The organism is Tenacibaculum profundicola (genome assembly GCF_057220795.1).
This window is the reverse complement of sequence record NZ_CM170137.1, coordinates 2,375,515-2,836,887: the sequence shown is the minus strand read 5'-3', so window position 1 is coordinate 2,836,887 and position 461,373 is coordinate 2,375,515. Positions and strand designations below refer to the sequence as shown.

Annotated in this window: 396 protein-coding genes, 5 tRNA genes and 4 pseudogenes (2 of these 405 cut by a window edge); 226 read left to right on the top strand and 179 right to left on the bottom strand. The window is 33.2% G+C overall.

The window, feature by feature from the left end; genetic code table 11:
- The 3 genes from AC2TDS_RS12205 to AC2TDS_RS12195 all read right to left on the bottom strand — a co-directional run.
- Nucleotides 1-177, bottom strand: the beginning of a protein-coding gene (locus AC2TDS_RS12205; protein ID WP_484735860.1) for a hypothetical protein. Its footprint begins 225 nt before the window's first position; only the first 177 of its 402 coding nucleotides appear in the window; its start codon is at nt 175-177; its stop codon lies beyond the left edge, outside the window.
- A gap of 163 nt (nt 178-340) precedes the next feature.
- Nucleotides 341-748: a hypothetical protein gene (locus AC2TDS_RS12200; protein ID WP_484735859.1), complete on the bottom strand. Its 408-nt coding sequence runs from the start codon at nt 746-748 to the stop codon at nt 341-343.
- On the bottom strand, nt 738-2,123 hold the full coding sequence (locus AC2TDS_RS12195; RefSeq protein WP_484735858.1) for an RHS repeat domain-containing protein: 1,386 nt from the start codon (nt 2,121-2,123) through the stop codon (nt 738-740). The genes AC2TDS_RS12200 and AC2TDS_RS12195 overlap by 11 nt, the downstream gene beginning before the upstream one ends.
- Before the next feature lie 443 nt (nt 2,124-2,566).
- On the opposite strand from AC2TDS_RS12195, the gene AC2TDS_RS12190 reads away from it, so the two are divergent.
- Together AC2TDS_RS12190 and AC2TDS_RS12185 are read left to right on the top strand one after the other, a co-directional pair.
- Nucleotides 2,567-2,866, top strand: a complete 300-nt coding sequence (locus AC2TDS_RS12190; RefSeq protein ID WP_484738945.1) for a helix-turn-helix domain-containing protein — start codon at nt 2,567-2,569, stop codon at nt 2,864-2,866.
- Nucleotides 2,867-3,175: 309 nt separating this feature from the next.
- A pseudogene (locus tag AC2TDS_RS12185) lies at nt 3,176-3,433 on the top strand (helix-turn-helix domain-containing protein); the annotation flags it as partial.
- A 157-nt stretch (nt 3,434-3,590) separates the two neighbouring features.
- Here the strand turns inward: AC2TDS_RS12185 and AC2TDS_RS12180 are convergent.
- The 9 genes from AC2TDS_RS12180 to AC2TDS_RS12140 all read right to left on the bottom strand — a co-directional run bounded on the left by AC2TDS_RS12180 (nt 3,591) and on the right by AC2TDS_RS12140 (nt 13,197).
- The gene (locus AC2TDS_RS12180) at nt 3,591-4,028 is read right to left on the bottom strand and encodes a hypothetical protein (protein ID WP_484735857.1); all 438 of its coding nucleotides are present in this window, start codon (nt 4,026-4,028) and stop codon (nt 3,591-3,593) included.
- 3 nt (nt 4,029-4,031) lie between these two features.
- The gene (locus tag AC2TDS_RS12175) at nt 4,032-5,363 is read right to left on the bottom strand and encodes an RHS repeat domain-containing protein (RefSeq protein WP_484735856.1); all 1,332 of its coding nucleotides are present in this window, start codon (nt 5,361-5,363) and stop codon (nt 4,032-4,034) included.
- 476 nt (nt 5,364-5,839) lie between these two features.
- Nucleotides 5,840-6,700: a hypothetical protein gene (locus AC2TDS_RS12170; RefSeq protein WP_484735855.1), complete on the bottom strand. Its 861-nt coding sequence runs from the start codon at nt 6,698-6,700 to the stop codon at nt 5,840-5,842.
- Between the two features lie 19 nt (nt 6,701-6,719).
- Entirely contained in the window at nt 6,720-7,949 is a 1,230-nt protein-coding gene (locus AC2TDS_RS12165; protein WP_484735854.1) for an RHS repeat domain-containing protein, read from the bottom strand.
- 506 nt (nt 7,950-8,455) lie between these two features.
- Nucleotides 8,456-8,791 carry a hypothetical protein gene (locus AC2TDS_RS12160; protein WP_484735853.1) on the bottom strand — a complete coding sequence of 112 codons (336 nt, stop codon included), beginning with the start codon at nt 8,789-8,791 and terminating at the stop codon, nt 8,456-8,458.
- A 91-nt stretch (nt 8,792-8,882) separates the two neighbouring features.
- On the bottom strand, nt 8,883-9,170 hold the full coding sequence (locus AC2TDS_RS12155) for a hypothetical protein (protein ID WP_484735852.1): 288 nt from the start codon (nt 9,168-9,170) through the stop codon (nt 8,883-8,885).
- 77 nt (nt 9,171-9,247) lie between these two features.
- A complete protein-coding gene (locus AC2TDS_RS12150; protein WP_484735851.1) occupies nt 9,248-10,558 on the bottom strand; it encodes an RHS repeat-associated core domain-containing protein in 1,311 nt (436 codons plus the stop codon).
- 788 nt (nt 10,559-11,346) lie between these two features.
- Nucleotides 11,347-11,826 (bottom strand): hypothetical protein, encoded by a 480-nt coding sequence (locus AC2TDS_RS12145; RefSeq protein ID WP_484735850.1) that lies wholly within the window; start codon nt 11,824-11,826, stop codon nt 11,347-11,349.
- Nucleotides 11,827-11,829: 3 nt separating this feature from the next.
- Nucleotides 11,830-13,197 carry an RHS repeat domain-containing protein gene (locus AC2TDS_RS12140; protein WP_484735849.1) on the bottom strand — a complete coding sequence of 456 codons (1,368 nt, stop codon included), beginning with the start codon at nt 13,195-13,197 and terminating at the stop codon, nt 11,830-11,832.
- 370 nt (nt 13,198-13,567) lie between these two features.
- On the opposite strand from AC2TDS_RS12140, the gene AC2TDS_RS12135 reads away from it, so the two are divergent.
- Nucleotides 13,568-13,933 (top strand): helix-turn-helix domain-containing protein, encoded by a 366-nt coding sequence (locus AC2TDS_RS12135; RefSeq protein ID WP_484738948.1) that lies wholly within the window; start codon nt 13,568-13,570, stop codon nt 13,931-13,933.
- Between the two features lie 174 nt (nt 13,934-14,107).
- Here the strand turns inward: AC2TDS_RS12135 and AC2TDS_RS12130 are convergent, their stop codons facing one another.
- The 8 genes from AC2TDS_RS12130 to AC2TDS_RS12095 all read right to left on the bottom strand — a co-directional run bounded on the left by AC2TDS_RS12130 (nt 14,108) and on the right by AC2TDS_RS12095 (nt 20,884).
- On the bottom strand, nt 14,108-14,617 hold the full coding sequence (locus AC2TDS_RS12130; protein ID WP_484735848.1) for a hypothetical protein: 510 nt from the start codon (nt 14,615-14,617) through the stop codon (nt 14,108-14,110).
- A gap of 2 nt (nt 14,618-14,619) precedes the next feature.
- On the bottom strand, nt 14,620-15,561 hold the full coding sequence (locus AC2TDS_RS12125; protein ID WP_484738947.1) for an RHS repeat-associated core domain-containing protein: 942 nt from the start codon (nt 15,559-15,561) through the stop codon (nt 14,620-14,622).
- Between the two features lie 20 nt (nt 15,562-15,581).
- Nucleotides 15,582-16,220 (bottom strand): hypothetical protein, encoded by a 639-nt coding sequence (locus AC2TDS_RS12120; RefSeq protein WP_484735847.1) that lies wholly within the window; start codon nt 16,218-16,220, stop codon nt 15,582-15,584.
- On the bottom strand, nt 16,205-16,927 hold the full coding sequence (locus AC2TDS_RS12115) for a hypothetical protein (RefSeq protein WP_484735846.1): 723 nt from the start codon (nt 16,925-16,927) through the stop codon (nt 16,205-16,207). Before AC2TDS_RS12115 ends, AC2TDS_RS12120 begins: the two co-directional genes overlap by 16 nt.
- A 3-nt stretch (nt 16,928-16,930) precedes the next feature.
- Nucleotides 16,931-17,269: a hypothetical protein gene (locus AC2TDS_RS12110; RefSeq protein WP_484735845.1), complete on the bottom strand. Its 339-nt coding sequence runs from the start codon at nt 17,267-17,269 to the stop codon at nt 16,931-16,933.
- 89 nt (nt 17,270-17,358) lie between these two features.
- Nucleotides 17,359-18,276: an RHS repeat domain-containing protein gene (locus AC2TDS_RS12105; protein ID WP_484735844.1), complete on the bottom strand. Its 918-nt coding sequence runs from the start codon at nt 18,274-18,276 to the stop codon at nt 17,359-17,361.
- Nucleotides 18,277-19,140: 864 nt separating this feature from the next.
- Entirely contained in the window at nt 19,141-19,593 is a 453-nt protein-coding gene (locus AC2TDS_RS12100; RefSeq protein ID WP_484735843.1) for a hypothetical protein, read from the bottom strand.
- Nucleotides 19,553-20,884 carry an RHS repeat domain-containing protein gene (locus AC2TDS_RS12095; RefSeq protein ID WP_484735842.1) on the bottom strand — a complete coding sequence of 444 codons (1,332 nt, stop codon included), beginning with the start codon at nt 20,882-20,884 and terminating at the stop codon, nt 19,553-19,555. The genes AC2TDS_RS12100 and AC2TDS_RS12095 overlap by 41 nt, the downstream gene beginning before the upstream one ends.
- Before the next feature lie 375 nt (nt 20,885-21,259).
- On the opposite strand from AC2TDS_RS12095, the gene AC2TDS_RS12090 reads away from it, so the two are divergent.
- On the top strand, nt 21,260-21,634 hold the full coding sequence (locus tag AC2TDS_RS12090) for a helix-turn-helix domain-containing protein (protein ID WP_484738946.1): 375 nt from the start codon (nt 21,260-21,262) through the stop codon (nt 21,632-21,634).
- A gap of 138 nt (nt 21,635-21,772) precedes the next feature.
- On the opposite strand, the gene AC2TDS_RS12085 is transcribed toward AC2TDS_RS12090, so the two are convergent.
- Both AC2TDS_RS12085 and AC2TDS_RS12080 read right to left on the bottom strand, forming a co-directional pair.
- Nucleotides 21,773-22,252 (bottom strand): hypothetical protein, encoded by a 480-nt coding sequence (locus tag AC2TDS_RS12085; RefSeq protein ID WP_484735841.1) that lies wholly within the window; start codon nt 22,250-22,252, stop codon nt 21,773-21,775.
- Between the two features lie 4 nt (nt 22,253-22,256).
- On the bottom strand, nt 22,257-23,768 hold the full coding sequence (locus AC2TDS_RS12080; RefSeq protein WP_484735840.1) for an RHS repeat domain-containing protein: 1,512 nt from the start codon (nt 23,766-23,768) through the stop codon (nt 22,257-22,259).
- Nucleotides 23,769-24,123: 355 nt separating this feature from the next.
- Between AC2TDS_RS12080 and AC2TDS_RS12075 the strand changes: the two genes are divergently transcribed.
- The 3 genes from AC2TDS_RS12075 to AC2TDS_RS12065 all read left to right on the top strand — a co-directional run bounded on the left by AC2TDS_RS12075 (nt 24,124) and on the right by AC2TDS_RS12065 (nt 25,793).
- Nucleotides 24,124-24,423 carry a helix-turn-helix domain-containing protein gene (locus tag AC2TDS_RS12075; RefSeq protein WP_484738945.1) on the top strand — a complete coding sequence of 100 codons (300 nt, stop codon included), beginning with the start codon at nt 24,124-24,126 and terminating at the stop codon, nt 24,421-24,423.
- Nucleotides 24,424-25,063: 640 nt separating this feature from the next.
- Nucleotides 25,064-25,411: a helix-turn-helix domain-containing protein gene (locus tag AC2TDS_RS12070; RefSeq protein ID WP_484738944.1), complete on the top strand. Its 348-nt coding sequence runs from the start codon at nt 25,064-25,066 to the stop codon at nt 25,409-25,411.
- A gap of 10 nt (nt 25,412-25,421) precedes the next feature.
- Nucleotides 25,422-25,793 carry a hypothetical protein gene (locus AC2TDS_RS12065; RefSeq protein WP_484735839.1) on the top strand — a complete coding sequence of 124 codons (372 nt, stop codon included), beginning with the start codon at nt 25,422-25,424 and terminating at the stop codon, nt 25,791-25,793.
- A 69-nt stretch (nt 25,794-25,862) separates the two neighbouring features.
- Here the strand turns inward: AC2TDS_RS12065 and AC2TDS_RS12060 are convergent, their stop codons facing one another.
- Nucleotides 25,863-26,042, bottom strand: coding sequence for a hypothetical protein (locus tag AC2TDS_RS12060; protein ID WP_484735838.1), 180 nt, complete (start codon nt 26,040-26,042; stop codon nt 25,863-25,865).
- Nucleotides 26,043-26,054: 12 nt separating this feature from the next.
- The gene (locus AC2TDS_RS12055) at nt 26,055-27,335 is read right to left on the bottom strand and encodes an RHS repeat domain-containing protein (RefSeq protein WP_484735837.1); all 1,281 of its coding nucleotides are present in this window, start codon (nt 27,333-27,335) and stop codon (nt 26,055-26,057) included.
- Between the two features lie 312 nt (nt 27,336-27,647).
- Between AC2TDS_RS12055 and AC2TDS_RS12050 the strand changes: the two genes are divergently transcribed.
- Nucleotides 27,648-28,082: a helix-turn-helix domain-containing protein gene (locus AC2TDS_RS12050; RefSeq protein WP_484738943.1), complete on the top strand. Its 435-nt coding sequence runs from the start codon at nt 27,648-27,650 to the stop codon at nt 28,080-28,082.
- A 119-nt stretch (nt 28,083-28,201) separates the two neighbouring features.
- Nucleotides 28,202-28,477, top strand: coding sequence for a helix-turn-helix domain-containing protein (locus tag AC2TDS_RS12045; protein ID WP_484738942.1), 276 nt, complete (start codon nt 28,202-28,204; stop codon nt 28,475-28,477).
- Between the two features lie 370 nt (nt 28,478-28,847).
- On the opposite strand, the gene AC2TDS_RS12040 is transcribed toward AC2TDS_RS12045, so the two are convergent.
- On the bottom strand, nt 28,848-29,327 hold the full coding sequence (locus AC2TDS_RS12040; protein WP_484735836.1) for a hypothetical protein: 480 nt from the start codon (nt 29,325-29,327) through the stop codon (nt 28,848-28,850).
- A 2-nt stretch (nt 29,328-29,329) separates the two neighbouring features.
- Nucleotides 29,330-30,697, bottom strand: a complete 1,368-nt coding sequence (locus tag AC2TDS_RS12035; protein ID WP_484735835.1) for an RHS repeat-associated core domain-containing protein — start codon at nt 30,695-30,697, stop codon at nt 29,330-29,332.
- A gap of 309 nt (nt 30,698-31,006) precedes the next feature.
- Between AC2TDS_RS12035 and AC2TDS_RS12030 the strand changes: the two genes are divergently transcribed.
- Nucleotides 31,007-31,441, top strand: a complete 435-nt coding sequence (locus AC2TDS_RS12030; RefSeq protein WP_484738941.1) for a helix-turn-helix domain-containing protein — start codon at nt 31,007-31,009, stop codon at nt 31,439-31,441.
- Nucleotides 31,442-31,671: 230 nt separating this feature from the next.
- Here the strand turns inward: AC2TDS_RS12030 and AC2TDS_RS12025 are convergent, their stop codons facing one another.
- The 8 genes from AC2TDS_RS12025 to AC2TDS_RS11990 form a co-directional block, all read right to left on the bottom strand.
- Complete coding sequence (locus AC2TDS_RS12025) at nt 31,672-32,073, bottom strand: hypothetical protein (protein ID WP_484735834.1); 402 nt, start codon at nt 32,071-32,073, stop codon at nt 31,672-31,674.
- Nucleotides 32,063-33,418 carry an RHS repeat domain-containing protein gene (locus tag AC2TDS_RS12020; RefSeq protein ID WP_484735833.1) on the bottom strand — a complete coding sequence of 452 codons (1,356 nt, stop codon included), beginning with the start codon at nt 33,416-33,418 and terminating at the stop codon, nt 32,063-32,065. The genes AC2TDS_RS12025 and AC2TDS_RS12020 overlap by 11 nt, the downstream gene beginning before the upstream one ends.
- 617 nt (nt 33,419-34,035) lie before the next feature.
- Nucleotides 34,036-34,512 carry a hypothetical protein gene (locus tag AC2TDS_RS12015; protein WP_484735832.1) on the bottom strand — a complete coding sequence of 159 codons (477 nt, stop codon included), beginning with the start codon at nt 34,510-34,512 and terminating at the stop codon, nt 34,036-34,038.
- On the bottom strand, nt 34,512-35,894 hold the full coding sequence (locus AC2TDS_RS12010) for an RHS repeat domain-containing protein (RefSeq protein ID WP_484735831.1): 1,383 nt from the start codon (nt 35,892-35,894) through the stop codon (nt 34,512-34,514). Before AC2TDS_RS12010 ends, AC2TDS_RS12015 begins: the two co-directional genes overlap by 1 nt.
- A 318-nt stretch (nt 35,895-36,212) precedes the next feature.
- Complete coding sequence (locus AC2TDS_RS12005) at nt 36,213-36,662, bottom strand: hypothetical protein (protein ID WP_484735830.1); 450 nt, start codon at nt 36,660-36,662, stop codon at nt 36,213-36,215.
- Nucleotides 36,622-37,932 (bottom strand): RHS repeat domain-containing protein, encoded by a 1,311-nt coding sequence (locus AC2TDS_RS12000; RefSeq protein WP_484735829.1) that lies wholly within the window; start codon nt 37,930-37,932, stop codon nt 36,622-36,624. Before AC2TDS_RS12000 ends, AC2TDS_RS12005 begins: the two co-directional genes overlap by 41 nt.
- Before the next feature lie 355 nt (nt 37,933-38,287).
- A complete protein-coding gene (locus AC2TDS_RS11995) occupies nt 38,288-38,713 on the bottom strand; it encodes a hypothetical protein (RefSeq protein ID WP_484735828.1) in 426 nt (141 codons plus the stop codon).
- Nucleotides 38,682-40,475, bottom strand: coding sequence for an RHS repeat domain-containing protein (locus AC2TDS_RS11990; RefSeq protein WP_484735827.1), 1,794 nt, complete (start codon nt 40,473-40,475; stop codon nt 38,682-38,684). The genes AC2TDS_RS11995 and AC2TDS_RS11990 overlap by 32 nt, the downstream gene beginning before the upstream one ends.
- A gap of 742 nt (nt 40,476-41,217) precedes the next feature.
- Here AC2TDS_RS11990 and AC2TDS_RS11985 point away from each other — a divergent pair.
- Nucleotides 41,218-41,439 (top strand): hypothetical protein, encoded by a 222-nt coding sequence (locus tag AC2TDS_RS11985; protein WP_484735826.1) that lies wholly within the window; start codon nt 41,218-41,220, stop codon nt 41,437-41,439.
- 39 nt (nt 41,440-41,478) lie between these two features.
- Here AC2TDS_RS11985 and AC2TDS_RS11980 read toward each other — a convergent pair whose 3' ends face one another.
- Nucleotides 41,479-42,981, bottom strand: coding sequence for an SGNH/GDSL hydrolase family protein (locus AC2TDS_RS11980; protein WP_484735825.1), 1,503 nt, complete (start codon nt 42,979-42,981; stop codon nt 41,479-41,481).
- 11 nt (nt 42,982-42,992) lie between these two features.
- Nucleotides 42,993-45,827: a TonB-dependent receptor gene (locus AC2TDS_RS11975; RefSeq protein WP_484735824.1), complete on the bottom strand. Its 2,835-nt coding sequence runs from the start codon at nt 45,825-45,827 to the stop codon at nt 42,993-42,995.
- 197 nt (nt 45,828-46,024) lie between these two features.
- On the opposite strand from AC2TDS_RS11975, the gene AC2TDS_RS11970 reads away from it, so the two are divergent.
- The 3 genes from AC2TDS_RS11970 to serS all read left to right on the top strand — a co-directional run bounded on the left by AC2TDS_RS11970 (nt 46,025) and on the right by serS (nt 48,687).
- Nucleotides 46,025-46,963, top strand: coding sequence for a bifunctional riboflavin kinase/FAD synthetase (locus AC2TDS_RS11970; protein ID WP_484735823.1), 939 nt, complete (start codon nt 46,025-46,027; stop codon nt 46,961-46,963).
- 155 nt (nt 46,964-47,118) lie between these two features.
- Nucleotides 47,119-47,346 carry a helix-turn-helix domain-containing protein gene (locus tag AC2TDS_RS11965; RefSeq protein ID WP_484735822.1) on the top strand — a complete coding sequence of 76 codons (228 nt, stop codon included), beginning with the start codon at nt 47,119-47,121 and terminating at the stop codon, nt 47,344-47,346.
- 66 nt (nt 47,347-47,412) lie between these two features.
- Nucleotides 47,413-48,687: a serine--tRNA ligase gene (serS, locus tag AC2TDS_RS11960; protein ID WP_484735821.1), complete on the top strand. Its 1,275-nt coding sequence runs from the start codon at nt 47,413-47,415 to the stop codon at nt 48,685-48,687.
- Between the two features lie 56 nt (nt 48,688-48,743).
- Here the strand turns inward: serS and AC2TDS_RS11955 are convergent, their stop codons facing one another.
- Nucleotides 48,744-48,887, bottom strand: coding sequence for a hypothetical protein (locus AC2TDS_RS11955; RefSeq protein WP_484735820.1), 144 nt, complete (start codon nt 48,885-48,887; stop codon nt 48,744-48,746).
- 207 nt (nt 48,888-49,094) lie between these two features.
- On the opposite strand from AC2TDS_RS11955, the gene AC2TDS_RS11950 reads away from it, so the two are divergent.
- From AC2TDS_RS11950 to mgtE, 4 genes are read left to right on the top strand one after another with little or no spacing between them, the layout of a single operon-like run.
- The gene (locus tag AC2TDS_RS11950) at nt 49,095-50,870 is read left to right on the top strand and encodes a tetratricopeptide repeat protein (protein WP_484735819.1); all 1,776 of its coding nucleotides are present in this window, start codon (nt 49,095-49,097) and stop codon (nt 50,868-50,870) included.
- A gap of 30 nt (nt 50,871-50,900) precedes the next feature.
- Nucleotides 50,901-51,230 carry a DUF4286 family protein gene (locus AC2TDS_RS11945; protein ID WP_484735818.1) on the top strand — a complete coding sequence of 110 codons (330 nt, stop codon included), beginning with the start codon at nt 50,901-50,903 and terminating at the stop codon, nt 51,228-51,230.
- A 59-nt stretch (nt 51,231-51,289) separates the two neighbouring features.
- Nucleotides 51,290-52,102: a 16S rRNA (adenine(1518)-N(6)/adenine(1519)-N(6))-dimethyltransferase RsmA gene (gene rsmA, locus AC2TDS_RS11940; protein ID WP_484735817.1), complete on the top strand. Its 813-nt coding sequence runs from the start codon at nt 51,290-51,292 to the stop codon at nt 52,100-52,102.
- On the top strand, nt 52,083-53,432 hold the full coding sequence (gene mgtE / locus AC2TDS_RS11935) for a magnesium transporter (protein ID WP_484735816.1): 1,350 nt from the start codon (nt 52,083-52,085) through the stop codon (nt 53,430-53,432). Before rsmA ends, mgtE begins: the two co-directional genes overlap by 20 nt.
- Before the next feature lie 109 nt (nt 53,433-53,541).
- On the opposite strand, the gene AC2TDS_RS11930 is transcribed toward mgtE, so the two are convergent.
- Entirely contained in the window at nt 53,542-54,228 is a 687-nt protein-coding gene (locus AC2TDS_RS11930) for a LysE family translocator (protein WP_484735815.1), read from the bottom strand.
- A 19-nt stretch (nt 54,229-54,247) separates the two neighbouring features.
- Nucleotides 54,248-55,291, bottom strand: a complete 1,044-nt coding sequence (locus AC2TDS_RS11925; protein WP_484735814.1) for a 2Fe-2S iron-sulfur cluster-binding protein — start codon at nt 55,289-55,291, stop codon at nt 54,248-54,250.
- Between the two features lie 187 nt (nt 55,292-55,478).
- On the opposite strand from AC2TDS_RS11925, the gene AC2TDS_RS11920 reads away from it, so the two are divergent.
- The 3 genes from AC2TDS_RS11920 to AC2TDS_RS11910 all read left to right on the top strand — a co-directional run bounded on the left by AC2TDS_RS11920 (nt 55,479) and on the right by AC2TDS_RS11910 (nt 57,251).
- Complete coding sequence (locus AC2TDS_RS11920) at nt 55,479-55,817, top strand: PadR family transcriptional regulator (RefSeq protein ID WP_484735813.1); 339 nt, start codon at nt 55,479-55,481, stop codon at nt 55,815-55,817.
- A gap of 67 nt (nt 55,818-55,884) precedes the next feature.
- On the top strand, nt 55,885-56,553 hold the full coding sequence (locus AC2TDS_RS11915; RefSeq protein WP_484735812.1) for a hypothetical protein: 669 nt from the start codon (nt 55,885-55,887) through the stop codon (nt 56,551-56,553).
- A 5-nt stretch (nt 56,554-56,558) separates the two neighbouring features.
- On the top strand, nt 56,559-57,251 hold the full coding sequence (locus AC2TDS_RS11910) for a hypothetical protein (protein ID WP_484735811.1): 693 nt from the start codon (nt 56,559-56,561) through the stop codon (nt 57,249-57,251).
- Between the two features lie 55 nt (nt 57,252-57,306).
- On the opposite strand, the gene rsmI is transcribed toward AC2TDS_RS11910, so the two are convergent.
- On the bottom strand, nt 57,307-57,981 hold the full coding sequence (gene rsmI / locus AC2TDS_RS11905; RefSeq protein WP_484735810.1) for a 16S rRNA (cytidine(1402)-2'-O)-methyltransferase: 675 nt from the start codon (nt 57,979-57,981) through the stop codon (nt 57,307-57,309).
- A 66-nt stretch (nt 57,982-58,047) separates the two neighbouring features.
- Here rsmI and AC2TDS_RS11900 point away from each other — a divergent pair, with 66 nt between their 5' ends.
- Nucleotides 58,048-59,817: a 1-deoxy-D-xylulose-5-phosphate synthase gene (locus tag AC2TDS_RS11900; protein WP_484735809.1), complete on the top strand. Its 1,770-nt coding sequence runs from the start codon at nt 58,048-58,050 to the stop codon at nt 59,815-59,817.
- A gap of 237 nt (nt 59,818-60,054) precedes the next feature.
- Here AC2TDS_RS11900 and AC2TDS_RS11895 read toward each other — a convergent pair whose 3' ends face one another.
- Nucleotides 60,055-62,748 (bottom strand): Ig-like domain-containing protein, encoded by a 2,694-nt coding sequence (locus AC2TDS_RS11895; protein WP_484735808.1) that lies wholly within the window; start codon nt 62,746-62,748, stop codon nt 60,055-60,057.
- 185 nt (nt 62,749-62,933) lie between these two features.
- On the opposite strand from AC2TDS_RS11895, the gene AC2TDS_RS11890 reads away from it, so the two are divergent.
- Nucleotides 62,934-63,812: a hypothetical protein gene (locus AC2TDS_RS11890; protein ID WP_484735807.1), complete on the top strand. Its 879-nt coding sequence runs from the start codon at nt 62,934-62,936 to the stop codon at nt 63,810-63,812.
- 230 nt (nt 63,813-64,042) lie between these two features.
- Here the strand turns inward: AC2TDS_RS11890 and atpG are convergent, their stop codons facing one another.
- From atpG to gdhA, 23 genes are all read right to left on the bottom strand, one after another.
- Entirely contained in the window at nt 64,043-64,903 is an 861-nt protein-coding gene (gene atpG / locus AC2TDS_RS11885) for an ATP synthase F1 subunit gamma (RefSeq protein ID WP_484735806.1), read from the bottom strand.
- Nucleotides 64,904-64,976: 73 nt separating this feature from the next.
- Nucleotides 64,977-66,557 carry a F0F1 ATP synthase subunit alpha gene (gene atpA, locus AC2TDS_RS11880; protein WP_484735805.1) on the bottom strand — a complete coding sequence of 527 codons (1,581 nt, stop codon included), beginning with the start codon at nt 66,555-66,557 and terminating at the stop codon, nt 64,977-64,979.
- A 20-nt stretch (nt 66,558-66,577) separates the two neighbouring features.
- A complete protein-coding gene (atpH, locus tag AC2TDS_RS11875; protein ID WP_484735804.1) occupies nt 66,578-67,135 on the bottom strand; it encodes an ATP synthase F1 subunit delta in 558 nt (185 codons plus the stop codon).
- A 14-nt stretch (nt 67,136-67,149) separates the two neighbouring features.
- Nucleotides 67,150-67,647: a F0F1 ATP synthase subunit B gene (locus tag AC2TDS_RS11870; RefSeq protein ID WP_484735803.1), complete on the bottom strand. Its 498-nt coding sequence runs from the start codon at nt 67,645-67,647 to the stop codon at nt 67,150-67,152.
- Between the two features lie 93 nt (nt 67,648-67,740).
- Nucleotides 67,741-67,935 carry an ATP synthase F0 subunit C gene (atpE, locus tag AC2TDS_RS11865; RefSeq protein WP_093670707.1) on the bottom strand — a complete coding sequence of 65 codons (195 nt, stop codon included), beginning with the start codon at nt 67,933-67,935 and terminating at the stop codon, nt 67,741-67,743.
- Between the two features lie 43 nt (nt 67,936-67,978).
- Complete coding sequence (gene atpB, locus AC2TDS_RS11860) at nt 67,979-69,097, bottom strand: F0F1 ATP synthase subunit A (protein WP_484735802.1); 1,119 nt, start codon at nt 69,095-69,097, stop codon at nt 67,979-67,981.
- A gap of 124 nt (nt 69,098-69,221) precedes the next feature.
- On the bottom strand, nt 69,222-69,605 hold the full coding sequence (locus AC2TDS_RS11855) for a DUF6168 family protein (RefSeq protein ID WP_484735801.1): 384 nt from the start codon (nt 69,603-69,605) through the stop codon (nt 69,222-69,224).
- Nucleotides 69,595-69,825 carry an AtpZ/AtpI family protein gene (locus AC2TDS_RS11850; protein WP_484735800.1) on the bottom strand — a complete coding sequence of 77 codons (231 nt, stop codon included), beginning with the start codon at nt 69,823-69,825 and terminating at the stop codon, nt 69,595-69,597. Before AC2TDS_RS11850 ends, AC2TDS_RS11855 begins: the two co-directional genes overlap by 11 nt.
- Entirely contained in the window at nt 69,794-70,201 is a 408-nt protein-coding gene (locus AC2TDS_RS11845; RefSeq protein WP_484735799.1) for a bactofilin family protein, read from the bottom strand. Before AC2TDS_RS11845 ends, AC2TDS_RS11850 begins: the two co-directional genes overlap by 32 nt.
- A 25-nt stretch (nt 70,202-70,226) precedes the next feature.
- Complete coding sequence (gene porW / locus AC2TDS_RS11840) at nt 70,227-72,476, bottom strand: type IX secretion system periplasmic lipoprotein PorW/SprE (protein WP_484735798.1); 2,250 nt, start codon at nt 72,474-72,476, stop codon at nt 70,227-70,229.
- 473 nt (nt 72,477-72,949) lie between these two features.
- The gene (locus AC2TDS_RS11835; RefSeq protein ID WP_484735797.1) at nt 72,950-73,645 is read right to left on the bottom strand and encodes an ABC transporter ATP-binding protein; all 696 of its coding nucleotides are present in this window, start codon (nt 73,643-73,645) and stop codon (nt 72,950-72,952) included.
- A 29-nt stretch (nt 73,646-73,674) separates the two neighbouring features.
- The gene (locus AC2TDS_RS11830) at nt 73,675-75,144 is read right to left on the bottom strand and encodes a DUF5687 family protein (protein WP_484735796.1); all 1,470 of its coding nucleotides are present in this window, start codon (nt 75,142-75,144) and stop codon (nt 73,675-73,677) included.
- Nucleotides 75,145-75,258: 114 nt separating this feature from the next.
- A complete protein-coding gene (locus AC2TDS_RS11825; protein ID WP_484735795.1) occupies nt 75,259-75,759 on the bottom strand; it encodes a DUF1761 domain-containing protein in 501 nt (166 codons plus the stop codon).
- 118 nt (nt 75,760-75,877) lie between these two features.
- Entirely contained in the window at nt 75,878-76,867 is a 990-nt protein-coding gene (locus tag AC2TDS_RS11820; RefSeq protein ID WP_484735794.1) for a DUF4837 family protein, read from the bottom strand.
- Nucleotides 76,868-77,117: 250 nt separating this feature from the next.
- Nucleotides 77,118-78,455: a lytic transglycosylase domain-containing protein gene (locus AC2TDS_RS11815; protein ID WP_484735793.1), complete on the bottom strand. Its 1,338-nt coding sequence runs from the start codon at nt 78,453-78,455 to the stop codon at nt 77,118-77,120.
- Nucleotides 78,456-78,526: 71 nt separating this feature from the next.
- Nucleotides 78,527-79,288 carry an exodeoxyribonuclease III gene (locus tag AC2TDS_RS11810; protein WP_484735792.1) on the bottom strand — a complete coding sequence of 254 codons (762 nt, stop codon included), beginning with the start codon at nt 79,286-79,288 and terminating at the stop codon, nt 78,527-78,529.
- Entirely contained in the window at nt 79,285-79,515 is a 231-nt protein-coding gene (locus AC2TDS_RS11805; RefSeq protein WP_484735791.1) for a hypothetical protein, read from the bottom strand. Before AC2TDS_RS11805 ends, AC2TDS_RS11810 begins: the two co-directional genes overlap by 4 nt.
- A gap of 2 nt (nt 79,516-79,517) precedes the next feature.
- Nucleotides 79,518-80,174: a 3-oxoacid CoA-transferase subunit B gene (locus tag AC2TDS_RS11800; RefSeq protein ID WP_484735790.1), complete on the bottom strand. Its 657-nt coding sequence runs from the start codon at nt 80,172-80,174 to the stop codon at nt 79,518-79,520.
- 2 nt (nt 80,175-80,176) lie between these two features.
- Nucleotides 80,177-80,878 (bottom strand): CoA transferase subunit A, encoded by a 702-nt coding sequence (locus tag AC2TDS_RS11795; protein WP_484735789.1) that lies wholly within the window; start codon nt 80,876-80,878, stop codon nt 80,177-80,179.
- A gap of 18 nt (nt 80,879-80,896) precedes the next feature.
- The gene (locus AC2TDS_RS11790; protein WP_484735788.1) at nt 80,897-83,212 is read right to left on the bottom strand and encodes a penicillin-binding protein 1A; all 2,316 of its coding nucleotides are present in this window, start codon (nt 83,210-83,212) and stop codon (nt 80,897-80,899) included.
- On the bottom strand, nt 83,209-83,715 hold the full coding sequence (gene gldH / locus AC2TDS_RS11785; RefSeq protein ID WP_484735787.1) for a gliding motility lipoprotein GldH: 507 nt from the start codon (nt 83,713-83,715) through the stop codon (nt 83,209-83,211). The genes AC2TDS_RS11790 and gldH overlap by 4 nt, the downstream gene beginning before the upstream one ends.
- Nucleotides 83,690-85,138 carry a PSP1 domain-containing protein gene (locus AC2TDS_RS11780; protein ID WP_484735786.1) on the bottom strand — a complete coding sequence of 483 codons (1,449 nt, stop codon included), beginning with the start codon at nt 85,136-85,138 and terminating at the stop codon, nt 83,690-83,692. The genes gldH and AC2TDS_RS11780 overlap by 26 nt, the downstream gene beginning before the upstream one ends.
- 302 nt (nt 85,139-85,440) lie before the next feature.
- Nucleotides 85,441-86,784 carry an NADP-specific glutamate dehydrogenase gene (gdhA, locus tag AC2TDS_RS11775; protein WP_484735785.1) on the bottom strand — a complete coding sequence of 448 codons (1,344 nt, stop codon included), beginning with the start codon at nt 86,782-86,784 and terminating at the stop codon, nt 85,441-85,443.
- 211 nt (nt 86,785-86,995) lie between these two features.
- Here gdhA and pheS point away from each other — a divergent pair, with 211 nt between their 5' ends.
- The 8 genes from pheS to AC2TDS_RS11735 all read left to right on the top strand — a co-directional run bounded on the left by pheS (nt 86,996) and on the right by AC2TDS_RS11735 (nt 94,369).
- The gene (gene pheS / locus AC2TDS_RS11770; protein ID WP_484735784.1) at nt 86,996-88,015 is read left to right on the top strand and encodes a phenylalanine--tRNA ligase subunit alpha; all 1,020 of its coding nucleotides are present in this window, start codon (nt 86,996-86,998) and stop codon (nt 88,013-88,015) included.
- 73 nt (nt 88,016-88,088) lie between these two features.
- Nucleotides 88,089-88,484 carry a hypothetical protein gene (locus tag AC2TDS_RS11765; protein WP_484735783.1) on the top strand — a complete coding sequence of 132 codons (396 nt, stop codon included), beginning with the start codon at nt 88,089-88,091 and terminating at the stop codon, nt 88,482-88,484.
- Nucleotides 88,485-88,855: 371 nt separating this feature from the next.
- On the top strand, nt 88,856-89,473 hold the full coding sequence (locus AC2TDS_RS11760; RefSeq protein WP_484735782.1) for a DUF6973 domain-containing protein: 618 nt from the start codon (nt 88,856-88,858) through the stop codon (nt 89,471-89,473).
- Entirely contained in the window at nt 89,473-90,159 is a 687-nt protein-coding gene (locus tag AC2TDS_RS11755; RefSeq protein ID WP_484735781.1) for an alpha/beta fold hydrolase, read from the top strand. The genes AC2TDS_RS11760 and AC2TDS_RS11755 overlap by 1 nt, the downstream gene beginning before the upstream one ends.
- Before the next feature lie 79 nt (nt 90,160-90,238).
- Nucleotides 90,239-90,670 carry a doxx family protein gene (locus AC2TDS_RS11750; protein ID WP_484735780.1) on the top strand — a complete coding sequence of 144 codons (432 nt, stop codon included), beginning with the start codon at nt 90,239-90,241 and terminating at the stop codon, nt 90,668-90,670.
- 233 nt (nt 90,671-90,903) lie between these two features.
- The gene (locus tag AC2TDS_RS11745) at nt 90,904-91,581 is read left to right on the top strand and encodes a succinate dehydrogenase cytochrome b subunit (RefSeq protein WP_484735779.1); all 678 of its coding nucleotides are present in this window, start codon (nt 90,904-90,906) and stop codon (nt 91,579-91,581) included.
- A 16-nt stretch (nt 91,582-91,597) separates the two neighbouring features.
- Nucleotides 91,598-93,613: a fumarate reductase/succinate dehydrogenase flavoprotein subunit gene (locus tag AC2TDS_RS11740; RefSeq protein WP_484735778.1), complete on the top strand. Its 2,016-nt coding sequence runs from the start codon at nt 91,598-91,600 to the stop codon at nt 93,611-93,613.
- Nucleotides 93,614-93,622: 9 nt separating this feature from the next.
- The gene (locus AC2TDS_RS11735) at nt 93,623-94,369 is read left to right on the top strand and encodes a succinate dehydrogenase/fumarate reductase iron-sulfur subunit (RefSeq protein ID WP_484735777.1); all 747 of its coding nucleotides are present in this window, start codon (nt 93,623-93,625) and stop codon (nt 94,367-94,369) included.
- A gap of 296 nt (nt 94,370-94,665) precedes the next feature.
- Here the strand turns inward: AC2TDS_RS11735 and AC2TDS_RS11730 are convergent, their stop codons facing one another.
- Nucleotides 94,666-95,052, bottom strand: a complete 387-nt coding sequence (locus tag AC2TDS_RS11730; RefSeq protein ID WP_484735776.1) for a DUF1573 domain-containing protein — start codon at nt 95,050-95,052, stop codon at nt 94,666-94,668.
- A 27-nt stretch (nt 95,053-95,079) separates the two neighbouring features.
- Nucleotides 95,080-95,970 carry a tetratricopeptide repeat protein gene (locus AC2TDS_RS11725; protein WP_484735775.1) on the bottom strand — a complete coding sequence of 297 codons (891 nt, stop codon included), beginning with the start codon at nt 95,968-95,970 and terminating at the stop codon, nt 95,080-95,082.
- A gap of 220 nt (nt 95,971-96,190) precedes the next feature.
- Between AC2TDS_RS11725 and AC2TDS_RS11720 the strand changes: the two genes are divergently transcribed.
- Entirely contained in the window at nt 96,191-97,159 is a 969-nt protein-coding gene (locus AC2TDS_RS11720; RefSeq protein ID WP_484735774.1) for a sensor histidine kinase, read from the top strand.
- Between the two features lie 6 nt (nt 97,160-97,165).
- Nucleotides 97,166-97,873, top strand: coding sequence for a LytR/AlgR family response regulator transcription factor (locus AC2TDS_RS11715; RefSeq protein WP_484735773.1), 708 nt, complete (start codon nt 97,166-97,168; stop codon nt 97,871-97,873).
- 212 nt (nt 97,874-98,085) lie between these two features.
- Here AC2TDS_RS11715 and AC2TDS_RS11710 read toward each other — a convergent pair whose 3' ends face one another.
- The 6 genes from AC2TDS_RS11710 to AC2TDS_RS11685 all read right to left on the bottom strand — a co-directional run bounded on the left by AC2TDS_RS11710 (nt 98,086) and on the right by AC2TDS_RS11685 (nt 103,144).
- A complete protein-coding gene (locus tag AC2TDS_RS11710; RefSeq protein ID WP_484735772.1) occupies nt 98,086-98,946 on the bottom strand; it encodes an alpha/beta hydrolase in 861 nt (286 codons plus the stop codon).
- Between the two features lie 15 nt (nt 98,947-98,961).
- Nucleotides 98,962-99,525 (bottom strand): YIP1 family protein, encoded by a 564-nt coding sequence (locus AC2TDS_RS11705; RefSeq protein ID WP_484735771.1) that lies wholly within the window; start codon nt 99,523-99,525, stop codon nt 98,962-98,964.
- A gap of 85 nt (nt 99,526-99,610) precedes the next feature.
- Nucleotides 99,611-100,900, bottom strand: coding sequence for a metal-dependent hydrolase family protein (locus tag AC2TDS_RS11700; protein WP_484735770.1), 1,290 nt, complete (start codon nt 100,898-100,900; stop codon nt 99,611-99,613).
- Nucleotides 100,901-101,028: 128 nt separating this feature from the next.
- Nucleotides 101,029-101,943: a glutaminase gene (locus tag AC2TDS_RS11695; RefSeq protein ID WP_484735769.1), complete on the bottom strand. Its 915-nt coding sequence runs from the start codon at nt 101,941-101,943 to the stop codon at nt 101,029-101,031.
- Between the two features lie 10 nt (nt 101,944-101,953).
- Nucleotides 101,954-102,562, bottom strand: a complete 609-nt coding sequence (locus AC2TDS_RS11690; protein ID WP_484735768.1) for an FAD-dependent oxidoreductase — start codon at nt 102,560-102,562, stop codon at nt 101,954-101,956.
- The gene (locus AC2TDS_RS11685; RefSeq protein WP_484735767.1) at nt 102,563-103,144 is read right to left on the bottom strand and encodes a MarC family protein; all 582 of its coding nucleotides are present in this window, start codon (nt 103,142-103,144) and stop codon (nt 102,563-102,565) included.
- Nucleotides 103,145-103,316: 172 nt separating this feature from the next.
- Here AC2TDS_RS11685 and AC2TDS_RS11680 point away from each other — a divergent pair, with 172 nt between their 5' ends.
- The gene (locus AC2TDS_RS11680) at nt 103,317-103,883 is read left to right on the top strand and encodes a DUF3109 family protein (RefSeq protein WP_484735766.1); all 567 of its coding nucleotides are present in this window, start codon (nt 103,317-103,319) and stop codon (nt 103,881-103,883) included.
- A gap of 362 nt (nt 103,884-104,245) precedes the next feature.
- On the opposite strand, the gene AC2TDS_RS11675 is transcribed toward AC2TDS_RS11680, so the two are convergent.
- The 5 genes from AC2TDS_RS11675 to trxA form a co-directional block, all read right to left on the bottom strand.
- The gene (locus AC2TDS_RS11675; RefSeq protein WP_484735765.1) at nt 104,246-107,413 is read right to left on the bottom strand and encodes a PA domain-containing protein; all 3,168 of its coding nucleotides are present in this window, start codon (nt 107,411-107,413) and stop codon (nt 104,246-104,248) included.
- An 829-nt stretch (nt 107,414-108,242) separates the two neighbouring features.
- On the bottom strand, nt 108,243-109,592 hold the full coding sequence (locus tag AC2TDS_RS11670; RefSeq protein ID WP_484735764.1) for a deoxyguanosinetriphosphate triphosphohydrolase: 1,350 nt from the start codon (nt 109,590-109,592) through the stop codon (nt 108,243-108,245).
- 402 nt (nt 109,593-109,994) lie between these two features.
- Nucleotides 109,995-112,391: a ribonucleoside-diphosphate reductase subunit alpha gene (locus tag AC2TDS_RS11665; RefSeq protein ID WP_484735763.1), complete on the bottom strand. Its 2,397-nt coding sequence runs from the start codon at nt 112,389-112,391 to the stop codon at nt 109,995-109,997.
- Between the two features lie 173 nt (nt 112,392-112,564).
- Nucleotides 112,565-113,536 (bottom strand): ribonucleotide-diphosphate reductase subunit beta, encoded by a 972-nt coding sequence (locus tag AC2TDS_RS11660; RefSeq protein WP_484735762.1) that lies wholly within the window; start codon nt 113,534-113,536, stop codon nt 112,565-112,567.
- Between the two features lie 280 nt (nt 113,537-113,816).
- On the bottom strand, nt 113,817-114,176 hold the full coding sequence (gene trxA / locus AC2TDS_RS11655) for a thioredoxin (RefSeq protein ID WP_484735761.1): 360 nt from the start codon (nt 114,174-114,176) through the stop codon (nt 113,817-113,819).
- A gap of 151 nt (nt 114,177-114,327) precedes the next feature.
- On the opposite strand from trxA, the gene AC2TDS_RS11650 reads away from it, so the two are divergent.
- The 3 genes from AC2TDS_RS11650 to AC2TDS_RS11640 all read left to right on the top strand — a co-directional run bounded on the left by AC2TDS_RS11650 (nt 114,328) and on the right by AC2TDS_RS11640 (nt 119,632).
- The gene (locus AC2TDS_RS11650; RefSeq protein WP_484735760.1) at nt 114,328-116,484 is read left to right on the top strand and encodes a prolyl oligopeptidase family serine peptidase; all 2,157 of its coding nucleotides are present in this window, start codon (nt 114,328-114,330) and stop codon (nt 116,482-116,484) included.
- An 18-nt stretch (nt 116,485-116,502) separates the two neighbouring features.
- Nucleotides 116,503-118,581, top strand: coding sequence for a M13 family metallopeptidase (locus AC2TDS_RS11645; protein ID WP_484735759.1), 2,079 nt, complete (start codon nt 116,503-116,505; stop codon nt 118,579-118,581).
- A 112-nt stretch (nt 118,582-118,693) separates the two neighbouring features.
- The gene (locus AC2TDS_RS11640) at nt 118,694-119,632 is read left to right on the top strand and encodes an ABC transporter ATP-binding protein (protein ID WP_484735758.1); all 939 of its coding nucleotides are present in this window, start codon (nt 118,694-118,696) and stop codon (nt 119,630-119,632) included.
- A gap of 94 nt (nt 119,633-119,726) precedes the next feature.
- On the opposite strand, the gene AC2TDS_RS11635 is transcribed toward AC2TDS_RS11640, so the two are convergent.
- Together AC2TDS_RS11635 and AC2TDS_RS11630 are read right to left on the bottom strand one after the other, a co-directional pair.
- Nucleotides 119,727-120,140: a 3-oxoacyl-ACP synthase gene (locus AC2TDS_RS11635; RefSeq protein ID WP_484735757.1), complete on the bottom strand. Its 414-nt coding sequence runs from the start codon at nt 120,138-120,140 to the stop codon at nt 119,727-119,729.
- Nucleotides 120,141-120,172: 32 nt separating this feature from the next.
- Nucleotides 120,173-121,279, bottom strand: coding sequence for an NAD(P)/FAD-dependent oxidoreductase (locus AC2TDS_RS11630; RefSeq protein ID WP_484738940.1), 1,107 nt, complete (start codon nt 121,277-121,279; stop codon nt 120,173-120,175).
- Nucleotides 121,280-121,349: 70 nt separating this feature from the next.
- Between AC2TDS_RS11630 and AC2TDS_RS11625 the strand changes: the two genes are divergently transcribed.
- The gene (locus AC2TDS_RS11625) at nt 121,350-121,829 is read left to right on the top strand and encodes a hypothetical protein (RefSeq protein ID WP_484735756.1); all 480 of its coding nucleotides are present in this window, start codon (nt 121,350-121,352) and stop codon (nt 121,827-121,829) included.
- A 69-nt stretch (nt 121,830-121,898) separates the two neighbouring features.
- Here AC2TDS_RS11625 and amaB read toward each other — a convergent pair whose 3' ends face one another.
- The 3 genes from amaB to AC2TDS_RS11610 all read right to left on the bottom strand — a co-directional run bounded on the left by amaB (nt 121,899) and on the right by AC2TDS_RS11610 (nt 127,823).
- Nucleotides 121,899-123,440 carry an L-piperidine-6-carboxylate dehydrogenase gene (gene amaB / locus AC2TDS_RS11620; protein WP_484735755.1) on the bottom strand — a complete coding sequence of 514 codons (1,542 nt, stop codon included), beginning with the start codon at nt 123,438-123,440 and terminating at the stop codon, nt 121,899-121,901.
- Nucleotides 123,441-124,079: 639 nt separating this feature from the next.
- Nucleotides 124,080-127,274 (bottom strand): M4 family metallopeptidase, encoded by a 3,195-nt coding sequence (locus tag AC2TDS_RS11615; RefSeq protein ID WP_484735754.1) that lies wholly within the window; start codon nt 127,272-127,274, stop codon nt 124,080-124,082.
- Between the two features lie 138 nt (nt 127,275-127,412).
- The gene (locus AC2TDS_RS11610) at nt 127,413-127,823 is read right to left on the bottom strand and encodes a helix-turn-helix domain-containing protein (protein ID WP_484735753.1); all 411 of its coding nucleotides are present in this window, start codon (nt 127,821-127,823) and stop codon (nt 127,413-127,415) included.
- Between the two features lie 1,100 nt (nt 127,824-128,923).
- Here AC2TDS_RS11610 and AC2TDS_RS11605 point away from each other — a divergent pair.
- Nucleotides 128,924-129,952 (top strand): isoaspartyl peptidase/L-asparaginase family protein, encoded by a 1,029-nt coding sequence (locus tag AC2TDS_RS11605; protein WP_484735752.1) that lies wholly within the window; start codon nt 128,924-128,926, stop codon nt 129,950-129,952.
- Nucleotides 129,953-129,991: 39 nt separating this feature from the next.
- Here AC2TDS_RS11605 and AC2TDS_RS11600 read toward each other — a convergent pair whose 3' ends face one another.
- From AC2TDS_RS11600 to AC2TDS_RS11580, 5 genes are all read right to left on the bottom strand, one after another.
- Entirely contained in the window at nt 129,992-131,851 is a 1,860-nt protein-coding gene (locus AC2TDS_RS11600) for an ABC-F family ATP-binding cassette domain-containing protein (RefSeq protein WP_484735751.1), read from the bottom strand.
- A 76-nt stretch (nt 131,852-131,927) separates the two neighbouring features.
- On the bottom strand, nt 131,928-136,211 hold the full coding sequence (locus AC2TDS_RS11595) for a GEVED domain-containing protein (RefSeq protein WP_484735750.1): 4,284 nt from the start codon (nt 136,209-136,211) through the stop codon (nt 131,928-131,930).
- A gap of 147 nt (nt 136,212-136,358) precedes the next feature.
- Nucleotides 136,359-136,994: a hypothetical protein gene (locus AC2TDS_RS11590; protein ID WP_484735749.1), complete on the bottom strand. Its 636-nt coding sequence runs from the start codon at nt 136,992-136,994 to the stop codon at nt 136,359-136,361.
- Nucleotides 136,995-137,224: 230 nt separating this feature from the next.
- Complete coding sequence (locus AC2TDS_RS11585; RefSeq protein WP_484735748.1) at nt 137,225-140,701, bottom strand: M4 family metallopeptidase; 3,477 nt, start codon at nt 140,699-140,701, stop codon at nt 137,225-137,227.
- A 350-nt stretch (nt 140,702-141,051) separates the two neighbouring features.
- A complete protein-coding gene (locus AC2TDS_RS11580) occupies nt 141,052-143,640 on the bottom strand; it encodes a GEVED domain-containing protein (protein WP_484735747.1) in 2,589 nt (862 codons plus the stop codon).
- Between the two features lie 799 nt (nt 143,641-144,439).
- Here AC2TDS_RS11580 and AC2TDS_RS11575 point away from each other — a divergent pair.
- From AC2TDS_RS11575 to AC2TDS_RS11550, 6 genes are read left to right on the top strand one after another with little or no spacing between them, the layout of a single operon-like run.
- Complete coding sequence (locus AC2TDS_RS11575) at nt 144,440-146,098, top strand: ABC transporter ATP-binding protein (protein WP_484735746.1); 1,659 nt, start codon at nt 144,440-144,442, stop codon at nt 146,096-146,098.
- Nucleotides 146,099-146,148: 50 nt separating this feature from the next.
- Nucleotides 146,149-147,165 carry a sugar phosphate nucleotidyltransferase gene (locus tag AC2TDS_RS11570; protein WP_484735745.1) on the top strand — a complete coding sequence of 339 codons (1,017 nt, stop codon included), beginning with the start codon at nt 146,149-146,151 and terminating at the stop codon, nt 147,163-147,165.
- Nucleotides 147,166-147,175: 10 nt separating this feature from the next.
- Complete coding sequence (locus AC2TDS_RS11565) at nt 147,176-148,135, top strand: tetratricopeptide repeat protein (protein WP_484735744.1); 960 nt, start codon at nt 147,176-147,178, stop codon at nt 148,133-148,135.
- Nucleotides 148,136-148,146: 11 nt separating this feature from the next.
- Nucleotides 148,147-148,917, top strand: a complete 771-nt coding sequence (gene lolB1 / locus AC2TDS_RS11560; RefSeq protein WP_484735743.1) for a lipoprotein insertase outer membrane protein LolB1 — start codon at nt 148,147-148,149, stop codon at nt 148,915-148,917.
- Nucleotides 148,918-150,120 (top strand): murein hydrolase activator EnvC family protein, encoded by a 1,203-nt coding sequence (locus tag AC2TDS_RS11555; protein ID WP_484735742.1) that lies wholly within the window; start codon nt 148,918-148,920, stop codon nt 150,118-150,120.
- A 29-nt stretch (nt 150,121-150,149) separates the two neighbouring features.
- On the top strand, nt 150,150-151,184 hold the full coding sequence (locus AC2TDS_RS11550) for an AI-2E family transporter (protein WP_484735741.1): 1,035 nt from the start codon (nt 150,150-150,152) through the stop codon (nt 151,182-151,184).
- Between the two features lie 5 nt (nt 151,185-151,189).
- Here the strand turns inward: AC2TDS_RS11550 and AC2TDS_RS11545 are convergent, their stop codons facing one another.
- Nucleotides 151,190-151,702 carry an acyl-CoA thioesterase gene (locus AC2TDS_RS11545; protein WP_484735740.1) on the bottom strand — a complete coding sequence of 171 codons (513 nt, stop codon included), beginning with the start codon at nt 151,700-151,702 and terminating at the stop codon, nt 151,190-151,192.
- Between the two features lie 67 nt (nt 151,703-151,769).
- Nucleotides 151,770-152,675 carry an HU domain-containing protein gene (locus tag AC2TDS_RS11540; RefSeq protein WP_484735739.1) on the bottom strand — a complete coding sequence of 302 codons (906 nt, stop codon included), beginning with the start codon at nt 152,673-152,675 and terminating at the stop codon, nt 151,770-151,772.
- Nucleotides 152,676-152,771: 96 nt separating this feature from the next.
- Here AC2TDS_RS11540 and dprA point away from each other — a divergent pair, with 96 nt between their 5' ends.
- The 3 genes from dprA to AC2TDS_RS11525 all read left to right on the top strand — a co-directional run bounded on the left by dprA (nt 152,772) and on the right by AC2TDS_RS11525 (nt 156,096).
- Entirely contained in the window at nt 152,772-153,869 is a 1,098-nt protein-coding gene (dprA, locus tag AC2TDS_RS11535; protein ID WP_484735738.1) for a DNA-processing protein DprA, read from the top strand.
- A 271-nt stretch (nt 153,870-154,140) separates the two neighbouring features.
- Nucleotides 154,141-155,199 carry a hypothetical protein gene (locus AC2TDS_RS11530; protein WP_484735737.1) on the top strand — a complete coding sequence of 353 codons (1,059 nt, stop codon included), beginning with the start codon at nt 154,141-154,143 and terminating at the stop codon, nt 155,197-155,199.
- 75 nt (nt 155,200-155,274) lie between these two features.
- A complete protein-coding gene (locus AC2TDS_RS11525; protein WP_484735736.1) occupies nt 155,275-156,096 on the top strand; it encodes a zinc-dependent peptidase in 822 nt (273 codons plus the stop codon).
- A 13-nt stretch (nt 156,097-156,109) separates the two neighbouring features.
- Here AC2TDS_RS11525 and AC2TDS_RS11520 read toward each other — a convergent pair whose 3' ends face one another.
- From AC2TDS_RS11520 to mfd, 3 genes are read right to left on the bottom strand one after another with little or no spacing between them, the layout of a single operon-like run.
- Nucleotides 156,110-156,973, bottom strand: a complete 864-nt coding sequence (locus AC2TDS_RS11520) for a DMT family transporter (protein ID WP_484735735.1) — start codon at nt 156,971-156,973, stop codon at nt 156,110-156,112.
- Complete coding sequence (locus AC2TDS_RS11515; RefSeq protein ID WP_484735734.1) at nt 156,963-157,514, bottom strand: metal-dependent hydrolase; 552 nt, start codon at nt 157,512-157,514, stop codon at nt 156,963-156,965. Before AC2TDS_RS11515 ends, AC2TDS_RS11520 begins: the two co-directional genes overlap by 11 nt.
- Before the next feature lie 28 nt (nt 157,515-157,542).
- Entirely contained in the window at nt 157,543-160,887 is a 3,345-nt protein-coding gene (gene mfd / locus AC2TDS_RS11510) for a transcription-repair coupling factor (protein WP_484735733.1), read from the bottom strand.
- A 419-nt stretch (nt 160,888-161,306) separates the two neighbouring features.
- Between mfd and AC2TDS_RS11505 the strand changes: the two genes are divergently transcribed.
- Nucleotides 161,307-161,924 carry a hypothetical protein gene (locus tag AC2TDS_RS11505; protein ID WP_484735732.1) on the top strand — a complete coding sequence of 206 codons (618 nt, stop codon included), beginning with the start codon at nt 161,307-161,309 and terminating at the stop codon, nt 161,922-161,924.
- A gap of 839 nt (nt 161,925-162,763) precedes the next feature.
- Here the strand turns inward: AC2TDS_RS11505 and AC2TDS_RS11500 are convergent.
- On the bottom strand, nt 162,764-163,843 hold the full coding sequence (locus AC2TDS_RS11500) for a glycoside hydrolase family 5 protein (RefSeq protein ID WP_484735731.1): 1,080 nt from the start codon (nt 163,841-163,843) through the stop codon (nt 162,764-162,766).
- 192 nt (nt 163,844-164,035) lie between these two features.
- Nucleotides 164,036-165,745 carry a metal-dependent bile salt hydrolase gene (gene bsh / locus AC2TDS_RS11495; RefSeq protein ID WP_484735730.1) on the bottom strand — a complete coding sequence of 570 codons (1,710 nt, stop codon included), beginning with the start codon at nt 165,743-165,745 and terminating at the stop codon, nt 164,036-164,038.
- Between the two features lie 593 nt (nt 165,746-166,338).
- On the opposite strand from bsh, the gene AC2TDS_RS11490 reads away from it, so the two are divergent.
- Both AC2TDS_RS11490 and AC2TDS_RS11485 read left to right on the top strand, forming a co-directional pair.
- Nucleotides 166,339-166,773, top strand: coding sequence for a tellurite resistance TerB family protein (locus AC2TDS_RS11490; RefSeq protein WP_484735729.1), 435 nt, complete (start codon nt 166,339-166,341; stop codon nt 166,771-166,773).
- A 49-nt stretch (nt 166,774-166,822) separates the two neighbouring features.
- Entirely contained in the window at nt 166,823-167,407 is a 585-nt protein-coding gene (locus AC2TDS_RS11485; RefSeq protein WP_484735728.1) for a hypothetical protein, read from the top strand.
- Nucleotides 167,408-167,458: 51 nt separating this feature from the next.
- Here AC2TDS_RS11485 and gltX read toward each other — a convergent pair whose 3' ends face one another.
- Both gltX and AC2TDS_RS11475 read right to left on the bottom strand, forming a co-directional pair.
- Complete coding sequence (gltX, locus tag AC2TDS_RS11480) at nt 167,459-168,973, bottom strand: glutamate--tRNA ligase (protein WP_484735727.1); 1,515 nt, start codon at nt 168,971-168,973, stop codon at nt 167,459-167,461.
- A gap of 328 nt (nt 168,974-169,301) precedes the next feature.
- Nucleotides 169,302-170,141, bottom strand: coding sequence for a transporter (locus tag AC2TDS_RS11475; protein WP_484735726.1), 840 nt, complete (start codon nt 170,139-170,141; stop codon nt 169,302-169,304).
- 226 nt (nt 170,142-170,367) lie between these two features.
- On the opposite strand from AC2TDS_RS11475, the gene AC2TDS_RS11470 reads away from it, so the two are divergent.
- The 4 genes from AC2TDS_RS11470 (at nt 170,368) to AC2TDS_RS11455 (ending at nt 178,032) form a co-directional block, all read left to right on the top strand.
- Nucleotides 170,368-173,652, top strand: coding sequence for a coiled-coil domain-containing protein (locus AC2TDS_RS11470; protein WP_484735725.1), 3,285 nt, complete (start codon nt 170,368-170,370; stop codon nt 173,650-173,652).
- Nucleotides 173,653-173,718: 66 nt separating this feature from the next.
- Nucleotides 173,719-174,129 (top strand): rRNA maturation RNase YbeY, encoded by a 411-nt coding sequence (ybeY, locus tag AC2TDS_RS11465; RefSeq protein WP_484735724.1) that lies wholly within the window; start codon nt 173,719-173,721, stop codon nt 174,127-174,129.
- Between the two features lie 36 nt (nt 174,130-174,165).
- Nucleotides 174,166-176,043, top strand: a complete 1,878-nt coding sequence (gene mnmG / locus AC2TDS_RS11460) for a tRNA uridine-5-carboxymethylaminomethyl(34) synthesis enzyme MnmG (RefSeq protein WP_484735723.1) — start codon at nt 174,166-174,168, stop codon at nt 176,041-176,043.
- Between the two features lie 1,131 nt (nt 176,044-177,174).
- Nucleotides 177,175-178,032, top strand: a complete 858-nt coding sequence (locus AC2TDS_RS11455; protein WP_484735722.1) for a class I SAM-dependent methyltransferase — start codon at nt 177,175-177,177, stop codon at nt 178,030-178,032.
- Between the two features lie 142 nt (nt 178,033-178,174).
- On the opposite strand, the gene AC2TDS_RS11450 is transcribed toward AC2TDS_RS11455, so the two are convergent.
- Nucleotides 178,175-178,573, bottom strand: a complete 399-nt coding sequence (locus tag AC2TDS_RS11450; RefSeq protein WP_484735721.1) for a DoxX family protein — start codon at nt 178,571-178,573, stop codon at nt 178,175-178,177.
- Between the two features lie 126 nt (nt 178,574-178,699).
- Here AC2TDS_RS11450 and AC2TDS_RS11445 point away from each other — a divergent pair, with 126 nt between their 5' ends.
- Nucleotides 178,700-179,626: an SPFH domain-containing protein gene (locus tag AC2TDS_RS11445; protein WP_484735720.1), complete on the top strand. Its 927-nt coding sequence runs from the start codon at nt 178,700-178,702 to the stop codon at nt 179,624-179,626.
- 79 nt (nt 179,627-179,705) lie between these two features.
- Here the strand turns inward: AC2TDS_RS11445 and AC2TDS_RS11440 are convergent, their stop codons facing one another.
- The 3 genes from AC2TDS_RS11440 to rnr form a co-directional block, all read right to left on the bottom strand.
- A complete protein-coding gene (locus AC2TDS_RS11440; protein WP_484735719.1) occupies nt 179,706-179,906 on the bottom strand; it encodes a twin-arginine translocase TatA/TatE family subunit in 201 nt (66 codons plus the stop codon).
- 33 nt (nt 179,907-179,939) lie between these two features.
- A complete protein-coding gene (locus AC2TDS_RS11435; protein WP_484735718.1) occupies nt 179,940-180,617 on the bottom strand; it encodes a head GIN domain-containing protein in 678 nt (225 codons plus the stop codon).
- Between the two features lie 122 nt (nt 180,618-180,739).
- On the bottom strand, nt 180,740-182,935 hold the full coding sequence (rnr, locus tag AC2TDS_RS11430) for a ribonuclease R (RefSeq protein WP_484735717.1): 2,196 nt from the start codon (nt 182,933-182,935) through the stop codon (nt 180,740-180,742).
- Nucleotides 182,936-183,050: 115 nt separating this feature from the next.
- Between rnr and AC2TDS_RS11425 the strand changes: the two genes are divergently transcribed.
- The 4 genes from AC2TDS_RS11425 to AC2TDS_RS11410 all read left to right on the top strand — a co-directional run bounded on the left by AC2TDS_RS11425 (nt 183,051) and on the right by AC2TDS_RS11410 (nt 185,701).
- Entirely contained in the window at nt 183,051-183,968 is a 918-nt protein-coding gene (locus AC2TDS_RS11425; RefSeq protein ID WP_484735716.1) for a diacylglycerol/lipid kinase family protein, read from the top strand.
- Between the two features lie 77 nt (nt 183,969-184,045).
- Nucleotides 184,046-184,204, top strand: coding sequence for a hypothetical protein (locus tag AC2TDS_RS11420; protein WP_484735715.1), 159 nt, complete (start codon nt 184,046-184,048; stop codon nt 184,202-184,204).
- A gap of 622 nt (nt 184,205-184,826) precedes the next feature.
- Nucleotides 184,827-185,261 (top strand): ribose 5-phosphate isomerase B, encoded by a 435-nt coding sequence (gene rpiB, locus AC2TDS_RS11415; protein WP_484735714.1) that lies wholly within the window; start codon nt 184,827-184,829, stop codon nt 185,259-185,261.
- Nucleotides 185,261-185,701 carry a GNAT family N-acetyltransferase gene (locus AC2TDS_RS11410; protein WP_484735713.1) on the top strand — a complete coding sequence of 147 codons (441 nt, stop codon included), beginning with the start codon at nt 185,261-185,263 and terminating at the stop codon, nt 185,699-185,701. Before rpiB ends, AC2TDS_RS11410 begins: the two co-directional genes overlap by 1 nt.
- 57 nt (nt 185,702-185,758) lie before the next feature.
- Here AC2TDS_RS11410 and AC2TDS_RS11405 read toward each other — a convergent pair whose 3' ends face one another.
- A complete protein-coding gene (locus AC2TDS_RS11405; RefSeq protein WP_484735712.1) occupies nt 185,759-186,613 on the bottom strand; it encodes an N-acetylglucosamine kinase in 855 nt (284 codons plus the stop codon).
- Between the two features lie 496 nt (nt 186,614-187,109).
- Between AC2TDS_RS11405 and recA the strand changes: the two genes are divergently transcribed.
- Both recA and AC2TDS_RS11395 read left to right on the top strand, forming a co-directional pair.
- A complete protein-coding gene (gene recA / locus AC2TDS_RS11400) occupies nt 187,110-188,117 on the top strand; it encodes a recombinase RecA (RefSeq protein ID WP_484735711.1) in 1,008 nt (335 codons plus the stop codon).
- 89 nt (nt 188,118-188,206) lie between these two features.
- Nucleotides 188,207-188,755, top strand: a complete 549-nt coding sequence (locus AC2TDS_RS11395; RefSeq protein WP_484735710.1) for a GNAT family N-acetyltransferase — start codon at nt 188,207-188,209, stop codon at nt 188,753-188,755.
- A gap of 32 nt (nt 188,756-188,787) precedes the next feature.
- Here the strand turns inward: AC2TDS_RS11395 and dut are convergent, their stop codons facing one another.
- Complete coding sequence (gene dut / locus AC2TDS_RS11390) at nt 188,788-189,219, bottom strand: dUTP diphosphatase (protein ID WP_484735709.1); 432 nt, start codon at nt 189,217-189,219, stop codon at nt 188,788-188,790.
- A gap of 95 nt (nt 189,220-189,314) precedes the next feature.
- On the opposite strand from dut, the gene AC2TDS_RS11385 reads away from it, so the two are divergent.
- The 3 genes from AC2TDS_RS11385 (at nt 189,315) to AC2TDS_RS11375 (ending at nt 192,469) form a co-directional block, all read left to right on the top strand.
- Nucleotides 189,315-190,310 (top strand): NAD(P)H-dependent glycerol-3-phosphate dehydrogenase, encoded by a 996-nt coding sequence (locus AC2TDS_RS11385; RefSeq protein WP_484735708.1) that lies wholly within the window; start codon nt 189,315-189,317, stop codon nt 190,308-190,310.
- A gap of 226 nt (nt 190,311-190,536) precedes the next feature.
- Entirely contained in the window at nt 190,537-191,196 is a 660-nt protein-coding gene (locus tag AC2TDS_RS11380; protein WP_484735707.1) for a hypothetical protein, read from the top strand.
- A gap of 10 nt (nt 191,197-191,206) precedes the next feature.
- Entirely contained in the window at nt 191,207-192,469 is a 1,263-nt protein-coding gene (locus AC2TDS_RS11375; protein WP_484735706.1) for an MFS transporter, read from the top strand.
- A gap of 27 nt (nt 192,470-192,496) precedes the next feature.
- Here the strand turns inward: AC2TDS_RS11375 and AC2TDS_RS11370 are convergent, their stop codons facing one another.
- From AC2TDS_RS11370 to AC2TDS_RS11360, 3 genes are all read right to left on the bottom strand, one after another.
- A complete protein-coding gene (locus tag AC2TDS_RS11370) occupies nt 192,497-193,318 on the bottom strand; it encodes a DUF4249 family protein (protein WP_484735705.1) in 822 nt (273 codons plus the stop codon).
- 5 nt (nt 193,319-193,323) lie between these two features.
- Nucleotides 193,324-195,690, bottom strand: coding sequence for a TonB-dependent receptor (locus AC2TDS_RS11365; RefSeq protein ID WP_484735704.1), 2,367 nt, complete (start codon nt 195,688-195,690; stop codon nt 193,324-193,326).
- A 372-nt stretch (nt 195,691-196,062) separates the two neighbouring features.
- A complete protein-coding gene (locus AC2TDS_RS11360; RefSeq protein WP_484735703.1) occupies nt 196,063-196,605 on the bottom strand; it encodes an RNA methyltransferase in 543 nt (180 codons plus the stop codon).
- Nucleotides 196,606-196,840: 235 nt separating this feature from the next.
- On the opposite strand from AC2TDS_RS11360, the gene mutS reads away from it, so the two are divergent.
- The 5 genes from mutS to AC2TDS_RS11335 all read left to right on the top strand — a co-directional run bounded on the left by mutS (nt 196,841) and on the right by AC2TDS_RS11335 (nt 202,811).
- Nucleotides 196,841-199,450: a DNA mismatch repair protein MutS gene (gene mutS, locus AC2TDS_RS11355; RefSeq protein ID WP_484735702.1), complete on the top strand. Its 2,610-nt coding sequence runs from the start codon at nt 196,841-196,843 to the stop codon at nt 199,448-199,450.
- Between the two features lie 5 nt (nt 199,451-199,455).
- Complete coding sequence (locus AC2TDS_RS11350) at nt 199,456-199,959, top strand: GNAT family N-acetyltransferase (protein WP_484735701.1); 504 nt, start codon at nt 199,456-199,458, stop codon at nt 199,957-199,959.
- A 1-nt stretch (nt 199,960) separates the two neighbouring features.
- On the top strand, nt 199,961-201,295 hold the full coding sequence (locus AC2TDS_RS11345; protein ID WP_484735700.1) for an MATE family efflux transporter: 1,335 nt from the start codon (nt 199,961-199,963) through the stop codon (nt 201,293-201,295).
- A 64-nt stretch (nt 201,296-201,359) separates the two neighbouring features.
- Nucleotides 201,360-202,124: an enoyl-CoA hydratase/isomerase family protein gene (locus tag AC2TDS_RS11340; protein WP_484735699.1), complete on the top strand. Its 765-nt coding sequence runs from the start codon at nt 201,360-201,362 to the stop codon at nt 202,122-202,124.
- 237 nt (nt 202,125-202,361) lie between these two features.
- Complete coding sequence (locus AC2TDS_RS11335; protein ID WP_484735698.1) at nt 202,362-202,811, top strand: 6-pyruvoyl trahydropterin synthase family protein; 450 nt, start codon at nt 202,362-202,364, stop codon at nt 202,809-202,811.
- 226 nt (nt 202,812-203,037) lie between these two features.
- On the opposite strand, the gene pth is transcribed toward AC2TDS_RS11335, so the two are convergent.
- The 3 genes from pth to AC2TDS_RS11320 form a co-directional block, all read right to left on the bottom strand.
- Nucleotides 203,038-203,676, bottom strand: coding sequence for an aminoacyl-tRNA hydrolase (pth, locus tag AC2TDS_RS11330; protein ID WP_484735697.1), 639 nt, complete (start codon nt 203,674-203,676; stop codon nt 203,038-203,040).
- Nucleotides 203,677-203,738: 62 nt separating this feature from the next.
- The gene (locus tag AC2TDS_RS11325) at nt 203,739-204,317 is read right to left on the bottom strand and encodes a 50S ribosomal protein L25/general stress protein Ctc (protein WP_484735696.1); all 579 of its coding nucleotides are present in this window, start codon (nt 204,315-204,317) and stop codon (nt 203,739-203,741) included.
- A 20-nt stretch (nt 204,318-204,337) separates the two neighbouring features.
- A complete protein-coding gene (locus AC2TDS_RS11320) occupies nt 204,338-205,279 on the bottom strand; it encodes a ribose-phosphate pyrophosphokinase (RefSeq protein ID WP_484735695.1) in 942 nt (313 codons plus the stop codon).
- 121 nt (nt 205,280-205,400) lie between these two features.
- Here AC2TDS_RS11320 and AC2TDS_RS11315 point away from each other — a divergent pair.
- From AC2TDS_RS11315 to AC2TDS_RS11285, 7 genes are all read left to right on the top strand, one after another.
- Nucleotides 205,401-205,484, top strand: a tRNA-Leu gene (locus AC2TDS_RS11315).
- A 627-nt stretch (nt 205,485-206,111) separates the two neighbouring features.
- Complete coding sequence (locus AC2TDS_RS11310; RefSeq protein ID WP_484735694.1) at nt 206,112-206,276, top strand: hypothetical protein; 165 nt, start codon at nt 206,112-206,114, stop codon at nt 206,274-206,276.
- 257 nt (nt 206,277-206,533) lie between these two features.
- A complete protein-coding gene (locus AC2TDS_RS11305) occupies nt 206,534-206,698 on the top strand; it encodes a hypothetical protein (protein WP_484735693.1) in 165 nt (54 codons plus the stop codon).
- Between the two features lie 68 nt (nt 206,699-206,766).
- Nucleotides 206,767-206,937 carry a hypothetical protein gene (locus tag AC2TDS_RS11300; RefSeq protein ID WP_484735692.1) on the top strand — a complete coding sequence of 57 codons (171 nt, stop codon included), beginning with the start codon at nt 206,767-206,769 and terminating at the stop codon, nt 206,935-206,937.
- Nucleotides 206,927-207,544, top strand: coding sequence for a hypothetical protein (locus tag AC2TDS_RS11295; protein ID WP_484735691.1), 618 nt, complete (start codon nt 206,927-206,929; stop codon nt 207,542-207,544). Before AC2TDS_RS11300 ends, AC2TDS_RS11295 begins: the two co-directional genes overlap by 11 nt.
- 258 nt (nt 207,545-207,802) lie before the next feature.
- Nucleotides 207,803-207,949 carry a hypothetical protein gene (locus AC2TDS_RS11290; RefSeq protein ID WP_484735690.1) on the top strand — a complete coding sequence of 49 codons (147 nt, stop codon included), beginning with the start codon at nt 207,803-207,805 and terminating at the stop codon, nt 207,947-207,949.
- Nucleotides 207,950-208,307: 358 nt separating this feature from the next.
- Nucleotides 208,308-208,381 (top strand) — tRNA-Ala (locus AC2TDS_RS11285).
- 227 nt (nt 208,382-208,608) lie between these two features.
- On the opposite strand, the gene AC2TDS_RS11280 is transcribed toward AC2TDS_RS11285, so the two are convergent.
- The 7 genes from AC2TDS_RS11280 to AC2TDS_RS11250 form a co-directional block, all read right to left on the bottom strand.
- Nucleotides 208,609-208,881, bottom strand: a complete 273-nt coding sequence (locus AC2TDS_RS11280) for a c-type cytochrome (protein ID WP_484738939.1) — start codon at nt 208,879-208,881, stop codon at nt 208,609-208,611.
- 225 nt (nt 208,882-209,106) lie between these two features.
- A complete protein-coding gene (locus AC2TDS_RS11275) occupies nt 209,107-210,222 on the bottom strand; it encodes an NTP transferase domain-containing protein (RefSeq protein WP_484735689.1) in 1,116 nt (371 codons plus the stop codon).
- A complete protein-coding gene (gene moaC / locus AC2TDS_RS11270) occupies nt 210,215-210,691 on the bottom strand; it encodes a cyclic pyranopterin monophosphate synthase MoaC (RefSeq protein WP_484735688.1) in 477 nt (158 codons plus the stop codon). Before moaC ends, AC2TDS_RS11275 begins: the two co-directional genes overlap by 8 nt.
- Complete coding sequence (locus tag AC2TDS_RS11265; protein WP_484735687.1) at nt 210,691-211,140, bottom strand: hypothetical protein; 450 nt, start codon at nt 211,138-211,140, stop codon at nt 210,691-210,693. The genes moaC and AC2TDS_RS11265 overlap by 1 nt, the downstream gene beginning before the upstream one ends.
- 3 nt (nt 211,141-211,143) lie before the next feature.
- Nucleotides 211,144-212,346, bottom strand: a complete 1,203-nt coding sequence (locus AC2TDS_RS11260; RefSeq protein WP_484735686.1) for a molybdopterin molybdotransferase MoeA — start codon at nt 212,344-212,346, stop codon at nt 211,144-211,146.
- Between the two features lie 343 nt (nt 212,347-212,689).
- The gene (gene moaA, locus AC2TDS_RS11255; protein ID WP_484735685.1) at nt 212,690-213,682 is read right to left on the bottom strand and encodes a GTP 3',8-cyclase MoaA; all 993 of its coding nucleotides are present in this window, start codon (nt 213,680-213,682) and stop codon (nt 212,690-212,692) included.
- Between the two features lie 88 nt (nt 213,683-213,770).
- Nucleotides 213,771-215,540 carry a MutS-related protein gene (locus tag AC2TDS_RS11250; protein WP_484735684.1) on the bottom strand — a complete coding sequence of 590 codons (1,770 nt, stop codon included), beginning with the start codon at nt 215,538-215,540 and terminating at the stop codon, nt 213,771-213,773.
- Nucleotides 215,541-215,612: 72 nt separating this feature from the next.
- On the opposite strand from AC2TDS_RS11250, the gene uvrC reads away from it, so the two are divergent.
- Together uvrC and AC2TDS_RS11240 are read left to right on the top strand one after the other, a co-directional pair.
- Nucleotides 215,613-217,400, top strand: a complete 1,788-nt coding sequence (gene uvrC, locus AC2TDS_RS11245) for an excinuclease ABC subunit UvrC (RefSeq protein WP_484735683.1) — start codon at nt 215,613-215,615, stop codon at nt 217,398-217,400.
- A 3-nt stretch (nt 217,401-217,403) separates the two neighbouring features.
- A complete protein-coding gene (locus AC2TDS_RS11240; protein WP_484735682.1) occupies nt 217,404-219,605 on the top strand; it encodes a patatin-like phospholipase family protein in 2,202 nt (733 codons plus the stop codon).
- 74 nt (nt 219,606-219,679) lie between these two features.
- On the opposite strand, the gene AC2TDS_RS11235 is transcribed toward AC2TDS_RS11240, so the two are convergent.
- Together AC2TDS_RS11235 and AC2TDS_RS11230 are read right to left on the bottom strand one after the other, a co-directional pair.
- Complete coding sequence (locus AC2TDS_RS11235; protein WP_484735681.1) at nt 219,680-220,720, bottom strand: sensor histidine kinase; 1,041 nt, start codon at nt 220,718-220,720, stop codon at nt 219,680-219,682.
- 116 nt (nt 220,721-220,836) lie between these two features.
- Nucleotides 220,837-221,535 carry a response regulator transcription factor gene (locus AC2TDS_RS11230; RefSeq protein ID WP_484735680.1) on the bottom strand — a complete coding sequence of 233 codons (699 nt, stop codon included), beginning with the start codon at nt 221,533-221,535 and terminating at the stop codon, nt 220,837-220,839.
- Nucleotides 221,536-221,881: 346 nt separating this feature from the next.
- Between AC2TDS_RS11230 and AC2TDS_RS11225 the strand changes: the two are divergent.
- Both AC2TDS_RS11225 and AC2TDS_RS11220 read left to right on the top strand, forming a co-directional pair.
- Nucleotides 221,882-221,986, top strand: a pseudogene (locus AC2TDS_RS11225) (T9SS type A sorting domain-containing protein); the annotation flags it as partial.
- A gap of 296 nt (nt 221,987-222,282) precedes the next feature.
- Entirely contained in the window at nt 222,283-223,005 is a 723-nt protein-coding gene (locus AC2TDS_RS11220; RefSeq protein ID WP_484735679.1) for a 3'-5' exonuclease, read from the top strand.
- A gap of 67 nt (nt 223,006-223,072) precedes the next feature.
- Here AC2TDS_RS11220 and AC2TDS_RS11215 read toward each other — a convergent pair whose 3' ends face one another.
- The 4 genes from AC2TDS_RS11215 to AC2TDS_RS11200 all read right to left on the bottom strand — a co-directional run bounded on the left by AC2TDS_RS11215 (nt 223,073) and on the right by AC2TDS_RS11200 (nt 225,842).
- Nucleotides 223,073-223,468, bottom strand: a complete 396-nt coding sequence (locus AC2TDS_RS11215) for a hypothetical protein (protein WP_484735678.1) — start codon at nt 223,466-223,468, stop codon at nt 223,073-223,075.
- Between the two features lie 12 nt (nt 223,469-223,480).
- Complete coding sequence (locus AC2TDS_RS11210; RefSeq protein ID WP_484735677.1) at nt 223,481-224,845, bottom strand: hypothetical protein; 1,365 nt, start codon at nt 224,843-224,845, stop codon at nt 223,481-223,483.
- Nucleotides 224,846-225,385 (bottom strand): RNA polymerase sigma factor, encoded by a 540-nt coding sequence (locus AC2TDS_RS11205; RefSeq protein ID WP_484738938.1) that lies wholly within the window; start codon nt 225,383-225,385, stop codon nt 224,846-224,848. It abuts the gene before it with no gap.
- A gap of 172 nt (nt 225,386-225,557) precedes the next feature.
- Nucleotides 225,558-225,842 (bottom strand): DUF4377 domain-containing protein, encoded by a 285-nt coding sequence (locus tag AC2TDS_RS11200; protein WP_484735676.1) that lies wholly within the window; start codon nt 225,840-225,842, stop codon nt 225,558-225,560.
- A 409-nt stretch (nt 225,843-226,251) separates the two neighbouring features.
- On the opposite strand from AC2TDS_RS11200, the gene AC2TDS_RS11195 reads away from it, so the two are divergent.
- From AC2TDS_RS11195 to AC2TDS_RS11155, 9 genes are all read left to right on the top strand, one after another.
- The gene (locus AC2TDS_RS11195) at nt 226,252-227,226 is read left to right on the top strand and encodes a LuxE/PaaK family acyltransferase (protein ID WP_484735675.1); all 975 of its coding nucleotides are present in this window, start codon (nt 226,252-226,254) and stop codon (nt 227,224-227,226) included.
- A gap of 93 nt (nt 227,227-227,319) precedes the next feature.
- A complete protein-coding gene (locus AC2TDS_RS11190) occupies nt 227,320-227,775 on the top strand; it encodes a YHS domain-containing (seleno)protein (protein WP_484735674.1) in 456 nt (151 codons plus the stop codon).
- Between the two features lie 6 nt (nt 227,776-227,781).
- Complete coding sequence (locus tag AC2TDS_RS11185; protein WP_484735673.1) at nt 227,782-228,219, top strand: YHS domain-containing (seleno)protein; 438 nt, start codon at nt 227,782-227,784, stop codon at nt 228,217-228,219.
- Nucleotides 228,220-228,520: 301 nt separating this feature from the next.
- Nucleotides 228,521-230,167 carry a glycerol-3-phosphate dehydrogenase/oxidase gene (locus AC2TDS_RS11180; RefSeq protein WP_484735672.1) on the top strand — a complete coding sequence of 549 codons (1,647 nt, stop codon included), beginning with the start codon at nt 228,521-228,523 and terminating at the stop codon, nt 230,165-230,167.
- Nucleotides 230,168-230,386: 219 nt separating this feature from the next.
- Entirely contained in the window at nt 230,387-230,509 is a 123-nt protein-coding gene (locus tag AC2TDS_RS11175; protein ID WP_484735671.1) for a hypothetical protein, read from the top strand.
- 321 nt (nt 230,510-230,830) lie between these two features.
- Nucleotides 230,831-232,678: an ATP-binding protein gene (locus tag AC2TDS_RS11170; protein WP_484735670.1), complete on the top strand. Its 1,848-nt coding sequence runs from the start codon at nt 230,831-230,833 to the stop codon at nt 232,676-232,678.
- Nucleotides 232,671-233,348, top strand: coding sequence for a response regulator transcription factor (locus AC2TDS_RS11165; RefSeq protein WP_484735669.1), 678 nt, complete (start codon nt 232,671-232,673; stop codon nt 233,346-233,348). The genes AC2TDS_RS11170 and AC2TDS_RS11165 overlap by 8 nt, the downstream gene beginning before the upstream one ends.
- A 1,663-nt stretch (nt 233,349-235,011) precedes the next feature.
- On the top strand, nt 235,012-236,496 hold the full coding sequence (gene glpK / locus AC2TDS_RS11160) for a glycerol kinase GlpK (protein ID WP_484735668.1): 1,485 nt from the start codon (nt 235,012-235,014) through the stop codon (nt 236,494-236,496).
- 21 nt (nt 236,497-236,517) lie between these two features.
- A complete protein-coding gene (locus AC2TDS_RS11155) occupies nt 236,518-237,063 on the top strand; it encodes a pyridoxamine 5'-phosphate oxidase family protein (protein WP_484735667.1) in 546 nt (181 codons plus the stop codon).
- A 125-nt stretch (nt 237,064-237,188) separates the two neighbouring features.
- Here the strand turns inward: AC2TDS_RS11155 and AC2TDS_RS11150 are convergent, their stop codons facing one another.
- Nucleotides 237,189-238,367, bottom strand: coding sequence for an acyl-CoA dehydrogenase family protein (locus AC2TDS_RS11150; protein ID WP_484735666.1), 1,179 nt, complete (start codon nt 238,365-238,367; stop codon nt 237,189-237,191).
- Nucleotides 238,368-238,528: 161 nt separating this feature from the next.
- Here AC2TDS_RS11150 and rnpA point away from each other — a divergent pair, with 161 nt between their 5' ends.
- From rnpA to AC2TDS_RS11080, 14 genes and pseudogenes are all read left to right on the top strand, one after another.
- A complete protein-coding gene (gene rnpA, locus AC2TDS_RS11145; protein ID WP_484735665.1) occupies nt 238,529-238,915 on the top strand; it encodes a ribonuclease P protein component in 387 nt (128 codons plus the stop codon).
- Complete coding sequence (locus AC2TDS_RS11140; protein WP_484735664.1) at nt 238,905-240,530, top strand: S41 family peptidase; 1,626 nt, start codon at nt 238,905-238,907, stop codon at nt 240,528-240,530. Before rnpA ends, AC2TDS_RS11140 begins: the two co-directional genes overlap by 11 nt.
- 37 nt (nt 240,531-240,567) lie before the next feature.
- Nucleotides 240,568-242,250: a DUF6909 family protein gene (locus AC2TDS_RS11135; RefSeq protein WP_484735663.1), complete on the top strand. Its 1,683-nt coding sequence runs from the start codon at nt 240,568-240,570 to the stop codon at nt 242,248-242,250.
- Between the two features lie 3 nt (nt 242,251-242,253).
- Nucleotides 242,254-243,291 carry a hypothetical protein gene (locus tag AC2TDS_RS11130; protein WP_484735662.1) on the top strand — a complete coding sequence of 346 codons (1,038 nt, stop codon included), beginning with the start codon at nt 242,254-242,256 and terminating at the stop codon, nt 243,289-243,291.
- Nucleotides 243,292-243,296: 5 nt separating this feature from the next.
- Nucleotides 243,297-243,830 (top strand): dTDP-4-dehydrorhamnose 3,5-epimerase, encoded by a 534-nt coding sequence (gene rfbC / locus AC2TDS_RS11125; RefSeq protein ID WP_484735661.1) that lies wholly within the window; start codon nt 243,297-243,299, stop codon nt 243,828-243,830.
- A 2-nt stretch (nt 243,831-243,832) separates the two neighbouring features.
- Nucleotides 243,833-244,048, top strand: a pseudogene (locus tag AC2TDS_RS11120) (GDP-mannose 4,6-dehydratase); the annotation flags it as partial.
- A 34-nt stretch (nt 244,049-244,082) separates the two neighbouring features.
- On the top strand, nt 244,083-244,889 hold the full coding sequence (locus AC2TDS_RS11115) for an NAD-dependent epimerase/dehydratase family protein (protein WP_484738937.1): 807 nt from the start codon (nt 244,083-244,085) through the stop codon (nt 244,887-244,889).
- A 4-nt stretch (nt 244,890-244,893) separates the two neighbouring features.
- The gene (locus tag AC2TDS_RS11110) at nt 244,894-246,207 is read left to right on the top strand and encodes an oligosaccharide flippase family protein (protein ID WP_484735660.1); all 1,314 of its coding nucleotides are present in this window, start codon (nt 244,894-244,896) and stop codon (nt 246,205-246,207) included.
- Complete coding sequence (locus AC2TDS_RS11105; protein ID WP_484735659.1) at nt 246,200-247,450, top strand: O-antigen ligase family protein; 1,251 nt, start codon at nt 246,200-246,202, stop codon at nt 247,448-247,450. Before AC2TDS_RS11110 ends, AC2TDS_RS11105 begins: the two co-directional genes overlap by 8 nt.
- Nucleotides 247,425-248,540, top strand: a complete 1,116-nt coding sequence (locus tag AC2TDS_RS11100) for a glycosyltransferase family 4 protein (RefSeq protein ID WP_484735658.1) — start codon at nt 247,425-247,427, stop codon at nt 248,538-248,540. Before AC2TDS_RS11105 ends, AC2TDS_RS11100 begins: the two co-directional genes overlap by 26 nt.
- 73 nt (nt 248,541-248,613) lie before the next feature.
- The gene (locus AC2TDS_RS11095) at nt 248,614-249,756 is read left to right on the top strand and encodes an O-antigen ligase family protein (protein WP_484735657.1); all 1,143 of its coding nucleotides are present in this window, start codon (nt 248,614-248,616) and stop codon (nt 249,754-249,756) included.
- Nucleotides 249,753-250,862: a glycosyltransferase gene (locus tag AC2TDS_RS11090; protein WP_484735656.1), complete on the top strand. Its 1,110-nt coding sequence runs from the start codon at nt 249,753-249,755 to the stop codon at nt 250,860-250,862. Before AC2TDS_RS11095 ends, AC2TDS_RS11090 begins: the two co-directional genes overlap by 4 nt.
- Nucleotides 250,859-252,214: an undecaprenyl-phosphate glucose phosphotransferase gene (locus AC2TDS_RS11085; protein ID WP_484735655.1), complete on the top strand. Its 1,356-nt coding sequence runs from the start codon at nt 250,859-250,861 to the stop codon at nt 252,212-252,214. Before AC2TDS_RS11090 ends, AC2TDS_RS11085 begins: the two co-directional genes overlap by 4 nt.
- A 3-nt stretch (nt 252,215-252,217) precedes the next feature.
- Nucleotides 252,218-252,997, top strand: a complete 780-nt coding sequence (locus AC2TDS_RS11080) for a glycosyltransferase (protein WP_484735654.1) — start codon at nt 252,218-252,220, stop codon at nt 252,995-252,997.
- 33 nt (nt 252,998-253,030) lie between these two features.
- Here the strand turns inward: AC2TDS_RS11080 and AC2TDS_RS11075 are convergent, their stop codons facing one another.
- Genes AC2TDS_RS11075 through AC2TDS_RS11065 form a run of 3 tightly spaced genes read right to left on the bottom strand, consistent with a single transcriptional unit; the run spans nt 253,031 to nt 257,566 of the window.
- The gene (locus tag AC2TDS_RS11075; protein ID WP_484735653.1) at nt 253,031-253,825 is read right to left on the bottom strand and encodes a hypothetical protein; all 795 of its coding nucleotides are present in this window, start codon (nt 253,823-253,825) and stop codon (nt 253,031-253,033) included.
- A gap of 7 nt (nt 253,826-253,832) precedes the next feature.
- Nucleotides 253,833-254,690: a hypothetical protein gene (locus AC2TDS_RS11070; protein ID WP_484735652.1), complete on the bottom strand. Its 858-nt coding sequence runs from the start codon at nt 254,688-254,690 to the stop codon at nt 253,833-253,835.
- Nucleotides 254,691-254,707: 17 nt separating this feature from the next.
- A complete protein-coding gene (locus AC2TDS_RS11065) occupies nt 254,708-257,566 on the bottom strand; it encodes a TonB-dependent receptor (RefSeq protein ID WP_484735651.1) in 2,859 nt (952 codons plus the stop codon).
- Between the two features lie 260 nt (nt 257,567-257,826).
- Here AC2TDS_RS11065 and purD point away from each other — a divergent pair, with 260 nt between their 5' ends.
- Nucleotides 257,827-259,101: a phosphoribosylamine--glycine ligase gene (gene purD, locus AC2TDS_RS11060; RefSeq protein WP_484735650.1), complete on the top strand. Its 1,275-nt coding sequence runs from the start codon at nt 257,827-257,829 to the stop codon at nt 259,099-259,101.
- 75 nt (nt 259,102-259,176) lie between these two features.
- On the opposite strand, the gene AC2TDS_RS11055 is transcribed toward purD, so the two are convergent.
- The gene (locus AC2TDS_RS11055; RefSeq protein ID WP_484735649.1) at nt 259,177-260,721 is read right to left on the bottom strand and encodes an Rne/Rng family ribonuclease; all 1,545 of its coding nucleotides are present in this window, start codon (nt 260,719-260,721) and stop codon (nt 259,177-259,179) included.
- A gap of 300 nt (nt 260,722-261,021) precedes the next feature.
- Entirely contained in the window at nt 261,022-261,312 is a 291-nt protein-coding gene (locus AC2TDS_RS11050; RefSeq protein ID WP_484735648.1) for an HU family DNA-binding protein, read from the bottom strand.
- Nucleotides 261,313-261,898: 586 nt separating this feature from the next.
- On the opposite strand from AC2TDS_RS11050, the gene mutY reads away from it, so the two are divergent.
- Genes mutY through gldD form a run of 4 tightly spaced genes read left to right on the top strand, consistent with a single transcriptional unit; the run spans nt 261,899 to nt 265,293 of the window.
- The gene (gene mutY, locus AC2TDS_RS11045) at nt 261,899-262,945 is read left to right on the top strand and encodes an A/G-specific adenine glycosylase (protein ID WP_484735647.1); all 1,047 of its coding nucleotides are present in this window, start codon (nt 261,899-261,901) and stop codon (nt 262,943-262,945) included.
- Nucleotides 262,946-262,981: 36 nt separating this feature from the next.
- The gene (locus AC2TDS_RS11040; protein WP_484735646.1) at nt 262,982-263,425 is read left to right on the top strand and encodes a single-stranded DNA-binding protein; all 444 of its coding nucleotides are present in this window, start codon (nt 262,982-262,984) and stop codon (nt 263,423-263,425) included.
- 19 nt (nt 263,426-263,444) lie between these two features.
- Nucleotides 263,445-264,746 carry a gliding motility-associated protein GldE gene (gldE, locus tag AC2TDS_RS11035; RefSeq protein WP_484735645.1) on the top strand — a complete coding sequence of 434 codons (1,302 nt, stop codon included), beginning with the start codon at nt 263,445-263,447 and terminating at the stop codon, nt 264,744-264,746.
- Nucleotides 264,739-265,293: a gliding motility lipoprotein GldD gene (gene gldD / locus AC2TDS_RS11030; protein WP_484735644.1), complete on the top strand. Its 555-nt coding sequence runs from the start codon at nt 264,739-264,741 to the stop codon at nt 265,291-265,293. Before gldE ends, gldD begins: the two co-directional genes overlap by 8 nt.
- A gap of 87 nt (nt 265,294-265,380) precedes the next feature.
- On the opposite strand, the gene AC2TDS_RS11025 is transcribed toward gldD, so the two are convergent.
- The gene (locus tag AC2TDS_RS11025; protein WP_484735643.1) at nt 265,381-266,409 is read right to left on the bottom strand and encodes a COX15/CtaA family protein; all 1,029 of its coding nucleotides are present in this window, start codon (nt 266,407-266,409) and stop codon (nt 265,381-265,383) included.
- 235 nt (nt 266,410-266,644) lie between these two features.
- Complete coding sequence (gene trhO / locus AC2TDS_RS11020) at nt 266,645-267,676, bottom strand: oxygen-dependent tRNA uridine(34) hydroxylase TrhO (RefSeq protein WP_484735642.1); 1,032 nt, start codon at nt 267,674-267,676, stop codon at nt 266,645-266,647.
- 225 nt (nt 267,677-267,901) lie between these two features.
- Here trhO and AC2TDS_RS11015 point away from each other — a divergent pair, with 225 nt between their 5' ends.
- Nucleotides 267,902-268,909 (top strand): aspartate-semialdehyde dehydrogenase, encoded by a 1,008-nt coding sequence (locus AC2TDS_RS11015; RefSeq protein WP_484735641.1) that lies wholly within the window; start codon nt 267,902-267,904, stop codon nt 268,907-268,909.
- A gap of 78 nt (nt 268,910-268,987) precedes the next feature.
- Complete coding sequence (locus AC2TDS_RS11010; protein WP_484735640.1) at nt 268,988-269,632, top strand: HD domain-containing protein; 645 nt, start codon at nt 268,988-268,990, stop codon at nt 269,630-269,632.
- Nucleotides 269,633-270,106: 474 nt separating this feature from the next.
- Here AC2TDS_RS11010 and AC2TDS_RS11005 read toward each other — a convergent pair whose 3' ends face one another.
- The 5 genes from AC2TDS_RS11005 to AC2TDS_RS10985 form a co-directional block, all read right to left on the bottom strand.
- Nucleotides 270,107-270,499 (bottom strand): hypothetical protein, encoded by a 393-nt coding sequence (locus AC2TDS_RS11005; protein ID WP_484735639.1) that lies wholly within the window; start codon nt 270,497-270,499, stop codon nt 270,107-270,109.
- A 250-nt stretch (nt 270,500-270,749) separates the two neighbouring features.
- Entirely contained in the window at nt 270,750-272,471 is a 1,722-nt protein-coding gene (locus tag AC2TDS_RS11000; RefSeq protein ID WP_484735638.1) for a helix-turn-helix domain-containing protein, read from the bottom strand.
- A 3-nt stretch (nt 272,472-272,474) separates the two neighbouring features.
- Nucleotides 272,475-273,257: an enoyl-CoA hydratase/isomerase family protein gene (locus tag AC2TDS_RS10995; RefSeq protein WP_484735637.1), complete on the bottom strand. Its 783-nt coding sequence runs from the start codon at nt 273,255-273,257 to the stop codon at nt 272,475-272,477.
- A 64-nt stretch (nt 273,258-273,321) separates the two neighbouring features.
- Nucleotides 273,322-274,731: a sensor histidine kinase gene (locus AC2TDS_RS10990; RefSeq protein WP_484735636.1), complete on the bottom strand. Its 1,410-nt coding sequence runs from the start codon at nt 274,729-274,731 to the stop codon at nt 273,322-273,324.
- A gap of 100 nt (nt 274,732-274,831) precedes the next feature.
- A complete protein-coding gene (locus AC2TDS_RS10985; RefSeq protein WP_484735635.1) occupies nt 274,832-275,983 on the bottom strand; it encodes a DNA polymerase III subunit in 1,152 nt (383 codons plus the stop codon).
- A gap of 127 nt (nt 275,984-276,110) precedes the next feature.
- Between AC2TDS_RS10985 and AC2TDS_RS10980 the strand changes: the two genes are divergently transcribed.
- From AC2TDS_RS10980 to AC2TDS_RS10960, 5 genes are all read left to right on the top strand, one after another.
- Entirely contained in the window at nt 276,111-276,338 is a 228-nt protein-coding gene (locus AC2TDS_RS10980; protein ID WP_484735634.1) for a FeoA family protein, read from the top strand.
- Nucleotides 276,338-278,443, top strand: a complete 2,106-nt coding sequence (feoB, locus tag AC2TDS_RS10975; protein ID WP_484735633.1) for a ferrous iron transport protein B — start codon at nt 276,338-276,340, stop codon at nt 278,441-278,443. The genes AC2TDS_RS10980 and feoB overlap by 1 nt, the downstream gene beginning before the upstream one ends.
- Before the next feature lie 1,260 nt (nt 278,444-279,703).
- On the top strand, nt 279,704-280,204 hold the full coding sequence (locus AC2TDS_RS10970) for a hypothetical protein (protein ID WP_484735632.1): 501 nt from the start codon (nt 279,704-279,706) through the stop codon (nt 280,202-280,204).
- A gap of 454 nt (nt 280,205-280,658) precedes the next feature.
- A complete protein-coding gene (locus tag AC2TDS_RS10965; RefSeq protein ID WP_484735631.1) occupies nt 280,659-284,036 on the top strand; it encodes a DUF8818 domain-containing protein in 3,378 nt (1,125 codons plus the stop codon).
- A 68-nt stretch (nt 284,037-284,104) separates the two neighbouring features.
- The gene (locus AC2TDS_RS10960; protein ID WP_484735630.1) at nt 284,105-284,611 is read left to right on the top strand and encodes a DUF3575 domain-containing protein; all 507 of its coding nucleotides are present in this window, start codon (nt 284,105-284,107) and stop codon (nt 284,609-284,611) included.
- A gap of 23 nt (nt 284,612-284,634) precedes the next feature.
- Here the strand turns inward: AC2TDS_RS10960 and brnQ are convergent, their stop codons facing one another.
- On the bottom strand, nt 284,635-285,900 hold the full coding sequence (gene brnQ, locus AC2TDS_RS10955; RefSeq protein WP_484735629.1) for a branched-chain amino acid transport system II carrier protein: 1,266 nt from the start codon (nt 285,898-285,900) through the stop codon (nt 284,635-284,637).
- A 38-nt stretch (nt 285,901-285,938) separates the two neighbouring features.
- Here brnQ and AC2TDS_RS10950 point away from each other — a divergent pair, with 38 nt between their 5' ends.
- Together AC2TDS_RS10950 and upp are read left to right on the top strand one after the other, a co-directional pair.
- Nucleotides 285,939-286,709: an alpha/beta fold hydrolase gene (locus AC2TDS_RS10950; protein WP_484735628.1), complete on the top strand. Its 771-nt coding sequence runs from the start codon at nt 285,939-285,941 to the stop codon at nt 286,707-286,709.
- Nucleotides 286,710-287,093: 384 nt separating this feature from the next.
- Nucleotides 287,094-287,747 carry a uracil phosphoribosyltransferase gene (gene upp / locus AC2TDS_RS10945; RefSeq protein ID WP_484735627.1) on the top strand — a complete coding sequence of 218 codons (654 nt, stop codon included), beginning with the start codon at nt 287,094-287,096 and terminating at the stop codon, nt 287,745-287,747.
- A 3-nt stretch (nt 287,748-287,750) separates the two neighbouring features.
- Here upp and AC2TDS_RS10940 read toward each other — a convergent pair whose 3' ends face one another.
- A complete protein-coding gene (locus tag AC2TDS_RS10940) occupies nt 287,751-288,656 on the bottom strand; it encodes a DUF6427 family protein (protein WP_484735626.1) in 906 nt (301 codons plus the stop codon).
- 42 nt (nt 288,657-288,698) lie between these two features.
- Here AC2TDS_RS10940 and AC2TDS_RS10935 point away from each other — a divergent pair, with 42 nt between their 5' ends.
- From AC2TDS_RS10935 to AC2TDS_RS10900, 8 genes are all read left to right on the top strand, one after another.
- Nucleotides 288,699-288,917, top strand: a complete 219-nt coding sequence (locus tag AC2TDS_RS10935) for a DUF6341 family protein (RefSeq protein WP_484735625.1) — start codon at nt 288,699-288,701, stop codon at nt 288,915-288,917.
- A gap of 12 nt (nt 288,918-288,929) precedes the next feature.
- Nucleotides 288,930-289,601, top strand: coding sequence for a tRNA (guanosine(46)-N7)-methyltransferase TrmB (gene trmB, locus AC2TDS_RS10930; RefSeq protein ID WP_484735624.1), 672 nt, complete (start codon nt 288,930-288,932; stop codon nt 289,599-289,601).
- Nucleotides 289,602-289,986: 385 nt separating this feature from the next.
- Complete coding sequence (locus AC2TDS_RS10925; RefSeq protein WP_484735623.1) at nt 289,987-290,319, top strand: MGMT family protein; 333 nt, start codon at nt 289,987-289,989, stop codon at nt 290,317-290,319.
- Between the two features lie 365 nt (nt 290,320-290,684).
- Entirely contained in the window at nt 290,685-291,815 is a 1,131-nt protein-coding gene (locus tag AC2TDS_RS10920; protein WP_484735622.1) for an Mrp/NBP35 family ATP-binding protein, read from the top strand.
- A 103-nt stretch (nt 291,816-291,918) separates the two neighbouring features.
- The gene (locus AC2TDS_RS10915; protein WP_484735621.1) at nt 291,919-292,155 is read left to right on the top strand and encodes a NifU family protein; all 237 of its coding nucleotides are present in this window, start codon (nt 291,919-291,921) and stop codon (nt 292,153-292,155) included.
- 224 nt (nt 292,156-292,379) lie between these two features.
- A complete protein-coding gene (locus tag AC2TDS_RS10910; RefSeq protein WP_484735620.1) occupies nt 292,380-293,435 on the top strand; it encodes an NAD(P)/FAD-dependent oxidoreductase in 1,056 nt (351 codons plus the stop codon).
- A gap of 2 nt (nt 293,436-293,437) precedes the next feature.
- A complete protein-coding gene (locus tag AC2TDS_RS10905) occupies nt 293,438-294,349 on the top strand; it encodes a sterol desaturase family protein (protein WP_484735619.1) in 912 nt (303 codons plus the stop codon).
- Between the two features lie 5 nt (nt 294,350-294,354).
- Nucleotides 294,355-294,690 carry a 2Fe-2S iron-sulfur cluster-binding protein gene (locus AC2TDS_RS10900; protein WP_484735618.1) on the top strand — a complete coding sequence of 112 codons (336 nt, stop codon included), beginning with the start codon at nt 294,355-294,357 and terminating at the stop codon, nt 294,688-294,690.
- 262 nt (nt 294,691-294,952) lie between these two features.
- On the opposite strand, the gene AC2TDS_RS10895 is transcribed toward AC2TDS_RS10900, so the two are convergent.
- The 4 genes from AC2TDS_RS10895 to AC2TDS_RS10880 form a co-directional block, all read right to left on the bottom strand.
- Nucleotides 294,953-295,480, bottom strand: a complete 528-nt coding sequence (locus AC2TDS_RS10895) for a flavodoxin (protein WP_484735617.1) — start codon at nt 295,478-295,480, stop codon at nt 294,953-294,955.
- Complete coding sequence (locus AC2TDS_RS10890; protein ID WP_484735616.1) at nt 295,480-296,136, bottom strand: class I SAM-dependent methyltransferase; 657 nt, start codon at nt 296,134-296,136, stop codon at nt 295,480-295,482. Before AC2TDS_RS10890 ends, AC2TDS_RS10895 begins: the two co-directional genes overlap by 1 nt.
- Nucleotides 296,137-296,184: 48 nt before the next feature.
- On the bottom strand, nt 296,185-298,248 hold the full coding sequence (locus AC2TDS_RS10885) for a PepSY-associated TM helix domain-containing protein (protein ID WP_484735615.1): 2,064 nt from the start codon (nt 298,246-298,248) through the stop codon (nt 296,185-296,187).
- A 713-nt stretch (nt 298,249-298,961) separates the two neighbouring features.
- Nucleotides 298,962-301,382: a TonB-dependent siderophore receptor gene (locus AC2TDS_RS10880; protein ID WP_484735614.1), complete on the bottom strand. Its 2,421-nt coding sequence runs from the start codon at nt 301,380-301,382 to the stop codon at nt 298,962-298,964.
- A 294-nt stretch (nt 301,383-301,676) separates the two neighbouring features.
- On the opposite strand from AC2TDS_RS10880, the gene AC2TDS_RS10875 reads away from it, so the two are divergent.
- From AC2TDS_RS10875 to AC2TDS_RS10825, 11 genes are all read left to right on the top strand, one after another.
- Complete coding sequence (locus AC2TDS_RS10875) at nt 301,677-302,834, top strand: homogentisate 1,2-dioxygenase (protein ID WP_484735613.1); 1,158 nt, start codon at nt 301,677-301,679, stop codon at nt 302,832-302,834.
- Nucleotides 302,835-302,862: 28 nt separating this feature from the next.
- Entirely contained in the window at nt 302,863-304,023 is a 1,161-nt protein-coding gene (gene hppD / locus AC2TDS_RS10870; RefSeq protein ID WP_484735612.1) for a 4-hydroxyphenylpyruvate dioxygenase, read from the top strand.
- A 203-nt stretch (nt 304,024-304,226) separates the two neighbouring features.
- Nucleotides 304,227-305,144 carry a tryptophan 2,3-dioxygenase family protein gene (locus AC2TDS_RS10865; RefSeq protein ID WP_484735611.1) on the top strand — a complete coding sequence of 306 codons (918 nt, stop codon included), beginning with the start codon at nt 304,227-304,229 and terminating at the stop codon, nt 305,142-305,144.
- Nucleotides 305,145-305,237: 93 nt separating this feature from the next.
- Complete coding sequence (locus AC2TDS_RS10860) at nt 305,238-306,014, top strand: DUF3108 domain-containing protein (protein WP_484735610.1); 777 nt, start codon at nt 305,238-305,240, stop codon at nt 306,012-306,014.
- A gap of 88 nt (nt 306,015-306,102) precedes the next feature.
- Nucleotides 306,103-307,383, top strand: coding sequence for a M23 family metallopeptidase (locus tag AC2TDS_RS10855; protein ID WP_484735609.1), 1,281 nt, complete (start codon nt 306,103-306,105; stop codon nt 307,381-307,383).
- Nucleotides 307,384-307,385: 2 nt separating this feature from the next.
- Nucleotides 307,386-308,978 (top strand): glucose-6-phosphate isomerase, encoded by a 1,593-nt coding sequence (gene pgi / locus AC2TDS_RS10850; protein ID WP_484735608.1) that lies wholly within the window; start codon nt 307,386-307,388, stop codon nt 308,976-308,978.
- Nucleotides 308,979-309,070: 92 nt separating this feature from the next.
- Entirely contained in the window at nt 309,071-311,761 is a 2,691-nt protein-coding gene (locus AC2TDS_RS10845) for a TonB-dependent receptor (RefSeq protein WP_484735607.1), read from the top strand.
- 99 nt (nt 311,762-311,860) lie between these two features.
- Nucleotides 311,861-312,385, top strand: coding sequence for a hypothetical protein (locus tag AC2TDS_RS10840; RefSeq protein ID WP_484735606.1), 525 nt, complete (start codon nt 311,861-311,863; stop codon nt 312,383-312,385).
- Nucleotides 312,386-312,490: 105 nt separating this feature from the next.
- Nucleotides 312,491-312,913 (top strand): hypothetical protein, encoded by a 423-nt coding sequence (locus AC2TDS_RS10835; protein WP_484735605.1) that lies wholly within the window; start codon nt 312,491-312,493, stop codon nt 312,911-312,913.
- 126 nt (nt 312,914-313,039) lie between these two features.
- Complete coding sequence (locus tag AC2TDS_RS10830; RefSeq protein ID WP_484735604.1) at nt 313,040-313,768, top strand: lysophospholipid acyltransferase family protein; 729 nt, start codon at nt 313,040-313,042, stop codon at nt 313,766-313,768.
- A 46-nt stretch (nt 313,769-313,814) separates the two neighbouring features.
- Nucleotides 313,815-314,795 (top strand): acyl-ACP desaturase, encoded by a 981-nt coding sequence (locus AC2TDS_RS10825; RefSeq protein ID WP_484735603.1) that lies wholly within the window; start codon nt 313,815-313,817, stop codon nt 314,793-314,795.
- A 33-nt stretch (nt 314,796-314,828) separates the two neighbouring features.
- On the opposite strand, the gene AC2TDS_RS10820 is transcribed toward AC2TDS_RS10825, so the two are convergent.
- Together AC2TDS_RS10820 and AC2TDS_RS10815 are read right to left on the bottom strand one after the other, a co-directional pair.
- On the bottom strand, nt 314,829-315,620 hold the full coding sequence (locus AC2TDS_RS10820; protein ID WP_484735602.1) for an amidohydrolase: 792 nt from the start codon (nt 315,618-315,620) through the stop codon (nt 314,829-314,831).
- A 135-nt stretch (nt 315,621-315,755) separates the two neighbouring features.
- The gene (locus AC2TDS_RS10815) at nt 315,756-317,030 is read right to left on the bottom strand and encodes a C1 family peptidase (protein WP_484735601.1); all 1,275 of its coding nucleotides are present in this window, start codon (nt 317,028-317,030) and stop codon (nt 315,756-315,758) included.
- 1,094 nt (nt 317,031-318,124) lie between these two features.
- Here AC2TDS_RS10815 and AC2TDS_RS10810 point away from each other — a divergent pair.
- Nucleotides 318,125-320,878, top strand: a complete 2,754-nt coding sequence (locus AC2TDS_RS10810; protein ID WP_484735600.1) for a PD-(D/E)XK nuclease family protein — start codon at nt 318,125-318,127, stop codon at nt 320,876-320,878.
- A gap of 141 nt (nt 320,879-321,019) precedes the next feature.
- Here AC2TDS_RS10810 and AC2TDS_RS10805 read toward each other — a convergent pair whose 3' ends face one another.
- A complete protein-coding gene (locus tag AC2TDS_RS10805) occupies nt 321,020-321,553 on the bottom strand; it encodes a GNAT family N-acetyltransferase (protein WP_484735599.1) in 534 nt (177 codons plus the stop codon).
- Between the two features lie 11 nt (nt 321,554-321,564).
- Nucleotides 321,565-321,987 (bottom strand): molybdenum cofactor biosynthesis protein MoaE, encoded by a 423-nt coding sequence (locus tag AC2TDS_RS10800; RefSeq protein WP_484735598.1) that lies wholly within the window; start codon nt 321,985-321,987, stop codon nt 321,565-321,567.
- A 118-nt stretch (nt 321,988-322,105) separates the two neighbouring features.
- Here AC2TDS_RS10800 and AC2TDS_RS10795 point away from each other — a divergent pair, with 118 nt between their 5' ends.
- Together AC2TDS_RS10795 and AC2TDS_RS10790 are read left to right on the top strand one after the other, a co-directional pair.
- On the top strand, nt 322,106-323,308 hold the full coding sequence (locus AC2TDS_RS10795; RefSeq protein ID WP_484735597.1) for a phosphoglycerate kinase: 1,203 nt from the start codon (nt 322,106-322,108) through the stop codon (nt 323,306-323,308).
- A 298-nt stretch (nt 323,309-323,606) separates the two neighbouring features.
- On the top strand, nt 323,607-324,647 hold the full coding sequence (locus AC2TDS_RS10790) for an NADP(H)-dependent aldo-keto reductase (RefSeq protein WP_484735596.1): 1,041 nt from the start codon (nt 323,607-323,609) through the stop codon (nt 324,645-324,647).
- A gap of 62 nt (nt 324,648-324,709) precedes the next feature.
- On the opposite strand, the gene AC2TDS_RS10785 is transcribed toward AC2TDS_RS10790, so the two are convergent.
- Nucleotides 324,710-325,963 carry a tRNA modification GTPase gene (locus tag AC2TDS_RS10785; protein ID WP_484735595.1) on the bottom strand — a complete coding sequence of 418 codons (1,254 nt, stop codon included), beginning with the start codon at nt 325,961-325,963 and terminating at the stop codon, nt 324,710-324,712.
- Between the two features lie 101 nt (nt 325,964-326,064).
- The gene (gene trpS / locus AC2TDS_RS10780) at nt 326,065-327,033 is read right to left on the bottom strand and encodes a tryptophan--tRNA ligase (RefSeq protein ID WP_484735594.1); all 969 of its coding nucleotides are present in this window, start codon (nt 327,031-327,033) and stop codon (nt 326,065-326,067) included.
- 253 nt (nt 327,034-327,286) lie between these two features.
- Between trpS and AC2TDS_RS10775 the strand changes: the two genes are divergently transcribed.
- Complete coding sequence (locus AC2TDS_RS10775; RefSeq protein WP_484735593.1) at nt 327,287-327,925, top strand: lysophospholipid acyltransferase family protein; 639 nt, start codon at nt 327,287-327,289, stop codon at nt 327,923-327,925.
- Nucleotides 327,926-328,207: 282 nt separating this feature from the next.
- Nucleotides 328,208-328,921 (top strand): LytR/AlgR family response regulator transcription factor, encoded by a 714-nt coding sequence (locus AC2TDS_RS10770; RefSeq protein WP_484735592.1) that lies wholly within the window; start codon nt 328,208-328,210, stop codon nt 328,919-328,921.
- A 919-nt stretch (nt 328,922-329,840) separates the two neighbouring features.
- Here the strand turns inward: AC2TDS_RS10770 and AC2TDS_RS10765 are convergent.
- Nucleotides 329,841-330,311 (bottom strand): CYTH domain-containing protein, encoded by a 471-nt coding sequence (locus AC2TDS_RS10765; RefSeq protein WP_484735591.1) that lies wholly within the window; start codon nt 330,309-330,311, stop codon nt 329,841-329,843.
- 62 nt (nt 330,312-330,373) lie between these two features.
- Here AC2TDS_RS10765 and porZ point away from each other — a divergent pair, with 62 nt between their 5' ends.
- From porZ to AC2TDS_RS10745, 4 genes are read left to right on the top strand one after another with little or no spacing between them, the layout of a single operon-like run.
- Nucleotides 330,374-332,707, top strand: coding sequence for a type IX secretion system anionic LPS delivery protein PorZ (gene porZ, locus AC2TDS_RS10760; RefSeq protein WP_484735590.1), 2,334 nt, complete (start codon nt 330,374-330,376; stop codon nt 332,705-332,707).
- Nucleotides 332,707-333,435 (top strand): DNA repair protein RecO, encoded by a 729-nt coding sequence (recO, locus tag AC2TDS_RS10755; protein WP_484735589.1) that lies wholly within the window; start codon nt 332,707-332,709, stop codon nt 333,433-333,435. Before porZ ends, recO begins: the two co-directional genes overlap by 1 nt.
- Nucleotides 333,432-335,894 (top strand): TonB-dependent receptor, encoded by a 2,463-nt coding sequence (locus AC2TDS_RS10750; protein ID WP_484735588.1) that lies wholly within the window; start codon nt 333,432-333,434, stop codon nt 335,892-335,894. The genes recO and AC2TDS_RS10750 overlap by 4 nt, the downstream gene beginning before the upstream one ends.
- Nucleotides 335,895-335,904: 10 nt before the next feature.
- On the top strand, nt 335,905-336,177 hold the full coding sequence (locus AC2TDS_RS10745; RefSeq protein WP_484735587.1) for a DUF3817 domain-containing protein: 273 nt from the start codon (nt 335,905-335,907) through the stop codon (nt 336,175-336,177).
- Between the two features lie 94 nt (nt 336,178-336,271).
- On the opposite strand, the gene AC2TDS_RS10740 is transcribed toward AC2TDS_RS10745, so the two are convergent.
- From AC2TDS_RS10740 to AC2TDS_RS10725, 4 genes are all read right to left on the bottom strand, one after another.
- The gene (locus AC2TDS_RS10740) at nt 336,272-336,514 is read right to left on the bottom strand and encodes a MoaD/ThiS family protein (protein WP_484735586.1); all 243 of its coding nucleotides are present in this window, start codon (nt 336,512-336,514) and stop codon (nt 336,272-336,274) included.
- 74 nt (nt 336,515-336,588) lie between these two features.
- Entirely contained in the window at nt 336,589-337,620 is a 1,032-nt protein-coding gene (gene glpQ, locus AC2TDS_RS10735; RefSeq protein ID WP_484735585.1) for a glycerophosphodiester phosphodiesterase, read from the bottom strand.
- Between the two features lie 733 nt (nt 337,621-338,353).
- The gene (locus tag AC2TDS_RS10730; protein ID WP_484735584.1) at nt 338,354-340,252 is read right to left on the bottom strand and encodes an amidophosphoribosyltransferase; all 1,899 of its coding nucleotides are present in this window, start codon (nt 340,250-340,252) and stop codon (nt 338,354-338,356) included.
- Nucleotides 340,253-340,323: 71 nt separating this feature from the next.
- Nucleotides 340,324-341,250, bottom strand: coding sequence for a PfkB family carbohydrate kinase (locus AC2TDS_RS10725; RefSeq protein ID WP_484735583.1), 927 nt, complete (start codon nt 341,248-341,250; stop codon nt 340,324-340,326).
- 193 nt (nt 341,251-341,443) lie between these two features.
- Here AC2TDS_RS10725 and AC2TDS_RS10720 point away from each other — a divergent pair, with 193 nt between their 5' ends.
- The 9 genes from AC2TDS_RS10720 to AC2TDS_RS10680 all read left to right on the top strand — a co-directional run bounded on the left by AC2TDS_RS10720 (nt 341,444) and on the right by AC2TDS_RS10680 (nt 348,577).
- Nucleotides 341,444-341,869, top strand: a complete 426-nt coding sequence (locus AC2TDS_RS10720) for a SufE family protein (protein WP_484735582.1) — start codon at nt 341,444-341,446, stop codon at nt 341,867-341,869.
- A 12-nt stretch (nt 341,870-341,881) separates the two neighbouring features.
- Complete coding sequence (locus AC2TDS_RS10715) at nt 341,882-342,202, top strand: DUF59 domain-containing protein (RefSeq protein WP_484735581.1); 321 nt, start codon at nt 341,882-341,884, stop codon at nt 342,200-342,202.
- 6 nt (nt 342,203-342,208) lie between these two features.
- Complete coding sequence (locus tag AC2TDS_RS10710) at nt 342,209-342,715, top strand: DUF2480 family protein (protein ID WP_484735580.1); 507 nt, start codon at nt 342,209-342,211, stop codon at nt 342,713-342,715.
- Between the two features lie 33 nt (nt 342,716-342,748).
- Entirely contained in the window at nt 342,749-343,597 is an 849-nt protein-coding gene (locus AC2TDS_RS10705) for a DUF3078 domain-containing protein (protein WP_484735579.1), read from the top strand.
- A 78-nt stretch (nt 343,598-343,675) separates the two neighbouring features.
- Complete coding sequence (locus AC2TDS_RS10700) at nt 343,676-344,524, top strand: DUF3078 domain-containing protein (protein ID WP_484735578.1); 849 nt, start codon at nt 343,676-343,678, stop codon at nt 344,522-344,524.
- Between the two features lie 237 nt (nt 344,525-344,761).
- On the top strand, nt 344,762-345,688 hold the full coding sequence (locus AC2TDS_RS10695) for a hypothetical protein (protein ID WP_484735577.1): 927 nt from the start codon (nt 344,762-344,764) through the stop codon (nt 345,686-345,688).
- A 131-nt stretch (nt 345,689-345,819) separates the two neighbouring features.
- Nucleotides 345,820-346,575: an SDR family NAD(P)-dependent oxidoreductase gene (locus AC2TDS_RS10690; protein ID WP_484735576.1), complete on the top strand. Its 756-nt coding sequence runs from the start codon at nt 345,820-345,822 to the stop codon at nt 346,573-346,575.
- Nucleotides 346,568-347,434 carry an aldo/keto reductase gene (locus AC2TDS_RS10685; protein WP_484735575.1) on the top strand — a complete coding sequence of 289 codons (867 nt, stop codon included), beginning with the start codon at nt 346,568-346,570 and terminating at the stop codon, nt 347,432-347,434. The genes AC2TDS_RS10690 and AC2TDS_RS10685 overlap by 8 nt, the downstream gene beginning before the upstream one ends.
- A 3-nt stretch (nt 347,435-347,437) precedes the next feature.
- Complete coding sequence (locus tag AC2TDS_RS10680; RefSeq protein ID WP_484735574.1) at nt 347,438-348,577, top strand: ATP-binding protein; 1,140 nt, start codon at nt 347,438-347,440, stop codon at nt 348,575-348,577.
- A 119-nt stretch (nt 348,578-348,696) separates the two neighbouring features.
- Here the strand turns inward: AC2TDS_RS10680 and AC2TDS_RS10675 are convergent, their stop codons facing one another.
- From AC2TDS_RS10675 to AC2TDS_RS10655, 5 genes are all read right to left on the bottom strand, one after another.
- Nucleotides 348,697-349,890 (bottom strand): DUF1501 domain-containing protein, encoded by a 1,194-nt coding sequence (locus AC2TDS_RS10675; RefSeq protein WP_484735573.1) that lies wholly within the window; start codon nt 349,888-349,890, stop codon nt 348,697-348,699.
- 13 nt (nt 349,891-349,903) lie between these two features.
- Nucleotides 349,904-351,277 (bottom strand): DUF1800 domain-containing protein, encoded by a 1,374-nt coding sequence (locus AC2TDS_RS10670; RefSeq protein ID WP_484735572.1) that lies wholly within the window; start codon nt 351,275-351,277, stop codon nt 349,904-349,906.
- Between the two features lie 30 nt (nt 351,278-351,307).
- Nucleotides 351,308-352,069: a cyclase family protein gene (locus AC2TDS_RS10665; protein WP_484735571.1), complete on the bottom strand. Its 762-nt coding sequence runs from the start codon at nt 352,067-352,069 to the stop codon at nt 351,308-351,310.
- Between the two features lie 195 nt (nt 352,070-352,264).
- Nucleotides 352,265-352,855 (bottom strand): helix-hairpin-helix domain-containing protein, encoded by a 591-nt coding sequence (locus AC2TDS_RS10660; RefSeq protein ID WP_484735570.1) that lies wholly within the window; start codon nt 352,853-352,855, stop codon nt 352,265-352,267.
- Between the two features lie 13 nt (nt 352,856-352,868).
- Nucleotides 352,869-353,831, bottom strand: coding sequence for an OmpA family protein (locus tag AC2TDS_RS10655; RefSeq protein ID WP_484735569.1), 963 nt, complete (start codon nt 353,829-353,831; stop codon nt 352,869-352,871).
- A gap of 181 nt (nt 353,832-354,012) precedes the next feature.
- Here AC2TDS_RS10655 and AC2TDS_RS10650 point away from each other — a divergent pair, with 181 nt between their 5' ends.
- The 6 genes from AC2TDS_RS10650 (at nt 354,013) to AC2TDS_RS10625 (ending at nt 359,991) form a co-directional block, all read left to right on the top strand.
- Complete coding sequence (locus AC2TDS_RS10650) at nt 354,013-354,390, top strand: ankyrin repeat domain-containing protein (RefSeq protein ID WP_484735568.1); 378 nt, start codon at nt 354,013-354,015, stop codon at nt 354,388-354,390.
- An 83-nt stretch (nt 354,391-354,473) separates the two neighbouring features.
- Nucleotides 354,474-355,565 carry a CNNM domain-containing protein gene (locus AC2TDS_RS10645; RefSeq protein ID WP_484735567.1) on the top strand — a complete coding sequence of 364 codons (1,092 nt, stop codon included), beginning with the start codon at nt 354,474-354,476 and terminating at the stop codon, nt 355,563-355,565.
- 529 nt (nt 355,566-356,094) lie between these two features.
- Nucleotides 356,095-356,298 carry a hypothetical protein gene (locus AC2TDS_RS10640; RefSeq protein WP_484735566.1) on the top strand — a complete coding sequence of 68 codons (204 nt, stop codon included), beginning with the start codon at nt 356,095-356,097 and terminating at the stop codon, nt 356,296-356,298.
- A gap of 24 nt (nt 356,299-356,322) precedes the next feature.
- Entirely contained in the window at nt 356,323-356,529 is a 207-nt protein-coding gene (locus tag AC2TDS_RS10635) for a hypothetical protein (RefSeq protein ID WP_484735565.1), read from the top strand.
- A 66-nt stretch (nt 356,530-356,595) separates the two neighbouring features.
- On the top strand, nt 356,596-357,321 hold the full coding sequence (locus tag AC2TDS_RS10630; RefSeq protein WP_484735564.1) for a GLPGLI family protein: 726 nt from the start codon (nt 356,596-356,598) through the stop codon (nt 357,319-357,321).
- A 3-nt stretch (nt 357,322-357,324) separates the two neighbouring features.
- Nucleotides 357,325-359,991, top strand: coding sequence for a carboxypeptidase-like regulatory domain-containing protein (locus AC2TDS_RS10625; RefSeq protein ID WP_484735563.1), 2,667 nt, complete (start codon nt 357,325-357,327; stop codon nt 359,989-359,991).
- 164 nt (nt 359,992-360,155) lie between these two features.
- Here AC2TDS_RS10625 and AC2TDS_RS10620 read toward each other — a convergent pair whose 3' ends face one another.
- Both AC2TDS_RS10620 and AC2TDS_RS10615 read right to left on the bottom strand, forming a co-directional pair.
- Nucleotides 360,156-362,621, bottom strand: coding sequence for a DUF5686 and carboxypeptidase regulatory-like domain-containing protein (locus AC2TDS_RS10620; protein WP_484735562.1), 2,466 nt, complete (start codon nt 362,619-362,621; stop codon nt 360,156-360,158).
- A 131-nt stretch (nt 362,622-362,752) separates the two neighbouring features.
- Nucleotides 362,753-365,380: an AsmA family protein gene (locus AC2TDS_RS10615; protein ID WP_484735561.1), complete on the bottom strand. Its 2,628-nt coding sequence runs from the start codon at nt 365,378-365,380 to the stop codon at nt 362,753-362,755.
- A 124-nt stretch (nt 365,381-365,504) separates the two neighbouring features.
- Between AC2TDS_RS10615 and queG the strand changes: the two genes are divergently transcribed.
- The 9 genes from queG to AC2TDS_RS10570 all read left to right on the top strand — a co-directional run bounded on the left by queG (nt 365,505) and on the right by AC2TDS_RS10570 (nt 379,831).
- A complete protein-coding gene (gene queG / locus AC2TDS_RS10610) occupies nt 365,505-366,434 on the top strand; it encodes a tRNA epoxyqueuosine(34) reductase QueG (RefSeq protein WP_484735560.1) in 930 nt (309 codons plus the stop codon).
- 248 nt (nt 366,435-366,682) lie between these two features.
- Nucleotides 366,683-368,965 (top strand): NADP-dependent malic enzyme, encoded by a 2,283-nt coding sequence (locus AC2TDS_RS10605; RefSeq protein WP_484735559.1) that lies wholly within the window; start codon nt 366,683-366,685, stop codon nt 368,963-368,965.
- Nucleotides 368,966-369,033: 68 nt separating this feature from the next.
- Entirely contained in the window at nt 369,034-369,615 is a 582-nt protein-coding gene (gene ruvA, locus AC2TDS_RS10600) for a Holliday junction branch migration protein RuvA (RefSeq protein WP_484735558.1), read from the top strand.
- A 5-nt stretch (nt 369,616-369,620) separates the two neighbouring features.
- Nucleotides 369,621-376,787: a T9SS outer membrane translocon Sov/SprA gene (gene sov / locus AC2TDS_RS10595; RefSeq protein WP_484735557.1), complete on the top strand. Its 7,167-nt coding sequence runs from the start codon at nt 369,621-369,623 to the stop codon at nt 376,785-376,787.
- Between the two features lie 31 nt (nt 376,788-376,818).
- Nucleotides 376,819-377,199, top strand: a complete 381-nt coding sequence (gene gcvH / locus AC2TDS_RS10590) for a glycine cleavage system protein GcvH (RefSeq protein ID WP_484735556.1) — start codon at nt 376,819-376,821, stop codon at nt 377,197-377,199.
- The gene (locus AC2TDS_RS10585) at nt 377,165-377,548 is read left to right on the top strand and encodes a VanZ family protein (RefSeq protein ID WP_484735555.1); all 384 of its coding nucleotides are present in this window, start codon (nt 377,165-377,167) and stop codon (nt 377,546-377,548) included. The genes gcvH and AC2TDS_RS10585 overlap by 35 nt, the downstream gene beginning before the upstream one ends.
- A gap of 63 nt (nt 377,549-377,611) precedes the next feature.
- Complete coding sequence (locus AC2TDS_RS10580) at nt 377,612-378,334, top strand: energy transducer TonB (protein ID WP_484735554.1); 723 nt, start codon at nt 377,612-377,614, stop codon at nt 378,332-378,334.
- 104 nt (nt 378,335-378,438) lie between these two features.
- Complete coding sequence (locus AC2TDS_RS10575; RefSeq protein WP_484735553.1) at nt 378,439-379,197, top strand: energy transducer TonB; 759 nt, start codon at nt 378,439-378,441, stop codon at nt 379,195-379,197.
- 49 nt (nt 379,198-379,246) lie between these two features.
- A complete protein-coding gene (locus AC2TDS_RS10570; protein ID WP_484735552.1) occupies nt 379,247-379,831 on the top strand; it encodes an acyltransferase in 585 nt (194 codons plus the stop codon).
- A 170-nt stretch (nt 379,832-380,001) separates the two neighbouring features.
- Here AC2TDS_RS10570 and AC2TDS_RS10565 read toward each other — a convergent pair whose 3' ends face one another.
- From AC2TDS_RS10565 to AC2TDS_RS10540, 6 genes are all read right to left on the bottom strand, one after another.
- Nucleotides 380,002-381,036, bottom strand: coding sequence for a LacI family DNA-binding transcriptional regulator (locus tag AC2TDS_RS10565; protein ID WP_484735551.1), 1,035 nt, complete (start codon nt 381,034-381,036; stop codon nt 380,002-380,004).
- A 64-nt stretch (nt 381,037-381,100) separates the two neighbouring features.
- Complete coding sequence (locus tag AC2TDS_RS10560; protein WP_484735550.1) at nt 381,101-382,456, bottom strand: MptA/MptB family glycosyltransferase; 1,356 nt, start codon at nt 382,454-382,456, stop codon at nt 381,101-381,103.
- Complete coding sequence (locus AC2TDS_RS10555) at nt 382,457-383,947, bottom strand: cellulose synthase family protein (RefSeq protein WP_484738936.1); 1,491 nt, start codon at nt 383,945-383,947, stop codon at nt 382,457-382,459.
- The gene (locus AC2TDS_RS10550; RefSeq protein WP_484735549.1) at nt 383,947-384,639 is read right to left on the bottom strand and encodes a glycosyltransferase family 2 protein; all 693 of its coding nucleotides are present in this window, start codon (nt 384,637-384,639) and stop codon (nt 383,947-383,949) included. Before AC2TDS_RS10550 ends, AC2TDS_RS10555 begins: the two co-directional genes overlap by 1 nt.
- A gap of 479 nt (nt 384,640-385,118) precedes the next feature.
- Nucleotides 385,119-386,741 carry a 4Fe-4S binding protein gene (locus AC2TDS_RS10545; RefSeq protein WP_484735548.1) on the bottom strand — a complete coding sequence of 541 codons (1,623 nt, stop codon included), beginning with the start codon at nt 386,739-386,741 and terminating at the stop codon, nt 385,119-385,121.
- 3 nt (nt 386,742-386,744) lie between these two features.
- Nucleotides 386,745-388,088, bottom strand: a complete 1,344-nt coding sequence (locus AC2TDS_RS10540) for an NAD(P)/FAD-dependent oxidoreductase (RefSeq protein ID WP_484735547.1) — start codon at nt 388,086-388,088, stop codon at nt 386,745-386,747.
- Nucleotides 388,089-388,412: 324 nt separating this feature from the next.
- On the opposite strand from AC2TDS_RS10540, the gene AC2TDS_RS10535 reads away from it, so the two are divergent.
- Nucleotides 388,413-388,778, top strand: coding sequence for a hypothetical protein (locus AC2TDS_RS10535; protein ID WP_484735546.1), 366 nt, complete (start codon nt 388,413-388,415; stop codon nt 388,776-388,778).
- Nucleotides 388,779-388,858: 80 nt separating this feature from the next.
- On the top strand, nt 388,859-389,884 hold the full coding sequence (locus AC2TDS_RS10530) for a glycoside hydrolase family 113 (RefSeq protein ID WP_484735545.1): 1,026 nt from the start codon (nt 388,859-388,861) through the stop codon (nt 389,882-389,884).
- Between the two features lie 122 nt (nt 389,885-390,006).
- On the opposite strand, the gene AC2TDS_RS10525 is transcribed toward AC2TDS_RS10530, so the two are convergent.
- The 4 genes from AC2TDS_RS10525 to AC2TDS_RS10510 all read right to left on the bottom strand — a co-directional run bounded on the left by AC2TDS_RS10525 (nt 390,007) and on the right by AC2TDS_RS10510 (nt 392,922).
- On the bottom strand, nt 390,007-390,528 hold the full coding sequence (locus AC2TDS_RS10525) for a rhodanese-like domain-containing protein (RefSeq protein WP_484735544.1): 522 nt from the start codon (nt 390,526-390,528) through the stop codon (nt 390,007-390,009).
- Nucleotides 390,529-390,561: 33 nt separating this feature from the next.
- Nucleotides 390,562-391,611: an arsenosugar biosynthesis radical SAM (seleno)protein ArsS gene (gene arsS, locus AC2TDS_RS10520; RefSeq protein WP_484735543.1), complete on the bottom strand. Its 1,050-nt coding sequence runs from the start codon at nt 391,609-391,611 to the stop codon at nt 390,562-390,564.
- Between the two features lie 235 nt (nt 391,612-391,846).
- Nucleotides 391,847-392,182, bottom strand: a complete 336-nt coding sequence (locus AC2TDS_RS10515) for an arsenosugar biosynthesis-associated peroxidase-like protein (protein ID WP_484735542.1) — start codon at nt 392,180-392,182, stop codon at nt 391,847-391,849.
- A gap of 32 nt (nt 392,183-392,214) precedes the next feature.
- Nucleotides 392,215-392,922 carry a DUF547 domain-containing protein gene (locus AC2TDS_RS10510; protein ID WP_484735541.1) on the bottom strand — a complete coding sequence of 236 codons (708 nt, stop codon included), beginning with the start codon at nt 392,920-392,922 and terminating at the stop codon, nt 392,215-392,217.
- A gap of 564 nt (nt 392,923-393,486) precedes the next feature.
- Between AC2TDS_RS10510 and AC2TDS_RS10505 the strand changes: the two genes are divergently transcribed.
- The 9 genes from AC2TDS_RS10505 to AC2TDS_RS10465 all read left to right on the top strand — a co-directional run bounded on the left by AC2TDS_RS10505 (nt 393,487) and on the right by AC2TDS_RS10465 (nt 398,516).
- Nucleotides 393,487-394,170 (top strand): DUF2589 domain-containing protein, encoded by a 684-nt coding sequence (locus AC2TDS_RS10505; RefSeq protein ID WP_484735540.1) that lies wholly within the window; start codon nt 393,487-393,489, stop codon nt 394,168-394,170.
- A 61-nt stretch (nt 394,171-394,231) separates the two neighbouring features.
- Nucleotides 394,232-394,417, top strand: coding sequence for a hypothetical protein (locus tag AC2TDS_RS10500; protein ID WP_484735539.1), 186 nt, complete (start codon nt 394,232-394,234; stop codon nt 394,415-394,417).
- A 14-nt stretch (nt 394,418-394,431) separates the two neighbouring features.
- Nucleotides 394,432-395,010 (top strand): DUF2589 domain-containing protein, encoded by a 579-nt coding sequence (locus tag AC2TDS_RS10495; RefSeq protein ID WP_484735538.1) that lies wholly within the window; start codon nt 394,432-394,434, stop codon nt 395,008-395,010.
- A 16-nt stretch (nt 395,011-395,026) separates the two neighbouring features.
- Nucleotides 395,027-395,677: a hypothetical protein gene (locus AC2TDS_RS10490; RefSeq protein ID WP_484735537.1), complete on the top strand. Its 651-nt coding sequence runs from the start codon at nt 395,027-395,029 to the stop codon at nt 395,675-395,677.
- A gap of 197 nt (nt 395,678-395,874) precedes the next feature.
- On the top strand, nt 395,875-396,303 hold the full coding sequence (locus tag AC2TDS_RS10485) for a TIGR02594 family protein (RefSeq protein ID WP_484735536.1): 429 nt from the start codon (nt 395,875-395,877) through the stop codon (nt 396,301-396,303).
- Nucleotides 396,296-396,706, top strand: a complete 411-nt coding sequence (locus tag AC2TDS_RS10480) for a phage holin family protein (protein ID WP_484735535.1) — start codon at nt 396,296-396,298, stop codon at nt 396,704-396,706. Before AC2TDS_RS10485 ends, AC2TDS_RS10480 begins: the two co-directional genes overlap by 8 nt.
- 221 nt (nt 396,707-396,927) lie before the next feature.
- Nucleotides 396,928-397,281 (top strand): hypothetical protein, encoded by a 354-nt coding sequence (locus AC2TDS_RS10475; RefSeq protein ID WP_484735534.1) that lies wholly within the window; start codon nt 396,928-396,930, stop codon nt 397,279-397,281.
- Complete coding sequence (locus AC2TDS_RS10470) at nt 397,268-397,612, top strand: hypothetical protein (RefSeq protein ID WP_484735533.1); 345 nt, start codon at nt 397,268-397,270, stop codon at nt 397,610-397,612. Before AC2TDS_RS10475 ends, AC2TDS_RS10470 begins: the two co-directional genes overlap by 14 nt.
- Before the next feature lie 163 nt (nt 397,613-397,775).
- Nucleotides 397,776-398,516 carry a LytR/AlgR family response regulator transcription factor gene (locus AC2TDS_RS10465; RefSeq protein WP_484735532.1) on the top strand — a complete coding sequence of 247 codons (741 nt, stop codon included), beginning with the start codon at nt 397,776-397,778 and terminating at the stop codon, nt 398,514-398,516.
- A 415-nt stretch (nt 398,517-398,931) separates the two neighbouring features.
- On the opposite strand, the gene AC2TDS_RS10460 is transcribed toward AC2TDS_RS10465, so the two are convergent.
- Both AC2TDS_RS10460 and AC2TDS_RS10455 read right to left on the bottom strand, forming a co-directional pair.
- Nucleotides 398,932-399,492: a hypothetical protein gene (locus AC2TDS_RS10460; protein WP_484735531.1), complete on the bottom strand. Its 561-nt coding sequence runs from the start codon at nt 399,490-399,492 to the stop codon at nt 398,932-398,934.
- Nucleotides 399,489-400,061, bottom strand: a complete 573-nt coding sequence (locus AC2TDS_RS10455; protein ID WP_484735530.1) for an RNA polymerase sigma factor — start codon at nt 400,059-400,061, stop codon at nt 399,489-399,491. The genes AC2TDS_RS10460 and AC2TDS_RS10455 overlap by 4 nt, the downstream gene beginning before the upstream one ends.
- A gap of 1,030 nt (nt 400,062-401,091) precedes the next feature.
- On the opposite strand from AC2TDS_RS10455, the gene AC2TDS_RS10450 reads away from it, so the two are divergent.
- The 6 genes and pseudogenes from AC2TDS_RS10450 to AC2TDS_RS10425 all read left to right on the top strand — a co-directional run.
- On the top strand, nt 401,092-401,565 hold the full coding sequence (locus AC2TDS_RS10450) for a T9SS type A sorting domain-containing protein (protein ID WP_484735529.1): 474 nt from the start codon (nt 401,092-401,094) through the stop codon (nt 401,563-401,565).
- A gap of 5 nt (nt 401,566-401,570) precedes the next feature.
- Nucleotides 401,571-404,693: an Lcl domain-containing protein gene (locus AC2TDS_RS10445; protein WP_484735528.1), complete on the top strand. Its 3,123-nt coding sequence runs from the start codon at nt 401,571-401,573 to the stop codon at nt 404,691-404,693.
- 249 nt (nt 404,694-404,942) lie between these two features.
- Nucleotides 404,943-405,305, top strand: coding sequence for an ISAon1 family transposase N-terminal region protein (locus AC2TDS_RS10440; RefSeq protein ID WP_484735527.1), 363 nt, complete (start codon nt 404,943-404,945; stop codon nt 405,303-405,305).
- A 133-nt stretch (nt 405,306-405,438) separates the two neighbouring features.
- Nucleotides 405,439-405,660, top strand: a complete 222-nt coding sequence (locus AC2TDS_RS10435) for a transposase (protein WP_484738935.1) — start codon at nt 405,439-405,441, stop codon at nt 405,658-405,660.
- A 151-nt stretch (nt 405,661-405,811) separates the two neighbouring features.
- Nucleotides 405,812-405,955, top strand: a complete 144-nt coding sequence (locus tag AC2TDS_RS10430) for a transposase (RefSeq protein WP_484735526.1) — start codon at nt 405,812-405,814, stop codon at nt 405,953-405,955.
- A 109-nt stretch (nt 405,956-406,064) separates the two neighbouring features.
- A pseudogene (locus AC2TDS_RS10425) lies at nt 406,065-406,427 on the top strand (ISL3 family transposase); the annotation flags it as partial.
- A gap of 145 nt (nt 406,428-406,572) precedes the next feature.
- Here the strand turns inward: AC2TDS_RS10425 and AC2TDS_RS10420 are convergent.
- The 3 genes from AC2TDS_RS10420 to AC2TDS_RS10410 all read right to left on the bottom strand — a co-directional run bounded on the left by AC2TDS_RS10420 (nt 406,573) and on the right by AC2TDS_RS10410 (nt 406,907).
- Nucleotides 406,573-406,658 (bottom strand) — tRNA-Leu (locus AC2TDS_RS10420).
- 63 nt (nt 406,659-406,721) lie between these two features.
- Nucleotides 406,722-406,810, bottom strand: a tRNA-Leu gene (locus AC2TDS_RS10415).
- A 25-nt stretch (nt 406,811-406,835) separates the two neighbouring features.
- Nucleotides 406,836-406,907: transfer RNA gene (locus AC2TDS_RS10410), tRNA-Gly, on the bottom strand.
- Nucleotides 406,908-407,074: 167 nt separating this feature from the next.
- Between AC2TDS_RS10410 and cyoE the strand changes: the two genes are divergently transcribed.
- From cyoE to tsaB, 10 genes are all read left to right on the top strand, one after another.
- Nucleotides 407,075-407,977: a heme o synthase gene (cyoE, locus tag AC2TDS_RS10405; RefSeq protein WP_484735525.1), complete on the top strand. Its 903-nt coding sequence runs from the start codon at nt 407,075-407,077 to the stop codon at nt 407,975-407,977.
- On the top strand, nt 407,977-408,567 hold the full coding sequence (locus AC2TDS_RS10400; protein WP_484735524.1) for a cytochrome c oxidase subunit 3: 591 nt from the start codon (nt 407,977-407,979) through the stop codon (nt 408,565-408,567). Before cyoE ends, AC2TDS_RS10400 begins: the two co-directional genes overlap by 1 nt.
- 56 nt (nt 408,568-408,623) lie before the next feature.
- The gene (locus tag AC2TDS_RS10395) at nt 408,624-409,619 is read left to right on the top strand and encodes a cytochrome c oxidase subunit 3 (RefSeq protein ID WP_484735523.1); all 996 of its coding nucleotides are present in this window, start codon (nt 408,624-408,626) and stop codon (nt 409,617-409,619) included.
- Between the two features lie 21 nt (nt 409,620-409,640).
- Nucleotides 409,641-409,985 (top strand): cytochrome C oxidase subunit IV family protein, encoded by a 345-nt coding sequence (locus AC2TDS_RS10390; protein ID WP_484735522.1) that lies wholly within the window; start codon nt 409,641-409,643, stop codon nt 409,983-409,985.
- A 59-nt stretch (nt 409,986-410,044) separates the two neighbouring features.
- Nucleotides 410,045-410,722: a hypothetical protein gene (locus AC2TDS_RS10385; protein WP_484735521.1), complete on the top strand. Its 678-nt coding sequence runs from the start codon at nt 410,045-410,047 to the stop codon at nt 410,720-410,722.
- Nucleotides 410,709-411,356, top strand: coding sequence for an SCO family protein (locus AC2TDS_RS10380; protein ID WP_484735520.1), 648 nt, complete (start codon nt 410,709-410,711; stop codon nt 411,354-411,356). The genes AC2TDS_RS10385 and AC2TDS_RS10380 overlap by 14 nt, the downstream gene beginning before the upstream one ends.
- Complete coding sequence (locus AC2TDS_RS10375; protein ID WP_484735519.1) at nt 411,349-411,882, top strand: DUF420 domain-containing protein; 534 nt, start codon at nt 411,349-411,351, stop codon at nt 411,880-411,882. The genes AC2TDS_RS10380 and AC2TDS_RS10375 overlap by 8 nt, the downstream gene beginning before the upstream one ends.
- Entirely contained in the window at nt 411,872-412,093 is a 222-nt protein-coding gene (locus AC2TDS_RS18620; protein ID WP_527252186.1) for a CAMCR motif-containing small membrane protein, read from the top strand. The genes AC2TDS_RS10375 and AC2TDS_RS18620 overlap by 11 nt, the downstream gene beginning before the upstream one ends.
- Before the next feature lie 221 nt (nt 412,094-412,314).
- A complete protein-coding gene (locus AC2TDS_RS10370; RefSeq protein WP_484735518.1) occupies nt 412,315-413,637 on the top strand; it encodes a TolC family protein in 1,323 nt (440 codons plus the stop codon).
- A gap of 86 nt (nt 413,638-413,723) precedes the next feature.
- Nucleotides 413,724-414,398, top strand: coding sequence for a tRNA (adenosine(37)-N6)-threonylcarbamoyltransferase complex dimerization subunit type 1 TsaB (gene tsaB / locus AC2TDS_RS10365; RefSeq protein WP_484735517.1), 675 nt, complete (start codon nt 413,724-413,726; stop codon nt 414,396-414,398).
- Nucleotides 414,399-414,506: 108 nt separating this feature from the next.
- Here the strand turns inward: tsaB and AC2TDS_RS10360 are convergent, their stop codons facing one another.
- Nucleotides 414,507-414,707 (bottom strand): dodecin family protein, encoded by a 201-nt coding sequence (locus AC2TDS_RS10360; RefSeq protein WP_484735516.1) that lies wholly within the window; start codon nt 414,705-414,707, stop codon nt 414,507-414,509.
- A 153-nt stretch (nt 414,708-414,860) separates the two neighbouring features.
- On the opposite strand from AC2TDS_RS10360, the gene AC2TDS_RS10355 reads away from it, so the two are divergent.
- Nucleotides 414,861-415,205 (top strand): toxin-antitoxin system YwqK family antitoxin, encoded by a 345-nt coding sequence (locus tag AC2TDS_RS10355; RefSeq protein WP_484735515.1) that lies wholly within the window; start codon nt 414,861-414,863, stop codon nt 415,203-415,205.
- A 54-nt stretch (nt 415,206-415,259) separates the two neighbouring features.
- On the opposite strand, the gene AC2TDS_RS10350 is transcribed toward AC2TDS_RS10355, so the two are convergent.
- Nucleotides 415,260-415,898 (bottom strand): ribonuclease H1 domain-containing protein, encoded by a 639-nt coding sequence (locus AC2TDS_RS10350; protein ID WP_484735514.1) that lies wholly within the window; start codon nt 415,896-415,898, stop codon nt 415,260-415,262.
- Nucleotides 415,891-416,460 carry a phosphoribosylglycinamide formyltransferase gene (gene purN, locus AC2TDS_RS10345; RefSeq protein ID WP_484735513.1) on the bottom strand — a complete coding sequence of 190 codons (570 nt, stop codon included), beginning with the start codon at nt 416,458-416,460 and terminating at the stop codon, nt 415,891-415,893. The genes AC2TDS_RS10350 and purN overlap by 8 nt, the downstream gene beginning before the upstream one ends.
- A 179-nt stretch (nt 416,461-416,639) precedes the next feature.
- Between purN and AC2TDS_RS10340 the strand changes: the two genes are divergently transcribed.
- The 24 genes from AC2TDS_RS10340 to AC2TDS_RS10225 all read left to right on the top strand — a co-directional run bounded on the left by AC2TDS_RS10340 (nt 416,640) and on the right by AC2TDS_RS10225 (nt 455,325).
- Nucleotides 416,640-416,876, top strand: a complete 237-nt coding sequence (locus tag AC2TDS_RS10340) for an acyl carrier protein (protein ID WP_028891431.1) — start codon at nt 416,640-416,642, stop codon at nt 416,874-416,876.
- A 7-nt stretch (nt 416,877-416,883) separates the two neighbouring features.
- Complete coding sequence (gene fabF, locus AC2TDS_RS10335; protein ID WP_484735512.1) at nt 416,884-418,134, top strand: beta-ketoacyl-ACP synthase II; 1,251 nt, start codon at nt 416,884-416,886, stop codon at nt 418,132-418,134.
- 6 nt (nt 418,135-418,140) lie between these two features.
- Nucleotides 418,141-418,878 (top strand): ribonuclease III, encoded by a 738-nt coding sequence (rnc, locus tag AC2TDS_RS10330; RefSeq protein ID WP_484735511.1) that lies wholly within the window; start codon nt 418,141-418,143, stop codon nt 418,876-418,878.
- An 83-nt stretch (nt 418,879-418,961) separates the two neighbouring features.
- Nucleotides 418,962-419,429: an IPExxxVDY family protein gene (locus tag AC2TDS_RS10325; protein ID WP_484735510.1), complete on the top strand. Its 468-nt coding sequence runs from the start codon at nt 418,962-418,964 to the stop codon at nt 419,427-419,429.
- Between the two features lie 3 nt (nt 419,430-419,432).
- Nucleotides 419,433-420,860 (top strand): pyruvate kinase, encoded by a 1,428-nt coding sequence (gene pyk, locus AC2TDS_RS10320; RefSeq protein WP_484735509.1) that lies wholly within the window; start codon nt 419,433-419,435, stop codon nt 420,858-420,860.
- A 470-nt stretch (nt 420,861-421,330) separates the two neighbouring features.
- On the top strand, nt 421,331-422,014 hold the full coding sequence (locus AC2TDS_RS10315; protein WP_484735508.1) for a toxin-antitoxin system YwqK family antitoxin: 684 nt from the start codon (nt 421,331-421,333) through the stop codon (nt 422,012-422,014).
- The gene (locus AC2TDS_RS10310) at nt 421,965-423,182 is read left to right on the top strand and encodes a hypothetical protein (RefSeq protein WP_484735507.1); all 1,218 of its coding nucleotides are present in this window, start codon (nt 421,965-421,967) and stop codon (nt 423,180-423,182) included. Before AC2TDS_RS10315 ends, AC2TDS_RS10310 begins: the two co-directional genes overlap by 50 nt.
- Nucleotides 423,155-423,517 (top strand): hypothetical protein, encoded by a 363-nt coding sequence (locus tag AC2TDS_RS10305; protein WP_484735506.1) that lies wholly within the window; start codon nt 423,155-423,157, stop codon nt 423,515-423,517. Before AC2TDS_RS10310 ends, AC2TDS_RS10305 begins: the two co-directional genes overlap by 28 nt.
- Before the next feature lie 19 nt (nt 423,518-423,536).
- Entirely contained in the window at nt 423,537-423,992 is a 456-nt protein-coding gene (locus AC2TDS_RS10300; protein ID WP_484735505.1) for a PulJ/GspJ family protein, read from the top strand.
- The gene (locus AC2TDS_RS10295; RefSeq protein ID WP_484735504.1) at nt 423,982-425,109 is read left to right on the top strand and encodes a type II secretion system F family protein; all 1,128 of its coding nucleotides are present in this window, start codon (nt 423,982-423,984) and stop codon (nt 425,107-425,109) included. Before AC2TDS_RS10300 ends, AC2TDS_RS10295 begins: the two co-directional genes overlap by 11 nt.
- A 29-nt stretch (nt 425,110-425,138) precedes the next feature.
- Complete coding sequence (locus AC2TDS_RS10290; RefSeq protein WP_484735503.1) at nt 425,139-425,549, top strand: prepilin-type N-terminal cleavage/methylation domain-containing protein; 411 nt, start codon at nt 425,139-425,141, stop codon at nt 425,547-425,549.
- A gap of 221 nt (nt 425,550-425,770) precedes the next feature.
- Nucleotides 425,771-426,052 (top strand): hypothetical protein, encoded by a 282-nt coding sequence (locus AC2TDS_RS10285; RefSeq protein WP_484735502.1) that lies wholly within the window; start codon nt 425,771-425,773, stop codon nt 426,050-426,052.
- A gap of 1 nt (nt 426,053) precedes the next feature.
- A complete protein-coding gene (locus tag AC2TDS_RS10280; protein ID WP_484735501.1) occupies nt 426,054-427,427 on the top strand; it encodes a GspE/PulE family protein in 1,374 nt (457 codons plus the stop codon).
- A gap of 5 nt (nt 427,428-427,432) precedes the next feature.
- Nucleotides 427,433-429,319 (top strand): secretin GspD/PilQ domain-containing protein, encoded by a 1,887-nt coding sequence (locus AC2TDS_RS10275; protein WP_484735500.1) that lies wholly within the window; start codon nt 427,433-427,435, stop codon nt 429,317-429,319.
- Complete coding sequence (locus AC2TDS_RS10270) at nt 429,319-430,464, top strand: hypothetical protein (protein ID WP_484735499.1); 1,146 nt, start codon at nt 429,319-429,321, stop codon at nt 430,462-430,464. Before AC2TDS_RS10275 ends, AC2TDS_RS10270 begins: the two co-directional genes overlap by 1 nt.
- The gene (locus AC2TDS_RS10265) at nt 430,461-431,009 is read left to right on the top strand and encodes a hypothetical protein (RefSeq protein WP_484735498.1); all 549 of its coding nucleotides are present in this window, start codon (nt 430,461-430,463) and stop codon (nt 431,007-431,009) included. The genes AC2TDS_RS10270 and AC2TDS_RS10265 overlap by 4 nt, the downstream gene beginning before the upstream one ends.
- Nucleotides 430,996-431,478: a hypothetical protein gene (locus AC2TDS_RS10260; RefSeq protein WP_484735497.1), complete on the top strand. Its 483-nt coding sequence runs from the start codon at nt 430,996-430,998 to the stop codon at nt 431,476-431,478. The genes AC2TDS_RS10265 and AC2TDS_RS10260 overlap by 14 nt, the downstream gene beginning before the upstream one ends.
- A gap of 70 nt (nt 431,479-431,548) precedes the next feature.
- The gene (locus tag AC2TDS_RS10255; protein WP_484735496.1) at nt 431,549-432,001 is read left to right on the top strand and encodes an OmpH family outer membrane protein; all 453 of its coding nucleotides are present in this window, start codon (nt 431,549-431,551) and stop codon (nt 431,999-432,001) included.
- A gap of 2 nt (nt 432,002-432,003) precedes the next feature.
- Nucleotides 432,004-432,612: a hypothetical protein gene (locus AC2TDS_RS10250; RefSeq protein WP_484735495.1), complete on the top strand. Its 609-nt coding sequence runs from the start codon at nt 432,004-432,006 to the stop codon at nt 432,610-432,612.
- 1,217 nt (nt 432,613-433,829) lie between these two features.
- The gene (locus AC2TDS_RS10245; protein ID WP_484735494.1) at nt 433,830-439,946 is read left to right on the top strand and encodes a hypothetical protein; all 6,117 of its coding nucleotides are present in this window, start codon (nt 433,830-433,832) and stop codon (nt 439,944-439,946) included.
- An 85-nt stretch (nt 439,947-440,031) separates the two neighbouring features.
- Complete coding sequence (locus tag AC2TDS_RS10240; protein WP_484735493.1) at nt 440,032-443,646, top strand: leucine-rich repeat domain-containing protein; 3,615 nt, start codon at nt 440,032-440,034, stop codon at nt 443,644-443,646.
- A complete protein-coding gene (locus tag AC2TDS_RS10235) occupies nt 443,633-444,373 on the top strand; it encodes a LolA3 family protein (RefSeq protein WP_484735492.1) in 741 nt (246 codons plus the stop codon). The genes AC2TDS_RS10240 and AC2TDS_RS10235 overlap by 14 nt, the downstream gene beginning before the upstream one ends.
- A gap of 10 nt (nt 444,374-444,383) precedes the next feature.
- Nucleotides 444,384-454,826: an RHS repeat-associated core domain-containing protein gene (locus AC2TDS_RS10230; protein ID WP_484735491.1), complete on the top strand. Its 10,443-nt coding sequence runs from the start codon at nt 444,384-444,386 to the stop codon at nt 454,824-454,826.
- Nucleotides 454,827-454,833: 7 nt separating this feature from the next.
- Nucleotides 454,834-455,325, top strand: coding sequence for a hypothetical protein (locus tag AC2TDS_RS10225; protein WP_484735490.1), 492 nt, complete (start codon nt 454,834-454,836; stop codon nt 455,323-455,325).
- A gap of 300 nt (nt 455,326-455,625) precedes the next feature.
- Here the strand turns inward: AC2TDS_RS10225 and AC2TDS_RS10220 are convergent, their stop codons facing one another.
- Nucleotides 455,626-455,820, bottom strand: a complete 195-nt coding sequence (locus tag AC2TDS_RS10220; RefSeq protein ID WP_484735489.1) for a hypothetical protein — start codon at nt 455,818-455,820, stop codon at nt 455,626-455,628.
- A 793-nt stretch (nt 455,821-456,613) separates the two neighbouring features.
- Entirely contained in the window at nt 456,614-456,829 is a 216-nt protein-coding gene (locus tag AC2TDS_RS10215) for a hypothetical protein (protein ID WP_484735488.1), read from the bottom strand.
- A 557-nt stretch (nt 456,830-457,386) separates the two neighbouring features.
- Between AC2TDS_RS10215 and AC2TDS_RS10210 the strand changes: the two genes are divergently transcribed.
- Nucleotides 457,387-457,533: a DNA/RNA non-specific endonuclease gene (locus AC2TDS_RS10210; RefSeq protein ID WP_484738934.1), complete on the top strand. Its 147-nt coding sequence runs from the start codon at nt 457,387-457,389 to the stop codon at nt 457,531-457,533.
- A 1-nt stretch (nt 457,534) separates the two neighbouring features.
- Nucleotides 457,535-458,020, top strand: a complete 486-nt coding sequence (locus tag AC2TDS_RS10205) for a hypothetical protein (RefSeq protein WP_484735487.1) — start codon at nt 457,535-457,537, stop codon at nt 458,018-458,020.
- A 1,285-nt stretch (nt 458,021-459,305) separates the two neighbouring features.
- Here the strand turns inward: AC2TDS_RS10205 and AC2TDS_RS10200 are convergent.
- Complete coding sequence (locus AC2TDS_RS10200) at nt 459,306-459,668, bottom strand: SPOR domain-containing protein (RefSeq protein ID WP_484735486.1); 363 nt, start codon at nt 459,666-459,668, stop codon at nt 459,306-459,308.
- Between the two features lie 214 nt (nt 459,669-459,882).
- On the opposite strand from AC2TDS_RS10200, the gene AC2TDS_RS10195 reads away from it, so the two are divergent.
- Nucleotides 459,883-461,163 (top strand): c-type cytochrome, encoded by a 1,281-nt coding sequence (locus AC2TDS_RS10195; protein ID WP_484735485.1) that lies wholly within the window; start codon nt 459,883-459,885, stop codon nt 461,161-461,163.
- 31 nt (nt 461,164-461,194) lie between these two features.
- Nucleotides 461,195-461,373: the 5' portion of a TAT-variant-translocated molybdopterin oxidoreductase gene (locus AC2TDS_RS10190; protein ID WP_484735484.1), read on the top strand. Its footprint extends 3,037 nt past the window's final position; the window shows 179 of its 3,216 coding nt (coding positions 1-179); the start codon lies at nt 461,195-461,197; its stop codon lies beyond the right edge, outside the window.

The following is a 461,373-nucleotide window of genomic DNA, read 5'->3' as shown; positions in this document are numbered from 1 at the left end:
TATGTTAGACTCACTTAAAACTGGCAATAAATCTGTTCCTAAAATTTCGTTTACTTCTCCAGCCTTGGAATTATAATCCCTAGCCAAGACATAAGTATCTATAACTTTGTCTCCATTTCTCCCGTACTGATTATAGTCATGTTTGACTCCTCCCGGTTTATCTAAATTATTTTTCATAATTCTTGCTTGACTCTTTGGACTTCTTTGACCACTAGTTACTCTAGCGAAATCAGGGGCGGGGGGATCACCGACAACTGACAACTGATCATTGAAAACTGAAAACTGATCATTGTAACCGCTTACTCATACCCGACACTCATGAGGACACGAGCGGTAGCAATTACTTTGTCATTCGCGCGCCAGCAGGGGAAATAAAATCATAAACAACTTTAATATTTAATAACAAAATTAAAAAGGGCACAATTAATAATGGATTAATAACACTATCAACCTCTATAGTTGAAAATTCATATAACATATAAATAAAAGAAAAGATAGTAAAGGTTAATAGAGGAACTAGAACTATTTTTAATCTATTTATATTCTTATTGAAAGAAAAAACTAATAATAAGCCAGAAATAAATTGGATAAATACAATTATAAACATTCCTAATGTTTCTATATTCCTAATATTTAATTCATGACCTACGGAAAAGATAGAAATTAAAGTAATAAATGAAATAAATAATAGTAACATACCTAATATAAATCTACTACTTTTTAATATAGTTCTTTCTTTACTTATCATTTTCTTTTTTTTGTTTTAGATATTTTAGTGCTTGCGATATTATTGTTGAAAACTGCTTCTTAGTCATTCCTTCTGTATTAGTTAATTTAATCCCTGACTTATCTATAGCTCCCCAATTTTCGGTTAATAAATTGTGTACAATAATTGCTGTTTGTGTAATCGCTTTTGCTTCTTTTAACCCTCCGAAAATATCATTAGCAACATGTCTGATGCCAACTGGATCCCCATTACCTCTATGTGCATACGCATCTTGTAACGCATGTAATCCTTGTCCTAAAAGTTTTATACCTTCACTATTCTCTTGTAAATGATTTAATTTTCCAGATTTTGCAGAATTAAATATACTTTTCCATCCGAAATGAAGTCCTCTTTTCATAGCCCCTTCTTCCGAAATCCCGCCTTCTTTACCTGCCAAAAACATTTCTTTTTCCCAACCTGAACGCATTGAATGCCAAATATTATAATTCGGTCCATTTCCATCCCATTTTGTAATTTGAGAGTTTCTTGTATCCTCATAATTAACGTTGGATTTATAATACATAAAATTAGGACCGTCTTTCAAATGAGCATAGTTATTAAGATGAATATGATTTCCTGGGTTATCTGCATAGACTGAAGAATAATGCGCTATCATGTCCGCTTGTTTTTTACCTATACCAGCAGCAGCCACATATTTATAAGTCATATTATAATGACGAGTTACTGTCCATTGTCCATTGTGATCTACATGAACAACTGGATTGTTTAACACATATTGATATGGAGTTACTGGATAATAAGCTTCTGATTTTGTATCTATATTTAACCATCTACCAAGAGTCGCATCATAATTCCTAGCTCCGTAATCGTGCCATTCTAAACCAAGTTCTTCGTTTAGTTCTTTTCCATTGTACCCAAACTTCTGCGCAGTGCTATTTCCAAGGGATGAGACGTTGTTATTGTACCCTTTGTGTTTCAGTCCAAAAGGATAGTAATTCGATTCTTCAACTATTTCATTGGTACTCGGATCGTTGGTAACATCAATATCCCCGTCACCATTGGCATCCGAGTAAGACAGTCTAACGTTTCCTAAATGGTCTTTATACTGATACGTATATTTGAACCTTCCATTATTGTCAGGGCTTACATAACCTTCTGCATGATTAAAAAACTCAAGTTTTTCAATATCTGCAGTCTTCTTATAAATATAATTCCCTGCATAATTCGTTGTGGTATTCTCAACCTCTTTACGAAGTTTTACACCACTTGCATCATAGGTATAATTAATATACTTTCCGTTTATGGTTACTCTCGTTGGTAAGTTTAAGTGATTATATGTAATCTCTGTGATTCCCTTGTTTCTATCAATGGTCATATTTCCGTTATCGTCATACACAAAATCAACTGTATTATCGACATCTTTAAAACCAAAGTTTGTATTTCCAATATCTGCAACTTTTTTTAGTAAGAACGTCCTTTTTCATCAATCTATGTAAATATAAGAAATTAACCACTTCCATATATCCAATGCCTGTTTTTTTGCACGAATAAAAAACCGACTTTTAGACAACAAAACCACAACATCACTGCTGTGGTTTCATCTTTATTATTTTTAAATTATAATTTCTATTTGCTTACTCTTACCTAACGCACACGAAAGGATTCGTGCGGTAGCAGGGGCTAAATTTTATTAACTATTACTTGTTTTTATCATGGAAATCAGGGGCGGGGGGATCACCGACAACTGACAACTGATCATTGAAAACTGAAAACTGATCATTGTAACCGCTTACTCTTACCCGCCACTCGTGAGGACACGAGCGGTAGCCTTACTTTGTCATTCGCGCGCCAGCTGGGGGTGAAGATTTAGCTTCTATGATTGGTACTTCGTCTTCTATTATTGGAAGATACGAACGTAACGAGCGTACACCGTCGATTGACATTGCCAAAAATCTTGCACAAGCTCTTAATGTTTCTCTTGACTTTCTTGCTGGAGATACTTCTGTTTTGGTAAAGGATAAAGAAGTTTTACAGCGTATTGAAGATATTTCTAATTTATCGGAAGAGAAGAAGAAGTATATTTTTGATTTTATTGATATGTGTTTACGTGACTATAAAACTCAACAAGCTTACAAATAAAAAACCACGCTATAATTACTCATAACGTGGCTTCATCTTTATTATTTTTAAAATTTAATTTCTATTTCTTACTCTTACCTAACGCACACGAAAGGATTCGTGCGGTAGCAGGGGCTAAATTTTATTAACTATTACTTGTTTTTATCATGGAAATCAGGGGCGGGGGATCATCGACAACTGACAACTGATCATTGAAAACTGAAAACTGAAAACTGATCATTGTAACCGCTTACTCTTACCCGCCACTCGTGAGGACACGAGCGGTAGCAATTACTTTGTCATTCGCGCACCAGCTGGGGGGTTCATGTTACTAACCTTTCTAAATACGAACGTAACCTTTCTGTTCCATCTTTAGAAGTAGCAAAACGTATGGCGGAAGTATTAGAAATATCTTTAGATAAACTTGTGTATGGTAATAATAAAGCACAAAATACAATTGAAGATATTGAGCTACTAGCTTTATTTAGAAAAATGCAGGAACTATCCACTAAACAAAAAGAAACCGTCAAAGATTTACTTTCTGCTTTTGCTCTTAAAATTGACCTAACTAAAAAGTTAAGCAAATAAAAAACCACAACATCCCTGCTGTGGCTTTATCTTTATTATTTTTAAACTTTACTACTCGCCATTGCAAATGGCTTTCATGGTACCGTTTTTTATTTAAATTGCCTGTAACTAATTGCCATTACGCTAAAGCTAAATGTCAATTTGCGGGGTATATCAATCAGTGGGGGGCTCCACACCATTCAATAATATATTTCTTTTCGTCACAATCATATTTTACGCAATAAACTTCATTGAAATAATCTTGTGTAATAAAATCCACTTTACTTTTCTTTTTCGCTGTTAAAAACTCAAAAGATGTTTTCAATAAACCAGATTCTAAATATAAATCTTTCATACTAACCAAATTAAACTCTCCCATTTGTTCAATTTTAATTTTAACCTCTTTTAAACTTAAATATTTTACCCGTATATTCTTTACAGAAAAATCATAGCCATAACCTAGTATGTACAAATTCTGCTCATTAAATAGAACCTCATTATTTCTATTTTTTTTTACAAATTCCGTTATTATTAATCTTTCCAAAGATTTACTTTCCTGTCCTGTACAAAAATTAATAACAAAAAAAAACAATAATATAAATTTGAATCTTTTCATGGATTACTTCTTTTTAGGTAATTTAACAAAGTTTTTTTGAGGTATAATCGCCTGTATACCAGGGTTTCCATTATAAATATAAACTTTTCCATTTCCTCTTTGGAATACATAATTAGTCATATTTGGTTGATGAGCTCCTATATCACCTCTTCCTTTTCCTAAGACTCTCTCACTTGATGGACCATCCGCTACTCCTACAAATTCCCCCCACTTTCCTGTAGTGGTGCCACTAGGGTGACTATGAAACTTTGCTTTAGTCTCAGCGGTAACAGAAATTTTCACATGTCGATCTCCTGTTTTAGTAGATTCAGACACTGAACCATCTTTATTTATTGTTCCTCCATATTCTCTGGAATTAGATCCATCATTACCACCAGTACCATCGTCCTGATTAACGACATCTACCATTGACTGTCTTGTACTCTCCGCTCCTTCTATTTCAACACTATTATCGTATGCAATACTGTTATTTTTAAATACTTCTGTATTTCCACTATTTTCCTTAATAAAAGAAACTGTCTTATTTTTTTGCTCTGTAGAAATTCCATCCATAGGTGCACCAGATTCAACACTTTTTTGATCTGTTTTTACCACATAAACTTTGTCATCATCAATACCATCATCTCCTATAGTATTACCGTTTTCATCAACAAAAATACCTTGCGGAGCCATCCCATCAGGATCAATAAAATAAATAGGATTATTAAAAGCATAATTATACGGAGAATGCCTACGCATTTTCTCAGCAAGTGGATCTAAGTTCATCCACCTTCCTAAACTAGCATCATAATTTCTAGCACCAAAGTCGTGCCATTCAAGCCCTAATTCTTCATTCAATTCTTTCCCATTATACCCAAACTTCTGCGCAGTAGCATTCCCAAGGGATGAGACGTTGTCATTGTACCCCTTGTGTTTGAGTCCAAAGGGATAGTAATTCGATTCCTCTACAATTTCATTGGTATTCGGATCGTTGGTAACATCAATATCTCCATCACCATTGGCATCAGTATAGGACAGTCTAACGTTCCCTAAGTGGTCTTTGTATTGATATACATATGTAAACTTTCCATTATTGTCAGGACTTACATAACCTTCTGCATGGTTAAAAAACTCAAGTTTTTCAATATCTGCAGTCTTCTTATAAATATAATTCCCTGCATAATTCGTTGTGGTATTCTCAACCTCTTTACGAAGTTTTACACCACTTGCATCATAGGTATAATTAATATACTTACCTCCAATCGTTACTCTAGTCGGTAAGTTTAAGTGATTATATGTAATCTCTGTGATTCCCTTGTTTCTATCAATGGTCATATTTCCGTTATCATCATACACAAAATCAACTGTATTATCGACATCTTTAAATCCAAAACTTGTATTTCCAATATCTGCAACTTTTTTTAGTAAGAACGTCCTTTTTCATCAATCTATGTAAATATAAGAAATTAACCACTTCCATATATCTAATGCCTGTTTTTTTGTACGAATAAAAAACCGACTTTTAGACAACAAAACCACAACATCGCTGCTGTGGCTTCATCTTTATTATTTTTAAATTTTAATTTCTAGTTGCTTACTCTTATTCAACCACACGAAAGGATTCGTGCGGTAGCAGGGGCTAAATTTTATTAACTATTACTTGTTTTTATCATGGAAATCAGGGGCGGGGGGATCATCGACAACTGACAACTGATCATTGAAAACTGAAAACTGATCATTGTAACCGCTTACTCTTACCCGCCACTCGTGAGGACACGAGCGGTAGCAATTACTTTGTCATTCGCGCACCAGCTGGGGGTATATTACCTAGTTTAATCTGTAAAACAATCTTTTACAAAATAGCTATTTATAAAATATTCAAGAAGTTTCGTTGTTTTTTTATAACAATAATTACTATCAATACTAAACTCTATAGCCTCTTCTATTAATTTTAAGAATGATTCATAATCTACTACTCTGTAAATTTTATAATTATTTTCTCTAATAAATATAAAATATTCCTTAAGGTTATCTTGATTAGGGATATAGAATGTTCTAGAATAAACATCAACATTCAATATCTCATTTTTTGTCTCATAATAATCATTACTAATTTTAATTAAAGAGAGATAAGGAGTTTCAAGTGATTCAGCATCTGCAACTAACTCATCTTTTCTGACATATTGTTTTAAGATTAATTCAATTTCTTCTTTTTTAAAACTCGATAGAACTGGGGTTGGTTCAAATTTACAATCTCTATCCAAATCTTTTTTAGGTTGTTTGTTGGTTAAGTAGAAATGATTTATCATTATTGACAAGCATTTGATTATTAACTGCCTGCATATTTTATTTTCTTTAGCAAATACTAAAAAAATACCAATAGATCTTTTGAATTTATATCTATCAGAAATATCTAAAAATGATATTGTATTACTATCGTCATATAAAATATAATGAGTCATTGAATGACTTCCAGTAGAAACACTATAAAGACCTTTTTCAGGAATATCCTTTAGTTTATTCATTAGACCGTATATTGGAATGCTCCCTTTTTCACTCAGATAGTAATCGTATTTTTTCTTCGAAATTTTCTTTTTCTTTAATAAAATACTAGCTACTTTAACTCTAAACTCGTCTGTTACAATATTCTTTTGTGAAATACAAGAAAAGCTAGTTAAAAAAAATATTAACATTAAAGTTATTCTTACCATCTTATTTCTTCTTTTTTGAATTGGCAATATCTTTTAATATATTATAGCCAATCATGTTTGGTTTAGTTTCTGTATTATTCTTTTCATCAACGATATTTGTAGTTTCTTCTTTTTTCTTTAGCTTTTGATTTTCTACAGTATCGTGACCTATTTCATGCCCTAAAACAGAAGCCACTACATCAACAACACCTAAATCATTCTCTTTAACTATCTTAGCTAAAGGTGCATCTAGTGGACTGTCACTAATACTTTGTTTATTATCGACAGCTTCTTTTGCCGATCCAACATATACAGTTATGAGTGAAGTTCCTTCAATTTTAGTCCCATCATCACTAAGAGTACTTACTGTTTCTCCAAAAGAAAGTGCACTGTTATATTCACTAAAAGTTACTTCCACATCATGTTCAGAAGTAACCAATTGATTAAATTGATCTTTACCAGTTTTTCCTGAGTTCCTCAAAGCCTCTCCATATTTTTTATCTTTCGCTGATGCATATTTTGTATATGCTCCTTTTCCCCCATTAGCCTTTGTGTCATAAACTAACTGCCTTTTCCCATTTACTTTTTTTACCCAATCCTCTGGCGCCATCCCATCAGGGTCAATAAAATAAACAGGATTATTAAACGCATAATTATAAGGCGAGTGTCTACGCATTTCTTCTGCAAGAGGGTCAAGGTTCATCCATCTACCTAAAGAAACATCATAATTTCTAGCACCAAAGTCGTGCCATTCAAGCCCTAATTCTTCATTCAATTCTTTCCCATTATACCCAAACTTCTGCGCAGTAGCATTCCCAAGGGATGAGACGTTGTTGTTGTATCCTTTGTGTTTAAGTCCAAAGGGATAGTAATTCGATTCTTCTACTATTTCATTGGTATTCGGATCGTTGGTAACATCAATATCTCCATCACCATTGGCATCAGTATAGGACAGTCGAACGTTTCCTAAATGGTCTTTATACTGATAGGTATATTTGAACCTTCCATTATTGTCAGGGCTTGCATAACCTTCTGCATGATTAAAAAACTCAAGTTTTTCAATACCTGCAGTCTTCTTATAAATATAATTCCCTGCATAATTCGTTGTGGTATTCTCAACCTCTTTACGAAGTTTTACACCACTTGCATCATAGGTATAATTAATATACTTACCTCCAATCGTTACTCTAGTCGGTAAGTTTAAGTGATTATATGTAATCTCTGTGATTCCCTTGTTTCTATCAATGGTCATATTTCCATTCGAATCATAGGTATAATCACTTCCCGAATTTGTACCGTCTTTAAAACCAAAGTTTGTATTTCCAGAATCTGCAACTTTTTTTAGTAAGAACGTCCTTTTTCATCAATCTATGTAAATATAAGAAATTAACCACTTCCATATATCCAATGCCTGTTTTGTTGCACGAATAAAAAACCGACTTTTAGACAACAAAACCACAACATCTCTGCTGTGGTTTCATCTTTATGACTTTTAAAATTTAATTTCTGTATTGCTTACTCATACTCGCCACACGAAAGGATTCGTGCGGGAGCGGGGACTCTTCTAGCGATCAGGTTTTCTATTCAATTTTCTTAGTTATTAAGAAAAAGAACCATAATAATATTCCAAAACCTAGAGATAAAAGTAGGTTTAACTTAATTATTTCTTCATTCTTTAAAACGGAAAAAACAATATTAATACTTATTGTTATAAAACAAAATAACACTAGAAATAATATCCGTTTTATAAATTTATTTTTAATTACCATGTTTTCTTTTTATTTGATCTTTAGCTTTTTTAGCTTTCTTATCATGTTCTTTATTTTCTAAACTTTGTAATATAATTCCCTTGTACATATTATAAATAATAGATAGAGCAACAACACCTGGCGAAGGTAAAGCGACCTTTTTAGTAATAGTACCTTCAATAACTGCTCCTGATACAAAACCTTCAATATCCGCCGCTTCTATTGCTACTATTTTTTGAGCTTGTGTAACCAAAGCTTGATCAACCATAACTTCTCCACCTATAACAGGTACATATCCTGTTGACCCTGCTCTAAGTCCTGCTAAATTTATCTTTGCACCACTCAACTTAACCCATTCATTGTTAGAAAACTGATAAGTATTCCCATCAACAGAAGAGAACTTATCTCCATTTTCTGTTATATTCTCAGCAGGTTTATCAGGCTATAGAATTTGCTATTTCTTCAAAAGAAACGATTAATTCTAAAAATTCTAATTCATCTAGTTCCATTTGAGCCCATTTTAGAAATAAAACAAATTCTTTCGGGGCATATTTAGGTATAACTTGAAGTGTTTTACCCTTTTCAAAATAAAACCAAATACACTCAATTTTACAATTAGGGCAAATACTACTATGATGGTCTAATACCCCTAAATCTTTAAAATCCTGCACACAATTAGCACATATACTTCTGTTATCACTACCTACTTTATACCAATTTTTCATTATTTTAAATAATTTGCCCAAGCCTTACCATTTGGCCCGCTTAATAATCTTTGTTGAACACCTTTGGATAGACTACTTCAATTTTTCATTACCGAAGGTATTGTTTTTCCTCCAAGTTGTTTCATTGCTACAACTCTATGATGACCTCCAGATATAACAAGTCTACCATTTGGCATCTTAACAACAGGAATAGCTCGTTTTATATCGTACCCTTTTTTTGAAATTAGCTTGGCTAAATCATCTATATAATTAATTCCTTTACCTGCTCTAGGAACTGCGTGTAAAGGATTTAGTTTTCCGATACTCATTTCTATCACTTTTTTTGAAGTCTTTCCAACTCTTGCTACATTAGCCGCTCTACCAAACCAAGCATAGATACCTGCTCTTGCTAAAACAAACTCAGAAGCTATCGCAGCAAGTACAGTGTCTGTTAAACCCATTCCAACAGAATTTGGACCTTGTCTTACTTTAAATGATAGTCCAGAATCGATAAGCTCTTGTTCTATCGCTCCGCTTTCCGTAGTTCTTGTTAATTTTCCATCTACATATTCAGCATCATAATCAGCATTTGTTTTATAAACAGTAGTCTCTCCTGTTTTCGAATTTTTACGAATAATATCAGATGGTCCTTCTCCAAAATGTGATTGTGTTTCAGAAATAGCTCTCATTTCATTTCCACATTCCCCATTTTCACAATCAACATTCCATGCATTGCCATCAAAATCATAAATAGTTTGACTATCAGCTCCACTAGGGTCAGCCCAATAAACTGGATTATTATCAAAAGCAGTATAGGTACTCATCGAGTGATGCGTAACAGGATCAATAGAAGTCCAACGGGCTATAGCAGGGTCATAACTCCTAACATCCATTTCGTATAAATTCAACTCTAGAGATTCTTCAAGCTCCACACCATTGTATTTAAACTTCTGCGCCGTACTATTTCCGAGGGAAGAGACGTTTTCATTGTACCCCTTGTGTTTCAGACCAAAAGGATAGTAGTTTGATTCTTCTATAATCTCTGTACTTGCAGTAATAACGCCGTCTTTGTTATTATCTGTGTATGATAATCGTACATTTCCTAAATGGTCTTTATACTGATACGTATATTTGAACCTTCCATTATTGTCAGGACTTACATAACCTTCTGCATGGTTAAAAAACTCAAGTTTTTCAATATCTGCAGTCTTCTTATAAATATAATTCCCTGCATAATTCGTTGTGGTATTCTCAACCTCTTTACGAAGTTTTACACCACTTGCATCATAGGTATAATTAATATACTTACCTCCAATCGTTACTCTAGTCGGTAAGTTTAAGTGATTATATGTAATCTCTGTGATTCCCTTGTTTCTGTCAATGGTCATATTTCCGTTATCGTCATACACAAAATCAACTGTATTATCGAAATCTTTAAAACCAAAGTTTGTATTTCCAGAATCTGCGACTTTTTTTAGTAAGAACGTCCTTTTTCATCAATCTATGTAAATATAAGAAATTAACCACTTCCATATATCTAATGCCTGTTTTTTTGCACGAATAAAAAACCAACTTTTAGACAACAAAACCACAACATCTCTGCTGTGGTTTCATCTTTATTATTTTTAAATTATAATTTCTAGTTGCTTACTCTTACCTAACGCACACGAAAGGATTCGTGCGGTAGCAGGGGCTAAATTTTATTAACTATTACTTGTTTTTATCATGGAAATCAGGGGCGGGGGGATCATCGACAACTGACAACTGATCATTGAAAACTGAAAACTGAAAACTGATCATTGTAACCGCTTACTCTTACCCGCCACTCGTGAGGACACGAGCGGTAGCCTTAATTTGTCATTCGCGCGCCAGCAGGGGAAAAAACAAAGTTACTTCTTACCCAATAATATTATCTTTCAATACAAACTCACAACTAGCTCATTTTCAATATAATCACATTTACGGGACACATTATTTCAAAATAGCTGTGTAGATTGCACAGAAGTATATTTTTGATTTTATTGATATGTGTTTACGTGACGATAAAACACAACAAGCCTATAAATAAAAAACCACAACTTGCGCTGTGGTTTCTTTATTATATTTCTTACTCATACTCGGCACGGATTACAAATCCGCGCTATCGGGTTACAAATCCGCGCTATCGGGATTGACATAATTTTATATAAGTTTTATCTTATTTATTATTCATTTTTTTAACATTATCCCCATAGCCTTTGTATAATATTTTACCGTTTTCTTTAAATTTTACTCTATAAGAATCATCATATATTATCATGTTTTTTCTTCTAGTAAAAGGTTTTTCTAGTGAGTCATTTTTTAACTTTTCCAAAACAATACCTTGATTTTCAGAAGAACCAAATATATAATCTAAATCTATAAACAAAGGATAAAGTTTATTATCAATTACAATTTTTCTATTTGTTGCATCTGTTAGGAAGTTACCTTTATCGTTTAAGAAAATCCAAAAGTCTTCTTTATCTCTTCTTATTTCAAATGAAATATCCTCTAACCCTTTTAACTTACTTTTAAATAACTCTTCTACTTCAAGAGGAAGTATATAAACTATTGATGAGTTTTTAAATTTCACTTGATTTTGGGTGGATTTACAAGCCACACCAACAAAAAGAATGAATAATAAAATATAGTTTTTCATAATTTATTTTTTTACATGAGTTTTTAAAGCATCTCTACCTACATTTAAAGTAGCTGTAGTACCTATAAAATTAGTTTTGACTCCTCCAGAAACTTTATGCATAGCTGGTCCGGTACCACCTGTTGAAGGTGTTGAAACTGCTGGTGTACCTGTAAAAGAATCAATAGCATAAATAGGCACATTATAACCATTAGAAGTACTTAAGTCTAGATTAGAAGTAGAAGAAGCATTAACCATTCCTGGTGTGGTTGTCTTATTATGAGAATGAACTTGTCCTAATAAAATATTTTTACCTCCTTTAACGGTCTGCACACCATCTCTTCTAACATCTACACTCATAGTTGTTTTCCCATCAACACCATCTGCACCCCTAATTGAAGTAACCTCTCCTGTTGGTATATCTTCACTATAGTCCATTTTTAATACAATATTAGTTTGTCTTTCTTTTGATTGGTCTAAAACCGTTTCATTATTGACATTATTGACATCGCTTTGTATTTTATCTTCATTAACGGTAACAATACTACTTGATGATTGTAATTGAGCTGTAGCTTTTGATGACATTGTAGAACCGTTGTTTCCAGATTTAATATCATTAAAATCTTCCTTTCTGATAATTCTAACATTATTTGTTGTAGCTCCGTCTTCTCCAAGAACCTTTCCTGTTTTAACATCTAAATATACATCATCTGGTTTCATTGGAGCCATTCCATCTGGGTCAATAAAGAAAATAGGATTATTAAACGCATAATTATAAGGAGAGTGCCTACGCATCTGTTCAGCAAGTGGGTCTAAATTCATCCATCTACCAAGAGTAGCATCATAATTTCTAGCACCAAAGTCATGCCATTGGATTCCTAGTTCCTCATTAAGTTCTTTACCATTATACCCAAACTTCTGCGCCGTACTATTTCCGAGGGAATTCGTAACATTATTGTATCCTTTATGTTTGAGTCCAAAGGGATAGTAATTCGATTCCTCTACAATTTCATTGGTATTTGGGTCGTTGGTAACATCAATATCCCCGTCACCATTGGCATCCGAGTAAGACAGTCTAACGTTTCCTAAATGGTCTTTATACTGATACGTATATTTGAACCTTCCATTATTGTCAGGGCTTGCATAACCTTCTGCATGGTTAAAAAACTCAAGTTTTTCAATACCTGCAGTCTTCTTATAAATATAATTCCCTGCATAATTCGTTGTGGTATTCTCAACCTCTTTACGAAGTTTTACACCACTTGCATCATAGGTATAATTAATATACTTACCTCCAATCGTTACTCTAGTCGGTAAGTTTAAGTGATTATATGTAATCTCTGTGATTCCCTTGTTTCTGTCAATGGTCATATTTCCGTTATCGTCATACACAAAATCAACTGTATTATCGACATCTTTAAAACCAAAGTTTGTATTTCCAATATCTGCAACTTTTTTTAGTAAGAACGTCCTTTTTCATCAATCTATGTAAATGTAAGAAATTAACCACTTCCATATATCTAATGCCTGTTTTTTTGTACGAATAAAAAACCGACTTTTAGACAACAAAACCACAACATCACTGCTGTGGTTTCATCTTTATTATTTTTAAATTATAATTTCTATTTGCTTACTCTTACCTAACGCACACGAAAGGATTCGTGCGGGAGCAGGGCCTAAATTTTTATTAACTATTACTTGTTTTTATCATGGAAATCAGGGGCGGGGGGATCATCGACAACTGACAACTGATCATTGAAAACTGAAAACTGATCATTGTAACCGCTTACTCTTACCCGCCACTCGTGAGGACACGAGCGGTAGCAATTACTTTGTCATTCGCGCGCCAGCTGGGGGTGAAGATTTAGCTTCTATGATTGGTACTTCGTCTGCTATTATTGGAAGATACGAACGTACACCGTCGATTGACATTGCCAAAAATCTTGCACAAGCTCTTAATGTTTCTCTTGACTATCTTGCTGGAGATACTTCTGTTTTGGTAAAGGATAAAGAAGTTTTACAGCGTATTGAAGATATTTCTAATTTATCGGAAGAGAAGAAGAAGTATATTTTTGATTTTATTGATATGTATTTACGTGACTATAAAACTCAACAAGCTTACAAATAAAAAACCACGCTATAATTACTCATAACGTGGCTTCATCTTTATTATTTTTAAAATTTAATTTCTATTTCTTACTCATACCCGCTACTAGTTATAAAAACTAGCAGTAGCCTTACTCGGACATACTAGGACGAGCAGGGGTAAAAAGTAATAATACAACTTTGCTCAATTTACTAATCATAAGAATACTAAAGGAGAATAAACACGATTGAAATTTCCTAGTTCTTTGCTTATCATTTTATTCTTTGAAAATATCCATCCAAAACTTTTACTTTGTAAACCCTCTTGAGCAGAATTTATCATTAAGCCTGAAGAAAAAACTAGTTTACCATCATGAAGTAAGTATATATCACTATCGACTGTTGTCATATCTCCTCCTTTACATTCAAAATTCCAGTTCTCCTGTAATGATAGTAGTAAAGATTTATCAGACGTTTTAAAACAATTAACTTTTCTCACGTCTGAGGGTAAATTATTCTTATCATCTCCACTTAAAACAATATACATTTTCCAATCTCCTTCAGAAAAATTAAATTTTGCTAATGGATTTACTTTTCCATCCACACAATCAATATTTATATCATGTTTATCATTCGAAGTTGTAATTACCATTGAGTAACCTGTCAATAATGTAAACAAGAATCCTATTAAGATTATACCTATTATTGATATTAATACTTTTTTCATATTTAGTTCTTTTTCTTCTTTCCTTTAAACGTAACAATACTACCATTATTTGGTTTAACCAAAGTTTTATCAGAAACAACACCCCCTGGGTATTCAACTCTAACGTCAGATGCTTTTACTGTTCCTCCAACTTTATTAGCCATTTTTTCTCCAGCACTTTTACCGAAGAAAGTACCAACAGCTGTTCTACATCCACCAACTAAGTTACAATCAGAATCGTTAGAAAAGGCATCTGAATCAAAATCGCTTGGGTCTAGCCCATCACTAGTTAATTCATCCCATGTACTATGGCTTTCATAACCAACACTTAACTCTCCAGGCATTGCATGACCAACATATTGAAAGTCTGAAACTAAATCATCACTTCTTGCATCACCTTCTCCATTTTTCTCATTTACATAATCAACAATTTCATCGGAATCGGAAACTACCATTATATTTATTCCTGCTTTTTTGGCATCCTTCTTAGCTTGAGCAATTTGTTTATCTGTAAACCCACCGTCTTTTGGGTCTCCATTATTATAAATCATCCAAGTAACTCCTTCTCCTTTACCATCTTTTTTATATTGTTTCTGTAATTTTTTGGCTCTATCTAAACCATTCACTAAAAAGTGTCTTTTGTTCTTATGGTCACCCGGTTGTCCCGAAACAACAATACCTTCCATTCCATCTGGGTCAATAAATAAAGTAGGGGTATTATATGTATAAACATATGGAGAATATTCAGGATATTTTTCAGCTAGTGGGTCAAGATTCATCCATCTACCTAAAGCAGCGTCATAATTCCTAGCACCGAAGTCGTGCCATTCTAAACCAAGTTCTTCGTTAAGTTCTTTACCATTATACCCAAACTTCTGCGCCGTACTATTTCCAAGGGCTGAGACGTTGTCATTGTACCCCTTGTGTTTGAGTCCAAATGGATAGTAATTGCTTTCTTCTACAATTTCATTCTGTGCAATAACAATTATAAAATTACTTCTTTTTTTACTTTTACCGAATTGGGTTTAATCCATTCAATAATAAGGTTTCCCTTGGCATTAACACTTAAGTTATTAATAACATTTTTTGGAGGTCGAATAGTTTTATCAAAGTCTTCAATAACTTCTTTTACAGTTCCAGCTTGAAGATTATAAATTGAAACCAAAACATTATCTTTATCTCCTTTAAATACAATAATATTTTTATCAAAATCTTCCAAAATAGGGTACATTAAGATAGTGCCACTATCTCCTTTCATAAACTTTGAAATTAAGACAAAATCACAAGTTGAACCGCATCCATCTCTAAAAATAAAATTATTACCTATTTTACGAATCTTATTTATTTTAGTTTTATCATAAGCCAAAGTGTCTTTACTAATATTCTCGAATGCATCTTTTACTCCCCATTTAAAAACACCATAAGCACCTTCTTTCTTTTGGAAGCTTATAAAGGTATCGTTTCTAGTAAAAATAGTGTCATAATGATTTTTAGGTTTAGTATTAAGTATTTTTTTTGAAGTGTTTGTTGTATATCCACTATTCTCTTTACAAGAAAATAATGAATATATAAATACTATCCCCACTAAAAATAAAATCTTATTATTAATTAGTCTTCTTTCCACAATTTAGGAATTTTATGATGACCCAGAGGAACGAACTTGTTCTTTATATATAACATAGGGATTTCATATTGTTTATGTATACGAACACGCTCAACAAACAAAGGAATATATTCTTCTTCCTCATTTTTTTTCCATCTTATACCATCAGAGCAGAGCGATATTCCAGAATAATTCGATCCATTATCTTTAAGAATCAATATTACATTATGTGGGTTATACTCTGAAACTCCAATAATTTTAAATTCATAAACTAACGCATCTCCAAAATTAAGTATTTTCTTTTTTTCAGTTTTAATCAATTTAATCTCATCATAGATAAAATCTGACACAAAATATTCTTCCATTAAAATACGGCCTAAAGATGTAGTTTCTTTAAGACATTTTTTGGTAATTATAATTTCTCTTTGAGAATCTTTATGTGTTGTGTAAATAACAGTTGAATCAATTACAACCTTGGAGCTATTTAAATCAGCAAGTAAATTGTTGAAATCTAAGTCTGACAAAAATGTGTCTTCTATGTTGTAAGGCTTGTATAAATCACTTGCATCCTTAACAGGTTTAGTTGTAATACAAGACTTAAATACACCATCGATTTCATCATTTTTATCTACTATTGACTCAGATGTGATTTGATTGGTCTTGTCAGGTTTTGAATTACAACTTAAAGCTATAAATACAAGGAAAATTATTTTAAATCTTTTCATCATTTTTTAATTACTAGTTCGAGGTTTTGAATCACTAATCATTTTTAAAACGCTACCTTGATACCCAGCTGTTCCACCACCATTATAGCTTTTTATTGCACTGTTCCAACCTTGGAAGGTAAAAGTTTTAGCTCCTGTACTTTTATCATAAGTAACACCTCCCTTGAATCCTTTAGTAGCTAAAACTCTAATTCCTGCTGTAATTGATTGACCCGCGCTAGGTTCAGTTCCTTTCGTCAGCCCATAATTAGCTTTAAACCCACTTCCCCAATCTCCAATTACATTCGATTGCATTATATCAGTTGGAGGATTATTACTTCCTTGCCCTAAAGTTGATTCTTGCATAGCAACCGCTTTTACAACAGTTGGATCTAAATCGGGTATTTCTGATATAGCATCCTTTGGAATACTTGAACTACCATCTGTTTTTAAATCTAATGATCCTTCATTTTTACTTTTATTAAAAATAAAAGTTTCTGCTGCAATGTTATAGTCATGCTCCTGATACTTAGCCCCAGTCGTGTCAGAGTTCCCTTTCTTTTGAATAACATTTGGTAAAGGAGTTCCGTGTATCCATTTCCATTAGCACCATCTACATCACCGACAGATGAGTTACTAGTCTGAACATAAACCTTATGAACTGTTTCTGATTTTATTCGATTAACTTCTTCTCCACTAGAGTTGTAATAAACTATATCTTCAGGAGCCATTCCGTCAGGATCTATAAAACGTAATGGATTATTAAAAGCATAATTATAAGGCGAGTGTCTACGCATTTCTTCAGCAAGTGGGTCTAAATTCATCCATCTACCAAGAGCAGCATCATAATTTCTAGCCCCGAAGTCGTGCCATTCTAAACCAAGTTCTTCATTAAGTTCTTTACCATTATACCCAAACTTCTGCGCCGTACTATTCCCAAGGGCTGAGACGTTGTCATTGCACCCCTTGTGTTTGAGTCCAAAGGGGTAGTAATTGCTTTCCTCTACAATTTCATTGGTATTCGGATCGTTGGTAACATCAATATCTCCATCACCATTGGCATCCGAATAGGACAGTCTAACGTTTCCTAAATGGTCTTTATACTGATACGTATATTTGAACCTTCCATTATTGTCAGGGCTTACATAACCTTCTGCATGATTAAAAAACTCAAGTTTTTCAATACCTGCAGTCTTCTTATAAATATAATTCCCTGCATAATTCGTTGTGGTATTCTCAACCTCTTTACGAAGTTTTACACCACTTGCATCATAGGTATAATTAATATACTTACCTCCAATAGTTACTCTAGTCGGTAAGTTTAAGTGATTATATGTAATCTCTGTGATTCCCTTGTTTCTATCAATGGTCATATTACCGTTATCATCATACACAAAATCAACTGTATTATCGACATCTTTAAAACCAAAGTTTGTATTTCCAATATCTGCAACTTTTTTTAGTAAGAACGTCCTTTTTCATCAATCTATGTAAATGTAAGAAATTAACCACTTCCATATATCTAATGCCTGTTCTTTTGTACATAAAAAACCGACTTTTAGACAACAAAACCACAACATCACTGTTGTGGTTTCATCTTTATTATTTTTAAATTATAATTTCTAGTTGCTTACTCTTACCTAACGCACACGAAAGGATTCGTGCGGTAGCAGGGGCTAAATTTTATTAACTATTACTTGTTTTTATCATGGAAATCAGGGGAGGGGGGATCATCGACAACTGACAACTGATCATTGAAAACTGAAAACTGAAAACTGATCATTGTAACCGCTTACTCTTACCCGCCACTCGTGAGGACACGAGCGGTAGCAATTACTTTGTCATTCGCGCACCAGCTGGGGATCACCGACAACTGACAACTGATAATTGAAAACTGATAATTGTAACCGCTTACTCTTACCCGCCACTCGTGAGGACACGAGCGGTAGCAATTACTTTGTCATTCGCGCGCCAGCAGGGGAAGATAAATCTACAGTTCTTAAAATCATTGATACTATGCTTACCAAAAAGAAGTTTAAGGACTTCTTTAATAAAAATGTAGCTTCTCTTTAAAACACAAAAAAACCACGCTATAAAAACTTATAACGTGGCTCTATCTTTATTATTTTAAAACTATACTACTCGCCATTACAAATGGCTTTTATAGCACCGTTTTCTATTTAAATTTCCTTTAACTAATTGTCATTACACCAAAGTTAAATGTCAATTAGCGGGGATCACCACGAACATATTTCCATATTCAAATTCTTTTTAAATAAAGATACCCTGTTGTCATTATTGGGATTATTATGTACAATAAACCATACTAAATTGTTGTTAGTAACATAATCTCCAATAGTATTTCGATAATTATCAACAGAAACAAATGAATCTGAATCTGGAAAATTACTACTTAATATATCTATTGGTTCGGCATTGATGATAACGTGGTTATTCTTTTTAATTACAACTTTTTGCAATTTCTTTATATCAAATTTATCACATTCCTTTTTAGATATTCCAAAGTATAGAGTTTCCTCTTGTCTTAAACAAATTGAAGGTTCTTCAAAAATTACTCTATCGTTCTCAAACTGAAAAATCAAATTAATATTATACTCATTATTCTTTTGACCACAACAGAATAAAAAACTACTTACTATAATTATGGTACTTAATTTTTTGATTTCCATTCTTGTTATAAATTTTATTGATTTTTGATAATTTATATACTCCAGGTTTTACGGTATGCCCATTCTTTGAGTAAACATAAATAGTTCCATCTTTACTTTTACCATAAAAAACAGCTGAATGAGATGTCCCTATTGTAACAACAGTTTTACCAAATTTAGCTTTACTAGCATTAACTTCATTCGTGGAGTTTTTATATTCCTTACCAGAGCTTGACGGAAAGATTGGATTAGCTAATGATGGCCCTCTAGCAGTTTCAGTATTTATTTCTTTTCCTTCCACTGCTGCTTTACATGAACCATGACAATTATATAAGTCTCCTTTATCTATTGGTATACTCTTATCTCCTTCTGATTGTTGATCTGTCGTCCTACCATCAGAATTTTTTATAGACCTAGTCATATTATTATCAACAGTCAACTTTTCTCCTTCTACAACTGTGTCGCTATCACTAGGGTTTCTTTCCACATAATTACTCGGTTCTTTTTGTAATCCTTGTTTGTCAATCATAACCTTTGCTGCATCCTCAGAAATATTCAAATGTTTTGCCAAAGATTTGTGATTATCACCTAATTCGGCAATAAGATCTCCATTTTCATCTGGTTCCCACATTGAACCTTGAGGAGCCATTCCATCTGGGTCAATAAAGAAAATAGGATTATTAAACGCATAATTATAAGGCGAGTGTCTACGCATTTCTTCAGCAAGTGGGTCTAAATTCATCCATCTACCAAGAGTAGCATCATAATTTCTAGCACCAAAGTCATGCCATTGGATTCCTAGTTCCTCATTAAGTTCTTTACCATTATACCCAAACTTCTGCGCAGTAGCGTTTCCGAGTGAAGAAATGTTGTTATTATATCCTTTGTGTTTCAGTCCAAAAGGATAGTAATTGCTTTCCTCTACAATTTCATTGGTACTCGGATCGTTGGTAACATCAATATCCCCGTCACCATTGGCATCCGAGTAAGACAGTCTAACGTTTCCTAAATGGTCTTTATACTGATACGTATATTTGAACCTTCCATTATTGTCAGGGCTTGCATAACCTTCTGCATGGTTAAAAAACTCAAGTTTTTCAATACCTGCAGTCTTCTTATAAATATAATTCCCTGCATAATTCGTTGTGGTATTCTCAACCTCTTTACGAAGTTTTACACCACTTGCATCATAGGTATAATTAATATACTTACCTCCAATCGTTACTCTAGTCGGTAAGTTTAAGTGATTGTATGTAATCTCTGTGATTCCCTTGTTTCTGTCAATGGTCATATTTCCGTTATCGTCATACACAAAATCAACTGTATTATCGACATCTTTAAAACCAAAGTTTGTATTTCCAGAGTCTGTAACTTTTTTTAGTAAGAACGTCCTTTTTCATCAATCTATGTAAATATAAGAAATTAACCACTTCCATATATCTAATGCCTGTTTTTTTGCACGAATAAAAAACCAACTTTTAGACAACAAAACCACAACATCGCTGCTGTGGCTTCATCTTTATTATTTTTAAATTTTAATTTCTAGTTGCTTACTCTTATTCAACCACACGAAAGGATTCGTGCGGTAGTAGGGGCTAAATTTTATTAACTATTACTTGTTTTTATCATGGAAATCAGGGGCGGGGGGATCATCGACAACTGACAACTGATCATTGAAAACTGAAAACTGAAAACTGATCATTGTAACCGCTTACTCTTACCCGCCACTCGTGAGGACACGAGCGGTAGCAATTACTTTGTCATTCGCGCGCCAGCTGGGGGTGAAGATTTAGCTTCTATGATTGGTACTTCGTCTGCTATTATTGGAAGATACGAACGTAACGAGCGTACACCGTCGATTGACATTGCCAAAAATCTTGCACAAGCTCTTAATGTTTCTCTTGACTTTCTTGCTGGAGATACTTCTGTTTTGGTAAAGGATAAAGAAGTTTTACAGCGTATTGAAGATATTTCTAATTTATCGGAAGAGAAGAAGAAGTATATTTTTGATTTTATTGATATGTATTTACGTGACTATAAAACTCAACAAGCTTACAAATAAAAAACCACGCTATAATTACTCATAACGTGGCTTCATCTTTATTATTTTTAAAATTTAATTTCTATTTCTTACTCATACCCGCTACTAGTTATAAAAACTAGCAGTAGCCTTACTCGGACATACTAGGACGAGCAGGGGCTATAGCGTATCGTTATAAAAAAATTTAGATTGAAAAAGACTAAGATATTTATTTTTTCTAAAAAAGGAATAAGCCTCTTTACTATCTAAAAACCTAACATCTCCTTCAGTATCTTGTAAAACAAACCTAACGTTCTTATTTTTAAAGTAATACTGCACAACTAATATAAAACCGTCTTCAGACTTAAATTTTAATTCTTCCGAACTAGAAAAGCAGTAGTAATTTGCCTCTATAGGTAAATTACTATATTCACTTTTTAAACTATAGTTAATAGAAGAATTCTGACTATTACTCTTTACTACATATAATTTTTGATTAATTACAGGAAGTCCTCTTTTAACTCTTTCTTCCAGTACATTATAAATTGAATAAAACTTGTCTTCTTTGCATAAATCTGCATATTCTTTTTTATCGGTGATATATATAGTAATAATTATAGATGATATTATTAAAACTAAGTACAAAATTAACTTCTTCATTCTACTATTTTTTAAAAATGCTAAAAGGACTAGCATGTTTTTTTTGATGACCATAATACAGATGCAATCTCATTTGAGATGGATTTGTTGAGTTTATACTTGCCCATGTAGCTGCTGCTGCTACTCCAACCACAGGCATTGCATGCACCTTAAATCCACCTGCTCCCCATGACACTATATCGCTAAATGTAGCTCCTCCAAAAAATGGGCCCCATGTTAAAACCATATCCCTATAAGAAGCTGCAAATGATTTGTTTGCAACATTTAATTCATTTGTTAAAACATTTAAAGTATTTAAATGGTAGCCTGATAAGTCCGACATATTTAAAGCTGTAGTTATAGGGTCTTCTGTCATGGTTAACTTATTATAATGAGAACCAGACTTTTTTACAGTAGTTAGTGTTGAAGTTATCATAGAACCATCCGAAGATAATACCGTTTTTATAGTTTTTTCTATGCTCTCATATAAAAATGTAGATTTCCCAACGGGGCTCATTATTAAAAATTTATTGGTTTGCTTTATTGTTTCGATTATTATCTGTTTACCTACTGAAAGTTCATTTCCTCTTGCATCTTTATCTGGTTCAAAATCGACATAACCTTGAACAGTTGTCTGAGACGTTACAAATCGCTTTTTCTCTTGAGAAGGAGTATTTTCATTTGATTTATTATTATTCTCATCAGCTCTCCTTTCATTTCCACATTCCCCATTTTCACAATCAACATTCCATGCATTGCCATCAAAATCATAAATAGTTTGACCATCAGCTCCACTCGGGTCAGCCCAATAAACTGGATTATTATCAAAAGCAGTATAGGTACTCATCGAGTGATGCGTAACAGGATCAATAGAAGTCCAACGTGCAATTGCTGGATCATAACTACGAACATCCATTTCATATAAGTCAAGACCTAAAGATTCTTCTAACTCGATTCCGTTATATCCGAACTTCTGCGCAGTAGCGTTTCCTAGGGATGATACGTTAGTATTGTATCCTTTGTGTTTGAGTCCAAAGGGATAGTAATTCGATTCCTCTACAATTTCATTGGTATTTGGGTCGTTGGTAACATCAATATCTCCATCACCATTGGCATCCGAATAGGACAGTCTAACGTTTCCTAAATGGTCTTTATACTGATAGGTATATTTGAAAACTCCATTATTGTCAGGGCTTGCATAACCTTCTGCATGATTAAAAAACTCAAGTTTTTCAATATCTGCAGTCTTCTTATAAATATAATTCCCTGCATAATTCGTTGTGGTATTCTCAACCTCTTTACGAAGTTTTACACCACTTGCATCATAGGTATAATTAATATACTTACCTCCAATCGTTACTCTAGTCGGTAAGTTTAAGTGATTATATGTAATCTCTGTGATTCCCTTGTTTCTATCAATGGTCATATTTCCATTCGAATCATAGGTATAATCACTTCCCGAATTTGTACCGTCTTTAAAACCAAAGTTTGTATTTCCAGAATCTGCAATTTTTTTAGTAAGAACGTCCTTTTTCATCAATCTATGTAAATATAAGAAATTAACCACTTCCATATATCCAATGCCTGTTTTTTTGCACGAATAAAAAACCGACTTTTAGACAACAAAACCACAACATCACTGCTGTGGTTTCATCTTTATTATTTTTAAATTATAATTTCTATTTGCTTACTCTTACCTAACGCACACGAAAGGATTCGTGCGGTAGCAGGGGCTAAATTTTATTAACTATTACTTGTTTTTATCATGGAAATCAGGGGCGGGGGGATCACCGACAACTGACAACTGATCATTGAAAACTGAAAACTGATCATTGTAACCGCTTACTCTTACCCGCCACTCGTGAGGACACGAGCGGTAGCCTTACTTTGTCATTCGCGCGCCAGCTGGGGGTGAAGATTTAGCTTCTATGATTGGTACTTCGTCTTCTATTATTGGAAGATACGAACGTAACGAGCGTACACCGTCGATTGACATTGCCAAAAATCTTGCACAAGCTCTTAATGTTTCTCTTGACTTTCTTGCTGGAGATACTTCTGTTTTGGTAAAGGATAAAGAAGTTTTACAGCGTATTGAAGATATTTCTAATTTATCGGAAGAGAAGAAGAAGTATATTTTTGATTTTATTGATATGTGTTTACGTGACTATAAAACTCAACAAGCTTACAAATAAAAAACCACGCTATAATTACTCATAACGTGGCTTCATCTTTATTATTTTTAAAATTTAATTTCTATTTCTTACTCTTACCTAACGCACACGAAAGGATTCGTGCGGTAGCAGGGGCTAAATTTTATTAACTATTACTTGTTTTTATCATGGAAATCAGGGGCGGGGGATCATCGACAACTGACAACTGATCATTGAAAACTGAAAACTGAAAACTGATCATTGTAACCGCTTACTCTTACCCGCCACTCGTGAGGACACGAGCGGTAGCAATTACTTTGTCATTCGCGCACCAGCTGGGGATCACCGACAACTGACAACTGATCATTGAAAACTGATCATTGTAACCGCTTACTCTTACCCGCCACTCGTGAGGACACGAGCGGTAGCAATTACTTTGTCATTCGCGCGCCAGCTGGGGATCACCGACAACTGACAACTGATCATTGAAAACTGATCATTGTAACCGCTTACTCTTACCCGCCACTCGTGAGGACACGAGCGGTAGCAATTACTTTGTCATTCGCGCGCCAGCTGGGGATCACCGACAACTGATAACTAATTATTAATAATAAGCATCTAACAACTACATTTTAAACATCTTATTTGCTATTTTTGTGATAAATAATATCGTATTTGATTGATGACTTTAGGACAGCGCATACAAGAACTTCGTAAAAAAGCTAACTTTTCTCAAAATGATTTAGCTACTAAAATTGAAGTATCATATCCACAAATGAGTAGATATGAGATTAAAGGTGTACAGCTTCCTGCCGATGTTTTAAAACGTTTAGCTGATGTATTTGGTGTTACTATTGACTATATTGTAAATGGCACACTAGAAGAAAAAGCCGAAGGTTCTCTTAATGATATTGAACTACTACAACGGTTTAAAGAAGTTGAACAAATGAACGAAGATGACAAAAGCACCATTAAACAACTTATTGATGCTTTTATTACTAAACGTAAAGTTCAAAAATTAGCGCAATAAAAAAAAGTAAATGCAGAAATCTATTTTTAAAAATCAAACTTTCAAGTTATTTATAATAACTTTATTAGTGATATTATCTCTTTGGAATTTATATCTTCTTTTTCTATTGCAAAAAACGATTACTCTTATTACCATTATTATACAAGTTGTAATACTTGCATTAATTATAAAAGAAAATAAATACGCTAAGCTTAGTATTAAAATTTGGTCATTAATTCTTATTATTGGATCAGGGCTATCTTTTTTAGGTAAAGTCATTAAACTTTTTGCTAGTAGTAATAGTGAGTCCTTTAAAGATCTTTTTATAGAGTTTTTAATCTTAACTGTAGGTTTATTTATTTATTACTTCGCTAGCAGAACAATTAAAACAAATACTATCTAAATATACTAAAACAATAAAAAAGGATATGTTTATTACATATCCTTTTTTATTATGAAATAGATACTATTTTCACTTAAAAAAAGTAATTATTCCTAAAATAATAAGTAAAATAGCTAACCCCCATCCATTCATTTTACTTGTCTTTCCTAAAACACTTTCACTTTTTTTCTCTTTATTATAAGCCATAATCAAAGCTACTAAGGTTCCTGAAAAAATTAAGGCTAGCCCTATTAAAGTTTTATCATCCATATCATATTAATTTTATTTCTCAAAAAAGTAATTATATGCTTTATCTACCATTTTACCTAATGCTCCAAACACTGTAGTATGGGTATTCTTTTGCTTCGTAGCTTCTTTAGTTAATGTCCCATTTGTACCTGTTTTAAATGTACCGACATCTATAGATTTACTTATAGCTTTATCTCCCAATTTTCCAACAACAGCATTTATAGCAATACTACCTACTTCTTTAGCTGCCTCTTTATTGTCTCCGTGAATATACATAGCTACGGCTTTCATACTTTTACCTACAATCTGCATCCCTTCAGCAACAGGTAAGGCTTCAAGTGAAGTACCGCCTGTTACTGGAGCTAAAGCTAAAGCTCCTGTTTCTGCTTGATCTCCTTTTTCATCAAGTTCACTACCCGCTACGTATAATGCTCCTGTTAATGCGGTTCCTCCGTTTTCTTTTACAGTTTCAGATAACTCTATAGCAGCATCTGTTTTATCATTACCAAAACTATCATCATTTCTAGATACTGATTCTTTTCCTCCAATTTTATCTAGGTTTTCTTTTGCCCCAGAAACAGTTGAAATAAAGTTCATAACAGAGTTAACTATTTTTCCACCTGCTTTTTTTGCTGCTTTAAGTAAATCATCACCAGGTCCCATTGGTGCCATCCCGTCAGGATCAATAAAGTAAACAGGATTGTCAAACGCATAATTATATGGCGAGTGCCTTCTCATCTGTTCTGCTAATGAGTCAAGGTTCATCCAACGTCCTAAAGCAGGGTCATAGTTACGAGCAGTTACATCATACCAATCTAAACCAAGTTCTTCGTTTAGTTCTTTTCCATTGTACCCAAACTTCTGCGCAGTGCTATTTCCAAGGGATGAGACGTTGTTATTGTACCCTTTGTGTTTCAGTCCAAAAGGATAGTAATTCGATTCTTCAACTATTTCATTGGTACTCGGATCGTTGGTAACATCAATATCCCCGTCACCATTGGCATCCGAGTAAGACAGTCTAACGTTTCCTAAATGGTCTTTATACTGATACGTATATTTGAAAACTCCATTATTGTCAGGGCTTGCATAACCTTCTGCATGGTTAAAAAACTCAAGTTTTTCAATACCTGCAGTCTTCTTATAAATATAATTCCCTGCATAATTCGTTGTGGTATTCTCAACCTCTTTACGAAGTTTTACACCACTTGCATCATAGGTATAATTAATATACTTTCCGTTTATGGTTACTCTCGTTGGTAAGTTTAAGTGATTATATGTAATCTCTGTGATTCCCTTGTTTCTATCAATGGTCATATTTCCATTCGAATCATAGGTATAATCACTTCCCGAATTTGTACCGTCTTTAAAACCAAAGTTTGTATTTCCAGAATCTGCGACTTTTTTTAGTAAGAACGTCCTTTTTCATCAATCTATGTAAATATAAGAAATTAACCACTTCCATATATCCAATGCCTGTTTTGTTGCACGAATAATTAACCAACTTTTAGACAACAAAACCACAACATCGCTGCTGTGGTTTCATCTTTATTATTTTTAAATTATAATTTCTAGTTGCTTACTCTTACCTAACGCACACGAAAGGATTCGTGCGGTAGCAGGGGCTAAATTTTATTAACTATTACTTGTTTTTATCATGGAAATCAGGGGCGGGGGGATCATCGACAACTGACAACTGATCATTGTAACCGCTTACTCTTACCCGCCACTCGTGAGGACACGAGCGGTAGCAATTACTTTGTCATTCGCGCGCCAGCTGGGGGTGAAGATTTAGCTTCTATGATTGGTACTTCGTCTGCTATTATTGGAAGATACGAACGTAACGAGCGTACACCGTCGATTGACATTGCCAAAAATCTTGCACAAGCTCTTAATGTTTCTCTTGACTTTCTTGCTGGAGATACTTCTGTTTTGGTAAAGGATAAAGAAGTTTTACAGCGTATTGAAGATATTTCTAATTTATCGGAAGAGAAGAAGAAGTATATTTTTGATTTTATTGATATGTGTTTACGTGACTATAAAACTCAACAAGCTTACAAATAAAAAACCACGCTATAATTACTCATAACGTGGCTTCATCTTTATTATTTTTAAAATTTAATTTCTATTTCTTACTCATACCCGCTACTAGTTATAAAAACTAGCAGTAGCCTTACTCGGACATACTAGGACGAGCAGGGGTAAATTCTTCTCGTGTTATGATTGGTAATTATGAACGTAACACTAATATGCCATCTATTGATATTTTATTAAAAATCTCTAAAGTGTTTGATGTTTCACTAGATTATTTAGTAGGTCAAGGTCAATTTTCAAACTACAACAAAGAGACCTTAAAACGTTTAGAAGATATAGAGCATCTTCCTGAAGAAGATAAAGTACATCTTCTATATGTTATTGACAACCTTATTAAGGCTGTAAAAATTAAATCTATTGCATAAAAAAACCACGCTATAATCAATTATAACGTGGCTATATCTATTTTTAAAATTTAATTTCTAGTTACTTACTCATACCCGCTACTAGTTATGAAAACTAGCAGTAGCCTTACTCAGACATACTAGGAGCATCAGGGGCTTTCTTTCTGCCTTTGTCCTTAAAGCTGACCTTACCCAAAAATTAGCCAAATAAAAAACCACGCTATAAAATTTATAACGTGGCTATATGTCTATTTTTAAAGTATAGTACTCGCCATTGCAAATGGCTCTCATAGTACCTTTTCTATTTAAATTTCCTTTAACTAATTGCCATTACGCTAAAGCTAAATGTCAATTAGCGGGTTTTTTTTATCGGACACTAATGATTATTAATTTAATTTCTAATTATAGAGGCAATTGCCTTATCAAATTCTTCTTTGCGCTCTTTAGATACGTTAACATATCCTATACAAACATCTCCTAATATATATTCTAACCAGTAAAGAGAATGATTATTTTTACCATAGTTTTTTATCGTATCTTGGAAATTATCTTTTCTGTTTTTTGAATATGAAGTGACCCCTATTTCATATAAGTTTTCATAATTTAAAGAAGATCCATTATAGATATCGCTAGAAACATAAATAAAAGCACCTTCTTTGTATTTAAATCGAAATTCGCAAAAACCATGTTTTCCAACTTTTGATAAATCAAATTTATTAGGTATTGTTATCAAAATGGTATCATAACCCTTTGTGTTTTCATAGCAGTTCTTGAAATCAAGTTCAGTAATTTTAACTTCTTTTGTAATTTTATAAGAAGAACAACTAATCAATACAAAAATTATAATGTAAAAAAAACATCTATTAGTCATAATTAAAAATTTAATCCCATAAATATAGTCGGATATATATTAATATAAAATAAAGGATTCTTATTATTATCTATTAATTTAGGACCATGATCTGTATATCTTTTTCGTAAACGTTTTCCTAAATCTTTTCTAATCATGTTTTCATAATAAGTACCTCTGATTTCTCTAATCTCTTCTAGCCCTCCATTAAATTTTACCCGTCTAGAATCAAGCAACCCATGTATAGCATCAAACGCATGCCCTAGTTCATGACCTAAACCAATAATCCCTGTTGAAGGATTCCAATTTACTCTGGTATTACTTCCAACCTTATTAAAAGGAGCATAATCAACTAAATTACCGTCTTCCATAGCTTGCCAAAAATAGGCATTGTTATTTAGGACACCATACCTACCATTTTTTTCCAAATCAACTCTGACGCTATTTATCGTAGAATTACTTGTGTTAATATCTGTATTATACTTGGATTCCTGAAGAGATGAAATAAGACCTCGTGCAGTTTTTGATCTGTCTCTTAATTTATTCAAAGAGCTTACAGTCTTTCCTAAAGTTCCTTTATATCCTGTAATCTTCCCATTCTTATCTTTTTTAGCAAACTTACCATCATATTCTTTTCCTCTTGTGATCTTCCCATTTTTATCCTTGCTATAATGATAGGCTTTTCCGTCTTCATATAAAACAGAGTATTCATTTCCATTTTCATCTTCTATGCCAACTGTAATGTAATCGCCTTTTACATCAACAAACCTTATAGGATTATTTGCTGTAAAACTATAACTTGAAATAGAGTAATACTTCTCAGCAAACCTGTCAATCTTATTAAATCGTCCAATTGCTGGATCATAATCTCTCCATTGATAAGCAATTGTGTTTTTTCCTAGTTCCTCTTCTAACTCTTCATTCGCAAAACCTTTCTTCTGTGCAGTACTATTTCCAAGGGATGAGATGTTGTTATTGTACCCCTTGTGTTTAAGTCCAAAGGGGTAGTAATTGCTTTCCTCTACAATTTCATTGGTATTCGGATCGTTGGTAACATCAATATCTCCATCACCATTGGCATCAGTATAGGACAGTCGAACGTTTCCTAAATGGTCTTTATACTGATAGGTATATTTGAACCTTCCATTATTGTCAGGACTTACATAACCTTCTGCATGATTAAAAAACTCAAGTTTTTCAATACCTGCAGTCTTCTTATAAATATAATTCCCTGCATAATTCGTTGTGGTATTCTCAACCTCTTTACGAAGTTTTACACCACTTGCATCATAGGTATAATTAATATACTTTCCGTTTATGGTTACTCTCGTAGGTAAATTCAAGTGATTGTAAGTAATGTTGGTAATTCCTTTGTTGGTATCAATGGTCATATTTCCATTGGCATCATAGACAAAATCAACTGTATTATCGACATCTTTAAAACCAAAGTTTGTATTTCCAATATCTGCAACTTTTTTTAGTAAGAACGTCCTTTTTCATCAATCTATGTAAATATAAGAAATTAACCACTACCATATATCTAATGCCTGTTTTTTTGCACGAATAAAAAACCAACTTTTAGACAACAAAACCACAACATCTCTGCTGTGGTTTCATCTTTATTATTTTTAAATTATAATTTCTATTTGCTTACTCTTACCTAACGCACACGAAAGGATTCGTGCGGTAGCAGGGGCTAAATTTTATTAACTATTACTTGTTTTTATCATGGAAATCAGGGGCGGGGGGATCACCGACAACTGAAAACTGATCATTGTAACCGCTTACTCTTACCCGCCACTCGTGAGGACACGAGCGGTAGCAATTACTTTGTCATTCGCGCGCCAGCAGGGGGTGAAGATTTAGCTTCTATGATTGGTACTTCGTCTGCTATTATTGGAAGATACGAACGTAACGAGCGTACACCGTCGATTGACATTGCCAAAAATCTTGCACAAGCTCTTAATGTTTCTCTTGACTTTCTTGCTGGAGATACTTCTGTTTTGGTAAAGGATAAAGAAGTTTTACAGCGTATTGAAGATATTTCTAATTTATCGGAAGAGAAGAAGAAGTATATTTTTGATTTTATTGATATGTGTTTACGTGACTATAAAACTCAACAAGCTTACAAATAAAAAACCACGCTATAATTACTCATAACGTGGCTTCATCTTTATTATTTTTAAAATTTAATTTCTATTTCTTACTCATACCCGCTACTAGTTATAAAAACTAGCAGTAGCCTTACTCGGACATACTAGGACGAGCAGGGGGCTATGTAACAATAAAAAACCACAAACATTTTAATGCTTGTGGCTTATATTTTACACTAAACACACGATACAATCGTGCGGCAGCGGGGCCCTTAAGTAACCTTTCTCATTTTAATAAAATCAAATAATACTTTAATGTTAATAATTGAAATAATAATAATTAATAATGAAATATAATCTATTGCACTTTCTGTTTTAATATCAGAAAATTCATATAACATATAAATAAAAGAAAATAAGGTAAGGAATAGAAATAGAATAATTATTTTTCTTAAATCAATTTTTTTATTTACAGCAAATACTTCTAGTAATAGTAATGAACCAGATATGAAATGCAGAAATATTAAAATAAAAACGACTAAAGTTTCAATATTTTTTATGCTCACCTCATGACCAACAGCATATAAAGAAACAAAAGTGATGAAGGACACAATTAACAATATTATACCTAGAAGTATAATTAATCCTCTTGAAATAAGTTTTTTATTTTTCATCTTCTTTATTTTTTTGTTTTAAATATTTTAAAGCTTGAGATATGACTTGAGAAAATTGCTTTGAAGTCATTCCTTGGGTATTAGATAATTTTACTCCTGTTTTATCTAAAGCTCCCCAATTTTCATTCAATAGATTATGAACTGTTACAGCCGTTTGAGTTATAGCTTTGGCATCTGTAAGGTCTCCTGTTATATCATTATAAATATGCTTTAACCCTACAGAATCTCCATTTCCCTTATGAGCAAAAGCATCTTGTAATGCATGTAGTCCCTGACCTAATGCCTGAATTCCCTTACTGTTCTTTTTAAGACTATTCAAATCTCCCGCCTCCGCTGATTCAAAAACCTTACTCCAACCAAATTCTAAACCTCTTTGCATTGCTTCTCCTTCTGAAACATCATTAGTTTGTTTTTCCCAAGGTGAGCGCATGGTATGCCATATATTATAATTATAATCATCAACCCCTCTTTGGTATTTTAATACTTGAGAATTTGCTGTCCCTGAATAATCATATCCCATATGTGCTCGATAAAATTTATTCCCAAAAGGGTGCACTTTATTATTCATTGATAGATTATCATCTCCTGGATTGTCAGCATATACAGAAGAATAATGAGCAATCATATCTGCTTGCTTTTTACCAATACCTGCCGCAGCTAAATATTGATAAGTCATATTATAGTGCCTAGTTACTGTCCATTGACCATTATGGTCAACGTGTACAACTGGATTATTTAAAACATATTGATACGGAGTAACAGGATAATAAGCTTCTGCTTTCATGTCTATATTAAACCAACGTCCTAAAGATGCATCATAATTTCTTGCTCCAAAATCCATTGTGTTCAATCCGAGTTCTTCTGATAACTCTTTTCCACCAAAACCAAATTTCTGCGCGGTAGAATTTCCATTCGAAGAAACCACGTTATTATACCCTTTATGTTTGAGTCCAAAAGGATAGTAATTGCTTTCCTCTACAATTTCATTGGTACTCGGATCGTTGGTAACATCAATATCTCCATCACCATTGGCATCCGAATAGGACAGTCTAACGTTTCCTAAATGGTCTTTATACTGATAGGTATATTTGAAAACTCCATTATTGTCAGGGCTTGCATAACCTTCTGCATGATTAAAAAACTCAAGTTTTTCAATATCTGCAGTCTTCTTATAAATATAATTCCCTGCATAATTCGTTGTGGTATTCTCAACCTCTTTACGAAGTTTTACACCACTTGCATCATAGGTATAATTAATATACTTTCCGTTTATGGTTACTCTAGTAGGCAAGTTTAAATGATTATATGTAATCTCTGTGATTCCCTTGTTTCTATCAATGGTCATATTACCATTGGCATCATAGACAAAATCAACTGTATTATCGACATCTTTAAAACCAAAGTTTGTATTTCCAGAATCTGCGACTTTTTTTAGTAAGAACGTCCTTTTTCATCAATCTATGTAAATATAAGAAATTAACCCCTTCCATATATCTAATGCCTGTTTTTTTGCACGAATAAAAAACCAACTTTTAGACAACAAAACCACAACATCTCTGCTGTGGTTTCATCTTTATTATTTTTAAATTATAATTTCTAGTTGCTTACTCTTACCTAACGCACACGAAAGGATTCGTGCGGTAGCAGGGGCTAAATTTTATTAACTATTACTTGTTTTTATCATGGAAATCAGGGGCGGGGGGATCATCGACAACTGACAACTGATCATTGAAAACTGATCATTGTAACCGCTTACTCTTACCCGCCACTCGTGAGGACACGAGCGGTAGCAATTACTTTGTCATTCGCGCGCCAGCTGGGGGTAGCCTTACTTTGTCATTCGCGCGCCAGCTGGGGCGGGGGTGGACAGTTTTTAATTTATTTTTTAGATTAGAAATCTAATTATTTTTTTCTGAAATTATCTTCAGATAAATTTAGATATAAACCATTTAATATATATACTTATCGAGGTATAAAGTATATTACCTTTAATATTGGTGTATTTTCTTGTATATAAGCCTCACATATATATACTTTATTATTTTTTGGGTTAAAAACTGAGAATTGACAAGAGCTACTCTCAGTATATGAATAACACCTACTGCTTGTCATGTGTAAGTTATATTTTAATAAAAAAGCACTAACACTCTCTATATTAATAGAATCAATTTTTATAGTCCATATTTTACATCTTAAATCATTAAATTCTGAATCTATTTGTAAATGCATAACTGTATCCCCACACTTCTTTTCAAGCAAATGAATATTTCCTTCTACTGGATTAAAACCTTGGTAAGTTAAATCATTGACTGTTTTTATCTCTTGATTCAAATTTTCAGTATCAAATAACTGACATGAAATGTCTTTTTTATTTGCCTGATTACATGAAGAAAGCAATAAAACAAAACATACAATATGACACAAATATTTATATTCCATTATTTCTTTTTGTTTAGTTTATAGTTATCCTTATTTACTCTTCTGATAGACATATTACTTCTTGTTCTAATACCTTGGTGAGGCGTTCCTGTTTCCAAATTGAAATATTTACGCATATCATTAGCGTCAGGGTGAATATCTCCATCTGGATGAATATGCCTCAATAATTCATGTAATGCCACACCTCCTAATGAATGATCTGAAGATCCAGAATATATCTTCAAAAGATCAGATAAGACTACTAGTTGAAAGGATTCTGTATGCCCTCCAGCCCAATCACTCATTAAACCATGTCCTGTAGCTCCATCGTAATTTGACTTATCAGGAATGATATCAAGTAAAATATCTGATTTAGCATCTATTATGTCTTTTAGCATTCTTACATAATAGTGCTGATCCCAATCAAACCCCATACTTCCAACAATTTTATAAGTTTCTATTTTTACATATTCTGGGTCCCCACCAAAGAAGAAATGAGAAAATGTCCACTTATGTTCTAATCTAGTAGATTTTTCAATTGAAAAAGGAGTTTTTCCAAATTTATTCTTAAATATTCTATTAAGATCGTCTGCTATACTTTGTGCTTCTTTTTCATCATCATTATTTATACTGTCAGGTTTATTGTTATTACTCCCATCAGCATTACCTCCACTGTTAGCATAAGCAAGAGCTTTATCAAATGTAACTGTTTTTCCATTTATTACGTACGTACCTGTTTTACTATTATAAATAGAGTCTGCACCAGATGGATCTGCAAAATAAACAGGGTTGTTATCAAAAGCGTTATAAGTAGATTTTGAATGATGAATTACTGGATCAATTGAAGTCCAACGGGCTATAGCAGGGTCATAACTCCTAACATCCATTTCGTATAAATTCAACTCTAGAGATTCTTCAAACTCCACACCATTGTATTTAAACTTCTGCGCCGTACTATTTCCGAGGGAAGAGACGTTTTCATTGTACCCCTTGTGTTTCAGACCAAAAGGATAGTAGTTTGATTCTTCTATAATCTCTGTACTTGCAGTAATAACGCCGTCTTTGTTATTATCTGTGTATGATAATCGTACCTTTCCTAAATGGTCTTTATACTGATACGTATATTTGAACCTTCCATTATTGTCAGGGCTTGCATAACCTTCTGCATGATTAAAAAACTCAAGTTTTTCAATACCTGCAGTCTTCTTATAAATATAATTCCCTGCATAATTCGTTGTGGTATTCTCAACCTCTTTACGAAGTTTTACACCACTTGCATCATAGGTATAATTAATATACTTACCTCCAATCGTTACTCTAGTAGGCAAGTTTAAGTGATTGTAAGTAATGTTGGTAATTCCTTTGTTGGTATCAATGGTCATATTTCCGTTATCGTCATACACAAAATCAACTGTATTATCGACATCTTTAAAACCAAAGTTTGTATTTCCAATATCTGCAACTTTTTTTAGTAAGAACGTCCTTTTTCATCAATCTATGTAAATATAAGAAATTAACCACTTCCATATATCCAATGCCTGTTTTTTTGCACGAATAAAAAACCGACTTTTAGACAACAAAACCACAACATCTCTGCTGTGGCTTCATCTTTATTATTTTTAAATTTTAATTTCTATTTGCTTACTCTTACCTAACGCACACGAAAGGATTCGTGCGGTAGCATTACTCTTTATTACTCATTCGCGCGCCATCGGGGACTACTACCAAGAACACTCTGAAAACAACAAATCTTTTGTGATAAGAATTAAATCATTAATGTTCATAGGATTGTTCGAAATATCGAACCAAAATATATTTTCTGAATCTAAATAACCTTCAATATTTCTTTTATCCTGAGAAATAGAAAAAAATGAACTTGCTTTAGGAAAATTACTATCTAATATTTTCAAAGGTTTTGAAATTAATATTACTTCTCCTTTTTGAATCGAAATACTGTCTAATTGCTCTATATTTATTTTCTTTATTTTAGAGTTAGAAACACCAAAATAATAAGTTTTATTACTTCTTTTACAGACTAACGGTTCATTAATAGTCACTACATTTTCATTATAATAAAAATTCAATTCTATTTTATTTTCTTGTTTAGTACTATGACATCCCCAAAAAAAACTACTTATTATAATTATGATACTTAACTTTTTGATTTCCATTTTTATTGTAGATTTTCATGATTTTTGATAGTTTAGATACTTCTGGTTTAACTTTATTCCCATTTTTAGAATAAACATAAGTCGTTCCACCCTTACTTCTTCCATAATAAACAGCTGAATGAGAATTACCTATAGTTATTACAGTTTTTCCAAACTTAGCTTTACTAGGGTCTACTTCTGTTGTCGCTTTTTTGTATTCTTTGCTTGAAGTTGAAGTAAAAATAGGGTCAGCTAATGAAGGAGCAACCGCCGTGTCACTATTAATTTCTTCTCCTTTGACAGCTGCCTTACATGAGCCATGGCAATTGTATTTATCGCTTTCACTAATAGCTGTAGTTCTATCTCCTGCAAGCTCTTCATCTGTCGTCCTACCATCAGAGTTTTTTATAGACCTAGTCATATTATTATCAACAGTCAACTTTTGTCCTTTGACAACGGTGTCGCTATCCGCAGGGGTTACTTCTACATAATTACTCGGTTCTTTAAGTAATCCTTGTTTTTTTATCATTGCACCAGCTTCTTCCACGGAAATATTCAAATGCTTGGCTAATGACTTATCATCATCTCCTAACTCTGATATTAAATCTCCATTTTCATCAGGTTCCCACATTGAACCTTGAGGCGCCATCCCATCAGGGTCAATAAAATAAACAGGATTATTAAACGCATAATTATAAGGCGAGTGTCTACGCATTTCTTCTGCAAGAGGGTCAAGGTTCATCCATCTACCTAAAGAAACATCATAATTTCTAGCACCAAAGTCGTGCCATTCAAGCCCTAATTCTTCATTCAATTCTTTCCCATTATACCCAAACTTCTGCGCAGTAGCATTCCCAAGGGATGAGACGTTGTCATTGTACCCCTTGTGTTTGAGTCCAAAGGGATAATAATTCGATTCCTCTACAATTTCATTGGTATTTGGGTCGTTGGTAACATCAATATCTCCATCACCATTGGCATCCGAATAGGACAGTCTAACGTTTCCTAAATGGTCTTTATACTGATAGGTATATTTGAACCTTCCATTATTGTCAGGACTTACATAACCTTCTGCATGATTAAAAAACTCAAGTTTTTCAATACCTGCAGTCTTCTTATAAATATAATTCCCTGCATAATTCGTTGTGGTATTCTCAACCTCTTTACGAAGTTTTACACCACTTGCATCATAGGTATAATTAATATACTTTCCGTTTATGGTTACTCTCGTTGGTAAATTCAAGTGATTGTAAGTAATGTTGGTAATTCCTTTGTTGGTATCAATGGTCATATTTCCATTCGAATCATAGGTATAATCACTTCCCGAATTTGTACCGTCTTTAAAACCAAAGTTTGTATTTCCAGAATCTGCAACTTTTTTTAGTAAGAACGTCCTTTTTCATCAATCTATGTAAATATAAGAAATTAACCACTTCCATATATCCAATGCCTGTTTTGTTGCACGAATAAAAAACCGACTTTTAGACAACAAAACCACAACATCTCTGCTGTGGCTTTATCTTTATAATTTTAAAACTATAGTACTCGCCATTGCAAATGGCTTTTATAGTACCGTTTTCTATTTAAATTTCCTTTTACTTATTTCCATTACGCTATCGCTAAATGCCAATTTGCGGGGTACAATTCTAATCTAAAACAAAAGGCTTTGATTGTTGAACTATATTTATACTTTCATAACGAGCACTTATAAGTATGTTGTAACCTTTTTTTAATGTCAAGATTGTATCTAAATTTACAGTTCGTTCTAAATCTAAATCTTTATCTAAAATCGTATGAAAAGATATTTTCATATCCAATTCTTTAGCTTTAATTGACAAACCATTTTTTAAATCTATACCCAAACTCTCATTAGTTATTATTAGCTTGTTGTCTAAATAAGTTTTTCCATTAATAACTAATGTACATTTATCATCTTTATAAACAGATGACATTCCTATTCTAAACTCATTTTCTAGTTTATTTATAGTACCACAAGAGTAGAAAAAAGCAACTATAAAGATTAATAAAATATGCTTCAATTTATTTTTGTTTTCCATTATTAATTTGTCCATTCCAAAATTTATACATAACTGAGTTAAGCTGACTTTGATTGATTAAATAACCAGATACTGATCTACCTTTTGAATTTCTAGCAGAACTTTGATGCATCAAATTACCACTAAAATCATTATTAGTGAAATTTTTCTTTAATAAATTTAATGCTTTAGTTTTGTATAGGTTTCTATCTGATGCTGGTCCGTTGTGATACATGTATCTATAGAAATCATAAGTTCCAGGGTGCAATGTTCTACCATTTGTTTGATTAATATGTGGTAATCCGGCTGAATGACCTAACTCATGGGCAGCAGTTCTAGAAGTAAAGCTATTAGCATCCAAATAAACAACATTTTCTCCCATAGGTGCCATTCCTAAAGCTTTTGTTTTTGGATTAGTGTGATTTGCTCCAGGTACTTTAGATACATTATCTACCAAACGAAAAACATGGTCATCTTCATCTATATCACTTTCAGAATTAGCTACTTCTATATCGGCATGAACATTAACTTTTACCCCTTTACCTCCGTCAATCTTTATCCCCTTAATTCCTTTGATTATTTTTTGTCTTCTTTTTTCTAATTGCTTTGCACTTAATTTTTTGCTAGAATCATTTTTCAACTTACCTGTTACTAATATGTTAATACTCGTTAAATCTCCTTCATCGTTATAACCAAAACTAAAAGTAATATCTTTTCCATCTGGGTCTAAAAGTAAAGTTGGTGTATTAGCAACAAAACTGTAAGGAGATAGCATATAAAACTTATCTGCCAATGGGTCTAAATTCATCCATCTACCAAGAGCAGCATCATAATTTCTTGCTCCGTAGTCATACCAATCTAAACTAACTCCTCCAACTAAATCATCTTGATACTCTTTGCTATTAAATTGAATTTTCTGAGCAATGCTATTCGCAATTGATGAAGTTACATTATTATACCCCTTGTGTTTAAGTCCAAAGGGATAGTAATTCGATTCCTCTACAATTTCATTGGTATTTGGATCGTTGGTAACATCAATATCTCCATCACCATTGGCATCAGTATAGGACAGTCTAACGTTTCCTAAATGGTCTTTATACTGATACGTATATTTGAACCTTCCATTATTGTCAGGGCTTGCATAACCTTCTGCATGGTTAAAAAACTCAAGTTTTTCAATACCTGCAGTCTTCTTATAAATATAATTCCCTGCATAATTCGTTGTGGTATTCTCAACCTCTTTACGAAGTTTTACACCACTTGCATCATAGGTATAATTAATATACTTTCCGTTTATGGTTACTCTAGTAGGCAAGTTTAAGTGATTGTAAGTAATGTTGGTAATTCCTTTGTTGGTATCAATGGTCATGTTACCATTGGCATCATAGACATAGTCTTTTTTCTGATTTCCATCATTAAATCCTGTAGCCTTACCAGAGTTATCTTTTACATCTATTAATTTATTACCAAAATCATAACTATAAACTAAATCATCCATAACACCAAAGTCAGTGATATCTCCATTACCATCAACCTCAGTGTGTCCATTTCTTACAAGTTTTAGGATATTTCCGTTTTTGTCGTAAGTAATACCTGAAACATCATAATTTGAAGTGCCAGCTCCCACTGCGTGGGTGATTCTGTTTAGCGCATCGTAACTATAGGTATATTCATTGCTTACGGGGTTACTGGTAATGTTTACACTTAGTGTATTCCAACTGGTTTGAGCGATATTTCCATTATACAAGCGCTTAGTCACGTCCGATACATCATTATACTTTAGGCTAAAATTAAACAAATCATTGTCATTTTCAGCATCTTCATTGATGTTTTTTAACCAGCCTCGCTATAACTAACTATACCAATTACGATATGAAACTAGGGTAAAAGAAAATGATGATTATTTTATTTATAAAAATTAAGCATAGTCTTTTATGGTTTCTTTTTCTAATGAACAAGAAAGGGAAAAAGGGCGTTTTATTACGGTAATTATAATTTGTGAATAGTAGTATAACACTGCTCAATGAGCGGAGCAAGCTATGGGTATATTATTAAAATCACATTACGACATCTATTACAAATGGATCTAACAGTACAAATTTTATTTATCCATTCTTTATATAACTATACATTACGACTTACGTCTAAACATCAATTTTCAACATCCATGGGTATACTATGACCTGTTAAATATTGTATGTTTCCGAATTTTCTAATAACAGATCGTATCCCGTAGCTATTGTTTAATCCTAGCCAAATTGACCACATGCTTCTCTAGAATCATTTTTAAAGCCTATTTTTGTAGGAACATAGGTCTTTTACAACTGATGCTTTTAATGGAGATGGATCATTACTGCCATAGTACTCTCATTCAAACACAACAAATGTCATTGCAACACAACAAAACACTTGTTTAGTACTAGAGATACAGTGATATTAACGATGTTTGACTCGCAATGATCACGTAAAAAACAGTTGATTATGCAACAGAACACCATCAAATTCGGTTGCGTCATAAGAGCCCGATAATAATTTATGAAATGAAAACAATACTTAAAATTTTATTCATCCTTTTTTTAGTATGGATGATTGTCGGAGTTTATCTGGTAAACACAGAGCACCCTAAAGCACATGTTGTAATGGGGTTAGGAGTATTTTACATGTCTTTTGTGCTTATGCCAATGTTTATATACTATCGGTATAAAGACGGGAAGTATAAAAAGTACATTCTTGATTCAGATAACCAAAAAAAGGCGGAGTAAATACTTCCGCCTTTTTTAGTGATCTATTAAGTAATTCGTTTACTGTAAGCTCGGAGAATAGTTTGTAGGAAAATCTCCTGCTTTTGCTAATCCGTTAGTTGCAGTACTAAAATTAGAACCATAGGTAGCATCGAGAGCTTCTAGCATTTTATTCGCCATTAAAGCATATCCTCTAGACGTTAAATGAATTCCATCTAAACTTACCAATCCGCCTGAAACTAAGGCTGTACTCATGGTATAATCATCAAATGTTAACCCTGTAGTTGCTGCTTGCTGTAAAACTGTGTTAAAATCAACAAACGCCAAACCTTTAGCGAGAGCCATTGCCTCAATAGTAGCATTATACCCGTCAGTAGCATCTTTAATTTCTTGAACCTCTTCAGCGGTTAATACCCATTTATCTGCTAACGGAACCGTAACTCCGTTAATATATCTTTCGTCTCCTCCAACTAATGTTCCGATAAATGAAGCACTTGGTAACACAAGTAAATCTTCACTTGTAGCTTGCCTGTAATTCTTAAGATTTTCATTTATTCCTGTTAAATCAGTTAAATTCTCATCTTCAATAACAACAGCATTTACCCCTTCTGAAAACATAATCGTCCTTTTAGCAATTTCTGCATCTGCCATTTCTTGCGTCATAGGTGTATTGGCCACTAAATAAGCAAAAGCGCCTTGTATACCTGCATTGTATGCACCGAATGCATAATTAACAGCTGCAGCTCCAGCCGCATCCATAGGTATTGTATTATAAGGTACCGTTGTAAAATGTGGTAAATAGGTGATATATGGTACATTTGCCAACACTCCTTTAGCTCCTTGAGCGGTTAAAGCATCTACTGTATAAGAAAAAGCTGCATCAAAAGTAGCTTGAGGTGTGATCGCATCAGCAGCTCCACCGGCAACAGCGTATCCTAATACGTCATTTCCGCCAATTTCTGAAAGCGAGAAAAAAGTAGGTTGTTTAGAAACAATCTCACCGATTAAAGTAGATTGCGTTGGTGCCATTCTTACAAAATACGGGTTTGCCGTAGCTGGATTTGTTGCTAAACCAGCCGGATTACCATATCCTGGTGCTAAAAGATGAAAACTTTTTGCTCCTGGAATTCCATAATTATGAAAGCTAGCTGCGTTATCAGCAGGAACACCTAATTGCGTTGTTGGTACCGCTGGGAGAACAGCAGGGCCTGCTCCGTCGAAATAAAATCGAGGTTGCGCTACTACGGTTGCTCCACTAACGAATCCACCAATGTTATCTTTCATAAGCGGTAAATTAAACTCGCCTCCATTGGCCATAGCAAACTTACTTGCCATAATATTAGGAAATGAGTTTTCTTGTGCTTTTTGAAATAAAGCTCCATCTGTAAAACCAGACGTAAAAGAAGCTCCTACAGAAATATAATTAGAAAAATCTACACTTCCCGGATCTAACTGTACCTCCAGAACCTCCTCAGCAGTTATCTCTTTTAAATCATTATTTACATCACATGAAGTTAGGGCTACTGTGAGCCCTAACATCCATATTAATTTATTTTTTATCATAACGGTTGCGTTTAATTATTAATAGTCCATGACATAAAGTACTGAGACCCGATGGCTCCTACTCCTGGTGCACTTAAATATTCTTTACCTGTTAAATTAGCGCCACCTAACTTAAATGTTGATTTCCATGATGGAACTCTATAGTTGATTTGAGCATCAACAACTGTTCTTGCATCAATTACTGCATCTAGGAATGTAGATTCCCATAAATATTCATCTTGCCATCTCACGTTCACATTAAACCCGAAGTTTTTAAACAATTCTGATTTACCAAATTGTAATTTAACCTTATGTTCAGGTGTATTAAATCCAGCCTCAAAATCAGGATCAGAATCTTGATCAAAATCAAATTTTGCCCAAGAATAATTCAATCCAATATTAAATCCATTAAAAACTTTAGTCGTTAAACCAATCGTTGCTCCATAAGAACTAATATCGGCATCTGTGTTTGTATATGTTGAAAATACCGCTGAATCACCGTTTCCAAGTGCTGCCAACGCTACAGGAAATGGCGTTCCTCCAGGACCAATAGGTGCCGTGTCAGATAAATCAGCCTTACCGTACAACGGAACTAACACATTTTCATTAGCAATGAAATCTGTATAATCATTGTAGTATAGGTTTAAATCAACACTTACTCTATTTTTACCAGCAGGAATTACACCACGGTATCCTACTTCATAAGCTTTTACTTGCTCTGGTTTTACTAAACCTACATTTGCTTTTGTAGGATTCCCATTTAAAACAGAAGTCAACGAGAACGCATTTTCATATGCATCTCTTCCTACTGCAGCCACTGTTGTCTGACCAGTTATTAATGCACCGCTACCACTTAATGTAATTGGCGCTGTCGTGTATCTGTCTAAGTTGTCAGGAGCCGATCCTACTAAATAAGCTCTACCTGCATTTAATCCAATATATTGATCTTGTGTAGTTGGGTTTCTAAAACCTGTTTGGAAAGAAGCTCTAAAGTTGTGGTTTTTAGTTTCTCCAGCAGCATATGCTAATGAAAGTCTTGGCGATATATTACCGTCAAAATTCTGAGCCTTGTCATATCTAGCAGACATCGTAAGCTTTAACCTATCATCCATCATTTTCTTCTGAAGCTGTGTATACACACCCATTTCATCGTAATTAATCGGACCATCATAATCCGTATAAATACTTCCTTGTGAGTTTAATGAATATTTACGGTAAGAACCTCCAAATTGAATTTCAGCCCAGTCGATATAATCTCTTAAATTTAAATTAGCATCAGCGTGATATACTTTAGATGCATCTGTAAATTTAGCCCCTGTTGTTAAGTCAGGGTTGTTTATTACTTGATTAAACGCGCTATTAAAAGCTGAAGTTCCTGGTACGAATCTACCTGTTTCAGCTACTGACCTAGCCACTGCATGCGCCTGAGCATCTGTAGCTCCACCTAAGGTGGCATTTAAATACCCTCCAACATACTCACCAAAATACGTTTGATCATCTTTCCATGTTCTATTGATATTTATGGCAGCGAATCTAGAATCATAAGAATCTCCAGCATCTTCATCAGTTATATACCCTCTTACAAAGAAGTTCTTTCCTCTAAACTCTAACTTATGCTGTTGCATAAAGAAATTTTTAATATAGTAACGGTTTGTTCCTTGATAGATCGTGTTTCCTACACCTATTTTAGCATTATAGATAATTTCTAAACGATCGTTACCCCATGGACGGTAATGTAAAGAACCTCCAAACTTAACACTTCTCGCATTATAATCCATTAAGTCTCTTTCCGCATACCCAATTCTACTTACATCAACACTTGGCACTAACGCTGAAGCCCCTGCAGGAATCATCCCTAAAGTTTCTAAAGTTTCAGCTACCCCATGAATATCCGTAAATACCTCATCACCATACACATTCAATCCGTCATAGTTTAAATCAGAATCTCTATCGCCTGGTATATATGTTCCAAGGTCTCCACTGGTATTTCTATAATCAGTTGCATACCACTCCGTTCCGTTTAACACAGAAAAAGTTGCTTTTGCCGCAAACTTATCATCAAAAGCATGGGCCATACGAATACTCGCATCATAAAAATTATTATCTCCAGCCGCTTGTTGACTTGTCAAACCTGTTTTTACTACCGTACTAATTCCTTGGTGATCAAAAGGATTTTTACTTGTCATAAACATAATTCCATTGAAGGCATTTGCTCCATACAAAGCAGAAGATGCTCCAGGTAGTAATTCAACACTCTGTACATCTAGCTCCGATAAACCAAGTAAATTCCCTAACGCAAAGTTTAATGCTGGTGATGAATTGTCCATTCCATCAACCAATTGCATAAACCTAGTATTTGCAAAAGTTGCAAACCCACGCGTATTCACCGATTTAAAAGTTAAACTGTTGGTGTTAACGTCAACTCCCTTTAAGTTTTCCAACCCATCGTAAAATGAAGGAGCCGATGTGTTTTTAATCGCCCTAGAATCCATTCTTTCAACAGATACTGGTGATTCCATAATACGTTCAGGTGTTCTAGACGCAGAAACAATTACCTCATCTAGAGAAGTAGCAAGTTCTGTTAAGCCTACAACCACTTCCTGATTGTTTTTTGTAATTTCTACCGATTTGGTTTCATAACCCAACAAAGAAACCTCTATGGTAAAAGGCGGGGTGTCGGTTACTTTCATCGTAAATTTTCCATCGAAATCAGTAGATGTTCCTACTGCTTTCCGAGAAATTTTGATATTGGCTCCGGGCAGTGGTCCACCGAGAGATGCGTCATTTACGGTACCTGTGATAGTCGTTTGTGCGACCATAATACTACCACATAGCGCAAATGCAACAAGTAATAATCTTTTCATCATAATATGTAAAATAATTTGTTAACTATTCGCAAAATACGATTTTTTTTCATTTTCAAAATATTTGTGTTAATTTTTATTAAAAAAGAAAGAAACCAACCCTTGATTTTATATAAACTATATCGGTTGTTCAGAATAACAAAAATACATGTTTATAATATGTATTACATATTGTACCTTTGTAGAAATTTGTTTTAAAATTGGAAGTTACTAATTCTATTTTTGATTTTATCCCTACTCAAAAAACTTTTGTAACCATTGGTACTTTTGATGGTGTTCATATTGGTCATCAAAAAATCATCAAAAAGTTGGTTGAAGATGCAAGATCGGAATCCAAGAAATCCGTATTACTGACTTTCTTTCCTCATCCAAGAATGGTGCTTCAAAAAGAAGTTTCTATTCAACTGCTAAACACCATTCAGGAAAAATCAAAACAGCTAGAGGAACTAGGGCTAGATTATTTAATAATACATCCATTTAGTAAGGAATTTTCAAGATTAACGGCATTAGATTTTGTTCGGAATATTTTAGTGAACCAACTAAACACAGCAAAGTTAATTATTGGATATGATCATCATTTTGGAAAAAACAGAGAAGGGAATATTGAGCAATTAACCGAATTCTCCCATGTATTTGACTTTCAGGTTGAAGAAATCCCTGCGCAAGACATTGACGATGTTTCGGTGAGTTCTACCAAAATTAGAAAAGCCTTATTAGGCGGAGAGCTTAAAACAGCCAATAAATACCTGGGGTACCATTTCTCTCTTACCGGAAAAGTGGTTAAAGGAAAACAATTGGGTAGTAAAATTGGATTTCCAACAGCAAATATTGTTATTAACGAAAATTATAAACTCATTCCTAAAACTGGGGTTTATGTAGTAACATCAACAATTAATAATAAGTGCTTCTTTGGCATGATGAACATCGGTAACCGACCAACGGTTAGTGGAAAACATCAAACTATAGAGGTTCATTTTTTTGATTTTGACCTTAATCTCTATGGCAAAGAAATAACCATTGAATTACTGTACTATATAAGAGAAGAAAAAAAGTTTGATTCTATTGACAACTTGAAGCAACAATTGGAAAAAGATAAATACACCTCCATCAGCTTTATAAAAAGTTACGTCAATAAATAATTTGATTTATTTTTATATCCCCCCCCGGTTCAAAAATGTACAAAATTTATTAGCTTGACGCAACCTGATTACAAAGTTAAATCTTTTAATTTATTCGTAATGACAGAATTGTCATTATGTTTTCAATATGTTTTTTGGAATTTGTGTCGAAAAAGATGATACTATCAAAAGATGAGATAACCTTAAAAAAAATCGCCCTTTGTGTGAAGGTCTTGCGGAGTGAACATGATGTCACATTAAGCGAGTTTTATATTGATACAGGCATTCATTTAGCGAGGATAGAACAGGGAAAAACCAATATTACCATATTTACACTTCAAAAAATATGTGATTATTTCAACATTACATTATCAGAGTTCTTCTTAATGATTGAAGAAATTTAGTGTTACAAACACATTGTTTAAGTCTGCCACTTCCGTTATCTTTGCCTTTCTTAAAAAATTAAAAAGATGTTACAGGTTCAGTTTATTAGAGAAAACAAGCAAACTGTTTTAGAAGGATTAGCTAAGCGTAATTTTGCAAATGCAGAAACTACAATTGAAGAAGTATTGACAACCGATGAAACTAGAAGAACTACTCAAGTTGCCCTAGACTCTGTTTTAGCTGAGTCCAATAAACTGTCTAAAGAAATAGGAAATCTTTTTAAATCAGGCGAAAAACAAAAAGCAACTTTGTTAAAAGAGAAAACAAGTCAGCTTAAAGATCAATCGAAAGATCTTACCGAAAAATTAGCCTTGGCAACCAATCAATTACAGGAATTATTATATCAAGTGCCTAACATTCCGCACGCCTCAGTAGTTGCCGGAAAAAATGAAGAAGATAATGAAGAAATATTTACAGAAGGTACGGTTCCTGATTTAGGCGATAAAGCTTTACCTCATTGGGAACTAGCAAAAAAACACGATATCATTGATTTTGAATTAGGAGCTAAGGTTACTGGTGCTGGTTTTCCTATATACAAAGGAAAAGGAGCTCGTTTACAACGAGCCCTAATTTCATATTTTTTAGATAAAAATACAGCCGCTGGATATACTGAAGTACAAGTGCCTCATTTGATTAACGAAGCTTCGGGTTACGGAACTGGTCAGTTACCGGATAAAGAAGGGCAAATGTACCATGTGAATGTTGATGATTTGTATTTAATACCCACCTCTGAAGTGCCTATAACCAATATGCATAGAGGTGATTTATTGCAAGAAGCAGAGTTGCCAAAAGCGTATACAGGGTATACTCCTTGCTTTAGAAGAGAGGCAGGAAGTTATGGAGCGCATGTAAGAGGATTGAATCGTTTACATCAATTTGACAAGGTCGAACTTGTTCGTATTGAACACCCAGATCATTCTTACAAAGCTTTACATGATATTGTAGAGCATATCAAAGGTATTTTGAGAGAATTAAAATTACCATACAGAATCTTACGCCTTTGTGGAGGTGACACTGGTTTTACTGCAGCTTTAACCTTCGATTTTGAAGTGTATTCAGCAGCGCAAAGCCGTTGGTTGGAAATTAGTTCAGCCTCTAACGTTGAAACTTACCAAGCAAATCGATTAAAACTACGTTTTAAAAATAAAGATGGAAAAAGTCAATTGGTGCATACTTTAAACGCAAGTTCATTGGCTTTACCGAGAGTGTTAGCTAGTATTCTAGAAAATTATCAAACAGAAAACGGCATTAAAATACCAGAGGTTTTAGTACCATACTGTGGGTTTGATATGATTGACTAGTGACCACAAATCATAGCATTTATTAAAGTAAGTTTCTTTGACAGAAACTTACTTTTTTAGTTGGCTATGACAGCAACCATTAACCTTCTATATTTATTCATTTCTATTAGAGCATCAAAATATTGAGATATTTGTCCTTTTCTCATAAAATCATTGGCCCTTTGCCTTGCTATTTCGTATTGGATCGATAAGTTTGTCATTTCACTAGATTATTTGGTTGAATTACATTTTTACAAAGTTCGTGCCAAAATGTTAACTGCTTTTTCACAAATCCGTACTGTTTACTAAAATTTTAACAACTCTTCAGTAACATATCTATCTTTTAAAACGCTAAATCCTAGTTTATATGCCGTTTTTTTTAGAAGTTTGTATAAATTCTATATCTCAATAAACACCTCTTATTTTTAATGAAAAAATTTGTTGTTTTATTTCTTTTCACCCTTGTTAGCACGTTTTGTTTCGCGCAACAAAATAGTTTTATAGTTGCTGAAAATTATTTTAGAAATGGCGACTATGAAAAAGCGATTCAATTGTACGAAGAGCTTTATAAAAAAAGCCCTTATAACACGACCTATTTAAGACGATTGGTTAGTTGTTACCAAGAAACAAACCAATTTGAAAAAGTAGAAACATTAGTAGAAGAAAAACTAAAACAACATCCAAATCAAACGTACTTATACGTCGTTAATGGCTACAATTTTGAACGTCAACAACAAGTAGACAAAGCCAATAACGAATATCAGAAAGCATTAACATCAATAAAAACCAATAGCGGATATGGTAGTACCATTGCTAATTTGTTTAAAAACTATAACAAACTAGACTATGCTATTGACGCTTACCATACTATTATGACCATAAATCCAAAAGCAAACTTCGGGTTTCAATTAGCTCAAGTTTATGGAGAAAAAGGGAATTTTAAAAAAATGTTTGAGTCGTATATTGATTTAATAGATAAAAATGAAACTCATCTTAACAGCGTTAAACGTTATACCAGTAGGTATATCAATGATGATAGTGAAAACGAATACAATCTTTTATTTAAACAAACACTGCTAAAAAAATCGATAAGTAACCCCAAAAACATTTGGAATGACCTCCTTGCTTGGTTGTTTATAACGCAAAAACAATATCAAAAAGCGCTGATTCAATATAAAGCCTTATTCGCTCGTGATGCAAATAATTTAGGAAATATTAGAACTTTGAGTGACATCGCTTTTGAAAACAAAGATTATGATACTGCAAAGGAATGTGCTGCTCTTGTAATTGCAAACACCAATTATCTGAATGATAAATTTAAAGCCATTCAGCTAAGTTTGCAAATTGATATCGCCACCAAACAACCCAATATTGAGGAAACATTTCAAAAGGTATTCGCAGAATATGGAATCAATAAAGACACTCTTTTTATTCAGTTGATTTATGCTCAGTTTTTAACCTTCGTCGAAAACAATCCAGAAAAAGCAATAGGTGTTTTAGAAAAATCGATGCCTTTTGCTACTTCTAAATATCTAAAAGCTACGGTGAAATTGAAATTGGGAGAAGCACTCGTTTTTACCAAAAAGTTTAACAAAGCCCTCTTGTATTTCTCACAAGTACAATCACAGTTTAAAAACCATTACTTAGGGCAAGAGGCGCGTTTTAAAGTAGCGCAAACCTCTTATTTTAAAAACGATTTTGACTGGGCAAAAGCGCAATTAAAAATTTTAAAAGGATCTGCCTCTCAGCTCATAGCAAATGATGCTACCGAACTTTTTTTAACCATCAGTGATAATCAGCCTAAAGACAGTATTGCTACAGGTTTAAAAGAATATGCAACAGCAGATTTATTAGCCTATCAAAACAAAAACACTGAGGCCATTAGCATATTATCAAAAATAATACAAGAATTTAAAAATCAGCCTATTGAAGATGAAGCTTTATTTAAACAGGCTCAATTATTCGTGTTACAAGAAGCCTATGATAAAGCGATAACTAATTTTGAAAAGGTTTTACAGTTAAACCCTGAAGGAATTTTAGTGGATAATAGCCTTTATCAATTAGGAGAATTGTATCGTGAACAATTAAATAACCCAGAAAAAGCTTCAGAATATTATCAAAAGATTATTTTTGACCACGCTTCTAGCATTTACCTTGTAGATGCACGCAAGAAGTACAGAAAATTAAGAGGAGATCATATTTAATAACTAAATGTAATTATTACTTTGTAACTTATGTATATATACAACGTAACCGTAAACATCGACGAAAGTATCCATGCAGAATGGCTTGTTTGGATAGAAAAACATATTCCAGAGGTACTAGCTACAGGTCGTTTTATAAGTGCTAAAATGACTCAAGTGCTAGTTGAGGAAGAAATGGGTAGCAGTACGTATTCAATCCAATACACTGCTAAAACACGAGAAGATTTGGATAACTACTACAAACACGATGCAGATAAACTACGCAGTACTGGATTAAAAAAGTTTGCTGATAAAATGCTAGCTTTTAGAACTGAGTTAAAAGTTATCAACGAGTTTTATCCTACAGTCAACAGTAATTAATGTAGCCTGTACTCTAAACAATGAATCGAGCGTTTTGATTCTAACTAAACCGCATGAACATGGCCGTAAGAGCAAAAAAACATTTAGGACAGCATTTTTTAACGGATGAAAACATTGCCAAAAAAATTGCTGATTCATTAACCGAAAAAGGATATAATGATGTTCTCGAAATAGGCCCTGGTATGGGAATGTTGACGAAATATTTACTAGCAAAAAAATCGAAAGTTACCGTGATGGAACTCGATACTGAGTCTGTTGCCTATTTGCAAGAAACATTTCCCGTTGAACACATCAAACTCAATACTTCTGCTGAAAAGTTTAGCATTATTCAAGGAGATTTTTTAAAGCAAGATCTGACGAAAATTTTTAACGGCAAACCCGTTGCAATTATCGGTAACTTCCCTTACAATATTTCATCTCAAATAGTTTTTAAAGCTATTGAAAACCGTGAATTTGTTCCTGAGTTTTCTGGAATGTTCCAAAAAGAAGTAGCCAAAAGAATCGCTGAAAAAGAGGGGAGTAAAGTATATGGCATTTTATCGGTGTTCACCCAAGCTTTTTTCGATGTGGAATACCTATTTACAGTGCCTCCTACGGTTTTTAATCCACCTCCAAAAGTTGAATCTGGTGTTATTCGATTAACCAGAAAAGAAAACTATACATTACCTGTAGATGAAAAACTGTTTTTTAGAGTTGTTAAAACCGCTTTTAACCAACGAAGAAAAATGTTGCGTTCTAGTTTAAAATCTTTCAATCTTTCGGTTTCTTTAAAAGAAGAGCCTATCTTTGCAATGCGTCCCGAACAGTTATCGGTACAAGACTTTATAAGTTTAACGTCTAAAATAGCAAACGATGGCATTAGAGATCACTAAAGAGCTTCTTGAGAACGTACAAGGTCTTATTAAAAAACAAAAAGACACACTTCTTTCTGATTTATTTTCAGATGTACATCATGCTGATATAGCCGAAGTATTAGATGAGTTATCATTTAATGAAGCGTTGTATATAATTCGTTTGCTCGATTCTGAAACTACTTCAGAGGTTTTAATGGACGTTGATGAAGATATCCGCGAGAAAATTTTAGAAAAATTATCTGCCAAAGAAATCGCCGAAGAAATAGATGAGCTTGACACCGATGATGCAGCTGACGTAATTGCCGAGCTTCCTGAAAAACGTAAACAGGAGGTAATTCAAAAAATTGAAGACAAGGAACATGCTAAAGAAATCGTAGAGCTATTGCGCTATGATGAAGACACCGCAGGTGGTTTAATGGCAAAAGAACTTGTAAAGGTTAATGAAAACTGGAATGTATTAACCTGTGTGAAAGAAATGCGCCAACAGGCGGAAGAAGTTACTAGAGTGCATTCTATTTACGTTATAGATAATGATGGAAAGCTAAAAGGCCGTTTATCATTAAAAGATCTTCTGATGGCTTCTACCCGATCAAAAATAGCTGACGTATATATCCCAAAAGTTGATTTTGTCAATGTTCATGACAAGAATGAAGAGGTAGCGAATGTGATGCGTAAATACGATTTGGAAGCGATTCCAGTGGTTGATGAATTAGGTGTTTTGGTTGGAAGAATTACGATTGATGACATTGTTGATGTCATTAAAGAAGAAGCCGATAAAGATTATCAACTCGCTGCTGGTATTACCCAAGATGTGGAAGCTGATGATTCTATTTGGCAACTGACAAGAGCCCGATTACCTTGGTTGTTTTTAGGGTTAATAGGCGGTATTGGTGCATTTTTAATTATGGGAAAATTTGAGCATACATTCAGAGAGAATGCAGTGCTTTTTTTCTTTACCCCACTAATCGCTGCTATGGCAGGAAACGTTGGTGTACAGTCTTCTGCTATTATTGTTCAAGGATTGGCCAATGATGATGTTAAAGGAAGTATTAAAAAGCGTCTTATTAAAGAAATGTTTCTTGCGCTATTTAATGGTACTGTTTTAGCTGTTTTCCTGTTTTTGTTTGTTTTCGTTTACGAACAACATTTCTTAAAAGCACTTGCCATTTCTGTATCTTTGATTGTTGTGATTGTTGTTGCTGGTTTAATTGGTACGTTTATTCCTTGGTTTCTACATAAACAAAACATAGATCCTGCTATTGCTACAGGTCCTTTTATAACCACAAGTAATGATATTTTTGGGATCTTAATTTACTTTTTAATGTCACAGTTTATATTAGGGTTTTAACTACCGTTAAAACCTCTTAAAATTAGGTGTTGTGCTATAATAATACGGAAAATTAAAACAATGCTATTCCGAAGTTTCGTTACACCGCACTACAAATCAAACCCAACACTTAATGACTAAAGTTTTGGATATCTACTTTTTCTATGAGCGTATTCATTTTTTCTTTTGGAATAAAGCCTTTTAACATAAAGAACGCACCAAACACAATCAACAAAACCCCCATCGCTCTTTTTATCCGATAAATAACCAGTGGAGTTAATTTGTTTTTTAATTTTTTAGCCAACAAAATTTTAACTAAATCAGTAAATGCGTATCCAACAATAACCATTACAAAGTACCAGAAAATAGCCGTAGGATTCATATCTAAGGTTGGTCCTACAACCACCATAATACCCAACCAACCTGCTAAGACTCCTATATTGATGAAGTTTAAAAGAAAACCATTCAATAATAGTTTAAAATAATTACTTGCTTTTGGCACTTGCACTTGACTCTCGTCTATTTCTTTCTTATTATTTTTATCCAAATACGTTATAATACCATACACAATAAGGATCAGTCCACCAATGAAGAACAACCTCGGATCATCTTTAATTTCTTCTAATAACCTCCTACTTCCATAATAAGCAATAAGAATAAATGTAACATCTCCCAAAATCACTCCTAGGTCGAAAACCAATGCAGCTCTCGCTCCTTTTAAAATACTCGTTTTAATTAACATAAAAAAAACAGGGCCAATCATAAAGGCCATAAAAACGCCAATTAAAAAAGCATCTTTTAATGTGTAGAAACTCATTGCTTACTTCTTATAAAGGTTAAACTTCGTCATAATCAACAGTTATTTTAGAAGTAGTTGGATGTGCCAAACAAGTTAAAACTAGCCCTTCTTCTAGTTCGTCATCACTTAACAAAGAATTCTTAGTCATTACAGCTTTTCCTTCCGTTATTTTTGCAATACAACTGCTACACACTCCTCCTTGACAAGAGTATGGTGCGTCTAACTTATTGCGCAAACTAGCCGCTAAAATGGTGTCGGCTTGTTTCATGTTAAACGTAGTTTCTTCATCATCGAGCATGACCGTAATTTCACTCTGACCGTCCTTTACTTCCGTCATGTCTTCTTCCGAAGTCGATGCGGTAAACAATTCAAAATGAATAGTATCTTTGGACATTCCATTTTTTTCCAATGTATCAGAAGCCATTTTTATCATTTCTTCAGGACCACATAAAAAAGCGGCATCAAAATTAACCTTCTTGTATACCTTCTTTATAAAATGGTTTACCTGTGCCTTATCAATTCTGCCGAACAACGAATTATCATTTTTCTCTCTACTGCATACATAATGTAACTTAAGCTGCTTATCATACTTCTTTTGCAACTGGTTTAATTCGTTGTAAAAAATAGTATCGGCAATCGTCTTATTTCCATACACCAATGTAAACGTTCCTACAGATTTTTCTATGACAGATTTTATCATGGCTAAAACAGGTGTAATACCGCTTCCTGCCACAAAACCAATATAATTCTTTCCTTTCGCAGGTTGTAAAACAAACTTTCCTTCTGGTGGCGCTACCTCTAATTCATCACCTGCCTGTAACTTCGTTGTGGCATAGGTAGAAAACGTACCGTTTTCAACAGCTTTGACCGCTACTTTTAGTTCGTCATTTTCAGGAGATGAACAAATAGAATATGCTCTTCTTACTTCATCCCCGTTAATTTCTTTTTTTAAAGTAACATATTGTCCTGCAACAAAAGAGAAGGTATCTTTTAAAGATGCTGGAATTGTAAACAAAATAGAAACAGCATCCACTGTTTCCCTGCTAACTTCTTTAATGGTTAGTTTATAAAACTTTATCATTTCGTACGTAATATTTCGCAAAAATAACAAACTAATACTGAATGAATAGTTAGAGTTTTTATAAATTAATACCCAAAATTCTTATGCATAGTAAAATTATGCATATATTTACCATAAGTCTAGCCTCCAGTTTTACGGCAACAAAATGTCAAGATCCCTTAAAACAAGAATGCTTTTAACTATACAAATGAGAAATCAAAAACTATATAAAGGTTCATTACAAACCATCATTTTGCAATTATTAGCACAAAATGATAAAATGTATGGCTATGAAATAACGCAGAAGGTTAAAGAATTAACAAAAGGCGAATTAAACATTACGGAGGGTGCTCTGTATCCTGCTTTACACAAACTAGAAGCAGAAGGCTTATTAGACGCAGAGGTGACCAAAATAGGCAATAGATTGCGTAAATATTACAAGCTAACCGAAAGTGGGGAAAAAGAAACGGTACAACGATTGACTCAAATGCAAGAGTTTTTAAATACGATGCAACAGTTGATAAACCCGAAGTTTAGTTTAGAATAACCCGATAGCTATGGAATTAAACAAAATTTCAAACCCAAAAAATAGACAATTACATTATTAACTAGTTATGAAACTGACTAAAGAACAAATTCAAAACATAGATAATCAACTGGAGAAAGAAGGTGTGAAATTTTGGGATGTACGCATTGAAATGTTAGATCATATCGTATCGGATATTGAAAAAAGATTGGTTTATGGTGATCATTATCAAGAAGCACTGCAAAACGCTATGATAAAACTAGGATGGAAAGAAAATTTTAATGGAGGAGGGTTTGAATCTGCAATGAAAGCTACAACAAAACAATATGGGAAAAAAGTAACAAATAGATTATTTCAATATATCAAAAGAATTTTTAAAAAGCCCATTACCCATACCTTAGGTCTACTTTTCTTATTGTATTTATATCTATTTAACGATAATAAGTTCATGATAAAGATCCTAATGGTTTTCTTTTTACTGAATACAATAATTCCACTGTTTTTTTTAACTTTTAAATATAGAGTTTGTAAGGCCATACAGCTAATACAGTCAATAAGCCTCGCTTTGTTGTTCATAAGTATCTTTAATATCGCAATGTTCCTTCCAGAATTTTTCTTTGCAATAGAAGCGTTTAAAAACCCCACATATACCGCTGTAATTTTAGCATTCCTAATACCCTTACAGCTTTTGAGTACACTTTTTTTTATAAAGGAGTATAACGAAATGAAAAAAAACTATCACCTTTTAACAACATAATAGAAATGGAATTAACAAGTGAACACCTACAAGAACTCTACACATTCACACGTGAACATTATGTTGAACATTTCGATGTACAAACTGAATTAGTAGATCATTTAGCCAACGATATTGAAGAAATTTGGAAAACCCATCCTAATATGAGTTTTGAAAACGCTAAAGTGATGTCGTTTAAAAAATTTGGTGTTTATGGTTTTATGAATGTTGTTGAAGAAAAGCATAAACAAATGAATAAAAAATATAGAAAGATTTTGTGGGGCTACTTAAAAGAGTGGTTTACACTACCCAGACTCATTTTCACTACTGGTCTGTTTTATATTTTTTATATCTTATATCAACTACCAACCATTGGCACCTACCTTTTCTACGGCCTACAAATATTCTTTTCTTTATGCATTATAATACGCTGCCGTGCGTTAATTAAAAGACAACAATACAGCACACAAAAAACTGGAAAGAGCTGGCTTCTAGAAACTATTATCTTCAAAACAGCTTCTTCTAATATTTTAGTCTTCTGTTGTAATTTTTATACTGTTTTTCAGTGGACCGAATTTCTTCATGAGAAAAGATTCTCCTTAATAGCAGCCTTCTTTTCAGTACTCATGATTTTAGTTTCTTATATAACACTGGAACTTATTCCGAGAAAATCAAAAGAATTGTTAGCAAAACATTCTCCAGAATATGCCTTGGTATAATTTCAACATCAGGATACGATGATATGGATTGAAATTATGTCAAAAAATGATCTTCTTATATTTTTTTACCATCAACAATAATAACAATCTCGCCTTTGGCAGGTTTAGCTGTGAAATATGATAGTACTTCTTTTACGTCTCCTCGTTTGGTTTCTTCAAATAATTTTGTCAATTCTCTAGAAACCGAAATTTGTCGGTCTTCACCAAAATACTCTCCAAAATGAGTTAAGGTTTTGTTGAGTTTATGTGGACTTTCATAAAAAATCATGGTTCTTGTTTCTTCGGCAAGTAACTTTAAACGTGTTTGTCGTCCTTTTTTTACAGGTAAAAAGCCCTCAAAAATAAATTTATCGTTTGGTAAACCAGAATTTACCAAAGCAGGTACAAAAGCAGTAGCGCCAGGTAAGCACTCTACTTCGATATTGTTTTGTATGCAAGCACGTGTTAACAAAAAGCCTGGGTCTGAAATTGCCGGTGTTCCAGCATCAGAAATTAACGCAAACGTTTCACCACTCTGTAATCGTTTGATAATCGTATCTACTGTTTTATGCTCATTATGCATGTGGTGCGATTGCATAGATGTTCCAATGTCAAAATGTTTTAACAGTTTACCACTAGTACGGGTATCTTCTGCTAAAATAATGTCTACTTCGTTCAGCACTCTTACAGCTCTAAACGTCATATCTTCTAAGTTTCCAATTGGGGTAGGCACTAAATACAATTTACTCATACCGCAAAACTACAAAGTTTTATCCTTTCAACAGGGTTATATAATGCTTTTTGTACATTTGTTACCATGTCAGAGAACCTATTAGATACCATTAAATACCCGTCTGATTTACGAAAATTATCAAGTAATCAACTATCACGTGTTGCTCAAGACCTCCGTGCGTTTATAATTGATATCATTGCAACGAAAGAAGGTCATTTAGGTGCCAGCTTAGGTGTGGTAGAATTAACTATTGCACTGCATTATGTTTTTGATACTCCTAACGATTTGTTAGTTTGGGATGTTGGGCATCAAGCCTATGGCCATAAAATTTTAACAGGGCGAAGGGCTACTTTTCACACCAATCGTCAATTACGTGGCATTTCTGGTTTTCCAAAACGAAGTGAGAGTGTATACGATACCTTTGGGGTTGGTCATTCATCTACTTCTATTTCAGCTGCACTTGGTATGGCCATTGCCTCTAAATTACAAGGTAACACCAAGCAACATATTGCTGTAATTGGCGATGCATCTATAGCCAGCGGAATGGCTTTTGAAGCATTGAACCATGCAGGAGATACGGATGCTAATTTATTGGTTATTTTGAACGACAATGCTATCGGCATAGACCCTTCTGTAGGTGCATTAAAAGACTATCTGACAAGAATAAAATCTACACGGAACGATATAGAGCAACACAATATTTTTGAATCGTTAAACTTTGATTACTCTGGCCCTATTGATGGGCACAATTTTGATGAATTGCTCCGAGAATTAGAACGGTTAAAACATATCGCTGGACCTAAATTTTTACATGTCATCACTACCAAAGGTAAGGGGCTACGTCAAGCGGAAGAAAATCAAGTAAAATATCATGCTCCTGGAAGGTTCGATAAGGTTTCTGGAGACGTGCTTCCAAAAGAAAAAAACGAATTCACAAAGTATCAAGATGTCTTTGGAAAAACTCTTGTTGAATTGGCTCAGCAAAATGAAAAGATTGTGGGTATTACTCCGGCGATGCTCACTGGAAGTTCCTTAAAGTTTATGTTAGAAGCTTTCCCTGAAAGAACTTTTGATGTTGGTATTGCTGAACAGCATGCCGTAACACTAGCTGCTGGTATGGCAGCAGAGGGGTTGATTCCTTATTGCAATATCTATGCTACTTTTTTGCAACGTGCCTATGACCAAATTATACATGATGTTGCCTTGCAAAACCTACCTGTAATTTTCTGTTTGGATAGAGCTGGTTTGGTTGGGCAAGATGGAGCTACACATCACGGTATTTTTGATATCGCTTCTCTTCGTTGTATTCCTAACCTTATTGTTTTTGCCCCAAGAAATGAAATAGCATTGAGAAACATATTATACACCGCTCAATTAGGTATTCCAAATCCCATAGCGATTCGCTACCCTAGAGGAAGAGGTAATATACGTGCTTGGCAACTCCCTTTTGAAAAAATAGAAATTGGTAAAGGCGCTTGTTTAAAAGAAGGAACCGGAATAGCTGTGCTTTCTCTTGGAACTATTGCTAATAATGTCACAGAGGCGATAAAATCGTTCAAAAACAAAGACGCTATTGCTCATTATGATATTGGTTTTGTAAAGCCATTGGACATGAAGCTTCTTGAAATGATTTTTAAAAAGTTCAAGGTTATAGTTACCATAGAAGATGGATGTATCACAGGAGGGTTTGGCAGTGCTATTTTAGAAGCTGCTTCTTCGCACAATTATCAAGGGAAAATAGAGGTCTTAGGCATACCCGACCAGTTTATTCATCATGGTACTGTTGAAGAACTACAACAACAATGTGGTATTGATACTACAAGTATTGTTTCTTGTTTACAGCGTTTCTTATAATTAAAAGGCGACCTACCTACTAGCACCTTTTCTGATTGTAATGTATCCACTTTAATAACTTATGGTAATGTCAAAAACTCAAAATCTTTTGGCATTTTATAAGTGAAACCGAATTATGCAATAGAGAATCTATTACAAGATAAAACCAATGTAAAATCAACCACTTCCTTGTGCTTTTATTACACGTACCTATCTCATGACGAAGTTCTATTGCATAATTTGGGTTAAAAAGGAAAATTAATCCTTATTTATTATAATCTTTTTTGCTAATTTCTTTTGACGTTTCTCATTGTAAATTTCGATAAGATACATTCCGTTTCTAGATATCGTAGAAACATCCATTGAATTATTAATCACAGGAATTTCAATTACTGTTTTTCCTGATAAGTCTACTATTTTAGCAGTCCATAAAGAAGTATTTGTCATACCTCTTATTAATAATTTATCGATTGCTGGATTTGGATATATACTGATTTCAGAATTATAATATGGTTCTTTTAACTGATCTTTGGCTGTATTTCTCGACGCGTTTTGCGTTATACAAATTTGCTTGGTTTCTACATAATCAAAATCTCCTCCTGAAGCTAAGGTCGTATTTTTGCTATTGGTAATACGGTAAGACCCTCTTCCGTAACGACAACAAATACCATCGCCATAACTATCATTTATTCTAAAACTATAACAACCTATGGGGAGGCATTTTGAAACTGTACTAGTTTCACCATTGCCTTTATTGTAATTAGCTCCACTCATTACCGTTTCGCCTTCACTATTCTTTAACCTCCAAGATGTTTCTTTTGAATACCTATCAAAAACAATGGTTACAGAAACCTCTTCACAGTTTGAGTTATTTCCGCCACCTCCTTGATCACCTATTTCGTAAGAAATTACCAATGCTGGGGCCTTAGAACTACTTCCATTATACGATTCGGCTGTACGTTCTCCTGTTCCTGATATATAAAACATCATGGAGTTACCTGAATTCCAGTTAGATTTGTGCACTACATGTTGTACTAGTGATTTTAAATCAGGGGTTCTTTGAGCAGTTCCTGACGCTCCTACTGAATTCCATGAGCTTGGGTTCCAATTTATAGATTCGTTATAGTAATTTCTTGATGTAATATTATAACTCTGCGATGTAATATCAGGAGCATTTGATACATCTTGTACTTTTACAGATAATGCTGTTGTTCCCGAATTTCTCTCATCGGTTGTGAATTGAATATACGCGTTTGTTATTATTGCATTTGTCGGAATATCTAAGTCCCTAAATAACAATCCTACATGCTGGTTCCCCTTACTACCATCATATACCAATTCTAAATCTGAACTATTCATATACATTGTTCCTGACGATTGGTATTCTTCGGCATCATCATTACCCATGCTTATTGCAGAAGTGATCGTTCTTGATACATTTCCTATAAAAATAGTTATGGCCTCAGCGGTAGTTTCATTTCCTTCATTATCTCTTGCTACTGCCTTTATGGTGTATGGTTGATTATTTGTTATTGGTGTCCAATTGACATTGTAAGGAGCACTAGTATCTGTTTTAATAAGTGAATTATTCGCATAAAATTTCACGCTTGAAATGGTCCCATCACCATCTGTTGCGCTAGCCCCAATCGATACAGGTGTATTAAAAGGGTATGAAGACCCTGTAGTAGGGTTCGTAATGGCTATTTCAGGATAACTAACATCACTACTTATAATGGTGACTACACTTCCGTTTGAAGGATTCCAAAGATCTATATTAGTTGGCATCATAAACGGATTTGTATTTAATACTGCTCCAACAATGCTGGCATTATCTACTTTAACAGTTCTAACTTCTATTTTTGATTCTTCTACAAAAATCCATTTAAACTGATTAAATGTACTGGCATTTCTAGTCCAGTTTTTCGAATCGTTTGAAGAACGCAATGGAGCTCCCCAACAACCCTCTCCAACGTACACTGTTCCGTTAACATCATCTCTTATAAAACCGTCATCACAACCACCTCCTGAAGCACATGGTTTAACTGGCCAAGTAGTTTTCACGGTATGTGAATCAGACTCAAAAACAAGATTGACTCCTTTGTTATAAAACAATTCAGCCCAACTTGAATACTCGTCATTTCCTTCAGATTTTGACGAGACATGCGGGCGCATTGGTTTATGGTATTGGGCAGATTTCCAAATAGAATTATTTGAGTTCAAACGTCCGTTTAACCATGAATACTGGTTACCTCCTGCCGAAATTTCTGAGTTTAACGTATACACCGTATATAGGTTATTCCCAAAAGTAATATCATAATATATACTTGTTGAAGGCACATTAAATAAATTATAAATACTATTATTTGATCCTTCATGGTTTCCTCTTGCAGGAATGATTGGAAACATTCTACCATCATCAGCCGTGGTATATTGCCAATCATTAAACCAGCTTTGCCATTGAGAACTAGAATCACTATTGGTCATATCACCTCCAAAGAATACCGCTGTTGGTTTAAGTTTTGATACCAATAAATTTGCATTTCTACGAGGGGTTCTATTGTTTCGTGAATCTCCACCAGCAATAAACGACATACGCTCATTCGTGTTGGGTGCTGTTTTAAACCAAAAACGAGGACTTACCCCTTGACTATCTTTAATAACAAAATAGTAATTCGTATTGGGCATTAAATTCGTCAATTTGGAGAACGTATTATTCATTCCTTTATAAGAAACCGTGCGATCAACAATTTTAGTATTGGAATAACTGGCCCAATTTGTTCCGAAATCGTTGGTTCCATAATAAACTACGGGGTTTGACCCTGAAATTTGATTCCACCCTATGGTTATAGTTGTGGCAGGGTTATCCGTAATAATTAAACGGTATTTGTCATTGGATCCATAGGCACTTACTGCAATAACAAGTAGCCATATTTTAACTATTAATTTTTTCATTTGAAAAGGTTAAATCTTAGATCAACAAATATATTTTCAGCAATTTAAAATTCCATTACTAATTTTAAAGTTAATTTTATAATAATATAGCTAAAAACTTGTTAACCATTAGCTTACTGTTTCCTAAACTTGTATTAACAATCGATAAAAGGCCTCATTTCTATATTTGCTAAAATTTGAAGGTTATGCACCGTAAAACCCTTATTACTGTTCTAAAATATTGTTGTTTTCTTATTTTTATAGGTCGAGCTTACCAGCACTTGTTTTGGGACGCTCCCTACAGAAGTTTGTTTTGGGATCAACGTCTTTTAGAACCCATCATAAATTTTGTGTTTGAGATCTCTTGGCAATCTTATGTCACCAATCTTAATACCGATCATGCTATTCAATTCTTGACCAGGAGTGTAGGGGTTTTATATACAATTTGTGCAATTATCTCGCTTACTATTTCAGAACACCCAAAGAAATGGCAACGTAACATCTTAACAACAGGCACTGTAAGTCTTCTTTTTCTATCCTTACTACTGACCAAAGAAAAGTTTTATCATTTAATTATGTTCTTTGAGCATACCATTCAATTTGGTGTACCAGTCGCTCTACTCTATTACCTACGACATCCTAAAACATCTTCTTTAATTTTTTATTTAAAAATATGTATCGCATTAGCATTTACTTGTCATGGTATGTATGCTTTGGGCGTATTTTATCCGTTACCTGCTAATTTTGTTACTATGACGCTTAACATCCTTCCTGTATCAGAAGAAACCGCTAAAACATTATTATTCATAGCTGGTGTTTTAGACTTTTTCATAGCCGTAGGCATCTTCTATCCTAAAACAACAAAATTTATCCTTTTATATGCATCTTTTTGGGGCTTTATCACCGCATTAGCAAGATTGCTTAGTGGATTCCATTATGAATACTCTTTACATATACTACATCAATACACTTACTTGTTGATTTATAGAATACCTCATGGTCTTATTCCTTTATTAGTTTATATATATACTATAAAAGAAGACAGGCATAACAAAGCATTATTAAAAAAGTTGATGTTTCGCTAAGAGCATGAGAATAAAAAGAGAATAAAAGTATAATTAACTATTCGAGGAATAAGACCGTGCACTATTTATACGTGCTAACTTACCGATCTAATACCCGTTATTGTTTGAATTTACTGTAAAAGAAAATGGTAAATGGTATTAACATTCGAAATGATATAGCTTGCTTGTATCCCAAAAAAAAAGCGAATCAGTTACCTGATTCGCCTTCGCTATATATGTTGTAATACGTTCTAGTTATTCAATGCTTCTGCACCACCTACAATTTCCAAGATTTCATTGGTAATTGCCGCCTGACGTGCTTTATTGTATTTCAACAATAATTCATCACGTAATTCCTTAGCGTTGTCGGTTGCTTTATGCATTGCAGTCATACGAGCACCGTGTTCTGCAGCAAACGAGTCACGTATTGCTTTGTACAACTGTGTTTTTAATGACTTCGGTATTAATTCAAGTACGATTTCTTCTTTAGAAGGTTCAAAAATATAATCTAAGTTCACATTTGCATCTCCCTCTACTGGTAAAATTGGCAAGAATTGCTCCACTTCGACAATTTGTGTCGCAGCATTTTTGAATCTATTGTAAATGATCTCTATTTTATCATAAGAACCATCTATATATAAACTCATTAATTGTTCTGCAACTTTAGCAACATTGTTAAATGTTAAATCATCAAAAAGTTCATTCCTGTTTTCAAGAATATTGTGTTCTTTAGACAAGATGTCGTTTCCTTTTTTACCAATAGTTAGTAAGTCAACTGAAACGTCACTATATTCTTCATTGATTCTTCTAACAGCACCTTTTATGATATTAGTGTTAAAACCACCACATAAACCTCTGTTAGAGGTTATCGTAACGATTAATACTTTGTTAACTTCTCTTTGCGTAGAATAAGCTCCACCAGCATCACTATCTAAAGTAGCACTTAAGCTTTGTAATAACTCAGTAAGCTTAGATGAATATGGACGCATCGCCGTAATTGCATCTTGGGCTTTTTTCAACTTTGCAGCCGATACCATTTTCATGGCAGAGGTAATCTGCATTGTTGATCCAATTGACGTAATTCTGTTACGTATTTCTTTTAAGTTTGCCATACTACTAGGTATTTAGTATTGAGTATTGAGTATTGAGAAAACCATCTCAATACTCAACACTAAAAGTCATTTATTACGCTGTAAATTTAGCTGAAATTTCTTTCGCTACTTCTCTTAAAGTATCTGTTACTTCATCTGTTAATTTACCTGCTTTTAAAGTATCTAACACATCTCTGTGCTTTGCGTTTAAGTACTCTAAATAATCTCTTTCGAATTCTTTTACTTTATTTACAGGTACGTCTTTCAATAAGTTTTTAGATCCTGCATAAATAATTGCTACTTGATCTTCTACTGTAAACGGATCTCCTTGATTCTGTTTTAAGATCTCAACATTACGTTTACCTTTCGAAATTACATTCATGGTAGCTGCATCTAAATCAGAACCAAACTTAGCGAATGCTTCTAATTCACGATATTGAGCTTGATCTAACTTCAAGGTACCTGCTACTTTTTTCATTGATTTAATCTGTGCTGAACCTCCTACACGAGATACCGAAATACCCACGTTAATTGCTGGACGCACACCAGAGTTAAATAAATCAGACTCTAAGAATATTTGTCCGTCTGTAATCGAAATTACGTTTGTTGGAATATAGGCAGATACGTCACCAGCTTGTGTTTCAATAATTGGCAATGCCGTTAAAGATCCTCCACCTTTTACCATCCCTTTTAATGAGTCTGGTAAGTCGTTCATTTCAACTGCAATTGAATCATCGTTGATCACCTTAGCTGCACGCTCTAATAATCTTGAGTGTAAGTAGAATACGTCTCCAGGGTACGCTTCACGTCCTGGTGGACGACGTAATAATAATGATACCTCACGGTAAGCCACAGCTTGTTTTGATAAATCATCATAGATAATTAAGGCTGGTCTACCAGTATCACGGAAATATTCTCCAATAGCTGCTCCTGCGAAAGGTGCATATACTTGCATTGGAGCCGGGTCAGATGCATTTGCTGCCACAATTGTGGTATAGGCTAACGCTCCTTTTTCTTCTAACATATTAGCGATTCCCGCTACTGTTGAACCTTTTTGACCAATGGCTACATATATACAATAAACAGGTTCACCTGCATCATAAAATTCTTTTTGATTTAAGATAGTATCTAAAGCAACGGTTGATTTACCAGTTTGACGATCACCAATAATTAACTCACGTTGTCCACGTCCAATAGGAATCATTGCATCTACAGACTTAATTCCTGTTTGCATTGGTTCAGTTACAGGCTCACGGAAAATTACTCCAGGTGCTTTACGCTCTAGAGGCATTTCAAAAGTTTCACCTTCAATTGGTCCTTTACCATCAATTGGTTGTCCTAAAGTATTAACAACACGACCTACAATACCTTCTCCTGCTTGTAAAGAAGCAATTCTTTTCGTACGTTTTACAGTAGATCCTTCTCTTACCGATGTAGAAGCTCCTAATAGTACTACCCCTGCATTATCTTCTTCTAGGTTTAATACGATTCCTTCTAATTCGTTATCGAATTCAACTAATTCACCATATTGTACATTTGACAAACCGTATACACGCGCAATACCGTCACCTACTTGTAATACAGTTCCTACCTCGTTTAACGAAGCTTTCGCTTCGAAATTTGTTAATTGTTCCTTTAAAATTGCTGATACTTCAGCTGGTTTAATTGCTGCCATCTTATATCTTTTGATGATAATTAAATTTTTGGAATGTAATGACCATTGTCAAATACTCTTCTTAATTCATTAAATTGACTAGAGATACTTGCGTCGTATTGCACATCTCCAACACGTAAAATAAACCCACCTATAATATTAGGGTTTACTACGTTCTCTATACTTGCGCTATTTCCTGTAAGTGCTACAATTTTAGCGTGTATCTTTTCTTCTAATTCTTTGGTTAAGCTTACTGCAGTGGTTACTTTAGCAACCTGCATGCTCCTATAATGATCGTAGATAATGGTGTATTGCTTTGCAATAACTTCTAACATAATCATACGTTTGTTTTCTTCTAATAAGTTAAACAACCCTTTTACGATGTTGTCTACTTTATCTCCAAAAAGCGCTATTAAAACTCTATGTTTATCTGTCGCTCTAATTATAGGGCTTTTAAGCATAACATATAAATCGCTACTTTCGGCAATTGTATTTACGATGAACTCCATGTTATCGTTTACTAAAGCTTCATCTCCTGTTTCTTTAGCTAAGTTCAAAATTGCTTTCGCGTAACGTAATGCTGGTCTTGCTCCTTTCATTGATTCGCTATTGATTAGTTTAAAGTAACCTCTTCTAACATTCCTTCAACAAGCTTTAACTGATCGTCTTGTGAAGCTAATTCCTTTTTTACAATTGTTTCAGCAATACCAATTGATAAATCTGCTACTTTCTTTTTTAGCTCGGCTATTGCAGCTTGCTGCTCTTGCTTTATGGCTGCTTTAGCATTTTCTATTAAAGCTGCACCTTGCTCTTGTGCTTCTTCTTTAGCTTCTCCTATGATCGATTCTTTTATCTCACGAGCCTCTTTCAACATTGCATCTCTTTCAGCTCTCGCTTCTTTTAATAATCTATCGTTATCAGCTTGTAAGTTCTGCATCTCTTTACGAGCATTTTCCGCTTGATCTAATGCATTTTGAATACCTTCTTCTCTTTCTGTAAGGGAGTTCATTATAGGTTTCCAAGCAAATTTCGCCATCAAGAAAATTAATACTAGCAAGATAACTGCTTGCATTACAAATAAACCTATCGGAAAATCATTAAAAATATCCATACTAAACTATTATATTGTGTTTTTTGTTTAATTTGAAAACATTTCCTGTAACCAACCGTTACAGGAAAATGTTCTTTTTTGTTTTATCGAAAATTATTTCCCTAAGATTAAAGCACCAAATGCTAAACCTTCTAATAATGCTCCGATGATAATCATCGCTGTTTGGATTTTACCAGCAGCCTCAGGTTGACGAGCAATTCCTTCCATTGCTTTTCCACCAATTTGACCTAATCCGATTCCTCCACCGATTACGATTAATCCTGCTCCAATTAAATTGTAAGTTACCATAGTAAAAATGATTTATATAAATTAAACAAATTCTTATTCTAAATTAATGATGATCGTGTTCTTCTACTGCCATACCGATAAATAGTGATGACAACATGGTGAAAATAAATGCTTGTAAGAACGCGACTAATATTTCAATTACCGTAATAAACAATGCCAAAATTAACGATATACTGGTTGAACCAACCGTTCCGAATTGATTCTTTAAGGTAATCATTAAGGCAATTAAACTCATTACTACAAAGTGACCTGCGGTCATGTTTGCGAACAAACGTATTAGTAAAGAGAATGGCTTTGTTAGCATCCCTAATACTTCAATAGGGGCTAATATTATTTTCATTGGCACTGGTACTCCTGGCATCCAAAAGATATGCTTCCAGTAATCTTTGTTTCCACTAAACTGAACAATGAAGAACGTGAACAATGCTAAACAAACTGTTACGGCTATTTGCCCAGTTACGTTAAACCCTAATGGCGTTAATCCTAATAAGTTCAGCACCCAAATAAAGAAAAACACGGTTAATAAGAAGCCCATAAATTTACGGTAATGCTTCTCTCCAATATTCGGTTTTGCAATTTCATCTCTAACGTATAACACTAAAGGTTCTAAGACACGGCCAATTCCTGTTGGTATTGCTCCTTTCTTATAACTCTTAGCCAACGAACCAAAACCTAACAACATTAACAACCCAGCCAATAGCATTCCAAAAACACTCTTTGTAATAGACAAATCTAACACTGTATGCGCATTGGTTGCATGATGATCTTTATCAAAAGCAACTTCAGTTGCACCTTCATTAAGTTCATAAATTTTACTGTGAATCTTTACTAGTTTCACATCTCCTTTTTCAACCACCAACTTCCCATCATCATTGTGATGAAAAGATGAAGACATAAACATTTTCAATCCTCCGCTAGTCCAAACAATTACTGGTAGCGGAAATCCGAGATGTTTACGCTCACCTGCATCGTTTGTATACGAAAACAGGGCAAAATCATGCGAGTCTGCCAAGTGATGTTTAATATATCCTTTTATTCCTTCGGGAGTATTTATTTGCTCTCCCTTACTTGAAGTACCTCCGCCACTCGCTAATGCTGTGAACGAACTAAACACTAAAACTAAAATTGTTAAAAAACAGATAGGTTTTTTTGCTATCATCATACCTTGCTAAATATAGAATTATGGTCTCTAAATTTCCGTGCAAAGGTAAACAATTAATTAAAACTACAAACCCTTTTTTTATTTAGTTTTCTTATTCAGGATTTTGAATATTTCTTAAATAAAACTATTTGCTGTTCAGTAGTTTTGAAATAAAAACGGCTTCTATTATTAAAAACAAAAACAACGGAATTATTAATGAGAATCTTTCAGCTTTAGAAAGTTCTTCGCTAGAAAAAACGGACGCTTTAAAAATTAAAACAAAAAAGCCCATCTTTAAAAAAACAGAGGCCAAATAAGCATAACCTGCTTGATTGGGTAGTTTCTCAGCTACAAACTCAACTATTGTGTATACAATGGCAGCAGCGATTGCATGAAAAAAGTATACTGAAAACAATGAAAAAGCAAGAGGTATTTGCTTTGATTGAAGTATATATTGATGTGGAAAATAGCTTACTACCAAAAAAACAAGCAGTGCCGTTACAAAAAGTAAAATACGTTTAATCATCATCTTTTGAGAGTTTTGATACTTGGCGAATTACTGAAAACATGGCGCCAAAAACCGCTACAAGTGTACAAATTTTTGTGTAAAGTTGATGGTCATTTGGGTATTTTGTATCTAACCATTCACCAAGTAAACTACCTAGGTAAATGGTTAGACCCATTTGAAAAGCTATTCCTGAAAAGCGAACAAATTTACTAAGCTGTCTTTTCGGCGGTTTTTTTCTCATTCTTTTTTAATTCTTTTATGGCTCCTTTCATAGCACAAGTTGCATTAAATGTTGCTCCTGGTTCTACTGATAATTTACCGACAACAACCTCTCCTGATATGTTTGCGCTGGTCTTTACTGTTAATGTGTTTGACACCTGCAAGTCTCCAGAAAATTTCCCTTCAATATCAGCATTCACGCATTCAGCCTTGCCTTTGATTAAACCGGTTTCGCCAATAATAACTCTTCCGTTTGTTTGTATATTTCCATCTAGGGTTCCATCAATTCTAAAATCTCCTTCAGAAACGATATCTCCTGTGATTTTTGTATTTCTACCTATTACATTTCTTTCAGAAACTGATCTGTCACTAGCTTTCTTGCTTTCTTTGCTAAACATAATTTTAGGGTGTTTTAATTTAAGGTTATTTTTGTTTTTTTAATTGCTCCATTATTTCTTCTGCTCTTTTTCCTTCTTCGGTATTTGTATAACTTAAAGATACAAATTCCAAGGCATTTTTATAGGTTTCCCTGTCTTGATATTTTCCAATTGACATGGCTCTTAACAGTGCGAATTTAGGGAGTAGGTTTGAGTTTTGTATCGATGGTGAAAACTTATCTATTTCGACCACCGTTTCCTCAAATCTATCTGTTCTATAGAGGTAATAAATTTGCCTATACCTTTTCAATACTCGATCTTCTTTTACCACTTCCTTTAAGTCTTGACCGGGTGACCTAATTAACTGTGCGAATTTAGTATCTGAATACTTATTTAGTATAATCTCTTTATAAAAACTTGCCTTTTCCTTGATATTTACATCACTATATAATTGGTATAGATGATAACTAATGGCTAGCTCAAGTTCTTTATCTTTCCGCAACTCTCTCAGGCGTTCAAGATTAGCAATAGCTAGTGGTGGATTTTTGAATTGTTCTTTATAAATTAACCCTAATTGATATAACGCTTCGTTACGGTCTTCTTTTAGTTTCTGTATATCTTCTGGTTTTGTTGGTATCGCTTCTACATAGGTAGACAATTCAAATCTCGGATCTTTAACTGGTTCTAATGATGTTTCTTCCTCCTCAACAGTACGCTCTGCATTACTGCTCTTCTCTGATAGCCTCCAATTATCTTCTAAAGTTCTGTTACCCCAGGTTTCTTGAAAGTTTGCCTTACCATATGCTACACTTTTCAGGTTGTAAAAATACCATTTACCACCATTACCACTGGTGCCTGCTCCTACTATCCCCCCAAACGAATTTCCGAAGTTTTGAGCGTTTAGTATTTGTTGCCTCTTCTCTTCATCTTCTTTTTTAATTCTCTCTATATATTTTTCAAAAAAAAGTATTTGCTCTTCTTTACTCATAGCAACAACATTTAAAATACTGTCACTGTTCTTTACCGTTTCTTCATATTTTCTAAGCGTAGTTAGGCCTTTGTTTTTTCTTCGAATTCTTCGAATTCTTTTCTCTTGATCAAATGTTTTAGAGGTAATTTCTAAAACGCTATCGTAATAAGAACCCGCCAATACATAGTTTCGTCTATGAAAAGCCATATTTCCCAATTGCTCGTATGCGTAGGTTTTTTGATAGTTGGTGTTTTCCTTTGCTCTCAAGGATTTTTTAAAGTATTCTATCGCATTTTCTCTTTTGCTTCTTCCTTTTTCTAAAACACCGGCTTGATAGTACAGCGCATTTAAAAATTTACGGTTATCGGCATTTTTAATCAATTTTTTCAACCTGCTTAATACAAGTACCGATGCCGAGTCGTTTTCAGTGTTCTTTGCTAATTCTATACTTGCCCGTATACGATACTTCTGAGGTGCTTTTTTTTGATCTGCTAAATTTGTAAAAACCATTCGTGCAGAGTCCTTTCTGTTTAACTCACTATAAACCTGACCTAAAATAAACATATTCCTAGCTGCTTGTTCTCTGTTCTTAAATGTTTGGGTTGCCAAGGTTAAATGCTCAATTACTTTCTGAATTGTGTCTGTTTTTTCATAAGCCATTGCCATTGCTGTATGCGCTTTTTCTCGCTGCAGATCGGTAAGCGTTTTTTCATTTTTATCAAGCTGAATAAGCAAATTCAGAGACTCTATTGCCAATGTTTCGTTTTCAAGGCGAATATTTGATTTTGCTCTCCAAATTTTTGTATCGTAAATTAGATTCGCTTTGGGATAGTTCGCAATGATATAATTAAAGGCTTCTATGGCTGGAATAAACCGCTGTGTATAATATCTTGCTTTTCCCAGCAATAAATACGCATCATCTATTTGTTTATTCCTTTCATATCCATTGATATTCATTGAATGTTTTTGTACTGCCTTTACCGCCTTTTCTTCAGCCTTATCAAAATGACTTGAATTATTATTTCCTTCTTCATCATCATTTTCTTTGCTGTTAAAGTCAGTTCCTGGTTTCAGAACAGTGACTACTATTTTCTTTTCGTCAAAAGTAATAGGTTCTATTTGCAGTCTTTTCCAAAAATTATCTTTGTGTTTATCCTCAATTTCCTCTAATCCCTTTAAATATGCCTGTTCTCCGTTAAACAAAACATTGTATTTTGTAGTCAATGCATGGAAATTGCGATTTATAAAAGTATCCTTCTTTACGCTGCACGACACACCGATCACAAGAATTATACTGAAAACTAATATATTGGATAGTTTTTTCATAAAAATACGCATTTACTTTACAACAACGATTCGTTTAAGTTATTGTGTGTAAGAGCGTAAAAATAGTAATAAATAAGGAAAACTGGCATGATTTGTAAAAGCTCATTTTAAAATATCTGCTTGCTGCCAATTGACACGTCAACTTTACATCTTTGTACTCAATTGTTGAGAATTTTTACACCTTGTTATATTTTATTTTAACAACGAATGCAACCAGCTATTATACAGATGATTAAAATCAACGAACTGTTTTCTCACTAAATTACAACGAAAATATCTAGTGTGTACACTCTAATACAAAGTCTATGATTTCATATAAATCAAGGCATATAAATGAATACGTTTTAATTATAAAGACAGGGTTGTAGCCATCACAAATACATGTTGTTATAAGATTATATGCTTACAACCATGTAAAAAACGCCCCTTCTAATCTTACTCAAACTTGTATGTTAAACCCTGTGTATGTATAGCTATACTGAAAAATAGCTTTCCAACTCTTGTAATGTTGCATTAGAGGTGCTTATATCTCTCACCGCGTTTCCTTTATCTAACACCATTATTCTTTCACAAACTTCGGTTACATGGCTTAAATCATGACTAGAAATTAGCACGGTTATTTCTTTATTTTCAGTAAGTGTTCTAATTAATTTTTTCAATCGTATCTGCGTAGTTGGATCAAGATTAGCAAAAGGTTCATCTAAAATTATTACTTGAGGGTTTCCCATCATTGCTGCAACAATACCTACTTTTTTCTGATTACCTTTACTCAAATCTCTAAGGTATTTTCTCTTTCCAAGAATCTCTCCGTTAAAAAACTCCTCAAATTGTAACAAAAAAGATAGCACATCTGCTTTGTTCATACCTCTTAAGTCACCAATAAACTCAAAATATTCTTCGGGTGTTAAATACCCAATTAAAAAACTTTCATCGATAAATGACCCTGTAAAGGTTTTCCAATCTTCACTTTTGTTTACGATAATATTATGGTTGGAAATTTCACCTGTTGTAGGCCTTATTAAATCTAACAAGATATTAAACAACGTTGTTTTCCCTGCTCCATTGTTTCCAACTAACCCGAAAGATTGGCCAGTTGGAATCTCTAAAGATTCAATATTTAAAACTTGTGTTCCACCGTATTTTTTGGTTATGCTGTTTACTGTAATCATTATTTCTGAAATTTGTTAAAGACTAGTTTTTACGATTTTTGATTGAATGCATGTATTGTTGCATATTTATCTTTTATGTACTTACGTTCTATAATATTCATAAAGAAGTTTTTACTTGCGAGTGCTATAACTCCAACCGCTGCTATAGCAGTAACACCGGCAGTAAACCCAATAAATTTATTAAACACCCAAAACAATAACATGGGTAGTAGCATTATTGGAATGATAATCAAAAACTGTGTAGCACTTGTTCCTTGTGTATTTGAAAAGCCACTTTTACTTAAATCTATTCTTTTTCTATTAAATGAGCCTGCATACAATAAAAACAATGAGTTGAAACCGATATTAAAAATAGCCCCCGCCGTAATCATTAAAAACGTATCTAGACCATAATAGAGGTAAGGAAGACTCAAAAAATACAAACAAGACGTAATCACCACCATTAAGTGCCACTTACTGTCTAAAAACGTTCTATAACGTATATTTTGGCTCATGATCATTTTGTAGTACTCACTGTCCCAGGCAGGAATGAATTGCCCGTAATTAATGGTAAAACCTCCTGTAACGAAAAGAGCTGCAAAAATTAAAAAGGCAGGAGCCCCTTCTTCATAGGTTGGGTTACCAAAAAAGATTACCCCATAAAATAAAAACAGAAAGGACATTAGAAAAACTGTTTTAGTTCTTTTATTTCTCCAAATTTGTCTGATGTCATTTTTTATAAAAGGCGCTACTTCACCAAACTTTTCAATCCATGAAAGGTCTATTGTTTTTACCTCAACAGCTGTACTTGCAATCGCATCGTCTAAATATACTTTATCAAGTAATTGTTTGTAATTTACATAATACAATACCACTACTAAAGGCAACGAAATTAATGACAGTAAAGGTGTATTGTAAACTGATTGAAAAAGGTTTCCGAAAAAACCAGTTATATCGGCAATATCGTATTGATATGATACATACAATACCCCTAATAACCCAATCAACATACCAAGAGCTATATTATTTTTATTAATCAAAAAATTCGTAAGGTTTAAGGATTGTACTAACACAATCATTAAAAATAACCATCCTAAAACCCCTGATACATCATACCCTTCTTTTATCAAAACTAGAGCAAACGGCACATAAAAAAACAAGGGTAGTATATTAAATACTGAAAAAGCTGATTTGCCTAGTACATAATGCACCAACTTACTTTTTTTGATGGGTAGCAATAACAAAGGTTTAATATTCATTACTGGCAGTTTTTGCATTAAATAGCGAAAAATCAGGTCTGCAATCAACGCAAAAATCAACAACTTATTCACAAGTACAAAAGGGTCAATATTGGGTACTTTATCCTTTATTATGTAATACCCTCCCGCTCCAATCGCTAAAAATGACACGATAAAATATAAGGCAAAAAACCCCATTATAATGTTTAGAGCGATACTCTTCCCGAAACTCGAAGACCGAAAAAACTGCTTCCATTCTAGGTTTAAAAAATGTGAAATCATATTCGTTTATAGTTAGATAGATGTTTATATGTAGTCATTTAAGAGATTTTGTTACAAAAAAAGCATCAATATTATCTATTGATGCCATAAATTGTTAAAATAGTGCGATTCGAACTATGCCCATTGGCACACTATACCGCCCATAAGCGCAAGGCTGACAATCCAAAAGCCAATATCAATGGCTAAATACCTAAATGATTTTCTCTCAAATAACCCTTTAGTTCCTAAAATCGGTAAAACCGCGAAAAAACCCATTACCGCCCCGTGCAACGCACCGTGCTTAAAGGATCTAAATCGGTCTCCAAAATTAGCCATGAACTCTTGAAAATATGCATATCCACCTCCTTTTTGCTGGCTAAACCCGGATTCACCTGCCAAGATGGAAGCAACGCCCCATTGGTGTATAACGACCATTTGCAAGAAAAAAGCGAGGATAAAGCTGAACACAAAAGACAATCCTAGAACCATGGCCATGTTGGTGCCTTCAAGATCTTTTTCAGTAAAATTCATTTCTTTCATCCATGCTTTTTGAAAAAGCTTTGGACCATACCAAATAAAGCCCATTATCATAGGGACAAAAGCAGCGCCTATTATTGCTAAAAAATTTGTTTGCATTCTATTAAGTTTTTAGGTTAGTTGTCTCAAATATAACAAAAAAGCATCAAGTGAATCTCGATGCTTTTTTACTAATGCCAATTAAGCATTAAAATGTAGTATATAAATTTACTTCTTATTAGTTTATCTTCATTGACTTTCCTATTGCTTCCAATTCGAACATAAAGTCTCTTTTATTTACAGAAGGAGCATAGGTGAATCCTTCAAAGATTACCAAACGGTTATTCTTTTTATCAACCACTGTGTAATTTAAAAAGGGCCCCGCCATATAATCATTCTTTACTTCCCATTTCCCTCTAGTTTCATATGCTTTTTTACCATCTATTATGGTATCAAACGTAAACGGTGTGTATGCTTTTTCAGTTATCATATACATTCCTTCTCTACTTCCTGGTATAAATTTTTCACCTATAGAGTCTCTTACCAATGTGATATTATCAACGATGTTTACCTGATTTTTTAATGGAATACTATATACCAGTATATTATTGGTTCCATCGCCCCTAGCTATACCGCTTTTTAAGCGCTGACGAAGCCATAGAAAGTTTCCAGTATCATCCACTAAATTAAATCTTTTAGGTATGCTCATCGTAATCCCTAAGTTTTTCAATGTTTTAAACTTGGTTTCATCAATACGTTCCTTTCTAAATATCTTTTGAATAAACTTGATGTCTTCCTCTTTGAATATTTTAATAATCTCTTTTCCTCGATTTTTTATTAAGTGTATCAATCCTTGTTCGTCTTTAGCCGTGGCATGAACAAATATTTGAGGGGAAGCATGTCTATTTTTTTCTACCGTTATAGCCTCATCTTTACCCTTTTTTATGATTAACACAGCCTTTCCATTTCTCATAAACCCTTTAAAGCCTGAAGGGTCTACTTGCCCTACCGACAATAATGTTTCTGGTTGTGGTAATCCTACTTGATGTTCTCCAAAAACTCTTCGGATTTCATCACCTATTTTACCATCCCAATCGTTGCCTTTGATGACAATCAATATTCTATTGGTGTTTCCTGTAGACGACGGTAATACATAACCTCCTTTACCGTCTTGTTTACAAGAACTGAATAGAAATAATAGTATTAAAAATGCGATACTGTTTCTCATGTGTTTAAATTTTTATGTCTTGTTATCAATGAAGAATTTAAAATACCTTCAATTTCAAAAACAAGCTTTTGTATTTTTCTAATTTTATTTGTCGTTTTAGACTTACTACACCCCAAATATTGTTCCATTCTTTCATTTGTTGAACAAAAATTAAAAGATATTTTTTCCAATAACCTCTTATGAGGCCTTGGCTATTCACATAGATACCATTTTGGGCATTGGTCATGCTATTTTCCTTCTAAAAAGGTTTTTAGATTGCTAGTTTTTTGGGGTAAATACTTAAGCGTTGCCCTATTTTTAAATGATTAGATCGCAATCTATTCCATCTTTTAATATCTTTAACTCGCACGCCATATTTATTTGCTATTTTACCTAAATAATCTCCAGAGCGCACCTTGTATCGTATGCGCTTATCCATTTCAAAGTATTTAGGGAGTGGTTTTTCTCGTTTTGCATCCTCTTCATCAGCTAATGCATAGATTTCCTTTTCTTTATCTAAGAAGTCAAACATCGCTTTTCGCGGTAAACGAACGGCGTAGTTTCTTTCCTTGACATAAGGGATTATGTCTAATTTATACGCTGGATTTAAAAATGAAATGGAGTTACGCTCTACTCCAATCTTTTCTGAAATTTGATCAAAGCTAATGGTTCTCTTTATACGAACTGTATCTGTTTCTATATGAAATATCTTAGGTTGCTCTGGATGTAAACCGTGGTTTTCGGCATACTCAAAAATATACATTGTTGCATAAAATGCAGGAACATAACCTGCTGTTTCCCTTGGAAGGAATGGACGAATATTCCAGTAATTCTTACGTCCTCCCGATCTTTTTATGGCTTTCAATACATTTCCAGGCCCTGAATTATATGCTGCTAAGGCTAGATCCCAATCATCAAAAATTTTATATAACTGACTTAAATATTTACAGGCTGCAATCGTTGATTTGACAGGATCTCGTCTTTCATCAACATAAGAACTAACCTTCAGGTCAAATTGTTTTCCGGTGGCATACATAAATTGCCATAAGCCAGTTGCTCCAACATACGAACGCGCATTGGGTCGTAAGGCAGATTCAACAATGGCCAGATACTTCATTTCTATGGGAACATCATATTGATCTAAATACTGTTCAAACATAGGAAAATAATACTTGGCTTTTGCCATTAATGCAGGGTAGTATTTTTTTCTATGTTTTAAATAGCTGTTGATCACCTTTTCTAATGCAGGGTTATACGCTAAGTTAAATGGTGTATTGGCTTCTAGAGCAGTCAATCGTTTTTTCAACAATTCTGTAGATAAAAACTCCGTAGTATTGGTATTGATATCTTTATCATTAATCACGTATTGAATACTATCGTACAACGATGAACTCAACTTCTCTTCTAGTAATAAACTATCTATTGTTTTTAAATCAGTATCGGAAAACAAGTCTTCAGCTTGTTTATGTATCACTGAATCTTTAGCTATGAAAGCTGAATCTATCGCTATATGCACACTGTCTTTAGATACCTGATGGTTGACCATAGGTTCTTGTGCTATCATTTTTGTAGCAACTAATATTAGGAGTAGTTTTCGTAGTTTTTTCATTTTTGTTACGATAAGAAACAAAGATAACTAACTGCTAAGCAACCAGTCATTACCTAGGTATCTTGATTATATTAAACATCTAATTCAACCACAATAGGACAGTGATCTGAGTGTTTCGCTTCGGGCAGTATATAGGCTCTTGTTATACTATTCTTTAAGGGCTCTGCAACCATGCAATAGTCAATACGCCAACCTTTATTGTTCGCTCTTGAATTTGCTCTATAACTCCACCAACTGTAATGATTTGGTTCTTTATTTAGATGACGAAAACTATCAATAAATCCATTCCCTATAAAATTTCCAATCCATTCTCGTTCTTCTGGTAAAAACCCAGAAACACCTTTCATTTTCGGATTGTGAATATCAATTTCTTCATGACAAATGTTATAATCACCGCAGATTACTAAATTCGGCACCTCCTTCTTTAACTGATTCACGTACTCTTGAAATTCATCCATATAGGTGAACTTAAAATCCAATCGTGCATTGTTTGTTCCAGACGGTAAATATAAACTCATGATAGACACCTCATCATAGTCTATACGAAGGTTCCTTCCTTCAAAGTCCATAGTTTCAATTCCAGTACCGTAGGCAATATGTTTGGGTTTTTCTTTACAAAATACTGCAACACCAGAATAGCCTTTCTTTTGTGCTGAAAACCAGTATTGATATGGATATCCTGCCAACTCAAAATCTGTAGGATTTAATTGCTCTGGTTGTGCCTTTGTTTCTTGAATACATATAACATCAGGGTTTGCCTGTTGCAACCAATCTAAAAATCCTTTTTTTATGGCAGCTCTTATACCGTTTACATTGTATGAAATTATCTTCATGAATCTAAATAAATTGGCTTTTTAAGAAAAATCCAAACAAGTTGGGTTCTCTTTCCGTTTTTCGTTTCTATTATCTTTTTTCTAGGTGATAAAAAATAGGCTAACCCAATAGCTATTGGAAACTTTAACCAAGAAGGTTCCAGGCTAGTGGTTTTTTCTATTAACAATAAAAAAACAACGATTAAAATAGGGTATACAACCCTATGCATTCTTTTTAATACGTTCATTATTAACTATCCATTTCTGGAATATCACCATTGATTATCAAGGTCCCTTCTGTTGCTGTTTGAATTTCCTCTACAGAAACCCCTGGCGCTCTCTCTAATAGGTGAAATGCATTGTTTTTGATTTCTAAGACGGCAAGATTAGTCACTATTTTCGTAACGCATCCAACTCCCGTCAGTGGTAAAGAACACTTTTTAAGCAACTTAGACTCTCCTCTTTTATTGGTATGCATCATTGCTACGATGATATTATCTGCACTCGCTACTAAATCCATAGCACCTCCCATACCTTTAACCATCTTTCCTGGTATTTTCCAGTTAGCAATATCACCATTTTCGGCAACTTCCATAGCTCCTAAAATAGTCAAATGCACGTGTTTACCTCTAATCATTGAAAAACTAGTTGCTGAATCAAAGAAACTAGCCCCTGGTAATGCAGTGATAGTTTGTTTTCCTGCATTGATGATATCGGCATCTTCTTCACCTTCAAATGGAAATGGCCCCATGCCTAAGACTCCGTTTTCACTTTGAAATTCGACTTCTATGTCATCTCTAACAAAATTGGCTACTAAGGTAGGAATTCCAATTCCTAGGTTCACATAATACCCGTTTCTTACTTCTTTTGCTATTCGTTTAGCGATTCCGTTTTTATCTAGAGCCATAATTAATTTCTTTGTCTTACTGTGCGTTGTTCAATTCTTTTCTCGTAGTTCTCTCCTTGGAAAATACGTTGTACAAATATTCCAGGAATATGAACTTGATTTGGGTCCAATTCACCCACAGGAACTAATTCTTCTACTTCCGCTACTGTTATAGTTGCTGCGCCACACATATTAGGATTAAAGTTTTTGGAAGTTCCTTTAAAAATAAGGTTCCCAGCTGCATCTCCTTTCCATGCCTTTACAAAAGCATAATCCGCTTTAAAAGCGGGCTCCAACACATACATTTTACCATCAAATTCTCTTGTTTCCTTTCCTTCCGCTACTTCTGTACCATAGCCTGCTGGGGTATAAAACGCTGGAAATCCAGCTTGCGCTGCCCTACATTTCTCTGCCAATGTTCCTTGTGGTGTTAACTCTACTTCTAATTCACCAGACAGCATTTGACGCTCAAATTCATCATTTTCTCCCACATACGACGATATCATCTTCTTTATTTGACGGTTTTGTAATAAAAGTCCTAATCCAAAATCATCAACTCCCGCATTATTTGAGATACATGTAACTTCTTTTACTCCTATTCGAACAAGCTCTGCGATGGCATTTTCAGGAATTCCACATAACCCAAATCCGCCCAACATAAGTGTCATTCTGTCTTTTATACCAGCAACAGCTTCTTGTACGTTATTTACTTTTTTATTAATCATATTGTTGTTCGTTACTGTTTAAAAATCTGTGTCTTCTTCTTCTTCTTCTTTATTTTTCTTTTCGCCTTCCTTTTCCTGTTCTTCTTCAGGCACCACTTCTTTATCACAATCTACATCAATAAACAGTTCTCCCTCAGGTTTATCGAAATCTTCTTTACTGATCTCCAGTGTTTTATCTTCATAACATTTTTTCATAAATAATGCCCAAGTAGGCAATGACATAGTGGCTCCCTGCCCCATTCCAATACCATAAAAATGGGTTGCTCTGTCCTCTCCACCGGTCCAAACTCCTGTAGCCAGATTGGGTACAACGCCCATAAACCAACCATCTGATTGATTTTGTGTTGTTCCTGTTTTTCCTGCTATCGGATTTGTATACTTGTATGGAAATCCGGTAATAGCTTCTTTTCTTTTATTGTATTGGGATCTCAACCTTGCTCCTGAACCGGATTGTGTAACTCCTTTCATTAGCTCTAAAATAACATAGGCAGATTCTTCGCTTAACACCTCTTTAGTTTCAGGAACAAATTCTTCTAAAACCGTTCCGTTTTTATCTTCAATTCGCGTAATCATCATCGGTGTAACGCGCAATCCTTTATTTGCAAAAGTAGAATACGCGCTTACCATTTCTAACAGACTTAGGTCAACAGAACCTAATGCTATAGATGGATTTGCCTCTATTTTAGATTTGATTCCAGCCGATTCTGCCAAACGTGCTACGTTTATCGGTGATACCATATCAATAAGTCGGGCGGTAATAACATTAGTTGATCTTGCGAGTGCATCTTTTAGCGATAATTCGCCTCCATACTTTTTATCAACGTTTTCGGGAGTCCAATCTTTTGGCATTCCATACTTTTCTTTTGGTATTGTATAAGGTGTATTAGGAAGCTTATCACAAGGCGACATTTTCAGCTGATTGATTGCCGTAGCATATACAAAGGGTTTAAAGGTAGACCCTACTTGTCGCTTTTGTTGTTGTACCGCATCATATTTAAAATACTTATGGCCAATCCCGCCAACCCATGCTTTGATATGGCCCGTTTGAGGCTCTATCGACACTAAACCAGAACGTAAAAATTGTTTATAGTAACGTATAGAGTCATAGGGTGTCATTACAGTATCTCTTTCTCCTTTCCATGAAAACACTCTCATATCAGTCTCTGTTCGGAAACTTTTGTCTATTTCTTTTTCCGATTTCCCCTTTGCTTTCATGCGTTTGTAACGAGAAGATTGTTGTTTAGCTCTTCTGATTGTTCTAGCAATCTCTTCTTTTTCTAAACCGTAAAAAGGAGCTGTTCTATTCTTCTTTTGCTCTTTATCAAAGAAAGATTGTAGGTTTGTCATATGTGCTTTTAGCGATTCTTCTGCATACTGTTGCATTCTAGAGTCTATTGTTACATATACTTTTAACCCATCTTTATAAATGTTATAAGCTTCGCCGTTTGGTTTAGGGTTTTTCTTTGCCCATTCTTTTAGCAGCTGTTTTAAGTTCTCTCTAAAATATGTCGCTAAACCATCGCTATGGCTTTCAGGTGTAAAGTTTATTTTTAATGGTAGCTTTTGCAGTGAGTCTTTTTCTTCTTGTGTGATAGATTCGTTTTTAGCCATTTGGGCAAACACAACGTTTCTTCGCTGCAATGATTTTTTCTTTGAACGTTCTCTACGCGGGTTGTATTGACGAGGATTTTTTAACATTGCCACTAAAATAGCTGATTCCTGGAGGTCTAAATCTTTCGGTTCTTTTCCAAAATAAATTCGAGCAGCCGATCGTATTCCTGTAGCGTGATACAAGAACCCTTGCGTATTCAAATACATGGTAATGATTTCTTCCTTGGTATATTGACGTTCAAGTTTTACTGACACTACCCATTCTTTAAATTTCTGAATTAATCTAATAATTTTGTTAGAAGAAGCTCTTTTGGTAAAGAGGTTTTTCGCCAATTGTTGCGTTATAGTACTCGCTCCACCGCCAGCACCCAGTTTTGCTATGGCTCTGGCTGTACCTTTAAAATCGATTCCTGAATGTTCGTAAAACCGTTCATCTTCGGTGGCTATTAATGCTTTGACTAAATTCTGAGGTAAGTCTTTGTATCGAATAGGTTTTCTGTTGGCTTTCACATAGTAACTTCCAATTACTTTTCCGTCTGCAGAAATAACTTGGGTAGCTAAATCACTTTTTGGGTTTTCTAGTTCTTCAAAAGTAGGCAACGCTCCAAACGCTCCCCAAGAAGCTAATAGAAACATTAGGCAAATAAAAAGAAAGCCTCCTATAGAAATTTTCCAAAACCATTTAATATACTTGCGAAAGTTGGTTGTTTTCTCTTCTGTCATTTTTCTGTTTTTTCAATTCTAAATCCAACATGGGTAATTCCTTCTAATTCCTCTATTCCATCAATTTCGCCATTTTTTCTCATGGCTTGTCGTATTTTAAAGGTATAGCTTCCTTGTGTAGGAAATGTTATGTTTTCTTTATAAAAAAGTTTGTTTTCTTTAATATCTGTAAAGCCTTCACCTAGAAATTTACCGGTAGCATCAGCCATGTCATATTCTAAGGTGTCTGACACTATATTTCCATCGGGAAAGTTCAGCTGTGCTATGACAAACAAGTTACTGAACGCGTAGTTTTTATCGTTTCTGATATTTATGAAAAGATGGTGTTTTTGTATGCTGTCGTTGGTAGAAAAAGTGAATTCTAATGTATTCTGCTTGCTCCATTTTTGATTATGTACCGGTATGTATTCATCAAAAACTCTCATTTTATCACATGACGATATCAAAAAAGTCAGTATAACAAGTACTAATAGTGTTTTATTTTTGTTGATTATTCTCAGCATTATTACCACCGTTGTTATTTCTTCTTTTATTGTTATTTCTTCTTCTTTTATTCGTGTTTGGTTTATTTCCCTGCGGTGTTTTCTTTTGATTGGATTTATTTTCTTGCGCGGGTTTATTGTCTTTAGCTTTATTAACAGTTTTTGTACCCTTTCTCTTATCTACTTTTTTTCTTTCTAAATCGGGTTTGTTCTGTGCTTTTTTAGTTGTTTTATTCTTTTGAGGTGTTGGTCCTTGTTTTGTCTTAGTTTCAACTCTTTTATTAGTTTTTACTGCTACATTCACTGTTTTTTTACCCTTTCTTCTAGATCTTCTTGGTTTTTTAGGCGTGTCAAAACGTGTTAGGCTATCTTGGCCTACAACATTTTCAAAATCAGCTTTTGGTTCTTCAATGATTTCCGATTCATACTCTTCTAAAGGAGAACCTAACTCATTACTAACGTTTAATTCTATAATTTCTTGTACTTGCTCTAGTGATAGTTTATACCACTTAAAACTTTCTTCTTTATACGTATACCAAACCAATTTTTTAAAAATATCCATTTTCACATAAACCGCATCTCCTTTTTCGGTTTTAAGAACAAGGTCTTGCTTCGGAAACTCTTTTAATGCATCAAGATATGTGTCTAATTCAAAGTTCAAACAACACTTCAATTTACCACATTGCCCTGCCAGTTTTAAAGGATTTAGTGATAATTGTTGATATCTTGCTGACGCTGTATTTACCTTTCTGAAATCTGTTAGCCATGTTGAGCAACACAACTCTCTACCACAGGACCCAACTCCTCCCAAACGGGCAGCTTCTTGCCTCATTCCTACTTGACGCATTTCCACTCGAATAGAAAATGCACTTGCCAAATCACGAATCAACTGTCGGAAATCTACCCTGTCATCGGCTGTATAATAAAACGTCGCCTTGGTACCGTCGCCTTGGTATTCAACGTCAGAAAGTTTCATTTTCAACCCTAGTTTACTAATAATTTCTCTTCCTTTTCGTTGTGTTTCTTGTTCTCTTTCTCTAGCTTTATGCCAAATATCAATATCTTTTTGTGATGCTTTTCGGTATATTTTTTTTACTTCATCACTGTCTTTTTCAACCTTTCTTTTTCTCATTTGTACTTTTACAAGCTCTCCTGCTAAAGAAACAATGCCCACATCGTGCCCTGAAGAACCTTCAACTGCCACCACATCCCCCATCGAAACAGTTAGTTTTTCAGTGTTTTTGTAAAAGTGTTTTCTTCCGTTTTTAAAACGTACTTCGTATATATTAAATGGAGCTTCACCTGATGGTAAAGTCATATTCGATAACCAATCAAAAACAGCTAGTTTATTTCCACTTCCGCAGGTTCCTGTAGCACAATTTCCATTGCTTTTACACCCTCTTGGAACGCCATTTTTGTTAGTTGAGCAACTGCTACAACTCATAATTTATATCTATGTTTTACGAATATTTTTTAAACCTGAGTGCTTTTCAGTATCAAAAAACATTCTTTATATTATTGATTTTTAGTTAAATAACCCTAACCACTACATTCTTTTTCTAATAGGTAAAGATACATATTATAACGGAATGTGAAAATCGATTTTTTTTGTGTAGTTCTCTTTCTTTTTTTAAGGTAAAAAATATTCTATCTATTCTAGATCTAGACATAGTTAAACCATTAAAAAAAACCCTATAAACATCGGTTTATAGGGTTTTTTTACTTTATATGTATGGTGTATGTAACTTACACTACTCCTTGATCAATCATTGAATCAGCTACTTTTACAAAGCCAGCGATATTTGCTCCTCTCACATAGTCAACGTACCCATTTTCTTGCGTACCATATGTTACACACGCTTCGTGTATACTATTCATAATACCGTGTAATTTGCTATCAACCTCTTCACGCGTCCAAGATAAACGCAATGAGTTTTGTGACATTTCTAAACCAGATGTCGCAACACCACCAGCATTTGACGCTTTTCCTGGAGCAAATAATATTTTTGCCTTATGGAATTCTTCGATAGCTTCTGGTGTAGAAGGCATATTCGCTCCTTCCGCTACACATGTACATCCGTTTGCTACAAGTGCTTTTGCTTCTTCCCCATCCAATTCATTTTGAGTTGCACATGGCAAAGCTACATCACATTTCACACCCCAAGGTCTTTCTCCTTTAAAAAACTTAGCCGATGGATATTTTTCAACGTACTCGTGGATTCTTCCGCGCCTTACATTTTTCAACTCCATAACAAAAGCTAGCTTTTCAGTGTCGATACCTTCTTCGTCATATATATATCCTGAAGAATCAGACAACGTAACTACTTTACCACCTAGTTCAATCACTTTCTCAGTTGCATATTGTGCTACATTACCCGAACCAGAAACAACCACTGTTTTTCCTTCAAAAGAATCTCCTTTGGTCTTCAACATGTTTTCTGCAAAATAAACATTTCCATAACCCGTCGCTTCAGGACGAATTAATGATCCTCCCCAAGCTGCTCCTTTACCGGTTAAAACTCCTGTAAATTCATTTCGTAAACGCTTGTACTGACCAAACATATAACCTATTTCACGTCCACCAACACCTATATCTCCGGCTGGAACGTCAGTATTTGGTCCAATATGACGTGCTAATTCAGTCATAAATGATTGGCAGAAAGCCATTACTTCACGATCTGATTTACCTTTTGGGTTAAAATCAGAACCTCCTTTACCTCCACCCATTGGCAAGGTTGTTAATGAGTTTTTGAAAACTTGCTCAAATCCTAAGAATTTTAAGATGGATAAGTTCACAGATGGGTGAAAACGCAACCCTCCTTTGTATGGACCTATAGCAGAGTTAAATTCTACTCTATAGCCTCTATTAACCTGTGTTTCTCCGTTAGCATCTACCCAAGGAACTCTAAACATTAAAACGCGCTCTGGCTCAACCATACGCTCTAATATTTTTTTGTTCTGATATTTGGGATTGTTTTCTATAAACGGAATTACAGTTTCTGCCACTTCATGTACTGCTTGCAAAAACTCTGGTTCGTATGGATTAGATTGCTTAACATAATCCATAAAAGCATTTATTTTAGATTCCATAAATCTTCTTAGTTGTCTGATATTAATTTAACAATTTCACTTGCAAATATAAATTTTACTTGGCAAATATAATTAATTTACAATTTGTTGATTTTGATTTTAATGTTTATTTTAAAGTTTTCTACAACGTTTTCGTTATTAACCCAAATCTCGATCATTTTTAATCAAAATTCCGTAAATTTGCGACTTAATTTTTTTGGACTGATATAAAATGTTAGATAAAGTAAAAGAATTGATCGGTGACGTGCAATCGTTTAAAGCGACGTCTAAAGAAGAGGTAGAAGCTTTTAGAATTAAATACTTAGGAAGCAAAGGGTTATTAAAAAATCTTTTTACCGAATTTAAAAATGTGGATGCTGCATTACGTAAAGACTTTGGTCAGGCTTTAAACAACTTAAAAAAGTCAGCCGAAGCTAAGGTTGCTGAACTCAACGATACTATTGAAAGCAGTATTGAAGACAAAAGTGTTTACGGTGACTTGACGCGTCCTGCTGAACCTATTGAATTAGGTTCTCGCCACCCGATATCATTGGTTAAGAATCAAATTATTGAGGTTTTTAATAGAATTGGGTTTACCGTTTCTGAAGGGCCAGAAATTGAGGACGACTGGCACAATTTTACCGCCTTAAACTTACCTGAATACCACCCGGCAAGAGATATGCAGGATACGTTTTTTATTGACAAAAACCCTGACACCTTATTAAGAACTCACACTTCATCAGTTCAGGTTCGTTATATGGAAAACAACGAACCTCCTATTAGAACCATTTCACCTGGTAGGGTTTTTCGTAATGAAGATATTTCGTCACGTGCGCATTGTATTTTTCATCAAGTGGAGGGTTTGTATATTGATACAGATGTTTCTTTTGCTGACCTAAAACAGACGCTTTTGTACTTTACCAAAGAAATGTTTGGTAAATCAAAAATTCGTTTGCGCCCTTCGTACTTCCCTTTTACTGAGCCAAGTGCTGAGGTAGATATTTATTGGGGATTAGAAACTGAAACGGACTACAGAATTACAAAAGGAACTGGTTGGTTAGAGATTATGGGCTGCGGTATGGTTGATCCGAATGTTCTGACGAATTGTAATATCGATCCTACCAAATATTCTGGGTATGCCTTTGGTATGGGAATAGAACGTATTGCCATGCTTTTATATCAAATTCCTGATATTCGTATGTTCTACGAAAATGATAAACGTTTCTTAGAACAGTTTAAATCGATTATATAACGTAACAATATACTCTTTGAAGTTGCAAGGTTCTCCTTTGCAACTTTTTCTTTTTAACACCTATCCTAAAAAAATGAAAAAAGATATTCATATTCCTGAAGTAACTGGCATAGAAATGGCTATTGTGCTTGAGCATAATGAGGTTCATAATACTGATGATTGGAATGTGTACCTCATCAATAAAAAATCGGTACCCATTGAGCTTGTTGTTATTGTTTCTCAAGGGTTTTCTAACACTAAAACGACCTCTGTTTTTAGGAAAAAAATTGATCAACTACCTGCTAATTCCATAGCGAAAATTGAACTTATTCAACCTGAATTATTCGCCTTAGATAATAGGTTTCAGGTTACCTTTTTTGAAAATAACACCTTGTACGACAAAACATTTTTGTTTCAAAAAGACACTGTTAAGGAGGAAAACCTACAAATGATTAGCACTTTAAATAAAAAAGGGGTGGTTTCTGAATAGCAAGTAACGTTTCTTATATCGATACTTGAATGAAAAAGACAAGCATATTTTTCCTTTTTAAGAGTTTGAAAACATAGATGCCCCCTGACAAAGTATCGTTCTTTTAGAACCTATGTTTTTCTGCTTCTAGCCCAGCTATCAAAAACACCTATTCCATCAATTACTCTTTTAAAACCCAACTAACGTTGATAGTCCCATTACAAAAATCTAAACTCCTCAACCTATATTATGGATAGCTTGGAAAAATTATGTACGTTTGGTTGATGACGAATTGTGAATCAGAAGAAATTTAGACTTATTTGCGTTTTTATCATATATATAACTTTAACGTATAGCATCTACACTACAAAAAGAAGAAAATAACACCTACAATGAAGCAACTAGTTTTTTTATTCCTTTTTTCAAGCCTCTCTTTATTTTCTCAATCGAACTGGGCAGCTTTTAAAAAACTATCACCGCCAAAGAAAACATGGGTTGTTTTACACCCTTTCAAAGCAAAAAAAGCGCTTCTCATTGCGCATGAAGCCTTAAGAGTTACAGACTCCATAAAAAACTCCCCTTTGTTAGATGGAGATTCTTCTGGAGGGCAAGTAGATGCTTTTCGACATGCCTATTGGATGGCACGCTTACGTCAAGAAATAGGTGAAAAAGCAGCTCGTGCCCTTGGAAAAGCACATGAAAGAGAAAATTACCAAACCTTCAAGAAAAACCAACTCGAAGAAGGTGTAGTTCCAGATAAAATTTCTTCGATAATGGACCTTCACAATAATAATATAGGGCTGTCTTTTACCATTAAGGGGTGTAAAACTCCTCAACGCGGACTCGTTTATAGAGTTATAAATGCCATTTTAGAAGGCTCCTTACGAACCATAAAAAAAGATAGTGATGGCAATTTCCTAACCTGTAATAACGAACTTATTCCAGCAACGTCATTGGTTGGTGTTTGGGAAAACAACAAATGTCTAATTAACTCAAACACGAAGAACTAATGCAAAAAGTGTATTTTATTTCTGGCACTATGTGTACTATTGATTTATGGCAGTTCATTTTTCCGAATTTTAACAATTTCACTCCCATTCATATTGATATTACCCCTGCATCCTCTTTTGATGAAATCAATGAGCTCATCATGAACTCCATTGTTGAACCAGCACCACTAATAGGATTTTCTTTAGGCGGGTTCGCTGCTATGCATTTTGCTGTTCATTATCCAGAGAAAGTAACAAAATTGGTTGTCATTGCTGCGAATGCCAACGGGTTAAGGCCTGAAGAAATTCAACTTAGAAAAAGCACTCTTTCTTTTTTAGAGGATCATCACTATAAAGGAATATCACAAATACGTATTCAACAATTTCTGCACCCTAAGCATCATAACAATGAAAGGATAATTGCTATTCTAAAAACAATGGATCGTGATTTAGGTAAAGAGGTATTGATGCGTCAGTTAAAAGCCACTTCAAGCCGGATTGATATTACTGAAGAGCTAACAACATTAACTATTCCAATACTTTTTATCTCGGCTGAAAATGACGATTTCGCAAAACCATCAGCGTTAAAAAAAGTCGCTAAAACGTTACAAAAAAGCACCTATCTTAATATAAAGCAATGTGGTCATATGATTCCTCTAGAAAAACCTAGTGAGCTTTTATATATTTTGAACGCATATTTAAATTGATTTCTAATAAGGATTTAATTACTTTCGCAGCCCATTACGAACCAGTAGAACGGTTTCATAATTGATAAGAATCGGCTTAATGGACACATTACTACATCTAAAACATCGTATCTCAAACAATCATGTATTAGCCATATGTATTGGAATTGTATATCTTTGGTTTGGGTCGTTAAAGTATTTCCCAGCGGTTAGTCCAGCCGAAGCCTTGGCTATAAAAACCATAGATACATTAACCATTCATCTGATACATTCAAAATTTTCAATTATCGCACTTGCTATCGTAGAATCATTGATAGGACTATTGTTAATTTTAAATATCTATCGAAAAAAAATTATTCTTATCGCCTTAATTCACATGGGTTTTACGTTTTTTCCTTTGTTTTTATTTCCCGATCAAATGTTCACGAATAATATGCCTTTTCAACTTACCTTATTAGGGCAGTATATTTTAAAAAACTTGATTATTATTGGTGGCTTATTAACCCTGTATAAATTGCCTAAACTGACTTAAAAAAATTACTCTTACAACGATCATTATCAGCATATTTAATCAAAATCATCATAAAAACGAAGCCTCTTTATCTATTTTCGACATGTTATCCCAACACAAATCATAAAGCCCGTTGGAAACTACACCTCTATTTAAACCCATTCTAAATATTTAACAAAACAATTCGTAAAGTTTGTGCAAGAAGTGTGTAGCCCTTAAATTTGTGGCAATTATTATAATCAACAAACAAAATAATGAGCGGATTATTAAAATCTTCTATCGGAAGAAAATTTGCCATGGCACTTTCGGCATTTTTCTTAATGTTTTTTTTACTACAACATTTTGCAATTAATATTACTTCAATATTCCCAGATAACGGAGAAACTTTCAATAAGTTATCTCACTTTATGGGAACCAATCCTTTAGTACAATATGGCTTACAGCCTGTGTTAATTTTTGGGGTAGTATTTCATTTCGTAATGGGATTCATTTTAGAATTGAAAAACAACAGTGCACGTCAAGTAAAATATGCTAAAAACAATGGAGCTGCAAACTCTTCTTGGATGAGCAGAAACATGATTTACAGCGGATTGGCAATTCTCGCTTTTATTGTTTTACATTTTATTGATTTTTGGATTCCTGAACTAAACACCAAATTTATTCAAGGAGATTGGACAGGAATGCACAACGGTGAGTATAGATACTTCCATGAACTACAGCACAAATTTGTGAACCCTATTAGAGTGGTTGCTTATGTGGTTGCTTTTGTGTTTTTGGCATTACACTTACTTCACGGGTTTGATTCTGCTTTCCAATCAGTTGGAGCGAACAATAAGTATACAAAAGGGTTGAAATCATTTAGTAAAATTTACGCAATTGGTATTCCTGTAGGATTCATCATTATTGCGTTATTTCACCATTTCAACCATTAATAAAACCACTTAGAATATGGCAATTTTAGATTCAAGAGTACCAAAAGGTCCATTAAAAGATAAGTGGACAACCTATAAAGATAAAATTAACTTGGTAAACCCTGCTAACAAACGTTTGATAGATGTTATTGTAGTAGGTACTGGTTTAGCAGGTGGTTCTGCCTCTGCTACTTTAGCTGAGTTAGGCTATAATGTAAAAGCATTTGCATATCAAGATTCTCCTCGTCGTGCGCACTCTATTGCTGCTCAGGGAGGTATTAATGCAGCAAAAAACTATCAAGGAGATGGAGATTCAACGTACCGTTTATTTTACGATACGGTTAAAGGTGGTGATTATCGTTCTCGAGAAGCTAACGTATATCGTTTGGCTGAGGTTTCTGCAAATATTATTGACCAATGTGTTGCTCAAGGAGTTCCTTTTGCTCGTGACTATGGTGGGTTATTAGATAACCGTTCGTTTGGTGGGGTATTAGTGTCACGTACCTTTTATGCAAAAGGTCAAACAGGTCAACAATTACTATTAGGTGCTTATTCAGCAATGAATCGTCAAATTGCTCGTGGTAAAATTGAAATGTTCAATCGCCATGAAATGTTAGATGTTGTTATTGTTGATGGAAAGGCTCGTGGTATTATTGCTCGTAACATGGTTACTGGTGAGATAGAACGCCATTCAGCACATGCTGTTGTCATTGCTTCTGGCGGGTATGGAAATGTTTATTTCCTATCTACCAATGCCATGGGATCCAATACAACTGCTGCTTGGAAAATTCATAAGAAAGGAGCCTTTTTTGCGAATCCTTGTTTTACTCAAATCCACCCAACATGTATTCCTCGTTCTGGAGATTATCAATCAAAACTGACTTTAATGTCAGAATCATTGCGTAATGATGGTCGTATTTGGGTTCCTAAAAACATGGATGATGTTTTAGCTATTCGCGAAGGGAAGTTAAAACCTACCGAAATTTCTGAAGAAAACAGAGATTATTACCTAGAACGTCGTTATCCTGCTTTTGGAAATCTCGTTCCTCGTGATGTTGCATCACGTGCAGCCAAAGAGCGTTGTGATGCGGGTTATGGTGTAAACGCTACAGGTGAAGCCGTATACTTAGATTTCAAATCAGCTATTGAACGCTATGGAAAAGAGCAATGTAAATTAAAAGGAAACGAAAACCCTACACATACTGAAGTTTTAGCAGAAGGGGAAAAAGTTATAGAGAACAAGTACGGGAATTTATTCCAAATGTATGAGAAAATTGTTGATGAGAACCCTTACAAGAATCCAATGATGATTTACCCAGCAGTTCATTATACCATGGGCGGTATATGGGTAGATTACAATTTAATGACTACCATACCGGGTTGTTATGCTGTGGGCGAAGCGAATTTCTCTGATCATGGTGCAAACCGTTTAGGAGCTTCTGCTTTAATGCAAGGCCTTTCTGATGGTTATTTTGTTTTGCCATATACTATTGGAGACTATTTAGCTGATGATATTCGTACAGGACCTATTTCTACGGAAACGAAAGAATTCGAAGAAGCTGAAAAAGCGGTTACGGAACGTGTAGAGTTCTTTGTAAACAACAACGGAAACCACTCTGTAGATTACTATCACAAAAAATTAGGAAACATTATGTGGAATAAGTGTGGTATGTCTCGTAATGAAGAAAGGCTTAAAGAAGCCATCGTTGAAATTAAAGAGTTACGCGATGACTTTTGGAAAAATGTTACGGTACCTGGAGGTGCTCATGAAATGAATCCAGAATTGGAAAAAGCTGGTCGTGTAGCTGATTTCTTAGAATTAGGTGAATTATTTGCTCGCGATGCATTGGATAGAACAGAATCTTGTGGAGGGCACTTTAGAGAAGAGTCTGTAGAGTTAGACGGGCCTCAAAAAGGAGAAGCCAAACGTGATGATGAAAACTTTACTTACGTGGCTGCATGGGAGTACAAAGGAGAGCCATCTGAGGCGGTTTTACACAAAGAAGAATTAGAGTTTAACGATATTGAATTAAAACAACGTTCATATAAATAAGAAAGGATTATGAATTTAACACTTAAAATTTGGCGACAGAAAAACGCAAGTGATAAAGGAAAGTTGGTCGAATATAAGGTGACCGAGATTTCTGAACATATGTCTTTCTTAGAAATGATGGACGTATTAAACGAACAGTTAGTTGCTAAAAATGAAGATCCGGTAGCCTTTGATCATGATTGTCGCGAAGGTATTTGCGGTATGTGTTCAATGTATATTAATGGAGAAGCACACGGACCTGATAGAGGCGTTACTACTTGTCAATTGCACATGCGAATGTTTAAAGATGGTGATACTATTTTTATCGAGCCATTTAGAGCGAAAGCTTTTCCTGTAATTAAAGATTTAGTAGTAGACAGAGGTTCTTTTGATAGAGTTCAGCAAGCTGGTGGATACGTGTCTGTAAATACTTCTGGTAATACACAAGATGCAAATGCAATTCCAATTAATAAAGAAAATGCTGATAAGGCATTTGATGCCGCTACATGTATCGGTTGTGGTGCTTGTGTGGCAACTTGTAAAAACTCGTCTGCCATGTTATTTGTAGGTGCTAAAGTATCTCAATATGCTTTATTACCACAAGGAGAGGTAGAAGCTGTTGATCGTGTTAAAAACATGGTAGCACAAATGGACTTAGAAGGTTTTGGTAACTGTACCAATACAGGGGCATGTGAAATCGAATGTCCGAAAGGGATTTCATTAGAAAACATCGCTCGAATGAATTCTGAATTCTTAAAAGCTACCTTAAAAGGATAAAAAAAACATTCTTTATAAAAGCAAAAAGCAAAGCCAATTGGCTTTGCTTTTTGCTTTTCTACTCATTCCGATAAACAGAAATAGTCGTATATCAGCCGTCTATTCCTTAAATAATAACGTTCGTGGCATTTATAATCCACCTATCTGACAAGAAACATATATTTGTCTTGTTGATTTATAAATCACGCAAAATCCGAGGGGGAAATTACGTGTATACAAAATCAACAATTAGAATTTTAAAAATCTCTAACGAGATAAAAAGCCTGAGTTCTAACCGCCTCAGGCTTTTATTTTAATCACACTCCTTTTTTTTCAATTTCTTCCTTTTTCACGAAACCTTTAATTCTAAGTACCTTTCTTTGTTGTGTAGCATTTGACACTATCGCTATTGATTTTGAAAACCGACCTAACCTTTTGGTATCATAGGCTACTTTTATCTGACCCTTTTCTCCTGGCATAATGGGTTTTTCAGGCTTTTGGGGTATTGTGCACCCACAAGTGGATATAATTCTTTCAATTATTATCGGAGCGTCTCCAATATTCATAAACTCAAATATTCTAGTGGGTTCTGAACCTTGAACTATATCGCCATAGTTAATCGTTTCTTTTTTAAATGAAAATTCTTGGGCGTTGGTTGCAACTGAAAGTAAACAGACAGTTATGATACATACAATTGATTTCATATTTCTAGGGTGTTTTTAGGTTATAAATTACAAGTTTTTCTCTTTTTTAATTTTATGAATCATTTCAACAATAGTTTTATTATTAGGGGCGAGCTCTAAAGCTTTATCATAATTATCAAGAGCTTTATCATAGTTTTTAATGGTATAGTAGGCCTCACCAAGACTATTGTATACATTGCTGTTACTCGGGTACATCGAAGCATTGAGTTCAAAAACAAACAATGCTTTTTCAGTCTGATCAGAGCGCAATAAAACATAACCATAAGTATTCAGTTCTCTACTCCCTTTAGCAAACTCAGGCAATGAACTAATTAAATTACTTTTCTCTATTAATAATTGTTCTATTGTTTTATCTCTTAGTTGTTTATCTAAATATTCAGCAACTACATATTGTGATGTGTATTGCCTAGCGCTTACTATAGTGTGTATATCTCTTTCAATATCTTGTTTGGGATATTCTACAATTCTTGCCACTTCTTCCTTTCCCCTATAAAAAATAAATGTTGGAACTCTGTGTATATTTAGTCCCTTTTCTTCTCCATTCGGTGACATTTTATACGCTTCAGGTGTGCTATTAACAGCAATAGCGGTTATTTTATCATCAGAAATTCCAGCCTCATCCATCACCTTATAAAATCGAGGGATTTCACGCTTACTATCTCCACACCAAGTGCCATAAAACACTTTTATTGTATAGTTCTTAAGGCTATCTCGACAATCACGGATTACCTTATCATTAGTCAAGTAGGCATCATAGTTTTTTTGATACCATGAAAAACTAGGGTGTTGGAAATCTTGTCTATTGGTTTTCCCTAATAGCATTAGATTTCCCTTACTATCTTTCGTGCTGTTATCAAGTTGTTGTCCTGATGCTATAGTGCTTATAACTAAAAAGGCTATATATACTATTTTTTTCATACGTATTGTTTTGTTGATTAGATAACTAGAAGACAACTAACGTTTACATTGTCTACGCTTACGAAAATACCGTACAACAAACCTTTACCAAAACGAACGGTATGTTTAACCTAAAAACAAGTATTAACAACTTTATAGGAGTTCTACGTACCAGGGAAAATGTCATTCATACCTGTTTTTTGAATAAAGGTCCAATTTTTCATACCTTCATCAGCTATTTATGACTTCATTTAAAAAACATTACTTAGAACTACTTATCCATATTCTTTTTTGGGGATTGTTTACTGCTGTGTCTTTATTTGTTTTTACTCCTTATTATTGGACTGAAAACCCCTTTTTACAATACTTCTTTATACTTGTTGTTATTGTTTACGGTAATCACTATGTTTTGCTACCCTATTTTGTGAAAAAGAAATGGTACTCTTTGTATATCCTTCTTTTCGCATTTATTTCTTTTTTTGCGACGCAACTGTATTGCAATGTTTTTACTAGATGCGGGTGTTCCATATTAAAATGCTTAAGTGATTATTTGTGGCAAACCATCGTTCCATTAATCTTTTTCTCATTTATCTGGATGCTTTTTCGTTATATAGATAAAGCAGAAGAGGTTGATAAGGTTAAGCAAGAACGAGCCGAAATGGAGCTAAAATTTTTAAAATCTCAAATAAACCCGCATGTTTTATTCAATAATTTAAACACTATCTATTCTTATTCGCTCGAAAAACCATCAGAAACCCCAGATTTGATATTAAAGCTTTCAGACAATCTAAAACACATACTATATGAAAGTAATGCGCCAACTGTTCATTTAAATAAAGAGCTGCATTTTATTGATAATTATATTGAGTTTCATAGAATTAGAACCGAGGGGCTAAAACAAATACATTACGAAAAGAATATTAAAGAAACACATCATCAAATAGCACCATTACTATTAATTACGATCATTGAAAATGCATTTAAACACAGTACTATTAATAGTATAATCACGATTCAAATTACGGTAGAGAACCATCAATTGTGTTGTGTGTGTACCAACGATTATAACGTAGCAAAACTGGAAAAAGATAATACTATCGGTTTAAAAAACCTAAAAAAACGGTTGGATTTATTGTACAAAAACAACTATGAGTTACTTATTGAAAAAGCAGATACCTTCAAAGTTAGTCTTAAATTAAACCTAGTGTAAAACATTATGAACTGCATTATTATTGAGGATGAATTACCAGCGCAAAAAATTTTACGAAATTATATTAGGAAAATACCTGATCTAGTTCTTACAAATACTTTTCAAACAGCCTCTAATGCCCACTCTTTTTTTAAAACTAACACTGCTGATATTGTTTTGTTGGATATCAATTTACCTGATATCTCTGGGATTGATTTTATTAAAACGATAAAAAATCCCCCTAAAATAATTATAACTACGGCCTATCCTGATTTTGCCGTGGAAAGTTTTGAATTAAATACCATTGTTGATTATTTAATAAAGCCTTTCTCTTTCGATCGTTTTTTAAAAGCCATCGCAAAAGCAGAAAATCTGATCAACAGACACGAAACTACTCAAAAAGAAACGATTTTTCTCAACGTTGACAAAACCTTACACAAAATATACTTGGAGACCGTTTGTTACCTAGAATCTGACAGAAATTACGTTACTTTTTTCACAGACACTAAACAACTTAGTATTATTGACTCATTAAAGAACTGGAACGATCGTTTAAATTGTAATCAGTTTGTACAAATACATAAGTCGTATATTATCAATATTCATAAGGTTGAAAAATACACAAGCAGTTTTGTATATATACATCAACGGAAATTACCTGTTGGGAGAACCTATAAGCAATTATTTTTAAGTTGTATTAGCAGATCATCTCAAACAAGCGAAAACAAGCTGTAATAAGCTTATTAGGGTTTTTGGCGGTTAAGGATTCTATTTTCTATTGTTTAATATTATACAACAACTATTTCAATCAAATTATACGATTTATGGTGTTAATTTACAATCCATACTTTTTTATGATAAATGCCGGTATATAGGCAACACACGAACTTGACTGCAAGGAAATTGTTGGGTAACTTTACCTCAGATACGATATTAATTTTGAGCTATTAAACAATAGTGCTGTTTTTCAAAATGTGTTTCGTAATTGCTGTATCTAATTCTTGATAGTTTGTTTGTATTAACCAATGACCAGCATTTAGTTCTATAAACTCGTAAGCATTTTTCATGTATTGGTGACTTTCCTTCACGGAAAACGAGCCTATCGCAAGATCTTTATTTCCCCAAATAAATAACGTAGGAACATTGATGTTTCCTAATATTTGATTATTAACTGCGCTCTTTAATAGCTTATAGTTACTACGATAATAATTTATAGCGGCAGTTAGTTGCCTGCTGTTTCTAAAAACCGTCAAATATTCCTCTACCTCGTTTACATCGCTGTGCTTCCATAATTTTCTAAATACTTTAAAGTCATTTTTTCTGAGTTGTATTTCAGGGAAATATGGCCACTGGAAGTTTTTAATATACTGGCTCATTTTAATTTGCTCTTTATCAGCAACGATGGCCTTTCCAAAAGCTTGCAAATGCGGAACAGAAATTCCAGTCCAACTAAAAATTTTATCTTCATTGTCATGCACCACTTTCCACCCAATAGCTGCACCCCAATCGTGACCTACAAGATGAAATTTTGATTTCTGAAAAAATTCAAATATTCTCATTACATCCGTAGACAATTTATCAAGTGTATACTGTTTTTTACCTTTGGGACAAGCATTTAAACTGTAACCTCTTAAGTTTGGTGCAACACAATAAAACCCTTTCTTAGAAATAGTAGACATTAGGTTTTTCCACATATAGGAGGTTTCTGGAAATCCGTGAAGAAAAATTATAAGTTCATCTTCCCTATTGCCCGCTGTAATACACTCAAATTTTAGTTTCCCTATTGCTATTTCTAAAGTTTCTTGCATGTTTCTATTTTATATTTAAAAGAAGAGATATAACAAAGCAGCCAAAGTTCCCATTTGAAACGCAACTACAGGCGCTATGTTCAATATTGCTTTGCTTATTCCATATTGATTAAACTTTGTCAAACCTTGAACACTTATTTTAAAAGCAAAAAACCAACTTATATAGAGAACTCCATTTCTAGTATATGGATTATTGAAATCATGAATACAAAACTGTGTGTTTTTTAACACTCCAACAATTACCAATCCAATGATTATAGGAATATAAGTTACCGCCAATAGGGAAAACACCTCCACAAAACTCGCTTTTCCGCCAAGCCATATTCCTATTTTATACAACATTAACGATCCTAACAAAGCAATCCCTAAGGTAAAAAAGACGGATATGATTAATTCAAATAAATTGACTACAAATCCGTTATCTTCTTGACTAGAATGAAAGTGAAATAAAAATTGAATTATTCCATACACTCCAAAAATCACATTGCTATTAATTCTTAAATCATCTTCAAATTCATTGTCAAGTAGTCTAAGACCTCTTTTGGTATTGAATACGATCAATACTATTACTTTTATCATTCTCGTTTAAATTCTTTACTTAATGACACGGGTATATAGGCCCCTATTTTTTTGCAGCTAAACACAGTACAAGAATAGTATACCATTAATACGTATCCCCTTTGTAAATATGTCCATTTTTCATCACAAAAACAACATTTTCCATGGTTTTAATATTCTTAGTAGGCTCTTCATTTACGGCAATTATATCTGCATAAAATCCTTTTTGAATTTGCCCCAGTTCATTTTCAGCATTTAAAATTTTAGCATTCACTACAGTAGCTGATTGAATTGTTTCTATCGCTGGCATTCCTGCTTCTACCATAAATCCAAACTCTTTACCGTTATGACCGTGTTTAAAAACCCCTGCATCAGTTCCAAACGAAATTCCGACACCTTTTTTATATGCCTTTGCAAACGTACCTTGAATTTGTGGCCCGACTTTCAGTGCTTTTGGAACAACTATATCCGGATAAAACCCTTTTACTTTGGCTTTTTCTTCCACCTCTTTCCCTGCCGTAATAGTAGGTACTAAATAGGCGTCGTTTTTTATCATCAACTCCATGGTTTCGTCACTCATATAGGTGCCATGCTCAATGGTTTTTACACCTCCTAAAATAGCACGTTGCATGCCTTCATCACCATGCGCATGCGCTGCTACATGCATTCCATAATCTTTGGCTGTATCACAAATAGCTTTTATTTCTTCAATTGTAAACTGAGGGTTGTCACCACTTTTAGCGACGCTTAAAACACCTCCTGTAGCCGTTATTTTAATACAGTCTGCACCATTTTTATATCGTTGACGAACTGCTTTTTTTGCGTCTTCTACACTATTAACAACACCTTCTTTAGGGCCTGGGTCTCCCAGTAAAACCCTGCTACTTCCGTTAGTTGGATCTGCATGCCCTCCTGTAGTTGCTAGTGCTTTACCCGCTGTAAAAACTCTAGGGCCTGGAATTTTACCTGCATTAATGGCCTTTCTAATGGAAATATTTACACCTGTTCCACCTAAATCTCTTACTGTGGTAAACCCATTCAATAGCGTTGTTTTAGCAAAGCCTACCGAATTAAATGCTACATCAGCTTCATCTAAAATATATCCATTTAGACGTGTTTTGCGGTCAAATTCTTGTTCAATATGCACATGCATATCTATAAGACCTGGCATTACCACTTTATTTTTCAAATCAACCATTCGGACTTGCGGATCTTTAGGAATTACATACCCTTTAAAAATATTGGTGATTTTAGTCCCTTCAACAACAATGGTTTGTTTCTTTTTTATTTTTCCTTCTTTAGTGTCTATTAATTTTCCACAAAAAACATAGGTGGTTTGGGCTTTTAGTGGCGTAAATACGCAAAAAAACATGGCTAGTAAAGCTATTTTTTTCATTGGATGGAGTGTTCTTAGAATTAATAAAAGTTCTAAATATAAGCTTTTCAAGTTAACCTATTATATCCAATTAACACAAAACACCGTGAATTTGATACCTTTAGTACCCCAATTTAGCAGAAGTGGCGTTAGAATATGGATTGCTTAGACTTTGTGGTAAACTTTTCTAAAAACCGCATTCCTTTATAAGAATTTCCTTTTTCATTTAGCTTTGGACTCCAAACGGTGATTACATAATGTTCCGGATGTACTGCTACTATACCACCACCAATACCACTCTTCCCTGGTAGTCCAACTTTAAAAGCAAATTCACCGGACTCGTCATAAAACCCACAGGTTTGCATCAAAGCATTAATTCGCTTTGACTGACCTTGAGTTAGTACTTGCTTGTTATCATTAGGGTTAATGCCTTTATTTGCCAAAAACAAAAAAGATTCTGAGACCTCTTTGCACGTCATTGTTAAGGAGCAAATATCAAAATAGAAATCGAGCACCTCAGATGGCTCGTTCTTTATATTCCCGAATGATTTTATAAAATTACAAAGGGCTATATTTCTATATCCTACCGATTTTTCAGAAACTGCAATTTTATTGGAATAATTTATATCCGATGAACCAGCTAGGTTTCTTACAAAGGCTAAGAAATCTTCTTTTGGTTTTTTTAAATTACTAATTAAAATGTCTACTATTACAATAGCTCCAGCATTGATAAACGGGTTCCTCGGAATACCTTTATCAGTTTCAAGCTGTACCAAAGAATTATAACTAGTACCAGAAGGCTCAACACCTAGTCTATCCCAAATATTTTCTCCAAGTATGCTGTAGGCTAAAACAACGGAAAGTACTTTCGAGATACTTTGTATGGAAAACTTTTTATGATAATCACCTATACCAAAGTTAGCACTATTTATCATACTCATATGAACCCCAAAACTCTCTGTACTGACATTGAGTAATTCAGGAATACTAGACGCTACTTTTCCTAAGTCGTCTAAACCTTTTACATCGTTGTATACACCTTGAATTAACTCTTCGAAACTCATTACCTCCTTGCTATTTTACTTTGTCATGCACTTTCGTGGGAATATGATCATTCCAGACTGTTAAAATATCAGTAGCTACACTTGCGCCACTTCCTGCTGCGATAGCAAATTGACTACGCCAGCCAGCCAGTGTTCCACAGACATATAAACCTTCTTTAATCAAATGATTAAAATTACGAAGTTGAATTCGATCTTTCATGGCATTCGCTCTTGAATGCCTTTCCACATATTGTTCCAAACCTGCAATATCAAACGGTTTTGAGTAATTCAGTGCAATGACCACTGTTTTGCTCAGGTATTCCTTTTTATTAGTTAATATTTTATAGCCTTTTTCATGGTCTAAAACAGCCAACACCTTTTCATTTTCAATTTGGCTTACGTGCGGGTAGAGCTCTTCCAATTGCGTCTTCCCTTTGGCTAAAATATCTTTACCCAAAGTTTCTGCTGGCAATCCTAGTACGTTATTAAAAACCGCCTTTTGCAAGTGTGAAGAACGTTGGTGTAGAATGACGCCAATATTTTTGTCTAATGCATATTCTTTTTTATGGGCTGAGCCAAGGACCAAGGCACATTGCATCCCCGAAACACCCCCGCCAATAATTAAAACATCAAAATTCATTTATACGAACAACATTTTTATATTTGCCGCAAATAACTTTACCGCAATTGCTAATAATATAACTCCGAATATTTTTCTAATTATTGTTATTCCGTTTTGACCAATCACTTTTTCAATTTTTGATGAGGTCTTTAATACAATATAGATTAAAAAAACATTTAAAAGAATAGCCACTATAATGTTTTCCCAAGAGTATTCTGCTCTTAATGAAAGTAGGGTTGTTAAACTACCTGGCCCCGCAATTAACGGAAATGCAATTGGAAAAACAGAAGCATTTAAAGGTTCGTCTCCCTCTTCTTTATATAAGGTAATGCCTAAAATCATCTCCAAAGCAATAAAAAATAAAATAAACGCCCCTGCTACGGCAAAAGAATTCACATCTATACCTATAAAACCTAATAACCTTTGACCGGCAAATAGAAAAACAATCATGATAACACCCGCTATAACGGAAGCCTTTTCAGATTGTATATGTCCAACTTTTTTTCGTAAGTCAATAATAATAGGTATATTTCCTATAATATCAATTACTGCGAACAAAACCATAAAGGCCGTAAAAATTTCTTTTAAATTAAAACTCATGATATATTGATTTTCATTGGCAAAATTAGATAACTAAACTTACAATCTACTATTTTTGCAACATATTTACACGAAACTAAGATAGTATATTTTTAATTTAATCCGTGTAAACCACTCATTACTAGAGAAAAAGAATTCTTAATAGTATTAATTAATAACAATAAAATAACATATGTTTCAGCTAGGAAAAACAATCATTTCTGAGGATATTATAGAAAAAGAGTTTGTTTGTAATTTATCGGCATGTAAAGGTGCTTGTTGTATTGATGGAGATGCTGGCGCTCCTTTAGAGAAAGATGAAACCAAAATTTTAGAAGATATCTACCCTATAGTAAAACCTTTTTTACGTAAAGAAGGCATTGCAGCCATTGAAAGTCAAGGCACTTGGATTACAAATGATTTTGACGATCTAGAAACTCCATTAATTAACGGTGCAGATTGTGCTTATGTTATTTATGACCATAAAGGAACTGCCTTGTGCGCTATAGAAGAAGCTTATAACCAAGAGCTCATAGACTGGAAAAAACCTATTTCTTGCCATTTATATCCTGTACGAGTAAAGGATTACAGTGAGTTTGCTGCTGTTAACTATCACAAGTGGGAAATTTGTGACGATGCCTGTTCTTTAGGAAAGGAATTGCAAATTCCTATATATAAATTTGTAAAACAAGCATTGGTCAGGAAATTTGGTCAAAATTGGTACGATGAACTAGAAAAAGTAGCCGCAAACCGAAAATAATACCCTTTATCCTTTAAAGTATTCTTGTTTTACCAGGTTATGTGCTATTTATCTGATAAAAACCTTCATTCATCTATCGCGGAGAACAGCTCAACGATAAAATGAAATACTGCTGGTTTATACTGTTATATTGCACATCCCCCCACTTACCCCTTAAAGAAAAACCACATTTTTTAAATGTGGTTTTCTATTATGTTTATATCTTAATACAATGCTGTCATTCGACACAAAAGTACACTCTTCCTTGTAATCAAAAGTACCTTCTCTTAAAAGTGTTGTTTCGGTTTTAGGGACTGTATCTTTTGAAACAATCTTATCATTATTGTCATATTCTATGACATAACTTCCTAACTGGCATTATTTTACTGTATAATTATTTTCTTTGAGGTTTTTCTGTTCTGTGCATCTACGATATTCACGATATACATACCTGCACTTAAATTCACCTCGATCCTATTATTTTCCTGCAGAGTAAAGTCAACTTCTTGTTGGTATACTTCTTGCCCGTTAGTATTAAATAAGCTCATTTGTACTTTTCCTAAATCATTCTTAGCAAATATGGTAAATACTCCATCAGAAATTGTTGGAAACACCGTAAATATATCAACACCCTTAACAACTTCTTCAACTGAAGCTGTTTCTGCTGTGAATGCACCAGAGAAAATCCCTCTTCCGTAAGTAGCGGCAAAAACGACATTATCATCTCTTAAATCTAAATCTAATACCGGAACATTGCTCATACCATTATACGATTGTTCCCAATTTGGAGAGTCAGCAGACAAATTAGAAGTTTTCCAAACACCAAGATCAGTACCAACAATAACTTCTTCTCTATTTAAAGGGTTTTGAAGGATCGTTTTTACTGGAATATCCGGTAAATCTCCTTCTTTATTCAACCAACTGGTTCCTCCATCATTAGTATACCATACATTCTTTACTCCATAATTATGCATGGTCACAAAAATTTCATCTTCATTTGCACCCAATTCTATATCAGAAATTGAGCCAATAAATTCATCTCCTGTTATTTCTGACCATGTTGGCGAAGATAAATTTGCATTATCTACTAGTAATAATTTACCATTTTTGAGTCCTACATATAGTTTACTTCTATCATTTGTATAGGGTGAAATTTTCAATGCAGAAGGGTCTGAGTTCATCAGTGAATTGTTTAAAAGAAACTTAGTCACCGTGCCACTTTTAAGGTTATTATACCTCATAATTTGCGACCTGAAGTCATTCGAATAATTTGAGTACAATAAATCCAGGTTAGTATCTAATTCTTCTTGGTTAATAAAATCACCATTGGTAAGAATAGCAGGTTCAGAATTTATGGTTCTAGTTTCATCTGTATCATAGTTATAAAGATCAATACCATTATTGAAAACATAATTAGTTATGTAGTATTTATCTCCGTTATCCGTATCAAAAAAACTAGCTGCGCCATCACCTCCTGCCGCCTCAGTTGAGCTATTGATGCCAGCTACCGCATTCTCTATTAGGAGCGTTCCGTTATCCTGAGCGCCAGCTAAAAAATACTCAGCACCATTAAAACCAGTTGATGATGCCACGCCAACTGTATAAAACTGAAGTGTGTTGTAGTTGTTGTTTCTCGCACTTATTGTAGTCCCGGCATTGTCTGAATAATAGACCCCACCATCATTGCTAAAAAGCATCTTTGAGGAAGAGGCAAAAGCCAAACCATGTTGATCAGCATGAACATATTGACGTCCAAAACCTCCATACCAATGTGACAACTGACTCCATGAAGTTCCGCCATTAGTAGACTTAAATAAGTCAATACCCCCAGCATACACAACGTTATCATTATTCGGGTCTACTTTTACCAATAAATCATAAGAAGCTTGACCACGTGTAAAATCAGACGATTCAATACGGGGGTCTACATCATTTGGTAATGCAACTTCAGAAATTGTATTAAATCCATCTACCGTTTTATAAATTTTAACAGGATTATCATCATCATCAATTTCTGCCAAAATATAGCCTACATTCGCATTAGAATTCGACAAAGATATTTCTGTTCTTAAACCATCTGATACGGTAATTTTTAAGGAGAAACTATTTCCGTCAGCTGACCTAAAAACTACTCCCCCACCATCTCCAAAAGCAACGGAAGCAATAGTGCTGAAGTATATAGAATTATCTGCTGCTATTTCAATATTATTAGGTTCATAATCATTACCATCTTCCGTTTTCGGAATATTCAATTTATTAAAATTGGTGCCATCCGTTGATTTATACAATCCATAAGCATCAGCGCCCATTAATGAACGCGGTACTGCATTAAAATAACCCGATTCTCCAGCCGCGACGTATACTTCAGAGTTTCCGCCATTATTTCTTACAACCACATCATTAATATGTTGGACACCAGGAACCAAATGACCATTTACAGCATTCTCGTTAACCTTGGATAAAGTAATACCAACAGTTCCTGAAGAAAGAGCCTCAATCAATTTTTCTCCATCTTCAAGAGAAATCATAACCGCTGGAATTGTAATTGCTTCATCATCACCGCCCATTGATATTGGGTTTCCAGCCACATTGTTGACCATCAATACGGCTATAGCTCCCACATTTTGAGCTCTTATGACCTTCTCGACAAAGAGACAAGCATCTCTTCTTATTACCGCAATTTTTCCATTAACTTCACTTCCATTTATAATATCCTGACAAGCATCCAGTACATCGGGAGAACCATCATTAACTAGAGCTAGTTCGCCGGTAATAGGTGTATCCAAGTCTCCACCAAATTCGGTCGCTAAAGATGTAGTATAGTTGCCGGCCAAAGTAGAAGGACTGCTAACGGTTGCTTCCGAATTAAAATCATTGTATGAATCTCCCGTCCTACCACCAAAAACTCTGGCCCAGGTGCTTCCTCCGTCAGTTGACTTCCAAAGACCATCCCCATCTGCATCACCCAAAACATACGATTCTCCAGTTCCTACATAAAAGATTTGTGAATTATTCGGATCAACCGCAATACATGATACCGCTAAATTCTCTGGTATTCCAACACGAACCCATTTGGAATTAGCATTTGAAATATTGGTGTTTTTCCATAGACCTCCACTAACTCCTCCAGCAAAAACAGTTTCATTCGTTGCGTCATTAGGATCAAAAATTACCGCTCTTGTTCTTCCTCCTACATTATCTGGCCCTCTCTCTACCCATGCATTATCAGCATTCTCTCCAGGAACTCCCCTTCTAGCGCGCATTGATTCTAACTCTCTTTGAACACGAAATACATTTTCTTTATAAACTATGCCCGTTGCAGGGTCTATTTCCGACAAATACTTTTGCTCGTAATAAGCGTTAGGGGGCAACCCTAAAGACCTCCTTTGTTTTTTATTTAAAACCATGCTGTTTTGGTAGGGATGTGCTTTTAAGAACTCAGCGTGTCGTTCTCTAAGTTTTTCAATTTCTGTTTTTGAATTCAAAAAAACTAAAAATCCTCCACAAAATAATATAATAAAAACTTTTAATAGTAATGTTCTTTTATTCATGCTTATTGTTAAATAGGTTTATATAACAACATCTAAATGTTATTTTACCCTAATTAAATTTAACACTTTAACGCTCTTATTGCCAATATAAAAAAAACATTATAAGCATGTTATAAATGACTTCTGTAATTGTTCCAGTTTTACGCAGCTATTTAACAGCTCAAAGTATTCTTACTTTTCAGTTTCTTGATTCCTTCTTTTTATTCTTAAATTTTGATCATGTCGTATTCTTTAATGTTAGTTCTTAATACTGTTAAAACTCGAATACCGTATATTGTTTAGAGAAGTTGAATGGATTATTTTGACATAGAGAATTCCTGTAATTTCAATCGTCCTTCCTAGAATTAGTACTCTATTAGTTTTGTTTAAACATACAATGACATATTTGCTCATTCATTTACCATTTTATTTTACAGTAAATTCAAACAATAACTGGTATAAAACGTATCTCAATGACGTTTCTTATAACACTATTTATTCCATCATTAAGGTTTTTTACCAGAACACTTAGTGTATTCCAGTAGGTAGTACAGCTTTAAACAAACCCTATATCAATAGTGCCTATCTCTTGCTGATCTTTAGTATCTAAATAATTTCGTTTGTGTAATACAGAAGTAACTTATCGGTATGTTTGTGTTTTCCTATAGATCGGAATTTACCATAAACAATTGTGGTAGGTAAATTAACATGAAAAATGGTATTACTTTTTAACAACAAGGTGTGGAAGTAGAAATAGTAATTTTCCAAGTCGGAATTAGTACTAAACAGTATATTAAAAATGGATGACTGTGCTTACAAACTATTTCTGTGAAATTATGTTTATAGCCAACTATACTAGATTATTAAATATATTGCCACTAAGCTTTTTATGTAAGCGTATAGCATATCCATCTGATAATCTTGCTATATAACTACAAATTTGCATGATTCTGTCGTACAAATTATCGTTCTCTTGTTGATATTCTTGTGGTAATAAATTTAATACTAATGCATCGTAATTAGATTGTTGATTGTTATATTTATTGTTAAAAGCAGTAACAAAAACATCTAGTAAATCGGCAATAATCTTATACCCTGCAACCTCCTTTTCTATTACTTCTTTACTCTTGTATATTTTTTCAATACTAATTTTTATAATATCATTTATCTGAGCTTCGTATTTGCATTTATCCAATAAACCCTTATCAAAAGTTCCTTCTAAAATAGACTGTTCATTTGCCAAAAATATATCAACGGCTTCATTAATTAAAACCCCTATCGCTAGTGCTCTCAAATAACTTACTCGGTCTTTTTTGTGCTGTAAAGAATGATACTTTTTACTATCAATAGTTCCTTTTACCAAATTAATCATATACTCTAAAGCATAATCTTCTTCAATTAGTCCCAAATTGATTCCATCTTCAAAATCAATAATAGTATAACAAATATCATCGGCTGCTTCTACCAAATAAGCCAACGGGTGACGATAATACGATATCCCGTTAGATTCCTTTTTTTGTAAGCCTAAATCATGTACTATATCTAAAAAGGCGTCCTTTTCAGACTGAAAGAAACCGTATTTCTTATCGGCAATATGTTTGGTAGGTTTTTTAGGTAAGCTTTCTTTAGGGTACTTTATAAAAGCCCCTAGAGTTGCGTATGACAGGCGTAAACCACCTATTCTTCCTTCTCTACTCTCTGTTAGAATTTTAAGCCCGTTAGCATTTCCCTCAAAATCTATAAGATCTTGGTATTCAGATGCTGTTAACTCTTGTTTATATTGATATCCATTTCCTGTTTTGAAGTATTCGCCAATTGCTTTTTCTCCGGAGTGGCCAAAAGGTGGGTTTCCAATATCATGCATTACTGAAGCTGCGGCAACAATGGCGCCAAAATCATTGAATGTATATCCTAATTCTACTAATTTAGGATGACGTTTTAATAATTCTTTTCCTACTCTTCTACCTAATGTTCTTCCTACCACTGACACTTCTAAACTGTGTGTTAATCGGGTATGTACAAAATCAGTTTTAGATAATGGGATTACTTGTGTCTTATCTTGCAGGCTTCTAAAAGCAGATGAAAATATAATTCGATCAAAGTCTACTTCAAAACCTAAACGGGTTTCATCTTGTTTCGCACGTTCTCTTTTTTGTGTATCTCCATATCGTTTCAAAGACAGTAATTGTTCCCAGTTCATTGTAATCGTTTATATAAACAAAGTTATTTAATCTTTTTATTTTATGTCCTTGAAATTTGAATTATTACTAAGCTCTTATTGACTTCTTACATTTAAAGATTATACGATATTGCAAATGTTGTCAAATACCTATTGTTTTTAAGGATACTTAGTTACAACAGGGCTTGTTGATTAGTGGAGATGTATTAATACCTGCAATCACATGGCTAGCTCTAAGAACAATTGTTTCTATGGCTAGTTTAAACGGTTTCGAAAACTAAAATGACAGACTTATATACTGCACAGCACACTATTTCGCAAAATTGTTATAAGCTCTCTTGGAAGATCTATTTAGTCATAGTTCGTTTAATAATCATTAAAAGGCGCTTATAAGCGCCTTTTAATGCTTTACTTTTTTATTTTTTAAGAACCGCACATTAGACAATCGTCTGGTCCAGCATTTTTTGACTCTTCAATCATTGCTTTTAATTCTTCAGGAGTCATTGATGTATCTTCTTCTATTTTCTGCACATCTTTTTCTACATCTAATGTGAATTGCTTCGCATTAACAGCAGATTTCGTACGTAAATAATACATTCCTGTTTTTAATCCAGATTTCCAAGCATAAAAATGCATTGATGTCAATTTACCATAATCAGGATCTTTCATGAATAAATTTAACGACTGTGACTGGTCGATAAAATAACCTCTATGACGCGCCATGTCAATAATGTCTTTCATACTCATTTCCCAAACAGTTTTATATAACTCTTTTAAGTCTTGAGGTATGGCATCAATATGTTGAATTGATCCATTAGCACGCATAATTTCCTCTTTCATTTTATTATCCCACAAGCCCAATTCTACTAGGTCTTCTAATAAGTGTTTATTTACTACAATAAACTCTCCTGACAGTACTCTACGTGTATAAATGTTAGACGTATAAGGTTCAAAAGCTTCGTTATTTCCTAATATTTGTGATGTAGAAGCCGTTGGCATTGGTGCTACTAATAATGAATTACGTACACCGTGTTTGACAACTTCTTTTCGCAAGGCATTCCAGTCCCATCTTCCACTTAACTCCTCATCTTGAATTCCCCACATATTATGCTGAAACTCTCCTTCCGACATCGGAGATCCTTTAAAGGTAGAATAGGTTCCTTTAGCTTTCGCCATTTCCATAGAAGAGGTCACTGCAGCAAAATATAAGGTTTCAAATATTTCTTGATTTAACTTCTTTGCTTCTTCTCCTGCAAATGGCAAGCGCAGCATAATAAAAGCGTCCGCTAATCCTTGAATTCCTAATCCTACTGGACGATGACGGTAATTAGAATTTTCAGCCTCTTTTACTGGGTAGTAATTTGCATCAATTACGGTATCCAAATTACGAATCACCTTTTTAGTTACTTCAAATAGTTTTTGGTGATCAAAAAATTTAGTTCCACTTTCATCTTGCCCAACAAACATAGGGATTGCTATAGAAGCTAAGTTACATACTGCAACCTCATCTTCGGCAGTATATTCCATAATTTCAGTGCATAAATTTGAGGAACGTATTGTTCCTAAATTCTTTTGGTTTGATTTACGGTTTGCAGCGTCTTTATACAACATGTACGGAGTACCTGTTTCTATTTGAGATTCTAATATTTTTTCCCATAGCTCACGTGCCTTAATAGTTTTTCTTCCCTTACCTGCTTTTTCATAGCCTGTATATAAGCGTTCGAACTCATCTCCATAAGTATCGTACAAATGAGGGCATTCATGTGGGCACATTAAAGTCCATTCTGCATCTTCTTGTACTCTTTCCATAAACAAATCCGACATCCACATCGCATAGAATAAATCACGAGCACGCATTTCTTCTTTACCGTGGTTTTTCTTTAGGTCCAGGAAATCAAAAATATCAGCATGCCATGGCTCTAAATACATAGCAAACGACCCTTTTCTTTTTCCTCCTCCTTGATCTACATAGCGAGCGGTATCATTAAACACACGTAACATCGGTACAATACCGTTTGAGGTGCCGTTTGTTCCGCTAATATAAGATCCTGTAGCACGTATATTATGAATAGAAAGACCAATACCTCCAGCAGATTGTGATATTTTCGCTGTTTGTTTTAAGGTGTCATAAATACCATCAATACTGTCATCCTGCATTTGTAAAAGGAAGCAAGAAGACATTTGAGGCTTTGGTGTTCCTGAATTAAATAATGTTGGCGTTGCATGTGTAAAATACTTTTTGCTCATTAGTTCGTAAGTAGCAATAGCCTCATCAATATCTTCTTTATGGATACCTATCGATACACGCATTAACATTTGTTGAGGTCGCTCAACAATTTGTCCATTTAATTTTAATAAATAAGAACGCTCTAGTGTTTTAAAGCCAAAATAATCATAATTGAAATCACGACTGTAGATAATGGTAGAATCTAATTTATTCGCATTATCCATAATAATTTTATACACATCATCAGCCAATAGCGGCGATTTTTTCTCTGTACGAGGGTTCACATAGTTATACAAATCGGTCATTGTTTCGGAAAATGACTTTTTAGTATTCTTATGTAAATTAGATACGGCAATTCTTGCCGCTAATTTTGCATAATCTGGGTGAGCGATCGTCATAGTTGCAGCAGTTTCCGCAGCTAGGTTATCAAGCTCTGAGGTAGTAACGCCATCGTATAACCCTTCAATTACCCTCATCGCTACTTTAACTGGATCAACAATAGTGTTTAATCCATAACACATCTTTCTAACACGTTCTGTGATTTTATCAAACATCACTGGCTCCTTCCTGCCATCTCTTTTTACTACATACATATTATTTTGGTCTTTTATTAGGTTAATAGGGTCACCAAACAAGCCGCTTTTAGTAACCTTTCGAATAAATAATAAATGGTTTCTTTTGAAACTAGATAATAAGGTTAAAACAACTCTGTTTTAACTATTACATTACTGCATTTAGGGGATGGCTGCAGTATAAAATTCTTTTTTTAAAAATCGGCATCAAAATTGATGCTTCCAGTACCTCCAGATTTAACTCCGGCTTTTTGGTACTCAGAAACCCTCTTTTCGAAAAAGTTTGTTTTTCCTTCCAGAGAGATCATTTCCATAAAATCGAATGGATTCGTGGATTCATAGACCTTTTCACAGTCAAATTCTTGTAGTAATCTATCGGTAACATACTCCAAATACTGTGTCATTAATTTTGCGTTCATTCCTATTAAAGACACTGGTAATGATTCTGTGATAAATTCACGCTCAATATTAAGAGCAGACACGATAATTTCAGTAATTCTTTTTTTAGAAACTTTATTTACTAAATGTTTGTTATGCAAATGAACGGCAAAATCACAGTGCATACCTTCGTCACGAGAAATTAACTCATTTGAAAAAGTTAGCCCTGGCAACAATCCTCTTTTCTTTAACCAGAAAATTGAACAGAAAGAACCTGAGAAGAAAATACCTTCTACAGCTGCGAACGCAATTAGCCTTTCTGCGAAAGAGTCAGAATCAATCCATTTTAATGCCCAGTCTGCTTTCTTTTTAATTGCAGGAAAGACATCAATAGCTTTGAATAAGTTGCTCTTTTCTTCTTCATCTTTTATGTAGGTATCAATTAATAATGAATATGTTTCAGAGTGGATATTCTCCATCATTATTTGAAAACCATAAAAGAACTTCGCTTCAGAATATTGTACTTCATTTACAAAATTTTCTGCTAAGTTTTCATTGACAATACCGTCAGATGCCGCAAAAAAAGCGAGTACGTGTTTTATAAAATAGCGTTCATCATCTGATAACTTGGTATTCCAATCATTTAAATCAGAATGTAAGTCAATTTCCTCTGCAGTCCAAAAACAAGCTTGTTGTTTTTTATACCATTCCCACAGGTCATCATGTTGAATTGGAAAAATTACAAATCTGTCTTTGTTCTCTTGCAAAATTGGTTCAATGCTCGCCATTATATGTACTAATATTTAAACTATTATTTTTAAGTAATAAGGGATAAACAAAGATTGCAATTTTTACTAAAAATAGAAAGTTATACTTATTCACAAATCCCTTGAAGTTTTTAACAAAACGCTTGGTTTTTGTTTTTTTACTCCAAAATCAACTTTTTTTAAAGCGCTCTTATACAGCGAATTAAAAAACCAAACCATGCTTGAACAGTGATTATCACTGAGTTTCTTAAAACGCTTTCCTCTACAAAAAAAGTGATGCGTTTTACATGACTTCCCAACCTTACTTTTTCACTTTTAAAACATCCTCTATAATTTGTTCTATTTGTTTTTTTTGTAGAGCCCCATGTGCCATTTGTGGTTCTTCATTAACTGGGCAGAAAAGCATGGATGGAATACTTCTAATTCCAAAAGCTGCAGAGAGTTCTTGTTCAACTTCCGTATCAACTTTATAGATATTAATCTTTCCTTTGTATTCCTCACTCAAATTTTCTAAAATTGGTATCAACATTTTACAAGGCCCACACCAGTCTGCATAAAAATCAATAATTGCAGGGATTTTACCTTCAAAAGTCCATTCTTTGTTCTTTTCATAATTATAAACCCTTGTAAAAAAGGTTTCTTTTGTCAAGTTTTCTGTCATTATAAAGTTAATTATCTTTTATTTTGTAAAGTTAGTCGTTTTTATCTTTTACAATTACAATACTAATTTATGTTAAAATCCTCTTAAAATGTAATAATTCTGGTGATTTTTCATCTAACTTTGAAGACGCCACATAACAATTTCTAAAAAAATGAAACAATTAATCTTTCCGATACTAATAGCGAGTGCGCTATTTGCGTCATGTAAAAGCACAAACACTAAAGTAAATATTACCGTGAACTACCCAGAAACTCCTAAAAAACCAGTAGTTGATGATTATTTTGGCACAAAAATAACTGATAACTATCGCTGGTTAGAAGATGACCGAAGCAAAGAAACAGAGGCTTGGGTTAAGGCTGAGAATGAAGTTACTTTTGATTATCTAGATAAGATTCCCTATCGTGAGCAACTAAAAGAACGTTTATCAGAGTTATGGAATTACGAAAAAGTTGGTACTCCTTTTATAGAAGGTGACTATACCTATTTTTATAAAAACGACGGGCTTCAAAATCAATATGTGCTATATAGAAAAGACAAAAAAGGCAAAGAAGAAATATTTTTAGACCCAAATACATTTTCAAAAGATGGAACAACCTCATTAGGTGCTGTAAGTTTCACGAAAGATGGTAAAACACTTGCGTATTCTATTTCTGAAGGAGGAAGTGATTGGAGGAAGGTTATCATCATGGATGCCATAACCAAACAAATTAAAGAAGACACTTTGATTGATGTAAAATTCTCTGGAATCTCTTGGAAAGGTAATGAAGGGTTTTATTATTCTAGTTACGACAAACCTAAAGGAAGTGAGCTATCCGCAAAAACAGATCAACACAAATTATACTTCCATAAGCTAGGAACACCTCAAAATACGGATACCGTTGTTTTTGGAGCTACTCCTACAGAAAAACACCGATATGTTGGCGGTTCTTTAACCGAAGATGACAGGTACTTATTGATTTCAGCCTCAACATCAACATCTGGCAACAAGCTTTTTATAAAAGACCTATCAAATCCTAATAGTAAAATAACTCCTATAATCGATAATTATGATAGTGACACTTATGTTATTGATAGTAGAGGAAGCACTTTGTATTTAGTTACCAATTTACATGCTCCAAATAAAAAAGTGGTAACTGTAGATGCAGCGAATCCTACGCCAAAAAACTGGAAAGATTTTATTCCAGAAACGGAAAATGTATTGTCTCCTTCTACTGGAGCAGGGTATTTCTTCGCAGAATATATGGTAGATGCAGTATCTAAGGTTTTACAGTATAATTTTGATGGTAAAATGATCCGTGAAGTTAGATTACCAGGGCTTGGTTCGGTGTATGGTTTTGGAGGAAAAACGGAGGCTAAAGATCTTTATTTTTCTTTTACAAATTACAACACTCCCGGCTCTTCCTACCAATTCAACCCAAAAGACGGTTCATATAAATTATACAGAAAATCATCAATTTCTTTTAACTCTGATGACTACGAAAGCAAACAAGTTTTCTATACTTCTAAAGACGGAACTAGAGTTCCTATGATTATTACCTATAAAAAGGGACTTGAACTAAATGGTAAAAACCCGACTATTTTATATGGCTACGGTGGATTTAATGTAAGTTTAACTCCAAGTTTTAGTATTGCAAATGCTGTTTGGATGGAACAAGGGGGTGTGTATGCTGTACCTAACTTACGTGGTGGTGGTGAATATGGTAAAAAATGGCACGATGCAGGAACACAACTAAAAAAACAAAATGTTTTTGATGATTTTATAGCTGCCGCAAAATACCTAATCGATACTAAATATACTTCTTCTGATTATTTAGCTATAAGTGGAGGTTCAAACGGAGGTTTATTAGTCGGTGCAACCATGACTCAACGTCCAGATTTAATGAAAGTAGCACTTCCTGCTGTTGGTGTATTAGACATGCTTCGTTACCACACTTTCACCGCGGGTGCTGGATGGGCTTATGATTACGGAACTTCTGAACAAAATAAAGAAATGTTCGATTACTTAAAAGGATACTCTCCTGTTCACAATGTAAAACCTAGTGTTTCATATCCAGCCACCATGGTAACAACTGGAGATCATGATGACAGGGTAGTTCCTGCTCACAGCTTTAAATTTGCAGCTGAATTACAAGAAAAGCAAGTAGGTTCTAATCCTGTATTAATTAGAATTGAAATCAACGCAGGGCATGGTGCTGGAACACCCGTTGCAAAAACCATTGAAAAGTATACTGATATTTTTGGGTTTACCCTGTTTAACATGGGATTTGATACCTTGCCAAACCCTATAAAATCAAAAAGTAAATCTTAATCGAAATTTATAAACAACATGAAAACCATTCATAAACTAGTTTTTACCACCGCGGTGGCTTCTTTAGGAGTTATTGCTTGTAAAACTGAAAAACAATCTGAAGAGAAAATTCAGGGGATAGCATTAGAAAATATGGATACATCTGTAAAACCTACAGATGACTTTTTTAGATATGTTAATGGGAATTGGATAGATAAAACTGAAATACCTGATGATCAGACTTCTTGGGGCGGCTTTAATCAACTTCGAAAAAACACAGATACCGATGTACTAGCTATTTTAAACGAAGCTATTGAGGAGGGTAATTTCCCAAAAATTAAAGACAGCAATGGCAACGAAATAGACTCAGACCAAGAAAAAGCGGTAAACTATTATGAAACCATTATGGATACCGTGGCCAGAAACAATGCTGGCAAGAAACCAGTAGAGCCGTTTCTTCAAAAAATTGAAGAGATTAACAACTTAGCTGATGTACAAGCCTTTATTACCAACATGGCGCCTTACGGAGGTGGTGGTTTCTATGGTTTTGGTGTTTTTAACGATTTAAAAAACAGCAAAATGAATGCTGGTTATATGAGCTCAGGAGGGCTCGGGTTGTCAAGAGATTATTATGTTGACGCTAAAGTAAAAGACAAGCTTGAAAAATACCAAGAATTTGTTGCTACTATGCTTCAAGAATTTGGTGATGATGAAGCTACAGCAAAGGAAAAAGCATCTACCATTGTATCTTTTGAAAAAAGTTTAGCTGAACCTATGATGACAAAGGAAGAGCGCAGAGATACCCGTAAAATGTATAACCCTATGTCAATTGAAGAATTGACCAAGTTAGCTCCAACAATTGACTGGGCTGCTCATTTAAATGGAATAGGTGTTAAAGATATTGACAAAGTAATTGTTACTGACCCTGGGTACTTTAAAGCAATGAGTGAAGTTCTTAAAAGTCGCCCTATTGCAGACATTAAATTGGTTTTGCGTTGGAATGCTATTAATAATTCTTTAGGTTCACTATCAACGGATTTAGAGAAAGCTAATTGGGAGTTTTACAGCAAAGAAATGCGCGGTGCTAAAAAACAACGTCCAAGAGATGAGCGCGCTTTAGGGAACCTAAACGGAGCGATAGGAGAAGCCTTAGGTAAGCTATATGTGGAAAAAAAGTTTCCGCCTGAAGCCAAGCAAAAAGCAAGAGAAATGATTGACAATGTATTGTTAGGTTTCGAAAAACGTATTGCTCAATTACCTTGGATGAGTGAAGACACTAAACAAAAAGCATTAGAAAAACTACATAAATTAACGGTTAAGATTGCTTATCCTGACAAGTGGAAAGACTACTCTGCTTTGCAAGTAAAAGGAGTAAATAACGGTGGCACCTATTTTGAAAATGCTATTAATGTTAGCAAATGGAACTTCAACAAAAACATTGCGAAATTAGGAAAAGAGGTAGACAGAAGTGAGTGGGGCATGTCTCCTCAAACTGTGAATGCTTACTTTAACCCAGTAAACAATGAGATTGTTTTTCCTGCTGCAATTTTACAACCTCCATTTTACAATTATAAAGCAGATGAAGCAGTAAACTATGGTGGTATTGGTGCTGTTATTGGTCATGAAATTTCTCATAGTTTTGACGATTCAGGAGCTCGTTTTGATGGCGATGGAAACTTGAAAAACTGGTGGACAGAAGAAGACTCTAAAAAATTTGCTATTGCAGGTAAAAAATTAATTGATCAGTTTAGTACTATTGTTGCGATCGACAGTATGCATTTAAACGGAAAATATACTTTAGGAGAGAATATTGGTGATTTAGGGGGAGTTCAGGCTGCTTATGAAGGATTACAGATTTTCTTAGGAAAGAATGGACGTCCTGAAAAAATTGATGGATATACTCCCGAGCAACGCTTCTTCCTTTCTTGGGGAACCATTTGGAGAACTAAGATGCGTGATGAGGCCTTAAAAAACCGTATTATGACAGACACACATGCACCTGGAATGTACAGAGCTTATATGCCTCTTAAAAACGTTGATGCTTTCTATTCAGCATTTGACGTTAAAGAAGGTGATGCAATGTATTTGAATCCAGAAGATAGAGTTCGTATTTGGTAATCTTTATGTTTTCATAATAAAAAAACCGACGTTTCTGTCGGTTTTTTTTGTTCGTCTTACAAGGTTCTCATTAAGCTTAAAATATCGTATTCGTTTTCCTTATTTTTGCGCCATGTTACAAGTAAATAATATTTCATTTCAGTATACTGAAGCAAAAGAAACCTTACAAAATATTAGTTTTACACTTCAACAAGGAGAACATCTATCAATTATGGGGGAGAGTGGTTGTGGAAAATCTACCTTACTTAAAATTATTTATGGTTTGTTAGATGTGCATGAAGGCTCGATATTTTGGAAAGATACTCCTATAGTTGGCCCCGCTTACCAACTAGTTCCTGGTATGAGTTTTTTTAAATATGTAGCCCAAGATTTCGACTTAATGCCGTATACTTCTGTAAGTGAAAATATTGCTAAATTTTTATCAAGATTTTATCGAAAAGAAACCCAAAAACGCACGTTAGAATTACTTGAAGTTATTGAAATGACCGAATTTGCTGATGAAAAGGTTAAAAATTTAAGTGGTGGGCAACAACAACGTGTTGCTCTTGCAAGAGCCTTGGCCAGAGAACCTGAATTATTATTGTTAGATGAACCCTTCAGTCAAATAGATAATTTTAAAAAGAACTCTTTACGAAGAAAGTTGTTTCAATACCTCAAAGAAAAAAATATAGCCTGTATTATTGCCACGCATGATGGCAACGATACGTTATCATTCGCTGATAAAATGATAGTCATTAGACAGCATCAAGTTCTTGCAATAGGAGCCCCAAAACATTTATATAAAAACCCAAAAGAAAAATACATCGCTTCTCTATTTGATGATGTGAATGAAATTATGATACAACATAAAAAGCATTTCATATATCCTCATCAAATAAAAGTAACCGAAGAAGTCTCTAATTTTAAGGTAAACGTTAACAAGTCTTATTTTAAAGGACATTATTGGTTAATTGAAAGTCTATTAAATAATGAACCATTGTATTTCATTCATCATTCTTCGATCGAAAAAGAGACCGTAGTTTCATTAGAAATCACCAATGATACTTTCTGAAATTTGAGAACATCAATTACACGTTGTTTAATACAAGAGAATTTAGAAAAACTAAATGGCTAAGATGCGTTTGTTCTGTCGAATTCTTATTAGGTTAGAAAACGCCTTCTATATGTATTAGATTTCCATTAAAATGAAACTTTTCTCCTTGTTTTTTACCCAAAAGCAATGCTCCGATAGGAGATGATACGGAAACAGCGAAATAAGCCTCTTTTTCTACTACAATTTTACCAGCTGATATACTCAGGAAATAATTGCCTTTATTTGTTTTAATAACACTGCCTAAACAACTTTTTATTGAGGTACTACTCATTTGTATTTTAGCTAGTGTTTCTTTCATCAACTGAACTCCAATTAATTGCTGACTCGCTTTTTCCATTTCAAGTTGCAACATAGCTCTTCCTGTTTCGTGTTTATCACCAGCAGAGCTTTTTGTTTCGGATAAAAGTGCTTTTTTGTTAGAATTTAGTATCTGCTCAATAGTTTGCAACCGGTTGTTTACAAACATTGTGCATTGTTCAAAGAGGGTTTCTTTTAGTTTCATACTAAATCAGCCAATTCTTTTCCTATTAAACTTCCTATTGCAACTCCCATTCCACCCAAACGAACTCCGCAAAATGAGTTATTTGAAAGTTGTTTTACAATGGCCTTTTTTTGATTTCCAACGCCCATAATACCACTCCATCTATAGTCTATTTCGAATTCCGTTCGTGGTAATATCGTTTCTTGTAAAATTTCTTCTAATGTATCTTGAATTAATGATGTTTGGCTCAAATCGGTAGTTTCTTCCCCTTTCAAATCTAAATGTCTTCCACCACCAAATAAAATTCTATTGTCAATATTTCTAAAATAATAGTACCCTCTATCTAAATGAAATGTTCCCTTAATATCGAGTCCATTAATCGGTTTGGTAATTAATACCTGAGCCCTAGCAGGTTTTACCTCTTCGTTAATGAGTTGTTTCGCAAAACCATTTGTGGCAATAAGTAATTTATTGGTATTAAATTCAATCCTATTGGTTTTAACTTGAACATTTTCTTGTTTTTCTTCAAAACTTTCAACATTCATATTATTAATAATCTTTACACCTAGCGCTTGAACCTTATTCAATAATTCAATGACCATTTTACCCGTGTCTATCTGTCCTTCAAAAACATTAGTGATATAATTATTATGAATATTTTCGAAGTTAAAAATATTGTCATCTACTTTAAATACTGATTCTTTGAATAGGGGTTTCAATAACCTATTTACCTGTTTCTTTTTATCCAAACATTCTTGGTAAAACTCAGTATCTAAAAATAATTCGTACCCATTATTTTGTTGAAAACTGATTTTCTCATCTCCTAAATTACTCCTCAGAAGATGTAGGCCTTCCCATCGTTTCTTAACTAAGTTGAAAACCTCTTCTTCAGAATGACTTTTCAAGTCATCTATAAGTTCAGACAAACTCCCAAAACAAGCAAAACCAGCATTTTTACTACTCGCTCCTTGTGGTAGCATTCCTTTTTCTAATATTAGTATTTTTGATTTTGGATACTTTTTTTTAAGATGTAAGGCGCAATTCAAACCTACTATACCACTGCCTACAATCGTGTAATCAATATTAAAAAACCATTCTTTCAATTCCCAATAACTATAATTCAACATTTTATTATTCATAATAAATTAGTACTTTGGCATATTACTTGAACTCGATAAAATTAAACAAAATAAAATGAAAACAATGAAACTCTTAAGTGTTCTAGTTTTAACTATCGGTTTTACTCAATGTGGAAGCTTACAGTTTGAAAAAAAACCTCCTTTTATTTTAAAAGAAGCTACTTTTACACATATTATTGGAGGGAGACCTGGCACAGGCAGCACCGATCTAATAATTTCTTTTTCTGCTACCAAAAAAATAGCTTTTGAAGAACTATACTTCATGAATAGGAAAGTTAAGGCTGTTGTTGAGACTAAGATGAACAAAAGCTACATAGTTGGCCGATACCATGCCAAAAGCAAAAATAATAAGTACGATTTACAATTACATAGGAATTCGGCAAAAGAATATGGTAATAAACCACCAAAAACAGAAGAAGAATTTCCTTTTAAATTAAAGGAGAACGAAGCTGTTTTAAGCTATAAAGAAGGCGCTAAAATTAAATACGTAAAAATTGAAAACATTAAAAAAGGGAAAAATATTTTTATGCAATAACCCTAGCAGAGAAATAAAAAAAGCCGTTTGAATTAAATTCAAACGGCTTTTTTTATTTATGAATACTTGTTATAGATCGAACTTAATCCCTTGTGCTAGGGGTAAATCTGCTGTATAATTAATTGTATTTGTTTGACGGCGCATATATACTTTCCAAGCATCAGAACCAGACTCACGTCCTCCTCCTGTATCTTTTTCACCACCAAATGCTCCACCAATTTCAGCTCCTGATGTTCCGATATTAACATTTGCTATTCCACAGTCTGAACCTGCTTGTGATAAAAAGTGCTCTGCTTCACGTAAATTATTTGTCATAATTGCTGACGATAACCCTTGAGCCACTCCATTTTGCAACGAAATAGCATTTTCAACACTACCAGAATATTTTAGCAAGTATAAAACTGGTGCAAATGTTTCGTGCTGTACTATTTCAAATTCATTTGAAGCTTCAGCAATTGCAGGTTTAACATAACAACCACTCTCGTATCCTTCTCCTTCTAAAACGGCTCCCTCTACAACAATATTACCTCCTTCAGCAACAACTTTTTCTAATGCTGCTTCGTACATTTCAACCGCATTTTTATCGATTAATGGACCTACATGGTTATTCTCATCTAATGGGTTTCCAATACGTAACTGTTTGTAGGCATCAGTAACTGCTTCTTTTACTTTATCATACACTGATTCATGAATAATTAAACGACGTGTAGATGTACAACGTTGACCAGCTGTTCCTACTGCTCCAAAAACCGCTCCAATTACTGTCATTTTAATATCTGCATCAGGAGTCACTATAATTGCATTATTTCCTCCTAATTCTAACAATGACTTTCCTAAACGTCCTGCCACTTCCTTCGCTACTATTTTACCCATACGAGTTGATCCGGTAGCAGATACTAAAGGAACTCTAGTATCTTTAGAAAGATACTCTCCTACTTTATAGTCACCATTTACCAAACATGAAATTCCTTCTGGTAAATTATTCTCTTTTAATACTTCTGCTATAATATTTTGACAAGCGACTCCACATAATGGTGTTTTTTCCGATGGTTTCCAAACACAAACATCACCACAAATCCAAGCTAAGGCAGTATTCCAAGCCCAAACTGCAACAGGGAAATTAAATGCAGAGATAATACCTACAACTCCTAATGGGTGATATTGCTCATACATTCTGTGTCCTGGTCGCTCTGAGTGCATTGTTAAACCATGTAACTGACGTGACAAACCAACCGCAAAATCACAGATATCTATCATTTCTTGAACTTCACCAAGACCTTCTTGATATGATTTACCCATTTCATAGGAAACCAATTTTCCTAAAGCTTCTTTCTTTTCACGTAATTTCTCACCAAATTGACGTACAATTTCTCCTCTTAGAGGTGCTGGCATTACTTTAAAAGTTTTAAAAGCTTCCGTTGCAGCTTTCATCACTTTTTCATAATCTTCTTTTGTAGAAGCCTTTACTTTACCTATTAATTTACCATCTACTGGAGAATATGACTCTATAATTTCTCCATTTGAAAAATTTACAGAACCTGTTGAAGTTCCTTCGTTAATTTCTTGTAAGCTTAATTCTTTGAACGCTTTATCAATTCCAAAATCAGTCATTTATTTTATAATTTAATTATCGTTGTACTTTTACGGTAACAAAATTACAAATAAAAAGAAGATATAAAATTAAACATAACTAGGTATTTTGTGTTTTTCTATATCTTTGTGTTATAAAAACAACAAAACACTTACTATAAACACACAAAAACCATCTATAAAACAAAAATTGTCTTGTTAATGGTTTCTTTTAAGAAAAAAGTTAGGAAACTCACATAGTGATTTTACCATATAGAACCACTCTCTATTTAGCTTAGATTGACTCATTTTATAATCACCTGAACTCGATGTATCTTACACTCACAGTTAAACTTGATTTTCTTAGACTAGGCATGGTTTTTACGAACTATTAGTAATTCGAAAAATCATAATACTGCATAAGAAAAAACAAAATTAATAGAACAAAGCCTGATAAACAGCAATCTTTACTTAAAAAACTTTTAATTAAAAAGTTAATACCGTTTACAAATTGAAATTACCGTAATAAAACGCCTATTTTCTTTTACAGTAATTTCAATTTGTCAACGATATAACCCGGGCTTTTTTAAACCAAACCTCACTATTACTAAGGCTTCTGTGGAAATAAAATAAATGGAGCTCAGGTTGAAAATATATTGTTTTTATATCAAATGCTCCCCCCTATTCAATTATTAGCTTTTTTGAGGTTGATTTGTTTACTCTTACCACATAAACACCTGGTTTTAATTTTGGAATATTTAGCTGAACAGACGAATCATTGTTCTTCTTAAAAGCAGATAATGCTATATGTTTTTCAATCAAAACATTTCCATAATAATCTGATATTTGAATTTCAGCATCAGCATCTAATGTGTCAAATAGTAACGTAACGATATTTCCTTTAATTGGATTTGGCACTATTGTGAATTCGGGTTTTCTACTTGTGCTTGTACACGACCCTAAATTGGTCCAAAAACCATAACTTGGTGACCACCAAACTGTAATTTCAGCTTCAAAAATAAAGCCATTATAAGACACTCTATCGCCTGCTTGGTAGAAAACTCCTTCTCTATAAGCCGGAATGCCATTACAGCCATCCGAGTTTTGTTTTGTTGTAAAATTAAGAGTAGAAGAATATGGAGCTTTACTACCGGTTTTACAAGTATAACGAACCTTCACGTCATATGATGTGTTTGATGACAAGGAAGCTAGTGAATAACTAGTACCTAAAATATTTAATAACTTATAATTGCTGTCAGATGCTTTTTTGTACGCTAACTCGTATTCTTCAATATCTAAAACAGATAACCAAGAAATATCAGCACTGTTTGCAGTGGTGTTTGACACCACTAATTGATCAACAGCATCACAAATATCCGTGTTATCATCTAATGTAGTAAATGTGAGAACTTGCGAATAAGGCGATTCTAACACTTCCGTCGTTCTACTTGAAGAACAAGAACCTACATCTTTCCATAGATAGGAATGGGAATTCCCTGACGGTGGAATATTATACAGATTATCTGCAAGGCTTTCATATTTCCTTCCGTTGTATACAACCTTATCTCCAGCATTATAAATTGATGGATATGATTGATACGCAGGAACACCATCACAGCCAGTGTCATCATCATTTCCATCGCAACTGTATTTCATTCTAACTTGATAAGTAGTAGCCGGTAACAATTCTTCTAAATACATCGTAGATTCATTAGCCTCTACTATAAGATATGTGGAACTCGTTGCTTTCTTGTATTCAAAGACATATGAGGCTACATTAGCTATAAGATTCCATGAAATTACGGCTGAATTTTTTGTGATATTTGAAGCAAGCACCCCAGTAACTGCATTACAATTTGGTGGCTCTACATCACTTTTTGTTCTGAAAGAAACTATGGATGAATAGGGCGCTGAATTCCCTTCACAGGTATAGGTGATTCTTAGTTGGTAATTTGTGTCCGAATCAAGATTTGATAACGTACTTGACGAACCATTAACAGCAACCTGAGCATAATTATTTGACGTGTTTTTTTTATATTCAAGCCTATAGCTAGAAACCCCAGCTTTTGGTGTCCAATTAACCACCGTAGTTGTTTCTGTTATATTAGATACCAACACATTAGCAACAGCTAAACAGTCAGACGCACTACACGCAGTACCTGAATATTTTGCGCCAATACCTACCGCATACATTGCATCTGTAGCCGCAACTACCTCACATGAGTTAGCCCCATATAAATCGGTTGCCGCATTAATAACAGCGTTTCGTGCTGAAGAATAATTTGAACTCGAAGTTAAATACCGTGTTAAAGCTCGATAGGCAATTTGCCCAGCCTTTTCAATTCCAATACTTTTTACATTATAAGAACTCCCTGCATCATTACTACCTTGTTTTCCTTGAGACAAAATATAAAACCAGTGATTTAAAACCCCACTATTAGTGTGCACCCCTCCATTATCTCCGGATCCTGAATACCAATTTGTTCCTTTATAAGTGTCTGGTTGATTGTATTGCTTTGGGTTTGATAATGAACGCTGAAAAGAGATGTTTTCACCTAGCGTCCATACATTGGTATCAATTCTACCGAAAGCATGGTATTCGGCGTAGCAACCAAAAATGTCGCTGAAGCCCTCGTTCATCGCTCCTGACTCGTTTCTATAGACTAATCCCGCAGATGTTTGCGTTACTCCATGTGCAATTTCATGCCCCACAACATCAAGTGGTGTAAAAGGGGCTCCACTAGTTGCATTTCCAAAATAGGTCCAAGATCCAACCCAAAAAGCATTATTACTAGCACCTTGACCAGAACCGTTAACAAAAATATTTATTTTACCACCAGCGCCATTATATCCTGCTCTTCCAAAAACACCTTTGAACATGTCCCATGTTTGCTCTGCTCCCCAATAAGCAGCCATATAATATCCTTCATTACCAGCACTTCCAAAACCACTAGGTGTGCTACTCGAAATAACTGTTCCACCTGATGGAGGTGTGCTTCCAAAACCAATACTGTTTCCATTTAAATTAGTAATGGAAATATTTCTATTCCCAGTTTGTGTAGCTGTATATCTTCCTGATGATCCAGAAACTGTAATGTTCTTAGTTCCGTAAAACCCAGTTTGTGTTGAACCAGCAACCCATGCTTCATTCTTTTTTCCACTGCAATTGATTGCGTGTTTATCTGATTCTTTCTTCTCGCTTGGAAAAGCCGAGTGCTTTAAAACCTCAAAAAATATAGTGGCTCCATTTGCAGCATCAATATAAACTTTCTTTCTATCAAAAGGTTCTTCCGTATACAAATCAAATTTATATACTAACTTTAATTGGTTAACATTTAAACTATTTTCTATAGAAATATACACCAAATCAGCCTTGTTATGATTAGTAGTTGCCTTATACTGCTCTCTATTCCAAGCGAAAACTTTGCCCTTCATTTCACGTTTAGCAAAGGTTAGGGCTTGTTCTGGCGTGAGACTTGATTTTCTTAACAGACTTTCATCAGTTTTTGGTAAATTTTTAAAAATTTCACCATTTGCCGAAAAAATTTTATGCTCACGGGCATGCAATAAATAAAACGCATTTTCAATTGGTAATCCATATAGATACTGCTGTAATTTCAAATGTGTTATTCCTAGTTCATCTATTTCTGTTCCAACTTCTTTAAAAGTATATTCAGCAGGTATTTTATATGTTTTGCGCAAAAAATTTTGAGAATTATTAATGTTTGGTTGGTGCTGTTGTGCAATTTGAACATACCGGGGTGCTAGACCGTTCTCTCCTTTTTGAAGAATCGTAATATTACTTTGGGAATACGACATTCCGTTTATCATTGATAAAAAAACAATGATTAAAAATCTAGTTAGTTTTGTTTCCATTTTTAGAAAGGTTTTAAGTTAAAAACCGCTAAGAACAACAAAAACAAGATTTACATCAACAAAACACTGTCTACAAACACGATTAGAGACAGTTCAAAAAAAACAAGACCTTAAAAACATGCCGTCTTCTAACTACCTTTATTTGGAATGAGGTTTCATGTTTCGTTTATCGATACTCTCAATGTAATCTGCCGGAGAAACCCCTACAATATTTTTGAAATTCTTATAAAATGATGCACGAGAATTGTATCCAACTTCATGAGCTAAAGCCTCAATACTGTATTTTTTGTACATTTTCTTATCCACTAAGTTTTTAAACTCTTCTATTCTAAACTCATGTACAAACCGGTTAAAATTTATTTGTTTAATTTGGTTAATAGATTTTGAAATTAAACGGTCTGGTATTTTAACATGACTCGAGAGTACCGATAAATTTAAAGATGGGTTTAAATACAGTTTTTCTTCTAACATTAGACCTTCTATTTTTCTACAAACATTTACTAGCTCAATATCATTGCAAATTATGGGATCTTTAGTATGATCTATCACATTATTAATATTTATTTGAATTATACTTGCTATGGTTATGTAATATAAAGAAACTAAGAAAATTATTTCAGTAAACAACTGAAATTCCAGGTTATACAAGAATAAAAAACGCCCAAAAAAACCTAAAAAATTTAGGGTTATACAAACAAAACAAAAAACAGTTAGCCAATGTAAGGTTCTGTAATCTGTGTCTCTATAATATTTGGCAAGGTTTCTTTTATGAACAATGTTAACCTTAATGATTTTTATACAGAAAAAAGCTATGAATAACGTAGATAGAATCATATAGATATCCATTAAATTACTTTTAAAAAGCACTTCAGTAAAATTAGGGGTTATCCAAATAATACAGAATATCCCGGTAAAAAATATGATTTCAAATATGCCTAATATTAAATAACTGAGTTTATTCTTTATTTGTACCCCTGCTGTTTCTGTAGCGTAGAAAAACAGGAAAATTATGGTCAAAAAATTAAAGTCAAAAGGAAGAAAAAAAAAGAGGTTATTCACATATGATTTAAGCAATATTATTTTGATCATTGTTATAAAAAGAGTCAAAAAGAAATACCCTAAATATTTATTAACTTTCCCTTTTTTTGATCTGTAAAGAAATAATATAAGTGTTATCAGCAGTGTTTGAATACCACTAATGAAATAGTATGAATTTAACATGACATAAATCGCTTTGATATTTAATAGTTGATAATCAACAACCTAAGAAAGTTAACCTTTTTTAGTTTTACTTTCTTTAAAAAAGAAAAAACAAACAACTCCTTTAATTTTATACTAAAAATGAACAAAACTAGTATAACTCCCGATCGTTATTTTGTACATCAACTATCCGTCAAATAACCTATCATGCCCTTAATAAGTAAAAAAGATTTTACTATGTTTTTTGATTTCGCCGTTGGTACTACTTTACACAATATAAATAGTTCTTTTACTGTTATACCAAGCCTCATTCCATAATTCCAACGCATAAATCGTGTTTAAGGAGCGTGCTTCATCATTTATTGATGGTAAGTTGAATCTGAATATTACTCGTTATATTATAAAAATTAATACTTTAGAACATTATAAACCGCCTAAATATTCAACTAATGAAACAGCTAACAATTTCCCTATTACTCATATTGGTCATTACAGGTTGTAAAACTGATACCAACGAAAATTCAAAAGCCCAGCAAACCTTTACAAAGACAAAATTTGCCATTGTTATTCACGGAGGGGCTGGTACAATCTTAAAAGAAAATTTGACTCAGGAAACAGAAACATCTTATAAAGAAAAACTAGAAGAAGCTGTAAGGGCTGGATATGTTATATTAAAAAACGGAGGTACTAGTACTAAAGCTGTTGAGGCATCAATTCATGTTCTGGAAAACTCTCCACTCTTTAATGCTGGAAAAGGATCTGTTTTTACGAGCAATGAAACCAACGAAATGGATGCTTCGGTTATGGAAGGTAGAACCCTAAATGCTGGTGCCATCGCTGGTGTAACCACTATTAAAAACCCTATTTCTGCAGCTATTGAAGTCATGAACAATTCAGATCACGTTTTATTATCGGGTGTCGGGGCCGAAACTTTTGCCCAAGAAAAAGGCTTAACACTAATGGATCCAAGTTATTTTTATACAGAACGACGTTTTAAATCACTTCAATCTATTAAGAATAAAGAAAAAACTAGCTTTTATAATTCTGACATTAAAAACAGTAAGTTTGGTACCGTTGGCTGTGTTGCTTTAGATCAGCATGGGAATATTACGGCTGGAACCTCAACTGGAGGCATGACCAATAAGCGTTGGAATAGAATTGGTGACTCACCAATAATTGGCGCCGGCACGTATGCCAACAATAACACTTGTGGAGTTTCATCAACTGGTTGGGGCGAATATTTCATCAGAGGAGTAGTTGCTCATGATATTTCGGCTCAAATGGCATACAAAAAAGTTTCTTTGAAAGAAGCTGCTTATGATGTTATACAAAACAAACTCACAAAACTTGGTGGCACAGGCGGTATTATCGCTATTGATAAAAACGGCGCAATAGTTTTTGAGTTCAATACTGCAGGAATGTATAGAGCTTCCATGAATGATAAAGAAGAGCTCATTGTTAAGATCTATAAAAATTAATCGACCAATTATTAATTATCTTCAATTTATAATTAAGCACTATCCTTCTAGTTTGATTGATAGCTCAAACCATCTCTCTTCTTTTTGTTTTAAGCTATCAATGATATCTTGTAACTCCAAAGATATTTCATTTATCTCTTTGGGGTTTATCTCATTATTTGCAAACTGAAACTCTATCTTTTCCTTCTTTTTTTGTAGTTTTTCTATATCACCCTCTAACAGTCCATATTCTCTCTTTTCATTATAGCTCAACGTTCCTTTTTTAGGTGCTTTTTCTTGTTTTACAGCCACTTTTTTGTTCTCTTTTTGCTGGGCAGGCTGTGAGCTTTCATAAGCTCTAAAATCGGAGTAATTTCCGGGGAAATTTTCAATTAGTCCATCACCTCTGAACACAAATAATGAATCTACTATTTTATCCATAAAATAGCGGTCGTGCGATACCACGATTAGATTTCCTGGGTAGTCTAATAAAAAGTTCTCAAAGACGTTTAAGGTTACCACATCTAAATCGTTTGTAGGTTCGTCAAGAATTAAGAAGTTAGGGTTTTGTATTAATACTGCACATAAGTACAAGCGTTTTTGTTCTCCTCCTGATAATTTTTCAACAAAATCATATTGCTTTTTTCTGTCAAATAAAAATCGTTCTAACAGTTGTCCTGCAGAAATTTTTCTTCCTTTTGTTAATGGAATATACTCGCCAAATTCTTTTATGACCTCAATTACTTTTTGCCCTTCTTTTATTTGAATTCCTTTTTGTGTATAATATCCAAATTTTACCGTTTCCCCAACGACTACCTTACCCCCATCTAAGGGTTCTTTTTGGGTTAGAATGTTAAGAAAAGATGATTTTCCTGATCCGTTTTTACCAATAACACCTATGCGTTCACCTTTTTTAAAAACATACTCAAAGCCGTCTAATATAACCTTGTCGTCAAACGATTTTTTCAATTTGTGAAGTTCTACTATTTTACTTCCCAACCGCTCTACATTAATTTCTAGTTGTACTTGGTGTTCTTGTCTTCGTTGGTGAGCCTTTTGCTTTATTTCAAAAAAATCATCAATCCTAGACTTTGATTTTGTGGTTCGTGCTTTGGGCTGGCGACGCATCCAGTCCAATTCCTTTTTAAATAGGCTTTTTGCTTTTCCTAAATTCGTGGCTTCTAAGGCCTGTCTTTCTTCTTTATTTTGTAGGTAATAAGAATAGTTTCCTTTATACTTATATAACCTTCCGTTTTCTAATTCTAAAATTTCATTACATACTCGTTCAAGAAAATAGCGATCGTGTGTCACCATAAACAAGGTTATCTTTTCCTTTGCAAAAAAGGCTTCTAACCATTCTATCATTTCCAAATCTAAATGGTTTGTTGGTTCATCTAGAATTAATAGATCGGGTTTACTTATTAATATTATCGCTAGACCTAAGCGTTTTTTTTGACCCCCAGAAAGTGTTGCTACCTTTTGTTGTAAGTTATGTAATTTTAGTTTGGATAATATTTGTTTGTATTGTGTTTCAAAATCCCAAGCATTATGCTGTTCCATTTGTTCGAAAGCTTTTTGATATACTTCTTCATCATCAGGATTTTTTAAGGCTTCTTCGTATTGTTGAATTATTGGCAATATTTTATTTTCTGTAGAGAAAATAGTTTCTTCAATTGTCAACTCTTCATTAAGCTTCATGTCTTGTGCTAAATAAGCTGTATGAATTCCTTTTCTGCTAATTATTTGACCTGTATCTGGTGTATCAAAACCGGCCATAATATTTAAAATTGAAGTTTTACCACTTCCGTTTTTTGCTACAAAAGCAATTTTTTGATCTTTGTTTACTCCAAAAGAAATGTCTTGAAACAAGACTTTTTCTCCATATGATTTTGATATGTTCTCTACCGATAAATAATTCATTCAGCAAAAATAATTAAAAAACCCTGAGCAAAAGCTCAGGGCATACATTAGTTAATAAGAAAGAAGGGTTTTTAAGTTATCTCTTAACTAATTTTGTTGTTATTGCTTTTTGTCCATCGTTTACTTCTAGTAAATAAACTCCAGTTTTTAAATCTGCTATATTAACGGTATTGTTTACAGTTTCACCTGATAACACAACCTGACCGATAGTATTTGTTATTTTATATTGAACGTTTTCATTGTTACCAAATCTTACCACTACATTCGTAACGGCAGGGTTAGGATACACTGTTAAGCTATTTTCCGTGTCATTACTAAATGGTTCAGCAAATGCATTATTAAATGCTGTTGCCCCTGCTGCGCTGGAAGAAGAACTAACAACGTTCACGGTGTAGTCTTCTACTTCTCCATCGTTAAATGTTTCACATGGCGTTGAAGCTGCATTGTATTTCATAGAAACACGCATTCTTGTTTGTCCAATTAATGCATTTAAAGGAACATCAACTGTTGCTGTTAAATTATTAGCACTTGATGAAGATCCGCTTACTACTTTTTCGTTTGTGTCAAATGTACCATTTTGGTCAAAATCAATCCAAACAGACCAATATTCAGTATACGAACTACCGCTAAACCCAGCACTTACAATCATCTCATTAGAACTTCCTTGTGATACTGTTGCGATCTTTGAAGTAAAATCTTTATATCCACCATTATCACCAGTTGCGTTTTGCATTCCACCTAATTCTACATTATCAATCCATTCATAAGTCGAACGGTTTCCTTGCGAACTACAGTAAGAAACTACATTGCTTAAAGTAGTTACGTTTAATATATTACTAGATGAAGATACGTTTCCTGCATCATCTTTTGCTTTTATCGAGAAAGTATAGGCTGTATTTGCAGTTAATCCAGTAATATTGGTAGTAGTTCCTGTTACACTTCCTATGTTACTAGCTCCTTGATATATATCATATTCCGTTACACCAACATTATCTGTTGAAGCTGTCCATGCCAACGTCAATGTTGTTTGCGCAATGTTAGACGCATTTAGGTTACTAGGTGCTGTAGGCGCTTGTGTATCAGCAACAGTCGCTATAATATTTACAGTATAGTCTTCAACTTCTCCATAAGCAAAAGACGCTTCACATGCCGTTGGAGTTGCATTATACTTCATTACAACTCTCATTCTTGTTTCTCCTTCTACAGCAGAAGAAGGTATTGTGAATGTACCACTTACAGGGGTTGTTTTAGATCTTGACTTGGTCCAAACGGTTTCACCTGCGTCTGAAAAATCGCCATCTTTATTATAGTCGATCCAAACACCATAACCTTCATTGTACGTGCTACCAGTCCATCTTGGAGTAATAGTAATTGTATTCGATGTTCCTTTCTCTAAGCTCGTTGAAATAGACGTGAAATCAGAATACCCATTTCCTCCTGTTGATGTATTATCAATACTTCCTAGTCTCACTCTTTGAATATATTCATCGGCAACACTATTTCCTTTAGAGGTACAATATGTTATCGACTCTTCCAGTGTTGTTACATTTATTACATTACTCATAGCAGATACATTACCGGCGGCATCTTTTGCCTTTATAGAAAAACTATATGTTGTATTTGCTACTAAACTTGTTATATTCGAAGTAGTTCCTGTAACACTTCCAATTTTATTGTTATTTAAGTATATATCATAACCCGTAACCCCTACATTATCAGTCGCTGCTGTCCAGTTAAGAGTTAAAGTTGTTTGTGCGATGTTAGATGCCGACAAATTTGTAGGAGCCGATGGAGCTTCTATGTCTTCAACCGCATTACTCGTAAAACTTCCAGTAAACACACCTCTTCCGTAGGTAGATGCAATGATTTTATTTGTAACATGATCTCCACTCACATTCCAATAATCGAAAGACGTTACACTAACATCACTCATTCCATTATACGCTTGAGTCCAATTAGGGTTTGTATCATCGAAGTTTGATGTTGACCATACCCCTAACTGTGTTGCTATAATTGCTTCAGTTCTATCTAATGGGTTTTGTAACAAGTCTCTTACTGGTATATTTGGTAAGTTTCCTTCTTTACTAACCCAGTTTGCTCCACCATCAGATGTTGCCCATACATTTGTTACTCCATAATTATGAATTGTTACAAAAATATCATTCGCTGTTTCTCCAAATCTAATAGAAGAAGTTGACCCTACAAAAGGTGTTGTTATACTTGACCATGTTGCGCTACTATTGGTAACATTTGTTAGTTTTACTAATTTTCCATTAGATAACCCAACATACCATGTATTATTTGCAAAAGGAGAATCTTTAAAGGCTGTTGGACTTGCGTCTAGTAATACATTTGTAATGTTTCCTTTTGTGTTTGACGCTACATTTACACTTTTTATTGAATATCCAGTATCTGTTGAAGCATTTGATAATAACCGATTTGCCTGACTATCATATCCCATCGGGTTTACAAAATCTCCAGTATTGCTTTCATTTACTAAAGTAGTAGAACCTCCGTCCATTCTGCTTAAACCATTCCAAGGTAAGTTAAATCGATAAATCACGTTATTTACATAGGTAGCAATCATATAATCGCCATCTTTGTCAATAAACGTATAGAAACCATCACCTCCAGATACTTCTGACGAACTATTTACTCCTGCAACAGCATTTCTAAAACCTTGTGTTCCGTTATCTTGTGCACCAGCACTAAAAATACCATCTGTGTCTCCCGATCCGTCCGGTCCTATTCCTGCCTTTACAAACTGTGTTACATTGTAGCCTTTATTTCTCGCATTGATACTAGTACCTGAATTTGCTGAATAATAAACACCTCCATCATTACCAAATAACATCTTTGAAGCATCATTATTACCAAATGCAATAGAGTGTTGATCGGCATGAACAACAGAAACATTAAGGTTTGCCAAGTTATTATTATTAGACCATTTAGATCGTTGTGTCCAAGATGAAGCCCCGTCGGTAGACTTAAACAAATCAATACCTCCAACATACAACGTCTCATCATCTGATGGATCAGCTTCAATTACTAAATCATAAAACGCCTGACCACGACAAAAATCGTTACTAGGAATGCTTAAATCTGCATCGTTTGGTAATGACATTTCACTCACTGTAGCAAAACCATTTGTTGTTTTAAAAATATGCACAGGAGCTCCAGATGTTGTTCCTTGCGTTAAGGCATAAATTTTATTTTTATCTGTTTCTGACGTTTCTAATTCAACTCTATTCGAATTTGTTAGAGGTGACGCAGCAGCAGCAGACCATGTAGATGCATTTGTAGAACTGTATACTCTTCCTCCACCTTCTCCAAGTGCAGACTCAATAGTTCCCATCCATATTTTGTTATCAGCTCCTACTTCTAAATCATTTGGTATGTAATAATAATCCTTTGCTCCAAATGTATACTTCATGTTAGTTGACTCTATTCTACTCCAAGTAGTTCCATTGTCTGTAGAGTGATACAAACCAGCAGATTGCAACCCTAACCAATTTCTCGGGCTTGAAGAATCTCCATAAACATGAGCACCTACTGCTACCAATAATTCTGTTGACGCTCCATTGTCCCAAGCTAAAATATCATTCACAAAGTGTACTCCTGACAAGAAGACGTTACTTTCGTTATAATTTATAACTGCATCTCCAGCAGCTGGGATAGAAATTGCAGTCCATTTTGTTCCTCCATTTGTAGTAACATAAACCCCATTACCAACTACATCTCCAGCCGTATATTGCTCTCCTGTACCTACATACCACTTATTTGAGTCTCTTGGATCAACAGTTAACGAGGTTACCGATAAATTCCCAGGAACATCTTCAACACGTTCCCATTCTGAGTTTACATTGGAAATATTTGTGTTTTTCCATAAGCCTCCACTTACTCCACCGGCATATACGGTATTATTTGAAGAATCATTTGGATCAAACAGAATCACTCTAGTTCGACCTCCAACATTATTTGGTCCTCTCTCTTCCCATTCATTATCAACTTCTCCTGGGTTTTTTTGATGTGAATTTGACCCCTTAGAAGTTCTGCTCTTTAATAAATCTTCTCTTAATTTTACTAAGCTTCCGTCTTCCATTTCCCCAGTAGCAGGGTTCATGGTAAGAAGTTCCATTTGGTCATAATACCTATTTGGTGGTAAGCCTTTAAGTTTTCTTTCCTTTTTTCCCCATTTTAATGATTCATTCAAGGGGCTTTCTTTTACAAAAGTAGTATGTTTTTTTCGTTGTTCTGCTAATTCATCAGAAACACTTTGTTTCTTCCAATAACTAGAACCAACAATAGATATGGCTGCCACTGACAAACCACTGATTAGAATTTTAAATTTGTTATTCATATTATAGTAGGATGTTTAGAAATACAGTAAAGCTTAAACCTTCACTGTACCGTTAATAAATAAATTCTCAGTATTCTCTTTTTAACAATTTTTGTTATAAACTATTTGTTCGATATCCTTGTTACAAGTCATACTCGAGCATATAATTCAAAAATTATTTCTAGATGATTGATAAGTTGATCTATTTGGTACGGAAACCACGAGCTGGTTTATGTCAATATTTGCGTGCGTGTTGGCTACCAAAACATTAATTATCAAACTTGATGATGCTATTATGCATTCAGTTTGATGCCATTCATTGATTATTGTATGATCCGCTGCAGAAAAACTGTTGTTTCTAGCTGCCCAATCATATTTTTGAAGTACGGTATTTACTTGGCTTTCATTACCTATGGCTGTGATTCTTCGCTGTGTTGCTTGGTATACCCTTACTGAAGTCTCAGTATGCAGGTGATTGGTTTTTCTTGGTTTTACCAAATTAAGCCTCAAAGTTCCGAAATCGAAAGGCTTTATAGTAATCACCCTTTGTGGTTCTATAAAACTTATGATTTTAGCAGAAGGCTTCGTTTTACTTTTAAATTCTTTTGTTAATTGTAACGTGTTTTGTGTCTGTTTTGAAGCATTTTTTTTAAGGTTATGCTTCATAACTTGAAGTTTCTCTAAACGATAGTCGCTAGGAATTTTTTCAACCTCTAGCCTCGGTTGTGCTTGCACTAGCGTTTGGATATTTAATCCAATTAATACACTCGTCACTACAAGACTTTTAAAGTACTTGTGTTTCATTTATAGAAGGGTTTTAATTAATCTTGTTTTTAACTTATTACTATTTATTTACTACTAAAGCTCATAAATTGTTAATATTTTCGTCAAAACAGTGCCAAATATACATTATTTTTTTTAACAAAAAAATAACACTTAAAAATCGCTTTTAAAAAAACCTATTAAGATTACTAAAAAACCCCGAGTATTACTCGGGGTTTAATCAATTTCATTTTTTTTATTTTATTCCTTTTTTACTTCTTAACAAGCTTAGTTGTTAATAATTTTTGACCATCATTAACCTCTAAAATATATACTCCAGATTTCAAATTAGACACGTTTAAATTTGGTGTTAACTTACCAGATTCTACAACACTTCCAATTACATTGAAAATTTTATATGCTGCTTTTTCATGTCTAGCTGCTACTTTCACCTGAATCACATCTTTAGCTGGATTCGGATATACTAATAAGTCTGATATACTTTCATTTGTCAACATTTCCGCGTTGGCCATCATATTAGCTGTCGTATTAAAACTAGCTACGCTTGAAGAGACAACATTAACCGTATAATCTTCAACTTCTCCATATGAAAATGTTTCACATGCTGTTTGCGAAGCATTCCACTTCATTGATACACGCATTCTAGTTTGCCCTAATAAAGCACCACTAGGTACATCTACTGTAATCGACAAATTACTTGAACTAGTTGAAGATCCAGAGCTTACTTTCTCACTACTATCAAAAGTTCCGTTTTGGTTAAAGTCAATCCAAACAGCCCAATATTCGTTATACGCAGTACTTCTAAATCCTGCGCTAACATACATTTGATTTGAACTTCCCTGAGCAACTGTGGCTACTTTCGAAGTAAAATCTCCATAACCTCCATTTTTCCCAGTGCTGTTTGTCATTCCACCAAGTGATACATAGTCTATCCATTCATACGAATAGTTATTCCCCTTTGATGCACAGTAACTAACTACATTTCCTAAAGTTGTTACGCTTAACTGATTGCTTGACGACGACACATTACCTGCCGCATCATTTGCTCTTACAGAGAACGTATAAGAAGTATTCGCTGTTAATCCTGTTACATTGAAGCTAGTTCCTGTTACTGATCCTATATTGCTTGAACCTTGATATACATCATAACCAGTTACCCCCACATTATCTGTTGAAGCTGACCAATTTAAAGATAATGTTGTTTGAGTAACACCTGAAGCAGCAAGACTACTTGGCGCTGTTGGCGCTTGTGTATCTGGCTGAGATCCTCCAATTACTACTGTATAATCTTCTACTTCTCCATAAGAAAATGAAGCCTCACATGCTGTTGGCGTTGCATTATACTTCAATACCACACGCATTCTAGTTGCTCCTTCCGTTGCCGACGATGGTACTGTAAATGTTCCACTAACAGGAGTATCCTTTGATGCTGATTTTGTCCAAACAGTTTCTCCTGAATCTGAAAAATCGCCATCGTTATTATAATCGATAAACACGCCATAGCCTTCATTATAAATAGTTCCTGTCCATAATGGAGTAATGGTAATGGTATGCGAAGTTGATTTTTCTAAATTAGTAGACACTGAAGTATGGTCTGAATACCCATTTCCTCCTCCTGATGAATTATCTATACTTCCTAGTTGTACACGTTGAATATATTCATCTGCTACACTATTTCCTTTAGATGTACAGTAATTAAGCGGTGGTGTACCTGTAGTTGACACATTTATACTCGAAGATGCTCCGCTACCTCCTGAAGAACAGTTCGCAGTAACAACACACGCATAACTTGCACCTGCTGTTAAACCTGATACTACTTTAGATGTTCCACTTACAGTTGATGTTGCACCATTCACTGTAACTTCATAAGAAGCCGCTCCAGAAACTGCTGACCACGTTAATGTAAATCCGTTATCATTAATACTAGAACCTGCAAAATTAGAAGGTGCTGCCAAAGCACATGGTTGAGAAAATGCATCACCAACTCCTACTGCATGCCAAGCGTTTGTTACTGAAATTACTTCACTACTGTTCGAACCATATAAATCAGTTGCTGCAGTAATAGATCCAGCTCTTGCATCAGCATAAGTAGAGTTTGACGACAGATAATTTACTTCCGTACGGTATGCAATTTTAGCTGACTTAGTCATTCCTATAGAAGAAACGTTATATGAATCATTATTGTCATTTGTTCCTGATCCACCAGTTGTTAATATGTAAAACCAGAAATTTAAAACTCCTGAATTTGTATGCACTCCACAGTAATCGTTAGATTGCGTTGGTGTTCCACAATTTGGTTCTTGCCAATAAGTTCCTCCGTAAGTATCTGGTTGACTTCTAGCATTTGGATCACTCATAGAACGCAATGCTACTGAACCTGATCTTCTATCAATTTCATCACCAATTAACCATACTGAAGCATCTGGTGCTGCATCATTTCCATTTCCTTTTGCAAAGTGCTCAACTGCAGCTCCCCAAATATCAGAAAAACCTTCGTTTAGACCTCCTGATTCTCTTTGGTATGCTAAATCAGCTGTACTAGAACAAACCGCATGTCCAATTTCATGAGCTGCTACATCAATAGATGTTAATGCGTCAAAATACCCATTTCCTTCGTTTCCATTAGAAGAACCATCTCCATAGGTCATTACACTACCATTCCAAAATGCATTGTCATAGGCATTGCCGTAATGTACATAACTGTTTATTGCAGCTCCTGATCCGTTGTAGCTATTTCTGTTATGCTCTGCTTGAAAATAATCATACGTCATTTCAGCTCCCCAATGCGCGTCTAAAGCCGCGTTGTCTTTTGCTGAATTGTCAAATTCCGCTGCTGTCCAATTATTATCTGCATCGGTAAAATTTGTTGTTGGGTAACTACTTTGACCACCACTATTGTATGTGTTAACTCCATTACCTCTAGTATTGTCTCTTAATGCATAACTATTACCAATTACTCTGGTAGTTATTGTTCTAGTTCCACTATATCTAGTCGCTGCATTACCAGTAGCTAAAGGAGCGCTAGGTATCGCTATCTTTTTATCAATTATATCTTCAATTGTTATTAAATTCTTTGAAGAATGTGCATGTTCATCTAAATGCTTAATGATTGCATTAAAAAAGAGTGCTTCTCCTGTATGAGCATCAATATATAAATACCCTCTGCTTAATGGCTTCGTAGCGTATATATCAAATTTATAGGCCAATTTTGCCTCTTTTTTACCGATAACGCTTGCTGGAAGAATTAATAATTCACCCTCCGGTTTCTTATAGTCACCTAAGCTTTTAGCTTCTTTTGGGTTATCCCATAAATAAGCTTCAGCTCCTGTATGCGATATTGCTCGTTGAAATGCCGCGTTCTTAGTTAATTTAGGAACGATGTTCACTGCTTTAACATCGTATAACTCACCATTCATACTTTTTAACGTACCATTTTTGGCATGCGCTGTGTATGTAGCAAATTCTACTTTAAGTCCTTTAAATTTTTGTTGGTACTTTTCATGTGTAAAACCTAAGTCATCTACTTTAGATTTAACTTTTAACAAGTTATCATTAGATGATAATTTAAGTTTTTGTTTAATTAAAGCCGGAGCTTCCTGTAAAGAAATTTTTGAGGTTTTTTCAAATGTAATGTGCCTTAACTTATCCGTGTCTTGTGCATTTATTGTAAATGCTCCAGACAATAAAAAAGCTGACAACAATACATTTTTAATGTACTTGTCTTTCATTTTAGAAGGGTTTTTAAGTTTGTTTATATTAATCAAATACCACAATTTTAACAAAAAAATTATATTTTTTATAAAAAAATTGTTAAAATGCCCCCAAATATATATTTATTTTTTTGATGAAAAAAATAAAACCTAACATTAATTAAAAGCAACTTATTGATTCTCAACAAGCATAGGGGCTAGCAAGATATAGACACTAGTTATTCATTGTCAAAATAAGTTTTAAACATACAGTTTATGACTTTTATAGAGCTATACCATTTACAAAATAATATAAATACGGTGTTTTATCAACCATAAAAAAATCCCTGAGAAGTTCTCAGGGATTTTTAGCTGATTTTAAACTATACTTATTTCTTTATAAGTTTAGTTGTTAACGACTTTTGACCATCATTAACCTCCAAAATATATACTCCTGATTTTAAATTGGATACATCTAAATAAGATTGTAGTTTTCCTGATTTCAGAACACTACCAATAACGTTAACTATTTTATACGTTGCTCCTTGGGTTCTTGATAGTAATTCCACTTTAACAAAAGATGACACTGGGTTAGGATAGGTCATTAAATCGGAACGAGCCTCATTTGTCAACATTTCTAAACCTGCGATCCCAGCTGATTTCGTTCTGCTAGAAACTATGTTAACTGTATAATCTTCTACTTCCCCATATGAGAATGTTTCACAAGCTGTTTGTGCTGCTCTCCATTTCATTGACACACGCATTCTAGTTTGACCTGCTACAGCATTTGATGGAACCGTTACATCTGAACTAAGGTTGTTTGCGCTTGATGAAGAACCATTAGAAACTTTCTCACTATCTGAAAATGTACCATCTCTATTAAAATCAATCCACACTGCCCAATATTCAGTATATGAACTACTTCTAAATCCAGCACTTACCACCAACTGGCTTGTGCTTCCTATAGTTACTGTTGCTACATTGTTTGTGTAATCTTCATATCCTCCGTCATTTCCAGAACTGTTCGTCATCCCACCAAAAGACACGTAATCTATCCATTCATAACTTGAATTATTACCTTGTGAAGGGCAATACACAAGTACATTATCTAAGGTTGTTACATTCACAACATTACTCGAAGATGAAATATTCCCTGCCGCGTCTTTGGCGTTTACTGAAAATGTGTAGGCCGTGTTAGCAGTTAGGCCAGTAATACTAGCAGTTGTATTTGTTGTTGTAGCTATTTTGACAGCACCACGATACACATCATACCCTGTTACACCAACATTATCTGTTGAAGCTGACCAGTTTAATGATAAGGTAGTTTGAGTAACATTAGAAGCTGTTAAGTTTGATGGTGCTGTTGGTGCTTGAGTATCTGCTTGACCTGCTCCAATTACTACTGTATAATCTTCAGTTTCTCCGTAACTATAAGAACCACAAGAGCTAGGTATTGCATTATATCTTAAAACCACACGCATTCTTGTTGCTCCTTCAGCAGCTGAAGATGGCACCGTAAATGACCCACTAACTGGAGTATCCTTTGATGCTGATTTCGTCCAAACAGTTTCTCCTGAATCTTCAAAATCTCCATCTTTATTATAGTCAATAAATACACCATAGCCTTCATTATAAATAGTTCCTGTCCATAATGGCGTAATGGTAATAGTGTTTGAAACTTCTTTTTCAAGATTTGTTGAAATATCAGTGTGATCAGTATACCCATTTCCAGGTCCTGAAGTATTATTTATACTCCCTAACTGAACTCTTTGTATATATTCATCAGCAACGCTATTTCCTTGTGAATCACAATAATTAACTGGCTGATTTCCTGTGGTTGTTACATTGATACTAGAAGCTGCTCCACTACCACCATCAGCACAATTTGCAACTACAACGCAGCTATATTGCGAGCCCGCTGTTAATCCAGTTATCACTTCTTGAGTACCAGGCACGGTAGTTGACGTACCATTTACAGTAACCGTATACGAAACTGCATTTGATACTGCTGACCACGTTAATGTAAATCCGTTATCATTAATACTAGAACCTGCAAAATTAGAAGGTGCTGCCAATTCACAAGAGACTCCGCCTCCTGTTTTATCCGATAACGCTAAGCTACGTCTAGATCCTCCAGACTCTAAAACTGCTCGCATTCTGGTTTTTTGTCCTTGTGTATATAAATTCATACAAGTGTCGTCTGAGTAGTCCATATAATTTTCAACCATATCTTCAGACCCACAAGATGTGTGTCCGGTTGAACAACCAAAATTGGAAGCATCAGATTCCGGTGTGTCAGACACGAAATCATCAACACCACATCCGCCGTCACCCCAAATGTGACGTAAGTTTAAAAAATGTCCTACTTCGTGAGTAGTGGTTCTTCCTTTATCAAAAGGAGATGATAAGTAAAATCCTGAGCCCTTGTCAGAACTACCGAAATACTGAGGTCCCATTACAACACCGTCAGTACTAGCGCTTCCTCCAGGGAACTGGGCGTATCCTAAGATACCACCTCCGATATTACATACCCACATGTTTAGATACTCTGCCGTATCCCATGGGTCAACTCCTCCTTGAGAAGATTTTTTCATTGCATCGTTTGTGCCCCAAGAAGATTTCGTAGAAGATTTTCTTGTAATTCCATCTGTTGGGTTTCCATTTGGATCAACTTGTGCCAAATAGAATTCTATTTCAGTATCCGCTGCCTGTGACCACTTACTTGTTTGATCAGTATTGGTTCTTCTGAAATCTTCATTTAAAACATCTAACTGAGATTGTATTTGAGCTTCACTTATATTTTCTTGTGAGTTACTGTATATAACGTGAACTACTACTGGGATTTGAATTACATTTCCTACAATTTTCCCCTGGAGATTATTCATTTGTTTTACTCTATTTTGAGTAAACTCTTCAATTTCAAGCATTCTTTTTTGTAAAAGAGGATCTTGAGATTGTCGATATTCAAGATTGTTCATTGTATGGCAATTCCGTTGTTGTTGCGCAAAGGTCGCGAGAGTAACAAATACGCACATCAGTGCGAAAATAATTTTTCGTTTCATTTTTAGAAGGGTTATAGTTAAAAAAATTAAATTTTATGTCGATTTTTGTTAAATCTATCCAAATATATTAAAAAAATTAAACAAGCACTAATAAAATACAGACAAACAATATGTTATATAAACGAAATAGTTTCGGTATAACGTGTATTATCGATAGCTAGAGTAATAAACCTCCTCGAGGATTATGCCTTTTCCTGGATAAAGTTATACTACCATTTTCCTTGCAATCATGCTTTTGTTTTATACCGATTGGAATTTGAAGTTACCTATTGATTTCTTTTCACTCATTAAAAGGTTTCAAATAACCGTTGGCATGATACCATGAAATTAATAAAGAAAATTCAGTATTAAAAAGTATCAGCTATAGAACTCCCTTTCCTATAAGCAATTGCAATGGGTAAATTAACATCAGCATTGTATTACTCGTTAAATTAAAACCAGTTAGCCCTCATTATCTACCTCCGATTACTTTGTTTTTGCCATATTAAACATTGTTGTTTTTAACTGTTATTTGCTATGGTTAAATACAGGCTATGTATTAAAAATCAATGATGTTCAGAAAAATCTTCAAGTCCAAAGACTTCTATACTTCTGTATATATTTTAAATTTATTTTGAAGCTATACTTCAATCAAAAAAAGGGCTGTTATTATGGCTATTTCAAAACCTAAATATATAATTCAGCTTAAAAAGATTATTTTTACAAAAAAATGCATATGTTACATGTTCATAATTTATCCATTTGTTTTCAAAACAAGGTTGTTGTAAATACTATTTCTTTTTCTATCCGAAAAAATCAAATTTTAGGCATCGTTGGTGAAAGTGGAAGCGGAAAATCTATTTGCTCTTTAGCCATTATGGGGTTGTTACCCCAAAATGCTGATGTTAGCGGTGAAATTATTTATGATAAAGACAACTTGTTAGCTTGTAATCAAAAAGAACTGCAAAAAATTAGAGGAAAAGAAATAGCTATGATTTTCCAAGAGCCTATGAGCTCACTCAATCCAACGTTAACCTGCGGTTTTCAAGTATCAGAGGTTTTACAACAACATACTTTTCTTTCTTTAAAAGAAAGAAAAGAAGAGACCCTTGAATTATTTAAAAAGGTAAAACTTCCTCGACCTGAGCAACTATACAATGCGTATCCTCATGAAATTAGTGGCGGACAAAAACAGCGAGTTATGATTGCCATGGCATTAGCTTGTAATCCGAAAATTCTGATAGCTGATGAGCCAACGACAGCACTTGATGTAACCGTTCAAAAAGAGATTATCTCACTCTTAAAAGAGCTTCAACACAAAAATAATATGAGTATCATTTTTATTTCTCATGACTTAACCCTTGTTTCAGAAATTGCAGACGAAGTTGTTGTTATGTACAAAGGACGTATTATTGAAAAAGGAGATGCTAGCGCTGTTTTTTTGCACCCAAAAGAAAATTACACAAAAGCTTTAATTAATTCAAAACCAACGGTAAAAAAACGACTAAAAGTTTTACCTACGGTTAGTGATTTTATAAACAATACGGTTAACAACACCTTATATACAGACGAAGAGCGACAGGCTTTTCATCAAAAAATCTATAAAACTCCCCCTTTATTAGAGGTTATAGATTTAAAAAAAGAGTTTATTACCCATACTTCTTGGTTTTCAAAAAACAAAAAAATAACCGCAGTTAATAATGTTTCTTTCAAAATATACGAAGGTGAAACGCTGGGTCTAGTAGGAGAGAGTGGCTGTGGTAAAACGACCCTTGGTCGTGCTATTTTACAATTAGAGAAAGTAACTTCTGGTAAAATACTGTACAAAGGAACAGAAATCACGAATATTTCTAAGGCTGCATTAAAAAATTTAAGAAAAGAGATTCAAATTATATTCCAAGATCCTTTTTCTTCATTAAACCCAAGAATTTCAATAGGAAAAGCTATTATTGAACCGATGAAAGTTCACGGCATTTTGAGTTCTAACAAAGAGCGCAAAGAATACGTTTTAACATTGCTTGAAAAAGTAGGTTTAGCACCAGAGCATTTTTATCGTTATCCGCATGAGTTTTCTGGTGGACAGCGTCAAAGAATAGGAATTGCCAGAACTATTGCATTACAACCTAAGCTCATTATTTGTGATGAATCTGTTTCTGCACTCGATGTTTCAGTTCAAGCACAGGTTCTAAATTTGCTAAACCAATTAAAATCAGAATTTAACTTCACTTATTTATTCATTTCTCATGATTTATCGGTAGTAAAGTATATGGCTGATCAATTGATCGTAATGAACAAGGGGGCAATTGAAGAAATCAACGATGCTGATACTATTTATAATTCGCCAAAAGCTACATATACAAAAACATTAATTAACGCAATACCTAAAGGAATTTGACTTTTTTCAAAAGTAATTTAATGGTATATTGCAGCGTTAAATAAGACATCATGAAAATTATTGTTCCTATGGCAGGAATTGGGTCGAGATTACGCCCTCATACGTTAACTGTCCCGAAACCTTTAACCATTATTGCGGGTAAGTCGATCGTTCAACGTTTAGTTGAAAATATTACATCTGTGGTGGAACAACCTATTGACGAAATCGCCTTTATCATCGGTCCAGTTTCAAAAGGATTTCCTACAAACACGAAGGAAGAACTTTTAAAAATAGCTTCTGATTTGGGCGCGAACGGAAGCGTATACGTTCAAGAAGATGCCTTAGGTACTGCACATGCTATTTATTGTGCTAAAGAATCGTTAAACGGACCTTGTATTGTTGCCTATGCCGACACCTTGTTTAAAGCTGATTTTACACTTGATGTTCATGCTGATGGTGCCATATGGGTTAAACAAGTTGAAGATCCAAGCGCTTTTGGCGTGGTAAAACTAAACGAAGGTATTATTACTGACTTTGTTGAAAAACCAAAAGATTTTGTTTCTGATTTAGCTATTATTGGTGTTTATTATTTCAAAGACGGGAATAAACTTCGCAAAGAAATTCAATATTTAATAGATAACAATTTAAAAGAGAACGGTGAATATCAAATCACAAACGTTCTTGAATCTCTAAAACAGCAGGGCGCTCAATTTATTCCAGGTAAAGTGGATGCATGGATGGACTGTGGTAAAAAAGATCCAACTGTTGACACCAATAAACAAATTCTATCGTTCGAACAAGCTGATGGGAAAAGCTTAGTAGCAAATGATATTGTTTTGGATAACTCTGAAATTATAGAGCCATGTTATATTGGCGCTAATGTGACTTTAAAAAACGCAAAAATTGGCCCTTATGTATCTTTGGGTGAAAACAGTGTTGTTGAAAACTCCAAAATCGTAAATTCATTAATTCAGACCAACGTACAGATCTCTAATGCGACATTAGACAAAGCAATGATTGGCAATCATGCAAAATACAACGGTAATTATACATCAGTAAGCATAGGTGATTATACAGAACTTACATAAGAAAAAATTCATGTTTTTTATAGAAAGAAAAATTAGACAATCTTTGTTTTTTTTTACTTTCATAGGGTTTCTTGCCCCTTTTGCCTCATTCTCTCAAGATAGTATTCGGGCTTCAGTAGGAATAGATGAGCAAAAAAACATTGACTTTCAAGATTTTTTTTTTAAAGCAATTACCAACAAAGCTATTTATAATTATCAAAAAGCTATTGAAAATTTAGAGGAATGCAACCAGTTAACCCCTAATAACGTAGCTGTTTTGTTTGAGCTTTCTAAAAATTATTACCAGCTCAACCAGTATGTAGTAGCTATTGAATATGCAAAAAAAGCACTTGCATTAGACGCTAATAATCTCTGGGTTTCTGAACATTTAGTTAAAGTTCTTAGAAGTAATTCTTCTATTGAAGAAGCGATAGAAATACAAAAACGTATTATAGAAAAGCATCCAAAGAAAAAACAGTTTTTAGTAAATTTATATCTTCAAAAGAATGATCTTGAAACCGCGAAAGCTATTTTAGCAGAACTAGAAGTAGCAAAATTGTTAACTCCGAGATTGCGTCGTATTAAAACTAGGCTAGCTTCTAGGAGTTACCCTAATAAGAAAAAAGCTAAAACCACTCATAATTCACTCCATACAAACGTTGAAACCGTTTTTAATAAAGACAAATCATTTACTTCGTTAAAACAGCTTCTTACAAAGTTACATATGGAAAATAGTCCTAGATTATTGTCTTATAGCGAACAAGGAATGGCTCTATTTCCTGCGCAGCCGTTAGTTTATTTAATGAATGGTAGAGCTCATAATCACAATAAAAGTTTTAAAAAAGCCGTTGCTGTATTACAAAATGGTATTGATTTTGTAGTTAACAGCCCAAGGCTTCAAACTGACTTTTACCAAGAATTTATAAAAGGCTATCAAGGTTTAGGTGATATTAAAAACGTAAATAAATATAGAGAGAAGTTGAAAAAGTAGTTTTAAAAAAAATGAAGTTATTAAAATACCTATTTGTTTTTTGTATCGTGTTTACTTCGTGTAAATCAAAAAAGTCAATTGCTAAGGGCAACATGACTATTAAGTCAATGTCGGCCAGAAAAGTTGCTAAAAAACACGTAGCAAAAAACTTCGATAAGAAAACAATTGACGCAAAATTAAAAGTTGCTTATAAGAGTAATAAAGAAAATTTGGGTTTTTCCGTAAGAATGAAAATTCAAAAAGATGAAGTAATTTGGTTAAAAGGGACTAAGTTTATAACGCTTTTTAAAGCCAAGATAACCCCTACCAGTGTTCGCTTTTATTCTCCTTATAAGAAGAATTATTTTGAAGGTGATTTTTCTATGTTAAAAAAGATACTAGGTACGGATATAAACTTTGAGCAACTTCAAAATATGTTATTGGGTCAGGCTATTTTTAATGTAAAATCAAAGCGTCAGAATATAGAAATAATCAAAAACTCATATCAATTATCGCCGAAAAAGCAATCAAATCTGTTTGATGTTTTCTTTTACATAAATCCTAATCACTATAAAATAGACAAACAATCTCTGGTAAATACTTTTAAAAACCAGCGTTTAGATATTTCATATCCTAGCTATCTAAATAAAGAAAGTATTGTTTTTCCAAATAAGATAAGCATCATAGCTAAAGAACACTCAAAATTTACTAATATTGATATGACGGTACGTTCTGTTAATTTTAACACGAATTTAAACCTAGATTTTTCAATTCCAAAAGGATATAAAGAAATACAATTATAAATGAATAAGTTTCTTTTTTACATCACAATATTATCTATGTTTTTGGCAAGCTTTTCATCGTTGGCGCAAACGAGAAAGGAGCTTGAAAAACGACGCCTTCACATAAAAAAAGAAATTGAACAGGTAAACACTTTACTTTTTAAAACAAAAAAGAAAAAAAGTAATGCGATAGATGATTTAAAAGATTTAAACCAAAAAATAAGTGTTAGAGAACGTTTAATCGAAACTATTGAGCTTGAAGCGGAAAAACTTGAAAAAAACATCAAGAAAAACAAACAACAACTCGACAATTTCAATAAGGAGCTAGCCAAGCTTAAAGATGATTATACTAAGATGGTTGTAAAAACGTATAAAAGTAAGTCAATGCAAAGTAAAACGATGTTCTTACTTTCGTCTGAAAGCTTTTATCAAGCATATAAGCGATTAAAATACATGCAACAATACAATGATTTCAGAAAAAAACAAGGTCAAGAAATCATCGTAAAAACGGAATATATACAAAAACTAAACGATTCTTTAATTAACAGAAAAAGGATAAAAGAACAACTAGCCAGTGAAGAAAAAGTTCAGCAGGAAGAAATAGAAAGTGACAAAAAGAGCCAAGAAAAATTAATTACTACCATAAAAAGGCAAGAAAGTAAGTATAAAAGATCACTTTTAAAGAAGCAAAAAGAGGAGAAAAAAGTCGCTGCCAGAATTGATCGACTAATTAGAGAAGCAATTGCCAAGTCTAATAAAGCCAAAGGCGCTAAAAAATCAGGAGAATTTAGCCTTAATGCTGAAGAAAAAATATTACTTGCTAGTTTTGAACAAAATAAAGGCAATTTACCTTGGCCTGTTAAGGGTATTATTACTCGAAAATATGGTGTTCAGCCTCACCCTACATTTCCTGGTATAAAAATAAATAGCCCAGGGTTGCACATCGTAACCAAACAAAATTCAAATGCTAAAAGTATTTTTAATGGTAAAGTTTTAGTTATTCAAAAACATTCGGATGGACGCAAGTCTGTATATGTGCAGCACGGTAATTATATTTCTACTTATAACAATTTAGAAAAAGTATATGTAAAAAAGGGAGATCCTATTAAAACAGGTGATCATCTTGGAAAAGTTTTTACAGACAAAGTAACTGGGAAAACAAAGCTCAGTTTTGTTTTATATAAAAATACGAAACGGTTAAATCCTACTGAGTGGATTCAATAAAACGAGAAATCAATTTAAACGAGTAACACGTGAAAAATTCAGCAAATATTGTTATTGTAACCATCGCCGTAGTCACTATTTTAGTTCTTGGAAAAGGTATATTAATTCCGTTTATCTTTGCTTTAATATTTTGGTTTCTCACGCGAGAAATACGAAAAAGTATTTATCGTATACCATTTGCAAAACGATTTATTCCTAAATGGCTTAGCAATATCTTTGTTTTTACTTTCATTATTCTCAGCTTCGGTTTTGTTTCTGAAATTATAACTAACAGTATTACCGACTTAACTTCTTCTTATTCAAAATACGAATCGAATATTGATTCTGTAATTCAAAATATCGACACCTATTTTCATGTAGATGTCATCAAATCAGCCAAAGCTCTTATTGGAAAATTTGACTACGGTTCATTTTTAGGTGATATCGCTAACGGAATTAGCAGCTTGCTAGGTGATACTTTTATGATTATTATTTATGCCTTATTCATCTTCTTAGAGGAGTCTAGCTTTAAAAAGAAGCTGCAAAAGATGTTTGTTAGCGAGCAATCAAATTATAACGGTGTTCAAGCGATGCTTACAAAAATAGAAGATTCTATTTCCAATTACCTACGCTTAAAATCTTATGTCAGTTTACTTACTGGTGTATTAAGTTATGTAGTTCTGCTACTGGTAGGCGTGGATAGTGCTCCCTTTTGGGCTTTTCTGATCTTTTTATTAAATTATATTCCTACAATTGGCTCTTTAATAGCCACCGTTTTTCCGGCTATTTTTTCTTTGTTGCAATTTGGTCAACTTACTCCTTTCTTAGTAGTTTTAATAGCCGTTGGTAGTATACAAGTCATTGTTGGAAATATTATTGAACCAAAACTTTTTGGGAAATCGTTAAACCTAAGTCCATTAGTAACAATTTTATCATTAGCCGTATGGGGTAAAATATGGGGAGTCACAGGAATGGTATTGAGTGTACCCATCACTGTGATTATGATTATTATCTTTTCTCAATTCGAAAAAACAAAATCAGTTGCCATTCTTTTATCTGAAAACGGTGATATAGAGAAAATATAGCTCTTTTAAGCTAAAAACAATGCTTTTAGCTCCGTTGCGTCCTTCGGTTGCATTTTCCCTGTTAAAACAAGACTTAATTGCTTTCTACGTAATGCTCCGTCATAACGTTCTTGTTCTAATTGAGTTTCAGGCTTTATTTTTGGAATAGGTACTGGTTTTCCTGTTTCATCCACAGCTACAAACGTATAAATACCTTCATTCACTTTGGTTTTTTCACCTGACTGACGATCTTCTATCCAAACATCTACATATACTTCCATTGACGATGTAAATGCGCGGGAAACCTTTGCTTCAATAGTAACAACGCTACCTACAGGTACAGACTTTGTAAACGCCACATGATTTACTGTAGCAGTTACCACAATTCTTCTAGAATGTCGGCGTGCTGCAATACTACACGCTCTATCCATACGCGCTAACAACTCTCCCCCAAAAAGATTGTCTAAATAATTTGTTTCACCGGGTAACACTAAATCTGTTAGTGTAGTTAACGATTCTGTTGGTGCTTTTGCTCTCATCCTAAATATTTGGAGCAAAGATACACAATGCTTTAAAAAATTATGTTAAAATAATAAACGGGAAGGATTACTTTTCCAGTAACCATGCTTCTTCAGTAACATTCTCCTTAATTTGTAACAACTCTTGACGTGCGGCCATTTTTGTTTCATAGCTTCCAAAAGCCACCTGAGTTAAACCCCATGAATTCTCCCCAATAATTTTGGCATCAAATCCATGATTTTTTAACTCCCGCACTTTATTGTAGGCGTTTTCTATTGATTGAAATGATCCGGCAACAATATGGAACCGGTAATCTTTATTTTCTCTAGTAACTTCAAGGTTTATTGTTGGTAAGGGGGTGTTCATAACAAAAGTAGCCGATTGAATTCGCTCTTCTAATGCTTTTTCTTGATTTGCTAAGGAGTCTTGTTCTATGTAGTTTTGAACACCATTCCAGCCAATAAAAGATATTCCAACTGCTGCTGCTGCAACAGCTACTCTTTTTACTAAAGGAATAACCTTTGTTCTTTGTTCTTGTTTTTCAACTAATTGCAAGGCTTGAGTCTCTTCTTTTAATCGCTCAATTTCAGCAACTGACGTCTCCGAAAAACCGAAAGATTCTTTTAAAAAGTTACTAGATTCGTTCGGTTCAAAAATTAATTTACTTTCCTCGTTTAATATAAGCGAGCCAACGTTTGAAATGGCAACAGAGGTTGTTTCTAATTGTTTGTTCCAGGCAGCAACTTCTAATGCAATTTCATCAATTGCTTCTTCAAAAGATATTTTATAGGTTGACGCGATATGGTTTGCCAACAAACCATCATTATGCTGTATGTACGCGTTAAAAGTAATTTGTTTTTTGGGAGGATAAAAAACATTTATTTCTTCGTTTAGTTTTGCACCAATTTTATTAGTAACAAAGCCCCCAAAATTAGGAACAATTACGCAGTCGTATCTATATAATAAATCGTTTATACTGTTGGCTAAATTCATATAAACAAATCTAGTAATTTTAAGAGTTAATTTTCAATTATTGCTACAATACTTATTAACAGTTTTTTTGTATCTTGATACTCAAAATTTTGCATCATGGAAAAAGAAAAATTACTAGCCTTGCTTAGGCTTCAAGCTACGAAAAACATAGGCGATATCATTGCTAAAAAATTAATTTCAGCTACTGGAAGCCCTGAACAAGTATTTAAAGAGTCAACTAGTTCATTACTTAAGATCCCAGGTATTGGGACTCATGTAATTCAACATTTACTCGATAAAAAGACACTACAAAGAGCAGAGGAGGAGCTGTGCTTTCTAGAGAAGAAAAACTATACATATTCCTATTTCCTGGATTCAGATTATCCTAAAAACTTACAACATTGTATTGATGGTCCTATTTTGATATTTACTGATGGTAATATCACCTTAAAAAACCCTAAGGTTATCTCTATTGTCGGTACTAGAAATATTACAAAATACGGAAGGTCTTTTTGCAATGAACTCCTTAAAGAACTAGCTACTTATAACCCAATTATAATAAGTGGTTTTGCCTATGGTGTTGACATTTGTGCGCACAGGGCGGCGATAGAAAACAACCTACAAACTATCGCTGTTTTAGCACATGGCCTAGAAGAAACATATCCAAAAGCACATAAGCAATATATTCATGAGGTAAATCAAAATGGTGGGTTTATAACAGAGTTCTGGCATAATGAAAAACCTATTAGAGAAAGTTTTTTGAAACGCAACCGTATCGTTGCTGGTTTATCGCAAGCTACTGTGGTCATTGAATCTGCTGAGAAAGGAGGAGCTCTTGTTACTGCTGACATTGCCAATTCATATGATCGTGAAGTTTTTGCAGTTCCTGGCAGGTCTACTGATACCTTCAGTAAAGGCTGTAATAATTTAATTAAAACCAACAAAGCACACATATTAACCTCGGCTATTGACCTTGCACAAATACTCAATTGGGACCTACCTATAGCTACTCAACAAAAACAAATTGAACTATTTATTGATTTAAGTGAAGAAGAACAAAAAATATATGATTACCTCAACAAAAACGGAAAACAACTCTTAGATATTATTGCGCTAGATTGCGGTATTCCTGTTTATAAACTATCTTCCATTTTAATACAAATGGAATTAAAGAACGTGGTTAAGCCTTTACCTGGAAAAATGTTTGAGGTTTAATTTCTATTTATCTGTAAACCGTATAACACATCAATTAAACCAAAATAACGAGTTCTTCTACTAATAATACCAGTGCTTAAGTAAAATTACTCGATTATTTCCTTGGGGGTCACATGCTTGTGTTTCTCTAATTAATCGGTTTTTACCATAAACAACATATAATCAGAATTGATATAAGACAAATCAAACTCAAGTTTGTAATCACTAAATACTACTTAATAACATAAATTCTTTAGAAGAAAAATCTCTATTTTTGACTAAAATTCATTGTATGCCTTCAGAAGAGAAATTAATGTCGCAAAAAAAACCTGCTTTTCCTGTTAATAATCAATTAAACGATTACTTAATAGAGCACAGTAGAAACATTAAAATTCCTATTTTTTATGAAGATTTATTGCGTTTTCAAGGTTCTATTGTAGTCTATGATAAAAACGATGAAGACACTTTATGGGTTAGAACCTATTACTCAGAATATGAGCGCGAAGAAATTGATCTCTCTTTAAAAAAAGTATATACACTTTTACACTCGAATGGAAATGAAGAGACTATACCTTATTTAAATATTGACGCCATAGACTATTGTACCTTCGGTAATTCAAAGCCATTTCGTGTAAAAGTTCGAAATGTTTTAAATGACAACTTTACCCATTTTTATGTTAAAAAAACAGATGCTTCTCGAATCTATGGCCTAGAATTAGAGCATATTTTGTCGCCATATAACCTTAATTTTTTGGTGTATAAAGACACCTTAATTGAAGAACATATTGCTGGTATTCCTGGCGATGATTTTATCCGTGATTTTCTTCCAAAGTGTACCGAGCCCGAAAAGGCGCAAATAGCTAAAGAATTCGTAAAGTTTAATGAACGGTGTATGATCCGTTTATTAGGGGATATGCGTTCGTATAATTATGTGATTGTGCCTACGCATGATTTTGATCATGTTGTATATAAAATTCGTGCTATCGATTTTGATCAACAGTGTTTTGAAGGGAAATTTAAAGTCTATTATCCGCAGTTTTTTAAAGAAAACTTATCTATGGTTGCTTTAGTTGGCCAGAAGCTACAGGAAGCCTCTATCAATCAATACAAAATTGAAGAGCGGTCTATTGTTGCCAAGCGTATTCTAAGTTCCGAACACAGGGTTAATGAACTCGTTTCATGTATGAAAAACGATACCATTTCTACTGAAAAAAACATCCGTTTATTAAAACATCAAATTTTTGATTTCACCAAAGACGTTCAATTTAAAAAAAGTATGAATATGGGAGAAATTTTAGAGACTGCGCTAGAATTTGTGAAACGTAATTATGAAAATATGAGGGTTTCTTAACTTCCTGTTTTTATGTAAGTTTTTCTTTTCCTATATTCGAGTTTGCTCATAGTTGTATCATTTTAAAAATTGCTTATGAAGCCACTATTTTTACTAAAGTTTCTTCTATACACGATAGGTACATTAACGATTATCATTAATGCTATTGAGTTTGTTTACGTTTCTATTTTTAACAAGCCTGTTTTTGTTCACTTGTATTTGGTGAAAAAGAAATTGCCCACAAAGCAAAAAATATTCTTAGAAAGCAACATCACTTTTTATCAAAATTTAAGTCCAAAATATAAAAGCTACTTTGAACACCGTTTGGCAACCTTTATAAGGAATTATACCTTTGTTGAGAGAGGTGGTTTACGTATTGCTCCAGAAACTAAGATTTTAGTTGCTTCTTCATACCTAAAACTAACCTTAGGAATGCGTGGATATTTAACCACTACATTTGATAAAATAATTATTTATCCGAGTGCCTTTTATTCTCCAATTACAAAGCAATATCACAAAGGAGAGTTTAATCCTTTTTTAAAAACAATCGCTTTCTCATGGGAAGACTTTTTATCCGGAAATAAAATCACTGATGATAACATAAACCTTGGCATACATGAATTTACCCATGCATTAAGTTTTCATGGGAAAAAATCTAAAGATGTGAGTGCTCGTATTTTTTATGCCGTTTTTCTTGAGATCACTAAGTTTATGAATGATCAGAAGCAACTCAAGGAAATTAAAAAACTAAATTACTTCAGAACCTACGCTCTGACCAATAAATTAGAGTTTATATCGGTAGTCATGGAACATTTTTTTGAAACTCCAGAAGACTTACAGCAAAAATTTCCTTTACTATATCACAAAATTGAAACGATGCTTAACTACCGTATTGTTTTTGCTAATTGTGATGGGTAATACCCTGTTTTCTTTACTGTTTGTTTTTACTTCGAATGCTCTCAATAATCACCGTAGTTAAAATTAAACTTCCCCCGATAAAGGTATTCCATGTTGGTTCTTCATTTAAAAAAAGAAAGGCTAATATTATACCAAATATAGGCTGAACGCTGCTTATAATACTTGCTGTAGAGGCTGTAAAAAACTGTAACGAATGCACCATTAAACTGTGCCCAACTGCTGTTGTTAATACTGCTAATACTAATAAATAGGGCAGTTGACTCTGGAATCCTGACACGTCCATAAAAAATAGTACAGGCAACAAACACACTGAAATAATTACGGTCTGATAAAACATTAACAGTACCCCGTCGTATTCTAGTACATATTGCTTTAATATCAATAGTCTAATAGCATAGCATAGCGCGGAAACTAGGCCGAATAAGATACCTTGCACACTCGAACTTTCCAAGTTAAATTCCGGTGATAAAATATATAGACCTATCAATACTAAAATCCCTAACACAATATGGATTGGATTGAACTTGATCTTTAAAAACACCGGTTCGAGAAAAGCAATCATTACAGGAAAGGTGTACAAGGATAACATTCCTATTGCAACATTTGATAGTTTTAGCGCATAAAAATAAGTAACCCAGTGTATGGCCATAAAAATTCCGCCCATAATAAAAGGACCATAGTGTTTCGGAGATTGTATTCTTATTTTTATTTTTTTTGCCCTACAGTATAGGTATAAAAACACCATTGCAAATGTAGAGCGAAACCAAATAATCACTTCGGAAGGCATTGCGATATACCTCCCTAACACTCCTGATGTGCTTATAAAAAAAGTTGCAAGCAATAACGCTGCAATGTTTTTGATATGACTATTCTGCATTTGTTTTCCGTTTATACTGTTTGGTAAATACGTTTATTGCAATATATAAAATAGTAGGTATTCCAATCCAAATAAGTTCACTAAGAACAACTTTTATTCCCCATTCACTAAAAAACCGACTTGCTCCTATGGGAGATACTTGAATTGGGCGCCAAGGAAAAAAATAACGAATCGTATCAAAAGGACTCAAAAAAGCAACTCCCAAACCGCCATTGGTAAGAGCATCTAACACACCATGTGAAAACGTGCACATGGTAAAAAACAAGATGTACACAAGTCCTTTTTTACTCAAAAAATATTGGTTATAAAAAAGCAGTGTTGTTATACCCCCTAATAGAACGGCAAACACTATAGAATGGGTAAAACCACGATGCCCCCAAAAACTCTCATACAATACCTTAAAATTAAATCCGATAACATCAGCATCTGGAAAGACAGCACAGACAATACCTAAAACCCAAAATTTCTTTTGTTTAGTAATTGCTGAAAAACCTGTTCCTATTGCTATAGCGGTAAGTGCATGCCCAAATATTGATGCCATTTTCTAATTTTAGTATGTCTGTAAACATTTACACTTGTTTTAAGGTTGTTAAGGCCTTATTAATCGTATCGATCTTAATAAAAGTAATTAACAAGCGTAAACCACTCTTAACTTCCTTTTCTTTCATCACGCAGTTCTTAGAATTCTTTTGAACATACTGCAACATTCGGGTAAAAGCTTCCGTTTGATAAAATTCACTTTGTTGGTCAGAAACAAAATACCCTATCATACGCTTTTGCTTTAATATTAATTTTTCTAAGCCTAAGGATTTTGCTAACCATTTAACTCGCACACTATCTAATAAATCGGCCACTTGTGTTGGATACTCACCAAAACGATCTATAATTTCACTTTCAAACACCTTTAATTCCTCTTCGGTTGCTATCTCAGAAAGCTTATTATATAAACGCAAACGTTCTGTCACGGAGTTCACGTAATCATCTGGGAACAAGGTTTCAAAATCAGTATCTATCTGTACCTCTTTTACAAATGCTTTTGGTGTAGTGTCATCTTTATTATATAATTCTTTGAATTCGTTTTCTTTCAATTCTTCGATAGCTTCATGTAAAATCTTTTGATAAGCATCAAACCCAATATCATTAATAAAACCGCTTTGTTCGCCTCCTAACAAATTTCCTGCTCCACGAATTTCTAAATCTTTCATTGCAATATTTAATCCACTTCCCAAATCGGAAAATAACTCCAACGCTTGAATTCGTTTTCTGGCGTCATCAGTCATATGATGGTATGGAGGTGTAATAAAATAGCAAAAAGCTTTTTTATTAGCACGCCCAACCCGGCCACGCATTTGGTGCAAATCAGACAATCCGAAATTGTTCGCATTGTTAATAAACATAGTATTGGCATTAGGTACATCCAATCCACTTTCAATAATGGTAGTAGAAACTAGCACATCAAATTCATTGTTTATAAATGCTAAAATGAGTTTTTCTAGTTTTTTCCCTTCCATTTGTCCGTGTCCAATTCCGATTTTTGCATCCGGAATCAAACGTTGCAACAAACCAGCTATTTCTTTGATATTTTCTATTCGGTTATGAATAAAAAACACTTGTCCGCCACGTGAAATTTCATACGAAATGGCATCACGAATAATTTCTTCGCTAAAGCGAATTACATTTGTTTCGATAGGATGACGATTGGGTGGTGGTGTTTTTATCACAGACAAATCTCTCGCGGCCATTAAACTAAATTGAAGTGTTCTAGGAATTGGTGTTGCTGTCAGCGTTAAGGTATCTACGTTTTCCTTAATAGTTTTTAGTTTGTCTTTCGCTGCTACACCAAATTTTTGTTCTTCGTCAATAATCAATAAACCTAAATCTTTGAATTGAATACTCTTATTGGTTAATTGATGGGTTCCTATTACAATATCTACACTTCCGTTTGCCATTCCTTCTAGGGCTATTTTTCGCTGTTTAGCGGTTCTAAACCGGTTAAGGTAATCAATAGTGACCGGAAAGTCTTTTAGGCGCTTAGAAAAGGTTTTAAAGTGTTGAAATGCTAAAACGGTTGTTGGCACAAGCACGGCAACCTGCTTCCCGTTGTCTACCGCTTTAAATGCCGCGCGTATCGCTACTTCTGTTTTTCCAAAACCAACATCTCCACAAACCAGTCTGTCCATGGGTTGGTCTTTTTCCATATCATTTTTTACGTCCAGTGTTGACGCATATTGATCAGGAGTGTCTTCATACAAAAAACTCGCTTCGAGCTCGTGTTGTATATGGGTGTCGGGGCCAAAGGCAAATCCTTTTTGTAATTTTCTTTTAGCATATAACTGAATTAAGTTAAATGCTATTTCCTTAATTCTAGATTTGGTTTTTTGTTTTACCTTTTTCCACGCTCCTGAACCAAGTTTATATATTTTAGGTGCTTTACCGTCTCTACCATTAAACTTAGATATTTTGTGCAAAGAGTGAATACTTACGTATAAGATATCTCGATCACCATATACTAACTTTATGGCTTCTTGCTTTTTATTTTCTACATCTATTTTTTGCAGACCACCAAACTTGCCGACTCCATGATCTATATGGGTTACATAATCACCTACTTCTAACTTAGTAAGTTCTTGCAAGGTTATAGATTGTTTCTTAGCATAACCGTTTTTTAATCTAAATTTATGATAACGTTCAAAGATTTGGTGATCGGTATAGCACGCTATCTTTTCGTCTTCATCAATAAAACCATGGTACAGCGGAAATACGATAGTTTGGTAGTGCACTTCTTTTTGGGCATCGTCAAAAATATCCTTAAAACGTTGTGCTTGTTTATCATTAGAACATAAAATATAATTCGTAATATCCCGGTTATGATTCTCTTCTAAGTTCTCTATTAATAAATTGAATTGTTTATTAAACGATGGCTGAGGCTTTACTTGGAAACGTATATCTTTCTCTGGGTTGTCATTTTTCAACTCTGATTGAAACGAAATTTCTACAGCGCTAAAATCTAGCAATTGTTTCTTGATTTCTTGTCCGTTACAAAAGAGGGTAGTGGGTTCAGCGTGTTTTATTTCTTTTGAGAGTTCGCTAAACGCTTCTTCTGCTTTTTGATAAAACGTATCTAAATGCCCACTAATTAGCTCAATGTTTCGCACAAACACCACTGTTTTAGGAGATATATATTTTAGAAAACTTTCTCTGCTTTCTTGCAGTGACTTGTTTTCTACGTTAGGCATAATGCTAACTTTGATTAACTTTTCTTTTGAGAGTTGGGTTTCCACATCAAAACTTCGGACACTATCAATTTCATCACCAAAAAACTCGATGCGATAGGGTTCGTCATTAGAGAATGAGAATACATCAATAATTCCACCACGAACTGAAAACTCCCCTGGCTCTGTTACAAAATCGACCCTGTTAAAATTATACTCAAATAACACCTCGTTTACAAAATCAAGCGATACCTGTTCTCCTACCGATACTTTTAGCGTATTTTTTTCAAGTTCTTTTTTAGTGACCACTTTTTCAAAGAGCGCCGCCGGATAAGTAACGATTATAGCGGGTTTTTTACGCGAATTGATACGGTTTAATACCTCTGAACGGAGTAATACGTTTGCATTATCCGTTTCTTCAATTTGGTATGGGCGACGATATGAACCAGGATAAAATAGTACATTTTTGTCACCTAATAACTGCTCTAGATCGTTTAAATAATAGGCTGCTTCTTCCTTATCACTACATATTAATAAATAAGGCTTTACTACTTGTTTAAATGTTTCGGATATTACAAAAGACAACGAAGATCCGACCAAATTCGTTATTTGAAAATGGTGAGGGTCTTGTTGAAGTTGACTCACAATCTGCTTTACCTTATCAGATTGTTGGTAGTGATTGACAATAGTTTGTTTACTCAACAATAAAAATTTTACACAAAGGTAAGAGGATTATTTTTTGTATGGAAGTACTTTAACCTATTGCTCTTTGTTTATCGTCATCTCATTGGTAACCATAGCATCTTTTGACGGTGTTTTCAGAATACTCTTTCTTTTCCTTGCATCAAATTTAACCACTTGATACATTGGTTATTCCATTAAAACCATTTTTTTAAATTTCAGTTTATTTATTTCTCAATTTTAATGTATTGAATGACTATTAGGTCTTTTTTGATAACAGGTGTTCTTCTGTTATTAATCCTGTTACCAAAAGCGTATTCATAGTATAAGTTAAAAGAGGATTAATCGATTGAGTAGCTACAATTTTTTCTTTTAGTTAAAAAGGTGGTATCTGAAAAACCTGTATTTAATAGAGTAGGAATTTATAAAACAAAACGATTATGGACGTTCAAAACTTAAAACAGTTTCAATGGGGGGCATGTGGATTTATAGTAGCAATTCAAGCAGCAATTTTAAATGGAAAAAACAATATCTTGAAGACAAGTGTGGCAAACGCAACAGCAGGTAAAGCAACGGATGCGCACGCTATTCTTTATCCAATAATAGAAGATTTTTGTGATAATCACAAGGATTTACACAAGGATTTAGTGCAATTCAAAGAAGTGTTTGGCGAAGACTATAAAGGAAGCATCTCAGAAATGATTGCTAAAATGAAAGCCAACACGAATATGGATGGAAACGGAATTGGATTCGCAATGACAGCCAAGACAATAACTAAATTATGCGATGACTTAGGGTTTACAAATACCAAATTTACAGGTACAACAAGTAAAAACAATAAATTAGAATTCCCATATAACAATGCTATTTATGGAGTGGGTATAAGTACGATGTTTAAGCGTGATACCAAACTGAATAAATATAGATATGGTCTATTGCATTGGATTTATGTTGATAAATCAGGAAAAATATTCACATGGGGAAAAGAATATACATTGGATGAACTAAAGGAAAAAGGTTTTGATAAAGTTACCCATTACTTAAACAGTTTGGATTAGTTGTTAATAAAGCCCGATGTCTCAATATTTGAGGTGTTGGGTTTTTCAATGAACAGCATCAGTGTCATACATTAGTAAACATTCATTTTTAAGTACTACCAGTTGTTGTTTGAATTTACTTTAGAAGAAAATGAGTGTTATTTCTTTATCTAAAACAGAAAGGGGAAAAAGACGTTTTATTATGGTAAGTTCAAATGGTAAATGGTATAAATCTGTCAACATTAATTTTTAGAACAATGAAGCACATGTTCTTAATAAATTATAAAGGGGTATTATAAAAACTTCTGATAAGTATTTAAACCTATTGAATAGGTTTAAATAGTTATTTTTTTAGTGTGTTATTTATTAAAAATAAATGCGGTTTCTAATGCATATTTACTAATGGTAAATGCTGATTTGTAGGAAAAACATCCGTATAACTAAAAGAAAATGGTTAGATCTCCATAGCTGAAAACCGGTATACATCATTACATAATTAAAATGATAACAGACATTAACGTTAACATAATAAAACAGCCTATTTACTTTACTTACATTAAATTTAACCTCTTAACACATTGATTTTACCTTTTAAAACATTTTTATAAATTTTACTTTATTTATTTCTCAATTTTGATGTATTGAATAACTAATGAGTCCTTTTTGGTAACAGTATGCAAGTGTTATTTCATCGTGTTACCAAAAGCACAAGTTATGAATTAAATAATAGTTAAACAGTTTGGGTTAGTTGTTTATTAAACCCAATATCTCGCCAATTTGAGATGTTGGGTTTCTCAATAGATAGTCAGTGACATCTCTTTTTAAACAACACTAATTTCAATAATTCTGGTTGGTTCTCTTTATTGTTTTAAATCTGTCAACACCAATTCTCCGAACTCGGTAAGCTCATGATTTTCATTTTCAAATATAGCAGGAAACCATTCATGGTGCCAAATCCAAGCGATTCTTCCTAAATCATTATCATTAGAAAACTCTATCAAAGGAATACCATATTCCTCTTTTGTTCCTGAAGCCGTGCCTTCATCAAATCCCCATTCTCCAATAATAACAGGATATTTCTTTTTAATCTGAGACACCACAGTTTTCCAACTATTTCCTTTCCAAGGATACGGATGTGTTTCATAAACTACATTTTTACGATTTACTGGTTCCAATAAAACCCCGTCTAAATCATAACCCCAATTTACCCCTGATACAGTTACCAAAGCTCTATTATCTACATTATGGATTATATCTACTAGTTGCTCAGCCTCAGTATACCAATTATGCCACGAAATATAGGCTGGTTCATTAAATGTGCCGAAAACTATCCATGGTTTATTTCTATATCTTACAGCCATTTCATGAAGCGCTCTACTAGCTAATAATTTGTCCGAATCATATGGATTTCCTTGCCAGGGCGGAGTGTTACTCCATGTTGGCATTTCAGATTTTCCATTGATAATATTACCATGAGCATGATAACTTAATAGTACATAAAACCCATACTCATTGCCCCATTTTACAATTGGATCTACATATTTTTCTAAGTAATCATCTGTATGTCTATAGAGGTCAGGATGAATAGGTACCCGAATAATATTTACATTCCATTCGTTCTTTAATAATTTAAAGTCTAACTCCTTCAACCCGCCTTCATATTCCACCATAAAAAATGGATCAATAACTGCCACACCTTTGAGCATCACACATTCACAGGAATCATTGACAACCTTATTGCCTATAGCTCTAAGTCGTGAAAGATTCGAGATCTCATCATTGGGATTTTTAACAATCGTATCGCATTTCTTCACTACATTAGTATCATCAATGACGTGTGGCTCATTCGAACACCCTACAAAAAGCATGCATAAAACAGTATATAAAACACTTTTTTTAATACTTAATACATTTCTGGTAAAACAATACACAATTCCCATACTTTTACTCTTTATATTAAAAATTAATTTTTATTGCTTTTAGTCTTACGCTAGTGTGAAAAAACTATTTCTACTAGTACCGCTATAAATCTATATATTAATTATTTAACTATTCTTTAAACTCCGTAAAAATTAAACAAAGCTTAATAACCATATTACTCAAAAGATTGGTTTACTGGTATCTTTTATTCTTTAGAGTTCTCGTTTAAACACAGTCGTTCCTTCTTTAATTGTTTCTAAAACAACAATCTCTTTTATAGCTTCTATATTTGATTTCAATGGATTTTCACTTAACACCACAATATCTGCTAATTTACCTACTTCCAGCGTTCCTTTTTTATTCTCTTCAAAATGTTGGTATGCTGACCAATCGGTAATACATTTCAAGGCTTCGTAAGGTGTTAATCGCTCATCTTCACCTATGATTTCCCCTGATCTTGAAGTTCTACTAACAGCCGTCCAAACAACACGCATTAAATTGGGTAAGGCAACAGGGGCATCTGTATGAATCGTTAATTTTAGCCCTTTGTTTAAAGCGGTTCTGGTTGGACTAATTTTGTTACCTAAACTATCTCCAATAATTTCTTTATGCCAATCGCCCCAATAAAAAGTATGTAAAGGAAATAAAGATGCAATAACCCTTAATTTTTTAATAGAGTCTAATTGATCTTCTCTAATATATTGCCCGTGAATTAACACATTTCTTCTATCTTTAAGTCCGTGTTTATCAGCTGCCTGTTTCATAGTTCTAATCAACTGATCAACAGCAGCATCTCCATTTGTATGTGTAAGGATTTGCCAATTATTTTTAAATGCACTATCGTATATTTTAAGCACATCTTCATCTTTGGGAATTGCAGGATATCCTGAATAGTTTTTTTCTGCACCCTCAGGAACCTTCAAATAAGGCTTTGTTCTCCAGGCCGTTCTGCCTTGTGGCGAACCGTCTAAGGTAAGTTTAACGCCTCCAATTCTGTAATGATTTTTATAATTTGTACTGTACCAGTTTGAGTTTGTAATTAACGAATCGGCGATAGAATAATCTATATAACTTACCACATCAAGTTTTAAAAAATTCGTGTTTGCGGCATTTTCTAATAATAAATGCGAATTTAAAAGAGCTCGCCCTTCTTGTGCTGTGGTGTAACCGTATGACAAAGCCATATTTTGGCCGGCAGTTAGAAACTTCATGAGTGCTTCTTTAGATTTCGGTCCTAATACTGCAGGCATATAAGGGATTGCGGCTAGTTCTTCTAGTACTCCATTAGGCTCATTAGAGCCAGGCATCCTTCGAATAAGCCCTCCTTCTGGGTTTGGAGTATCACCAGTGATATTTAATATTTCTAAACCTTTACTATTCAACACGCAAAAATGTCCTGAAATATGAATAATCATGATCGGGTGTTTTGTAGAAACTTTATCTAGGTCTTCTTTCGTTGGAAATCTTTTTTCTTCTAAAACGGAATCATCAAAACCAATTCCAAAAATCCAACCTGTTAATTCAATGTTCTCGGGTGTTGCCCAGTCTTTTAATACTTGAATTAAGGTTTCAATATTTTTAGTTTTTGCGTCAGGGGGTGGCAATATTTGCGCCCCTATGGCTTGTCCAGAAAAAGAAGCAAAATGGGCGTGACCATCGATAAAACCTGGTAACATTGTTTTTCCATTCAAGTTTGATTGTTTGGCTTTTGGAAATTTCCTTTTTGCTTCAGCCAGCTCTCCAGTAAAAACGATAGAATCTGCATTGGTTACTAATGATTCTATATATTCTGGTTTGTCTCCTTTCATGGTAAGAATATCACCTCCAAAATACACCGTAAGGTTACTGTTATTTATTTTTGATTGATCTTTACAGCTTATTATACAAAGGGACAATAAGAGAAGTTTACTTATTTTATTCATTTTCGTTGGTTAATTAATATGGTCTTGAGTTTATTCACAAAAAAGGAAACTGTTTAGTCTTTATGAAAAATTATTTTTATACTTTATGTAAGCCCCCCAAATTTTCGTAAAATGCTTTTTTTTGTTATAAAGATAAAAAATATCTTACAAAATCGACATTGTATGTTTCGATTCACGATTTCTAACATAAAAAGGGGCTGTTTTCTTCAAAACCTGTTTTTAGCCGCTCTATGTGTTTTTTTACTATTGTAAAAATACTTTATATAGCTAATTTTTAAAAACCGTTTAAAACACTGTTTAAACAACTCTTTTTAATCAATATTTCTTATTTCTTAAGTATTCTATGATAAGAAAAAATAATCTTGATGTTTTGAGGTGTTTTTTATAAATTTGAAATAGAATCAATTTTACTCATTAATTACAACTTTTACCAAATTCTAGAAGCTTCTATTTTTTGCTTTTTTTGAAAAATGAATGAGCTTCTATATACAAATTGTTCCGGCTTTTATATTTAAAAAATTAGTTAATGATATTTCATATAAGTTGGTTCTAAAAATTTCACATTTAATTATAATAACTAAAAAATAAAAATTATGTCCATATCAGATTTATACGCCAGCGGTAAACACAAACAAGAAATAGGTCATTTTGCAAGTATTGTAAAAATCGCCAAAACAAACGATACAATATCTGAAGAAGAGCAAAGGCTACTTGATCGTGCTGCAAAAAAATTAAATATTAATTCTATTGAATACGCAAAAATTTTAAAAAACCCTGAAAAATTTCCTGTAAATCCACCGGTTAGTTATGATGAGCGCATTGAACGTTTGCATCGATTAACCAAAATGATTTTTGCAGATGAAAAGGTGGAGAAAGAGGAGGTAAGTATTCTCCGAAAAATTGCTGTTGCTTTGCATTTTCCTACTGATAATGTTGAAAAGGTTTGCGACGAAGCAATACATTTAGTATCAAACAATAACGATTTGGAGGATTTTACTACCGCTATAAAAAACGTGAATTTAGTTTAAAATTATACTAAATTTGCTAAATTTTAGTTTTTACTATAAATCCCCCCGTATGAGAAAAACGTTTTTTATTGCTGTTTTCAGTATATTGACATCTTGTGTTGTTGCCCAAAACTTAAATGAGTCTTGGCAAATAGGTTTTGGTATCGGTATTACAAAGTTTAGTGAAAATGATGCTTCGTATATTGGTGATGCGTATATTTTTCAAACACCTCGTGTAAATTTAACCATGCCTATTGGTGATCGCCTGTCTTTAGACGGAGCTATTTCTTTTAATACTTTGAACAATGTAGGCTTTATGGAAAATTCCGTTTCTTATTTTTCTATTGACGGTTCATTACGTTATAATTTTGATGCTATAATGGATAATTTTGGCCCCTATATTTTTATAGGTGGAAGTGCAGTTGATTCTGAGCGAAAAATGACCCCTACGGTAAATGTTGGTGCTGGTGGCATTTATTGGCTTTCAGACCGTATAGGTGTCAACCCACAATTATATTACAAATATTCATCAAAAACTTATGAAAGTATGCGTTCTCATATACAAGGTACTCTTAGTATTGTGTTTATGTTGGACTGGAATAATGTTTTTGAAGGAGGAAATCATGCAGCAAGATCAACAGCAACCTGTTTTTAATAACAACATATCAATAAAAGAGGGAAGTTGTAACCTCCCTCTTTTATTAAATTATAATTTATTTATAGCGTTTTCTAATCGTTTTATACTACTTTCTTTGCCTATCATTTCTATAATATCAAACAAATGAGGTCCTTTCAATGCTCCTACCATACTTAAGCGCAACGGTTGCATTACTTTACCAAAACCTATTTCTTTGATCGAAATCCATTCTTTCACTACATTTTCAATGTTTACAGAAGAAAAAACTTCAATAGAATTAATTACGCTAATTAATTCTTTCATGAGCGCTGGCGTTCCTTCTTTCCATTGTTTTTTTGCTGCTTTCGGATCATATTCTGTTGGGTTTTCAAAGAAAAAGTTCGATAATTCCCAAAAATCAGCAACAAACGTAGCTCGTTCTTTTATTAAAGCAACTACTTTTTCAATATAACCGGTCTCTTTTTCAATTCCTTTATCCGTTAATATTGATGTAAATATCTTTGCTAATTCAGCCTCCGGTTTTTGTTGCAGATATTGCTGATTAAACCATTTCGTTTTATCAGGACTAAACTTAGCCCCAGATTTGCTCACCCTTTTTAAATCAAAGGCTTGTACTAAATCCTCTAAGGAAAACAATTCTTGCTCAGTTCCAGGGTTCCATCCTAACAACGCCAACATATTTACAAAAGCGTCTGCAAAATACCCTTCTTCTTTATATCCACGTGAAATATCTCCTGTAATTTCATTGGTATACATTAAAGGAAATACAGGAAATCCTAACTTATCACCATCTCTTTTACTGAGTTTTCCTTTACCTACAGGTTTCAAAATGAGCGGCAAGTGTGCGAACTTTGGCGCATTCCAACTAAACGCTTTGTACAGTAATACGTGTAGTGGAAGAGAGGGTAACCATTCTTCACCGCGTATTACATGCGATATTTCCATTAAATGGTCATCAACAATATTGGCAAGGTGATAGGTTGGCATTCCGTCAGACTTAAACAATACTTTATCATCAAGAGTGCTGGTGTCTATCGTAATGGTTCCGCGAATTTCGTCTTGCATAACCAAAGTTTCGTTCGGTGGTGTTTTAAAACGTACCACATATTTTTCACCTGCAGTAAGTTTGGCTTTTACCGCATCTTCTGATAATGCTATAGAATTATGCAGCTTTTCGCGGTTATGCGAATTATACATAAACGTTTTACCTTCTTCTTCGTGATTCTTTCTATGAATATTTAATTCTTCTGCTGTATCAAAAGCATAATATGCCCAACCATTTGTTATCAGTTCTTCAGCGTATGTTCTATACAACTCTTTACGTTCAGATTGGCGGTATGGTCCAAATTTTTCATTTATTTCTGGGCCTTCATCAATGGAAATGTTACACCATTTCAATGAATCTATTATATATTGTTCCGCATTTGCTACATACCGTGTTTGGTCAGTATCTTCTATACGTAATACAAACGTTCCGTTATGTTTTTTTGCAAATAAATAATTAAATAAGGCGGTTCTTACTCCACCCATATGTAAAGGCCCTGTCGGACTTGGAGCAAATCGTACTCTTACATTATCAGTCATTGTTATAAATTTCTTTTAAATCAGTAGTAACTGTTGATAAGGCAAAGATACTTATCCGTTTGATAGTTTAAAATTATCCTTAAAGAAATAACCCTCAAATTTTTGAGGATCGTTTCTTTCCTTGTCAATTATTTTTTAGGCTTTTACTTCTGTATTCATGGTTTCATATCAGAGGACGAATAGTATAATTTAACATATATCTTTGAAGTTACCCAACGTCCTACTTAAGAAATTATCGCTTACAACAACCTTGTCAGAAATAGTTGTTTTCTAAATAATTCGCTGAATTGACAGCATGCCCCATAACGTACATATTATGTCAATTTCTTTAATTTTTATAGTAAAATCCTACGCTTAGCGCTGGGCTCTTTGCTACATTTCTTCCACCGAAAGCACCTGCAAACCCAGTGCTAACACCCATGTTTTTATTGATTTCTCCAATAAACTTAAGGCCAAAAGCAGCATAGCTCTGATTGTTAACATACAACCCAGTAAGTGCGTTACTATTTTCAATAACAACACAACCATTTTGTAATGACATCACCCCGTCTAAGAAACCTGCAACCCAAAGCCAATCTATTGCCTTATAACCTAGCTCCCCACCTAATTTGAAGTTACTACTATAATCATTTGTAAATACATCTGCCCCTGTAAACGCTTGAATATACCACTTATCAAAACCTCTTCCCGCTAAAATTAAGGGTGTGAATGCCCAAGCATCATAACCTGTTCTTAACCCGGAAGGGGCAGTAAAGCTTCCTGTATTTGCCATAATTCCAAGTTGTGTAGATACCACCCATTTTTTGTTATAAATATTATACTTTATTCCCAACTGAATATTCCCGAAAGAAGTTTCAGAGTCTTCTGTTGTAAATGGTGTTGGCAGGAGAGATGATGTGTTAACATTTCCTGATTTTACCATTTTTAAAGGTACTGATGTAAATATCGTAAGTTCATCCGATAGTCCATATTCCGTGTATAGCTGCAAGGTATTATCCGAAATTTCTCTTTCTGTACTATAATCAGGATTTCCAAATAATTGATCATAGTTTGAAATTGTTGAAAATGAAAGCTGCACGTATACTTCATTTTTTTTCTTAGTCCATGGACTTTGAGCGAATAAAGAGGTTGCAAACAAAACGCTTGATAAAAAATATAGTTTTTTCATGATTGAATTATTAGTCTTTTCTTTTGTAGCACAGATACATATAACAGGAAATATTCAATTTTAAATTGGTAATTTAAAGGATATCAGCATCTATTTATTTTTCCAATTCAAACAGTACAACGACCAGAAAAAGTATTAGTTCTGAGAGCTTTGTAGTTATCATTCCGTTTTTCTTACAAAAACTTTATGAAAATTCTACATTAAAAGTAGTACTTTTATTGGTTATATGAGCGCTTTTAACAATATTGAACAAAAATTACAGCAGTTTAGTAGGAAATACTATACAAATGAATTAATAAAAGGGAGTATTTTATTTTTTTCATTAGGACTAATTTATCTTTTTTTCACCTTGTTTATAGAATATTTTCTGTGGTTACAACCAACTGCAAGAACCCTTCTGTTTTGGACATTTATTTTTGTTGAGTTTTTACTGCTATTTCGATTTATTTTATTTCCAATTTTGAAGTTAATTGGCTTAAAAAAGGGGATTTCAACACAAGTGGCTTCTAAACTGATAGGAGATCATTTTCCAGAAGTAAAAGATAAATTATTAAACGTACTTCAATTAAAAGGAAACACTGAACAAACGGATTTGTTACTGGCCAGTATTGAGCAAAAATCTAAAGAACTACAACCAGTTCCGTTTTCAAAAGCAGTAGTTTTTAAATCCAATTTAAAATATATAAAATACATTTTAATTCCTGTTTTTATATGGTTGTTAAGCGTTATAACAGGTGTGAATTCAAAGCTAAACCAGAGTTTAACTAGAGTTATAGATTATAAAACTGCCTATGAGCCGCCTGCTCCTTTCTATTTTTCCGTAACAAACCCCTCTTTACAGGTTATTAAAGGAAAATCGATTACGATTTATATTGAAACAAAAGGGGATGTAATTCCTGAACAGGCTAAAGTTTTTTATAATAACCAACAATATTATCTTCAATATAAGGGTAATGGGATGTTTTATTTCACATTCAATGAGGTACAAGAGCCTATTGACTTTTACATAAAAGCCAACACTATTGTGTCTAAATCATATAGTATAAACGTAATAAAAACACCGTCAATTCAGAACATTTCTCTTGAATTGATGTACCCAAATTATATAGGTAAGAAAAATGAAATTATTGCCAACACAGGAAACATAAACGTTCCACAAGGAACATTTATTAAATGGAACCTTAAAACTACTGAAACAGATACTGTTGTATTTATCAACAATCAAAAAAAATCATTTTTTACCAAAAGTGCTATCAATGATTTTCATTATAAAAAGCAGATTTTCGATCCGATTAACTACCAAATCGCTACTTCAAATGAAAATTTAAAAGAATATGAACGTTTACAATTCTCTATTAATGTGATAAAAGATGAGTTACCAAGTATTTCAGTTCAGTCAAATATTGATAGCATTTCAAGGGGTAACGCACAATTTATTGGTCAAATTTCTGACGATTACGGGTTCTCCAAACTTGAGCTTGTTTACAAACAAGAAAACTCTCAAATAACTAATAATCAGTCAATTACAATCAAAAAAGAAGCAATACAAAGCTTCTATTTTGAGTTTCCAAACAACCTAAATTTACAAAACGGCGTGAATTACGAATTGTATTTTCAAGTATTTGATAATGATAGGGTAAACGGTAGTAAGAAAGCCATTAGTAGAAAATTTTATTACAAACAGAAGTCTTCAGAAAAAATAGAAGATGAACTATTGGAAGAACAAAAAGATCACATAAAAAAACTTGAAAATTCACTCAAAAAGCAACAAAAAAGTAAAGATGATCTAGAAAAAATACAGTTTGATTTACAAAACAAGAAAAACATTAACTGGAGTGATCAAAAAAACATCAAAAATTTAATAAAGCGTCAAGAGAAATATCAGCAAATGATGAAAAATCAAACTGAAAAATTGCAGGAGAATTTTCAAGAAAAAGAAGAGTTTAAAAAACACTTGCAAACAAAAAAGGAGGATCTCAAAAAACGTATTGAAGAACTTAAAAAGCTTGATAAGCAACAAAAGTTGTTAGATGAACTAAAACAATTAGCAGAAAAACTAAAAAAAGAAGATCTAATTAAAAAAACCAAAGAATTAGCTGAGCAAAACAAGCAACAGGAACGAAGTTTAGAGCGTATTTTAGAAATGACTAAACGATACTATGTTGAACAAAAAATGAATCAAATAGCTGAAAAATTAGATAGTTTATCAAAAAAACAAGAGGAAACATCTATAAAAGAGAACACCAAAGAAGAGCAACAAGAAATTAATAAAGAATTTGATGCTATTAAAAAAGAACTCGATGAATTGAAAAAAGACAATGAAAACCTCAAAGAACCTATGGATATTCCGCCTATGGATAAGTTAGAAAAAGAAACTCAGCAAGAATTAAACAATTCCATGGAAAATCTAGAACAAAACAAGAGTTCTAACGCAAAGAAAAGCCAGAAAAAAGCTGCAAAAAAGATGCAGCAAATGAGCAGCAAAATGCAGGAGTCTATAGAAATGATGAGTGACGAAATGCAGGAAGAAAACATGGAAAGTCTACGCCAAATTTTAGAAAACCTTGTTACTTTTTCATTTAAACAAGAATCTTTAATGAATGATTTCAGTAATACAACATCTTCACACCCTAATTTTGGTAAAAATATTAAAAGACAATACCAATTAAAAAGTTATTTCGAACATATTGATGATAGTTTATTTACCTTATCCATGCGCGTACCAAAAATTAGTGCAGAAGTTCAAGAAGAGTTGGCTAATGCTCATTATAATCTAGATCTATCCTTAGAAAATCTTGCAGATAGCCACATCAGGAATGGTGTATCCAACCAACAATACGTAATGACTTCTGCTAACGTCTTGTCAGACATGCTAAGCAACACTTTAGATGCCATGCAGAACCCAAAAGAAGGTTCGGGTAAAGGAAAAGGGAAAGGTGAGTCGTTTAGTTTACCTGATATTATACAAAAACAAGGTGAGCTTATGAAAAAAATGAAAGATGGTATGCAAAAGAAAGGTGATGGTAAGCCAAAAGATGGTAAAGGAGAGAAGAAAGGTCAAAAACCAGGTAATGAAGGAAACGAACAAGAAGACATGAATGGTGAGCTGTATCAAATATACAAAGAGCAGTCACAGCTAAGACAACAATTAGAAGACGCTATTAAAAACGGAAAAGACGGAAATGGCAATGCAAAAAAAGCTTTGCAACAAATGGAAGAGTTGGAAAACAAAATTTTAGAGAAAGGTTTTACTAAAGAAACCCTCGAAAAAATGCAGCAACTAAACTATGAACTATTAAAACTTGAAAAGGCTAGTTTCGAGCAAGGACGTAAAAAAGAAAGAAAATCTAACACCAATTTACAAGAGTTTAACAACACTAGTATCAAAAAACTAAAATTCAAACAGTTGTTTTACAATCAAACTGAAATATTAAATAGACAATCATTACTTTTGCAGCAGAAATACAAACAAAAGGTTCAACTATATTTCAGCCCATCTAAAATCGAATAACTTAAACTACTACTTAAAAAACAATATGACACTAAAAGGGTTTATCATACAAACGAACAGCATATAATGATATATTTTAACTACGAAACAGAGTATAACTTACCCAACGAAAAAAGAACAGGTAGTTGGATACAAGAATGCATAGAACGAGAAAATTTTGAATTAGGGGAAATTAACTATATATTTTGTAACGATGAATACCTTCACAAACTAAACATAGAATTTCTCCAACATGATACCTTAACTGATATCATTAGTTTTGATTATACCGTGGGTAAAGAAATAAATGGAGATATTTTTATATCCGTTGAGAGGGTTAAAGAAAATGCCAACAACTTTGCAACGAGTTTTGATAACGAGTTACACCGAGTAATAATTCATGGTGTATTACATTACTTAGGTTTCAAAGATAAAACCGAGAACGAAAAACAAGAAATGCGTGCAAAAGAGAATGAATATTTAAAATTATTAAATTAAAATTAAAAGGAGTTCCACGTGGAACTGAATAAAAAAATGAGTTTATTTAATACAACATACGACGTAATTGTAGTAGGAGGAGGACATGCAGGTAGTGAAGCAGCTGCAGCCAGCGCTAACATGGGAGCGAGAACATTGTTAATTACAATGAACTTACAAAACATAGCTCAAATGAGTTGCAACCCTGCCATGGGAGGCATAGCTAAAGGTCAAATTGTTCGTGAAATTGATGCCTTAGGTGGTTATAGCGGTATTGTTACAGACAAAACCGCCATACAATTTAAGATGCTTAACAAATCAAAAGGGCCAGCGATGTGGAGTCCAAGAGCTCAATCTGACCGAATGCAATTTGCAGAATGTTGGAGAACTATGCTTGAACAGACTAGTAATTTAGATTTCTATCAAGATTCTGTTAACGGGCTTACTTTTGAAAACAATAGTATCACCGGAGTAAAAACTGCTTTAGGGTTGCATATAAAAGCTAAAACTGTTATTGTAACAGCTGGCACATTTCTAAATGGTTTAATACATATAGGTGAAAAAACTTTTGGTGGAGGTAGAGCAGGAGAAGGAGCTTCTACCGGTATTACAGAAGATTTAATAACACAAGGTTTTGAGGCTGGTAGAATGAAAACAGGAACCCCTCCAAGAGTAGATGGGCGTTCACTAGACTACTCAAAAATGACAGAGCAACCCGGTGATAGCTCTCCTGAAAAATTCTCTTATCTACCAACAACCAAGGCTCTCACAAAACAACGTTCTTGCTATTTAACCTACACCAACCAGGAAGTACATGATCTACTTCGTGAAGGATTTGATAGATCACCCATGTTTAACGGTAGAATCAAATCTACAGGGCCTAGATATTGCCCTTCTGTAGAAGATAAAATTAATCGTTTTAAAGAAAAAGATCGTCACCAAATATTTGTTGAGCCAGAAGGTTGGAGTACGGTGGAGATCTATGTCAACGGTTTTTCTACTTCATTGCCTGAAGATATTCAAGACAAAGCTATTCGCGCTATTCCTGGTTTTGAAAACGTAAAGTTTTTTAGATATGGGTACGCTATCGAATATGATTACTTTCCACCCACTCAATTAAAACACAACTTAGAAACTAAATTAGTTAATAACCTATTCTTTGCAGGTCAAATTAATGGTACTACTGGGTATGAAGAAGCCGCTTCTCAGGGGCTAATGGCAGGTATAAATGCAGCATTAAAAACTCAAAACAAAGAACCATTCATTCTAAAGAGAAGCGAGGCTTATATAGGTGTTCTTATTGACGACCTAATTACAAAGGGCACAGAAGAACCATACCGTATGTTTACTTCTAGAGCAGAATACCGAACTCTTTTAAGACAAGATAATGCAGACTTACGTTTAACTGAAAAATCATATCATTTAGGTTTAGCATCGGAGGAGCGAATGAAAAATGTAAACCTAAAGAGAAACAATACAGAAAAAGTAATTGCTTTTTTAAAAAATCTAAGTGTTTCTAAAGAAGAAATAAACCCAATACTAGTTTCTAAAAATCTAAGTCCTATAAATCAATCAATGAAAATTTATAAAATTGCCGCACGTCCGCAATTAGATTTTAATGATTTCAGAAGTGTTGAGAAGTTAGAAAACTTCATACAAGAAAACAATATTACTAACGACGTAATAGAACAGGTAGAAATACATCTTAAATATTCTGGTTATATCACAAAGGAAAAGAGCAATGCTGACAAATTAAACAGATTAGAAAACGTTCCTATTCCTTCTAATTTTGATTATTCAAAAGTAAAATCACTATCAACTGAAGCTAGAGAAAAATTAGTAAAAATACAACCCACAACTATTTCACAAGCAAGTAGAATAAGCGGAGTATCTCCAAGCGACATTTCTGTACTATTAGTTTATATGGGTAGATAATATTACACTCTATATATCAAAAACAAAAACGTTCCATGTGGAACGTTTTTTTTTGATGTATATAACTTCAATAGGTAATATTTCACGATTACCATAGAATATGTATAGATAGATATAATACCTAATCATAAACAAAACCAGTTAATATATTTAAAAAACATCTTTTGCAGATCATTACAACAAACAATATAAAACTATCATAAACACAACACACAAAAGGTAAACATCATCAAATAACAGGACTACAATACTTTTTATTACTTCACATATTATTTTACTATATATTACGTCAGACCTAGCAACTAAACAATTAAATTCATAATCAGCATAAAGAAAGAAAACAAATTCACACCATTTTCTTATGCCTTAATATTAATTCTGAAAAGCTAAAACAGTACTATTAAGAAAGACAATAAAGGTAATTAACCTGACAATTACTGTAACTAAAAAAAATAATACATTATCCTAAAAAACTACATAAAAACAATTAACAACCCAGGTTAAAAAAAAGAATAGTACTTACATTAAAACAATTCATATTTAATACAACTACACTTACACACCTTGTATCCAATTAAAACCATAAAAACCTTACGTATTAACACTCCTACTGCCAACAGTAACAACAAACATACAATAAAAGATAAGCTTATAAAACTGACCTCACATCTTAAGGCTTCAAAATTATATTAGGCAGTTTTACATAACTAATAACCAACAAACATTCAAAAAAACCATATCTAATCCATTAAAAAAACATTACTAATAATATGATTTAATAAAAAAAAACGTTATTAATAACATGAACATACATGTTAAACCCTAAAAAAAACACTTACATCATAAAATAATATTTACTTCACAAAAAAACTAAACCAATACTATCAATAAAAACTAAGTAATTAAAAACATATAACCATATTTAAAAAACAAGTCTTCAATTAACAACAAACACAGTAACAAATTCTATATTAATAAAACACAAACTACTTATAAACAAAAAACACATATATGTTATTTTAATGAAATTAACAAAATTGATAAACGTTCCATGTGGAACATTTATCAATTTTATGTAATATTGCGCTTTATTAATAATTGTTCCACGGGGAACATTCAAACTATCATATATTGAAAAGAGAAAAAAACTTTTATAAAAACTTAGTACCTTATCTTAATTGTATAGATTATACTGTTTCTAATGAAAGTTATGAACTCATGTATAATAACGATTATGACATGCTTGTTACATCACCTCTGCCAGATGATCTAGACAACTACTATCAAAGTGAGGACTATATTTCACATACAGATAGGTCAAAAAACCTATTTGAACAAACCTACCAATTAGTAAAAAAACACACCTTAAGAAAAAAACTAGCTCTCATCAACTCATTTCAAACTGACAGTAAATCGATTTTAGATATTGGTGCTGGTACTGGGGATTTTCTTAAAATATGCTTAGATGATGATTGGCTAGTAAAAGGAATAGAGCCCTCGGAAAATGCAAGAAATTTAGCAATCCGTAAAGGGGTATTTCTTAATACTGATATCAGTCAAATTACTACCGATCGTTTTGATATTATTACACTTTGGCATGTACTAGAACATATACCAAATTTAACAGAATATATTAAAAACATAAAAAAATTATTAAAACCGAATGGTAAAATAATCATCGCTGTGCCAAATTTCAAAAGTTACGATGCTTGTTTTTATAAAGAATATTGGGCTGCTTATGATGTGCCAAGACATGCATGGCATTTCTCAAGAACATCAATTCAAAAAATATTTACCGAACATACTATAGTAATTGATAAAATTCTACCCATGAAATTCGACTCCTATTATGTATCATTACTAAGTGAAAAAAACAAGAATGGTAAAACAAATCTAATCAAAGCATTTTTTATTGGATTCTTCTCAAATATAAAAGCTAAACGAACTAAGGAGTACTCATCACTTATATATATCCTAAAAAATGGTTAAATTTAGTTTTAAATATGTTTTAAAGAAGTTTTAAACCAAAAACAACATAACACCCTAGTAAAAATTAAAAACCCCTTAAAATAGTATTTTTAAGGGGTTTTTTAATAAGAAAAAACAATACAAAATTATTTTTCTATAATTTCTAGTTATTTAATAAAAACATTCCAAAAATAGCGATTAAAAAATAAACTGCCAATGTCATAGCGCCTGCATAATCTTTTGCTAATCGTTGACCAATTAATAAAAATATTAATGCCAATCCTGAAAGTTGAACTCCTAACAACGCTAATTCTTTAGAACCCGTTGTAGCAATATTAAAAATTCCTACAAACATAAACGCACCTGCTAACAATTCTATAGCTAAAATAATACCCAATAATAACGGCACCATATTTTTTAATGGTGAATTCTGAAAATGTTCTTTTACGAAAGTTAAATTTCCCTTCCAATCTGTTACCTTGTCGACTCCGGATTGTAAGAAGGTTATTAACAAAAAAAGCAGAATTAAAATTTCTGTTACATTATTTTTAATTAGTTCCATATAATTGATTTTTAGCAAATATAAGTTATAATAAAAAATATGTAACGTTTATTAAAAATTACGTCATATATTTAATATTCATTATATTTATAAAAAAGATTCTATCAACCTTTAAAACTTATTATCATGGTATTTTATGCACCATTTTTTTTCTTAGGATTAATCCTACTTATTTCCGCATTATTCACTGTAAAACAACAAACTGCGGCCATTTTAGAACGTTTTGGTAAATTCCACAGTATTCGCCAATCAGGTTTACATTTAAAAATTCCTTTCGTAGATAGGATTGCTGGTAAATTGAGCTTAAAAATTCAACAGTTAGATGTTATCGTAGAGACGAAAACACTAGATGATGTATTCGTTAAGCTAAAAGTTTCCGTACAATATAAAGTAGTTAGAGAAAAAGTATATGAAGCTTTTTACAAACTTGATTATCCTCATGATCAAATCACGTCTTATGTGTTTGATGTTGTACGTGCAGAGGTTCCTAAGATGAAACTAGATGATGTTTTTGTTAAAAAAGATGATATCGCTATTGCTGTTAAAGGAGAACTAAACGACGCTATGATGGATTACGGTTATGATATTATTAAAACATTGGTTACTGATATTGATCCTGATGCACAAGTTAAAGAAGCAATGAACCGAATTAATGCCTCTGAACGCGAAAAGGTAGCCGCACAATATGAAGGTGATGCTCAACGTATATTAATCGTTGAAAAAGCAAAAGCTGAAGCCGAGAGTAAGCGTTTACAAGGACAGGGTATTGCTGACCAACGTAGAGAAATTGCACGCGGTTTAGAAGAGTCTGTTGAAGTTCTAAATAAAGTAGGTATTAATAGCCAGGAAGCTTCGGCATTGATTGTTGTTACACAGCATTACGATACCCTTCAATCAATAGGTAGTGAAACCAATACTAACTTAATATTACTACCTAATTCACCACAAGCAGGTAGTGATATGTTAAACAATATGGTGGCTAGTTTTACAGCCAGCAATCAGATTGGAGAAGCTATGAAAGACGCTAAAAATAAAAAGAATAACGAAGAATAATAAACGTTATTATATTCATTCTAATAATCAAAAAAACCGAATCTAAAAAGATTCGGTTTTTTTTATATAGTAAACTTTATTATTTTTTTTCCTCTATATTCTCTTTCTCATCATCGTTCTCTTTATCTTTTGTTGCGTTTTTAAATTCCTTAATACCAGTACCTAAACCTTTCATTAACTCAGGAATCTTACGGCCTCCGAACATTAAGAGTACTAATGCTACAACTACGGCTATTTGCCAAGGTCCTACAAATCCTAAAAAATTAGCAAGTAAATTCATCTTTAAACTTAATTTATTTACAAAGATACAAAATTAACTTCGGTGTTCAATTACTCCACCTATTACTTTTTTCTGCTTTAAAACTTCCGGTTTACCTTTATAAAAAATAGAACCTCCAAATGATACTTTTGCATCTAAAGTCTCTCCAGCTTGAACTTCTGCTTTAGCCCCTGAACCTGCTCTAACAATGTTCATATTAGTCACCGCAATTTTATACCCATGATAGTTGGCGCCCAGGTCTACACTCACATTTTGATTTTTAGTAGTACCCGAAAGCTTAATAACAGAACCCGATGTACTTTTAACAATCAAATGCTTTACCTGAACTACCATGTTTATAAACGCCCCTTCTTGAGCCTTTATTTCAACTGTTTGTTGATTTAATTGTTTACTAGTAATAACCGATCCTTCATTTGCATCAATGGTCACTAAATCTTTAGAATAATACAACGTTATTTTCACTTTACCATCAGCTGTTGTTTCTGGAAAAGAAAGTAAAACTTTTAGTTTATTATTGTCGCTTTTCAGTTTAACTTTATCTGCTTTTTCACCAGTAATTACCGCTTTATTTTCATCAGATCTAACCAATTCTATATCTATTCCATTATAAACTTTTAGTATCGTAAAACTCCCTAAATCTTTGGTTATATTCTTTTGAGAGTATATCAACGTACTAACTAAAAATAAACTTAATACTACATATTTTTTCATTTCTATTACATTTTATCTATTCAATATCTTCTACTAAATAGTCTTAATCATAACTATACAAACAATAACTATACCATTACTATAATGGTAAAAAACACATTTTATTGTTACAATAAGAAAGCTTAATGTGTTATTAATTCAAAATCTAGGTGTTTTCGCTCCAAATCAGTGTGTTTTACTTTAACAACCACTTCATCACCTAATTGTACCATATTTTTCGTAGATTGTCCTACTACAGCATATTGCTTTTCATCAAAAATATAATAATCATCTTTTATATCTTTAATTCTAACCATTCCTTCACATTTATTAGAAACTATTTCAACATAAATACCCCATTCGGTTACCCCAGAAACAACCCCATCAAATTCCTGATCTTTATGGTCTTGCATGTATTTTACTTGCATATACTTAATAGAGTCTCTTTCCGCTTTAGAAGCTAGTTCTTCCATTTTAGACGCATGCTTACATTTTTCTTCATAGATATCACTTTTTGGTGACTGACCTCCTTCTAAATAATGTTGAAGTAAACGATGTGTCATTACGTCAGGATAACGTCGTATTGGAGAAGTAAAATGCGAATAATAATTAAATGCTAGTCCGTAATGACCAATATTCTGAGTAGTATATTCAGCTTTACTCATAGTTCTAATTGCTAAAGTTTCCACTAAATTAGCTTCTCCTTTACCATGAACTTCACTAAGTAATTTATTTAAACTTTGAGATGTTTTTTCTCTTGTTTCTGTATTTATTTTATAGCCAAATTTACTAACAATGTTTTGTAGTGATGCTAACTTTTCAACATCTGGCTCATCGTGAACACGATATACAAAAGCACTATTTGTTATTTTTCCATTAGTAAAACCAATAAACTCAGCAACCTTTCTATTGGCTAACAACATAAATTCTTCAATTAATTTATTTGCATCCTTAGCCTCTTTAAAATAAACCCCAATAGGGTTAGCTTTTTCATCTAAATTAAATTTAACTTCAACTCTGTCAAATGAAATAGCCCCTTCCTTCATACGTTTTTTACGTAAGATTTTAGCTAATTCATCCAATTTCAATGTAGCTTCTACAATACTATCATCTACTACATAACTTTCACCCGTTAATGAAATATCAGCGGGTATTTCATTGCTCTTCGTTTCAATGATAACCTGTGCTTCTTCATAGGTAAAACGTTTATCTGAATATGTTACCGTTCTACCAAACCATTTATCAATAATTTGGGCTTTCTCATTGATTTCAAAAACTGCAGAGAACGTTAATTTTTCCTCATTAGGACGTAACGAACATACTCCATTAGATAACATCTCAGGTAGCATTGGCACAACTCTATCTACTAAGTAGACCGAAGTGGCTCTATCATAAGCTTCATCGTCTAATTTTGTATTTGGTTGTACATAGTGAGACACATCCGCTATATGAATTCCTATTTCATAATTTCCATTTTTTAACTTGGTAAATGACAAGGCATCATCAAAATCTTTAGCATCTTTAGGGTCAATAGTAAAGGTTAAATCATTACGCATATCTCTTCTCTTCCCTACTTCTTCTGCCGTAATTTCTACTGATAATTTACTCGCTTCTGTCTCTATTTCTTTAGGGAATTCATAAGGTAAACCATACTCCAACAAAATAGAATGTATTTCAGTATCGTGTTCTCCTGGACGTCCTAATACTTGTTCGATTTTTCCAAATGGATTTTTAGAATTTTCTGGCCAATCTGTAATTTTCGCCAGTACTTTATCACCGTCTGTAGCGTTACTTATTTTACTCTGGGGTATGAAAATATCAACGTACATCTTATTATTATCCGGTACCACAAACCCGAAATTTTTACTCATTTGAATGACACCAACAAACTCTTGTTTAGCACGTTCCATTATTTCAACAACATCTGCCTCCATTTTATTACTTCTTCTTTTCTTGTAAATATAAGCTCTTACAAGATCATTATGAAGACCTTTACCTAAATTGACTGAAGGTACAAAAACATCGTCTTGAAAATCATCACATATAAAATATGCGTTTCCATTAGTAGTAACATCTAATTTACCAATGTGATATTTTCGATCTTCATTAATTTGATATTTTCCTCTTTCAACCTCCAGTATTTTTTTGTTTGCAGTAAGTTCTACTAATTTTTGTAGAATTTGGCTCTTTCCATCAGAATCATTGATACCTAATTTGGAGGATATTTGCTTATAATTATAATGTTTACTGCTATCTTGATTAAGTATTTTGAAAATATTACGGGTCAAATCTTTAATAACCTTACCCTTTTTCTTGTAGATTTTTTTCTTTCTAGTCATTAATCTTACGTCTTATAAAATTTATGGCAAAATACAAATAAATTAATTGCCTATCTTCTTAAAAAGTGTTATAAATTCATTTTCGTATTTTACTGCAATTTTTAACTAATTTTAAATGAAAACAATCTGGTATGTCATTGCTAATCCAACCGCTGGTAACAAAAACTTTAAAAAGTTATGGAACAAAATTAAACATGAACTAAACATACATAATATCGATTATAGATTTGCTATGACAACCCACCACAAACATGAAGTTTCATTGGTTTATAATGCTATTAAAAAAGGCTATAGATATATTATTTCGGTTGGCGGTGATGGTACTTTACATCATATAATCAATGGAATCATGTGCCAAAAGATAATCGCTACAAACAATATCACCGTTGGAGTAATTCCTTTAGGTACTGGTAATGATTGGATTAAAACCCATAAAATACCTAACGATATAAAAAGAGCTGTTTCATTCATAAAACAACAACAAACCATATATCAAGATATAGGATATTTAGAATTAAAAAACACCAAGGCTTATTTTCATAATGTGGCTGGTATAGGATACGATGCCTACGTTGTTAATAAATTACATAAATTGAAACATCTTGGCCCTATTGCCTACATTTTAAGTGGAATTTCCGGATTACTATTCTACAAAAAAAATCCTTTTAGTATTGAAATTAATAATAAGGTTATTAAAAGCAAATGTTTGATGATTTTGTTTGGAATTTGTCAATATTCGGGAGGTGGAATGCGCTTAACTAAGTTTAAAGATGTTTCCGATGGTTTAATAGATATTACTATTGCTAAGAATCTATCTTTCATTGACTTGATACTAAATTTAAGAAAACTATACAATGGATTAATAATACATCATAAAAAAGTAGATACCTATACTTCAACAAAAGTATTAGTAACTCCCGTATTATTAGAGTCAGAAGTATTTATTGAAGCTGATGGTGAACTCATAGGTACAGGTCAAGTTAACGTCTCCATACTTAAACAAGCCATCCAGTTTGTAATTAACAAATCTTAATTTTAGTTAAAAAAATCTTAAAAAAATTGTAACATTTCTTAAAATTTATCGTCTATATAAATGAAAGAGTGTTAAAAATGAAAAACTTACGACAAATAATAGCATTATTTCTGTGTATTTTTATTACAGGTATTATTGTAACTGTTGTGAGTATTGATAAAACTTTAAAGAAGCCTACAACCAATAAAACAATCACAGTAAAAGACAGTATATATCTTGTCAAAAACAAGGTATAATATAAACTGTACTATATTACTAGTTATTTTTGAGATCTTCTATACTCATGTACTCACAAAAATTAACTTTTAAAATCAATACAAATAATACAATTTTACTGTTATTAACATTATATATTATTATCATAAAAGAATTTTTAAATTTAAAAAAAAGATAATGATTATAATAGCTTGTGAATATGTAGAGTAAAAAAACAAAGTAATAGTTGCTTTTACCACTTATTAAAAAAAATGAACAAGTTATTAGAGCTTTAATTCGCTAAAAACCACAATTGAATTTGAGTTATTAACAAAAGTTATAAACACAAGTTAACTGATTAGCATGAATTACTTTTTATTTTTTAATGTAAACAACATGTAAATTTTATGTTGATAAATGTTCGTTAAAAAATCATAAATAAAGTTGCGTATATGGAATGCAATCTTGTATTGTAATTTTTTTATGAAAAATCAAATCTTTTTTTTAAAACATACAATTAGTTCTTAACATTTTAGTAATACAGGTTAAGACGTTTATAATAAGTGAGTTATTAAGAAACTAAAAAAAAGCATTGTTAATTACTGTTGATAACCGTTAATAACGTTATTTTTGTTGTCTTAACTAAATTAAAATCAATAAACTATGACAATTGCGATTGGTAACGATCATGCGGGTACTGAATATAAATTTGAAATTATTAAATTATTAGAAGAATTAGGGTACAAAGTCATCAATTTTGGAACGAATACTGGTGATAGTATGGATTATCCGGACACAATACATCCAACAGCGGAAGCAGTTGAAACAGGACAGGCAGCGTTGGGTATTATTTTGTGTGGTAGTGGGAATGGTGCTCAAATGACCGCAAATAAACATCAAGGAGTGAGAGCGGCTTTATGTTGGAATACTGAGTTAGTTGAGTTAACACGTCAACATAATGATGCTAATATTTTAACAATTCCAGCGCGTTTTGTGTCGTTGCAACAAGCTTTGAGTTTTGTAAAAACGTTTTTGTCTACAGAGTTTGAAGGTGGTCGTCATAAAAATAGAGTTAATAAAATTGCTTCCGATAATTAATGATGTTTAAAGTAAGAACATTTCAAGAGTTAACTACTTCTGAATTGTATGAAATACTTCATTTACGATCAGAAGTGTTTGTTGTAGAGCAAAACTGTGTGTATCAAGATTTGGATTACAAAGATCAAACAGCACTACATGTTATTGGAGTAAAAGATGATAAAATTATTGCTTATGCTCGTTTATTTGACGGTGGAGAATATTTTGATACCCCAAGTTTTGGTAGGATTCTTATTCCATATTCAGAACGTAAACATGGTTACGGTCATGATTTAGTCAAAGCTTCTATAGATGCTATTTATAGTAATTATAGTGATACTACTATTACCATTTCAGCTCAGTTATATTTAGTTAACTTTTATACTTCTCATGGTTTTGAAGTTGTAGGAGAAGAATATTTTGAAGATGATATTGCGCATATTAAAATGATAAAAAATTAATAATTAAAAAAGGTAAACACTAAGTTTACCTTTTTTAATACACTTATAAAAAGTGCATTATATCAAAATATTTTTGTGATACTCTATTAAATTATCGATAGGTTTTGCGATGATTTCTGCAATTTTTACCCCGTTTTCATGCGCAACTTCATGGAGTAAATTTTTGAAGTAATATGCGATTGAACCAATAAAATATATAGGGGTATCTTTACTTTTGTTGTAGTTTAAAACATGATACATAAAAAATTGTTTGAATCCGCTTTTTACTAAATCTTTTACATATGAATCTTCTTGGTGATCAAACATAAATTTTGCATAAGAAGCTAGGTATTTATTTGGGTTATCAACTTTATACAAGTTGAATTTTATGACATCTGGAGTTAAATCAAATTCATCGTTAAAAAGAGCAGCTATTTTAGTAGGCATTTTTTTATAGAAATAATCTCTTAGTAAGCGTTTTCCAAAATAATTACCGCTGGCTTCATCCATAATAATGTATCCTAAAGAAGGGGCAATACATTCTACAGTATCTCCATTATAATAACAACTGTTTGCACCGGTTCCTAAGATACATACGATAGCTTTGCTATTTTTGGCCGAGGCGTAAACAGCACCCAAAATATCTTCTTCAACGACTATTTTAGTTGTGTTTGTAAAAAAGTTTTTTAAAATTTCTGTGAGTATTTTTGTTGGAGTTGAAGTTCCTAATCCAGCTCCATAAAAATATATTTCGGTTATTAAATCTTTATGTGTTTTTAATTCCTTAGAATTTTTCATTCTTGTTTGCAATTCCAACGAGGAAACAACGTTAGGGTTTAGCCCCAAAGTATTGGTTCTAAACACTTCGTTTTTATTATTATCTATAGCAACCCAATCTACTTTTGTTGAACCGCCGTCAGCTACTAAAATCATTATTTAACTTTTTTTCAAATATAAAGATATGTTTATTATAAGTTATTATTTTTTGCTACAACGTAATCGTTATGTTAATAAACGATTATCGGTTTGATGCATATATAGAAATTATATTTCTACCAAAAATAGTAGTATACGAGTCCTATAAAAATGGTAATAGGGGAAAAATAGGTATAACAATTTTATTTTAAATAAATAATATTAAGGTAATTAAACCTAAAAAGGCACTATGTTTTATAAAAACAAGCATATTGGCTCTATAACCAATAACTAGCTTGATCACGATTTGGAGAAAGGAAAACCAATACTGCAACTAGTATTAGGAGTAAAAACATCGTATAATTTTTGTAATTCACAAGATAAATTAATGACTAAAGAACAATGTTATTATATGTTTTTTTTTGATGGTAAAAAACTTGTTCAATATCGCGATAAACTATCTAGTTTTTTATAAATTAGCAGCTCTTATTTTTTAATAATTTTAGCAGATTTTATGGCAGCAGACAAAGAGAAGGAAGCAAAATTAAAAGCGCTTCAACTTACACTAGATAAATTAGATAAAACCTACGGTAAGGGTACAGTAATGAAATTAGGTGACAGTCAAATAGAAGATGTTGACGCGATTTCATCAGGATCATTAGGTTTGGATTTAGCTTTGGGTGTAGGAGGATATCCTAGAGGTAGAGTTATAGAAATTTACGGACCTGAATCATCGGGTAAAACAACCTTAACCATACATGCAATTGCAGAATCTCAAAAAGCCGGTGGAATTGCTGCGTTTATAGATGCGGAACACGCATTTGATCGTTTTTACGCTGAAAATTTAGGAGTAGATGTTGATAACTTGATTATTTCGCAACCGGACCATGGTGAGCAAGCACTTGAAATTGCTGATAATTTAATTCGTTCAGGAGCTATTGACATCGTTGTTATTGATTCGGTGGCTGCATTGACACCAAAATCAGAAATTGAAGGTGAAATGGGAGACTCTAAAATGGGGCTTCACGCACGATTAATGTCTCAGGCATTGCGTAAATTGACAGGAACGATAAGTAAAACAAATTGTACGGTTATTTTTATTAACCAATTACGTGAAAAAATTGGAGTGATGTTTGGTAATCCTGAAACGACAACAGGGGGTAATGCTTTAAAGTTTTATGCTTCAGTTCGTTTGGATATACGTAGAAGAACTCAAATAAAAGATGGCGATAGGGTTATTGGTAATAGCACGAAAGTAAAAGTTGTTAAAAACAAAGTAGCACCACCATTTCAACAAGCTGAATTTGATATAATGTATGGAGAAGGTATATCAAAAGTTGGTGAAGTTTTGGATATTGGTGTTGAGTATGGAATTATAAAGAAAAGTGGGTCATGGTTTAGTTACGGTGACACTAAATTAGGTCAGGGAAGAGATGCTGTAAAAGGAATCATAAAAGATAACCCTGAACTAATGGATGAGCTTGAAAATAAAATAAAAGAAGCTATTGAAAATCAGGAATAGAAGTAGATTTAAATTAAAAGTTCAAACAATTATTATTTAAAAGCTGGTGACAATTATTCACCAGCTTTTATATTTTTAACAAATTATAAATGATTTATATTTCAGAAGATATTCAACTAAAAACCATTTTAAATTCAGAAGCTGAAGTACTTTTTGAGTTAATGAATGAAATATATATTGATGCTTATAATCATTTTTGGAAAGACGCTGGTGAGTGGTATGTACAAATGCAATATTCAATAGAAAATATTCGAAAAGAACTTTCTGAAATAAACACAACATATTATTTTATTCACTTCAATGGTGAGCGGGTTGGAAACTTCAGAATTATATGGGATAAACAATTAACAGGTTTTAATAAAAAGGCATTAAAGTTGCATAGAATTTACTTGCATCCAAAGGTTCAAGGTAAAGGAATTGGCAAAAAACTAATCCATTGGTTAGAAACCGAAGCATTAAAAAAACAATATGAATTGATTTGGTTAGATGTTATGGATAAACAGCCTCAAGCTCTTGAGTTTTATAAAAGTATGGGATACCAATACTATTCACATTGTTTTTTAGATTTCGAATTATTGCACGATAGGTTTCGAAGAATGAATCAAGTTTATAAAAAATTAATACCATTTGTTATTTGATTACCCTAAGTTCAAGTGATAATACGTATAATTTAAACACCAGTACTACCGAATCCGCCCGTACCTCGTTCGGTTTCATCTAAAAGAGTAACTTCTTGCCAATGAACACGTTCGTGTTTTGCAATAATTAATTGTGCAACGCGCTCACCATCTTTAATGGTAAAGTCGCTATTAGATACGTTTACCAAAATCACACCTATTTCCCCTCTATAATCTGCATCTATAGTGCCGGGTGAATTTAAAACTGTAATTCCGTTTTTGGCAGCTAAGCCACTTCTAGGGCGCACCTGTGCTTCATAACCAACAGGAAGCGCAATAAACAAGCCTGTTTTTACAATAGTTCTCTCTAGAGGCTTTAATGTAATTGGCTCTTCAATATTAGCACGTAAGTCCATTCCTGCAGAACCTTCTGTTTCATAAGCAGGAATTTGATGTTTAGATTTGTTTATAATTTGTACGTTCATTGTTAAATATGTTTTCGAGGTCAAATATAATAACCATAAGTTTTAGATTGTAGTTGACAGATTTATTAATTTAGCATTTATAAACAAAACACTAAATGAAAGGTACACAAAAAATAGCCGTGTTAGGAGGCGGAAGTTGGGCAACAGCTATTGTTAAAATGCTTTCCGAAAATTTAGATACGATAGGATGGTATATGCGAAGTATATATGCTATTGAACATATAAAACGAAACAAACATAATCCTAGTTATTTAAGTTCTGCTGAATTACACCCTGAACAACTAGACCTATCAAATGAAGCCGATTATATTGTAGAAAATTATGATGTGTTAATTTTTGCGATACCATCAGCATTTTTGAAATCGGAATTAGATAAAATTACAGTATCATTAGAACATAAAATAGTTTTTTCCGCGATTAAAGGTATTGTGCCGGAGTCTGGTCTTATTGTTGGTGAACACTTTCATCACACGTATAAAATACCATATGAAAATATTGGTGTTGTAACAGGGCCATGCCATGCTGAAGAAGTTGCCATGGAACGATTGTCTTATTTGACACTAGCCTGTCAAGACCAGGAGAAAGCCAAAGACTTGAGTAAGTTCATTGCCGGAAGGTATATAAAAACAAAAATATCAGATGATATTATTGGCACAGAATATGCAGCCATGCTTAAAAATATTTATGCTATAGCCGCAGGAATTGCTCACGGTTTAGGATATGGTGATAATTTTCAATCAGTATTGATGAGTAATGGTATTAGAGAAATGAAACGTTTTATAAAGAAAGTTCATAAAATGAAACGTAATATTAATAACTCTGCATACTTAGGTGATTTATTAGTAACGGGTTACTCTGTTTTTAGTAGAAACAGAATGTTTGGAAATATGATTGGAAAAGGATATACAGTAAAATCAGCAATGTTTGAAATGAGCATGGTTGCAGAAGGGTATTACGCAACGAAGAGTGCTTACAAAATCAAAAAGGAAAATGGAGCAAAAACTCCTATTATCGATGCCGTCTTTAATGTTTTATACGATAAAAAAGAAGCGAAAGATGAGTTTAAAAAGTTAACAAATAGATTAGATTAGTTGTTTGCATTTGTACAAATAACCCTTCTTATAAAATAAGAAGTCCACATCAATCGCTTCTAATAATATGAGTTGTATATTGGTTTTATATAAAATAACAATAGCAACAAATTTAGGTTAAAATTCTGATATACAAACTTTTTTGTAAAATATATTCTAAAGAAAAAAAAAGTATATTATTACAGCTTAAATATTTTTATTACTTTTAGTTTAAAATTTAACAAAAATGAAAACAATTCAAGAGGCCGTTGAAACTACTATAAGAAAAACTCCATTTATTGAAGAGGCATTGAATGAAAAGTTAATTAATGTGTCTTCATTAGCAAGAGAGATTCTACCAGAGGTGTCTAAATTACTTAAAAAAGAAATAAAAGTAGGAGCCGTTATGATGGCGATTAATAGGTTGTCGCCCGTAAATGAATTACGTATTAGAAAGAACATAAAAAAACTAGCCTTAGACTTAGGTGACGTAATTGTACGATCTGATTTATGTGATTTTACTTTTAAAAACACGACTTCGTTATTGAAAGAGATTGCTAAAATATTAAGTAAATCAGCAGACAGCAATGATTACTTTTTAACTGTATCCCAGGGGATTTTTGAAACGAATATCGTTACGAGTAAAAATTTGCAACCTTTTGTAGAAGATATTTTTAAAAGTGAAGTTTTGATAACCAATGTAAGTGATTTGGCTTCAATAACGATTAAACTACCCAAGGAGAATCTCGAACAATCAGGAGTTTACTATTTTATATTGAAACAATTTGCTTGGGCCAATATTGCTGTTCAGGAAGTAATATCAACTACTCATGAAATGACTATTGTTGTTAAAGAACAAGACGTAAATGAAACATTTGCCATTTTAATGGATTTAAAACTGAACTAGTAGTAAAATAATGGAGAAAAAAGACCCGTATGCTTCTCTTAGAATAAAAGAGTTTAATATTTTTTTATTAGTACGATTTGTATTGGTATTTGCTTGGTCAATGCAGTTTATAATAATTGAATGGCAGGTATATTCACTTACAAAAGACCCTTGGAGCCTAGGGTTAATCGGTGCTTTTGAATTTATACCCGCATTTTCCATGGCCTTATTTGCGGGTCATATTGTTGACCAAAAAGAAAAACGGAATCTACTAGCACTATGTATTGCCTTGTTTTCTTTAATTAGTTTAGGCTTGTATTTTTTAACAAGACCCGATGTTTTAGAGGGCTCTAATTCTAAAACAGTGTTATATGCTATATATTCACTTGTTTTTTTTGGTGGTTTTTTACGTTCGTTTTTTGGACCAACAATTTTTTCATTAATTGCGTTAATTGTACCTAAAAAGTTATATCCAAACGCAGCTACGTGGAGCAGTACAACATGGCAAATAGCAAGTGTTTTAGGACCTGCTTTTGCTGGATATACGATTTACCTTATTGGTGTAAACCTTTCACTTTGTATTGTTTTTGCCTTCGTATTATTTTCATTTTTTATGGTATTCTTTATAAAGAGAAAACCCATTATGAATCATAAAAAAGGGGAGCCAATGTCGAGAAGTTTAAAAGAGGGAATAACATTTGTATTTAAAACAAAAGCGATCTTAGGTGCCATAACTTTAGATATGATCTCTGTTCTTTTTGGTGGTGCCATTGCTTTATTACCTATTTTTGCTCAAGATATCTTAGAAGTTGGCGCTAAAGGTTTTGGAGTATTGAGAGCGGCTCCTGCTGTGGGGGCTTTTTTAACTATGTTGATTACAGCCTATTTACCGATTAGTAAAAATGCAGGAATGAAGCTGTTAAGTGCTATTTTTGGTTTTGGTGTATGTATTATTGTTTTTGGAGCATCAACCATATTTTGGGTGTCATTAGTAGCATTGTTTTTTAGTGGTGTTACCGATGGTATTTCTATGGTTATTAGACAAACAATATTACAACTAAAAACACCAGATCATATGCGAGGAAGAGTATCGTCTGTAAACTCTATGTTTGTGGGGTCTTCAAATGAATTAGGAGCTCTTGAAAGTGGTTTAACAGCGAAATTGATGGGTACTGTAACAGCGGTTATTTTTGGAGGAACGATGACGTTGCTTACGGTAGTTACAACAGGGGTGCTTAACCCAACTTTAAGAAAATTAGATTTAACAAAAGATCTCGAGGAACACGAGAAGTAGGTGTAACAAGACATTGTTCTTTATTTTTTAAAAGGACTCTTCAGCTGTTGTTAATTGATATCCTGCAAAAACACCTACTGCATTTTCTCCTTCAATATTAGTAGGTGCAATAGCGCTATCGTAGAAGAGGATCCCTTCATAATAATGGTTCGAATCAATTGATTTAAGAGCATCGTATAGTATTTTTTCTGAATTAGCGATACGAACTTCAACTTTAGTCATTAGTTGATCATTAATACTAAACTCTTCGTAAGAGGTAATAGTTTGGTTCTCTAACGAATGATCGGTGGAAAAAGTATAATAATCAAAATCGAAACCACCCATGAAAACATTATCCGATACGCCAATAACATAGTAATTTCTTGTATTCTTTACGTCTTCAAACTCTATTTTTAGACGATTTTTGAAGTTTGATTGAGAAACATAATCTTGCACTTCAAGCGTAACATTTTTTACGGGTTCTGATGGAATTTGGCAAGAAGCTTTATATGTTTTTCCTTCTATCTCTACTAAAAGAAAATATTTTTTTTCTGCAATAATTGGTAAATCTGATGCTGAAACCTCGTAGCTGTGTGAAGTATTTGAGTATAGTAAATTTACCATATTATCATGCTCATCAGAAATGGTAACCAAAGCATTGGTAATAACTAAATCATCAATTGTTGAAGTATCATTTATAGGTATTGATTTAGAGATTTGAACCTTCAATATAGCATCCTGAGGAGAGAGGAACCCATTGATAACGGTAAATTGTTTTTGATCCAATAAGTGACTTACATCAAAATTGCTTTCACAACTAGTTAATGCTATACAAAGTATTCCTAAAGTAATATGTTTTAAATAGTTCATGTTTGTTAAAATTTATAGGTGTAACTGACAGACGGGACAAATTGAAGAGAAGTTACTTTTTTAAGCTTTAAATCTTCATTATTATAATAATAAAAAAAAGGGTTTTTTCTTGCATAAATATTATATACAGAAAACTCCCAAAATCGCTCCGTTTTTTTACTTAGCTTTTTATGAAGTTGTATTCCTAAATCTAATCTATGGTAATTTTCACCTCTAAAGTTATTTCGCTCGGTTAAGAAACCATTTATAGTTTCATAATAATTAGCAGGAATTAAAAAATTATTAGTATTCGTTAATGCTTTTTTATCTATTAAATTATAATTATTACCACTTGAAAACACCCATGACCCGGATAAGACAATTTTTTTAGAAGGCTTGTAAACACCTACCAAGGATAAATCATGTCTTCTATCATATTTAGAAAAAAAACGGTTTCCTCTGTTTAATTCATTAAACTGCCTGTCAGACCATGATAATGTGTACCCGAACCATCCAGTCAGTTTTCCTGTGTTTTTTCGTAGCAATAACTCTGTTCCATATGCCCATCCTTGTCCAGTTGTAATGCTATCTTCCCAATTAAGTTCTTTACCAGAATCTAAATCACTGAGTAATAAAAAAGAAGTTCCCTCTTTATAGGAAATAATATTGTCCATTTTTTTATAATATCCTTCAAGAGAAACAGAATAGTCTTTGTTTACAAAGTCTTTAATAACTCCTAGCGCGTACTGCTCAGAGCTTTGTGGCTTCAATTTTTCAGTAGAAGTAACCCAAAGATCCGTTGGTAAACCAGCGCCAGAATTAGACAACAAATGAACATACTGATTCATTTTTGAGTACGATGTTTTGACCGCTAGGTCTGGTTTTATGTTCCAGGAAATTGTGGCCCTAGGCTCAAAATTTAAGTAATTTTTGACCTTATGCTTAAAATGTGTTAACCGTATTCCGCCAGAAAAACTTAGAAATTTTGATATTTTCCAATCGTCTTCTGCATAAATAGCACTTTCTAAAGACTTTATATTTTGCTTATATTCTGTACTTTCTTTTCCTGTTTGTTCATTTTTTGATTGTTTTGGAGTAAAGTTATGATAGGTAGTGGTTGCTCCAAACTTGATAGAATGCTCGGGAATTGGGTAATAATCGAAGTCTATTTTAAAACCATAATCATTAATCCCAGAACTTAGCTTAAAAAGAGTACGGTCATTCTCAAAATTTTGCTCATCCTTAATATTAAAATTATAATTACTAAAAATAAGAGAAGTATTCGAAAAAAACTTATCATTAAACTGATGATTCCATCTTAATGTAGAAGTAATATTACCCCATGAAACTTGAGTGTTAAAATCGTTATATTTTGATGAAAAGTCATCACTACCGTAATAATTACTCCAAAACAGTTTGTTTTTATCGTTAAAAACATGGTGAATTTTAAAATTCAAATCGGTAAAATAAAATAATGAACTTTCTGAACCTTTTGAAAAAGGTTTTAGTAATACATCAATATAGGTACGTCTTCCGCTAAACAAAAAAGAGGTTTTTCCCTTGTTAATAGGGCCTTCTAAAACTAATGATGATGAGATTAAACCAATATTTACTTTGCCTTTCAACTTTTCTTTATTACCGTTTTTTGTATCAATTTTTAGTACTGATGATAACCTACCTCCGAACCTAGCAGGAAATCCCCCTTTAAATATTTCAATGGACTTTATGGCGTCACCGTTAAATACAGATAAAAAACCAAACAAGTGATTGGAGTTATATACCGGAGCATCATCTAATATGATTAGATTTTGATCAGGAGTTCCACCTCTTACAAAGAAACCAGATGTACCTTCATTTCCCCTTTGTATTCCTGGTAATAACTGTAGTGTTTTGATTATATCCTTTTCTCCTAGTATAGAAGGAATACTTTCAATATCTTTTGGATTTAGCCTTATCCTGCTCATTTGCGAAACCTGACTTTCTTTTATTTCTGTGTTAGCTGTAATAATTATTTCATCAAGAACTTCCGTATTTAAGTTCATGTTGAGGTTTAACTGTATGTTTTCTTTTAGATCAACGGTCTTTTTGATGGTGGTATACCCAACATAAGATACTACTAATTCGTGTATCCCTTTTGGAAGTGTTAGTGAATAAAAACCGTAGTCATTTGTGGTTGTTCCAACCGCACTGTTCGGAATGTATATTGAAACTACGGGAAGGTGTTCTAGGCTGCCCGACTCTTTTATATAGCCGCTTATCGTAAATTTCTTTTTAGTAGATAAAGGTTTTTTGTTTTGACTGTGCAGTTTGCACTGAAAACTGCACAAAAAACAAAATATAATAAAAAACAGGATTTTAAATTTACACTCAGGTGTTGTTTCTGCATTCTTCATAAGGAGACTATTATTGTTAATTGTACGTATAGAAAAAAGGCACTTAAATACTTGTTATAACTTAAGCTCGAAGGTATGTGTTTTTTAATGTACATTTTCGTAATTAACACAGGTTACGAAAAATATAACAGATACAGCTATGATTTCTTAAATATCTGTAAATTAAATGTTAAAGTCTAATTTTTATATGAATAATCTCAGAAAAAAGTTGTTTGAGTTTTTTAAACAGGGCAAAAATAAACATCTTTAGAAAGACTGTTTTTATCATGAATGATGCATAATTCGGGTTTAATTTAGTAGCAATACACTAAATAACTAAACATGAACATTTGTGATTTTTGGTGGTATTTGAACTACACCTATATAAAGTTTTTAACAAGAAGAGCCTCTATTCATTTTCGTAAATAAATCCCATAAAACAACCCCGCAACTAACAGCAATGTTTAAAGAATGTTTAGTGCCTAGTTGAGGTATTTCAATGCAGCTGTCTGAGGCAGAAACAACATCTTGTTGCACGCCCTTAACTTCATTTCCAAAAACCACTGCGTATTTTTGATTTACTTCAGGTGTAAAAGCGTCGAGCATAGTACTATTTTCAGCTTGCTCTATAGACAAAACGCTAACCTGCTCATTTTTTAAACGCGTTACCAAATCTAAAGTATCTTCAACATATTCCCAAGTAACAGATTCAGTAGCCCCTAAAGCAGTTTTATGTATTTCCTTATTAGGAGGTGTCGCTGTAATACCACACAAATAAACCTTTTCAATTAAAAAAGCATCTGAAGTTCTAAAAACGGAACCAACATTATTTAAACTCCTAATATTATCTAAAACTACAATAATTGGCGTTTTGGTTGTTTGTTTAAATTCATCAACGCTAATGCGTCCTAGTTCATTGTTTTTAAGCTTTCTCATTTATGATGTATTATTACTACTGTATAAAGTGATTTTTAATTAGTCATTTCGATTTCAAGGAAACAATCTCTAAACCAGCGGCAAAGCTGTTACGTACTTAAAAGGAGCGTATTTCATAGTATCTTCTCGTAATGACAGACAATCAGTGAAATATTACTACATTTTCAAATGGATTCATTTATGAACTAACCACTTTTTTCTATCTTCGCAAAACTAACAGAAAAAATCCAAAAACTTGGCAAAAGCAAAGGCAAAAAAGGTAACCCCCCTAATGCAACAGTATAACGGAATTAAGTCAAAATATCCAGACGCGATGTTACTATTTAGGGTGGGCGATTTTTATGAAACCTTTGGTGAAGACGCCATAAAAGCTTCTGAGATATTAGGTATTATTTTAACCAAAAGAGGAGCTGGTAGCGAGAGTGAAACAGCCTTGGCAGGATTCCCTCATCATTCGTTAAACACCTATTTACCCAAATTGGTAAAAGCGGGGCTTCGGGTGGCTATCTGTGATCAGTTGGAAGATCCGAAAATGACCAAAAAAATTGTAAAGCGAGGCGTTACAGAGCTAGTGACACCAGGGGTAGCTTTAAATGACGATATATTACAATCGAAATCTAATAATTTTTTAGCAGCGGTTCATTTTGGAAAAAAGTTAATCGGAATATCTTTTTTAGACGTTTCTACAGGTGAGTTTTTGATAGCTCAAGGAAATGAAGAGTATATTGATAAATTACTACAGAATTTTTCACCAAGCGAAGTATTGGTGCAGAAACAGTTTAAACAACGTTTTTTAGAACTGTTTACCAATAGATTCCACAGCTTTTATTTAGATGATTGGGTGTTTCAAAAAGACTATGGCTTTGAAACGTTAACAAATCATTTTAAAGTAAAGAATTTAAAAGGTTTTGGAGTTGATGAGCTAGAACAAGGAATTGTTGCTGGTGGAGCAGCCATGTATTATCTTTCAGAAACACAACATAATAAGTTAGAACATATACAATCTATTGGCCGAATAGCTGAAGATAATTATGTTTGGATGGATCGTTTTACCATTAAGAATTTAGAACTATATGGTGGTAATTCTTTGAATTCGGTTTCATTATTAAACATTATCGATAAAACTATTTCTCCTATGGGAGGAAGGTTGTTAAAACGTTGGTTGGCATTACCTTTAAAAGAGTTAGACGCGATTAAGCACCGCCATGAATTGGTGAAGTTTTTAATTGACAATGATTCGTTTTTAGATACGGTAAGCTATCAATTGAAACAAATCTCTGACATAGAGCGCTTAATTTCTAAAGTAGCTACAGGAAAGGTTTCTCCGAGAGAAACAGCATTACTTAGAAACTCGTTAAAAGCAATTTTACCTATTAAAGAGGTTGCTGAAAAAAGCAAGAACCCTTCTGTAAAGCTTATAGGGAAACAATTGAATGACTGTAAAGAGCTCATTGAAAAAATTACCACAACTATTTTTGATGATGCGCCAGTAAACATTAATAAAGGAAATGCGATTGCCGATGGTGTTTCTGACGAATTAGATGAATTGCGGAGTATAGCAAACTCTGGAAAAGAGTACTTAGACAATATGTTGACTCGCGAATCCGAGCAAACAGGAATTCCGAGTTTAAAAATAGCCTTTAATAACGTTTTTGGATATTATATAGAAGTTAGAAATACACATAAGAGCAAAGTACCGGAAGAATGGATTCGCAAACAGACGCTTGTAAACGCTGAGCGTTATATAACAGAAGAGCTAAAAGAATATGAAACTAAAATTTTAGGCGCTGAAGAAAAAATACAACAACTAGAGGCAGAGATTTTTGCAGAGCTAGTAAATTATATCATTGGTTTTGTACAACCCATACAACAAAACGCACAGTTAATTGCACAAATAGACTGTTTATTATCGTTTGCTACCTTGGCAATAGACAATAATTACGTGCGTCCAGTTATTGATAAAAGCACAGATATTGAAATCAAAAACGGTCGCCATCCAGTTATTGAAAAACAGCTACCTATAGGCGATGAATATATAGCGAATGATGTTGTTTTAAACCGAAATCAACAACAAATAATTATGATTACTGGGCCTAATATGTCTGGTAAATCAGCAATACTACGTCAAACAGCCTTAATTGTTTTATTGGCACAAATGGGAAGTTATGTTCCAGCACAAAATGCCCGTATTGGTTTGGTAGATAAAATTTTTACCAGAGTAGGAGCTAGTGACAACATATCAATGGGAGAATCGACCTTTATGGTTGAGATGAACGAAACAGCATCTATCTTAAACAATATTTCTGAAAGAAGCCTAGTATTGTTAGATGAAATAGGACGCGGTACCTCTACATATGATGGTATTTCGATTGCGTGGGCGATTGCCGAATATTTGCACGAACACCCTTCAAAAGCTAAAACACTATTTGCAACGCATTACCACGAGCTCAATGAAATGACCACTACTTTTGAACGGGTAAAGAACTTTAATGTATCGGTAAAAGAACTTGAAGACAGCATCATTTTTTTAAGAAAATTGGTAGCAGGAGGAAGCAACCACAGTTTTGGAATCCATGTAGCGAAATTAGCAGGAATGCCAACTATGGTAATTCGTAGAGCCAACAAAATTCTAAAACAACTAGAAGAAAATCACTCACAAAAAGAAGTAAAAGACACGCTTAAGGGTGTTCATAATGAAGAAATGCAACTAAGCTTTTTTCAATTAGACGATCCTTTACTTGAGAACTTGAGAGATGAAATTTTGACCACCAATATAGATGTTCTAACCCCTATAGAAGCGCTAATGAAACTTAATGAAATTAAGCGGATGTTGGTGAAAAAATAGAATGTATGAACCTACGAAAAGGAAGGCTTAGCGATATAGACGATCTATTAGTTATCACCTTGGCTTGCGGAAGAGACTTAGTGAAAAAAGGCATTTTTCAATGGAATGAAAAATATCCTTCAAAAGAAGCTTTTTCGCGTGATGCTGAACGAAAAGAATTACACATTTTAGAAGTCGATAACACCATAATTGGGTGCATTACTATTTCTACTTTTATGGATGAAGAGTATAAAACAGTGGCATGGTTAACTCCTAACAAAAGAAATATATACATACATCGTTTAGCCATACACCCAGCTTATCAGGGAAAAGGATTTGCACAAACGTTAATGAATTTCGCCGAAAACTATGCAAAAGAACATCATTTCCAATCCGTGCGATTAGATACATTTTCACAAAATCAAAGAAACATACGCTTCTATTCTAAAAGAGGCTATGTAAAAACGGGCGAAGTGTATTTTTCACGAATAAAAGAACACTCATTTTATTGTTATGAATTAGTTTTGTAGTATGAACCGCGATATAAGCTTCAAGCGAATTAATAAATTAGCCATTCCAGCACTCATTGCTGGTGTTGCTGAACCATTACTGTCTACTACCGATTTAGCTATAGTGGGAAACATAGACACGAATGCAACAGAAAGTATTGCGGCTATAGGAATTGTAGGCGCCTTTTTATCGATGCTTATTTGGGTATTTGGTCAAACACGAAGCGCAATATCATCAATAGTATCACAATACTTAGGGGCCAATAAATTGGATGAAATTCAAGACTTACCTGCGCAAGCATTGGTTTTAGTGGTCACAACAAGTTTGTTTATTCTAGGAATAAGCTATCCATTTGCAAAAGAAATTTTTCAATTTTATAATGCCCAAGGAACTATTTTAGATTTTGCTATTGACTATTATAAAATTAGAGTATTTGGTTTTCCTTTCACCTTATTTGTAATTGCCATTTTTGGTGTGTTTAGAGGCTTACAAAACACCTATTACCCTATGTTAATAGCAATCGTAGGAACCATTATTAATATAGTTTTAGACGTGGTATTAGTGTATGGTATAGAAAATTATGTTCCAGCGATGAACATTGAAGGAGCCGCATATGCAAGTGTTTTTGCACAACTAAGCATGGCGCTAATGGCTACCTATTTGTTATTGACAAAAACAATGGTGACGCTTCGTTTTACAATGCCTTTTAATAAGGAAATTCCTCGATTTGTAGTGATGATTGCGAACTTGTTTGTTCGTACTATTGCGTTAAACGTAGCCTTGTATTTTGCAACCTCTTATGCGGCTACTTATGGTAAAGAATATATTGCCGCGTATACGATTGGCTTAAACCTCTGGTTAATGGGGGCTTTTATGATTGATGGTTATGCAAGCGCTGGAAATATTTTATCTGGAAAATTACGAGGAGCGAAAGCTTATACAACCTTATTAGAATTAGGTAAAAAATTAATTATTTACGGATTAATTTTTGGAGGTGTTCTTGCTTCACTGGGCTTTATATTTTATTCTTTTATAGGAAGAATATTCACACAAGAAACGCTCGTATTGGAACAGTTTTACAGCAGTTTTTGGATTATCTTGTTAATGCAACCTATTTGTGCTGTTGCTTTTATTTACGACGGGATGTTTAAAGGCTTAGGAGAAGTTAAATATTTGCGAAACATATTATTGATTTCTACCACCTTTGTGTTTATACCAATTTTAGTAGTATTTGACCACTTAGATTATAAGTTATATGCGATATGGATCGCATTTTATGGTTGGATTATAGCGCGAAGCATTCCTTTGATTTTTATATTTAGAAACAAATTTGTACCCTTCTTAAAAGCAAATTAGCAAGTCGCTAACTGACGCTGTAAAACCCTACAAATTCCGTATTTTTGATAAAAAAATAAAAGAAATGACAACAACACGACCTAATGGAAGTTTATATACGAAAATTGAAAATAACATAGCAACAGTTGAATTTGGTCATCCGGCTAGCAACTCATTTCCTAGTGAATTATTAGAAAGAGTAGCGAATGAGTTTGATCAATTATCAAACAATAAGGATGTGGCTATTATTGTTTTAAAATCTGAAGGAAACAGAGCTTTTTGTGCAGGTGCTTCTTTTGATGAATTGGTCGCTATTGACAACTTAGATGATGGGAAAAAATTCTTTGCTGGTTTTGCCAATGTCATTAATGCTATGCGAAGATGTTCTAAATTAATTGTAGGACGTGTTCAAGGAAAAACTGTTGGTGGTGGCGTTGGTTTGGCGGCTGCTTGCGATTATGTGTTAGCCACAGAGCAGGCGGCTATAAAATTGTCAGAGTTTACCATTGGGATTGGGCCATTTGTAATTGCTCCTGCGGTAAAACGAAAAGTAGGAATAAGTGGTTTAGCAGAGCTGACCTTAGACGCAACCAGCTGGAAAAACGCCTACTGGGCAAAAGAAAAAGGGTTATATGCACGCGTTTTTGAAACAATGGAAGAGTTAGATAAAGAGGTTGAAATTTTTACAGAAAGATTGGCTTCATACAACCCAGAGGCACTAGATCAAATGAAAAAAACATTATGGATAGGTACTGAAAACTGGGGTAAACTGCTTCTTGAGCAGGCTGAAATTTCTGGAAAATTAGTACTTTCAGAATTTACCAAAAAGGCATTGATTAAGTTTAAATAGAAACGTTAAAACAGCAGTGTTTTTTTATAAACGGCATTAATGATAGAATAAATGGGTTTTTCATAAAGATTCATCGAAAGATGTAAAACAAATTCGTACTTTCGGCGAATAAAATGAAAAATAGGATTTATGGATAATTATTTATTTCTGGTTTTGGCGTTAGGGCTAGTTGTGGTGTATTTTTATAATAAATTTAGAAAGAGGAGATAAAGACTCTTACCAAAAACAAATTCATATATGAGTACCATTAGGATTACCAAGCAATTTTCTTTTGAAACAGGCCATGCGCTATACGGGTATGATGGAAAATGTAAAAACGTTCACGGACATAGTTACAAGCTCTCTGTAACAGTAATAGGGCAACCTATTGAAGATTCTTCTAATGTTAAGTATGGAATGGTCATTGATTTTACCGATCTTAAAAAAATTGTTAAAGAAGAAATTGTTGACCTGTTCGATCACGCTACCGTATTTAACCAAAATACACCGCATATTGAACTAGCAAAAGAATTACAAGACAGAGATCATCATGTTATTTTAGTTGATTACCAACCTACTAGTGAAATGATGATTGTTGATTTTGCAGATAAAATAAAGAAACGGCTTCCTGAAAATATAAAATTACATTCTTTAAAACTTCAAGAAACAGAAACTAGCTTTGCCGAGTGGCATGCTTCGGATAATTAATATTAACGTTATAGGCGGTTCATAGGTGTTTATACCAGTTATTGTTTGAGTTTACTGTAAAAGAAAATGATGATTTTTATTTATAAAAATTAAGCTTAACCATAGTTTATGGTTTCTTTTTCTATTGAAGAAGAAAGGAGAAAAGGGTGTTTTATTGCGATAATTTTAATTCGTAAACGGGCTACTATTGGTAATAGTATGCTTCGAAAGGATAAACGGAATAAGTCTATTTCCCATTAAATTCATTCATGGTGTTAGCGAGACCTGCAGTAATAAATGACGACACTGCATTAACGCTTGTTGGAATGCGTTCTATCATTTCGCTTTCCTCCTCTTTGCTCCATTTGCTAAGCACAAAGTCAACTTGCCGTCCTTTTGAGTATCCAGCACCCACACCAAACCTAAAACGAGGATAGGCACCTGTATTAAATTTATCTTGGATATCTTTTAATCCGTTATGACCTCCTGAACTTCCTTTACCTTTAATGCGAATTTTGCCAAAATCGATGTTTAAATCGTCTGTAATGATCAGTAAGTTGTCTACCTGTATGTTTTCTTTCTTCATCCAATAAACAACTGCTTTGCCGCTTAAATTCATGTAGGTGCTAGGCTTTAAAACCACCACCGTTTTTCCTTTAATTTTTAGTTTGGCGATATCACCTAATTTTTCAGTTTCAAAGCTACCTTCGTGTTCTTTAACAAAAGCATCTACAATTTTAAAACCGATATTATGACGTGTATTATGGTATTTTTCACCAATATTACCGAGACCTACAATTAAAAATTTTTTCATTGGGTTTTCTTCTTTAGCTATCGGTGCGTTTTTTGCACCAAATAATGTGTTAAAAAAGGAACAAATATTCATAGTATAAAACTAAAAAAAAAGCGCTACACAAGGTAACGCTTTTAGGTATGTTTTTTGCAATCTTATGCTTCAGCTTCTTCTGTAGTTGCTTTTGCCGCATTACGAGACATACGTACTTGAGCTACCACCGTGTTATCTGGGTGTAAGATAGTGTACTTATCATTTTTCAACTCAGTAACATAAAGTTTATTACCGATTCCTAACTCAGTAATATCAGCTTCAATAAAATCAGGCAAATTTCCTGGTACGGCTTTTACTTTTAACTTACGTACATTATGACGTAAAGCACCACCAATGATAATACCTTTAGCAACACCTACTAAACGCACAGGAATTTCCATAGTTACCGGTTTGTCTTCAAACAACTGGTAAAAATCTACGTGTAAAATAGCCTCTGATACTGGGTGAAATTGAATATCTTGTAATACAGCATGGTAAGACGTTCCATCTATCTCAATTGTAGAAGTATACACGTTTGGAGTATACACTAAATGTTTGAAAGATAATTCTTCTGCTGAAAAGTGTACTGGCTTGTCTCCTCCGTATAATACGCAAGGAACCTTTCCAGCATTACGTAAGGCTTTAGTAGCTACTTTACCTACGCTTTCTCTTTGAGATCCTTTGATTGTAATTGATTTCATTACTTCTAATTAATTATTATTTACATTAAAAATTCATCGCTTATCGATGTATTGTCTTGTACTTTATGCATAACATCTGCGAATAAAGTGGCGCAAGATACAACTTTTATTTTAGATACACTCTTTTTTAAAGGGATTGTATCTGAAACAATTAGTTCTGTTAGTTTAGAGTTTTGTATGCGCTCATAAGCTTCACCCGAAAGTATTGGATGTGTACAAATGGCTCTAACGCTTAAAGCACCTCTTTCTATCATTAAATCTGCCGCCCTGGCAAGGGTGCCTCCTGTATCAATCATATCATCAACAAGAATTACATTCTTTCCCTTAACCTCTCCAATTAATTCCATAAGAGAAATCACATTGGCTTTTTTGCGTTGCTTATAACAAATAACCACGTCGCTTTCTAAAAATTTTGAATACGCGTAAGCTCGTTTAGAACCGCCCATGTCTGGTGAAGCAACAGTTAAGTTTTCAAGCTGTAAACTTTCAACATAGGGTAAGAAAATAGACGAAGCATACAAGTGATCTACAGGTTTTTCAAAAAAACCTTGAATTTGATCTGCATGTAAATCCATGGTCATAATTCTAGTTGCTCCAGCCTCTTCTAATAATTTGGCTACTAATTTTGCTCCTATTGCAACGCGTGGCTTATCTTTTCTGTCTTGACGAGCCCATCCGAAATAAGGCATTACAGCAGTAATATGTCTTGCAGACGCACGTTTTGCCGCATCGAGTATTAAAAGCATTTCCATTAAATTATCGGCATTAGGAAACGTAGAGCCTACTATAAAGACGCGACGACCTCGTACAGATTCTTCGAGAGCAGGCTGAAATTCTCCATCACTGAAACGAGAAACTTTAACATTACCAAGCGCTGTACCAAACTTTTTAGCGATTTCTTCTGCTAATTCTATACTCTGAGAACAAGCAAATATCTTTGGACTTAATTGATTTGAAGGCATTTACCGAAGTGTATTTTTTAGTTAGTGTTGTTGTATGGCGCAAAAATAGAACTATTTTGAGAGATTAAAAGTATTTTAATGAATTAACTAATTTTTTTTATAGATTTGCAGTCTCAATAATGCCAAAGTGGTGGAATTGGTAGACACGTTGGATTCAAAATCCAATGTTCGCAAGGACGTGTGGGTTCGAGTCCCACCTTTGGTACAAAAAAACCGAAATCATTTGATTTCGGTTTTTTGCTTTTCTAGTAAATAACAGTTTAGACTACCTGGTCTTTTTGTATTGAAATAGAAAAGGAAAAGGACGTTTTATTACGGTAAATTCAAATGGTAGATAGTATTAATTCACCTACCATCATTGTTTATGGCAAATGCCGAACTTATAGGTAGCAAACAATCCTGACTCCTAGGAAATGGTTGTGTAATCTTATCTAAAAAAATCAGGATACAATTGTAAGACCACAAGCCTTTTTAAGGGTAAGGAATACAACAATAAATAGATGCCTATGACCGCAATAGCACCTTATTAGTAAGGGTTAACTACTTGTACGTGAAACTGTTAAATTTTAAGTGAAACCAAATATAAGTTTGATTTTACTGAAATTATTTTTAGTTTTGAGCAGAATAAAGAAAGAATTGCTGTTTGATGAAATTCTTTATCACATCATATTATACAAAAATGACAGAAAAAGCTAAATAATATTTTTGCAAGAATGGTTATAAAGCTATGGGTGACCTTAAAAATCGTAGAAAAGAATAACTACAATAAATGCTATTAAAATGGTAAAAATTATACTAATCTTGATAGTATTTGTTTTAAAAACAATTTAATATGAAAAAATTAGAATTAAATCAAATGGAAAGTTTACAGGGAGGTAAATGTGCTGGGCAGGGAGCGGCTATGATGATTTCAGGAACTTCTTTTGCTTTTTCTTTACTAGGTGGTCCAAATAGGAGTAGGAATTGCTTTAGTGTCTTTGGGAGTGTCATTGTATAATTTTCATGACTGTACAAATTAATAGCTAAACCTAGCTAAAATTAAAAACTTATAAAATGTATTAATTATGGAAAAAACTATCATTTATACCCTTATGGTTGTAGTTGTATTATATCTCTTGTATGTGATTTTTATGGATTATAATACTAGTAATTTAATACTAGGTCTGATACTTCTTTTGAATCAATTTGTGTTTTTATATGAAAGAAAAAGAAATAATTAAACTGTTTTATTTGTTATGATTATGCTGCAGCTAGTTGAATATTAACTGTAGCAATTATAAATGTTATGCGACAATAGTAGCTGCATATGCTGTAGGACTTGTAGCTAATTTATGGAATCCCATTGGATGGACAGGAACCCTTGTTGGGGCTGCAGTGGGTTGTGCATCTTATGTTACATATAATGCATTAACAGATTAGTGGTGATTAATATTCATTAAAACAAGGTTATTATTAATAACCTTGTTTTTCATTAAACAAACTATAAAATGAAAAGCACTAAAATAAAAATAATCATAATTCTACAAATAACAGCATTAACTTTAATTATAGTAGAATTATTTTCTAAATGGAATTATCCATTAATACCAATAATAGGGTATTTAATTTTAGCTTTTGGTTTCTTTTGGATGTATTATCATAGGAAAAATGAAAAATAAGATACTTATCTTAATGTCATTGATATTAGTTTTAGGTATTATTTCTGATGATTTAATAAATAGTGATCAGTTATTTATAAATGCTTATACTGATGTTTTGACTGGAGAGCAGATAAAAGAAAACTTAGGTTTACTACAAAAATGGAAATGGTTAGGTTATATCTTATCACCTATCTTAGTTTTGGTTAGAGTTTTTCTTGTTGCTGTATGCCTAAGTGTAGGGATGTTTTTTTATGATATGGAAAATAAATTAAAACTTAAAAATTTTTTAAAAATCGCTTTATTAGGTGAGTTTGTTTTAGTTCTTGTAGGTTTTTTTAAATTACTTTATTTTTTATTTATTAAAACAGACTATACTTTACAAGATATTCAGCAGTTTTACCCTTTAAGCTATATTAATTTTTTAGACATCAACAACATTGAACCTTGGTTAATTTACCCATTACAAACCATTAATTTGTTTGAAGTAGGTTATTTTTTTGTGCTAGTTTATAAATTACTACAAAATAAGTTTTGGAAAAGTTTTGAAATGGTTGCTGTGAGTTATGGTAGTGGTTTGGTTATTTGGATAGGGGTAGTAATGTTTTTAACCTTAAATATGAGTTAGCGTTTGCTTCATTGGTATTCGCAATGACGTTCACACGTCTTTTTAGGGTAAGGAATACAACAATAAATAGATGCCTATCCGCAATAATACCTTATAAATAAGTGTTAACTGTCTGTGCGTAAAACTGTTAAAATTTCTATGAAATCAAAAACAATTTTGATTTTACTGAAATTATTTTTAGTTTTGAGCAGAATAAAGAAAGAATTGCTGTCCGATGAAATGCTAGATTTATAGTATTTGTTTTAAAAACAATTTAATATGAAAACATTAGAGTTAAATCAAATAGAAGTTTCACAGGGAGGAGATTTTAACGATTGGACGAACGGTGCTTGTTCAGTTGTTATAACCGCAAACATTGTTAGCGTTGGAGCCTTTAGCGCCAATCCTATTTTGCTTAAACTTTAATAGTTAAATTTTTGTTTTTTGAGCTAAATTCTGTGGATTATATATTAGCTTCTATAGGTCTTTTTTTATTTATCATTAAAGATAAATTTAACTTAAATTAAATAATAACCACAGGCGCTATTCGCTTGTGGTTTTATTACAATCCTTTTTTAGCTTGAGCTTTTTGTATGATTCTAAGAAAAGAGCTTTCTGAAAAATTCATTGATTAGAAATAAATGAGTTTTTATAGCTCGGTTTTGTTGGGGATTATAGAAATTTTGGGTTGTAAGCGATAAGCTTGGGTCATATTAAAATGAAATCATAAAAAAGTATTGTTTTATTACAATTAAGAATTGTATTTTTGACGCGGCAAAAAAACGGGGATGTAGCTCAGTTGGCTAGAGCGTTTGACTGGCAGTCAAGAGGTCGCGGGTTCGAGCCCCGCCTTCTCCACAAAGCTTTAATGAGAAATATAATCAATTAGGGCGCTTATATTTTGTTGCGTTAGTTGTGGAAACCGATGCTTTTAATACCAGTTATTGTTTGAATTTACTGTAAAAGAAAATGAATATTTTTTTCTTTATATAAGATAGAAAAATCAATAATAGCAGTAGCTATGATTTCTTTTTATATTGAAATAGAAAGGGAAAAAGGGCGTTTTATTACGGTAGATTCAAATGTTAGATTGTATAATTAACCATCATCGCTTTTTTATTCTTTTTGAGCATTAAATTTTCTTCATTTTGAATATAGCTCATAAAGTAACTAGTGTCTATGATTATTTTTCCTAAGGCAGGGCCAACAAGGTCTTTATCAAGTTTATGACAGCTAGCACACAAAACTTTAAACAATTTCTTCCCTTCTTTCGCTTTTGGACTTGAGACATTGCCACAAACAGGGTCTACAGTTCCGCATCCGATACCCGGATCATTAAAACTCACAAAATGATACACCAAAGTTAAAACACACACCAAAAATGCGCAAAAATAGCAAAGTACAATTTTGCTTTTAATACCAGTTATTGTTTGAATTTACTCTAAAAGAAAATGAGTGTTTTTTTCTTTATATAAGATAGAAAAATCAATAATAGCAGTAGCTATGATTTCTTTTTATATTGAAATAGAAAGGGAAAAAGAACGTTTTATTACGGTAAATTCAAATGGTAAATGGTATAATACTCATGAACGGTGTTTAATTTCTCTAGAAGCAGCGTCAAATTCATCAGGAGTATTGATATTTCTAATGAAGGCATCATCTACTTCAATGATGTTTACGTCTGAATTGATGAGCATTTTTCTCGGACAGGAATATCCTTGTGCTAAATAGTGTAATAATTTCCCGTAAGCTTTGGGCTCATAAATGGTAATTAAGGGCTCTGGAAATTCACTGTTTTTTCCTTTGATAGCCGTTGCCACCTTACTAGGATCTCTATTTTCCAAGAGTAGTTTGATAAGTTCTTTAGTAACAAAAGGAAGGTCTGTTGCTAGTACTAACCAAGCAGAATTGGGGTCTTTTTGAAAAGCTGAACAAATACCACCAAATGGCCCCAAATTTAAAAAGACATCATGTATTTCATTTGTTTTTTCAGAAGGGTGTTGCACCGAAAAATAAGTGGTTAGTAAACATTCTTCCAACAGTTCTTTTACGTGTTCTTTTTGAGGTTTTCCAAAATACCTTAATTCAGATTTATCTGTACCCATTCGGGTGCTTTTACCTCCTGTTAAAACCAAGCCCTTTACAGGAGCAATATGTTCTTCGATTAAATTTTTGATATGATTACTTATGGCAGCAACATCATCAATTGAATACGACGTGATATTTTTTATCTGCGGAAATTTTTCTAGTAAACAGTCAAAATACTTGGAGTCTTTATTTAGTTTAATGACAAACTGAATGTTAGTCAATTGATGTAATCTTTTTTGTATAGAAGCCTCTTTTTGATCGTCTAGAATTAAAATTTGCTTGGCTCCTTGATAATGGTTTCCATTGATAAACACTAAATCATGATGATAAAACTGTAAACGTTGTTCGTATTTATTTATAGGAGAGGTAGTGCTAATTTGTAGAGTACCTTTATGATGAAAAGTATACTCAGATAAAGCAGGCGCATCAATATCCTTGGCATGTGAAGCGTCAAAATAACCCATATTATAGGTTGAAAGACGTTTTGAAACTTCATAAACAAGCGTTGCTATAGTGCTACATTTTGTACCTAAGATAGCGACTTCATTAGGCGCAAAAACATCGTTGTGTTTTTTGGTTAATTTTGTGTGTTTTGTATGCTTTTTATCCATTTTTAATATCCGATTTACCACCTGTTTTTTCTAATAATTTAACTTCTTTGATCACCATTTTTTGGTTAATAGCTTTGCACATGTCGTAAATAGTCAAACACGCTGCAGACGCTCCAGTAAGTGCTTCCATTTCAACACCTGTTTTTCCTTCGATGGTAACTTTACAGAATACCTCAATATGCAAATCATCTACCATGCTAATGTCAATATCTACCCCGTTAATTAATAAAGGGTGACACATCGGTATAATCTCTGAGGTTTTTTTTACTGCCTGAATACCAGCAATAATAGCTGTTTGAAACACAGGGCCTTTTTTGGTAATCAGTTCATCATTATTAAAATGATTTATAATTTCAGCACCTAAAAACATGGTTGCTTTGGCTGTAGCTGTTCTTTTGGTAATTTTTTTATCAGAAACATTGACCATTTTAGGCTGATTCTGTTCGTTTATGTGGGAAAAGTTAGTCATTAGAATAAGTTAAATATAAATTTAAAAATACTAAAAGCGCCGATACAGATAGAACATAACAAAAATAGGATACTTATGATAAATAGAAAGGAACGAAGTTTATCTAAAAATATATTTCTAGCAGGTTGCGTTTTCTTTTTAGCATTTAGTAGTACTTCTCTAGCGTCTTTTTTAGGAACTAGATATTCAAAGAGAAAATGACTATCTCTAGCTACCCAATCATTTTTTTGTATTCGAATAACAGAAAAATGATCCTTTAAAGATAAGTGATAATCAACTAACTTTATCATTTTAAGTAGTTCTATAACTAGCTTAATTATTCCTTTTCTATTCGCTTCAATAGTAGCATATCTATCTTCATTAAAGAGAAATTTTAAATAGGCTTCTTCATTTATGGTCTCGGTTTTTTCTAAATCATTTATAACCTCCTTAATTTTTTGATTTTTCATAGCTTAAATATTAAAATCACGGTAGGTGAAAACCGAGTAAGAACATCCTTTTTTAAACACCATCTCTTCGGTTTTAGGAATTTCTATAAAACCATCTGCTTGAACTAAACTTGCTAAATCACCAGATCCATTTCCTTTAACAGGAGTAGCCCATAACTGTCCGTTTTCAGAAGTTAATTTTACCTGTAAAAAGTACGTTAAATTAGGTTTAAAATTCACGTCTTCTGCTAATATTGCTGTTTGAGTTTTAGGCGAAATACCAACTGAGGTAAAATACCAATCGTAAAAATACACCAAACAATTTACATAGGTTGAAATTGGGTTTCCTGGAAAAGCAAAGACAGTAGAGTTGTCTGTATTACCAGCCCAGAAAGGTTTTCCTGGACGTTGTGAAACTCTATGAAAAAGCTTTCGAACACCTAAGTCTTCTAACACTTCGGGTAAAAAATCAAACTTACCTTTACTAACAGCACCACTAAATAGTAGTACGTCATATTCTTTTAAATAGGCGGCAATTTTATCTTTTAAAACAGCTTTTTCATCGGTAATGTGCGCTGTTTCTGAAGGAATGTGAAGTCTGTTTAACAAGGAAACTAATGTGTATACATTACTTCGACGAATTTGATGCGCTAACGGAGTTTGAGTTATTTCCACCAATTCATCACCTGTTGAAATAATCATTACTTTCGGTTGCTTTGCCACGACAACCATTGCTTTACCAACGGTGGCTAACACTCCCATTTCCGCTGGAGAGATGACGGTATTTTTTTTAATCAACAAAGCGCCTTGTGGTTTATCTGACCCTTGTATATGAATATTTTGTTTTTCAGTAATCGTATCAGCAAGAACCCTCGCCATGCCGTTATTTATTTTTAGGTCTTCATAACGAATTACAGTATCGGTATTCTTAGGTAAACTAGCACCAGTCATTACTTCATAACAATGAGCTGCGTTCTTCATGGTTGCTTGCGCGCTACCTGCAGGCTGTATCCCTTCTATTTTAAAATCGCGAATAGTATGCTCAAAAAATCGATAATTAATGGCAATTCCATCCATAGCCACTCGGTTGAACGGAGGAAAATCTCTATCGGCAACAATGTCTTCTTTCAGCACTCTTCCCAATGACTCTAAAAACGGTACCTCCTCTGTACCAAATTTGTGTATAGTTTCTACTATTTTATTTTTTGCTTCTTCTACTGTTGTCATTAGATACTTCTAAAAATTGAAATGATACCATTTCTGATGTTAATTTACCAATCATAATTGTTATGCTGAATACCGATCTCTAGGTAATACACAAGCACAACTGCAAGGAAATGATTGAGTAATTGCACCTAAGAATCGGTATAATAATACATAAAAAAAATGAATTTTACCCCATATTGATTTGTGCTCCTTAAAAGAAATAGACTGCTTTTTTTCTCGTTGAGACGCACTATCCTTTTAAGGAAAGACTCATAAGGTCGAGTTTAAGCAAACTAAACAAGTTTCTTTTATCAATGGAGCTTTTTGAAGTGTACACGGACATAGAGAATTATAAATAATATAATTAGCCACCAATGGTTGACATGCTTTCTGAAACGCTTCCTTTTTTTCTATTAGCTTCAGCAACAAAGCCATTTTTTGGTTTTTCTTTTACGAGTGATAAAAACAGAGCCTTTATATCGTCATTACTGGCGCCATTGCGTAAAAAACCTCGTAAATCAAAAACACCATCATCAAACAAACAGTTTTTAAACAGGCCTGTTGAGGTAATTCGAATTCGATTGCAATCATTGCAAATAGTTCTGGTAAATGCTGGAATAATACCTACGGTGCCTTTGTATTTTTTTACTTGATAGTTTTTAGAAGTAGATGATTTTTTGGCAGGAATTTCTTCGATGTTAAATTCAGATTGTATTTCTTGTAAAATCCTATTAAAACTCCAGCTTTCAGTAAAATCTCGCTGCCCGTGCCCGTTAAAAGGCATCTCTTCAATAAAACGAACAGCAATGTTTTTGTGTTCGGTTAAGCGAACAAAATCGATAATCTCATTGGTATTAAAACCAGATTGTACCACAATGTTTAACTTTAAATCTAAGTTGCTTTTTTCTAAAAGGCTGAATGTTTTAAAAACTTCCGGAAAAACATCACGACGAGTTATAGTTTTAAACTTTTCTTCTTGTAAGCTATCAATACTTAGATTAATAGTTTTAATTTTTTTTAACCGTTCCAGTGTTTCTATATGCTTTGAAACTAATGCTCCGTTTGTGGTAATGTTAATAGTATCTAGCAAATCATTATAAGAAAGCATTTCTAAAAAGGTAATAAAATCTTTTCTTACGAAAGGCTCGCCTCCAGTTAAACGAACTTTGTTTACACCCAGTTCTGTTAGTACTCGAATGATCCGATACATTTCTTTATAGGTAAGTAATTCTTCTCTAGGAACGATAGCAATACCTTTGGCAGGCATGCAATACTGACAACGCAAGTTACAACGATCGGTAACTGCCAACCGAACGTAGTTTATTTGACGTCCAAAACTATCAACAAGTTTCTGCATATCACAAAGGTACGTATTTCAAATGCCAGTTATAAGGTATACAGTGCTATTTTTTGTGAGGAATTAACAAAGAATAATCAACGAGATATTAAATTATTTCCATTTTTTTAAGTAAAAATGAGGCATTCATGTTTTGACAAACACCTGTTTTCATTTTATAATCGAAATAAAGCTCATCAGCAACAATTTCAGCATCAAAGTAGTAGTTTTTAATTTGTGAATCGTCATTAGCTAATTCACACAAACTGACATCGTGCGTAGCAATTATTCCCGTAGACTTTGAGGACCTTAATTTTTCAACAAAATGCTTAGAACCAATAGCCTTGTCTTTACTATTTGTGCCTTTTAAAATCTCATCTAAAACTATAAAATAAGTGTCCGTTTTAATTTGATCAACGATAAATTTTAACCTTTTTAATTCAGAGTAAAAATAAGACTCATCATCTGTTAAAGAATCAGACGTTCGCATGCTCGTAATTAATTTTACAGGTTTGTAAAAATAGGTGTCAGAACATACAGGTAGCCCACAGTTTGCCATAATAACAGATAAAGACACGGTGCGCAAAAAAGTACTTTTCCCTGCCATATTTGCCCCAGTTATAATATAAAACTGTGCTTTCTCAATAATAAAATTATTGTCAATTCTTTTAGAAGGATCTAATAAAGGATGCCCCAAGTTCTCAGCAGTAATATTGTTTTCGTCTTGCTGAATACTTGGAAAAGTATAGGTTGGATTATTGTATACGAAGTTGGCTAATGAATTTTGAGCATCAAAAAAACTAACGACACGAAACCATTTTTCAACAGTGTTTTTATACTTGCTAATCCATTGTTCTGTTTTGGTTGCATTGGCAATATCCCATAAAAACAAACCATTACCAACAATAGCTATTATGAGGTTATTGCGCTGGTCAAAAGCATCTAAAATTTTTGAAAACTCTTTAAAAATAGCAGAGGCTTTTTTGTTTTTTGTAGCTATTTCGGTTTGTTGCTCTTTTAGAAGAAGGGCACTAAAATCTTCGTTTTCTATTTGTTCTAATAATAGATAGTATTGCTTAAAAATAGCTTTGGCCTTACTGGCTTTTGTATAGAGGTTTTGTGTCTTTTTCACAAAAATTCCAGTAATGGTTAACCCTAGAAAGAACCAATATAAAACTACTGAAAAAGAGAGTATTTTGAAAATCAGTAAGACAATAAAGAGTATAGATATAATAGAAAATGCGGTTGAAAAATGAAGTAATAATTTAGGCAGCTTTGGTTGGTACTGTGCTACCCATTTTGTGGTTTCATAAGTTTCTTTTTTAGAAGAAACTAAACTTTCTAGAGCAGCAAAATGTTGGCGCCAAGCAACTTTTGAGGCAAGTTCTTTTAACGCTTGTTGCTTTTTCTCGATATGAGAAATGTGATTACTTGTTAACGTTGAAGCTAATAGTTTTTTCCCATCACTGGTTACGGTTCTATTGATGTATTGAAAAAAAGAACCTTTCCCAAATAAATCGATATCATTGCTATAATAATGCATTGTATTGATAAACTCATCACCAGAGTCTAAATGGAAATACGATCGGTTTAACACATCGATCTCCGTTTTATTTATAGCAATTTTAGTGTGTATAATGTGTTGTTTTTCTTTCAGTTTTTGATGTTTTAAAACTAAAAAAACAAAGGAAACTAACCCAGACATCCCAATTATAATTGGAGTTTTAGGCATATCGAAGGTATAGTAAATACTTGCTAAACATGTTGTGAAAACAATAAAACGTAAAACCCGTATAACCATAACTTCCTGGGTTATTTTTGTGTATTTTTTTTCTAGCTTAACAAGCTGATTTCCGTAGTATTCTATAGGTTTTTGCATTTTTGGTATTAAAAAACGATAAATGTACGCTATTACAACAAATATATTTTTATAAAATCGTATTTTCGTAAAGTGCCAACGTCTTTAGAATTACAAGTAAAAACGCTACCTAATTTCCCTGGAGTTTATCAATACTTTGATAAAGAAGATACGGTTATATACGTAGGTAAAGCTAAGAATTTAAAAAAAAGAGTAGCGTCCTATTTTACGAAGAATCATGAAAATGGTAAAACGCGAATTCTTGTTAAAAAAATTGTTAGAATAGAGCATATTGTCGTTGACTCCGAAACAGATGCACTGCTTTTAGAAAACAATTTGATAAAAAAATACCAACCTAGGTACAACGTTTTGTTAAAAGACGATAAGTCCTATCCTTGGATTTGTATTAAGAAAGAACGATTTCCTCGTGTTTTTTCAACCCGAAGAGTTATTAAAGATGGCTCAGAATACTTTGGTCCATTTACCAATGTACGTACGGTAAATACCCTATTAGACTTAATCAAAGAGTTATATCCAATACGTACTTGTAATTATGATTTACATGAAGTAAAGATTAATTCAAATAAATACAAAGTTTGTTTGGAGTATCATTTAGGTAATTGCAAAGGACCCTGTGAAGGTTTTCAAACTGAAGAAAACTATTTAAATGATATCAGCGCCATTAGAAATATCATAAAAGGGAACTTCAAAGAGAGTTTGGAGCTATTTCATCAAATGATGCACAATTTTGCCTCAGAGATGAAGTTTGAAGAAGCTCAGAAAATAAAAGATAAATTAGAATCATTACAAAATTATCAAGCGAAATCAACGATTGTAAATCCATCGATTAACAATGTAGATGTGTTTTCTATTATTTCTGATGAAACTCACGGATATGCGAACTTTTTTAAAGTAATGAATGGTGCTATTGTGCAATCATATACCACTGAGATCAAAAAGAAGCTTGATGAAGAAAATAAAGAATTGTTAGAATTGTTTATTGTTGAAACACGGCGACGATTTAATTCACTATCGAGAGAAATATATGTTCCTTTTAAGGTAAATGTAGGAAACAACATAAAAGTTACCATTCCTAAATTAGGAGATAAAAAACGAATAGTTGAGCTTTCAGAAAGAAACGCCAAATACTACCGTCAAGAACAATTTAAACAAATAAAAATTGTAGACCCGGACAGGCATGTTAAGCGGATAATGGCACAAATGCAAAAAGATTTGCGTTTACGAGTAGAACCTCGACATATCGAATGTTTTGATAATTCAAACATACAAGGAACTAACCCAGTAGCGGCATGTGTAGTATTTAAAAACGGAAAACCTAGTAAAAAAGAGTACCGCCATTTTACTATTAAAACGGTTGAAGGACCCGATGATTTTGCATCAATGGAAGAAGTGGTATATAGGCGATACAAGCGATTGCTTGATGAAGAAAAACCATTGCCACAGTTAATCGTAATTGATGGAGGCAAGGGGCAGTTATCATCGGCATTAAAAAGCTTAGATATTTTAGGTTTACGAGGGAAAATTGCCATTATTGGTATTGCAAAGCGATTGGAAGAAATCTATTACCCTGGAGACAGTATTCCGCTCTATTTAGATAAGAGGTCAGAATCCTTAAAAATTATTCAGTATTTACGTAATGAGGCGCATCGTTTTGGGATTACACTTCACCGGAAGAAACGAAGTAAAAATGCTATTCAGTCTGAATTGGAACAAATACCAGATGTCGGTAAACAAACAATAATAAGTCTACTACGAACATTTAAATCGGCAAAACGTGTTAAAAGCGCAAGTTTAGAAGAACTAAAAAAAGTAGTAAGTCTGTCTAGAGCACAAAAAATTTATAAATATTATCATGAATAAAAGATGAGAAAGTTGTTTTTTTTACTAATTATTCCAACATTTTTAATTGCCCAAGAGCAACCTAAAATCGGTTTAGTATTGAGTGGTGGTGGAGCCAAGGGTTTTGCACATGTTGGTGTACTTAAAGAATTAGAGAAAGTAGGTTTACAAATAGACTATGTTGGAGGTACTAGCATGGGAGCCATTATCGGAGGGTTATACGCGGCAGGATACTCAGCATCTCAAATTGAGAAGATTATTAATGAAGCCGATTTTTTGTCATTATTACAAGATAAAGTAAATAGAAATGCCAAGCCTTTTTTCATGAAACAACACGGCGAAAAGTATGCCATAACACTACCTATAAAAAACGGGAATATTGGTTTGCCTTTGGGCCTGTCAAAGGGTCAAAATGTACTTAGCTTTTTAACTGAACTATTGGCTTCTGTTGATAATATCGAGGATTTTTCAAAACTTCCTGTTCCATTTTTTTGTATTGCCACGAATATAGAAACAGGAGAAGAAGTTATACTTGATAAAGGATCTCTTCCTTTGGCTCTCAGAGCCAGCGGAGCCTTTCCTTCCTTATTAAACCCGGTTGATATCGATGGGAAATTACTGGTTGATGGAGGGGTTGTTAATAATTTTCCAGTTGATATTATGAAGACGAAAGATATGGATATTATTATTGGAGTAAATGTTCAAGGAGAACTCTTAGATAAGAATAAATTATCATCTGTCGCTTCTATATTACTTCAAATCATCAATTTTCAGATGTATGAGAAAGCAGATGAACAGGTAAATCTTTTAGATATTTCTTTAACGCCTAATATTTTAGAATATAGTGTTCTTTCATTTGATAAAAAAGAAGAGATTTTAAAGGAAGGTATAATTGCAGCGAAGCCTTATAAGGTGGTTTTTGATAGTATTGCGAAACTTCAAAAAACAAAGAAAAAGAACGCTCGACTAACCTTTAAACAGAACAAATTTCTAATTGATAGAATTATTATCGAAGGAAATAAAAAATACAGTGATAATTATGTGTTGGGGAAATTACAATTAGCAGAAGGAGATAGCGTTTCGTATAAAGATATTTCGAAAAAAATCAACTCGCTAACCGCCACCAATAATTTTGAAAGAATCGATTATCACCTTGAAAGATCATTTAAAGGAAAAAAAATAAAAATAAAAGTTAAAGAAGACAACGTGAAATCGTTTTTACGTTTTGGTTTGCATTATGATTTGTTATATAAATCAGGAGTATTATTAAATTACAATCATAAAAAACTATTTAAACAGAACGATGAGCTTTCTCTAGATGTTAGTATAGGTGATAGAATACGATACGATTTTAACTATTTTATTGATAATGGTTTAGTTCCTAGTTATGGCTTTACATCGCGTTACAACGCTTTCAAAGGATCTTTTTTATTCAATGCTTTTGCTGATATAAACAAAATAAATATTAGACATATTGATTTTACAAATGCACTTTTTGTACAAACAACAATAGATAAAAAATTTGCTTTAGGGATAGGCTTAGAAGCTAAAAAGATTAAGATTACTTCAGAGACCGTTTTAACAGATGGCCAAGACACTGTTTTTGATAATAGTACTTATGTAAATGCTTTTGCCTTTTTAAAAATTGATACCTATGATAAACATACATACCCAACTAATGGGTATTTCGTAGATGTTGGTTTTAAGTGGTATGCTTGGTCAGATAGAAATGATAATTTAGAGAATTTCTCTGCTAGTACCGGAACGTATAGCCAGTTTTCACAATTATCAGGAACGATTGGTTTAGCCAAAACATTTTATGATAAGTTTACTTTTCAACCAACAGTCGAAGTAGGTTATACCTTAGGAAACATTTCTTCTGAAATTTTTGATTTCCGATTAGGAGGCTACAATCAAAACTATATTAATAATTTTGTTTCATTTTATGGATATGACACCAGTTTGCTCAATGATCAATCATTTTTAAAGACGGAATTTAATTTTAGGTATCAAGTATTTAATAATCAATACGCAACTTTTATCGCTAACTATGCAAGTATTGAAAATAATATTTTTGACAATCAAAAACTTTTCAAAAACATTAAATCGGGGTATGCTTTTGGGTATGGATTTGAAACGTTTTTAGGTCCCATTGAAATTAAATACTCATGGTCTCCTGACCATAATGAAAAATATTGGTTGTTTAATTTAGGTTTTTGGTTTTAAAACTAAAGAATAATAGATAAATTTTAGTTAAAACCATTTGTACTTTGTAGAAATTTGTCACAAAACAAAAGGTATTACATAGCTTTTTCTAAGGTAAATGAGAACTCAGAACCTTCTCCGTACTTACTTTTTAAAAGTATGGTTTCGTCATGAGCTTCAATAATGTGTTTAACAATTGATAAACCTAGGCCTGAACCACCTTGTTCTCTTGACCTACTTTGATCTACTCTGTAAAAACGTTCAAACAATCTTGATAAGTGCTCTTGCTTTATTCCCTCACCATTATCGATAACCTTTATGATAAATTTCGTAGAGTTGTAGTTTTCTATGCTAACCGTAGTGACGCCCCCTACTCTACCGTATTTAATAGAATTAACTACTAAATTGATTAAAACTTGCTCTATTCGTTCTATATCTCCTTTTACAAAAAACGGAAACTCATAAACCCTGTCAAACTTGAGTTTGATGCTCCTTTTTTTAGCTTTCATTTCGAAAAGATCAAAAACATTTTGAATTAATTCTAAAATATTAAAAACCTCGATATTCATTTTCATACCTTCGGTTTCAAGTTTAGCAATCATATCCAGATCTTTAACAATAGAAGTTAACCTTTCAACACCCTTATTAGCTCTTTCTAAATATTTCGTTCGAATCTCTTTGTCATCAGCAGCTCCTTCTATCAAGGTTAGAACATATCCTTGTACGGTAAAAAGAGGTGTTTTTAACTCATGAGCAACATTCCCCAAAAAGTCTCTTCTAAAAGAATCTCTTTGCGTTAAATGAGCAATTTCTTCACTTTTTCCTGCAACATATTCCTGTACCGTTTTTGTCAATGATTCAACGTCAGTAGTGACCTTTTTTCTTTTTAAATCGTTTATATCTAAAATAGAAATATCTTCATATAGCTTTTTAATCCGTTGGTATATAAAGTGTTCTGCCCTGAATTGGATTACGAAAAAAGAAATAGTAAATAAAACAACACTGAAAATAACTAGAGTAATAAGGCCTAATGATTTAAAAAAGAAGAGGTATGAAAGTACCGCGAACACTATAAATAATAAGGTAACGTATAAGGCAGACCACAGTGCGTATTTATATGTTTTTTTTATTTTCACTTGAGATAGTTTGTTTTTAGTTATTTATGAACCTACCCAAAAGATGTAGTTCCAGTACAAATAAGAGTAGATTGCTATAAAAGCAACCTACATCAAAAAATAGTATGTGGTTAGAGTTACCTGTCTGAACCTTCTAAAACAAATTTATAGCCTACTCCTTTAACTGTTTTAAAATAATCATCGCCTATTTTTTCGCGTAATTTTCTAATATGAACATCAATTGTTCTACCACCAACAACAACTTCGTTTCCCCAAACGCTATCTAAAATAACTTCTCTTTTAAATACTTTCCCAGGTTTTGAAGTTAACAGAGAAAATAATTCAAATTCTTTTCTAGGTAATGAAATTTTCTTGTCACCTTTAAAAACAATATACTCGTCTCTGTTTATAATGATATCACCAATTTTTGTTGTAGCGTCCGATTTCTCTTCTGTTTTTAAACGTCGAAGAAGTGACTTTACCTTACTAATTAAAATTTTCGGTTTTACGGGTTTAGTTATATAATCGTCGGCACCGGCATCAAAACCTGCTACCTGAGAATAATCTTCTCCTCGGGCTGTTAAAAAAGAAATAATAACATCTTCTAAAGACTTTATACTTCTAATTTTCTCACAAGCTTCTATTCCATCCATTTCTGGCATCATAATGTCCAATAATATTAGATGCGGGCTAACTTTTTTAGCTGTTTTAACAGCTTCATTGCCATTACTTGCCGTAAAAACTTGATATCCTTCAGACTTTAAGTTATAACCAACTATTTCCAAGATATCTGGCTCATCATCAACTAATAAAATCTTAATATCGCTAGTATTCATACATTAAATTTTAAGTATAATGTCAAAAGTAACGATAAAATAATAAACGTATCGCATAGATAGTTAACTTAACGTTCATTTAATGTTTCTGTAATCTACTGCATATAATATTTCTGTTTGTCAAGTGTTTAGCTTAAATTTAATATTGCTGAATATTGTGTTTTGTATTTTCGCCAGATAAAATTTTAACCTACGAACGTATGGAAAACAACTACTTTTTTATTTTACTATTTATTGTTAGTCAGTTAGCTTTTGGGTAAGCATTAGATTTATATATCTGTATGTATGCTGAGGGGAATAGCAACAATATATACTATTTTAGGAATAACAATTAAAAAAAAGCACCAAGAACGCTAAGGAAATAAGTGTTTCAGGTCTAAAAAAAGGAGTATATCTATTAAAGGTTACAGAGGATACTAAAACAACAACAAAAAAGTTAGTGATAAGGTAAAACTATCAAAAACCATCATAGAAAAAGGAGTCTTGATTGCAAGGCTCCTTTTTTTGTCATTTTTTGTATCTTTAGCAGAATTGATTGTATAAAGAATGTTACAGAGGTAGCCATTTTTTGTTACACCATTATGATGTTAATTTACTGACCATAATTGTTATGGTACATGCCGATGTATAGGTAACACACAAGTATAACCGTAAGGAAATGGTTGTGTAACTTTACCTAATAATAGGTATTATTACGGTTATTTTAATGTGTAAATGGTATGAGCTATGAAATTTTAAATGAAAAAGATGTTAGACAAATATAACGTACACAACATTCTGTTTTTAGATATAGAAACAGTTCCCCAACATAAAAACTGGGAGGCAGTTAATGAAAAAGAAAAGGAGCTCTACGCCATAAAAACAAAATACCAACGAAAAGAAGATTTTAGCCCTGAAGAGTTTTATTCTAAGGCAGGAATTTGGGCTGAATTTGGTAAAATAGTTTGTATTTCAGTGGGCTATCTCAATCATAAAAACCAATTTAAAGTAACATCATTTTACCGTAATAATGAACGGGAAATTTTAATAGAATTTAAAAAGTTATTAGATATACGTTTTAATTTAAAGAAACATATATTATGTGCTCATAATGGCAAAGAATTTGATTTTCCTTATATAGCAAGAAGAATGGTTATTCATCAAATTTCACTACCCGATAAGCTTAATTTATTTGGAAAAAAACCATGGGAAGTTTTACATCTCGATACCTTAGAGCTATGGAAATTTGGTGACTATAAGCATTATACATCTTTACAACTCTTAACACATATTCTGGGAATACCCTCCCCTAAAGAGGATATCGATGGAAGCCAAGTAGCAAAAGTATATTATCAAGACCAGGATCTAGAGCGCATTGTACAATACTGTGAACAAGATACTATAGCTGTTGCACAAATATTTCTTCGGTTTTGCAATAAACCGTTATTAAGCAAAAATGAGATAATACAAGACAAACCACCTTCAACCTAAAGGTGGCATCATAAAAAACTATTTTGATTGTTTTCATTGAGTACAGCAACGATTGTTAGTGTAACGTTTAATAAACAGGCACAACTTTTATATCATATTCATCGTTTCCGCTCGCATCTACTCCTGTCCAAAACATAAAAACATAATCTTCTTGTTGTGTTACGTGAATGGGAATACTTAATTCCTTTTCAATAATTTGCTGAGTACAGTTAGCATCCAAGTCTTCAATTGCTCTAATGGCCACAACTCTTGTTGTATCCGCATATTGATAATATAAATCATAGTAAGAATAACAAGCATTTGGGAGCGTGTACGTTACTTTTATGGTGTCAATTGTGTTATAGATAAAAACTTCAGGTGTTTCACTAGTATCAATGGGTAGTACTTTAAGCACGAGGTTATCACCTTCTAATGAACATGAAGTAAGACCTAAAAAAAGAGCGAGTAGTAATAAATTTTTCATAAGTTGAGTATTTTAAAATTGATAAATAATTCCAGAATAAACCCCTACAGTGTAAGGTTTAAATCCATTTGAATTTTTTGAAAAAGTGTTTAATTGAATTTTAAACATCGGGTTTAAAGAAAACCGTAATTTATTGTTTACTAAATACTGAAAATCCATACCAAGATTCCCGCTAAAGTTCAATGAGTTTAAGTTGTTTGCTTTTCCAAGGTGTTTAGATAATTCCTTAGAAGAAAGGGTAATTTCATTTTGATTTAAAAATAATGAACTAAAACCAGTAACTATTTTCGAATTAAATTTTTTACTTTCTAAAAGGGTATATTTTATTTCAAGAGGTATCTCAATATAACCATAAGTTTGAATTAAGGCAGCATTATCCGTCATCATATTATCCGAAGCACTTGGGTTCGAATCTAACGCTAAATTATACAAACCATCTAAGTGGTTTAGTATAAATAGTGATTCTGCTGAATTGGAATAATTTATGCTTTGTAAGGGAGAGCTCCTAACATTTGACAAAACAGATAAATGATCATTTATATATTCCATATTCTGAACGAGTAAACCAGATTGTATATTCCATTTTTTATGAATTTGGTAGGCAACTTTTACCCCATAAGAAAATGTATTATTTCCTTTTGTATTTGAAGAGACTAAACTTTTATCTAGAGGCGATGTATTGGTAAATGAATTCGCTTGTGTCAAGATAAAAACAGGAGAGATAGACCATTTATGAGGTTTCTTTTTTTCTGGTTCAGCAGTTTTATTTTTAACTTTTTGCGCCATAAAATCTCTTTTGTTAAATGGGCTAGTAGTAGAGTCTTTCTTTGTTGCCTTGTTGTGTTTTTCATCGTTGTTTTTTGTATTAAAAGAAATCTTTTTCATAGCTTTTTTATCATCTAGCAACCCCCCTTCTATTATTTTGTCAGAAATTATTTTCTGCGTGGCGATTAGTTTTTGGCCTCCGTTTCGTTTTTTATATGTTTGTTCAGTATTTTTAGGTGTTGTTTTTATATTGGGTTTATTAATTTTTGCAACGCTAGTGTTTCCCTGTTTTTTAATAGGTAAGATTATTTTTTTCGTATCCTCTTCAGTCGGCATTATCCTTTTATCCTTAATAGGAGTATCAACGATGGTTTCAGTGGGTTCAATTAAATCCGGAGTAGGAGTATCTTCTGTAAAAAACGGATATAAAATAGCACCAAATAGCACAACAGCAGCAACACCTCCGCTATAGATCCACCAGAAGGGTAAAACTCTACGCTTCTTCTTTTTAAGCTTTGTTTCAATTTCATTCCATACCTCAGGAGAAGGTGTAGCCTCAAAACCTTCTAGTTTTTCTTGAAACAATCTATCTATGTTCTTCCTATTATTCATCTATGCTTTTTTTTGCATTTTTAAGTGAACTTCTATTTTTTTCTTTAATAATAACCGAGCTCTTGACAAATTAGATTTAGAAGTCCCCTCTGAAATTTGTAGCATGGTTGCTATTTCTTTATGAGAAAACTTATCTAAAACGTATAAATTAAATATCAATCTATATCTGTCTGGCAATTGTTGAATACATGCTAATAAAAAATCTAAATCAACTATCGTATCATCATATTCAACATCTTCAACCTCTTCAACACTTTCTTCTTTGACCAATTGTAACGAGGGGGTTTGACGAAATTTTTGTATCGCGGTGTTAATAGTTATGCGTTTTATCCATCCCTCAAAAGAGCCTTTATTTTCATACTGCTTAATTTTTTTAAAGATGGTAATGAAACTATCTTGTAGTGTGTCTTGAGCATCTTCCTGACTTCTAGAATATTTCAAGCATAAGGCAAAGAGCTTATGAGAATATAGCTGGTAAATCTTTGTCTGTGCTGATAAATTCTGTTGGCAGCATTGTTGTATGATAACCTTTAAGTCAATAGGGCAAATGTTTTTTTAAAAGTACTATTATTTCAACATTACTTTACCATCATTTCAGATAATTGCAATCGGTTAAGAGGCACATTGTGAGTGGAAACGTTACTTAATTGGTCATTATTTGTTTTCTGCTTAGGAATGCTTTTTTCTAAAAACAGAACGTACATTAAATATTTTAATTAGGTAAGTTAACAGAGGTTTTTCTTGTTTTAGTTAACACTCTTACTAAAGAAACCGTTTTTTTTGAGTTGTTTTCAGTAATAATAACTTCATACTCATACCCTTCTTCGTAGGCAAAACCTTCAATCTCAGAAAAAAAGGAGGTCCAGTTATCAGAGGAACTCTCTTTAATTAATAAACCTTTATTCTTTTTGGCTTTTGAGGCAACCATGATTATTTGCTCTTTGTTTAGATGGCTCCCAATAAAAACCTGTTTAATTTTTTTAAATAATGTTGTCATATTAAATTCTTTAATTTAGAATATTTTTTAAATTTTTTTCAGTAAAATAGTTACCAAGCTAGTGTTAGTAAACCTCCATTTTGGTGTTCTTTATCCGTGGTTGATTTGTAACAAGTAGCTTATATCCATATGTTTTTATGATTAAAATCTTCGTATATCAAAAAAAACAAATCCAGCCTTAATTGTTTTTATTTTCATTTTTAGCAATAAAAACAGCTAACAAATAATTTTTTATAGACCATACCAATTTTATATCTATTTCTCATTATCTTCTAAATTTTAGAATTAATTATAAAAGAGCTAAACCCGAAAATAACGAAACGATTAAAGCTTTAATTGCCCTACGTTTCTTATTAGATACAGAAAAACTTAAAAGGTTGCGTAGAATACTCTTATTTTTGTAAAAATTATGGAACACAAGGTTTTTAGTATTCAGTCAGAAGAAGAATTTAAAGAGGTAGCACTATCGGTGTTTAAGCATCAGTTTACATACAATAAAGTGTACCGCTCATTTTGTGATTTGTTGTATGTTCATCCGTCAGAAGTTACTGAAATTGAACAAATCCCATTTTTACCAATTCAATTTTTTAAAACAAAAAAAGTACTATCAACTACAAATGAAGTAAAGGAAATCTTTACTAGTTCAGGAACTACTGGAAATATAACAAGTAAACATTTTGTTACAGATTTGTCATGGTATGAAACAAGCTACTTAAAAGGTTTTGAATCTTTCTATGGAAATATTCAAGACTATGTTGTTTTAGCCTTGTTACCGAATTACTTACAAAGGAAAGGATCGTCTTTAATTTATATGGTACATGATCTGATACAGCGATCAAAACAGCCTGAAAGTGGCTTTTATCTCGATAACCTTTCTGATTTGGCTCAAACACTTGCTGATTTAGATTCAAGAGGTAAAAAAATTGTGCTTATAGGTGTGTCTTTTGCATTGTTGGATCTTATAGAAGAGTATCAATTTAATCTGAAGCACACTATTGTAATGGAAACAGGCGGTATGAAAGGTAGAAGAAAGGAGATGATTCGTAAAGAGTTACATCAAAGGTTACGTAAAGGGTTTGGTGTTTCAAAAATCCACTCAGAATATGGAATGACCGAACTTTTAAGCCAAGGATACTCAAAAGGCGGAGGTGTTTTCAACTGTCCGACTTGGATGCGTGTGTTAACGAGAGACCCTGAAGATGCATTAACTATTTTGCCTAAGGAAAAATCAGGAGGAATTAATATTATCGATTTGGCGAATTATAATTCTTGTTCCTTTATTGCAACGCAAGATTTAGGAAAGGTTTATAAAGACCATAGTTTTGAAGTGATTGGGCGTTTTGACAATTCTGATATTAGAGGATGTAATTTAATGGTACTGTAAATAAGGATCATCTTAATTGTATATAATATCGGACGAATGTTTGGTGTAAGTTTTTCGAAACAGCAGCGACCAATTGGCAAACACAATTACTTTATGAAACACTTTTCTACTTTTATCTTGTTAACAATGTCAACAGTAGTGCTATTCGCACAAAAAATAGACTATAATACAAAAAAAGGGTATGTGGCTGAGGGTTATGATGTGGTATCGTATTTTATGAATGAGCAACCTATAGAAGGAAAAAAGAAATACCAAACAACATATGATGGCGCCAAATTTAAATTTTCATCAGAAAAAAATCTTACCTTATTTGAAGAAAACCCTAGTCAATATATTCCGCAGTATGGAGGGTATTGTGCGTACGCAGTAGCGGCAAAAAACACGAAAATGTATATTGATGCTGAAGCCTATGAGATTAGAGATGGGAAATTATATTTGTTTTACAGTTCTTGGTTTTCTAGTAAATTGGAAGATTGGAAAGAGGGTGATACTAAGAAATTGCAAGAGCAAGGAGATAAGAATTGGGAAAAATTAAAGGTTAAAAAATAAGGGTAGATGAATAAGTTAGTTTTTGGGTTTTTTTTTATGACCTCAATGATTGCTGCACAAACGAATCATAATTTAAAAAAAGGAGTTATAGCCAATGGTTATGATGTGCTGGCATATTTTAATAATAAAGCAACAAAAGGAAGTAAAGAGCACACCACTAAATACAACGGTGTCATTTTTAGGTTTTCATCGGAAAAAAACCTAAACTTGTTTAAAGAGTCTCCTCAAAAATATATTCCACAATATGGTGGGTATTGTGCGTATGCTATTGGAAAGAACGGAGACAAGGTAAGTATAAACCCAAAAACATTTGAAATAAGAGATGGAAAATTGTACTTGTTTTACAATGCTTGGGGAACAAATACCCTAGAGCTATGGCAAGAAGAAGGTGCTGAAAAACTTCGAGATCAAGCAGATAAAAACTGGACTACGATTGTTCAATAATGTAATATAAAGCACTACCTCACGGAAAGAAAAGAGGTAATGTAGAGCTGCTTTTGTTGTTACCAGAGCGGTGGCAGCAACATTTATAGCTTGAAACTTTTATGATAAACCATCCATTTTTTCTTTATGGTGTTTTTATAATTCGCATAAAGAAAAAAGCATCGTTTTCATGTTAAGTAATTTCAAATGGTAAATGGTATTACTTCGAAGTACCAGTACTTCTTCTGGTTTAAGTGATAACAATATCCTAATGTATTATATGAGTTTAATTCTTATTTTTGTTCGATAACACCTTTCCAACATGAATACCTTTTCTTCTTTTAATCGATCAAATATTCAACAAGAACTGCAATCAAACGAGTTTGATATTCTAATTATTGGGGGTGGAATTACTGGCGCAGGCATCGCCTTAGATGCGGCATCTAGAGGGATGAAAGTAGCATTGGTAGAAAAAAACGATTTTGCTTCAGGAACTAGCAGTAAATCCACGAAACTCATACATGGAGGCTTACGTTATTTAAAACAGTTTGATTTTTGGTTAGTAAAAGAAGTGGGTACTGAGCGTGCCATTGTACATAAATTAGCACCACACTTAGTGATTCCTGAAAAAATGATTTTACCACTGATAGATGGTGGTACTTATGGTTCATGGTTAACGTCTATCGGATTAAAAGTCTACGATGTGCTGGCATCTGTTGAAGGTGATGACAAACGAAAGATGCTCGATAAAGAAGAAGCGTTAGAACAAGAACCGTTGTTGCCAAAAACGATTTTAAACGGAGCGGGGTTTTATGCAGAATACAGAACAGATGATGCTCGTTTGACAATAGAGATTCTAAAAACGGCAAGTCAATACGAAGCACAAATAGTAAATTACACAAGAGTTGATGGATTTCTTTATAAGAATAAACGTGTAATAGGGGCAAAAGTGACCGATGTGTTTACAAATGATAGCTTTGAAATTAAGTCGAAATATGTGGTAAATGCAGCAGGTCCATGGGTAGATGAATTGCGTCAAATAAACCATTCGAAAATAGGCAAAAGACTGCATTTAACAAAAGGAGTACACTTGGTAGTACCACACGAAAAATTACCCGTAAAGCAATCGGTGTATTTTGATGTGCCTGATGGACGTATGATGTTTGCCATTCCTCGTGGAAAAATTACATATTTCGGAACTACAGACACCAATTATCAGCAAGATAAAGATCAAGTTGAAACCAGTGTGGTCGACGCATTGTACCTAATTGAAGCTGTAAACAATATGTTTCCTGACATAACACTCACGTTAAATGATATCCAATCTTCATGGGCAGGCTTGCGCCCGTTGATACATGAAGAAGGAAAATCAGCTTCAGAACTATCTAGAAAGGATGAGATTTTTGTGTCTGACACGAAATTAATTTCTATAGCAGGAGGTAAACTTACGGGGTATCGTAAAATGGCGGAACGTATTGTAGACCTGGTAGCAAAAAAAATGCAAAGAAGATTTGAAAAAGAATTTGAACCTATTCAAACGGAAGATCTTATTTTATCAGGCGGTCCTTTTTTGAACTATAAATCTGTTAAAATCTATACAAAACAAGTGTATAAACGTATAAAATCGTTTGATTTAACAGAAAAGGATGCCGATTATTTAGTCCATAACTATGGAAAACAAACGAATATTATTTTAGATAAATTTGATGAATTATCTGAAGACAACCCAGAAAAGAAATTACTAAAAGCAGAGGTGTGGTTTACGATACAGCATGAAATGACCTGCACACCAACCGACTTTTTTATGAGACGCACAGGACGCCTATTTTTTGATAAACCTAGTGTTGACAACTACAAACAATTTGTATTAGAGCAGTTTATAAATCACTTTAACTGGAACGCAGAGATTACTTTAAAACACCAACAAGAATTAGACGCTAAAATAGCATTGGCGGTAGGATTTAAGTAAAGTAATGTCATTGCGAAGGAGCGCTAACAGCTAAAGCAAGCTATTTAAAATGAGTTTCGCTTTATGTTTTGAGTGCAGATAAAAGTAAATTGACAAGATTTAGTGGTTTGTTAGTGAGTTGTTTAATGGTTTTTATGTAAACGAATACTAAAAACATCTAAAAACTTTTTTTTTACGATATAAAAAACTAATTTTAAACGAAATTTAAAATTTGATATTATGAAAAACAATTACATTTTAAACAAAAAAACAATACAACTTGGAGGTGGAAACGACAGCTTACAAGGAGAGGGTGATAATACTGGTGGAGGAAGTGGAGGAAGTGATGATGGAGATACCTAAACCAGGTAAAAGGTAAAATTAGAACAGTACTAAATTTATTATTAACAAGTAGCTAATGTAATTTTAATACTGTTTTATATTTATAAATGTATTGTATATCGCGATTAAAGTAAGAATAGGGGCTAAAATTAAATGACTTAATCAGAACCATCATATAAACACGGATGCTCTTTAAGCTCAATAACATGTCTCTTTACATCCGTTACAAACTTCAAATCTATACTATTAGAGGCGTTTATGGAGGTTATAGACAACTTACCGCGTTTATAGGACGGTATATTCAGAAAAACTATTACATTTAACCTTTTTATTAGTGGTTGTATGAATCTATATTTCTCTTTTCTACTGGTTATTTCTGTGCTAATTGCAGAACAACAAACAACAGATACATTGTTAAGGGTAGAAGAAGTTGTTGAAAAGGGAAAACAAGCCTATGTACAAAAAGACACCATTACGTTGCAAAAAGTAACGCTAGAGCTTTTTCAACTTTATAATCGAGATAAAGACTCCCTCGCTTTAGCAAACCATTACTTCCATAAAGCGATGGGCTACCGTCTTAGGTATAAAAATGATAGTGCTTTTTATTATTATCAACAATCAAAAAACATATCAAAAAACTTAGGGGATTCCTTGGCCGTTGGCAGACGTTTGTTAACTATGGCAGTATTGCAACGAGGAGCAAAAGATTTTTTAGGAAGCGAAATAAGTTTAATAGAAGCTTTGACCTATTTAGAACCGATTAAATCGTATCGTTATTTGAAAACGGTTTATATAAATTTAGGATTGGTTTCACAGGAGTTACATCAAAAAGAGGAATCTGAAAAATATTATATAAAGGCTCTAGAGGTTAATGAGAAAGTGAAAGAAGATAGAAAAAGAGAACGAGGCTATCTATTTATACAAAATAATCTAGGGTTACTATACCAAATAAATAGTGAACATAAAAAGGCAATAGATTATTTTAAAAAAGGATTGGCTTTTGAGAATGTTAAGCAAAAACATCCTTTAATTTATGCATTGCTATTAGAAAATTTAGCCTTTAGTAATTTTTCATTGAGCAATAAAGAAAATGTTATAAATAATTATGAAAAGGTTTTAAAAATAAGAGAAAGTCTAAAAGATTATAAAGAATTAGGAACAACTCATATAAACATATGTTTATTTCATAAGAGTAAGAATAAGCTGAGTTTAGCCAAGCACCATGCAAATAAAGCTCTGGAATACTCAAAAAAATCCCAGAACAACAAACGATGGTTAGAAGCTTTAGAAGAACTGTCCGAATTAAGCTCGGGAGAACAATCCAAAAAGTACTTTAAAGAATATATCCAATTAAATGATAGTTTACTTAACAAAGAACGAAGCTTAAAAAACCAATTTGCCAAAATCAGGTATGAAACGGATAAAAAAGACAAAGAAAACGAAGTATTAAAGTCTGAGAATAAGATTAAACAAGACGAAATAGTCAAACAAAAACAACAAAAAATCATTGGTTGGCTGGCTGCTGTGGCCGGTTTTTTAGGATTAGGGTTCAGTATCACCGTTTTTGCTTTTAGACGTAGAAAAATGTTATACCAGGCGCAAATACAAAAAGCCCAAGCCCGAGAACAGGAACGGAAACAAATAGCAAAATCTTTGCACGATGAGGTGGCAGGAGATTTACGTTTGCTGCATCGAAAACTAGAAAAATCGCAACTGCTAGAAGAAGCACAAAAATTAGATGAGGTTAAGGAAAATGTACGTAATTTATCACATCAGCTGAGTAGCGTTAGTTTTAAAAAAGTTGGATTTAAAGATCAAATCATCAATTTAGTCACTGATTATTTTGAACCCGGTTTTAGAATTAGTGTTAACAATTTAGATGAAATTGATTGGACAACTGTTAACAGCGCGGTTAAAAGATTATTATATATATGCATCCGAGAAAGCATACAGAACAGTAAAAAGCACTCCCAAGCAACAAAAGTAACAGTCATTTTTACAATACATAAAAAAAATGTAATTTTGGGTGTTTCTGACAATGGTATAGGTTTTGATACCCTTGTTCAGAAAAAAGGTATCGGTTTACATAATTTACAAGAAAGAATTGAAGAATTGAACGGAATGTTTTCAATTAGTAGTACTTTAGATGTTGGAACCGAAACACATATTGAAATACCCTTAAATGTCTGATATAATTAAAATACTACTCGTGGATGACCATGAGTTAATCATCGAAGGAATTCTTTCATGTCTGAAGGATATTGATAACTTAGAAATTACAAGTACTAGTTCTTGTGATAGGGCCTATAGTTTGATAAAATCCAATAGGCATAACAATCCTTTTCATATATTGTTTACCGATTTAAGCTTTGACAATACGAGTAAAAATACGGCCATTGATGGAGGGGAAAACCTAATTAAAATACTTCAAAAAGAAAATATTCCGATAAAAATTGGGGTAATTACGGGCCATTCAGAAACGAATAGGGTGTATAATGTGATTCATAATTTAAAGCCTTTAGCATACATATTAAAAGGATCGTGCAATACAAGTGAATTAAATTTTGCGATAAAAAAAATGCTAGCAGATCAGGTGTTTTATACGCATGAAATTCATGAAAAGTTGCTAAAAAGAGCCTTGGTTGAAATTCAAATGGATGATGTAGCCATTCAAATATTAAAAGAATTGCCCAAACACACCAAAATAGCAAATATGGAAGGTGTTATTACCAAAGGAGACGGAAACCTTATAAAAATTAGAGCGATCGAAAGTAAACTCGCTAAACTACGGACTGATTTAAACGCGAATAACAATACTGATTTGGTATTAAAAGCCAAAGAACTTGGAATATTAGATTAGCATTTTGCGGAAAAGCACACTTTTTTTTACGGAAAACCCCTTTTTAAAGGTAGGGAGAGCGTATATCTTTGTATAAGAATTACTTAAGGGAGAAATTCTAACGATAAAAGGAAAGATATAGAAAGCCTTCGAGATGCATAATCTTGAAGGTTTTCTTCATTGATAGCACAATAATACCGCTTCTAATATTAATTTACCCACCATAATTGTTGATGATAAATACCGATCTACTGAAAAAAATACAAGCACGTCTGCAAAGAAGTGATTGTGTAATCTTATTTAGGAATCCTTCATACAAAATGAACGAAATTCTATAGGTATTTTAAATAGATCTGTTTCACCATTTATGAGTAACTAGTAGTGTTTACAAATAGACATTGTTCGCTTGCGGAAAAACACGCTTTTTTTCACGGAAAACCCCTTTAGCAGCATACAGTTTAACGGTAAATTTGCCACGTCACTCATTCATATGAGCGGATAATTTAAGGGGAAAACAAACCTTCTAGACGTAATCTAGAAGGTTTTGTTATATTAGGCTATTCTTTAACTGAAGGCAGTGAACAAAGTCTTCTTGGAACAATAGTTATTGGCTTGAGATAATAGAGCGCTAACTTATGGTGGCTCTGTTTTTGCTATAAGGTTTAATTCAATACGGAAATCCACATCGTTTTCGACGGAAATCCCCTTCTTAACTTTTTATAAATCGAGTAGCTTTGTCATGTCACTCATTCATATGAGCGGATAATTTAAGGGGAAAAGAAACCTTCTGGAGATATATACTAGAAGGTTTTGTTTTGTTCATACCGTTCTTTATCTAATGCTACATTAAAACAACATGTTGGTATAACGAAAAGGCTGATTACCTGTTAATTTAATTCGCCTTAGGAGTTTATGATGCGAAGTCATTCATACATCTTAATAAGAATCTTAAAAAAGAGATGTTTTCAACGGAATAATTAGAGATGATAACCCGGGCTTAGGCGTATAAATTAATAAAGAATGCGGAAATCCACATTGTTTTTTGCAGAAACCCCCTTTTGTGGCATGAAGTTTGCTAATACCTTTGTCATGTCACTCATTCATATGAGCGGATAATTTAAGGGGAAAACAAACCTTCTAGACATACTCTAGGAGGTTTTGTTGTTTGTACCCTATTGCATACGGGTTTTTAGATAACGTTACTCTATTGTTTTGCTTTCAATCAGGCTTGTTTTTTTACCTATAGTTGGGTATTTACAATAAACAATTTTTACCCGTAAATTGACATCAAAAATTGTATCATTTTGGCTACCGCCTATTCTGTTAGACCGTAAATAGCTGTAAAAATTAAGAAGACGAATTGCGGAAATTAGCAGGTTTAAATGCGGAGTTCCCTTTTTTAAAGCTCATAATCAATAGTATTTTTGTAGTGCTGTTTATTTAAACGCAAAAATTTAAGGGAAATATCAAATTTATTAAAATGGGGAAACATTTAATTAAAAAAGCAAATCAAATCTTGGTTAGTTTTTTGTCAGCATTGGCTGACTTCGGCAGAGGAGCCAGTTATGCACTTAGACATTAAATTATCGTAAGTCGACTCCGAAAACCCTCTAGATGAAATTCTAGGGGGTTTTTTTATTTCCATCTTATTATATGTAAATTGCTGGTTTAATTGAATATTTAAATGATAAAAAAATATATTATAGCGCTAGACCAAGGAACTACAAGTTCTCGAACGGTTGTGATTAACGATGAAGGTGATATAGTAGGAATGAATCAGCAAGAATTTACACAAATTTTTCCTGAATCGGGTTGGGTAGAGCACAATGCAGAAGAAATTTTAGAAACTCAGTTAGCAACGTTTAAAAAAGTAATGAATGAAGCAAACATACACCCTTCTGAAATAGCAGCTATAGGCATTACAAATCAAAGAGAAACAACTGTAGTGTGGAATAAAAACACTGGGAAACCAATATATAATGCTATTGTTTGGCAAGACAAGCGCACCATTTCTATTTGTGAAGAATTAAAAGAAAAAGGTTTAGAACAATATATTCGGAAAACAACAGGATTGGTTATTGATAGTTATTTTTCAGGGACTAAAATAAACTGGATATTAAATCATGTTCCGGGTGCCAAAGAAGAGGCGGCTGAAGGAAACCTTCTGTTTGGCACTATTGATACTTGGCTACTATGGAATTTAACAGGAGGAAAAGTGCATGCTACCGACTACAGCAACGCATCTAGAACAATGCTCTACGATATTAAGAATTTATGCTGGGACACGAAATTATTGGCAGCACTAGAAATTCCTTTAACGATCTTACCAGAAGTAAAGCCATCATCATATCATTTTGGAAATTTTGAATTAGATGAAGTACAAATTCCTATTGCAGGGATGGCTGGGGATCAACAATCTGCTTTATTTGGTCAGGCTTGTTTTAAGAAAGGAGAAGCTAAAAATACCTACGGAACAGGCTGTTTTATGTTATTGAACACTGGCGAGCATTTAGAGTACTCACAAAACGGGTTACTAACAACAATTGCTTGGGGTATAGATGATAAAATCTACTATGCCTTGGAAGGAAGTGTATTTGTAGCTGGCTCAGCAATTCAATGGCTACGAGATGGATTGCAAATAATTAATGACGCAAAAGAGAGTGAGATCTTTGCAAACCAAGTAGAGGGAGAAAACCCTGTATATGTAGTCCCTGCTTTCGCTGGTTTAGGTGCTCCATACTGGGATATGTACGCACGAGGTGCTGTTTTTGGATTGACGCGTGATACTGGAAAAAACCACCTGATAAAGGCAACATTACAATCATTGGCCTATCAAACCAAAGATGTACTTAATGTGATGCAAAAAGACAGCGAAACAGAAGTATCGGCACTAAAAGTTGATGGAGGAGCTTGCGCTAATGACTATCTAATGCAATTCCAATCAGATATTTTAAATGTAAAAGTTGAAAGACCAGAAATTATAGAAACTACTGTTATGGGAGTTGCGTATTTGGCAGGAATTTATGTAGGAATGTGGAAACAAGAAGATATTCTTAAAAGAAGAAAAATAAACCGTAATTTTTCACCTACGTTTTCTGAAGGAAAAAGAGAAAGGTTATATAAAAAGTGGCAAAAGGCAGTTGAAAGAACAAAAGATTGGATAGAATAACATAATAGTAAATAATAATTAATGGCTAGGTTTTACAAAAAAATCCCAAGTAGAGTTCAAAAGTTTATAGAGCAACAAAAAATGTTTTTTGTGGCAACAGCAACGAAAGAAGGAAGAATAAACCTTTCACCTAAAGGGATGGATTCTTTTAGGATACTTGATGAAAATAAAGTAGCATGGTTAAGTGTAACAGGCAGTGGAAATGAAACTTCGGCACACCTGCTGGAAAACAATAGGATTACTATTATGTTTTGTGCTTTTGAAGGGGCACCAAATATTGTTAGGCTTTACGGAACAGCAGACGAAGTACAAGAAGACGAGAACCAATGGAATGAATATGTAGCCTTATTTCCCAAACTACCAGGAACACGTCAAATATTTATAGTTCAAGTAAACTCAGTGCAAACATCTTGTGGCTCATCTATTCCTTTTTATGAATATTTAGGTGAAAGAAATAAGCTAAACGAATGGGCTGAAGAGAAAGGAGAAGAAGGAATCAAAACCTATTGGGAAGAGCGAAATCAATTGAGCATTGATGGGTTAAAAACAAAACTTCATAAACCCTAATATAAGGTGTATTCTAATATAGTTGTTGTCTTACAGGTGTGATAGTTTCTCCAAACGGAGGGAAATAGTATTAAAAAAAGTGTTCTAAAAACAAATTACCCTGCGTTTTTAGAACACTTTTTTATTTATTTAAAAGCATTTAAGCCAGTAATGTCTAACCCTGTAATTAATAAATGCACATCGTGTGTACCTTCGTATGTAATTACACTTTCTAAGTTCATTGAATGTCGCATAATAGAATATTCTCCTGTAATACCCATTCCGCCTAATATCTGCCTAGCTTCTCGAGCTATTTTTATAGCCATATCAACATTGTTACGTTTTGCCATTGAAATTTGAGCCGAGGTAGCACGACCTTCATTTTTTAGCACCCCTAATCGCCAAGCTAATAATTGAGCCTTCGTGATTTCAGTAATCATTTCAGCTAATTTTTTTTGTTGCAATTGAAATTGACCAATAGGCTTTCCAAATTGAGTACGTTCTTTAGCATATCGAAGAGCAGTGTCATAACAGTCCATAGCCGCACCAATAGCACCCCATGCAATACCATAACGAGCTGAATCTAAACAAAGTAAAGGCGCGCCTAAACCAGATTTTTTCGGTAATATATTTCCTTTTGGAACCTTTACATTATCAAAAATTAATTCCCCAGTAATAGAAGCTCTTAATGACCATTTATTATGAGTTTCTGGAGTAGAAAATCCTTCCATACCACGTTCTACGATCAAACCATGAATTCTTCCTTCCTCATTTTTAGCCCATACCACAGCGACATCGGCTATAGGAGAGTTAGAAATCCACATTTTAGCACCATTTAATAAATAATGGTCACCCATGTCTTTATATTTGGTTTCCATTCCAGAAGGGTTAGATCCATGATTTGGTTCTGTTAAACCAAAGCAACCAATCCATTCACCACTTGCTAATTTAGGTAAGTACTTTCTTTTTTGTTCTTCATTTCCATAGTTAAAAATTGGCCACATAACTAAAGAAGACTGTACTGAAGCCGTTGATCGAATACCACTATCACCTCGCTCCAATTCTTGCATAATTAAACCGTATGAAATTTGATCCAAACCAGCACCTCCGTACTCATCGGGTATATACGACCCAAAAGCTCCTACTTCAGCTAAGCCATTAATCAATACCTTCGGGAATTCTGCCTTTTGAGCATATTCTTCAATGATAGGAGATAAGTTTTTCTTTACCCATTCACGAGTGCTGTCACGTACTAACTTATGCTCGTCTGTTAGTAAATCATCAACTTGGTAATAATCAGGAGCTTGAAATAAATCAGGTTTCATAAATAATTGTTTTTAAAATTAGTTGTTTACTAATTGTTACGATGACGATGTGAATTAGTAAAAGATGTTTGTAAAAATACAGTAGCGATCTTTATACGCATTGGTTGGCTCAAAAATACTCAAAAAAATGGTTATTACTAAAGGTTTATGTATGTTTGTATATGATGAGATTTACTTTAGGAAAAGAGGAGCGGTTAAAAAGTAGGAAATTAATAGAAAAACTATATAAAGAAGGTGAATCTATTAGGGTTTTTCCTCTTAGAATGGTTTATATACAAACAACACATAACTCAAAGTACCCGGCTCAAGTTGGCGTATCGGTACCTAAGCGAAATTTTAAAAGAGCGGTAGATAGAAATAGAATAAAAAGACTTTTAAAGGAAAGCTATCGCAAGGAAAAATATATAGTGTATTCGGAAGTAAAAAAGCCATATGTGTTCATGATTTCCTATCTTGCAAAAGATGAGTGGTCCTATGTAGATATTGAGTTGAAGATGAAAAAAATATTATCGCTTTTCATAGCAAAAATTAATATGGATGAAAAATAGAAAAATACTTTTGTCGTGTTTCGCAATAATGATTGCGGCTTTCTTTTCGTTTCAGTCTCGCTTTTTTGAAATAGCGAAACAAATAGAAATATACAATAACCTTTTTAAAGAATTAAACATAAATTATATAGACGAGATAAATCCAGGAGATTTAACTGACAAGGCTATTAAAAACACACTAAAAACCCTAGATCCATATACGAATTTTTATAACGAACAAGATGTTGAAGATGTAAGAATACGAAGAGAAGGAGAATACGGAGGTATCGGAGTTTTATCATATTATTCTGATCGAGGCATTGTTTTGTCTGAGGTTTATAAAGGCTTTCCAGCAGACAAAGCGGGCCTAAGGGCTGGTGATTTGATTACGAGTGCAGATGGGCAAGAACTAAAAGGGCTTGAAAGAAGTCAGCTATCACAAGTTCTTAAAGGAACACCTAATAAAGAGCTACCCTTAATTGTACAAAGAAGAGACACGGAATTAAATATTACCCTTAAGCTAGATAAAGTTATTGTAAACCCAGTGCCGTTTTATGATATGGTTGACGAAGAAACAGGGTATATTGTTTTAACTCGATTCACGAGTGAAAAGGCAACTGAAGAAGTTAAAAAGGCGTTTGAAAAACTGAAAGAGAAAGGAATGAATAAATTAGTATTTGACCTAAGAAGTAATCCAGGAGGTTCTCTTTTTGATGCCGTGAATATTACCAATTTATTTATCCCTAAAGGAAAAAAAGTTGTTGACACCAGAGGGAAAATCAAAAAAAACAGCAGAACATATAATACCAATAGAGAGGCACTTGATACCAAAATACCAATAATTGTACTAATTGACGGGAGATCTGCCTCGGCATCTGAAATAGTTTCTGGAGCATTACAAGACTATGACCGAGCAGTTGTAATGGGAGAGCGTTCTTTTGGTAAAGGGTTGGTACAACGATATTTCAATTTGAATTATGGAACTCAGATGAAAGTGACTATTTCAAAATATTATACACCGAGTGGTAGGTGTATTCAAGAATTAGATTATGGGAACAGGAATTCTAAAACCGGAAAAGTGCCTAAATTCTCAGAAAGGGAAGTAAATAAGTTTACAACAGAGAACGGTCGAATAGTTTATGATGGAGGTGGAGTAGCACCAGACGTAGAAGCAAAGCATTCTCAAAAAAATAAAGAAACTAAAAGATTGTTAAAGTCGAGAGCTATTTTTAATTTTGTTACCGATTATGTTTATAATGCAAAGGATATAGATTCGTTAAATTTTACTTTTGATACCAGTAAATTTAATGATTTTAAAGAATACTTATTTTCATCAGACACCGTTTTCGTAACTAAAGAGGAAAAATTATTTAAAAAAGCCTATACATCTTTAGAAAACAAAAATATTATAAAAGACGAATACGATCGTATGTTGTTAAAGTTAAAAGAAGATAAAGTTAAAAGAATTACAGAAAATCAAGACATCCTTTTAACTAAGATTGAACAAGAAATCATGAAACAGTCTCACTATAGAGAAGGGATGTACAAGCATCAATTACAAAATGATGAAACTATAAAACAAGCGGTTTTATTATTAAAAGATAGTGTAAAGTATACATCAATACTTAAAAAATAACACAGTCAATAACTTAAAATTTTTGATTAGATAAAATATGTTGAAACCAAACCAGAAAGAAAGAACAAGGGCGCAAGAATCAACAAATGCAATAGAACGTTTATATATATCTATGAGGCATCTTTTTAGCCGTGGATTTTATAAACCGATGGGAGTTTCTGGAGAAGCACTAAGAAAATCACTTTTAGCACTGCGTCCTGAAATTTATGGCTCAATAGCAGAAGATAGAATGGAATTGAATGGTCTAAAGTACGTGATTGAGCGTTTGCCAGAAGGAATTGAAGAATGTCAGTTCATTAACTTAACGGCAGATGAAGGGTACAGAAATTCACATTTTAAGGTGATAGTTCCGCCTAAAAGAAGAAGGAATTGCTATCGTATTGATAAAGATCAAATGAATATTGAAATTACCAGAGGAAGATCTGAAATTTACGATATTTTAACGCATCTTACGTTTTTGTTTATAGAGTCTCATAAAATTAAAGATAGAGTAAGCATTGGAAGCTCAGGAGAAAAATTTATCAGAGAATGGGTATACTTAGAAGATGTAGTTTTATATAATAAAACACTTACGGAAGAGGAAAAAGATGTAATGATCGCTCATTTAGGGAATATATTAGGAAGAACCTATGAAGAGGTTTATAGCACCTACAATTCATTTAGTACAGAAGAAAATCCAAGTCGATTTTTACACCTAATATATTGGTTAGGGAAATTAGCAATTAATGAGGTTCTGTTAGATCAGAAAAGGTCGATAAAGTTCAGCTCAGTTTTAATTGAAGAGATAGGGCATCATATTTATGGAGAGGTTTGGGCGAATAATATTAAGAAAACCTTATTGGAAAACGATTTAATTAAACGACCAATTCATATCATCAGTGCTAATATGCATAGTGTAATGAATAGTGTTTATGCGAAAGAGGCACTTCCAAAGGAAACGCTAAAACATCAAAGCTTTGAGCTTTTTGAGTTGTTAAGTGATTCAAATAGTGAAACGTTACAGTCGAAAGTTAAACAACACGCTTCTAAAAACGGATTGATTTATTTAAAAGACGCCTCAGGAACAAATATCAATGTGCAAATTATTGATTCGGATAAAATAAATTTTGATGCGATTTCATATAATAAAGTTAACTCGTTAGACAAAAAACCTGTTATTATAGTGATGGATTATGCTTTTGGTGAGCAGGCTTATGAAACTATGGATGAGTTATTGAAGCCCTATAAAATAAAGGACGAAGAGATTCATTTAGATGTTGAGTCAATTTCAATAATGGGTAAAGCGGGAATACTAGAAGGAGGAAAAGGAGACATTATGATTCCTTCTTCGCATATCTTTGAAGGAACCGCAGATAATTATCCATTTGAAAATGAGTTATCTAAGTCGGATTTAGAAGGCTTTGGTGTTGAGGTATTTGATGGAACAATGGTTTCCGTTTTAGGAACCTCACTACAAAATAAAGACTTGTTAAAATTTTTCCATGACTCTACATGGAATGTGATTGGATTAGAAATGGAAGGAGCGCACTACCAAAAGGCAATTCAGTCAGCTTCAAAAATTAGAGGAAATATATCAAAAAATGTTAAAGTACGTTATGCGTATTACGCCTCAGATAACCCTTTAGAAACCGGAGCAACATTAGCCTCTGGAGGATTGGGAATGAGTGGAGTGATACCAACGTATGCAATTACACAGAAAATATTGGAACAAATTTTTTAAGACATGGGGAACAATAAAAACGAAGAAGAAGTTGATTTAGGGTCATTATTTGTAATAATAGGTAGAGGTGTTTCTAAAGTTTTTACTGGTATAGGAAATATACTTTCCTCTTGTTTTCATTTTTTCATATTAATACTGCTTTTCTTTAAGAAGAATTATATAAAACTTGGCATAGCTTTTATCATTGGAGCTGTTATTGGGTTAATTATAGAAATCAAAGAGGCAAACAAATTCGGGTCAAACCTTTTGGTACAAACCAATTTTAATAGTGCAAGGCAATTATATAATAATATTGATTTTTACAACAACCTTGTAAAGCAAGAAAATATAAGTGTATTATCTGAAACATTTAATCTAGATAATGAGGAGGCAGTTTCTTTAAAAAAGTTTATAATAGCTCCAATTAAGAATGAAAATGACATCGTAACAGCCTATAATGATTTGTTATTATCTGCAGATTCCTTAACGGTAAGAAAATATACGTTTTCAGATTTTAAAAAAACGTTTACTAAGTATAATTACAAAGTACATAATATAGAAGTTTATTCAACCAAGAATGACGTGTTTTCTAAACTTGACGATATCATAATTGCCGCCATTACAGAAAATAATTATTTTAATAAGCTGAAAGAGTTAACCAACGAAAACCTAAACAGAACAGATAAATTGTTAAGGAAAAATTTAGCTCAAGCAGATTCATTGCACAATATTTATAAAAAAGTTCTTTTAGAAGAAGTCAAATTAACGCACCAAGGCACGAATATTAATTTAAATAATGCTCAGAAAAAAAGTAAAGAACTTGAGTTATTTACAACCACCTTAAAACTCAATAAGGAGTTGAAAACAATTAGCAAAGAAAAATCAGAGAAGTCTGAAGTAGTAAATATAATTTCCAATTTTCAACCAATTGGTTATAAGGTTCAAGGGATTTCTAAAAATAGATCTGCACAAGTTGGTTTGCTGTTTTTAGGACTGATAATCATGTATTTGTTACTTGCTAAGTTAAACGGATATTTGGAAAACTATAACAAGAAAAAGTAGCCTTTATGAATATTACCACAACTCCCATAGATGGGTGCTTTGTTATAGAACCCAAAGTGTTTGATGATTCGAGAGGTTATTTTTTTGAGACTTTTAACCAAGAGAAATTCAGAGAACTTACTCAGGTAGACGTGACGTTTGTTCAAGACAATGAAGCTTTTTCAAATAAAGGAATAATTAGAGGATTGCATTTTCAACAAGGAGAATTTTCGCAAGCGAAATTGGTGAGAGTAATAACAGGGAAAGTATTGGACGTTGTTGTAGATTTAAGAGAAAAATCGAAAACGTTTGGTCAGCACTTTTCAGTAGTCTTATCAGGAGAAAATAAGAAACAACTATTTATCCCTAGAGGGTTTGCACATGGATATTCAGTATTAGAAAACCATACAATCTTTGCTTATAAGTGCGATAATTATTACAATAAAGAATCTGAAGGTGGCATAGTGTACAATGACAGTACTTTAAATATTAATTGGCAATTATCAGATGGAGAAGTTGAATTATCTGAAAGAGACAAAGAATTACCAAACTTCTACTAGAGATGAAAAAAACAGCCTTAATAACAGGAATAACAAGGCAAGACGGAGCGTATTTGAGGGAGTTGTTATTGGAGAAAGGGCATGAAGTTCACGGAATAAAAATAAGGGTTTCAAGCTGTAATACGCAACGTATAGATCATCTTTATCAAGACCCACATGAAGATGATAGAAGGCTCTTTTTGCATTATGGAGATATGACGGACGCAACGAACTTTATTTCCGAAAGTTTATCTAACACTTCGAGCCACTATGATAAATAAAGCGGCTAGAATATATATTGCAGGGCATAAAGGATTGGTGGATAGTGCAATTGTAAAAAAACTCTTACAGAAAGGATATGTTAATATTATTACTAGATCAAGCTCAGAATTAGACTTAACAGACCAACGAGCTACAAGCAATTTTTTTAGAAAAGAAAAACAAGAATACGTTTTTTTAGCCGCGGCAAAAGTTGGCGGAATTTGGGCTAATAATGAATATAGAGACGAGTTTATTTATAATAACTTGATGATACAGAATAACGTAGTTCATCAAAGCTATAAACACCATGTAAAGAAACTGTTGTTTTTAGGAAGCACATGTATTTACCCTAAAAAAGCGACGCTACTAATCAAGGAAGATTCGTTATTAGAAGGCCCACTTGAATACACAAATGAACCCTATGCAATAGCGAAAATTGCAGGGATAAAAATAGGTGAAAGTTATAATTTACAGTATAAAACAAACGTTATACCAGTAATGCCTACAAGTTTAAATAGACCTAATGATAATTTTGATCTTGAAAAAACACATGTATTACCTTCGTTAATAAGAAAAATGCACCTAGCTAAATTGCTGTCAGAAGATAAAAAAGAAGAAATTTCTATTAAAGAATTAGCAGTAGGAATAAAAGATATAATAGGGTTTAATGGGAGTTTGGTGTTTAATATAGGAAAACCAGATGGAACTATAAGAAAGGTTACTGATGTTACGCTGCATAGGTTAGGGTGTAAGCATACTGTTGAGTTAAAAGATGGAATTAGGAGTATGCATGATTGGTGCGTAAAAGGAAAAGTTTAAGGTAATGAAGATTTTTGAAAAAAATATTTTAGAAATTATAAAAGGAGCTGGTTTAAACTTTCTTTTTTATGCGTTAAACTTGGTTATAGTTTATGTTTTAGCTTTGGTTATTGCTAAATACTTTGGCTCTGAGGTATATGGTAGGTATTCAATAATAAAATCACTACTTATTTTGCTTATTATTATTTCGACTTTAGGAACTAACACTTTAGCCACGAAATTTGCAGCGGATCAGGAACATTTTTATAACAAAAAACACAAATCAAATTTTGTGAAAAAATCGTATGTTTTAATCTTAATTACGTCAATAATAATTTCAGCAGCAATCTTTTTTTTCAAGAAAGAACTTAGTATTTCCTTTTTCAAGGATGAAAAACTTGAGAGTTATTTTAATGTTTTCCCAGTGCTTTTTATTGCAATAACGATTCATAATTACAACAGCAATTTATTTAAAGGGCAAAAAAGAATTTTAGCATTTTCTTTTTTAAGCTCTTTTTTTAATAATGTAGTTTTTTTATGTTCCATATTATTTGCTGTTTATTATTATAAATTTATAAACGAAGAATATTTAATTTATGGGTTTTTAGTAAGCATCTTGGCAGCTACTATTGTCTCCTTATTTAAAACATTTCCCATTAGGTACGAAAAGGAGGTTAAAAATATTTCTAACAGAAAAATTCTATCCCAGAGTCTACCAATGATGGCAAGCGCCTCTATGATGTATGTTGTTTTTTCGATAGATATTTTAGTGCTAGGATTTTTAGAAACAAGTGAAAACGTTGGTATATACAGAATAGTCACTCAAATCACTTCTGTAAACACCGTTTTTCTAATTGTATACGGAGCTGTTTTATCCCCCAAAGTATCTTCATTGTTTTCATCGAAGAAAGAAGTCGAATTGAAACAGGTTATAAATAAATCTGCTAAACTGATTTTTTACATAACCCTGCCATTTTTAATAGTAATTTTAGTTTTTAGCGAGAAAATTTTGTTATTTTTTGGAGAGCCTTATTTAAGAGGTCATTCAGCACTTGTGTTTTTGTGTTTTTGTCAGTTTTTTTACGCGATATCAGGTTTTGTTGACATCATACTTAATATGACAGGAAATGAAAGGTATTTGGGAAGAATAACGTTTTTAACGGCAATTTTAAATGTAATCTTGAACATATTGTTGATACCAAGCCTAGGGCTTTTTGGCGCAGCTTTATCAACAGGAATATCAATAGTTTTAACGAACGTAATAGCGCTGTTTGTTGTGTATAAAAAATTGAATATGTATGCTATTTACATTCCTTTTTTAATTCGTAAACATGAATAAGATAGTTAAAATAAAATATAAACCGATACTGTTTGTTTTATTCATTACTTTCTGTGTGCAGTTTACTGAGTTAAAAATTAATGTTGTAAAAGTAACAGAGATTTTATTATTATTAGCAACGCCGTTCATTTATTTTAGAAAGATTAATAAATGGGTTTTATGGATGTTCTTGTTCATATTAACATGGTTTATACTTACCCTTATATTCAATCCTTTTAGGAGTTTTTTTCTACTTGAGAGTGTTTCAGTTTTAAAAAAGCCTTATCTTATAAGTTTAGGAAGGTTTTTAGAACTAGTAGCATGCGTTAACTTAGTAACTATAACCTACAATTATTTTAAAAATAAGAGTATTGAGGAAATTCGAAGTATTTTAAAATCCATAGTAAAACTGAATTTTTGGCTAGTTATAATTCATGTAACTTTTTACATTCTATTTATTACAAACACCATAGGTAGAATTTATTTTGTTTATGATAGAATACCGAGATTAAGAGGGTGGTATGGAGAGGGAGGCCCTTACGGGTTGATGCTTAGTTTTATCTTCTGCTTATCGTTTTTATACAAAGACAAGTTTAATAATTTATACAGGTTGGTGTTTTTTTTAACAATTGCTTTTATTGCTAGATCTAAAGCAGGAATTATGTTTTTAATTATTTGGTATTTAACTATTTATTTTGAAAAAATATATAAAAAAATTAAAGAGCTTAGCCTTGTTTTTATAGTTCTAGGAGGACTAATAAGTTCAGTTATTTTTGTTAAAATAGCGAATGAATATATTTATTTAATACAAAATGTTGAAACGGAGATGAGAGCACGACCGCAAGACGTGAACCTTGTAATGGGAAGGATTGCGGGGTTATTTATTTTTCCGGAGATGATTATGGATAATCCAGTTTTTGGAATTGGTTTAGGAAATTATCCGATCATGAGGAACAACCCAGAGTATTTAGATTTTATCCCTAGGAGCCCTAAAGGAAAAACTGATGCACATGGTTTTGGAGGTTTAGTTCAAATACTGGTTGATGGAGGTTTTTTTATGCTTTTGTTTTTCGGCATGATCATTTACGCATTTTATAAAAAAATTCAAAAACATAATCCAAAGCTAATATATTTTTTGTTAGCCTTTTTATATCTTTTCGCTTTTGGAGTTCAGATATATTTTCTGTATCCGTGGATATTATTCGGGATTTTAATCGCATTATCAAAAACCTCAGAAAATGAAGAAGAATTCATTAGCAATTGACGCTAGAATGATAAATAGTTCAGGAATAGGCACGTATTTAAAGAACATATTACCACAAATAGTTGAAAAATATGAAGTTTTTTTATTAGGCAATTGTAAAGAACTGAAATACTTCTCATGGGCAAAAAAATGTAAATGTATAGAGTTTAATTGTTCGATTTATTCAATTAAAGAGCAATTATTATATCCTTTTAAAATCCCAAAAGTTGATCTTTTCTGGAGCCCTCATTTCAATACCCCTGTATTTCCTATTAAAGCAAAAAAAAAAGTTACCACGATACATGATGTTAATCATATCGTTAAAAAAAAATATTACAATTTTTTCAAATTCAAATTCGCGAAATTTTTATACAACTGTGCGGTTAGAAGTAGTGAAGAAATAATAACAGTTTCAAATTTTTCTAAGAAAGAGATTCAAACATATTTAAAAACAGGATCAAAATCAATTAATGTAATTCATTGTGGAATTGACCTGAATTTTAATGAAATAAAAAAAGAAGATATAAAGTTACCTAAAAAATATATTCTATTTGTTGGTAACGTTAAACCTCACAAAAACTTGATTACCCTAATAAAGGCATATAACGATTTACCTAAGGAGATAAAAGATCAATATAAGCTTTTGATTTTGGGGAAAAAAGAAGGTTTTTTAACCTCCGATAATAAACTTCAGTTATTCATTAAACAATACAATTTAGAGAAAAACGTTGTTTTTACTGGTTATTTGGAAGATGCATATGTACCCTTAATATATAAAAAATCAACAATCGTTGTTTTACCATCGTTATATGAAGGGTTCGGGCTGCCTGTTTTAGAGGCAATGGTTTCACGAGTGCCAGTTATTTGTTCAAACACTTCAAGTTTACCTGAAGTAGGCGGAGACGCTGCCTGTTACTTTAACCCAGTATCACATTTTGAATTAAAAAAGAAAATTACAAACCTATTGAATTCAACTAAAGTACAACAATATTATATTAAAAAAGGGGAAGAGAGAGTTCTGAATTTTTCTTGGAGTAAATCAGTTAGTGAACACCTTAATGTTTTCAATAGAATTATAAATATAAGTAATGAAGATAGCGTTAAAAAATAGACATCTCTTGATTTATGCATTAGCTTTATTTCCTCTTTTACCAAAGGGTGTTGAAAGCGTTCTAATGATATTTATGGGCATAATACTAGTAACTGAGTTTATAAATAGTTTTAATGTATTACAATTTTCGAAATCTAGTTTTAAAGATATTATTTCTTTTTCAATATTGCCTGTTTTGTATGTTTTAAGTTCAGTGTACAGCGAAAATAGTCACCAAGCACTGCAATTTATCGTGAGGGTAATTCCCTTAGTATTATTTCCGTTGTATTTTTCTTTTTTTTCAAAAAGGGAAAGTAAATTTAAAATTGGGATTTTCTTTAGTATTTATATTATTTCGTTACTGGTTAAAACTGTATATACCCAAATTTATTTGAGTGCAAAATTCGGTTTTGGTTTAACGAACTGGGAATACAGAAGAGAATTTGAGAACCTTGTAGGAGTGCATGGAACGTATTATTCTCTATGGATTTCCGTTGCTCTTTTGATTTTGTTGTTTACTTTATTAAACAAAATAAAACAGCAACAAATTAAATGGCTCATACCAATATCAGTTACTATTGTTTATTTTATTTATTCGCAAATGATTTTGGGTGCAAGGATGCCATTAGCTGCATGTTTTATTTTGATGTTAGCATATCTATTTTACACTAAAAATTACCGAAAATCCCTAATCGGAATGTTAATGTTAGTTGCTTTTATTTCAGTTACTTTAGTGTTTAATCCTAGTTATTATAAAAGAATTAAAGATTTAACAAACTATGATTTTGAATTACCAGAGGGTGATTATCATATTAAACAAGGAAAAATCACTAACGGTCAAATTAGAAATGGAATCTATTTTTGTGCTGTTAACGTAATAAGAGATGAATGGTTATTTGGCATAGGTGTTGGAGATGTTCAAGATAAACTACAAGAATGCTATGAAAACCAAATAAATAGTAACGTTTATCAAGTATTTAATTTTAATACTCATAACCAGTATCTTCAGGTTTTTATGAGTAATGGTATTTTTGGTTTATTAGTATTTTGCTACTGTTTGATCTTAAATATGTTTATTAGAAAAGAAAGTATTCCATACGTACTTTTCTCTGGGTTAATGCTTTTATGTATGTTAACCGAGAATATTTTGAATAGACATGATGGGGTAATTGTTTATGGTTTGTTTAATTCAATAATTTTTTATCACAAGTTTAAAAAAGAGAGTATTATAATATGAAAAAAGCATTAGTACATGATTGGTTTTATACCTACGGAGGAGGGGAAAAGGTAGTTAAATCTATAACCAATGTTTGGAGTGACTTTGATTTTTTTTCAATTGTAGATTTTCTAGATGACAAAGACAGAAAAGATATTTTAAAAGGAAAAAAAAGTAATCCTAGTTTTATTCAAAGGTTACCTTCAGCAAGAAAAAATCACAGAAAATTTTTGCAACTTTTTCCGTTGGCCGTAGAAAGTTTCGATTTAAGCGAGTACGGTTTGGTCATTTCTTCCTCTTCTTCTGTTGCAAAAGGGGCGCTAACACATCAAAACCAATTACATATTTGTTATTGTCATTCACCGATGCGATACGCTTGGAATTTACATTTTGAGTATTTAAAAAGTAAAGGTTTACATAAAGGAATTAAAGGGTTTTATGCAAAATATGTTTTGCATAAAATTCGTCAATGGGATATAATTACCAGCAATAGAGTTGATTTTTTCATCGCAAATTCTCAATATATAGCGAATAGAATAAAAAAAATATATAATAGAGAAGCAACGGTTATTTATCCACCAGTTGATACAGATGCCTTTGAATTACATGAACAAAAAGAATCCTACTACGTGGCTGCCTCTAGGTTGGTTTCCTATAAGAAAATTGATGTTATTGTAACAGCGTTTAACAAATTACCAGACAAAAAGTTAATAGTAATTGGAGATGGACCAGAGAAAAAAGTATTACAAAAACTAGCTAAACATAATATAGAATTTGTAGGAAGAGCATCTCAACATATGATGATAAAACTACTTCAAAGAGCAAAAGCATTAGTTTTTGCAGCTGATGAAGACTTCGGTATCTTACCTGTAGAAGCCCAAAGTTGCGGAACTCCTGTAATAGCATTCAAGAAAGGAGGACTCTTAGAAACGGTGGTAGAGAACGAAACAGGGGTGTTTTTTGAAAAACGAGATCCAGATTATATTATAGAAGCCATAAAGAATTTCGAAAAAATTTATTTTTGCCCAAAAACAATAAGGCAAAATGCACTAAAGTTCAGTAAAGAACGTTTTGAAAAAGAACTAAAATTATATATAGAAAAAAAGGTAAAACAATTTTATAGTTGAAAAAAAGATACTCAAAATATATAAACACGCTATTCCTACTATCCGACTTAATAATACTAGTCGGGGTAGTTTTTTTTATTAAAGACAAGGAATATCTAAATACTAAGTTTTTAGTTTATATGATATTGTTTTGGATAATATCCTCATTTTTCACAGGGTTTTATAAAGTATATAGGTATACATCTTTCTTTAAAATAATTAGTTTATTAGCAGCTCAGTTTTTATTATTTACGTTGGGGTATTTTTCGTATTTCTCTGTTTTTAGGGAAGGAGTTTTAATAGGTAACCAAAAAATAGTGCTGTTTGTTATTTTCTTTTGGGTTGGTCTCATCAAATTTTTAGGACTGTTTTTATTGAAAAAGTATAGAACCTCTGGTAAAAACTATCGGAAAATTATCGTACTTGGGAGTGATAATTCAACTAAAAAACTCATTAATTTATTTAAAAAGAACAAAGAATTAGGATACCAATATTATGGTTTCTTTTCTGACATAGAAAAAAGGAATAAAGAATATAAAGGGAAGATCAAAGAGAGCTTATCGTTTATCATAAAAAATGACATAGATGAAGTTTACTGTTCGTTAACGGAACTCTCAGAAAGCGAAATAAGAAAAATTACGAAGTTTGCGAATAATAATAATAGCTTGGTTAAGCTTATACCTAATGCTAACGAATTATACAATAAAAATGTAACTTCTGAATATTATGGTGATACCACTCTGGTGTTGAAAGTAAAGCAGATGCCTTTTGAACAGATCGGAAACAGAGTTGTAAAACGAATATTTGACATTATATTTTCGTTACTCATTTGTGTTTTTGTATTATCATGGTTATATCTAGTGTTGTTTTTGTTAATAAAACTTGAGTCTAAAGGCCCTGCTATTTTTAAACAGAAACGAGAAGGGTTTAGGGGAGGTGAATTTATATGTTACAAGTTTAGATCAATGCGAATAAATGATCAGGCAAATGAAATACACACCAGTAAAAACGACAACCGAGTCACTAGAATCGGTGCTTTTTTAAGGAAAACAAGTTTAGATGAATTTCCACAGTTTTTTAATGTATTAATTGGAACTATGAGTGTTGTAGGGCCAAGACCGCATATTGAAAAACTAGCCATAGAATATCAAAAAGATGTGGATAATTATATAGAAAGGCACAATGTAAAGCCAGGAATAACTGGGTTGGCACAAATAAGTGGCTATAGAGGAGAAATAACCAAAAGATCAGAGATTAAAAATAGGGTTAGATTCGATATTTTTTACATTGAAAACTGGTCGTTAGCATTAGATTTGAAAATAATAGCACAAACAATCTTTAGCATTTTTAAAGGTGATGAAAAAGCATACTAGAAAATGAGTAAAGTCAGAATATCGTGTAGTATTGTTATTTTTAATGAAGACAAAAATGTTTTGCATAAAACAGTTGATAGTTTTCTTAAAATACCATTTTCTAAAAAACTATATATAATTGATAATTCTAATGAACGTAAATTTAACTTTAACAATGAATCAATCCAGTACATAAAAAATCGAGAAAACATTGGTTTTGGGAGAGCTCATAACAAAGTTATTGATCAAATAAAACATACTTCAGACTATCATTTAGTACTAAACCCTGATGTTGAATTTAATAAAGAGATTTTTGAGAAACTGTTTTCGAGATTAGATATAGATAAAAATTTGGCGATGATTTCTCCAAGAGTAATTTATCCTGATGGGAAATTACAGTATACCTGCAGAATGAATCCGACTGTGCTAGAAATGATATCTAGAAGGCTTGGACTCTTTAAACAAGTGGTAGAGCATAAGGAATATAGAAACCTAGATTTAAGCGAAGAATTTTACCCTGATTTTATCCATGGGTGTTTTATGTTATTCAAAACCTATGATTTTATTCAGTTAAAAGGTTTTGATGAACGATATTTTTTATACATGGAAGATGCTGATATCTGTAGAAAAATTAATACTTCAGGAAAGAAAATTCTCTATTACCCGTATGTTAACGTAGTGCATTTATATAGAAAAGGTTCGGCGAAAAAACTAAAATTACTGTTTTATCATGTAATAGCAGCCATAAAATATTTTAAAAAATGGCGAGGGAATAAAATAAACGAAAGCCATTCAATTTCTTGAATGGCTTTTCGTCGCTGAAAACAAAGTTTAGTATTAAAATAATACTTGCTCTAAATTAATAGTAACATCTCCGGTAGTAGGATCTGTTGATTTAGTTATTTTTATAAAATCTTCAAACGTATTATATCCAAAAAAGCCAGCAGGCTGAGCATCTGCCAAATTTCCAGTAAAGTTGCTAACTTCTGTTCCGTGTATAACTTCAACATAGCATTCTATTGGGTTGCTGTTTACAGTATATGGTAGTATAGTAAAAAAGTACTCCCCATTATTTGCATTATCAGGTAATATGGCGACTTCTCTACTAGTAATTCCATTAGATACATTGACAGCAGACAGAAAACTGGTGAATGTTCCACAATCTAAATCACTATCATCACTCCAAGTAAAGTTGAATACTACAGTATTTTGTCCTTTTACAATTCGAATGCTATTGTATTCATCAGAAATCATTGGTGAAGCATTGTCAACTTCAGCATTCATAACTTTTAAATCAATAAGAGTCAATTTTCTTACAAATACAGCAGGATCTGACATATCAACAGGTATTTCAATTTCAGAAGTCCCGCGCGCGATGTCCAGTTCCATTTGCGTGTCATCAAGCGTGTAATGCAATCTGCTAAAGCTAGTAACAGGATTTGAAAATTTTATGACTGCCGGATACGATAGATCGGAAGCGTCTACACGAACTATTGCACTCTCATCTGTCTGGGCAATAATATTAGTCTTATTAGTTGAATTTATAGGTAGATCATCATCTATAGAACATGCTCCATTTAAAAACAACACAAATAAGAGCATTAAACTTTTTATATATAAATACTTTTTCATTTTTTTCTTATAAATTAGTGAGTATGTAGGTAACTGTATTTCCATCGGTAGTTTTTTCCATGGTCATGGCTGAACTGCTTTCAGTTACTGTGCCCGAATAATTTAAAACTTGACCGTCTGGAAAATAATAATCAATGGTATAATCAACATCGGCTGTAAAGCCATATTGGTTTATATAGATGTAATATTTAATGTCGTTAGTGGTTTCAGCCAGGGTAACCGATTCAGTAGTTGTATAACCCTCGCTTGCATCTATAACGTTAGCATAAACAGCTTCAGGACCTTTTAAAATATAAAAATCCATGTCTTTTGAACTATCAGCCCATTTTAAATCCATGTAAACATTACCAAGAGTGGTAGTTATAACCTGTGGTAAAACGTCGAATACGTTAATAGTTCTAGATCGCTGACGGACATCGATAGCATTTATAATAAAATACTCAGTAGAAGTTTCACTTGTATAAGCATTTTTAATTTTAACGGTATACTGTTCTGCACCATCATTTTTCTGATCATTAACAAATGAAAAGGTACTACTTACTGAAGTATCTCCTGCAGGTATAGTTAACATACGATCAAAGTTTACTTCAGATTCACCAGCATCATTTTCTATTGAATCGTCAGAAGAAGTAATTTCTAATTCAATTGATACATCATAAGGTAAAGATTTACTAATAGAAACATCTACAGACGATTGACCTCCGTCTTCCAATACTTCTGCATTTTCATTAGGGTCACTAAAACCTATTTCTATTTCTTGAGTATTAGTGTTAGTTCCTATAACAGGATCAGTAGTTTCACTATTACAAGCTACAAAGCCTATTGAAAGTAAAACGATATATATGGTTGATTTTATTTTTTTCATTTTCGTAAAAGTTATTATTATTTCAGAATAAAGTTTAAACGAGCGAACATAAATCTACCTCCAATTCCAAATTGTTGTGATCTTCTTGACCACTCAAATCTTCCAGAACTAAAGTTACTATTAGAGCTATCGGTTCTATCCGGATAAACATCAAGTATATTATTAGCACCTACAGTAAAGGTTAATTCTTCTGTAGCTTTAAATCCAACTGATAAATCAGTAACAAGTTTACCGGCATAAACTTGTTGGCTATCAATGTTATTGCTTGCTTCAGTTACTTCGCCGAAGTATACATTTCTTAGGAATACATTAAACCTCTTAGTTGATAAGGTATTAGATAAGTTTATTTTGGTTCTAGGCACAGCTTCTTCTAAATAAATTCTTGAAGCCTCACTAAAATAACTATCCTCTTGTCCAGAATCCACTAGTATTTGTGAAGAATGAATATCATCTACACGATTGGTTTTAGAAAAAGTAGCTGATAAATCTGATTTTAAACGCATTTCATCATTTAATTCAGTGTTATGAGTAATTACAATGTCGAGACCCTTTGATTCCGTATCAATGGCATTAGCAAAAAAGGCTGCTGCATTGGCATTGGTAGTAAAACCATCGGGAATATCAAAACGATCTGTTAAAATAACTCTGTCTTCAATGGCTACAAAATAAGCATCTGCAGTAATTTTCAGGTTAGCACTCGGAATTTTTGCGGCAAAACCTACACTAACACTAGCAGACTCTTCTTGTTTTAATTTAGGAATACCTAGTTGTTTAGCTAGATCACTATCATTTGAAAAAGTACCAACCTCAAAAGGATCACCATTAATGAATTGAGTTGCGACAGCATTATAATATCTTTGGTGTAACGAAGGAGCTCTAAAACCAGTACTTGCACCTGCTCTTAAGTTCAAGTTGTCATTAACTTTAAAACGAGAAGCCAACTTATAGTTAATTGTAGAACCGAAGTCACTATAGTTTTCGAATCTTACAGCACCATTAACAAGTAATTTATCGCTTAGATCTGCTTCTAAGTCTACATAAGCAGCAAAACTGCTTCTGTCTCTACTCAATGCGTTTTTAGACGAGAACCCAGGAAATACTTGTGACCCTCCTGGTCTGGCATTTCCAAAGAAGTCGGTTGCAGCTCCTACAGTTGGAGTAACAGGTGATCCATTGGCATCATATTGAGTATAAGACTCTTCTTCTCCAGCAATAATTTCATAAAACTCAGCTCTATATTCTGCTCCTATAGCAACATTTAAACCATTGAAGATATCTTCATAATTGTTTACAAAATCTAAATTAGTAGTGTTTTGTGTAAAGCTAAATCCTCCTGCGTCAAAGCGAGTTGGAGAAGCACTTAATAAAGAAGCATTCGAGGTGTTTCCAATTTCAAAATTAAAACTATTTGTACCCCAAGTATTACTAAAATCAACATCCCAATCACCAGCTTTACTTCTGATACCAACAGCAATTGATTTGTCAATGATTTTAGAATTGATTTCAGGTAGAAAACCGTTTATATAAATCGGTGTATACGTTCTTGATTGATAAGGTAAACGATAAAAACCTGCTGAATTTCCTTTTCTAGAACCAAAACCAGCAAAAGAATATAGTTCTGTGCCATTTTCGTCCAAAGGTAAACTCATATTAGCAAAAAAACGACCACCTCGTAAACCTGATTGGCCTACACGCATATTGAAGTCGCTTCTTTCCAATCCTCTTACGGTTAATTCTGCTTCCGTAGTATCGAAATTTAATATAGATTGCAAATCTTCAATACTGCTTGCGTCATTAATCGTGTTTTTCGTAGCTAAATCGAAATGAGTAACCCCTTGAGAGGCGAAACGAATATCATCTAAGCTTAGGTCAGCCAAGTCTAACCCAGAATTATTAGCAACCCATTCAACAGAGTTGTAAGCGTTAAAAATTTGGCCTTTAAATTCACTCATTCTGCTATAAGGATCTCTATAGTCAAAATCTCCAGTAAAATTGATGTAACCACCGTTTTCACCTAAAGCGATTCCGTAGTTTGCAGATACATTAACAGTTTCTCCATCAATGCCGCCTTGTTGCTCTTGCGAGTTCTTAGATATATGAGCTCCTGAAATAACAGATAAGTTTAGTTCATTAACCTTCGTATTAAGTACGATGTTAATAACCCCTGCAATCGCATCAGATCCATACTGAGCAGCAGCGCCATCTCTTAGCACTTGAATGTCTTTAATTGCTGCGGCTGGAATAGCGTTTAAGTCAGTACCAACACTACCTCTACCAAAAGTACCATTAACATTTACTAATGATGAAGTATGCCTTCTTTTGCCATTGATTAAAACCAAAACCTGATCAGGCCCTAAACCTCTTAGAGAAGCCGGGTCTATGTGGTCTGTTCCGTCTGATATTGTTTGGGTATTAGAAGAGAACGATGGAGCAACATAGTTTAATATCTGATTTAAATTTATTTGCGGTGAATTTTTAGTAAGTTCTGCTATGTTAATAATGTCAACAGGAACAGGAGTATCAACTGCCGTTCTTGCTTTGTTACGTGATCCAACGATAACAGCTTCGTCTAAATTTTCACTTGATTCAATAATTTCAATGATTACATAACTAGTTGAGTTGACTAATTTTTCAATTGTTGTATAACCTATTGAAGAAATTACGAGTGTAGATGGGAGTTCTTCTAATTTGAGTGAAAACTCCCCTTTGTCATCGGTTGTTGTACCGTTAATAGTGCCTTTTTCTACCACATTAATGAAGGGTAGTTCATTTCCGTTTAAATCCGTTACTTTTCCCTTAACAACCTGTGCTACAGTTGTAATAGAGAAAAGAAGAAATGATAATAATAAAATGTTTGAGAATAAAGATTTCTTCATGAAGAATAATTAAGTTGATTTTAAGAAGCAAAAATTATATTTTATTTGGTAAAAAAAAAGAAATAATGCATTTTTTTTGCAAACAGACTGGTTTGGTTGGTGTTTTGTTTGTTTTTTAACTTTTTTGGCTGTTTTATCATTATTCTTTAACTTTTACTTGTAATAATTGTGTTTTTCGAATTAATTACATGAAATGTGTTTGGATTAGAGATAGTTTAAATGAGTTCGATATATTTGCATTGACAAAACAACACACAGTAATGAATATTTTAATACTAGGTTCTGGAGGTAGAGAACATGCCTTTGCCAAAAAAATCTCTGAAAGCGATAAAGTAAATAATTTATTTGTAGCTCCTGGAAACGCTGGAACATCAGCAGTAGCGACTAACTTACCAGTCAACCCAACCGATTTTTCTGCCGTAAAGGAAGCGGTGTTACAGCATAAAATAAATATGGTAGTTGTGGGGCCAGAAGCACCTTTGGTAGCAGGAGTTCATGACTTTTTTTTAGCTGATGTAGCATTGCAACATGTTTCTGTAATAGGTCCTAAAAAGGACGGTGCGTTATTAGAAGGAAGTAAAGATTTTTCTAAGCAATTTATGGAAAAGCACCATATACCAACAGCAAAATATCAATCATTCGAGAAAGAAACACTCGCTGAAGGGAAAGCTTTTTTAGAAACCTTAAATCCACCATTTGTGTTGAAAGCAGACGGGTTAGCTGCGGGTAAAGGAGTGTTGATCATTAATGATTTGGACGAAGCAAAAACGGAGCTAGAAGAAATGCTGATGAATGAAAAGTTTGGCGAAGCATCTTCAACGGTGGTTATAGAAGAATTTTTAGATGGAATAGAACTTTCTGTTTTTGTATTAACAGATGGAAAAAACTACAAGGTATTACCTTCTGCAAAAGACTATAAACGTATTGGGGAAGGAGATACGGGCCTGAATACTGGAGGAATGGGTGCTATTTCGCCAGTTCCTTTTGCAGATGACACCTTCTTAAAGAAAGTAGAAGAACGTGTTATTAAACCTACTGTAAATGGCTTGCAAAAAGACGGGATAGATTACAGGGGGTTTATTTTTATTGGTTTAATGAATGTTGATGGTAACCCACAAGTAATTGAATATAATGTTCGTATGGGAGATCCTGAAACAGAAGTAGTTTTACCTAGAATTAAATCAGATTTGGTAGATTTATTTGAAGGTGTGGCAAATCAAACTTTAGAAAGTAAATCATATGAAATTACCGCTCAAACAGCTACTACTGTTATGTTGGTGTCAGGAGGATATCCAGAAGCATATGAAAAAGGAATGAAGATAACGGGGTATGGTGATATTGAAGATTCTATTGTCTATCATGCAGGAACTATGAGCAAAGACAATAAAGTGGTTACAAATGGAGGAAGAGTTATGGCAATAACGTCTTTTGGAAACACTATTGAAGAGGCATTAGAGAAATCCTATAAAAGCATTGATAAAATATCGTTTGAAAAAATGAACTATAGAAAAGATATAGGTTATGACCTAGTTTAACTGGTATTTTTTTAATACAAAAAACCCCCTTTCAATACATTGAAAGGGGGTTTTATTTCATAATAAGATTAAACCTTACTTACTGCTTTTAGCTTTTTTGTAAAAAAACTTATACTGCAAGTATTGGTAAGCATCTCTAGGTAATATTTTAATCCACTTTTTATGCTTTAAAAACCAGTTAAATCGAATAGAATTCATTCCATTAGTTAAGTATCCAGCGAGAAAAGGATGAACATTTAATGTGATGTTCTTGTACTTTTTTTCGTTGCTAACCAATCGTTCTAGTTCTGCTTCAATTTTATCTAATAAAATTACTGGAGCTTCTACTTCTCCATTTTTATTAGGGTTTGGTTCTCTTGTTTTTATATGTAATTCAGGTCTTACACGTTGTCTTGTAATCTGCACCAAGCCAAATTTACTTGGAGGTAAAATTTTGTGCTTTGTACGGTCAAAAGACATTGCTTCTTTTAAATGTAGATATAATTTGTGTCTATTCTCAGCACTTTTCATATCAATAAAGTCAATAACAATAATACCACCCATATCTCTTAGTTGCAATTGTCTTGCAATTTCTGTGGCGGCAATTAAATTAACTTCTAAAGCTGTTTCTTCTTGACTTAAAGCCTTGTTTGAGCGATTTCCGCTATTTACATCTATAACGTGCAACGCTTCAGTGTGCTCTATTACTAAATAAGCACCTTTGCTCATTGAAACGGTTTTGCCAAACGATGTTTTTATTTGCCTTTCAATACCATATTTTTCAAAAATTGGCATTTGTGTCCTGTGAAGTTTCACTATTTTTTCTTTTTCAGGATAAATTTCTTGTAAATATTCTTTAATTTCAACTTTTAGGGCTTCATCGTTGGTTATGATGCTTGTAAAAGAATCATTCATAACATCTCTTAAAATTGAAGATGCTCTGTTTAACTCGCTTAATATCTTTGTTGGAGTATCTGTATTGGCAATTCGCTTACACATTGTTTTCCAACGCTCAAGAGAGTTTTGTAAATCTTTGTCTAGTTCTGCTACTTTTTTACCTTCAGCAACAGTACGTAAAATAAGCCCAAACCCTTTGGGTTTGATACTTTTTGCTAATCTTTTTAAACGTTCCTTTTCCTTGTTATCAGCTATTTTTTGTGATACTGAAACTCTGTTAGAAAAAGGGACTAATACTAAAAATCTACCAGCAATAGAGAGCTCAGAACTAATCCGAGGTCCTTTGGTAGAAATGGGTTCTTTTACAATTTGTACTAATAAATTTTGACCTGACTTTAGTACATCATTAATTTTTCCGTTTTTGTCGATGTCTTCTTCAAAACGGAAATTTTTTAAAGTGAATTCTTTGTATTTACCTGTGCTTACCTTTTTAATGAACTTATTTAAAGATTGTACTTGAGGACCTAAATCATGGTAATGTAAAAAACCATCCTTAGGATAACCAACATTCACAAAAGCGGCGTTTAAGCCAGTCATAACTTTTCCTATTTTAGCTAGAAAAATGTCTCCAACTGAAAACTTGTTGTCGCTTGTTTCTTTGTTTAATTCAATAAGTTTACCATCTCTTAGTAAGGCAAAATCAATATCAGAAGAATTTGAACGAATAATTAATTCTGTTTTCATCTGAATGTAGTTTTTATGCCTACGTAAATTTTACGAAGACGGATTAAAATTTGTAAACAGGTATTTAAAATACCGTGTTAAGGTGTTTAAACCTTAATGTCAATGAACGTTTAAGCGCAAAAGCGCATAAGAAAAAGTAAGCAATTGCTTACTTTTTCTTATGACGATTTGCTCTCGCTCTCTTTTTTCTTTTGTGAGTAGAGATTTTGGCTCTCTTTCTTTTTTTACCACTTGGCATAATTAAATTGTTTTATAAAAGTCAAAATGATGACTTTTGTGTTAGTACTTTACTTACAAAAATTACTTAACAGCTACTTTCGTCTTAACACCTTCAGTAAATACTTTTGAAGGCTTGAATGCAGGAATGTTATGCGCGGGAATCTTAATTGTTGTGTTTTTAGAAATGTTTCTACCTGTTTTTTCAGCTCTCTTTTTGATAATGAAACTACCAAAACCTCTTAAATAAACATTGTCTCCACTTTCTAATGCTTCTTTAACTTCTTCCATGAATGCTTCAACAATCGCTAAAACATCTGCTTTTTCAATTCCACTCTTATCCGAAATTTTCGATACAATATCTGCTTTTGTCATTATAAATATATTTTTGTTTTCTTTAAAAATTGAGGATGCAAATATATGATAATTAATCTATTCGGGAAAAAGTTATGGCGCTAAAAATTAAAATAATAAAAATAACTCATGATTTTGATAATCACGGGGGTTAAGTTTAAAATATCACATTTAGGGCTAAATTGTTGTAAAAATTGAATTTTACATGAGATGTTGTCTATAAAGATATAAATCAAATAAGTTACTTGGATACTTGCATAAACGTGGTAGTTGTTTTTAATGATTTCTATTAATATCAAGTTAATTATCAAAAAATGATTGTCACTATTTCCTACGTATATGAAATAGTGCTTGCTCGCTCCGTAATACCATTTGTGATTTCAAATACTTATATAATAAAACTATAATGAGTAATTAGAATTATTTGTACTAGGTGTCAGTACAATTAAAAATAAAATTAAGGAGTTGCTAGCCGTAAACCTTATCATTAAATTTGCGAGTTAACTATCAAACGATCACCGACAACTGATCCTAGATAAACGATCAAGTATTAGTTTTATAGTGGTTTTAGAAGGAGAATATTATTTTCGTAGCAGTAAAGAAAGAAATGAATTTTTGTGAAAAACTAACATATTGGTATGTACAAAACCAAAGGTCTTTACCATGGAGAAAGACCAAGGCTCCATATATTATCTGGTTAAGTGAGATTATGTTACAGCAGACAAGGGTTTCGCAAGGGTTGCCGTATTTTTTGAAATTTACAGAGACTTTCCCTACTGTTTTTGATTTAGCTAAGGCTGATGAAACGAAGGTTTTAAAATTATGGCAAGGGCTGGGTTATTATTCAAGAGCAAGAAATTTACATTATACCGCAAAATATATTGCTTCGGAATTGAATGGAGAATTTCCATATAACTATAAAGGGCTGTTAAAACTAAAAGGCGTGGGCGATTATACGGCTTCAGCGATCGCATCTATTTGCTTTAATGAACCTGTAGCCGTTGTTGATGGAAATGTATACAGAGTTTTATCAAGGTATTTTGGAATAAAGACCCCTATAAATAGCACGAAAGGGATTAAGGAGTTTAAAGAACTTGCACAGACCTTGATTGATCAAGACAATCCAGGTAATTATAATCAAGCGATAATGGATTTTGGCGCATTACATTGCAAGCCACAAAATCCATTATGTGACACTTGCACGTTCTCTGAAAGTTGTATAGGTTTTAACACTAGCATTATAAAGGAATTACCCGTAAAGGAGAAAAAACTGAAAATAAAAAAGAGGTTTTTCAATTATTTAGTTGCTGTTACAGATGCTAATGAAACAATTCTGGAGGAAAGAAAAGGACGAGGTATTTGGCAGGGCTTGTACCAGTTTCCTTTAATTGAAGCCACGAAATACATTAATCAGGAAGAACTTTTAGAGTCTGAAACATTTAAAAAGCTTTTTTCTGAGGGATTTACTATTCAACTGTTTAATAAAAAAGAAATCATCCACAAGCTTTCACATCAGCATTTGTTCACACAATACTGGATTGTGAAAACGCCGAAATTAAAAGAAGCAAACATTGTATGGGAAGAAATTAAAAAGAAGCCTGTGCCTGTTTTGATTGATAAGTTTTTAGATGAATATTTAAAAGAGCAAAAGTAAATTTTGTATATTTGATATTAGACAAAATATAGGGCTATGGCAGGGACTGTAAATAAAGTTATTTTAATTGGGCATTTGGGAGATGAGGTAAAAATGCATTACTTTGAAGGAGGTAATTCAGTAGGTCGTTTTCCAATAGCAACTAACGAGACGTATACGAATCGTCAAACAGGAGAAAGGATTACAAATACAGAATGGCACAATATTGTAGTTCGTAATAAATTAGCTGAAATTTGTGAGAAATACTTAACTAAAGGAGATAAGGTTTATATAGAAGGACGTATAAAAAACCGCCAATACGAAGTTGAAGGTCAAAAGAGATATACTACTGAGATACAAGTACAAGATATGACGTTCTTATCAACAAAAAAAGACCCTAATAACGTCTCGCCGCCACAAGTAAACCAATCACATACCGGCAGTAGTGACCAGAATGTAAACACCATATCGAAGAGTGAAGATGATGATTTGCCATTTTAGTTTAACTAATTTTTAAATTTTGGATCCAGAACCCGAACCTTTATTAGACATATTATTAAATAGTAATTGGCTTATGACGTTGAACTTTTTTGCGTTGTTTGCCTTGTTAGTTTGTTCAGCATTAATTTCCGGAACAGAGGTTGCTTTTTTTTCAATTTCACAAACAGAACTAGATGATCTTTCAGGAAAGACCAAAGGAAAGAGTATCGTAGTAAAATTGCTTGAAAACCCCAAAAAACTTTTAGGAACAATATTGATAACGAATAACTTTATCAATATTTTAGTGGTACTGATATTTGCTGCATTAGGAGAAGTGCTTTTTAGCGGTCTTTCGGGAGCAGTTAAGTTTTCAGTTGAAGTCATTTTAGTAACTTTTTTAATACTTCTTTTTGGAGAGGTGTTACCTAAAGTATATGCAACTAGAAAATCATTGCAGTTTGCTAACTTTATGGCGAAACCAATACAGTTTTTAAATACAGCATTAACGCCACTAAGTTTGCCACTTATACGATTAACAAGTGTTGTTGAAAATAAACTAGGAAATAAGAATAACAATTTATCGGTAGAGAGACTTTCTCAAGCCTTGGAGTTAACGTCTGATAATGAAACCACCAAAGAAGAACAGAAAATATTGGAAGGGATCGTAACTTTTGGAAATACAGAAACAGTTCAAATAATGAAGCCTCGAACAGATGTTTGTGCTATTGCTGATGATACAAGTTATGAAGAGGTTCTTAAAATTATTTTGAAAAATGGCTATTCTCGTAACCCTGTGTATCAAGAAAACATTGATAACATCGTTGGAATTTTGTATGCTAAAGACTTACTACAACATTTAAATAAGACATCGTTTAATTGGCAATCATTACTCCGCGAGCCATTTTTTGTACCTGAAAATAAAAAATTAGACGACTTGCTTAATGAGTTTCAAGAAAAGAAGAATCATTTAGCAATTGTAGTTGATGAGTACGGAGGAACTAGTGGTATTGTTACTTTAGAAGATGTAATTGAAGAAATTGTAGGTGATATAAATGATGAGTTTGACGATGAAGATTTATCGTATTCTAAACTTGATGAGAACAATTATATTTTCGATGGAAAAGTAAGTATAAGAGATTTTTGCAGGGTACTAGAAGATGAAGATGAAGAGAAGTTTGAAGAAGAGAAAGGAGAAAGTGAAACCTTAGCAGGATTTATTTTGGAGGTTTCTGGAAAGTTCCCTAAGGTAGGAGAGAAAATAAATTTTAGTACGTATACGTTTACTATAGAAGCCCTAGATAAAAAACGTATCAAACAAGTAAAAGTTACCCGAAATGCGTAAAGTAGTATTGCTGTTAATAGCAATGATAATGATTGGTTGTAGCGAAGAACCAATACCAAAACCTAAAGCTTATTTAAGTTTAGAATACCCAAATAAAGAATATAATATTCTCGGGGTTAAAAGACCATATACTTTTTATGTAGCTAAAAATATAATAGTTAAAGAACTGCCGAAAAATTGGTTAAAGATTCAATATCCTAAACTTAAGGCATCTGTTGATATTACCTATAGACCCGTTCATAATAATTTGAGAGAATTGTTAGTTGAAGCAGAAAAATTAGTATTGGAACACACTGTAAAAGCCGATCATATTTCTTGGAGAGATTTTTCTGACGAACAAAATAAGGTATATGGTAAAATGTGTGAGATCGCTGGGAATGCCGCTTCACAAATACAATTTCATGTCACTGATAGCACCAAGCATTTTGTTAAAGGATCTTTATTCTTTTACGCCAAACCAAACTACGATTCTATTTATCCAGCGGTAGAATATATTAAAAAAGATATGATACAGATGATGGAGACCTTACAGTGGAATGAGGGATAATACTGTTAACATATTCTTATCCTTTAAAAAGGGCAAAGTTTTTTAGAGGGTAAACATGATTAGTTTATGGGATTCCTTATTCTGATATTAATGTAATAAAGAAACGCGTCTACTTTGTAACCATAAATAAAACTGTAACCCAAATAAAACAGCTCCTGCTAGTAAGTGGGTTGCTTGCGTGCCGAGAGGAAATTCCGCATAATACATTAAAATTCCTGTGATGGTTTCTAAAAAGATTAAAAAGAGAATCCAATTTACTAATTTATAACCTAAGTTTTTAATTTGATTTAAGTAAAACATTCCCATGTTTACTAATACAATTGCAATGGTAAAAGATCGGTGAAAGTAGAACTTAAAACTAGGGTTCATTAAACTATATTCTTTGTTGCCAAAGCCATATAATTTTATTTGTTCGTCAATAAATTGCCGAACCTGGGTGCCCATAGCAATTTGAATTAATGAGAATACTACAGAGACTATAAGTAATTTATTAAATAAAGCATGATACTTGTAATTAGATGCTTTAGGCGGAGAAACCATAAATAACAACCAAAGTAGTAGAGCAATAATAACTAAACCGACAACCATATGAATGGTAATGATGGTTGGTTTTAAATTGGTGTCCACCACTGTTTTTCCCAACCAAGCTTCAAAAAGCATTAAAAAGAAAGTACTATATGCTAACAACGAAATAGTTTTTTGTTCTCTCCAGAACATAGAGGCTGCGATAACTAAAAAAATAAAAACAAACCCTGATAAAACAGATGCTAATCGATTAATATACTCTGTCCAAGTGTGGTATTTATTAAATTTGGCATAGTTGTGTTTTGTGTATTTCTCCCAATTATTTACGTTAAAGTCAAAGGTAGTTGTTATGTCGTTTTCAGCAACAAACAAAGCTTCATCTTTCACGATAATCATTCCCTTTTTATAACTGGTATGTGGCTGCCAGGTTATTTGTTCTTCTGATGTTGGAGGAATATAATATCCGAAACATTTTGGCCAATCCGGACACCCCATTCCAGATCCAGTCATACGAACGACAGAGCCAGCTAAAAAAATTAAATAAACAGAAATTAATGAGATTTTTACAATGAGAGGGAAATTTTTTTTCATCGAAATAAATTTGTACAAAGGTACGTAAAACACGAATAAAAAGTATTTATACACATTCTAATTAAGAACAAAATCGTCTAAAATTAAGTAGACGATTTTTATGTGTGCTACACGTTTGTGTTTTTAGTAAAGTGGCTTTTTGAGTCTTAATTAAGGTAAATTCAAATGGTAAATGGTATTAAAACCATAAAACATACATTATATAAGGTGTTCACAGATACAAATCACACCTATTTTACTTTTTATATTTCAAATTTTCTGAGCGCCCCTTTTTGAAAATTTTATTGCTTGCGTGTTTACCTTTTCTTAGTTGTTTTTGTTCTTCATAGGGTAAATGAATTATTTCTAAGCACTTATCAGAACAAGTGTTGTCCATTTGTTCTGCACACTCATCACATTGAATAAACAATAAGTGGCATCCTTCATTAGCACAATTTGTATGCGTATCACAAGGTTTTCCACATTGATGACAATTTGATATCACATCGTCTGAGATTTTTTCAGACCGTCTGTGATCAAAAACAAAATTTTTACCTAAAAATTTATTTTCTAACCCTTCTGTTTTTACCTGTCTGGTATATTCAATAATACCTCCTTCTAGTTGAAAAACGTTTTTAAAACCTTTGTGTTTGTAATATGCCGATGCTTTTTCACAACGAATTCCACCCGTACAATACATCAACAAATTTTTATCTTCTTTATGATCTTTTAAATCTTCTTCAATAATATCTAATGAATCTCTAAAGGTATCGACATCAGGAGTAACAGCGCCTTTGAAGTGCCCTATTTCACTTTCGTAATGATTACGCATGTCCACGCAAATGGTATTAGAATCTTCCAACATGCTATTAAATTCTTTTGCAGAAAGATGAACACCTTTATTTGTCACGTCAAAAGTATCGTCGTTTAGTCCGTCGGCTACGATCTTATCACGAACTTTTACTTTTAATTTTAAAAAAGATTTATTGTTTTGTTCAATAGCAACATTTAAACGAATATCATTTAAAAAAGAGATACTGTCTAATTGGGTTTTTAATACTAAGAAATTATCAGCAGGAACTGAAATTTGAGCATTGATGCCTTCATAGGAAACATAGGTTCTACCTAATACATCTAATTCATTCCATTCAAGGAATAACTTATCTCTAAATAAGGTTGGGTTTCCTATCTTGTGATATTGATAGAATGAAATGGTAATGCGGTCTTTTCCCGCTTCATCAATTAATTTAGCGCGTTCTTCAGCGCTTAACTTGTTGTACAGTTGCATGCTATACCTTTTAAGTTAAACAAAAAATATTGTGATTTCACTAAAAATCGCTACAAATGTAATTGTTTTTTGTGGTTTGCTGTTTAAAATGACACTTTTTATCATAAATTGATAAGAATTAAACTTGCTTTTAAAAAAACAAAGATTTATGGTACAACTAATTGTAATTTTTTAAACCTTTGTGTTAATTATATAAATAGTTTCATTCTCTAAAAAACAAAAATAATGAGAGTAGCGATTGTAGGAGCCACCGGTATGGTAGGTAATGTAATGTTACAGGTGTTAGCTGAACGAAATTTTCCAGTAACAGAGTTAATTCCTGTTGCTTCTGAGCGATCAGTTGGTAATCAAATTAAGTTTAAAGGAACTAACTATTCAGTAGTAGGTTTGGAAACAGCAGTGTCTATGAAGCCAGATGTCGCATTATTCTCTGCAGGGGGAGAGACATCGTTAGAATGGGCTCCGAAATTTGCAGCGGTAGGTACAACAGTTATCGACAATTCTTCGGCTTGGAGAATGGATCCAACAAAAAAATTAATTGTTCCTGAAATTAACGCTTCTGAATTAACGGAAAGCGATAAGATCATTGCGAACCCAAACTGTTCTACGATTCAGATGGTATTAGCCTTGGCTCCACTGCACAGGAAATATGTTATTAAACGAGTAGTAGTTTCTACCTATCAGTCGATTACAGGAACAGGGGTGAAAGCTGTTCGTCAGTTAGAGAACGAGTCGAATGGTGTTGAAGGGGAGACGGCATACCCACATCAAATTCATAAGAATGCATTACCTCATTGTGATGTTTTTGAAGAGGCGGGATATACCAAAGAAGAATTAAAATTGGTGAGAGAAACACATAAAATTTTAAATGACCCTAGTATTGGTATAACTGCCACTGCGGTAAGAATACCTGTTGTTGGAGGGCATTCAGAAGCAGTAAATATTGAATTTGAAAACGAATATGAATTGGATGAGGTGAGAAAGATTCTTACCGAAACAGAAGGGGTAGTAGTGCAAGACGATATAGAGAATAATCGATATCCAATGCCATTTTTTGCAGAAGGCAAAGACGAGGTTTTTGTGGGAAGAATTCGTAGAGATTTATCAAGAGAGAATACCATAAACATGTGGATTGTTGCAGACAATTTAAGAAAAGGTGCAGCAACTAACACTATACAAATCGCTGAATATTTAGTAGCGAATGACTTAATTAAAGACACTGTTTTTGCTTAAAAGAGCAAAATGATTGTCTGATAAGAAGAATCCTGAGTTAATGACTCAGGATTTTTTATTTGCTGTATTTTTGTATTTATGAATAAAAGAGAGATCATTAATAATACCATAACGTTTGTGAAAGAAAGCTTAAATGGAGCTGAGGGAGGGCATGATTTTTTTCATGTTGAACGTGTCTATAAAAACGCATTGCTAATTGCTGAAAATGAAGAAGTAGATGAGTTTGTTGTGGCTTTAGGCGCATTACTACATGATATTGCAGATAGTAAGTTTTATAATGGAGATGAAACAATCGGGCCGAAAAAAGCATGTGACTTTTTAGAACGTCAGTTTGTTGATGAAAAAACCATTGATCATGTGAAGAATATTATTACTAATATTTCTTTTAAAGGAGGTAATTTCAAGCAGCAATTTAGGTCATTAGAATTAGACGTAATACAAGATGCTGATCGGTTAGATGCCATTGGAGCCATTGGCATAGCCCGTTGTTTTAATTATGGAGGTTTTAAAAATAGAGAAATTTACAATCCGAATATTCCACCCAATCTTTCCATGACAAAAGAGGAGTATAAGAAGTCGACAGCACCAACAATTAACCATTTTTATGAAAAATTATTGTTGTTAAAAGATAAAATGAACACGAAGACCGGTAAGGAGATGGCTAATGAAAGACATAAATTTATGGAAGTGTTCTTGCAACAGTTTTTTAAGGAGTTTTGTTAATTTTGGTACTTTATTTGAGAAATTAAAAAATTAACACGGGATTAATTTATTTTTTAATAAAAAAGAACTATGTTTGGAATATTATTCCCTATAACAAAAATTTGTTCCCCTTGAAGTGAAAATAGCATTTAATTTTTTTAGATGCTATTTTACTTTTTTAGAATACTTGTAAATAGTATATCATCAGGCTTTTCATGTTTAGGGTTGTTTTTTCAAGAAGGTAATTAGGTTTACTAAAAACCATTTTGAAGAAGTGGTAAATAGATTTGTCGTTTCTCTGTCTATATGCTAAACCTACGTTCTTTTTAACAAAAAATGCTTGATCTATAAGTAGTAGAGCGCTTGTAGCGATACAATATTCTAATATTCAAGCAAATTTTATCCTAATTAATAGATTTTAGACAAAACGACAATCACAAGATGTACTAATGCTACAATTATTTTGGTAATTATTACTATCATTATCGTTGGTTTTTATGGTTGAATAACACCGTTTTTTATCAAAATAGATTCTGATTTTTCGCCATTTATAAAATCGAATTCTAATAAATCAATTTGATTAAAACCTTTAATTTGACTGTTTAAAACCTGCTGTATTTTTTCAACTTCTTGTTTTAAGGAAGTAAACTCGCAGTCAATTAATACATACTCCCCTTTTTCTGTACTCATTCCATTTTTACCAAACTGAATCCCTTTGGCATAGATAATTTGATTTACTTCTTTACAGTTACAATTTTGTTTTAATGCATTTAATATACCTGTGGACCGGTCTTCGGATATAAGAGTAAGACTTACGGTATAACCTATGAACCCCGCCAAGGCTAAAAGTACTATTGTTACTGTTATATTTTTTTTGTTTCTATTCATAATTGTAAGGTGTTATTTATGTTTGATTTCTGTAACAAAGATTCGATTAAGAAATAGATATTGCAAGTAAATCAAGCCCATTTTTAGGAAATTAGGGTGTTTATTACCGTGTGTTAAGTGTTGTTTTATAGGTGTTTAGATATGTGTGTCGTTTGGGGTTTAGGAGGCAGAAGAGTAAACCCTAAATTTGTGAATTTAGGGTAAAAGAAGTATTTTATTGCGGTAATTTAAAGCTATAGATGCTATTCGTTTAAGTAAGGGAATTTAATTTTTTAACATAGACAGAAGGAAGAAGTCCTGTTCTTTTTTTAAAGTATTTAGTGAAAGAATCTGGGCTTTTATAACCAATCTCTTCTGATATAGATTGAATAGAATACGATCTAAAACGTGTATCTTCTTTTAGTTTTAAAATGGCGTAATTAATCCTCAAATCGTTAATGTAGGTATTAAAGTTTTTTTGATAATGAGCGTTAATTACCTTAGACAAGTAAGATGTATTCGTTTTAATTTTCTTAGCCACGTTATACGAATTACAATCATGTTTTAGAAAATAACATTGATCTTCCAGTTTTTGTAATCCTGATAAAATTTCTTCATAAGTTTCAGAACTAATGTCTGTAATGTTTTTCTTTTCTACAGAAAAATTATTGGCATTTGTTATTGTAGGTTGTTTTTCTAGCAATTGTGCTTTTGCCAGTAAGTTATTAAATGACGCAACTTGTTGTTTCCTTTTTTTAGATAAGTAAACTAAAAACAGCAGTAATAAGATTATAACAATGGTTCCGCCGAATAGCAAATAAGAAGTAAATTTTCGTTGTTTTTCTTTTTCAGAAGAAAGCTTGATAATTTCTTTATCGTGAAAAGAATTTAAGACTTCTCTTTTTTGAGTATCTAAAACACTTTGATTTAGCACATACTTTTCATAATACTCATTTGATTTTTCAGTTTGCCCAGCTTGCTTATATATTTTGGCGAGTGTTTTATAATCGTCAACCAATTTAAATTCTTTGGTTTTGATTTTCATAACGTCAATTCCTTTTTTCATAACGGTAATGGCAGAATCATATAAGGCCATTTTGGTGTAAGCATTAGCCAAATCAGTATAATAATGAATTATGCCTGAGCGGGCATCGTAACTGTCGGAAAGTTTTTTTAATTTTAATAGCTGTGTTAGTGCTTTACTATATTTTTTTTCCGCTAAAAGAATTTTTCCTGTTTGAGACTGGAAATTTATACGGGTTACATCATTAATTGAATCCAATCCTTTTTTAATTCCATCATTAATAATCCATTTAGCAGAATCTATTTGTTTTAATTTTAGGTAGGTTTTACTGATGCTGATGCTAGTTAAAGAAGAGTTGAATTTTTTGTTTCCTTCATCTATATCTTTTGAGCTTTCCAGAAGAAAGAGTCCTTTTTTATATTCTTTTAGCGCTTCTTTATACGCTCCAGTAGAAAACTTAACCCCTCCTATAAGAACAGGTATAACGGCCTTATAGAATTCAAGATTTTCTTTGGTAGCAATTGCTTCGCTTTTATAATAATACTCCAAAGCAATGTTAGTATCGCCAATAGCCGCATAACTGTTTCCTAGCTGTGCTAAAACTTCAATAGGAGCTATTTTTGCTTGGTTCAATAGCTCCTTTTCATTAATGTTTAAGTTATTGTTGTTTAAAAGCGCAAGCTCTTTTTTAAAAGCTTCTATTGAAGCATTGTTTTCGCTTATAAACTGACTTCCTCTACCAATAGAATGTAAAAGTTGAATTATTTTAAAGGTATCCTTATTTTTTTCAGCCAGAGAAAGTAGTTTTTTTGTAAAATAAATTTTCCGTCTTGCTTCCTTAGCTTCCTTAATAGAATCAGAGAGTTCTTGGGATTGCGCCCTGTAAATACTATCTTTAATTTCTTGGGTAAAGGTGTTATGAACACTTAAGAAATAAAAAAAATATAAGAATATACGTAGTTTTATCATTGTTTATGCCCCAGGGAAATTAGCTTTTCTTTTCTCTAAGAAAGCGGTGGTTCCTTCCTTGAAATCTTCAGTAGCGAAACAATTTCCAAATTGATAAATTTCTGTTTCATAACCATTAACCCCATCTTTAAAATTATCATTGACAGCTTTGATAGCTGCGGCAATAGCAACCGAAGAGTTTTTCATAATTTTACTCGCTAATTTTTCAGCAAGCGGCATTAAATCTTCTGACGAAGTAACATGGTTTACCAATTTAAACTCTTTAGCTTCCTTAGCATCTATCATATTGGCCGTCATAATTAATTCCATTGCTTTTCCTTTACCAATTAATTGCGATAAACGTTGGGTACCTCCATAACCCGGGATAACTCCTAAAGAAACCTCAGGTAGCCCCATTTTTGCATTCTCAGAGGCAATTCTAAAATGACAAGCCATGGCTAATTCTAGTCCTCCACCTAAAGCAAAACCATTGACGGCTGCGATAACAGGAGTCGTTAAATTTTCAACAAAGTCAAATAAAATTTCTTGCCCTTTTCTAGCTAATCGATTACCCTCTTCTGAAGAAAAATGTGCGAATTCAGAAATATCGGCTCCAGCAACAAAGGCTTTTTCACCACTTCCTGTTAATATAATTGCTTTGGTAGACGCATCTTCATCCAATGCTTTAAAGGCATTGTGAAGCTCCTCAATGGTTGCTTTGTTTAAGGCATTTAATTTTTTAGTACGGTTTATTGTGATTGTTGCTAAGCTGTTGTTTTTATCAACTAAAATGTTTTCAAAATTCATATGATATATAATTAAATATTTTTTACGCTTTATTTAGTTCGGTCTATCTCTTCTCTTCCTTAACTTATACTTTGGGCAGGATTACTGTAAAAACAGTTCCGATACCTTTTGTTGACGAAAAATTGATGGAGCCATTATAGGTCTCTATAATTTTTTTAACCATAGGTAACCCTAAGCCCATACCACTTGTTTTAGTGGTAAATTTAGGCTCAAATATAAGGTCTTTGTTTTGTTGTATAATTCCTTTACCATTATCAGAAACAATGATGCAAACATCATTACCTACTGAAGTTACTTTCACTTCAATTTTAGGATGTTTTTGGTTTTTGCTCATTGCTTGGGTCGCATTTTTAACCAAATTAGTAACGATGCGTACGAGTTGTGTTTTGTCGAGAGACGCTAGCAGTTCATTTTTTTCAGGTAAATAGTAAATATAGTCTTCTGAAAAAATATCTAATGCGTGTTTAACAACATCAACAACGTCTAATTCTTCACGGCGCTGGGTGGGCATTTTTGCAAAATCAGAAAAGGCAGAAGCAATAGAGCTCATTACATCTATTTGTTGGATAAGGGTTTGGCTATATTCTGCTAACTTTTCTTTTATATTTGGATCTTCTGGGCTAAATTTTCTTTCGAAATTTTGTACAGATAAACGCATGGGTGTTAGAGGGTTTTTAATTTCATGGGCTACCTGTTTGGCCATTTCTCTCCATGCTTGCTCGCGTTCACTTTTTGCAAGTTTTACAGCACTTTCTTCTAATTGATCTATCATATTATTGTATGATTCAACTAAAGAATTTATTTCCGAGCTCGCCGATTCTAAGATGATTTTTTCATTGCGTTTGTTTAAACGCGTTTCTTTTATTTTTTCTGAAATTGTTTGAATAGATCTGGTAATATAACTAGATAGAAAATAGGCTAGTAATATTGCTAAAACAAACATGAGTAAATACACCAATATTAAACGAGACATAAACTCTTGTAACACCTTTTTTTGATCTTCGTTATCTTGCGCAATTTGCAATTCTAGAACACCGATTCTTTTAAACCTGGAGTCGTTAATATAGGTAAAGGAAGATTGGTAGGTCACGCCATTTTCTTTTCGACTATCAATAACTCTATGGTTTGAGTTTATAGCGAGTTTTTTTAATGTTTCTTTTGATAATGGAATGTCTTTTGCTCTATCGAAATTATATGGAATAGATGATTTTAACAACTTTCCATTCATATCATACATAGATATTGTAAGCTTGTGAATTGTTGCTATTTGATAGATTCTATCTAGAAATATTTTCGGAATATTATTGGTAGTGACCGCATATGTTGTTTTATCTAAAACAATTTCGATATTCTGTTTGGTAGCTTCCTCTTTTCTTCCAAAACGATGAACATTGTAATCGGCTGTTTGCTTTCCATATTGATAATACGTAACTAAAGCAATTAATATCGATGCCAACAATATGAGTAATATCATTGACAAGAATATTCTTATTCGTAGTGATATATTTGCAGATGTAATCAATTTTTTATTATTGTTTTTAGGTTTTATTGGTAACGCATCATCAAACGTGCCATTATTTTTTCAACACCTCTTCTTTAGCATGTAAAAGACGTGTTAGTTTAATGGATAAATCTAACAAAATTATTTTAGCATTTCCATTACGTTCAATATGGTATTGTGCGTCACTTACTTCTTTTTCAATACTTATTATGTTTGCACTATGAACAAAAGGAGCAAATTTTGATAAATTGAAATTTGATGTTGTTGTTGTTAAAAAAACTAAATCAGGAGTTCCGTAATTTAAGAGCAAAGCTTGTCGGAAAAACTGTAGGCAATATTGTAAAAATTGTTTTTGAGTTTCACGCCCTGAACTAGCAATAATTTCAGACCAGGTAATTAAGTCTTGGATAACAGCAGCATTCCCTTTAGCTTTAAAAGCACTTCGAATCCAAGTAATAAACCATTCTTCAAAAATAGTATCATTAGAATTATTATGTAGTAAATGAATTGCTTTATTATAGTTCCCCTCTGATTGATGTGCTATTTTTGAGGCTTCATCTTTTTCAATACCTTCTTTTTCTACTAAAGTATTTACAATATCAGAATCACTTAATGCAGAAAAGAGCAAAGTTTGGCATCTTGATTTTATGGTGTTTATCAGTAGCCCTTCATCCTCGGTAACTAACAAAAAAACTGTTTTATTGGGAGGTTCTTCAATTAATTTTAACAATTTATTGGAAGCGGCAATATTCATTTTTTCTGCCATCCAAATAATCATGACTTTAAAACCGCCTTCATATGATTTTAACTGTAGCTTCTTTACAATATCTTCTGCTTCATCTACGCCAATTTGTCCTTGTTTATTTTCAACACCAATATGTTGTAGCCAATTAAATAAATTTCCATAGGGTTGCTTTTTTATAAAAGCGCGCCATTCTTCTAAAAACAAGTTGCTTACAGGGTGTTTTTTAACGGAGTCAGTAGTGGCTACAGGAAAGGCGAAATGTAAATCAGGGTGTTGCAGTTTAGCACATTTTATGGCACAGGCTTCGGGATTTTCCGAGTAAGCACACAATAAATGTTGTGCATATGCTATTGCCATTGGCAGTGCACCAGTGCCTTCTTTTCCAACAAATAATTGTGCATGAGGAACTCTTTTGTTGTTAGCTGATTTTTTTAAATGATTTTTTATGTGATCTTGTCCAATAATTTCCTTGAAAGTCATAGTACAAATATACTATTTCAACTAAAGCCAACAATAGGAATTTACGAATAGCACTTATCGTGCTGAGTATATCGTTAGCAACCATTCCTGTTTTTAGTATATTTGTAGGCTAAAATACACTTGTTTTTTGAATACCATTGCGTCATTACAAATTGGGGAGAAAGGAATCATATCAGAAGAAAACTTAGATAGAATACCTTTAAAATTATTAGAAATGGGATGTTTGCCTGGAACTGAGGTAGAAGTGTTGCATATTGCTCCGCTAAAAGATCCTATATATATTTGTGTTAATGGAAGTCATCTAGCTATACGCAATGACATGGCTAGCCAAATAGTATTAACAAAGATTGCATAATGGGTAGTAAAATTAAAGTTGCGTTAGTTGGAAATCCTAATACTGGGAAAACTTCTTTGTTTAACCAGTTAACAGGGTTGCATCAGAAAGTAGGGAATTACCCAGGTGTAACGGTGGATAAAAAACAAGGAACATGTAAGTTGCCTAATGGAAAAACTGCTGTTATTACCGATTTACCAGGTACTTATAGTATGAATACAACATCTTTAGACGAAAGTGTTGTACTTAAAACATTATTAAGCTCAGATGAAAAGGATATTCCGGATGTAATTGTCGTGGTAGCCGATGTAGAAAATCTAAAACGAAATTTATTGTTATTTTCTCAAGTTCAAGATTTAAACATACCTACGATATTGGCCGTTAATATGGCTGATCAAATGGAAAAGAAAGGCATAGCCATAGAACTTCAGACTTTACAAAAAGAATTACAAACAAAAGTGGTGTTGATTTCTGCAAGAACAAATAAAGGAATCACTAACTTAAAAGAAGAGATTAAAAATTACGGCAAATTAGTAGTGAGCACAGGGTTCACTGAAATTACTCAAAAAATAGAGGCAAGTTATTTTGAGAAATTACAAGGAGTAAGCAATCGTTTTTCAGTATATAAATTGTGGTTGATGCTAACCAAAAATCACGATGTACATTTGAATGAAGAGGAAAGAAACCAGTTAGGTTCATTTAAGAAGGCGTTAGCTAAACAGCGAAAATATCAGCATAAAGAAACGATTTATCGATATCAAAAAATACATAGAATTCTTGAGAAATGCTATACCGTTGACACGAATAAAGCCACGGATATAAGAGCGAAGCTAGATCGAGTTTTCACGCATAAAATATTTGGATATGTTATTTTCTTTGGATTGCTGTTGCTAATATTTCAATCAATTTTTGATTGGGCATCGGCACCTATGGATTTTATTGATGGTTTATTTGCAGAGTTCTCTAACTATACAAAGGAAGTTCTTCCTGAGGGGATGTTCACAGATCTAATTACCGATGGAATTATCCCGGGTATTGGAGGCGTTGTTATATTTATACCACAAATAGCGATTTTATTTTTGTTTATAGCGCTTCTAGAAGAAACGGGCTATATGAGCAGGGTGGTGTTTTTGATGGATAAAATAATGCGTCGTTTTGGAATGAGCGGCAAGAGTGTCATTCCTTTAATTTCAGGAACGGCCTGTGCAATACCTGCAATTATGGCTACGCGTACTATATCTAGCTGGAAAGAACGACTAATTACAATTTTAGTAACACCTTTTACAACTTGTTCGGCAAGGCTGCCAGTATACGCTATATTAATTGCTTTGATAATACCTGAAACAAAGTTGTTTGGGTTTTTTAGTTTACAGGGCTTAACCTTATTGGGTTTGTATGTTTTGGGTTTTGGTGCAGCGATCATAGCCGCTTTTATATTGCATAAAACCTTGAACATAAAAAGTCATTCTTTTTTTGTTATTGAAATGCCAAATTATAAAATACCGTCCTTAAAAAACATTGGATTAGAGGTGCTTGAAAAAACGAAAGCATTTGTTTTCGGTGCAGGAAAGATAATTTTGGCAATTTCAATTATACTTTGGTTTTTGGCTTCGCATGGACCTTCTTCTTATGGCAATAGCAGCCATAATATTACAGAAAATAAGACAACTAAAAACATGTCGGATGGCGAATTAGCACAAAAAATGGCCTCAGCCAAGTTAGAGAATTCCTATATTGGGATTATGGGTAAAGCAATAGAACCTGTGGTAAAACCGTTGGGGTATGACTGGAAAATAGGGATTGGCTTAATAGCTTCCTTTGCTGCTCGTGAGGTTTTTATTGGTACATTGGCCACTATTTATAGCGTTGAAAGTAATGATGAAAACATGAGCACTATTAAACAAAAAATGGCAGCAGAAACCAACGTTCAAACTGGAGGAAAACGATTTAATTTTGCTACCGGAATTTCCTTGTTGTTGTTTTATGCGTTTGCCATGCAATGTATGGCAACATTGGCTATTGTGAAACGTGAAACGAAAAGCTGGAAATGGCCAATGATACAGCTTATAGGCATGGGGGCATTGGCATACTTATCTGCTTTTATGTCGTATCAAATATTGAACTAATGCAAGAAGTGTTTACGTATATAGCCGTGTTAGGTGCCGTTGTTTTTTTGGTTAAAAAAATATTTTTTACTTCTAATAATGATAAGGGCTGCGATGCTAGTTGTAATTGTGATTAAATCAGTGATCGGTTCTTAGTTCTTGGTGTTCGGTTATAGGTGTTTATGCTACATTAATTTTTTGGGTAGTTTTTTTAATTATCACAACAAGTTAAAAATCGTCATTTCGAGGAGAACACATAACGGAGTAATCTTTCTTTTATCAGTTTTTTGTGATCAGTACTCAGTACTCAGTGATCGATGTTTAGAAAAACCTCTATGCGGCCCCGCGGAATCGGGTTGTAAGCGGGCTTAATTAATCGATGGTGCATTGAAAAAAATATAAAACAGATGACTATCACTTCTATATCTAAAGATGTTTTTTGAAGGTCGTGATAATTTCGTAAATATTGAAATATTACCTAGAGAACGATATAGTTTCAAGAATTTACTAAAAGAGATGAGGGAGAAATACCGGGATATAGCAAATATTACTTGGAGAAATGACACAGTGATTAATAGCAATCAAGTTCTATTGAGAAATACAACTTTTAACGAAAACCATTTCACTTTTTTTCTTTTGTTTATACTCATAGGTTTGTTTTTAGAGACTCTATTAAAATGAAGCTACAAGCAAAAAAAGGAGACCCATTTATATTTTTTGACAATTCTCTCTTTTACACGAATGAATTAAATTTAAGAACTTCCAATTTAGAAGAGTCATCTTTCTTTAAAATTAATTTAAATAAAATTTTAAATACCAATTGACAGTCTGAAAAGTGAATTCAGATTCCCCTCCTCCCGCACATCCTGTACCGTTTTACGGCAAATCCTTTCGTGTGATTAAGTAAGAGTAAGTAACTAGAAATTAAATTTTAAAAGTAGAGATCAAACCACAGCATTGATGTTGCGGCTTTTTTTTGTTGTCAAACAGATTGAATTTTACGTTCAGCAATAAAGGTGTTTAATCTAAACACCTATTTAAAACAATATGTTGTCTTCAATAATAATTCATTGAAAGCAAGTTGGTTGTTGATTTTTGTTTAGCAATATAAAAACGAAATAAAAAGTCATATTATTTTGTTTTTTAGTATTAATTTGGGTTCATAACTATTTGGTTTGGTTATAGATAATCTCTTGCTTCTAAATTTTACATGGATGGGAGTTGAAAGAGGTGTTTTATTGAAAAACGGTGTAAATATCAAGTGTCATTATATTGAATAAGATGGATATAAAGAAAGTATATAATAAAATAATACCACCAGATGATTACAAGCATAGAAGAGATTTCTATAATGAAGATTTAATAGATGTTCTTGATGAAGAAGAAAAATTGTTAATTGAAAATCTGTTGATTGAAGATTTGAAATCTAGAAATGATTTGTTATTAATAGAAACTTTAGCTTATATTAAATCTGAAAAAGCGATACAGCTTATAGAAAGCGTATTAAATAAGTCTAACGAGCCATATGACAAAATCATTATTGCTTGGTCTCTTTTTAGCCTAAATTACAATAAAGATAAAATGATAGATATTGCTTATGATAATTTTTTAGAAGTAACTAATGATTACTCAAAAACCTATCTGTTTTTTTACTTAGCTAAATTTAATGATAGTAAAATAAATACTCTTATAGAATCTTATACTGATAATAAGAATTTTCTACTAGCTAATAATTCTAAAAGAGCACTACAAACCCAAAAACCCGATAACAGTCTAAATTAGTTGATAGCCAAAATTAATTTAGACTACCGCTAGTAAATACTAGCGGCAATAAGAGTAAGAAAAGTAAAAAACCCAGATGACTCTAGTATAACACGTACCCTCGCTCCCGCACGAATCCTTTCGTGTGGTTGAATAAGAGTAAGCAACTAGAAATTAAATTTTAAAATAATAAAGAAGAAGCCACGTTATAATAAATTATGGCGTGGTTTTTTATGTAATACGTTTTTGTAGGTTGTATTTGACTAAAAACGAGTCTAATACCAGTTGTTGTTTGAGTTTACTGTAAAAGAAAATGGTTTGTAACGTTACCTAAGAATCGGTATCATTGTGTTTTTTGAAGTGATTCACTGAATTTCAAAAAGACGTAAAGTGGAATTACGTTGAACTTAGGTTGGTAGTGCTAAGAAGCATAAACAATTTTAAACTATTTTTGTTAGTACTACGTTTTTAAGGTATGATCAAAAAAATAGTTGGTGTTTGGTGTTTTCTGATGGTCGTTGTTGCAAATGCACAAACAAAGCCAAAGGAATTTCGTTTGAAAAGCATACTCGTAAAAAGAGACACTATTCAAATAGACAGCGTTAGCATAAACCCCATAAACTTTAAGGTGTTTTCTTCCAATGGTCAGTTAGTGCCTCCATCAGAATACAAGGTTGATTTTGGAGTATCTCGTTTGATACTCAATAAGAAAAAATACCCAAAAATTAATGTTGAATATTATCGTTATCCTGAGTTTATAACAAAAATATATTCGCCTTTTGATAAACGATTAATCGTAGAAAACACTAAGAATACGCAAAAACTGTATAGTGAAACTACCAATAAAAAAGCCTCTGAAGTCAAATTTTTTGACGGATTAACTACGCAAGGATTCATCACTCGTGGTCTTACAGGAGGAAACAATCAAAACGCGGTAACCAATTCGTCATTAGATCTAACAATTTCTGGAAAATTATCCGATAAAGTAGGGGTGCGAGCAAATATTTTTGACACTAATTTCCCGCTGCAACAAAACGGATACTCACAAAACATTACAGATTTTGATCGGATTTTTGTGGAATTATACAGCAAGAATTGGCGAGTTAAGGGAGGTGATGTGAACCTAGAAAACAAGGATAGTTATTTTTTAAATTTTGACAAACAGGTATCAGGGATTGAAGTAGCGGCAGAATTAAGTGAAACAACCTCTGCCCTAGCCTCCGGAGCTGTGGTAAGAGGAAAATTCTCCTCTTTTAATTTTGTCGGTGTTGAAGGAAATCAAGGACCGTATAAAATATTTGGCAGCAATAATGAATCGGCCATTGTAATTGTAGAAGGAAGCGATACCGTATTTGTAAACGGGGTAGCGTTGCAACGGGGTAACAATAAAGATTATATCATTGATTACAATTTGGCTGAGATTAGGTTCAATACAAGATACCCTATAACAAATGATATGCGTATTCGTATAGAGTTTCAGTATTCAGAAAAAAACTATGCGCGTTTTATTACCTATGAAAAAGCACATTATAAGAGTGATAAATGGTCGGTTGCTGGATATTTTTATAATGAAAACGATGCGAAAAGCCAACCTATTCAACAAAGCTTAACTGACGATCAAAAACAAGTTTTAGCCAATGCAGGAAATGATCCTAGCAAAATGGTAACGTCCAGTGCATTTGCAGATGAATTTTCAACCAACAGAATTCAATACAAAAAAACACTATTCAATGGAGAAGTAATTTTTGAATATACAACTGATGAAAACGACGAAGTGTATTCAGTAACCTTCACCAATGTTGGAGAGAATAATGGTGATTATGTAGTGGATAGCACCATAGCAATTGGGACTATTTATACATATGCAGGAAAAAACCTAGGAACCCATAACCCAGTAGTACAGCTGATAGCGCCTACAAAATTGCAGATAGCTGTGGTAAATGCGAATTACAATCCTTCTGGAAAAACAAAAATGAACCTTGAATTAGCCTATAGTGATAGCGATGCTAATTTATTTTCAGCTATTGATGATGCTAAGAACAAACAGATGGCAACAAAAATAGGGTGGCAACAGCGATTAGTTGATAAGGAATGGCAACTCACCAGTGAAGTAGATTATAAATTTATTCAAGACAACTTTCAAACGGTTCAACGATTTCAAGCAGTCGAATTTAATAGAAATTGGAATGTAGAAAACCCAATAGGAAATCAGCATGAGTTAGGAACAGTACTAACTTTTAAGAATAAAAAACAAACAAGAATTTCTTATGGTTTTCAGCACCTGTCATTTACAGAGAATTTTTCAGGAAATAAACACCATCTACAATCAATTATACAAGGAAAAAACACCAAAGCATGGGTAGATGGAAGTTGGTTACAAAACACAACGGACACCAGAAAAGATAATTTTTTACGATGGAGATCTAAGATTGCACATAGTTTTAAAAAATCATGGATAGGAAGTTTTATAAACTTCGAAACCAATGCAAAAAAAGAGAAACTAACAACTAATTTTGATCAAACGAGTCATCAGTTTAAAGAGTACGAAGTATATTATGGCATCGGTGATACCGCAAAAGTATATACAAAATTGGGCGTGAATTATAGAACAAATGACAGCATTAGAAACAATTCATTTACTCAAATAAACAATAGAAAAACGGTGTATGTAGACAGTAAACTGATTCAAAATAAAAGAACAAACTTGTCGGCATACGCTAATTACAGATATACTCAAAATACATTTTCCTCGAACGAAACAAATCTAAATTCAAGAATACGATACCATCAGCGGTTTTTTAAAAGTCTTATAACCTTCGGAACCACTTATGAGACATCATCAGGAAATATAGCTCGTCAAGATTTTGTATATATAAAAACAGAGCCCGGACAAGGTTACTATACTTGGATAGATTATAACAACGATGGCGTACAGCAGTTTAATGAGTTTGAAATAGCACAGTTTCAAGACCAGGCAACCTATTTAAGAGTAGCGTTACCAAACATACGATTTTTGCCAACACAACGGGTGAGTTGGGAACAGTCCATTACCTTAAACCCATTGCAATGGGAAGATCAAAAAGGGATTAAAAAAACACTGTCTAATTTTTATAACCAAACCTATATAACAATCAACAATGAACACCTGCGAAACGGAAGCGGATTTTATTGGAATCCGTTAAAAATAGATGATGATGAGCTGCTAGAACTGCGTTTTAACGTTAGAAATAATTTTTACTTTAACAAAAACCTTCAGAAGTATAGTTGGGTTTATACCTATGGAAAATCAAGAAACAAGCAGCAGTTCTCTATAGGAAACCAAGAAAGTAATTCACGAATTCACCAACTAGAATTGATTCATAAATTAACTAAATTTTGGTTATTTAAAAGCAAAGGAGCTATTTCTGAGAATACACTAGAGACAGAGAATTTAGTTAACAGGAATTATAAAATTTCTACCAAGGAAATTAAACCTAGTGTTACCTTTTTATACAATAAAGACCATCGATTCTCTTTATACTACCAATACAAAAACAAAGAAAACAAGATGATGGACTTTGAAAAACTGAAGCAGCAAAAACTGGGGCTTTCGTATTTTCTCACGAGCTCAAAAAAGAATCAGTTTACTGCTGATGCTACCCTGTTTTTAAATGACTTTACCGGTAACGCAAACTCACCAGTAGGATACCAAATGTTAGAAGGTTTGCAAACAGGAAGAAACTATACATGGAATTTACTGTGGAATCAAAAACTAACATCTATTTTAAACGTATCACTAAGTTATTTTGGCAGAAAAAGTGAAAACTCGAAAACAATACATACGGGTATCGTGCAGTTAAAAGCCATTTTTTAAGTATGTTTGTGGTATTATAATTGCATAGAATATGATACGTTATAATAATACTAAAAAATAAAATAAACATGAAGAAAGTAATTTTAGGAGCTATACTTTTTATAAGCTCATTTGTAAACGCGCAACAAGAAATAAAAGTAGATATAGCAGATGCTTTAGTGATGAAAACCTTAGAGATCTCTTATGAGTATTACCTGAGCGATCAATCATCTATAGGGTTGTCAGCCTTGTTCAATTTTGAAGGAAAAAGTTCTGATTTTAGATATAATGAAGATCAAGTATTCACACCGTATTTCCGTCATTATTTTACGAATAACAGAAATTGGAATCATTTCGGTGAAATATTTTTAGGAATAAATTCAGGAGAAAAAGAAATTGATATGGACGAAAGTGACGAGAAGAGATATAAAGAATATACAGATGGAGCTTTAGGGGTTGCAGTAGGGTCGAAATACATTTCTAATGGAGGCTTTATTGTTGGTGTATATGCAGGAGTAGGTAGAAATATGTTTACCTCTGATTCATATGCAGTAGTGCCAAGAGTTGGTGTTAATGTTGGGTATAGATTTAAATAATACGAACAAATAAAAGAAAGCCGCTAGCTTTTTTTTATCAAATTTACAATGCTAAAACTTAAAATAGCCGGAACTACCCAGCCTAAATGATGTGTAGCAAAAGGAATACTAGTAATAATACCTGCTAATTGTTCCTTAGGGATAAGGAATTGTAAAAAATCAGGAATACTAAAAATAAAAGTTACCAAAGTAACAATTTTAAATACCATAGGTGATGCTAGCTTGTTAGGGATTATATTTAGTACGATCAAGACAATAGTAATAGGATAAATAAACATCAAGGCAGGTAACGCAATGTTTATAATGTATTTAACATCATATTGCCCTACTAAAATCCCTAAAGCACACCCTATGATTGCTGTAATAATATAGGCTTTTTGTGAGTTGTGAAAAACACCTTTGAAATAGTCGGCTGTTCCAGTGATAATCCCAACAGCGGTGGTAAAACAAGCTAAGGCAACCAGTACACTTAAAAAAGTAGTTCCAATATTACCCAGTGTTTGTAAACTCAAGGAAGAAAGAATATCTGCTCTGGTAGCCTCTTCTGGAAAAGTTGAATTGAACAGCGCTCCGTTGTAAATTAACCCTGCGTAAATAACTAATAACCCAAATCCGGCGATAAATCCAGCTTTGGTGATTAACGATTTCTTTTCTTCAAAAGAAGCCTCTTTGTTAAAGTTCATAGAAATAACTAAAACCCCTCCAATAACAACAGCACCAATGGCGTCAAAGGTTTGGTAGCCTTCTAATAAACCACTTATAAATGGAATTTCAAACACACCGCTTTGCATACTGTTTGGAGCAGAAAACACACCTATAAAAATGATTGCTAGTAAAATAAAAATAATTAAAGGAGTTAAAAATTTACCCAATAGGTCTAAAATTTTAGATCGGTTAATCACGAATAGAAATACGAGGGTAAAATAAATACTACTTGTAAATAGCGCGTTTACATTAAAATAAGGATTAACGGCCATTTCATATGTTACAGACGCTGTGCGAGGACTAGGTAAAGTAATAGAGATAGCGTAAATAATGAAGCAATAAATACTACTGAATATAGGCGATACCTTCTTTCCAAAATCAAACATAGTGCCCTGAATTTTAGCATGCGCTAAGATTCCAAGAATCGGAATAAAAACAGCGGTGACAAAAAAGCCTAAAGTGACCCAAAACCAGCTAGAACCAGCATTTTTCCCTAAAAGAGGAGGTAAGATTAAGTTTCCTGCTCCAAAAAACATTGAAAATAAGGCAAACCCAGCTATTAATACCGCTTTTGTTTTGTTCATTGTTTAACAAATTTATCTTTGCCGAATATACATTAAAAATGATTGCAATATATAAAGAGGGTTCGGTTTATTATACCGATCAGGGTAAAGGAAATGCCATTGTATTGTTACACGGTTTTCTTGAAAACACTACAATGTGGAATGACGTTGTAGAAGAATTAACGAAGAAAAACAGGGTTATTTGTATTGACTTATTAGGTCATGGAAAGTCTGACTGTTTAGGATATATTCATACCATGGAGGAAATGGCCGAAGCGGTAAAGAAGGTGTTAAAAGAATTAAAAATCCGTCGTGCTATTTTTATCGGACATTCAATGGGAGGGTACGTTGCTCTGGCTTTTGCTAAGAAATACAAAGAAAATGTAAAAGGCATTTGCTTGATGAATTCTACCGCACAGGCCGATACTGAGGAACGAAAAATGATTAGAGAAAGAGCAAAAAAAATGGCGCAACAAAACCTTCAGATAGTGGTTAAAATGGGCGTGTCAAATTTATTTGCCTCCTATTCAAGAGAAATGTATCCTGATGAGATTCAACAGGTAATAAAACAAGCATTACAAATTTCACTGAGAGGGTATATGGCTTCGAATGAAGGGATGCGCTTAAGAGATAATAATGAGGAGGTTTTTGCACAAATCCCTAAAAGAGTACTGATTGTAGGGAAAAAAGACCCCGTTTTGAATTATAAGACGATTGTAGATGAAGCAAGTAGAACAAATACAGAATTAATAGAGCTACCAAACGGGCATATGAGTCATATTGAAGATAAAAAAGAACTAATACATGCGTTAAAAAACTTTTTAAAATAACCTGTATTAATTGTATTTTATAATAATATAGAGGCTTTAATGAGTGCTTTGGGTTTCATTATAAACATTGATGCTACTACTGAGCTTTAATTGACGCTGGTATAAGATAAGTCGAGTTCAAGTTTATAATATTAGTGGTGTCAAAATAGCTAAAAATATATGGCGAATGGTATTATACGATTTACAGATACATATTTCGTATATAGGTATTGAATTATTTTAAGTTAGTTTAAGGCATAAAACGTTAGTATAGCCAAGCTATGGTTAAGTTTTATAACGCAAAAATAGCTAGAAAAGAAATAATAGATATGCGAAATATTTATTTGTAAATCGTATTAGTTGCTGAAGTTTTCTTTTTTGTATTTTCGTGGCAAACTAGGCTTTATGAAAGTACACCATATATCTCAAGAGAACTCCGTTTTAAATAAATTTCTAGCAGAAATAAGAGATGCTTCTACTCAGAAAGACCCAATGCGTTTTAGAAGAAATATAGAAAGAATTGGAGAAGTTTTAGGGTATGAACTAAGCAAGAAACTAGAATACTCAAAACAAACGACAATAACCCCCTTGGGAGAAAAGGTCAACAGTATTCCTGTAAATGATATTGTATTGTGCTCAATATTGCGTGCTGGATTGCCATTGCATAACGGATTGCTAAACTATTTTGACAATGCTGAAAATGCCTTTATTTCTGCTTATCGTAATCACACGAATAATGATGATACGTTCGATATAGTGGTAGAGTATTTTGCCGCACCTGTAATAGAAAACAAAACACTCTTGTTAATAGACCCTATGTTAGCAACTGGAAGGTCTTTGGTAGAGGTATATCAAGCCATCAAAAAATACGGAACTCCCAAAAAAATTCATATTGTGTCGGTCATAGGCGCTGAAAAAGGAATAGAATTTATAAGCGATCACTTTCCGGAAAACACGAATTTATGGATAGCCGCAATTGATGAACACCTAAATGAAAAGGGATATATTGTTCCGGGGTTAGGAGATGCAGGAGATTTAGCTTTTGGGGTGAAAGTTTAAATACTATAAGAAAAATACAATCACAGAAGCAGCTACAAAAACAAGTATAAAAATATCTGCAAACCATTTTTTCTGAAATAGTTCCAATCCGTTGGCTAGTATTATTGAGGTAGGAAAAAACAAAAACAAGAACTCAATACCTGATTTATCTGGAATTACAAGGAAAAAAACTCCTGAAACAACAAGATGAAACAATAGTAGAATCCAATTTCGTCTAAAGCGATTTAAAATGGATAAAGTTTTTGGCGTTTTTAGCACCACAGAGATCAGCGTAAAGATTCCAATAAACACTATTGAAAAGACGTAAGAAGAACTGAAGTATAAATCAAAATTAGACAAAGACTCCCAAGAAAAGAGCTGATAAAAAACGGTAGTTTTATCGTACCAAAAACAATACGTATAATATAAAAAAACCGGGATACTTGAACCTATGATGGGTATTAATAACGTTTGATAAGATAAACGCTTATGTATATAGATAGATGCATATAGTAAAAAAGCAAATAATATCGTATAGGGTTCTATAATAAAAGAAACTCCTAACCATAATCCACCATCGAAAAGCTTGTGGAAAATATTTTTAGACGATTGTAAACTATATACTTTTCTTAAAAAAATAAGGATCGTTAAATTCGCATAAAAAAGAGGATTGATCTCGATGGTTTTAACAAAAAAACCAATTAAAATAACATAAAACAAGAAAGCAAAAGAATTGTCGAAGGTTACCTCGTTTTTAACAATGATAAAATTGTAGATAGAAAATAGAACAAGGAATAAAACAATTTCTTTTGTAACAGAAAAAAAGGAGCTGTCTTTTGAGAAAAGTGTTATTAGATAATAACACAAAAAAAGCATAAAAAGGACTATAAAATTTACAGGTTTTGATTTGCTGAAAAAATTGGTTACCATTGATTCTTTTTATATTTTTGCAAACATAAAGATAATCAAGTTATGTTAGGATTAAATATTTTTAGATTAATTGGTGATTTTTTCGAACTTTTATTCATACCGTTCGAGTTGTTGCGTCTTGAAATTGCGAAGGCAGATGCTGGATGGTGGCTTTCTAACGGATTAAACTGGGTATTCTTATTAGTTCTTCTTGTTTTATTAGCCTATTGGATGAAAGAATCTGTACGCTTTATAAAAGAAGGAACAGAAGACAGAGCATAATTCTTCATTACATTGGGAAGTAAAAATAAATTAAAACGTTTTAAAGAAAATGAAACGTTTGCGAATGTTATTCAGCCTACAAGAGAAGAAGTAACAAGCAATTTTCAGTATAAAGGAAAATGGCATACGTTTTTCGGAAACAGCAACCCCATCGTTTTAGAGTTGGGTTGTGGTAAAGGAGAATACACAATTGCCTTGGCTGAAAAGAGCCCTGATAAAAACTTCATTGGAATTGATATCAAAGGAGCTCGGTTTTGGAGAGGTGCTAAAACAGCTATTGAGAACAACATGAACAATGTTGCTTTTATTAGAACACAAGTAGAACTTATAGATTTTATTTTTGCGGAAAATGAAATCTCTGAAATTTGGATCACCTTCCCGGACCCCCAAATAAAATATAAACGCACTAAACATCGCTTAACAAACGCGGCATTTCTAAAAAAATACCATGGCATTTTGGACGCAGAAGGAACTATCAACCTGAAAACGGATAGTGAGTTTATGCATGGGTATACGTTGGGGCTTTTGCATGGTGAAGGGCACGAGATTTTACATGCCAATCACGATGTTTATAAAAATTACTACTCACCGGAAGAGGTAACAGGAACTCAAACTTTTTACGAAAAACAATATCTAGAACAAAAAAAACCAATTACCTACATCAAATTTAGGGTAAAGTATTAACTAGTTTTGATGGCGGTTTCGCGTTTTATGTCATTTCGGATATTAATTTACCGATCATAATTGTTTATGATGAGCACCAATATGCAGGTAAAACATAAATGGATATAAGGAAATGATGTAGTAATTTCACCTAAGGTCCACTATAATTTTATGCTTTTAAATAGTTTTTCGTTGTTTTACTTTTAAATAGTTGAAATAGTTCTATTTTTAAACTCGTATAATGCAATAGAACTTCGTCATGAGAGAGGTAAGCCTAATAAAAGCAAGTCTTTTCTCAATGTTAGCATAGCCCCGCTATGGTTATGTTTAAAAGCGCAATCAAGTGGTTGATGTTACAGTGGTTTCATCTTGTTATAGATTCTCTTTTGCATAAATCTTGTTAAATATGGAAAAAAAAGAAAGCTTTTTTGATAAGGTATATGAAGTCGCTCGGTTAATTCCGTACGGGAGAGTTACCAGTTACGGTGCTATTGCTAAGTATTTAGGAGCGTCGAGATCTGCTAGAATGGTAGGTTGGGCAATGAACAACTCCAGTAATCAAACAGAAGAGGTGCCTGCGCATAGAGTAGTTAATAGAAAAGGATTGTTAACAGGCAAACATCACTTTCAAGGGGTGAATTTAATGCAACAGTTATTGGAAAATGAAGGAGTAGAGGTAATAGACAATCAAATACAAAATTTAGAAGATTTTTTTTGGGATCCTTCAAACGAATTATAGTAAAAACAACACTACTCTAAAACTAATTTAATTTTATAAGGTGTAACTCGGGTTTTAATTGATAAATAATTCGGGTTAATTCATGCGAAATAGCATGTCGATTATAGCCTTCAAAAGAGACCTTAGATATACCTGAGAAAAGAGTGTTTTACTAGGCTGACGCTATCATAAATTGCCTTAAGACGCATCAATTAACGTATTGATTTTTAGGGTTTTTTTATTTTTTTCTTAAGGATTTTAGAGCTTAAAATTCATGAATACTCCTTAGTATAAAAAGAAACTATAATGGTTTAATAATTAACTATGAGTCCTGCTTCCTAATCTTATCTTTTCATCGTATCTTTGTATGTCTAAGTTCACAAATAATGAGTTTTAAAAAACAAGACATATACAAAGCGTTAGAAACATTAACAGCACCAGGAGGAGGGAAGAGTTTGATTGAAAACGGAAATGTTAAAAATGTAGTAGCCTTTGGAGATGAAGTGATCGTTGATGTAACGATTAGTAATCCAACTTTACAAGCTAAAAAGAAGGTAGAGGTTGACATCATGAAAGCAATTCATAAGCATGTAAATCAAAAGATAGATGTAAAAGTAAATGTAAAGGTAGAGGTTGGGTCAAAGGAAGACCCAAGTCAAATTCGAGGTAAAGAGATACCTAATATTCAAAACATAATTGCAATCGCTTCAGGAAAGGGAGGTGTTGGTAAATCTACCATTACTTCAAATATGGCAGTTTCATTGGCAAAAATGGGATTTAAAGTGGGTGTTTTAGATGCAGATGTTTACGGACCTTCACAACATATAATGTTCAATGTTGATCAAGAAAAACCAATAGCAGTAAATGTTAATGGCCGATCTAAAATGAAACCCGTTGAAAGTTATGGTGTGAAATTATTGTCTTTAGGTTTTTTTACAAATCCTAGTCAGGCTGTGATATGGAGAGGCCCGATGGCATCCAAAGCCTTAAATCAATTAATTTTTGATGCAGATTGGGGAGAGCTAGATTTTCTATTAATAGATTTACCTCCTGGTACGGGTGATGTACATTTATCAATTGTACAAGCATTACCAATTAACGGAGCAGTTGTCGTTAGTACACCACAAAATATAGCTTTAGCAGACGCTAAGAAAGGAGTAGCAATGTTTCAACAAGAAAGCATAAATGTGCCAGTATTAGGAATTGTTGAAAACATGGCGTATTTTACACCTGAAGAATTGCCAGAAAACAAATATTATATTTTCGGGCAAGGAGGAGCGAAGCATTTAGCTGAAGATATAGAAACAAGTTTCTTAGGAGAAATACCTTTAGTGCAAAGTATCCGTGAGGCGGGAGATGTAGGCCATCCGGTAGCCTTGCAAGAGAACACTGCCCTATCAGAAGCTTTTACTAAAGTAACTAAAGAAATGGTTTCTCAATTACTAAAGAGAAATGCGAATTTACCACCAACAGAAGTAGTGAGAATTACAACGATGAGTGGGTGTAGTACAAAATAGGATGTATTGTTCTGCAAGAAGAATATAATGATATTGTTTAACAACAAAACTCAAATACCCAGTTTGAGTTTCTTCTCGTAAGAGGAGATTAAAAGGGACTGTTATGACGTCAACAGACACAAGAAATAATGTAGAAAAGGCTTTAGAAGAAATTCGTCCATTTTTAATAAGTGACGGCGGAAACATAAAGTTGCTATCGATTGAAGAAGATACTGTAAAAGTACAATTAGAAGGAGCATGCAATGGATGTTCGGTTAATCAGATGACATTGAAGAACGGAGTAGAAGCCACCATAAAAAAATATGCACCTGAGATAAAAGAGGTTATCAATATTGCTTAAGGGCTTTGAGAAAATCTGTTTTAATAGCGGTTTTAAGTTCTAATCTTAAGAAAATTATCTTACGGATTGCAAAGAAAAGATGCACGCTAGCAAATTGTTAAATCAGTACAAAAAAAATGATTCATAGCTCAAGAGGGCTATTTTAAATAGAAATAAAGAATAAATATTCCTGTCTTAATTTATTAAGACAGGAATCTCAGTATAAAAAAAGAATTTTTAGACAAATGATAACATCAGATATATTAATTATAGGAGCTGGCCCTACAGGGTTGTTTACAGTTTTTGAGGCGGGGTTATTAAAATTACGTTGCCATTTAATTGATGCTTTACCGCAACCAGGTGGGCAATGTTCAGAAATTTATCCAAAAAAACCAATTTATGATATACCTGCTTATCCTGAAATATTAGCAGGCGATTTAACTGATAAGTTAATGGAGCAAATAAAACAGTTTGAACCTGGGTTTACCTTAGGAGAAAGAGCTGATACCATTGACAAACAAGATGACGGAACGTTTATTGTAACTACAAATAAAGGAACAAAACATCACGCACCTGTGGTTGCTATTGCTGGGGGCTTAGGGAGTTTTGAACCAAGAAAACCACCAATACCAAATATCGGAAGTTTTGAAGACAAAGGTGTGGAATACATGATTAAAGAACCGGAATTATACCGTGATAAAGATGTGGTAATTGCGGGTGGGGGTGATTCTGCCCTAGACTGGTCTATTTTCTTAACAGATGTAGCAAAGTCCGTAACCCTGATTCATAGGAGAAATGAATTTAGAGGAGCGTTAGATTCTGTAGATAAAGTTCAAGAGCTTAAAAATGAAGGGAAAATAATGTTAATTACCCCTGCTGAGGTGAAGGAAATTATTGGTGAAGATAAACTAGAGGGTGTGATTGTTGAGCAAAAAGACAAAGACCCATTTACACTAAAAGCTGATCATTTTATTCCGTTATTCGGATTGGCGCCAAAATTAGGACCTATTGCCGACTGGGGTTTGGAGATAGAAAAGAATGCGATTAAAGTAAATAATGCATTAGATTATCAAACAAACATACCAGGTATTTATGCGATTGGTGATGTCAATACCTATCCAGGAAAATTAAAATTAATTTTATGTGGCTTCCATGAAGCAACGTTGATGTGTCAAAGTGCTTACCAACGTATTCATCCAGACAGGAAATATGTAATGAAATATACAACGGTTGGAGGTGTGCAAGGTTTTGATGGAACCAAAAAGGAAGCGCCGAAAGCTGTCGTGAAAGCAATTAATTAATAATGAGTATAATAGAATATGTAGAGCAACTATCTCAAGATACATTACTGTATTTTGCCTTACCTGTTTTTTTTAGCTGTATGTGGGTGGAGTTTCAACTTGCAAAAGAGAAATATCATGGTAAAGACACTAGGGTTTCTATTGCGATGATGGTGTTTTCTGCCATGGTTGAGTTTTTCCCAAAGGTGATGGCCTTTGTTCTTTTTTTCTATTTACATGAAATGAGCCCATTAAAAGACATGGTACTACGTCAATGGTGGGCTTGGGTATTACTTTTATTTGCTGATGATATTTCATACTATTGGTTCCATCGTTTAAATCATGAAGTACGACTATTTTGGGCGGGTCATGTATCTCATCATTCTTCAATTTATATGAATTTAGGAACCGCTTTACGACAAGGAGTCGGAGAACGTGTTCATAAATTTTTCTTCTGGATTTGGATTCCTTTATTAGGGTTTGATCCATTAATGATGTTTACCATGATGGGAATAAGTTTAATATATCAGTTTTTTGTGCATACGGAGTTGGTAGATAAATTACCCAAACCCATTGAATTTATTTTTAATACACCATCACATCACAGGGTTCACCATGCTTCGAACATACGGTATTTGGATTGTAATCATGCGGGTATTTTGATTATCTGGGATCGCCTGTTTGGTACGTTTTCCGAAGAAGAGAAGGAGATAGATAAACCTGTATATGGTCTTACTGTAAATATTACTACATTTAACCCGTTAAAAGTAGCAACCCATGAATATACTGCTATTTGGAACGATGTGAAACGAGCAGAAAAATGGAGCGATAAATTTAATTATATGTTTAATTCACCTGGATGGAGTCATGATGGGGAAGATAAACGAGCTAAAGTTTTGAGGAGGAAATTAAAACAATTCGAGAATAATTCATAGAAGGTATGGATAATCAAGATATTACAATAAAAATTACAGATAGAGAAGGTGTTATACATAGTGTAATTGCCCCAACTGACATGGCTATGAATTTAATGGAGGTTGTGCGTTCCTATGAACTAGCCCCCGAGGGAACTATTGGTATTTGTGGAGGAATGGCGATGTGTGCATCTTGTCAGTGTTATGTAAGATCAGAACATGAATTACCTGAGATATCCGATGATGAAGACGCAATGCTTGCCGAAGCATTTTATGTTGAAGATAATAGTCGTTTAGGGTGTCAGATTCAAATGACCCCCGATTTAGATGGATTGGAAGTTGAATTGGCTCCTGAAGGCTAAGCGTTAATCCATCTCGGTATTCCTTTTGAATATATGTGGAGAAGATATTATAAGGTAGCAGTGTATTACCAGTAGGTTTTATGAGTAAATTAAAAGTATAATTGGCGTATCACATAGGTTCTCACATAAGCAGATTAATAGTCACATCGTAACAAACTCAAATAAATGAATTGTATTGTTTATACAATAGGAAGTCTCTTTCACTTATTGAAACAGAAAATCTATTGTAAAACAAGAGTTTATGTATTTTGGCAAAAGGAGGTTAAGGTGCTATTAGTGAAACCTCCTTTTCAAGCTGTAGCAACCATTTCATTAAACGATCCTGGGTAAGCTCAGGTTCATTATCTTCGTCAATAGCCAAACCATAAAACAAGTTTTGCCCTTTGATTTCGGCTTTAGACTCAGAGAAATCGTATCCATCAATAGGCCAATTACCAATAATTTTACCACCGTTTTCTAATACCACTTCAGCTAACATTCCTACCCCATCAATAAAAAATTCTCCATATCCATATTGATCACCAAGGCCAAACAAAGCAACAGTTTTCCCTGTGAAATCGATGGTTTTAAACTCGTCAAAATAACTTTCCCAGTCGCTTTGTAAATCTCCATCATACCAAGTAGAGAGCCCTAAAATGAGAACGTCAAATTTTTCGAAATCTGAAACACTGGCATTGCTTACTTCTATTACATCTATGTCACTCATAGACCATTCATCAACAATATTATGCGTAATTTCTTCGGTCATTCCTGTATCTGATCCGTATATTAATCCGATGGTTTTATTCATTATTTCTTTTTTAATACAGCGATGGTAAAATCTCTTTTTACAAATTCTCCTGATTTACTTTTTACGTTTTCAGTTTTATGAAGAATAGTATCTATTGTAAAAAGAGATTGTTGTACCAATAGCTTAAATTCGTTAGTGTTATATAATTTAAATAAGGTGTTTACAAAAGGAAGCTGCTGCATAAATTCCTTTTGAGCAAAGGTTATTACACAAATACCACGTTGTTTTAAAACTCTTGAAATTTCAACTAGAAAAAGTACTGGGTTTTTCCAGAAGTAGAGTGTATTCACAGTAAATACTTTATCAATACAATGATCGTCAAAAGGAAGGTTTTCTCCATCATACAAATGAAAAGACACCTTGTGGTTTTTTTGCTTCAAGGGTATTTGTGATGCTGCTTCTTGTTTCATGACGTCCGATATTTCCAAACCAATATACTCTAGGCTATGTGCTTTACCTAGCACAAAATCTAAATGCCCACAGTTTCCATGTCCTAATTCGAGTACAATATCTTTATCAATAATACCTAAGGCATTTATCGAAGCTCTGGTCATTCCTATATTCGTATTGTTCATAGTAATGCCCATTTCTTTTCCTTGTAACCCGTTAGGGCATTGTAACTGCTTTTCGATTTCTTTGAATTGTTTGTTATCCATATTGAGTACAGTAGTATTGAAAACTAACACACGGTATATGCAAGCAATTTAACTCGCTTCTTTACGCCATTCATTAATATTTTTAATTAGAAAAGCACTTGCTACTACCAGTAATATTAAGATAAGAATTTCAGAAATATTTGACGCTTCATATATAACGGCGGTTATCACGTGATATATATTAAAAAGTCCTAAAATAATAGCCCAAATAAAAGAGGTTAACACAAACCATTTTTTTGAAACTTCAAGACTTAATAAGCCAAAGGTTAAAGCCAACCCTTCCATTAAAATACGCCATTGATGTGCCCAAAATGGGGTTTCTCCTGTTGCGCCTTCCATTACAACAGATTCTTGAAAGTATACTGTAGCCAATCCGTAAACATGATGGAAAATAAATCCAATTGCGATAAAGATCCATAAAAGTGAAATTTTTGTTCTCATAGGTATATGATTTTTGAGGTTCATTGAAATATAATTCTGAGGAGTTTTGTTGTTTTTTAAAGCTTCCTCCTCTTTTAAAGCTTTTAAGTTTTTATAATTAATTGGAGTTTTAGAAAAAGAACTTTGTTCTTTAATACTTGCTTTGGTTTTGACATAAAATAACAGGGAGAAAGAAGCTATGACTAGCCATAGTAAATCAACCAATAAAATATCAAATTGATGGTTGTAATACGTTTTCCAAATCCAGTTGCCCGTAACAATTCCGTTGCTTATCGGAATAAGAAACCCAAAAATAGCACCCAATAATAAACTGACTTTATTTGTATAGTAGTTGTCTCTTTTAAATCTAAAAAACAAAGTAAACAATAACCAGGTAATAAAGTAAAAGTAATAGATTGTTGTTTGTTTATCATGGAAATAACCATGGCTAAACTTAACAAACAGAAAAGCTAATGCGGTAACAGGAAGCATTGATAAGCACATGGCAAGATATATATGACCAATCTTTGCCGTGTATAAACGTTGCTTCAAACTCCTGCTTTTTTTGTTGCGAGCTTCAACCCATATAAGTACACCAGTAATAATAACAAAACAGGTAATAAGGGCTAAAATAAAATACACAATTTTTAAGGATTCACCCCCAAAATCTGCAAAATGTAAACGACCAATTACTCTTTGTACATCTTCTCTATAGTTTAAGAGATTCGGGTTTTTTACACCTTCTATTGCGCCTGAATAGGCATCATACGTGATTCTACCCAGTCCAATAAAGCGGTGTTTACTTTCCATTTCACCAATAATGGTATACTTCATATTAGTGCCACCATAGTTTTTTATAAAAGCCCTGGTTGGGTGAAAGTTTTCCCATCGATCAGCAGTTTTGATCACAAAATCATTAAAGCTAGGAATTTCTTGATTTGATGATGTAACCCATTCGTAATTTTTGCGTTCAGGTCGTAAATCTTCAATAAGTTTACTTTGGTTGTTATTGTATAAAAAATTAGCAGGAATTAGAACAAGCACACTAATGGCAAAATAGGCGCCAGTAACGGCAAAAATAAACTGAAAAGGTAAGCCAATAAACCCTAGAGCGGTATGAGCGTCCGTCCATAACCTTTTTAAAATAGCCTTAGGGTTAAAAGAGAAAAAGTTAGAAATAATTTTTTTCCAATGTACAATAACCCCCGTTATAATAGCAAACAGGAAAAATAAAGAGATAAAACCGGCTAAATACACCCCTATAGACGGAAATTGCTGTAAGAAATGTAGGCGAAATAAAAATTCACCCAAACTATATTGTTCAATGTAAGATTTTGTTTCTGTTGTTTGAATATCGGTATAGAAATAGTTGGCTGTTTTTCTGTTATCAGGTGCTAGAGAATCTTTGCTTGCCCCCATATAAACGTAAATATGATCGCTATTTACACCAAAATTTAGCTGTAAGTCTCTACCTGTTAATTCATGCTTTTTATGTAAAGAATCAAGTAGTTTATCAAAGTTAATATCTTTCCTTTTTGTGTAGCTAATTGATTTTCCTTCCTCCCAAATTTGTATTTCGTCTTTGAATAAAGAAAAAGCTCCAGCAAAAAAAATTACATATAATGCAATACTAATTACGATACCACTTACGGTATGCGTGTTAAAAAATATATTGTAGTTTCTAGTACTCATTAAATAAATGGGTTGTTATTGTTACTGAAAAAATAAAGGAGATATAACAGAATTATAATAATTAAATATAGACCCCATGCTTTCCATCCATTTCTAAATAGATAAGGAACAATTAATAGAGCGCACCAAACGATAAAAAACGTTAGGATAGTAGTAACTAAAGCTTCATGGTGAAAAGGAATCCAAAGAACCATTACCATATGCAATAACGCATTAATGATATAGCCCCCAATAAGGCCTGCAGATAATTTAGCAAACTTTTGCCATGGTGATTTTGTCAGATATTTAGGATTTGCAGGCATGATTAAAAAATGAATTCAATAATTAAACTGATAAGAAAAAAAACAGTAAGGTGCTTATAGGAAACAACTTTTAAGGGATAAATGATGGTGAGTAAACTTAAAATAGTCATCAGGCTTATGAACCAAAACATAAACCCTGATGTACTGCCGAAAATATAAATCGCGAAAATCAAACAGGCAGTTATTGCTAAAAAGCCAATTAATTTTGATTGTTTGGGGTTGCTTTGTAACCAGTGTTCTAAGTAACCATATTCGCGAAGTACCGCTTTTTGAGAACTAGTATATAGACACAAACAAGCAAATAAAAGAATAAGAATAAGTAGGTTTATCATGGTTGTTTATTTAATCCATAAAACTCTGGACAAATTTTTGTCCAGAGTTTATATAATATAATTTAAAGGTAATAAGGGTTTAGAATTTATAAGACAAACTACCCAAGAATGCTCGTGGTGCTTGCGGGGTTATCGTACTCCATCCTTTATAATATTCTTTATCACTTAAGTTATTTGCTTTTAAACTTACTCTAAATTTTTCTACTTCATAGTATACAGAAGCATTAAAAATGGTGTAAGCAGGAAGAATGAAATCTCCACCAATTTCAGGGTAGCCAACCATAGTATTATAATCACTTGCCCCGTTAAAACCAGCACCTAAACCAAAGTTCTTTGCAATTCCTTCTTGAAACTTATAATCAGCCCAAAAGTTATAAGAGGTTTCTGGACCCGCTTCTGCTAAACGTTGGTCTACTAAATCAGGTCTAGAATCAGATTTTGTTACCTTTGCATCATTGTAGCTAAAACCACCTCTTATATTCAGTCCAATAATTGGATTGGCATTTACTTCCAATTCAATTCCGTTACTTTTTACAGTACCATCTTGCTGTTTACCAGCACCGAATCCCATAACTTTGTCATCTACAATGATGTTGTAGTAACTAAGAGTTGCTTCAAGCTTATTGCTAAATAGATTTGTTTTTACACCAAACTCTAATTGATTAGCTCTTTCTAAATCATATGATTGAAGCACAGTTCCAGCTGCAGGATTTGAAATATCAACAGGTACTATTTCTGGATTAACATAAGTAAACCCATTTTGGTAGTTTGCAAAAACAGAAAGTTTATTCAAAATTGGTTGGTAAACCACACCTAATTTTGGAGAAAAGGTAGATTTTGTATACGCTTTTTCGTCATCTGAAGAATCATTTTTATCACCATCGTATGTAAATCTATCGTAACGAACACCAGCCATTACAGAAAGCTCAGGTAAGATATTAACTACATCAGAAATGTATCCACTTAATACATTTTGGTTGGTATCAACATTTACGTTTCCAACGCCAGTTAACACAGCATCAATATTGTTAGCATTAACAGGTAAACCATTTATAAGTTGTCCTTGAGGAGTTACCGCATTTACTGCGTTCCAATTTGAACTTCTGTCTAAAATTTGAGATTCTAAATAATCAACACCAACAACAACTCTATTACGAATATCTCCTATTTTAAAATCTCCTGTCACATTTTGTTGAATATTGAATGTGTTCGTTTCTGCATCTGTTTTTTGAGCATACAGTGCAAATACAGGTAAGGCTACTGGGCTTACTGGATTTGACCAATCAGCAGGATTCCATAAGTAGGTATAATAACCATTTGATTTCGCATTTCCGCCTGCAACAATAGTTTGTGAAGACCAATTATCAGAAATTTTATATGCTATTTCACCTCTGTAGTTTTGTGTTGGGTTTTTGATTGAAACATCATTGCTAGTCAATGATTTATTACGATCGTAATTAAGTTCATCTAAATTATTAAATGCTAACGGAGCATACCTGTTTAAAAACAAAAACGTTTGGTTGGTTTGATCAGTTGCAGATAATTCGTAGTTAAAGTTTAATGTTAATCTATTATTTACTTTATATGATACTGCAGGTGCAATAAACAACGATTTTCTAAAACCAGCGTCTTGGAAGCTATCTTCAGTTTGGTATCCAGCATTAAAACGCAAAGAGATATCTTCATTCTCTTCTAAATTTGTATTGAAATCAACCGTTAATTTCTTGAAGCCAAAAGAACCTCCTCCAACGGTGATGTTTCCACCTGTTCCTTGGTATGGCTTTTTGGTAACTACATTAATTAAACCTCCGTATGAAGTAAGAGTACTTCCAAATAACGTAGCCGATGGCCCTTTAATTACTTCAATTCGCTCTACATTATCAGGATTTATAAATCCGTTGGTAATACCTGCAACACCATTCACTAATTGTGGCTGTGCTGCAAAACCTCGCATTGAGTAATAACCTGCACCATCACCAGCTCTACCAGTAGATGACCAAAGTTTTTCAACTCCTGTTGTGTTTTTTAAAGCTTCTTCAAAACTCACAACATTTTGTGAAATTAGTAACTGATTAGTTACGGTACTATACACTTGAGCGTTTTCAATGTTTTTCAATGGAAGTTTGGCTACATAAGCCGATTTTTTCCTTGAGAACTTGTTGCCTCTGTTGGTGTCAACTGTAACTTCTTTTAATAATTCATTACCTTCATATAAAGTAATAGATAAGTCACTAGCTGTGTCATTGTTCAGAGCGATTGTTTTCGTTTTAAAACCAACATATGATATCACTAAAGTTTGATTCTCTTGTGAATCGCGTTTTAGTTTGAACATACCATTCTCATCAGTTTGAGTGCCAATTTGGGTTCCTTTAATAAATACGGTCACCCCTATTAAAGGTTCTTCGTTATTGTCGTTTACTGTTCCGCTAATAACGCCCCCTTGTGCCATTGCTGTTGCTATTGTTAAGAATAGCAAGATAGCAGTTGTTAAGCCTTTCATTGTTTTAATTTAGATTTAATAAAATTTACAGATGCAAAAATATTTCATAAAAAATGAACAACAAAACTTATTTAGAACAATTTTAAATAAAAATATTTAATGTTTTGATTTTTGGGTATTTGATTAATCGATTGGAATATTCTGTATATTTGTGATAAGAATTATTAACAATGATGGTTTGTAAACCTTTTGATGGCTTACTAATGCTACTGAAGTTTCTTATGAAAAGAAACCCGGAGTGACTTTAGATTTAGAGAAAATGAATTAAGTATTAATCTTTAAATCAAAAAAACGATGCCTTTTTATCATAAATTAGGAAAAATACCACCCAAACGCCATACTCAGTTTCGTAAGAAAAATGGCAATTTATACTACGAGCAGTTATTTGGTACAATTGGTTTTGACGGAATGTCAACAAACATGTACCATGAACATAGACCAACCATGGTCAAAGAAATCAAAAAACAATATAGTGTTGAACCGAAAATAGCAAAGGCTAATAATATTCAATCATATCGTTTGAGAGGGTTTCAAGTACCTCAAGTAGAAGATTATTTAGAAAGTAGAAAAGTGGTGCTAACCAATTCAGATTGTAACATCATTTTATCGGCTCCTAAAAAATCCACAAAAGATTATTTTTATAAAAACACCGACGCAGATGAAGTAATATTCATTCATAAAGGATCTGGTAAACTGCGTACCATGCTAGGAAATATCGATTTTAAGTATGGTGATTATTTGGTGATACCGAGAGGTGTGATTTATAAGTTAGATTTTAACGATGAAGATAACCGTTTGTTTATCGTTGAATCGTATGCTCCTGTCTACACTCCCAAACGTTATAGAAACTGGTTTGGACAATTGTTAGAACACTCTCCTTATTGTGAGAGAGATATTCGTCAACCTTATGAACTTGAAACCTATGACGAAAAAGGAGACTTTTTAATGAAAATTAAAAAGAAAAATGAACTTATTGAAATGGTGTACGCATCACATCCGTTTGATGTGGTAGGGTACGACGGGTTTAATTACCCATATGCATTTTCTATTCACGATTTTGAACCGATTACCGGACGTATACATTTACCGCCTCCTATTCATCAAACATTTGAAAGTGCAGGTTTTGTAATTTGTAGTTTTGTACCTCGTTTGTACGATTATCACCCCGATTCTATACCAGCACCATACAACCATAGTAATATTGATTCTGATGAGGTTTTGTATTATGTTGATGGAGATTTTATGAGTAGAAATGATATTGCTCCTGGACATATTTCGTTACATCCAGCAGGGATACCGCATGGCCCACACCCAGGCGCAACAGAGAGAAGTATCGGTGAAACAGTAACGGAAGAATTAGCGGTAATGGTTGATACATTTAAGCCATTAATGGTTACAGAGGAAGCTATGAAAATAGCAGATGAAGATTATTATAAATCTTGGCTTGAGTAGTATTCATTAATTTACAAATTAGAAAGAAATGTCAAAAGAAATAAAATCAGTAAACTACGGTTTAGAAAAAATATTTGAAGGAGCACAAGATTTCCTTCCACTTTTAGGAACAGATTATGTAGAATTTTATGTTGGAAATGCTAAACAAGCAGCGCATTATTACAAAACTGCTTTTGGTTTTCAATCACATGCATATAAAGGCTTAGAAACAGGATCAAAAGATGCGGTAAGTTATGTGTTGAAACAAGATAAAATTCGACTGGTACTAACAACGCCATTAAATAGTAAATCACCAATTAATGACCACATTGTGAAGCATGGTGATGGTGTGAAGGTTGTTGCGTTGTGGGTAGAAGACGCACGTGCTGCTTGGAAAGAAACAACTTCCAGAGGTGCTAAGTCATATATGGAACCTACGGTTGAAAAGGATGAAAACGGGGAGGTAGTTCGATCAGGAATTTATACCTATGGTGAAACCGTACACATGTTTGTTGAACGCAAGAACTATACAGGAGTATTCTTACCTGGTTTCATGGAATGGAACCCGGATTATAATCCGCCAAGCGCAGGGTTAAAGTTTATTGATCACATGGTAGGAAATGTAGGTTGGGGCCGAATGGATACATGGGTGAAATGGTATGAAGAGGTAATGGGGTTTGAAAATTTCTTATCCTTTGATGATAAACAAATTCATACAGAATACTCTGCCTTAATGAGTAAAGTAATGAGTAATGGGAATGGTAGGGTGAAGTTTCCAATTAATGAACCAGCCAAAGCGGCAAAGCGATCACAAATTGAGGAATACCTAGATTTTTATGAAGGAGAAGGTGTGCAGCATATTGCGGTTGCAACAGATGATATTATTAAAACAGTAGCCCAGCTAAAAGCGAATGGCGTAGAGTTTTTACCGCCACCGCCCCAGTCATATTATGATATGATCCCTGAACGTTTAGGAGTACATATGGATATTATGAAAGAAGACATCTCTAGATTACAGGAATTATCCATCTTAGTAGATGCCGATGAAGAAGGGTATTTGTTGCAAATATTTACAAAACCAGTGGAAGACAGACCAACACTATTCTTTGAAATAATTCAAAGAATGGGAGCCAGAGGGTTTGGTGCTGGAAATTTTAAAGCCTTGTTTGAATCTATCGAAAGAGAACAACAACAGAGAGGCACATTATAATGTTGTAAAAGTAAAAACAGATAAAATCAGAAAAAGCCAAGGGAGAAATACAGTTCTTTCTTGGTTTTATTGTAATAGTATGAAAAGTGTCTTTGCATATACACCGAAGTTTAATTTTAAGAATATAAAATCTCCCTACTCCTAGAGTGCGCTGTTTATTACAACTATAATATAGCGTAAATTAAAGTTAAAAAGACATAAAAATGGATAAAGAAGAAATATTAAAATCAATAGAAGGCAAATACAAGGAATTAGGAGTTCCAATGGAAGCAATGCTAGAAGGATTGCTATGGAGTAAACCGATTACCTACTGGGATTATATTCAAACAGATGCGCTTTTAGGATTGCAAATTCCTCGAACAACACAGCCAGATGAAATGGTTTTTATAATGTACCATCAGGTAAATGAATTGTTGTTTAAAATGATTTTGTGGGAAATCGATCAGGTAGCAAAGTCTGATGAAATTTCTGCTGAAAAATTCTCAAAACACTTAATGCGTATAAGTCGTTATTTTGATATGCTGTGCAGTTCTTTTTCGGTAATGGCCGATGGAATGGATGTAGAGCAGTATTTAAAGTTTAGACATACCTTAACACCTGCTAGTGGGTTTCAAAGCGCACAGTACCGCAAAATAGAATTTGCATCTACAGAGCTTATCAACTTAATAGATGCTCGTTTTAGAGATACAATTGATAGAGACTCGTCATTTAAAAACGCGTATGATCACTTGTATTGGCAGGCAGCAGGAAAAAACTATACCACAGGTCAAAAAACAACCCTACTGAAACTTTTTGAAAAGAAGTATATGGGGGAGTTTATCGATTTTATGGAAGACTATAATGAATGTAATCTTTCGTCAAAATTTAAACAACTGCCTAAAAATGTTCAGGAAGATGAAACGCTGATAAAGGCTATGCGCCATTATGACTATGCGGTGAATGTAAAATGGGTAATGGCACATTATAACGCTGCTGGAAAATATTTAGGAGGAGATGATACCGCTCTGGAAGCAACAGGAGGGAGTAATTGGCGTAAGTACTTGCATCCAAAATATCAAAGAAGAATATTTTTTCCCTATTTATGGAGCAAAGAAGAACTAAAAAACTGGGGAACGTTCTAAAGAGTAAGAAAAAACCATTGATTTTCTATAAAGTCAGTGGTTTTTTGCTTTTGGAATAGTAATTGGTTATCAAAATTCATAAGTTTGATTATTATGAAAAAACACAACATATTGATATTGTTATTTTGTGTAACAATACACCTCAGTGCCCAAGAAAAAAAAATTGCCTTTAAAGGAGGTGAATGGTTGCGGTATAAAATGAGCTACAGTGGTTTTCTGAAGGCAGGTACGGCTGTTTTAGAACTAAAAGAAGAAAAACTAAAAAATAAAGATGTTATTCACGCTATAGGGAAAGGATGGACCTCTGGCATGATAAGCTGGGTTTTTGAAGTTAATGACACCTACGAAAGCTACTTTAGCTTTGGAGAGGTACACCCTTATTTATTTAAAAGAGATATTGACGAAGGAGGATACAAAAAGAGAAAAAGTGTAACCTTCAATTATGTTGACAGCACAGCGTACGTTCAAGATTTTATAAAACAAAAAGACAGTATTATTTCGATAAAAAAACCACAAGATCTGATTTCTACCTTTTACTTCTTAAGAAATCATGACACAAAGAAGATGAAAAAAGGAGATGAAATAAGTGTTGACGTGTTTTTTGACGATAAAAGCTACCCTTTTAAGTTGCGGTTTTTAGGATATGAAATATTGAAAACTAAATTTGGAAAAGTAAAAACACAAATGTTCCGCCCTTTCGTTCAAGCGGGTAGGGTGTTTAAAGCAAAAGAAAGTGTAACCGTTTGGATAACTGCGGATGATAATAAGATTCCTGTGAAAATGAAAGCGTCGTTGTCCGTTGGATCACTCAGAGCAGAATTAGAAGCGTATAAAGGGCTGGCAAACCCGTTTGAAATAATTGTAGACTGATTATAAGTTGTTCAAGTATTGTTAAAGTGTAAAATACAATTATTTATATTTGTATTTTTGCAAATATTGGCAATTTAAAACAACCTCCTTGAAAAAAACAATTTTACTACTACTATTAATGATGGCTTTTTTATCTTGTAAGAAAGAAGATAAAAAAGAATTAGAAGAAATAAAGACCATTGAAAAGATCGAACCTGTATTTTTATATGGGTATAATTTAGATAATTTCAATGTGGTTAATGATACCATAAAAAACGGGGAAAGTTTTGGAGGTATTCTAGATAAGCATCACGTGATGTATCCAAAAATTAATAAGATTGCAACGACTATAAAAGATACATTTGATGTTAGAAGGGTTAGGTCTGGTAAAACTTACACAATTTTAACAACAAAAGACTCCATACAAAAAGCACAGGTTTTTATTTATAAACACAATAAAATTGCCGCAACGATTATCGATTTTAAAGATTCTGTAATCTCAGCCTATAAATATAGAAAGAAGGTAAAAACATTAGAAAAAGAAATTGTTGGTGAAATTAACTCTAGTTTATCAGTTACCATGGATAGCTTAGGCTTGAAACCAACATTGACAAATACCGTGGCGGATATCTACGCTTGGACCTTAGATTTTTATAGGTTGCAAAAAGGAGATAGATTTAAATTGATCTATGAAGAAAAATATATTAATGACACAACCTTTGTTGGATATGGTGAGGTAAAAGCGGCTCTGTTTAACCATAAAGGAGAAGATTTATATGCGTATAAATTTGTGGCTGATACAATTAAAAATATTGCCGAGTATTATGACGAAAAAGGGAACATGTTACGTAGTACATTTTTAAAATCTCCCATAAAATTCCAATATAGAATATCATCAAGATATAATTTACGAAGAAGAATTAAGTTGTATGGAAATAGAGTTAGACCCCATAAAGGTACTGATTTTGCAGCTCCATACGGCACGCCCATTATGTCAACGGCCAATGGAACCGTGGTTGAATCTGCTAGGAGAGGTGGGAATGGAAACTATGTAAAGGTAAAACACAACAGTACGTACACCACACAATACTTGCATATGAAAAGAAGAAAGGTGCGCGTTGGTGATTTTGTAAAGCAAGGAGATATTATTGGTTGGGTTGGAATGACAGGTAATACAAGTGGCCCTCATGTTTGTTATCGTTTTTGGAAAAACGGAAGGCAGGTAGATCCTTTTAGGCAAAAGTTGCCTTCTGCTAAGCCTTTAGAAGATAGTATAAAACCGAGGTATTTCGAGTTTATAAAACCTTTAAAAAAGCATTTAGACAGTGTTAGTTTTTTTAAAAAAACAGATACTATCCTTGTTGAAAAAGAAATACTAGCTTTAAATTAATAATGGCATTGAAAAATATCAACCCAACCACAACAGAAGCCTGGAAAGAATTACAACAACAGTATTTAGAAGCAAAAGATTTCCAACTTAAAAATCTATTTCAGACAAATAAAAAAAGAAAAAAAGAACTTTCTATTAGGTTCGACGATCTGTATGTTGATTATTCTAAAAATCATGTTACTGAAGAAATAATGAATACTCTTATTTCTCTAGCTGAAGAAATGGATCTTAAAGAAGCTATTGAAAACTATTTTTCGGGAGACACCATAAATGTAACAGAAAATAGATCAGTGCTTCATACAGCCCTAAGGAGCAGTAGCGATGAACCAATATTCGTAGAAGGAAAAGATATAACACCAAAAATAAAAACTGCGCTAAGGAAAATAAAAGCTCTGACAAACAAGGTTCTTTCTGGAAAATGGAAAGGATATACGGGTAAACCTATAACAGATATCGTTAACATAGGTATTGGAGGGTCTGACTTTGGACCAAGTATGGTGGTAGAAGCCTTAGCGTATTATAAGAACAAGTTAAACACTCATTTTATTTCAAATGTAGATGGAGACCATGTTTTTGAAACATTAAAAAAGGTGGATCCCGAAACAACTCTTTTTATTGTCGTTTCAAAATCGTTTACCACGCAAGAAACAATAACAAACGCTAATACGATAAGAGACTGGTTTTTAAAATCGGCAACAGTCTTTGATGTAGCTAAGCATTTTATTGCTGTTTCCTCTAATTTAGATGCAGTGGTAAATTTCGGAATAGACAAAAAGAATATATTGCCGATGTGGGATTGGGTCGGTGGCCGTTTTTCTTTATGGTCTGCCGTTGGTTTGTCAATTAGTTTATCGGTAGGTTTTGATAATTTCAAAGAATTATTGAATGGAGCTGAAAAAATGGACAAGCATTTTAGAAACACAGATTTTTCTGAAAATATTCCAATAGTACTAGCATTGTTAAGTGTATGGTACAATAACTTTTTTTGTTGTGAAACAGAGGCTGTTTTTAGTTATTCACAATATTTGAGTAAACTACCCAACTATTTACAACAGGGGTTTATGGAAAGTAACGGAAAAGGAGTTGATAGAAATGGTAAAGAAATCAACTACCAAACCGGAGGCGTAATCTGGGGAGGAGTAGGAACGAATATGCAACATTCATTTATGCAGTTGTTGCACCAAGGAACAAAAATTATACCGGCTGATTTTATTGGGTTTAAAAAATCATTATACGGAGAAACACAGCACCACGACATCTTGATGGCTAATTTTTATGCGCAGTCTCATGCTTTGGCCTATGGAAGCACAAAGGAAGAAGTGCATTTAGAACTAAAGATGGAAGGAAAACTTAATCAATTGTCTAGTTTACTGCCGTATAAAATTTTTAAAGGAAATAAACCATCCAATACGATTCTTTTAGAAAACCTGACTCCGAAATCTTTAGGAATGTTAATTTCTATGTATGAACATAAAATATTTGTTCAGGGTGTTTTATGGAATATCTATTCTTTTGACCAGTTTGGTGTAGAACTAGGTAAAAAATTGGCAAATAATATATTAAAATCTCAAAAAGAACAAAACTCAAAAACTTAATAAAATGTTAAAAATTTAACATTAAGTTAATACAGTACTTGTGTAAAAACGAGAATTTTGCCAAAGTTATTTAATAACAATTAGATTATACAATGAAAAAATTTAAAAATGTATTATTTGTAGCACTGTTTTTTATAACAGCTACAGTTTTAGGGCAAACACAAATCACGGGTAAGGTGCTTGACGAAATGGGTGAACCACTTCCAGGTGCTAATGTTGTAGTTAAGGGGACTACTAATGGTACGGCAACTGATTTCGACGGAAAGTTTATGTTAAACACCAAAGCTTCAACAGGAGTAGTGGTAATATCTTTTGTTGGATACGATACCAAAGAAGTAACCTTTACTTCTAGAGACTTAGGTGTAATTGAGTTACTTCCTTCTAACATTTTAGGAGAGGTTGTAATTACTGGATTAATTGATGTGGCTAAAAATAGAGAAACACCAGTGGCTGTTTCTACTATTAAAGCAGCTGAAATTCAAGAAAAATTAGGTTCGCAAGAATTTCCAGAGCTTTTAAATGCTACCCCTTCGGTATATGCTACGAAATCAGGAGGAGGTTATGGTGATGCACGTATTAACATTCGTGGGTTTTCGCAAGAGAACATTGCAGTACTTATAAACGGTGTACCAGTTAATGACATGGAAAACAGTAGAGTTTACTGGTCAAACTGGGCAGGGTTGTCAGATGTGACAACAGCAATGCAGGTACAAAGAGGTTTAGGGTCTTCTAAATTAGCAATTTCTTCTGTGGGAGGTACAATTAACATTGTTACCAAAACAACAGATAAGAAAGAAGGAGGTTCAGTTTTAGCTTCTTATGGTAATGATAATTACTTAAAGACCTTAGCTACCTATTCAACAGGTAAAAACGAAAACGGGTTTGCTTCATCATTTTTATTAAGTAGAACTGCTGGAGACGGTTATGTAGATGGAACTGAGTTTGAGGGATATAATTACTTCATAGGTCTTGGTTGGGAGTTAAATGACGATCACGATTTTCAGTTTATGTTAACGGGAGCACCACAAACTCATAATCAAAGAACAACGAGTTTCTATAATATGGCAACTCTTGCAGATTATTTGAAATATGGAAAAAAATACAACTATAATCACGGATACCTTAATGGTGAAGAGTTTAACTGGAGAAAGAACTTTTATCATAAACCTGTAATTTCTTTAAACTGGAATTGGGATATCAATGATAATTCATCGTTATCAACTTCAGCGTACGTTTCTTTCGGACGTGGTGGCGGAACAGGTGATATAGGTAGGTTACCAGGCTATAATTTTGCTTCGAGCTCAATTTATAGAAATCCTTCTTCTGGTCACGTAATGTGGGATAAAATTGTAAAGTATAACCAAGGAGAAACAGTAACTTTTTCTGATGGTCAAGAATACACAAGACCTAATGATGGAGGAATTAACGATTCTAGAGATAATGGTTTAACGAGAAGAGCTTCTATTAATTCACATAACTGGTTCGGATTATTATCTAATTTTAACACAAAATTATCTGACGAATTTACGCTTGATGTTGGTATTGATTTAAGAGATTATACAGGTATTCACTATAGAAGAATTGATAACTTACTAGGAGCGAATGGATATAGAGTTTCAGGTAACGAAAATAATTTAGACGCTGTATATACAACAGAGTATTCTTCAGACTTATCAAGTTTATGGAATGTATTAAAAAGTACAGATAGCGAAGAAAAAATCGATTATCACAATGATGGTAAGGTACGTTGGTATGGAGCTTTTGCTCAGTTAGAGTATAAGAGTGATGATATTTCTGCGTTTATTCAAGGAGCAGCATCGATTCAAGGATTTAAAAGAATTGATTATTTTAACTACTTAGATTCAGATCCAGCACGTGAAACAGATTGGCAAAACTTGTTTGGAGGGAATTTAAAAGGAGGTATTAACTGGAACATCGATGAAAATCACAATGTTTTTGGAAATATCGGATACTACTCTAAACAGCCATTTTTTGATGCAATATTCTTAAACTATAGAAATGACATTAATGAAGATCCTCGTAACGAAAAAGTATTTGGAGCAGAGATAGGATATGGTTATAGAACTGAAAGGTTTAAATTAAATGTAAACTTATATAGAACGGAGTGGAAAGATAGATTTGTTCGTGTTGATTATGAAGATCCAATTACTGGAGATGAAGGAAGAGCAGATATTCAAGGAGTTGCACAAAACCATATGGGTATAGAAGTTGATGGAGTGTATGATATTACTGATAAAGTTAGTCTTTTTGGTATGGTATCTGTAGGTGATTGGGAGTATGCTAATAACGTGGAAGGAACAGCTTTTGACAATAATCAGAACCCTCTTGGAACGGCTCCTTTATATTTAGAAGGTGTTAAAGTTGGTGATGCAGCACAAAGCACTGGAAGATTAGGTATTGAAGCTGAATTATTCGATGGGTTTAAAGTTGATTACTCACAAAGATATATTGACAGACTTTATGCAAGAGTAAATGCTGATGATTTCGGTAATGTTGATCATGACGGATCGTTAAGATTACCTGGGTATTCTTTAGCAGATTTAGGGTTTTCTTATAAATTTGACCTTAGAGGAGATAATGACCAGTCGTTAAACTTACGATTAAATATCAATAACTTATTTGATCAAGAGTATATTGCTGAGTCTGCAACAAACTATTTTGCAAACCCAGGAGATACTACTTACAATGGAGTAAATACGAGTAATAAAGTTTTCTTTGGATTCGGTACTACATGGAATTTCTCATTAAGATATAATTTCTAATTCACAGAAACTAAATAGATAGTATAAACCACCTCATTTGAGGTGGTTTTTTTATGGTAAATTCAGTAAATTTGCCGCCAACATATTTTTAAAATTAAGATGATAAAGTGTATTCGTTCGTGCCAGGTTTTTATAGTTTTATTAGGAATGGTATTTGCTGCCGCAAATGCTTTTTCAAAAGATGCTAGTACCGTATGTTTTAGAAAGGGATTTAATGATTTGATAAACTCCAATGTAAATTCAAAAGAGATCCTAGTTTTGGGGTGCGACTTTGACAATACAAAAGTGTATCAAAATTCTACGGTTTCTGGTCATGGCTCGTTATTTGCCTTTACTTCTAAAGTTGTGGTTCAAGATGGAATAAAAGAATATACGCTAACAGACAATGATTATGCACTCGTTGGAAATGGAGGTTTTAGTAATTTTGATATAAGAGAAGGCTATGATGAAGAAACAATTACGGTGAGGTTAGCAAAAATTAATAAAGTACTACTTCATAATTTCCCTGATTACAAGAAAGGGCAAAAAATAGCTGTTTCTTATAACGTATGGAAGCCAGAAGACGATGTTTTTGTGATGCATGTTGTACATAACGGTACTAAGTATGTATTACAAAAAAAATAAGGCTTTTATAGCATAAAACTAATATTTGAAACCACCTTTTGTGAAGGTGGTTTTTTGTGAACAAAAATCAGTAAGTTTGTAACTACAAAAACAAACAATCTTATCATGAAAACAATCCATTCTTATTGGGCTTATATTGTATTAGTAGTGCTCATTATTACGGTAGTGAAAGCGGTTATAGGTTTAATACAAAAAAAAGAATTTACACACAAAGAATTTCGATTAGGGCTTTTTACATTAATAACGAGTCATATACAGTTGCTTATCGGTTTAGGATGGTATTTTATGTCGCCTTGGTTTAAAGCATTAAAAACCAATGGAGGAGAAGTAATGAAAGATTCAGGTACTCGATTGTTGGCTATAGAGCACCCACTAGTTATGATTACAGCTATCGTGTTAATCACCATAGGGTGGTCTAAACATAAAACACAAGTGAAAAGTGAAGCTAAATTTAAAACCTTTACTATTTTTTATGGTATCGCTTTATTGCTAATACTATCAAGAATTCCTTGGACCAATTGGTTTTAAACTAAATATATAGCCTTACTTAAATCCTATTTTATATTTTTGCAGTGATTTTAACATGAGTCGTAATCATTATGAGTAGCATATCTAACGATTACGCCAAGTACGAATGTTATAAAATTTAAACATATGAAAATAATTAGCTATATATTATCACCAATTTTTGCATTGGTGTTTTTACTACTGCTATTAGTATTCCATCCATTACAATGGATAGGTTTTAATATTTTTGGTCAGAAAGGACATCAGAAGGTGGTAGATGTTTTAAATTGGTTTTTAGTAAAATCACTTTTATTATTGGGCGTTCGAGTTCAATTAGAGAACAACCAAGTATTACCGGAGAACACCAGTTTAATTTTTGTTTCTAACCATCAAAGCACCTTTGATATCCCGCCAATTATTTGGTATTTTAGAAAATATTTCCCTAAATTTGTGTCTAAGAAGGAGTTAGGGAAAGGTATACCGAGCGTTTCTTATAACTTAAGGCATGGAGGTGCAGCATTGATTGATAGAAAAGATGGGAAGCAAGCATTGGTTGAATTGGCAAAGTTTTCTAAAAGAATACAAAAAAATAAATGGTCAGCAGTAATATTCCCTGAAGGAACAAGAAGCAGAACAGGTAAACCCAAGTCTTTTGCTATGAATGGATTAAAGATGATTGTGAAATATAATCCAGATGCATACGTTGTTCCATTAACAATCAATAACTCTTGGAAAACATTTAGGTATGGTAAATTTCCTTTAGGAATAGGTAGCCCAATAAAAATAGTTACCCACCCACCTATAAAAGTAGATAGCTTACCTTTTGATGAATTAATTCAAAAGGTTGAATCAACAGTAAAAGCGTCAATTAAGTAAACAACAAACAACAAACAATACTAATATAAAACCCCTAGACTTTACTATGTCAATACAGAACATAAGAAAAGAAGTGATGCAAACGCTGGAGAAGAATATTGACAGCTTTGTAGATAAATTCTTAATCCCTATAGAAAAAATATGGCAACCCACTGACTTTTTACCGAACTCACAGAGCGATAGCTTTATTGATGAGGTTAAAGAAATCCAAGAAATATCTAAAGAATTAGATGATGATTTTTGGGTAGTATTAGTAGGTGATACCATTACAGAAGAAGCCTTACCTACCTACGAGTCATGGTTGCTAGATTTAGACGGGGTAACCCAACAACCGGATAACGGATGGGCAAAATGGGTACGTGCTTGGACAGCCGAAGAAAATCGTCATGGAGATGTTTTGAACAAATATTTGTATTTGTCAGGACGTGTAAATATGCGTGAAGTTGAAATAACGACACAACATTTAATTTCTGACGGATTCGACATCGGAACTGCTACAGATCCGTATAAGAACTTTGTGTATACCAGTTTTCAGGAGCTAGCAACGTATATTTCTCATTTGAATGTGGCAAAACTAGCAAAGAAAAAAGGACATAAAGCCTTGGCAAAAATGTCTAGAATTATTGCAGGAGACGAAATGCGCCATCATGTAGCGTATTCTGAATTTGTAAAAGAAATATTTAAGATAGACCCGAGTGAAATGATGTTGGCTTTTCAGCATATGATGAAGCATAAAATTGTGATGCCAGCAATGCATTTACGAGAATCTTTTGGAGCTAAAGGAAGTTTGTTTGACGATTTTTCTGCAGTAGCCCAAAGAATTGGTGTTTATACAGGATTTGATTATGTAGATATCTTAAGAAAACTAAATGCTACTTGGGAAATAGACAAGATGACTAACCTTACCCCAGAGGCAGAAAAAGCACGTGATTTCTTAATGAAATTACCAGATAGAATGTATCGAATTACAGAACGTATTGTAGTGCCAGATACAAAGTTTAATTTTAAATGGATGATCCCAGCATAAGAATATAAAAAGGCAACCTCAAGGTTGCCTTTTTTATTGTATTTGAAAAAAGTCTCTATCTTCTAAGAATCTGAACTTGTTTCTGAGTACATTTTGACGTTTTTTATCCAAGTTTAGGTATAAAACCGTTTCGTTTCCGAGGTCGTTTTTAACCAAACAATTTCCTAAAGTATCGTAACAAACAGAATTTCCTGTATATTCATATTGGTTAGCATCTACCCCTACTCTATTCACGCCAATAGTATAGCTCATATTTTCAATAGCACGGGCTTTTAATAAGGTATCCCAAGCGCTAATTCTCGGTTTGGGCCAACTGGCAATATACAATAACAAGTCGTAATTTTCTGTGTTTCTTGCCCAAACCGGAAACCGCAAATCATAACAAATCAAAGGGCAGATCTTCCATCCTTTATAGTCAACAAGTATTTTTTCTTGACCAGCAGTATACATCTTGTGTTCATTAGCCAAGGTAAAAGTGTGCTTTTTATCGTAAAAGTCAATCGAACCCGAAGGATGCACAAAAAGTAATCGATTCGTATACCTCTTTTCATGCTGAACAAGCGTTTCCATAACAATACTTCCAGTAATGGCTGCGTTTTTAGAACGGGCTAAACGCTGCATCCATTGAATGGTTTCACCGTTCATAGTTTCTGCAATTTTTGGGGCATTCATGGTAAAACCAGTGGTAAACATTTCAGGAAGTACTATTAAATCGACAGGATTATGAAGGGCTAAAATTTTTTCCTGAAACGCTTTTCTGTTCTCCTCTGGATTTTCCCAAACTAAATCTGATTGTACTAATGCTACTTGGAGTGTTGCCGCCATAACCTGTTTTAAAATCTAAAATACAACTACTCAAAACTAAGGTAAATTTTGTAGACTTTAGCAGTCTGCCAAATAACTTTTTAATACAAGATTGACCTTTTAATATATCTTTCTAAGTATATTTTCGGGTTAAAATCAATTCATTCCACCACTTTGATTGTTAGAAAGATATATTGTTTTTTGCTTCCAAGGCGTCCATATATTGTTTTTTTTAGCTCTTACTTTAATAGTAACTAAACCGTTTACATAAGGGCTTACTAGTACACTTGACATTGTAGTACCTTGAACCTCTGAGGTTGTATAGGCATTTGCAACTTCCCACTCCCATTCATCAACCAGTAAATTGCTGTTGATAGAAACTTTAGCGTATAACATATTACCAATCCATATATGGTGTAATACTGTTCCTATAGGCGAAAGAGTTAAGGTTGGAGAACTACTTGTGATGCACTGAATTGTAGGATCTACATTAAAAGGAGAAGTAGTAGAAAGTGTGTTATTTTTCAGTATGTTTTCTACCCGATACAGCGCTATTTCTCCTGATGAAAGTAAGTCTAAAAATACGGTGTCTGATAGCATTTTTTCCCCATCAGGAAACCAGCTATCCTTCATGATCCATTTGGTAGTTAAATTAGCGCCATTTTCCCAACCAATTATTGAATAGGCGTGATACGATAGGTTTTCCATTTCTGCATTCTGATAGTTTTTGAACTTTTGAAGGGTATAGCCAGTAGTTGTTTGAGTATTAGTTACTTTTATAATAACGGGTCCTTTTGTTAATAGTATGTTTTTTAGCTGGTTGACAGAATATATATTCGATAGCTCTATTACGTTTGAAACGGAGATATAATCATGATTCGCAATAGGTGATCCACAGGTGTTTTCTATCATACCTATGGGAGGAGCGTAGCTCTCATCTAAACTAATCTTAAAATTCAGTTCATTGTCAATGCAGTTTAGCGCCGTTGATCTAAAACCATTATATGCAGTATTAAACCAGCTATTTACATTGGGCAAGTACATACTTTGAGATGAAAGTTGTTTAGGAATACGAAATCCTGACTCTAATGTGTTTTTATAGGCTACCATGTCACCAACAAAAACCTTCATGTCTAAATAAGCATCCGAAAGTATTATGGGCGTTGGTTCATTAAATTCAACCATATACATGGTTTCTAATGCAGCATTAAAGGCGTATGCTAAACAAGGTCCTTGAAATGGCTGATTGCGTTGAGGTGTTGTGAAACTCCTTGTTCCTGTTTCTGTTTTTACTTTTTCCCATGAAAACTCACAGGGTATAACACTGATTTGTGAGACGGGTTTTGCACGTTGATAAGCTGCGACATTCCATTGCGCATGTGCTAAGGTTATGCTTGATAGTAATACAAACAATAATAATTTATCCTTCATAGATATTGGTTTTAGGATGTAATATGATTTACAAATAAATACTTCGCATATCTATTATTTCTTTTGTAGCTATTTTTGCGTTATAAAACTTAACCATAGCTTGGCTATGCTAACGTTTTATGCCTTATACAAACTTAAAATAATTCAATACCTATATACTAAATATTTATCTGTAAATCGTATAATAGATTTGCTCATGTATAATTCGGACTGATAGGTATATAGTAGTGTGGTCAATGTGGTTTTATTACCCAATAAATTCACAATGGATTCATTTTTACAATAGAAGTTATGCTATTTATTTTGTTATTTTAATAAGCCTAATTGCTTAGGGTAAATATCGATTTATCTTACACTCACAGTTAATTTTGATTTTCTTGGGCTAAACATAGTTTTGAAGGACTATTTATAATTCGAAAAATCATAACAACGTAAAAAAAACGAAATTAATGGAGCCAAGCCTTATAAACAGTAGTCTTTACTTCAAAAAGCCTTGAATTAAAGACTTAGCCTGCGTTTTTTTAAATCAAATCTCACTATTTCTAAGACTTCTTTAGAAGTAAAATAAATCGAACTCAGGTTATAAATTCCACAAACCTGAATTATCTCTCTCCATTGTTTTGTTAAATTCTATAAAATGAGAGTAAGCAAAGTTGTTTTAGACTATTGATGATTTGAAACAACCTAAAATAAAATGATTGTTTTTTTATAAAAATTAAATATAGACTTAGTTTATGGTTTCTTTTTCTAATGAAGAAAAAAGGGCGTTTTATTACGGTAATTTTAATTTGTAATACCACTTCTGATGTTAATTTACCACTATTATTGTTGTGGAAAAGGCCGATCTATAGGTGATAAATTTTAGTGATGAATTTTCTCTATTACCTCAATGTTATAATGCCGATGGTTATTTGAAACCTTTTAATGAGCGAAGGGAAATTAAAAGGTAACTTCAAATTCCAATCGGTATAAAACACAAGCATGGCTGGAAGAAAATGATGGAGTAATTTTACCTAAGAATCGATATAAGTGGTATTAGATAGTATAATAAGTAGTACTTTTATGACTTAATTGTCAATGGCGAAAATTATATAATGCAATCTTTTATTTCTGAAACCTTAGATGCGATTTTAAAAAACACGAAAACATTTGAAGATGTTGAGTTTATAGTGCCCTCGCAAAGAGCAGGCGTGTTTGTAAAACAAGAACTAAAAAATAAAATAGCTGCTGGATTTTTACCCAAAATCAGTAATATCGGTGATTTTGTAGAACAAGTGTCAGAAATAAAAAAAGCAGATTCAGTTCAATTACTATTTTATTTTTATAGTATTTATAAAAAAGAAGAACCGGATTCAGACTCATTTGATGTTTTTTCTTCTTGGGCTTTTACCGTTTTACAAGATTTTAACGAAATAGACCAGCACCTAATCAATGCCCGTGAAATTTTTGTGTACGTGAGAGACATCCATCGATTGAGAAAATGGTCGGTATCTGGAACGTTTAAAGAAACAGAACTGATGAAAGATCATTTTGTGTTTATGGAAAAACTCCATAAATTATACGATCTTTTCTATGAGTTTTTAGTTACGAAGAAAATAGGATACCAAGGTGTAATTTACAGGGAGTCCATAAAAAAAATAGATGATTTTATACTTAAAAACAACAATAAAAAGTATTTTTTTATCGGGTTTAACGCATTAAATGCAGCAGAAGAATTCCTTTTCCAAAAAATGTTGGCGGGGGGTAACACAGAAGTATATTGGGATATTGATACCGCGTTTTATGAAAGTAATCATCAAGCAGGAAGTTTTATTAGAAAATATAAAACACGTTGGAAACATTATCAGAAGAATGAAATTCAGACGGTAGCAACACATTTTTTAGAGAAGAAAAACATTCAAATAATTGGCGCCTCTAAAAACATTACGCAAATAAAGCATGCAGGAGAAATCTTATCGAAACTCCCAAACCACAACAATACAGCTTTAGTTTTAGGAGATGAATCATTATTGCCCATCACATTAAACTCGTTGCCTAAAAATGTAGATGCTGTCAATATAACCATGGGATATCCATTAAAAGATGTGCCAACAACAAGTTTAGTTTTAACTATTTTCAGGCTCTTTCTAAATCAGGAGAAACTACAAAAAAAAGAACAACATCTATTCTATTACAAAGATGTGATTGCTCTTTTAAAGCACCCATCCATTTACCAGCTTTTACAGCTTGATGAGCAAAATATTTCCGATACCGTTTCGGAAGTTATTGTACAGAGTAATACAACTTTTGTAAGCAAAGAAAGAATACACGGCTTTTTTACGGATGTAGCAGTACCTATCAAAGAAGTAGTAGAATCTCTGTTTATACCATTTTCTACGATTGACGAGTTTTTAACGAGAATTTTAAACGTGATCAATGTATTAAAAGACACAGCCAATGAACTAGAAAAAGAATACCTATACCGTTTTTATACAACTTTTGTGCAACTACAAAACCTTCACGAAAGATTTAATTATATTCAAGACTTAAAAACACTACAACAATTTTTTAAACAATTAATTCAATCAGAAAGCCTGTCTTTTCAAGGAGAACCCTTGCAAGGGTTGCAATTAATGGGAGTTCTGGAAACACGCGTATTAGATTTTGAAAATGTAATAATATGCTCTGTAAATGAAGGCATTTTGCCAGCAAATCATCAACAGAACTCTTTCATTCCCTTTGACGTTAAAATAGAATTTGGGTTACCTACCTACAAAGAAAAAGACGCTCTATTCTCATATCACTTTTTTAGGCTGTTACAACGAGCTAAAAACATTTATATACTCTACAATACAGAACACGATGTTTTTGGTAGTGGAGAAAAAAGTCGTTTTGTAACACAGCTCGAAATGATGCGAAACGATATAGAAGAGAAAATTGTTAATCCGCAAATTATAACCACCACCACATCACCAAAAGAGATAGCTAAAAACCATGAGGTTCTTGAAAAGTTAAAAGAGTTAGCAAAGAAAGGGATTTCCCCTTCTGCATTAACAAATTACCTGTACAATCCAATGGCTTTTTACAAGCAAAAAGTATTGAAGATTAAAGAATTTGATGATGTCGAAGAAACCGTTGCCGCAAACACCATGGGAACCGTTGTTCACGACACCTTAGAAGCCTTGTACAAGCCTTTTGAAGGAAAGTTCATAGGAACAGACACCGTCACTCAAATGCAGCAAAAAACAAAAGAACATATTGCATTCTACTTCTCAAAACATTTTAAAAATGGAGATATAAGTGTTGGTAAAAATCGGTTGATTTTTGAAGTAGCCAATAGATTTGTTATCAACTTTCTGAAACAGGAAAAAGAACTACTAGCAGACCCAAATAATCAATTGAAAATAATTGCTACCGAGCAAACCTTGGCCACTGAAATTACAATAGACGGATTTGACTTTCCGATAAAAATTCACGGTCAGATGGATAGAATCGATGAATTGAATGGAGTAACCCGAATAATTGACTATAAAACAGGAAAAGTAGAAGAACTTAATTTAAAAGTAACAGACTTTACGGTAATTCGCGACCTAAAGTATCACAAAGCAATTCAAGTAATGTTGTATGCTTTTTTGTACACGAAACACACGGGTTATCATTTTAAGAAACCATTAGAAGCAGGAATTGTTTCCTTTAAAAACCTTAAAAAGGGCTTTATAAAAATGAATTTCTCATCGACATATAAATCGCCAGATCACCTAATTACTTCGGAAAGATTAGAAGAATTTATGGATGAAATTAAAGAAGTTTTAAAAGAAGTCTACGATCCTGAAATTACGTTTACAGAACCGTTAGATTTAAAATATTAAACCCAGATAATGTCATAACCATTTCTGATGTTCATTTACCGACTATAATTAAACATTATTCTACCAGGAAATGATTGTGTGCTTTGACTAAGAATTTCTGTTATTTTAGAACAAAACAAATTTCCTATTCGATAATACAACTCAAATATCTAGATATACAATAACCCAGGTCTCGTTGTTATATTCATAGTGAAGCAGCTCTTTAAATCCAATAGCAAGGTGAGCGTTTAAAGAACGGATGTTTGCTAGGTTAATCTCAGTGATGATAGAATTGTACTTATCAGTAAATTCTCGTTTCATTTTGTCATATAAACTTCTAAAAACACCTTTTCCTCTATAGGCTTTATCAACACAAACCTGCCCCATGATAATGTATTGACTCGCTGCTTTATTTGAAGAATCTATTTTGGCAAACATAGGCGCAAGAATAGCGATGTCATTTCTGAATTTTTCAGACATTGATAAGGCATACCCAACAACCGTATTTTCAACTTTTGCAATAATATGTGGATGCACATCGTGCATTCTTTTTAAAATACTTAAATCGTGCTGAACAGTAACAAAACCGTGCTCTTTTTTTACCGATTCGGTTAAATTAGCTGGTAAATTCTGAGCTTGTAATGTTAATATTTGCTCGAGCTCTAATAGTGTTTTTGTTGTTTTAAATTGAACCATAACAAACGTATTTAAGGATGTGCATTTACCCAAACTTCACCATCAGCAAAAAACTCCTTTTTCCAAATAGGTACAGTTTCTTTTAAGGTGTCTATAGCATATTGACATGCATCGAAAGAAGCCTTTCTATGTTGCGCAGAAACTGTTATAATTACAGGAACATCTCCTATCTCTAATGACCCTTCCACATGATGAATGGCTATTTTTTTAATAGCAAAATTAGCCAAGGCAAAATCAGCAATCTTTTGCATTTCTTTTATAGCCATGGGTTTATAAGTAGAAAAATCGAGCTTGGTTACCTCTTTAGTGTCGGTAACATTTCGTACCGTTCCAACAAAAACGGCAATCCCACCACACGACGCATCTGTTACGAAATCGTAACACTCTAGTAACTGAAGCTTGTCAGTTGATATTTTGATGAATGAAGTGCTCATAGGTAACAAATATATAAGTTTGTTGTGATAACTATAGACATTTTTATATTGTTTTAAATAGTTACTTTTGTTGTAGAATATAAACCAAGCAACAACACAAAATATACAATAACAGCACATGAAAACATTAAACGATTACAATTTTAAAAACAAGAAAGCATTAATAAGAGTTGATTTTAATGTACCGTTGAATGACACTTTTGTGGTAACGGATGATACGCGAATTCAAGCAGCAAAACCAACAATTATTAAAATCTTAGAAGATGGAGGAAGCTGTGTGTTAATGTCTCATTTAGGTCGTCCGAAAGGAGTTGAAGAGAAATATTCATTGCAACATATCATTGCTAAGGTAACAGAAGTTTTGGGAGTTAAGGTAAATTTTGTGGATGATTGTATTGGAGAAAAAGTATCCGAAGCAGTAACCAATTTACAGCCAGGAGAAGTTTTAATGTTGGAAAATCTTCGTTTTTATGGAGAGGAAAAAGCCGGGGATATTGCTTTTGCGGAAAAATTATCAAAATGGGGAGATGTGTATGTAAACGATGCTTTCGGAACAGCGCATAGATCACATGCATCAACTGCTGTGATCGCACAGTTTTTCTCGGATAAAAAATGCTTTGGAAACTTATTAGCACAAGAAATAGAGAGTATTGATAAAGTTTTAAACAATTCGGAAAAACCAGTAACAGCTATATTAGGCGGCGCAAAAGTATCTTCAAAAATAGGAATAGTAGAAAATATAATTGAAAAAGTAGACCATATTATCATTGGTGGAGGGATGACTTTTACCTTTATAAAAGCTTTAGGAGGTACGATAGGAAATTCCTTAGTAGAAGATGATAAGCTAGAACTCGCGTTAGAAATTTTGGCAAAAGCTAAAGCAAATAATACAGAAATACATTTACCAGTTGACGCAGTTATAGCAGATAATTTTTCAAATGACGCAAATATAGAAGTTGTAGATACCAATGAAATCCCTCAAGGATGGATGGGCTTAGATGTAGGTCCTAAAACCTCGGAAAAATTTGCGGAGGTAATTGCAAAATCAAAAACGATTTTATGGAATGGTCCGTTAGGAGTATTTGAATTGGAAAATTTTGCCAAAGGAACGATTGAACTTGGAAATGCTATCGCAGCAGCAACAAAAGATGGAGCGTTTTCTTTAGTAGGAGGAGGAGATTCTGTGGCTGCGGTAAAACAGTTCGGTTTTGAAGATAAAGTAAGTTATGTGTCTACCGGAGGAGGAGCTATGCTAGAATGTTTAGAAGGAAAAACGTTACCAGGAATTCAAGCAATTTTGAATCAATATAAAACAGCGTAATTAAACGAATTTTTTTAACCCACATTATACAATAGAACTTCGTCATGAGAGAGGTAAGCACCATAAAAGCACAACGAAGTGGTTCATTTTACAGTTGTTTTATTTGGTAATGCCATTTCCGAGGTTAATTTACCGAACATAATTTTATGGTAAATAACAATCTCGATTTATAGGTAAAACACAAGTATGATTATAAGGAAATGATCGAGTAATTTTAGCTAAGAATCGGTATAATAGAACTTTCTAATGCATAATTTGGGTGTAACAATAAAAGCAAAATCAAGACGTATTACACTATATGAAATATACTACATTACCTAATACAGATGTTAAGGTTTCTAAAATATGTTTAGGAACGATGACTTGGGGAAATCAAAACACCGAAGCTGACGGTCATGAACAAATGGACTATGCCCTTGAGCAAGGGGTGAATTTTTTTGATACGGCAGAACTATATTCGGTGCCCGCGACCCCAGAAACGTATGGAGCAACTGAAAAAATAATTGGCACCTGGTTTAAAAAAACAGGTAACAGAGAAAAAGTTGTGTTGGCTTCTAAAATTGCAGGAGCTGGAGCTTATACGGCACATATAAGAAAAGATGGGTTTAGTAAACGTGCTATTGCAGAAGCTATTGAAGGCAGTTTACAACGATTACAAACAGACTATATCGATTTGTATCAATTGCATTGGCCTAGCCGAGGAGTAAATTGTTTTGGTGTGCGAGATTATCCTTATAAAACTGCAGCTGAAGAAGCTGAAAATCATTTGGAGATTTTAGAAACGCTGAACGATTTTATGAAGCAGGGAAAAATAAAACACGTTGGCTTATCTAATGAAACGCCATGGGGTACGATGAAGTATTTACAAACGGCTGCGCAAAATAATTTACCAAGAATGATTACCGTTCAAAATTCCTATTCGTTAATTCATCGTTCGTATGAATACGCTATGTCTGAGGTTTCTTTACGAGAAAACATAGGCTTATTGGCCTACTCACCATTAGCTCAAGGAGTTTTATCAGGTAAGTACCTGGACGGAAAAACACCAGAGGGAGCAAGAGGAACATTGTTTCCGCGTTTTGTAGCTCGCTATATGACCGATGGGGCTCAAAATGCAGTAGCAGCATATTTAAAGATTGCTGAAAAACACGGATTAACTCTATCGCAGTTATCTTTAGCATACATTAACCAGTTACCATTTGTAACCAGTAATATTATAGGAGCTACTAAAATGGATCAGCTAAAGGAAAATATAAACTCTATACATATTGAATTGTCTGATGAGGTTTTAAATGAAATAGAAGCAGTACACGCAATGATGCCGAATCCAGCACCATAATTCAGGTTAAAAGCACGCTAAAAAAAGCCGATGACATTAAAGTTATCGGCTTTTTTTTTAGATTAAAAGAGGGTATACCCAATATTTAAACTCAAGGTATCAAATGTTGAAGTCCATGATGCATAGTGATGCAGCAGATCAATGTTTGATTGATACCTTACCTCCAAACTATATTTTTTGTATTTATAACCAATGTCTACGCCGAAATTACTTACAGATTTTGGCTCTAGGTCACTTAGCTTTGAACCATTAATCCTATAAAAATCAATGGTAGAGTTAAGGCTTAAATTTTTTATGTAGGAAGCAGCAATAAATAGCTTCGAATCATTATTTAAAAAGAAATAGTGTTTGACGCCTACAGGAATTTGTAGAATTTTATAATTTGCTTTTGATACTAGGTATCCACCAGAAATGGTATTGTTATCAATTGTTTTTGTGGAGTTAAAAGAGAAATAGGCAGCCTCCACCTTTAAACTCCATTTATTCTTATTAAAAGGCAAAATGTATTCACCTTCTAAGCCAAAGTTGATCCCAGCTTTATTGCCAAAATCAGTGTTTCTATTATTGGTAATCGAGTTTGGAATAGCTTCCTTAAATGTACTATTGTATACATTTAAAGAAGAAGTATTAAAACCAGTTTTTAGAGATAAATTGAATTGATTTTTATTAGAATTTGGCTTGTGGAAAGTAGTTGTTTTGGTGTTATTGCACTGATTGTATTGTTTAAAGTGCTTTATAAGACTGTTTGTGCTGTATCTTAAGTTTTTAACAGTTCTCAATGATTGGTTTTCACAGGTGATATTTTTCCATATTTGTTGTTGAAACCTCTTGTTTTCACCTACTTTGTTTTCACTGATATAATATTTCTTATAAATGAGTTGATGAATAGGGTTAAAATCAATGGAGTAAAAAAATCTTTTGATAGTACTATTATTATAGGAGTAAAGATTAGCTTTCCCTTCTATCAAAACTTTTAAAAACACCTGTTTTTCACTAAACTTAGGCATTCTTTTAGTATCTAGTTTATTGGGATTGTTACTAGATACATCAATGGCTACCATTTTTCTAACAAATTTTGAATAATTTAGAATTCCAAATTCCTGAATAGATTCGATAGTAGCAGATTTTTGCGTTGAATGTATGTCTAATTTATAATCAATTTTTGAAGGATTGTTTTTCCAATCAATATTTTTAATGAAGCACGCTGTTTTCTTACCGTCATTGGTGATAAAATAACCTTGTTCAAAAGATATCTGAGAGTAAGACTTTGATAATAAGAGCAATAACACTGCGCAGAGAAATGTGCGTCTTTTCATAACGTAAGTTTTCCTGCAATATAGAAAAACAGATGGGTTTTCCATCTGTTTTTGTTTTTTATTATAGAATAAGATTGTATCGGGTATTGTTGTATATGGGATTAATACCCTATTTTTTCACGAACTCTTTTTAATACATTTTGTGCTACTTCGCGAGCTTTTTCTGCACCTATAGATAAAGCCTCGTCAATTTCATGATGATTCTCCATATAATGATTATAGTTTGCCCTAATGTCGGCAAATTGGTCTACTATCAATTCATACAAAGCTTGTTTTGCATGACCGTAACCATAATTACCACCTTCATAATTTGCGCGCATTTCTGCGATTTGTGCTTCAGAAGCCAATAATTTATAAATGGCAAAAACGTTATCCGTATCAGGGTTTTTTGGTGCTTCTAAAGGTGTGCTATCCGTTTGAATTCCCATTATTTGTTTGCGTAATTTTTTGTCGGGCAAAAAGATATTGATGATATTGTTTCTAGACTTACTCATTTTTTCACCATCGGTACCCGGAATAAGTTGCGTACTTTCATTAATTTCTGCCTGTGGAGGAATTAAAACATCACCAACCGTATTATTCAATCTATTAGCAACATCTCGAGTCATTTCTAAATGTTGTAATTGATCTTTACCAACAGGAACAATTTCAGCATCGTACAGTAAAATATCTGCTGCCATTAGCATAGGGTAGGAAAATAAACCACTATTAACATCAACTAACCTATCTGCCTTATCCTTAAAACTATGAGCTAATGTCAAACGCTGATATGGAAAAAAACAACTTAAGTACCAAGATAACTCGGTAACCTCAGGAATGTCACTTTGGCGATAAAAAACAGTTTTGTTAATATCGATACCACACGCAAGCCAAGTAGCGGCAGTACTATAGGTGTTTTTACGTAATTGGGTTCCGTCTTTAATTTGGGTTAAAGAATGCATGTCAGCAATAAATAGAAACGATTCATTTTTAGGGTTATTAGCCATTTCTATAGCGGGTAAAATAGCGCCTAATAAATTACCTAAATGTGGGGTTCCAGTACTTTGTACTCCGGTTAAAATTCTTGACATTTGTTGTTTTTTGTATGTAATATCTTTGGTTCAAAATAATCTTAGTATGTAATACAAGATGAGCAAAAGTAAGGTTAAAATTTATCAAACAAAAGAAATTACTAATTTCGCAGATATGAAGTATTTTAAAATATCTTTTTTATTAATTTGGAGACTTTGGTTTTATATACTAATGTTTAGTACAATATTAATAATGTTACCGTTCTTATTGGTTTTGACATCTCATGAGAAATATTACTCCCTTTTTTGGAAAATGGTGAGAGCTTGGTCGTTTTTATTAATTTATGGAATGGGATTTCGTTTAGAAATAGATAAAGAACAGAAAATAGAAAAAGATAAGAGTTATATGTTTATTGCCAACCATGCATCGTTACTTGATCCTTGGGTAATGATTGCGATGAGTAAAAACCCAATTGTGTTTGTAGGAAAAAAAGAATTGGTGAAAATCCCTGTTTTTGGTTTTTTTTACAAAAAAGTTGTAATTATGGTCGATAGAAGCTCTGGAAAGAGTAGAAAAAGGGTTTATGAAATGGCGAAAGAAAGACTTAAAAACGGTGTAAGTATGGGGATCTTCCCAGAAGGATTGGTGCCAACAGAAGATGTAGTTTTAGCAGCGTTTAAAAATGGAGCATTTAGTTTGGCGATTGAACATCAGATTCCTGTAGTTCCTCAAGTTTATTATGATTGCAAACGTTTTTTTTCTTGGGACTTTTTAAAAGGAGGGCCAGGTGTCTTTAGGGTAAAGCAATGTAATTTTATTGATACTAAAGATTTGGTTAATACTGACAAAAAGCAACTAAAAAATAAGGCACATAATATCATGTATAAAGAGTTGGTGAATGACAATAAGTATATGACAGATACCAATAGACAAGAGAATTGTAAAGAATAAAATTGTTAATATACAATAATGAAAAAGACTATTTTGAACGATCACATTTCTTAAAATATTGATAGTGAAAACATAAGGCGCTTTATTACTTGTCTTGTAATTAAATTTTACTATATTTAAACAGATACTAACTACTTTACAAAATATACTTTTTTATTATAAAAGAGATGGATATAATTGAGACGGTGAATGGCTGTTTTTATATGCGTCATATATTTTGGTGTCGTGTTTTCCCCGCTTTATAAGCAATCCCTACACAATCCAATATTGATGAACAGACGTATGATTAAAATTATTATCATTGATGATGAGCAAGACGCGTTAGAAGCGTTAGAATTAAAAATTAAAAAATGTAAAGTAAATGAAGGTCTAGACGTTATAAAATGTAGTTCTCCCATTGCTGCATTTGATTTAATTAGAGAAGTTAATCCAGATATAGTATTCTTAGATGTGCAAATGTCTGAGATGGATGGCTTTACCTTTCTGAATAATTTTTCCGATAGAAATTTTGAGGTAGTTTTTACCACTGCTTTGGACAGGTATGGGATAAAGGCTGTTAAAGTAGATGCGTTAGATTACTTATTAAAACCAATTGATATAGATGAATTACAGTTGACTTTTGCCAAGGCATCTAAACAATTATATCTAAAAAATATGCAAGATAAAATTGTTAATAAAATTAATATTTCAGCTGATAGTAGAGTGTATCTAATATCAAAAGAAAATGTAATTTATCTAAAATCGGATAAAAGTTATACGACGATTTTTTTAAATACAGGCAAAAAAATCGTAGCAACAAAAACCTTGAAAGAAATTCAAAAAAAATTTATATCCCCTGAATTTTACCGAGTTCATAATTCTTATGTTATTAATTTAAACTACGTTGCAGAATATAATAAAAGATTAAGTGAACTTACCTTGAGTGACGGAACCATAGTAAGTGTGAGTAGAAGAAAAAAAAATGAACTAATAGAAAAATTACGGCTAGATAGATAATGTTGTTAGATATTACCTCGGCATTTTATTCAAGAATAAGAAGAGCTATGCTTATTTTAGTTGTCATTTTATCTACAGAAAAATGAAAAGCTCATAAATACTAGAGTGCATGCTTATTCTTTTTTGATTGTTTATCTTACTAGAGATATTTCTTTAGATAATAGTATCAGTATTAAGGAAAGTAGCAAGGTCAAGTTTAAATTTTAAGATAGTAGAAAGCCGTATGGAATTAAAATTGATATAGAAGATGTGCCAGATGAAAAATATATCATGGACTAGCGTTTCTTTAAAAACGGTATAATTAGAGTTTTGATTCACCAGTTGTTGTTATTTAATTGTTGTTTGTTTAAGTTTTTCTTCCAGTTGTTTAATATAGCGAAATAATGAGTTAATCTTTTGTAAATTAGATGTATGAAAAGAAAGGGATTGTGAATTTTTAGGGGGAACTCACAGTTTTATTAAGGGAAGGTCGAGTTATTTTGATCTTTTCTTTTTTTTGTTGCTGTTTTTTATTTTTGTCGCATTTTTTTGATCAAGTTGTTGGAATAAGAAGGTAAGGCAGCGCCGTTCATGATTTGGAATTAGGGTAAAAGAAAACAATGTTCTTTTTCCGTATAAAAATTAAGCATAGCCCTTATTTTATGGTTTCTTCTACTAACGAAGAAGAAAGGGAAGAGTGGGGTTTTATTATGACAATTTTAATTTGTAAATAGTGTAACTAGTCAAAATTAAAAGGTGTTTTCAAAGTATTCCGAAACATAACACCAAGTGTTAATATTCTTACTATGAATAAACAGTGCTATTGGTCTTAAAGTACCTTATAAAAGTAGTTGCCTATAAATCCTATCCGTCATAGATTTTGCGAACTTACAGTAATTGGTTAATGGTACATGAGTTTTCTCAAGCAGTGTTTTATAAATCACCATTTGTTATAAGGCAGTTTGCTTAGGCTAGAATTGTAATATTTGGCAATACCCGTAACTTCATCGCCTAGCCAATTTGGTTTAACAAAATCGTCCGTTTCATGAGTAAGCTCTATTTCAGCAACAATCAGACCCTTATTAGCTCCTAAAAACTCATCAACCTCAAAGATATGCGCGCCCACTTTCACTAAATACCGATATTTTTCAATAATACCTTCTTCGCACAAATTTAGTAAACGATCAGCTTCTATTTTATCAATTTGTTTTTCCCACTCAAAACGTGTTGTGCCGCTTTTATTTGATGGGCCTTTTATAGTTAAGTAACCACTATTGTTTATGGCTCTAACTCTAACTACTCGCTGTTTGTTTGAGTTTAAAAAACCTTGTTTAATATAAGTTTTGTCATGGGCTTCTTCTTTAAAAGACACCGAAGAAATTAAAAATTTTCGTTCTATTTCTAGATCCATAAAAAATCAAATTTGTACGAATGTACCGTTTTTACCGTTAATAGTAATATCTTTGAATTTTTATGAGAAAAATAATACTATTTTTTCTGTTACTTTTGTGTCTTAAAGCAATTTCTCAAACAGATTATAGTGATCGATGGGAAGATTTGTTTTCTTATACCAATGTGAAGGATTTTATTAAGTCAGGAGACCTAATTTATGCAGTTACTGATAACGCAGTTTTTGTATACAATATCCAAAATAATGAAATTCATAAAATATCATCGGTACATGGGCTGTCTGGAGGAACAACATCGGTAGTTCATTACAGTAATGCCTTCAACAGATTAATACTTGGTTATGAAGATGGATTAATTGAAATTATAGATGAAAATGGAAAAATCACCACATCGCCGGAAATAACAAACTTCAATCAAACCGGAGAGAAAAGAATCAATCATATATATGAATATAATGATAAGCTGTATTTAGCTACTTCTTTTGCCATTGTTGTATATGATATTCAAAATTTAGAATTTGGAGATACTTATTTCATTGGAGCAGGTTCAACAGAAGAAAAAATAAATCAAATTGCGGTTTTTGATGATAAGATTTATGCCGCTACAGAACATGGAATTTATGTGGCCGATATCAATAATCCGAATTTAATTGATTTTAATAATTGGACACTAGCATTTGTTGGAAATTACACCAATATTACTGTTTTTAACAATCAATTACTCGCTTCTAGAGGTCCTGAATTGGTGACCATTCAAGGGGCAATCATGTCAAGTATAAGATTTTTTGGAGAAGAAATTCAGGGTTTAAAGAGCTCTCAGAATAGTTTGACTATCGCCCTAAATATAGCTGCTGTAATACTCAATCAAAACTTTAATCAAATAACTCAGGTAAACCAAACAACCACATTTAATTTCAACCTGCATGAAGCCTTTGAAGAGAACAATGAAATTTATCTAGCAACCAAAGAATATGGGATTTTAAAAACAACCACCACTTCAAGTACCATTTTCGAAGAAATACACCCTCAAGGTCCAATGGTTAATGATGTTTTTTCGATTGAAGCACATAATAATAATTTATGGGTAGTGTATGGAGGTTATAATGAAACATATACACCTTTGCAAAAAAGAAGTGGATATTCTCATTTTAATGGAAGTGATTGGATAAACAGACCATTTAACTCACTACAACCACTTGGCGATTTAATATCGATAAGTATTGATAAAACAAAAGACAATTCAGTTTTTATAAGTTCGTATGGAGACGTATCAGGAGCATTAATAAACACTTCGCTAACAGGTGGGTTGTTGCATGTTGAAGATGATGAAATAACAACGTTTTACAACCAATTGAATAGCCCGTTAGAAGACATAGAAAACAATTTACCCAATAGGGTAACCATAAGAATTGGTGGAACCGCTTTTGATAATCAAGGAAATTTATGGGTAACCAATCTTGGTGTTTCAAGAAGACTAAAAAAGTTATCACCAGATGGGCAATGGTCTAATTTTGATATACAGCCTATCGTAACATTGAATTCGATATTCGGAATGAATGAGGTGGTAATTGATAGAGCCAATACTGTTTGGATTGGTACACGTCGGAATGGAGTGTATGCATTTAATGAAAATGGAGATAGGAAAAAGGCATTAACAACAGAAGTAACCAAAGGAAGTTTACCAAATGCAAACGTACGTACAGTTGCCGTTGATAGAAATAATCGAATTTGGTTAGGAACCTTGACAGGTTTAGTGGTATTTAATAATGCTTTAGGAATTTTTGATAGCAACATCAATGACGCAGAGCCAGTAATAATTGAAGATGAAGGGATTGCCAAAAGACTGTTAGGAGATCAAACCATTAATACGATCGTAGTAGATGGTGGTGATAATAAGTGGTTTGGTACAGAAACTGGAGGCGTTTTATATACCAATCCTAGTGGAAAAGAAACATTGGCTAATTTTAATAAAGACAACTCCCCACTACCATCAAATAAAATTGTGAAAATTCGAGTTGACGACACAACCGGGAAGGTCTATTTTGCTACAAACCAAGGGATGGTGGCTTATGATAGTAAGGTAGCTCCTTTTGGAGAAGAACTAGGAGAAGTATATGCATATCCAAACCCCGTATTAAAAAACCATAATATGGTAACTATTGATGGTCGAAATGGTACCCACTTACCCAAAGGAACGAATGTGAAGATTTTAGACGTTTCCGGAAACTTGGTCTATGAAACAAATGTGGTGGAAGGACAGGAGTTAAGCGGAGGAAAGGTGACATGGGATAAACGAAACTTGGCAGGAACAAAAGTGGCTTCAGGGGTGTATATAGTACTGCTTTCAAACGAAGATAATTCCCAAACATCAACTACAAAAATTGCAATTATTAACTAATGGCAATTATTACTACAAAGGGGATTGTTTTTAACACCATTAAATACGGTGATACAAGTCTTATAGTCAAATGTTTTACTTTTGAAGAAGGTGTAAAATCATATATGCTAAAAGGTGTATTGAAATCCAAAAAAGGGAAACTAAGGACTGCATATTTTCAGCCATTAACGCAATTAGAACTTATAGCAAACCATAATAATAAAAACACCCTTAATTCGATTAGAGACGCACAAGTTATTCATCCTTATAATACCATACACACCTCGGTTGTAAAGCAAACTATAGTGATGTTTTTGTCTGAAGTATTATCGAGTATAATACAAGAAGAAGAAAAGAATGAAGGACTATACATTTATATAGAAACAGCACTGATTTGGCTTGACACTCATAAAAATGTAGCTAATTTTCATTTACTATTTTTATTAAACTTAACACGGTTTTTAGGTTTTTATCCAGACACTTCGCAAGCAACAAAAGAAGCATTTAATTTAGTTGAAGGAAACTTTACAGATATAACGTATGAAAAACTGTCATTGAGAGGCAAAGAATTAACATTGCTAAAAAGGCTCTTAGGCATAAATTTTGATGCAATAGATGTAATTTATTTTAATAAAAATGAAAGGCAGATCATCCTTCGAGTTATAATTAAATATTTTGAATTACATTTGGAGGGTTTTAGACAACCGAAATCATTAGATATTTTAGAAACTGTGTTTAGTTCACCATGAAACAAATAATAGTCGTATTCTTTTTAACAGTATTATCCTCAGCCTTTTCGCAAGAGGTCATCGTTATCGATGCTGAAACGGGGAAAGTTATCCCAACAGTAGCGGTATATAACGCAGATAAATCAAAATCATCCATAAGTAATGAAAATGGAATAGTTGATGTTTCTGGGTTTGTAAAAAATGAAATATTGATATTTTCACATGTTACCTATGCAGAGCATCAGGTAAAAAAGGGAATCTTAAAATTAAACAATTATAAGGTATACCTTTCGAAAGAATCTGAACAGTTAGATGAGGTGGTCTTATCAGTATTTAAGAATGGTGAAAAAACAAACAGAATAGCAGAGCAAATTGCGGTAATAACAAGTAAACAAATTCAAAAAGTATCTCCTCAAACATCAGCGGATTTACTGGCAAATGTGCCAGGGATTAAAGTTCAAAAATCTCAATTTGGAGGAGGGAGCCCTGTACTTAGAGGAATGGAAAGTAATAGGGTTTTATTGGTGGTTGATGGTGTGAGAATGAACAATGCTATTTATAGAAAAGGGCACTTGCAAAATTCAATTACTGTTTCGCCTAACTTATTAGAAAGAACTGAAGTGGTTTTTGGACCTTCTTCTGTAATTTATGGCTCAGATGCCTTGGGTGGCGTAATACATTATTATACTAAAACACCAAAGTTGTCTGATGAAAACCAAGTAAAAAGTTCCTTATTCTCAAGGTATAGCAGTGTCAATAATGAAACAACCAATACGGTATCTGCAGAATTACAGTTTAAAAACTGGGCTTCTTTTACCAGTATTTCCCATAGTGATTTTGGAGATTTAACGATGGGTAAAAATCGTTCTCATGGATTTGATGACTGGGGTAAAGTATCTTTTTATTCGGACAATACAAATGATAATTATAGTGAAAACCCCACGGCAAACCTTGATCAGAATGTACAAAAAAACACAGGGTTTAATCAAACAGATGTGTTACAAAAATTCTATGTTCCTTTGTCAAAAAAGACAGATTTAAAGATAAATATACAATATTCTACTTCATCAGATGTGCCGCGTTTTGATAGGTTAACCGAGTTAAAAGACGGAGCCTTGAAATTTGCTGAATGGCACTACGGACCACAGCAACGTTTATTAATATCACCTCAGTTGGAAATTGCTCCAAAGAAAAAATGGTTAGATAAAGGAGTGTTCACTCTAGCCTATCAAAATATTAAAGAAAGTAGAATTCAAAGAAAATTTGGCAGCTTAGATAGATCATATAGAGAAGAAACGGTAAATGTTTATAACTTAAATGGAGACTTTACTGTTCCGCTCGCAGAGCAAAGAAATTTAGGATACGGATTTGAAGTAGCCTATAACGATGTTGGATCTAATTCATATGGAAAAATATTGGATGTAGTAGATGGTAAAGTGATTGGATATACCGGTGATTTTGCGGTGCAATCTAGGTATGCAGATGGTGGAAGTAGCTACCTAAGTTCAGCGTTGTATATTGATTATAGGCAAGATATCGATAGTAAATCAACCTTGAATACAGGAGTGCGATTAACAAATACCAATTTAACAGCGAAGTGGGTAGATGAACAATTTATTAGATTACCCGACAATGATATTAGTTTGAACAATACAGCATTAACTGCAACCATAGGCTATGTGTTCAAACCAAACAGAACCTGGCAATTAAACGCGGTTGTATCTTCAGGTTTCCGATCGCCAAATATTGATGATGTAGGGAAAGTGCGTGAAAAAAATGGCAATGTAACTGTGCCGAATGTTACGCTAAAACCGGAATACGCATATAATGCTGAAATGGGAATACAAAAATATTTTAATAACCGTAAGTTTAGAATAGGAGCGAATGTTTATTATACATTACTTACGAATTATATATATAGAGAGGCATTTCAATTAAATGGAAGTTCAACTATCATGTTTGATGGAGAGGAAGGAACTACTGTAGCCAATGTGAATAAAGGGGGCGCTTATATAACTGGTTTTACGGTCAGTTATCAAGGGAAATTGCATGAAAACTGGAAAACTTCTGGATTTATTACCTATACTAAGGGAGAAAGCCATGACTTGAAAGAACCAATGTCATCAATTCCACCGTTATTTGGGAATTTTGGATTGAATTACACCAATAAGAAATTTGAAGGAGGGGCAAATCTCGTGTTTAATGCAAAAAAAGATATTAAAGATTATAATCTTAGCGAAGGCATAGATAATCACGTTCAAACACCGGTTATAGATGAAAACGCTGAGGAAGATATTGATAAATACTATGGTACTCCAAGTTGGGTAACCTTAGGTTTGTTTGGGAAATATGTAGTAACACCTAAAGTCTCTGTACAAGGCAATATTAATAATTTATTTGACGAACATTACAAAGAGTTTGCTTCGGGAATATCTGCGCCAGGAAGAAATTTTTCTATAGCTTTGCACGTGAATTTATAAAGACACCATCATGATAAACATATTTAAGATAGTTAGTTTTTTAGAAGGAATTTCTTATATCTTATTACTTTTTATAGCGGTTCCAATCAAATATATGCAAGGAAACCCTGAGTATGTGAAATTATTAGGCATGCCTCATGGTCTTCTATTCGTGGCGTATATAATGCTAGCCATCATGTTAAAATACGAGTTAAATTGGAAAGGGAAAACTTTTGGAATTATTAGCTTGTTGTCGCTAATTCCTTTCGGAACTTTTTTTGTAGGAAAATACTTGAAAAAGTAGTTGATTTGAAAAGAAGGTGAATCCGTAGTTGAATTTTTCGAGGTAGCTAGTTCCGTTATTTTAATCAGAGGTAAAAAGAGAGCGGTATATATGGCTAACCACCACTGACAGGCGGAATAATAGCGACCACATCGTTTTCTTGTAATATAAAGCTATCAGAAGCATACTCTTCATTAACGGCAATAGCAAAAGAATTCATACTTTGTATTGGAGAAAATTGTTCTATTAAAAGGAGTCTAAAATTTTTAACAGAGGTTTCCTTTGGAACTTCTATTTCGATAGAAGAGGTGTTTAGTAAATCTCTTGCAATCCCGAAAGTAAGTAGCTGAATCTTCATGAAACAAAAGTAAAAAATTATAGGAGAGAAACCTCCTTAGTATACTTTATTTTAAGAATGTATATGGCTCAGTTTTAATTAATGGATAGTTTGTTCGTGTTTAAAAAGTCAACCATTTTGTCTGGAAAGTCTGTAAAAGCACCATCTACATTAGCTTCATACAATAATATGTACATCATTTCTTCGAAAGAAGCAAATTCACCTAATTGATCAGCTCTAAAAGTATAAGGATATACTTTTAGTCCTAGGTGATGTGCTTTTTCAACTAATTTGGTAAATGTCCATACACCATTTTCTTTCTTGTTTAGAACTTGTTTATACCAAGGGCCGATGCCATTGGCATACTTAGCAAAATGAGCAAGTTGTTTAGTTTCCTCTGGAAATTCAATAAGTTGGACTAAGAATAATTCTGACTGTAATTCTGTTCGTACACGTTCTAATTCTTTTGCGTCAAAACATTGGAAAACACACAAGTCGTTTTTAGTGGTATAGCCGTAGTCCGATAGAATGGATAGCGTTATTTTGGCAAGGTCTTTTCCGTTTTTATGATGAAAAACAGGGTTTTTAATTTCAGGATAAATACCAATATTATTGCCAGAACTATAATTTAAACCTTGAATTAATTCTATTTCCTGTTGTAAAGAATGAAGTTTAAAATTACTCTTTTCTTTTGGAAAGCGGTTTGGATAAAACTGTTCGCCTGTTTTCGGGTTAAACCGCTCTGTTACCTGTAGTCGTTGTAATTCTTCAAATGTGAAATCGATAACATAATAACGGTCATCAGCTCGCTTTTTATTTGGAAAAATCGTGGCAACATTTGTTACATCGTCTAGATAAATGTCATGTATAACAATAGGGATATTGTCTTTACTTAGTACTAAATCCTGCTCTATATAATCTGGTTTCATGGCATAGGCCATCGCTTTGGCTTCCATGGTGTGTTCAGGTAAATATCCTGAAGCACCTCTATGAGCAACTACTATTTTTGACGTCATAGTTTTGGTTTTCCTTGAATTACAACCCAATAATAAAATGGACAGTAAAACTAAAAAAAATCCTGATTTTTTCAAATCAGGATGAAAATATGTGCTATTTTTTTTTATCATTTTATTGTGAAAGTTATGAGAAATATTCGTTACCGGTATTTCAAATATATTGTTTTTTTATAACAATTCTTTCCAATAATCACTTCACTGTAAAACTTTGAAGCATCAAGTAATCCCTAATCATTTCTTTTCATCAAGTTTCACATTTTGTTTAAGCCAAAAATTTCCAGATTAAAATAAATTTTATAACAAACGCCACTAGAATCAGTATAACTTTTATCATGTTAATAGCATTTAGTCTTATTTTTCTTGTCTATGTTTTTTTTGGGGTCACCCATAGCTTTATGACCGCTTTTACGCAAAATTATTATTTGTATCATAACAAAGTACATTTAAAAAGTTTGTAAAGGTTTAAAATTTTATCGAATTAGCAATTTAATCGGACTAGCAATTGTTTTAAAACCTTGATTTAGGTAAAGTTATGAAAAAAAGTAGAACAAAGAAACAAATATATTGTTAGAATTCAAATAAAGGTAAAAAAAGATATATGAGGTTTGTAGGGGTGTGGTTGTCATTGCGAGTAATTGGTTATCCGAAACTTTAATAAGTCTTATGGCGCTGTCATTACCTCATAATGCCGTTTAGATGTATTAGTTTCCAGTGTTAATCGGGAAAAATTAGTTTAACGATTTCTATCAGATTTTTATAGAAATAAGAGATTTGATGGAGTGTAAAATAAAAAAGAATATCCATGAGTTGGATATTCTTTTTAAGATAGTATGGAGCTTGTTTTTTAATAAGCCCTTTTGTCATTTCCTTCATAAAAATTAATAAAAGCCTGGTTTACAACCCTATGACCACCATCGGTAGGATAGTCACCCGTAAAATACCAGTCGCCTAAATTATCTGGACAAGCTTTATGTAATTCGCTAACTGGTTGGTAAATAACCTCTACGTTAGCTTTAATTTCAGGAGTTTTTAGCATCTCAGCAATTTTTCCAGAAATTTGCTCAGTTTTAAAAGGAGCGTAAATTTCTTTTACATAGTTGACTATGTCTGTATCGTTATTGTTTTGCTGGGCAATGCACTTTTGATATACATCGTAAACTACGTGGTATTGATTCGTTTCTTTAAGCAACTCTAAGGCTGCTTTAAAGGCAATGAAATCACCAATTCTTGCCATGTCAATACCATAGCAATCAGGGTAACGAATTTGTGGAGCAGAAGAAACGATTACTATTTTTTTAGGGTGTAGACGATCTAATATTTTAATAATACTTTTCTTTAAGGTGGTACCCCTAACAATACTATCATCTATAATTACCAAATTATCAGTAGGTTTTACAACTCCGTAGGTTACGTCATAGACGTGGGCAACCAAGTCATCTCTACTGCTATCGTCGGTAATAAAGGTTCTTAATTTAGCATCTTTGATGGCTATTTTTTCAAAACGAGGTCGCGTTGATAGAATTTCGATAACTCTTTCTTTCGATAACTTCCCTCCTCCAGCTAAAATAGCATCTGTTTTTTGTTGGTTTAGCACATCTTCAGCGGCCTCCATCATCCCGAAGAAAGAAGTCTCAGCAGTATTAGGGATATATGAAAAAACGGTATTTTCAATATCACTATTAATAGATTTTAATACTTCTGGAAAAACGTATTTACCAAGGTTTTTACGCTCTGTATAAATACTGGCATCACTTCCTCTTGAAAAATAGATACGTTCAAAAGAGCAGGCTTTTTTCGGACGTTGTTCCATAACAGGAGTCATGGTGGTTTTTCCGTTTTTTTTGATAATTAGCGCATGACCTCTTTCTATTTCTTTAATCGCATCAATTTTTACATTGAACACGGTTTGAATCACAGGGCGTTCAGAGGCAACCACTACAACTTCGTCGTCTTGGTAATAAAAGGCAGGGCGAATTGCAGAAGGATCTCTTAATACAAAGGCATCTCCATGACCCAATAAACCAGCCATTGCATAGCCGCCATCCCAGTTTCTTGATGAACGCTTTAAAATTCGTTGTATATCTAAATGTTCTTCAATAAAAGCAGAAGCATCTTTTTTATTCAAGCCTTCTTCTTTTGCTTTCAAATAAGTTTCAGCCACTTCATCTTCTAGAAAATGACCGATTTTTTCCATGACAGTAACGGTATCCGTAGATTCCTTTGGGTGTTGCCCTAAATCAATTAATTCTTTCATTAACTGACTTGAATTGGTCATGTTAAAATTACCAGCAATGATTAAACTCTGGTGACGCCAGTTACTCTGACGTAAGAAAGGATGTACATTTTCTATACTATTTCCACCAAAAGTACCATAACGAACATGTCCTAAAAATAAATTTCCAATATATGGCATGTTTTCTTCTTGCCATTGGATATCGTCCATTTTACTAGGGTTCTTTTCAAGAATTTCATTAACACGTTGGTTAATTTGGCCAAAAATATCTTGAATAGGTTGTGATTTGTTTGAACGAATTCTACTAATGTACCTTGTTCCTGGTTCTACATTAAATTTTATACTAGCCATACCAGCACCGTCCTGACCACGATTGTGCTGTTTTTCCATTAGTAAGTACATTTTGTTAACTCCATAAAACGCGGTACCGTACTTTTCTTTATAGTATTCTAACGGTTTTAATAACCGTACCATTGCTATACCACATTCATGCTTTAAAGTGTCGCTCATCTATAAAATTCTTTAGTTCTGTTTGTTGTGTTTTTTATATAAAAAAAAACCGCAGTTAACCTGCGGAATTATTATTCTAACTCTATATCGAATTGCGTTAATTCTTTAAATGCTTTTAATCGATTCTGAATTTCTTCTTTTGAAAGCGCTTCCATTCGTTGGGTGCCAAACTTTTCTACACAAAAAGAAGCTAGATTCGAACCGTAAATAATAGCGTTTTTCATGTTTTCAAAAGAAATATCTCCAGTTTTGGTGAGGTAACCGCAAAATCCACCAGCAAAGGTATCACCAGCTCCTGTAGGATCAAAAACTTCTGCTAGAGGCAAAGCAGGAGCAAAAAACATTTTTCCTTGGTTGAATAATAAAGCTCCGTGTTCTCCTTTTTTTATGACCACAAATTTAGGTCCCATCTGATGAATTTTCTTTGCTGCATTCACCAGTGAATATTCTCCACTTAATTGTCTTGCCTCCTCGTCATTTATGGTAATTACATCTATTCGCTTTAAAACGTCATGTAAATCATTTAAAGCGATATCCATCCAAAAATTCATAGTGTCTAGCACAACTAATTTTGGACGTTTATCCATTTGATCTAGTACTGATGCCTGAGTTAATGGATGTAAATTTCCAAGCATTACAATTTCAGCATTTTTAAATTCTGTAGGTACTACCGGTTTAAAATGTTCTAAAACGTTTAGCTCTGTTACCAACGTATCACGAGAATTCATATCATTATGATATTTACCGCTCCAAAAAAATGTTTTGCCTTCTTTAACGATCTCAATTCCTTCAGTGTTTATCCCTTTGCTTTCCATCATATCTAAGTAAGACTGAGGAAAATCGCCGCCAACTACCGACACCACGCCTGTTTGAACACCAAACTGTGAGGCAGCCAAACTAACAAAAGTTCCTGATCCTCCTAAGATTTTATCCGTTTTTCCAAAAGGAGTTTCAATGGCATCAAAAGCTACGGTACCTACTGTTAATAATTTACTCATAAAAATAAAATTAAACTCTCTGTAAAGAGAGAATTTTGTTACAATTAGTCAGGTTTCTTAATAAAACCTAACAAAAATTAATAATTATGTTTACTATTCTATTCAATCGATAAAAAAATGCCTTTTTTATCGTAATTTTGTACCCTTAAATACAAGAATTAATCCTTTGAATATGCAAAAATAGTTTTAAAAAATGACTATCAAAGAAATACAAGAAGAAATTATTGATGAGTTTTCGATGTTCGAAGACTGGATGGAGCGCTATGAATATATCATAGAATTAGGAAAATCACTACCCATAATAGAGGAAGCCTACAAACTAGATGAGAACTTAATAAAAGGATGTCAGTCTAAAGTTTGGTTACATTCAGAGCTAGATAACGATGCTGTCAAATTTACGGCAGATAGCGATGCCATTTTAACAAAAGGAATTGTGGCTTTATTATTGAGGGTGTTTTCTGAGCAGACACCAAAAGCTATTTTAGATGCGGATACTAGTTTTATAGATGAAATTGGTTTAAAAGAACATTTAAGTCCAACCAGAGCAAATGGTTTGGTGTCTATGATAAAGCAGATTAAAATGTACGCAATAGCGCAACAATCTAAACTAACAAACTAAAACCGCCAATATATGACAGAAGAAAATTTAGAAGAATTAGGAGACAAAATAGTTCGTGTTTTAAAAACAATTTTTGACCCAGAGATACCGGTAGATATCTATGAATTAGGATTAATTTATGATGTGTTTGTTTCAGAGGAAAACGATGCTAAAATTTTAATGACATTGACCTCACCGAATTGTCCTGTCGCTGAAACATTGCCAGTTGAAGTTGAGGAAAAAGTAAAAACCTTGAAAGAAATAAATAATTGTGAGGTGGAAATTACTTTCGACCCTACTTGGACGCAAGAAATGATGAGTGAAGAGGCAAAGTTAGAATTAGGACTTTTATAGAAGCAAATGGCTGGAGAAATTATAAATAGGGTAGCGAATAGTAAATTGGTTACAATTGATCTTGAGGACTTTTACCCTGATGGGAAAAGGGTTGTTTTTGATATTAAAGATTGGCTTTATGAAGGTCTAATTTTAAAAGAGAAAGACTTTAGAAATGAAGTTAAAAATCAAGAATGGTCTCAATTTAAAGATTCGTATGTTGCGTTAACATGCAGCACAGATGCTATTATTCCTTCATGGGCGTTTTTGTTAGTAGCCGCAGCATTGTCTCCGTATGCCAAAAAAGTAGTCATTGGCGATTTAGAATTACTTGAAACAGTGCTATATCAAGAAGTCTTAGGCGGGCTTGATATAGTGAAATTTAAAGACAAGCCAATAATCATAAAAGGATGTACTAATAAACCTATTCCTTCTTCTGCGTACACCTTATTGATACAAAAAATTCAACCTGTAGCGAAAACCATTATGTATGGTGAGGCTTGCTCGACAGTACCGTTATTTAAAAGAAAATAATTAAAATCCCCAATTCCGTAACGTAATAGTAGAATGAGAACAGTTCTTTTTATGCTCTTTGCGAGTTATTCTATAGTGTGTTTTTCAGAAGAAAAAAAAGATAGTATCCCAGCAAGCTGGAGTATTACAGGGAAGCTCACGTTTTTACTTAATCAGTCTTCTTTTTCTAACTGGGCGGCAGGAGGAAGTACTACTATTGCAGGAGACATTGCGATTAATTACAATTTTAATTACAAAAAAAACAGATGGAGGTGGGATAATAGAATACTATCAACTTATGGCCTAAGTTATGTTGGAGAGCAAGGAACAAGAAAAACGGATGACCAGTTTGAATACAATTCCATCTTAGGTTTAAATGCCGACAAATACTGGTTTTTCTCGTTTTTCAGCAACTTTAAAACGCAATACACTAGAGGATACGACTATAAAAAAACACCAATAGAAGCAATTTCAGATTTATTATCTCCTGCTTATTGGAGCTTTGGGCCAGGGATGCTTTGGAAGAAATCTAACAACGCTCGAATAAACATAGCCCCTGCTACGGCCAGATTCACTTTTGTTTCTGATGAGTTTTCAGGAAAGTATGGTGTTAATGAAGGTGATAATTCTATTTTTGGATTAGGGTTTAATTTATCGGCGTATTTTAAATTTAGTCCTATGAAAGATGTAACCATGGAGCATATAGTAGCCATGTACTCTGATTATCTAAACAAACCACAAAATGTTGATATTGATTATCAACTTCGATTTTTTATTAAGATTAACAAGAACCTTTCAACAAATTTAGGATTCCATACGATAATCGATGATAATGCATCGAGTAAGATTCAGTTTAAACAAGTTTTTGGATTAGGGTTAAATTATATTTTTCACAAAAAGTGACTTAATACAGAATAAAGTTGTCTTACATTAAGTATAAATGTAATTTTACAGATAGGAATCAAAAATAAAATAATAAAAATGAAAAAAATTTTAGCTATTGCAATTTTATTTGGAGCGATGGTAACAAAAGCTCAAGAAAAAAAAGAAGAACCGAAAGATGGATGGAAAAAAGGCGGGAATATTTCTCTTCTGTTCAATCAGTCGGCATTTAAAAACTGGTTAGCTGGTGGAACCAACAATGTTTCGGGAACATTTGGTTTAAATTATGATTTTAATTATGTGAAAGGGGATTGGACTTGGGATAATAAAATAATTGCTTCATATGGTTTGACGAAATTAAAAGGAGAAGATGCTCAAAAAACAGATGATCGTTTTGAAATTAACTCTTTGGCTGGTAAAAAAGCCTCTGGTTACTGGTATTATTCAGTATTCTTTAACTTTAAAACTCAAATGTCGTCAACAGACGTTAATGGAGTACAAGAATCTCATTTTTTCTCACCTGCATACTTCCAGTTAGGTCCTGGTATGTTGTGGAAAAAATCAGATAATTTAAAGGTGAATATTGCGCCTGCTACTTCTAAACTAGTAGTTGTTGATGATGACTTTACCGCGAATTTACCAGCAGGAGCTAGTTATTTCGGTGTTGAGCCTGGAAAAACGATGCGTTATGAGTTAGGTGCGGCTGTTAATGGTTATTATAAGTTTGATTTAATGGAGAATGTATCTGTTGAAAACATTTTAAATTTATATGCCAATTATTTAGATGAGTTTCAAAATGTAGATATTGACTACACGATTAATGTTGTTATGAAAATTAACAAGTACTTGTCTGCCAACTTAGCTTTGCAAACTATTTATGATGATAATGCCTTTGAAGGTTTTCAAACAAGAGAAGTTTTTGGTTTAGGCGTTAATTATAAGTTTTAAACTTAATAATAATAATAATAATATTTGTTAAGCTGCCTCATTTGAGGCAGCTTTTTTTTGGAGCTCATACATGGTATTATACCAGTTATTGTTTGAATTTACGGTAAATTCAAATGGTAAATGTATTAGCTGTAGATTGATCTTGATAACAGTTGAAATGGTATTGAAATTGTGGGGTTTTAATTTTTTGGCACGCAATTTGTAAAGGTGATAGAGATAACCATAAAGAGGACACTTATGAGACGTTTAAAATTACTATTGTTACTATTGATAACTGGAACCATGTTAACTTCTTGTGTTGTGGTTAACGATGAATATATAGAGGATACGATTTCATTAAACGAGTTAATGTCGAGTTATGATTTATGGTATATAGACTATCATAGAACACAAGGCTTAGGAGATGTTCCGTTTGTTTCAAGGGCGTTTACAATGTCGTTTCTAAATGGAAGAATGTATGCAAATAACAATATTGTTGACATAGGAAAAACAGGGAACGGACTTGGGATTTATGTAGGGAATTATACAACTTATAATGCTGTTTTGGAGAGTAGACATATATTAGATGGAAACTATGATTTTGAGGTTGTACAATTATCAAATAATGAAATTAGAATAGATTGTTTATCTCAAAATGTTAGCTATTATTTAATAGGATATCAAAGAAATAATTTCGATTATGATATGCTTTTTTATGATAATATAGAATATTTTTTACAAGAATATATAGCATGGGAAAGAACCAATACAACTGGAGGTGTACCTAATGTATTCGATGAAGAGCATTTTTTGCAATTTACGCCAGAAAACAACGTTACATTTTACTCTTCTCACGATCCATTTGGCACGAATATTGATAATTTATCTTGGGATTTTGTAGGAGGGTATGAAGTTGCGGATGTTTATGGATACGATAATCTTAAAATTTTAACACTTAATTATGACATCGGAGATACTGAGAAATTTGAATTAAGCGTTATTAATGACGGGACAATACAGCTGTATCACTTAAGTTCTGAAACAGTATATACTTTTTCTGGAAGAGGGTTTATTCAGTACTTAAAAGAAAGTGATGGGAAAAGTACAAAACCAGCGGTAAGAAACAGTGGAAGAAAGCGTACTAAAATTAAAAGGAATACGGTAAAAAGAAGAATTTTAAAATAAAGTTTGGTTAGTTGATTTTTGGTTGGTTATTTTTAATAACCAATTGAAATAAACCGCTCTGGTAGGGGCGGTTTTTTTATACTATCGTATTAACATAAAAAAAAGTACCTTTATAGGAAAATACAAAATCGATGATAAAGACTGCTTTTATAACTGGAGCAACATCAGGGATAGGAAAGGCTACCGCTCAACTTTTTGCTAGAAACAATATAAACTTAATCCTTTGCGGACGACGTCTAGAAAAATTAGATGCCTTACGCGAAGAACTTTCTAGATATGTAAACGTACATACATTACAGTTTGATGTGCGTTATAAAGATCAAGTGAAAACAGCTATTGATAGCTTGCCCATTGAATTTAAGGAAATAGATGTTTTAATTAATAATGCGGGTAACGCTCATGGATTGAGTGCTATTCAAGAGGGAAGTATTGAAGATTGGGATGCTATGATCGACGGAAATGTAAAAGGATTGTTATACGTTTCTAAGGCAATAATTCCTCAAATGATTCAGCGTAACAATGGGTTTATTATAAATATTGGTTCTATTGCAGGGAAAGAAGTGTATCCTAATGGAAATGTTTACTGTGCGTCAAAATTTGCTGTAAATGCACTTAATAAAGGAATGCGTTTAGATTTGAATCAACATAATATTCGTGTTTGTGCCATTCACCCAGGGCTCGTTGAAACCGAGTTTTCAGAAGTTCGTTTCAAAGGAGATACCGATAGAGCTAAAACAGTGTATCAAGGCTACAAAGCATTACAAGCTATAGATATTGCAGATATTATTCATTTTGTAGTGACAAGGCCTTATCATGTGAACATTGAAGATTTAATTGTGTACCCAACTGCGCAAGCCAGTGCCACTATGTTACATAAAAATGAATAACTATTCAAAAACGATAGCGGGATGTATGACTTGGGGAAGGTGGGGTAAAAACCTCGATACGGGAGAAATGACGAGTTTAATTCATGCTTGTGTAGCAAATGAAGTTACCACCTTTGATCATGCAGATATTTATGGAGATTATACCACAGAAGCCGATTTTGGAAAGGCTTTACAAGCAGCTTCGATTGAAAGAGATCATATTCAATTAATTTCAAAATGTGGTATTCAGTATATTGGTAAAGCTAGACCTAATAGCGTAAAGTACTATGACTATTCAAAAGAATATATTATTTGGAGCGTAGAAGAAACATTGGCAAATTTACGAACTGAATATCTAGACTTGTTATTACTTCACAGACCAAGTCCATTAATGCATGCTGATGACATTGCTGAAGCCGTACATAAATTAAAATTACAAGGGAAAATAGTTGATTTTGGTGTTTCTAATTTCACCCCGTGTCAAACCGAATTAATAGCCAGTAAAACAACGGTATCGGTTAATCAAATAGAAATTTCATTAACCCAGTTTTCGAGTATGTTAGATGGCAGTTTAGATCAGATTCAATTGCATAAAATAACGCCTATGGCTTGGAGTCCTTTGGGTAGTTACTTTAAAGAAAAGACACCACAATCTTCTCGGATTAGAGAAAAACTAAAGGATTTATGTGTAAAATATGAGGCTAGTGAAAATCAGGTGCTCTTAGCGTGGTTGTATAAACATCCTTCTGGGGTAATCCCAGTAATCGGAACAACAAAACAAGAAAGAATTAGAGAAGCAGTGAAAGCCCAAACAATTCAGTTACAAACAGAAGATTGGTTTGCTTTGTTAGTGGCAAGTCAAGGACATAAAGTACCTTAAATTATGATTAATAAAAGGCTTTTGATAAAGAATTTACTTTCTAAAAATGATGAAAACAGCTTTTACGATAAGAAGCAAAAAATATCATTGCATTCAAAGGAAGGAAAAGCGAAGTTTTTAAAGCATGTTTGTGCCTTATCTAATTCAAACCCTGACAATAATTCGTTCATTGTTATTGGCGTTGAAGATGAAAACAATAAAATTGTTGGTGTTGATTTTTTTGATGATAGTAAAATTCAAAATCTAGTGAATGCTTATCTTCGTAATCCACCTAAAATTGAATATGAAAATGTTCCATTTCCTCGTTTACCACGACATAAAGTAGTGGGGTTGGTAACCATCTACCCCAATAGTGCTAATACCTTTTTTGCAAAAACAGCATGGAAATACTCGAAAGGAACTGTTTTCTATAGAAGAGGGAGCAATTCTATGCCTATAGAAGGCAATTTTGAACTAAAAAACACAAACCGACTTATTGTAGAAGCGATAGAGAAAAACGCTCGTAACAATATAGAATTGACCTTAGATGGAGTTTTCAACTTTTTTAATCGTCACAAAAAAGAATTTACCCCGAAATATAAGGTGTTTAAAGAGCAATTTGTGTTGTGTTGGGCAGGAAAAAAAACAATAGTAAATAATGAAGTTTATTTTTCCAGAGTTGATATTGAGCTAGTAAACGAGCAAGTTCGTTTGTTTTACTCAGATTTAGATGATGTTCAGATATCATATAACGAAAATTCGTTTATCATAACTGAATATATAATGTTAGGAATAGATAAAACGCACAAGCATTATCCGCTAGAGAAAACAATCATTCATTTTAAAGATAACGGTATCCATGATATCGCCTCTGAGTTTTTATTTCATCCACCTCAGTTTGATAAAAAAATTCTGCATCATATTTACAACAACAACAATATGATAATATCAAAAATAGAAAAAAACATTTCCCTCTCTGTTACTGAACACGAAGATGTTTTAAGACTACCAACATCATATTTGATTTGTTATTTAAACGGATTCTTAGAGGCTTCAGAACAACTAAAGAAAGCTAAAGACTATATTCGTAACTTAGAAGATAAATCGACTTACGTAAAGTATAAAGAAGCTATGCGTGTTTTACGTAAGGTGAAGTATAATTAAGCTATTGCTATACCGATTGGAATTTTGAAATATCTCTTTAATTATATTATGTGTATTAAAAGCTTGTTAATATTCATTGATATGTGTCATGAACAATTATGATCGGGAAATTAATGGGATTATATAAAATTAAGTTTAGAGAATTTTCTGTTCAATATTTTGGTGTCATCAACCTGTAACCATTTGTCTAGTATGGTGGCGTAAATTTCCCTAAAGTCAATTTCATAGCGTACATCACCATTCGCATCTAAGTCAGTTAAATCAGTTAAGCTATTATACAAACCTTGAGTTTTCAGATGTTTTCCTAGAATAAAAACATTATTTGCAGTACCGTGATCGGTGCCATTGGCGGCATTTTGTTGAACTCTTCTACCAAATTCAGAAAAAGTAAGAATGAGTACATCATCAAATGTACCAGAATCATCTAAATCACTGATGAAACGGTCTATACTTTCGGCATATAGTTTTAATAAACGAGCTTGTTTATTACTTTGATTAGCGTGCGTGTCGAATCCACTTAAAGCAGCATAGAACACTTGAGTATCTAAACCAGAATTTATAAACCCGGCAATTGTTTTTAATTGTTTTCCAAATACATTTTTAGGATAATGTACGGATGATCTATGGGTATTACTTGTTTCATAAATATATTTTGCTGAAGAACTTGCATTAATCATGGTATTGTATAGATACCCAAGGTTGTGTTCACTTAAATGAGCATCGTTATAATGGTGTAAAACATCCTTAAAGAAAGGTTGCTTTAGCGATTGATATAATAATTTAGGGTTAGTTACCGCCAATCCATTTTGATGGGTTCCTTTGAGCATTAATGATAAACTTTCATCAACCTCTATAGCCTTATAAGGTTTTGCTTTTGTGGTATCCAAAAACCTACCGATCCATCCACTTTGGAGGTATTCGTTACTGTCACTTGCAGTTTGCCAAATATCAGTGGAACGAAAATGTGAACGATTAGGGTTGGGATATCCGACATTATTGATGATACTGAGGTATCCTTTATCATACAATTTTTTTAGCGGCTCTAAGCTTGGGTGTAAACCTACTTCACTATTTAATTGTAGTGTACTTTTTTTTGCGATAGCGATACCATTTCTTTTTTGATAATAGATATCATTCCTGAACGGAACAACCGTATTTAATCCGTCATTACCGCCTTTAAGCTGAATAATAACCACTTTTTTATTGCTAAATAGATGTTTGGCATGTTGTTCAAATGCTTTTACAAATTGGGGTATAAAAAATAGACCTCCCGTAGCTAGTGATGTTCTCTTTATAAAATTTCGTCTATCCATTTTTCGTTGGGTTTTAACATAACTGAAATTCAGGTAATGATAATAATTGTACGCAGAAATCTTTTTTTGAGACTGAAACGCTTTGTTGCAACAGATTTAAAGTACCTTGATGTATTGGGCTAATAATAATATCTGAAATTAAATTGTCATTAGAACGTGTGGCATAGTTGATGTCAAACGCATACCAATCTGCATTGGCTTTTATAAATGCTTTTTTTCTAAGTTTTTTAGAATTTAAATTTTTGATATCTTCTTTAAAATCTCCTTTATCAGAATAAGTTATTTCCGCATTGTTTAAAAGCACTGATGGTAGGCGTAATCTGGTAACAATCGTGTTGCTATCAATCCATGTTTTACCTCCTTTCCATCCAGCGACGTTTGGAGGATACAATAAAACCTGCCCTAGTAGTTTCTGAATTAGTAAACTGTGTTTTCTGTTGGGGATAGAGAAAGGCACAATTGTATGTAAGCTTACTAAAAGTTCAATCGGAGATTTTATTTTGGTGCCGATATTTTTTTCTTCGTAAAACCAATCAGAAGCTAAAACAAATCGGATTAGTTTTTCGATATTATAGCTCGGAAAAAACACAGAGATCATTTCGTCTATGTGTTTATAATCAAGTGTTTCATTGACAAAATAACGGTATATTTTTTCACAGATAAATTTAGCACATTGTTTTTGTTTAAGAATGATATCAATGATGTCATCTCCGTCGAAATTTCCAGCTTCCCCAAAAAACACCTTTTGACCGTTATCATGTTGTTTTCTTCGCAATTTAAATTCACCATAAAAGCTGTGGTTATAACCCGTAAACGCTCTAGCACTTTCTTGAATATCTTTTTCTGTATAATTTCCTTGCCCTAATGTAAAGAGCTCCATAAGTTCGCGTGCAAAGTTTTCATTGGGTTTTCGTTTCTTATTTTGTTTGTTGTTGAGGTATTTTAACATGGCAGGTTCTTTAGAAATGACTTTTACAAAAGTTCTAAAATTACCTAAAGCATGTTTTCTTAAGGTGTTATTATATCGTTCAGCAAACAAAATGTTTTTGTCTTCACAAACAAAATGATTGGCCCAAAACAAGGTCATTTTTTCTCTTAATAATGCTGTTGGATTGTATAGCCGTTGCAACCAAGATTGGTTTAATGTTACAATTTTTTTTCGGCTAATTTTCATTAACTCTTTTCGTTTTCTTTTGTTTTTTACATCCTTTTTACTGAGGTTGGTTAAAAACGAAGTGTCTACCTGAATAGGTGTATAATTTTTTGATGATTGAAAAATAAGATCAAGAACTTCTTCTTTAGATAAGTTATTGATGTTTTGTAACTGTTTTGGTGTAATTCCAAACCCAATTCTATGGTATAAATGTTGAAGATGTCTTATTTCCATATTAATAAGACACCTATTTTACAAAAAAGTTTAATTGAGCATGGCAACGACTCTTGCAGGAGCAGCCGATGCGCCTACTATTTTTAAAGGAAAAACGGCAATTTTAAACCCAGTTATAGGTAAAGCATCTAGGTTTACCAATTGTTCCATGTGACAATATTCTTTATTTTTTCCCACTAAATGAGCTTCCCAAAATAACTCAGAATTTTTGGTCTCTTTTGCTTTTTGTATCATGTAGGGTAGTGGTAGATCCCAACCCCATGAATCGATTCCCATTACTTTTATTCCTTGGTCTATTAGCCATTCTGTTGCTTTAGCACTGACACCCGTGCCTTTTTTATGAAAGTCTTTACTTCCATTTAATTTATCGCGACCAGTTTTTATTAGAATAATCATCATGGGGCGGATTTTCAACTGATTCTCTTCTAAAAATTGTTGTATATCTTCTACGGTTATGGGGTCAAAATCAACTTTGTGTTTCATATCGATCACGATACCATCTCCGAAACACCAATCTAAAGGAACTTCATCAATGGTTTTTGATTTCTCACCGTTGGTTGTTGGTGAATAATGCCAGGGAGCATCGATATGAGTGGTGGCGTGGACCCCCATGTTTTTTATAGTATCGTCCGCCCAACCTGTAAAACCTTTTGGGAATAATTTAAAAGGCAATCCTAATATTCGAATGAGCCATTTAGCTTTATGATGAGCTTTGTGTTTTATAGTAACTTTCATAAACCAAGGATCTTGCTTATTGTACTGTATAGGTTTGGATAAATCGATAATTTTCATGTTAGGAACTGTTTGGTTGTTAAAAAGTATATTCAAGAAGTTTAGTTGAACCAATTTCTATTAGTTCAACAAAAACGTATTTAGTATGGAAAATAAAATCAACGGTTTTTTTAAAATTGTGTCATTTTAAACGAAATAAAAAAAGCCTTGGAGGCCCCAAGGCTTTTTAAAGTTTTATGGTAATCCTTTTTAGGGTTATTTCCCTCCATCGAGTTCATCTTGCCACTTAGCTAACTTTTTCCATTTACCTTCATACGCTAATTTTGCTTGTTTCGGCCAAGTTCCGGGTTTATGCATTCGATACCTGTCACCTCCGCTATCCAACACTTCTTGACATTTTTTCACGGATGTTTTGGCTAATTTCTCCCAAGTTTTAATCCCAAAATTGTGGAATAACCCTTCTATTTTAGGACCGATTCCTTCTATAATTTTTAAGTCGTCTTGTTTAACTTTTTTCCCAAAAGCTGCTTTAGCAGCCACTGCATCAAAAGCGATTACAGCTGGAGTTTCACTGGTAAGGGAAGAAGCTGAAGTTGCCTTGGATTTTGCTGATTTCAAATCAGCTTGCAACTTTGATCGGGTTTTGTTACAAGTGTTTAGTTTGTCTTGTAATGAAATTTTTGATTTGGTACATGATTCTAAATCAGCTTCCAATGTAGCTATGCTGCCTTTTAAATCGTCATTTCCGTTTCTAATATACCTACCTAATAAATAGCCAAGCACAGCACATAAAGCGCCAACAATTAATGGAATTAGCCAACAAGGTATTATTTCAAATAAGTTCATGTTTCTATGGTGTTTATTTTATGGTTACTTCAATTCTTCTATTTTTTGCTCTTCCTACCGCACTCTCATTACTTGAAATCGGATTGTTTTGTCCTCTAGAAACAGCTGTTATTTTTTGTGGTGAAATCCCATTTTGAACTAAATAGTTTTTTACAGAGTTTGCTCGAGATTGTCCTAACGTCATATTTATTTCAGGATTACCAGTATTATCAGTATGCCCTGTAACTTGTACGTTAGCATCAAGTTTGTCTATACATGTAGAGATACTGGCAAACTTTTCACGTTGTTCTTTTGTAAGGTTGATGGTGGCTTGCCCTACTTTAAAATATAGTTTTAAAGGCTTTTCTTTTATGGCATCACAAGCAGCAGTTAAAAGGGTATTACTTTGTAATGCATCTTCACTTGTTTTTGTTACGATATCAAAAGTTAGGGGACCATGCAATACATTATCCTCATTGGGGTATAAATCATTATTGAGTGCTCCGTATGTGTTTATACGTTTAGCGGAAATACCTTTTGATGCCATATAACTTTTAACCGTTTTTGCACGCGCCAAACCTAAGGAAGGAAATGCGGAGATATTTGTTTCATCACTGCTGGAATATCCAGTTATATTAAATTGTTTGTTTCCGTTAGCGTCTAAATACTCTTTAATTAAACTTATACCATTATTGATAGCACTAGGGATTGAATCGTGAAAAGTAAAACTAGATGTTTTGAATTTGAAATTTTCATTAACAGCATAGGATAAACTTCCATTAGCATCTTTAATACTAAAAGGCATTAAAGTAGGAGCCTTAATTTTAGGACTAGCTGCTTCGTTGTTGATGTTTTCTTTTATGTTTTCTTTTATGTTTTCATCAACATCGTAGTTTTTTTCAGCATAGCATAAACTACAGCATAGATACCAATAACAAATTGATCCAATAACAATAGTTAGCGCAATCAATAAAAGATATGTTAATTTTTTGCTCATTAGTTACATATTTAGAATATTGAATGTTAAAGTATTAAAAATTAATTGAAATAGAAAATTTAGTTTTTATAGAAATTTTAAGTGTTTATGCTAAATAATTGTTAACATTAGAAATAAACTGAAACATTTTTCTGTATGAGTAGTCTTATAAGAAACATAAATTTAAAAAAAATCAATACTTATGAAAAATCTTTTATTTGCTACGCTAGTTATTATTTTATCGACTACAACAATTAAAGCATCGAACACATACGAAGCCACTAATACATCAATAGAGTATGTAGAAATTAGTACGTTTTGTAAAATGATTAGAGCTGGTAATTTTGAAGTTGTAAATTCTTTTATAAATAACGGAACAGATATCAATAGAAAATCAATGGGATTAACACCAGTGATGTACGCAGCACGATATAACAAAGTTGAAATTTTAAAACTTTTAATTGAAAAAGGAGCAAAATTAGGAACAAAATCTGATAGAGGTTATACAGCTCTAGATTACGCTAAAATGTCTAAGGCAACCGCAGCGTATGATCTGTTAAAAAAAGCGTTGGAAAAATAGTAAAAATCGCTTTATAGTTATTTGAATGAAAGACTGTCTGAAAAGACGGTCTTTTTTAGTTATTTTAGCCAAAAAATTTAAAGATGACATTATTACTCGTTTATGCAACAGTATCGATATTTTTTTCCTTCCTGTGTTCTATTCTAGAAGCGGTTTTATTAAGTGTAACACCAACCTTTGTTAATGTTAAAAAAAAGGAAGGAAAAACGTACGCAGCAGACTTAGAAGTTTTAAAAAAAGATGTAGATAAACCTTTAATAGCCATTTTAACGGTAAATACAATTGCCCATACAGTAGGAGCTATTTTAGTTGGAGTTCAAGCAGAGCAATTACCTTATAAGTTTGAAATTCTAGGCGTGAATGTGGTGGGTGTTGTTTCTGCAATTATGACGATATTAATTTTAGTGGTTTCTGAAATTATTCCAAAAACAATTGGAGCAACCTATTGGAAATCACTCGCTAACTTTACTTCGACCGCATTAAAAATGTTAATTTTTCCATTGCGATATACAGGTATTTTATGGTTATTACAACTGACTACTAAATTAATTGGAGGTAAAGGAGCGCATGGTGAAAGTGTTTTAAGTAGAGAAGATTTTACAGCAATGACTGATATTGCTGAGCAAGAAGGTGTTTTTCAGGAAAATGAAAGTAAAGTAATACGTAATATGCTTGGCTTTAAGGAAGTACAAGCAAAACATATTATGACGCCACGAACGGTGATGATTTCAGCAGATGAAAACCAAAGCATACAATCATTTTTTGATAAAAACAAAACACTCCGATTTTCTAGAATTCCGGTGTATGCTGAGAACCCGGATAACATTACAGGATATTTTTTAAAAGACCAACTATTACTTTCGTTAATCAATAACGAAGGAGAAAAGGCCTTAAAAAATATAAAAAGAGATATTATTGTTGCGAATAGAGACCTGTCTATTCCTAATTTGTTTGAAACGCTAATTGAACAAAGAGAGCACTTGGCTTTGGTGGTTGATGAGTTCGGATCAGTAAGTGGTTTGGTAACACAAGAAGACGTCATTGAAACCTTGTTAGGTTTTGAAATAATGGATGAAAGCGATAATGTTGCCGATTTGCAAAGTTTTGCCAGAAGAAACTGGGAACAAAGAGCAAAACGACTTGGAATTATTGGTGAGGAGGACGATGCTCAATAATATTTTTATTTCAGGATAAAGAGAACGCTTAGCCTCTTTTCACTTGGTTCGTAGTGACAGTGACGTTTTGATAAATTCATTTCGGGCAGTTACTATGAAGTACGGATAAAAGCTAAATTAATGGAAGATAACTCTACTCCCTTAAAAGTTATGCCGATACTTAGGTAAAATTACCCAATCATTTCTTTTACATTCATGTTTGTGTTTTATCTATTATATAGGTGTTTAGCATAAATAAGCATGATCGGTAAATTATACCAGTTATTGTTTGAATTTACTGTAAAAGAAAATGAGTGTTTTTCCTTTTCATTTTTCATTTTTTTTTTTTTTTTATTTGCACCGCTTTGTAAGAGAATTGATCAACTTTTTATAAAGTTAGCTAGCTATATAAAGGAAGTGATCTTGAAAAATTGCGCACATTTCCTTTTTTGATTTTATGATATGTTACATAACTTAATGTTTTTTTGAGTTATGGTGGTTGCCATTTTTAATAATGGAGTACTAATTAATTAAACTTAAAAAGTATAAAATGAAAAAAGTATTTATAACAGTAGCACTGGTTTTTGCTACTAGTAGCATTGTTAATGCAAATGTTAGTTTAGTAGCTGATTGTGATGGTTACGCTTCAAGCGGAGCGCAACATTATGAAGAATTGGTTGGGTGTTTAAGTTCTGAAGAGTACAATAATGCTTGGGAAATGTTCCATAGTTTCTGTAGGAATTATATGGAATAAAATAATAATATAAAATTTATAAACATGAAAAAACTAATTTTAATATTAACAATTTCAGCTTTTACAGCTAGTGTTAAAGCTGTCGATACAAAAAACGAAGTAGAAGTATTGGATTGTGAAGCTTTTGCTTCTGCCGCAATGCAAGCCCTAGAAGAGGCAGAAGGTTGTTTAACTACTGAAGAGTACAATAATGGATGGAATGGTGTTTATCACTATTGTTCAATGCATTAACTTTATTCCTCTAATTTTTATAAGTTAGGGGAGTACTTATTATAATAGAAATAATTTTAAAATTTTATGAAAAAACTAACTGTTTTAGTATTGTTGTTTTTGTTCAAAAACATCATGGGGCAAGAAAAAGATAACTACACTATTTACTATCAAATTGATAAATATCAGAGAAATGAGATTAAAAAATCAAACGATAAAAAAATAAATGATTTTATAACGAAGATAGGAAGTGTTCAAAAAGAACTTGAATTTGAACTCCTTTTTAATGACGAAAAGGGGGTTTTTAGGCAAAAACGAATTATGATTCCAGAAGGTAAAGAGTTTTTTTATAATATGGCATCCCATGGTGTTACACCTGATGTTATTTTTTATAAAGACATTAAAGCTAAATTTAAAATAAGAAACTATCAAGGGGAGCTATTTAAGATAATATATCCTTATCAGCAATATGATTGGGAAATAACGAAAGAAACTAAACTAATAAAAGGGTATAAGTGTTATAAAGCGATAACCAATTGGTCTGAATATGATTACGGGCGTGATATTACTTTAAAATTTAAACCCTTTGCTTGGTTTACGTATGATATACCATATCCTTATGGGCCAAAAGGAATGGATGGGCTTCCTGGTTTGGTATTAGAAGGTTCTTTTAATGGTGTTACATATTTTAGGGCTAAAGAAATTAAAAGTGAGAAGAGTTTAAAATTTCCTAAAATAAAAAAGGCGAAAGAAATTAGTTTCACAGATTTTTTAAAATTAATAGGGGAGACATATAAAAATAGAAGAAGATAAAAAATGTTTAAAAAATGCTGTTTTGTATTCTTTACTTTGTTTACCTTAATTGAGGTTACGGCTCAAAAAAAAATATTACAAGGCTTTGTAAGAGATAGCATTGGAAATAAGTTGTCTTATGCTAATATAATTGCTAAACAAAAAGAAACTGTTAAAGATTTAGTTTTTACTATTACAAATGAAGAAGGGAAGTATAAACTTAAATTAGTAGAAAATAAAGAGTATATTATTAGTATAACTCACCTAGGGTTTGAGAAGTTGACTTACAGGTTTTTAACAACTAATAGTAGTGTAAAAAACTTTATACTTAAAGAAGCAAAAAATGAGTTAGAGGAAGTTGTAATCGAACAACCAGTAACGGTAAAGCAAGATACGACCATTTACAATACCGATAAATTTATCAATGGAACAGAGCGTAAGTTAAAAAACGTATTAAAAAAATTACCAGGTTTTGAAGTTGATAAAAACGGAGGTGTTACCGTACAAGGAAAAAAGGTAACCAAATTATTAGTAGATGGGAAAATTTTTTTTGGTGGAGGTACCAAGTTAGGTGTGGAGAATATCCCTGCAGATGCCGTAGATAAGGTGGAGGTAATTGATAACTATAATGAAGTAGCATTTCTAAAAAACCTATCGGACTCTGATGAAATGGCTATGAATATTCAATTGAAAGAAGATAAAAAACGTTTTGTTTTTGGCGATATTGAAGCAGGAGCGGGAAATGATTCCTATTACAAAAGCAATGCTAATCTATTTTATTATTCTCCTAAAACTAATGTTAATTTCATTGGAAATTTGAACAATATTGGAGAGAAAACCTTTACATTCAAAGATTATTTAAGTTTTCAAGGTGGTGTTAATGCCGTTTTTAGCGGTAATTTTAACTGGAAAGGTGGTGATTTTTCTCAGTTTTTAGAGAACACAGATGTTTTAAGAAGCTATCAGCGTTTTGGTGCCCTTAATATCACAAAAGTTGCTTCTGAAAAGCTAGATGTTTCTGGCTACGCCATTTTTTCTCATAATAACATACAAAGTTTTCAGGAAACGTTAAATGAATATACGGCATTTTCAGAAGATAAAGAAACCAATATGAGCACTAAAGATGTTTTAGGTATTGCTAAGTTTAATCTAGAATATGCACCTTCGCTTAAGGAGCAATTCTACATAAGAAGCCAGTTGAAGCGAAGTACACACTATGGTACTAATAGTATTCTATCATCAATTGAGAGTCAGGTAAATTCTATTTTTACGGATAGGTCGGTTGGCGCTTGGAATGTAAATCAAACGATTGAATGGCACAAAAAACAATCAAAAAAACATACTTTTTCGGCGGTAGCTACTTATATTTTTGATAGCAATAATCCTACAACCCTTTGGAATGCTTCTCAGTCTTTTGCTCAAACGATACAGACTATTGTAAACCCAATAGACGTAAACCAAAATGAGTTACGATTACAACAATTAAAAGAACAAAAGCAACATTATTTATACACGGTATTTAAAGACTTTTGGGTGTTAAACAATAGCAATCATTTTTATACCACTATAGGAAATACACACCAGCAAGATAAGTTTGTAAGCGAAGATTCGCAAATACTTGATGATTCAAGTAAGAATGATTTTACGAATGGAGGGTTTAATAATAAAACGGTTTTGAAGTTTAATGATTTTTTCGCTGGAGTTCACTATAAATTCAGAACGGGTATTTTCACGTTTAAACAGGGTGCTTTTCTGCACAATTATAATTGGAAAGTACATCAAGAGAATTCATTTATAAACAGGTATAAATGGGTAATATTGCCCGATTTTTTGATGAAGATTGAGTTTAATAAATCAAAGAGATTAAAGCTTAATTACAATTTGAAAACGAATTTCTCGGATGTTTCTAAATTCGCGAATAGGTTTTACTTGCAGTCATATAATTCTGTATTTAAAGGAAATGAAAATTTAGAAAACGAATTGTTTCATTCTGCCAGAATATATTATAGTCGATTTAGCCTGTATCGAGGAATAATGTTATATGCCAGTGCTAATTACACCAAGAAAATTAGAGGCTATAGAAATACAGTTGATTTCGATGGTGTCAATCGTTTTGTGAGTATCGATCTTTTTAATAATCCTGATGAAAATTGGAGTATACGAGGTAGCATTAGAAAGAAAATCAATGAGATGCGTTATAAAATACAAGGAGATTACAGAAAATCAACTTTTCTTCAACAGGTGAATAGCTCTTTTACAAATAATATGAACACCAATTATTCTTATAGGTTAAGTGCTGAGACTTTATTTGATAATTTCCCAACAATTGAGTTTGGATATAAAAGATCAATAGGTAACTATATTTCAAGTAATGCTAACTCAATATTTATAACAAATGAACCTTTTGTGGATATAGAGCACAGTTTTTTAAAAGGATTTGTTTTTAAAGGAGACTACAGCCATTACGATTATGAAAATAAAACATTAGGACAACAAAACAGCTATTCTATTGCCAATGTATCTTTATTTTATCAAAAAGAAGATAGTCCGTGGAACTTTAAAGTTACAGCTCAAAATATGTTAAACGAAACATTTAAACAAAGCAATAGTTTTTCAGAGTATCTAATTTCTGATACTAAAACATATATTATGCCCAGAGTTGTTTTATTGAGTATTGGGTATAAATTGTAGTCGATTCTTTATTTAAGTTATAAAGCGTACTAGTATAAGATGTTTTTTACCCCAATAAATATAGAAATAACTATCATTCCGATGAGATACGACCAAGGAATCTCTATGCAGAGAGTATAGGCGTTCACCAGTACAAAAAATTTCATTTGAAGCCATAGATAGCTCTATAATTTCAGCCCAAAAAGAACTCGATTTTCTTTTTGACCATTAAAATTAGATTGCACAAAATCCAGACGTAAAATGCGCCATTTACCAAAACCAATATTATCCAGCCCTAAAGAGAATTCTGAATAGGGCTTGTTACCACCAGTAAACAATCCTTTAGCACCAGCGACCAATTGAAAATTTAATCGATTTAACAAAGGTATTTTGCTTAGAAGCGCTCCTTTAAAGTGTTGCTGAGCATGTAGCTCACCATATTTATCGTTAGAGCTTAGGGAGTAGTAGGGTAATGCTAAAAATTCGTTTAGGTAGTTGCTTCTGGGAACGGATAAACGATTTCCGTTAAAATGAGCATAATCCATAAACGGGATGTCTTTCTTCTTTTCTAAAAACAAACCGCCTTTAGCTTTGTATGTAAAGGTTCCCCAATTACCAAATGAAATATCGTGGTATAACTGTGATGACAGTACATCTGAATTCCATTCATTTCTACCAGAGCCAAAATTCTTCGTATACTCCACGTAAAGTGAGGGGTATTTTTTATTGCCAATGTTTATTTTACTGTTGGGGTACGACCAGTATTTTTGACCAAATTGTATAGAAGCACCAAGACTCAGCGTCCACATATTATGCGGTGTAAAAGAGCTGCTAAAATCATTTGGATATTGGGGGTTGTTAGAAGTATAGTCCACATCTGTTTGAGGAAACATCACATAATTAGTGTTGTTAAACAAAGGTTTTCTATCCGCGAACTCAATGCTTGAATAAAGATGCAATCCATTAATTACTTCTTGTGAATAAGAGGCATTGATAAAAGTCTTTTCATAGATTTTCATATAATTCCTCTCAAATAAAACAGAACTGATGGTATTCAAAAATGGCGAAATCGGATTTTTAGCATTAAACTGCGATGTTGTTAAACCACCAGAGAGTTTTAAAACAGGATAAGTAGTGTTATTCCACTTATAGGAGAAGTAAGCAGTAGGTCTTGTTTTTTTATCAGCAAGACCATAGTTTACAGATACACCAGTATTTATTCTTTTACCATTATCGTTTAATTTCTTACCAAAACCAATAGCTAAAGTCGAGTTCCAACCTTGCACAGTATTAAAACTCAAATGACTGATGGGAGAGGAAATAGAAACGGACCATTTTTGATACGAATTGTCATAGCTATACCCAGTAATTACGTTCAGAAGATTAAATTTGTTTCTTTTCGAATCAATGGAGTCCAAATATTTTTTTGATTTCCTGATTGCTTTGATACTGTCTTTGAGTTTATAATCAGCAATTTCCTCTGTTGTCAGGTCAACAGGACGAATAGAATTCCAATAGACGGGATCTTTTTTAGTGGCATTTTTTGCGAACGATAGCACTTCATTGGTAAAGAATGTACCAGTAAAGTCAGGTGAAAAATTATAGTTTGAGTAAGCTGCTGAAAAACGACCGTTAAAATTAATCCCTAACATCCCTGCTTTAAAATCTATCGTTTGGGTAATCAATGCCCATGCCTTTGTTTTTAAAACATAATTGTAGTTCTGCTTAATGTGCAACTCTTTAATCATTGGTACACCAACTTGTGCACCTGAAACGCTAATATTGACTCCATAAATAGCCCAGTCGTCCTCAACAATATAAATAAAGCCACTAAAAACGCGGTCATTTTTTCTTTTAGGAAGTAGCTCAATTTTGTTCACTAATTTACCATTCGTATCATAAAAAGTTCCTCTTAGTTTATAATTATAATATCCAAAAGCGACATCAGCAATAGGAGATATCATTTGAGCTTCAGCAAGATTGAAGGTGTTTTCATAAAAGTTAAAATTTACTTCGTCTGCTTGATTAAAGCTAATTCCGTTGTCTTGACCCGATACTTTTGAAGCAATAATATATTCTTTAAATTTTTTAGGCTTTTTTTGATAGGCTATTTTTGAAATAGTTTCAGAAAGATATACAATACCACTGCGAGTAGAATCTAAACCCCCACCGAAGTCACCGACATTTTGACCGAGAAATTTTTTTGGAGCATTTTTAATTTTAAATAACCCGCGAGAGTAAAAATCGGCTGTATATGTTGCGAGTTTATCTGTGTTTTTATCTTTACTGGCGATCGCATTTCTTATAATTTGATTTGCGGGGTTTTCTTTTGAATTAATTTGCACTTCATCCAATGAAACCTGCTCTTCTTCAAGAGTGATGTTGAGGGTATGCGGAAATGTAGTAACAAGAACAGGCTGTTTCACCGTTTTGTAACCTAAAAACTGAAATATTAGAATGTAATTTCTTGATTTTGAAATATCTATTATGTAGTTGCCATTGTTGTTTGTGGTTGCTCCTGCAATACTATTTTCTAAATAGACGCTTACAAAAGGCAATGGTTCTCCGTTTTTATTGGTAACCGTTCCTTTTATTTGCGAAAAACTTAACATTGAAAACAATAAACAAATAAGTGTAATAATTTTTCTCATGGTTTCAGTTTAGCATTAGTGTAACAAATCTAAAGTTCATTATATCAGTAGTATGACTGAATAATGTTAAGTTTGTTACAAAAAAAGCTTAAAATTAAAGACATCTGCTTTTTCTAAAAGGTTGCTTATGGTTATTTTTTCTTTTCTGTCTTCGCTTCTTTTTTCTTTTTCTTGCCAAATAAACCACCTAGTGCATCGGTTACCTTTTTAACTGTTTTTTGAGTATCGTTTGCTGAGGTTTTAGTGGAGTCCTTTTTTGATCCGCCCAATAAATTACCAAGGGTATTGTTCACAAGGTTGTTTTTTTGTTGTTGGATCAATTTTTGACTTAGCGTTGAAACGGAAGATGATAAATCTGTTTGAACTTTTGGAGATGTCATGTTCCCTGAAATGGTAGCGGTTACAGGTACCGTTATATTCTGATCTTTGGCACTTAACTTAGATAATAATCCAGAAACCTCACTTCCTAAGTATTTTGCAGGAACATCAAAGGTAACATCGTAGTTCATACTTTGATCAAAACCATGACTTCCCCCAATATTAATAGCGATATCTTTATAGTTCAACTTAAATGGAGCCACCTTTACCTTTCCTGAATTAAATGAAAATTTCGTTTTTAGATCCGATAAATCTAGCTTTGTTAAATCAATAAAAGACAATTGGCTATCCAACAAACTCAAGGCCTTTGTCTTTTCAGGATTAATTTTAGTTGTTAAAAGTTCTGCCAACGCTTTTCCTGTAATAGTGCTTAAATTAGGGGTGAAGTCATTGTTTAAACTTCCTGACAAGTTGATATCTGAGTTTAATTTACCATCCATGGCCCCTGCAATAGGGCTCAGAGCTTGCAATAAATCCATGCTATTAAAAGATTGAGAAATATCAAAAGAATTAATACCTAGTTTCATGGCGAAAGTAGGCTCTGTTTTTTGCGTACTTACTTCACCGTTTAATGTTATTTGCCCGTTAAAAACAGAGGCATTCATGTTCTGAAGTGTTGCTTTTTCATCTTTTAACCATAACGTACCTTGTACATTTTTAAGAGTTAAATTGTCGTAATGAACCGTTTTCGCATCGGCGAGAACTTTGCAATCTAAGAAAGCCGGAATTTTCAAAGACTCTTCAGAAGATGGTTCTTCAGAAGGCGTATTTTCGTCGGATGGCGTATCTTTATTTTCAGTACTTTTCTGCATAAAATCACTCACATAAAAATCAGTTGACTTTACATTAAAAGTACCTTGTAGTTTTTTGTTAGACAGTAAAAAGCCCAAAAGATTATGAATACTACCATTGGCACTCAAATCACTTTTACCCGTTTTAGCTTCAAACTTACGTAAAGAAATGACCCTCGGATCAAAATCTATTTTAGTAGTTTTAATTTCAATTGGATTTACCATGTCTTGTGAAGAAAAAACGAAATCATTTACTTCAATAGTTCCATCATTTTTAATGCGCTCAACAATATTCTTCTTTATGGCGTTTAGGTCGAATTGTGTATGTAGGTTTGCTTTTACAACACCGGTTAATTCATTGTCTAATTCGACAGGATAAGCTTTGTTGATATTAGCTAAATTTAATGTTCCTTTTATAGTAGCATTCACCTTAGGATTTGTTGTTAAATGGTAGGCAGATCCTTTTCCAGAAAAAACATCCTCATCAATTTTAAAAGATAGATTATGAATCGTTACAAAAGTGTTTTCAACTCTTCCGGTAGTGTTTTTAAGTTGCGCGTTAATTGCAATATTACGTACGCTTTTGGGTAAGTCAGGGTATTTAAATGAAGCGTTGGTAGCATTCATTGTAATGTCTAGTTTCGGTATGTTTAAATCATCAATAACACCCTGTATTTTTCCCTCTACACCAAAGTTCCCAGCTGTTTCAATACCTGCGATATTTTTAGTGTATATTTCAGGAATTAACCCAAGAAAATTTTTGAAATCTGAAGAAGGAGTTTTAAAATCTATGGCAACCTCTTGGTTGGTATCATTGATTTGAATGTATCCATTAAAAACAAGGGGTAAATTATTTAATGTTGCCTCATTTTTCAAAAAAGAAAATCGGTTATTCACTAAATCCATACCAAGAACCGCAGCGAGGGTGATTTTTTGATTATTGACATAAGAAACACCATTCATTCCAAAAGAAATCGTTGTACTCGTTTTTGTGTTTAATTCCGAATTAGACTGCGAAAAGTCTCCACTTCCAGTATGATTAAAGTCACTAAGGGATAGTGTTGTTTTTCCTTTTTTGTCGTGATAATTTATCCTTGAATTAGTGATCCCGTATTCTTCAATAGACAAAGCGAAATTTGAAGAAGTTGATTCTTGTTCTGAAGGCTCGGTGGATGTTTCAGTGTTAGCAGGCATGGTAATATCGTAATTAGCATTACCCTTCTCATTTACAAGAACATTTACTAAGGCATTGTCAATAGTAAATGACTTTATATACAATTGCTCAGAAGTATTTTTAAAAAGATCAGTAAGTTTTAATTTTAAAACAACGTCCTTTGCATATAACAAAGTGTCTCCTTTAAAAGGTGCATTGTTAATTACAGAAACATTGGAAAGTTTGACAGAAGCACTTGGGAAATTTCTTAGTAAGCTTAAGCTACCATCAGAAAAATCAACCTGTGCATTAATATTGTTATTGATGGTTTCTTTTATGAGACCGACAATTTTGTCTTGAAACAATAGAGGGATACTTACCAACAAAACAAAAACCGTAAGTACAATACCAATGGCTATTTTAGAAACTTTTTTCATAGTGAAAATATTTAATTTACAGATGCTAACGAACAAAGTTCCGTATTTATTTGTTAACATAAGGCTAAGAAAAGTATAAAAATAAAAGTTTTGGTAATTTTGTGGTTTAAAATGAGCCGTATCAGTGAAAACAAAAGAGCAATATTCTGATTTTATAAAATCTCAAGCTAAAAGATTGGGGTTTTTAGCCTGTGGTATTGCGAAAGCCGAATTTCTAGAGGAAGAAGCACCGCGTTTAGAAAAGTGGTTGAGAAATGGTTTTCATGGAGAGATGCGCTATATGGAAAATCATTTTGATAAACGATTAGATCCACGATTGTTGGTTGAAGGAGCCAAATCAGTAATATCACTATCGTATAATTATTTCCCAGAAGAAACTCAGAAAGGAGACAGTTACAAACTTTCCAAATATGCTTATGGGCAGGATTATCACCATGTAATTAAGGATAAATTAAAAGAATTATTAACATCCATAAAAGATGAAATAGGAGAAGTGTCAGGGCGTTGTTTTGTGGATTCTGCGCCTGTATTAGAACGTGCTTGGGCAGAAAAATCGGGGTTGGGTTGGAACGGTAAACACTCGTTACTAATTCAAAAACAACAAGGCTCTTTCTTTTTTTTGGCGGAACTCATTATTGATTTAGAATTGGCATATGATCATCCTTTTACTACAGATCATTGCGGTAAATGCACACGTTGTATTGATGCGTGTCCTACAGAAGCTATTTTACCCAATAATACCGTTGATGGAAGTAAATGTATCTCTTATTTAACTATTGAGTTAAGAGACTCAATACCTTCTGACTTTAAAGATAAAACACAAAATTGGATGTTTGGTTGTGATATATGTCAAGATGTATGCCCTTGGAATCGTTTTTCAAAACCACATTCAGAACCATTGTTTTCTCCGAAGGAGAATTTACTAGAAATGACTAAAAAAGATTGGTTAGAATTAACGCAAGAAACATTTAGTAAAGTATTTAAAAAATCGGCCGTTAAAAGAACTAAATTTTCTGGACTGCAACGAAATATTTCTTTTTTACAGGATACGTAAAATGTATAAGTTTGTTTATACGAGTAAACAAAATCATCTTGCTGTTCTTTTAGACCTGTTCAAAACCTGTATTGTTTTTTCGATATTAGTGCCTTTTGATAGGTGTTTTCATAGATTCAAAATTTCAGATAGTAACATGGAATTAAAATGTATCAATCAAAGGATGTTAAATATTACTTTTATCAGGTGTAAATTATTTTACTTCATAACAAAATGTATATTTGTAAGTTCATATAAATAACACCATTATGAGCGAATCTAGAAAAAGACGAGAAGCTTTATTATATCATGCGAAACCAAGACCAGGAAAGATATCTGTTGTTCCAACGAAAAAGTATGCAACACAACACGATTTATCCTTAGCGTATTCACCGGGTGTTGCTGAACCTTGTTTGGAGATTGCGAAAGATAAAAACAATGTATACAAATACACTGCAAAGAGCAATTTGGTAGCGGTTATTTCGAATGGTACGGCAGTTTTAGGATTGGGTGATATTGGTCCAGAAGCCTCAAAGCCAGTTATGGAAGGTAAAGGATTGCTTTTTAAAATATTTGCAGATATAGATGTTTTTGATATTGAGGTTGACGTTACAGATGTAGATAAATTTGTGGAAACAGTAAAGGCAATTTCTCCAACTTTTGGAGGGATTAATTTAGAAGATATTAAGGCTCCTGAGGCATTTGAGATAGAGAGAAGATTAAAAGAAGAATTAGATATTCCCGTAATGCACGATGATCAGCACGGAACGGCTATTATTTCTGCGGCAGCTTTGAAAAACGCTTTAGAAATTAACGGAAAGAGTATTTCAGAGGTGAAGATTGTTGTTAATGGAGCTGGAGCTGCGGCAATTTCATGTACCCGTTTGTACTTAGCTCTTGGAGTGAAGAGAGAAAATGTGGTTATGTGTGATAGTAAAGGAGTGATACGAAAAAACAGAGAACACTTAACATCACAAAAGAAGGAATTTGCTACCGATAAAGACGTACATACGTTGGAAGAAGCAATGCATAATTCGGATGTTTTTATTGGTTTGTCTAAAGGAAATGTGGTAACTCCAGAAATGTTATTGTCTATGGCGAAAAATCCTATTGTTTTTGCTATGGCGAACCCTGAACCAGAAATTTCATACGACATTGCAGTGGCAACAAGAGATGATATTATTATGGCAACAGGAAGATCTGATCATCCTAACCAGGTAAATAATGTTTTAGGGTTTCCATTTATTTTTAGAGGTGCTTTAGATGTTCGAGCAACAAAAATCAATGAGGAAATGAAGATGGCAGCGGTGCATGCATTAGCAGATTTGGCTAAAAAATCAGTACCGGAACAGGTGAATATCGTATATGATGAAATAAGTCTTTCGTTTGGGAAAGATTATATTATACCCAAGCCTTTTGACCCAAGATTAATTTACGAAATCCCTCCAGCAATTGCACAAGCAGCAATGAGTTCAGGTGTGGCAAAAGAGCCTATTGAAGATTGGGAGAAGTATAGAGAAGAATTGATGGATAGGTCTGGAACAGGGAGTAAAGAAATACGATTGTTACATAATCGTGCTAAGAAGAACCCGAAAACAATTGTATTTGCAGAAGCGGATCATTTAGATGTATTAAAGGCAGCACAAAGAGTTTATGAAGAGAAAATGGGTACTCCGATTTTACTGGGTAGAAAAGATGTTATTTTAGAATTAAAAGAAGAGTTAGGCTTTTTGGGAGAGGTGCTAATTATTGACCCCAAAACCGATGAAGAAAAAGAGAGAAGAGATAGGTATGCTGAAATATTTTGGAAAACACGCCAACGAAAAGGAGTGACATTTTTTGAAGCGAGAAAATTAATGCGTGAACGTAATTATTTCGCGGCAATGATGGTGAATAGCGGAGAGGCAGATGCCTTGATAACGGGTTATTCAAGACCATATGCCTCAGTAGTTAAGCCTATGTTAGAGCTCATTGAAAAAGATAAAGGAGTTACTAGGGTTGCCGCTACCAACTTAATGCTTACAAAACAAGGCCCTATGTTTTTAGCAGATACCACCATTAATATTAACCCAACTGCTAAAGATTTAGCAAAAATTACACAGTTAACATCAGTACTAGCGAAAATGTTTGGGATGAAACCCAATGTAGCAATGCTTGGCTTTTCAAATTTTGGATCTGCCAAATCTGAAAGCTCTGTAAAAATAAGAGAAGCAGTTGCCTATATTCATAGAAACTTCCCGAATGTGGTGGTTGATGGTGAGTTGCAGGCAGATTTCGCCTTAAATCCGGAATTATTAGCCAAAGAGTTTCCTTTTTCTAAGTTAAATGGAAAGAAAGTAAATGTACTAATATTTCCTAATCTTGATGCGGCGAATATTACGTATAAATTAATGAAACAAGTAGACGATGTCGAATCAGTAGGGCCAATATTACTTGGAATGAGTAAACCAGTACATATTTTACAGTTGGGCGCAAGTGTAGACGAAATGGTTAATATGGCGGCAGTAGCTGTAATAGATGCGCAGAATAAAGCATTAATAAAACAAGTCTAAATCCTTGGAAAAGAGAATTTTTAAAAACAAATAATTTTTCTACTTTAGACAATCGAAAAAAAGAATAGATGATTACACAATTAAGGGGAAGGCTAGTTGAGAAAAATCCAACATACGCTGTGGTAGATTGTAATGGCGTTGGATATTTATTGCATATCTCTTTGAATACATTTTCATCGTTACCAGCGGATGAGAACATTGTTTTATATACGCATCTATCTATAAGAGAAGATGCACATACTTTATATGGTTTTATTAGTAAAACTGAAAGAGAAGTCTTTAGATTATTAGTTTCGGTTTCTGGTGTAGGGCCAAGTACAGCAAGAACCATGCTTTCATCGATGACTTCCGAAGAAATTCAACAAGCTATAGCTTCTGAAAACGTCAAACTAATTCAATCGGTAAAAGGAATTGGCGCAAAAACAGCCCAGAGGGTAATCGTTGATTTAAAAGATAAAATTTTAAAAACGTTCGATTTAGATGAAGTTTCTGTACTGCAAAACAATACTAATAAAGAAGAAGCGTTATCTGCTTTAGAGGTATTAGGATTTGCACGTAAGCAAGCCGATAAAGTAATGAATAGTATAATAAAAGAAACGCCAGAAGCTACCGTAGAACAGCTTATTAAACTGGCGTTAAAAAACTTATAACAGGGTTGAAAAAGACGTTTATCAATAAATTATTTACAGCACTTACTTTATTAGTAAGTGTTGTTTCGTTTTCGCAAAGTGTTTCCAATACTAATGAACAGGTTGTAAAAAATGATACAGTTGTACCGCTTAAATATAACTTTAAGTACAATCAGAGAGGAAAGCTATTTTTAAACAATCCTTCAAAATTTCAAGTAACGTATGACAAAGCCTTAAATAAGTTTGTCTTAGTTGAAAAAATCGGTGATTATTATATTGGTACTCCAATATTTATGACACCGAATGAATATGAGAAGTATCGTTTAAAAAATGATATGAAAGACTATTTTAAAGAAAAGGTAGATGCGACTAATTCAAGAAAAAAAGGAAACAAAAAAGCCAGAAAAAACCTATTACCTAAATACTATGTAAACTCCAAGTTTTTTGAATCTCTTTTTGGAGGCAACACCGTTGAGGTAACTCCAAGAGGTCAGGTGAATATCAAGCTGGGCGGTGTCTATCAAAATAATGAAAACCCACAAATTTCTATTGATAACCAAAGCAGTTTTACATTCGATTTTGATCAACAAATAAGTGCTAGTTTACAGGCAAAAGTAGGTAAACGTTTAAAAGTTACTGCGAATTATGATACCCAATCAACATTTGATTTTCAGAATTTAATAAAATTAGAATATAGCCCAACAGAAGATGATATCATACAAGGAATTGATGCGGGTAATATTAGTATGCCAATTAAGAACTCATTAATAAACGGAGCACAAGCTCTTTTTGGAGTAAAAGCGGACTTACAGTTCGGGAAAACTCGAGTAGTAGCGGCATTTTCACAACAAAATTCTCAGTCAAAAACAGTCGTTGCAGAAGGTGGTGCTACCATTGAGGATTTTGAGTTAAGAGCAACAGATTATGACAATGACCGTCATTTTTTCTTGTCACAATATTTTAGAGAGAATTATAAATCAGCACTGAAACAATACCCTTTAATAAACAGCCCTATTAATATCACAAGAGTTGAAGTTTGGATTACGAATAGAACGCAGAATGTAGCTGATTTTAGAAGTATCGTTGCAATTGCCGATTTAGGAGAATCTAACTCTAATGCGACATCAGATAATTTAGTGAATAACACCGTAATTGACCCAAGTGTTATACCGGTTCAGGTGACAGGAACTAATTTACCCTATAACGAGGTTAATAAATTAGGGCAGTTATTAACTGAAAATGGTGAAATTAGGGATGTTTCAACCATAACTAATGCATTTACTAATGCAAGTATTACAGGAACAACACAAGGAACAGATTATTCGTATTTACAGAATGCTCGAAAATTACAACCCAATGATTATAGGTTACATCCACAGTTAGGGTTTATATCATTAAATAGAAGATTGAATGACGGAGAAGTATTAGCCGTAGCCTATGAATACACGGTGGTAGGAGCAACTGAAAATGGAGCTATTAGTGATAAAACAGTGTTTAAAGTAGGTGAGTTTTCAAACGATGGTGTTATTGCGCCAGCCAATTTAGTTGTCAAATTACTAAGAAGTGAAATATTAACAACGACAAGACCAACAGATAACACAAAAGCGTTTCCAACTTGGCGATTAATGATGAAGAATGTATATGCCATTAGTTCGTATACACTTCAACAAGCAGGATTTCGATTTGAGTTATTATATCGTGATGATGAAACAGGGACGCTACAAAATACCTTACAAAATGCAGACCTTTCGAATATAGAGAACACACCATTAATGCAGGTTTTTCATATTGATAGGCTTGATCAGAGTCAGTATCAGGTACCTGGTGGAGATGGGTTTTTTGATTTTATTGAAGGAGCAACAGTAAATTCAGAAAAAGGCTATGTGATCTTTCCAGATCCAGAACCTTTCGGTGAAAATTCGTATTTAGACACGAAATTAGTTGGAGCAGATAAAGATAAATATTTGTTTGAAGAATTATACTTAACCACTAAAATTCAGGCAAAAAACGAATACCAAAATAAAGATAAGTTCTTTTTAAAGGGGTATTATAAGTCAGAGTCTAGTAGAGGGATTTCGCTCGGAGCATTTAACATTCCAAGAGGTTCAGTTCAGGTAACCGCAGGGGGAAGGCAATTGGTAGAGGGGATTGATTATGTAGTTGACTACCAAATTGGTAAAGTGCAGATTTTAGATCCAGGCTTAGAAGCTTCTGGGATTCCGATTAACGCAACCGTTGAAAACAATACATTTTTTAACCAACAAAGAAAAACATTTATAGGGGTAGATGTGGAGCATCGCTTCTCTGAAAACTTCACCTTAGGAGGAACTTTTTTAAATGTTAGTGAAAAACCGATAACACCAAAAGTTAATTTTGGAGGAGAACCTATTGATAATACCATGATTGGGTTAAATTTAGATTACTCATCTGAAGTTCCTTATTTGACACGATTAGTAAATAAACTACCATTTGTAGAGACAGATGTAGCGTCGAACGTTTCGGTAAGGGCAGACATGGCCTATTTGATGCCAGGTTCACCAAGTGGGATTGATGTAAATGGAACGGCAACGTCATACTTAGATGATTTTGAGGCGTCACAGATCCCGATTAACTTAAATGCTCCACAACAGTGGTTTTTGGCAAGTACACCGGAATCGCAAGGATTGGAGACGGAAGGAAAAGAGGTGAATAACTTGGTGTATAATAATAAAAGAGCCAAAATTGCGTGGTATAACGTAGACCAACTTTTTTATGGAAGTACAAATAGACCAAGCAATATAAATGAGAATGAACTATCTAGAGATGAGGTCCGTCAAATAAAATATGAAGAGTTGTTTGATATAGACTTAGATATCACGCAGCAGAATTTAGTTAGAACATTAGATTTAGCGTTTTACCCATCGGAGAGAGGGCCATATAATTTTAACATAAATGCAGATGAAGTTGATATTAACCCAGACAATGATAAAGTAACGCTTAAAAAACCTGAAGAAAACTGGGGAGGAATTATGCGTTCACTAACCACCAATAACTTTGAGCAGGCCAATGTAGAATATATCCAGTTCTGGTTAATGGATCCTTATGAAAATTACTCGATATCTGAAGGAGAGGGCTTAACGAATGGTTTAAACCCTAAAGATCCTTCTAATCATGGTAAGCTATTTATTAATTTAGGAAATATTTCGGAAGATATTTTACGTGATGGTAGCAAGCAATATGAAAACGGATTGCCAGAAGATGGAATTAAAACGAATGGGAGTAATGTAAGAGAATCAGTATGGGGTTTTACTCCTATGAACCCATCAATATTATATGCTTTTGCTACGGATGAAGGAGCAAGAGTAAATCAAGATGTTGGGTTGGACGGATTAAATGATGCTGAAGAGAAAAGTGATTTTAATAGTGTGTCGTCGTATCCTGCTGAATACAGGGCACTATCTGATCCTTCAGGGGATAATTTTCAGTTTTTTAGAGGAAGTGAATTGGATGCCGGTAATGCATCAATTTTGACACGATACAAGAACTTTAACAACACACAAGGAAATTCACCAACACCGGGGCAATCGAACGAATCGTACCCAACTTCATCAACAACCTATCCGGACACAGAAGACATTAACAAGGATCAAACTATGAATCCTGTAAATAGTTACTTTGAATATGAAGTACCTTTAAGTAAAACAGAACTGGATAAAGGGGTAGGGTTTAATCATATTGTTGATGTTAAAAATAGTTCCGTAACCTTATCAAATGGACAGGTTCGTACCACAAAATGGTATCAGTTTAGAATTCCAGTGAAAGGGGGTACACCAATTAATGGCATTACAGATTTTAATAGTATACGCTTTGTTCGAATGTTCATGACACAATTTAAAGTACCAGTTGTACTTCGATTTGGAGAGTTAGAGCTGGTGCGAAGTGACTGGAGAAGATACACGCAAAATGTGCCAGACACTGAGTTGAATAATTTTGAAATAGGGGTTGTTAATATTGAACAGAACAGTGATAGATACCAATTGCCTCCAGGAATAGAAAGGGAACGACTACAAGGAACGAATCGAGTTCAGCGACAAAACGAGCAATCGGTAACATTGAAAGTAACAGACCTGCCTGCAGATTCAACAAGAACAATATATAAAAATATTAGTATTGACATGCGTAGATATAAAAATTTACGTATGTTTTTGCATGCTGAAGATCCAAATAGAATAGCGCAACAAGGACAAAATACTGAAACTGTTGCTCTCATTCGTTTAGGAACAGACTTGAGTGAAAATTATTATGAAATTGAAAAACCTTTAATTTATTCTAGTAATTCAGGAACCCCTATAGCAGATAAAGTTTGGCCTGTTGAAAACAATTTGGATATACTTCTAGAGGAACTGGCAAATTTAAAGTTAGAAAGAACAGGAAGTGCCTCAAATGTTTTTTCAGGTGTTAGTTCAAATGGATTAAAAATATCTGTGCGAGGAAATCCGACATTGGCTCAAATTAGAACCGTAATGTTGGGGATTAAAAACGAATCTGCATCACCAAAAACTATCGAGATTTGGTTTAATGAATTACGAGTAGTTGGTTTTGATAATAAAGGAGGATGGGCTGCCGTTGTAAATGCGGATGCTAATTTAGCAGATGTAGCAAATATTTCTATAGGGGGTAGAATGTCTACAGTCGGATTTGGAAATGTAGAAGATAGAGTGCAACAAAGAAGTATTGAGGAAGTAAAAAACTATAATATAGCCACCACAGTCCAATTAGATAAAATTTTGATGCCAAAAAAATGGAACATGCAGGTGCCGATGAGCTATAGTTATGGGGAAGAATTTAGAGATCCTAAATATGACCCGCAATTTCAAGATATTAAATTGGAAGATGCAATTGATAAAAACCCAAATAGTAAAAACTCACAAGATTATACAAGAAGAAAAAGCATTAGCTTTATAAATGTTAAAAAGAATAGGAATCCGAAAAGTACGAAAAAGCAAAAGTTCTATGATGTCGAAAACTTTTCAGTTTCATATTCATTTAACGAAGAATATCACAAAGACTATAACATAGAAAAATATGTAAATCAAAACTTAATGGCTGGAGCGAATTACAATTTTAATTTTAAACCGTTTGTAATTGAGCCATTTAAGAAATTGAAAGTAGTTAACAATAAATATTTGAGGTTTATTAAAGATTTTAACCTAAACCCAGTACCCAAAACGATTGCTGTAAACTCAAGAATTAATAGGAATTATAGCTCTCAACAATCAAGAAACCTTATAGAGGGATTATCTCCTCAACCAGAGTTAAAACAGCGAAATTTTGCATTTAATTGGGATTATACCGTTGGTTTTGATTTGTCGAAGTCGTTGCAGTTAAATTTTAATGCAACCAATAGTTTTATTTACGACAGCTTTGGGCAAGATGAAAACCTAGAAATTTATGACAAATTTTTTGACTTAGGAAGGCCAAATAGCTATCATCAAAAACTAAATACTACCTATAAAGTTCCAATTAATAAATTACCATATTTAAGCTTTATAACCGCTGACTATGGGTATACGGCAGATTTTGATTGGCAAGGAACTTCTCAAAGTCCTTTATATAACGATGCAGGCGAAGTAATTGGCGATATTAAAGATAAGGTTGGTAATATGATTCAGAATGCCAATACTCATAATTTAAACACATCTATCGATTTTGGTAGGCTCTATAAAACCTTAAAATTAGATAAATTACTTGTTAAAAAAGGAAAAAAAGCACCAGTAAAGAAAGGATCATTGAAATTAGCAAGTGAGCAAGGTGCCAAGAAACTTAAGCTTAAAAAGAATGCAAGCCTAGGGCAAAAGGCATTAAAAGGCTTGTATGATGTTTTAACATCAGTGAAAAGAGCAAAAATAAGCTATAGCCAAAATAATGGAACTTTATTGCAAGGATATAGACCTTCAGTCGGTTTTCTGGGAAGAAACAACTATGGAGGAGGATTGGCTCCAACATTTGGTTTTGTTTTTGGTAGTCAAACAGATATTTTAACGAATGCTATTTCGAATGGTTGGTTAGTAACACGAGACCCTAATAACCCTGATGATAGCTATTACAACAAGAATTATGGCAAAACCAGTAATAATAAGCTAGACTATACTATTTCTGTTAAACCTTTAAAAAGTTTGACCATCGATCTTAGAGGGAATAGAATTCGAACAAGCAATATCACCCAACAGCTAGATGTTGTAGCAGATGGAATTGGCGGCTTTGAACAGAATACTAGTATAAAAGCCTTTGAAACAGGAAATTATAGTGTAAGTCACTTTATGATGGGTACGATGTTTGCAAATGAAGAAACGCTTTATCAAAACTTTTTAGATTACAGAAGAACCATAGCTAGCAGGTTGCAAAGCACCCAACAGCCGATAACTGGATTTAAAGAGAATGGACAGCAGGTTATGTTACCTGCTTTTATAGCAGCATATTCAGGAAACAGCCCCAATTCAATAAATACTGGGATTTTTAGAGATATCCCTATACCTAACTGGACTTTGCGCTATAACGGTTTTATGAAATATAAATGGTTTAAGAAAAGTTTCTCTTCTTTCACCGTGTCGCATGGCTATAAATCATCATATACAATTGGTAATTACACCAATAACCTACAGTACAATTCTCAGAACATAACAGAAACAAATACTTCTGGTAATTATCAACCAGAACTATTAATTTCGTCAGCAACTTTGATTGATGAATTTTCACCTTTAATAAAAGTAGACTTTAGAATGAAAAACTCATTGTCTTTTAAAGGGGAAATTAGAAGAGATAGAAGTTTAACATTAAACTTTAATAACAATACGATTACGGATATTAATGGAACAGAATATGTATTTGGATTTGGATATAAGATTAGAGATGTTAAATTTGTAACCCGATTTACAGGAAAGAAAGAAACCTTGAAAGGAGATATCAATTTTAGAGCTGATATTTCATTTAGAGATAATTTAACAATTATAAGAAGCGTTGATGAGGTGAACAATCAGGTAACAGGAGGAGAGAGACTCTTTGGTATAAAGTTTTTAGCAGATTATAATTTAAATCAAAATTTAACGGCGTCATTTTATTATAATCACCAAACATTTAACTATGCGATATCTACCACTTTTCCTAGACAATCAGTAAATGCCGGAATCAATTTAGTATATAACTTAGGAAACTAAAACAAACAAAGAATATAAAATAAACAACACAATGAACATTCCATCAGAATTAAAATACACAAAAGATCACGAGTGGGTAAAACTTGAAGGAGATACAGTAACAATAGGGATTACAGATTTTGCGCAAGGAGAATTAGGTGACATCGTTTATGTTGATGTTGATACCTTAGAGGACTCCTTAGATATTGAAGAGGTTTTCGGTTCAGTAGAAGCTGTTAAAACAGTATCTGATTTATTTATGCCCTTATCTGGTGAGGTAATTGAATTCAATGAAGAATTAGAAGATAAACCAGAATTAGTTAACGCTGATCCTTATGGAAAAGGATGGATGATTAAGGTAAAGATTTCAGATACATCACAATTAGAAAACTTGTTAAATGCTGACGCGTATAAAAAACTTGTTCAAGGATAAAAAACTTAGAATTGCAATAGCGGTGCTTATAACCATAAGTATCGCTATTCTTAGTTTAATGAAACTCGATAAACAGATAGTTTCAATAAAACATATCGATAAGCTACAACATACCATTGCTTATTTCTTTCTTGCCTTGTTATGGCTATTGGCTGTAGTTAAAACAAAACAACAATTGTATAGTGTACTCATTGGATGTTTAATTTACGGCATAATTATTGAGGTTTTACAAGCAACGGTAGTGTTGTATAGAACAGGAGAGTATTATGATATCATGGCAAATTCGGTAGGAATCGTTTTGGCTTTTGCACTGTTTAGCTCTTTTTTTTATAAAAAACGTACTATTTAAAAAATTAGCTTGTAAAAGTTGAAATAAATTAATTAAATTAGCGAACTATTAAAAACATAAAGGATGGAAATTAAGAAAAATCCAAAGTCAAACCTAGAAAATTACAGCAAGCTGTTTGTTCAGTTAGGTTTGGTTTTAGCTTTATTTGTAACGTATGTGGCAATTGAAAACAAAACATACGATAAAGAATATGGAGAATTAGGAATGGCTGATATGGCATCAGATATTGAAGACGAGACGATTGAGATCCAACCTGAGCCACCAAAGCCTCAACCAAAAACACCACCACCACCAGCACCTGAAAAGATTGAAATCGTTGAGGATGAAAAAGAAGTTGAAGAGACGGTGATAGAATCTACAGAAACAGATGAGTCTGAAGCAGTAGAGGTAGAAGAGATAGAAGAAGTTGAAGAAGAAGAAGAGGTTGTTGAAGATGTACCTTTTTCAATTATTGAAGATGTACCTGTATTTCCAGGTTGTACGGGTTCAAAAGCTCAGAAGAAAGCATGTTTAAATAAAAAAATGCAGAAGCATGTAAAGCGTTATTTTGATGCTGAATTAGCAAATGAGTTAGGATTGTCACCAGGTAAGAAAAGAATATATTTGATATTCAAAATTGGAAAAACTGGAAACATTGAAGATATCAATGCAAGGGCACCACACCCTAGATTAAAGAAAGAAGCAATTCGTATCGCGAAAAAGTTACCAAAAATGAAACCGGGTAAACAAAGAGGAAGACCTGTAAGAGTTGGGTATACCTTACCGATTTCGTTTAATGTAGAATAGTTTTATACAACGATAAGATATAAAAAAGCAATCCAATTTTGGGTTGCTTTTTTTATTGGCACGTTTCTTGTTTTTAATAGAACATTAACTTAAAATAATGTACTATGAAAATGCCAAAAAAAGAACCAAGAAAACAACTTGAAAAATTTTCAACCGTATTCACGCAACTCGGATTAGTTTTAGTACTGACGATAGTCTATTTCACGTTAGAACACGAAACTTTAATTAAAGAAGACCTAGCATGGTCGATTAAAGATGATGTCTTTGAAAGAGATTTATTAGAGGATAAAACTATTATTTTTGAGAGAGAGCCTAAACAACACGTAACCAAGGAAAAAACGCCTGAAAAAAGCAATAGTAAGGTTGATATAACAAACCCTAAGATAGTGGATAACACGGAATCTGCGAATGATGTAATCGATTTGCCTACGAATGAAGATCAGCCAGATATAGATATTGCTGGATTACCAGAGGCTGCAGAGGATGATATTGTAGATAGTGATGACCCTGTATTTATGGTTAACCTTCAGAAAGCACCTGTTTTTAAAGGATGCGAAGGGTTAAATGAACAGGAGGGTAGAAAATGTTTAGAAAGAAAAATCAGTATCCATGTGAGACGATATTTCAACGCTGAAATCGCTCAGGATTTAGGAATGAGATCGGGAAAGTATAAGATAGCTACTCAGTTTGTTATTGATAAATCAGGGAGGATTATTGATTTAAAAATAAGAGCGCCACACGCAATCTTAAAGAGAGAAGCTGAAAAGGTTGTTACAAAGATCCCGAAATTTACGCCAGGAAAGCAAAACAATAAACCAGTAAAGGTCAGGTATACCCTACCGATCACATTTATGGTAGAATAGTTTGAAAAGCTCAACTGATTTAGGTTGAGTTTTTTACTTTTGTTTAATTATGAAGAACAGAGAAGATTTTTTCGCACATGAAACATCAGTAATTGATGAAGGTTGCCTTATAGGCAAAGGAACAAAAATATGGCACTTTAGTCATATAATGCCTAACTGTAAAATTGGAAAATATTGTAATATTGGTCAGAATGTGGTAGTTTCTCCAGAAGTAGTTTTGGGTAACAATGTTAAAGTACAAAACAATGTGTCCATATATACTGGTGTAATTTGCGAAGATGATGTTTTTTTGGGGCCTTCAATGGTTTTTACCAATGTCATTAATCCAAGAAGTAATATAAATAGGCAGCATGAATATAAAAAAACGATTGTGAAGAGAGGGGCAAGTATTGGAGCTAATGCGACGATAATATGCAATACCACCATTGGAGAGTTTGCTTTTGTTGGAGCAGGAGCAGTGGTTACCAAAGATGTATCACCTTATGCTTTGGTTGTCGGAAACCCCTCAGTACAAATCGGTTGGGTTAGTGAATATGGACACCGCTTATCTTTTAATGAGAATGGCTTTGCTATTTGTCAGGAATCTGGTGATAAGTATTTGAAAAAGAATCATGTTGTACTTAAGGTAGAATGATTTTTTGTAAAAAAATTTTGTAAATAAAAAAAGATTTGTATATTTGAAATGTGGTTGAATAAACCACTTTCTTTTTCTTTTTCATAGCAATTTTTCCCACTCAAATTTTGAGTGGGTTTTATTTTTGTTATAACTATAAAATAGCCCGATAAGTATTGGGTATGTTTAGTTTAATTTGAAGGAATAGGTCTTGTTGATTCCCTAACCACTAAGTCTGTTTTAATAACTTTAGTTTTTGCCGTAGTGTTTGTTTCTTTATTTTCTAGTTTTTCTATTAACATTGCAGCTGCGGTTGATCCCATAATTTCTCCATGTTGGCTCACGGTGGTCATTTTTGGACTAGAATGTCTTGCTAGAATACCATTAGAAAAAGAAATTACTGAGAATTCTTCAGGGATCTTATACCCTTTTTTTTGCGCGACTTTCATAGCGGCAACAGCAGAGGATTCGTCGGTTGTGATAACGCTATCTATCGCATTGTTTTCAAATATAGGCGTCAAAATTGACTCGTATTTTTTATAATCTTCCTCATAAATATTGATAACTAAATTTTTGTTAAAGGGAATATGTAAATCTTCCAATCCTTTTAAGTAACCCAAATGCCTTCTTTGGCCAATTTTTAAATGACTTATGGTAGATATAAACGCAATATTTTTATGTCCAAGTCTATAAAGATGTTTAACGGTATTAACAGTACCTTCAAAATCATTCGTTATTACTTTGTCACAGTTAACATTTTCCGCAATTCTGTCAAACATCACAATTGGAATTCCGTCATTAATCGTATCGTCAAAGTGTTTAAAATCATTTTTTATAATGGTTTCTTCTGCCAAAGACAAAATAAAGCCATCAATACTGCCATTTGAAAGCATTTGTATGGTTTCAACTTCTTTTTCATAAGATTCATTCGAAATACAGGAAATAATTTTATATCCTTTTTGACTTGCTACCTTTTCAATTCCTTTAAAAACTTGGGCGAAAAAGTAGTTTAACATGTTAGGTATAATGATACCTATCGTTTTTGTTTTTCTGCTTTTTAAACTTAAGGCAGTAACGTTGGGCTGGTAATTGTTTTCCTTGGCGTATTTTCTAATTTTTTCTTTGGTAGCTTCACTAATTTCGTAACTATCATTTAGGGCCTTTGAAACAGTAGAGATGGAAACATTTAAATGTTTTGCAATGTCTTTAATAGTGAGTCTTTTCATGAATGTTGGAAAAAATTAATAACAATATTACAAAAAACCAATCAGATGAGCATTAAAAGATAGGTTAGCTTTTTCTTAATAGATTAAGGTGGCGTCTATATTCAAAGATGATAAAGCTAAATACGATGGCATATTCGATACTTACCAGCCATAAATTTTCTTTCCAAGGCACGTTGGCATAAGCCTGATAACTTAAAATAATCACCAAACTCCATACAACAGGGAATCGATACTTTGTAAAAACGGTAAGGATAATTAAGCTGGCTAAATACCAAGGATGCATTGTTGTAGTGGTAAAGTAATAAAAAGATAGAGCAAACAACATTGATGTTAGTAATTGCTGAGTGGTTACTGTTTTTTTATAAAAGGTAATTACGCCTAAATAGATAATGGTAAAAGCAAGCATTATCTTTCCTATAATGGCAATTTGATTGTATCCTGTGAATGCATAGCCTATCTCTCTAGCAAGGTAATAAACGCTTGCGTTAAACTCGAAATTTTTGAACCACAAACTAACAGAATCACTATAATTATAGAAAAATTCAATCGATAAGAAAGGAAAGAATAAAAATATAAGAGTTGTACTGACAACCAAATAAAAGCCAATTAACTTTTTAATGCCAGAAAGAAAACTAGTTGCTGTTTTTACAAAATATTGATAAAACAAAGGAAGAAATAACAGTGGAATTAGTTTGACAGAAATTGAACAAGCCAAAAGAATAGCGCTAGAAATCCACTTATTTTGGTGTAATTGATACATGCTAAAAACTAAGAAAAAAAGCATTATAGGCTCAAAATGCAAGTTACCAGTGAGTTCAATAATTATAAATGGATTTAAAATATATAGAAAAATGTTAGAGGTAGGTAGTTTTAACTTCTCGAGTAATTTTTTACCATATATTAAAATACCTATATCTGCAAATATGATGAGCATTCTCATGACTATAACAGCGCCCAAGATATCTTTATTGGATATGAAAGCTGCGACAAAAAAACAAAGTTGATTTATGGGAGGGTAATTGGTATAATGACTTCCATTCATTTTTCCCATGCCATGGTATAATTCTATGGCTTGATTTACTGGGTAGTTTTTTTGTTGAATAAAAACTTCGGGTAATGATAGGTATGGATTTAACCCTTCCAAAAGCATACGTCCATCCCAAATAAAGCGATAAAAGTCTTGAGATAAATTAGGTATCGAAAACAAGAAAGCCAACCTGAAAACAACAGAAATGCTGGCTAAAAAAACAAAGTTATCTTTTTTTTGTATGAATAAAAGATAGGTTGTTGCAAATAGGCCAATCCAACCAAAAACTAATAGGGAAAAAGAGGTTCTTTCTAAAAAATGAGCAAAGATAAAATAAAGAACTAGAAGAAAACCAGTCAGTAAACCATCATTGTATTTTTTTAGGAAAAACATTTAAGCTTTCGAAAAAACAGACTTATAAAACACGTATCCAAATCCGATAAATAACATGAAGTGAAAGGGAAATAAACCGAAGTCACCTCCTTGATCTCCTACAATAAACGCACTATACATTCCAAACGCAAAATAAAGAGCTAACAAACCTTCTATGATTACATTTGGAGAAAGTTTTTTACGGATATATTTATTGTTTTTCCAGCTATCGGTCAATGATTTAATATTGAATTTTGGAGTTCTTACAAAGTCGCTTTTCTTGCCAAAATGGCCTTCTAAAACCGCAATAGTGTTATGTAGTGAGAAACCCATTGCAATTGAAAAGAATGAGAAAAAAGAACCGATATATTTGATGAAATTAACAAAGCCTCCGCCGTAGGTTTTTTTATACATAAACCAATAACAAACAAAGAAAATAAGGGTGCTAACTACAAAGAAACTCATCACTAAAAAGTAAATTTTTAAATGAGCGTGTTCATTCTTAATATATAACATCGGAATACTTAAAATAGCTACTAGAAATATACATGTGAACATAGAACTATTGAGTAGATGGAGCATTCCGTGAATTTTAGTTTTGAACGAAATATTTTTATTAAGAACGATTTTTTTAAGCATTTTCTGAAAGTTCTCTGCACCACCTTTATTCCATCTAAATTGTTGAGATCTTGCTGCACTTATAATTACAGGGAGTTCTGCAGGGGTTTCAACATCTTCTAAATACTTAAATTTCCACTTTTTTAATTGAGCGCGATAACTCAAGTCCAAGTCTTCCGTTAAGGTGTCTCCTTCCCAGTTTCCAGCATCATAAATACATTCTTTACGCCATATACCAGCAGTACCATTAAAGTTGATAAAATGTCCTTTACTATTTCTGCCAACTTGTTCTAGTGTAAAGTGAGCATCTAAAGCAAAAGCTTGAATTTTTGTTAATGTTGAATAATTTCTATTAATATGCCCCCATCGGGTTTGTACTACTCCAATTTCTAGGTTTTTAAAAAAAGGAATCGTTTTTTCCAACCAACAAGGTTTAGGTAAAAAATCAGCATCAAAAATTGCTATAAATTCGCCTTTAGCAATTTTTAAACCTTCTTTTAAGGCACCTGCCTTAAAACCTTGTCTGTTTTCTCGTTTAATATGTTTAATATCTAACCCAGTATCTTGAAGCTTTTTTATATGTTTTTCAGTCGACAGAACAGACTCGTCAGTGGAATCATCTAAAACTTGAATTTCCAGTTTTTCACGGGGATATCTCATTTTCGCAATGTTGTCTAACAAACGATCCATTACGTACATTTCGTTAAAAACAGGTAGTTGAATAGTTACAAAAGGAACCTCATCAGGATTGTTTAGATCAAACTTAGGAGCGTCTTCATGTTTTTTTCTTGCTTTTAAATAATTAAAAAGTAAATTTAACTGTGCCAATGCATACATTAAAATGAGCACTAGCGACACTGTATATAGTATAATTATTATATATTTTAAAACCATCATTTAAAACTGTATTTAAATATCCAACCTAATATTTTCACCCCTGCAAATATAGTACCTTTAACGGTTCCTGAAACTTTTGAAACACCAATTCTATTGCGATATTTTACAGGAACTTCAACGTATGATAATTTTTGTTTCAAGGCTTTTAGTTGCATCTCTACGGTCCAGCCATAGGTTTTGTCTTTCATTTTCAACTTCAGTAATTTATCATATTTTATCGCCCTAAAGGGCCCAAGATCAGTAAATTTTGCATTAAAAAACAAGGTCATTAAAGACGTAGCTAACCAATTACCAAATATTTGTTGCGGAGTCATAGAGCCTTTTTCCCGTAGTCGTTTTACTCTTGTTCCAATTACAAAATCAATATTATTATTGAGAATTGGCGCTATTATTTCTGTTAGTTGCTCTGGGTAGTCTGAGTAATCACCGTCTAGAAAAACGATAATATCGGGCTGTATCTCTTGTGTAGCAACATAATTCATTCCTTTTAAACAAGCATAACCATAGCCTTTCCGTTTTTCCTTGAGTACAGTAGCTCCGGCATTTTTAGCATGTAACTCAGTTTTGTCTGTTGAGTTGTTGCTTATTACAATGATTTCATTTACTAGTGAAGGAATGTCATTTATTACTTGGGCTATTGAGTCCTGCTCATTATATGCAGGAATAATAACTTTAATTAGTGGGTTCATTTTTTATTTTAAATCCGTCAAATCGTTCTGCTTTTTAAAAGTAGAAAAACTTGTTCATTGTTTTGTTTTCTTTCCGTTTATAAATTTAACAGCTTTAATTGAGCGTTTATCTTTATATAGTAACCGTTTTTTTCTTGTTTTTCAGTTGAGATTTATGATTAACATTTCCATCATAATCATAATACAACCAACATTTGTTCCGTTTACCGTTTATAAAATTTGCTTCCTTTTCTTTCGATGAATTTTCGAGGTAAAAGTACCAATAATTTGTAGGAAGATCATCTTTAAAAGCGCCTTGTTTTTTAACATTTCCATTTTCACAATAAAATTGCCAATAGGCAACTTGTTTCTCACCTTTTATTCAGCCTTCTTCCTTTAGGTTTCTATTGCTATAAGGTTTTTTGAGTAAAGAGAAAACTAGATCCAAAAAGAAACTATTACAAATACAATTTTTTTGATTTTAGAAAAAAGGTATACGCTTATTTTTCATTTACCAGTTTCATCAAATCTATATCATTACCTAATAAAATCTCTGTAGGGTTTATACGTCCTTTCTCTGGGCCGTTTTCTAGTTTTAAAACACCTCTCGGACAAACAGCTGAACAGATACCACAACCAACACAACTTGCTCTTACAATATTTTCTCCTTTTTGAGCATAGGCACGCACATCAATACCTTGCTCACAGTATGTAGAACAATTCCCACAAGAAATACACTGTCCTCCGTTCGTGGTAATTCTAAAACGAGATTTAAAACGTTGTACAATTCCTAGGTAGGCTGCTAAAGGACAACCAAAACGACACCAAACTCTATTTCCGAAAATTGGATAAAAACCAGTTCCTATAACACCAGCAAACCAAGCTCCAATCAAAAAGCTGTAAGCATCTTTAATATATTGCGATTTTATACCCAAAAATGATGGTCTTCCTGTGAAATAACTATACAAGGTAACGATAGTCATAATTAAAGAAAATAGTAAAACTGCATGAACGATCCATCGTTCCAGTTTCCAGGCGTTTAGTGTTTTGTTAGAATGTTGTCGGTAAGGATCTCCTAAAGTTTCTGCTAAGCCTCCACAACCACAAACCCAAGAGCAATACCATCTTTTTCCGAAGAAATATACCATAACAGGAACAATAATCAAGGTAAGGAGGATTCCCCAAACCAAAATAAATAAACCAATGGCACCACTATTTCTCAAACTATCTAAATTCCATTCAAAAAAGAAATCATAGTCTAAAGGGAAGGCATTTTTAAAATCATACCCAGGCATATTTAGGCTGGTCATGATTTCTGGGATTAAAAAAGCAAATACAATTTGAAAGAATAGCACAGAAGTTGTTCGGATGATTTGATATTTATTATGTCGGTATTTTATGTACATTCTAATAGCCATAACAATCATAATAACACAATATAAAAAACCGTAAACAAACCACTGGCTGGCTGGGCCACCATTTAAGTATATACTTATTGGGTCTAAAATAAAAGTCCAGTTTACTACATAATCAGGAAAAAAATACAGCAACAAGTAAAACAAAACAAGATAAATGAGTACAAGCCAAGCAATCCACCCTCTGTTAGTACTAGCCTCTAAATAGATTCCATTATTTTTGATCCCTTTAGGACCTAGTATTATGATATTAGGCAGGATAAACAAAAGTGCCCCTACAATGCTTAACCCAAAAGTAAGAAACCATAGTAGTCCTTTGTTTTCACTTACAAAACCTTTACCAGCAATTTTTGCTAATTCGTAACTTAATGTATGAGGTTTCCCATCAATTTTATATGAGTATTGAGCTCCTTTTTTATCCCAATTTTTTTCTAGATCATATTTGGTAATTAGCGAGTCATAATGATTGTTTGATACCTCAAAAGCTCTTCGAACTCTGTTTGAAAACTTAAAAATGTTAAGATGTTCATCCGTAACGATGGCGCTACTTAGACGATCTTTTATAACCTCACTTTTATACTCTTTGCTTTGGATAAATGAATCCAATTCTGAAGAGGTTACGCTAAAAGAACCAAGAAAAATAGTTCCGGTGAAAATAGCTAAGCCTATTAAAAATAATAGTAATCCTATTTGTTGTATTGCCTTCATATATTATGCTCTGCTAAAAATTCGTTTCCAGCTTTTCTTTCTAAGTTGAATGTTGGTGTTGTTTTCTTGGTTGAATTTAACCACGATTTCAGGCTCATGCAGCGTGTAAAATTCGGGGTCAAAGTTAGCATCGGACAAATGCTCCATAACATAGTCGACTGTACGTTTTTCATCCAGTATTCGATTGAAAAAATCATGTCTCATTCGTATACCAAAAAGATTAATACCTAAGAACTCACGCGTGTTTTTATTAAAATTTATATGAATACATTTTTTTTGATCTTTATGCTCCCAGTAAAAGCGGGCTTCATTTTCTTTTGGTTCAGACCATACCCAGCCATAGGTTTGATATTCAATATCTATAAATTTTGCAGAGTTAAACCAATGCCCGGGTTTGTATTCAATTTTATTTCCACAAATAGTTTGCGCAACAGTTTCTCCCATCATTCTTCCTGTATACCATACCGCTTCAATTGGGCGACGTTGTCCGATCGGATTACGTTGTTCAGCACAATCTCCAATCGCATAAATATTAGAAATATTTGTTTCTAAAAAGCGGTTAACTTTTACCCCTCTTCCGGTTTTTATTTCTGAGCTTTTAATAAATTCAATATTAGGAGAAACCCCAGCGGTTAAACCAACAACATCACATGCAATTTCTTCACCAGTTTCAGCAATAATTACTGATTGAACCTTGCCGTTAGTATCGGTTTTTATTTCCTTTAAAGTAACACCGAGTCGCAAATCAATATGATTATCTAAAATTTCTCTGTTGATCATTGCAGATTCTTGTTGGGGAAGAACAGTATTCCAAAAACTACTTTCACGAACTAAAAAGGTAACTGGAATATCTCTGCTATGCAGCATTTCGGCAAGTTCTATACCGATTAATCCGCCTCCTACGATAACTGCTCTCTTGCAAACCTTGTTGTTAGGGGCATGTTTTTCAAGATGGTCTAAATCTTGTTTGTGATACATCCCCATAACTCCTTCGGCTTCCTGCCCAGGCCAGCCAAACTTATTAGGTTTAGACCCTGTTGCAATAATTAGTTTATCAAATTTTAGTGTTTCACCATGAGCAAATTCAACTAAGTTTACGGTAGCATGAATTTTAGAAACGAATCCTTTTTTTAACGTTATTCTGTTTTTTTTCCAAAACCAAGGTTCATAAGGCTGTGTGTGCTCAAACTTCATATGTCCCATGTAAACATACATCAAAGCGGTTCTTGAAAAAAAGTAGTCCGTTTCTGCAGAAATAATAGTAATCTGTTTATCTGATAACTTTCTAATATGTCTGGCAGCAGTAACTCCAGAAATTCCGTTACCAATAATAACAACATGTTCCATAAAAGTTGATTTGCAAATTAGGTCGTAGCTAAAGTTAAGAACTTAATTAGGTTTAAAAATTTAGAATGAATATAAATAGGGGTAGTTTGTAAGTGATTTTGGACTTTATTGATGGATGCTACAACTAAAAACAACGAATTAAAGAAAATTTGACTAAGTGTTTCTCACTGACTTTATGTATTGACGGTATTTCAGTCATTTGCACAGGAACAAAATGAAAATTTAAAAAGTAACATTCAAACCTATACCCCTGCTAAATTGTTAAATACAGGTCAGTGGGATATTAAATGGTATAAAGTAGGTGATTTGTCCATTTAGTCAGCAATGCATATTCCTTTAGTTAGTGATGAAGTGGATGCTAATGAGGTGTTTTTAGATCAAACGGCTTGGTCTTTTCAGAATAGATTCTTCTATGATTATTCTTTTAGTGGAGAGAAATGGCAATTGTTTCCTGAGTTAAACATGGAGTACAATTTTGGAAATGAAGACAGTTTTGCGAACAACACCTATTTATTAGTTCCAAGTATATTTAGGAGTTATTTTCCTAGTGATAAGTCTACTGTTTTATGTTTTGCGCAACACTCTCAGCGTTTGGGTGAGTTTCCACAAGATGATACAGCATTGGGTTTAGGAGGGAAATGCCAAAGAACTAAAACGCTGAATATCGAAGCTTTGTATAGTAGTTTTTAGGGGTACGGATAATGATTTAGGGCAAAGCTTTACTTTAGGCTTGAGTGCGCTGTTTTAGAATAAAATAGTAACTTTAGGCAATGAATTACACAAAATTTATTTGGATACTTATTGTTTTTTTGAATGTATCATGTAAAAGTCAGGTTCGTAAAATAAACGGACTTAGTTTTGTAGCCTCTTCAAATAAAGTGAGTCAAGAAGATATAGTACCTGTAACTAGGGTATCGGCAAATTATGTTTCGTTGATGCCTTTTGGTTTTATTAAAGACATGGAAACTCCAGAAATTGTATTCAACTTTTCGAGGCAATGGTTTGGAGAAACAGAAAAAGGAATAGAACAATATACCTCTCAATTTCAAAAAAATGAGATTAAAGTAATGTTAAAGCCACAAATTTGGGTGGGACACGGCATATATACAGGGTTAATTGAAATGCCTTCGAATGAGAAATGGGAACAATTAGAAAAATCGTACACGAAATTTATTTTGACATATGCTAAATTAGCGCAAAGGCTTAATGTAACTATTTTTTGTATAGGAACAGAACTAGAGAAATTTGTGCGTAATAGACCCGAATACTGGCAGGAACTAATCTTAGAAATAAAGAAACATTATAAAGGAAAGCTTACATATGCCGCTAATTGGGATGAATTTAAGAAGGTGCCATTTTGGGATACATTAGATTTTATAGGAATAGATGCTTATTTCCCTTTAACCGATAAGAAATCACCATCGATCAAAGATTTTATAGCAGGTTGGCAATCGCATAAAATAGAAATAGCAAACGTTAGGGAAAGGGTGAATAAACCAGTTTTGTTTACTGAATACGGGTATAGAAGTATTAATTATACAGGAAAGGAACCCTGGAATTCGTCAAGGCAGGAAGGGAATGTAGATTTGAATGCTCAAAAAGAGGCCTTAGAGGCGATTTACCTTGAGTTTTGGAGTGAATCATGGTTTGCAGGTGGTTTTTTATGGAAATGGTTTCATCAGCATGAAGAGGTCGGTGGGCATAAAAACAACAGATTTACGCCTCAAAATAAACCTGCCGAACTTAGTATAAAGCAAGCGTATGAAAAACACAAAGATTTTGTGTTCAAACGTTAACAAAATAAAGCTAGAGAATATGTTATTACATGTTCTTTTATAAAGATCAACAGCACGTTTTATTACGGTAAATTCAAATGGTAAAATGGTATTATCTAACGAAGGGGTGTTTTGAGGTTATACTAGATTTTCGGATACCTCATTTGGGTTTCATATACTGGCTCTCCTTTTAAAAGCCATTTACGCCATTCTTTATTAAACACATGTACTTTTTCTGTAGGGATGTCTTCTTGATTTACAACTATGTTTCCTCGGTTTTTCCATTCAAAAATACCACCGTATAAATTAAAAACATTACTGTAACCAATTTGTTGAAGTTTTTCTGCAATATCTTCTGAACGAATGCCTAAAGAGCAGTACACTACGATTTTGGTGTTTTTGTTTTCAGGTAAATATTGGGTTGATTTCTCAAGATTAAAAAAATTATATCCAACACCTATAGCATTTTTAATATGACTTGTTATGTATTCGATAGGTTCTCGTGCGTCAAGCAGAATCACATTTTTCCGTTCCTTTTCTAACGTTGAAACCTTGATATATGGAATTTTCTCAGCGTTGTGTTTTTTTAATAATACCTGCAAGTTTTCTTGTGCGCTGCTAGAGAGTGCTACTAAAAACAACAAGAAGTAAATTAATTTTTTCATGGAGTCACAGCGTTAACAATTTTGATAATGGAATTAAGCAACGGTACCTTGACAACTACTTCCCGCTCCAGCAGTACAACCATAACAATGCTGATTAATAATGATGTTTCTATTTTGTAACAGTTCTTCATTATATTCTGAAATATGGGTTACTTTACTAGCTACTTTTAGGTTGAGCATTTGATTAAAATCACAATCGTATAAATATCCATCCCAACTAACAGACAGTGTATTCGTGCACATTACATTTTCAACAGCCATTGGATTGTAGGCTTCCACCAAAGCATACATATAATCTTCATAGTTTTCTGAAGCAATTAAGTAGTCTAAAAACCGGCTAATGGGTAAATTAGTAATGGTGAATAAATGGTTAAATACGATCTCAAAATCTTCGCGTAAAGCTTTTTTAAAGTCTTTTTCCATAGAAGCTTGGTCACCAGGTAAAAATGCTCCCGAAGGATTATAAACTAAATCTAATTTTAGCCCTGTTCCTTCGATGCCATAACCAACAGCATTTAATTCTTGAAGCGCTTTAATTGATTTGTCAAACACCCCGTTACCTCGTTGTTTGTCCGTCTTACCACGAGTCCAGTGAGGCATTGACGAGACTACGTGAACATTGTGCTTTTTGAAGAAATGAGGCAGATCATAATATTTTTTATTGGCTCTTATAATAGTTAAGTTCGAACGAACAATAAAATCTTTAATTCCAGCTTTTGCGGCTTCTTCAACAAACCAACGAAAATTGGGGTTCATTTCTGGTGCGCCACCTGTTAGATCTAGCGTGTGCGCTTTGGTTTTTTTGATAACATCTAAACATTGCAACATAGTTTCTTTAGTCATTATTTCTTTTCGATCAGGGCCGGCGTCTACGTGACAATGAGCGCAAACTTGATTACACATATACCCAACATTTATCTGTAATATTTCAAGTTTTTTAGGTTGTAAAGGAAACTGATTTGTTTCTTTTATTTTTTCAGCAAATGAAGGCAATTCATCTTTAAAAACCCCATTAGACAAAATTTCTAATTGACGTTGTGTATTGGCTAAATCATTATTTCTTGCTAAAAGAGATTTCTTCATTTAAATATCAATTAAGAATTAGTGATAATGTTGGTTGGGTATAATTTTGTGATTAGCTGTTGCTAAATTAACAGAAAATACTTTGTATATGTATCCTAACCTTGTACTAATTGTGATGATGTATTTTATTGATTTTTTAAAAATTGTTTTAATCAGGTCAATAGCATCGAAATTATGTGGTTACGAATAGTAATAGTGTATATCATTACTATTCGTAATTTTAAGTTTTACCAACTTACATTTCTAATTTATTTACTTTATTCATCATTTGAACACCGTGTACCAATGTTGCACCACTTTTTATGGCGGCTCCTACATGAATAGCTTCCATCATTTCTTCTTTTGTAATGCCTCTTTGTAAACCATCTTTGGTATAGGCGTCAATACAATATGGACACTGCTCAGTATGTGCAACAGCTAAGGCAATTAAACTTTTTTCACGAGCCGTAAGTGCGCCTTCTTCAAATACTTTTCCATAATACTCAAAAAAGCTATTGCCGAGCTCTTCACTCCATTCCGTTATTTTACCAAACTTTCGTAAGTCTGCAGGGTCATAATATGTTTTAGACATGAATTTTCTTTTATCGTTTAAAAATAAAAATACTACTTTCCGTTTAAACTCCAATCATATTCTAGGTAACGTACGATAGCTTTTTTACTAATTTTAGTGTTTGAGTAGTTATTTAAGAAGTCAATAAGTGAGCCCTTTTTGGTAAAATCGCCTTTGAACCACTCAAATATTTTAGACAGTTGGACCTTGTTTTTAGATATTTTGTTTCTTTTAGGGTCGTTAATGAACTTTTTCATTAAATAGACTGTTTTACTCTGGTAGTTAGCTTCTGTAAAAGCAAAATCACCTAACTGAGGGCAAGAGACTGAGGCACAGTTTACACCAACATGAATTTTAGGGTCATCGAAATTCTTACGTAAAATTTCGTGCTCTATATGATTCAAAGTATAGGTATCACCACCAATATTTGCCAATTTTATATTCCAAGCATCTTTACCGTTTTTCTTGATGTTCAATATGCTTTTTAACGGATAATTGTCTAAAATTAATTTAATAGTATAGGCGTTGTATGCATTTATCCAAAAAGCCTTTGTTTTTTCAGCGGACCAATTTTTGTTCGGAGAAGTTTTTGCTAAATAATCTAAGTAAACCTGCAATTTACCTTCATCTTTTTTAAAGCTTTGGTAATTTACGTTTCCGTTAGTGTCAACATGCTTTTGTAATAACGAGTTAAAAACATTGGTTTGACCGTATGAGTTTAGGAAAAAAGATATGCTAAGAAGCAAGAATATTTTTTGCATGTTACTAAGTTTAAACTGTCAGTTTAGACGCGGATATATTTTAGAAATTACAAAAAATATGATAGAAACAAAAAAGCCTTAACAAAACAAAATTTTAATTTAGCATGTTTTTTTCTTAGAAAACAGGAGTTTTTTATTAATCAGACTTAAATGATTACCCGTTTTAATTGTTGTGATAGTAATACCAGTAATATTTTTTAGGGTTAAACTGATTGTTTTTTCACACTCTTATGAAATATGAAAAAAGTAAACTATTCAAAATAATATGTTCACTAAAACCAATAGTTATACTTACTTAAAATAACATTGGAGTATAGGGGTGTTCTGACTTGCTATGGTTAGAATTAATACCATATTCATGAGATTTAATCTTGTAACATACTTTTTGCAGTTCATAACATGTTTGAGGTCATACATGTGGTTTTCAGATATGTCGAGTCGGATTCAATATACATTTGTGGCATACAAAATCAAAAGATAGCTATTGTATTGAATTGTATGTATCGCAATGAGAAAATCTTATTGCATATTAAATTAATCGTTTAACAATAAAAATTTAAAATTATGTCAGAATTAATTTCAATGGCCCAACAATTTAGTGGGTTACCTATGGATGCTTTAATAGGAGGACCACTAATGGCCGCAGCAGATGCCAATGGTAAAATGGCTATGACTCAAACCCAGTTTATGCTTGATACATGTTTCAAAAAAACAAAGACAAGTACAGGTAGTGAAACTCCAGAGACTTTTTCATACGATCCTGTTATGATTACAATGAAACTTTCTAAGTCTTTTCCTACAAGAGAGGAGAATGACAAGAGTGGAGGAATAGTGAAAATTAAAGAAACGGAAACCTCTTTTTCTGTACCTCTTTTAACTATTATCCCTCTTAATTCATTGGCAGTAGATAATGTGGATATATCTTTTGATATGGAAGTAAAATCTAGTTTTGCAGAAGAGCAAACGAAAGCTTCTAGATCAAAGACAGCAGCAGATGGCTCATTTGAAGGAAAAGCCGGGTGGGGGCCATTTTCGGTAACTATTAGAGGTAGTGTTCATCATGAATCAGAAAATTCATCTAATTATAAATCGAACTACACCAAAAGCAATAGTGCTAAATATGGCGTTAAGGTTCACGCTGCTCAGCAACCATTACCAGATGGGGTTGGAATCATTATTCAACATTTTGCAGACTCTATTTCTTTAGATGAGGTACCTGAAGGAAAAGCAGAACAATTAGAAGAGTAAAACAGTAATTTTTTCATGGAATTGGGCTGTAAAGCCCAATTCCTTCTTTAAACTTTTTTATATGAATACTATAAATAAAATACCATGCCCTAATTGCGGAGGGGAAATCTTATTTGACCCTCAATTATTGGTACAAGGAGAATCTTTTCATTGTAATACTTGTAATGCTTCTATTGGAATTTCTAATAAGAGTAAGGATCAAGCAAAAAAAGCAATGAACCAATTTAATATGTTAAAAAAGAACTAAAAACCGTAAGTATTATGATCACTTTCGAAAGTTTAATTACTGCCTTTCACGAAGCTATTTTATCTGCAAACGATACACTTAAACAAAAAAATGCTTTCATTTTAGATGAATTTTTTGAACAAACTGAGAGCCCGTTAAGTATTAAGGGTATACTACGGAAAATGAAATTATCCAATAATAAGGATGAAAAAGATCAGCTCATTGAAGATTTAGATAAACAAGTTGATCTAGAAGCTTCTGGAATGTTTAATTCTAGCAGAAAGCTTAAGCCCAAAATGGTAACTATTCAATATCCTTCAAAAACAGAAGATGGAAATATAACGCATGACGTGCATGTTCCTTTAATTTCTATAGTACCTGTACATCAAACGGGAATTGAAGAGGTAAATATCATTTCGGAATTGGAGTTAGCATTGAAAAATGATGAACTAATGGTGTCTTTTCCTAAAACAAACAACAGAGAAGAGACGTGTAAAGGAGACAAGCAACTCTCTAAAGTAGAAATAAAACTCACTCCGACTACAGAATCGGAAGGCTTGAAAAAAATCATCGAAGGATATGACAAGGTGTTGAGAGCACAAATTCCGGGATAATTAAAATAAAAATCAAATGAATAGATTAAAACAATTAGAAACAGCAAAAAGCATTTCAGGAGAAATAAGTAAGGCTATTACATTATTACATAAAGGAAGTCTTCCACCAAATTATGGCTTTGGATTAAATTTTTTCGTAAATGTAGTTGTAACCATTATGACTCATGATGCTAGAAAAAAAGGAGAAATTAGTCAAATTTATTGGGAACTTTATAAAAGCATGGAAAATAGAATTCCTGCTGACAAAAGATTAAATATAAGTTCTATTAACTCTCAATTAAATAATTTAGCTAGCTACATGTATGAGAACGCAAGTCGGTTAAACTCTAAAGAAGTTATAAACAAAATTGCCGAAGATTTCGATGCTATACTTTTAGGAAGCCCATGGCTTGATAATTCCAGTTTCTACGATTGTACTAAATGTGGTCAGCCTAAGACAGCTTGTGCTTGTGTCACTTCTAAATCGACAGATAGTAAGGTGGAAAAGGCATTTGAAACTTTATTAAATAGATATACGATATTTAGTATCTATCACAAAAACACAACCTTTGAAAAATTTTATGAGTTCACTGGCCGATATATAAAGAAGGATGAAGAGTTTAGTGCAATTACTGAAGCTGAGTGGAGGGATATTTATAGAAGAGTTGTCAAAGCAACCAAAAACTAACGTTATAGGTGTTAATACAAAATTAAATAGCTAAAGAGTCAATCTCACTTAAGGTTGACTTTTACTCCTGAATATGTGCTTCCAAACAATTTCAACCTGTCGATTCTGAAAGTTTTGAGTAATGTAAGTAAAAGTACTTAAAATCAATTCTTTACTGAGTTTGATAATTGAGATAACGATTAAAAAACTAATTAATTATGAGAATATTAGAAAAAGCATTAACGCAATATGGCGTCAGTGAAATTCCTGGCCGTAAAGATAACCCACAGATTCTTAATTATTTTAATACACTGGGATATGATGGGGCAAAACTACATGATGAAACAGCTTGGTGTGGTGCCTTTGTTGGTTGGGTAGCTAAAGAGTGTGATTATTTCTACTCTACAGAGCTTACTGCTCGTAGCTGGCTTACCAAAGGGATACCTACCAATAATCCTGATATAGGAGATGTAGTTGTATTATGGCGTGAATCGCCAGATAGTTGGAAAGGACATGTAGGTTTTTACATTAAAGAAAGTGAAAATCATGTATATCTCTTAGGGGGAAATCAAAACCAAAAAGTTTGTATTAAACCTTATCCAAAAAATCGAGTATTAGGGTATGTAAAACTATTAAAAAATGGATAAAATAACTCAAAGTACGTTTTGGCTCATGACGTTATTGGCACCAGTGCAGGCAGTAATGATTACTATGGTTTTTCTAATTGTGGTTGATTTTATAATAGGACTATATGCTTCTTATAAGAGTAAAACACCTATCAGAAGTGAGCGAGTAGGGCATACGATTTCCAAGTTTTTCATTTATAATTTAGTCATATTAGCATCTTATTTTTTAGAAAAATTCATTGTAAATGAAGTACCCTTTTTAAAAATTATTGCTGGTTTTATTGCCATTACAGAGATCAAATCTATTTTGGAGAATTTTAATAAGATTTATGGGATTAATCCTTCCAAAGCTTTGATAAATATACTTAAAAAAGGAGGAACATCCAATGCCATAGATAGTCTGATGGATAAAGATAAAAAATGAGATACTATTCTTATGTGTAATATTAATGGGGGAACTACAGTAATTAACCCCCTGTCAAATGCTAGACTTAAAAGAGTGATATATTGAGATGCTATATGAAAACATATGGTTTGGGATGAATTATTGTTAAGAAAATAGATTTTTTGAATTTCTATTTAAAATATATTCATATCAGAAATAATATATGATTCTAATAATCAAAACAGTAATCAAAGCAGCAAATGAAATGTAAAACATATATGTTGTCGATACTATTAGTTGTGTTTTTTATAGTAATACTCTTATGGAGTAAGTTTCATGAAAAAGAAACAGGAAAATTGATTCATAAAATTGAAATTAATAAACTAATACAAAAGCAAAAAAAACTTTTAAAAGTTAATGAAGAATTAGATAAAAACACCAAAATATTAAGATTCAAAACAGACAGTTTATCAGAGTTAATTATAAAGGATCAGCGTCTTATTAGAAGATTAAAAACAGAAGAAGATGGAAAAATTAGCAGTATTAATAAGTTTACTCATGATGAGCTTTACAGGTATTTCTCAAAGTTTAATACCAAAAATGATGAAAATTGACCAGAATACTCACTATTGTTTTACGGTAGAGCAATCTAGAGTAATTGCAAGATTGTTAGAACAGAAAAAATATAAGGATAATCTAGTCACCAATCTATTATTAACTCAACAGAAATTTGAGTTAATAATAGAAAAGAAAGATAGTATTATTTCTTTTCAGAATATACAGTTGATCAACAATACTACTATTATAGATGCTACTAAAAACACAATGAAATTGTTTCAAAAGAAAATAAGACATGATGAAAGATTAATTAAACGAGCAAAGGTTCAAGGTGTGTTTATGAAAATCAGTCTTTTAGTTCTTGGCGTGTTTGTGATTGTAAAATGATATTGTTTTGTTCTTAAAAAAAGTTTAAAAAATGTGTTTACGTTTTTCCAATATCAGACATAGGTATATCTAAAACATATTACTATTTACTAGACTAGACTAGACTAGACTAGACTAGACTAGACTAGACTAGACTAAAATTAAATTATAATTCCCTTCGAGTATGAAAAAAATTAACGTACTAATTATAGATGATGATAATTTTGAATCTATAACACTAAAAAATTATTTAGAAGAAAATCACTTTAAAGTTATTGCCATTGCTAAAGATGTTAAAGAAGCAATAGCTATTTATTACACAGAAGATATTGATGTTGTAATCGTAGACATTTTTTTAGAAGGATGTCCTGATGGGATTACATTTGCAAATATTATTAATAGAAATAAAAACACACTGAAACCTTTTATTTTTTTAACAGGTCACGTGAGTAGAGAAATTTTTGAAAAAGCAAAAATTGAACATCCTTTCAGTTTTTTATTAAAACCTTTTAATAAGCTTGAAATTTTGTATGCTATTGAATTGGTATTAGAAAAGTCTATGAGTAATTCAGAATGGACTGAAAATCAAAGTGATATTGTAGATGATGCTTTTTTTATTAAAAAAAATAAAATATTTCATAAAATACATTTCCGGGATATTACCTATGTAGAGGTGGAAGGGAGGTATTCAAAAATAATGGCAGATAAAAACTCATTTTTATTAGAGCATACTCTTATGGATCTTCAAAAGCGATTGCCTACGCCTATATTTATTCGTACACATCGAAATTTTATTGTAAACATGAACAAAGTAAAAGAAGTGCATTATAATGATAATCTAATTATTCTTGAAGATAATACAAAAGCACTTTTAGGAAGGAGTTATAAAAAGGATTTTATTCATAGGTACTCTATATTGAAATGATTTATGTTGACCCAAACATCATTATCTTATTTGTAAGATAATGATGTTTGGGTCAATTATGACTCTGTTAATCGTAATTTTTTAATCTTGAAATATACAGTTTGATAGCAGTGAAGAAGCTTAATGAAATACCAATTATCAGTCTATACCACCAATTTATATTTGTTTTTGTTTCAATATTTATATGACTCATTTTTAATTTTATAAATTTAAGTTTAAATGTGTTTTTTTGATTTATATCTAATAGATCAAGGTTTTTATTCCAAAACTAGGAGTGTTTAATACTTTAGCTTTTTGATCATAAGGAGTTTTTTTAGCTAATATCATTTGTTATAGTATTTCCTTGGCTATTTTAAAATTTCCTTTTTGTTGCCATGCTAGTGCGTTATTCCATTTTGTGTAAGAGTCGGTGTTATTATATACGCTTCCTTTTTGGTAATACATAGATTGCACTATCTGGTTGGTTTGTTTTTAAGAAAATATCAGCCAATGTAAAAAGATAGGTGTCATTTTTTTTGTCTTTTACTTGTCTCATTAAATCTATAACTTTTGATATTTGCTGAATGTTATAGGGGTGTATGGCTTGAGCGAATTTGTTTTTAGTGTTAATTAAACTATCTCGTATATGGTATAATCTGTAATCAATAATATTATTTTGTAAAATAGTTTCTGCTGAAGGAGTTGTTGTTACAAGATATGCAGAGGTGGTTAAAAGACTTAACACTATTGCAGCTGCAATTATAGGCTGTGTGAGAATTCTGTATGGTGAAATAATTTTTAAAGAACTCTTTTTGCTAATACAATTTGATTTATCAAATGTTTTGAGTGCTATCATTAAATTAGCATAGTCTTGTACTTCTTTTACAAATTCTGAATTTTTCTTCCATTTTTTTTTAAATACAGTTAATTCTTCTTGAGTTAGTGTGCGTGTCAGAAATTTTTGAGCTAAATTATTGGTGTTAGTTGTTTTATTCATGATGCAATTTTGTTATTTAAGTTTCTCCAATATTTTAAACAGCGATTTAATGTAGTTTTAGCACTATTGGCAGTATTAATATGTAAAGACTGGTTGGCAATGGTTTTATGCGAATGACCTTTTATATATTTTAGCTGAATTATCTGTTGACATTTCTCATCAAGCATACTAAAGACTCTTAGAGCTTTTCTGGCGTGAGCTTCAAGGTGTTCTTCAGGTTCAAAGACAGTAATTCCGTAACTTTCATAGAGAGAATCTAAGTATGCTTTCGATGTTTCGGTCCAGTATTCTAAGAATAGTTTTTTTTCCTTTAAGCATTTACGGTATTGATTAGCCCCAAGATTTTTACAAATTTTAAGCAGATATGCTTTGTTAATCTCTTGTATAGACCCTTTTTTAAGTTTTTGTAAACTAAGAAGACAAGCATCGTGATAAATAGTTTGCGCTTCGTGTTCATCCCAACAATATTGTCTTTGCAGAAAGCATATCAATTCTGATTTGAAGTTATTGAAGGCTTTTTCAATTTTAGATACTTCGAGATTGTACGTGTTTTTACTTTGTTTCTTCATTCTTTAATTTATAGGTTAATAATTATTGTGGTTAATATATAGATATCAGAATCTGTTTTTAGTTAACATTTAAATAAATCTTTACTATTAATATAAAAATGATGCAGAGTGATATTTGGGGTATTTGTAACTGCTACTGGCACAATAAGTACCTATTAAAAGTGAATTTGTATTGAGGTGTTATTTTTTAGAAAACAATCTTTAGATGGGAGTCCAGAGTTACATTTAATTAAGGGTAGGTTTCAACATAGAACCACACTAAAAACTGGAATGTAATCAGCTCAAACCAAAAGCAAGAAATGGCGTAAAACAGAAAGATTTTTTGGTAGTTACTTTGATAAAGAGAAAATCTATGAAGAACTATACGGCAAACATTTTAAGAAATTTTACAAGGACAAACCAACAAAAAACAAAACGATATTTAAAGTTGATTCAGAAATTAAAAAAAATTGATAACGTAAACCCCGAAGTTATTGAAATGTTGCTGCTTTCATAATAAAAAAAAGAAATCTCAATGTATAGATACTACTTTATAACTATTTTTTTCCAAAAACACATACCAGACATTAATTTCTCGGGGTTTATAAATTTTTTTCTGATGAATTACATCATGAATTGACGTTTTTAGGAAATATGTTTTTTTAGCATAAATTTCAAAAAGTCATTTTTTAGTCATTTCATAAAACATTAAAATTATTATAAGCCCAATAATAGCGTGTTTTTATAAAAAAAAGACAAAAAAGTTGCTTTACAAAAAAAGGACATACAAAACAATAGGGTCCGGACCCTATTGTTTTGTGTAATTGCATAAATTAAATTTGATGTGGATAAAAACATTTTTTTTAACTCTAGTAAACATACTTTTTAAGATAGCCCAGAACCTATCTGGCATTTCTTTTGTAAATGGATTTAAATGGGGATGAAAAACAGGTGTTTTTACTAGCTAAAAAGTTTAATGTTACGAGCACTTTAGCAAAACGACAAAAAATATTTCAGAAACATTAGCTGAATTAAATATGAACCCCAACTTATGAATAAAATAATTTTATCAGGAATTCTATTTTTAGCTGTATTCTCCATTCATGCTCAAGAGACCCTTCCTGTTTCTGGAGGTACCGCCCAAGGTTTTGGAGGTACTATTACTTACACTATAGGTCAAACTATCTACACAAATTTAACGACAGCATCTGGTTCCTTAGATCAAGGCATACAGCAGAGTATCGAAATTGTTACGCTAAGTAATCCTGAATATACGGCATTAACACTCAAAGCGGTTACTTACCCGAATCCAACTACAGATTATATTATACTAGCCTTAAAAGACGCCGATTTAAAAGGTCTCAGCTATGTAATGAATACTACATTGGGTCAATTTTTAAATAGAGGAACGGTATTGAGTTCTGAAACGAAAATAGGAATGAAAAACTTACCCAACGGTGTTTACATATTAAGAGTACAACGCAACAACAAAGAATTGAAAACCTTCAAAATTATAAAAAACTAACTATTATGAAATTCACAAATTCACTTCGTACTTCCTTACTTAGCACACTAGGTGCTTTATTACTATCGTATAGTAGTTTTGCGCAAGTTCCTGAAAAGATGAGCTACCAAGCAGTCATTAGAGATGCTACCAATACGCTAGTAACCAACCAAGAGATTGGGATGCAAATAAGTATTTTACAAAATGGTACAGCGGTCTATGAAGAAACCCAAATCCCTACTTCCAATACAAACGGATTGGTAAGTTTAGAGATTGGAACAGGAACGGTGATTTTTGGATCCTTTGCTTCGATAGATTGGAGTATGAACAGCTCTTTTATAAAAATAGAAACTGACCCAACAGGAGGTACCAATTATACCATTACAAGTACTAGTCAATTGCTCAGTGTGCCCTATGCGATGTATGCAAAAACATCGGGAAGTTCTACACCAGGACCTCAAGGGCCTCAAGGACCTGCAGGTGAGAAAGGTGATGATGGAGTCCAAGGTATTCAAGGTGAGAAAGGTGATGATGGAATCCAAGGTATTCAAGGTGAGAAAGGTGAGAAAGGTGATGATGGAGCCCAAGGTATTCAAGGTGAGAAAGGTGATGATGGAGCCCAAGGTATTCAAGGTGAGAAAGGTGATGATGGAGTCCAAGGTATTCAAGGTGAGAAAGGTGATGATGGAGCCCAAGGTATTCAAGGTGAGAAAGGTGATGATGGAGCCCAAGGTATTCAAGGTGAGAAAGGTGATGATGGAGTCCAAGGTATTCAAGGTGAGAAAGGTGATGATGGAGCCCAAGGTATTCAAGGTGAGAAAGGTGATGATGGAGCCCAAGGTATTCAAGGTGAGAAAGGAGATACTGGAGCCCAAGGTATTCAAGGTGAGAAAGGTGATGATGGAGTCCAAGGTATTCAAGGTGAGAAAGGTGATGATGGAGCCCAAGGTATTCAAGGTCCAAAAGGAGATACTGGAGCTGCAGGTGAAAAAGGTGATGATGGTCTTACCACATCCGTCAACTTTATTACACAAGACAATGGGAATATCACATTAACAACGGATGCAATAAATGAAGGAGATAATAACAAGTATTACAGCGACGTCTTGGTTTCAGCCAACACTGCTGTTGTTGCTAACACCGCTAAGACAGGAATTAGCACAGCTCAATCAGCTGCAATAGTTGCCAACACCGCTAAGACAGGAATTAGCACAGAACAATCAGCTGCAATAGTTGCTAACACCGCTAAGACCGGAATTAGCACAGCTCAATCAGCTGCAATAGTTGCCAATACTGCTAAGACCGGAATTAGCACAGAACAATCAGCTGCAATAGTTGCCAACACCGCTAAGACTGGAATTAGCACAGCTCAATCAGCTGCAATAGTTGCCAACACGGCAAAGACTTCTATGGTTATAGGAACCACAGATGAAACTGCATTAGCAGGAGACACAACAACAATAACTACAGCTCAATCAGCTGCAATAGTTGCCAACACCGCTAAGACTGGAATTAGCGCAGCTCAATCAGCTGCAATTACAGCCAACACGGCAAAGACTTCTATGGTTATAGGAACCACAGGTGAAACTGCATTAGCAGGAGACACAACAACAATAACTACAGCTCAGTCGGCTGCAATAGTTGCCAACACCGCTAAGACAGGAATTAGCACAGAACAATCAGCTGCAATAGTTGCCAATACTGCTAAGACCGGAATTAGCACAGAACAATCAGCTGCAATAGTTGCCAACACCGCTAAGACTGGAATTAGCACAGCTCAATCAGCTGCAATAGTTGCCAACACCGCTAAGACCGGAATTAGCACAGCTCAATCAGCTGCAATTACAGCCAACACGGCAAAGACTTCTATGGTTATAGGAACCACAGGTGAAACTGCATTAGCAGGAGACACAACAACAATAACTACAGCTCAGTCAGCTGCAATAGTTGCCAACACCGCTAAGACAGGAATTAGCACAGAACAATCAGCTGCAATAGTTGCCAATACTGCTAAGACCGGAATTAGCACAGCTCAGTCAGCTGCAATTGCAGCCAACACGGCAAAGACTTCTATGGTTATAGGAACCACAGGTGAAACTGCATTAGCAGGAGACACAACAACAATAACTACAGAACAATCAGCTGCAATAGTTGCCAACACCGCTAAGACAGGAATTAGCACAGCTCAATCAGCTGCAATAGTTGCCAATACTGCTAAGACCGGAATTAGCACAGCTCAGTCAGCTGCAATTGCAGCCAACACGGCAAAGACTTCTATGGTTATAGGAACCACAGGTGAAACTGCATTAGCGGGAGACACAACAACAATAACTACAGCTCAGTCAGCTGCAATAGTTGCCAATACCGCTAAGATAGGAACAGATGATCAGAATATTTCTGGTTCAGTACTTGCAGGAACTAATTTAACCATAGGTATCGAAGGTGGTAGTTCGCAAACAATAAACCTTTCATCGTTGCAAGATGGAGTTAATGATGCCGATGCAGACCCAACTAACGAAATAGAACTATCAACAAGTGGAAACCCAGGAGACATGAACTATTGGAATGGCAGTGCTTGGGTAACTATTCCGGCAACAGTAAATGAAGGAGCTACCTTGCAAATGATTGCTGGCGTTCCTACTTGGACCGGTGGAACTTCTCCAGCGATAGGCGATTTTAGAGCTGGTGGCGTTGTATTTTGGTTAGATGGTAATGGTGGTGGGTTAGTATGCGCGGTAAGCGATCAAAGTACAGGAATAAAATGGAACGATGGTACGATACATACAAATACGATTACAGGTGCCACAGCCACGGGAATCGGAAACGGACAATCAAATACCACGAAAATTATTAATAGTCAAGGAGAAGGTTCCTATGCCGCAAGTTTGTGTGATGGGTTATCATTAAATGGGTATACTGATTGGTTCTTACCATCAGAAGATGAGTTAAAGGAAATGTACTCGAAAAGTGCAACAATAAATGCTACAGCTATTGCAAACGGCGGTACCAGTTTTGGTACTAGCGGCTATTGGAGTTCTACGGAGAGCAGTCGCCACACTGCTGACCGTGTTTATTTCAACAATAATTTAAACTTCTACTACCACTCCAAGTTAGACTATCATGACGTGCGTGCAGTTCGGGCTTTTTAGTTATTTAATTCGTAGTATCGAGTAAGCGGTCGGTTTTTATTTTTTAGAAATGACATCACACACAGCGCTTTCTGTTTGTAGAGATAGGTGTAAATTAACCTGCAAAAAAAATAAGTTTTTTTGAGCTGTGACTACTCTTAAAAAACAACGTTATTTTGTATGTATTCTACAATACAGAAAAAGAATGCATCAAGAACAATTGTTGTGTGTGAATTGAAATAGATTGTTGATTTTTGCAAAAAAAGAAAATTGGATTTATCACCAGATGTTTTAAAATTTATACTACCAGAATTATTAGTTACTCATTTTGATTTAACAAAACATGAGTTAAAAGGAAAAGACTTACATCTTTCTTTTGAAGAAAAGAAGACTATTCCAGAAGAGTTTTCCAGGGATATAGTCATTTCCCATGGTTTTCATAAAGAAATAATAGTGGAAGATTTTCCTTTGAGAGGTAAAATAGTTTTACTTCATATCAAACGTAGGAGATGGCTCAATAAAACGACTCAAAAAGTAGTGTACAGAAATTGGGATTTAGTAGCGCAGGGAACTCGAATGACCGTTGAGTTTGCTGCTTTTTTAAAAGTATTTAGTCAGTACCAAAGCAAGTAATTGCCATACTAATGCTAGTTTTTATGGGCTTAATGGTAAAAAATTACAACGTCAGTTTAAAGATTGTTTAAGCGATTTTAAACAATGGGAGGAAAAATCACACGCTAAAGATTGGTTACTTTTTCCTGAAAATATAGGAAGACAACTTTCTATTGACGAAGTAGTCTTGTCTAAGGCGGAACTTTACACCATTATTACTAATAAAAAAGCAAAAGGAAAAGCAGGAATTGTTGTAGCTATCATTGCTGGAACTAAAGCTGAACAAGTAATCCATCATCTTTATAAAATAGCAAGTGCTAAACGTAATAAAGTCAAAGAAATCACTTTAGATATGGCTAATACGATTTATAAATAAATATTTCGCATATCTATTATTTCTTTTGTAGCTATTTTTGCGTTATAAAACTTAACCATAGCTTGGCTATGCTAAAGTTTTATGTCTTAAACTAACTTAAAATAATTCAATACCTTAATACGAAATATTTATCTGTAAATCGTATAACTCAATGAAGTTAATTGTTAAGAGGTATTTTCCTAAAGCTATACAAGTAACAGACAGATTCCATGTACAGAAATTAGCCCTAGATGCATTGCAAGATATTCGTATAAAACATCGTTGGGAAGCTATCGACAAGAAAATAACGATATAAAAGAGGCGAAAGGGAATAATATACGCCTGAAACCTTTACTAATGGAGATACTTTAAAACAATTATTAGCTAGAAGTCGCTATCTTCTATATAAAACACAAGCAGATTGGACTGAAAAACAACAACAAAGTGCAGTAATTTTGTTTGAAAAGCACCCAGATATTAAAAAGGCTTATGGAATCTACCAAAAGCTTAGAAACTTGTTTAATAACAAAACTATATCTAAACAAATAGCTCATACAAAATTAGCAAATTGGTTTAAAGAAGTAGAAAACTCATAATTTAAAGCCTTCAATATAGTAGCAAATTCTATAAGTTTAAATTATCAATCAATACTCAATGATTTTGACAATCGAAGCACAAACGCATTAGTAGAATCTTTTAATGCAAAAATAAAAGCCTTTAGAGCACAGTTTAGAGGAGTGAGAAATGTAGAGTTCTTCCTATTCAGATTAACGCAAATTTTTGCGTAACAACAACATTTGAGAATGATCCTAAAAAAGAGGCTTGTTTAAAAATGGTTAGCAAATGGTTGACAAGATAATAAAAATGGTGGGGATAAAAACTATCATAAAATCAAAAAACCGTTGAAAATCAAAAGATTAACAACGGTTATTGTACTGAAGGCGGGACTTGAACCCGCACGGACATTACAGTCCATTGGATTTTAAGTCCAACGTGTCTACCAATTCCACCACTTCAGCATGGTATATATTTTTTTGACTACTTTTAAAATGAAACCTCACTTATTAAAAAGTGAGGTTTCTTGGTACTGAAGGCGGGACTTGAACCCGCACGAGCATTACGGCTCATTGGATTTTAAGTCCAACGTGTCTACCAATTCCACCACTTCAGCATACCTCTTTATAAAAAAGGATTCGAGCGAAAGACGGGATTTGAACCCGCGACCCTCACCTTGGCAAGGTGATGCTCTACCCCTGAGCTACTTTCGCGTAGTCAATTAATATTTTAAAGAACGTGCATTATTACGAATGCGGGTGCAAATATAACATGATTTTTTTAAATACAAAGGAGAATTTTATTTTTTTCAATTAATTTTAAAAAATATGGTGGTTATACAAGAAAGAAATATCTTTGCAAAAATATTTTTACTAAAGAGGTGAGTGCTGTTTCAACAATACAACATAAAAGATCTATAAAAACACTGTTTTCTGATTTTAAACAGCTTACAAAAGTTGGTTTGTCAGTAAGCGTTGTGTTTACATCAATTACAGGGTATTTATTAGGGGCTGAGGAGATTAACTATACTATAATTGTATTATTAGCCATTGGAGGTTATTTTATGGTTGGTGCGTCAAATGCTTTTAATCAGGTAATAGAAAAAGATATCGATGCAATTATGCAACGAACCAAGACACGCCCTTTACCTTCTGGGAGAATGTCGGTAACAACAGCAATGATTATTGCTTCTTTCTTTACGATTGCAGGCATTGCGATTTTGTATTCCATAAATCCTAAATGTGCCTTATTCGGAGCGATTTCAATTTTTTTATATACGAGTGCTTACACTCCTTTAAAATCGGTAACCCCTTTAGCTGTTTTTGTAGGCGCTATTCCAGGAGCTATCCCTTTTATGTTAGGATGGGTTGCTGCAACTGGAAATTTTGGTATCGAAGCGGGGTTCTTATTTATGATTCAGTTTTTTTGGCAATTTCCACATTTCTGGGCAATCGGTTGGTTGCAGTTTGAAGAATACAATAAGGCAGGGTTGCATATGCTTCCGATGGATAAAAAAGACAGAGGGGCTATTGTACAGATAATATTTTACACCTGTGTGATGATTTTAATGTCTATAGCACCCGTTTTAAAAGTAACCGGAAAGTTTTATATCTATCCATTAACAGCAGTGATTATTTTCCTTTTAGGGGTACTTATGTTGGTATATGCTTTTAAATTATACAAATCTGAAGAAAACACGGATGCTAGAAAATTAATGCTAGCGAGTGTTTTTTATATCACAATAGTGCCAATAATATACGTAGTAGATAAATTTTTACATTAATGAGCGAACAAACACAAAGAGTAGAGGAGGAATTAAAAGCAGCGAAAAGAAAATCGGCGAAACCAATGTTATGGGTTGCGATGATAAGCATGGTTATGTTTTTTGCCGGATTAACAAGTGCGTATGTTGTAAGTATGAATCGTGAAGATTGGGTTACTTTCGACTTGCCCATGGCTTTTTATATAAGTACAGCTTTAATAGTGTTGAGTAGTATCACCTTATTTTTATCACAAAAAGCATTAAAAAAAGACGATATTTCACAATCATTTATGCTATTAGTGGTAACATTGTTGCTTGGTTTTGGTTTTGTGTGGTACCAATATGTAGGCTTTAAACAATTAGAAGGAGTGGGCTTATATTTTACAGGACCTGAGAGTACTGTGTCTACATCTTTTATAATAGGGATTACATTTATGCACGTATTACACCTGTTAGCAGGGCTTATCGTGTTATTAGTTGTTATTTATAATCATTTTAAAAAGAAGTATTCATCCGCTGATATGCTTGGCTTTGAACTCGGTGCAATCTTTTGGCATTTTGTAGATGTTTTATGGATTTATCTATTTTTCTTTTTCTATTTTATTAGATGATGAAAAATGCGTAATTTTGGCGGACTGTTTTAACAAAAATTAACTAAATAGTATTTATGGAAGCAAATATTGCTGTAAATTCTGACAAAAAAGAAACCTGGGGCGGAGGTGGTGTGAAACCATTTGGCGCTAGTTATGGTAAAATGATGATGTGGTTTTTCATACTGTCTGATGCTCTAACCTTTTCCGGATTCTTAGCGGCGTATGGTTTAACACGTTTTAAATTTATTGACTCATGGCCAATTGCCGATGAGGTTTTTACACATATCCCGTTTTTTCACGGTAATTTCCCGATGATATACGTTGCATTTATGACGTTTATCTTAATCGTTTCATCGGTAACGATGGTGTTAGCAGTTGACGCTGGTCATCAAATGAAACAGAAAAAGGTAGCTGTGTATATGTTTGTAACGATTATTTTTGGTTTAATTTTCGTTGGGTCGCAAGCATGGGAGTGGAAAACGTTTATCAATGGCTCTTATGGTGCTGTTAAAACATCGGACAATCATATTTTACAGTTTGTTGAAAAAACTGACGGTGACAAGTACCACCAAATAGCATTGGCAGATTTCGTTCATAATGAAAGGCAGGATGTAAGAACGCAACATGTCAGAGAAAACGGACTGTGGTTTGAGAATGAGGCTACGATTTCACAGTATTCTGTTGCACAGGTTCAAGAAGCCTTTGAGAAAGACCCGTCTTTGTTAATTAGAACCGAAAGAATTAATCCAGAAAATAAGCAAAAAATAGTTTTATCTAGAGAAGAGAGTTTAGCGCAATTGGCAAAAGCTACTCGTGTTGTAGAGGGGGCTAACTTAATAGAAAATGAATATGGTAATCCAATTTTTGCCGACTTCTTTTTCTTTATTACTGGGTTTCACGGTTTTCACGTATTCTCAGGAATTGTGTTTAATATTATTATTTTCTTTAATATTGTTCTTGGTACTTACGAGCGAAGAGGACATTATGAAATGGTAGAAAAAGTAGGTTTATACTGGCACTTTGTAGATTTAGTTTGGGTATTTGTATTCACATTCTTCTACTTAGTATAATTATATCAAAATATTGTAAAAATGGGAAGTCATTCACACGAATCAAATACAAAAAGAATCTGGATTGTTTTAGTAATCTTATCGGTTATAACAGCTGTAGAGGTTGTATTAGGAATTTACAAACCAGTATCATTATATCTAAATGAATTTTTAGGAACTAGTTTTTTAAACTGGATTTTTATTATCCTAACTATTGTAAAGGCGTATTATATAGCTTGGGCATTTATGCATTTGGAAGGAGAAAAGACGTGGCTTAGACGCTCCGTAGTTTGGACAGCAGTATTCTTAATTTGTTACCTCGTAACCTTGCTGCTGATTGAAGGAGGGTATTTATTTGAAACACTTGCACCGTTAGTAAAATGGTAATTACATAAAACAAAAAAGGTGGTGTTAACCACCTTTTTTTGTATCTAACAATATCTATAATGAGTAAAAAACAAAAGTTTATTGTATTATTTGCACTTTTTATAGTGCCTTTGCTGTTTTATATTTTTTTGCAACTAGGAACGCATAATTTTGGAAAACTGCCCGTAGTTGTTAAAAACGTTCTGGATGTTTCTTTAGTGAATAATAAATATTCGTTTAAACAAAAAGTTTCGGTCGTAGTTTTTCTTGGTAATGATATTGAGAAAGCGGATGCAGAGATTTTTAACTTAAATGAAAAAGTGTATAAAAAATTCTATGGTTATGCAGATTTTCAACTGATAGTTCTCGTTGCTAAAGGTCAGGAAGAGGAGATAGTAAAGCTAAAAAAACGATTAGCGATAAATACCAACTTAGTTAAATGGAATTTTATTTTTAGTTCAGAAGAAGAAATAGAGGCTATATATGAAGGGTTTCAAACTAAAGAAAATCTAGACGAGAATTTTCATTGTTCGAAAGCTTTTATTATTGACAAAGAAACCAACTTGAGAAGAGGTGAGTCAACAATTAAAAGTTTAGAAGGAAAGAAATTACTGGGTTATAATATGAAATCAGTGGCAGAGTTAAAAAATGACATGCATGATGATATTAAAGTGGTGTTGGCCGAATACAGTTTTGCATTGAAAAAGAACAGAAGTGAAGACAGGAGAAAAAATAGCATTTCAAATGAAAAAAAATAAATATTCGTACGTAGGGATTTCTTTTATTGTGCTATTATTTGGAATTTATTCCGTTCCGAAAATTGTGAAGCATTTTAAAAAAGCGGATTTACATAAATTTAATAAAGTTCCTGCTTTCGAGTTTGTCAATCAGGATGAGCAAACCATTACCAATAGTGATTTTGAAGGGAAAGTGTATGTAGTGGAGTTTTTCTTTACTACCTGTCCCACTATATGCCCTATCATGAATACAAGAATGGTAGAACTACAAAATGAGTTCATGGGAAACCCTAACTTTGGAATCGCATCTTTTTCTATTACACCAGAAATAGATACCCCAAAACAGTTGAAGGAGTATGCACAACGATATGGAATCAATCACAAGAACTGGCATATGTTAACAGGAAAATCTGAAGAAGTTGTGTATGAATTATCTAATAAAGGTTTTAAGCTATACGCTGGAAAAGGAAATGGAGACCATGGAGGGTTTGAACATTCAGGGTTATTCGCCTTGGTAGATAAAGAGGGGTATATCCGATCGAGGTATGATGAGCATGGTAATGCAATTATGTACTATAGAGCCTTGAAAGAACAAGGTTTTACACACCAAATACAAGAATTAAAACAAGATATTAAATTGTTGTTAAATGAGTAATACAAGCATCGAAGAAAAAAAATATAAACGATTTATTACAATAGTTTCTATTGTAATTCCTTTAGCTGTTGCGGCACTTTTTGGTATTAAAATACCAAATGTACAGCCCTTGTCTTTTCTGCCACCAATATATGCTAGCATAAATGGCGTTACCGCTGTCTTACTTATCGCTTCCGTAGTGGCAATAAAAAAAGGAAACAGAAAATTACATGAACAATTAAATACACTAGCAATTGTGTGTTCAGCCTTGTTTTTAGTAATGTATGTAGCGTATCATATGACTTCGGATTCGACTAAATTTGGAGGAGAAGGATTTATAAAATATGTGTATTTCTTTATATTAGTTACCCATATCTTACTTTCTATAATAATTATACCATTTGTATTAATTAGTTTTATGAGAGCAAGGTTAGGGAAATTTAAAGAACATAAAAAAATTGCCAAAATAACATTTCCAATGTGGTTATATGTGGCAATTACCGGAGTTGTAGTGTACTTAATGATATCACCTTATTATGTCTATTAAAAAATTGGTACTAATGTTGCCTGTCTTATTCATAGAGAAAACCTCTTTTTCTCAATGCGCTATGTGTAAGGCTGTAGTTGAAGGAGGTAATGAAACGATGGCAGAGGGCGTTAATAATGGGATTACGTATTTAATGGTGTTTCCGTATATCCTAGTGGGCGTATTATTTTACTTTATTTACCGCCATAAAAAGAAGGGTAAAACAAATTAATAGTATATCAGTAAAATTTCTTGTAACATATTTTATTTCTAGTCGTCATATATACGTGAATTGTGAAAAATAACTGTTCGTAATCAAACAAATTTATGTTCGTTTTTCAACAATTTTTAAAAACGACAAAACACAACTGTTTTATTTGCAGGCATTTATGTTTTGTTTGTCAATTGGAATATCAATTGCAAAAAACTAATTGAATATAAAAAATATACGTCTTGAAAACTAAAATTATAGTACTCGTAGGGTTATTTACAGCGTTAGGAACTTTTTCACAAAAGAAGTGGACTTTGAAAGAGTGTGTGGATTATGCACTAAAAAATAATATTACAGTAAAACAAAACAGGTTGAATGTTGAGCTTGCTAAAAAGGATGTTGAGATTGCCAAAGGGAATTTTTTGCCGACTTTAAGTGGTTCAACAAGTGGAAACTTAAATTTTGGTACTAATTTCGATCCAGTTAGTAATGATAGGGTTTCTACGAGTACATTTGGAGGTTCATTAAGTTTAGGAGCAGGGGTAAATGTGTTTAATGGATTTAGAAATTTATATACTAAGAAGCAAGCTATACTTGATGTTAAGGGAAGTCAGTTGGATTTAGAGAAATTGGAAAATGATATTTCTTTAAATGTAGTAAACACATATTTAAATGTATTATTTGCTAAAGAAAACTTAACGGTAGCTAAAACACAAGCTGAAATTAGTAAAAATCAAATTGATAGAGCGGATACCCAGTTTAAGGCAGGCGCTATTCCGAAAGGAGATTTACTCAATGCTCAATCAACGGCGGCTGATGATATGCAAAAATTGATTATACAAGAAAACACCTTAAACCTAGCTTTATTGCAATTGGCGCAGTTATTACAAATAAGTGTTGATAATTTAGAGGTAGCTGTTATTAATATAGATTCACCTTCTTTTGCGTTACTTTATAGTAGTTCTAATGAAGTATACCAAAAGGCGTTAACGAATAGGCCTGAAATTAGCAAATCTAAATTAGATATAGAAAATGCTGACATATCAATTGAAATTTCAAAAAGTGCATTTTATCCTACAGTGTATGCTTCGGCAAATGCAGCAACTAGGTATGGGTATAATTTGAAGTCTTCTTTGAACCTAGAATTTATTGATCAATTGAATGATAATTTTGGTTACGGACTAGGACTTAGTATTAACATACCTATATTTTCAGGGTTTCAAACTAAGAATAGAGTCGCTAAATCGGTAATTAATAAAGAAATTGCAGAATTCTTATTAGAAAATCAAAAATTACAATTACAACAAGAAATTGAACAAGCATTTTTAGATGCTAAGGCAGCAGCTAAAACGTATGAAGCATCTGAAGTGTCGTTAGTAGCACAAAAGGAATCGTTTAAAAATGCGCAAGTAAGCTATGACTATGGTTCTATGACTCAGTTCGATTTTGATCAGGTGAGAAATCGATTAGTAAATGCTCAAGGAGCAATGATTAGAGCGAAATATGATTATGTCTTTAAGACCAAAGTTTTAAAATTCTATTTTGGAGAATCAATTGTAGATTAATTTAGGGGATAATTTATAGTTCTTCATAAACCTTACCGTTTGGGTGAGGTTTTTTTATTATAATGTATCTTTGCCAAAAAAAACCAGTGGCAATCATTTTAAACATAGAAACAGCAACCAAAAATTGTTCAGTAAGTATTGCTAAAGAAGGAGTCATACTTGCCTGTAAAGAACTTAATGATGGAAACTATTCCCATGCTGAAAAACTACATCCTTTTATAAATGAGGTGTTAAAAGAGTCTGGGATTTCAGGAGACGAAATCAATGCAATTGCTGTTAGTAAAGGACCCGGTTCTTATACGGGTTTACGTATAGGGGTTTCTGCTGCTAAAGGACTATGTTTTTCTTTTGATGTTCCGCTTATTTCTACAGAAACTTTAAAAGCATTAGCAATGAACGCCATTATTGAAGAAGGATATATTGTACCGATGTTAGATGCTAGAAGAATGGAGGTTTATGCAGCTGTATATGATAAAGAATATGCACAAACTAGAAATATAAAGGCTGAAATCATTGATGAAGAGTCGTTTAAAGGTTTGTTAGAGGAGGGTAAGGTATACTTTATTGGTGATGGAGCAGAAAAATGTAAAGATTTCATAACGCATAACAATGCGGTGTTTATAGACGCAAAATTCCCTTCTTCTAAAGAAATGGCCATGTTAAGCTATCAAAAGTTCGATAAAAGTGAATTTGAAAATGTTGCTTATTTTGAACCTTTTTATTTAAAAGACTTCGTTGCTACTCCTGAAAAAAAACGATGATATTTTTGAATTTTCACAAAAATTCCAAACCCAGATTCTGACTTGATTAAAGCGTAATTAATGTGTCTTGACAGTCGGGCTTAATAAAAGTGTGTTTGTAAAAAAGAACTACTTAACTTCAAAGGTTATCTTTAAATTAACCCTAAATTCGGTAACCTCATCGTTATGTATAACGACACTTTGAGATTGCACAAATGCCGATTTAATATTTTTAACAGATTTGGAAGCTTGTTTAATAGCTTTCTTGGTGGCGTCTTCCCAACTTAGGTCAGAATTTGCCAGTACTTCAATAACTTTCATTACGGCCATAATATGGTTTTTTATGAATTATTCTGTAATATACAAAACTGTAAGTCAGGTTGATAACCTTTTCAATGTTAAATTAATGTTATCTAAGTGTTGCCTAAGTGTGAAATTTTATTTAAATTTGTGATATTAGTGTTAATTATTAAAGTATACGATATGAAAAAAATAGTTGTTTTAGCTTGTATGTTAGGAGTTTCTCTGGTACAAGCGCAGATAGCGCCTAATTACGAAAAGGCAGGAGACTTGGTAAAGGTTACCTATTACTATGAAGATGGTAATGTTAAAGAGCAAGGTTTTTTTAAGGACAAGAAATTAGAAGGGACCTGGGTTTCTTTTGATGCAAATGGAAATAAAATAGCAATAGCACATTACGAATCTAATAAGAAAGTAGGAAAGTGGTTTTTATGGCAAAAAGATGGATTGAAGGAGATCGATTATGAAAACCATGTAATTGCTAGTGTTCAAAACTGGAAAGAAGAAACTAAGATTGCCGTTAAATAGGAACTTATAGCCTATAAGTTATAAAAAGCTGAGTTTTACGTTTAAATCTTGGCTTTATTTTCTTCCAAAATCAGCTGGGATTTCACCCCAGGCTTTAGTTTCCCATTTCAATATAGTAATACGAAAGGTATTGTTTTTTAACCAATTTTCAGCTCTTTTTATAAGGGTCAGTATCTGTTTGTTTGAATTATTGAATTCAATGTTTGTTTTACATTGTTTTAGTTTTACCCAATTGATAGCTATTTTAGAGTCGGAATAAATAGGAATATCTTCCTTTTTTTTATTCTTCAGCAAAGCAATTCCGTGAACCAAGGCTAAAAATTCTCCTATATTATTTGTTCCGTTCTCAAAAGGCCCCATTTTAAAAATTTCTTTTTTACTGTGAGTCAAAACACCTCTGTATTCCATAACTCCTGGGTTACCAGCGCAAGCAGCATCTACAGAAATACTTTCTAAAATTGGAGTGCCGTATTTCTCTTTTTCACGTGGAGATAAAACTTTCTTTTTAGTATCGACACCCTTATAATCAAGGTAGCTCTTGTGAAGTGCTTTTTCTGCTTCGTTTTTATCTATAAAGGCTTTATACTGCGCTCCTTCATAGCCTTCTGTTTGTTTTTTGCATTCGGCCCAAGAGGAAAATACTCCTGTTTTCTTTCCCTTCCAAACCACATAATATTTTTTCTTTTTAGCCATTCTTTAAAATTTCATTTTCAATGATTTTAGGGAAATGCTGATACTCTAATTCATGCACTTTCTGAGCAATAGATTCTGGGGTGTCTTCTTGAGTAATTGCTGTTTTGGCCTGAAAAATAATGGCGCCTTCATCATAATTCTCATTTACAAAATGTATCGTAATACCTGTTTCAATGTCGTTGTTTTCTTTGACAGCTTTATGAACATTCATGCCATACATTCCTTTTCCACCGTATTTAGGTAATAGAGCCGGATGTATATTAATTATTTTATTAGGAAAAGCTTTTACAATTTCCGAAGGTATTTTCCATAAAAAGCCAGCTAAAACAATAAAATCAGCCTCGATTTGCAAAAAGCTCAAAACAGTGTCGTTTTTTGCAAAGCTTTCTCTGTCAAATAATGAACAATCAACATTTAAACGCTCACAACGATCAAAAACCTTGGCGTTATGATTGTTGGATAGAACGTGCGTAATGGTTATTGATTCTGAATTTTGAAAATAGTTAATGATGTTTTCGGCATTCGTACCCGAACCCGAAGCAAAGATTACAATGCGTTTCATTCTGATTTAGATGAGTTTTGACTGCAAAAAAAAGAATAATTATTAACAATGAAGACTGTTATCATTAAAGATTCAAGTATTTTTTTTATTTTAGACACCACATTTTTCTGCAAAAATTAGAATTAAAACTTAAGATTTGTATTTTTGCCCCGATTTTAAATTTTAAAACTTATAAAATTATGTCAGACATTGCATCAAGAGTAAAAGCGATTATCGTAGATAAATTAGGAGTAGACGATAACGAGGTAACTAACGAAGCAAGCTTCACAAACGATTTAGGAGCTGATTCATTAGATACCGTTGAGTTAATTATGGAATTCGAAAAAGAATTTGATATCCAAATTCCAGACGATCAAGCTGAAAATATCGGGACGGTAGGTCAAGCGATTAGCTATATAGAGGACGCAAAAAAATAAGAATTATATGCAATTAAAACGAGTTGTAGTAACTGGACTTGGCGCATTAACGCCAATAGGAAACAATAAAGAAGAGTATTGGAATAGCTTAGTTAACGGAGTTAGCGGAGCGGCACCTATAACATATTTTGATGCTGCCAAGTTCAAAACTCGTTTCGCATGTGAGTTAAAAAACTTTAACGTGAATGATTTCATCCATAGGAAAGAATCACGTAGGATGGATAGGTTTACACAGTATGCAATGGTCGCTTCTGACGAAGCAATTGCTGATGCTAACTTAAATCTTGATATCGTTGACAAATTAAGAGTCGGCGTTATATGGGGTGCAGGAATAGGCGGTTTAGAGACTTTTCAAGACGAGGTGCTGAATTTTGCTAAAGGAGATGGAACACCTAAATTCAATCCTTTCTTTATCCCTAAAATGATTGCTGATATTGCTCCTGGAAACATTTCCATTAAAAATGGATTTATGGGGCCTAACTATACCACCGTATCTGCATGCGCCTCTTCTGCGAATGCCATGATAGATGCTTTAAATTACATAAGACTTGGTCATTGTGATGTGGTAGTTACAGGGGGTAGTGAAGCTGCCGTTACTATTGCAGGAATGGGTGGTTTTAATGCAATGCATGCCTTATCAACTAGAAATGAAACTCCAGAAACGGCATCAAGACCTTTTGACGCTGAACGTGATGGATTTGTTTTAGGGGAAGGAGCAGGCGCTATTGTATTAGAAGAATACGAACATGCGAAAGCTAGAGGAGCAAAAATCTACGCTGAAGTAGTTGGAGGAGGCTTGTCTTCTGACGCTCATCATATGACAGCACCGCACCCTGAAGGGATAGGCGTAATTGCTGTAATGAAAAGTTGTTTGCAAAATGCAGGCTTAAAGCCTGAAGATGTGGATCACATCAATACACATGGTACCTCGACTCCATTAGGAGATGTAGCCGAATTAAAAGCTATTACAGAGGTGTTTGGAGATCATGCTAAGAATATTAGTATCAACTCAACGAAATCTATGACGGGACATTTATTGGGTGCTGCTGGTGCAATTGAGGCAATTGCTTCAATCTTAGCCATGGAGCGCGGAGTTATCCCCCCAACGATCAATCATAGAAACGTAGACGAAAAGATAAACCCTGAGTTAAATCTTACTTTGAACAAACCGCAAGAAAGAACCGTTAAGGTAGCCATGAGTAATACCTTTGGGTTTGGTGGCCATAATGCTTGTGTTGCTTTTAAGAAACTTGATTAATTTTGTATGAACTTCCTGCGTAGAATAGTTAAGCCCCAAAGTAAAGAGGATGAAAACTTTTACTACGAGTTAAAGGAATTACTTAATTTTAAACCAATAAAGCTATCTCATTACAAGAAGGCATTTACACATAGGTCTCTAAAATTAATTGATAACCATGGTAACCCAGTTAACTATGAACGTCTGGAGTTTTTGGGTGACGCAATTTTAGGGTCGGTAATAGCGTCTTATTTGTATAAAAAAGTACCCAAAGGTGATGAAGGCTATTTGACACAAATGAGATCTAAAGTTGTTAGTAGAGAGCATTTAAATGCTCTTGGAAAAGATTTAGACCTTATTAGATTTGTAAAAAGTAATATTGCTAATAATCAAATAAGTATCAATCTCTATGGAAATATCTTTGAAGCCTTAATAGGCGCAATTTATTTAGATAGAGGCTACAATTATTGCCATCAGTTTATATATGAGCAAGTCGTATTACCATATGTTGACATTGAAAGATTAGAAGGTAAAATTTCTAGTTATAAAGGGTACATTATAGAATGGTGTCAAAAGAATAAGAAGAAATATAGTTTTGATTCTTATGAAGACTCCGGTAATCAAAGCAAAAAACACTTTAGTGTTAGAGTCAGTATAGACGGAAGAATGATTGCAAAAGGGCGTGCAACTTCAAAGAAAAAAGCGGAAGAAATTGCTGCAAAGAGAGTCTATTATACGATGCAAGATAAAATGAAAAACTCGTAACACTTCATCGAAAACCTTTTCGTTAATTTCATATTATTTTTTAGGTACATTTACTAACTTAGCAAAAAACTAACAGAAGTTTTATGCCTGTTTATGAGTTGGATTTTGATGATATTACTAACAGTGAGTACGCTTTAATCGCGGTACATACAACGTTAGGTGATTATAAATTAGCATATCTCTTAAATAGTAAGCTTGGGTTCTTATTTGAAAAGGCAAATTACAATTTGGATATTAAAAGCAGGCATGATGTCAAAACATCATTTTCTGTGTATGAATATTTTAATACAGAGCGTAGTTGTTTTTTAATTAGCAACGTTAGTAGCAATAAAAGAAAAGTTGAGGAAGTAGGTTTGTTTGCTGAAAATACAGTAATAAATTATCTAGTTTCGGAAAAGAAAAAAGTAGATTATTTTATTAAAATAGAAGGAGGATTTGAAGGCGATTTTTTAGAGAAATCAATCAATGAAATCAAACAAATTTCGCAAATAGTAACATCATATAAAATAGAAGTTGATAGCTTAAAATCTAAAGACTTTTTAATTTTTTAGCTTATGCCAAATAACAAAAAGACAAAAATTGTAGCAACGCTAGGGCCAGCTACCAATACCAAAGAAATTTTAGCGCAAATGGCTACAGAAGGCGTGAATGTTTTTAGAATAAACTTTTCACACGCTGATTACGATATTGTAAAACAACATATTTCACAAATTAAAGAGCTAAACGAAGAAAGAGGCTTTAATATTGCAATATTAGCCGATCTCCAAGGGCCTAAATTGCGAGTAGGTGTAATGGAAGACAATGTAGAGTTAAAGCCCGGAGACACCTTTACATTCACTACTGATGAATGTACTGGGAATAAAGAGAAAGCCTTTATGACTTATCAACGTTTTCCGAAAGATGTTAATGTTGGAGAGCAAATTCTAGTAGATGATGGTAAATTATTATTTGAAGTAATTGCTACCGATAGAGCTAAGAATGTGGAAACCAAAGTGGTTGTTGGAGGCTTTTTGAAATCAAAGAAAGGCGTTAATTTACCGAATACGAAAATATCGTTGCCAGCACTTACCGATAAGGATAAAAAAGACGTGTTTTTTGCTTTGGAGCAAGAGGTTGATTGGATCGCGTTGTCGTTTGTGAGAACTCCTGAAGACCTGAGGATCCTAAGAGATTTGATAAAACAAAAATCTCGATATAGAGTTCCTGTAATAGCTAAGATCGAGAAGCCAGAAGCCGTTGAAAACATCGATGCATTAATACCGTATTGTGACGGGTTAATGGTTGCACGTGGAGACCTAGGGGTGGAAGTACCTATGCAAGATGTGCCGCTTATTCAAAAAAGTTTGGTAAGAAGAGCGAAGCAAGCTAGAATTCCTGTTATTATTGCTACTCAAATGATGGAGACAATGATTGAAAATTCTGTACCGACAAGAGCAGAAGTAAATGATGTAGCTAATTCTATCATGGATGGTGCTGATGCGGTAATGTTATCTGGAGAAACATCCGTAGGAAAGCATCCTGTTAGAGTAATAAAGAAAATGACTGAAATTATCAGAAGTGTTGAGTTTTCTGAACTAATTAAAGTACCTCAAGAACCGCCTCATATTCGTACCAATCGATTTATTACTAAATCTGTATGTCACCACGCGGCGTTAATAGCAGATGATATAAAAGCAGCGGCAATTTCAACATTGACCAATAGTGGATATACTGCCTTTCAAATTTCTGCTTGGAGACCACGAGCACATGTGCTAGCTTTTTCATCTGAAAAAAGAATTTTAGGAAAACTAAATCTTTTATGGGGTGTTAGAGCTTATCATTACGATAGAGATTTGAGTACAGACGATACTATTGAAGATATTAACGAGATAGCTAAAGAAAAAGGATTCGTTAAAATGGGCGATTTTATGATTAATTTATCATCAATGCCCGTTAAAGAAAAAGGAATGGTGAATACGTTGCGTATTTCCCAGATCGATTAATTACGGAACCATATAAATGTAAAAAAGCTCGTCAACTAATGACGAGCTTTTTTGTGTTCTGACTACTTGTAAGTACAAGCTTGTTACCGTAGAGAAACACAGATATGTTACTTTTTATACCGACTCTTAGGTAAAATTACTCAACCATTTCTTTATAGTCATAATTATATCTTACCTAATAGATAGGCATTTACCATAACCATTGTGGTCGGTAAATTAACATCAGAAATAATATAATGTCAGGTAAGAATGCAACAACTACCAATGAATACTTAGTTTCTTATGAATTTAAACATGATACATCCATACTTTAATTTAAATAAACCTAAAGCAAGAACAGTGTTGTTTCTCAAAATAGACTTTTGTAAACAGTGAATATTGATGTAATTGTTAAATTATGAGTAAGTTAGCGTTAAAAATGTTGGTATAAGGAAAAAAAAGTGTTCCTTTGTTGCGATATTCTGAGCGCTATGAAATTTTTTGCATCTATTTTTTTATTACTTGTGTTTTTTATGAACCTTTCTGATAAGAATAAAAGAAAATATAGTGATGGAATTTTCAACTATGAGTTTTCAATTACTAATAAAACGGATCGTGTAACTTTGAAGAAGTGGGTTAGGTTGTATTGGTATGAATACGGTAAAGTGCATTCAACTCTTTATGCGTTTAAAGGAAAGCTTTTAAACGGTCGTTATACAAAAAGAGTTTTAGAAACGAATACTGTGGTAGAGGAGGGAGACTACTTTTTTGGAGCTAAGGAAGGTGAATGGAAGATATGGAATGGAGCAGGAAACATTATTAAAATAGAAAATTGGAAGAAAGGGGTAAGAAACGGGAGTTTTGAACTTTATAATAAATTTTCCAAACTAGTTGAAAAAGGGCGGTATAAAAAAGGAAAAAAATCGGGGCTTTGGATTGAATATGATGACAAAATTACATATCACAGAACTTGGTTAAAAGGTGAGTTGAACGGAGTTTATGCAGCGTATGACGAAAAGGGGGGGCTTTTAGTAAAAGGGCGATATAAAAAGAACCTAAAACATGGAGTTTGGGTTAATACAAAAGAAAAGACTAGAAAAAGGTTTAAAAAAGGGCAAATAGTAGATGAACATGCAGAGACGTTTTGGGATACTTTTTCAGAAAAGAAGAGTTAAATCTAGTTCATTATCATACACTTTAATAATAATTCTATTAATAGGTGTTTTACTGGGTTCAACAATCATGGTAGTTAGCATGTATTCTAGGGTATATTCAAGATTGGAAAATCAAAATACTTTAATTGAAAACGCAAAATCTTTGGTTAATTATTGTCAAGCAAATAAGAACGGGTTGACAGCAGAGTATAGACAGCTTCCTTTTTTAAAAAACAGAGCTGAAGTAAAGCTTAAGAAATGGGGAGCGATAGACATGATTCAATATAAAGTTTGGCTTGATAAGGATACTTTAAAAGAGACATTGTTTATAGGTGAGAATAGAGATGAATTAATGTCATTGAAGATAGCGGATAATATAAATAAGCTAATGATTGGAGGTAGAACGTTAATTGAAGGAGGTATTGAAATTCCTTTCGGAATTTATGATGAATTAAATATTCCCGGTAAAGAAAATTTCATTAATTGTAAAGGGGGTATTAAAAAATCATTTGGCAATGTTAAAAACGTTATTGGGTTTTCCCTCACGGAAGGTGACGCTTTATTACTTGATGAAAATAGTCTTGGAAACGAGTTTTCAAATAGTTTTTTTGATGTTACAAAAATAATAGAGGTTAAATCAGGAGTTCTTGATGGGGTTAGACTTTCAGGTAATTATATAATTGAATCCCAAAACAAGTTGATTATAAGTGCGAGTAATTCTCTTCAAGATATTATCGTAAAGGCTCCTGAAGTGGTTGTTAAAAAAGGGTTTAAAGGGAGTCTTCAGGTGTATGCTTCAACAAAGGTTGTTATAGAAACAGGAGTAAAACTTGAATATCCATCTGTCGTATACTTAGATAATGTTAACGAAGAAGGAGGGCTTGAGATTAATAAAGAAGCAAAAGTTTATGGGGCTATTATAGGGAAATCTACATCGACTCATTTTAAAATGCTCATTGAAGACGATGCTGTTATAATTGGAGATATATATTGTCAAGGGAAATTAGATTTCAAAGGAAAGATTTATGGAATGATTACATCAAAAGAGCTTTACCTTAAAACCAAAGAATCGGAATATAAAAACGCGATACTTGATTTTAAAGCTTATAAAATGCCAGACTTAGTTTACCATATTAATCTTTATGAAAATAAAAAAGCTTCATGCAGTATTTTAAAAAGATTAAAGTAAAATCATATTCCCTGGCTGATAGTGTTTTATCGCTTGCTTTAATTTCAGTGGTAATTTCTCTTTCTATGTTGATATTTTTTAATGTTACAAACTCTATAGGTAATCGAATACAACGGGTGAATATACTAAGTAAAATAGACTCTATAAAAAATGAAGTTGAAAAGGAACCCAGCGGAATGACTGGTTTAAAAACAATGATTTATGATCATGTACAAATAACATCGGATGTCACCAGAAAAGAGGAACAAGAACTTTACGTTTTAGACATTTATGTTGAGAAAAAAGGGAGGGAAGTTTTGAGAAAAAAGTATTTAATTCTTGATGAAAAAATATAAATTAAAATCGTATACAATAATGGAGTTATTAATAAGTATGCTTGTAATGAGTATAGTTGTTAGTATTTTGTATGTCTTTTTATCTTCTTTAACTAGGCAATATAGAAATGTTTCAGATTTAGAGAATGAATTATTTGATTATTATGTTTTTAAAAACACATTGACTAGAGATTTTTATATGTGCGATGAAGTGACACTTGATAAAAACATACTTAAACTTAAGTTTAATCACTTTAATCTGAGCTATTCTTTTAAAAAAGACATTGTGTATAGAGAAAACACTCGTATTAATCAAGTGGATACTTTTAAAATAGAGGTGGTAAAAATTTCACCGCTAATAATTAAAAGAAAAAAACTAAATCTTATAAAGAACATTACCTTGGAAACAAGGCTGTACAACAAGTTGTTAAAACTTTTTTTTTCTAAAAAACATGGGTCAGATGTTATCCTAAATCATAATAGTTATGAAAATTGAGATGAAAAATGATGTGCAGAAGAATCCTAAAATGGCAAAGAAAAGTAGGGGGTTCAATTTTCAAACTATATTTCAAAAAAAGGTTGGAGATAAAACGAAGGCGATATTCTATCGTGAGTTAAAAGTGTTGCTTCGATCTGGAGTAACCCTTGAAGAAGCGTTATCCATTTTATTGTCACAATCAAAAGAAGGTAAACTTAGTGAGGGGTTAAAAACTGTATACAATGAGCTTTTAAAAGGTAAATCACTAGTTTTCTCAATGAGTAAGGTTTCTTTTTTCACTCTTTTTGAAATAAATAGCCTTTCTATAGGAGAAGAGACAAATACCTTGCCAAAAATATTAGCAGAACTTGAAAATTTTTTCAGCAGAAAGTATAAACTAAAAAGTCAAATTCAAACAGTTTTAACATACCCTCTTTTTGTTATAATGATTACCATAGCGGTGCTCACTTTTATGCTAAAAAATGTCGTTCCTATGTTTGATAAGGTTTATAAGCAATTTAACAGTGAGCTACCAGAATTAACAAGAAAGATTATTTATATCTCGAACAATTTTTCGTCTTTTATGATTGTTCTTTTATTGTTTTTAGGGAGCTTGTTTTTCTTTTATGCAAAATACAAAGAAAGAGAATTTCTTAGAAAATTAACTACATCCTTAATTTTGAAAATTCCATTTTTTGGACGTATAGTAAGGGCAATATATCTGTCTAGGTTTTGTAGAGCACTTGGCTTATTATTGGCATCTAATGTATCTATAGTTGAAGCACTGAGTTTTGTCAAGGCAATGATTAGATTTTATCCTATTGAGAGCACAATAGATGTTATTAAACGAGATATAATGAAAGGAAACTCGCTTGCTCAAAGTTTACAAAAGCATCCAATTTATGATCTTAGCTTAGTTTCTATGGTTAAGGTTTCTGAAGAAATAAACGAATTAGATGATGTTTTTAATTATCTAACCGATCTTTATTCAGATGAGGTTGATGCAAAGTCGAAAAGAATTGGTGTCTTAATAGAACCATTTATTATTCTAATTATTGGAAGTCTAGTAGGAGTTATTATGATTGCTATGTATCTACCGATGTTTGATTTAAGTAAAATACTTAACCCAAGTTAATTTAATTATATGTAAAACAATTGATTATTATGAAAAAACAGAGTGTAAAACGCTTGAAAGCATATTCGCTAAGTGAAATACTTATTGTATTGGCCATTATAGGGATCATAATTTTGTTGGTTATGCCTAATCAGACAGCTGTAGTATCTCAGGCAAAATCATTGGAAGCTCAAAACATGTTAGCTCATTTACATGCGCTTCAAAAGAATTATTTTTACAGGTACTCAAAATATTCAGGAAATCTCGAAGATATAGGTTTTGTTCAGGAGAAAACTATAGAAGAAAACGGACAAGCCGTGTATGTCATTACTATACAAGAAGTATCCAATTCAGGGTTTATTGCTAGAGCAAGAGCTTTAGCAGATTTTGATGGGGATGGAGTTTTTAATGAATGGCAAATTGATGAAAAAAGGAATTTAATCGAAGCGGTAAAAGACTAGATATGGTTTTAAATCTATTAAATCTATTTCTTCTTCTTTTTTTAAGTTTAATTTTTTGGGAAGATCACAAATACAGAAATGTAAATATTTTTTATTTCATTATTGTTTTTGGGATATCTGTTGTTCTTTTTTATATAGAGAATAATGTTCTGTTAAACATATACCTAAGCTTAATGTTTTTAATTTCAAATTTAGTTTTTCTTAAAATCTATACGGTTTTGGTGAAAAAAGAAAGGTTACATAAAACGTATGCTATTCCTGGTATTGCAGAAGGAGATATTGTTTTTTTAGTTATTACTATACCGTTATTTAGTGTTACAAATTATATTCTTTTTTATATCTCGGGAATGTTTTTTTCTATTTTGTTACACCAAATAATTAAACTAAAATGGGATAAAAGAAAAACGGTCCCTTTAGCAGGATATCTAGCAGCATATCTATTTGTTGTAATACTTTTTACCCGCCTTTCTAATAGCAGTTTATACCATAATATTATTTTATAAGATGGAAGATATCATATCTAAAGAGTTAGCATGGTTTTATAGAGTAATTCCTATAAAAGAAGAAGAATCATTTTATGAGTTTATAATTGATCGTAGTAAAAGTAATGAAAATGTTAAGAATGATCTTGAAATCATTTTAGGAAAAGAAGTAAAACTGAAGGCTACAGACAGTTCTGATGTAGAAAAATTACTAATTCAAAAATACCGAATAGCTGACAATAATCAAGTAAAAGAAGGGATTTTAGAATCAAACTTGCTAGAAGAAATTATAGGAGAGGCTGTTCAATTTAAGAGTAGTGATATTCATTTTGAAATTTACGAAGAGTATACCAGAGTAAGATATCGTATTGACGGTGTTTTGGTACAAAAGAGAAAGGTGAAGAAAGAGCTTTACATTGAACTGGTTAATATTATTAAGATTCGATCTAACCTCGATATTACTGAGAAAAGATTACCGCAAGACGGTAGAACTAAACTGGAAGGTTTTGACATAAGAGTTTCAATTACTCCCACTCAGTTTGGCGAGAAAATAGTAATGCGAATTTTAGGTAAAAGTACAGATACTCTAGCGCTGGAAGGATTAGGATTTGAAGAAGCAGAATTAAAAAGATATAAAGAAGCTGTTCAAAAGAGTAATGGTATCATATTAATTAGTGGCCCTACAGGCTCTGGAAAAACAACTACACTTTATGCTACGCTAAAACTTTTAAATAGTGTAGAAAAAAACATAATGACAATTGAAGATCCAATTGAATACGTTTTAGATGGAATAAATCAAATACAATTGAATGAAGATGTAGGGCTTACTTTTTCGAGTGCCTTAAGGTCTTTTTTAAGACAAGACCCAGATATCATTATGCTAGGAGAGATTCGAGATAAAGAAACTTCATCAATGGCGATAAGAGCCGCATTAACAGGGCATTTAGTATTATCTACTATTCATACTAATTCGGCCTTAGGCACAGTTTCAAGGCTTTTAGATATGGGGATTCCAGCATTTCTTTTATCGGAAACTCTTAATGTAACATTGGCGCAACGACTTGTTAGAAAGCTATGTAAATGCAAAAAGAAAGTGATGTTTGATTGTAAAGATTTTCCGAGTACGTATGAAATTTCTAGTGAGATAACTTCATACTATAAAGAAGTTGGTTGTGAGGAATGTCATTATACGGGTTATAAAGGGAGAAGAGCAATCTATGAAGTAATTGTGATTGATAATGAGCTAGCTAAAGAAATAAATAAAGGAGAACAAGGTTTTGTTGAGATTATGAAAAAGAAAAAAATTAAAACATTGTCAGATAAAGCATTTGATTTATTGACAAAAGGGGAAACATCGATAACCGAAATTTATCCAATATTAATAAACGCTATATAAAAAGAATGAAAAAACTAATTACAGTGCTGTTTTTGATGATTCAATTATGGGTATACGGGCAAGAATTAAGTGAAATAAGAATAAAATTAGACAAATTATCAGAAACAGAAAAAGGACTTAATGATCTTGTTCAAGTAAATGTGTCTCAAATTTCGTTGTATGATTTTGTAACTGCATTAAGTAATGAACATCAATTAAATGTTAGTATAGATAAGTCGCTAGACAATAAGGTTATTAATAATTTCTACAATGTAAAAGTAAAAGATGTATTTTTCTTTCTAATTGAGAAATATAATTTAGATGTAAAGATTTCAGGGAAAATAATAGTTTTAGATAAAAAGAAAAAGGAACAACCTAAATTGAAACGAAGGGAGATTGATATTTCTTTTAATAAAAACACAGAATTAATTTCTTTTGATCTCAAGAAAGACTCTTTATTTAATGTAACAAAGCAAATAACGAATAACACCGACGAGAATATTGTTTTAAGCCCTAAAGTTAGAAATAAACTAATTAGCAGTTTTGTGGTAAATAAAAAAATTGACTTTGCTTTAGATATGATAAGTCAAGCAAATAATTTATCGGTAACCAAAAACAAAAACGGATACTATTTTATTGATGAAAATAATCCAGATAAAAAACGATCTAAGAGTAAAGCCCGTAGAGACAAATCAGATAAAAAAAATACTGATAATCTGTTGATTGAATTAAACCCAGATAACACGATTAATATTACGGCAACGGAAGTGCCAATAATAGACATTATACATAACCTTTCTACGAAGATGAAGAAGAGTTATTTTTTATACTCAGATCTAAATACTGCGAAAAAAGCTTCGTTTTCTGTTAAAAACACCAATTTTATTGATGTACTGGAGCACTTGCTCAAAGAAACAGACTTTACATTTAAAGAGGAAGGTAGTTATTTTCTTATTGGAAAAAAAACAACAGAGGGGATGAGAATGACAGAAGTTATTAAAATGAAAAACAGAACCATTGAAAATGTACTAAAGGCCATTCCAAAAAAAATAATCTCGCATTTAGAAGTAAAAGAATTCAATGAGTTAAACGCCTTGGTAGTAACGGGTCATTTTTCTGCGATATCTGAATTAAAGTCTTTTCTGAACCAAATAGACAAAAGTGTTCCAGTAATACAAATAGAGGTTATAATTTTTCAATATGAAAAATCACATGAAATTCAAACAGGGTTGCAGGCAGGCTTTGATAAAACGCAAAATTCATCGTTAATAAATGCATTTCCAACTACTGATGTTGCCATGAATTCGGGCAGTGTAAATAAACTTATCGATGCTCTAAACGGATTTGGAATTGTGAATTTAGGAAAGGTGCCCGCTAGTTTTTTTCTAAAATTAAAAGCACTTGAAAATAACGCAATAATTAGTCTAGAATCTACACCTAAATTGGCTACTCTTAACGGACATGAAGCATCCTTGAAAATTGGTGCAACTGATTACTATTTTGAACAGACAAACGAAATTTTAAACGGGAATAATAACAATGATAATATTTTGCAATCAGGTAGGTGGAAATCTACCGAAGCGAATCTAAGTATTAAGATAAAGCCTTTTGTGTCTGAAGATGAGCATGTAACTCTTGATATTAGAGTGGAAAAGAGTTCTTTTACGGGAAGAGCTGGAGAAAATGCTCCTCCGGGTAAAAGCACGCAACAATTCGAATCGTTTATAAGAGTTAAAAATGGAGATATGATTTTATTAGGAGGGCTAGATGGTGCTGAAAAGAGTAATTCCGGAACAGGCACTCCTTTTTTCTCTAGAATACCGATTATAAAATGGTTCTTTAGTGGAAGAAAAAAGAAGAAAATGAAAAAGAAACTACATATGTTTATTAAACCAACTGTTTTTTATCACTAATGGATATTTTTAAAACGAAGCAAACGGTTTTTGTACTGAAAGTTATACTGAATGAGACGACTACATTTTCATGCTTTCAGGTAAGTAAAGAAGGAGACAGTATAAATACTGTTGGTGAAGAGTTACATGTAAATACTACTGAAGAGGTAAAAAATATTATAAAAAACAAGCCTGTTATTGTTTTGTTGACAGGGGCAAAAGTATTACATACTAATAATAGCAAGCTTTTTAAATTGTCAATAGAACAGTTTTATACAGTACATTATCGTTCTCAATCGAATGTTGAACTGCTAGCATTAATAAGAAAAGAAGAGGTTACTAAGATTATGGATACTTTATCAAAACAAAATTTATTTTTGATAAATGTATACATCGGTGTTTTAACAGTCGGTTTACTTTATGGTATGAGCTTCTCTAGTAAACAGTTGTATTTAGAGTCTTTACTTATAGATTTTGATGAGGTTGATTGTATTAATGTTTCATCAGCTTCTAAAGATGTAACTGATGAACAAAATACTATAGAAAATAATAAACTATTAATTCTGTCTTCCGTATTAGGACATTTTCAACCGTCAGACAGAATTATTGGAAATTATGAAAATGAAGATTTTAAAAATAATGCTAATGAATTAAAACATAAAAATGATTTTAACCTTTACAGTAGAATAGGGTTAGTAGTCGTATTTGTTGTTATACTGTTGAGTTATATTTTAGGAAGGGTATTTACGTATCAAAATACTAAGATTAAAACAAAGTTGGAGTACGCAATAAAAGAAGAAGCTTTTTTAAGAGGGTTAGAATTGTCAAAAGAACGAAAAGAAAAGTTTCTAAAGATTTCGGGTTTTTTTAACTCAGATAAAATTAGTTTTTGGGTTAATGAAATAACAAAGATTCTCCCTCAAACTATAACACTATCTAGATTAGAAGTTTTTCCACTGCAACAAAACGCAAAGGCTAAAAATAAAATAAGTATAATTGATAATATGGTGGTTGTAGAAGGGAGTTTTTCTGAAGAAGATGCGGGGTTTAATAATTGGATTAGAGCATTAAGGAATCATAAGAGAATTTATAGAATCGACATAACAGAATATAAGCAACAGAGGAAAGAATCTACAGATTTTGAATTAAATATTTTGTTAAAATGATGAAAGAGTCCTTAACATATAAACAAAAAAAATGGCTGTTGTTCATATTGCTCATTTTAGTAAGTATTTTAAGCTATAAAAGAGTAATAAGTAATACCTTAATACAGGGTAAAAACTATTTTGAAAGCAGAAACCTTCAAAAGAATGAAAACAGTATAAGAAAGGCTATTTTGAGCACTCAGAATGAAATTCACGAACTCGATGTATTGCTGGGTAAAGAAGACTTTGATGAATATTTTATTCAGCAAGATATTTTGGAGTTCCTATCAAATAACTCGTCAGAAAACGCCATAACTGTTGTAGATATCAAGCCTAAACATACGTATTCAATAGATCAGTATGTTATTATCTCGAATTCTTTTACATTAAAAGGAAGCTATAGCTCGTTGATTAAAACTATTTATAAAACTGAAAACGAATTAAAAAAATCTAAATTAAATAGTGTTCGTTTTTTTAAAAAAAGAAATTATAAGACAAAAAAAGAAGAACTATATGTAGCGTTGTTATTTCAAAATTTTAAAGACAAACGGAATGAACAAAAGTAGATTAAATAGAATACTAGTTTTTGTTGTTTTAGTCATTTGGATATTAGTTTTTTACCGATATTTTTATGGGGGTTCTGGTCCACAGTTAAATGAGATAGAGATATTTAGTTCTGTTCCGAGCATAAAAAATGATTCGAATGATAAAATGAATTTTGAATTGACCTTTCAAAAAAGAGATCCTTTCTTGGGGGTAATTAAAAGAAAGAAGCAAAAGCCTCTTACCTATAAAAAAATCAAAAAAAAGGCACAAAAAATAATAAGGGTAAACAAATGGCCTGTAATCATTTATTTAGGGTTTATTAAAAAAGTAAATGAAAAAAGACAGGCATTAATAAAAGTAAACGGTAAATTTAAAAGAATAAAAATGAAACAAACAATAAAATCGGACTTTGAGATTATTGGAATTTATAAAGATTCACTGGTAATAAAAGGCTCAAAACAAACAAAAACAATTAAAAGAAACAAGTAAGATGATAAAAAAATATTTTTGGAATTTAATAAACACGATTATTCTAGTACTATTTGTTGTATTCTATACAATGCAATCAGATAAAAAAATTGTGTACATAGATAATGTAAAATTATTCAGTGAGTTTCATATGACTCAAGAGCTAGGAGAAATCAATGAGAAAAAATATGGCCCAGTACTTAGAAAATATGATAGTATGTTTAATTCTTTAACCATTAAAGAGAAAAACATGAAAACAAAAGTAAGAGTAACAAAAGCTGAGCAAGAAGATTATTTGAAATTAAAACAAAATGTTGTTGCAATGGATCGCGAAATCCAGCAAGTTAGACATCAGGTTAAGTCAGAAATTAACCAAAAGGTATGGGAAAGACTTAATACGTATGTGATAGATTTCGGAAGGGTAAACGATTATAATATTATACTAGGCGCACAAGGTCAAGGAAACATCATGTATTCCAAAGAACCATTTGACGCTACAGGTGAATTTATAGAGTATGCAAATTTTAAATATGAAGGAAATTAACCATGAAGAAAGCAATTTGTATCATAGCATTGAGTGTTGTTTTTTCCTGTAAAAAATCAACCGATAACGAGTCAAAAAGTGATAGTAACAATAACGGCCTAGAAGTTGTATATGATTTAGATAATTTTAAAGACCCAAAAAGGGATTTCAATTTTTTAGGAGAGGTGTTTGCAGGCCCCCAAAAAACAGTACTTATAAATGATATATTTTATTCTGTAGCCATTCTACCGAAAGAATACTTTATAAAAAAACACTTAAAAAAACAAGACTCTATAGACTTTCATATAAACAGCATAAAAAATGAAGAGGTACTCCAGTTCGATTTCCAACATTACCAAGGTAAGGATCTATTTAAAGACATTCCTCGAGAAAATATCGAAAGCTATATTAAACACCTTTCTTTTGGGATAAAGAAGCATTTTTTTGCAATCACGGAGAAAGGGGACACTATTCAGCCTAATGGAGTCTTTTTTGAACGGAATTTTAAGCTAACTCCTTATAAAAGAGTGCTGCTGTATTTTAAATTTCCACAAGAACAAAGTCGCCTACAATTAGTTTACAGCAGTGAATTATTTGATAAGCAACTAATTAAATTTCAGTTAACTAAATAACTAACTATGGTATATTTTAAACAATAAAAACAATGTTAAAGTTCATTTAAAACAAAATAAATATTGTACGTTTGCCGATGTATACTTATGGTTATTATGTGTTTATGGTATTAATAATCAAAGGGCAGATATACGTAGAAGACGATAAACTAGAATCACTGCAGTGCTGTTTTGAGATCTACTACAAATTGAGCAAATTGGTTAGGCATAAATAGAAAGTGTTTTGAAATTGTACAGACTATTAGCGTTGCTAAAATTCTGCTGGGGGGCATCTTATTGAAAAGATTTAATATAAGGGATATATATTCCTTTAATACAACTATTTTAAGAACAAATAGAAAGTATTTTGAAATTTTACAGACGGTTTGGCGGCACTGCTAAGTTTCTGTTATGAATTTCTTTTAGAGAGAAGTGCTATAGGGATTAAATGAAACCCCTAGAATACAACTTACTTATCAACAAATAGAACGTATTTTGAAATTTTACAGACGGTTAGCAGTACTGCTAAGTTTCTGTTATGGATTTCTTTTAGAGAGAAGTGCTATAGGGATTAAATGAAATTCCTCGAATACAACTACTTAACAACAAATAGAAAGTATTTTAAAGATTTACAGACGGTTTGGCGGTACTGCTAAGTTTCTGTTATGGATTTCTTTAGAGAGAAATGCTATAGGGATTACATAAAACCCCTCGAATACAACTACTTATCAACCAATAGAACGTGTTTTGAAATTTTACAGACGGTTAGCAGTACTGCTAAGTTTCTGTTATGGATTTCTTTTAGAGAGAAGTGCTATAGGGATTAAATGAAATTCCTCGAATACAACTACTTAACAACAAATAGAAAGTATTTTAAAGATTTACAGACGGTTTGGCGGTACTGCTAAGTTTCTGTTATGGATTTCTTTAGAGAGAAATGCTATAGGGATTACATAAAACCCCTCGAATACAAGAGCATAGAAACAAATAGAAAGTATTTTGAAATTTCACAGACGGTTAGCAGTACTGCTAAGTTTCTGTTGTGGATTTCTTTTAGAGAGAAGTGCTATAGGGATTACATAAAATTCCTCGAATACAACTGCATAAAAACAAATAGAAAGTATTTTAAAATTTACAGAGGGTTAGCGTAACCCCTAAGTTTCTGTTGTGGATTTCTTTTAGAGAGAAGTGCTACAGGAATTAAACAAGACTGCTTAAATATAAATAAAAAACATATTATGAATTTTTATCGAACTAGTAGAATTACTAAGGTTCTTTCAGTGTACATTGCATTAAGTTTAATTTTTCCACAAACTTTTTTCAGTTCAGTTTATGCAATGACTGGAGGTCCGTCACAACCTGAGTTTAATTCCTTTACCCCTATTGGCACTACAGATATGGTTGATTTAACCTCTGGAGATTTCAAGTATAACATCCCTATCATGGATGTTGGAGGCTACCCGTTAAATCTTGCGTATACCTCAGGAGTGAATATGGACCAAGAAGCATCTTGGGTAGGTTTAGGGTGGAACTTAAACGTAGGTCATATAAACAGGAGCGTTCGGGGCTTACCTGATGATTTTGATGGGAGCCAAGAAAATGGGGATGAGATGGTGTATGAAAATAATTTTAAAACAAATAAAACTTTTGGCGGACACTTTAATGTAGGAGCATCTTTTTTTGGACTAAATGAATTAGCAGGAGCAAATATAGGGTTAGGAATACAGTATAATAACTACAATGGATATACGGCAACACCTTCTATAGGTATGTCTTTTAAACTTGGTAATCTGGTGCGTTTAGGGATGGATGTCTCGGGCTCTGTCACCGACGGTCCAACAGTATCTCCTTCAGTTTCTATTTCCAAAAAAGTAGGAAAGGAAGAAGATATTAGTGTAGGTGGAAGTATAGGGCTTTCTATAAATTCCAGAAAGGCTTTGACTTCACTTAACTTGAGTGCGAGTGTTGGAAGGACTAATAATAAAGGAAAGTTAACATATAAAGGTGGTTCAATAGGAACGAGTATCGATTTTAATGACCATATGCTATTTACCCCAACCAAAAGAGTGAGAACGGCCACAGCACATTCAACCTATAGTGCAGCTATTGGAGGTACAGTATTTGGTATCAGTGGCCAGGTAAAGGTTACCGGCTTTGGCTCAGTTCAAGAAATTCATGATTCTGAGAAAAACAAATCAGTTGCAGCCTTTGGGTATGAACATACTGAAAAAAATGAAAAGTCTAATACCAATGGGATATTGGATTTTGTACGAGAGAAAGACCGAAATTTTAGTAAACATACCACGGTGCTGCCCATAACCAACTATACCTATGATAACTATGTGGTTGCTGGTCAGGGGGTTTCGGGTAGTTTTAGGCCTTACAGAGGTCAAGTAGGTTTTGTTAACGATACTCATGTTGCTGACTCAGGAGAAGGGCACAGTTTTGGTGCAGAAGGTGAAGGTGGTTGGATTTTTGCGGTAGGCTATGATTATACGAACTCAACTTCTTATTCAAGGTCAGGGATTTGGGATAAATCCAGAAGAAACTACGCTATAGATAAGTTTAAAAATGTAGACCACCCCAATCCATTGTATGAAAACGTTTTTTTTAAAGATGATGGTGATATGAACGTTGATAGTGAGCAACAGGGTACAGGTATGTATGCTTACAATAGCTTAGGGGCAGAGGAACCCATAAGATTTGTTATTTCAGGAGAGAGTAAAAAAAGAAGTTTAAGTAGTGCATATAAAATAAAAGATACTACATCAAATAGTACCTCAAATATATTTAACGGTACACTCAACGCCGATATATTGAAACCAATAAGAGGACCGAAGATTAGAAATAAGAGATTGTTGAGAAATCAGGTTATTCAAAAGGTTACGAAAGACGAAGCTCAAAAATTTGGCAGCGGTTTTTTTACATCAAATGACAATGCAAAAGGCCACCATACAGCAGGTTTTAATATTATAAAACCAGACGGAAGCCGCTATGTTTATGGTTATCCGGCGTATAATATCACTAAAAAGGAAGTAACTTTTGCCGTTTCAGGAAGGTCAAATAACGTAGATTGTGATACAGGTTTAGTTACTTATGACCCTAATTACAATAGCGGGGATACGGACATTAAAAAGGGTGATAATACTATATATAATAAAAAAGGAGTTGATAATTATTTCAACCGAACTACCACACCAGCACATGCACATTCGTATTTAATCACTTCTGTTTTGTCTGCTGATTATGAAGATGTCAAGGGAGATGGGCCAACAGATGATGATTTTGGGGCGTACACGAAATTTAACTATACGACACCTTATAATTATAAGTGGAGAGTGCCATTTAAAAAAGATAAAGCTACTTTAAATAGAGGGCTATACTCACATACCAATGATCAAAAAGGGAATTATATATACGGTGAACGTCAACAGATTTATATAAAAACGATAGAAACGAAAACACATATAGCGGTTTTTGGTTTATCAGATAGAAAAGATGGTTTAGGAGTTAAAGATGAAAATGGCGGTAGAGATACCAATGCAACTACACAGAGGATAGATAAAATTTCATTATACTCCAAAAAGGAGTATGAAGAGCAAAAGGAAGCAGCGATTCCTATTAAAGTAGCTCATTTTGAGTATGATTATTCGTTGTGTAGAGATATTCCGAATAATATTAGAATCAGTACACCCGGAGAGCTCAATCAAGGAGGGAAGCTGACCCTAAAAAAAATCCACTTTACCTATAGAGATTCAAACATGGGTGCCTATATGCCTTATAAGTTTAAGTATGGCCAGATAGATACTGATAATGATGGAGTTTTTGATGAGGTTATAAACCCATCATATCATATAAAAGGATATGATATTTGGGGAAATTATAAGGAAAACAAAGGAGATGGATGTAATGTAGATGCAATACCATCAAATTCGGAATTTCCTTATACAGAGCAAACAGATCAGTTGACCGCAGATAAAAACACCACGGCATGGTCATTAACCTCTGTTGAACTACCATCAGGAGGTGATTTGAACTTACATTATGAGTCAGATGATTACCAATTTGTACAAGACAAAAAGGTGATGCAGCTTTATCAGGTAGTGGGTGCTGGTGAAACAAGTGATCCTTCGAGCGATGAAATACACAATACACGTTTGTACAATCCTAATTTTGATAACAAATACTTGTATGTAAAAATACCAGAACTTTATAAAAACAAGGAGGCACACTATTTTAGTAAAGGTCTGGAAGGAGAGCCTATTTTCTTTAAGTTTTTACTCAATATGACGAATAAGAGTCATTATCAGTACGACTATGTAAGTGGGTATTTGTACCTTGATGGAGAGGTAGAGAAATTTACAGAGGGTAATGATGAGTTTCTAAGTATTCCAATGAAATTGTTACCACGTGATAGAAAAGGAATTCCATTGTTCACTCCATTGATAAATCCAGTTTCAAAAGCAGGGATGTATTTTGGTCGTACCAACATGAATCGTATTGTATATCATGACGATGGTCAATATGCGTCTGGTGCTCGTTTTATGGATGTTATAAAAGAAATATCAAAGTCGATTGCTACGTATGCAGATATCGGAAAAGGCCCTAATAAGGTGCTTCGGGAGAAGAATTGCGCTGGTAGATTTAAACCTAATAAATCATGGATTCGTTTATATAACCCAATACAAAAAAAATATGGTGGAGGCTTACGAGTAAAGAAGTTACAAATGACGGATAACTGGGATGTCATGACAGGTAAGGAAGATAACCCTCTCTATAAAAAGAACTATGGTCAAGAATACTATTATCAAAATATAGATAACACTAGTAGTGGGGTAGCAACCTTTGAGCCTAATGGAAGTAGAGAAAATCCGTTTGTTATTCCTATGTATGATAGAGAAACCTCAGGAGCAGACGCTGTAATAGCCCCGATGGAATCGAATTATGTAGAAAAGCCGATAGGAGAGTCGTTTTTTCCAGCGCCCACGGTAACCTATGGCAGAGTTCTCGTTAAAAATTTAGCGCATGAAAACATTGGTAAACATGCAACCGGAAGGGTAGAGCATAAATTTTATACGTCAAAAGATTTTCCTACCAAAACGGATTATACCGCATTAACACCTGGAAAAGGGGTGTTGGTTGATGAACCAGGGGTTATAAGTAATTTTTTAAACTTTAGTGTTAAATACCACATAACGGCGTCACAAGGTTTTGTTGTAGAAACCAACAACATGAACGGGAAACCTAAAGAGCAATGGGTTTATACAGAAAACGGAATTTCACCTATTTCTGGTGTAAAATACCAATACGATTTAAACGACGATGGTTCATTGAACAATATTCAAAAAACCATTAATAATAGCGGAGAAATTTACGATGCCTCTATTGGGGTAACCTATGATGTGGTAAATGATTTTAGAGATAATTATAGCAGCGAGATAACAGTGGGTGTAAACACCAATGTCGCAGGGTTTCTTGCTGGTTTTTGGCCAGCTTTGGTTCCTCTTCCTTTACCAGACTTCGAAAGTCACGAGAATGTTTTTCGCTCGGCGGTAACCACAAAAGTAATTAAGAAAAAGGGTATTTTAAAAAAGAAAATAGCCTACGATTTAGGCGCGCAGGTGTCAACTGAAAACTTAGCATGGGATGCTGAGTCAGGGGAAGTCTTAGTGACCCAAACAAAAAATGCATATGGCGATCAGTATTACAATATGAATTATCCGGCATATTGGAAGAATGATGGAATGGCATCAGCATCTAGAAACCTTGGGGTTTCAGGTAAACTGACTGTTGGTGAAACAGAGGGGTATTTCGTAATAGCTGATTCACAATTGGTAAATTCTTTACAGATTGGCGATGAGCTAAATGCTATTGTAAGAGGGACAATTGAAATTAATGGTTTTTTACGACAGGGTATTCCTATTATGCCATTTGTTAACTATCCTAAGCTTTGGGTGGTGGGTAAAACAGGAAATAGAGTTGTGTTAATGAATAGGTATGGTAGAATATTCAATGAATGCCAGAATTCAGAAGTAGTAACAAGAAGAATTGATCATATTGCTTTTAAAGTTAGTCGCTCTGCACACCGTAATCTACAGTCTGCATCAATGGCGAGTATTACAACAAAAATAAACCCGATTGTTAATACTGATAATAGCTATAGAGATAAGATCCCTTCTTTTGAGGCGATCAATCCACAAGAATCAAAAATTATAAATGCGAGTGCCGTAGAATACAGTGATTTCTGGAAACCCGTAAATCAAAATGGCAATAAGTATTTTGTAACCGACGGAAGTGTTTATAAAAATCAAAGTACAGGTGAACTCGATGAAACTAAATTACTTGATTTATATAAAGACTATAGTATAAATCCGTATGTATATAATATTAGAGGAAGTTGGAAAGCTAAAAAATCGTGGGCCTATTTAACGGGTAGGTATCATTCGCAGGATGTCAATACGAGAAATGATGGGTATTTTACAAGTTTTACCCCATTTTACAAATATGACAACGGATGGGAAATTAACGAGCAGGCAATTAGTGTGTTGTCTGAGACGAAATGGGCCTTTGCCAGTGAAGTTACGCAGTATGCTCCTCAAGGAGTTGAATTAGAGAATAAAGATGCGTTGAATAGGTATTCTTCTGCACAATATGGATATGTATATACTTTACCTACGTCGGTAGCCTCAAATACCCAGTATAAGGAATTAGGGTTTGATGGTTTTGAAGACTATGAGAACCTTGTTGTTTCGGAAGCGACTTCCGTTGAGCACTTTAGCTTTACAGATGCCTACGATAAGGATAAAGCGGCAGTCATTACTGTTAATGAATCACACACAGGAAGAAAAAGTATTGAAATAGGTCCAGGAAAATCAGTTAGTCTGATTAAAAAACTAAACGATGTAAACCCTGAAAAGGTGGAATATTGTGTGAAGGAGGAAGCTGAACCTGAACCAGTGGAAGGTACAGGTGAGGTTACTGTACTTTTTGACGATACGGTGAATTCCTATTGTGGCGGAGACATCAAGGCATTTAATATTACAGGGAGTCCCAATCAGGTCTTTAGATATGAAATAGAAGTATTAAATGAGGCAGCTGACCACGGGGCAGATGTTTATTTCACGAATGGTAAAACAATCAGTTTTCTAGGTGTAGATGAGAAGGGTGTTTTAAGTGAAGGAAATATTGTTTTAGATTCAAATGGAAATTCTTCCAAGATAGTGTTTGATGCGTGCGCAAGACCATGTCGTTGGGGAGTCAATGAGATTGAGGTTAAATTGTCCATTTTTTCTGGAAATGAATTGATAGAGATAATCGGGCTTAGAGATTCTGATGATCAATGTGAAAAACACTAATAATTTACCAGAGCACTAAAAAAATAATCATGCATACATGTTTTTATCGAATAACATTGGCCTTCAATACTAATAAAATTATACTATGAAAAACAATATACAACAATACATAGTTATCTGTTTTCTTTTGCTTGGTTATATTAAAGCAATAGGGCAAGATCTAGAATCATTAGCTTGTGAACATGCGTTGGTGGACCAGGTGAACACAGTGGAAGTAGATGATAATTCTGCAGTAATTAACTGGTATGACGGAGACATACAGGAACAAGAGTATGTCGTAAAAATTGGAAAACAAGGATTTAGTCCCAATAATAATGACCAAGTAATTTACGAAGCAGAAACTAAAGATGCCATCGTTTTTGTTGGTGGTTTGAAAGCCAATACTACTTATGAAGTATACGTTAAACTGCATTGTCAAGAAGATCATTTTTATAGAAAACGATCTTTTACAACTACGGATAGCAAACCACAGAGTCGATTTTTGGTAAAAGCGTCTACACCACAGGAAGAAATAGATGCCTTGTGGGCTTTGTACAATAGCACCAATGGATCGCAGTGGAGAAATACAAAAGTAAATAATAAGCCTTGGTCACTTGATATCCCAATATCCGAGTGGTATGGGGTGAGTTTAGATGAGGAAGGTCACGTAAATGAATTAAATCTGTTCAACAATAACCTTACAGGCTCTTTAAGTCCTTTAATAGGGAAGTTATCTAGAATAACGAAGATAAATTTTTCGTATAACACAATATCGGAGATTCCAAGTGAAATGGGTGATTTGTCAAGCTTAACGAGTCTTTACTTAGTAAGAAACCAGATATCAAGCTTACCAATAGAATTATTTAACCTAAATAAATTGATTTATTTGTTTTTAACTAGCAATAAAATCTCAGTGATCCCTTCTCAAATAGGAAATTTAGTAGACTTGAAGGAGTTAAATATATCAAAAAACATCTTGAGTTTTATTCCTTCAGAGATCGGTAATTTACTGAATTTAACGAACCTGAACTTAGGGAATAACAACCTTTCAGGATCTTTCCCTATTAGCCTTGTAAAGCTGAATAGCTTAGGTGTATTAAATTTAACGTATAATAAATATAACGGATCAATCCCCGAATCGTTGGGCAACCTTACTAATTTAACAGGTTTGTTTTTGTTTCATAACCAATTGTCAGGCAATATCCCTGACTCTTTAGGAAACCTTACCAATTTGACAGGTTTATCATTGGGGAATAATCAATTAGAAGGTAGTATTCCAGATACTTTAGGGAATTTAAGAAATTTAAAGAATTTACATTTGTATGGTAACCAACTCTCAAAGAGTATCCCTAATTCTTTAGAGGGACTCATCAGTTTAGCAAGTTTACATTTGTATGGGAACCAACTCTCAGGTAGTATTCCTGAGTCTTTAGGCATGCTTACTAATTTAGTAAGTGTATATCTGTATCAAAATCAACTCTCAAGTACAGTCCCTAGTTCTTTAGGGAATCTTACTAAATTAAGATATTTATATTTATTTGATAATCAATTATCGGGCGGCATTCCTTCTCAGCTAGTGCCTTTAACCGAGAAAAACTTGAATTATTTTAAGATTCAAAATAATAATTTTGTATTCAAAGATTTTGAACAAGAGTTCCAATCATATAAGTCAAATCTTAGAGCTTTTAGTTACGCCCCACAAGGCAAGGTAGATACTCAAGAAAATATAACCGTTACCTCGGGAGGGTCAGTAACACTTACTAGCCTTGATTTAACCAGTCCCAACAATACCTATCAATGGTATAAAGACGGAGTAGCCATTCTGGGAGCAATCAATAAGGATTTGGTCTTGGAAAATGCCACGGATGATATGGCGGGTGTATATGTTTTAAAAGCAAAAAACACAATATTTTCTGAAAGTCCTGAATTTATTATTGAAAGAGAGCCAATTACTCTTGAGGTAACTGAAGCATTATGTGGTGTGTCAGCTGTTGAGAAGAATGCTTTATGGGATTTGTATACGGCCAGCAATGGGGTACATTGGAAGAACACCCTAGCAGGCAATAAATCTTGGAGTCTTGATACGCCAGTATGTGATTGGTACGGTGTTACAGTGGATACCGAAGGGAAGGTAATTAGATTAATTTTAACAAATAATGATTTGGTAGGCACCATTCCTGAATCTTTGGGTGACCTTATCAATTTAACAGATTTATCATTGTATGGTAACCAGTTAACTAGCAGTATTCCTGAATCTTTGGGGAATCTTACCAATCTAATAAAGTTACATTTTTATAACAATAAACTGTCAGGCAGTATTCCAAATTCTTTTGGTGATCTTATCAATGTAAAAGTTTTAATATTGGGTGAGAATCAACTTTCAGGTAGTATTCCTGTTTCCTTAGGAAACCTTACCAATTTAACAAGTTTATTATTACATGGTAATCAATTAACTGAAAGTATCCCCCATTCTTTGGGGAACTTTATCAATTTAACAAGTTTATCATTACACGGTAATCAATTAACAGGCAATATCCCCGCTTCCATAGGAAACCTTACCAATTTAACGGATTTAAATTTGTACGGTAATCAACTTTCAGGTAGTATTCCTGATTCATTTGGGAATCTTGACCGTTTAAGTATCTTGAATTTAGGGAGTAATCTACTTTCAGGTAGTATCCCTAGTTCTTTAGGGAACCTTACCAATTTAAAAAATTTACTTTTAAATAACAATCAATTATCGGGACGTATTCCTTCTGAGCTGGCATCTTTAGCCGAGCATAACTTGAGTAGTTTTAGGATCGAAAACAATGCTTTTGTATTCAAAGATTTTGAACAAGAATTCGATAAGTACACATCTAATTTGGTTGTTTTTAATTATGCCCCACAAACTAGGGTAGATATAGTTTCAAATAAGCGTGTTCAATTAGGAAAATCGATAACACTTACCAGTAATGTTTTAACCAGTTCTAACAATATTTATCAGTGGTATAAAGACGGCGTTGCTATTTCAGGAGCGACTCGTAAAGATTTAGTATTAAGTGATGTAACTAGAAATGATATTGGTGTTTACCATTTTTTGATTACCAATACCATTGTTGATAGTTTAACCCTAACGCTTAATTCTATTACGCTTGAAGTTGTTGATGACCCGGTGATCGATCCAGTTTCAATAGAAATAATAGAGATTACTGATGGAGGGTCTTTTCGCCCCTTATATGAGAAAAAATATATGATTAGTGGTTGGGTAAAAGAGAATACACTAGATGATTTACGATCACCGACGTATACTAACTCTGCAATTCGGCTTTATACAGTTGCCCTAGAATCAGGAAGCTTATCCGAGCCTATTCATATAGGAGATTTTTATCCACAAGGAAATATCATTGATGGTTGGCAGCTAATAGAAGGGGTTTTTACCATTGCAAGTTATGAAAATAGTGACGAAGCAGCAGTTAATAATTTGGTAATAGAATTAAAAAACACCTCATCAGCAATTACGAGTTATTTCGACGACATTAGAATTTATCCATTCAATGGCAGCATGAAGAGTTTTGTGTATGATAATCAGACGAAAAAATTGATGGCAGAATTAGACGAGAATAACTATGCTACCTATTATGAGTATGATAAAGAAGGCGGTTTAGTTCGGGTAAAAAAAGAAACAGTAAAAGGAATTTTCACTATTCAAGAAACCAGATCAAGTAATGCGAAGGACTAAACATAAAATTAAAATAAGCACTGGTTTACTAGCAACGGTTGTTGTTTTGTTGGTAACCATGGGTGTAAGCTCTCAGAATTCAAAGGCGCTTGATATTATGCATACTTATGCAGAGCGTTTAAAGAAGAATCAAGAGTATCAGGTTGATATTATCTATAAAATATATAAAGGACTTGAATCTAAAGAGGCTCACGAGACTATGTCAGGAGTTCTTTATAAGAAACAAGGGAATACGTATAGTAAAATAGGGGAATCAGAAATTGTAAGCACCTCTTCGAAGTATTTGAAGATCAATCATAAAGAAAAGGCGATGTTAATCACGGATCCAGTACAGCAATTAAATCAATTCGATATTGATTTGACTGAGCTATACAAATATGTTGATGTAAAGATTTTGGAAGAAACCGACAGGTATTTTAAGTTAGAATTCACGCCCAAAGGAGCAATTACGCAACTTCCATTTAGTTCATTAATCATTAGCATGAATCGAGATTCATATTTAATAACAAGACAGACGTTTCATTATTATTCAAACATAAACTTTTCGAAAGATTACAGAAATCCGGATCTATCAAAATTTAAACTTGAAGTAAGTTATAACAATTATAAAACACGCGGTTTTACAGTGTCTAATAAAGTTTTTAACATCAATAGATACGTAAGAGAATCAAAAGAAGAAATAATTGTATCACCTCAATATAAGGGTTACGAGTTAGTTAACATGTAAAAAAAATACTATGACAAAAATAAATAAATTAAAACTACTGTATTTTCTACCCTTATTTTTAATTGGAGTAGAACTGTTTTCACAAGAACTAGTTGAAAAAGATAAATTACACACCAGTGTTTCATCGTACCTAACTAGTAGCAATTCTAGAGTTGTTTCATTTGTTACCTATGTTGAAATAGGCATTTTAAACAACCAAGCACCGTATGAAGAGATTACTACTACGGTAGCCCTAGAGGTAAACAAGCTCAATGAGTTCGGCGTAGAGGTACCCGGTTCAGGGCCTTATACAAAAACTTTAGAGGTCACCAATAATCAAGTAGATATGGGAGCGCCTTATATAGATAAGGTTGTTCATAAAATAGCATCATTCGGTGCAGCGGTTACCGTTACAGATATAAGTTATGATAGCAATGGAGACATCACCACGGGTAATCCCGGTAATGTTTACATCAAGGTTTGGTCGGTAAATGATGTTATTGATCCGATACCTCAGAGTCCAAATTACTCGTTAGAAGTATCCAAAATAGAGAATGATACAAGCATACGGTTTAACTGGTTGCCAGTAACAGGGGCAGAAGAATACCATTTAGAATGGACATGGGTTGACAATTACAAGGAAGATGTTTCATCGGATGGAGTAATAGAGAAAGAAGATCTTCCATTTACCGAGAGAGAATTTGCCCATAATAACACCCGTATTCAAACTTCTGATACGAGTTATACAATACCGAATATTTATGATTCAGGATATGTATTGGCTCGAGTAAGAGCAGTGGGTCGTTTTTTAGAGAAACCAGAAGTTACGTATACCGGAAAATGGAGCCATCATGATATAGTAAAAGAAAAAGTAGCTGATTGGCCAAACACGGTAGTTGCTTCACATGAAGAATCGAAAAAGAATTGGCAATTACAAATGTCATTTGCAGAAGAGGGGAAGAAAAAAGAAGTTGTGAGTTATTTTGACGGAACACTAAGAAACCGTCAAACCGTTACAAAGATAAATAGTAGCGATAAAGCTATCATAGGAGAGGTTATTTATGATTTCCAAGGGCGTCCGGCAGTAGAGATTTTACCAGTACCTACCGATAATACGATTGTTAAATTTTATGATGATTTTAATTTAAATGCAGCAGACGCAATTTATACCTATCGTGATTTTGATTTAGATGGAGGTAATTGTGATTCTCAGTTATCACCGATGTCAACAGCCATTGGTGCAGGGAAGTATTATTCAGCCAATGTAGAAGAGAATCAGGATAAAAACTGGCAAAACTTAGTAGCAACGGCCAAGGGATATCCTTTTTCACAAATAGAATATACCCCAGATAATACGGGAAGAATACGAAGAAAAGGAGGAGTTGGATACCGACATCAATTAGATACTGGTCATGAGATGAAGTATTTTTATGAAACTCCTAACAGCAGGGAAGAATTAACGCGTTTATTTGGAGAAATCAATGTTGGTGATGTAAAGCATTATAAAAAAAATAGTGTAATAGACCCCAATAAACAAGTTAGCGTAAGTTATATTGATGCTCAAGGACGTACAATAGCCACAGCACTAAGAGGGGCTTCCCCATCATCATTAACCCCATTAAAAGATGAAGTTGATGCCGAGGGAGAGCTACATAATAGTTTAACAACAGATATTTTAAATAACCGATGGTCGAGTACTTATAGTCCAGCCAATTTAGATGATACACTACTGTCAACCAGAGAAATAATAGCAGTTGAAGATAACAGTGTTTTTACCTTTGACTATAGTTTTACCAAGGAAAAAGATTATGTAATCGATTGTGGAGCTGAGGATTCTAGTACCTATAAGTTTGTGTACAATTTAAATTTTTCAGTATTAGATGAGTGTGGTGTTGAATATGTAGATGGAGGTGAAGACACATTAACAGAGCCAGGGTTTGTTAGGCAATATTCAGTAAACGACTTAAAGATAGGGAGTTATTCGGTAACTAAGAGTTTAAAGGTTAATAAAGACTCATTAAACTATTTTGCCGATCAATATATCGGAAAGCTACAAGACACAACGAGTACTTGTTATGTAGATCCGAATGCCTTTGCACCTAATATTTCGATAAAAGGTTGTTTAGACATCTGTCAACAGTGCATATTTGATTATGGGGTTAAAATGATAATTTTTCATAAAGATTCAAACGATCATTTTGTTGCCTATCCGGTAGATTCATATGACCATTATATAGCTGCTCAAAATGAGTTTGTATTAGGTGAGCTAGAAGATTTGTATCCTGATGATATTATTAGTTATCAAGACGGTGAGTTGAAGTGGGATAATTTAAGTTTAAATGTTTTCGACCTTAAACAGAATGAGTTATGGATCATAGAAGACTTTAATCAGAACATTACCTATGAGTATACACAAGAGGCTTATGATGAAGCACAACTCGAATATATTACCGAGCAGTTGCGTTTGTACTTTGACAAGGAGGGGTATGAAGATTATTTTGATTATGTAGATGGGGTTTTACAATTACCTACTGATTTACCAGAGAATCAAAAAACCTTAGCAGCCAATCTTGCAAAAACCTATAAACAAGATTTTGTTGAGGGTGTAGCCGCCTGTGAGGTGTCTTGTAATACAACAGTGATGTCATTTGATAGCTGTGATATTAACGAATCCCTTTTATTATTAGATATTAGCCCTGGGGGTCAATATGGAGCAACAGGGCCTGACCCTGATCTTGACCCTGAGCAAGATGACTGGATATTTAGTGTGTTTAATGAAGAGAATGAGCTTCCGCTTGTTCAGAGCGGTGTTACTGCTAATCATTGGCGTTTTCCAGTAGATCATCTTACGGATGAACGAAAATATTTAGATCAATATGGAGAACCTTCTAAAATTGAAGTAAATGAAAATAATGAGCCTGAAGTGATTAGTGGAGGTGCTTATTTTCAAGAAGACGGTAAAAAATGGGTCTATCCACATCAATTAAAACACCTATCTGATTTTCTTGATAATTGGCAAGATTCATGGGCAAAATCATTACTGGTATATCATCCTGAATTTGGTTACTATGTATATTCAGAAGATTTATGTAGTCTAGTGTACGATGTTGATGTTTATGATGTTTATAGGCAGGGAACCAAGCAGGTGGCATTGAACTCAGATCAATATGATTCTTATATCAGTCAAATAGAAACATATGAGGTAGCGAAAGAAAAGGCTGGTTTACTAGATCCGATATCAGGTATTATTGATGAAGACCCTTATTTTAATATGGGAATACCTCTTGAAGGGTCAGAAAAACAGCACTATAGAGAATTAAGAGAACGAATTATCAGGGATGCTCTGAGTAAGTATGACGGGATGACAGAAGATGGCATAGATGTAGGGATGCTAGAAGCGGCCTATATTACAGTGATTCATAGCGGACTTTCTGACTATACCCCTCAAGGATCGTTTAGTTTAATTGACTTAGAAAATGAAGTTTCTTCGGAGGCTTTGAGAAATAAAATATGGAAAACATACGTCTCTTTTTACGTTAGCCTAAAGAAAAAAATACAGCATGTTTTTATCAATAACTATGTAGCTAAAATGAAAACCCATAACATTAATGGGTTAAATGATTGTATAGGATCAGATCAATCGCCAAGTGATTATACTAACGTTTTGTCGGACTATAATTTAGGCGGACTTCAATGGATTCCAAATAATCCATACTATTGTACGGAAAACAGCTTATGGGAAACCAGAGAAAAACGATTTATTCCTATTGATAATTTATACGATTCGGAGAACCCAGAAGGTGCTTTAGAAGAAAATGGAGCCGAAGTTGATTACAACCAATATGTACAAACTGGTAAATGCCCGTTAGCTCATGATTTAGAATATACTTTAGATGGTATAGTAAACGATAAAATTAGCTCAGGTACAGATCAAGTATTAGCCTTAGATGATTTTGAAGAAAGGTATCAAGGTCAGTATGTAACCAATAGTGTTTTTGAAGCACTAGGAGGCCAGCCAAGTGAAGATATTAACATATCTAGTGAGGTAAATGGATCTGTAATTTCATTGCGTATCCAAGGCAAAGAAATTTGTAAATTAAATATTACAGGTACGGGTCTTTCCTGGAATGACTACAATATCGAGGCAGCAAGTTCAGGATGGTCCATACAAAACTTCAAAAATGTTTTTTATCAAGGATATGAAGAACAACCAAATAACAGTATTGTATATAAATTTAAGGTATTAGCAAAAACAATTGAAAATCAAAATCCTAGAGATGTGGTGTTCACGGGTACGACAACCTTGGCCATTGGAGAATGTAGGTTTGTTGATGAGCATGATACGGTAGATGGTGACCCGGCTGTTGGTGATGTTATCATTATAAAAGACGGAGGTCTTCTCAATGTTACCCCTTGTGATCGCTGTGAAAATGAAAGCGGATTAGATAATGATGAAGATGGAGTTGATAATGCCTGCGACAATTGTCCTGATAAATACAATCCAAGTCAGAATGATACCGATGGCGATGGAACAGGAAATGCCTGTGGTTTTTTAGGCAATCCATGCCCTGAAAGCCGTGATACTGATAAAGACAATGTAGGAAATGCGTGTGATAATTGCCCTAAAAGAGCCAACCCGGGTCAAGAAGATTATGATAATGATGGTGTAGGAGATGTTTGTGATAACTGTCCCAAAGTGATCAATCCTGATCAAGCCGATGATGATCATAACGGTGTAGGAAACGCTTGTGAGTCATCAATACCTGATTGTATTGATAATCCAGATAATCTCTTAGGATTTGAAAGTGATTTGATAGGGGTGTTTAAGGAAATAATTCAATCGAATTATATAAGTATTCCTGAGGGATGGAACTATTCAACACTTAATAATTCTTTTTCGCATGAAGATATTACCTTAAATAAATATTCCGATTTTACAAGGAAGTTTCAAACTACTCCCTACAGTGAAAATTTTGATATCGTCGTAAAGACTATTAAAGTTGAATCTGAATTACGCATAATTGATTTCACGATATCTTTAAGATCAGGGGATCCTGAAAGAGTCTATAATATGTATTTTAGGAGAGGTGAATTAAAAAATTTTCTAAATATTTCTAAAGTTTTAAGTATTGAAAAAACTGTATTTTATGCATATTATGGTGGATTTGAGATTTTATATCAAGACACTCAAGGAGATGAGCAATCCACTTATATTTTCATAAATTTTTCAAGGGATATAGAAGATAGTGAAAATAATGCTTTTAGTTTTGGGAATTTATGTGCAATTATAAACAAAGAGGGTATCGATGCCGTATACAATAATAGCCATTCTCGATATGCTCAAACTTCTCGAAGTTTATTAAATCGAGCAAATTTATTAGACGAACGAACAGTTATTAGTGAGGAGGAAACTAACCCCGATATAATTACGATCAATAATGGTTGTGATTGTATACCACAGCCTGTAGAACCGGTAAGTTGTGATACTGCGTATGCTGTTTTTAAAGACAAGTTAGAGGTACAAAAAGAAGAGCTGGTAGATCCATATGGCAATGAGACCTTACAAATAACAACCAATATAGAAGGCTATGTTTTAGGCGATGATTTTAGAGATCTTGATTTAGAGGGAAGAAACTATTTCTGTGCCATGAATTTTGGTTATATCGTAAACGATTATATCGAATACTTAGAAAAGATACTACCTCTAGATCAAGAGCACGGAAGAACAACAGAAAACAAATACTTTGTATCCTTAAATCAGTTTGGGAATACCTATTTAAATTACGGGTACGAAAAGATGTCGTCAGTAATAGCTGAATACAAAGTTTATTTAGAAGATACGTCGATTACAGAAAAAAGAAGATGGGTTAACTACGTTAATATAGAATACCGTAAAAACAACCCAGATGTATGTCCACCGAAAGCTCTAACACCAACCGGTATAGAGGTGCCTGTACCAAGACCCATTTGTGTCGACTTAGCAGAAAATCTATTAAACACCTATACCAGTGATAATTACCTAAACTATTTAGCAGAAGAAAGAGATCGTTTTATACGTACCTATACAAAACAAGCGTTAGAAGCTGCCGATGAGTCTTTACAAATGGAGTATAAAGATAAAGAATATCAATATACCTTATATTATTACGATCAGGCGGGTAATTTAGTACAAACCGTACCGCCAGAAGGAGTAGATAGAGTTGATCAAAACCATACATTTAAAACCCAGTACCGTTATAACTCACTAAATCAATTAGTGTGGCAAAATACACCTGACGGAGGAGAGACTAAATTTGCGTATGATCATTTAGGGCGTATTATAGCGTCTCAAAATGCAAAACAAGCTGCTTCTGAGACAGCAGGAGGTACGTTTAGTTATACAGAATACGATGTTTTAGGAAGAATTGTTGAGGCAGGAGAATTAAGTCCCAATAATTTGGGAGATGGGGTTTCGTACGGCATTAATCAATTAGGGAAGCTAGAAAAAACATTACATGGTTCAACAGAACAAGTGCAGAACTTTGATAAAACAATAGTTTCTAAAAGAGAAGTAAGCAAAACTATTTACGATTATTTACCAGAGAGTGCTGAATCGCCTATCGTGCAGAGAAATCTACGTAATAGGGTAGTAGCAGTTGCTCACTATGATACATATTATGAAGATCCTAATTTTTCAAATTATGAAAATGCTATTTTTTATAGCTATGATGCACATGGGAATGTAGAAAAAGTAGCCATTAAAATTAATGATAAAGCGCTTAGTAAACTGAATCAATCAGTAAAAATTACTGAGTACGATTATGATTTAATTAGTGGTAATGTGAATAAGGTAATTTACCAAAAAGATCAGAAAGATCAATTTATTCATCAATACCAATACGATGCCGACAATAGAATCGTGAGTGTTCAAACCTCGAAAGATGGTGTTATTTGGGATAATGAAGCGGCGTATACCTACTATGACCATGGTCCGTTGGCAAGAACCATAATTGGCGATAAGCAAGTACAAGGAGTTGATTATACCTATACACTACAAGGATGGTTAAAAAGCGTAAACGGAGAAACGTTACACCCTGAAAAAGATTTCGGTAAAGATGGTGCAGGTTCTAATAAAGTAGCTGAAGATGCTTATAACTATTCACTAGCGTATTATGCAGAAGATTATGAACCTCGTAAGGCAAGTATCAATGATTATTTCGAGGTAACCACCAGTAGTGAGTTAACACACAATCCAAACAACCTGTATAATGGTAACATAAAATCAATGGTTACCAACATGCAAAACCTTGAAAACACCCCTTTAGCAACGGCCTATAACCAATATCAATACGATCAGTTAAACCGTATCAAACAAATGGATGCGTATTTTGTAGAAGGGAATGCTGTTGAAAACCTTGAGAGTCTTCAAACGAAATATAGTTACGACCGCAATGGAAACTTAAAAAAGCTAAAAAGAGAAGCTTTTGGTAGTGATGGGGTACATGAGATGGATAAGTTCACCTATGAGTATGATCAAGATGCAGTTACTGGAGTTAAAAACAACCAATTAACGCTGGTAAGAGACGCGGGTAATTCAAATAATTTTAGCTCAGATATAGATGATCAAGCAGAACAATTAGAAGAATTAGGAATAACGTATGACTCAAGTGAAAGGGATTCACATAATTATATATACGATGAAATAGGTCAGTTAATAAAAGATCAAACCGAAGGTATTGAACATATTGATTGGACGGTTAGCGGAAAGGTAAAATCAATTCGAAAAAGAGTAGACGATTATGTTCAAAACATAAGTTTTACGTACGATGGTTTAGGCAATAGATTGTCTAAAAAAGTTGAAGGATTAGGTAAGGGTAGCCCCACGGTAACTACCTATTACATGCGAGATGCTCAAGGCAATGTGTTAGCTGTTTATAAAAATACGGCTAGAGATAGCGATGAGAAATTTACGCTAGAAGAACAGCATTTATACGGTAGCTCTCGATTAGGAATCGTTAACAATAATATTGAATTTGAAGGAGGAAAAGAAACGATTACACGAGAAGACTATTCGAGAGAAGTAGGAAATAAGCGTTACGAGTTAAGCAATCACTTAGGAAACGTTATCAATGTAATTTCAGATCGTAAATTTGTTTCAGGCGCTCGTCGAGTTATACAGAATTACACAACGGTAACCGATGATTTTAGCGAGTTCCGTTGGGAAGGCGCCGAGGTAGAAGACGCACAGTTAGTTATAAACACAGAAGGTCAGAAAATGACAATTGGGTCATATGACTATGCCCCTGGTAATTATCGTATTAGGTTCAATGTTTCTGAACTCTCAACAGTAGAAGATGGTGAAGTTTTTATGGCACTCACATCCGATCGAGATCTTAGTAATGATGAAGGAATTAAGTACGAAACCAGTGTAAGAAATGACAAACAGCAAATAGAATTTGAGGTAACAGACTATAAGGTATTACACCTAATTTTCTACTCACCTGATGTTGACTTTACAGGGTTAGCGAGCAATTTAGTAATTGAAAAAGTAAGTAAAATTGCAAAAGCCAGTGCTGTATACACCACTACATTTTCAAACCCTGAAGATATTTCGTTTTGGGAAGCCTCAACAAAAACCCAAAGTATCAGTATAGAAAATGAACGCTTAAAAGTGGTAACAGCCAAGCATCACAATGGTGTAACAGGATACTACCAACTTGAAGCTAATAAAGAGTATACCATAACGGTTCCTGTTGATATTAGTCAACTTACAGTACCATTAGAGTTTCGTATATGGCGACCGCGTAAAAAACCAGATTTCAGCACTATAGTAGCTGAAGATGGATTGGTGAAAATCACTTTTATACCAATCAAAACAACTGTATATCGTTTTACATTCAGAATTAAAAAGAAAAGATATAAAGGAGAAGCACAAACCTTCTATATTAATGAAGTTACGGTAACCAAACAAGGCAGTGAGGACCATGAAAATGAAATATACGCCACTTCATTTGATAATAATGATAAAGCCCTTTGGAAACCCACCAGTAAAAAGGAAAAAGTAGTTATAAAAAATGAGCGATTGCAAATAGATGTAGCCAAACATTCAAGAGGAGCTAAGGGGTCGTATCAATTAGAAGGAGGCAGAGACTATGCCATTAGTATTGCGGTAGATAAAACAAAATTTTCAGTACCTTTGGAATTCGGTATCTGGAAAGGAAATAGTAAAGAGTTTGGAACGTTCGTTACCGAAAGCGGAGTAGTCAGTACCATATTTACACCAAAAAGCACGGACAGCTACAGCTTTATCTTTAAATTGAGTAGCCCTGGATATAAAGGAGCAATACAAACCTTGTATATTGATGATGTTCTTATACAAGCAATAGAAGCCCCTGTAGAAGATCCAAGTTTTATTCCTGAAATTGTAGCCTATAATGACTACTATCCTTTTGGTATGCTCGTACCTAATAGGCATGGGCAGGCAGATTCTTATAGATATGGGTTTAATGGAAAAGAAGCTGATGACGAATTAAAAGGAGAGGGTAATAGTTACGACTTCGGTAGTAGAATGTATGACCCAAGAATTGCTAGATGGTTTGCAGAAGACCCAATGGGTCACGCACAACCCTCATCATCCCCATATTCGTTTGCAAATAATAACCCAGTAGTACTTATTGACCCTGATGGTGAATTACCAATAATACCATTATTAATAAAAGCAGGAGCAGCTGGTGCGGCAGATTTAATGATGCAAGTTGCAATGTCTTATTATTTTGATAGTGAAGTTGAATCTCTTGGGCAAGCATTTGATAAAGTAGATTACTGGCAAGTATCAAGGTCAGCAGCAGAAGGTTTAATTCCTTGGAAAGTACCAGGGGGTAAATTAGGTAAGGCAGCAGCAACAGCTGTTGGTGATGTTCTTATTAATGCTACTAAAGCAGGTCTTACAGGTGGAGAATATTCTAAATCTCAAGCGGTACAAGATTTTACAGCAGGTTTTTTAAGTGATTTAGCAGGTGGAGAAATAGGTGATTTAGTTAAAAAATATGGAGGAAATAAGGTTCGACAAGTATTTAGTAAATTAGGTTTACCAGAACCCAAAATTGAATGGAAAGCAAAATTAGACGTAGATGGTAAATTTGGAAGGTCTAGTTATAAATATAGAACGAATTTAGAAGCGTTTAGCGGAGTGAAACCGAAAGCAGGACAGCAGGCTCATCATATGTTACCAAAAAACAAAAAATTCGCAGAATTTTTTGGAGAGAGTGGAATAGATGTTAATGACCCACAATTTATGAAATGGATGGATTCAGGAAGTGCACCTGGTTCTCATTCTGGTAAATTCAATTCTGAATACGATAAGCTTTGGACAAAATTTATAGAAAATAGTGGTGGCAAAAAATATTCTAAAAAGACATTAATGGAAAAAGCCAAAGTACTAGAAAAAAAGGCGCAAGCAGTAGCTGAAGATTATTATAAAAATAAGAAATCATAGAAGTAAAATGTTTTATAGAATTAACACAGGAAATAAAAAAGGAGCGATAATTATAGAGTCAATTGTAAAATATAAGTCTTGGGCAGTATTTAAAGACCCAAGTATTTTGATTGAGAATAATAATTTCAAGATTGATAAAGGGAATAAAGAATTTGATTTAATTGAATATTGTGACCCGATTAATTTTGCGATTTCTGATAAGTTAAAAAATATTTTAGAGAAAAATGAAATTACAGGCTGGTCTTGTTATCCTATTTCTATAGATAGTCTTGATAATAAATATTATGGATTACATATTTCTGGAAAAGGCGGTCAGGTTACAAATAGAGATGAAGACGGAGATGTACCTATGTTCGAATCTGTAAAATTCAATCAAAAAAAATGGGATGGTTCTGATGTTTTTTATTTAGAAGATACAGGTATTAAAGTTTGTACTCAAAAGGTTAAAGATATATTAGAAAAAGAGAAAATAACCAATATTATTATTGAACCATTATAGTTTTAGGAATTAATAAAAAGTTAAAGTATAGATGAACAAAATATTTACACCCGCTAGCGCTCGTTTGTAACGAGTGCCGAGTATGAGTAAGTAATAAGATTGTATAAAAATAAAGCTACCTTACATTGTTTTGTGAGGTAGTTTTTTTGTGTTATAATGTTTTAAGTTTAGCCCCCGCTCCCGCTAGTTTGTAACTAGTGGCGATTGCGAGTAAGCGATATTAGAAGTATAAATATTAAGTTATAAAAAGGAGAAAGCTTTTACAGAGATGTAAAGGTTTTTTTTTGAGTTAGTTTTAAGTTAATCAATATCGTTAAGAACTGTTTTTAAAGAGCTTTTAAGCTTGCGTTTAGAAATAAAGGCATCAAGTATAGTGAAAATAGTTTTTTGTTCTTCTTTGTTAAGGCTATCAATTAAAGAGACTCTTTCCATTAGTGTTTTGTTTAAAGAATGGACTTCTTTTAAATCATTAGAACTGGTAAATAGTTCAGCCATAGTAATACCAAGAGCTTTAGTAATTTTTTCTACAGTAGAAACAGAAGGGTCTGTTTTGCCGCAATTGAGTTAGAAGGTTTAGAAGAGTTTAGAATAACAACCAATAAGGATTGGACTGCCCGATTTTTTACTATAAGAAATGGAGATAATATATCTACTATATCAAAATTAACAGGTGTCGCAGTCAATGATATAATCAGTTACAATCCAACAATTCAAGATAATCCTAATCACATAGAATCAGGACAAGTTATAACCTTAAGAAATATAGAGGGTTTAAATCCTGCTGATTTTAAAAAAGCTAAAAAATCTAATTGGGTAAAAAGTTTTGCTATAGAAATGGTTTCTGGAGATTTAGCAATTCAAAGGCAAATGGTAGTGGCAATGGATCCGATAGGTGTAGCTATAGAGTCTGCTATAGGATATAAGATTCCCCCGCTCCCGCTAGTTTGTAACTAGTGGCGGTTAAGAGTAAGCAATAAGAATTGTATAAAAATAAAGCTACCTTACATTAAATTGTGAGGTAGTTTTTTGTTTGTTAGGAGTATGCTTTTTTAGCGTTAAAGTCTCCGATAGCGCTAGTATGTCAAACTAATGGCTCCCGCTAGTTTGTAACTAGTGGCGGTTAAGAGTAAGCAATAAGAATTTAATTTTTAAAAACAATAGAATAGTAATAAAACCACAGCGATAGTTGTGGTTTTATTATTTGTTAGGAGTACCTCCGATAGCGCTAGTATGACAAAGTAACGGCTCCCGCATTCTATGGATAAAAACAAATAAAAAGCAATAAATTTTAGGCAGCAAAATTATGAGTATTAACATAAGGTTGCTGTCTTTTTATTACTGCAAAAACACGATGTAAAATTTTGTTTCTAATGTTGTTTAAAACGAGCATTTTATTTTTACCATTATCTACTTTATCATCAAAATATTTCTTGAGTTGATAGTCGTGAATTTTAGCATTTAAAGCGCAGTCAATGATATAATCAGTTACAATCCAACAATTCAAGATAATCCTAATCACATAGAATCAGGACAAGTTATAACCTTAAGAAATATAGAGGGTTTAAATCCTGCTGATTTTAAAAAAGCTAAAAAATCTAATTGGGTAAAAAGTTTTGCTATAGAAATGGTTTCTGGAGATTTAGCAATTCCCCGCTCCCGCTAGTTTGGAACTAGTGGCGATAATGAGTAAGCAAACAAACAATAAATATAAAAGCTACCTTACATTAAATTGTGAGGTAGTTTTTTTGTTGTTAGGAGTAAGCTTTTTTAGTTTTGGCATCCCTGATGGCGGGAGTATGTCAAAGTAACGGCTACCGCGAGAATCTTTCCCCCGCTGGCGCGAGTATGTTAAAGTAACGGCTACCGCGAGAATCCTTTCTCGTGTCGGGTATGAGTGAGCGGTTACAATGATCAGTTTTCAATTATCCCCCGCTCCCGCTAGTTTGGAACTAGTGGCGATAATGAGTAAGCAAACAAACAATAAATATAAAAGCTACCTTACATTAAATTGTGAGGTAGTTTTTTTGTTGTTTCTTAGGAGTAAGCTTTTTTAGTTTTGGCATCGCTATTAAAGCAGGTAAAAAGGTGGAAGTTGATATTAAATTGAAGTACAAAGGAGATTCAGTAAGACCTGATAGTTTTGATGTTACTTATAAAATAGATGGGGAAGTATTTACTCCAGAACCAATAAAAAATAAAAATCCATAATATGTTTGGAATTTCTAAAGAAAAAAGTTTTAAGAAAAAGTTTGAGAACATAACTAACTCAATGATATCATTGGCTTTTGAATATGTTAAAAATGATGACAAAAATGTGAATGGCATTTATGTTTTTTGTTCAAATGAAGAAAATTATATTCATTTTAATGCTTTTTTTGAAATTGATGGGCAATTATTAAAAAAGCATAAAATAAATGACACAGGACGTAATTATGATGTGTCAGATTTAAATCAAACTAATTTTTCTAAATATGGAACGGCAGACTTAAGAAAATTAGTTGATATGTTTAGTAAGTCAGGAAAGGAGTCTCCAACTCAAATAAAAATGGAGTATTACCCTAAGACAGGTAAGTTTAATTCTAATTTAGATTATGAATTACATTATTCTAATAAAAAGGATAAAACTGCCCACGATGTTGCTGAATCTTGGTTTAAGGAATTGAAATTAAAAATAGAATCAGGTAAAACTATATAAATTAGAAAGTAAAAAAGCTATCCTAACCGATAGCTTTTTGTTTTTTAAGAATATGCTTTTTTAGCATTAAAATCTCTTAAAAAAGCCCCCGCTCCCGCTAGTTTGTAACTAGTGGCGGGTATGAGTGAGCAAACCTCGATAGCGCGGATTTGTAATCTGTGCCGAGTATGAGTAAGTAATAAGAGTTAGATAAAAATAAATCTACCCCGCTCCCGCTAGTTTGGAACTAGTGGCGATAATGAGTAAGCAAACAAACAATAAATATAAAAGCTACCTTACATTAAATTGTGAGGTAGTTTTTTTGTGTTATAATGTTTTAAGTTTAGCAGCTTTGACAAGATTGTCAATAAGATAAAAAAGGTGGTTTTTGTCTTCTTCTGGTAAGTTCTCAATATCATTGATACGTTTTATAATTTCTTTATTATAAGAAGAAAGTTGTCCTTCCCCCGCTCCCGCGCGAATGAGCGATAAAGAGTGATGCTACCGCGAGAATCCTTTCTCGTGGCGGGTATGAGTGAGCGGTTACAATGATCAGTTTTCAATTATCAGTTGTCAGTTGTCGGTGATCCCCCGCTCCCGCGCGAATGAGCGATAAAGAGTGATGCTACCGCGAGAATCCTTTCTCGTGGCGGGTATGAGTGAGCGGTTACAATGATCAGTTTTCAATGATCAGTTGTCAGTTGTCGGTGATCCCCCGCTCCCGCGCGAATGAGCGATAAAGAGTGATGCTACGCGAGAATCCTTTCTCGTGGCGGTTAAGAGTGAGCGGTTACAATGATCAGTTGTCAGTTGTCGGTGATGCTCCGATAGCGCTAGTATGACAAAGTAAAGGCTAGTTTGCAACTAGTGGCGGTTAAGAGTGAGCGGTTACAATGATCAGTTTTCAATGATCAGTTGTCAGTTGTCGGTGATGCTCCGATAGCGCTAGTATGACAAAGTAAAGGCTAGTTTGCAACTAGTGGCGGTTAAGAGTAAGCAAAACAACAATAAATATAAAGCTGCCCTACTATTATTTGTGAGTTAGTTTTTCTGTGTTTTAAGAGTATGCTTTTTTAGCATTAAAATCTCTAATAGGCCCCGCCCCATGACATTTGAGCATTAGCGGAAAAGGCAAGTTTTTTAAAGGAAATTTAGTTAAGAAACGAAAAGATAAAAGCCATTTATAAAGGCATAACGTTAAGATAAAAAAAGAAGCTACCAAACAACAAATGTTTGGTAGCTTTTTGTTTTTTTAAACCATTTCTGATGTTAAATTACAACAATCAATTATAGGTTATACAAAGCATTAGATGGGTACTACAATAGCTCCAGAAAACTTTTCACGAATCCAATTTAGGGCGCGATCGGCCTCTAGTCTGGTTTTATAATGACCAACTTGAATTTTCCATTCTGGCGCGTCATACCCAAGATATGTAGAGGTATGAGGAAACTCGATTTGAAACCGATGTTTAATACTCTTTGCTCTTTTTTCTAGGCCATTATAGAGTTGTATTCTATAACCAGTTTTATTTGTTTTATTGTATTCTCTCTTTTTTTCTATTAAACTTTTTATGGCTTCGGTATCGTTATAATTCGATTGCGCAGAAACATTAAAAATGCTACCAACAAAAAGCAATAAGAAAATTACAAGTGTATGTTTATTTCTCATGATTCACTAAACTTTATACAAAAGTAACAACTTGTTAAATAATAGATTGTTCTAGCGGATTATTTAGAATTAATATAAATTACAAGTTAGGAAACTCATAGCATTTCACAATTTGGAGAGAAGTAGTACTTTTGTGCAACTTTCTGTTACCTCTTTTCATTAGGCATACGGAAGAAATTGTACCAAAATAGATACAGAACTTATATTTTATAGTATGAAAAGTGTGAAACATCACAGTAGATTAACTCAAATGCTCTTAAAGAGTCTAGCTTTCTTTTTAATCTTTTTAGTAAGTTTTTCGACCTATTCGCAAGAAGTCGACGAGGCGAGACAAAAAGAAGGGAAAAAATTATTCAAAAGCCTTTGTTCGTCTTGTCACAAGTTAGAAAAGAAGCTTGTAGGGCCAAAGCTTGGTGGTGTCGAGGAAAAATATGAAAATGAGTGGTTGAAGAAATGGATTAGAAATAACTCGCAGCTTACCGCTTCTGGAGATGCCTTAGCAGTGGAAGCGTCAGCATTTTCTACAACCGCAATGACCGCTTTTCCTCAGTTAACAGATAAGAATATTGATGATATTCTATATTATACTACTGTAGGGGAGATTGAAAAAGAGAGTGAAAATGGAGGTCCGGTTCCTGTTGAGCCTAAAGGTCCAAGTTGGTTAATTTATATTATGGCGGCTGCAATTTTTGTAGCGTTTATGATTATTGCAAGTTTGTTAAAAACGATTAGTGAGTTAAAAGGTGCGCCTAAAACTCCAGGATTGTTAGGGCAAGCGGCTGAGTTATGGGAAGGCATTAAGAAAAACACGTTCTTGCATGTGTTGTTTGCAATTTTTGCAGCGTTAATGGCCGCCTATTTCTTATTCGGAACCTTGTTTAAGGTGGGTGTAGATACAGGATATCAGCCGATTCAGCCAATAGCATTCTCACATAAAATTCATGCTGGAGATAATAAAATAGACTGTCAATATTGTCACTCTGCAGCAAAACACAGCAAGCATTCAGGAATTCCTTCTGTAAATGTTTGTATGAACTGTCATAAAAATATATCTGATGTATCGGAAGGTACGAAAGTGGTTATGGACGATGTGACGCTAACCAAGAAAGATTTAGATAAAGAAATAGCAAAAATTTATGAGGCTGCCGGATGGGATGCTGACAAATTTGAGTACACAGGTGAAACAAAGCCAGTAAAGTGGGTTAGAGTTCATAATTTACCTGATTTCGCATACTTTAATCACTCGCAACACGTAACGGTTGCAGGGCTTAAATGTCAAAAGTGTCATGGTCCTGTTGAAGAAATGGAAGAAGTATATCAATACTCTCCATTAACAATGGGTTGGTGTATCGATTGTCATAAGGAGACTAAGGTTGACTTGAAGGGTAACGAGTACTATGCTAAAATTCATAAAGAATTAGCTGAAAAGTACGGCGTAGAGCAAGTAACCATTGCACAGTTAGGGGGGAAAGAATGTGGTAAGTGCCACTATTAATCAATTAGAAAGTAGAAAAACACGTATATAAATGGCTTCAAACAAAAAATACTGGCAAAGTGTTGAGGAACTAAAAGGTAGTTCTATTGTTGAAACGCTGCGTAATAATGAGTTTGTACAGGATATTCCTACAGATGAGTTTTTAGGAGATAAAGAAACATTAGAAACATCATCAACTTCACGTAGAGATTTCTTAAAATATGTTGGATT

Bases quoted from the DNA above. Each gene is read 5' to 3' on its own strand.
- AC2TDS_RS12130 (WP_484735848.1), bottom strand. From the start codon at position 14,617: ATGAAAAAAGTATTAATATCAATAATAGGTATAATCTTAATAGGATTC.
- AC2TDS_RS10675 (WP_484735573.1), bottom strand. From the start codon at position 349,890: ATGGATAGACGAAATTTTATAAAGAGAACATCACTAGCTACGGGAGGT.
- glpQ (WP_484735585.1), bottom strand. From the start codon at position 337,620: ATGATAAAAAAAAATAGCACATATTTTCATCCTGATTTGAAAAAATCA.
- AC2TDS_RS11690 (WP_484735768.1), bottom strand. From the start codon at position 102,562: ATGAATTTTGATGTTTTAATTATTGGCGGGGGTGTTTCGGGGATGCAA.
- AC2TDS_RS11180 (WP_484735672.1), top strand. From the start codon at position 228,521: ATGAATACCTTTTCTTCTTTTAATCGATCAAATATTCAACAAGAACTG.
- AC2TDS_RS10770 (WP_484735592.1), top strand. From the start codon at position 328,208: ATGATTAAAATTATTATCATTGATGATGAGCAAGACGCGTTAGAAGCG.
- AC2TDS_RS11665 (WP_484735763.1), bottom strand. From the start codon at position 112,391: ATGTATGTAGTAAAAAGAGATGGCAGGAAGGAGCCAGTGATGTTTGAT.
- AC2TDS_RS10445 (WP_484735528.1), top strand. From the start codon at position 401,571: ATGAAATTCACAAATTCACTTCGTACTTCCTTACTTAGCACACTAGGT.
- trhO (WP_484735642.1), bottom strand. From the start codon at position 267,676: ATGCAACTGTACAACAAGTTAAGCGCTGAAGAACGCGCTAAATTAATT.
- AC2TDS_RS10620 (WP_484735562.1), bottom strand. From the start codon at position 362,621: ATGAGAAAAATTATTACACTTATTTGTTTATTGTTTTCAATGTTAAGT.
- AC2TDS_RS11040 (WP_484735646.1), top strand. From the start codon at position 262,982: ATGGCAGGGACTGTAAATAAAGTTATTTTAATTGGGCATTTGGGAGAT.
- AC2TDS_RS11895 (WP_484735808.1), bottom strand. From the start codon at position 62,748: ATGAAAAAATTAATAGTTAAAATATGGCTACTTGTTATTGCAGTAAGT.
- AC2TDS_RS11645 (WP_484735759.1), top strand. From the start codon at position 116,503: ATGAAAACCATTCATAAACTAGTTTTTACCACCGCGGTGGCTTCTTTA.
- AC2TDS_RS10275 (WP_484735500.1), top strand. From the start codon at position 427,433: ATGAAAAAACTAATTACAGTGCTGTTTTTGATGATTCAATTATGGGTA.
- AC2TDS_RS10800 (WP_484735598.1), bottom strand. From the start codon at position 321,987: ATGAGCACTTCATTCATCAAAATATCAACTGACAAGCTTCAGTTACTA.
- AC2TDS_RS10350 (WP_484735514.1), bottom strand. From the start codon at position 415,898: ATGGCTAAAAAGAAAAAATATTATGTGGTTTGGAAGGGAAAGAAAACA.
- AC2TDS_RS11505 (WP_484735732.1), top strand. From the start codon at position 161,307: ATGGACGTTCAAAACTTAAAACAGTTTCAATGGGGGGCATGTGGATTT.
- AC2TDS_RS11265 (WP_484735687.1), bottom strand. From the start codon at position 211,140: ATGAAAAATCAAAAAATTAAGGAGGTTATAAATGATTTAGAAAAAACC.
- AC2TDS_RS10665 (WP_484735571.1), bottom strand. From the start codon at position 352,069: ATGAAAATTATCGATTTATCCAAACCTATACAGTACAATAAGCAAGAT.
- glpK (WP_484735668.1), top strand. From the start codon at position 235,012: ATGATAAAAAAATATATTATAGCGCTAGACCAAGGAACTACAAGTTCT.
- AC2TDS_RS11955 (WP_484735820.1), bottom strand. From the start codon at position 48,887: ATGACAAACTTATCGATCCAATACGAAATAGCAAGGCAAAGGGCCAAT.
- AC2TDS_RS11945 (WP_484735818.1), top strand. From the start codon at position 50,901: ATGTATATATACAACGTAACCGTAAACATCGACGAAAGTATCCATGCA.
- AC2TDS_RS11830 (WP_484735796.1), bottom strand. From the start codon at position 75,144: ATGATTTCACATTTTTTAAACCTAGAATGGAAGCAGTTTTTTCGGTCT.
- pyk (WP_484735509.1), top strand. From the start codon at position 419,433: ATGCCAAATAACAAAAAGACAAAAATTGTAGCAACGCTAGGGCCAGCT.
- AC2TDS_RS12055 (WP_484735837.1), bottom strand. From the start codon at position 27,335: ATGACCATTGATAGAAACAAGGGAATCACAGAGATTACATATAATCAC.
- AC2TDS_RS12070 (WP_484738944.1), top strand. From the start codon at position 25,064: ATGACTTTAGGACAGCGCATACAAGAACTTCGTAAAAAAGCTAACTTT.
- AC2TDS_RS10235 (WP_484735492.1), top strand. From the start codon at position 443,633: ATGCGAAGGACTAAACATAAAATTAAAATAAGCACTGGTTTACTAGCA.
- AC2TDS_RS11340 (WP_484735699.1), top strand. From the start codon at position 201,360: ATGACAACAACACGACCTAATGGAAGTTTATATACGAAAATTGAAAAT.
- AC2TDS_RS11925 (WP_484735814.1), bottom strand. From the start codon at position 55,291: ATGATAAAGTTTTATAAACTAACCATTAAAGAAGTTAGCAGGGAAACA.
- AC2TDS_RS10430 (WP_484735526.1), top strand. From the start codon at position 405,812: ATGAAGTTAATTGTTAAGAGGTATTTTCCTAAAGCTATACAAGTAACA.
- AC2TDS_RS10585 (WP_484735555.1), top strand. From the start codon at position 377,165: ATGCTGACGCGTATAAAAAACTTGTTCAAGGATAAAAAACTTAGAATT.
- AC2TDS_RS11810 (WP_484735792.1), bottom strand. From the start codon at position 79,288: ATGAAGATAATTTCATACAATGTAAACGGTATAAGAGCTGCCATAAAA.
- AC2TDS_RS11450 (WP_484735721.1), bottom strand. From the start codon at position 178,573: ATGGAACTAATTAAAAATAATGTAACAGAAATTTTAATTCTGCTTTTT.
- AC2TDS_RS10660 (WP_484735570.1), bottom strand. From the start codon at position 352,855: ATGAACTTATTTGAAATAATACCTTGTTGGCTAATTCCATTAATTGTT.
- AC2TDS_RS10785 (WP_484735595.1), bottom strand. From the start codon at position 325,963: ATGAAAAGACGCACATTTCTCTGCGCAGTGTTATTGCTCTTATTATCA.
- AC2TDS_RS10450 (WP_484735529.1), top strand. From the start codon at position 401,092: ATGAATAAAATAATTTTATCAGGAATTCTATTTTTAGCTGTATTCTCC.
- AC2TDS_RS11250 (WP_484735684.1), bottom strand. From the start codon at position 215,540: ATGCAAAAACCTATAGAATACTACGGAAATCAGCTTGTTAAGCTAGAA.
- AC2TDS_RS11190 (WP_484735674.1), top strand. From the start codon at position 227,320: ATGAAACACTTTTCTACTTTTATCTTGTTAACAATGTCAACAGTAGTG.
- AC2TDS_RS11470 (WP_484735725.1), top strand. From the start codon at position 170,368: ATGAGCGCTTTTAACAATATTGAACAAAAATTACAGCAGTTTAGTAGG.
- AC2TDS_RS11725 (WP_484735775.1), bottom strand. From the start codon at position 95,970: ATGAAAAAAATAGTATATATAGCCTTTTTAGTTATAAGCACTATAGCA.
- AC2TDS_RS10465 (WP_484735532.1), top strand. From the start codon at position 397,776: ATGAAAAAAATTAACGTACTAATTATAGATGATGATAATTTTGAATCT.
- AC2TDS_RS12025 (WP_484735834.1), bottom strand. From the start codon at position 32,073: ATGAAAAATAAAAAACTTATTTCAAGAGGATTAATTATACTTCTAGGT.
- AC2TDS_RS11165 (WP_484735669.1), top strand. From the start codon at position 232,671: ATGTCTGATATAATTAAAATACTACTCGTGGATGACCATGAGTTAATC.
- AC2TDS_RS10805 (WP_484735599.1), bottom strand. From the start codon at position 321,553: ATGGTTCAATTTAAAACAACAAAAACACTATTAGAGCTCGAGCAAATA.
- AC2TDS_RS10875 (WP_484735613.1), top strand. From the start codon at position 301,677: ATGCCTTTTTATCATAAATTAGGAAAAATACCACCCAAACGCCATACT.
- AC2TDS_RS10380 (WP_484735520.1), top strand. From the start codon at position 410,709: ATGAAAAAAAATAAATATTCGTACGTAGGGATTTCTTTTATTGTGCTA.
- AC2TDS_RS11555 (WP_484735742.1), top strand. From the start codon at position 148,918: ATGAATAAGTTTCTTTTTTACATCACAATATTATCTATGTTTTTGGCA.
- trxA (WP_484735761.1), bottom strand. From the start codon at position 114,176: ATGACAGAAAACTTGACAAAAGAAACCTTTTTTACAAGGGTTTATAAT.
- AC2TDS_RS10560 (WP_484735550.1), bottom strand. From the start codon at position 382,456: ATGTTTTTCCTAAAAAAATACAATGATGGTTTACTGACTGGTTTTCTT.
- atpE (WP_093670707.1), bottom strand. From the start codon at position 67,935: ATGGTAACTTACAATTTAATTGGAGCAGGATTAATCGTAATCGGTGGA.
- AC2TDS_RS11110 (WP_484735660.1), top strand. From the start codon at position 244,894: ATGAAGATTTTTGAAAAAAATATTTTAGAAATTATAAAAGGAGCTGGT.
- AC2TDS_RS10695 (WP_484735577.1), top strand. From the start codon at position 344,762: ATGAGACGTTTAAAATTACTATTGTTACTATTGATAACTGGAACCATG.
- AC2TDS_RS11210 (WP_484735677.1), bottom strand. From the start codon at position 224,845: ATGAATAATAGGAAGAACATAGATAGATTGTTTCAAGAAAAACTAGAA.
- AC2TDS_RS11765 (WP_484735783.1), top strand. From the start codon at position 88,089: ATGAAAAAAGATATTCATATTCCTGAAGTAACTGGCATAGAAATGGCT.
- AC2TDS_RS10230 (WP_484735491.1), top strand. From the start codon at position 444,384: ATGACAAAAATAAATAAATTAAAACTACTGTATTTTCTACCCTTATTT.
- AC2TDS_RS11375 (WP_484735706.1), top strand. From the start codon at position 191,207: ATGGAGAAAAAAGACCCGTATGCTTCTCTTAGAATAAAAGAGTTTAAT.
- AC2TDS_RS10670 (WP_484735572.1), bottom strand. From the start codon at position 351,277: ATGGAAATAAGACATCTTCAACATTTATACCATAGAATTGGGTTTGGA.
- AC2TDS_RS11095 (WP_484735657.1), top strand. From the start codon at position 248,614: ATGGGCATAATACTAGTAACTGAGTTTATAAATAGTTTTAATGTATTA.
- AC2TDS_RS11915 (WP_484735812.1), top strand. From the start codon at position 55,885: ATGAAACTGACTAAAGAACAAATTCAAAACATAGATAATCAACTGGAG.
- atpA (WP_484735805.1), bottom strand. From the start codon at position 66,557: ATGGCAGCAATTAAACCAGCTGAAGTATCAGCAATTTTAAAGGAACAA.
- atpB (WP_484735802.1), bottom strand. From the start codon at position 69,097: ATGATGATAGCAAAAAAACCTATCTGTTTTTTAACAATTTTAGTTTTA.
- AC2TDS_RS11850 (WP_484735800.1), bottom strand. From the start codon at position 69,825: ATGAGAAAAAAACCGCCGAAAAGACAGCTTAGTAAATTTGTTCGCTTT.
- AC2TDS_RS12170 (WP_484735855.1), bottom strand. From the start codon at position 6,700: ATGTTAATATTTTTTTTAACTAGCTTTTCTTGTATTTCACAAAAGAAT.
- AC2TDS_RS11140 (WP_484735664.1), top strand. From the start codon at position 238,905: ATGAAAAATAGAAAAATACTTTTGTCGTGTTTCGCAATAATGATTGCG.
- AC2TDS_RS10500 (WP_484735539.1), top strand. From the start codon at position 394,232: ATGAATACTATAAATAAAATACCATGCCCTAATTGCGGAGGGGAAATC.
- AC2TDS_RS11520 (WP_484735735.1), bottom strand. From the start codon at position 156,973: ATGCAGAATAGTCATATCAAAAACATTGCAGCGTTATTGCTTGCAACT.
- AC2TDS_RS11565 (WP_484735744.1), top strand. From the start codon at position 147,176: ATGTTTTTTATAGAAAGAAAAATTAGACAATCTTTGTTTTTTTTTACT.
- AC2TDS_RS11635 (WP_484735757.1), bottom strand. From the start codon at position 120,140: ATGTTTGTAAACAACCGGTTGCAAACTATTGAGCAGATACTAAATTCT.
- AC2TDS_RS10750 (WP_484735588.1), top strand. From the start codon at position 333,432: ATGAAACAAATAATAGTCGTATTCTTTTTAACAGTATTATCCTCAGCC.
- AC2TDS_RS10505 (WP_484735540.1), top strand. From the start codon at position 393,487: ATGTCAGAATTAATTTCAATGGCCCAACAATTTAGTGGGTTACCTATG.
- AC2TDS_RS10650 (WP_484735568.1), top strand. From the start codon at position 354,013: ATGAAAAATCTTTTATTTGCTACGCTAGTTATTATTTTATCGACTACA.
- AC2TDS_RS11540 (WP_484735739.1), bottom strand. From the start codon at position 152,675: ATGAATTTAGCCAACAGTATAAACGATTTATTATATAGATACGACTGC.
- AC2TDS_RS12165 (WP_484735854.1), bottom strand. From the start codon at position 7,949: ATGACCATTGATAGAAACAAGGGAATCACAGAGATTACATATAATCAC.
- AC2TDS_RS10400 (WP_484735524.1), top strand. From the start codon at position 407,977: ATGAGCGAACAAACACAAAGAGTAGAGGAGGAATTAAAAGCAGCGAAA.
- AC2TDS_RS11100 (WP_484735658.1), top strand. From the start codon at position 247,425: ATGAAGAAGAATTCATTAGCAATTGACGCTAGAATGATAAATAGTTCA.
- AC2TDS_RS11395 (WP_484735710.1), top strand. From the start codon at position 188,207: ATGATTTATATTTCAGAAGATATTCAACTAAAAACCATTTTAAATTCA.
- AC2TDS_RS11015 (WP_484735641.1), top strand. From the start codon at position 267,902: ATGAGAGTAGCGATTGTAGGAGCCACCGGTATGGTAGGTAATGTAATG.
- AC2TDS_RS11595 (WP_484735750.1), bottom strand. From the start codon at position 136,211: ATGAATAACAAATTTAAAATTCTAATCAGTGGTTTGTCAGTGGCAGCC.
- serS (WP_484735821.1), top strand. From the start codon at position 47,413: ATGTTACAGGTTCAGTTTATTAGAGAAAACAAGCAAACTGTTTTAGAA.
- AC2TDS_RS11710 (WP_484735772.1), bottom strand. From the start codon at position 98,946: ATGCAAGAAACTTTAGAAATAGCAATAGGGAAACTAAAATTTGAGTGT.
- AC2TDS_RS10745 (WP_484735587.1), top strand. From the start codon at position 335,905: ATGATAAACATATTTAAGATAGTTAGTTTTTTAGAAGGAATTTCTTAT.
- purN (WP_484735513.1), bottom strand. From the start codon at position 416,460: ATGAAACGCATTGTAATCTTTGCTTCGGGTTCGGGTACGAATGCCGAA.
- AC2TDS_RS11685 (WP_484735767.1), bottom strand. From the start codon at position 103,144: ATGAGTTTTAATTTAAAAGAAATTTTTACGGCCTTTATGGTTTTGTTC.
- ruvA (WP_484735558.1), top strand. From the start codon at position 369,034: ATGATTACACAATTAAGGGGAAGGCTAGTTGAGAAAAATCCAACATAC.
- feoB (WP_484735633.1), top strand. From the start codon at position 276,338: ATGGGTAGTAAAATTAAAGTTGCGTTAGTTGGAAATCCTAATACTGGG.
- AC2TDS_RS11715 (WP_484735773.1), top strand. From the start codon at position 97,166: ATGAACTGCATTATTATTGAGGATGAATTACCAGCGCAAAAAATTTTA.
- AC2TDS_RS11500 (WP_484735731.1), bottom strand. From the start codon at position 163,843: ATGGGAATTGTGTATTGTTTTACCAGAAATGTATTAAGTATTAAAAAA.
- AC2TDS_RS11365 (WP_484735704.1), bottom strand. From the start codon at position 195,690: ATGAAGAATGCAGAAACAACACCTGAGTGTAAATTTAAAATCCTGTTT.
- brnQ (WP_484735629.1), bottom strand. From the start codon at position 285,900: ATGAACAAAACAAAAGCGGTATTAATAGCTGGGTTTGCCTTATTTTCA.
- AC2TDS_RS11825 (WP_484735795.1), bottom strand. From the start codon at position 75,759: ATGCAAACAAATTTTTTAGCAATAATAGGCGCTGCTTTTGTCCCTATG.
- AC2TDS_RS10485 (WP_484735536.1), top strand. From the start codon at position 395,875: ATGAGAATATTAGAAAAAGCATTAACGCAATATGGCGTCAGTGAAATT.
- AC2TDS_RS10355 (WP_484735515.1), top strand. From the start codon at position 414,861: ATGAAAAAAATAGTTGTTTTAGCTTGTATGTTAGGAGTTTCTCTGGTA.
- AC2TDS_RS11580 (WP_484735747.1), bottom strand. From the start codon at position 143,640: ATGAACAATCTTGAATATCGACAATCTCAAGATCCTCTTTTACAAAAA.
- AC2TDS_RS10920 (WP_484735622.1), top strand. From the start codon at position 290,685: ATGAGTTTTAAAAAACAAGACATATACAAAGCGTTAGAAACATTAACA.
- AC2TDS_RS10495 (WP_484735538.1), top strand. From the start codon at position 394,432: ATGATCACTTTCGAAAGTTTAATTACTGCCTTTCACGAAGCTATTTTA.
- AC2TDS_RS10905 (WP_484735619.1), top strand. From the start codon at position 293,438: ATGAGTATAATAGAATATGTAGAGCAACTATCTCAAGATACATTACTG.
- AC2TDS_RS11780 (WP_484735786.1), bottom strand. From the start codon at position 85,138: ATGAGTTGTAGCAGTTGCTCAACTAACAAAAATGGCGTTCCAAGAGGG.
- AC2TDS_RS11410 (WP_484735713.1), top strand. From the start codon at position 185,261: ATGATGTTTAAAGTAAGAACATTTCAAGAGTTAACTACTTCTGAATTG.
- AC2TDS_RS10310 (WP_484735507.1), top strand. From the start codon at position 421,965: ATGAACATGCAGAGACGTTTTGGGATACTTTTTCAGAAAAGAAGAGTT.
- AC2TDS_RS11075 (WP_484735653.1), bottom strand. From the start codon at position 253,825: ATGAAAAAGTATTTATATATAAAAAGTTTAATGCTCTTATTTGTGTTG.
- AC2TDS_RS11025 (WP_484735643.1), bottom strand. From the start codon at position 266,409: ATGAAAAAAAATTTCCCTCTCATTGTAAAAATCTCATTAATTTCTGTT.
- rnpA (WP_484735665.1), top strand. From the start codon at position 238,529: ATGATGAGATTTACTTTAGGAAAAGAGGAGCGGTTAAAAAGTAGGAAA.
- ybeY (WP_484735724.1), top strand. From the start codon at position 173,719: ATGATATATTTTAACTACGAAACAGAGTATAACTTACCCAACGAAAAA.
- AC2TDS_RS10700 (WP_484735578.1), top strand. From the start codon at position 343,676: ATGAAAAAAATTTTAGCTATTGCAATTTTATTTGGAGCGATGGTAACA.
- AC2TDS_RS12155 (WP_484735852.1), bottom strand. From the start codon at position 9,170: ATGAAAAATTGGTATAAAGTAGGTAGTGATAACAGAAGTATATGTGCT.
- AC2TDS_RS10705 (WP_484735579.1), top strand. From the start codon at position 342,749: ATGAGAACAGTTCTTTTTATGCTCTTTGCGAGTTATTCTATAGTGTGT.
- rnc (WP_484735511.1), top strand. From the start codon at position 418,141: ATGAACTTCCTGCGTAGAATAGTTAAGCCCCAAAGTAAAGAGGATGAA.
- AC2TDS_RS11220 (WP_484735679.1), top strand. From the start codon at position 222,283: ATGTTAGACAAATATAACGTACACAACATTCTGTTTTTAGATATAGAA.
- AC2TDS_RS11080 (WP_484735654.1), top strand. From the start codon at position 252,218: ATGAGTAAAGTCAGAATATCGTGTAGTATTGTTATTTTTAATGAAGAC.
- AC2TDS_RS11050 (WP_484735648.1), bottom strand. From the start codon at position 261,312: ATGACAAAAGCAGATATTGTATCGAAAATTTCGGATAAGAGTGGAATT.
- AC2TDS_RS18620 (WP_527252186.1), top strand. From the start codon at position 411,872: ATGTCTATTAAAAAATTGGTACTAATGTTGCCTGTCTTATTCATAGAG.
- AC2TDS_RS10685 (WP_484735575.1), top strand. From the start codon at position 346,568: ATGAATAACTATTCAAAAACGATAGCGGGATGTATGACTTGGGGAAGG.
- AC2TDS_RS10240 (WP_484735493.1), top strand. From the start codon at position 440,032: ATGAAAAACAATATACAACAATACATAGTTATCTGTTTTCTTTTGCTT.
- AC2TDS_RS11345 (WP_484735700.1), top strand. From the start codon at position 199,961: ATGAACCGCGATATAAGCTTCAAGCGAATTAATAAATTAGCCATTCCA.
- AC2TDS_RS10815 (WP_484735601.1), bottom strand. From the start codon at position 317,030: ATGAAGGATAAATTATTATTGTTTGTATTACTATCAAGCATAACCTTA.
- AC2TDS_RS11650 (WP_484735760.1), top strand. From the start codon at position 114,328: ATGAAACAATTAATCTTTCCGATACTAATAGCGAGTGCGCTATTTGCG.
- AC2TDS_RS11320 (WP_484735695.1), bottom strand. From the start codon at position 205,279: ATGCCTTCAAATCAATTAAGTCCAAAGATATTTGCTTGTTCTCAGAGT.
- AC2TDS_RS11310 (WP_484735694.1), top strand. From the start codon at position 206,112: ATGAAAAAATTAGAATTAAATCAAATGGAAAGTTTACAGGGAGGTAAA.
- AC2TDS_RS11405 (WP_484735712.1), bottom strand. From the start codon at position 186,613: ATGATTTTAGTAGCTGACGGCGGTTCAACAAAAGTAGATTGGGTTGCT.
- AC2TDS_RS11435 (WP_484735718.1), bottom strand. From the start codon at position 180,617: ATGAAAAAATATGTAGTATTAAGTTTATTTTTAGTTAGTACGTTGATA.
- fabF (WP_484735512.1), top strand. From the start codon at position 416,884: ATGCAATTAAAACGAGTTGTAGTAACTGGACTTGGCGCATTAACGCCA.
- AC2TDS_RS10615 (WP_484735561.1), bottom strand. From the start codon at position 365,380: ATGAAAAAAGTTTCTAAAATAGCCATTGGTATTGTACTTACGGTTTTT.
- AC2TDS_RS11275 (WP_484735689.1), bottom strand. From the start codon at position 210,222: ATGGATAAAAAGCATACAAAACACACAAAATTAACCAAAAAACACAAC.
- AC2TDS_RS10655 (WP_484735569.1), bottom strand. From the start codon at position 353,831: ATGAGCAAAAAATTAACATATCTTTTATTGATTGCGCTAACTATTGTT.
- AC2TDS_RS11730 (WP_484735776.1), bottom strand. From the start codon at position 95,052: ATGAAATCAATTGTATGTATCATAACTGTCTGTTTACTTTCAGTTGCA.
- AC2TDS_RS11200 (WP_484735676.1), bottom strand. From the start codon at position 225,842: ATGACAACATTATTTAAAAAAATTAAACAGGTTTTTATTGGGAGCCAT.
- AC2TDS_RS10530 (WP_484735545.1), top strand. From the start codon at position 388,859: ATGAATTACACAAAATTTATTTGGATACTTATTGTTTTTTTGAATGTA.
- AC2TDS_RS11385 (WP_484735708.1), top strand. From the start codon at position 189,315: ATGAAAGGTACACAAAAAATAGCCGTGTTAGGAGGCGGAAGTTGGGCA.
- AC2TDS_RS10375 (WP_484735519.1), top strand. From the start codon at position 411,349: ATGAGTAATACAAGCATCGAAGAAAAAAAATATAAACGATTTATTACA.
- dprA (WP_484735738.1), top strand. From the start codon at position 152,772: ATGGAAAAAGAAAAATTACTAGCCTTGCTTAGGCTTCAAGCTACGAAA.
- AC2TDS_RS10630 (WP_484735564.1), top strand. From the start codon at position 356,596: ATGAAAAAACTAACTGTTTTAGTATTGTTGTTTTTGTTCAAAAACATC.
- AC2TDS_RS11930 (WP_484735815.1), bottom strand. From the start codon at position 54,228: ATGAGTTTCTACACATTAAAAGATGCTTTTTTAATTGGCGTTTTTATG.
- rsmI (WP_484735810.1), bottom strand. From the start codon at position 57,981: ATGAGTAAATTGTATTTAGTGCCTACCCCAATTGGAAACTTAGAAGAT.
- AC2TDS_RS10605 (WP_484735559.1), top strand. From the start codon at position 366,683: ATGAGCGAATCTAGAAAAAGACGAGAAGCTTTATTATATCATGCGAAA.
- purD (WP_484735650.1), top strand. From the start codon at position 257,827: ATGAATATTTTAATACTAGGTTCTGGAGGTAGAGAACATGCCTTTGCC.
- trpS (WP_484735594.1), bottom strand. From the start codon at position 327,033: ATGTCAAGAATTTTAACCGGAGTACAAAGTACTGGAACCCCACATTTA.
- AC2TDS_RS11805 (WP_484735791.1), bottom strand. From the start codon at position 79,515: ATGAACGTATTAAAAAGAATGCATAGGGTTGTATACCCTATTTTAATC.
- AC2TDS_RS11525 (WP_484735736.1), top strand. From the start codon at position 155,275: ATGAAGCCACTATTTTTACTAAAGTTTCTTCTATACACGATAGGTACA.
- AC2TDS_RS11950 (WP_484735819.1), top strand. From the start codon at position 49,095: ATGAAAAAATTTGTTGTTTTATTTCTTTTCACCCTTGTTAGCACGTTT.
- AC2TDS_RS10575 (WP_484735553.1), top strand. From the start codon at position 378,439: ATGAAAATGCCAAAAAAAGAACCAAGAAAACAACTTGAAAAATTTTCA.
- AC2TDS_RS11910 (WP_484735811.1), top strand. From the start codon at position 56,559: ATGGAATTAACAAGTGAACACCTACAAGAACTCTACACATTCACACGT.
- AC2TDS_RS12035 (WP_484735835.1), bottom strand. From the start codon at position 30,697: ATGACCATTGATACCAACAAAGGAATTACCAACATTACTTACAATCAC.
- AC2TDS_RS11240 (WP_484735682.1), top strand. From the start codon at position 217,404: ATGAGAAAGTTGTTTTTTTTACTAATTATTCCAACATTTTTAATTGCC.
- AC2TDS_RS10220 (WP_484735489.1), bottom strand. From the start codon at position 455,820: ATGGCTGAACTATTTACCAGTTCTAATGATTTAAAAGAAGTCCATTCT.
- AC2TDS_RS12040 (WP_484735836.1), bottom strand. From the start codon at position 29,327: ATGACTAATAGATGTTTTTTTTACATTATAATTTTTGTATTGATTAGT.
- AC2TDS_RS11820 (WP_484735794.1), bottom strand. From the start codon at position 76,867: ATGAGAAACAGTATCGCATTTTTAATACTATTATTTCTATTCAGTTCT.
- AC2TDS_RS10200 (WP_484735486.1), bottom strand. From the start codon at position 459,668: ATGAGAAATAAACATACACTTGTAATTTTCTTATTGCTTTTTGTTGGT.
- AC2TDS_RS10730 (WP_484735584.1), bottom strand. From the start codon at position 340,252: ATGAGCGACACTTTAAAGCATGAATGTGGTATAGCAATGGTACGGTTA.
- AC2TDS_RS11445 (WP_484735720.1), top strand. From the start codon at position 178,700: ATGGTATTTTATGCACCATTTTTTTTCTTAGGATTAATCCTACTTATT.
- AC2TDS_RS10970 (WP_484735632.1), top strand. From the start codon at position 279,704: ATGGATATAAAGAAAGTATATAATAAAATAATACCACCAGATGATTAC.
- AC2TDS_RS11300 (WP_484735692.1), top strand. From the start codon at position 206,767: ATGAAAAGCACTAAAATAAAAATAATCATAATTCTACAAATAACAGCA.
- AC2TDS_RS11135 (WP_484735663.1), top strand. From the start codon at position 240,568: ATGTTGAAACCAAACCAGAAAGAAAGAACAAGGGCGCAAGAATCAACA.
- AC2TDS_RS11130 (WP_484735662.1), top strand. From the start codon at position 242,254: ATGGGGAACAATAAAAACGAAGAAGAAGTTGATTTAGGGTCATTATTT.
- AC2TDS_RS12085 (WP_484735841.1), bottom strand. From the start codon at position 22,252: ATGAAGAAGTTAATTTTGTACTTAGTTTTAATAATATCATCTATAATT.
- AC2TDS_RS10720 (WP_484735582.1), top strand. From the start codon at position 341,444: ATGACTATCAAAGAAATACAAGAAGAAATTATTGATGAGTTTTCGATG.
- AC2TDS_RS11420 (WP_484735715.1), top strand. From the start codon at position 184,046: ATGAAAAACTTACGACAAATAATAGCATTATTTCTGTGTATTTTTATT.
- AC2TDS_RS11745 (WP_484735779.1), top strand. From the start codon at position 90,904: ATGAGCGGATTATTAAAATCTTCTATCGGAAGAAAATTTGCCATGGCA.
- recA (WP_484735711.1), top strand. From the start codon at position 187,110: ATGGCAGCAGACAAAGAGAAGGAAGCAAAATTAAAAGCGCTTCAACTT.
- AC2TDS_RS11360 (WP_484735703.1), bottom strand. From the start codon at position 196,605: ATGAGAAAGCTTAAAAACAATGAACTAGGACGCATTAGCGTTGATGAA.
- AC2TDS_RS10250 (WP_484735495.1), top strand. From the start codon at position 432,004: ATGAAGAAAGCAATTTGTATCATAGCATTGAGTGTTGTTTTTTCCTGT.
- mutY (WP_484735647.1), top strand. From the start codon at position 261,899: ATGAATTTTTGTGAAAAACTAACATATTGGTATGTACAAAACCAAAGG.
- AC2TDS_RS11760 (WP_484735782.1), top strand. From the start codon at position 88,856: ATGAAGCAACTAGTTTTTTTATTCCTTTTTTCAAGCCTCTCTTTATTT.
- AC2TDS_RS10835 (WP_484735605.1), top strand. From the start codon at position 312,491: ATGAAAACAATCCATTCTTATTGGGCTTATATTGTATTAGTAGTGCTC.
- AC2TDS_RS11530 (WP_484735737.1), top strand. From the start codon at position 154,141: ATGCCTTCAGAAGAGAAATTAATGTCGCAAAAAAAACCTGCTTTTCCT.
- AC2TDS_RS10810 (WP_484735600.1), top strand. From the start codon at position 318,125: ATGCAATCTTTTATTTCTGAAACCTTAGATGCGATTTTAAAAAACACG.
- AC2TDS_RS11055 (WP_484735649.1), bottom strand. From the start codon at position 260,721: ATGAAAACAGAATTAATTATTCGTTCAAATTCTTCTGATATTGATTTT.
- rfbC (WP_484735661.1), top strand. From the start codon at position 243,297: ATGAATATTACCACAACTCCCATAGATGGGTGCTTTGTTATAGAACCC.
- AC2TDS_RS11295 (WP_484735691.1), top strand. From the start codon at position 206,927: ATGAAAAATAAGATACTTATCTTAATGTCATTGATATTAGTTTTAGGT.
- moaC (WP_484735688.1), bottom strand. From the start codon at position 210,691: ATGACTAACTTTTCCCACATAAACGAACAGAATCAGCCTAAAATGGTC.
- AC2TDS_RS10900 (WP_484735618.1), top strand. From the start codon at position 294,355: ATGGATAATCAAGATATTACAATAAAAATTACAGATAGAGAAGGTGTT.
- AC2TDS_RS10360 (WP_484735516.1), bottom strand. From the start codon at position 414,707: ATGGCCGTAATGAAAGTTATTGAAGTACTGGCAAATTCTGACCTAAGT.
- AC2TDS_RS10470 (WP_484735533.1), top strand. From the start codon at position 397,268: ATGATGAAAATTGACCAGAATACTCACTATTGTTTTACGGTAGAGCAA.
- AC2TDS_RS11675 (WP_484735765.1), bottom strand. From the start codon at position 107,413: ATGAATAAAAGAACATTACTATTAAAAGTTTTTATTATATTATTTTGT.
- AC2TDS_RS11150 (WP_484735666.1), bottom strand. From the start codon at position 238,367: ATGAAACCTGATTTATTTCAAGCTCCTGATTATTACCAAGTTGATGAT.
- AC2TDS_RS11475 (WP_484735726.1), bottom strand. From the start codon at position 170,141: ATGAAAAAACTATATTTTTTATCAAGCGTTTTGTTTGCAACCTCTTTA.
- AC2TDS_RS10860 (WP_484735610.1), top strand. From the start codon at position 305,238: ATGAAAAAACACAACATATTGATATTGTTATTTTGTGTAACAATACAC.
- AC2TDS_RS11755 (WP_484735781.1), top strand. From the start codon at position 89,473: ATGCAAAAAGTGTATTTTATTTCTGGCACTATGTGTACTATTGATTTA.
- AC2TDS_RS10625 (WP_484735563.1), top strand. From the start codon at position 357,325: ATGTTTAAAAAATGCTGTTTTGTATTCTTTACTTTGTTTACCTTAATT.
- AC2TDS_RS11705 (WP_484735771.1), bottom strand. From the start codon at position 99,525: ATGATAAAAGTAATAGTATTGATCGTATTCAATACCAAAAGAGGTCTT.
- AC2TDS_RS10385 (WP_484735521.1), top strand. From the start codon at position 410,045: ATGAGTAAAAAACAAAAGTTTATTGTATTATTTGCACTTTTTATAGTG.
- AC2TDS_RS10825 (WP_484735603.1), top strand. From the start codon at position 313,815: ATGTCAATACAGAACATAAGAAAAGAAGTGATGCAAACGCTGGAGAAG.
- AC2TDS_RS12020 (WP_484735833.1), bottom strand. From the start codon at position 33,418: ATGACCATTGATAGAAACAAGGGAATCACAGAGATTACATATAATCAT.
- AC2TDS_RS10295 (WP_484735504.1), top strand. From the start codon at position 423,982: ATGAAAATTGAGATGAAAAATGATGTGCAGAAGAATCCTAAAATGGCA.
- pth (WP_484735697.1), bottom strand. From the start codon at position 203,676: ATGAATATTTGTTCCTTTTTTAACACATTATTTGGTGCAAAAAACGCA.
- rpiB (WP_484735714.1), top strand. From the start codon at position 184,827: ATGACAATTGCGATTGGTAACGATCATGCGGGTACTGAATATAAATTT.
- AC2TDS_RS10885 (WP_484735615.1), bottom strand. From the start codon at position 298,248: ATGAGTACTAGAAACTACAATATATTTTTTAACACGCATACCGTAAGT.
- AC2TDS_RS10640 (WP_484735566.1), top strand. From the start codon at position 356,095: ATGAAAAAAGTATTTATAACAGTAGCACTGGTTTTTGCTACTAGTAGC.
- hppD (WP_484735612.1), top strand. From the start codon at position 302,863: ATGTCAAAAGAAATAAAATCAGTAAACTACGGTTTAGAAAAAATATTT.
- AC2TDS_RS11585 (WP_484735748.1), bottom strand. From the start codon at position 140,701: ATGAAAGACAAGTACATTAAAAATGTATTGTTGTCAGCTTTTTTATTG.
- AC2TDS_RS10965 (WP_484735631.1), top strand. From the start codon at position 280,659: ATGATCAAAAAAATAGTTGGTGTTTGGTGTTTTCTGATGGTCGTTGTT.
- AC2TDS_RS10960 (WP_484735630.1), top strand. From the start codon at position 284,105: ATGAAGAAAGTAATTTTAGGAGCTATACTTTTTATAAGCTCATTTGTA.
- AC2TDS_RS11680 (WP_484735766.1), top strand. From the start codon at position 103,317: ATGTTTCAGCTAGGAAAAACAATCATTTCTGAGGATATTATAGAAAAA.
- AC2TDS_RS11605 (WP_484735752.1), top strand. From the start codon at position 128,924: ATGAAACAGCTAACAATTTCCCTATTACTCATATTGGTCATTACAGGT.
- AC2TDS_RS11215 (WP_484735678.1), bottom strand. From the start codon at position 223,468: ATGAAAAATTTATTACTACTCGCTCTTTTTTTAGGTCTTACTTCATGT.
- AC2TDS_RS11545 (WP_484735740.1), bottom strand. From the start codon at position 151,702: ATGAGAGCAAAAGCACCAACAGAATCGTTAACTACACTAACAGATTTA.
- AC2TDS_RS10510 (WP_484735541.1), bottom strand. From the start codon at position 392,922: ATGCAAAAAATATTCTTGCTTCTTAGCATATCTTTTTTCCTAAACTCA.
- AC2TDS_RS11900 (WP_484735809.1), top strand. From the start codon at position 58,048: ATGTCAGAGAACCTATTAGATACCATTAAATACCCGTCTGATTTACGA.
- AC2TDS_RS10225 (WP_484735490.1), top strand. From the start codon at position 454,834: ATGTTTTATAGAATTAACACAGGAAATAAAAAAGGAGCGATAATTATA.
- AC2TDS_RS10570 (WP_484735552.1), top strand. From the start codon at position 379,247: ATGAAGAACAGAGAAGATTTTTTCGCACATGAAACATCAGTAATTGAT.
- AC2TDS_RS11695 (WP_484735769.1), bottom strand. From the start codon at position 101,943: ATGAGTTTCGAAGAGTTAATTCAAGGTGTATACAACGATGTAAAAGGT.
- AC2TDS_RS10455 (WP_484735530.1), bottom strand. From the start codon at position 400,061: ATGAAGAAACAAAGTAAAAACACGTACAATCTCGAAGTATCTAAAATT.
- AC2TDS_RS10580 (WP_484735554.1), top strand. From the start codon at position 377,612: ATGGAAATTAAGAAAAATCCAAAGTCAAACCTAGAAAATTACAGCAAG.
- AC2TDS_RS10790 (WP_484735596.1), top strand. From the start codon at position 323,607: ATGAAATATACTACATTACCTAATACAGATGTTAAGGTTTCTAAAATA.
- AC2TDS_RS10715 (WP_484735581.1), top strand. From the start codon at position 341,882: ATGACAGAAGAAAATTTAGAAGAATTAGGAGACAAAATAGTTCGTGTT.
- AC2TDS_RS10645 (WP_484735567.1), top strand. From the start codon at position 354,474: ATGACATTATTACTCGTTTATGCAACAGTATCGATATTTTTTTCCTTC.
- moaA (WP_484735685.1), bottom strand. From the start codon at position 213,682: ATGCAGAAACTTGTTGATAGTTTTGGACGTCAAATAAACTACGTTCGG.
- AC2TDS_RS10635 (WP_484735565.1), top strand. From the start codon at position 356,323: ATGAAAAAACTAATTTTAATATTAACAATTTCAGCTTTTACAGCTAGT.
- AC2TDS_RS11815 (WP_484735793.1), bottom strand. From the start codon at position 78,455: ATGAAAAAACTACGAAAACTACTCCTAATATTAGTTGCTACAAAAATG.
- AC2TDS_RS11625 (WP_484735756.1), top strand. From the start codon at position 121,350: ATGAAAACAATGAAACTCTTAAGTGTTCTAGTTTTAACTATCGGTTTT.
- AC2TDS_RS11995 (WP_484735828.1), bottom strand. From the start codon at position 38,713: ATGGACAAATTAATAATGGAAAACAAAAATAAATTGAAGCATATTTTA.
- AC2TDS_RS11325 (WP_484735696.1), bottom strand. From the start codon at position 204,317: ATGAAATCAATTACAATCAAAGGATCTCAAAGAGAAAGCGTAGGTAAA.
- AC2TDS_RS12080 (WP_484735840.1), bottom strand. From the start codon at position 23,768: ATGAAAAAGGACGTTCTTACTAAAAAAATTGCAGATTCTGGAAATACA.
- AC2TDS_RS10535 (WP_484735546.1), top strand. From the start codon at position 388,413: ATGCATATTCCTTTAGTTAGTGATGAAGTGGATGCTAATGAGGTGTTT.
- AC2TDS_RS10710 (WP_484735580.1), top strand. From the start codon at position 342,209: ATGGCTGGAGAAATTATAAATAGGGTAGCGAATAGTAAATTGGTTACA.
- AC2TDS_RS10890 (WP_484735616.1), bottom strand. From the start codon at position 296,136: ATGGATAACAAACAATTCAAAGAAATCGAAAAGCAGTTACAATGCCCT.
- AC2TDS_RS10305 (WP_484735506.1), top strand. From the start codon at position 423,155: ATGCAGTATTTTAAAAAGATTAAAGTAAAATCATATTCCCTGGCTGAT.
- AC2TDS_RS11640 (WP_484735758.1), top strand. From the start codon at position 118,694: ATGTTACAAGTAAATAATATTTCATTTCAGTATACTGAAGCAAAAGAA.
- AC2TDS_RS11575 (WP_484735746.1), top strand. From the start codon at position 144,440: ATGTTACATGTTCATAATTTATCCATTTGTTTTCAAAACAAGGTTGTT.
- AC2TDS_RS10830 (WP_484735604.1), top strand. From the start codon at position 313,040: ATGAAAATAATTAGCTATATATTATCACCAATTTTTGCATTGGTGTTT.
- AC2TDS_RS12015 (WP_484735832.1), bottom strand. From the start codon at position 34,512: ATGGAATATAAATATTTGTGTCATATTGTATGTTTTGTTTTATTGCTT.
- AC2TDS_RS11985 (WP_484735826.1), top strand. From the start codon at position 41,218: ATGAAAACAATACTTAAAATTTTATTCATCCTTTTTTTAGTATGGATG.
- AC2TDS_RS11290 (WP_484735690.1), top strand. From the start codon at position 207,803: ATGAAAACATTAGAGTTAAATCAAATAGAAGTTTCACAGGGAGGAGAT.
- AC2TDS_RS10725 (WP_484735583.1), bottom strand. From the start codon at position 341,250: ATGAGTAAATTATTAACAGTAGGTACCGTAGCTTTTGATGCCATTGAA.
- AC2TDS_RS11870 (WP_484735803.1), bottom strand. From the start codon at position 67,647: ATGGATATTTTTAATGATTTTCCGATAGGTTTATTTGTAATGCAAGCA.
- AC2TDS_RS11005 (WP_484735639.1), bottom strand. From the start codon at position 270,499: ATGAATAGAAACAAAAAAAATATAACAGTAACAATAGTACTTTTAGCC.
- AC2TDS_RS10460 (WP_484735531.1), bottom strand. From the start codon at position 399,492: ATGAATAAAACAACTAACACCAATAATTTAGCTCAAAAATTTCTGACA.
- AC2TDS_RS11975 (WP_484735824.1), bottom strand. From the start codon at position 45,827: ATGATGAAAAGATTATTACTTGTTGCATTTGCGCTATGTGGTAGTATT.
- AC2TDS_RS12200 (WP_484735859.1), bottom strand. From the start codon at position 748: ATGATAAGTAAAGAAAGAACTATATTAAAAAGTAGTAGATTTATATTA.
- AC2TDS_RS10925 (WP_484735623.1), top strand. From the start codon at position 289,987: ATGGAAAAAAAAGAAAGCTTTTTTGATAAGGTATATGAAGTCGCTCGG.
- AC2TDS_RS12005 (WP_484735830.1), bottom strand. From the start codon at position 36,662: ATGGAAATCAAAAAGTTAAGTATCATAATTATAATAAGTAGTTTTTTT.
- AC2TDS_RS10390 (WP_484735522.1), top strand. From the start codon at position 409,641: ATGGGAAGTCATTCACACGAATCAAATACAAAAAGAATCTGGATTGTT.
- AC2TDS_RS11720 (WP_484735774.1), top strand. From the start codon at position 96,191: ATGACTTCATTTAAAAAACATTACTTAGAACTACTTATCCATATTCTT.
- gldH (WP_484735787.1), bottom strand. From the start codon at position 83,715: ATGCTGAGAATAATCAACAAAAATAAAACACTATTAGTACTTGTTATA.
- AC2TDS_RS12110 (WP_484735845.1), bottom strand. From the start codon at position 17,269: ATGCAAGAATCAACTTTAGGGCAAGGAAGTAATAATCCTCCAACTGAT.
- AC2TDS_RS12105 (WP_484735844.1), bottom strand. From the start codon at position 18,276: ATGACCATTGATAGAAACAAGGGAATCACAGAGATTACATATAATCAC.
- AC2TDS_RS11515 (WP_484735734.1), bottom strand. From the start codon at position 157,514: ATGGCATCAATATTTGGGCATGCACTTACCGCTATAGCAATAGGAACA.
- mnmG (WP_484735723.1), top strand. From the start codon at position 174,166: ATGAGTTTATTTAATACAACATACGACGTAATTGTAGTAGGAGGAGGA.
- amaB (WP_484735755.1), bottom strand. From the start codon at position 123,440: ATGACTGATTTTGGAATTGATAAAGCGTTCAAAGAATTAAGCTTACAA.
- AC2TDS_RS10555 (WP_484738936.1), bottom strand. From the start codon at position 383,947: ATGGTTTTAAAATATATAATAATTATACTATATACAGTGTCGCTAGTG.
- atpH (WP_484735804.1), bottom strand. From the start codon at position 67,135: ATGAAAGGAGCAAGACCAGCATTACGTTACGCGAAAGCAATTTTGAAC.
- AC2TDS_RS11845 (WP_484735799.1), bottom strand. From the start codon at position 70,201: ATGTTTAGCAAAGAAAGCAAGAAAGCTAGTGACAGATCAGTTTCTGAA.
- AC2TDS_RS10205 (WP_484735487.1), top strand. From the start codon at position 457,535: ATGTTTGGAATTTCTAAAGAAAAAAGTTTTAAGAAAAAGTTTGAGAAC.
- AC2TDS_RS11670 (WP_484735764.1), bottom strand. From the start codon at position 109,592: ATGAACTGGGAACAATTACTGTCTTTGAAACGATATGGAGATACACAA.
- AC2TDS_RS10910 (WP_484735620.1), top strand. From the start codon at position 292,380: ATGATAACATCAGATATATTAATTATAGGAGCTGGCCCTACAGGGTTG.
- AC2TDS_RS11065 (WP_484735651.1), bottom strand. From the start codon at position 257,566: ATGAAGAAATCTTTATTCTCAAACATTTTATTATTATCATTTCTTCTT.
- AC2TDS_RS10395 (WP_484735523.1), top strand. From the start codon at position 408,624: ATGGAAGCAAATATTGCTGTAAATTCTGACAAAAAAGAAACCTGGGGC.
- AC2TDS_RS10740 (WP_484735586.1), bottom strand. From the start codon at position 336,514: ATGAAGATTCAGCTACTTACTTTCGGGATTGCAAGAGATTTACTAAAC.
- AC2TDS_RS10990 (WP_484735636.1), bottom strand. From the start codon at position 274,731: ATGATATTACTCATATTGTTGGCATCGATATTAATTGCTTTAGTTACG.
- AC2TDS_RS10490 (WP_484735537.1), top strand. From the start codon at position 395,027: ATGAATAGATTAAAACAATTAGAAACAGCAAAAAGCATTTCAGGAGAA.
- AC2TDS_RS10315 (WP_484735508.1), top strand. From the start codon at position 421,331: ATGAAATTTTTTGCATCTATTTTTTTATTACTTGTGTTTTTTATGAAC.
- AC2TDS_RS10795 (WP_484735597.1), top strand. From the start codon at position 322,106: ATGAAAACATTAAACGATTACAATTTTAAAAACAAGAAAGCATTAATA.
- AC2TDS_RS10280 (WP_484735501.1), top strand. From the start codon at position 426,054: ATGGAAGATATCATATCTAAAGAGTTAGCATGGTTTTATAGAGTAATT.
- AC2TDS_RS12180 (WP_484735857.1), bottom strand. From the start codon at position 4,028: ATGAAAAGATTCAAATTTATATTATTGTTTTTTTTTGTTATTAATTTT.
- AC2TDS_RS12100 (WP_484735843.1), bottom strand. From the start codon at position 19,593: ATGGAAATCAAAAAATTAAGTACCATAATTATAGTAAGTAGTTTTTTA.
- AC2TDS_RS11105 (WP_484735659.1), top strand. From the start codon at position 246,200: ATGAATAAGATAGTTAAAATAAAATATAAACCGATACTGTTTGTTTTA.
- recO (WP_484735589.1), top strand. From the start codon at position 332,707: ATGGCAATTATTACTACAAAGGGGATTGTTTTTAACACCATTAAATAC.
- AC2TDS_RS10515 (WP_484735542.1), bottom strand. From the start codon at position 392,182: ATGTCTAAAACATATTATGACCCTGCAGACTTACGAAAGTTTGGTAAA.
- AC2TDS_RS10265 (WP_484735498.1), top strand. From the start codon at position 430,461: ATGATGAAAGAGTCCTTAACATATAAACAAAAAAAATGGCTGTTGTTC.
- AC2TDS_RS10475 (WP_484735534.1), top strand. From the start codon at position 396,928: ATGAAATGTAAAACATATATGTTGTCGATACTATTAGTTGTGTTTTTT.
- AC2TDS_RS12000 (WP_484735829.1), bottom strand. From the start codon at position 37,932: ATGACCATTGATACCAACAAAGGAATTACCAACATTACTTACAATCAC.
- AC2TDS_RS10820 (WP_484735602.1), bottom strand. From the start codon at position 315,620: ATGGCGGCAACACTCCAAGTAGCATTAGTACAATCAGATTTAGTTTGG.
- AC2TDS_RS10865 (WP_484735611.1), top strand. From the start codon at position 304,227: ATGGATAAAGAAGAAATATTAAAATCAATAGAAGGCAAATACAAGGAA.
- AC2TDS_RS10985 (WP_484735635.1), bottom strand. From the start codon at position 275,983: ATGACTTTCAAGGAAATTATTGGACAAGATCACATAAAAAATCATTTA.
- AC2TDS_RS10540 (WP_484735547.1), bottom strand. From the start codon at position 388,088: ATGGAACATGTTGTTATTATTGGTAACGGAATTTCTGGAGTTACTGCT.
- AC2TDS_RS11740 (WP_484735778.1), top strand. From the start codon at position 91,598: ATGGCAATTTTAGATTCAAGAGTACCAAAAGGTCCATTAAAAGATAAG.
- gltX (WP_484735727.1), bottom strand. From the start codon at position 168,973: ATGACTGATAATGTAAGAGTACGATTTGCTCCAAGTCCGACAGGGCCT.
- AC2TDS_RS11980 (WP_484735825.1), bottom strand. From the start codon at position 42,981: ATGATAAAAAATAAATTAATATGGATGTTAGGGCTCACAGTAGCCCTA.
- AC2TDS_RS11735 (WP_484735777.1), top strand. From the start codon at position 93,623: ATGAATTTAACACTTAAAATTTGGCGACAGAAAAACGCAAGTGATAAA.
- AC2TDS_RS10840 (WP_484735606.1), top strand. From the start codon at position 311,861: ATGATAAAGTGTATTCGTTCGTGCCAGGTTTTTATAGTTTTATTAGGA.
- AC2TDS_RS11230 (WP_484735680.1), bottom strand. From the start codon at position 221,535: ATGAATACTAGCGATATTAAGATTTTATTAGTTGATGATGAGCCAGAT.
- AC2TDS_RS11070 (WP_484735652.1), bottom strand. From the start codon at position 254,690: ATGAAAAAAATAAAATCAACCATATATATCGTTTTACTTTCAATAGGC.
- AC2TDS_RS10290 (WP_484735503.1), top strand. From the start codon at position 425,139: ATGAAAAAACAGAGTGTAAAACGCTTGAAAGCATATTCGCTAAGTGAA.
- AC2TDS_RS11590 (WP_484735749.1), bottom strand. From the start codon at position 136,994: ATGAAACACAAGTACTTTAAAAGTCTTGTAGTGACGAGTGTATTAATT.
- pgi (WP_484735608.1), top strand. From the start codon at position 307,386: ATGGCATTGAAAAATATCAACCCAACCACAACAGAAGCCTGGAAAGAA.
- pheS (WP_484735784.1), top strand. From the start codon at position 86,996: ATGTTAGATAAAGTAAAAGAATTGATCGGTGACGTGCAATCGTTTAAA.
- AC2TDS_RS10480 (WP_484735535.1), top strand. From the start codon at position 396,296: ATGGATAAAATAACTCAAAGTACGTTTTGGCTCATGACGTTATTGGCA.
- AC2TDS_RS10915 (WP_484735621.1), top strand. From the start codon at position 291,919: ATGACGTCAACAGACACAAGAAATAATGTAGAAAAGGCTTTAGAAGAA.
- AC2TDS_RS12145 (WP_484735850.1), bottom strand. From the start codon at position 11,826: ATGAAAAACTATATTTTATTATTCATTCTTTTTGTTGGTGTGGCTTGT.
- gcvH (WP_484735556.1), top strand. From the start codon at position 376,819: ATGAACATTCCATCAGAATTAAAATACACAAAAGATCACGAGTGGGTA.
- AC2TDS_RS10880 (WP_484735614.1), bottom strand. From the start codon at position 301,382: ATGAAAGGCTTAACAACTGCTATCTTGCTATTCTTAACAATAGCAACA.
- upp (WP_484735627.1), top strand. From the start codon at position 287,094: ATGAAAGTACACCATATATCTCAAGAGAACTCCGTTTTAAATAAATTT.
- AC2TDS_RS10545 (WP_484735548.1), bottom strand. From the start codon at position 386,741: ATGAAGGCAATACAACAAATAGGATTACTATTATTTTTAATAGGCTTA.
- atpG (WP_484735806.1), bottom strand. From the start codon at position 64,903: ATGGCAAACTTAAAAGAAATACGTAACAGAATTACGTCAATTGGATCA.
- AC2TDS_RS11855 (WP_484735801.1), bottom strand. From the start codon at position 69,605: ATGATGATTAAACGTATTTTACTTTTTGTAACGGCACTGCTTGTTTTT.
- AC2TDS_RS11350 (WP_484735701.1), top strand. From the start codon at position 199,456: ATGAACCTACGAAAAGGAAGGCTTAGCGATATAGACGATCTATTAGTT.
- AC2TDS_RS10550 (WP_484735549.1), bottom strand. From the start codon at position 384,639: ATGAACCCACTAATTAAAGTTATTATTCCTGCATATAATGAGCAGGAC.
- AC2TDS_RS10845 (WP_484735607.1), top strand. From the start codon at position 309,071: ATGAAAAAATTTAAAAATGTATTATTTGTAGCACTGTTTTTTATAACA.
- AC2TDS_RS10775 (WP_484735593.1), top strand. From the start codon at position 327,287: ATGGTGAGAGCTTGGTCGTTTTTATTAATTTATGGAATGGGATTTCGT.
- AC2TDS_RS10995 (WP_484735637.1), bottom strand. From the start codon at position 273,257: ATGAATTTTGAAAACATTTTAGTTGATAAAAACAACAGCTTAGCAACA.
- AC2TDS_RS11155 (WP_484735667.1), top strand. From the start codon at position 236,518: ATGGCTAGGTTTTACAAAAAAATCCCAAGTAGAGTTCAAAAGTTTATA.
- AC2TDS_RS12065 (WP_484735839.1), top strand. From the start codon at position 25,422: ATGCAGAAATCTATTTTTAAAAATCAAACTTTCAAGTTATTTATAATA.
- AC2TDS_RS11175 (WP_484735671.1), top strand. From the start codon at position 230,387: ATGAAAAACAATTACATTTTAAACAAAAAAACAATACAACTTGGAGGT.
- AC2TDS_RS11615 (WP_484735754.1), bottom strand. From the start codon at position 127,274: ATGGAAACAAAACTAACTAGATTTTTAATCATTGTTTTTTTATCAATG.
- AC2TDS_RS10565 (WP_484735551.1), bottom strand. From the start codon at position 381,036: ATGAAAAGACTCACTATTAAAGACATTGCAAAACATTTAAATGTTTCC.
- AC2TDS_RS10895 (WP_484735617.1), bottom strand. From the start codon at position 295,480: ATGAATAAAACCATCGGATTAATATACGGATCAGATACAGGAATGACC.
- AC2TDS_RS11920 (WP_484735813.1), top strand. From the start codon at position 55,479: ATGAGAAATCAAAAACTATATAAAGGTTCATTACAAACCATCATTTTG.
- AC2TDS_RS11800 (WP_484735790.1), bottom strand. From the start codon at position 80,174: ATGGCTCTAGATAAAAACGGAATCGCTAAACGAATAGCAAAAGAAGTA.
- AC2TDS_RS10245 (WP_484735494.1), top strand. From the start codon at position 433,830: ATGAATTTTTATCGAACTAGTAGAATTACTAAGGTTCTTTCAGTGTAC.
- AC2TDS_RS11660 (WP_484735762.1), bottom strand. From the start codon at position 113,536: ATGGCGAGCATTGAACCAATTTTGCAAGAGAACAAAGACAGATTTGTA.
- AC2TDS_RS11260 (WP_484735686.1), bottom strand. From the start codon at position 212,346: ATGACAACAGTAGAAGAAGCAAAAAATAAAATAGTAGAAACTATACAC.
- AC2TDS_RS11750 (WP_484735780.1), top strand. From the start codon at position 90,239: ATGGACACATTACTACATCTAAAACATCGTATCTCAAACAATCATGTA.
- AC2TDS_RS11440 (WP_484735719.1), bottom strand. From the start codon at position 179,906: ATGAATTTACTTGCTAATTTTTTAGGATTTGTAGGACCTTGGCAAATA.
- AC2TDS_RS11795 (WP_484735789.1), bottom strand. From the start codon at position 80,878: ATGATTAATAAAAAAGTAAATAACGTACAAGAAGCTGTTGCTGGTATA.
- dut (WP_484735709.1), bottom strand. From the start codon at position 189,219: ATGAACGTACAAATTATAAACAAATCTAAACATCAAATTCCTGCTTAT.
- AC2TDS_RS10255 (WP_484735496.1), top strand. From the start codon at position 431,549: ATGCAATCAGATAAAAAAATTGTGTACATAGATAATGTAAAATTATTC.
- AC2TDS_RS11835 (WP_484735797.1), bottom strand. From the start codon at position 73,645: ATGATTACAGTAAACAGCATAACCAAAAAATACGGTGGAACACAAGTT.
- AC2TDS_RS10940 (WP_484735626.1), bottom strand. From the start codon at position 288,656: ATGGTAACCAATTTTTTCAGCAAATCAAAACCTGTAAATTTTATAGTC.
- mgtE (WP_484735816.1), top strand. From the start codon at position 52,083: ATGGCATTAGAGATCACTAAAGAGCTTCTTGAGAACGTACAAGGTCTT.
- AC2TDS_RS10325 (WP_484735510.1), top strand. From the start codon at position 418,962: ATGCCTGTTTATGAGTTGGATTTTGATGATATTACTAACAGTGAGTAC.
- AC2TDS_RS11185 (WP_484735673.1), top strand. From the start codon at position 227,782: ATGAATAAGTTAGTTTTTGGGTTTTTTTTTATGACCTCAATGATTGCT.
- AC2TDS_RS10765 (WP_484735591.1), bottom strand. From the start codon at position 330,311: ATGGATCTAGAAATAGAACGAAAATTTTTAATTTCTTCGGTGTCTTTT.
- AC2TDS_RS11425 (WP_484735716.1), top strand. From the start codon at position 183,051: ATGAAAACAATCTGGTATGTCATTGCTAATCCAACCGCTGGTAACAAA.
- porZ (WP_484735590.1), top strand. From the start codon at position 330,374: ATGAGAAAAATAATACTATTTTTTCTGTTACTTTTGTGTCTTAAAGCA.
- AC2TDS_RS11370 (WP_484735705.1), bottom strand. From the start codon at position 193,318: ATGAACTATTTAAAACATATTACTTTAGGAATACTTTGTATAGCATTA.
- AC2TDS_RS11890 (WP_484735807.1), top strand. From the start codon at position 62,934: ATGCACCGTAAAACCCTTATTACTGTTCTAAAATATTGTTGTTTTCTT.
- bsh (WP_484735730.1), bottom strand. From the start codon at position 165,745: ATGAATAAAATAAGTAAACTTCTCTTATTGTCCCTTTGTATAATAAGC.
- AC2TDS_RS10690 (WP_484735576.1), top strand. From the start codon at position 345,820: ATGATAAAGACTGCTTTTATAACTGGAGCAACATCAGGGATAGGAAAG.
- AC2TDS_RS10950 (WP_484735628.1), top strand. From the start codon at position 285,939: ATGATTGCAATATATAAAGAGGGTTCGGTTTATTATACCGATCAGGGT.
- lolB1 (WP_484735743.1), top strand. From the start codon at position 148,147: ATGAAGTTATTAAAATACCTATTTGTTTTTTGTATCGTGTTTACTTCG.
- gldD (WP_484735644.1), top strand. From the start codon at position 264,739: ATGCGTAAAGTAGTATTGCTGTTAATAGCAATGATAATGATTGGTTGT.
- arsS (WP_484735543.1), bottom strand. From the start codon at position 391,611: ATGAAGAAATCTCTTTTAGCAAGAAATAATGATTTAGCCAATACACAA.
- AC2TDS_RS11700 (WP_484735770.1), bottom strand. From the start codon at position 100,900: ATGAAAAAAATAGCTTTACTAGCCATGTTTTTTTGCGTATTTACGCCA.
- AC2TDS_RS12060 (WP_484735838.1), bottom strand. From the start codon at position 26,042: ATGGATGATAAAACTTTAATAGGGCTAGCCTTAATTTTTTCAGGAACC.
- AC2TDS_RS10270 (WP_484735499.1), top strand. From the start codon at position 429,319: ATGGATATTTTTAAAACGAAGCAAACGGTTTTTGTACTGAAAGTTATA.
- AC2TDS_RS11485 (WP_484735728.1), top strand. From the start codon at position 166,823: ATGAGAAAAACGTTTTTTATTGCTGTTTTCAGTATATTGACATCTTGT.
- AC2TDS_RS10680 (WP_484735574.1), top strand. From the start codon at position 347,438: ATGATTAATAAAAGGCTTTTGATAAAGAATTTACTTTCTAAAAATGAT.
- gdhA (WP_484735785.1), bottom strand. From the start codon at position 86,784: ATGGAATCTAAAATAAATGCTTTTATGGATTATGTTAAGCAATCTAAT.
- AC2TDS_RS11490 (WP_484735729.1), top strand. From the start codon at position 166,339: ATGTCCATATCAGATTTATACGCCAGCGGTAAACACAAACAAGAAATA.
- AC2TDS_RS11170 (WP_484735670.1), top strand. From the start codon at position 230,831: ATGAATCTATATTTCTCTTTTCTACTGGTTATTTCTGTGCTAATTGCA.
- AC2TDS_RS11010 (WP_484735640.1), top strand. From the start codon at position 268,988: ATGAATAAAAGAGAGATCATTAATAATACCATAACGTTTGTGAAAGAA.
- AC2TDS_RS11570 (WP_484735745.1), top strand. From the start codon at position 146,149: ATGAAAATTATTGTTCCTATGGCAGGAATTGGGTCGAGATTACGCCCT.
- AC2TDS_RS10195 (WP_484735485.1), top strand. From the start codon at position 459,883: ATGAAAAGTGTGAAACATCACAGTAGATTAACTCAAATGCTCTTAAAG.
- AC2TDS_RS10260 (WP_484735497.1), top strand. From the start codon at position 430,996: ATGAACAAAAGTAGATTAAATAGAATACTAGTTTTTGTTGTTTTAGTC.
- AC2TDS_RS11600 (WP_484735751.1), bottom strand. From the start codon at position 131,851: ATGAATTATTTATCGGTAGAGAACATATCAAAATCATATGGAGAAAAA.
- AC2TDS_RS10935 (WP_484735625.1), top strand. From the start codon at position 288,699: ATGTTAGGATTAAATATTTTTAGATTAATTGGTGATTTTTTCGAACTT.
- rsmA (WP_484735817.1), top strand. From the start codon at position 51,290: ATGGCCGTAAGAGCAAAAAAACATTTAGGACAGCATTTTTTAACGGAT.
- AC2TDS_RS11000 (WP_484735638.1), bottom strand. From the start codon at position 272,471: ATGATAAAACTACGTATATTCTTATATTTTTTTTATTTCTTAAGTGTT.
- AC2TDS_RS10525 (WP_484735544.1), bottom strand. From the start codon at position 390,528: ATGAAAAAATTAATTTACTTCTTGTTGTTTTTAGTAGCACTCTCTAGC.
- AC2TDS_RS11965 (WP_484735822.1), top strand. From the start codon at position 47,119: ATGATACTATCAAAAGATGAGATAACCTTAAAAAAAATCGCCCTTTGT.
- AC2TDS_RS11790 (WP_484735788.1), bottom strand. From the start codon at position 83,212: ATGACAGAAGAGAAAACAACCAACTTTCGCAAGTATATTAAATGGTTT.
- AC2TDS_RS10340 (WP_028891431.1), top strand. From the start codon at position 416,640: ATGTCAGACATTGCATCAAGAGTAAAAGCGATTATCGTAGATAAATTA.
- AC2TDS_RS12115 (WP_484735846.1), bottom strand. From the start codon at position 16,927: ATGATGAAAAGATTTAAAATAATTTTCCTTGTATTTATAGCTTTAAGT.
- AC2TDS_RS10300 (WP_484735505.1), top strand. From the start codon at position 423,537: ATGGAGTTATTAATAAGTATGCTTGTAATGAGTATAGTTGTTAGTATT.
- AC2TDS_RS11335 (WP_484735698.1), top strand. From the start codon at position 202,362: ATGAGTACCATTAGGATTACCAAGCAATTTTCTTTTGAAACAGGCCAT.
- AC2TDS_RS11090 (WP_484735656.1), top strand. From the start codon at position 249,753: ATGAAAAAAGCATTAGTACATGATTGGTTTTATACCTACGGAGGAGGG.
- rnr (WP_484735717.1), bottom strand. From the start codon at position 182,935: ATGACTAGAAAGAAAAAAATCTACAAGAAAAAGGGTAAGGTTATTAAA.
- porW (WP_484735798.1), bottom strand. From the start codon at position 72,476: ATGAAAAAACTATCCAATATATTAGTTTTCAGTATAATTCTTGTGATC.
- AC2TDS_RS11380 (WP_484735707.1), top strand. From the start codon at position 190,537: ATGAAAACAATTCAAGAGGCCGTTGAAACTACTATAAGAAAAACTCCA.
- AC2TDS_RS11195 (WP_484735675.1), top strand. From the start codon at position 226,252: ATGGAACACAAGGTTTTTAGTATTCAGTCAGAAGAAGAATTTAAAGAG.